Genomic DNA, 461,373 nt, shown 5'->3' on the forward strand with positions numbered 1-461,373 from the left:
ATGCAGAGCGGCATCGAAAGGGAGCTTACGGGCGACCTCCCATTTCCTGGAACTTTGATCGGAGCAAACGAGATGGCGGTCTCCAGCGACGCGGAGCAGAAGTTCGACCGGGTCAAGACCCAGTTGAAGGCGCGTCTGGGGGTTGAAGTCTATTCGAGCTGGTTCGGCCGCATGAAGGTCGCGGAGGCGTCCAAGGGCATTGTCCGCATCTCGGTGCCCACCGCCTTCCTGCGCTCGTGGATCAACGGCCACTATCATGACCTCATTTCCGAGCTGTGGAAGCACGAGGATCCCGAACTCCTCAAGATCGAGATCGTCGTGCGCAACGCCACCCGCCAGGGGCGCAGCCCTGTCGAACCGGAATTGGCTCCGGCACGCAAGATGACGCGGCAGACACAGACGGCGCTGGCCGCCGGCACCGCAAGCCCAGGCAGGGTGGAGCGGTCCCCGGTGCCACGCCCCGGCGCCGCGGTCGAAACCGAATTCCGCCACAACGTGCTCGGATCGCCGCTGGACCCGCGCTACACGTTCGGCTCGTTCATCGAGGGGCCGTCGAACCGGGTAGCCTTCGCCGCGGCCAAGGCGGTGGCGGAATCGCAGTCGAGCGCGGTGCGCTTCAATCCGCTTTTCCTGCACGCGACCGTCGGGCTCGGCAAGACCCACCTCTTGCAGGCCATCGCGGCGGAATCGCTGAAGCAGAACCCCAAGTCCCGCGTCGTCTATCTCACCGCGGAGTATTTCATGTGGCGCTTCGCCACCGCGATCCGCGACAACAACGCGCTGACGCTCAAGGAACAGCTGCGCGACATCGACCTCTTGATCATCGACGACATGCAGTTCCTGCAGGGCAAGTCGATCCAGCATGAATTCTGCCATTTGATCAACATGCTGCTCGACAGCGCCAAGCAAGTCGTCGTCGCCGCCGACCGGCCGCCGTCGGAGCTGGAATCGCTTGAGCCGCGGGTCCGCTCGCGCCTCAATGGCGGCGTCGCGCTCGAAATGTCGGCGCCGGATTTCGCCATGCGCCTCGGCATGCTCAAACTGCGCCTGGCCACGGCCAGGGTCGACGACGCATCGCTCGACATCTCGGAAGAGATCCTCAATCACGTCGCCCGCACCGTGACCGGCAGCGGCCGCGAACTGGAAGGCGCGTTCAATCAGCTGCTGTTTCGCCAGTCCTTCGAGCCGCAGATCACCATCGACCGCATCGACGAGATCCTTGGCCACATCTATCGCACCGGCGAGCCGAAGCGGGTCCGCATCGAGGATATCCAGCGCATCGTGGCGCGCCACTACAACGTGTCGAAGACGGAGCTTTTGTCCAACCGGCGTACGCGCACCATCGTCAAGCCACGGCAGGTCGCCATGTACCTGTCGAAGGTGATGACGCCGCGCTCCCTGCCCGAAATCGGGCGGCGCTTCGGCGGTCGCGATCACACCACGGTGCTGCATGCCGTGCGCAAGATCGAGGACCTTTCCGGCAACGACAACACGCTGGCCCAGGAACTCGAGCTGCTGCGGCGGCTGATCAACGACCAGGCCTGACCGGTTAAGGAGAGGCAAGCCAGAACTGCACTGGAATTCAATGGCTTGCCTGCCTGCCCCTGGACCTGAAGCGGGCTTGCGGCCTAGAGCAATTCCAGGAAAAGTGTGAAACAGTTTTCCCGGGAAAGCGCATAGCGCTTTCCCTTGGGAATTGTGTCAAAATAGAGCCTGGAGACGATCCGGATTCCGGATTCAGCACCCCGGCTGGCGGTCTTCGTGGCCTTTATCCCCAGAAAGCCCGTGCAGCCGGCCCGAACCGGTGGCGCGGGCTTGCGTTCGCTGGCTTTTTCCTGTCAGTTTACGCAGATTCTGAGCCTGTTCAGACCTTTCGCGGGGCGCCGCCAGCCGGAGACCCGCTCATCCTTTCAAGCGAGCCTGTTTCGTCATGCGTGTTATCCTGGAACGGTCAAATCTCCTGAAGTCGCTCAACCACGTGCACCGCGTGGTCGAACGGCGCAACACCATACCGATCCTGTCCAACGTGCTGCTCAGCGCTGAAGGTGCTAGCCTCGAAATGAAGGCCACCGACCTCGACCTGGAGGTGACGGAAGCGACACCCGCCAAGGTGGAGCGCGGCGGGGCAACGACGGTTCCGGCACATCTGCTCTACGACATCGTGCGCAAGCTTTCCGACGGCGCCGAAGTGATGCTGAAGACGGATGAGGACGGCAACGCCATGACGGTGACGTCGGGCCGCTCGAGCTTTCGCCTGCAGTGCCTGCCACAGTCCGACTTCCCCGAGCTTTCGGCCGGATCCTTCTCGCATATCTTCCGGCTCGACTCGGTTGCCCTGAGAGGCCTGATCGAGAAGACGCAGTTCGCCATCTCCACCGAGGAGACGCGCTATTATCTCAACGGCATCTACCTGCACACGCACGAAGTCGGTGGCAAGCTGAAGCTGCGCTCGGTGGCCACGGACGGCCACCGCCTGGCGCGCGCCGAAATCGACGCGCCAGCCGGGTCCGAGGGCATGCCGGGCATCATCATTCCGCGCAAGACGGTGAGCGAACTGCAAAAGCTGGTCGATGATCCCGATATCGCCGTGACCACGGAACTGTCGGACACCAAGATCCGCTTCACCATCGGCAGCGTGGTCCTGACCTCCAAGCTGATTGACGGCACCTTCCCCGATTATCAGCGGGTCATTCCGACCGGCAACGACAAGAAGCTGATCCTTGATCGCCAGAGTTTCGCGGCCGCCGTCGATCGCGTCTCGACCATTTCCTCCGAGCGCGGCCGCGCGGTGAAGCTTTCGATCAGCGAAGGTCAGGTGACGCTTGCGGTCAACAATCCGGATTCTGGCAGCGCCACCGAGGAACTGTCGGCTGACTATTCGTCTGACCCGATCGAAATCGGCTTCAACGCCAAATATTTGCTCGATGTTGCCGCGCAGCTGACCGGCACGGAAGCCAAATTCATGCTGGCCGATGCCGGTTCGCCGACGCTGATCCACGACATGGCCGACGAGACCGCGCTTTACGTGCTCATGCCGATGCGGGTATAGGCGGCGCGCATCCTCAACAAGGTTCTGCGGTCGAACTGGCAGCAAGAACAATGGCTTCGGCGACTTCTACAGGCGGATAGCGGTTGCCGGAACAGACTCATATAAGTAAGCTAACACTTACCAATTTCCGCAATTACGCGGCGCTGGCGATCGACCTAGCCCCAGGCACTGTGGTCTTTTCCGGCGATAACGGCGCCGGCAAAACCAACCTTCTCGAAGCGATTTCCTTTTTGACGCCGGGGCGCGGCCTGCGCCGTGCCCCTTACGGCGATGTCGCGCGCGAAGGCGGCGACGGCGGTTTTGCGCTGCACGCCCGGCTCGACGGACCTGACGGTCAGGTCGAGATCGGCACGGGCATTTCCGGTGCGGACGGCGAAGCCGGCAGGCGGGTGCGCATCAACGGCGCCACCGCGCGGTCGGCCGAGGATATGCTGGAGTGGCTGCGCGTGGTGTGGCTGACGCCGGCCATGGATGCGTTGTTCACCGGACCGGCTGGGGATCGCCGACGCTTTCTCGACCGGTTGGTGCTGGCGATCGATCCCGGCCACGGCCAGCGCGCCCTCGATTACGAGAAGGCGATGCGCGGCCGTAACCGATTGCTTACCGAAGGCTCGCGGGACATCGGTTGGTTCGAGGCGATCGAGACACAAATGGCCGAGACCGGCGTGGCGATTGCCGCGGCGCGGGCCGAACTGGTGCGCTTGCTCGCCGCCATGATCGACAGGCTGCCCGACAGCGGTCCGTTTCCGCAGGCCGACATCGGCCTCTCGGGCGATCTGGAAACCGAAATCGCCAGTGCGCCTGCGGTCGATGTCGAGGAACGGTTCCGGCGCGCGCTTGCCGATGGCCGTGATCGTGATCGCGCCGCGGGACGAACGCTCGAAGGCCCGCACCGTTCCGATCTCCTGGTGAGGCACAGGCCCAAGGCAATGCCGGCCGAACTCTGTTCGACGGGAGAGCAGAAGGCGTTGCTGGTCGGCATCGTGCTGTCGCATGCACGGCTGACCGGCGAGATGTCGGGAATGACGCCAATCCTGCTGCTGGACGAGATCGCAGCACACCTCGACGGTGGCCGGCGCGCGGCGCTGTTTTCGATCCTGGAGGAGTTGAACTGTCAGGCTTTCATGACGGGGACCGATGCGGCGCTGTTTTCCAGCCTCAAGGGGCGAGCGCAGTTCCTGACCGTCGACCACGGTACGGTTGGGCCAACCGAAGACGCCTGACAAGGTTTTTGCGCCGCTGTAAGGTCCTGAAATGACCACTGCGCTCACCACCGACGAGATCGAACGCTATGCTCGCCACATCGTGCTGCCCGAAATCGGCGGTGCGGGCCAGCAGAAGCTCAAGCAAGCCCGGGTCCTGGTGATCGGCGCCGGCGGACTGGGTGCGCCGGTGCTCGAATACCTTGCGGCGGCCGGCGTCGGCACGCTCGGCATTGTCGACGACGACACCGTGTCGCTCTCCAATTTGCAGCGCCAGGTCATCCACGGCACCGATACGGTCGGCATGCTGAAAACCGATAGCGCCAGGGCGGCAATCGCCCGCATCAATCCCAACACCGCGGTCGAGACGCACACATTCCGGCTGACCATCCAGAACGCCCCAGCCCTCGTCGCCCGCTATGACATCGTTGTCGACGGTTCCGACAATTTCGAGACCCGTTATGCGGTGGCCGACGCCTCCGCGAGCGAGCGCAAACCGCTGGTTCATGCCGCCGTCGGTCGCTTCGACGGCTCGGTGACGGTGCTCAAGCCCTTCGAGGACGGCAGGGATGGCAAGCCGAATCCTGGATATCGCGACCTTTTTCCCGAAGCCCCGCCGCCAGGCCTGGTGCCGTCCTGCGCCGAGGCCGGCGTGCTCGGTGCCCTGACCGGTGTCGTCGGCACATTGCAGGCGATGGAAGCGATCAAGCTGATCACCGGCATCGGCGAGCCACTGGTCGGCAGGCTGCTGCTCTATGATGCGCTTTCAGCGCGCTTCGAAACGATCCGCTACGCCAGGCGCTGACCTTGGAGCGGACCATGCCCCTCTCCATCGACCGTATCCGCGCCGATTTCGGCCGCTGGGATGATGTGCTTGCCCTGATCATGCGCGCCTTCGCGTTCATGGACGGTGTCATCGACCCGCCGTCCTCGGCCCAGTTGCTCACCGTCGACACATTGCGCGACAAGGCTTTGCAAGAGACCGGCTTCGTGGCGCTCGATGGCGACAGGATCGTCGGCTGCGTCTTTGCCATTGAACGGGCTGACGATTTTTATGTCGGCAAGCTCGCCGTGGCTCCGGACTGCCAGGGGCAAGGCATTGGCCGGCGGCTGATGCAGGCGGTCGAAATTCTTGCGCTCGACCGCGGCAAGGCGGCGCTGGAGCTGCAGACGCGCATCGAGCTCACCGCCAATCATGCCGCCTTTGCCCGCCTCGGTTTCCACGAGACCGACCGAACGGCACATGAAGGCTACGCCAGGCCAACCTCGATCACCATGCGCAAATCTCTTTCGTAAGTTTTTGCTTACTTAAAGGCAAGGTCCGATAATTTCAGGTCCTGAGCGGCAGCACACGGTCCGGCGGACGGTGGCCGTCAACGAACGCCCTGATGTTGATGATGACCTTCTCGCCCATGTCGATGCGGCCTTCGAGCGTCGCCGAGCCCATATGCGGCAAAAGCACGACCTTGTTTCTGGCGGCGAGCTTGAGCAGCTTGGCATTGAGCGCCGGCTCATGTTCGTAGACGTCGAGGCCGGCGCCGGCGATCTTGCCGTCCTGGATCAGCTTGACCAGCGCTTCTTCATCGATGATGTCGCCGCGCGCAGTGTTGACCACATAGGCGGTGGGCTGAAGCAGGGCCAAGCGCCGGGCCGACAGCAAATGAAAAGTCGCGGGCGTCGACGGACAATTGACCGAGATGATGTCCATGCGGGCGAGCATCTGGTCGAGGCTTTCCCAATAGGTCGCCTCCAGCCCGTCCTCGACCGCCGGCAGCACGCGATGGCGGTTGTGGTAGTGGATGGAAAGGCCGAAGGCCTTGGCCCGCCGGGCAACGGCCGTGCCGATGCGCCCCATGCCGACGATGCCCAGCCGCTTGCCCCAGATGCGCCGGCCAAGCATCCAGGTCGGCGACCAGCCGGCCCATTTCTTGTCGCCGGTGAGCACGTTGGCGCCTTCGGCGAGCCGGCGCGGCACCGCCAGCATCAGTGCCATGGTCATGTCGGCGGTGTCTTCGGTGAGCACATTGGGCGTGTTGGTGACGGTTATGCCCTTTCTGGCCGCTGCCGCCACGTCGATCTTGTCGACGCCATTGCCGAAATTGGCGATCAGCTTGAGCTTGTCCCCGGCCTGGGCGATCAGCGCCGCGTCGATCTGGTCGGTGACCGTCGGCACCAGCACGTCGGCCTCCTTCACCGCCGCAACCAGTTCCGGCTGCGTCATCGGCCTGTCCTCGACATTCAGCCTGGCGTCGAACAGCTCGCGCATGCGGGTCTCGACCGGGTCGGGCAGTTTTCGCGTGATGACCACGAGAGGCTTCTTTTTGCCTGCCATTGTTTCCCTCGTTGAGACCTCTTTAACCAAGACCGGCGAAACTGAAAGCCGGTCGCGGTAGCCGATTTACCCATGTAACAAGCGGTGCCGCCGAAGACAAAGAAAAAGGGGCGCCGAGGCCACCGAGCCGGCGCCGAAAGGAACGAAAGTGTCTGGTTTCGCGTCGCTTCGCCTGACCCTCAGCGCAGCATTTCTCGGCGCTCTGCTTTATTCTCCGCTTGCTGCCGCGCAGAGTGCGGCGGCACCCGTCCAAAGTGTCACGCTCGGGCCGAGCGGCCTGCCGCTGCCGCGATTCGTCAGCCTCAAGCCAGCGCGCGTCAACTCGCGCGTCGGTCCCGGCGCCAACTACTCCGTCAACTGGATGTATGTGAAGGCCGGCCTGCCGATGGAGGTCATCCAGGAATTTGATACATGGCGCCGCGTGCGCGATGCGGACGGTTCGGAGGGCTGGATCAACCAGTCGATGCTCTCGGGCCGGCGCACCGCCATCATCGCGCCATGGCAGCGCGGCAAGGGCGGCCAGATCAATCTCATGAAAAGCCCGGACAAGGACGCCAGGGTCGTGGCGATCATCGAACCGGGCGTCATGGGCACGATCAAAGCCTGCGACGGCCAGTGGTGTGAAATGACGCTCGACGGGCACACCGGGTGGCTCGCTCAGGCAGCGGTCTGGGGCGCCTATCCAGGCGAGCGGGTCAAGGACTGAGGTCGTTGCGCTTGCGCCCGATTCGGCCGAGATGGGTGTCCTGAAAACCCGTCGACAGCTTCAGGCCGTAGCCGAGCGCACGATCGATGGCGATGTGCGCGATCCAGATCAGCGCGACCGCGATTGCCGCTGCACTGCCGGACAGATGACCGGCGAGCAGCAGCAGCACCGGTACGATCAGGATGTGCAAGGCGTTGTAGGCGATGGCGCCGATGCGCGGGCCGCCGAGATAGCCGAACATTGACAGGTCCGGCGCCAGGATAAGCACTGCAAAGAGCCACCAGGAAACGCCTGTCGAAGCGTAGAAGACGATGGCGACCACCGCCACGACGGCCCATTCGAGCCGGACTATCAGGTCGAGGGGTTTCATCCCGGACCGATTATTCCGGCCAGACCGATTGTTCGGGCTTCGCCGCTCATTCCTGGCGCTTGGGGCGCAGCCTCACCACGATGTCGACATTGGCGATTTCCATCCCCTCGGGCGGCTCCGGCAGGTTGGTGACCGTCACCGGACCGCTGTCGATGTCGAAGATGCGATTTTCGCCTTCAATGTAAAAATGGTGGTGGTCGGAGGTGTTGGTGTCGAAATAGGTCTTGGCACCCTCGACGGCGAGAATGCGCAGCAACCCCGCCTGGGTGAACTGATGAAGCGCATTGTAGACGGTGGCCAGAGACACCGGCACGCCGGCGGCAACGGCCTCTTCGTGCAATTCCTCCGCCGACAGATGGCGGTCGCCCTTGGCGAAAAGCAGGTCGGCCAGCGCTATGCGCTGACGCGTCGGCCTCAGGCCGGCTTCACGTACCCGCTTGTCCACAGCGACATTTTCCTTCCGGCAGCCCCGGTCCATCTGGTCTTCCAAGCTCACAGTCCCGCTTCAAGACACGCCCAGAATGGCAAAAAAAAGAAACTCCGCCAAACATGGACCCCTGTCGACATATATTCTGTCGTCCGAATGCGATCAATAGCGCGCATTGACCCGGGCAGGCTGGCGGGTTAAGCGCAAACGCCGGTTTCCGGCCTGAAACAGATTGTGTTAGGACACCAACGACAAGGGCGCGCTACCGCCCGGGACGATATGGGGACGAGATTGATGGCGGGTTCGAAATCCAGCTACGACTACGAAGAATTGCTGGCATGCGCCCGCGGCGAGCTGTTCGGAGAGGGAAATGCCCAGCTGCCCTACCCGCCGATGCTGATGTTTGACCGCATCACCGAGATCAGCGAGACGGGCGGCGCCTTCGACAAGGGCTTCATCCGCGCGGAATTCGATATCAAGCCGGACCTGTGGTTCTTCGCCTGCCATTTTATCGGCAATCCGATCATGCCAGGATGCCTTGGTCTGGACGCCTTGTGGCAATTGACCGGCTTCTATCTCGGCTGGCTCGGCGAACCCGGCAAGGGAATGGCGCTGTCGACCGGCGAGGTCAGGTTCAAGGGCATGGTCACGCCATCGGTCAAGAAGGTCGAGTATGGCGTGGATTTCAAGCGCGTGATGCGCGGCCGGTTGGTGCTGGGCATCGCCGATGGCTGGATGAAGGCGGATGGCGAGCCCATATATGCGGCGACGGACCTGAAGGTCGGTCTGTCCAAGCAGTCGGCGGTCGCTTGACCGCAGCCTTGGCCTGCCCACTGGCCAGCACCCCTGGAAGGAGTTGCGAATGAGACGTGTCGTAGTCACAGGCCTCGGCATCGTGTCGTCGATCGGCAACAATGCCAACGAGGTGCAGACCTCGCTGCATGACGCCAGATCCGGCATCAGCTTTTCCGATTCGTTCGCCGAGCATGGCTTCCGCTGCCAGGTCTGGGGCGCACCGACGCTCGACCCCTCCGCCATGATCGATCGCCGCGCGATGCGCTTCCTGTCACAAGGTGCTGCCTGGAACCACGTCGCCATGGACCAGGCGATTGCCGATGCAGGCCTCGGTGAAGGCGACATCACCAATGAGCGCACCGGCATCGTCATGGGCTCGGGCGGCCCCTCCACCCGCACCATCGTCGAAGCGGCCGAAACCACCCTCAAGAATGGCAGCCCCAAGCGTATCGGCCCGTTCGCGGTGCCGAAGGCGATGTCGTCGACCGCGTCGGCGACGCTGGCCACATGGTTCAAGATCCACGGCGTCAACTATTCGATCTCGTCGGCCTGCTCGACCTCGGCGCACTGCATCGGCAATGCCTATGAGTTGATCCAATGGGGCAAACAGGACGTGATGTTTGCCGGCGGCCACGAAGATCTCGACTGGACGATGTCGGACCTGTTCGACGCCATGGGTGCGATGTCGTCGAAGTATAACGACCGGGCATCGGCTGCTTCCCGTGCTTATGACGTCAACCGCGATGGCTTCGTCATTGCCGGCGGCGCGGGTGTGCTTATCCTGGAAGAACTCGAACACGCCAAGGCGCGCGGCGCCAAGATCTACGCCGAGATCGTCGGCTACGGCGCGACCTCGGACGGTCACGACATGGTCGCGCCTTCGGGCGAAGGCGCGGTCCGTTGCATGCGCCAGGCGCTGGCGACGGTTTCGACGGCTGTCGACTATATCAACACCCACGGCACCTCGACGCCGGTCGGCGATTCCAAGGAAATGGGCGCGATCCGCGAGGTGTTCGGCGAGAAGATGCCGTTCATCACCTCGACGAAATCGCTGACCGGCCATTCGCTGGGCGCGGCCGGCGTGCAGGAATCGATCTACTCGATCCTGATGATGCAAGGCGGCTTCATCGGCGAGAGCGCCCATATCGAAACGCTCGACCCTGAATTCGAAGGCATGCCGATCGTGCGCAAGCGCATCGACAACGCCAAGATCGACACCGTTTTGTCCAATTCGTTCGGTTTCGGTGGCACCAACGCAACGCTGATTTTCCAGCGCTATTCCGCATAAAGCCAGCGGTTTTCTAAAAGGATTGGCAGTCATGGACGGACTGATGAAGGGCAAGCGCGGGCTTGTCATGGGCGTCGCCAACGATCATTCGATTGCCTGGGGCATCGCCCGGAAATTGTCCGAGCATGGCGCGGAGCTCGCCTTCACCTATCAGGGCGAAGCCTTCGGCCGCCGGGTCAAGCCGCTCGCCGACAAGCTCGGCGCCTCGCTCGTCATCCCCTGCGATGTCGAGGACAGCGCATCAGTGGCCGCGACGTTCGAGACGCTTGGCAAGGAATGGGGCGGACTGGACTTCGTCGTCCACGCCATCGGCTTTTCCGACAAGAACGAGTTGAAGGGCCTTTACGCCGACACCAGCCGGGACAACTTCGTCCGCACCATGGTGATCTCCTGCTACTCCTTCACCGAGGTGGCCCGCAATGCAGCGCCACTGATGACCGAAGGCGGCTCGATGATCACGCTGACCTATGCGGGTTCGGTCCGCGTCATGCCGAACTACAACGTCATGGGCGTCGCCAAGGCTGGCCTCGAGGCCAGCGTGCGCTACCTTGCCAACGACTACGGTCCGCGCGGCATCCGGGTGAACGGCATCTCGGCGGGACCGGTGCGCACGCTCGCCGGCGCCGGCATTTCGGACGCCCGCCACATGTTCTCCTACCAGCAGCGCAACTCGCCGCTGCGCCGCACGGTGACCATCGACGAGGTCGGCGGCTCTGCGCTTTATCTGCTGTCCGACCTTGCCTCCGGCGTCACCGGCGAAATCCACTATGTCGATTCCGGCTATCACATCGTCTCGATGCCGACGCTCGATGAGTTGAAGCAGACGGATGGCTAACGAGCGGTGAAACAGCTCAAGGCGACACGCTTTGGGCAATATGCATAGAGCCGGTTCGGAGAGATGGCCCTTTTCCAGTAAAAAAATAATCCCCTCCAGTAAAATTGGATTTATTCGCGGAAACTGATTTTAAGAAGATCTCCGCTATAGAGTCCCGCAATCTGGGGACCTTTGAATGCCTGCCGTCAGCAACCCGAAGCGAACACCAGTGTTCCGACTGCTCACCATAGCAAGCTCGGGCATTGGCAGTTTCGTCCTCGGCATCTGGGGCCTGAAGCACGGTCTCGGCGATGAGTTTGCCGGCATATCGGTGGACATGATGGTCGCCATCATGGCTGCGCTTTGCGCGCTGGCGGCGTCGGTGGCGGCCATGTCCTTCTTCGCCGGCGTCGATGAATCGGCGGATTTCGTCTTCAACGAAACCCATTTCGACAAGCTGACGGGATTGTTGGCGCGCCCGGCGATGGTCGGCAAGATCGCCGAGGCGGCATGCGCGACAAGCCGGACCGGGGAACCGATGTTCCTGATCGATATCGACATCGACCGGTTCAAGCACGTCAACGACGCGATCGGATACAGCCAGGGCGATGAGCTGATCCGCGCCTTCACCAAGCGGCTGCAGAGCTGCGTGCCGCCCCGCGCCCTGATTGGACGCATTGGCGCCGGCGAGTTCGCCGTGCTGATTCCCGATCATCAGATCTCGGGAACGATGGAAAGCATGGTCGAGAGGCTCATCGACGAGATGATGGAGCCCTATGAACTCAGCAGCCATCAGCAATCGGTAGGTCTGTCCGTGGGTATCGTGGCCATGCCCAAGGATGGCGTCGACCCGGTCCTCATCCTGCGCCGCTCCAACCTGGCGCTGCAGAATGCGCGCGCCAGCGGGGTCGGCAACTGGTCGGTGTTCGACAGCGAGATGGGGCGCGTCGCCGATTATCGCCAATGGGTCGAATCCGAACTGCACACCGCGTTCGAACGCGGGGACTTCGACCTCCACTACCAGCCGCAGCTCGACCTGCCGACCGGCCGTATCGTCGGCTACGAAGCGCTGATCCGCTGGAACCATCCCGAACGCGGCATGATCCCGCCCATGGAATTCATCCAGATCGCCGAGGAAACCGGGATGATCAACCCGATCGGCGAATGGGTTCTGCGCAAGGCCTGCAGCGACGCCCGCCATTTGCCGGACGACTGCTTCGTCGCCGTCAACATCTCGCCGGTCCAGTTCATGACCAAGGATTTCGTCGGCATCGTGCGCGATACGATGCGGACTACGGGCATCAAGCCATCACGGCTGGAGCTGGAAGTGACCGAAACGGCGATGATGCAGGACCGTGACCGCGCGGCCGCCATCCTGAAAGAGCTTGCCGACATGGGCATCTCGGTTGCCGTCGACGATTTCGGCACCGGCTATTCCAATCTGAGCTACCTGATCGATTTTTCGTTCGGCAAGTTGAAGATCGACCGTTCCTTCGTCAGCCGCATCGATACCGACTCCAGCTCCGGCGCGGTGGTCTCGACCATTGTCGGGCTTTCGCGTGCGCTGGGCGTCAGCATCATTGCCGAAGGCGTCGAGACGGAAAGCCAGGCGACGCTGCTGCGGGCAGCCGGCTGCGAGGTCGTGCAGGGTTATCTGTTCGGCCGGCCGGCGCCGCTCAAGTTCAGCGCTGTTGACGGGCACGCCACCGACGAGGTTCGGCGCGTCGCCAATCTGCACTGAAAACCCGCCGTATTGTTTCAGCGACGTGCGACAAACACTTTGAACATGCCGTCGCGGGCAAGCTCCGCGTGGCTGGCAAAGACAGCCGACAGCACGGGTTCGTAGGGAAGCTGGCGGTTGGCGACCATGAACAGCTTGCCACCAGGCTTCAACGCCTTGGCTGCCGCGCGGATCATGCCGGCGCCGATCTCCGGCTCTGCTGCCCGGCTGCGGTGAAAGGGCGGGTTCATGACGATGGCGTCATAGCGGCGCTCGACAGGCTCGGCGAGCAGATCAATCCAGAACAAGCCTGGCACGGCGGCAGTATTGCCGATGTTGCCCTTTGCCGCTTCGAGCGAGGCAAAGTCCGCTTCGTAGAGGTCGAGCCCTGATATGCCGGAGCAGCGCGCGGCGACCTCGGCGGCCACATAGCCCCAACCGGCGCAGAAATCGGCAATGTTGCCGCGCAGGTCGCCGGGCAGATTATCCACCAGAAGTTTCGAGCCGGCGTCGACCTTGTCGAAGGAAAACATGCCTGGCGCGGCGTGGAACCGGCCGTCCACCAGCAGGGCAGGATTGGCGGCTCGCAGTCTTTCCGCAGCGTCCAGATCGGCAGGCCGGCGAAGCCAGAAGGCGGTGCCGTGATACTTCGGCAGATGGCCTTCAAGCGGCACCAACTCGTCGATGCGTTTGCGCAGGCTGGCGATGCCCTCATCCTTGCCACCGGCAACGACGATCGATCCGCCGGGGACCACCCGCTCCAGGGCCTCCGCGATGCGCATTTCGTTTTGTCCACGATGGCGGCCAGCAAGCACCAGCGCCACATCGAAACCGGCACCGTCCGCCAACGGCGTGATCGTCAGGCCAGACGCCTGTAAGGTACGAAAATACGGCCTGAAGCCCTGCACAGCGTGCAGCATCGCGGCAAAACCTTCAGGCAGGCGGAAACCGGGCTCGGCGCCCAGAAAGAGAACACGCTCGCCCTTTCGCGGCAAAGGAAGCGCCTCGGCCTCGAAAGGATGGAACAGTGTCTTCAGCGGCTCAGCGGCCATTCTTGCCCCTTGTAAACGAAAACGGGCGCGACATGTGCCGCGCCCGTTCCAACTTCACTATCAGACCGATCAGGCGGCGTTTTCTTCGCCTTCGGTCTTCTTGTCGCGAGCGAGTTCCTTGCCGGTGGCCTGGTCGACGACCTTCATCGACAGGCGGACCTTGCCGCGCTCGTCGAAGCCCATCAGCTTGACCCAGACCTTGTCGCCTTCCTTGACGACGTCCGAGGTCTTGGCGACCCGGTCGTTGGCAAGCTGCGAGATGTGGACGAGGCCGTCACGCGGGCCGAAGAAATTGACGAAGGCGCCGAAGTCGGCGGTCTTGACGACCGTGCCTTCGTAGATCTCGCCGACTTCCGGCTCGGCGACAATGGTGTGGATCCACTTCTTCGCCGCCTCGATCTCCTTGGCGTTCGATGAAGCGATCTTGACCGTGCCGTCATCTTCGATGTTGATCTTGGCGCCAGTCTTCTCGACGATTTCACGGATGACCTTGCCGCCCGAGCCGATCACGTCGCGGATCTTGTCGGTCGGGATGTGCATGACCTCGATGCGCGGCGCGAACTCGCCGAGTTCCGAACGCGCGCCGGTCAGCGCGTGGCCCATTTCGCCCAGGATATGCAAGCGACCGTCCTTGGCCTGGCCAAGCGCGATCTTCATGATCTCCTCGGTGATGCCATCGATCTTGATGTCCATCTGCAGCGAGGTGATGCCGCCTTCAGTGCCGGCGACCTTGAAATCCATGTCGCCGAGGTGATCCTCGTCGCCAAGGATGTCGGAGAGCACGGCGAAGCGCTCGCCTTCCTTGATCAGGCCCATGGCGATGCCGGCAACGGGCTTCGCCAGCGGCACGCCGGCATCCATCAGCGCCAGCGAGGTGCCGCAGACAGTCGCCATCGACGACGAGCCGTTGGACTCGGTGATCTCCGAAACCACGCGCAGCGTGTAGGGGAACTGGTCAGCGGAGGGCAGCATCGGGCGGATGGCGCGCCAGGCGAGCTTGCCATGGCCGATTTCGCGGCGACCCGGCGAACCCATGCGGCCGGTCTCGCCGACGGAGTAGGGAGGGAAGTTGTAGTGGAGGAGGAACTTCTCCTTGTACATGCCGGTCAGCGAATCGACATACTGTTCGTCTTCACCGGTGCCCAGCGTGGCAACGACCAGCGCCTGGGTCTCGCCGCGGGTGAACAGCGCCGAACCATGGGTGCGCGGCAGGACACCGACTTCCGAGACGATCTTGCGAACCGTGCTCAGATCGCGACCATCGATGCGCGAGCCGGTGTCGAGGATGTTCCAGCGCACGACCTTGGCCTGCAGTTCCTTGAAGACCGAGCCGATCTGTTCGGACGTGTACTTGGCGTCTTCGCCTTCGGCCGGGGCAAATGCAGCCTTGACCTTCGCCTTGACGGCGTCGACGGCGGCGTAACGCTTCTGCTTGTCGACGTTCTTGTAGGCAGCGCTGAGTTCGTCGCCGACGATCTTCAGCATCTCGGCCTCAAGCGCGGAATAGTCCGGCGCGGTGAAGTCGCGCGGCTCCTTGGCGGCAACTTCGGCCAGCTTGATGATGGCGTCAATGACCGGCTGGAAGCCTCTGTGGCCGAACATGACGGCGCCGAGCATCAGCTCTTCGCCAAGTTCCTTGGCTTCGGACTCGACCATCAGCACGGCGTCGGCGGTGCCGGCGACGACGAGGTCGAGCTTGGATTCCTGCATCTCATCGACATGCGGGTTGAGCACGTATTCGCCGTTGATGTAGCCGACGCGAGCGCCGCCGATCGGGCCCATGAACGGAACGCCGGAGAGCGTCAGGGCAGCCGAGGTGGCAACGATCGACAGGATGTCGGGATCATTTTCGAGATCGTGCTGGACGACGGTGACGACGATCTGCGTGTCGTTCTTGTAGCCTGCGGCGAAGAGCGGGCGGATCGGGCGGTCGATGAGGCGGGAAACCAGCGTTTCCTTTTCGCTCGGACGGCCTTCGCGCTTGAAGTAGCCGCCCGGGATCTTGCCGGCGGCGTAGGTCTTTTCCTGGTAGTTGACGGTCAGCGGGAAGAAATCGAGGCCTGGCTTCGGCTCCTTCATCGAAACGACGGTGGCCAGGACCTTGGTCTCGCCGTAGGTCGCGAGCACCGCGCCGTCAGCCTGACGCGCGATCTTGCCGGTTTCCAAGATGAGCGGACGGCCGCCCCATTCGATTTCTACTTTGTGGTGATTGAACATATCTTGTCCTTAATAAGCGGAAAGGGCCGCGCCGTTTCACGGTGCGCGGATGCCCTTTCCCTGGCTTCCTTTCTCGGGCAGCCACGGGCAAGACAACGGGAAGCTCGGGTAAATTTCGGCGCGGACTAAGCGCACGAGCGTCCTGCAATCCTGCCCCATGACCGTCCATGGGCGGTTTCGAGTGGCCCTCTGCACGCTCGAAACCGGGTCTGGCCAATCGATACGACTGGCAGAATGCGCGACCGGCGGGCTCTCCTGAGAAAGCCCGCCGGTCAATTCGTCAACGGCGCAGACCGAGCTTCTCGATCAACGTCTGGTAGCGCGCGTCATCCTTGCGCTTGAGATAATCAAGCAGGCTGCGGCGCTGGGAGACGAGAGCGAGCAGACCACGGCGGGAATGGTTATCCTTCTTGTGGTCCTTGAAGTGGTCGGTCAGGTTCTTGATGCGCTCGGAAAGGATGGCCACCTGGACTTCCGGAGACCCGGTATCACCCTTGGCGGTTGCGAATTCACCCATCAATTCCTGTTTGCGCTCGGCAGTAATCGACATCGTGTTTTTCCTTATCTGTTTGAGGAAACGGGTCGCCCTCAGCCGGGATGTCGTCCAGCAGGGGCCGGTGCAAGCAAAGCGTCTTGGCGCTATGCTGCGGCGCATATAGGGCAATTCCCCAGAAAACACCAGCCCAATTCATAAAGCCGGCTTTTCAGCCTCAAGCGCCAGCCTTATCGCTGTCAAAGCCATTTCTTCCATTTGAAGAAGGCAATCAAGCCGACCGCGACAACAGCCATGAACAGCAGTGATGCCGGATAGCCATAGTAGGATCGCAGCTCCGGCATGTTCCACGGCGAGGCGTCGGGACTGAAGTTCATGCCCCATACGCCGACCAGGAAGGTAAGCGGCATGAAAATCACCGAGACGATGGTCAGGTAGGAGATAACGTCGTTGGTGCGCGCCTGGCTCAGCGACAGATGCATCTCGATCAAGCCGGTCAGCATGTCGCGCTGGGTCTCGACCAGTTCGATCAGCCTCAACGTGTGGTCGAGTGTGTCGTTGAAGAAAATCTTGGTCTCGGCCTTCACATAAGGCACGTCGTTGCGGATCAGTGTCGCCACGGCATCGCGCATCGGCCATAGCACGCCCTTCAGCACATTGGCGTCGCGCCGCAATTCGTGCAGTTGCCGCATCTGGTGCTTGTGTGTCGTGTTCAGCATCTGGTCCTCGATGTTGTCGACCAGGTCGCCGGCCATCTCGATCGGCGGAAAATAGCTGTCGACGATGGCATCGATCAGCGCGTAGGCGAGATAGTCGGCGCCGCGGGCCCGCAATCGGTTGGGCGCCGAACTCTCGATGCGCTTGCGCACGGGATCGAACGGATCTCCCTCACGTTCCTGGAAGGTAACGACGAAATTCTTGCCGAAGAACACGGCGATCTGTTCGTAGCGGTGGGCCGTGACGTCGTCGATCATGCGCATGACGACGAAGGCGTGGTCCTCGAAGAAATCGACCTTCGGCCGCTGGCCGGTGTTGACGACGTCTTCCAGAGCCAGCGGATGCAGGTTGAAAATCCGGCCGATCTCCTCGATCAGCTGGATGTTGGCGAGGCCCGTACAGTCCAGCCAGACGACCGGCCAGTTGTCGCAATGGGTATTGAGATCGTCGATGCTGGCATCGTTGATGGTCTTGAATTTCTCGGGCGAGATCAGCGTCAGCCTGAGTTCGCTGCGCCGCGCCGCCGGATCGGCGATCAGCGTACCCGGCGAGGCACCGACCGGCGGCCGCCGCGTCTTCACCGGCGCCCGCTTTTTCACCGCCTCGGCCTTTGCCATGTGTCCCTCGAGCGTAGAGTCGACCCCAAATTAGACGAGAGCCGTCAACCGGCAAAGACTCGCTTGGGCTTGAACATGCCTTGTTCGATCGCGCCGATCGCAACCAGCTTGCCGCGTGCCGTGGCACAGGCTTCTTCCGCCTCCACGGGCGCATCGCGGCCGCGAATGATGACCGGGTTACCGAGGCGGATCTTTGTTGCCGCATCGTCGCTGATGGCAATCTGCGGCAGGCAGTCGAGAGCCGCTGAGGTGTCGACAAGAAGCGCATCGATGGCGCTGAAATCTACCGGCACTTCAATGGCATCAGCATCGTCGGCAGGCTCTGGCTTGTCCTCACCTTGCGCACCGAAGCGAGCCGCCTCGAGCTCGGCGATGGTGACAAAATCTTCCGGCGTGAACGGTTCAACCTCGACCCGGCGCAATTCGCTGATGTGGCCGAAGCAGCCGAGGTCCCGGCCCATGTCACGGGCCAGCGAGCGCACATAGGTGCCTTTGCCACATTCGATCTCGAAAATCGTGTGATCGGCATGGTGCTCGATGACATCCAGACGACCGATCTCAATCTCCCGCGCGGGTATGTCGACCGTCTCGCCTTCGCGGGCGAGGTCGTAGGCGCGTTCACCGGCAATCTTGATGGCCGAGAATTGCGGCGGCGTCTGCATGATGACGCCGGTGTACTTCGGCAGCAGCGCCTTGACCTCGGCTTCCGCCGGACGCAGGTCGGAGCTCTTCGTCACCGGCCCCTCGAGATCGTCGGTGGAACGCTCATCGCCCCAGGCAACGGTGAAGCGATAGATCTTGGCGCCATCCTGGACGTACGGCACGGTCTTGGTGGCTTCGCCGAGCGCAATCGGCAGCATGCCGGAAGCCAGCGGATCGAGCGTGCCGGCATGGCCGGCCTTTTCCGCCTGGAACAGCCATTTGATCTTGGACACGGCCTCGGTAGAACCCATGCCAACCGGCTTGTCGAGCACCACCCAGCCGGAGATCGGCCGGCCCTTCTTCTTGCCGCGGCGCCCCATCAGCCGTTCCCCTGTTTTTTCCGAAAAGTGGCAGCGGTTTTCGCAACGCTGCCTTCGGGCATCGATTTACTCGGCCTTTTCTCATATCCCAAAGCGTAGAGGCGTTTGGCGATTAGATATCCCGCCGCAATAGTTCCTCCATTGTCCCCCCGATAGCTTTCGCCAAGTTTGTCGACAATCAAGGGCTCTATTACCGTCAATGGCGGGACGCCCTTAGCTGCCGCATCGAGCATCATTGATTCGTGGTCTTTGGCATTCACGATAATTTCAATCGCTCTCATTTCAGGATCGCCATGGGAAATCTCCTTTGGCTTCCTAAACGCGTACCCAGACGTAACGATTAGCTCCACTATCCGAACAGCTTCCTGATCATCGATGCGATCCATACAGTTCCGGTAAAGGGTTTGGCGCTGTTCGGTCGTCATGTTAGCGATCATGTCCAACGTGATAGGCTTGGGCATCATTCGTCCTCACCGGCTGGTTTTTGGTCGTCGGGACCCAGATCGCGCGCCACTTCGGGTGACTTCAAGAGGTCGTTGATCCTGGCGAAATTGTCGAACGAGGTGTCGAGCTTGAACCGGAACTCCGGCATGAACTTCATTTGCCGCAGCGCGCCGGAGACACGGCCACGGATGAATTTCGCGTGCTTGTTCAGAGCTTCGACCACCGCATCGGTATCCTTGGCGCCAAGCGGCGAGACGAACGCGGTAGCGACCCTAAGATCGGTGGACATGCGCACTTCCGAGACCGAAATGACGGTATTCTCGATCAACGGATCGATGATCTCACTGCGCTGCAAGGTTTCGGAGAGCGCATGGCGCACCTGCTCGGCGACGCGCAGCATGCGCTGGGATGGGCTGGATGTGGTTGGACGGGGCATTTTTCTCAATCCTGAAAGCGTGGGGCGCGGGATAGGACCGTGCCGCATGTCTCGAACGGGTCATTCTCAATAGAACTGGGCGGTGGCCTTTCGACCACCGCCCGATAAGAACAAGTCACTCGAACTTAGAGTGTCCGGGTCACCATCTCGACGCGGAAGCACTCGATGACGTCGCCGACGCGCATGTCCTCGTAGTTCTGGAAGGCCATGCCGCACTCCTGGCCGCCGGGGACTTCCGAAACTTCGTCCTTGAAGCGCTTCAGGGTCTTCAGCGTGCCTTCGTGGATGACGACGTTGTCGCGGATCAGGCGTACGCCAGCACCACGCTCGACCTTGCCTTCGGTGACACGGCAGCCGGCGATCTTGCCGACCTTGGTGATGTCGAAGATCTCGAGGATCTCGGCATTGCCGATGAAGGTCTCGCGACGCTCCGGCGACAGCAGGCCCGACAGAGCCGCCTTCACATCATCCACGAGGTTGTAGATGATCGAGTAATAGCGGATTTCGATACCGGCTGCCACAGCAGCGGCACGCGCCTGCACGTTGGCGCGAACGTTGAAGCCGATGATCGCCGCACCAGACGTTTCCGCCAGCGAAACGTCGCTTTCGGTGATGGCGCCGGCGCCGGCGTGGACGATGCGCGCACGCACCTCGTCGGTGCCGAGCTTGTCGAGCGCGGCGTTGATCGCCTCGATCGAACCCTGCACGTCGCCCTTGATGACCAGCGGGAACTCTTTCAGTCCGCTCGTCTGCAACTGCGACATCATCTGTTCAAGCGAGCCACGCTGGCCAGCATGCCTGGCGACCGCCTTCTCGCGCGCCAGACGCTGGCGATACTCGGTGATTTCGCGGGCGCGGGCTTCGTTGTTGACCACAGCGAAGCGGTCACCAGCCTGCGGCGTGCCCTGAAGGCCGAGCACCTCGACCGGCATCGCCGGCGGCGCTTCCTTGATCTGCTCGCCGCGATCGTTGACCAGAGCGCGCACCCGGCCCCATTCGTTGCCGGCGACAAGGATGTCGCCAGGCATCAAGGTGCCGGTCTGCACCAGCACAGTAGCAACAGGACCACGGCCCTTGTCGAGCTGCGCCTCGATGACGACACCCTCGGCGGTACGGTCCGGATTGGCCTTCAGGTCGAGGATTTCGGCCTGCAGCAGGATCGCCTCGAGCAGCTTGTCGAGATTGGTGCCCTTGGTTGCCGACACTTCGACGTCAAGCACTTCACCGCCCATGGATTCGACGAAGACTTCATGGCGCAGCAGCTCTGAGCGAACCTTCTGCGGATCGGCGTCATGCTTGTCGATCTTGTTGATCGCCACGATGATCGGAACGCCGGCCGCCTTGGCGTGGCTGATCGATTCGATCGTCTGCGGCATGACGCTGTCATCGGCCGCCACCACCAGAATGGCAATGTCGGTGGCCTGGGCGCCGCGGGCGCGCATCGCCGTGAAGGCGGCGTGGCCGGGCGTGTCGATGAAGGTGATCTTGTGACCGTTCTTCTCGACCTGATAGGCACCGATATGCTGGGTGATGCCGCCGGCTTCACCGGAGACGACATTGGCATTGCGGATCGCGTCGAGCAGCGAGGTCTTGCCGTGATCGACATGGCCCATGATCGTCACGACAGGAGGACGCGACACCAGGTCCTCGGTGTTGTCGGCGATGTTGAACAGGCCTTCCTCGATGTCGGACTCGGCAACACGGCGGACCGTATGGCCAAATTCGGTGGCAACCAGCTCGGCCGTGTCGGCGTCGATGACGTCGCCGGGCTTCAGGATCTGGCCCTGCTTCATGAAGTACTTGACCAGATCGACCGCACGCTCGGACATGCGCTGCGCCAGTTCCTGGATGGTGATCGTCTCCGGCAGGATCACTTCGCGCATGACTTTCTCGCGCGGCTCATTGTGCATCGCGCGTTTGAATTTTTCCTGGCGACGACGCATCGACGACAGCGAGCGGGCGCGCGCATCCTCGTCGGAAAGCGCTGAATTCAGCGTCAGCTTGCCACGGCGGCGGTCTTCCTCGCTCTTGGTCGGCTTGGCCGGACGCGCCACTTCGGGCGTGACCAGGCGGCGCACCGGCGCACCGGCTACGGCCCGCTTCGGCTTGACCTCTTCCTCGTCATCGGCGGTTGCCAATTCAGCGGCTTGCGGCGCGCGGCGGCGCGCTTCTTCCTCCGCGCGGCGGCGGGATTCGGCCTCGGTCTGCAACCGTGCCTCTTCCTCGGCCTGGCGGCGCGCGGAGTCCTCGCGTTCGCGCTTGCGGCGCTCCTCATCATCGGCGCGGCGCTTGGCATCTTCGGCGGCGCGCTGGCGGTCTTCGACCTCGCGGACCTTCGAACCCTCAAGCGCCCTGCGGCGCGCTTCCATTTCGCTGCGCGACAGTTCGTTCAGCACCATACCGCCGCGTTCGACCGGGGCTGGCGGTGGCGGCGGCGGTGGCGCCTTTGGCGCTTCCTGTACGACAGGCGCGGCCACAACCACCGGCTTCGGTGTGAAGACGGGAGCGGCGACCGGCTCCGGCTTGTCGCCGGGCATCGAAAATTTGCGCTTCTTGGTTTCGACGACGACCTGCTTGGTGCGGCCGTGCGAGAAATTCTGACGCACAGTGCCCTGCTCCATGCCGGGGCGCTTCAGCGTCAAGGTCTTCTTCGGCGTCACACTCAGCGTATTGTCGTCACCCGATTTCGTATCGCTCATTCCATATCCTCTGCGGCATCATCTTCGTCAGCAACAGCCGCAAGCATTGCCAGATCGTCCGGGGTACCGCCCCGATATCGGTCGAGCGCAACCATGCGCTTCTGGACCGCCTTGCCCGCGTCTCCCGCGAGAACGGCAGCATGTATCACATTTGTGCCCCCCAATGCCAAGCTCAACTCGGCCTCGGAGAAAAGTTTGTAGGCAAGGATGGAAGGGCCGCCGAGATGGACGGTCGCCCGCCGCGCCTGGCTGATCTTGCGCACGCCATCGTCGGATGCTTCGGTCGCGTGGAGCACGAAAAGCGCCAACCCGCCGCGCACCGCGCTCTCTACCTTGGTGGCACCAAGAGAAATCGCGCCTGCCTTGCGGGCAAGACCCAACATGCCCAAAGCGTATCTTGAAAGCAGCCCGTCAACCATACCGCCAAGATCGGGCGGCACGACCACCTGTGCCTTGAAGGCGCGGGCAAAAAGGTTCTTGGCCGCCGCCTTGTCGATATGTAGGCGGTCGGCGCTCACCCAGCAACCACGGCCGGGCAGATTTCTCTTGAGATCGGGAACGACGGCCGAATCCGGGCCGACGACGAACCGGATCAATTCATCCGGTTCGGCCTGCTTGCGTGTAACGATGCAGGTGCGATCGTTCATCTCGTCCTGGGGCGGGTTCGGTGCGATGCGGTTTCACCTCACGCACCGACGGCTTCGTCAGCCGACACTTCTTCGGCCGCAAGCTCGTCTTCGGTGATCCAGCCGGCCTTGAGGCGGGCAGCCAGAACCATCTGCTCGGCATCGGCGCGCGCGACGCCGTGGCTGGCCAGGACGCCCGGGTAAACTTTTGTCTCGCCGTCCTTGCGTTCCTTCCAGCCGGTCAGGTCATCCGCGGCATAGCCGGCGAAATCCTCGATGGTCTTCACGCCGTCCTCGCCGAGCGTCACCAGCATGGCGGTGGTGATGCCAGGGATTTCGCGCAGCTCGTCGGCGACGCCGAGCGCCTTGCGCTTCTCGTCGTGCTCGGCCTCGATCTTCTCCAGATATTCGCGGGCGCGGGTCTGGATTTCGGAAGCGGTATCTTCGTCGAAGCCGTCGATCGAGGCGATCTCGCCGGAGTCGACATAGGCGACTTCCTCAACGCTGGTGAAGCCTTCGGAGGCCAGCACCTGGCCGACCATCTCGTCGACGTCGAGGGCTTCCATGAACAGCGACGACCGCTCGACGAATTCCTTCTGGCGGCGCTCGGATTCCTCTGCCTCGGTCAGGATGTCGATGTCCCAGCCGGTCAGCTGCGAGGCGAGACGCACGTTCTGGCCGCGGCGACCGATGGCCAGCGACAGCTGATCGTCGGGAACCACGACTTCGATGCGCTCGGCGTCTTCGTCGAGCACGACCTTGGCGACTTCCGCCGGCTGCAGCGCATTGACGATGAACGACGCTGCCGAAGGCGACCACGGAATGATGTCGATCTTCTCACCCTGCAATTCGCCGACGACGGCCTGGACGCGGCTGCCGCGCATACCGACGCAGGCGCCGACCGGATCGATCGAGCTGTCACGCGAGATGACGGCGATCTTGGCACGCGAGCCCGGATCGCGGGCGACGGCCTTGATCTCGATGATGCCGTCATAGATCTCCGGCACTTCCATGGTGAAGAGCTTGGCCATGAACTGCGGATGGGTACGCGACAGGAATATCTGCGGGCCGCGCTGTTCGCGGCGCACGTCGTAGACATAGGCGCGGACGCGGTCGCCATACTTGTAATTTTCGCGCGGGATCAACTCGTCACGGCGGATGATCGCCTCGCCACGGCCGAGATCGACGATGACGTTGCCATATTCGACACGCTTGACGGTGCCGTTGACGATCTCGCCGATGCGGTCCTTGTACTCGTCATACTGGCGGTCGCGCTCGGCCTCGCGCACCTTCTGCACGATGACCTGCTTGGCCGACTGGGCGGCGATGCGGCCGAAATCCATCGGCGGCAGCTGTTCGGCGATGAAGTCGCCGAGCTGGGCGTCGGGATTGCGCTCGCGTGCCGAGGAGATGGCGATCTGCGTGGCATAGTCGTCGACCTTTTCGACCACTTCCATCAGCCGCTGCAGCTTCATCTCGCCGGTGTTGGGATTGATGTCGGCGCGGATGTTGGTCTCCTGGCCATACCGCGAGCGCGCCGCTTTCTGGATCGCATCGGCCATGGCGGCGATGACGATCGACTTGTCGATCGACTTTTCACGCGCGACCGCGTCGGCAATCTGCAGCAGTTCAAGTCTGTTGGCGCTAACAACCATCTTATTTCTCCCGAGCTTGTTGCCGAGCTTTTACGCCCGGCGGCTCAATCATAGTTCCTGTTCGATTTCGTTTTCCGCGCCGCCCTCAGCACCCTCGGGTGCATCATCAGGTTCGCCGCGGCGTTTCTTGGCTTCCTTGCGTTCCCGGTTGTCCTTCGACAGGGCCTCACGGATGAGGTCGTCGGTCAGGATCAGCCGCACATCGGCGATCGCGTCATAGGGAACGCGCACCGTCGGTTCCTCACCATAGGCCGCCTTGTCGCGCTCGATCAGCACGTCGTCCTCGCCGGCCTCGGCAATCTTGCCCTTGAAGCGCTTGCGGTCGGCGACGACGATCGATGTTTCCATCTTCACCAAATGACCGGTCCAGGTCACGAAATCCGATTTGCGGACCAGCGGCCGGTCGATACCGGGCGAAGAGACCTCGAGGTGATAGGCCTTTTCGATCGGGTCATCGACGTCGAGCGCCGGTGACACCGCGCGGCTGACCTCTTCGCAATCCTCGACGGTCATGGTGCCGTCCTCACGTTCAGCCATGATCTGCAGCGTCAACCCGTTCTGTCCGGACAGATGCACGCGCACGAGGCGAAAGCCGATGCCGCGCAGCACCGGCTGGACGATCAGCGCAATGCGTGCATCGATGCCGCTTTCGCGGATGATGCGGTCGTCACCTTCGCTTGCCGTTGCAGTCATCAATTGCCTGTCGTTCGTTTCGCAATGTTCTTTGGCTTGCGCATCGGAACCATCCGAAAACCGCTTCGCACTTTTCGGTCCGATGCACTCGGCAGGTAACAAAAAAGAGCGGGACCGGGTGGACCCACTCTTCGTCATACCGACCAAGAATTTGAGGCTGATATAAACGAACACGGCCTGTGTTTCAAGCCCGCCGTGGCGGGCCGGCAAAAGCCCTGACAGCACCAGCATTGCTCCAGGCGCATGGCCCCCATGCGGCAATCCCCCTGTGAGAGCCGGCAGAGCGCTCTTATTTCTTAGCCAGGACACGAACAGAAAGTGCGCGCGGTGGCGCGCGAAAGGACAAGATCATGAGCAACCGCAGAATATTTTCCGCCCTGGGTGATCTCTTCACCACATTCGGCAGCGCCGTCGCCGCATCGCGCGCCGTGGAAGCCGGCCGCAAGCCGCGAGCGGACGATTTGCGCACGCTCGGCATGGATCCGGCCATCTTCAACAGGATCGGCCGTTTCTGAAAATCCGGCGATAGGTGCCGTAGACTCTTTGTTTTGACGCAATTCCGGACGGAAAACCGTTACACACTTTTCCTGGAATTGCTTCAGGGCCGCCTATTTCCTGATAAAGGTAAGATAGGCTGGCCTGCGGCCCTCACGAATGGCTTTCGCCTCGTAACGCGTGCCCGGCCAGCCGTCGTAAGGGCGATGCCAGTCCGCCGCTTCCGCTGCCTGCCATGCGAAAGCGCCATGCGCCCGGCAGTGCAGCAAGGTCCAGTTCACATAGGTGTCGATATCGGACGCGAAGCGGAATTTTGAGCCCGGTTTGAGGACGCGCGCGAAACGGTCGAGATTGACCGGGCCGACGAAACGCCGCTTCCAGTGCTTCTTTTTCGGCCAGGGATCCGGGTAGAGAAGATCAATGCCATCAAGCGAGGCTTGCGGCAGCCAGTCGAGCAATTGCGTGGCATCGTCATCAAAGACACGCAAATTGGCCAGCGGCCTTTGCCGCACCGCCATCATCATCTTGGCCATGCCATTGACGAAGGGCTCGACGCCGATGAAGCCGGTTGTCGGTGCTTCGAGCGCGCGGTGCAGAAGATGCTCGCCGCCGCCAAAGCCGATCTCGAGCCGGACTGCCGAAACGTCAATTTCAAACAGAGTGCGCAGATCGGGCGGCGCTTCAGCCTTCAGATCGAGGCCATAGGCGCCAAGGCCGCTTTCCAACGCCGCCGCCTGCTGCGGACGCACCGGCTTGCCACGCCGACGACCGAAGAAGGCTTCGGTCGCACGGCTTGGCCTGTCTTGCGGGCTCATTGGGTGGTGCAAGGCCGTCGTGGCGCTCAGGCCGCGACAGCATCCTTGAGCGCCTTGGCGAGATCGGTCTTTTCCCAGGAGAAAGACCCATCACGGCCGGCCTTGCGGCCGAAATGGCCGTAGGACGACGTTTTGGCGTAGATCGGCTTGTTGAGGTCGAGATGGCGGCGGATGCCTGACGGCGACAGGTCCATCACGGTGCGCAGCGCGTCCTCGAGCTTTGCCTCATCGACCTTGCCGGTGCCATGCAGGTCGACATAGACCGACAAAGGCTGGGCGACGCCGATGGCGTAGGAAAGCTGGATGGTACAGCGGTCGGCAAGCTTCGCCGCCACGACATTCTTGGCCAGGTAGCGCGCCGCGTAAGCCGCCGAACGGTCGACCTTGGTGGTGTCCTTGCCGGAGAAGGCGCCGCCGCCATGGGGGGCAGCACCGCCATAGGTGTCGACGATGATCTTGCGGCCGGTCAGGCCGGCGTCACCGTCCGGGCCGCCGATGACGAACTTGCCGGTCGGGTTGATGTACCACATGCAATCGTCGGCGATCTTGAGGTCGCCCAATGCCTCGCGGATGTATGGCTCTACGACCTTGCGGACCTTGTTGGAATCCCAGGTGGCGTCGAGATGCTGGGTCGACAGCACGATCTGCGTTGCCTCGGCAGCCTTGCCGTCGATGTAGCGGACGGTGACCTGGCTCTTGGCGTCCGGCCCGAGCTTGCCGGCCTCGCCGTTGTTTTCGTGACGAGCGGCGGCCAGCAGTTCGAGGATCTTGTGGCTGTAATAGATCGGCGCCGGCATCAGGTCCGGCGTCTCGCGGCAGGCATAGCCGAACATGATGCCCTGGTCGCCGGCACCTTCCTCGCCCTGGCGGTCGGACGCGTTGTCGACGCCCTGGCCGATGTCGGGCGACTGGCCGTGCAGCAGAACCTCGATCTTGGCCGTCTTCCAGTGGAAACCGGCCTGCTCATAGCCGATCTCGCGAATCGCCTTGCGCGCGACCGACTTGAACTTGGCTGGGTTGATGATCGAATGTCCGGCCGCGTCCTTGAGGACATTGCCGGCCTTGTCCTTCTTCAGCAGCGTCTCGGGGACACGCACTTCGCCAGCGATGACGACACGGTTGGTGGTCGCCAGCGTCTCGCAGGCGACACGGACTTTCCATGGGTCCATGCCGGTCTTCTTGGCTTCACGGTAGACCAGATCGACGATCTCGTCGGAAATCCGGTCACAGACTTTGTCGGGATGGCCCTCGGCAACGGATTCCGAGGTAAAGAAGTAGTTCTGCCGCGTCACGGGTGTCCCCTCTTGAAAAACGATCGGCAGGCTGCCGATTTTGGCGCGCCACGTGTTAGCGGGGCAAAGCGCCGCTCGTCAAGCGTTGCCGCCATTCTGGCACGACTGTCGATGTCGATATCTTGTGCCACCGGCGGCGAACGCCGCCGGCTCGAGGCGCATTGAGGGTCAGTCGAGATCGTCGGCGGCAAGCGACTTCACGAGGTCGATGATCCTGCGGCGGACCTTGACGTCGGCAATCTTGACGAACGCCCGGTTGAGTTGAAGTCCTTCGGGACTGCCGCAGAACTCGACGGCGAAAGCCATCGACGCATCCTCCGAAAATCCACGGCCGGCCACCGCTTCCTGCCCCGGCGCATCCTCGAAAAAGAAGGCGACGGGCACCCCAAGTATGGAGGCAATCGCCTGCAGCCGGCTGGCGCCGACGCGATTGGTGCCTTTTTCATATTTCTGGATCTGTTGGAACGTGATGCCGAGATTCTCGCCCAGCTTTTCCTGGCTCATTCCGAGCATGTTGCGCCGAAGCCGGACGCGACTTCCAACGTGGATGTCGATTGGATTCGGTTTCTTCTTGTTTTCTTCTGTCATTTTTTCCTCGCCGAATTTTTTCGGCTTTGTGATTTTTTTCTCGCCCAAAAAATGCCGGAGGCGACTGCCCCAACAGAACGATCCACCAGCTTCGAGAAATTTTCAGGCGATACAGTATGAGTTTCTAATGTGTCGACTGTCAATTCACCCGTAGCCTTTGCCTTACGTTCAACAGTGCCCCGACCAGCGCAAACAGCAACATGATCAGCATTCCGTTAATGCGCCGCTGACTGGGGGAAACTACACTCTGTCCGGAAATCGGCACCTTCACATCGATGGCCCCGCGCGCGTCGATCGCCAGCGCGTCTACGACGCGGCCATGTGGGTCGACGACGGCCGAGATGCCGTTGTTGGCAGCACGCAGCAAGGGCAATCCGTTCTCCACCGCGCGAATCTGGGCCTGCCTGAAATGCTGATACGGTCCCGGCGTGTCGCCGAACCACGCATCATTGGTAACGTTCACAATAAGCTGCGCTGACGTAGCGTCAACTGCCACAAGATCGGGAAAGATCACCTCATAACAGATAAATGGCAGGGCACGGATGCCGCCCGGCAGCGTGATGGCGTGGCGCTCGTTGCCGGCGGCGAACGTCACCGGTCCGGCGACAAGCTGTGCGATGCCGAAACGGTTGAACAGGTCGGTGAAAGGCAGGTATTCGCCGAACGGCACCAGATGGACCTTGTCGACGGCGTCAGCGATTTCGCCCTTGTCATTGATCGCCACCACGGAGTTGTAATAGCGGCTATCGGTGCCGGCCGCCGAGCCGCCTTCCTCGCGAACAACGCCGGCGATCAGCATCTGGCCGTCGGCCAGCATGTCGCCCAGCGCCGTCAGCGCGTCCGGGCGTTCGGTGAAGAGGAACGGCACGGAGGTTTCCGGCCAAAGAATGAGTTGCGGCTTGCCGTGACCGGGGTCCGGCGCCTTGGCTGACAGACCCAGCAAGGTGGCGAAGATGCGGTCGCGCACCGAAGCGTCCCATTTTTCACTGAGGTCGACGGCCGGCTGGACGATGCGGACATCCAGGCTGCGCTCGGCCGGCTTTTCAGGCGCAGCCAGCCTGACATAGCCGAAGCCGACATGGGCTGCGGCGAGCAAGACGAACAGCGCCGCGCCCAGGCGAAGATGCCGGCGCGCCGCCAGCAGTGCGGGCAGCGCGAAGACGAACACGGCAAGCGCGTTCATGCCGATCATGCCGGTCACCGACACGCTCTGCATCAGGAGGGGCACCGGCATTGCCGCGTAGCCGATGGCATTCCAGGGAAAACCGGTGAACAGGAAGCCGCGCAGCCACTCGGTCAGCCCGAAGCCGAAGGCAAGGGCAGCGATGCGGCCGATATCGCTGCTCCACAGCAGCCGGGCGACCATCGTTGCGAAGCCGTAGAAAAAGGCGAGTGCAAAGGGAATGCCGATCACGGCGAAGGGCAGCGCCCAGGCAAAATCGTCGGCCTCGACCAGCAGCGCCGAGCCGATCCACCAGAGACCGGCGAGGAAATAGCCGAAACCGAACCACCAGCCGACGGCGAAGGCCGGCCGCAGGCGCCGAAACTGGCTGCCCGAGGCTTCACCGGTCGCGCCATCGAGCAGCCAAACCAACAGCGGAAACGAGATGAAGCAGGCGGCGAAGAAATCGTAAGGCGCCTGGCCAAGCACGGCCAGAGCTCCGGCAAGAAAGGCCACGAGCGCGCGCCGCCAACCCCAAAGCAGAATTATCCGGCCGGCCAGGCGCTCCATGCATACTTCCGAGTCGTGAGAATCAGGAGGCCAAGATTTATCAGGCCGCGGCCCGCACTCCAAACGACGCCGGTTCGCCATGTCTTGGCTGGCGCGCTATCGGTGCCAGCCCTTGATGCGCAGGCCGTTCAACCGTTCGGCCTCTTCGCGGGAACCGCAACAGATTCGGCGACCGAAATGCTCACGCCTGCTCGGTGCGGGCCGTGGCGCGCCGGCGGCGCTCGCCCTTCTGGCTCTGCACGATGCGCACGCGCTTGACGCGGCGCGGATCGGCATCGAGGACGTGGAATTCGAAGCCTGGAATGGCCTGCACCACCTCGCCACGCGCGGGCACGCGGCCGAGCGTGTTGAAGATCATGCCACCGATCGTGTCGACATATTCGCCATGCTCGCCGGCGGCGAAATCCTCGCCGATCATCTTGGCGACGTCGTCGATCTCGGCCTTGCCGTCGACAATGAACACGCCGTCGCCGGCCTGGGTGATCATCGGCTCGTCGTCATCATGCTCGTCCTCGATGTCGCCGACGACCATCTCGACAATGTCCTCAAGCGAGACAAGGCCGTCCGTTCCGCCATATTCATCGATGACCAGCGCCATCTGCGTGCGCGTCGTCTGCATGCGGCCCATCAGGTCGGAGGCCAGCATCGACGGCGGCACGAACAGAACCTGGCGGATCAGGTTGAGGTCGCCGATGGTGCGCGCGAGATCGACCTGGGCGAGATCCAGTTGCGTGGCGACGGGGGTTTTCCTGGTCGTTCGGCCCTTCTTGACGCGTGCGAGCTTGGTGATGTGGGCCAGCACGTCGCGGATATGGACCATGCCGCGCGGATCATCGAGCGTCTCGGAATAGACCGGCATGCGAGAATGGCCGGATTGTTCGAAAGTGCCCAAGAGGTCGCCGAGCGTCGTGGTGATCTCGATCGCCTCGATGTCGGCGCGTGGCACCATGACATCCTCGACGCGCACTTCGCGCAGCCGCAGGATGTTGTTGAGCATGGCGCGCTCGCCGGGCGAAAAGGATTCGGCGTCGCTGGTGGTCTCGGCCAGCGCGCCGGCGATTTCCTCGCGCAGGCTGGTTCCGTTGCGTTGCCTGAACAGGCCGATTACGCGATCGAACAAGGAAGGTCCGGCAGGCGAAGGCTCGCTGGCGGCGCTGCCGGTGCTGGCACCAGCAGGGGTAACGGTACTCGGACTTGATCCCTCTTCCGACGTATCGGAAGCCTTGGGGGGACTGCCGGCGTCGGGGCGGGCGGCAGTTTCTGGTTTGTCGTTCATCGTCGTCCGGTCAATTGTCAGATGTAGTTACGCGTAGGGATCGGGAATGGCAAGCCTTGCGAGCGCTGCGCGTTCGATGGCCTCCATCTCCTCGGCCTCGGCGTCGGTCTCGTGATCATGGCCCAGCAAATGCAGCAGGCCATGGATAACGAGATGGGTGATATGGTTCTGCACGGGCTTGTCTTCCAGTACCGCTTCGCGTGAAACCGTTTCGGCGGCGAGCACGATATCGCCCAGCATCGGCGGCAGTGGGCCGCCTTTGGGAAAAGAAAAAGCCGGGAAAGACAGGACGTTGGTGGGTTTGTCCTTACCACGCCAGCCGGCGTTGAGGGTACGGATATGAGCGTCGTCGGAAAAGACGATGCTGAGTTCGGAACGGCCCGTCACGCCGGTCTCGGCAAAAGCAGCATCAACCGCGCGATCGACCAGTCGCGTCAGGCTTGCCTCATCAGGCCAGTCGCCCGCCTCGACCGATATATCGATGTCGACGGGGGGATTCCCGTCGCCGGATATTTTGTCCTCAGGCATGAAGCCGCATCGTCAAAAATCAATTCTCGGCGCCGAGGCCGCGCGCCAGCTTGGCGTCGCGGTCATACGCCCTGACGATTTCCGCCACCAGCGGATGGCGAACGACGTCGATATCGTTGAAGCGCACGGTGACCGCGCCGGCCACGCCGTCGAGGACACGCAAGGCTTCGACCAGGCCCGACTTGGTGCTTGAGGGAAGGTCGATCTGGGTCGGATCGCCGGTGACGATCATGCGCGAGTTCTCGCCAAGACGGGTCAGGAACATCTTCATCTGCATCGGCGTGGTGTTCTGCGCCTCGTCGAGGATGACCGCCGCATGCGCCAGCGTACGGCCGCGCATGAAGGCGAGCGGGGCGATTTCGATGACTTCGGCGGCAATGGCGCGCTCGACCTTGTCGGCCGGCATCATGTCGTAGAGCGCGTCGTAGAGCGGCCGCAGATAGGGATCGACCTTCTCTTTCATGTCGCCAGGCAGGAAGCCCAGCCGTTCGCCGGCCTCGACGGCCGGCCGCGACAGGATGATGCGTTCGACCATGCCGCGCTCCAGCAGCATCGCGGCATGCGCCACAGCCAGATAGGTCTTGCCGGTACCGGCCGGACCGATGCCAAAGACGAGTTCCGACCGCTCCAGCGCCCGCATATAGGCGTCCTGGTTCAAGGAGCGGGCATAGATGGTCTTCTTGCGGGTGGCGATCTGGGCGGCGGAGACCTTGCCCTTGCGCTCCAGCGTCGGCAGCGTCAGCTGATCGTCGGCGGCGACCGCCATGCGCACGGCGCCATCGACGTCGGACTGGCCGATATCCACGCCCTTCTGCAGAATGCCGTAGAGATTGTCCAAGGCGCGGCGCGCCTGTTCGGCGGCCGAAGCCGACCCCTTGATCGTCAACTGGTTGCCGCGCGAGCGGATATCGACACCGAGCTTCTGCTCGAGTCGGGCGAGGTTCTCATCGAACTGACCGTAAAGGGCGCTGGCAAGCTTGTTGTTGTCGAAAGTCAGAACGATGTGCGCCATGTCAGAAGCCCCAGATGCCGGTACCGGGGGCAGGTTCTTCAGCTCTGCTGCGCTCAACCGTCTCTCCTCATCTGCCGAGGTCTGTGGCTATGCATGTCGTTGTCCCAAAACCGGGACCACTTTTGAGCGACATGCATCAGGCCAACTCGGCGAACAGGCTATTGTAGCCCGTCTTCGTGATTCGCACCCGGATAATGTCACCGATTTCGCCGGCCATTTCATCAACAATAACGGGCTGCAGCCAAGGCGAGCGGCCAACCTTCTGGCCAGCTTGGCGGCCGCGCTTCTCGATCAGCGTGTCTATGGTGCTGCCGACCAGGCTCAAGCCGAAATCCTGCTGCTGTTTCAAGAGCAATGCCTGCAGCCGCTGTAGCCGCTCGTCCTTGACCGTTTCGGGCACGTGATCGGGCATGTCGGCGCCCGGCGTGCCGGGGCGCGGCGAATATTTGAACGAGAAGGCCGAAGCGTAGTTCACCTGGCGCACCAGCTCCATGGTCGCCTCGAAATCGGCTTCGGTCTCGCCGGGGAAGCCGACGATGAAATCACCGGACAGAGCGATATCGGGCCGGGCAGTGCGGATGCGGTCGAGCAGAGTCAGATAGTCTCTCGCCGTATGCCTGCGATTCATCGCTTTCAGGATCCGGTCGGACCCCGATTGCACCGGCAGATGCAGATAAGGCATCAGCGCTGGGAGATCACGGTGGGCCGCGATCAGCTCATCATCCATGTCGCGCGGGTGGCTGGTGGTGTAGCGCAGCCGCGCGAGCCCGGGAATCTCGGCCAGCCGGAACAGCAGACGGCCAAGGCCCCATTCCTCGCCATTGTCGCCCTTGCCATGCCAGGCATTGACGTTCTGGCCAAGCAGCGTCACTTCGCGGACGCCGGCTTCGGCCAGACGCTGCGCCTCGGCGACGATCTGCGCCACCGGCCGCGAGACTTCAGAGCCTCTTGTATAGGGCACGACGCAGAAGGTGCAGAACTTGTCGCAGCCTTCCTGCACGGTCAGGAAGGCGGTGACGCCGCGCTTGATGAGCTCGGCGCGCTTGGGCTGCGGCAGATGTTCGAACTTGTCCTCGATGGCGTAATCGGTCTCGACGATCTTCTCGCCGCCACGGACTCTCGCCAGCACGTCGGGCAAGCGATGATAGGTCTGCGGGCCGATGACCAGATCGACCGCGGGCGACCGACGGATGATCTCCGCACCTTCGGCCTGCGCCACGCAACCAGCGACACCGATCAACAGTTCGCGGCCGGCAATGGCGCGCTCCGCCTTCATGTCGCGGATGCGGCCGAGCTCGGAATAGACCTTTTCGGCCGCTTTTTCCCTGATGTGACAGGTGTTGAGCAGCACCAGATCGGCGTCGTCGATAACATCGGTCGCGGTATAGCCGTCGGCGGCCAGCGCATCGCCCATGCGCTGTGAATCATAGACGTTCATCTGGCAGCCATAGGTCTTGATGAAGACCTTCTTAGCTGCCGTGGCACGCACCGCCGGCTGTCCAGCCGCCGTCCCGATGTCGTCGCTTTCAATCGTGTTCAAGTCCATCCGGCGGCTTCTAACGCCTTTCGATGACAAAAAACAGACGATTCTCGACATGCGCCCGCGAGCGCATGCCGGCTCTAGCGGCTCGGGCGCGGGTCGGCGAGTGCTGCCTGCATCATCTCGCGCACCTGGCTTTCCATCAGCCTGGCCGTTTCCTTGCGGTTCGAACCCTTGGCAAAGGCGATCGGCTCACCGAAATGCACTTCGACATCGAGCGCGCCTTCCGCCAGCAGCACCTTGAGATGCGGCATCAAATCCTCGTCACCGATCCAGGCCGAGATCGGCCGGTGGCGGCGGCCGAGCGGCACGCCGTGCAGGCGCGTGTAGGCGATCGCCACCGGCTGGATGAACACCTGCTCGGCCGCACCTTCTGCAATCGCCATCGAGGCGGCGCCGAACAACGTGCTCTTGAACGGCAGGACGGCATTGCCGTCACCGGTCGAGCCCTCGGCAAACAGCACCATGGCGTCGCCCTTGGCCATGCGGTTGGCGATCTCGCTCGCCTGGTCACCCGAGGAACGCTTGCGCTCGCGCTCGATGAAGACGGTGCGCTGCAGCTTCGACAGCATGCCGATCAGTGGCCAGCCTTCCATATCGGCCCTGGCGATGAACTTCACATCGGCAAAAGAGCCAAGCACCATGATGTCGGTCCAGGAGATGTGGTTTGCGGCAACCAGCAAGGGCCGCTTGTCGGACAACGCCCCCTTGACATGGATGCGGATGCCGAGCGCCCGAACGATCATCCTGTGCCAGATCTTGAGAATGACGGTTTCTGGCCACCAGCCGGTCTTCATCGACAGTATCTGCAACGGCACGAGGACCAGCGAGCCGGCAACGACGAGGCCCAGCGCCAGGAAAATCCTGATTTTCTTGATCATCGCCCTACCCCGGCCTCTGGCTAGCGAAGATCGCGGCGCATGACAAGCGCGCCGGTCGGCCCGCGATCGGGCGACTTGTAGTAATCCGGGCGCTTGCCGACCTCACGGAACCCCAGCCGCCGATAGAGGGCGATTGCGGCGACATTGGTCTCGTCGACCTCAAGAAACAGCGCTTCGGCGCGTTGCACATGCAGTTCGCGCAGCACCGCGTCCATCAACTGCCAGCCCAGCCCTTGCCGGCGATGGGATCGCGCCACCGCGACGGTCAGGATCTCGCCCTCGCCGGCCGCCAGCCGGGCCAGCACGAAGCCGACCGGCGGCTTGGCGCCCTGCCCGGTTTCGCGCGCGGCGTAGCCGAACACCGTGTCCTGTCCGAGCAAGGCGGCAAACTCGCCATCAGTCCACGGGCGGACAAAGTCTTCGCGATGCAGCAGCGAGACCGTAGGGCTGTCGCTGATCCTGAGCGGCTCAAGCGCATAGTCCCGGCGGCGCGGCTGGAGAAAAGGTATGCGCATTAATTTTCGTTTTCTTGTTTGACCATGATCTTTTCCGAAAACCGGATTCCACTTTTCGGGATCATGGTCTGAGCCTTGAAAGAATAAATCCGGCTTGCGGCTTGGCATCCGCGCCGCGCAAATAAAGTGGTTTCGGCCTTTCGCCCTCGCTCTTGGCCGCAGCCAAGCGGGCGTAGGTGAGAATGTCGGCCGTAGCTGTCTGAGGCCCTATATCGAAGGCAAGTCCAACCGCTGCGGCGATCTGCGCCGCCGCGGTACCGGTCAGCACCGAAGACTGTTCCTTCGCCATGGCCACGGCATCCGCAAGTGTGACCACCGCCGGACCGTAAGTCAAATCTGACATTCTATCGTACAGAGCCGCATGGATTTCCTCGCGGCCTGCATCGAGTGCCGCCAACACGGTGCGGCCGGGAAATGCCATCGCCGCCTCGGCGGCCAGCGCCTCGAGCGTCGTCACCCCGATCGCCGGAATTTTCAACGCCAGAGCCAGGCCACGCGCCGTGGAGACACCGACACGCAGACCGGTGAAGGAGCCCGGACCGACGGAGACGGCAATGGCACCGAGACCGGCATAATCCGTCGCGCCGGCCCTCAGCGCCTCGGCAATGACAGCCATCAGGTGCTCGGCATGGCCCTTGCCGAGGTCAAGCGCCGAACGGCCAAGCTCCAGTCCGGCCGCCGCGTCGTAGACGCAGGCGGCGCAGAGGCTGGCGGCACAGTCGATGGCAAGCACTTTCATGAGACGACCGGTTGGAAAAACAACTCCCTGTGCCCGCCATGGGGCGCCACGGCAAGCACAATTTGTTAAGCGGCTTCGGTTCGCGCTTTGTCAGACCTGCTCGATGCGCAGCATGTGATTGTCCCAGACATAGTCCGGCTCCGATCGCGTCGCACCGCTGCCCTCGATGATCTCGCCGGCGCCCGTAGTGGCCATGAACCCCGATCCGTCCGGTGCCAGGCCGCAGACCTCGACCAGCGTACTTGACGAGACCACCCGGCCGCTCGCCGCATCGATCACGACAAGCGAATTGCCTTCCGGCGACGAGACGGCGACGGTGCCGGCATCAGGATTGGCGGCGACCGAGCCGATATAGTTGCGGAAGCCGGACAATATGTCTGGCGGCATGTCGATCAGCTGCAGCTCCTTGCCGCGCGCGGCGCGGCCGACCAGCAGCGGACGGTCGGTGCCCGTCCCCCGATACTGGCAGCCGAACCAGACTGTGCCGGATGGGTCGGTGTCCATGTGGCGGATCGACAGCTGGTGTAGTGCCGCCGGCAATTCATGCTTCTCGATCAGGTCGCCGGTAACGCGGTCGATCAGCACATAGGACGGCTTCATGGTGGCGATGTTGAGCTCGGCGCGGCCATAGTCCGGATGGGTCTCGATGCCGCCATTGGCGACCGCGATCGTCCTGCCGTCGCCCGGCAGCAGAAGTTCGTGCGGGCCCATGCCGTAGGTCGGAAATTCGCCGATGCGGCTGAATTTCGCCCGCGCATCATAGATGCCAATGACGCCGGCGGCGTTGTCGAAATCGTTCTCGGTGGCATAGAGCAAGGCGCCATCGGGCGAGAACACGCCATGGCCGAAGAAATGCCGGCCGGTGATGCTGGCGATGGTTTGCGGGGCGTCGCGCCCGGCGTGATCAAAGATCACGGCGAAGGTGCCGGGCTGGCGGGCAAAGACCACCGAACGCTTCGACACGGGATCGAAGGTGACGTCATGGCCGCGATCGGGCAGGTCGATTGCATGCAGCACCTTGCCGGCCTCGGACAGGACGGCGGCGCCAAAACTGCCGTCGCGCTTGACGAACGCCGTGGCGAAGACGGCATCCGCCGCAAGCGTCGCCGCCCACGCAGGCGGCGCTATCGCAGCGGCAAAGCCAATGCCTGCGGCCCGCAGGAAATCACGGCGATCGATCAGCGGCGTCTTCAAGATCAGTCTCCATCCAGCGACGAAAAGCCGGCGGTCAGGCCGAATTCAGCAGTCAGCCTGGTGCCGATCAGGGTCGACAGGCTGGAGGTGATCAGGGTGAAATGCTCGAGTTTTTCGCGTAGCGCAGGATCCGCAAGCACCTTGTCGATCGGGCCTTGAACCGACTTGGCGGTGGCGACACCGTTGACCAGCTGGATATGGATCGATTCCGCCATCCAGCGCGCATCCGACGGCAAGGCATCGCCAAGCTTCGAGGCCTGGAACAGCGCATCTATGCCGGCGAGATTTCCAGCCAGGGATGTGGTGGTGTTTTGCGAACGCCAATAAATTGCCTGTTTTGGTTTGTCCGCCTCGGGCTTGCCACCCAGAAAGCCCTTCAGACGGACATCCCTTACCATTTCGAGTTCGTTGATGAAGACACCGACCAGTTCTGTCACGGCTTCGTTGCCGTCGCGGTAGAGCGGGTTCTGCGGTCCTGGATTGGCCCAGATTGCGGCAAAGCCATCCGGCTTGTTCCAAGCTTCGTTGACGTCCTTGGCCATGCTTTCGATGTTGCCGGCGACCGCTGCGCCATAGGCGCAACGATAGGGATCATCCTTGCCGGTCAGCGTATCGGCGCCGTCGCCGTAGAGGACGAATTCCAGCGCACCGAGCCCCTGCATGGCAATGCTCTTGCCGGTCAGTTGTGCCGGATCGGTGGCGGTCGGGTCCTTGGCGGACAACGCCGCCTGCACCTGTTTCAGGCCGAGGCTCTTGCGATCCGGCCAGTAAAGCATGCGCTCCAGCCGATTGTTATCCTTGATCGGCCCAAAGCCGATGATCTCGGCCGATGACCAGGCATCGACCGTGGCTGAAAATTCGGCCCGCGCTGCGCCGAGTCCCCCTTGCGAGGGCGCTTCGCAGAGCTTGTGCATCGCCTTCGTCAGGATCTCGGCGTGCTGGTGCAGGCTGGCATAGGCGGGGCGGACAAAGCCGTCGATTGCGCGCTGGATGATGTCGGAGGCTTTCACCGCCGCCGATGCGGGGAAAACACCCAGCAAGGCCAGCGGAAGAACGAGAACCAGTGCAGAGCGCTTCAGCATCACAGTGCCTCCAGGAATTTGAGCAGCGCATCGCGCTCGGCCGCGTTGGCGGCGGCAAAGCGGTCGCGCGCCTTCTGCGCCTCGCCACCATGCCACAGGATCGCCTCGGTCAGGCTGCGCGCGCGGCCATCGTGCAGAAAGAAGGAATTGCCGTTGACGGTCTCGGTGAGGCCTATGCCCCAGAGTGGCGGGGTGCGCCATTCGCTGCCCGTTGCATCGCCCACCGCCTGGCCGTCAGCCAGATCCGGGCCCATGTCGTGTAGCAGGAAATCGGAATAGGGCCAAATCAACTGGAAGGCCTGCGCGTTGTTGGGTGCGTCGCGGCGGGTGACGAATTTCGGCGTGTGGCAGGAAACGCAGCCGATCTCATAGAAAACCTTCTTGCCGGCGAGCACATCGGGTTTGTCGAGGTCACGGCGGGCCGGCACGGTCAGGTTCTGCGAATAGAAGGTAACGAGATCCATCACCGGCGGCGGTGCCTCCACCGGGCCGAGCCGCTGCTGCACGCCATTCGGCATTGCGAGGCATTTTGCCTGAGCGGCGGTGCAATCGCCCCAGTGTTTGGGTTCTTCCGGCGTCGAGATGCCGATGTCGCCGGCAAAGGCATCCGCCGCCTGCTGGCGGATCGATGCTGTCTGCGCCTTCCAGCCGAAGCGGCCAAGCGTCAGTTCCCCGCCGCGACCGGCGCGCACGATGTTGGGCCTGCCGGAGATGCCGTCACCGTCGCTATCATCCGGATCGGCGTGGGCCAGAATGTCAGCCGGTGCGATCTGCTCGATCAGGCCAAGGCCGATCATCGGCGGTGTCAGGCGCGGCGACAGCTTGGTGCGCGGATCGAGCGGCCCATAGGCCAGATCGGTGACGAAATAGCTGGGTTTGCGCAGGGAAACCACGGTGCCATCCGTCAGCTTTACCTTACGCTCGAGATAGTCGACATGCATCTTGCCTTCGCCGCGCAGGCCGGGCACCGCCAGCTCCTGCAACTGAGTGCCATAGACCGGATCGGGAAAATTGAGCATCTGGTGAGCGGCAAGGGCCGCCTTCTCGTCGGCGCTGCTGGCATCGCGCGCCAACCGCAGGAACATCGAGGTGGTGCCGGTATCGCCTTGCGGCGGACGGCCACGGCCGTCTTTCAGGTGGCAGTTCTGGCATGCGCGTTCGTTGAACAGCGGACCAAGCCCATCCGATGCCTGCGTCGAGGACGGCGACGACACCCAGTTCTTGCGAAACAAAGCGTTGCCGAGCTTGAAAGTGCCCTCTTCCTCGAACGTGATGTTGGCCGAGGGTTGCGAAAAGGAATCGCGGCTGACCTCTTTTTCCGAGGTCCCTGCGCCACCTTGCATCAGCTCGAACGGCTCGGGTTTGGAGAAATCCGTGGTCGGCCTGGTGATGACGGTGACGCGCGCCTGATCTCCGGCGTTGAGGTCGGTGCGCGTGGTGGCAAGGCCTGCAGGCTGGAGATCGCCGGCCATAGCGGACGATGTCAGCGCCAGCACGAGAATGGTACAGCGCCGAGCAGCCGATAGGGCTGGCGTTTTTCGAAGGGGCGGCGAGCCGGCGGCCCGCCGCAAGCGGCGCGAGAATTCTAAGAGGCGCCGCATTCCCGCATGCCTTTACTCCGCCTCGTTGGCCGAGTCGGCATTGAGCTGGCCGTACTTTCCCTCGCCGATCGAGGCGAGCAGGTCGAGCTGCGTCTCGAGGAAGTCGATGTGACCTTCCTCGTCAGCCAGCAGATCCTCGAACAGCTTCATCGTCACGTAGTCGCCCAGATCGTGGCAGATTTCGCGCGAACGCTTGTAGGCGGTGCGTGCGTCATATTCACCGGCAAGGTCGGATTCGAGTACTTCCTTGACATTCTGCCCGATGCGCAGCGGCGCCACGGACTGCAGGTTCGGATGGCCTTCGAGAAAGATGATGCGGGCGATGAGCTTGTCGGCGTGGTGCATCTCCTCGATCGATTCGGCCCGCTCCTTCTTTGCCAGCTTGGTGTATCCCCAATCCTCCAAAAGACGGAAATGCACCCAATATTGATTGACGGCTCCGAGCTCCAGAAAAAGAGCCTCGTTAAGCCGCTCGATGATCTGAATTTCGCCTTTCATGGGTTCTGCTCCCGTATTGGACGCGCAGGCCTCTGACGCGATCCAGGTGTGAAACGACATCCACACCGCTCGCCTCCGAGCGGGCGTGATAATTTTCGGTGACCCGAATGATCGTTTCCACCACATTTGGGAAGCAGCCGCAACAGCGGCCGCGCTTTTGCATGGCATGATAAATCTTTGCCGGCACGATGAGCTGCCAGGGATCCAGATCCAGCAGGCCGATGATCGTCTGCTCGATTTCCTTCTCGGTAATGATATTGCAATGGCAGATCAGCATTGACTTGGCTCTGGCTGACGGCGCTTCCTCCTCGCCGCGTGGCTTAAATCTTCATCGGGCATGATCCTTTCAAGACCATGCTCGGGGGTTTTTCCCTTATTTGAACACCTTGTCGGGTGCGTCGAGGCTATCGGACCCTTCGAAGGCGATGGCGTTGAGCTTCAAGGAACCGACGGCACGTTCGATCGATTTGGTCTGGTCGATCAGCGCGTCGATCGCTGCCTGCACGGTGGCGTTTCCTTCCTTGTTGCCCTCGGCGATCTGCTGGTCATAGGCTTGGCCGGCCAATGCCCGCGCCTTGATCGCCTCCATCTTGGCGACAGTGACATCGAGCTTATCAGACAATTCTTTGTCGATCGCCGGATCGGTAGCCTTCACCATATCGGCCACCGAAGGCCCCGAAACGACGGTGCCATCGAGCCTGGTATAGTTGGCGTGGTAGGCGGCGCGGATGCCGATCGCGTCATTGAGGTGCGAGTTGTAGGTATTGTCGGAGAAGCAGTCCTGCTCCTCTTCCGGATCATGCAGCAACAGGCCGAGCTTCATGCGCTCACCGGCCAGTTCGCCGTAGGACAGCGAGCCCATGCCGGTGAAGATGGTCGAGATGGCGGTGTTCGGCTCGCCGTCGACGAGGTTCTTGCGCGCCGCGCCGTCTTCCTTCCAGTCATTGACCATCTTCTGCAGATCGGAAACCAGAAGGCCGGTCGCCGACTTCAGATATTGCGCACGGCGGTCGCAATTGCCGCCGGTGCAGTTCTTGAGGTCATAGTCGGTATAGGGACGTTCGCCGGCGCCCGGGCCGGTGCCGTGCAGATCCTGGCCCCAGAGCAGGAATTCGATGGCGTGATAACCAGTGGCGACGTTGGCCTCGATGCCGCCAGCCTGCTGCAGCGTGCCTGACAGGAATTCCGGTGTCAGGTTCGATGCGTCGACCTTCTTGCCATTGATCTCGATCTCCTTGTTGGCGATCACATTGGCCGTATAGAGCGAATTCGCGTCCGATTCTGTGCCGTAACTCTTGGCGACATAATCGATCAGGCCTTCGTCCAGCGGCCAGGAATTCACCTCGCCTTCCCAGTCGTCGACGATCTTGTTGCCGAAACGGTAGACTTCGGTCTGCTGGTAGGGAACGCGCGCCGCCTTCCAGGCGTCGCGGGCAGCATTGAGCGTTTCCGCCGAAGGTTTGGCAAGCAGCGCGTCGACCGCCTTGTCGAGCGCCTGCGCCGTGGTCAGTGAATCCTCATATTTGGCGAGCCCGATATCGGCATAGGTCTTGATGACCGCCTTCGCATCGGTTTCCGCCTTGGCAGGCAGCACAAATACCGCCGCAGTCAGCAGCGCCGTGGCACCGATCGCCGCAAGCCTGCCGCCATATCGTGCTGTCATTATCGCTCTCCAGTTTCTCGGAAATTCTATAAACGGCGCGTGCGGCGACGAGCGCCGGACCACATCAATGCCAAATGCGCCAAGACTTGCCGCGCCATCGCGCGGTTCAGGGAAGAAAGACACCAAAATGCCTCCAATCGAACGGGTTCAAGGCCCAAACATCAAAGGGATGCGCTAACGCGCGGGCTCCCATAAAGCTTCGACATCAGTGGATGTCAATGAAAATCGACGGGAAAAGCCAATTGAAACAATAGTTTAGAATTATTCTAAACTGCAACGGTCAACTTTATGCCTCCGCTGTACCGGCTTTGCGGCTGAACTGTCCGATTGACAGCCGCCATCCCGGGTGCGACCCGCAAACGCTCTCTTGCGGCGGCGCCAGACAATTGCCACGTGGCGAGGCATCCTAGGATCGGATCAGGATTGGAACGCGATGAAGAACGGCGTGGTCATTGTCGGTGCGGGTCATGCGGGCGTGCAAGCGGCCGCCAGTCTGCGCGAAGACGGCTATGACGGACCGGTGATCCTCGTCGGTGACGAGAACGAACTGCCCTACCATAAGCCGCCGTTGTCGAAGACTTTTATCAAGGACGCCGAGGCCAAACCGCAACCGCTTCGGGGCGAAGCCTTCTACACCGGCAGCGCCATCGACTACCGGCCGGGCATCCGCATCGAGCGCATCGATGCCGCCGGACACCGCCTCGAGATATCAGGGGGCGGCGCGCTTGCCTTCGACCATCTGATCCTGGCGACCGGCTCGCGCCCACGCGCCCTGCCGCTGCCAGGCGCGGATCTGTCCGGCGTTTTGTCGCTGCGCTCGCTGGCCGATGCGCGGCTGATCCGGGAGTTGAGCGCGCAGAGCGAAGACGTCGTCATCCTCGGCGGCGGCTTCATCGGGCTGGAGATCGCCGCGACGCTGCGGGCAGCCGGCCGCACGGTGACCGTGGTGGAAGCGGTCGACCGGCTGCTCGGCCGCGCTGTGGCGCCGGTGGTGGCGAGCCATGTCCGCCAAAGGCTGGAAGCGACGGGCGTACGCATTGTCACCGGAACCTCGATTGCAAGGCTCGAAGGCGAAAACGGCCATGTCGTGGCCGCCATCACCTCGTCAGGCGAGAGATTGCCGGCGCGCATGGTCATCGTCGGCATCGGCGCCGTGCCGAATGTCGAGCTGGCGCAGGCAGCCGGCCTCGCGATCGCCAACGGCATCCGCGTCGATCACCAGATGCGCAGTTCCGTGCCTGACATTCTCGCCATCGGCGACGCCGCCTCCTACCGGCACTGGTTCACCGGCGGCGACGTGCGGCTGGAGTCGGTGCAGAACGCCACCGACCAGGCCCGCCTCGCGGCCCGCACCATTACCGGTCACGCCGATACCTATTCGGCGGTGCCATGGTTCTGGTCCGACATTGGCGACATGAAGCTGCAGATGGTCGGGCTGACCGCCGGTGGCGACAGCCATGTCGTGCTGGGCGACCTGCCCGACAACAAATTCTCGATCTACCATTATGCCGGCGACCGGCTGCTCGGCATCGAATCCGTCAACCGCCCCGGCGACCATATGCTTGGCCGCAAGATGCTCGGCGCCGGCTTCTCGCCGACGCCGGAAACGATCGCGGAAGGCCCCGATGGGCTGAAGGCGGCGCTGGCAGCGTTTCAGAGCATGGAGCCCGCCAAGGCCAGTGCGTAGGCTTGCCAATTTTTTGCCATACGCCATAAAATATCTGAATGAGCACCATGAACATCTCACTGCCCGACAGCTTGAAGCATTTTGTCGATCGGCAAGTGACGGATCGCGGCTACGGCACAAGCAGCGAGTACGTGCGTGAATTGATCCGCCACGATCAGGATCGTCAACTTCTGCGCGGTTTGCTCTTGGAGGGCGCATCATCGGCGCCGGGTGCTCCGGTCGATGACGACTATTTTGTCGCGCTGCGAAAACGAGCGCAGGGCCAATAATTTAAGTGGCCACAAAGGCAATTATTCCTCGAAATCTTGCTCTGCAGGATATCGAGGACGCTGTTGATTACTATGTACGGGAAGTTGGTTCGCACATAGCGTTGGGCTATGTGAGGATCTTCAAAACGCCTACAAACTGATAGCCACCCATCCGGCTTCCGGCTCTCTTAGATTCGCCTACGAGATTGGACTGCCTGGTCTGCGCAGTGTGCAACTCAAGCGCTATCCATATCTGATCTTCTATCTTGAGCAGCCCGACCATATCGATGTGTGGCGGGTGCTGCATGCCAAGCGGGACATTCCCGCTTGGCTACAGAATCCAAGCTACTGACGGTGGATCTTGGAGAGAAGTGGCGCCGCCTTTCAGGCAGCGCAGACTTCGCGGATCGAGCTTTCCAGGATGTCGAGCGCTTCGTTCATGATCTCGTCCTGGATGGTGATCGGCGCCAGGAAACGGATGACGTTGCCGTAGACGCCGCAGGTCAGCAGGATCAGGCCCTTGTCGAGCGCCTTCAGCCGGATCGCATTGGCGATTTCGGCCGATGGCAGGCCTTTCTTCACATCGTTGAACTCGACAGCGTTCATGAAGCCGAGGCCCCTGATGTCGACGATCTCGGGCACGTCGTCGCGGATCGATTGCAGGCGCTGCTTCAGCCGCGCGCCCAGCGTGTTGGCGCGGTCGCACAGCTTTTCGTCCTCGATCACATCGAGCACCGCATGTGCCGCGGCGACGCCGATCGGGCTGCCGCCATAGGTGCCGCCGAGCCCGCCGGGGCCGGGCGCATCCATGATCTCGGCGCGGCCGGTGACCGCCGCCAGCGGGAAGCCGCCGGCCAGGCTCTTGGCCATGGTGGTGATGTCGGCCGCGACTTCATGGTGATCCATGGCAAACATCTTGCCGGTGCGGGCAAAGCCGGTCTGCACCTCGTCGGCGATCAGCAGCATACCGTGCTGGTCGCACAGCTTGCGCAGTGCAACCAGGAAATCGCGTGGCGCGTCGTAGAAGCCGCCCTCGCCCTGGACAGGCTCGATGATGATGGCGGCGACGCGGGCCGGATCGACGTCGGCCTTGAACAGGCGGTCGAGCGCGGCAAGCGAATCGGCTGTAGAAACACCGTGCAGCGGCACCGGGAACGGCGCGTGGTAGACGTCGCCCGGCATGGCGCCGAAGCCGACCTTGTAGGGCACGACCTTGCCGGTCAGCGCCATGCCCATGAAGGTGCGGCCGTGGAAGCCGCCGGCGAAGGCAATGACGGCCTGACGACCAGTGGCGTTGCGGGCGATCTTGATGGCGTTCTCGACCGCCTCGGCGCCGGTCGTAACGAAGATCGTCTTCTTCTCGAACTTGCCGGGCAGCATGGCGTTCAGCCGTTCGGCCAGCCTGACATAGCTCTCATAAGGCACGACCTGATGGCAGGTGTGGGTGAAGCGGTCGAGCTGCGCCTTGACCGCCTCGATCACCCTGGGATGGCGGTGGCCGGTGTTGACGACGGCGATGCCCGAGGAGAAGTCGATGTAGCGGCGGCCTTCGACATCCCAGATTTCCGAGTTTTCAGCCCGGTCAGCATAGATCTGCGTGGTCATGCCGACGCCGCGCGAGATCGACTGGTTCTTGCGTTCGGAAATGGCTGAATTCTTCATGATATCCCTCATCGGGCCGGCGCCCGTTCTTGTTTGCTCGGTGTCTTCTGGCCTTATTTCACATTTTCCTCAAGTCGGCACCACCGGCAGGCGATTGGGCCTGATCCTGGTTCCCCCTTAACCAGTCGTCCGATACGCGTACGAGACCGGTTCCCTTTTTCCCGGGATCGATTATCCTCCAGATATCAGCGAGGCCTCGCGATCAGCGAGCCGCCCGCGGCTGGGGGAGCCCATGAGCAGGAACGTGACATCGTCCGTCTCGCCGCCATCGGTCAAAACCTCCAGCCTTTTGTCTTTTCCAGCCGCTTCGGCGCTTTTCGTCTGCACAGCCGCAGTGCTGCTGGCAGGCTGCCAGAAGCAGGAGGCAGCGGAAAAGAAACTGCCGGTCATGGTGCGCACCGAAACGGTGGCTTTGGCCGACTATGCGCCGAGAACCTCGCTGACCGGCGTGATTGCGGCGCGCACGCTGAACAATCTGTCGTTCCGGGTCGGCGGCCGGGTCGCCGAGCGGCTTGTCGATGTCGGCCAGCATATCGACAAGGGCGCCGTGCTCGCCCGCATCGATCCGCAGGAGCAGCAATCCGATCTGCGCTCGGCGCAGGCCGATCTTGACGCAGCACAGGCGCAGCTGACCCAGTCGGCCGCCGCCTTCGAGCGGCAGAAGACGCTGCTTGCCCAGGGCTTCACCACCAGGCGCGACTACGACGCCGCCGATCAGGCGCTGAAGGTGGCGCAAGGCAGCGTCGATGCCGCCCAGAGCGCGTTCGCCAATGCCCAGCAGAACCTGTCCTTCACCGAGCTCAAGGCAGGTGCCGCCGGCGTCATTACCGCCCGTCAGGTCGAAACCGGCCAGGTGGTGCAAGCCGCGCAAACCGTCTTCACCGTCGCCGAGGACGGCGACCGCGACGCGGTGTTCAACGTGCAGGAGACGCTGGTCGCCAGGACGCCGGCCTCGCCTGCGGTGACGATCACGCTGTTGTCTGACCCGCAAATCAGGGCGACCGGCAAGGTGCGCGAAATCTCGCCGGCGGTTGACCCGGCTTCGGGCTCTGTCCGGGTCAAGGTCGCCATTGCCGACACGCCCGCCGGCATGCCGCTGGGAGCCGCCGTCATCGGGTCGGTCAGCGCCAAGCCGGCGAAAGCTGTGCTGCTCCCCTGGCAGGCACTGACCTCAAGCGCGGGCAAACCGGCGGTTTGGGTCGTCGATCCCTCGACCAAGGCGGTCGCGACGGCGCCGGTCGAGGTGCTGGCGTTCGATTCGGGCACGGTCGTCATCGCGGGCGGACTGAACGAAGGCCAGAGCGTCGTTACCGCAGGCGGGCAGTTGCTCAGTCCTGGACAGACAGTCGAGATATCGGGAGCGGGCCAATGAGAAGGCTGCCGCGGATCCTGCTTCTGTTCGCGCTTGGCGCGCTCGCTAGCTGCTCGAAATCGGATGAAAAGCCGCCGGAGATCATCCGGCCGGTGCTGTCGGTCGTGGTCGAGCCACAGACCTCGCAGACCTTCGGCTTTGCCGGCTCGGTCGAGCCGCAGGTCAGCGCCGACCTCGCCTTCCGCCTGCTTGGCCGGGTCGTGTCGCGCGATGTCAATGTCGGCGACATCGTCAGCAAGGGCACGACGATCGCCGCGCTCGACCCGACCGCGCTGGAACTGGCCGTCCAGGCGGCCAAGGCCGAGCTTTCCAATGCCGAGGCACAGTTTGCCAACGCCGCCGCGAGCGAAGAGCGCCAGCGCCAGCTGCTCGCCTCGGCCAACACCTCGCAGGCCGTCTTCGATGCCGCGCAGCAGGCAAGGAAAGCGGCCGAGGCCGGCGTCGAGCGGGCCAAGGCTTCGCTTGCCAAGTCGCAGGAACAGCTTGGCTATGCCCGGCTGTTCTCGGATTTCGACGGCGTCGTCACCGCCGTCGGCGCCGAGGTCGGGCAAACCGTCTCGGCCGGCCAGACGGTCGTCACCGTGGCTCGCTCGGATCTGCGCGAGGCGGTGGTCGACATTCCCGACCAGTTGGTCGGTGACCTCACGACCGGCACGCCATTCCAGGTCATCCTGCAATCGCTGCCGACGATCCAGACCGAGGCCAAGCTGCGCGAGATCGCGCCCCAGTCCGAAGGCTCGACCCGCACGCGGCGCGTCAAGCTGACGCTCACCAATCCGCCGCAAGCCTTCCGGCTCGGCTCGACGGTGACGGCGACCCGCGTGGCCAAGGTTATGCCGACGATCGAATTGCCCATGTCGGCACTGCTTGAAAAGGACGGCGTCGACAAGGTGTGGATCGTCGATCCACAAACGTCGAGCGTGAGCGTGAAAGAGATCAAGGTGGCCGCCAAGGGTGCCGCCACCTTCACTGTCGCCGAGGGGCTGGAGGCCGGCATGCGCGTCGTCACGGCGGGCGTCCACAGCCTGAGCGAAGGCCAGAAAGTCAAAGTGCCAGAGGGCGGCGTCTGATGAAGGGCTTCAATCTCTCAGACTGGGCGCTCAGCCACCGCTCCATGGTCTGGTATTTCATGCTGGTCTTCGTCGTCGCCGGCGTGTTCTCCTACCTCAATCTCGGCCGTGAGGAAGACCCCAACTTCACCATCAAGACAATGATCATCCAGGCCAACTGGCCGGGCGCGTCGGTCAAGGAGACCCTGCAGCAGGTCACCGACCGCATCGAGAAGAAGCTCGAGGAGCTCGACAGTCTCGACTTCACAAGATCCGTCACCACCGCCGGCCAGACCGTCATCTTCGTCAACCTGAAGGACACCACCAAGGCGCGCGATGTCGTGCCGAACTGGATTCAGGTGCGCAACATGGTGGAAGACATCAAGGCGCAGTTTCCGCAAGGCGTGCAGGGACCGTTCTTCAATGACCGCTTCGGCGATGTCTACGGCAATATCCACGCCTTCACATCGGACGGGCTGACACCGCGCCAATTGCGCGACTATGTCGAGGATGCCCGCACCAAGATCCTGACCGTGCCGAATGCCGGCAAGGTCGATCTGGTCGGCGCGCAGGACGAGGCGATCTATCTCGAATTCTCGACCCGTCAGATCGCCGCCCTTGGCCTTAACCAGCAAGCGATCGTGGCAAGCCTGCAGGCGCAGAACGCCATCACGCCGTCCGGTGTCGTCCAGTCCGGACCGGAGCGCATCAGCGTGCGCGTCGGCGGCCAGTTCACCTCCGAAGACAGCCTGCGGGCCATCAATCTGCGCGTCAACGACCGCTTCTTCCGGCTGAGCGACGTGGCGACGATCACGCGCGGCTATGCCGATCCGCCGACGGCGCTGTTCCGCTTCAATGGCCAGGACGCCATCGCGCTCGCCATCGGCATGAAGCCAAATGCCAATCTGCTCGAATTCGGCGAGGCGCTGCACAAGGAAATGAACAAGGTGCTGGCCGACCTGCCGGTCGGCGTCGGCGTGCATCTGGTCGCCGACCAGCCTGTTATCGTCGAGGAGGCGGTTTCGGGCTTCACCCGGGCGCTGGCCGAGGCGGTCGCCATCGTGCTCGCGGTGTCGTTCATCAGCCTTGGCATGCGGGCCGGCTTTGTCGTCGCGTTGTCGATCCCGCTGGTTCTGGCCATCACTTTTACCGTCATGGAGTATCTCGGCATATCGCTGCAGCGCATTTCGCTGGGCGCGCTGATCATCGCGCTCGGGCTGCTGGTCGACGACGCGATGATCGCTGTGGAGATGATGGTGGCGCGGCTGGAGGTCGGCGACAATCTGCGCAAGGCGGCGACCTATGTCTACACCTCGACCGCCTTCCCGATGCTGACCGGCACGCTGGTGACGGTGGCCGGCTTCATCCCGATCGGCCTCAACTCGAGTGCTGCCGGCGAATACACCTTCACCCTGTTCGTCGTCATCGCCGTGTCGTTGCTGGTGTCATGGATCGTGGCGGTGCTGTTTGCGCCGCTGCTTGGCGTCACCATCCTGCCCGCGACGATGAAGGCAAAGCATCACGACCAGCCCGGCCGCCTCACCGCGCTGTTCCGGCGCGTGCTTGTCGGCTCGGTGCGCCATCACTGGCTGACCATCATCGTCACGGTCTTGTTGTTTGCCGGCTCGATCGCCGGTTTCGGCCTCGTGCAACAGCAGTTCTTTCCGCCGTCGGACCGGCCGGAGCTGATCGTCGACTGGAACCTGCCGCAGAATTCCTCGATCGCCGAGACGCGCGATCAGATGGAGCGGTTCGAGCAGCGGGCGCTGGTCGGCAATCCTGACATCGACCATTTCTCGTCCTATATCGGGCAGGGCGCGGTGCGCTTCGTGCTCGCCTATGATGTGCAACCCGCCAACCCCTATTTCGGCCAGACGGTCATCGTCACCAAGAGCATCGAGGCCCGCAACCGGGTGAAGCCGGCTTTGGAAAAACTGCTTCGCGCGGAGTTCGTCGGCACCGACGCTTTCGTCAAGCCGCTGGAGCTTGGCCCGCCGGTCGGTCGCCCGGTGCAGTACCGTGTCGGCGGTCCCGACATCCAGAAGGTGCGCGAACTGGCGCAGCAATTCGCCGGCCTCATCGCCACCAATCCGAAGCTAGCCGCGCCGACCTTCGACTGGAACGAGCCGCAGCGTGTGCTGAGGGTCGAGGTGCTGCAGGACAAGGCACGCCAGCTCGGCATCACCTCATCCGATATCGCCAGCGCGCTGAACAGTACGGTCGGCGGCGCCACCATCACCCAGGTGCGCGACGCCACCTATCTGATCAATGTCGTGGCGCGCTCGCGCGATGCCGAACGCGGCTCGATCGGGACGTTGCAGAACATGCAGTTGCCGACCAGCACCGGCGAGGCCATTCCGCTCGCGGCGGTCGCCAACTTCCGCTACGATCTGGAGCAACCGACGGTGTGGCGGCGTGACCGCATTCCGACGATCACCGTGCGCGCAGGCTTGGTCGGCGACGTGCTTCCAGCCACCGTCGTCAACGAGTTGAAGCCGTCGGTCGAGGCTTTCATCGCCAAGCTGCCGCCGGGCTATTCGATCGAAACCGCCGGCTCGGTCGAGGAAAGCGGCAAAAGCCAGGGGCCGATCGCCGCCGTGGTGCCGTTGATGCTGTTCGTTATGGCGACCATCCTGATGATCCAGCTGCAAAGCTTCCAGCGCCTGTTCCTGGTGGTTGCGGTGGCGCCGCTCGGGCTGATCGGCGTGGTGGCGGCGCTGGTGCCGAGTGGCGCGCCGCTCGGCTTCGTCGCCATCCTCGGCGTGCTGGCGCTGATCGGTATCCTGATCCGCAACTCGGTCATCCTGATCGTGCAGATCGAGGACCTTGTCCGGGAGGGCAAGGACCGGTGGGCGGCTGTCATCGAGGCAACCGAACACCGCATGCGGCCGATCGCGCTGACAGCGGCAGCCGCCAGCCTGGCGCTGATCCCGATCGCACGCGAAGTGTTCTGGGGGCCAATGGCCTATGCCATGATGGGCGGCATCATCGCCGGCACGGCGATCACGCTGCTGTTCCTGCCGGCGCTTTATGTGACGTGGTTCCGGATCAAGGAGCCGAAAGGTCGAGACGAGTCCCCGGTTTCGGAGGCAAGCGAACCCGCACCAGCTCAGACTTAAAGCTTTGCTGGATCACTCGTTGTCGTTGGAGGGTTGAGGACGTGATTTGGCGCGCTGCCACGGCGATGATTTTGAGCCGCGCCAGGCGCACCAGCCTTCGGGCAAGTCGGCCAGAGCCAGAATGCTTTCATCGCGCCGCACAACGTTTTGCAAGCTGACGATCATTATGTCGCCATCGTCAACAGGTCCAGTTTCGCTGTTGTGAAATTGCCAGCTGCCGTCGTCATCGTCATGCGAGACGTAGGCGATCCAATCGCCTCGCGTAACTATGCCCCGATCCACAAACACCGCGACATTGGGCGGATCTGCGAACTTCCATTTCTCCATGGGAATTCCCCAAGATGCTTCTGCGCTCAGGAAACAAACTCAAGCGGTTCTTACAAAACCGTCGCTGGCCCTTAGCAGATTACGCGTATAATCCTTCGTGACTCGGCGCTCGACAAGATCGTTCGCCGTCAGATCCTCCACCGCCTCGCCGTTCTGCATCACCATCAGCCGTTCGCACATATGGGTGATGATGGCGAGGTCGTGGCTGACCATCAGGAAGGTCAGCTTGCGCCGCCGGCGAACCTCTTCAAGCAGATTGAGCACTTCCGCCTGCACCGAGGCATCGAGCGCCGAGGTCGGCTCGTCGAGCAGCAGGATCGAGGGTTCGAGGATCAGCGCGCGCGCGATCGCCACGCGCTGGCGCTGGCCACCCGACAATTGATGCGAGTAGCGGAAGCGGAAACCGTTGCCGAGACCAACCTCGTCGAGCGCCTGCTGGATGCGTTTTTCGCCATCGGCAAAGCCATGGATGGCAAGCGGCTCCTGCAGCAGGCGGTCGACGGTCTGGCGCGGGTGCAGCGAGCCATACGGGTCCTGGAAGACCATCTGCACTTCGCGGTAAAAGGCCTTGTCGCGGCGCGCGCCAAGCTTCTTGCCATTGACGGCGATGCTGCCCGAGGCGACCGGCGCGAGGCCGGCGATGGCCCTGAGCAGCGTCGATTTTCCGGAGCCGGATTCGCCGACAAGGCCGAAGGATTCACCCGGCTGCACATCGAGACTGACACCCTTCAGCGCGCGAAAGCGGTCGAAGACCACCTCCAGCCTGTCGACGGCGATCGCTGACGTCATGCCGCCCACTCCGGCTTGCGGTCGAGCACCGGCAGCGGATGACGGTCGGCGCCGATCTTGGGCATGCAGTTGAGCAGGCCGCGCGTGTAGGGATGCTGGGCGTTGCCCAGCTCCGACGCCTTGAGCTGCTCGACCACCTTGCCGGCATACATGACGATGACGCGGTCGCAGAAGGACGAGACCAGGCGCAGATCATGCGAGATGAAGATCAACCCCATGCCGCGCTCGCTGACCAATTTGTCGAGGATTCCCAGAACGTCGAGCTGGACCGTGACGTCGAGCGCCGAGGTCGGCTCGTCGGCAATCATCATTTCCGGTCCGGCAATCAACATCATGGCGATCATGGCGCGTTGGCCCATGCCGCCGGACACTTCGTGCGGATGCAGGTCGAAGACACGTTTGGGGTCACGGATTTGCACCGCCTCCAGCATAGCCAGTGCGCGCTCGCGCGCCTCGGCCTTGGAGACCTTCTCATGGGTGCGCAGCGTCTCGACGATCTGACGGCCGATGCTCATCACCGGGTCGAGCGAATATTTCGGATCCTGCAGGATCATGGCGATGCGGTTGCCTCGCAGCGCCCGGCGTTCGCGCGGCGAGATGCCGAGCAGGTCGATACCATCGAAGGCCAGTTTGTTGGCCGATATCCTGGCCTGAGGCGGCGTCACGCCCATGATGGCGCGGCCGGTCTGCGATTTGCCCGAGCCCGACTCGCCGACAATGCCGAGCCGTTCGCGGCCGAGCGAAAAGGAGACGCCGCGCACCGCCTCGATCACCCCGGTACGGGTCGGGAAGGTGACACGCAGATCGTCGACTTCGAGAAGCGTCTTCGTCTCCCGGCTCATTGGTCACCACTGCGAGGATCAAGGGCATCGCGCAGGCCGTCGCCAAGCAGATTGAAGCCGAGGCTGACGATGAGGATGGCAAAGCCCGGCGCGCCGGCCACCCACCATTGGTCGAGCACGAAGCGGCGGCCCGACGCGATCATGGTGCCCCATTCGGGCAGAGGAGGCTGCGCGCCGAGGCCGAGGAAGCCGAGGCCGGCGGCGGTCAAGATGATGCCGGCCATGTCGAGCGTCACCCTGACGATCAGCGAGGAGATACAGAGCGGCATGATGTGACGCAGCACGATGCGGAAGGGCGAAGCGCCCATCAATTGCACCGCCTTGATGTAATCGGAATTGCGCACGGTCAGCGTTTCCGCGCGCGCAATTCGCGCGTAAGGCGGCCAGGAGGTGATGGCGATGGCCAGCACCGCATTCTCGATGCCGGGGCCAAGGGCGGCGACGAAAGCCAGCGCCAGAATCAGCTTGGGGAAGGCAAGCACGATGTCGGTGATGCGCATCAGTATGGCGTCGGTCCAGCCGCCGGCATAGCCGGCGACGGTGCCGACCAGAAGACCGATGGGTGCGGCGATGATGGCAACCAGAATGACGACATAAAGCGTCCAGCGCGAGCCGTAGAGGATGCGCGACAGGATATCGCGGCCGAGGTCGTCGGTGCCGAACCAGTGTTCGGCGCTGGGCGCCAGCAGCCGTGAATTCTTGAGATCGCCGAATGTCGGCGAGTAAGGCGCCAGCACACCAGCAAGGGCGGCGATGACCAGCAGGGAGATGATGATCAACAGGCCGACAAAGGCCAGCCGATTGGCGGAGAAGCGCCGCCACGCGACGTAGGCGCGGCCGAGCCTTGCCTGCATGCGCGAGGCCGGGCGCTCGCTGAGCAACCAGTCGCGACGGCTCTGGATCGCCTCGGCGCTCATGCGGATTTCGTCCTTGGATCGAGCACGCGGTAAAGCAGATCGGACAGGAGATTGATGCCGATGAACACCGAGCCGATGATGATGGTGCCGCCGAGCACGGCGTTCATGTCGGCGTTCTGCAGCGAATTGGTGATGTAGAGGCCGATGCCCGGCCAGGAGAAGACGACCTCGGTCAGCACCGAGCCCTCCAGCAGATTGGCGTAGGACAGCGCGATCACCGTGACCATTGGCACGGCGGCGTTGCGCAGCGCGTGGCCCCAGATGATGCGGGTTTCCGACAAGCCCTTGGCGCGCGCGGCGACGATGTATTCCTGCGCCAGTTCATTCAACATGAACGAGCGGGTCATGCGGCTGATGTAAGCCAGCGAGAAATAGCCGAGCAGGCCTGCCGGCAAAATGATGTGGCGAAAGGCATCGTAAAAGACATCCCACTGGCGCTGCCACAGCGCATCGAGAAGATAAAAGCCGGTGATCGGTGTGAACGTGTATTCGTAGACGACGTCGAGGCGGCCGGGAAACGCCACCCATTGCAGCTTGGCGTAGAACAGGACGAGCCCCAAAAGCCCGATCCAGAAGATCGGCACGGAATAGCCGATCAGGCCGACAATGCGCACGATCTGGTCGATAACGCTGCCGCGTTTTACGGCTGCCAGCACACCGAGCGGCACGCCGAGCACCGAACCGATCAGCGTTCCCAGCGTCGCCAGTTCGATGGTCGCGGGGAAGGCGCGGCGGATGTCGGTCATGACCGGATTGGTGGTCAGCACCGACGTGCCGAAATCGCCGCTCAGGGCATTCTTCACATAGATGTAGAACTGCTCGACCAGCGGCAGGTCGAGACCCATCTCGCGGCGCGTGCGTTCGACGACATTGAGAGGCGCGCGATCACCGAGCACCGCCAGCACCGGATCGATCGGGATGACACGGCCAATGAAGAAGGTGACCGCGAGCAGACCAAGATAGGTCGTGACCGCGATGACCAGGAAGCGGCCTATCGCCGATGCAAGGGCGACGGCGCGGGCGCCGCCGCGCCCGCTCTCGTTTTCAACCGCGCTCATGCGGCGCGTCCGACCGCATTATTCCTTGGAGACCGACCCGACGAAATTGGTGTCGAAGCTCGGGCCGAGCACGAGGCCCTTGAGGTTCTTGCGCAGACCAACCACTTCCAGTTGCTGGTGAATGATGACGAAGGGGCTGGTGTCGAGGATCTTCTTCTGCAGATCCTTGTACATGTCGGCGCGTTTGCCAGAATCCTTCTCCAGCAGGGCCGCTTCCGTTTCCTTGGTCAGGTCCGGAATGTCCCAGCTGTTGCGCCAGGCGAGCGTGTGCGACTTGCCGGCATCCGAATTATCGGGGTTCGATGCAAAGGTCTGGGCATTGGAATTCGGATCGAAATAATCCTGGCCCCAATTGCCGATGTAGATGTCGTGATTGCGGGCGCGGTATTTGGTCAGCGTCTGCTTGCCGTCGCCAGGAATGATCTCCAGCTTGATGCCGGCCTGTCCAAGCGTCTGCTGGATCGATTCCGCCATACCTGTCGTCGGCTGTCCGGTGCGTACGTCCATGGTGACGCTGAAACCGTCGGGCAGGCCGGCCTTGGCCAGCAGTTCCTTGGCCTTGGCGACGTCGAGCTTGAACGGGTTGTCGTCCACGGTGCCGAGGTCGCCCTTGGGCAGGAAGGACTGGTGGATTTCACCGATGCCCTTGAGGATGGTCGTGCTCAGCGCATCGTAGTCGACCAGATATTTGAAGGCCTGGCGCACCTCGGGCTTGGCGAGGTTCGGATTCTTCTGGTTGAGGCTGATGTAATAAACCGTACCCTTTGGCGCGCTGGTGGTGGTGAGGTCGGCGTTCTTGGCAATGGCGTCGAGATCGTTCGGCTCGAGGTTGCGGGCAACGTCGATGTCGCCGGCTTCGAGCGCCAAGCGCTGACCCGAGCTTTCCTTCATGTTGCGGTAGATGACGCGGGCGAGCTTGGCCTTCTCGCCGTAATAATTGTCGTTGCGCTCCATGACCACGGCTTCGTTGGCGCGCCATTCGCGCAGCTTGTAGACGCCGGAGCCGGCATAGCCGGTCTTCAGCCAGGCATTGCCGAAATCATTGTCCCATTTGTAGTCGGCGCTCGGCGTCACCGCCGCGACATGTTCCTTGACCAGCTTGGCGTCGACCACCGAGGCGACCGTTGCCGAGAGGCAGTTCAGCACGAAGCTCGGCGCATAGGCCTTGTCGACGGTGAACTGGAAGGTAGCGTCGTCGACGGCCTTCGCCTTTTCGGTGACGTTGTCGCCGCTGATGCCGAATTGACCGATGATGAAGGCCGGGCTCTTATCCAGCTTGACGGCGCGCTCGAACGAATAGGCGACATCGGCTGCGGTGATCGGGTTGCCCGAGGCGAATTTGAGGCCCGGCTTGAGCTTGAATGTATAGGTCAGGCCATCGTCGGAGACGGTCCAGCTTGCCGCGAGATCGGGCTTGACCTTGGAGGTGTCGCTGAGGTCGAGACGGACGAGCAGATCGTAGGTGTTGCCGGTGACTTCGGCGGTCGACAGCTCGAACGCCTCGCCCGGATCCATGGAAATGATGTCGTCGATCGCGAAGCCTTCGACCAGCGTGTCGGCGGGGGTGACCGCGCCAGCCGGCGCTCCGGCCAGAAGCAGCGCGGACATGGCGGCACCCGCAAGCAGGATGCGGGAGCGTAGAGCAAACTTTTCCATCATCATGGTGATTGTTCCCTGTTTTGTTGTTTGTTGACCTGAGTTCCCGGCTCAGGATTGTAGAACTCTTTTCGGGGCTTAAGGACGGCCCTCCGACCCCTTACCGTTGCGGTTTTTGTCCAGTTGGTCAACACCATATCCGGCAGCCTCATGGCCGGCAACGAGCATTTATGCGACGGCTCATTGGGCCAGAAAGACGGGCGGCGTGTCGACGCATAGGCCAGCCAATCGGCGCAACCGAACGAGAAAAATCTACCAATTTTGGCGCTATTTCAGCGCGGCAACCAGGCTGGCATCGGGAAAACAGGTCGCGGCCTGGCCATTCTTGGCTTGCCATTTGCCGATCGAGCGGCGGGTCTTAAAGCCGGGCAGGCCGTCGGCGCTGCCGACATCATAGCCCTTGGCTTCCAGCGCCCGTTGCAGCGCGGCAATGTCGGAACGATGGAGATCGCCGACCGGGCCCCAGCTGCCGGAAAAATTCTGATCGCCATGCGCAATGCGGTCTGCGCCATGACCGATGAAAAGCGCGTAGAGGTCGCTGGTGTTGTATTCCTTCAGCACGTAGAAATTGGGGGTGGCGATGAACGCCGGACCGCTGCGACCGGCCGGCATCAAAAGGAAGCCTTCCGCCTTCAGCTCGCTCGCCGGAAACGGCTTGCCGCCGACACGCTTGATGCCCATGTCGGCCCATTGCGAGATCTTCTTACCCTGGTCGGGGCCCTCCAGCGAACAGGAGACGCTCGCGGGCACGGTCACCTCGAACCCCCAGCCTCGTCCCCGCACCCAGCCATAGTGGACGAGATAATTGGCGATCGAGGCCAGCACGTCAGGCGTCGAGTTCCAGATGTCGACGCGTCCATCGCCGTCGAAATCAACGGCATGCTTGAGGAAGGAGGTCGGCATGAATTGCGGCTGGCCCAGCGCACCGGCCCAGGACGATTTCATGGCACCAACCGGGGCCAATCCGCGCTCGACGATCTCCAGCGCCGCAAGCAGTTCGGTGCGGAAGAAATCCTTCTTGGTCGACATGAACGCCTTGGTGCCCAGCACCTCGAAGGCGTCATAGGGCATTTTCGCGGCGCCGAAACCGGTCTCGCGACCCCAGATCGCCAGAACGATCTCGCCTGGCACGCCATAGCGTTTTTCGATAGCCGCAAGCGTCTTGGCATTGGTGGCTTCACGCGCGCGGCCGCCTGCCGTCACCGCACCAACCGTCTTTTCGGCGAAATAGGCGCCGGGCGAGCCGAACTCGGCCTGATGCTGCTTCTGCGGCGTCTTCGGCTTCTCGCCGGGCATGACGAGGTCGGGCAGCTTCAGGTTGGGTTTTATGCCGTCGAAGGCGGCATCGAAGGTTTTTTTGGAAATACCCTTCGCCTTGGCCTCGGGCCAGAGGTCGTTCTGCAGCCAGGCGCGGAACTGGTCGTCGATCTTGGCGGCGGAGGCGGGGGCCGCGAGCAGGACGCCGAGAAGCGTAGCGACAAGGGCGAAGGTGATTGTGCGAAGGAATGCAGTCATTTCAGCAAACATCCCCGCCAATTGCGTCAAAACGCCGTCCGCGAACGCAGCGCCGCGGCCAGCGTGCCCTCGTCGAGATAGTCGAGTTCACCGCCGACCGGCACGCCATGCGCCAGCCTTGTCACCTTGATGTCGAAGCCGGACAGCTGGTCGGTGAGGTAGTGCGCGGTGGTCTGGCCCTCGACGGTGGCGTTGACGGCAAGGATGATTTCCTTCACCTCGCCGCCGGCGACGCGGTCGATCAGCGAGCGGATGTTAAGCTGGTCGGGGCCGATGCCGTCGAGCGGCGACAGCGTGCCGCCGAGCACGTGATAGCGCACGTTCATCGCTGCTGCCCGCTCCAAAGCCCAGAGATCGGCTACGTCCTCGACGACGATGAGGGTTGTGGCATCACGGCGCGGGTCGGTGCAGATCATGCAAGGATCCGACGTATCGACATTGCCGCAGGTCGTGCAGATGCGAACCTTGTCGGCGGCCTCGCCCATGGCGGCGGCGAGCGGCGACAGAAGCTGCTCCTTCTTCTTGATCAGATGCAGTGCGGCGCGCCTGGCCGAACGGGGGCCAAGTCCCGGCACCTTGGCCAGGAGTTGGATGAGGCGTTCGATCTCTGGACCCGCGATTCGCTTCGACATCGCTCTGATCTAGGATTTTTCAGAGCGCTTTGAAACATCCCAGTCCGCGCATCTGTCCAGGATGCTGCCACGCGCAGCGTGGCGATGCGGATCAGTTGGCTTCGAGCGGCCGGCCCTGGCTGACGATCATCGCACCGATGGCGTCGGTGTTCTCAGGTGTCGACTGGAATCCCATCGATGCCTCTTGTGGCTCGCCCTGAACCGAACTGATGACGCGGGTGTTCACGGTTCCGCCAAAGCGGGCGGCATCCGGTTCTTCCATCGGCTCCTGCATGGCGACTTCAACGGACTTGGCCGAGACACGCCCGGACTTTGCCGCCGGCGCTGCCGCCGCTGTCATGTAGGTCTGCTTGGCTGGGGCAGTGGCCATCTTGAACGGACGTGCCGGTTCCGCTGCAGCGGTCATATAGGCCTGTTGTGCCGGGGCGGTGCGAACGGTGGTCTTGGCCGGACGAACCGGCTCAGCCGAAGCAACCATCGTCACCGGCGCGGCTGGCCTCTCCGGTTCATACGAGGCAACCATCGGCTCATCGGGCAGCGGCTGCCAGTTGCGGCCGCGCTTCTCGTAGAACGCATTGCCGCCGGCAACCATGGTGTAGTGCATGTTCTTGTAGGGGAAGCGCAGGCCGGCGGTGTGGAAATACATCGTGTTCTTGAGCTTGGCCTTGCGCTCGCCCTTGAGCACAGCGTCGGCTGCTTCCTCGACATCGGGCATTGCGCGTGAATTCATCGGCCTGGTCATGACGCCCGGCGCGAACTGACCGGGTTCGCCGACCACCTGGCAAATGGTGGTGCCGTGATTGCCGGACCGCAGGCGGTTCATCACCACCGTGCCGACGGCGATCATGCCGTCGCGGCTCGAGCGGTTGGACTCGAAGAACATCGCCCTTTCCAGACATTCCCTGTCCTTCGGCGTCTGACTGTAGGCGCGCGACGTCAGGAAACTCGGCGTGATGGCATCGGTCAGGCTGGCGACCGACATGCCGTGCGAAGTGGTCTGGCTGCAGGCAGCCAGAAACAGGGGAGACGTGATGACGCCGAGCAACAGCGGCGCCTTCCATCGCGTGACGATCAACAGGTTACCCTCTCACTTCGATACCCGCCCCCGGGCTGCGGCAAGAATGAGACACTTTCAGGCAAAATGATGGCTAAAACGTTATTAACAATGCACTGTTGCCGAAATGGCACAATTTCGTGGCTTTTCAGACAGATCGAGCCATCGTTTCACAAAGGCGATGACCGCTCTTTCGTGGTTTCGCCACAATTGCCAAGGGGAAAACCACTTCACGTTTTTCCGGGAATTGCTACCGCCCTGCCGCAATCGCGGCCGGCTGGCCTGGCTCCAGCTCCTCGACCTTCTCCGAAAACAGACCCCGCCTGAGGAACAGCGCCCGCGCGTCCCTGGCCGTCGGCGCGATCTTTGCCGGCCAGTCACTGTTGATGAATTCGGCCTTGGTGAAATCGGGATTTGTCTCGGAAGCCGCCTCGAGGAATTCGGCGATTTCCAGCACGCACGCTCGCTCCTCCTTCGAAAGCGCCGACGTTCCGGCCTCGATCGACGGGCGGTGCACGAAATCCTCGAACAGGTGGAAGTAGCCCTTGATGCCGACGAGATCGACGCCGGCGTCGCAATCGGCGAGGATTTCCAGGATCTCATAAATCCGGTTGCGGATACGCTGCTCGATCAGTCTTTCGGACGGCTCTTCGGTCATGGGCGCACCGCCGCTGGAGACTAGAATGGCAGTTTCATTCCCGGCGGGATCGGCAGGCCGGCTGTCAGCGCCTTGGTCTTTTCCTGCATGATCAGCTCGACCTTGGCCTTGGCGTCGTTGTGGGCAGCGAGAATCAGGTCCTCGAGGATCTCGACATCGTCCTCCTTGAACAGAGACGGGTCAATCTTCAGTGATTTCATCTCGAATTTTCCGGTCAGCGTCACGTTGACCAGACCGCCGCCGGCCTGGCCAGACGCCTCCAGCGTGGCGATTTCATCCTGCATGGCCTGGAACTTGGCCTGCATTTCCTTCGCCTTGCCCATCAGGCCGAGAAGATCTTTCATGGTCCGATCCTTGTCTTGGTTTTATCAGCTGTCGTCGTCATCGGCTGGCGGCTCGACCGGCACTTCGGCTTGGTCGGCATCCGCTTCCGGTGCGTCGGGAATGCGCACGTCGATGATCCTGGCGCCGGGGAAGCGCGCCAGAATGGCGGCAACAGTCGGATCGCTCTTGGCATCGAGGAAGGCGTTTTCGCGCTTGGTCGATTCCATTTCGGCCAGCGTCTGGCCACCCTCTTCCTTCGACAGCGACACCAGCCAGTTGCGGCCGGTCCAGGCGCGCAGTTTGGTCGTCAGCTCGTTGAGCAGCATCTTCGGCGCATCGGCGGTCAGGCCAACATCGATGCGGCCGGGCTCGATGCGCACAAGTCGGATGCAGCTCTTGATCAGCACCTTGAAAGCGATGTCACGCTTGGCGTCGGCAAGCGCGACAATGTCGGCCAGCGATTTCAAGGGTACCGGAGGCGCTTCCAATACAGGTTGCGGAGGGGCGACGAAAGCAGCCGGCGCTGGCGTGGCCTCGATCAGCCGCATGGTCTGCGCGCCGCCCGATCCGCCGGGCATGCGCGTCTGCGCCACCGCGCTGGTGCCATTGCCGGGGCCCGAGGGCGTTCCATTCGGGCGCGGCGCGCCATTTTGAACCGGTGTTGCCCCCTCAAGGGATCGCAACGCCTCGTCCAGCGTCGGCAGGTCGGCGGCGTGCGCCAGCCGGATCAGCACCATTTCGGCGGCACTGACGGGCCGATTGGAGGATTGCACCTCGGGAATGCCCTTGAGCAGCATCTGCCAGGTCCGCGACAGCACGCGGACCGACAGCGCCCTGGCGAAATCGGCGCCGCGCTCTCGCTCGTCCTGCGACAGCGAAGCGTCGTCCATGGCGGTCGGCACGAAACGCAGCCGGGTGACGAGATGGTTGAACTCGGCAAGATCGGTCAGCACCGCAGCCGGATCGGCGCCGGTATCGTATTGCGTACGGAATTCGGCGAGTGCGGCTGCCACATCGCCCTTCATCACATGTTCAAACAGATCGACGATGCGGGCGCGGTCAGCAAGGCCCAGCATGGCCCGCACCGCCTCGGCGCTGACGGAACCGGCGCCATGAGCGATCGCCTGGTCGAGGATGGAGAGCGAATCGCGAGCCGAGCCTTCCGCCGCGCGCGCGATCATCGCCAGCGCGTCGTCGTCGACCGAAATGCCTTCCTTGGCCGAAATCGAAGAGAGATGCGCGACCAGCGCGCCGGCATCGATGCGCCGCAAATCAAAACGCTGACAGCGCGACAGGACGGTGATCGGAACCTTGCGGATCTCGGTGGTGGCGAAGATGAATTTCACATGCGGCGGCGGCTCCTCAAGCGTCTTCAGCAGACCGTTGAAGGCCTGCGTGGACAGCATGTGCACTTCGTCGATGATGTAGACCTTGTAACGGGCCGAGACCGGCGCGTAGCGCACGCGCTCGATGATGTCCCTGATATCGTCGATGCCGGTGTGCGAGGCGGCGTCCATCTCAATGACGTCGACATGGCGGCCTTCCATGATCGCCTGGCAATGCTCGCCGAGCACGGCGAGATCGACCGAGGGCTGGTCAACGGTCGAGGTCTTGTAGTTCAACGCCCGGGCCAGGATGCGCGCGGTGGTGGTCTTGCCGACACCGCGCACGCCGGTCAGCATCCAGGCCTGCGCGATGCGGCCGGTGGCGAAGGCGTTGGTGAGGGTGCGCACCATCGGCTCCTGGCCGACCAGCTCGGAGAAATTCGACGGACGGTATTTGCGCGCCAGGACGCGGTAGGCAGCGACCTTTCCATTCTCCAAGCTTTTTGGCCCCGAATTTCCGGCTTCGCTCATTCGCCCGTTAAGCTCCAAAAGGCCGCGCCCAAAGGCGCCGATTCCTGCGCATAGTCTCGCCCGCGCTGCAATGCGTCGTCAATGTGGCGAGAAGGGCCGAAGAGGTGGGAGGCTGGAACAATGACCCGTTCCGGGCTCGTTAGGGCTGCTTCCTTCCGGACCTGACCCGGTTGGCGAGTGGATCGTCCACCACCAACCTCCCGCAGTCCATATCGGCAATTGCGCGATGAAATGCAAGTGCGCAGGCAAATTGGCGCCATCTCACGAGAGATTCGCTTGCAGCCCCGATGCAGCCGCTCTAGCGTTCATGGTTTGAGGAAACCAAGAAAAGCAAGGAAACGCCGATGCTGCCGGGCCTGAAGGCCGGATTCACGCTGGATGCCCGGCTGGAGGCGGACAGCGAGCAGTTGATGTGGCTTGGGCTATGCGAATTGCGGGTGATGAATGACCGCCGCTGGCCATGGCTGCTTTTGGTACCACAGCGGCCGGGCGCGGAGGAAGTTCACGAGATGACGCCGCTCGACCAGGCCATGCTGACCTTCGAGACCAATATGGTGGCGCAGGCGCTGAAGAAAGTGAGCGGTTGCACCAAGATCAACACCGGCGCGCTCGGCAACATCGTGCGCCAATTGCATATCCATATCATCGCACGGTCCGAAGGCGATCCCGGCTGGCCCGGCCCGGTGTGGGGGCACGGCCTGCGCGAGCCCTATCAGCGTTCCGACCTGCGCCGGTTTGCCGAAACGGTAAGGGCGGCGCTATAAGCCTTCCCCGTATTCATCCTGAAAACATGTTCATCCCCAGGCATGTCCATCCCAAAGCACCAGAGTCCGCATGAGCTTTAGCCTGTTTGACGCGCCTTTGCGCGAACCGAGCCAGTTCGTCGGCTTTGCCGGCAACACGATCGACCGCCAATCCGAGAACCGCGCCGACGATTCGGTAGACAAGGTGCTGACCGATCCGACGACCCGTCTGCTGTTGATGAATGGCGGCCGGCTCCACCTGAAGCTCGGCGGTGGCGGCAGTCTCGACCCCTGGTTCAGCGTCGCCGAGAGTGAGCCCTTCAGGCCATCCTTCGCCCAGGGCGTCCTACTCGGCTTTTCCGAGCAGGGACCGGTGCTGGCGATGCCCGTCGGAATCGACGCCGAACAGCTGCCCGAGACCGTCAAGGCGATCGACTACCGGTCGGTCTACATGCAAGGGCTGATCGACGAAGCGGCCGCCGGCGCGATGGCGCAAGGCGCCGCCCTGCTCGCCTGGCATGCCAGCCATCGTTTCTGCAGCAAATGCGGCACCGAATCCCAAATGCGGGCCGGCGGCTACAAGCGGCATTGCCCGAATTGCGGCACCGAGCATTTCCCGCGCACCGACCCGGTGGCGATCATGCTGACGGCGACGCGGGAGAAATGCCTGCTCGGGCGTGGCCGGCATTTCGCGCCGGGCATGTATTCGGCCCTTGCCGGCTTCATCGAACCGGGCGAGACGATCGAGGCGGCGGTGCGGCGCGAAACGCTGGAAGAAGCCGGCATCAGGCTCGGCCGCGTCGTCTACCATGCCAGCCAGCCCTGGCCGTTCCCCTATTCGCTGATGATCGGCTGCTTCGGCGAGCCGCTCAACGAAGACATCCAGGCCGATCTCAACGAGTTGGAAGACTGCCGCTGGTTTGGCCGTGACGAGGTCCGCCTTATGCTGGCCCGGGAGCATGCCGACAATCTGATCACGCCACCGAAAGGCGCCATCGCGCATCACCTGATCCGCGCCTGGGTCGACAGCGAATAGGAGCAGAAAAATGATCCGTCACACCGTTGTGTTCACGTTGAAGCATCCACAGCAGTCCCTGGAGACGAAGCGGTTCCTCCACGATGCTCGGAAAATCCTTTCCGCGATCAAGGGCGTCACCCATTTCGAGCAACTGCGGCAGGTGAGCCCCAAGAACGACTATCAATTCGGCTTCTCGATGGAGTTCGCCGACCAAGCGGCCTACACCAGATACAACGACCATCCCGACCACGTCGCCTTCGTGCGCGACCGCTGGGTGCCGGAAGTCGAGACATTTATGGAGATCGACTACGTGCCGCTCGGCTTTGGCTGAAATTCAGGTGGGGCCGGCCTGCAAATGGCTGCCCTGAATTCAGGCCGCTGCTAATCCGCCACCTTCCACTGCTCGCGCGACTCGCTGGCGGGATAGACGCCCAAAATCCGCACTTCCTTTGAGAAGAAACGCAGCTCGTCCAGCGCAAGCTTGACCAGCGGATCGTCGGGATGGCCCTCTATGTCGGCGTAGAACAGCGTCGCCGTGAAAGCGCCCAGCTGGTAGCTCTCCAGCTTGGTCATGTTGATGCCATTGGTGGCGAAGCCGCCCATTGCCTTGTAGAGCGCGGCCGGCACGTTGCGGACGCGGAAGATGAAGGTGGTCATCATCTTGGCGTCGGCCGACGGCCGCTCGGCCCATTGCTTGTGCTTGGTCAGGACGACAAACCGGGTGACGTTGGAATCGGTGTCCTCGACATTTTCCTCAATGATATCGAGCCCGTAGAGCGTCGCGGCCAGCGCCGGCGACAACGCGGCCATGGTGCGGTCCTTGACCTCGGAGACCATCTTGGCCGCACCCGCCGTGTCGCCGGCGACGATCGCCTTCCAGCCATTCTTGCGGATGTATTTGCGGCACTGGCCAAGCGCGTGGATGTGGCTGTGAACCGTCTTGATTTCCTCCCGCTTGACACCGGGCAGCACCATCAGCTGGAAATGGATGGGCAGGAAATACTCACCGACGATGTGCAGCTTCGATTCCGGCAGCAAATGATGGATGTCGGCGACGCGCCCGGCGATGGTGTTCTCGATCGGGATCATGGCGAGATCGGCCTTGCCGGTCTCGACCGCATTGAACGCGTCCTCGAAGGTCGGGCACGGCAACGGCTCCATCGAAGGATAGACATTGCGCGAGGCGGTGTCGGAATTGGCGCCCGGCTCACCCTGGAAGGATATTCTGTTGGTCTTTTCAGGCATGGGCCAGGTCTCGGTTCAAGGGTTTTTCAGTTTGCAAGAATGTTTCTGGCGCGCTCAAGGTCTTCCGGCGTGTCGACGCCAAGCGGCAGTGACTGGACGATCTCGGCGTCGATGCGCATGCCGGCTTCGAGCGCCCGCAGCTGCTCGAGCCGCTCGCGGCGTTCCAGCGGCGACGGCTTCAGCGCGACGAAGCGCTCCAGGGCGGCACGGCGATAGGCGTAGAGGCCGACGTGGTGATAGAGTGGCCCCTCACCCCAAGGTGCCGTGGCACGGGTGAAATAGAGCGCCCTCTGCCTGGTGGCCGACAGCGGCGAACCGACGATCTTGACGACGTTCGGATTGGTCTTTTCCTCGTCGCGGACGATCTCGACGCCGAGCGTGGCGATATCCACGGCCTCGTCCTCGAAAGGCCTGAGGGAGGCCGCGATGATGCCGGGATCGATGGTCGGCAGGTCGCCCTGCACGTTGACGATCGTTTCGACCTTGCGCTGGGGATCAAGCGCGACCAGCGCCTCGTGGATGCGGTCAGAACCCGATTCGTGATCGATCCGCGTCATCACCGCCTCGAAACCATGCGCGCGCACCGCTTCGGCGACGCTTTGCGTATCGGTCGCCACCACAACCCGGCCAAGGCCGGCCTCGGCCGCACGGCGCGCGACATGGACGATCATCGGCGCGCCGGTAATGTCGGCCAGCGGCTTGCCCGGCAGGCGGGTGGAGGCCATGCGGGCCGGGATCAGGATCAAGGTGGACATCGTTATGGCAAGGCATTCGAAAAGAGGACAAGGAAAAGTGGCAAAAGGTCTCACTGGAAGCGCCCTTATAGGTGTTGCAACGCCGCAGCAAAAGACCTAGTTTCCGCCCGATTTGACCGGCTCTGCAGGGCAGGTTTCGATACCGACGGACGGAGTGGACGGATCAGTCCGCCGGAAAAGGGAGCAAGGGGCGAATGGATTCCAACGAAGTCAACAAACTGCTCGCCGGATTGCTTGGAACCGTTTTCATCGTCTTCTCGGTTGGCCTGGTGTCGGACGCGCTGTTTGCCTCGCCGGCCCCGGAAAAGCCCGGCTTCATCATAGAGGCCACGGAGCCAGCCGAGGGCGGCCCGGCCGCACCTGCCGCCGTAGCCAAGCCGATCGCCGACCGTCTGGCCACCGCCAATGTCGAACAGGGTGCTGCCGTCTTCAAGAAGTGTCAGGCCTGCCATTCCGGCGAAAAGGGCGGCCCCAACAAGGTCGGCCCGGACCTGTGGGACCTCGTCGACCGCCCCGTCGCCGAGCATGAAGGCTTCGCCTATTCGGCCGGAATGAAGGAGTTTTCCAAGGGCGGCACCGAGAAGTGGACCTACGACAACATCGACCACTTCATCACCTCGCCGAAGAAATTCGTGAAGGGCACGGCCATGGGCTTCGCCGGCCTGCCCAAGGACGAGGACCGCGCCAACGTCATCGCCTATCTGCGCACGCTGTCCGACAATCCCAAGCCGCTGCCGGCACCGGGTGCCGCCGCGGACGCCTCCGCGCCCGCAAAGCCGGCCGACGCGGCTGCCCCGGCCAAGCCGGCTGACGCCGCAGCACCGGCCAAGCCTGCGGCTCCCGCAGCACCAGCTCCTGCGGCTCCGGCCAAATAATCAGATATCATCTCGATGATCTTGAAAAAGCCGGGTTCAGCCCGGCTTTTTTGTTGCGAAAATGTGAGGTGCGGCGACAAAGCCGGCGCATTGCGGTTTTCACGAGCGCCAAATCATCTAGGATCGCCCCTCTGGATGATCTGGCACGCGAAGAGGATAGTGCATGACGGTTGGCCGAACGCTTCTCAAGCCGCTGCTGGCGGCGGTCCTGCTGGCGGCGGGACTGCAGGCGACCCGGGCCGACGAGTGGCGGACGACCTCATCGCTGATCGGCGAGTCCAAATATGGCGACAGTTTTCAACACTACGACTACGTCAACCCGAACGCGCCCAAGGGCGGTACGCTGAATTCGGTCCTGCTCGGCACCTATGACAGCTTCAATCCCTATATCGTCCAGGGATCGCCGGCGGCGGGCCTCGTCGGCTTCGGTGGCGGCCTGCTCTACGACACGCTGATGGAGCAGGCGACCGATGAGGGCAGCACCAGCCACCCGCTGATTGCCGATGCCTACAAGTACCCGGCCGATTATTCCTCGGCGACCTACCGACTCGATCCGCGTGCAAAATGGCATGACGGCCAGCCGATCACCGTCGACGACGTGATCTGGTCGTTCCAGGTGCTGAAGGCGAACAGCCCGCAATACAACCGCTATTTCGAGAACGTCACCGATGCGGTGGCCATCTCCGACCGCGAGGTCGAGTTCCATTTCAACCAGAAGGGTAACCGCGAGCTGCCTAAGATCATCGGCGACCTCGCCGTTCTGCCCAAGCACTGGTGGGAAGGCACCGACGCCAATGGCAAAAAGCGCGACATCACCAAGGGAACGCTGGAACCGCCGCTCGGCTCCGCCGCCTACAAGATCGCCGGCTTCAAGCCGGGCTCGGAAATCGTCTGGCAACGCGTGCCTGACTATTGGGCGGCCAAGCTGCCGGTGAAGATCGGCCGCGAGAATTTCGACACCCGCCGATACACCTACATCCTTGACGACAATGCCGCCTGGCTGGCCTTCACCAAGGGCGGGCTGGAAGACATAAACCGCGAGTACAGCTCCCGCAAATGGGCGACGGCCTATAATTTCCCGGCCATCCAAGCCGGCGACGTCATCAAGAAGGACTTCAAGACCCAGTCGCCACAGCCTATGCAGGGCTTTGTGCTCAACCAGCGAAAGCCGTTGTTCCAGGACCGGTTGGTCCGCGAGGCACTGACCATACCGTTTGATTTCGAGAGCATGAATCGCACTTTGTTCTTTGGCTTTAACACCCGCACATCGAGCTATTTCCAGGGCACCGAACTGGCCTCCAGCGGGTTGCCGCAGGGCAAGGAATTGGAGATCCTGCAAAAGTATCGCGACAAGCTGCCGCCTGACCTCTTCACACAGGAGTTCAAGCTACCCGTCTACGATTCGCCGCAAGCGGAGCGAAAGTACCTGAAGCAGGCTGTCGATCTCTTCGCCAAGGCCGGATGGGTCATCAAGGGCGGCAAGATGGTCAATGCCAAGACCGGCGAACCGTTCAAGTTCGAGATCCTCGGCTGGAACGACACCGACCAGGTGATCGCCAGTCCCTACATCGCCAATCTGCGCAAGATCGGTGTTGACGCCTCGTTGCGCATCATTGACCAGACGCAGTACATCAACCGCGTCAACCATTTCGACTTCGATGTCGTCACGGGTCTGTTCGGCCAGTCCGACTCGCCCGGCAACGAACAGCGCGATTTCTGGAGCTCGAAGGCCGCTGACGCGCCGGGTTCGCGCAATCTGATGGGCATCAAGGATCCGACCGTCGATGCGCTGGTCGACCGCATCATCTTCGCCACCGACCGCGATGATCTCGTCGCCGCCACCCATGCACTCGACCGTGTGCTGCTGTGGAATTTTTACGTCGTGCCGCAGTATTATCGGTCGGCGGTCTGGCTGGCCTATTGGGACAAGTTCAAGTTCCCCGACAAGCAGCCCGCTTATGTCGGTGCCGACATTGATTCCTGGTGGATCGACATCGACAAGGAGAAGGCGCTGGCGGCCAAATACAAGGGCGGCAATTGATGAGGCGGCAATCGATCACGATGCTGCGCCGCCGCGATTTCCTGGCCCTGGGTGGGGCTGCCGCGACTGCCGCCTTGCTGCCGGGACAAGCGTTCGCCGACATTGCGACCGGCGTCAAGCTGCACGGCCTGTCGGCCTTTGGCGACCTCAAATACAAGGCGGATTTCGCGCATTTCGACTATGTGAACGTCGAAGCGCCAACCGGGGGCATATTCAATTTCTCGCCACCCAACTGGGGTTACAATCAGGACACACAAACCTTCAACACGCTGAACTCCTTCGCCGACAAGGGCGATGCGCCGCCGCGCATGGAGATGTGTTTCGATGGCCTCATGGTGCGCGCGCTCGACGAACCGGACGCCGTCTATGGCCAGATCGCCGACGGCGTGACGCTGTCGGATGACCGCAACAGCTTCACCTTTTCGCTTCGCCCCGAGGCGCGTTTCCATGACGGCTCTTCGCTGACGGCGCAGGACGCCGCCTTCACCTTCAAGCTTTACAAGGAAAAAGGCCATCCCGATTTGTCGCTGGCGCTGACACACATGGCCGACGCCGTTGCCGTCGATGACCGCACGCTGCGACTTACCTTCTCGGGTAAGCAATCGGCCCGCACAGTACTCAACGTCGTGGAATTCCCGATCCTGTCGAAGGCCTTCTACACGGCCAACCCATTCGACTCCTCGCAATTGAACCCGCCGCTCGGCTCCGGTGCCTACAAGGTCGGGCGCTTCTCGGCCGGCGCATGGATCGAGTACGACCGGGTGGCGGACTATTGGGGCCGCGACCTCCCGGTCAATCGCGGCCAGAACAATTTCGACATTATCCGCATCGAGTTCTACCAGAACCGCACTGCCGGCTTCGAAGCCTTCAAAAAGGGCGAGATCACCTACCGCGAAGAGTTCACCTCGCGCGTCTGGGCAACCGCCTACGACTTTCCTGCATTGACCGCCGGCAAGGTGGTCAAGCACGAATTCCCGGCCGAGAAACGCCCCACGATGCAGGGAACGGCGGTCAACCAGCGACGCGAACAGTTTCGTGACGCGCGGGTGCGTCAGGCAATTGCGCTGTGCTTCGATTTCGAATGGACGCGGCGCAACTTCTTTTACGGCTCCTACGAGCGCTCGCAATCGTGTTTCGAGAAATCGGATTTTCGTGCCGAAGGACCGCCATCGCCGCAAGAGTTGGCTCTGCTGGAGCCGCTGCGCGGCCAGATCCCGGCGGAGGTCTTCGGCGAGGCTGTCGCCCAACCTGCATCAGACGGCACCGGCCGCGACCGCAAGCTGCTTGGCCAGGCCGTGAAGCTGCTCAACGCGGCAGGCTGGAAACGGTCAGGTGACTTCGTCGTCAACGACAAGGGGGGCAGGCTCGCGGCCGAATTCATGGTCGATGACGACACCTTCGTTCAGGTCTATTCGCCTTGGGTCGCCAATATGAAAGCGATCGGCATCGACGCCACTATCCGGCTCGTGGATTCGGCCCAGTATCAGCTTCGCCAGAGTACGTTCGATTTTGACCTTATCTCGGCCGCTTTCTCATTTTCGGCGACCCCGACACGCGACGATCTTGAAGTCTTCTTCCACTCCAGAACCGCTGGCATTTCCGGCTCGCGCAACCTGCCGGGCGTCGCAAGCCCAGCAATCGATACGCTGATCGACGCGGTGGGGGCCGCAAAAGATCGCGAAAATCTGACGGTCGCAATGCGAGCGCTCGACCGGGTCTTGCGTGCGCGGTGCGATTGGATTCCTAGTTGGTCCCTGGCGAATCACCGAAGCGCCTATTGGGATATGTTCGGCTTTCCCGAGCAAAAACCCGATTTCGGCTTTCCGGTCGAGGCGCTGTGGTGGGTCGATAACGGCAAGGCGGCAAAAATTGGCAAAGGCTGAGATAGCAGTCCAACGAGGGCATGAAGCCTGATGGGCGCCTATATCCTGCGCCGTATCCTGCTGATGATCCCGACCCTGTTCGGCATCATGGCGATCTCTTTCGCCGTCATCCAGTTCGCGCCGGGCGGTCCGGTCGAGCAGATCATCGCCAAGCTGACCAATCAGGGTGGCAGCGACCGGCTCGGCGGTGGCGGCGGCGATGCGGGCGGCTCCAATTTCGATGCCGCCGGCGACGTCGGCTCGAAGTATCGCGGCGCCCAGGGACTCGATCCGGAATTCATCAAGAAACTGGAGAAGCAGTTCGGCTTCGACAAGCCGCCGCTCGAGCGCTTCGGCATGATGCTGTGGAACTATGCGCGCTTCGATTTCGGCAATAGCTATTTCCGCGATATCTCGGTGCTCGACCTGATCCTGGAAAAGATGCCGGTTTCGATTTCTATCGGGCTTTGGATCACGCTTCTTTCCTATCTGATCTCCATCCCGCTCGGCATTCGCAAGGCGGTCAAGGACGGCACACCCTTCGACATCTGGACGAGCGGCGTCGTCATTGTCGGCTATGCCATTCCGGGCTTCCTGTTCGGCATCATGCTGATGGTGCTGTTTGCTGGCGGCTCGTTCTGGGACTGGTTTCCGTTGCGCGGCATCGTCTCGGACAATTGGGACCAGTTGTCCTGGCCAGCCAAGATCGTCGACTATTTCTGGCACATGGCCTTGCCACTGACGGCGCTGGTGCTGTCGGCCTTCGCCACGACGACACTTTTGACCAAGAACTCGTTCCTGGAAGAGATCCGCAAGCAGTATGTGGTGACCGCGCGCGCCAAGGGCCTGTCGGAACGACAGGTGCTCTATGGCCATGTCTTCCGCAACGCCATGCTCATCGTCATTGCCGGCTTTCCCGGTGCCTTCATCTCGGCCTTCTTCACCGGCTCGCTTTTGATCGAGAACATCTTTTCGCTCGATGGGCTCGGCCTGCTCGGCTTCCGCTCGGTGGTCGAGCGTGACTATCCCGTCGTGTTCGCCAATCTCTACATCTTCTCGCTGCTTGGGCTGTTCGTCGGATTGCTGTCCGACCTCATCTACACCTGGGTCGATCCGCGCATCGATTTCGAGCGGAGAGACGTCTGATGTCGGAGGCAAGCGTTACCGCCGGAGTGGTGCCGGAGCGAATCGCACGGCCATTTCTGTCGCCGCTCAACAAGCGCCGCCTGCAGAATTTCAGGGCCAACCGGCGCGGTTTCTGGTCGTTGTGGATTTTCCTTGTCCTGTTCGTGCTGTCGCTGTTTGCCGAATTCATCGCCAACGACAAGCCGATCATCGCCTCCTACAAGGGCGAGATCCTGTTTCCGGTGCTGGTTGCCTACCCCGAGGAAAAATTTGGCGGCTTCTATGCCGTCACCGACTATCGCGACCCGGTGATCCTGGACGAGATCAACACCCATGGCTGGATGATCTGGCCGCCGGTGCGCTACTCCTACCAGACCGTCAACAACGCCATCCCGGAAGCCGCACCGGCCAAGCCGTCCTGGGAGTATGACGCCACGAAGCGCTGCAACCAGTATCCGCAAGGCGCTGCGGATCCGGCCTGCATCGTCGGCAACTGGAACTGGCTCGGCACCGACGACCAGGCGCGTGATGTGCTGGCACGGGTCATCTACGGCTTTCGCATTTCGGTGCTGTTCGGCCTGATCCTGACCGCCGGCTCGGCCCTGATCGGCGTCGGCGCCGGCGCCCTGCAGGGCTATTTCGGCGGCTGGACCGATCTCCTGTTCCAGCGCTTCATCGAAATCTGGTCGGCGATCCCGGTGCTCTATCTGCTGCTCATCGTCGCCGCCATCCTGCCGCCGGGCTTCTTCATCCTGCTCGGCCTGATGCTGTTGTTCTCCTGGGTGGCGCTGGTCGGCGTCGTGCGGGCCGAGTTCCTGCGCGCCCGCAACTTCGAATATGTCAACGCGGCGCGCGCGCTCGGCGTGCCCAACCGCACCATCATGTTCCGGCATTTGCTGCCCAACGCCATGGTGGCGACATTGACCTTCCTGCCGTTCTTGCTCTCCGGCTCGATCTCGACACTGACCTCGCTCGACTATCTCGGCTTTGGCCTGCCGCCGGGTTCTGCTTCGCTCGGCGAACTGCTCAAGCAGGCGCAGCGCAACCTCAATGCGCCGTGGCTCGGCATTTCCGGCTTCGTCGTCATCTCGCTGATGCTGTCGCTGCTGGTGTTTGTCGGTGAGGCGACGCGCGATGCCTTCGATCCGCGCAAGACGTTCAGATGAGCGAAGCGCCCCTGCTCAGCGTACAGGATCTCAGCGTCGCCTTCAGCCAGGGCGGCGGCCAGTCTGTTGCCGTCGACCACATCTCCTTCGATATCGCCAAGGGTGAGACGGTGGCGCTGGTCGGGGAATCCGGTTCCGGCAAATCTGTGTCGGCGCTGTCGGTGCTCAAGCTGCTGCCCTATCCCAGCGCCAGCCATCCCTCAGGCAAGATGCTGTTCCAGGGCGCCGACCTCTTGGCCATGAACGAGAAGCAGTTGCGGCAGGTGCGCGGCAACAAGATCACCATGATCTTCCAGGAGCCGATGACCTCGCTCAACCCGCTGCACACGATCGAGCACCAGATCGTCGAGATCCTGAAACTCCATCAGGGCATGGCCGACCGGCCGGCCAAGGCACGCACGCTTGCCCTGCTGAACGAGGTCGGTATCCGCGAGCCCGAAAAACGTCTCGATGCCTATCCGCACCAGCTCTCCGGCGGTCAGCGCCAGCGCGTGATGATCGCCATGGCGCTGGCCAACGAACCGGAACTGCTGATCGCCGACGAGCCGACGACAGCGCTCGATGTGACCGTGCAAGCGCAGATCCTCGAACTGCTGGCCGGCCTCAAAAGCCGCAAGGGCATGTCGATGCTGTTCATCACCCACGATCTCGGCATCGTGCGCAAGATCGCCGACCGGGTCTGCGTGATGACCAAGGGCAAGATCGTCGAGACCGGCCCGACCAAGGACATCTTCGCCAACCCGCAGCACGCCTATACCAAGCATCTGCTGGCGGCCGAACCGAAGGGGAAGCCGCCGGCCGCCAACGCCGATGCCAAGCCGGTCATGACCGGCAAGGACATCAAGGTCTGGTTCCCGATCAAGAAGGGGTTTTTCCGAACCCCCGTCGACAATGTGAAGGCGGTCGACGGCATCGATGTCACCGTACGCGCCGGCCAGACGTTGGGCGTGGTCGGCGAATCCGGTTCCGGCAAGACGACACTCGGCCTGGCCCTGGCGCGCATGATCTCGTCGACCGGAACCATCCAGTTCAATGGGCGTGACATCAACCAGCTCACCTTCAACGCCATGCGGCCGCTCAGGCGCGAATTGCAGATCGTCTTCCAGGATCCGTTCGGATCGCTCAGCCCGCGCATGTCGATTGCCGAGATCATCGAGGAAGGGCTCAAGATTCACGAGCCGAAGCTGTCGCCGGACGAGCGCGATGACAAGGTGGCCGCCGTGCTGAAGGAGGTCGGTCTTGATCCAGCGACCCGCAACCGTTATCCGCACGAGTTTTCCGGCGGCCAGCGCCAGCGTGTCGCGATCGCGCGCGCCATGGTGCTCAACCCGCGCTTCGTAATGCTGGACGAGCCGACATCGGCGCTCGACATGAGCGTGCAGGCGCAGGTCGTCGACCTCCTGCGCAATCTGCAAGCCAAGCACGACCTCGCCTATCTCTTCATCAGCCATGACCTCAAGGTCATCCGGGCGCTTGCCAACGACGTTATCGTCATGCGCAATGGCAGGATTGTCGAAGCCGGGCCTTCCCAGCAGATTTTTGAAAATCCGCAAACCGACTATACTCGGGCGCTGATCTCGGCCGCGTTCAAGATCGAGACGGCACCGGTCGGCATCGTCAGCGAGTAATCCATTTAAAGAGGGACCAGAACACCGCGATGGAAAAAGGCCGCATCCTGCTTGCCGTCACAGGCTTTCATCCGCAGCGCTGGCGCGACCTTTTGTCGGCCGAGCGCGAGGTGGTGCTGGAGCCGGACGGCGCGAAGGATCCGTCGATCACTTATGCGGTGGTGTGGAAGCAGAAGCCGAACCTGTTGTCGTCGCTGCCCAATCTGCGCGCCATCTTCTCGATCGGCGCCGGCGTCGACCATGTCTTCGCCGATCCTGGCCTGCCTGACGTGCCGATCGTCCGGGTCGTCGCCGACAACCTCACCCAGTACATGACCGAATATGTCGTCTGGCGGGTGCTCGATCACCATCGCCAGGGCCTGCTCTACCGACAACAGCAGCCGAAGAAGACCTGGCACGAGCCGCCGCAGAGGCCGGCCGGCGACATCTCAGTCGGCATTATGGGGCTTGGCAATCTCGGCCGCGCCGCGGCCTCGGTGCTTCTGTCGCTCGGCTTCGCGGTCAATGGCTGGTCGCGCAACGAACGGCCGATGCAAGGGGTTGCAACCTATGCCGGCGAGGCCGGACTGATCCCCTTCCTTAAGGCGACCGATATCTTGGTCGTGCTGTTGCCGCTGACGCCGGACACGCAAGGCATCATCAACTACGGCGTGCTGAAGGAATTGCGGAAACGCAACGGCCTCGGCGGCTCGGTGCTGATCAATGCCGGACGCGGCCGGCTGCAGAAAGATGCCGACATCGTGCGGGCGCTGGATGACGGCACGTTGAAGGAGGCGAGCCTCGACGTGTTCGAGGTCGAACCGTTGCCCAAGACCAGCCCGCTGTGGAGCCATCCGAAAGTGTTCGTGACGCCGCACGCCGCGGCGACCTCCGATCCCACGCATCTGGCGCCGATCATGCTGCGCCAGATGGACGCCTTCGAGCGTGGCGAAAAGCTCGATAATCTGGTGGATCGCAAGGCGGGGTACTAGCTGGTCCAGCTAGATCATACGGGAGAGCACTTCGTCTCGTTTGACGATGTGATGCCAAACGACCGCGGCCAGGTGCAAAGAAAGCGCGGCGAAAAAGACATAGGCGCCGTAGTGATGAACCGTCGCCAGCAAGCGCCCTGTATGTCGATTTTCCGGTAAGAGATTCGGCCAGTTGAACAGTCCGAACCATGGCAAGCTGCGCCCTTCGGACGCCGAAGTGATATAGCCGGACACCGGCATCGCCGCCATCAACAGATAAAGCGTGCCGTGTACCATGTGGGACGCCAGCCGTTCATGCCGTGGAGGTGCGATCGTCCGACGCGGCTCCCCCAGCATCGCGCGCAGCGGTATGCGAAGCACGATGAGCACCAGAGCCGTCATCCCGAGCGATTTGTGAATGTCCAGCAAGAACTGCCGTTCGGCCGATCCGGGTACGAGATAGGAGCAGTACAGTCCGATCGCCAAAGCCGCGATTATGACTATTGCCATGAGCCAATGTACGAGCCGTTGTACCCAGTGGTATCGGATCGGCAGGTTCGCGATGGCCTCGATAGACCCTGGGCTCATCCGCTTGTTTCCCTTCTCGATGGCGTCTTTCGCCGTCGCCTGTGGCTCTCGGCAGCCAAGCATTCCGGTGATTCAGGAGAGGGAATTAGCGTTAAGCAGTCCGCCGCACGAGTTAATATTCTGTAAGAAACGCCAGGGCCTGGTGGCCCACATAGCGCCTCGTGCCTTTCGCGTCGTTTCGAGTTGGCCTCGAACGCCGCGCCTTGATGGTGGTGAATTGTTCCCGCTTAGAGGTGATCAGGAAAGGGCTCTTACCTGGCCAGGTCCCACTCCTGAAAGCACTTCTTGATCGCGTGCAGGGAAGACAGTTGCAGCTTTGGCAGATCGAGCTGCTCGAACATCGCCTGGTATCTCTGGCGGTTCTTCGGCGTGGTCACGGCGATGTGGTGGATCATGTCCCATTTGACGCTGTCGCGTCCGCCCGCCAGGGCGCCGCGCCTCTCCTTCTCGAACAGGGTTCGCCTGAAATAACGCAGCAGGCTTGCCGGCGTGGAGATGTCCAGCAGGATCAGCCCCGTCGCCCGCTGAAACCGTTGCGGCATGCAGTTCGAGTAGTTTCCATCCATCACCCAACGTTCGCCGGCAATCGCGGCGTCATGCAAGGCAATGAATTCGGACTTGGGACGCGGTTCCCAGTCCGTGTTGGGCAGGTGATGAAGCAGATCGAGGTGAACAGGCTCCAGGCCACGCTTGCGGGCAATCGCGTCGGCCAGGGTCGACTTGCCGCTGTTGGACGGCCCCAGGATGCATATGCGGTTTCCAAGATCCGAAAGATTCATCCGATGTTGCCCGTACAAGGATGCAGCTTGGCGCCAACAAGTTTCTGGAGCGGCCTGTCTTAGCCGGGCAGAGTGAACTTCTTCTGCTTGTCCGGCTTGCCGCAGTCGCGGCGCTCGATCGACCGGTTCATGGCATCGATCTCGCCTGACGCCTTGTCGCTGTCGCGCTGGGCCTTGGAGCGCATGTCGGGCGTGAACGGGCCGAAACCCATCGCGGGATTGTTGAAGGCCGGTTTCGCAGTCACTGGAAGGTTGTTCTGCTGCGCCAACCCATTGCGCTGCGCCAGCAACTGAGGGCACGGCACGCTGTCATATTGCAGCGAGGACTCAATGTTGGCGTCCTGCCGCTCGGACATCGAATTGCCGACGCAGCCAGCGGTTGCCAGGCAAGAGGCCAAGATCATCATGTTCCAGCGCATCTGATATGCTCCCTCCTGATATCTCGCGCGCCCCGTTTTACCCGCGCACGCGATTCGGGCTTTTTCGCAGCAGATGCTTAGCAGATACTGATGGGACAATACCCCTTTGGGGCAGGAAGCATCGCCGCATTGGCCCGATTGTGAACGCTTCAGGCTGCGTGGACTTTCCCGGCCACAACGACCAGCCCGTCGACGGGTTCCCGACGATCCTGCCGGATCACGGTTGTTTCCAAGGATAGGATCGAAAACCCGTTGGCGGCCAGGATTTCACGCACATAGGTTTCCGAATGCGCGTAACGGCGCGATGGCCGCAACACGAAATCGCCGCTGCCGCCCAATTTTTCGACGGAAAAGGCGAACAGGCCATCCCCGGCAAGCAAGCCGGCAATCGTCTTCACCATGCCGTCGAGCGCGCCGACATAGATGAAGACGTCGGCCACTGTCACCAGCTCGGCTTTCGGGCCGGCATAGGAGAAATCCCGCAGATCGGCCTTGCCGAGGAAATCATAGATGCCCTTGGCCCGCGCCTGCTTCAGCATTCCAGTCGAAATGTCATAGCCTTCCAGCCGGTCGGCAATCGGCCGGAGCCTCTGCCCCATCAGGCCGGTGCCGCAGCCGAGATCGAGCGCCAGCGGGAAGCGACCCGGCCTTGCCGTTCGAATGGCTCGATCCAGCAACCCAGGCAGCCGGTAACCCAGTCTGTCGACCAGTGACTCATCGAAGCTCTCGGCATAATGGTCGAACAGTGTCTCGACGAAAGCGCTGGGGAGCGCGTCGGACGCCGGCGCCTTGCCGATCAATTGCAGGTTCAGCGCAGCACCCTGACGATCCGTCGGATCGAGTTGCAGCGACACCGTCCATGCCTGCGCGGCCAGATCCTGCGCACCCGCCGCTTGCTGCATTTCGCCAAGGCGGAACCAGCCCATCGCCCATTGCGGGGTGAGTTCCAGAGCACCGAGCAGCAATTCCGCCGCCGCCGCGTGATCGCCATCGGCATGCAGCATCTCGGCATAGTCGGCGCGGCGGTCAGCGTTCAAGTCGCCGGACGAGGCCTGAAGCGGTTTCATGGCGATGGGTCCTGCCGGCGGATGGAACCGGCGATGCTGTATGCGGGAGTCAGCAGTCTCTGACAACAGGCTTCCCGCCGCGGAATTATATCCTATCTCTAGATAATGCGCGCCAGCGACCTGCTTCATCCCCGGCCCGAGGGCCTTTATTGCCCGCCGGGCGACTTCTTCATCGACCCGGTGCGGCCGGTGAACCGGGCGCTGATCACACACGGCCATTCCGACCATGCGCGTTCCGGGCACCGCTCGGTGCTGGCGACGCGGCAGACGCTCGACATTATGGGTCTGCGCTATGGCGAGGATTTCGCCGGAACCACCCAAGCAGCACGCCTCGGCGAGACCATCGCCCTCGACGGCGTCAGCGTCAGCTTCCATCCTGCCGGCCATGTGCTGGGCTCGGCGCAGATATCGGTCGAGCGTCAGGGTATGCGCATCGTCGCCTCTGGCGACTACAAGAGGCGCAAGGATGCGACCTGCGCGCCGTTCGAGCCGATCCGCTGCGACGTGTTCATCACCGAGGCGACTTTCGGCCTGCCGGTGTTTCGCCACCCACCGGATACGGAAGAGATCGCCCGCCTGCTGAAATCGGCGGCGCAGTTTCCCGAACGCTCGCATCTGGTCGGCGCCTATGCGCTGGGCAAGGCGCAGCGTGTGATGCGGCTGTTGCGCGACGCCGGCTACGACAAGCCGCTCTACATTCATGGCGCGCTGGCCAGGCTCAGCGAGTATTATCAGAGCCAGGGCATCGATCTGGGGATACTCTTGCCGGCGACGGTGGAGGGCGGCAAGCAAGATTTCGCCGGCGCCATCGTGGTAGGCCCGCCATCAGCCTTCGCCGACCGCTGGGCGCGACGCTTTCCCGACCCGATCTCGTGCTTCGCGTCGGGCTGGATGCGCATCCGCCAGCGCGCCAAGCAAGGTGGCGTCGAGCTGCCGCTGATCATCTCGGACCATGCCGACTGGGACGAACTCACCGCCACCATCAAGGAGACCGAGGCCGAGGAAATCTGGGTCACACATGGCCGTGAGGAGGCGCTGGTGCGCTGGTGTGAGCTGGAAGGCATCGCCGCCCGGCCGCTGCATCTGGTGGGCTATGAGGACGAGGGCGACTGAGGGCATGAACCGCTTCGCCGAACTCCTCGACCGCCTGGTGCTGACCCCGTCGCGCAACGGCAAGCTGACGCTGCTGGTCGACTATTTCCGCACCGTCGAAGACCCGGATCGCGGCCTGGCGCTGGCCGCCATCACCGGCGATCTCAATATCGCCGCGATCAAGCCGGCGATGCTGCGTACTCTGGTCACCGAACGCATGGACACGGTGCTGTTCGGCTATTCCTACGATTACGTCGGCGATCTCGCCGAGACAGTGTCGCTGGTCTGGCCGCAAACGCCGGGACACATTCCCAACCGTGAACCGACGCTCGGCGAGGTCGTCGCAAAACTGCAGGCGGCAAGCCGCTCGGACGGACCGAAGGTGCTGGCGGGGTTGCTTGACAGTGCCAGCATCTCGTCGCGCTTTGCCATCATCAAGCTGGTCACCGGCGGCCTGCGCATCGGCGTGTCGGCACGGCTCGCCAAACAGGCACTGGCGGATTTCGGCAAGGTCGACGTCGCCGAGATCGAGGAACTCTGGCACGGGCTGTCACCGCCCTACACGGCGCTGTTCGCGTGGCTGGAGGGCAAGGCCGACAAACCCCGGAATACGGCATTGGCGCTGTTCAGGCCGGTGATGCTGTCGAATCCGGTCGGCGACGGCGATCTCGAAAAACTCGATCCGGCCGACTACGCCGCCGAATGGAAATGGGACGGCATCCGCGTCCAGGCGGTGGCGGAAGGCGGCATCCGCCGGCTCTATTCGCGCACCGGCGACGATGTCTCCGGCGCCTTTCCCGACCTCGCCGACGCGATGAATTTTTCCGCGACGCTGGACGGTGAATTGCTCGTCGGCGATCCGCGAGAGGCGACAAGAACCTTCTCCGACCTGCAGCAGCGGCTGAACCGCAAGACGGTGACACCGAAGATGCAGCAGCAATATCCAGCTTTCATGCGCTGCTACGACCTGCTTCAGATCGGCGACGAAGACCTTCGCGGATTATCGTTTCGCGAACGGCGTGGCCGCCTCGAAGCCTTCGTCAAAACGCTCGACCCGAGCCGTTTCGACCTGTCGCCCTTCGTCACCTTCACGGACTGGCAGGCGCTGGAGGCGCTGCGCCGCGCACCGCCGCACCCGATCATCGAAGGCGTGATGCTGAAGCGCTGGGATTCGCCCTATGTCGCCGGCCGGCCGAAAGGGCCCTGGTTCAAGTGGAAGCGCGATCCGCACACAGTGGATGCGGTGCTGATGTATGCCCAGCGCGGCCATGGCAAGCGATCGAGTTTTTACTCCGATTACACGTTCGGCGTCTGGTCCGGTCCCGAGGGCGAGGAGGAACTGGTGCCGGTCGGCAAGGCCTATTTCGGCTTCACCGACGAGGAACTGAAGCAGATCGACAAATATGTCCGTGACAACACCGTCGAACGTTTTGGGCCGGTACGCTCAGTGCGCGCCGACCGCAACAACGGGTTGGTACTGGAAGTCGCCTTTGAGGGGCTCAACCGCTCGACCCGGCACAAATCCGGCGTCGCCATGCGCTTCCCCCGCATTTCACGGCTGCGCTGGGACAAGCCGGCCAACGAGGCCGACCGCATCGAGACCCTGCAGGCGCTGCTCGACCGCTAGACGCCCGAGGCGGACGTCCTTACGGCTCGATCGAGACGCGAATCTCGTAGATGTTGATCGCCTTGCCCTGCTTGTCGAAATCGGAATTGACGGCGATCGTTCCCGCCGAACCCGGATGCTTGTCTGGGAATTGCACGTCGAACAGATATTCGTTGCGTTGCTGGCCGACGGCGTAGCGCTTGCGGCCGCAATCGCCGAGTTCACCAAAATTGCAGTCGACGGAGATCTGCGTGTCCTTGCCGTCCTCGGCGCGAGCGATGATATCGAACACGGCGTGCTTGCCGGCGAGCTTCTCCAGCACACCCTGCCCGACATCGAAAGCGACCGCCGAACCGGAGGGGCCGGACTGAATGCGCAGGAACGGCCCGCCGTCGTCCTTCATCACCTCGGCCTTGGCATCCGAGGGGGCGGCGACATGCGTCGGGTCGGTCGGTGAAAACACGTTGATCCAGTCGCGCGACTGGTCCGCAGCACCAGGCTTTGCCGGCGCGTTGGCGCCGTCGGCCGGCGTGAAATCGTCGCCTTCGACGGTTGGCGGCGCCTCCGGCGGTGCCGTGTCGAGCTGCGCCGCTGTCTTGAACACGCCGGTCTGTATGGCAAAGAACACGCCGATGCCGATCGCCGCAAGCAGCGTCACCGTCAAGAAGATGGCGGTCAGCGGCAGGCGGCGTCCGCGAATGCGGCGCTCATCGCGATCGGGGGCCACTTCGCTCGCAACTCCCGTGGCGGCAGGCGTGGACATGTCGATCGCCGGCGCACCAGGCAGGGTCGCGTCCGGCATGATGTCGGGAACGACCGGCAGCACGCGCGAGCGCGGCGCGTCGGATGCGGGTTGCCCGGGTCCGTCGACAGCGACAGCGGGCGATGGCGTCTTCTGGCCGATCTCGATCGCGGGCGCCGCAGTGGCCGAAGACCCGGCCGCCGGTGCATCGACCTGCGGGCCGACATCCGGCACCGCCGGCAGGAACTCGGATTCGATTTCGGTGATCTTCTCCTGGATCGCCTTGCGGCGCTTGATGGCGACTTCCACGGTCACACCGGGATTGGCCTGGAGCGCACGGTCGAGCGCGGCAAAGGCCGACCGATAGACCCTCTCGCGGAACGCGCGGTCCTCGGCATTGCCCTTCTCCAAGGCGTTCCGGATCGCTTTTTCGATCGCGTCCAAGCGAGGTCCCTCTGCAAATTGCCCCAACCTTCCCTGATGGTTAGCCGTAGGCGACCAATCAATCAACGGGCGGGCGGCGCATTCTGCCTCGTTGGGCCCTCCAAAGTCCATCTTGGCGATGTTCCGGCAAACAAAATCGGACTATGTCGGCGATTCCAGCGTGGAGGGACGCACAAACCCTGGTTTCGATAGCGGCGGGCGTTCGTGCATGATTTGCCAAGTCGCATCTTGAATTCGCGGCCGGTTGAGTCTATCACCCAGCCCATCTTGGAGGCTCTGGCCTCCCGGGCCGCTTTAGCTCAGTTGGTAGAGCACATCATTCGTAATGATGGGGTCAGGTGTTCGAGTCACCTAAGCGGCACCAAAAATTCAGACCTTTGCCGACCCGAGTGATCCACCTTCCTCATCAATTGCCTCGGCGATGTATTCCCTGAGGTCACCGACCTCCTCTTGAATGTCCTCAGCCGCGATGCCTTTATCTTTCGCATCGGCGATGCACTGAGTGGCAAGTTCCTGCGCCACGTCGACCCCAGCGAGGACCCGGGTCGGTTGTTCGACGACGTGCTCCTCGATCCAATCTTCCACAAAGTGGCCGGTTCGGTTGACGATGAGGTCGGCGTCTTCCGAAAGGTCCGCCTCGGTTTTTAGATCATCCTTGGTCAATGCCTTCATGGGACTCACCTCAAAATGGACTGGGTTGCAACGTTCATGGGTCGTCAAAAGATGCATCGGGCTGACGAAAAATCACTGTCTCTCGTGTCGAGTTCTCAGTTCCGAGGGTGCCAACTCTGCATCGCGGGAACAGTTCGTCGTTTCGCAGCGTTACTGGACACGCTTTGGATATCTTTCCGAGCAAGGAGCGGGGCTATGATGGGCGAGGCATCCAGCACTCCAGTCGACATTGAGTAAGGAGCGCCGCGTGGCTTCGAAGGCGACACGGAGCCCGCAGCCCGCAGGCACGCGATCCTCGTTGATCGATGGAGAAGCGGTCAGTCGCGCCGCGTCAATGACGCAGGACGATAAGGCGATCCTGCGGTCCGAGCCCGGAGACCGTGGGCGCGACGCGGCGTGGCCGTCAGAAATCCCGGCACTTGGCTGGAAAGATATCTTCTGGCGGCTCTGGGAAGAATTCAACAAGGACCGGGTCCTGCTGGTCGCAGCCGGAGCCACCTTCTACCTGCTGTTGGCGCTGTTCCCGGCGCTCGCCGCGTTCATCTCGATCTACGGCTTTGTCGCGGATCCGGTCACGGTTGCCGATCATGTCGCCTATCTCAGCGGATTGCTGCCGTCGGGCGGGCTCGACCTCATTCGCGATCAGTTGCAGGCCCTGGCGAGGCAGAAGTCCGGCACTCTCGGCACCGGTTTCTTTGTTGGCCTTGGCATCGCGCTGTGGAGCGCCAACAGCGGGATGAAGGCGCTTTTCGATGCCATGAACATCGCCTATGAGGAGCGCGAGAAACGCAGTTTCCTCATGCTCAACCTGAGGTCGATCCTGTTCACGGTGGGAGCGCTGCTGATCGGTATGGTGATGTTGCTGACGGTGGGCGTCGTTCCAGCGCTTTTGCGCTATTTCTATCTCGATGCCTGGACGGAAACGCTTGTCACTGTATCGAGATGGCCAATCCTGGTCGGCGCCATGCTGACCGGCATTTCCCTGCTCTATCGCTTCGGGCCGAGCCGCGAACACGCGAAATGGCGATGGCTGAGTTGGGGCGCCTTGATTGCGACGGTGGCGTGGATTGCGGCTTCCTGGCTGTTCTCGTTCTACCTACAGCATTTTGCCAACTACAACGCCACATACGGGTCGCTGGGCGCGGTTGTCGGCCTGATGATGTGGACGTGGATTTCGGTCATCATCCTCATCGCCGGCGCGGCCATCAATGCCGAGATGGAGCATCAGACGGCCGTCGATTCGACCACCGGTCCGGCCCGGCCGATGGGCAAGCGCGGCGCTGTCGTTGCTGACACGTTGGGCAAGATCGCGGATTGATGTCTCGCTGCACAACAGTCCGTACGAACGGCTACTGCAGCGTCCCGCGCATGGTGCTGCTGCAATGCGGATAATGCGTGCAGCTTGACTCTCGTCCAACGCACAGCGATATGCACGATGCCAGACGGGGTTGGTCAGCTTGCCAAAGTCGTGTTTCTTCCTCGCCGCGGACAGCAACTACTTCCCGTATGCCTGTCTCGCGGCACTGCGCATAACCGATGTCTCTATCCCGATCGACGGGTTCATCCTGCAGATGGGCGTCGGCCGCGACGACCTCGAAATCGCGCGAAAGCTGCTCGGTGACCGGATCAGCCTTATCGACGTTTCAACGTACCTGTCCGACTTCGCCGCAAAGAATGGCAGGCTTGGGCTTTCCGCCTACATTCGCCTTTTTGCCGACGAATTGCCTGAGTTCGCGTCCTATGACCGCATTGTCTATGTGGACTGCGATATCCTTTTCAACCGCTCGATCATGGATTTGGCCGATACCGGACTGAAGGCGCCGCTTCTCGCCGCACATGATATTCCGTCCTATTTCGACATGACCTATCGGCGAAGGCTGCCCTTGCGGCCGGGTGCCCCCAAGTTCAATTCCGGCGTGCTGGTGTTCAACATGCCGTTGGTGCGAAGCGGTGGCTTTTTGGCCAGTTCCCGGCGATTTGCCGTCGACCACCCCGAGCTCTGCCAGGCCTTCGATCAGGATGCCCTGAATGTTGCCTTTGAAGGGCAATGGCAAACCATGCACCCTGCCTGGAATGTGATGACCAATTTCAGCGGCCAGATTCCCTTCCACCAAGCCTATGCCCGGCATTTCAGCTGGGGAAAGCCATGGTCGGACAAGCCCCTTGGTGTCGAGGCGGAAGCCTTGGCCATCTATCGCGGGCTGGCGAAGGGGACGCCATGGTCACCTCGCTTCGACCGGCATGCCTCTCATGTCGGGAATTTCATCAAGCGGTTCGGCCGGACGTTCGATCCGTTGATCGGCTTTCTGACCAAGGACGAAAAGCTGAAACGGCGATCGCGTTTCGATGCCATCAAGACCAATGATTTGTTCGCATCCCATGCGGATCAGGAGCTCCTGGCCGTGCAGTATCCGGAGAAGGCGGCGGGCTATACCTAACAGCGCGCGTACAAGGCCGGCAAATCATATCCGGCATTGTCGAGACCGGGGTTTGGTGGGACACTCCTTGGCCTCAGCACGGGAGGTCCAAAATGCCCAACACTTTCAAGACCGGAGACGTCGTCAAGCTGAAGTCGGGAGGCCCGAAGATGACGGTCAGCGATGGCGCCGCTTCCGGCATGTATCTCTGCCACTGGTTCAACAAGGATGGCGACGTGTGGACCCCGCAGCATGCGGGCTTCAAGTCGGAACAGTTGGTAGCCGCCGACCAATCGACGTAAATCGGGGCGATCGACCCAGGCGACCGACGGATTTCCCCCGTTGCGGCGTTTAACGGTTGAAGCGTGACCATGGCAAGGCCGTGGCCAACGCGCCAACCGGAGACGCCGAAGCATGAAAAACCGTTTGATCCTTGCCGCTGCCTTGAGTCTGCTGACCGTTGCGGCTCTCGCCCAGACAGCGACACAGCCTCCGGTCACCACGCCCCCCGCTGCCACGCCCCCTGCCACAGCCCCGGCCGCGCCAAAGGCCAAGTCGGAACTCACGCTGGCCAAGTTTCAGAAACGGCGGGAGAAGGCGATCATGGCCGCCGACACCGACGGCGACGGCAAGATCAGCCTGTTGGAGTGGGAGGCCTTCCAGGCCAAGCGCGGCGCCAAGGGTGACCCCGCCAAATCCTTCGCGCGGATCGATTCGAACCATGACGGCTTCATCGATCGCGCAGAACTCGATGCCTTTTTCGCCAAGCGCTTCGCCAAGTTGGACAAGAATGGCGATGGCGTGCTGACGCCGGACGAGATGCCAAGTCACAAATCCGCTCTCAAGCCGGCGCAATGACCAAGAGGCTATGACGCGTAATGGATATCGGGAGTGCGCCAGCCGATGAGCGCCGATCCGGACGAGGAGCTTGTTCGTCGGGTCGGTGCTGGCGATCCCGCGGCGGTGCAGGCGCTGGTCGCGCGCAAGCTGCCGCGCATCCTTTCGCTTGCCGTGCGCATGTTGGGCGACGCGGCGGAGGCCGAGGACGTCGCGCAGGAAACCTTTGTGCGTATCTGGCGTCATGCCTCGAGCTGGCGGCGCGGCAATGCGCGCTTCGACAGCTGGATCCACCGGGTGACACTCAATTTGTGCTACGACCGGCTGCGCCGGCGCCGCGAATGGGTGACAGACGAATTACCGGAAATGGTCGACCCTGCCCCGCTTCCCGACGCCGGCGAAGAGCCGCATCGGATCGAGCAGGCCTTGCAGGCAATCGCGCCGCGCCAACGCGAGGCGATCATCCTGGTCTACTACCAGGAGATGTCCAACATAGAGGCGGCCGCAACGCTCGAGATCAGCGTCGATGCGCTGGAGAGCCTGCTTTCGCGCGGCCGTCGGGCCTTGCAGATGATCCTGGCCAAGGACGGCGTCCATGACTGAGAAGAGCGCGACCATCAATGCCAGGCATTCATCGCGCCTTGCAAGCGCCGGCTGGGGGCCGGTTTGTCGCGTTTCCAAACCGCGTGGGCACGCGGCACCAATGGGCAAGGGGAAGACAAATGGCTGAGGATACTGAAGACGGACCGGCAATGGATGCCAGGCGTTTCGCGGCGCTCGCCGAAGCCTATGGCGGCGATTTGCGGCGCTGGCCGGAAGCGGAGCGCAAAGCTGCCACGGCCTTTGCTTCAAACGAGGCGGGCCAGGCCATTTTGCGGCATGCCGGCACGCTTGACACCTTGCTTGACAGCCACAGCGTCCAGCACCCCGGCAGGGCGCTGCACGACACGATCTTGCGGACCGCCAACCGGCACCTCGTCCAGCGCCGACGCCAGCGGTTCTGGTGGCTGGGCCTGGGACTTGCCGGTATTGGCCTGGCCGGCGCCATCGCCGGACTGGCCCTGGTGACCGTCGTCACGCCCGAGGTCCCGCCCGACCATTATGTGCTCGATGCCAATGCGACAGCGTTCGGCGATGTCGGACCCGACACGATCGAGGAAGACCTATGAGCACAGGCCGTAACCTCCTCATCGCGTCGGTGGTGCTGAATGTCTTCCTGGCCGGTGCGCTTGCCGGAGGGGCTGTCTGGATAAGAAGCGGCAAATCGGGCCAGGGCACTTCGCTGGAAGCGGCCGGCGGCCGGCTTCCCGACCAGCAGCGCATGCTGTTTCGCAAGGCGCTGCGCGAAGTGCGCCGCGAGTCGCACGACATCATCCTCGACGGCCAGCAGGCCAGGCGCGAGGCGGCGGATTTGCTGCGGCAGCCCGTCATCGACACCGTGGCCCTGGCAGCGGCGCTGGAGCGAGCCCGCAATGCCGACATCACGGTGCGCACGCGGCTGGAGCAGCGCATCATAGAGTTCGCAGCGGCAGGTTCGGCCGACGATCGCAGCGTGCTGGCGGAGGGCCTCGCTAGACGCAGCGGGACGCAGCCGTCAGCGACGCCAAAAAAATCACCGTGACGACCGACGGAAAACACCGACTGCACCCGTTTAACGAATGAAGGGCAGAACCTGCCGGACCATCTGGCACCGACAGGTTTTCAATCTCGGACAACTTCGGAGCATGGTCATGAACTATCTGACAAAATACGCGATCACCGCCGCTCTCGCGGTGACCGGAACGGTTGCTACGGTTGCGGCATCCTCGGCAATGCCGCTGGCGCCGCTTGCCGGCCCGGCGCTGGTCGAGCACGTCGCCTGGGGTTGCGGGCCTGGCTGGCATCCCAATCACTGGGGCCGCTGTGTCCCCAACCGTGTGGTGGTCTACCCGCACTATTACTATGGGCCCGGCCCCGCCTTCTACGTCTGGCATCCGCATCACCACTGGCATCGCTGGCATCACTGGTAAAGGCTACGGGGCCGGCCGCGCCGGCCCCCACGTCCCCAGTTGAACAGGCACGAAACGGCTCGAACGGGCTTCAAGCGCCGCGCGCAGGAAGCCCAAGCAATGGAGAGCTGACTTGGCTATCCCGGCCTCCAAATCCCCGCCAGATCCAGCCCCAGATCCAGCCCTTGTCGCCTTCAACCGCTTCGGGCTTGGAGCACGGCCCGGTGACCGCGACAGGATTGCCGGCGACCCGCGCGGCTACCTGAAGTCGGAACTGCGGCAGCCCGACATCGCCCTGATCTCGCTCGATGATCCGGCCTATGACGGCCTGCTGGGCAGCACGTCAGCCATCCATGCCAGCATGGCGGCAAATTTCCAGCGCAAGCTCGACCGCGAGCATATGGCCACTGCCCCAGCGCAGCCGGCGACGGCGAGCGTTAAGGCCATATCCGCGCAGGCCGCATCGGCCCAGGTTATGCCGGCCCAATCCGTATCGCCGCCCGCGGCTCCGGCCAAACCCGCCCCCCCAATCGAGGCCACGCTGTTTCGCGCCGAAGCCCAGGCGCGCTTCGACAAGGCCTTGCGGGCCGAGGCCGGCTTCGTTGAACGTCTCGTCTATTTCTGGTCGAACCATTTCTGCGTCTCGGTAGCGAAGGACAACATTGTACGGGCCAGCGCCGGTGCCTTCGAACGGGAAGCCATCCGCCCCTTCGTGCTCGGCCGCTTCGCCGACATGCTGATGGCGGTGGAGCGGCACCCGGCGATGCTGTTCTATCTCGACAACCAGCAATCGGTCGGCCCGGACTCCCGCGCCGGCAGGAACCGCCAGCGCGGCCTCAACGAGAATCTCGCCCGCGAGATCATGGAGCTGCATACGCTGGGCGTCGGCAGCGGCTATACCCAGGCCGATGTAACCAGCTTCGCCCGCATCCTGACCGGCTGGACGATGGCCGGGCGGGAAGGACGGCTGGGCGAACCCGGCAGTTCCGTCTTCAACGCCAATGCCCATGAACCGGGTGACGCGGTGCTGCTGGGCAAGACCTATCCGGCCGGCGGCATGGGCCAGGCCGAGGCGGCGCTCAACGACATCGCCAGCCATCCGGCAACGGCACAGCACATCGCCACCGAGCTCGCCCGCCACTTCATATCGGACGAGCCGCCGCCGGCGGTGGTCGCGCGGCTCGCCAAGGTGTTCACAAAGAGCGACGGCAATCTCAGGGCACTGGCATCGACCCTCATCGACATGCCGGAGGCGTGGTCGACGCCCTTGGCCAAGATGCGTTCGCCCTTCGACTATATCGCCGCCATCCGCCGCGCAGCTGGCCCAGGTCCGGCGAGCGATCCCGGCCAGTCGCTCAACTGGCTCAATGCGCTTGGCGAACCGCTCTGGCAGCCGCCGGGGCCGAACGGCTTTTCCGACCAGGCGGACAGCTGGGCATCCGCCGAAGGCATGAAGATCCGCCTCGATATCGCCTGGCAGGCGGCCCGCCAGGTCAAGGACATCGGCAATCCCAACGACATGCTCGACGCCGTCGTCGGCCCCTCCGCCTCGCCGGAGACACGGCAAGCTGTCGCCCGCGCCGAGTCCAAGCAACAAGGCCTGGCGCTGCTGCTGATGGCGCCGGAATTCCAGAGACGATAGCGCCAGCCAAGATACCCCCGGCACCGACAACTCCAGTGGAGACCACGTCATGAGCCTGCTGTGTGAAACCCCTCACCCGTCCCGCCGCGCCATGCTGATGACCGGCGGCGCGCTGTTTGCGTGGGCCTATCTGCCGCGTTTCGCCCGGGCCGCCGACAATCGCGATCCGCGCCTGATCGTCATTGTCCTGCGCGGCGCGCTTGACGGCCTGTCCGCTGTCGGTCCGGTTGGCGATCCCGACTATGCCGGCCTGCACGGCGATATCGCTTTGTCGCTATCCGGCCCGCATGCGGCGCTGCCGCTCGATGGTTTCTTTGCGGTCAATCCGGCGATGCCGGTGTTTGCGCGGCTGTTCAAGGACAAACAGGCTGCTGTGGTTCATGCGGCCGCCACAGGCTATCGAGACCGCTCCCATTTCGACGGCCAGGATGTGCTGGAAAGCGGCTTTGCCGGCCCCGGTCATGTCGCCACCGGATGGCTCAACCGGGCACTGGAAAACCTGCCGGCGGGCGATCGCGTGGCGACACTTGGCGGGTTGGCCGTCGGACCGTCGACGCCGCTGGTGATCCGAGGTGCTGCCCCCGTGCTTGGCTGGGCGCCGCAATCCCTGCCGGCGCCCGCCGGCGATCTCGCGGCCCGGGTTCTCGACCTCTACCAGCATCGCGATCCGGTGCTGGCAGTGGCCCTGCAAAAGGGCCTCGACGCCGACCGCATGGCGCTCGACGACCAGACGGGCGCCAATGCGATGAAGCCGAAGGGCGGGCCGATGAAGCCGAAGGGTGGCCTCGACAGCGCCGCCGGCATGCGGCAGGCCGCGCAAGGTGCGGCCAAGCTGATCGCGGCCGATGACGGGCCACGGGTTGCTGCACTGGCCTTCGACGGCTGGGACACGCATGTCAACGAGGGCGGCGCGACCGGACGGCTCGCCACCTTGCTCGGCGGCCTCGACGGTGCCTTCGAGGAGTTCGAAAAGGGCCTCGGCGAGCGTTGGAAAGACACGGCGATCGTCGCCATCACCGAATTCGGGCGCACGGCGCAGATCAACGGCACCGTCGGCACCGATCACGGCACCGGCACGGTGGTGCTGCTTGCCGGCGGCGCGATCAAGGGCGGCCGCGTCATCGCCGACTGGCCGGGCTTGAAGCCGTCACAGCTTTACGAACAACGCGATCTCGCCCCAACCAGCGATGTCAGGGCGGTGCTGAAAGGGTTGCTGGCCGACCAGTTCGGGCTGTCGGCTGCCGTTCTTGGGGACAAGGTGTTTCCGGAGTCCGCCGCGGTGACGCCGATGCGAGACCTCATTGTCTGAAGCACCACCGCGAGCCTGAACCTCGCGCCATATGGGCCAGCATTAAGGTTAAATTTACTATAGATTTGTTCTTGCCGCGCAAATATTCGAATAGTTTCCCAAAACTATGCTGAGGCATATCAATGGGAAAATTTGCAGCTCAGCTTCAACATCTCTTTTGGCTAGTCTGCCATCCGCTGACGTTGGCCGTGATCAGTCTTGCCGGTGTCTTCGCCGCCAACCGCGCCGAGCACGAATGGCTTTCGGTGCCCTTCTCGCTGGCGCTGGTTGCGGCCCTTGCCGGACTGCTGTTCCTGGCTTCCGGCCGGCTTGCCTTCTCCGTCTATCTCGCCTGGATGGGCATCGCCTTCGTCACCGTGGTTTCGGCGATCAAGTTCCGCATGAAGGGTTTTTCCCTGCATTTCTACGACGCGGTTTTCTTATCGAGGGATCCCGAAGTGTACCGCTTCCTGCTCGGCTCCTACCTCCATCTGATCCTGCCGGTTGTCATTGCGCTGGTGCTCGGCATCGCGGCCGCGATCCTGCTGTTCCGGATCGACCGAAAGATTGGCTGGCCGGTGTCGGCACGCGTTCTGGTGATGACGGCGCTCGCCATTCTGGTGCCGCTGACCTTTCCGGCCGAGGCATCCAAGGACCGCTATTTCTACTATATGCAGGGCCGGCACATGTCGGCCTTCTTCGTCTCGCTGCTCGACCTGCGCAACCTGGTTGTCGAGCAGGCATTCGAGAAGCGCCTGCAAGCCGTTACCCCGCAAGCACCTTTCGCCGACACGGTCGACTGCGGCGATCGGGCAAAACTTCCCGATATCTTTTTCGTGCTGAGCGAAAGCCAGTCCGACCCCGGCAACTTTCCTCAGGTGAGCGGCGGGGCAGGCTTCCTGCAGAGATTCGCCCCCAGGGCAGGCACGCCGCATCCAATGCAAGTCGAGACCTTTGGCGGCGGCACCTGGATCACCAATCTGTCGCTGATGACTGGCCTTTCAGCCACCGATTTCGGCTGGCGAAGCCCGTATCTGACGATCACTTTGCAGGACAAGGTGGCCGGCGCCCTGCCGGAGGTGCTGGCGCGCTGTGGTTATCGAACCGCCGTGATGACACCGATGGATTTCACCTTCGTCAATGAAGGACCGTTCCTGAAATCGATCGGCTTCGAGACCGTGCTCGACATCAAGGACATCGCGGCGCCCTTCTATCATCTGCGCGACGTCTTCTACTACCATGCGGCCGAGGCGTTCATTGCCAGGCACCGCAAGGAAGACGGCCGGCCGCTGTTCCTCGAAATCCAGACCATGTTCCCGCACTCGCCCTATGAGGGGCGGATGGATCCCGACCTGAAGGCCGCCGGCGAACCTTTCTCGGATGATTTCCAGGTCAACGAATATCTGCGCCGGATGGCGGTGGCGCGGAGTGACTTCCAGGATTTCCTCGACGACCGCAAGGCGGATGCCGGCCAACGCGGCGCCGTGGTGCTCGAGTTCGGCGACCACCAGTCGTCGGCGACCAAGCCGTTTGTCGATGTGATCGGCGGTGAGGACACCTTGGCGAGGCCCAATTCGATTGCCTACCGCACCTTCTACACGCTCACCACCTTCAACCATCCGCTCAGCCATCCAATGCCTGACATGGCACCGCTCGATGTCGGCTTCCTCAGCGCCAGCCTGCTCGATGCCGCAGGCCTGCCAATGTCGCCTGTCATGGCCGATCTCGTGCGTTTGCGCGACCATTGCGGCGGCAGTTTCCATGGCTGCGCGGATCGCGCCGCAGTGGATGCGCATCTGCGCCGGCGCGTCGATTCAGGCCTGCTGCATTTGTTCCCGCAGGCCGCCCCACTGCGAGTTCCTGCGCAACAGCTTCAATCAGTGGCCGCCGCCCGTTAGCACGGCGCAATGGAAACCTGGTGGCGTCACAGGGGACGCCACCTTTGGTCGAAACGCCGACACCGCTTCCGAGGCGGCGCCGCGTCGATCCGCTCCGTGATTACCAGTGGTGGTGCCAGTGGTGGTAGTGATGGTACCGCCAGTGTCCCGGCCGGACTATTATCACGCGACGACGGTTGGGCACGCAATTTCCCCACCGGTTCACGTGCCAGCCAGGGCCGCATCTCCAGCCGACGCTTTCGATTGGCAACGCAGCGGCGCTAGGCTTTGCCATGGGCAGGGCCTGCGAGCCGACGCTCGAAAGCGCCAATGTGCCTGCTGCGACTGCGATCGGCAGAATGTATCTGGTGAGCATAATCTTGGCCTCCATGGTTCCACATTCACGAGAACGTTATAGCATCCCGCAGGCTGAAGCCGTGCGAGTGGTTCCATCACATATTCGTTAGCGGACAGAGCGCTCGCCATGTGACGACGCCACAGTCCTCGGCGCGGCGTCGTCTCGTCCTCATCTTGATTAGGCGGCCTCGACCTTGGCGGCGGGCGCGTCCTCTCCCCGCACCAGTTTGGTCACGCCGGCGAAGTCGAGCTTACCCGAACCGAGCACCGGCACTTTCGGGACGACGCGCACTTCGGCGGGCACCATCAGGTCCATGGCGCCATTCGCCTTGGCGAAAGCGAGGAAGTCGGCGCGTGTGGCGCCTGGCGCCTCGGTGATGAGAACGAGCTTCTCGCCCTTGCGCGCATCCGGCACAGAAGCAACGGCCGACAACGAGCCTTTCCACATTTCGCCCGCCAGCGCCTCGACCGCGGCCAGCGAAATCATCTCGCCGCCGATCTTGGCGAAACGCTTGGCGCGGCCGCGAATGGTGATGAAGCCGCCCTCATCGATAGACACGACGTCGCCGGTGTCATGCCAGCCGTCCGGCAGCGTTTCGAGCACGCCCGGCTTCTCGGCGCGCAGATAACCCGCCATGACATTGGGGCCGCGCACGAACAGCCGCCCGCCATCGTCGACACCGGGCACCGGGTCGAGGCGGTATTCCATGCCCGGCATGATTTTGCCGACGGTTCCGGAACGGTTGTACATCGGCGTGTTGATGGAAATCACCGGCGCGGTCTCGGTGACGCCATAACCTTCCAGGATGCGCACGCCGAACTTTTCCATATAGGTCATGCGCGTCGACGCCTTGACCGGTTCCGCGCCGGCAAAGCAATAGCGTATCGAGCGGAAGTCGTACGGATGCGCCGTGCGCGCGTAGCCGCTGAGGAACGTATCGGTGCCGAAGATGATCGTCGCGTTGGATGCGTAGATCAGTTCCGGCACGATGCGGTAGTGCAGCGGCGACGGGTAGAAATAGACCGGCACGCCCGAAATCAGCGGCAGCACCATGCCCGCCGTCATGCCGAAGGAATGGAAGATCGGCAGCACGTTGAACACCTTGTCGCCCGAATGGAAGTCGATGCGCGAGGCCGCCTGGGCGGCATTGGCCAGGATGTTGCGATGCGTCAGCACCACGCCCTTCGGCGTGCCTTCCGAACCCGAAGTGAACAGGATCACCGCCGGGTCGTTGGGCAAGCGCGGCGCGCGCGGCGTCGACTTGCGTAAGAGCCCGAGCAGCTTGTCCTTGAGACCGATGGTTTTGCGCAGATCGTCTAGCCAGACGATGTCGACCGAGCGACCGATCTCCTCGACCACCGCGCCGAGCTTTGCCTGCTCGACGAACGCGCGGGAGGTGAGCACAGTCCGAACTTCGGCGGCCTTGCAGGCGGACAGGATATTGGCGGCACCTGCGGTGAAGTTGATCATCGCCGGCACCTTGCCCGCCGACATGACGCCAAGCAGCGTCGCGCATGAGCCGTTGGCATTGGGCAGCATGATGCCGAGCGTCTGCTGATCGGCATAAAGGTTCTGGAATTTCTCGCCAAGCACGGCGGCGGCCGTGAACAGCTTGCCGTAGCTCAGCGAACCGGTGACCGGATCCTGCACGGCGAGCTCTCCCATACCGCGTTCGTTCGCCGTCTGGATGATCTTTTCCAGGACCGTCTTGTCGATGTCCTGCGTGCGGAAGACGAGATCCGACATCACCTGATAGAGAGCCGCTCCCGCCGCGGCGCGGCGTTTGCGGCCCTTCAATTCCGGCGGCACTTGAAGCTTGACCGGTTCCAGAATGGTCACCTTGACCTTCGGGAACAGCCGGCGGCGCACATGTTGCGACGACAGCCGCGAAAAGTAGCTCTTCTCCAGCCCGTCGATGCGCACCGGCACGACCATTGAGCCCGTCTTGTCGGCGACCATGGCGGCGCCGTCATAGACCTTCATCAACCCGCCGGTGACGGTGATGCGGCCTTCGGGGAAGATGACCAGCGGATCGCCGCCCTGCACGACCTTGATCAGCGTGCGGGTCGACATCGGCTTGGCCGGATTGAGCGGCAGAGCACGGGCAAGCTTCATGAACGGCTTCATCCACCAGGCCTGGGCGATGGTGTAGTCGATGGCGAAGACCGGCTCCTCGTCGGTCAGCGTCAGCGCCAACGGACCATCGAGAAAGCTGACATGGTTGAGCGCCAGGATCGGCGCCTTGCCGGCCGCCTTGAGGTTGTCCATGCCCTCGACTTCCAGGCGCAGGAAGGCGCGGAACAGGATGGAGACGAAATCGCGGAACGCGTTGGTCGGCAGGAATTTCAGCATCAGCCAGGCGGCGACGGCGTTGGCCACGGCGAGCCCGAACAGAATGCCACCGGTGGAGACTTTCGTCTGGATCACGGCGACAAGAATACCGCCGACCGTCATGAAGCCGGCATTGACGATGCTGACGGCAGCGACGACGCGGGCGCGGCGCGCTTCAGGCGACCAGGCTTGCACCGCGGCGAAGGTCGGCACCACGAGGAAGGCGCTGGCGATGGCCATGCCGGCAAGGTCGATCGCAACACGGATCGTGTTAGGCCCGGCGAAGAACAGGGCAAGCGTCTCCGCCCTTGGCGAAGGCTGCATGCTCCAGATGGTCCAGGCCAGATGCAGGCCGAACAGCGCCAGCAGCGCCGTTCCGACCGGTGCGGGCAGAAGCACAATGCGGCCCTGCGACATCCATGCGGCAATGGCCGAACCGATGGCGATCGAGACGGCGAAGACAGCGAGATAGACGGTGACCGCTATCTCATCGCCGCCGAGCGAATCCTTGATCAGCGTCGGCAGGATCGACAGCACGATGGCGCCGATCAGCCAGAACCAGGAGGTCATCAGGCCGGCGCGCCAGATGCGCGTGTCGGTGCGCAATTCGCTGACCTGACGCCAGGTCGAACGGAAGATGTTCTTGTCGATGACGAGGTCGGGCGCCGCCGAACCGGTGGACGGGATGTAGCGGCTGACGAACCAGCAGCCGACGGCCAAGGCCATCATGATCGGTCCGAAGACCGTGACGCCGATGCCATCGGCCGAAACGACGCCGCCGGCAATGGTGCCGCCGAGGATGGCGGCAAACGTCGCCGACTCGATCCAGGCGTTGGCCTTGGGCAGTTCCTTGCGCTCGAGGTGATCGGGCAGGATGCCGTATTTGATCGGTCCGAACAGCGCCGAGATGATGCCGAACATCAGCAGCGCCGTCATCAGCACCGGGATCGACGACAGCGCGATACCGGCGACAGAGACGGCAGCAGCGGCAATCTCGGCGAATTTGAGCCGACGCGCGATCAGCGCCTTGTCGAAACGGTCGGCGATCTCGCCGCCAAGGGCCGATAACAACAGGAACGGGGCCATGAAGACGGCCCCCGCAAGCGTGACCAGCGAGGCCGCCTGACCCGCGGCCAGTGTGAAGAGGATCAGGAACACCAATGTGTTCTTGAGGAAATTGTCATTGAAGGCGGACAGGAACTGCGTCCAGAACAGAGGCGCAAAGCGCCGGGACAACATCAGATGCGTGTTCATGGCGATTTCCATTTTGCGGAACCCTGCGACGGTGTGCCGGGCTCTGCGGGTTGAAGGCGCTGTTTCATCTAAGTGATAGTCTTGAGCTGGTTAAACTTCCTTACTGCGCTTTTGATGGACATCCATGGCTTTCGTCAGCCGGAAATGAACATCGTTCACATTCGCACCCTATCAGGTTTTGAACATTGTTCAAGCGAAAAATGAACAGCGTTCACCGTAACCGAAGAACGGAACCGGTTGACTGGTGAGGTCTGTCAGGGCAAGCCCTCAGTTGCCGGTTGCCGGACCCGATCCAAGCGTCGCCACCGTCTTCAGCGCGCCGTCGAGCATGTCGCCCTTTTCGTCCTTCAGCGCTGCTTCGCGCAGGCGGCGGATCCAGTCGGCGGCATCGTCACGGCCCTTGAGCATAGGGAGCGCCGACAGCACGCGGTCGAATTTCGACTGGGCGCGGACATGGGTGTCGCTGTAGCCCTTGATCAGCCGGCGGCAATTGAGGATTTCGACCGCCAGCGCATAGTCCTGGGGCACATATCCAAGTGCCAATGCATACCAGCGATCGACATGGGTCATCTCGACCTTGTGACGCAGCAGGCTGCGGCGCCAGCGGCGCAGGCCGCCGATGAACCACAAGGCCGCAAAGCCGGCGAAGCTGTCGGTGCGGATGCGGCGGCCATGGTTGATGCGGCGGTCGAGGAAGGCGGCAAGCTTGGGCCGCGCCTCGATGTAGCTGCCCAGCCCCGCCGGCAACGTGCCGCAGAATTCCTCGATGCGCGGATGGAAATATTCAGTCACCTGCAGGATCGAGCCGTGCTTGACGCCGACCTCCTTGCGGACACGTTTGTCGCGCGTCGAACGCGTTTTCAGATCGGCAACGCGGATCATGTCGTCGTAGCAGAGCGCATTGGCGAGATGCTTGGCGGCGGCGATGGACAGCGCATGGGCATGGTCGTCACCATCAAGCGCAACGGCCTTGTCCAGCCTGTCGAGATACTCCTGCCCATAGACGATATCCTGATAGTCGACGACCTTCCGCAGGCCCCGCAGCGCAATGTCGCGGACCGCCAAAGGCATCAGGTCGATGCGGGCGGCGAGCGCCTGCCATCCCTGCAGCAGGTTTTGCGGACCGCTGACGCGCCCTGCCCCCGGGGCGGATTCGACAATCGCCGGCTCTACCGGCTTTGGCGCAGGTGCGACCGTGCCGCGCGCGCGGTCGTAGGCGGCGCCGAAGGCGGCGAGGCTGGCCTTCACGCCCCGGCCGCCGGCTCCGATCGCCTGCTCGTAGCTTTCACGCGTGAACGGCAGTGCGTCGGAGCCGGCCAGTGCGCCGAGCAGGCTGGCCGAGATCATCGAGCCATTGTCGGCTGCGATCTTTTCCATGTCGAAGGCGATGAAGCGTTTCGATGCGGCTACCGCCGTCGCATGCACCTTGGATGACGAGGCACGGCCGTCGCCCGGCTCGATCTTTTCCGACACGGCGGCAATGCGGTGCGAGGAAGCGATCAGCGTGGTGCGTTCCGGGGTGACGAAGCCCCTGATGATGGCGCGGCCGGCCTCCATCAATTCGGCGGCGATCAGGATGTCGACATCGCCTTGCGAGGGCGACAGCGCGAAGACAGGCAACCGGCCGGTGTCGCGGGCCATTTCGATATAATAAATGGTGGCGCCGGTGCGCTGGGCGACGCCGGCGACCGAGGTCGACTGTGCGACGTAACCGTTGCGCTCGGCAACGTCGGTGATCCAGTCGGCCAGCACGCCGCCGCCCTGCCCGCCGACCGCCAGCACGGCGAGCTTGATGACGAGCTCGTCGTCCTGGGCGCCGGGCCGGGCGCGGAAGGGCGGGACAGCGTCAAGCATCGGCGAAGGTCAGGCGCCGGCTTTCGCGGCGGCGCTGCAACAGGCCGATGGTGGCGCGGCGCGCGGATTCCAGGAAGCGATCCCAGCGGCTCGGATTGTGCACGACGTCAGCGCGATAGAAGGACGGACACAGCACGGCAGCATCCGCGACCTCGCCGCAATTGCCGCAGCCGACGCAGCTCTGGTCTATGCTTGCGACGGGATCGTCGCGCAGCGGATCGTCGAGCGACTTCACCGACAGCGACGGGCAGCCGGACAGCCGCATGCAGGCATGGTCGCCGGTGCAGATGTCCTCGTCGACGCCGAACTTCGGTTTCACCACGCGCTCGCCGCCCTTTACCGCTTTGTCGACCAGCGGCTTTTCGCGGCGCTGGCGGTTGAGCATGCATTCGGACGAGGCGACGATGACCTTCGGCCCCTTCTCGTCGGTGGTCAGTGCCTCGCGCAGCGTGTCCTGCATCTTGGTCACGTCATAGGTGCGGTCGACATGGCGCAGCCATTTGACGCCCATGCCTTTGACCGCCTCGGTGATCGGATGCTTTGTCGACTTGGTCTTGTTGCCCGCGCGCGATGATAGGATGTCCTGCCCGCCGGTCGCGGCCGAGTAGAAATTGTCGACGATGACGATGACGCCGTCATTCTTGTTGAACACCGCATTGCCGATCGAGGAGGTCAGGCCGTTGTGCCAGAAGCCGCCATCGCCGACGAAAGAGATCGAGCGGCGTTTGGCGTCGGGCGAATTGAACGCCGAAGCAGAAGCCGGCCCGAGTCCATAGCCCATTGTGGTGGCGCCGAGCTCGAAAGGCGGCATGATCGAGAACAGGTGGCAGCCAATGTCGGAGGCGATGTGGTGTTTGCCGAGTTCCTGCTCGACCAGCTTTGTCGCGGCAAATATCGGCCGCTCCGGGCAACCGATGCAGAAGCCCGGCGGGCGGCCGGGCACGACGTTGATCAGATCAGCGATGTCGACGCCGTCGCCGACTTTGTTGGGCGCACGCACTTCGCCCGGCAAGAGATGCGGCGCCTCGGCGCGCAGGAAGGTGCCGATGCCGTCGAGCATGACCTGGCCGGTATATTCGCCTGCCATCGGCAGATATTCCTTGCCGACCAGCCTGGTGCCGCGCCCGGCCTTATGCAGCATCGCGGCAAAGGCCTGCTCGATGTAGTTGGGCTGGCCTTCCTCGACGACAAGCACCGCCTGCTTGCCTTCGCAGAAGCTGAGGAACTCGTCGTCAATCAGGGGGTAGACGGCGTTGAGCACGTAGAGCGGCACGTCGGTCTCGCCATAGGTGTCGGCAAGGCCGAGACGCTGCAAGGCGCGGATGACCGAATTGTACATGCCGCCCTGCATGACGATGCCGACCGAGCCATGATCCGAGCCGAAGAACTCATTGATCTTGTTCTTGGCGATGAACTCAACCGCCGCCGGCCAGCGCCTTTGCACCTTCTCCTTCTCGTGCAGGAAGGAGGCGGGTGGCAGCACGATGCGGCCGGTGTCGCGGCGCGGTGCGTCGAGCGCATCGGCCACCGTCATGGGCGGGCGTCTGTTGTCCTTGGCGATGAAATGGCCGTGGACGTGGCAACAGCGGATGCGCACCTGCAGCATGACCGGCGTGTTGGAAATCTCGGAGAGCTCGAAACCATCCTCCACCGCCTTGACGATCGACGGCAGGTTCGGGCGCGGGTCGAGCAGCCAGACCTGGCTCTTCATGGCAAAGGCGTGGCTGCGCTCCTGCATGATCGAGGAGCCCTCGCCATAGTCCTCGCCGACGATGATCAGCGCGCCGCCGGTGACGCCGCCGGAAGCGAGGTTGGCAAGCGCATCAGAGGCGACATTGGTGCCGACGGTCGATTTGAAGGTCGCGGCACCACGGATCGGGTAATGCACCGAGGCGGCGAGCATGGCGGTGGCGGTGGCTTCCGAGGCACTCGCCTCGAAATGCACGCCGAGCTCGCCCAGAATGTCCTGCGCGTCGGCCAACACGTCCATCAGATGGCTGATCGGCGCGCCCTGATAGCCGCCGACATAGCCGACGCCGCATTGCAGCAGCGCCTTGGTGATGGCGAGAATGCCCTCGCCGGCAAATTCCTCGCCGGCGCCGAGCCTGAGCTTTTCGACTTCCTTGGCAAAAGACCGTTCGGCCATTTTTTGACTCCTTCCGTTACCGCTGGGGCTGGCGGCGCGTAGGTCTAGATGTCGTGCTTGCGAATGTTCTTGAGCATCTTCAGAAGCGTGGCGATCAGGGCTGCGTATTCGGCATCGTCGATATCCTCGAACATCGCCTCGAAGGCGTCATGCATGGCCGGCCAGGCGCGGGTGAATTCGGCGCGGCCTTCGTCGGTCAGGAAGACATGGCGGATGCGGCTGTCGGTGACGCCCTGTTCGCGCCGCACGAAGCCTTGCCCCTCCAGCGTGTCGAGCGTGCGGCTCAAGGTCGACTGCTCGATGACGGTGTAGACCGAGAGATCATTGACGGTGACGCCATCGGCGACCGAAAGGACCGCAAGAGTACGCACCTGCGGAATGGTCAGCCCCTGTTTGCGGAAATCGTCACGCAAGGTGGCGTTGTAGCGGCCCATGATGCGGTTCATCAGATAGGGCGCGAATTGCTGCAGGCCGATCTGCCCCAGGGTTGAAATGCGCTGACGCTTCTCCGCGACCTTCTGTTCCATCACAGCCTCCCCGCCAGCAGGAAGCCGGAACCGCCGCCGAGGCCGGCACCCGGATGGGTCGAGGCGCCGATATGGTAGAGGTTTTTGATGCCGGTCTGGTGGTTGCGACTGGTCTTGAACGGCCGCCACAGGAACGACTGGTCGATGGTCGAGGAGCCGCCATAGGGGTCGCCGCCGACCAGATTGATGTTCATCTTTTCGAGATCGGCCGGCGAATAGGCGCGCCGTGCAATGAGACTGTCCTTGAAGCCGTCGATATGGCTGGCGAGGATTGCTTCGACGCGATCGGCATAGGCCTCGCGCAATGCGTCGGTCCATTGTCCGTCAGCGGGAACCTGCAGCTTGCCAGCTGCGTCGCCTTTGATATGGCGCGGCGCCTCGGGCAGTTGCAGCCACAGGATCGCCTTGCCCTCCGGACAGCGTGACGGGTCAAGCGCATGCGGCTGTCCGACACAGATGGTGGGCACCTCCGGCAGCATGCCGCGTACCGCTTCGTTGCAGGCTTTCGAAACGCCATCCAAACCAGGCGTCAGGTGCAGCAACGCGACCTTGTCCAGGCCTTCGCCGCGCCAGGACGGCGGCTTGTTCAGCGCATAGTGGATCTGGAAATTACTTTTGCCGTAGCGGTATTTCCGCGTTGCTTCGACATCGGCTTTTGGAGCATCCGCGCCGAGCAGTCTGCCGTAAAGCTGCGTCGGCGTGACCGAGCAGATGACGCTCTTGTTGGCCGCGATGGTCTCGCCGGATGCCAGCCGCACGCCTGTCGCGCGGCCATCGCTCTGGACAATCGAGGCGACATCGGCACCGGTGCGGATGTCGCCGCCACGTTCCCGGATCAGGGCTTCGAAGGCGGCAAGCAGGTTCTTCGCCCCGCCCTTGACGATCGGCGCTCCGGCCGCCTCGAGCGCGAAGGCAATGACCTTGGCGATCTGGCCGGAGAAGGCATCCTCGGGCCCAAGCCCGGCATGCAGCACCCAGGGCGCCCACAGCGCGCGGATGGTTTCGGACTGGTAGGTGCTTTCCAGCCAGCCACGCGCCGGCACCAGCGCTTCGCCGAGAAAGGCGGCAAGGCCACGCGGGCCACGCCGCCAGGCGTCGCCGGCCAGCAGCTTCGCTGTGGGATAAGACCACAGGCTGCCGCCGAGCAGACCGAACAGCAGGCCGGCATTGCGTTCGATGCCGCCGACATCGTCCGCGTGCCTATCGCCATCGCCGGCGGCGAACGCGTTGAGGGCGGCGATATTGGCGGCGCGGTTCGTGCTAAGCACGGCATGGCTGCCGTCCGGCCGCAGCACGCCGGTCGGCGTGCCGGTGTGGCAGAACTCCAGCCCGTGCCGGGCCAGATCGCCGCCCAATGCCGCAAAGGCAGGCGAGGTGATGAACAGCACGAAGGTCGTCGCCATCACATCATGGATGAAGCCGGGCGCGGTGACCTCCTCGGTGCGCATGCAACCGCCGATGCGGTCGTTGCGCTCAAGCACGAGCACCTTCGCGCCCTTGCCGCCGAGCATCGCCGCGCAGACCAGCGCGTTGATGCCGCTGCCGACGATGATGTGATCCGGCTGGCTCACTTCAGCGTGCTTTCGCTCAGGCTATGCTTTGTTGATCGAGCATGATCTTCTCCGAAAACCGGCACCCACTTTTCGGGATCATGCTCGGGAAACCAGCGCCAGCGCGCGGATCGGGCTGCCGGTGCCGTGCTCGATCTTGAGCGGCGCCGCGATCAGGATCGCGCCCTTCGGCGGCAGCTGGTCGAGGTTGCAGAGGCTGGCCAGGCCATAGCGGTTGGCCTTGTGCATCAGCGTGTGCGCCGGGAAGGGCGGCTCCATGCCGCCGGCCTTGCCGGCATCGGTGCCGATCGTCTCCGAGCCCCAGCCCTTGATGTCCTTGCTGATCAGGAACTGGATGGCTTCAGCCGTCGGGCCGGGCGTGTGCGGGCCGGTCTCGTTGGCGTTGAGGAACTCGGCTTCCGAGCCGTTGCGCTTGTACCAGTCGGTGCGCATCACCACCCACTCGCCGGCGTTGATCGCGCCATGCTTGGCTTCCCATGCCTTGATATGGTCGACGGTGAGCAGGAAATCATGGTCGGCGGCGGCTTCCGCGGAGCAGTCGATGACATTAACCGGGCCGACGAAGTTCTGCACCGGAATGGTGTCGGTGGCGCCGTCCGGATAATCCTTGCCGCTGATCCAGTGCTGCGGCGCATCGAAATGTGTGCCCGAATGCTCGCCAAGCTTCAGCCAGTTCCAGGCCCACCACGGGCCGTTCTTGTCATAGCGCGAGATGTTGTGGATCTCGACCTTCGGCGTGTCCACGGCAAGCTCCGGCGGCAGCTTGATCAGGGGCGTATCGGGACCGAGCGGCGCGGACAGGTCGACCACCTTGATGGCGCCTGAAAGCAGCTGGCCGGCAACTTCGCCGAGGAGTTTTTGAGTGTCCATTGTCTCTGTTCCCTCTTTGTCAGTGATGATCAAGGCTCGTCTCGGCCCTTAATATCCTACTAGACGAAAACATATGCATCTGCAATTATCTTTAAGCATAAAGGAAATGGGAACGGGGCGTGAGCGAGTTCGACGCCATCTTTGTCGGGGCGGGCCACAACAGTCTGGCATGCGCCGCGCATCTGACGCTCAAAGGCTGGAAAACCGGGATTTTCGAGCGCAGTGCAACAATCGGCGGCGCCGTCCAGACCGGCGAATTCACCCTTCCAGGCTTCCGCCACGATTTCGGTGCGATGAATCTGAGCCTGTTTGCCGGCTCTGCCTTCCACCGGAAATATGCAAATGAATTGAAAGCGCAGGGTCTGGAGTTCGCGCCTGTCGCCGATTGTTTCGCCAGCGCCTTCCCGGATGGACGCTGGTTCGGCGTCAGCAACGATCTGGAAAAAACCGCGACGCGCATGGCCGCGTTTTCAGCCACCGATGCCGCGACATGGCGCAAGCTGGTTGCCGCTTTTCCGGCCGAGGCCGAGCATCTGTTCCGGCTGCTAGGCTCGCCAATGAGCGCCCGTGCGCTTGCCGGCACCGCCTGGAACCTGTGGCGCAAGAAGGGCATGTCCGGCACGCTCGACACCGGCCGGCTTTTGCTGTCCTCACCCCGCGCATGGCTGGAGGAAAATTTCGAGTCGCCCCACGTGCGGGCGACGCTCGCCACCTGGGGCATGCATCTCGACTTCGCCCCTGACATCGCCGGCGGTGCCGTGTTCCCCTATCTGGAATCGATGGCCAACCAGAGCTTTGGCATGGTGCTGGGCAAGGGTGGCGCTGACACCATCATTCGTGCGCTGTCGGGCATGGTCACCTCGGCCGGCGGCAAGATCGTCACCGGCGCCGACGTGGTGGAAATCACCGTTTCCGCTGGCAAGGCGACCGGGGTGCGGCTCGCGTCCGGTGAGACGCATACGGCGACCAAGGCGGTCATCGCCGGTGTTGCGCCCAAGGCACTGACTGGGAAGTTGCTGGCCAACGGTTCCGGCGACGTCGGTTTCGATACGGCGATGCAAAAATTCCGCCATGCGCCGGGCACGATGATGATCCACCTGGCGATCGACGATTTACCCGACTGGCGCGCCGGAGCAGAGTTGCGGCAGTTCGCCTATGTGCATCTGTCGCCGTCGCTCGATGCGATGTCTCGCACCTACCAGCAGGCGATGGCGGGCATGCTGCCGGACGAGCCGGTGCTGGTCGTCGGCCAGCCCTCGGCGATCGATCCGTCGCGCGCGCCTCAGGGCAAGCATGTGCTGTGGGTGCAGGTGCGCATGCTGCCCGCCGAAATCCTGGGCGATGCGGCCGGCAAGATCGCGCCCGCGCATTGGGATCAGGCCAAGGACACCTACGCTGACCGTGTCCTCGACATCATCGAGACCTATGCGCCGGGCCTGCGCGCGAAAATCCTTGGCCGTTCGGTGTTCTCACCCATCGACCTCGAGCGAGAGAACCCGAACCTCGTCGGTGGCGACCAGGTCTGCGGCAGCCATCATCTGGCGCAGAACTTCTTGTTCCGCCCGGCGCGCGGCTATGCCGGCTGGAACACGCCGGTCGCCAATCTGCATCTCACAGGGGCCGCGACATGGCCGGGCGCCGGCACCGGTGCGGCCTCCGGCTTCATGCTCGCGCAACAGCTTGGCGGAGGGTAGAGCCGAAGATTTCATGAAGGCGACGAGAGGCAAGGCGCTGCTGCCCACGAAGCCTGAATCAATGACCTGACATTGCCGCGCAAAGACAACAAACAACAAGGGGAACGACCATGACAATCAACAGACGCGAATTGCTGGGATACAGTGCCGCGGCACTTGGGGTGGCCGCAGTCGGCCTGCCACAGATCGCCAAGGCGGCGGCTGGCGAACTGACCATCGCCTACAACGTCAACCTGCCGTCCTGGGATCCGACCACCGGACCCTCGGCGGTGAACCCGACGATCCAGGGTCTTTACCAATCGGTGTTCGACCAGTTCATCCCACAGAAGCCGGACCTCTCCTTCGCGCCGGGCCTGCTCACCGAATGGGGCTGGAACGACGACCGCACCAAGGTGATGATGACGGTGCGCGAAGGCGTGAAATGGCATGACGGCTCACCGTTCACGCCCGAGGATGTGGTCTGGTCGCTGCAGCGGGCAGGCGACGAAAAGACCGGCAACCCGATCCAGTTCGTCTGGAAGAACGTCAACAATTTCAAGATCGACGGCAATAAGATCACGGGCGATGTCGTTCAGTTCGACCCGGTCTATTTCAAATGGATGTCGTTCCTGACCGGCTACATCCTGCCCAAGGCCTATTACGAGAAGGTCGGCGCCGAAGGCTTCGAGAAGGCGCCGATCGGCACCGGTCCGTATATGGTGGAAAAATTCGAGCGCAACGCCTTCCTGCGGCTGAAGGCCAATCCGACCTACTGGGGCGGCAAGCCGGCCTTCGAGAATGTGACGATCAAGTTCGTCACCGACGCGGCGAGCCGCGTCGCCGAAATCGAATCCGGTTCCTCGCAGGTGACGCTCGAGATCCCCTATGAGGAATACGACCGCCTGATCGCCAAGGACGGGCTGGCCGGCTCGTGCAAGAACGTCTCCGACATCGGCATGATCTTCTTCAACAACAAGGACGCCATGCTGGACAAGAATGTCCGCCAGGCAGCCGTGATGGCGGTGGACAAGGAGCTTCTGGTCAAGCGGTTGCTGCGCGGCTACGGCCAGCCGATCGCGACGCTGGAAACGCCGGAATACGCCGCCTACGATCCGTCGATCAAGGTTGAGCACAATCCGAAGAAGGCCAAGGAATTGCTGGCGGCCTCCGGCTACTCACCGGAGAAGCCGGCCAAGATCACCATCCAGACCACCAAGGGCTTCAAGCCCAAGGACTACGAGATGGTGCAGGCGATCGTCGGCATGTGGCGCAAAGTCGGCATCGAGGCGACGATCGAAGTCTACGAGATCGCCAAGCATTACGAACTGCGCGCCGCCCACAAGCTGGCACCGGCGGCCTTCTACAACTGGGGCAATGCCATCGGCGATCCGACCACGTCGACCGGCTTCGCCATGTTCGGGCCGTCGCCGCACTCGTCGTGGAAGACCGACGACCTCGATGCCAAGATCGGGCCGCTGTGGGGCGAGAAGGACGAAGCCAAGCGCATTGCCGGCTGGAAGGCCGTCGACAAATACATCGCCGAGCAGGCCTACGTGCTGCCGGTGCTGCAGTTCGCACAGCCGGTCGTGCATGCCAAGGGCGTCAAGGTGGTGCAGCATCTTTCCGGCGCGCTGCTGCCGGCGCTGATGACCCCGGCCTGATAGAAGGCCTGGAATTGCCGCGCGCCGTCGCCAGCGACGGCGCGCATTTTCCATCAGGCATACGAGCCCTCGGGCTCCTGCAAAGATTTACATGCTCCTGCAACGATTCCTGATTCGTCTTCTGACGATGCTGATCACGCTGTTCGGTGTGGCCGTCGTTGTCTTCGTCGTGATCCGCGTCGCGCCTGGCGATCCGATCGCCATGATGCTGCCGCCCGGCGCGACGGATGCCGACATTGCCCGGCTGCGCGCGCTCTACGGGCTCGACAAGACCATCGTGCAGCAATTCTTCATCTGGCTGTCCGGCGTTATCAGGGGCGATTTCGGCACCTCGATCTCGCTCAGGCAAGACGTGCTCGGCCTTGTCTTCAACCGGCTGCCGGCCACGCTGGAGTTGGCCATCGTCGCGCTGTTGATGGCCGTAGGGTTGGGCGGCACCACCGCGATCATCGGCGCGCGCGAGCGCGGCACGGCGGTCGAGGCTGGCATAGACATCGCCAGTGGTGCGGCCTTGTCCATCCCCGACTTCCTGTGGGGCCTAGTGCTGATCCTGCTGTTCGGTGTGCTGGTGCCGATCTTCGACATTTCCGGCCGCGTGTCACCGCAGCTCGACCTGCCCTTCGTCACGCAGTTCTACCTGTTCGAGAGCATTCTGCGCCTGCGCCTCGACCTGACCTGGGACCTCCTAAAGCACATGCTGATGCCGGCAGTGGCGCTGGCACTGCCGCTGGCGGCGATCATTTCGCAATTGCTGAAACAGTCACTGAAGGAAGTGCTCGACCTCGACTATGTCGTGCTGGCGCGGGTCAAGGGGTTTTCGGAAACGCAGGTCATCCTGCGCGAGGCGCTGAAGAACGCCGCCTTGCCAACGCTGACCCTGGTCGGTGTGCAGTTCACCTTTCTCATCGGCGGCACCGTCATCGTCGAGCGGCTGTTCTCCTATGAAGGCCTCGGCAACATGGCGATCGACGCCGTCATCAACCGCGACCTGCCGCTGATCCAGGGCATCGTGCTGGTCTTCGCGCTGCTGTTCGTGCTGATCAACCTCGCCGTCGACATGATGTATGCGCTGCTCAATCCGAGGCTGCGCCGTGGATAAGCCAAGCACCTCAAGGCGCGGACTGAGCCCCAGGCTGTGGCTGGCCGGCGGCTGGCTGTTGCTGGCGCTGCTGGCGGCGATCTTCGCGCCGCTAATCGCGCCGCAGGATCCGCTGGCGCAGGATTTGATGCTGGAGCGGCTGCCGCCGTTCTGGCTCGATGGTGCCGAGCCCGGCTATTGGCTGGGCACCGACAGCCTCGGCCGCGATCTCTTGTCCCGCCTGATCTTCGGCGGCCGCATCGCCTTCATCGTCGCCTTTTCCGCCGCGATAGCCGCCTGCCTCGTCGGCTCGACGCTTGGGCTGATCGCCGGCTATTTCGGCGGCTGGGCCGACCGCATCATCTCGCGCATCGTCGATGTCTGGATGGCGTTTCCACCGGTGCTGTTCGCCGTCCTGCTGGTGGCTGTGCTCGGCACCGGCCTCAGCTCCGTCATCCTTGCGATTGCCATCATCGACTGGACGCGATTCTGCCGGGTGATCCGCGCCGAGGCGATGGGCCAGTCGCGCATGGACTATGTCGAGAATGCCCGCATCGCCGGCTATGGCCGCATCGGCATCATGGTGCGCGAGGTGCTGCCCAATGTGGTGCCATCGATCGTGGCGCTGCTGTCGCTGGAAATGGGTATCGCCGTCATCGTCGAGGCCATCCTGTCCTTCGTCAATCTGTCGATCTCGACCGATGATCCAACCTGGGGCGGCATCATCGCCGAGGGTCGGCTTTCGATCCATCAGGCCTGGTGGGTGCTGGTGTTCCCGCTGATCACGCTGATCCTCACCGTTTTGTCGTTCAGCCAGTTCGGCGAGGCGCTGAAGACGCGCTTCGACCCGGTGCTGCGATGAGCGCCTGTCTCGACATCACCAATCTGAGCGCCGTGCTGCCGAACGGCCAGCGCGTGCTGCGCTCTGTGTCGCTCTCCGTGCAACCCGGCGAGGTCCGCGCGCTTGTCGGCGAGAGCGGCGCCGGCAAGACGATGATCGGCAAGGCGGTGCTCGGCGTGCTGCCATCCAGCGTGCGCATCGTCGAAGGCGATATGAAGCTCGAAGGCGAAGACCTGGGCAGGCTGCAGCCCAAGGCACGGCGCACGCTGATCGGCGCCCGCACGGCGCTGATCCCGCAGGATCCGCTGACCGCGCTCAACCCGTCGCGACGCATCGGCCCGCAGATGACCGACCGGCTGGTCCGCATTCTCGGCTGGAGCAGCGACAAGGCCGATCAGCGCGTCCGCCAGTTGCTCGACGAAGTGCAGATCCGCGACCCCGACCGCGTGCTGAAAAGCTATCCGCATGAACTGTCCGGCGGCATGCGCCAGCGCGTGCTGATCGCCGCCGCCTTCGCCGCCGAACCCCGGCTGATCGTCGCCGACGAACCGACGACGGCGCTCGACGTCACCGTGCAGAAGCAGATCCTGCGCCTGATCGCTGCGCTGCAGCGCGAGCACGGCACGGCGATCCTGTTCGTCACCCACGATCTCGGCGTCGTCGCCAAGATCAGCCAGAAGGTGTCGGTGCTTTATGCCGGCAAGGTGGTGGAGGAGGCCGACACGGCTGCTCTCTTCGCAGCACCCCAACACCCCTATACGCGGGCATTGATGGCCGCCACGCCGCGCTACACAGACCCGTTCGCCTCGCTGAAGCCGGTAGACGACGCGGTGCTGGCAGGACTCGCTTCGGAAATCGCTGCGGCAGACCAAGCGTGGAGGCGGCCGCATGGCTGAGTCGCTCATCTCCGTGCGCGGGCTGAAGGTCGCGCTTCCCGACATGACGCGCAAGCCGCTGATCGGTCGCGCGCCTTTGGCTCACATTCTGAAGGGGCTCGACTTCGACCTGCCCAGCGGCTCTGTGACAGGCATCGTCGGCGAATCCGGATCGGGCAAGTCGACGCTTGGCCGCGCGCTGGTCAGGCTGCTGGAGCCAAGCGCCGGCAGTATCAGCTTCGAGGGCCGCGATATAACCCACCTGCCGGAGGCGGAGTTGCGACCACTGCGCCGTGACCTGCAAATGATCTTCCAGGACCCGATGTCGTCGCTCAACCCGCGCCGCACCATCGCTAGCATCATCGCCGCGCCGCTCAAGCAGAACGGCCTTGGCGACAATCTGAAGTCGCGCGTCGCAGAGGCCCTACAGCGCGTCGGCCTGCCGCAAAGCTTTGCCAGCCGCTACCGTCATGAACTGTCAGGCGGCCAGCGGCAGCGCGTCGGGATTGCGCGCGCGCTGGCGCTGTCGCCGAAATTCGTGCTGGCCGACGAGATCGTCTCCGGGCTCGATGTGTCGACGCAGGCGCAGATCCTTACCTTGCTGGAGAAGCTGGCGGCGGAGATGGGCCTGACCGTCGCTTTCATCAGCCACGATCTGTCGGTCATCCGGCGGCTGTGCCAACAAGTGATCGTCATGCGCGAAGGCGTCATCGTCGAGGCCAGCGCCACCGACGCGTTGTTCGACAACCCCAAGCAGGCCTACACGCGCGATCTGATCGCAGCCATTCCGCTGCCCGAAATCGACGCGGGCTGGCTGGATATTCCTTCCACGGCCAAGGCCCAGACGTGAATGCATACGCACGCCGAGAAGCGGGCCTCGGACGTGCGACCGCAAAGACCCAGGTCCCGCCAATGGAGGAGGACTGACATGAAGACGACACTACGTAATGCAACGCTCGCCGCCGCTGTCCTTGGCAGCGCCGGCATAGCCTCGGCGGATTCGATCCCAGGCATGCGCGGGCACGACCATACCGGCATCACCGTTCCCGACATGAAGCAGGCCGTCGACTTCTTCACCGAAGTGGTCGGCTGCAAGAAGGCGATGTCGTTTGGTCCATTCGCCGACGACAAGGGCACGTTCATGCATGATCTTCTGGGCGTCGATCCCAAGGCAGTCATCGAGCAGGTCACCATGGTTCGCTGCGGCTATGGATCGAACATCGAGCTGTTCAAATACACCGCGCCCGATCAGAAAGACCTGACGCCGAAGAACAGCGACATTGGCGGCTTCCACATCGCCTTCTATGTCGATGATGTCGCCGCGGCGAAAGCCTATCTCGACGGCAAGGGCGTCAAGACAAGGCTGGGGCCTTTGCCGGTCAAGGAAGGGCCCGCTGCCGGCCAGACCATCCTCTATTTCCAGGCGCCCTGGGGGCTGCAGCTGGAAGCGATCAGCTATCCCGACGGCATGGCCTATGAGAAGGGTGCCGAGACGGTGCTGTGGAGCCCGAAGAACCCGGACAAGTGATCCTTGGCGCGCGCTTGCGGAACGACACGCAGGCGCGCTGCCCGATGTCCGTAGAATGATTTCGATATAAAACTTTAAGCTTGAAATATCTTGTCGCCGGCGCGATACTCGAAGATGCAGCAAGCGAAGAGGAGATCGCAGACATGAAGGTTGCGGTTCTCGGCGGCGGACCAGCCGGCCTCTACTTTGCCATCTCTATGAAGCTGCGGGACGCCGCCCATGACGTGACGGTGTTCGAGCGCAACCGCGCCGATGACACGTTTGGCTGGGGCGTGGTGCTGTCGGCCGAAACGCTCGAAAATCTTGCCGAGAATGATCCGGTCAGCGCCGTCTGGATCAAGAAGCATTTTGCCTATTGGGACGACATCGCCGTTATCCATGACGGCGTGCGCACGGTCTCGTCAGGCCATGGCTTCTGCGGCATCGGCCGCAAGCGGCTGCTGGTCCTGCTGCAGCGCCGTGCGCGCGAACTCGGCGTCAGGCTGATGTTCGAGACCGATATCGCCGATCCCCGCCCCTATATGGAAACGCATGATCTGGTTGTCGCTGCCGACGGGCTGAATTCCCGGGCGCGCAACACCTTTGTCGATGTCTTCAAGCCCGACATCGACACCCGCAAATGCAAGTTCGTCTGGCTCGGCACCAACCAGAAATTCGACGACGCCTTCACCTTCATCTTCGAGAAGACCGAGCATGGCTGGGTGTGGGCGCACGCCTACCAGTTCGACAGCGACACCGCGACCTTCATCGTCGAATGCAGCGAGCAGACCTGGGCTGCCTTCGGCTTCGGCGCGATGACGCAGCAGCAGTCCATCGCAGTCTGCGAGCGAATCTTCGCCAAGCATCTTGGCGGCCATTCGCTGATGACCAATGCCAACCATATCAGGGGTTCGGCCTGGATCAACTTCCCGCGCGTGCTGTGCGAGCGCTGGTCTTACAAGAACCTGGCGCTGATGGGCGACGCGGCGGCATCGGCGCATTTCTCGATCGGCTCCGGCACCAAGCTGGCGCTGGAAAGTGCCGTGGCGCTGGCCGAATATGTCGAGACCGAGCCGGACCTCGAAGCTGCCTTCCGCAGATATGAGGATGCCCGCCGCACCGAGGTGCTGAAGCTGCAATCGGCGGCACGCAATTCACTGGAATGGTTCGAGGAGGTCGAGCGCTATCTCGGCCTCGATCCGGTGCAGTTCAACTATTCGCTGCTGACGCGTTCGCAGCGCATCAGCCACGAGAATTTGCGGCTGCGCGATGCCGAGTGGCTGGGCGGCGCGGAAGAGTGGTTCCAGCGCCAGGCGGGTGCCGGCGGCAACAGGCTGCGCCGGGCGCCGATGTTCGCGCCGTTCAAGCTGCGCGACATGAAGCTGCAAAACCGTGTCGTCGTTTCGCCGATGGCGCAGTACAAGGCCGTCGACGGCTGCCCGACCGACTGGCATTTCACCCACTACGCCGAGCGGGCCAAGGGCGGCGCCGGCCTCGTCTATATCGAGATGACCTGCGTCAGTCCGGAAGGGCGCATCACACCCGGCTGTCCCGGCTTCTATGCGCCAGAACACGAGGTGGCCTGGAAGCGGTTGGTCGATTTCGTCCACGCCGAGACCGAAGCGAAGCTCTGCGCGCAGATCGGCCATTCCGGCGCCAAGGGTTCGACCCGGCTCGGCTGGGAAGGCACCGACGTACCGCTCGCCTCTGGCAACTGGCCCATCATGGCGGCATCGGCTGTCGCGTGGTCGCCTGAGAATCAGGTGCCGAAGGCGATGGATCGCGCCGACATGGATCTGGTGCGCGGGCAGTTCGTGGCGTCGGCCGAGATGGCTCATCGCTGCGGTTTCGACATGCTCGAGATCCACGCCGCGCACGGTTATCTCCTGTCGTCCTTCATCACCCCGGTCACTAACCGACGCACGGATGACTATGGCGGTTCGCTTGAGAACCGCATGCGCTACCCCCTCGAAATCTTCCGCGCCGTGCGCGCCGCCTGGCCGGCGGGCAAGCCGATCTCGATGCGCATCTCGGCCAATGACTGGGTCGGAATCGAGGGCGTCACACCGGCCGACGCGGTGGAGATCGCACGGCTGCTGCATGAGGCCGGCGTCGACATCTGCGACGTCTCGGCCGGCCAGACTTCGGCGCTGGCCAAGCCGGTCTATGGCCGCATGTTCCAGACGCCATTTTCCGACCGCATCCGCAACGAGGTCGGCATGGCGACGATGGCGGTCGGCAACATCTATGAGCCGGACCATGTCAATTCGATCCTGATGGCCGGCCGCGCCGATCTGGTGGCGCTGGCCAGGCCGCATCTCGCCGATCCCTACTGGACGCTGCATGCGGCGGTGACGCTTGGTGACCGTGGTGTGAAGTGGCCGGACCCCTACCTGCCGGGGCGCGACCAGCTCTACCGTCTGGCCGAGCGCGATGCAGCCGCGGGGCTGAAAGTATGACGGCCGCAACAGCGATCGCCGGCAAGCATGCGCTGGTCACCGGCGGCGGCTCCGGCGTCGGCCGGGCCATCGCGCTGGCGCTGGCTGGTGCTGGCGTCAGTGTGACCATTTGCGGTCGACGTGAAGCCGAGCTTGCCAAGGTTGCGGGCGAAAGCGAAGGTATTTTCGGCATCGCCGCCGATGTCACCAATGAGACAGCGATGGCCGCGCTTTACGAAACGGCGGAGGCGACGCGCGGGCCGTTCGACATCGTCGTCGCCAATGCCGGCATGGCCGGAAGCACGCCGGCGCACAAGACCACACTCGCCGACTGGCAGCGGACGCTCGACGTCAATTTGACCGGAGCCTTCCTGACGGTGAAGCCGGCGCTGACCGGCATGGCCGCGCGCAAGACGGGGCGGATCGTGTTCATTGCTTCGACGGCAGGGCTGAAGGGCTACGCCTATGTCGCGCCTTATGTGGCGGCCAAGCACGGCGTCGTCGGCCTGATGCGGGCGCTTGCCGCCGAGACGGCGAAATCCGGTGTCACCGTCAACGCTGTCTGCCCGGGCTTCGTCGAGACCGACATGCTGGAGGAGTCCATTCAGCGCATTGTCGAAAAGACCGGCCGTTCGGTCGAGCAGGCGCGAACAAGCCTTTCCTCAACCAACCCGCAAGGCCGCTTCATCCAGCCGCAGGAAATTGCCGCCGCTGTGCTCTGGTTGTGTGGTGACGCCGCGCAATCGATCACCGGACAGGCAATTTCGATCTCAGGAGGCGAGACATGGTAGCCGGCCCCCTGCCCGCGCCGTCGGGACCCGGCAAGGACCGCCTGCGCCTGTGGATCAGGTTGCTGCGTGCATCGCGCACGATCGAGGCCGAGCTGCGCGAGCGCTTGAAGAGGGACTTCGATACGACACTGCCGCGCTTCGATGTGATGGCCGCCCTCTATCGCGTGCCGGACGGCATGCTGATGAGCGACCTGTCGCGCTTCCTGCTGGTGTCCAACGGCAATGTCACCGGCATTGTCGACCGGCTGGTTTCGGAAGGGCTTGTGGCACGCGCGCGCCGCAATGGCGACCGCCGCACCTCCATGGTGCGGCTGACGGATGAAGGCTCGAAATCCTTCGCCGTTATCGCTGCGGCACATGAGGGCTGGATCGGTGAATTGCTGGGCAAGGTCAGCGAGGACGATGCGCGCCGGCTGACCGGCATGCTGACCTCGTTCCGCAGCAACTGGGAGGGACGCGAATGACAGGGATGGCCGGGCTCAAGCCGAAGCATTTCATGTGGGAGGTCGAGGGCAGGATCGCCAAGGTCCGGCTCGACCGGCCGGAACGCAAGAACCCGCTGACCTTCGACAGCTATGCGGAACTCCGCGACACATTTCGCGACCTCGTCTACGCCGACGATGTCGACGCCGTGGTGTTCCTCTCGAATGGCGGCAATTTCTGCTCTGGCGGTGACGTCCACGACATCATCGGGCCGCTGGTCAAGATGGACATGAAGCAGCTCCTGGCCTTCACCCGTATGACCGGCGATTTCGTCAAGGCGATGCTGAATTGCGGCAAGCCGATCATCGCGGCGGTGGACGGCGTAGCGGTCGGCGCCGGCGCCATCATCGCCATGAGCTCCGATATCCGCATCGCCACGCCCGAAGCCAAGACCGCTTTCCTGTTCACCCGCGTCGGTCTCGCCGGCTGCGACATGGGCGCCTGCGCGATCCTGCCGCGCATCATCGGCCAAGGCCGCGCCGCCGAACTGCTGTACACCGGCCGCACCATGACGGCAGCGGAAGGCGAGCGCTGGGGTTTCTACAACCGGCTGGTCGATGCCGCGGCACTGGAGGCCGACGCGCTCGATGTGGCGGCGCGCATCGTCTCCGGCCCGACTTTCGCCCACGGCATCACGAAGACGCAGCTCAATCAGGAATGGTCGATGGGGTTGGATCAGGCGATCGAGGCCGAAGCCCAGGCGCAAGCGATCTGCATGCAGACGCGCGATTTCGAGCGGGCGTACAGGGCGTTCGTGGCGAAGGAAAAGCCGGTGTTCGAGGGGAATTGAGGATGATCGGTTTTCACCCAGGCACCCACCTCTGGCCTGCCGGCCATCTCCCCCGCAAGGGGGGAGATCGGCTGTATATTTTGTTTTCGCCAATCTCCAACGATGCAAGGTGGAAGCCGACGGCACGGCTGCCAATCTCCCCCCTTGCGGGGGAGATGTCCGGCAGGACAGAGGGGGGTGCCTGGCACCTGGAAGGTCACCTTCATGCCTGACCGCTCCTTCCTCTCCTGGCCCTTCTTCGAAGACCGCCATCGCCAGCTCGCCGATCAACTGGAATCCTGGTGCGCGAAAAACCTCCCCGTCGATCACCACGACGTCGATGCCGCCTGCCGCGAGCTGGTGGCGAAGCTTGGCCGCGACGGCTGGCTGAAGCCGACAGCGCTCGACACCGACAATCCTGGCCCCCTCGACGTGCGCACTCTGTGCATCACGCGCGAGACACTCGCCCGCCATGATGGGCTGGCCGATTTCGCCTTTGCCATGCAAGGGCTCGGCACCGGCGCGCTCAGCCTGTTCGGCACGCCGCAGCAGCAGCAATGGCTGACCAAGACGCGCGCCGGCACGGCGATCTCCGCCTTCGCTTTGTCGGAGCCTCGGTCCGGGTCGGATGTCGCCAACACCGAGATGACGGCGACCCGCGACGGCGACAGCTATGTGCTCACCGGCGAAAAGACCTGGATCTCCAATGGCGGCATTGCCGACCTCTACATCGTCTTTGCCCGTACCGGCGAGGGGCCGGGCGCCAAGGGGCTTTCCGCCTTTCTCGTGCCTGGCGATGCCAGTGGCCTCGGCATTGCCGAGCGTCTCGAAGTGATCGCGCCGCATCCGCTGGCGCGGCTGTCTTTCGACAAGGTCCGGCTGCCGGCCGCCGCACTGGTCGGCAAGCCTGGTGACGGCTTTCGTATCGCCATGTCGGTGCTCGACGTGTTCCGCTCGACCGTCGGCGCGGCGGCACTCGGCTTTGCCCGCCGGGCGCTCGATGAAAGCATCAAACGGGTGGCCGAGCGAAAGCTGTTCGGCGCGCCGATGGGCGAGTTGCAGATGGTACAGGGCCATATCGCCGACATGGCTCTCGACGTCGACGCGGCAGCCCTGTTGGTCTACCGAGCGGCCTGGACCAAGGACATGGGTGCGGCGCGGGTAACACGCGAGGCGGCGATGGCCAAGCTGTTCGCCACCGACAAGGCGCAGGAGGTGATCGATAAGGCCGTGCAGCTGCATGGCGGCGACGGCGTTCGCAAAGGCCACATCGTCGAGAGTCTGTATCGCGAGATCCGCGCGCTGCGCATCTATGAGGGTGCCTCCGACGTGCAGAAGGTGGTCATCGCGCGACAAGTGATGGGCGCGGCCTGACGAGACATTGACGGCATTCGATTTTGAGACTTGGTTTTTGGAAATACCGGGAGGCTTGAAATGCACAGGATTTTGCAGCCGGAAGGCTGGGCCAAACCGGTCGGCTATGCCAATGGCGTCGCTGCGCGTGGGCAGCTCATTTTCGTCGGCGGACAGGTCGGCTGGAACGGGCAATGCCAGTTCGAAACCGACGACTTTGTCGGCCAGGTGAAGCAGACGCTTCAAAACATCGTGGCGGTGCTGGCCGAGGCCGACGCCAAGCCGCAGCACATCACCTCGATGACCTGGTATTTCACCGACAAGGCCGAGTACCTCGCCAACCTCAGGGGTATCGGCGAAGCCTATCGCGAGGTGATCGGTCGGCATTTCCCGGCGATGGCCGCCATGCAGGTGGTGGCGCTGGTCGAGGACCGCGCCAAGGTGGAGATCCAGGCTACGGCCGTCATTCCAGAGTAATCTGCGGTCATTGTCCGCGAAGCCCGGCCTGCCTGAGCAGCGGCAGCACGTGGTCGCAGAAATAGGGTAGCTCCTGCGTGTAATTGACGAAGGACAGCGCGATGCCCTGGTAGCCGTGCCCGGCAATGGCGGCCATGTCGGCAGCGATCGTTTCAGGGGTTCCGATCAGGGGATAGGTGCCGGCGCCGCCGGCGAAACGCTGCCGGTAGCGGTCATAGGCGTGCGGGTCGTGTGATTGCGAGAATTCCTTCTTGCCCGCCATATGGGCATCGACCGCATCATGGTCGGCCATGTCGACGGCATATCTGTTATAATAGGCCTGCGCCTCTTCCATCGTCGGGCGGCAGACGACATGCGCCACGGTGTAGACGCCGACATTGCGGCCGACCTTGTCGGCCCGCTCGCTGATATCGGCGACGTGCCTGCCGGCATCGCTCATTTCGGAAAAAGTCGTGAACAGATAATCGCACCGGGCGGCGGCGAAATCGCGGCCCGGACCGCCGAAAGCGGCGTTCATGGTCACCGGGCGCGGAAGCTGCAGGCTGGCCGGCCGGCTGACCGCTTCCTTGAGATGATAGTAGGTCCCTTCATAGTCGAGTGGTTCAGCCGACGCATAGAGCTTTTCGAGGATCTCGATCCATTCGGCCGCCTGGTCATAGCCCTTCTCGACCAGCGGTGTGCCGAACATGCCGAATTCCTTCGGGTTCCAGCCGCAGACGATGTTGAGGCCGGCGCGGCCGTGGCTGATGTGGTCGACCGTCGCCAGCGCTTTGGCGACGTAGAGCGGATGCACCAGCGGCACGTGCACGGTCATGAACAGTCCGATCTGTTCGGTGGCCACGGCAAGAGCCGCCGCCCAGGTGAAGGTCTCGAACGACCATTCGCGCACCTTGTTGCGGCCGCCAAAGCCGCGCCAGCGGGCGATCGGCAGCATGAACTCCAGCCCGGCGCGATCGGCGATCTGCGCCGCCGTCAGATTGTCCAGCCAGCTAGCCGTCCAGCGTTCCGGCACATCAGTGATGGCAAGGCCACCATCGGCGTTGGTCGAGAAGACGCCGAGCTTCAGTTTGTTCGGGCCGTGCAGGGGATGCGCTTTGATCATGTCTGAAACTCGCGGTAGGAGACCCACACGCTAGGCCCGTGCAAAAATATTTCAAGCCTGAAATAGCTTCGCCTCGCCGCCGATTGCGGGTATGAATTTGGGCCAGACAAAAGGGGATGGATATGAGTGCGTTCCGCCAGAAATGCATTGGCAAGACGAGCCTCGTCGGCTCCTTCGCCGCCATTCCCCATCCCGTCGCTGTCGAAGTGATGGCGCTGGCCGGCCTCGATTTCCTCTGCATCGACTGGGAGCATGCGCAGATTTCGCGCGACGTGATCGAGGCCATGGTGCGCGCGGCCGATGTCCACCGCGTGCCGGCCATGGTGCGCGTTCCCGGCCATGCCCCGGAAGCCATCCAGGCGGCGCTGGACAGCGGCGCGCAAGGCGTGCTCGTGCCGCGCGTCTCGACCGCCGCCCAGGCAGCGATGGCCGTCAAAGCCTCACGCTATCCGCCACAGGGCGAGCGTGGCGTCGGACCCGGCCGCGCTGCCGGCTACGGCTACCGCATTCCCGAATATCTGACCGGCGCCAATGACCAGGTCGTCGTCGCGGTCCAGGTCGAGACATCGGAGGGGCTGGCCAACATCGACGCGATCGCGGCCGTCGACGGCGTCGATGTGATCTTCGTTGGCCCTGGCGATCTTTCGGTGTCGATCGATGCGATCGGACAGCAAGGCGCCGACAAGCTCAATGCGGCGATCCGAACGATCATCGGCGCGACAATCGCACACGACAAGACAGCCGGCATATTCTGCGCCAGCCCACAGGCTGTCGGCCGATGGGCAGCCATCGGCGCGAGTTTCTTCGTGCTGGCGAGCGACACGATGTTTCTGGGCGCCGGCGCCGCGGCCAACTCTGCCGCCGCACGTGACGAATTGGCATGAGACGGACGCGGCCAGGCAAAAAGGGCGTATCGCCGGAGCAACAGGCTGGCCAAACTTTTTAAGCTTAAAACTTTCGCCTTGAAAAGCGTCGCACTTTGGATAAGCATTCAAAGTCGATGGCGACTGCCGTGCCGGAGGGGCTTGCCGGCCAGTCCATCGTGATGCTCCGGGTGGGAAGGGTTCAGTCCTTGTCGTTCATGCTGCCCCAGTCATCGTCCAGAACGCGCTATGCTTTCGCTGGCGCGCGCGCCCGCGATCTGTACACCGAGAACATCGTCAACCGCGCGCGCATGGTCGCCGCCATGAATTGACGCCCCGCTGGGAGGTGGGACGGCAAGAAACCGTGCGGGGCCAGCCCCGCCCGATCAACAACCAGAGGGGAACACCCCAGAGGGAACACCTATGAAGCTCAACCGTCGCAATCTCATCCTGTTCGCCGCCGCCATCGGCATCGCCGCCGGCCCTGCCACCGCTTACGCCGCCGATGTGCTGAATGTCGGCGCCTACCCGACCAATCCGCCCTTCGAGTACAAGAACGAGAGCGGCACCTTCGAGGGCTTTGAAGTCGACATCGTCAACGAAGCGGCCAAGCGCATCGGCATGACCACCGACATTGCCGACCTCGGTTTCCAGGCGCTGTTCGCCGCTGTCAGCTCGAAGCGCATCGATGTTGCCATCTCGTCGATCACCATCACGCCGGAGCGGCTGAAATCGCTGTCGTTTACCCAGCCCTATTATGATTCCGACATGGGCATCGCGACGAAGACCGACAGCGCTGTCAACACCGAGGCCGACCTCAAGGGCAAGGTCGTCGGCGTGCTGTCCGGCTCGACCGGCGAGACCTGGGTCAAGGCGCATCAGGAGGCTGACGGCTACAGCGACGTGAAAGGCTACGACACGCAGCAGAATCTTCTGCTCGACCTGAGCGCCGGCCGCGTCGACGCCGCCGTCAGCGACATTCCTGGCATGCAGTACTCCTTCACCAAGATGAAGGATCTCACCGTCAAGCAGCGCATCAAGACCGGCGAACAGTACGGCCTGATGCTGAGCAAGGACCATCCGCTGCTCGGCAAGCTGAACGACGCGCTGAGCGCGATGAAGAAGGACGGCACGCTGGCCGCGATCCACAAGAAGTGGTTCGGCAGCGACGCGCCGGCCGACTCGTCGACCGTCAAGGAAATGCCGCTGCCGAAGGCCTGAGCGACACTCCGCGCTGAGATCGTGCCGGCTTTGCAGGCCGGCACGTTTCATTTCATGCACCAGCGGCGACGGTTTTTCGCAAAGAGCGCTCCGCGCTCGGCGCAGCATACTGGTTTTAACTTGAGCACCCTTTTGCTCCAGGGTTCGGGAACGCTCCCATGTCGCTGATCGACACCTTCTTCAATCCCGATGTCATCATGTCCAGCCTGCCGGCGCTGCTGCGCGGTTTCCTGAACACGCTGCTGCTCGGCATACTGAGCATCGGCATCGGTATCCCCATCGGCCTGGGGATCAGCCTGGTGCGGCTCTACGCGCCGAAGCCGCTGCGGTGGCTGGCGGTGGGCTACACCGACATCTTTCGCGCGCTGCCGGTGCTGGTGGTGCTGATCCTGATCTACTACGCGCTGCCGTTTCTCGGCATACGCCTGTCGTCCTGGGCCTCGGCGGTGACTGCGTTCGCTTTCATCATGTCAGCCTATTCGGCCGAAGTGTTCCGCTCCGGCATTGAGAGTATTCCGAAAGGCCAGTTCGAGGCGTCGCAGGCGCTCGGCCTGCCGTTCCTTTTGACCTTGCGCAAAGTGGTGCTGCCGCAAGCGATCCGCGTGGTCATCCCGCCGATGACCAGCAACTGCGTTTCGATGTTCAAGGACACCTCGCTCGCCTCTACCGTGGCACTGCCGGAACTCTTGAAGGAGGCGACCAACGCGCAGTCGCTCTACGCCAACCCCTCGCCGCTGATCGGCGCCGCACTTGTCTATCTCATCTTCCTCTGGCCGATGGTCCGCCTCGTCAGCCTGCTTGAAGACCGCTTCAAGACCGAAAAGACGCGCTGACTGCGCCAACCATCCGCAAAAATATTTCGCAGGAGACCACCCTTGAGCAATCCCCAGACCGCCGCCGGCGACTTCCCGGTTGCCACCATCCGCGCCATGTTCCCTGCCCTCCAGCGGGCCGGCGATTTCATCTTCCTGGACAACGCCGCCGGCGCGCAGATCCCGCAGAGCGTGCTCGACGCGGTGACCAACCATCTGGTTTCGCACAATGTGCAACGCGGTGGCCGCTATGGCCGGAGCGTCACCGTCGACCAGTCGGTCGCCGACGCGCGGACAAGCGTAGCGCTGCTGATCAACGCCTACAGCCCGGCGGAAATCTGCTTCGGCATGAACGCCACCTCGTTCATCCGCTTGGTCAGCCTCGGCATCGGCCAGATGCTTTCTGAGCGCGACGAGATCGTCATCACAGACATGGACCATGACGCCAACATCGCCACCTGGCTGGCGCTGGAATCCGCCGGCGCCAAGTTCAAGTGGTGGCGCATGCGCGACGACGGCAATCTGCATGTCGACGATCTGCGCCCGCTGGTTTCCGACCGGACCCGCCTCGTCGCCTGCACGGTGACGGCGCATTCGATCGGCTCGATCGTCGATGTCGCGTCGGTGGCTGACATCGCGCACGACGCCGGGGCCGAAGTGTTCCTCGACTGCGTGCACTACGGACCGCACGGGCTGATCGACGTGCAGGCCTGGGATTGCGACTACCTCGTCTGCTCCGGCTACAAGAATTTCTCGCCGCATATGGGTTTTCTGTGGGGCCGCTTCGAAACGCTGAAGCGGCTGCCGACCTTCCGCGAGGACTTCATCCCGAACGAGCCGCCCTACAAGGTCGAGGCCGGCACCTTCATCTACGAGAACGTGTCGGGCATGGATGCGGCCGTGCAGTACCTGGAACTGATCGGCCGCAATCTTGCGCCCTCCAACAACCGCTCTCGGCGCGAAAACATCGTCGCCGGCATGGGCGCCATTCGTGACTACGAGCTGGTGCTGGCGCGCGAGATGCTTGGCGTGCTGAAAGACTGCGGCGCGACCATCTATGGCGTTGCCGACGAGGCGCGCATCAACGAACGCGTGCCGACCTTCTGCTTCAACATCGGCAAGCTCTCACCGCAACGGATCGTCGAGGAAATGGCCGAGATGCAGATCGGCATCCGTGATGGCCACATGTACGCGCCACGGCTGATGAAGCGCCTCAATTTGTCGATGGACAGCGGCGCCATCCGCGCCTCGCTTGTGCATTACAACACGGTCGAGGAGATCCGCCGTTTCGGCGATGCGCTGCGCGCCATCATCGCCAAGCTGTCGTGACATGACTGGTCCTGGCGGCACCGATGATCCGGACACGGATGGGGCAACGCCTCTGGTTGTCCTCAGCGACCCCACGCCAGACGATATCGTCGCGCTCGAGGACCAGCTCTACGGCTTCAACGTTGCCGCGACCGGCATCGATGACGGCCGCTATTTGTCGATCTTCCTGAAGAGGGACGACGGCACGATCTATGCCGGTCTCCACGGGCACAGTTGGGCGGGCGTTTGCGAGATCAAGACGCTATGGATCGCCGACAGCGAGCGGGGCAAAGGCCTCGGCTCGCGCCTCCTTGCAGCCGCAGAACAGGAGGCGCGGCTGCGTGGGTGCCATGTCGTCCATCTCGCGTCCTTCACCTTCCAGGCGCCGGACTTCTATGAGAAGCATGGATTTCAGCGGCTGGTGCAGCTTGAGGACTTTCCGCGCGGTCACGCCAATGTCCTGCTTGCAAAGACACTGGTGCCGGAGCCACCAGTTTAGCAGAAGCTGGCCAGAGGTAGTCGGTCTCAGGCCGCCTTCTTCTTCGCCAGCCTCGCCTTGATCGAGGCGACATCGGCGCGCGGTGTCGCGGCGAACAGTGTCCTGGTGTAGCTGTGCTTGGGGTCTGAAAAGACCTCTTCGCGCGAGCCGTATTCAACCGCTTCGCCGAAATACATCACCATCACGTCGTCGGCGATGTAGCGCACGACGGACAGATCGTGGCTGATGAAGACATAGGTCAGCTGGAACTCGTCCTGCAGGTCGGCGAGCAAGTTGAGCACTTGCGCCTGCACCGAGAGATCGAGCGCGGAAACCGGCTCGTCCAGCACAAGCAGACTGGGGTTGAGCATCAGCGCGCGGGCAATGGCGATGCGCTGGCGCTGGCCGCCCGAGAACATATGGGGATAACGATTGTAGTGCTCGGGTCCGAGACCGACCTTCTTCAGCATCTTCATCGCGAGGTCGCGCCGTTCCTCGGCCGATTTGTCGGTGTTGATCAGCAGCGGTTCGCCGAGAACGTCGCCGATCTTCTGGCGCGGGTTCAGCGATCCATAAGGGTTCTGAAAGACGATCTGCACCTTGCGGCGCATCTCCTTGGAGAGCCCATCCTTGGCGATGTCGACCTTGTTGCCGTCGATGAACAACTCGCCTGACGTCGCCGGATCGATAAGCGTGATGATACGCGCAAGCGTGGACTTGCCGCAGCCCGATTCGCCGACGATGGCAAGCGTCTTGCCTTTCTCGACACTGAAGGACACGCCCTTCACCGCATGCACGGTGCGGGCGCCGCGAAACAGGCCGCCACCGACATGGTAGTCGCGCTTGATGTCCTTGCCTTCGACAACAATGGTCATGCGCTGGCTCCGGAAGGCGCCGGCTCGAACAGCATGTCGGAGACGGTCGGCAGCCTGTCGCCGACGGCATTTTCCGGCAAGGCAGCAAGCAGCGCGCGCGTGTAATTGCTCTTCGGCGATTCGAACAGCGACAGCACGTCGGCCTCTTCCATTTTCCGGCCCTTGTACTGGACGATGACGCGGTCGGCGGTCTCGGCCACCACGCCCATATTGTGGGTGATCATGATCAGACCCATGCCGTATTTGGCCTGCAGCGAGACCAGCAGATCGAGGATCTGCTTCTGAATGGTGACGTCCAATGCAGTCGTCGGCTCGTCCGCGATCAAGAGCTTCGGATTACAGGCGATGGCGATGGCGATCATGACGCGTTGGCACTGGCCGCCCGACATCTGATGCGGGAAGGAGTTCAGCCGATCGGCCGGCTCGGGAATGCCGACCTGCTTCAACAACTCGATGGCACGTGCCCGGCGCTGGGCCTTGTCCATGCCCATGTGGAAGCGCAGCACTTCCTCGATCTGGAAGCCGACCGTGAAGCACGGATTGAGGCTGGCCATCGGCTCCTGGAAGATCATCGACATGTCCTTGCCGACGATCTTGCGCCGCTCTGCAGGGCCTAGTTTCAGGAGATCGCGTCCGCCAAAGCTCATCTTGTCGGCGGTGACCTTGGCTGTCCACGGCAACAGGCCCATCACGGCCAGCATCGACACCGACTTGCCGGAGCCGGATTCGCCGACGATGGCGAGCACTTCACGCTCGTCGACATGCAGCGAGACCCCATCGACGGCGCGGAACGGGCCGGACGCGGTCTGGAATTCGACGACGAGGTTCTGGATGTCGAGCAACGCCATCATGACCTCCTGAGCTTGGGATCGAGCGCGTCGCGCAGGCCGTCGCCGACAAGGTTGATGGCGAGCACGGTGATCAGGATGGCGAGACCGGGGAAGGTCACCACCCACCACGCGCGCAGGATGAATTCGCGCGCCGAGGCGAGCATGGTTCCCCATTCGGGTGTGGGCGGCTGCGCGCCGAGGCCGAGAAACCCGAGGGCTGCCGCTTCGAGAATGGCGTTCGAGAACGACAAGGTCGCCTGGACGATCAGCGGCGCCAGACAATTGGGCAGGATGGTGCGAAGCATGAGCCTGATATGTCCGGCGCCGGCGACCTTGGCGGCGACGACATATTCACGGCTTTTCTCCGCCATCACGGCGGCGCGCACCAGCCGGGCGAAATGCGGCTGCAGGACGAGCGCGATGGCCAGCATCGCATTGAACAGGCCGGGACCAAGGATGGTGACCATGACCAGCGCCAGCAGCAGCGACGGGAAAGCCAGGATGAGGTCCATGACGCGCATGATCGCCACGTCGACCCAGCCGCGGAAATAGCCGGCCAGCAGGCCGAGCGTGATGCCGCCGGTGAGCGCCAGCGTGACCACGACCGCGCCGATCAGCAGCGAGAAGCGCGCGCCGTAGAGCAGGCGCGAGAGGATGTCGCGCCCGACCGGATCGGTGCCGAGCAGATATTGTGTCGAGCCGCCGTCCTGCCAGGCCGGAGGCCTCAGGAACGCGGTCTTGTCCTGAATGTCGGGTGCATAGGGCGCCAGCAGCGGCGCAAACAGCGCCGCCAGGACCAGCAGGATGAAGACGAACAGGCCGATGACGGCGCCGCGATTGACCGAGAAATAAAACCAGAAGGTCCTGAGACCGGTGAGGCGATCCGGGTTGCCGGCGGCCATCGGGGCGATTTCGGTCGACTGGCTCATCACGCCGCCCTTATGCGTGGGTTGATAACGGCGTAGAGCACGTCGACGATCAGGTTCACGGCCATGACGATAAGCGCGATCAGGAGCAAGCCGGACTGCACGACGACGTAGTCGCGCTTGGATATGGATTCGACCATCCACCTGCCGATGCCCGGCCAGGAGAAGATCGTTTCGGTAAGGATGGCGCCGGCGAGCAGCGTGCTAACCTGCAGGCCGATGGTGGTGACAACCGGTATGAGTGCATTGCGCAGGGCATGCACGCCGATGACCCGGGCCGACGAAAGCCCTTTGGCTCGGGCCGTCCGCACGTAGTCCTCGCCCAGCACCTCGAGCATGGCGGAGCGCGTCTGGCGCGCTATCACAGCCAGCGGAATGGTGCCGAGCACAATTGTCGGCAGCACCAGATGGCGCAATACCGAGCGAAATGCATCCCATTTGCCGTAGAGCAAGGTGTCGATGGTCATGAAGCCAGTAATCGGCTTGAAGAAGTACTGCAGGTCGATGCGGCCGTTGACCGGTGTCCATCCGAGATAGCCGGAGAAAAAGATGATGAGCAGCAGGCCCCACCAGAAGATCGGCATGGAATAGCCGACAAGCGCGGTGCCCATCAGCGACTGATCGAACCATGAGCCGCGCTTGATCGCCGCAAAAATGCCGGCCGGAATGCCGAGCACCATGGCGAAAATCATGGCGAACAATGAGAGTTCCAGCGTCGCCGGGAAGAGCGTCTTGAACTCTTCGATCACCGGGCGCTTGGACGAGATCGAGACACCGAAATCGCCGGTCACGACCTCACCGACATAGCGCGTATATTGCTGCCAGATCGGCAGATTGTAACCAAACTGCTCCTTGAGCTCTTCGTAACGCGCCGGCGCCACGCCGTGTTCGCCGGCCATGGCAAGGATCGGATCGCCGGGCAGCAGCCTGACGAACGCAAAGGCACAGATCGTGATGCCGACAAGCGTCGGGATCAAAAGTGCAATTCGGTGGAGGATGTATTTTAGCATGATGAAGGGGGGCGGCGCCTCATTGCGCCGCCCCGCTCTATAGTCTTATTCGGCCTTGTCAACGCCGTCGAAGCGGTGAATGCCGAGCGGATCCATCTTGAAACCGCTGACATTGTTGCGCACGACCGCATAGACTTGGCTGTGGACCAGCAGGAAGGCGGGCGCTTCCTTGGCGAAGATCACCTGCGCCTGCTCATAGAGCTTGGAACGCTCGGCCTGGTCGCTGGTTTTCTTGGCCTTCTGGATCAGATCCTCGAAGTCCTTGTTGCACCAGCTGGAGTAGTTCGACACGCCGATTGCGTTGCAGGCGAAGAGCGTGGCGAAGAAGTTGTCCGGATCGCCATTGTCGCCGGTCCAGCCGATCTGGAAGGCGCCTGGACGGTCCTTCTTCTTGCCTTCCGAGCGATACTTCGTCCATTCGTAGTTGACGATCTCCGCCTTGACACCGACCTTGGCCCAGTCGGCCTGGATCAGTTCGGCGGCGCGCTGGAAGTTCGGGTTGTACGGGCGAACGCGGTCGGATGCCCAGAGCTGGATGTCCGTCAGACCGGCGGCAGCCAGAACTTTCTTGGCCGCATCCGGATCGTAGGCGTCCGTCTTCACATCCTTGTTCCACGACCACATCGTCGGCGGGATCAGGTTTTCGGCAGGCGTGGCGCCCGCATCCTGGAACAGCGACTTGATCAGCGATGCCCGGTCGATCGCCTGGTTGAGCGCGTGGCGAACCTCGGGCTTGTCGAGCGGCGGGATGGTGGTGTTGTAGCTCATATAGCCGATGTTCAGGCCGGCCTGATCCATCAGGGTCACGTCCTTGTTGGCCTTGATGGTGGCGATGTCGGCCGGGTTCGGATAGGGCGCGATGTCGCATTCGCCGGCCAGCACCTTCTGGATGCGGGCGGTCGCGTCAGGCGTGATGGCGAAGACGAGATCGTCGATCTTCTCCTTGCCCTTGAAGTAGTCCGGGTTGGCCGAATAGCGGATGACCGAATCCAGCTGGTAATCGACGAACTGGAACGGACCGGTGCCGATCGGCTTGGTGGAGAAATCGGCCATCTTGCCGGACTTCTCCAGCTGGTCGGCATATTCCTTCGATACGATCGACGCAAAGTCCATGCCCAGATTGGCGAGCATCGGCGAGTTCGGCTCGGTCAGCGTCAGCTTGACGGTGAGATCGTCGACCTTTTCCCACTTGGCGACGTATTTCGGCATGTCCATGCCGGTGTAGTAGTCCCAGGTCAGGTTCGGCAGGTACTTGTCGCCGTTCCAGGGGTTCTGCTTGTCGAACTGGCGGTCGAAGGAGAAGACCACGTCATCCGCATTGAGATCGCGGGTCGGCTTGAAATAGTCGGTGGTCTGGAACTTCACGCCCGGATGCAGATGGAAAGTATAGACCAAGCCATCGTCCGAGATTTCCCACTTGTCGGCGAGGCCGGGCTCGACCTCGGTGCCGCCGTGCTTGAACTCGACAAGACGCGAATAGACGGTACGCGACGAGGCATCGAAATCGTTGCCGCCGGTCGTCGTACCCGGGTCGAAATTGGCCGGCGACGCTTCCGAGCAATAGACAAGCGTCTTTGCATTGGCCATGCCGCCCAGGACGCTTGCGGCCAGCAACGCGGCCGCAAAAGCGAGTTTCTTTTTCATTGAGCACTCCCTGATGTTCTTCCAAGCCCCTCTATCAGGCTCGCGAAGCGCGCATATAAGCACCGTTTTTCCGGCTTTGGAACACCCCGTTTGCTTACCCCGCGGGAAGCAGGAAAAAAATCCGCGATTTTGCTAAATGACAGAATAAATTAGCAGTTCTCTCCATTCACGGTATTGTTAACGATTGCATTTTTTTATTGATCTGGCATCTGGCGACATCGACGCCGCGCCGCGTCTCCATCCGACATCGATGGGGAAAGATGCCGGTCCAAGCGTCGCTGGCGGGAAAGATTTTCGGCGGCAAATCTTTCGGCGCCTTGCCGCAAGGGCAAGGCTTGCACCGCCGCCGATAGAGGCAATACATAGATGGACACGCTGGCGGCAGCGGAGGACGTCTCTGTTATCTCAGGGCGAGCGCGGCACAGGCGAACAACAACGACCCAGGGAGGGACTGTTGGCAAAGGCATCAAAGACGACGGCGCCAGTGAAGGCATCGGCCAAGGCGGCTCCAAAAGCAGCTGCCGGAACCGTCAAGCCGAAAGCGCCAGTCGCCAAAGCCGCCGCGGCCAAGCCGAAGGCAGCCATCGTGCCCGCGCAGGCGAGCACAAAGCCGGCAGCAAAAGCCCCGGCCAAGCCTGCGACCGGAAAGTCGACGTCCGCTGCAAAGCCGACGGCGAAAACTGTAGTGACCAAAGCAGTGGCATCGAAAGACGGTGCTGCGAAAGCCTCGCCAGCCGCAAAACCCGTCGGGGCCGCCGCTAAGCGCCTGCCGAAGGCACTTACCGCGCTTGCTGCTGGCCTGCCCGACAAGCCGTGGCTGAAGAGCTATCCGAAAAACGTCCCGGCCGAAATCGGTCCCTTGCCCTACAGCTCGATCGGCGATTTCCTGGTCGCCGCCTGTAAGCAGTTTTCCGCCCAGCCGGCCTTCACCTGCATGGACAAGTCCGTCAGCTACACCGATGTCGAGCGGCTGTCGGCTGCCTTCGGCGCCTATCTTCAGTCAAAGGGTCTGCAGAAGGGCGCTCGCGTCGCCCTGATGATGCCGAATGTGCTGCAATATCCCATAGCGATGATGGCGGTGCTTCGTGCGGGCTATGTCGTGGTGAACATCAATCCGCTGTACACGCCGCGCGAACTGGAGCACCAGCTCAAGGATTCCGGCGCACAAGCCATCGTCATTCTCGAAAACTTCGCCAACACCCTGCAGGCGGTGATCGCCAGGACAGCGGTCAAACATGTCGTGGTGGCGGCCATGGGTGACATGCTCGGCGGCCTCAAGGGCACGATCGTCAATCTGGTCGTGCGCCGTGTGAAGAAGATGGTGCCGGCCTGGTCCCTGCCCGGTCACGTCAAGTTCAACGCTGCCGTGAAGGCGGGAGCCGGCGGCAGCTTCAAGCCGGCCAAGGTAGAGGCCAGCGATGTCGCCTTCCTGCAATATACGGGCGGCACCACGGGTGTCTCGAAGGGCGCCACGCTGCTGCACAGCAACGTGCTCGCCAATGTCGTGCAGAACGCGCAGTGGATGGAAGACGCCTATACGATCAAGCCGAAACCGGCGCACCCGAACTTCATCTGCGCGCTGCCGCTCTATCATATTTTCGCGTTGACGGTGAACGCGCTGATGGGCATGCAGCAAGGCGCGCGCAATGTGCTCATTCCCAACCCGCGCGATATTCCGGGCTTCGTCAAGGAGTTGAAGAAATATCCGGTCCACGTCTTTCCCGGCCTCAACACGCTGTTCAACGCGCTGCTCAACAATGAGGACTTCCGCAAGCTCGACTTCAAGCCGCTGGTGCTGACGCTGGGCGGCGGCATGGCGGTGCAGAAGGGCGTCGCCGAACGCTGGAAGGCGTTGACCGGCTGTCCTGTCACCGAAGGTTACGGACTTTCCGAAACCTCGCCGGTGGCCACCGCCAACAAGTTCAGCGCCGGCGATTTCACCGGCACGATCGGCCTGCCGCTGCCCTCGACCGAGATCGCCATCCGCGACGATGACGGCAACAATCTGCCGCTGGGCGAGGTCGGCGAGATCTGCATCAGGGGACCGCAGGTGATGTCTGGGTACTGGAACCGGCCTGACGAGACCGCCAAGGTGATGACCAAGGATGGCTACTTCAAATCCGGCGACATGGGCTTCATGGACGAGCGTGGTTACACCAAGATCGTCGACCGCAAGAAGGACATGATCCTGGTCTCGGGCTTCAACGTCTACCCGAACGAACTCGAGGAAGTCGTGGCGATGCATCCGGGCGTGCTCGAAGTGGCCGCGATCGGCGTGCCGGACGAGCATTCCGGCGAGGTTCCGAAGCTGTTCATCGTCAAGAAGGACCCGGCCCTGACCGCTGAAGCCGTCATCGCTTTCTGCCGCGAGAACCTGACGGGCTACAAGCGGCCCAAATACATCGAGTTCAGGACCGAATTGCCGAAGACGCCGGTCGGCAAGATTTTGCGCCGGGCGCTGCGCGAATAGTGAGCGATGATCTTATCGGCGACGACGCGTCCGACCGACGCTCGCGCCTCGACCCGGCGGAATTCATCAAGGCGAACATGCGCCTTGTTCCGGTGCCGGCGCTTCCCGAAATCCGGTTTTACACCGCCCATCCGGGCAGCGGATTGCGGCGCCTCGTCGACCCCGAAGACGATGGCGATGCCAACGAGGGCAGGCCCGAACCTCTGCCGCCCTACTGGGCCTATGCGTGGGCCGGCGGCGCCGTGCTGGCGCGCCACATCCTTGATCATCCGATGACGGTGGCGGGCCGCCGCGTGCTGGACCTCGGGGCCGGCTCCGGCATTGTCGGCATCGCCGCCGCCAAAGCCGGCGCCAGCGCGGTGATCGCGGCCGAGATCGACCGCAACGGCGTCGCCGCGATCGGCCTCAATGCCGCAGCGAACGGGGTCGCTATCACCGTGGTCGGCAGCGATATCACCAAGGGTTCGCCACCTGCCGTCGATCTCGTGCTCGCCGGTGACGTGTTCTACGGGGAGGATGTCGCCAACCGCGTCATACCTTTCCTAGACCGCTGTCTCGCCGCCGGCATCGATGTGCTGGTCGGCGATCCGGGCCGGACCTATCTGCCGCGTTCACGACTGCGGCTGCTTGCCGAATATCAGGTGCCGGATTTCGGCGATGCGAAAGCCGCCGTGCAGAAGCCGAGCAGCGTCTTTCGTTTTGAGACCGAACCTGGCGGTTAGACTGTCTCTCTGACCCGCGCCGACAGGAAATCGGGCAAATCGGCAACCGAATCCAGGATGACGTCGGCAATCTCGGCCAGCGATTCCCGCGTACCTGTGCCGGAGAGCACGCCCACCGCCAGGCCGCAGCCGCCGGCGCGCGCCATTTCGAGGTCATGGCGGTTATCGCCGACCATGGCGATCTCCGACGGCTTCAGGCCGGTAAGGTCGCAAAAGGCCTGGATGGTGTCGGGCGCCGGTTTTGGGTTGGCCACCGCGTCGTAGCCATAGGCGGCGTCGAACAGTTGGGCGACACCTAGTGTGATCAGGGTCTTTTCCGCGCCGCTGGTCGAATCGTTGGTAGCGACGCCAAGCCGGTAGGATCTTTTATGCAGTGCCGCCAATGTGTCGACTATGCCCGGCAGCGCCACCGCCATCGTCGAGCCCTGCACCGAGGTGATCTCGTTGAAGCGGGCGACGGCCAGCATCTGGTCCTCGTTGGACAGGCGCGGAAACCACAATTCGACAACATCGAGATTGGTGCCGGAGGCAAAGATCGAATCGGGCTTGAAACGCCGGTTGGCGAAATCGAAGCCGGCGGCCGCAAGCAGCCTGTCGGCTTTCCAGCGGTCGCCATCGGAAGCATCCATGGCCATGAAGTCGGCCACGCCAAGCCAGGTCGCGTTGAAGTCGACAAGTGTCCCGTCCTTGTCGAACAATATCCCCTTGATGTCTGCCAAATCGTTCACTCCGAACCACGCAATTGGTGGATGTATCCCACAAGGCCAGCGGTCGACGCGTCGCGCTTGGCCGCACTTTCCTTGCCTTCCACGACAGGCAGAAGGCCGGTCGCCAGTTCCTTGCCAAGCTCGACGCCCCACTGGTCGAAGGAATTGATGTTGAACAGCGTTCCCTCGACGAAGACGCGGTGCTCGTAGAGCGCGATCAGCCGGCCGAAGGTGCGCGGATCGAGCTTGCGGTACAGAATTGTCACCGAGGGCCGGTTGCCGGAGAAGACGCGATGCGGCGCGATGCGATCGACGTCAGCCGGCTTCATGCCCTTGGACAGCATCTGCGCGCGCGCCTCGTCCAGCGTGCGGCCCTTCATCAACGCTTCCGACTGCGCCAGGCAATTGGCGAGCAGCAGGTCATGCTGGTGCTTGAGCTCCGGCTCATGGCCGACGGCCGCGGCAAGAAACTCGACCGGGATGAAATCGGTGCCCTGATGCAGCAGCTGGAAGAAGGCGTGCTGGCCATTGGTGCCCGGCTCGCCCCAGACCAGCGGCCCTGTCGGCGTCGTCACTGGCGTGCCGTCGAGGGTGACGCCCTTGCCGTTCGATTCCATGTCGAGCTGCTGCAGATAGGCCGGCAGCCTGGACAGACGCTGATCATAGGGGATGACCGCGCGCGCCGGATATTGGCAGATAACGCGATGCCACCAGCCGACCAGCCCCAGCAGCGCCGGCAGGTTCTTCGCCAGCGGCGCGGTGCGGAAATGCTCGTCCATCTCGTGCGCGCCATCGAGGAAGGCGCGGAAATTCTTCGGGCCGACGGCGATCATGACGGGAAGGCCGATCGCGCCCCAGACCGAATAGCGGCCGCCGACCCAGTCCCAGAAGCCGAAGACGCGATCGGGCGCGATGCCGAACTTGGCCACCAGGTCGAGCGCGGTCGAGACGGCGGCGAAATGCTTGCCGACCGCTTCTTTGCCGAGCGCCTTCTGCACCCAGTCACGCGCCGTCTGCGCATTGGTCATCGTCTCGACGGTGGTGAAGGTCTTGGAGGCGATGATGAACAGCGTGGTTTCGGCGGACAGATCCTTCAGCGTGTCATGGATATGGGCGCCGTCGATGTTGGAGACATAGTGCGCGCGCGGCCCGTCATGGTAGGGCGCCAGCGCCAGCGTTGCCATGGCCGGACCGAGGTCGGAGCCGCCAATGCCGATGTTGACGATGTCGGTGATCTTCTTGCCGGTGGCACCGGGCGCCTTGCCGGAGCGGATGGCGTCGGCGAAGGCGCCCATCGCATCGAGCACGGAAAGGACATCCTTCTTGACGTCCTGGCCGTCGACCGTGACGCCCTTGCCGCTGAGATTGCGCAGCGCCGTGTGCAGCACGGCGCGGTCCTCGGTGATGTTGATCTTCTTGCCGGCAAACATCGCGGCGCGACGACCTTCGAGATCGGCGGCGCCAGCGAGCTTTTCCAGCAAATCCATGGTGGTCGCGTCGACGGCGCATTTCGACCAGTCGAGCAACAGATTGTCATCGGTGGCGGAGAATGTCGCAAACCGTTGCGGATCGGCGGCGAAGGCCTGGCGCATGCTGGCAGGTGCCGCGGCGCGATGGTCGCGCAAGGCGGCAAGCTGTTTCTGGAAGGCTGACTTATCCACTGGCGGGTAGCTCCTGGCGTTTTGGATGCACCATATCAGACCGGATGTTTCCGGCGCGTGTCGTCGCGGCACAACTATTGAGCCGAACTCCGTGCGGTCAATACGCGGCGATGCCGCATCGCATCACGATGCGATGACACAATGTGTCGCTCCGGGAGGTTGCAGCGCCCGATTTCGACCGGAAGGATCACTGGCATAAATCCCAAAGATCAGAAAAATTGATTGGCGCAACCCCTTGTGCCACCGTTACATTCGACTGGTCCAGCCAAGCGAAAAAAGCTGGCCATCGAGGAACATCTTCCATGCCACAGAGAAACGACACGGCGATATGGTCCGGCCTGTTCCGGATTTCGGCTGAATCCGGCCAGACCCTGCAGGCGCAGATCCGCCAAGCCATCGTGGCCGCCATTCTCGACCGTCAGATCGCCGCTTCGATGCCGCTCCCCTCCTGCCGGATCCTGGCCGAAAAACTCGGCGTGGCGCGCGGAACAGTGGTGCTGGCCTTCCAGCAGCTCGTCGACCAGGGTTTCCTGGTGGCGCGTGAGCGGCGCGGCCATTTCGTCAATCCCGACGTGCTGGCGACGCCGGCCAAGCCGCACCAGAAGGCGCCCGACCAGGCCAATGAGATCGACTGGAAGGCACGCCGGCAGATTGCTGCCAGCGACATGCCGCCGCCGGCCAAGCACGAGAACTGGATCAAGTCGTCCTACCCCTTCGTCTACGGCCAGTTCGACCCGACGCTGTTCCCGACCGCCGAGTGGCGAGAGTGCAACCGCATGGCGCTGGCCGTGCTCGAAATCCGCAACTGGGCGTCCGATATGGTTGACCGCGACGATCCGCTCTTGATCGAGCAGATCCAGGCGCGGCTCTTGCCCCGGCGCGGCATCTTCGCCAACCCGGACGAAATCATCGTCACGCTGGGCGCCCAGAACGCGCTCTACATGCTGGCGACGCTTTTGATGACCAAAGGCTCAAAGGTGGCGATGGAAGACCCCGGCTATCCCGACGCGCGCTCGATCTTCCGGCTTGCGGGCGCCGAGATCCAGCCGGTGCCGGTCGATCAGTCCGGCATCGTAACCTCTTCTATTTCCAATGATTCCGGCTTCGTGTTCGTCACGCCGAGCCACCATTGCCCAACCATGGTGCCCTTGTCGGCGGAGCGGCGGCAGGATCTGCTGGCGCGCGCCAACCGGCACAACCAGATCATCATCGAGGACGGCTATGACAGCCAGCTTCTCGACGAGGCGCCGCAGCAGGCGCTGAAGAGCCTCGATCGTTCAGGCCGCGTCGTCTATGTCGGCTCGATGTCGAAGACGCTGGCTCCTGGCCTGCGGCTTGGCTACATCGTGGCGTCCGCTGGGCTTATCTCCGAGCTCAGGGCGCTGCGCCGTTTCATGCTGCGCCATCCGCCGGCCAACAACCAGCGCGCCGTGGCACTCTTCCTGTCGCTCGGCCATCACGAGGCACTGGTGCGGCGCCTGTCGAGTGCCTTCGACGAACGTCGCAAGCGTCTGGTCCATGCGATTTCCGCTTTCCTGCCGGAATGGCGCTCGACCGACTCGGCCGGCGGCACATCGCTCTGGCTCGAGGGGCCACGCGGCACCGATTCTCGCGGCCTGGCCGAGGCCGCAGCCTCGCGCAGCGTTATCATCGAGCCCGGCGACCGCTTCTTCGACCGCACCGAAAAGCCCTCGCGCTTCATGCGGTTGGGCATTTCCTCGATCGCGCTGCAGCACATCGAGCCAGGCATACGGGAACTCGCCACCGCGGCCGGCCGCAGACCGGCAGCTGCCTGATCCCTTTTCACCGGAGCCACCAGCAGTGGCTCCGGCTCCTTTAACTCTGGCACATGCAACCGGACCGGCTGGCCCATAGGCTGTGCCAATCCCGGCGGCATAGTCGTGGCATAAAGGGGAAGAAGCAGCCGATGGTGGACCAACCGCCGCCCTGTTTCCGAGAAAAGGTGGAGTGTCTCCATGTCAGTGGTTCTTGAAAAGCAGGAAGCGGCGGCGGATCAGCGTTCGCGCCGCTCCGGTGGACGCGAAGCGCGTCGTGCCATGCGGGCGGCGCCCTTGGCTGACGACATCAAGCCGGTGCGCGCCGGCCTCGAGGGCGGCAGCTACGGACCGCTGAAGCACAACGACCAGGAACGCATCCACGAGGCGGTGCTGACGCTCCTGGAGACCGTCGGCTTCGCCAATGCCATCCCCTCCTGCATCGACGCACTGACCAAGGCCGGCGCCACCTATGGCGATGACGGCCGTATCCGTTTTCCGCGCGCGCTGGTGCTCGACACGATCAAGAAGGCAGCACGGAATTTCACCTTGCACGGCCAGGATCCGAAACACGACATGCTGATCCAGGGCAAGCGTGTGCATTACGGCACGGCTGGAGCCGCCGTCCATCTGGTCGATGTCGAGAAGCGCGAGTACCGCGAATCGCTGCTGCAGGACATCTATGACGCGGCTCGCCTCGTCGAAGGGCTCGACAACATCCATTTCTTCCAGCGACCTATGGTGCCGCGCGATATTCCCGATCCGCTCGAAATGGACTTCAACACGCTCTACGCCTGCGTGATGGGCACCTCCAAGCATGTCGGCACCTCGTTCACGGTGCGCGAGAACGTGCAGCCGGCGCTCGAAATGCTCTACGCGATTGCCGGCGGCGAGGAGAATTTCCGCGCCCGGCCGTTCGTGTCGAACTCCAACTGCTTCGTCGTGCCGCCGATGAAATTCGCCGAGGATGCCTGCGGCGTGCTCGAGGCCTGTGTCGAGGGCGGCATCCCGATCCTGCTTTTGTCGGCCGGACAGGCCGGCGCTACCGCGCCGGCCGCAATTGCCGGCGCCGTCGTGCAAGCGGTGGCCGAAGTGCTGGCCGGCCTGGTCTATGTCAATGCCATCAAGCCAGGGCATCCGGCGATCTTCGGCACCTGGCCGTTCGTGTCAGATTTGAGGACAGGCGCCATGTCGGGCGGCTCGGCCGAACAGGCGGTGCTGACCGCTGCCTGCGCACAAATGGCGCAGTTCTACGATCTGCCGGGCGGTTCCGCCGCCGGCATGACGGATTCGAAACTGCCCGACATCCAGTCCGGCTACGAGAAAGGCATCACCGACGTGATGGCCGGTCTTGCCGGGCTCAACCTGGTCTATGAATCCGCCGGCATGCATGCCTCGCTGCTCGGCTTCTGCCTGGAAAGCCTGATCATCGACAATGACATGCTCGGCCATTGCCTGCGCTGCGTGCGCGGCATCGAAGTGTCTGATGAATCGCTGTCGATCGACACCATCACTGATGTCTGCCTGAAGGGGCCTGGACACTATCTCGGCAACGAGCAGACGCTGCGGCTGATGCAGACCGAGTATTTCTATCCGGCCGTCGGCGACCGCTTTTCACCGAAGGAATGGAACGAGAAGGGCCGGCCCGACATATTGCAGCGCGCGATCATCGAGAAGAAACGCGTCCTTGCCGAGCGTTTCCCCCGCCACGTGCCAAAGCCGCTCGACGACAGATTGCGCGCCCGCTTCGGCGACATGATCAAACTGCCGCGCGCCAATATGGGCGGGTAGGCCCGCTTTCGGCTAGTCCGTGCCCAGCCCGTAGCGTTCGACGACCTCAGCATTGATCAGCTTGGCGTGCAGCGCCATCAGCACGATTTGCGCGTCGAAACTGTCGCCGGCCTCCACCGCGGCCTCGATCCGGCGTTCCACGTCCTGCCGCAGCTGCAAGCCATGCGAGCTTTCGAAGGTTTCCGGCCCGGCAACGCAATAGCTGAACAGTTGCGCCACGTCCGGATAGGCCTGGCTGGGCGGCTCGTCGGGCCAGCGATCCTTCATCAAATTGACGATGGTGAGTTTTACCCCCTCGGGCACAAGCGCGGGGTGAAGATCGGCGCCGCGCAATGCCGTATCGAGCTGCCTGAGGTCGCCGGAGCGGCCGAACATGCCGAGGAAACCAAGGGAAGAGCGCCGTTGCGCCATGATGTCTCAATCCGTTTCCAGCCACTTAGGTGGTGCGCAAGCGGAATACGAGGGAAGACGAACATTTAGCCACTTACCGCCAGAAGCAAGACACCGGCAAGGGCCGATCCGGCGAGCGTCGGCAGCATGCCGATCTTCAGCCGCAGGATGGCGATCATCGCGGCACAGGAAAGCAGCGCCGCCCGCCAGTCGATCGACGAAAGCACCGGTACATTGATGCCGAGGCTTATTGCGTGCACCTCACGGAAAACGACGTGCAAGGCAAACCATAGAGCGAGGTTCATGATGACGCCGACAATTGCGGCGGTGATCGCGCCGAGCGCGGCCGACAGTGCCTTGTTGCCACGCAGCGCCTCGATATAGGGCGCGCCGAGGAATATCCAGAAGAAGCACGGCGTGAACGTCACCCACAGGGTCAGCAGCGCTCCAAGCGATCCAGCAAGCAACGGGTTAAGTGACCCGGAGTGACGGAACGCGGCGATGAAGCCGACGAACTGCAGCACCAGGATGAGCGGACCAGGCGTGGTCTCGGCAAGCCCAAGTCCGTCGACCATTTCACCGGGGGTGAGCCAGCCGAAGGACTGGACAGCTGCCTGCGCGACATAGGCAAGCACCGCGTAGGCGCCGCCGAAGGTGACGACCGCCATCAGGCTGAAGAACCTGCCTATCTCGGTCCACACACTGGCAGAGCCGGTGCACCACCAGATCACGAGAACCGGTCCGAACCAGATCGGCAGCCAGATGGCGACCGTGCGCGGTGCATGCCATCTGGTCGGTTTGACATGGGTCAGCTCGCCGCGCTCGAACATCAGGTCGACTGCTCCCTTGATGTCGGCAACATCGCCCTTGCCATGCGCGGAGCCGGAAAACAGGCCCGGAACAATGCGGTCTCCCAGCCATCCTGTCAGGCCCGCGAGCAGTATGATGAGCGGGAACGGCACATTCAACGCATAGATGGCGATGAAGGCCGCAACCGCGATCGACATCATGACCGGGTTTTTCAGGGCACGCCGTCCGATCCGGATCACCGCCTCGATGACGATGGCAAGCACCGCCGCCTTCACCCCGAAAAACAGCGCCTCGACGAGCGGCATGTCGCCATAGAGCACGTAGAGGCTGCTCAACCCGAGCATGACAAGCGCGCCGGGCACGACAAACAGGATGCCGGCGACGAGGCCACCGATTGTCCTATGCAGCAGCCAGCCGATGTAGATGGCGAGTTGCTGAGCTTCCGGACCAGGCAGCAGCATGCAGTAGTTCAGCGCATGCAGGAAACGCTGTTCCCCGATCCAGCGCCGCTCCTCGACCAATTCCCTGTGCATCAGGGCGATCTGCCCGGCCGGTCCGCCGAAGCTGAGCAATCCGATCTTCGCCCAGACCTTCAAGGCTTCGGCAAAAGTCGGTGCAGCCGGCGCCTCGATGCTCACCACTCTATTCTCCGGGGCAAGAGCGCTCACGACGGTTTGCCCGCGCCGGCAGCGGGCCAGTTGTGCGTTTCCTCGGTGGCGTCGCGACACCAGCGGAAGAAAGCATCGTAGAGCAGCATGCCTGCTTCCAGCTGTTCCAGATCGTCGCGAAACATCCGCGACAGACCAAGCGAGGCTGCCAGAAAGCCGGCCGCCTGGGGAACCAGATCGAGGCTTGCCGTGTCGGCTGCGCGTACGATCAAGGCAAGGCGACGGAGCGCCTTGGAGTCCAGCCCGAACTCCTCGATCATGATGTCGAAGGTGCAGCGTTCGCCGCGATGGCTCCAGAACACAGTGTCGATGTCGAACGGCACCGCCTTGAAGCGGTCAGCCACGGCAGCCACCTCGGCCGCCTCGACAAACAGGAAGACGGCGTCGGGATCGACGAAACGCCGGATCAGCCAGGGGCAAGCGATGCGGTCGACCTTCGGGCGGGACCGCGTCACCCACACCGTGCGGCCTTTTTCGTCGCGCGGCGGTAGCTTTTCGGAGCGGACCAAAAGCTCATTTGCGTCGCGCCAGGCTTCGAAGCCGCCTTCGAGGGATTCAGCGGAAATTCCCTCGTGCCGCAGCCATGCGGCTACGCCTTGCGAGAGTTTCTGACCTTTCTGGCAGCAGACCGAGACTTGCCTGCCGGCAAATTCGGTGGCCCAGGTCGAAACGGTTTTGAAATTGCGTCGGCATGAGGCCGGCAGCAGGCGCGGATCGGCGTCGAAATCCTCATCGATGCGAACATCGATGATCACAGGCGCGCCCGGCAGACCGACCAGGCGGGACAGTTGCGATACGGTGATAGCGGTTGTTGACGGCATGGCGTCCACCTCCTGATAGAGAAGCTTGGACGCGAACGTTGGGCTGACGCCTCACGGGGTCGTCGCGATGCACCCCTTGGTTACGATCGTGGATTTGTTGGGCGCGCTTGTCAAGGATGACAAACGGCGGCTTGATCCGGATCAAGCCGCCGTTTGTCGTTAATGTAAGTACTTGCGCACAGATACTGTCGCCGGATCAATCAAATGATTGTCCCCGGAGCAATCAGTGATTGTCCCTGGGGACGCCGCTGGTGTGCGCGACATCCTGGTATTTTACCGCCGGCTTCAGCACCATGCCCTCGTCGAACTGGTCGACCATGCCGCGCTGGATCTCCTGCCATGGCGTCTGGTGCTTGGGATAGTGGTAGCCACCATTGTTCTGCAACTCGGCGCGGCGCCGTGCGATTTCGTCGTCCGATACGAGAATGTTGGCGGTAGCCTTGTTCAGATCGATGCGAACACGGTCACCGGTCTTGAGCAGCGCCAGACCTCCGCCGATCGCGGCTTCAGGCGAGGCGTTGAGGATCGACGGCGAACCCGACGTACCCGACTGGCGGCCGTCGCCGATGCAAGCGAGCGCATGGATGCCCTTCTTGATGAGATAGGCAGGCGGCTGCATGTTGACGACCTCGGCACCGCCGGGATAGCCGACCGGACCGGCGCCGCGCATGAACAGGATGGTGTGCTCGTCGATGCCTTGCGCCGGATCGTCGATGCGGGCGTGATAGTCCTCGGGCCCGTCGAAGACCATGGCGTTGCCTTCGAAGGCTTCCGGATCCTTCGGGTTGGACAGGTAGCGCTCGCGAAATTCCGGCGAGATGCCGCTGGTCTTCATGATTGCTGAATCGAACAGATTGCCGCTGAGGTTGATGAAGCCGGCATTGGCTTTCAGCGGCGCGGCAACTGTACGGATGACGTCGGTGTTTTCATTGGCGACACCCTTGCAATTGTCGCCGATCGACTTGCCGTTGACGGTCAGGGCATCGGGATGCGGCAACAGCCCGCCCTTCAACAGTTCGGCGACCACGGCCGGCACGCCGCCGGCATGATGGTAGTCTTCGCCCAGATATTCGCCCGTCGGCTGCAAATTGACGATGAGCGGCACCTTGAGGCCGATCTCCTGCCAGTCGTCATTGGTAAGCGGCACGCCAAGATGGCGGGCGATGGCGTTGAGATGGATCGGCGCATTGGTGGAGCCGCCGATGGCCGAATTGACGACGATGGCGTTCTCGAAAGCCTTGCGCGTCATGATGTCGGACGGCTTGAGGTCCTCGTGCACCATCTCGACGATGCGCTTGCCCGTCTCGTAGGAAATCTGTCCGCGCTCGCGATAGGGCGCGGGGATTGCGGCCGAGCCCGGCAGCTGCATGCCGAGTGCCTCGGCCAGCGAATTCATCGTGGTGGCCGTGCCCATGGTGTTGCAATAGCCGGTGGACGGCGCCGAGGAAGCGACGATGTCCATGAACTCGTCATAGCCGATCTCGCCGGCCGACAGGCGCTGGCGCGATTCCCAGACGATGGTGCCGGACCCGGTGCGCTTGCCCTTGTGCCAGCCATTGAGCATCGGGCCGACCGACAGCGCGATGGCCGGGATGTTGACGGTGGCCGCCGCCATAAGCAGCGCCGGCGTGGTCTTGTCGCAGCCGATGGTCAGCACGACGCCGTCGAGCGGATAGCCGTAGAGCACTTCGACCAGGCTGAGATAGGCGAGGTTGCGGTCGAGTGCGGCGGTCGGGCGCTTGCCGGTCTCCTGGATCGGATGGCAAGGGAATTCGAAGGGGATGCCGCCCATCGAGACGATGCCCTCGCGCACGCGCTTGGCGAGCTCGATATGGTGCCGATTGCAAGGCGACAGGTCCGAGCCGGTCTGGGCGATGCCGATCAGCGGCTTGCCCGACATCAGTTCGGCGCGCGTCAGTCCGTAGTTCAGGTAACGCTCCAGATAGAGCGCCGTCATTCCCGGATTGTCGGGGTTGTCGAACCACTCCTGCGAGCGAAATTTCTTCTTTCTGGTGGGGGCGCCTGCCATCACGGTCTCCGTATTTGTATGACAAATCGATATGACAACACGTCAATGCAAGCAAGGGGACGCGTGATCTGAATCGGGACTTTGGTGCGATAGACACGCACCCAGCCGTGCGTTAGGCCTTTGAAGTCTTGTGCGGGAGGTTTTCATGGCTTTAGTGATCGAAGGCGAGGAGCGCATTGCCGCACCCCTGCAAAAAGTGTGGGAGGCCCTGAACGACCCCGAGGTTTTGAAGGCGACGATTCCCGGTTGCCAGAGCCTGGAGATGAAGTCGCCGACCGAGATGGCGGCGACCGTGGTGGTGAAGATCGGGCCGATCAAGGCGACCTTCAACGGCGAAGTGACGCTGAAAAACCTCAAGCCGCCGCATTCCTACACCATCCAGGGCGAAGGCAAGGGCGGCATCGCCGGCTTTGCCAAGGGCGGCGCTGACGTGACGCTGACCGAGGATGGATCGGATGCCACGATCTTGAAATATGCAGCCAAGGCCGAAGTTGGCGGCAAGATCGCTCAGCTTGGCAGCCGGCTGATCGAATCGACCTCGAAGAAACTGGCGGGTCAGTTCTTTTCGAGTTTTGGCGAAAAGGTCGGCGGCTGACCTTCTCTTCTCAGGCGCTCACTCGAAGACGATGCTCGGCACCGCCGCTTCGGCCGCGCCGCGTTCCTCGTTGACCCGGTCCCAGACCTTCGAGGCAATGTCGCGATAGATTTTGGCTTCAGGGCTATCGGGCTTCGACGCCACCACCGGTGCACCGGCATCCGAGCTTTCGCGGATGCCCATTTCCAGCGGCACTTCGCCGAGGAAAGTGACGCCGAGGCGCTCAGCTTCGCGGCGGGCGCCGCCATGGCCGAAAATGTCGTAGCGCTTGCCCGTATCCGGGGCGATGAAATAGCTCATGTTCTCGACGATGCCGAGCAGCGGAACGTCGACTTTCTTGAACATATTCAATCCCTTGCGGGCATCGATCAGTGCCAGGTCCTGCGGCGTCGAGACGATGACGGCGCCGGCCAGCGGCACCTGCTGCGCCATGGTCAGCTGCGCATCGCCGGTGCCGGGCGGCATGTCGACAACGAGCACGTCGAGCCGGCCCCACTCGACTTCGCGCAGCATCTGCGTCAGCGCCGACATCACCATCGGGCCGCGCCAGATCATCGGCGTCTCCTCATCGACGAGGAAGCCCATCGACATCACCTTGAGGCCGTAATTCTCCATCGGTTTCAGGATCTTGCCGTCAACCGTCTGCGGCCGGCCATGAATGTTGAGCAGCTTGGGCATGGACGGGCCGTAGATGTCCGCATCAAGCACGCCGACCCTGAGGCCGTTGGCGGCGAGGCCAAGCGCGATGTTAACGGCGGTGGTCGACTTGCCAACGCCGCCCTTGCCCGAGGCGACTGCGATGATTGCCTCGATACCGGGCACGCCACGCTTGCCTGAACTCTGCGAGGCCGGCGCGCGCGGAGCTGCGGACGGAGCCGGCGGTGCTGGCCTGGGCGCAGGCCGCGATGGAACCGGCGCTTCCATGCCGCCGCCCTTCTTTTCGGCCGTCAGCGCGACGACCGCGCCGGCAACGCCGGGAATGGCCTTCACCACGCGCTCGGCGGCGGCGCGCAACGGCTCCATCTCCTGGGCACGGGCGGCGGGAACGGTGATCGAGAAGAACACTTTGCCGTCTGCGATGAAAATCTCCGAAACCATGCCGAGGTCGACGATGTTGCCGGTGAAGTCCGGCCCATTGACCGTCTTCAGACGCTCGGTGACTATTTCCTTGGTAACGGGCATGACGGCATTTCCTCAGACAGTGGCTAACCCAGGACGGCGGCTGGCCTGAGATAATGCAGTTCATCGCCAACACCAAGCGGCGCGGACGAGATCGAATGATGCTGGTTCAATCGAAAGCGAGTTCCAGACGTCTTTCGGCCTGGGCGACGACCCGGCATTTCGCCTCGAACCGATCCGCCCTGATGGCCAGAACGAACTGGCCGGGAATGCCGGCGATGTTCGAAACGTCGATGGTGGCGCCATCCTCGCCGAGGCTGCGAACTGTGCAGTCGATGGTCGACATGCGTTTGTTGAAAACGATCTGGCCGGCCTTCAGCACCCTGCGCCGCGGCCGCGCCTGATCGCTCTCCGAGGAATTCCACGCCGTGGCCCGGTTACGTCCGGCGTGTTTCGAGCGATACATGGCCGCGTCAGCGCGTTCGATCAGCTCCTGCAAATTGCCGGTCGAGGGATCGAACGCGGCCACGCCGAAGCTCGCGGTGACCCGTATTTCATCCGTATCGTGCGCGAGCCGCATGGCCTCGATGGTGCCGCGCAGCCGCTCTGCGGATTCAAGTGCGCCGTTGCGGCCGGCGTAGAGAAGCACCGCGAATTCCTCGCCGCCGACGCGTCCGAATATGTCGACGTCCCGCAAGGTGGCGCTGCATTGCCGGGCCACACCCGTCAGAACCTTGTCGCCCGCGGCATGGCCGAAATTGTCGTTGACCGATTTGAAATGGTCGACATCGAAGACAATGCAGGAGAAGTCGAAGCGCTGCCGCTGCGCAAGCGCAAAGGCCCTGCCGCCCTGATCGATGAACGCGCGCCGCGACAGCACGCCAGTCAGCGCATCGCTGGAGGCATGCTGGCGCAGTTCCAGCTCGTCCATGGCAAGATCGGCAAAATCCTGGAGGATTGCGATGTCGCGGTCGCCAAATTCCCTCGGCGCGTAGCCGATCGCGCAGACGCTGCCTATGTTGTGGCCGTCACGGCTGCGCATGGGCACGCCTGCGTAGAAGCGAATATGCGGATCGTTCGTGACGAGGGGATTGCCGGCGAAACGTGCATCCTTCGTCGCGTCGGCGACAATCAGGGGCTCGTCTTGAAGGATGGTGTACTGGCAGAATGTGTCGTTGCGTGCGACTTCATTTGTCGTCAGGCCCTCGCAGGCCTTGTACCATTGGCGGTGCCCGTCAATGACCGAGACGATGGCGATCGGGACATCGAAGACAGTCTTGATCAATCGCGTAATGCGGTCGAACGACGCTTCGCGCGGCGTGTCCAGAATATCGAAACGCTCGACAGCCCGAAGCCGCGCCGCTTCGCGCAGATCGGCGGCGGAAGGCGCTTGTATTTCCGGCGGATGCTCCTGGAGCATACGAACCAACCTATCTTCGGCGCCCCCTGCCGCGGTGCCCCGCATCGACCATGATGGCAAGCCAAATATTATCAATTGGTTATTGGCTGTTGCCACTATCGGCTGCCTCATCCACGATGATTAACGAGCGGCTGTGCGCAGGCACGCGGAAAGGGCTCGCGGCATGATCGACAAACTCGAATTCTTCATCGCGCTGGCCAAGGAAGAACATTTCGGCCGGGCGGCGGAAGCGTGCGGGGTCACCCAACCTACATTGTCCGCCGGCATCAAGCAGTTGGAGGGTCAGCTCGGCGTCATGCTGGTCAATCGCGGGTCGCGGTTCCAGGGGCTGACGCCGGAGGGCAAGCAGGTGCTGGTCTGGGCGCGCCGCATCGTCGGCGATACCAGGACCATGCGCGAAGAGATGCGGGCAGCGCGCCACGGCCTTTCCGGCCGCATCCGCATAGCCGCCATCCCGACAGCGCTGGCCATGGTGGCGCGGCTGACGACGCCGTTTCGCGAAAAGCATCCGGGCGTCACCTTCTCGGTGCTTTCGCGCACCTCGATCGAGGTCTTGTCGCTGCTCGGCAATTTCGACATCGACGCCGGCATCACCTATCTCGACAATGAGCCGCTTGGGCGGGTGACCAGCGTGCCGCTCTACGACGAGCGCTATCAATTGATCACCGCCATCGGCAACCCCTATTCCGACCGCGACAAAGTGACATGGGCCGAGATCAGCCAGTTGCCGCTCTGCCTGCTGACGCCCGACATGCAGAACCGCCGCCTTATCGACCAGCATCTGGCCGAGGCCGGCGTGCAGGTGCGGCCGACGCTCGAATCCAACTCGATGATCGTGCTGTTCTCGCACATCCAGACCGGCAAATGGTCGTCGATCATGCCGCTCAACCTCGCGGAAACATTCGGCTTTTCCGAGCCGATTCGGGCCATTCCGATCGTCGAGCCCGACGCCAGCCACACGGTTGGGCTGGTGGCCACACCGCGCGAACCGCATACGCCGCTGGTGCAGGCGCTGCTGGACGAGGCAATGGCGCTGGCAGACGATTTCCGCACCCATCGCTAGGCTAGAGACTGGTGGCTGGACGTGTTTGATAGAGAATTTCTATCAAGCGACGGATCAGCTTTATTGATTTCGCGGGTTTCCTCTGTTTTTGTAACGACTTAGCGCTAGAACGCTACCGACCAGGGAGGGCGCTGCATGACGATGCAGCCTGCAAGTACCGAGATCGCATCGCGCACGGCCGCGATCATCCACGAGCTGAAAGGCCTCGAAGGTCCGCTGCTGCCTATCCTCCACGGCATCCAGGAAGAGTTCGGCCATGTGCCGCAGGCATCGCTCCCGGTTATCGCCGAAGCGCTGAATATCTCGAATGCCGAAGTCCACGGCGTCGTCACCTTCTACCATGATTATCGCAGCCATCCGGCCGGCCGGCATGTGCTCAAGGTCTGCCAGGCAGAGGCCTGCCAGTCGATGGGTTCGGATGCCGTCGCCGCCAAGTTCAAGCAGCTGCTTGGCATCGGTTTCCATGAAACAACCCGCGACGGCTCGGTGACCCTGGAGCCTGTCTATTGCCTGGGCCTGTGCGCCTGCGCGCCCTCGGCGATGCTGGACGGCGCGGTCATCGGACGGCTCGACGACGAGAAGATCGAAGAGATCGTGGCGGAGGCGCGCTCATGATCCCGCGCATCTACATTCCCGGCGATTCCGGCGCGCTGGCGCTGGGTGCGGAAAAGGTCGCCAAAGCGATCGCAAGTGAACTCGCCGAGCGTGGCATCGAGGCCAAGATAGTGCGCAATGGTTCGCGCGGCGCCTATTTCCTAGAACCGATGGTCGAAGTGGCGACCGAAAAGGGCCGCGTCGCCTACGGGCCGGTGAAACCCTCCGACGTCAAGAGCCTGTTCGACTCAGGCTTCCTCACGGGCGGCCATCACAAGCGCTGGCTGGGTGCGCCCGACAAGATCCCGTTCCTCGCCAAGCAGACGCGGCTGACCTTCGCCCGCTGCGGCATCAACGACCCGCTGTCGCTCGACGCCTACAAGGCGCTCGGCGGGCTGAAGGGCCTGCAGAACGCGGTTGCCATGGCGCCAGCCGACATCGTCAAGCAGGTGACCGAGTCCGGCCTGCGCGGCCGCGGCGGCGCCGGCTTCCCGACCGGCATCAAGTGGAAGACGGTGCTGGATACGACATCCGACCGCAAATACATCGTCTGCAACGCCGATGAAGGCGACAGCGCCACTTTCGCCGACCGCATGATCATGGAAGGCGACCCCTTCGTGCTGATTGAGGGCATGGCGATCGCCGGCGTCGCAACTGGCGCCACCAAGGGCTTTGTCTATATCCGCTCGGAGTATCCGCATGCGGTGGCCATGATGAACAAGGCTGTCGAGGTCGCCCGCAAAGCCGGCGTGCTCGGCGTCAATGTGCTGGGTTCGCCCAATGCCTTCGACATGGAAATCCGCGTCGGCGCCGGCGCCTATGTCTGCGGCGAGGAAACATCGCTCTTGAACAGCCTGGAAGGCAAGCGCGGCGTGGTGCGCGCCAAGCCGCCGCTGCCGGCCATCCAGGGCCTGTTCGGCAAGCCGACGGTGATCAACAACGTCATCAGCCTGGCCTCCGTGCCCATCATCATGGACAAGGGTGCCGCCTTCTACAAGGATTTCGGCATGGGCCGCTCGCGCGGCACGATCCCGATCCAGATCGCCGGCAACGTCAAGTTCGGCGGCCTGTTCGAAGCGGCCTTCGGCATGACGCTGGGCGAAATCGTCGATGATATCGGCGGCGGCACGGCAACCGGCCGGCCGGTGAAGGCCGTTCAGGTCGGCGGGCCGCTCGGCGCCTATTTCCCGCGCAGCCTGTTCAACACGCCGTTCGACTATGAAGCCTTCGCCGCCAAGGACGGGTTGATCGGCCATGCCGGCATCACCGTGTTCGACGACACCGCCGACATGCTGAAGCAGGCGCGCTTTGCCATGGAATTCTGCGCCATCGAGAGCTGCGGCAAGTGCACGCCCTGCCGCATCGGCTCGACGCGCGGCGTCGAGACGATCGACAAGATCGCCGGCGGCATCGAGCCGGAAAAGAACATCGCGCTGGTCACGGACCTCTGCAACACGATGAAATTCGGTTCGCTCTGTGCGCTGGGTGGCTTCACGCCCTACCCGGTGATGAGCGCGCTCAACCATTTCCGCGATGATTTCAAGCCGGCGCCCGTCGCCGAAGCAGCAGAATAGGAACCACACCATGGGTCTCATTCAAGAAATCGACTTCGGCACGCCGGCCTCGACCTCGCAGAAGCAGGTGACGCTGACCGTCGACGGCTTCACCGTCACCGTGCCGGAAGGCACCTCGATCATGCGCGCCTCGATGGAGGCCGGCATCGCCATTCCGAAGCTTTGCGCCACCGACATGGTCGACGCCTTCGGCTCCTGCCGGCTCTGCCTGGTCGAGATCGACGGCCGCAACGGCACCCCCTCCTCCTGCACGACGCCGGTGGCGCCTGGCATGGTGGTGCACACCCAGACCGGCCGGCTGAAGGACATCCGCCGCGGCGTGATGGAGCTCTACATCTCCGACCACCCGCTCGACTGCCTGACCTGTGCCGCCAATGGCGACTGCGAGTTGCAGACGCAGGCCGGCGTCGTCGGCCTGCGCGACGTGCGCTACGGCTATGAGGGCGACAATCACGTCTTCAAGAAGAATGACGGCGCTGAAAACTTCAAACGGATGGCGAAAGACGAGTCCAACCCGTACTTCACCTATGACCCGACGAAATGCATCGTCTGCTCGCGCTGCGTGCGCGCCTGCGAAGAGGTGCAAGGCACCTTCGCGCTGACCATCGAGGGCCGTGGTTTCGGCAGCCGCGTGTCGCCCGGCATGCACCAGTTGTTCATCGACTCGGAATGCGTCTCCTGCGGCGCCTGCGTGCAGGCCTGCCCGACGGCGACACTGTCGGAAAAGTCGGTCATCCAGATCGGCCAGCCCGAGCATTCGATGGTCACCACCTGCGCCTATTGCGGCGTCGGCTGCCAGTTCAAGGCCGAGATGCGCGGCGACGAGCTGGTGCGCATGGTGCCCTACAAGGACGGCAAGGCCAATCGCGGCCATAGCTGCGTCAAGGGCCGTTTCGCCTACGGCTATTCGACTCACAAGGACCGCATCCTCAACCCGATGATCCGCGAGAAGATCACCGATCCCTGGCGCGAAGTGTCATGGGAAGAGGCGCTGACCTACACCGCAAACGAATTCCGCCGCATCCAGTACCAGTATGGCCGCACGTCGATCGGCGGCATCACTTCGTCGCGCTGCACGAATGAGGAAACCTATCTGGTGCAGAAGCTGATCCGCCAGGGCTTCCGCAACAACAATGTCGATACCTGCGCCCGGGTCTGCCATTCGCCGACCGGCTACGGCCTCGGCCAGACCTTCGGCACCTCGGCCGGCACGCAGGATTTCGATTCGGTCGAGCACACCGATGTGGTGATGGTCATCGGCGCCAATCCGGCGGCGGCCCACCCGGTGTTCGCCTCGCGGCTGAAGAAGCGGCTGCGCAAGGGCGCCAAGCTGATCGTGCTCGATCCGCGCCGCACCGAGATGGTCAAGTCGGCGCATATCGAGGCGGAGTATCACCTGCCGCTGAAGCCCGGCACCAATGTCGCCGTTGTCACCTCGCTGGCGCATGTCATCGTCACCGAAGGCCTGTTCGACGAGAAGTTTATCCGCGAACGCTGCGACTGGGATGAGTTCCAGGACTGGGCCTCGTTCGTGGCGCTGCCGGAAAACAGCCCCGAAGTCGTCGGCAAGCTCGCCAATGTCGACCCGGAACTGATCCGTGGCGCAGCGCGGCTCTACGCCCGTGGCGGCAATGGCTCGATCTATTACGGCCTCGGCGTCACCGAGCACAGCCAGGGTTCGACCACCGTCATCGCCATCGCGAACCTTGCCATGGCGACCGGCAATATCGGTCGCCCTGGCGTCGGCGTGAACCCGCTACGCGGCCAGAACAATGTGCAGGGCTCCTGCGATATGGGCTCTTTCCCGCATGAATTGCCGGGCTATCGCCACGTTTCGGGCGACGCGGTGCGCGACATCTATGAGACCTTGTGGGGCGTCAAGATCGACGACGAGCCGGGCCTTCGCATTCCCAACATGCTGGATGCCGCCGTCGATGGCTCCTTCAAAGGCCTCTATGTGCAGGGCGAGGACATCTTGCAGTCGGACCCCGACACCAAGCATGTCGCCGCCGGCCTTGCCGCGATGGAATGCGTCGTCGTGCACGATCTCTTCCTCAACGAGACCGCCAATTACGCGCATGTCTTCCTGCCGGGCTCGACCTTCCTCGAGAAGGACGGCACCTTCACCAATGCCGAACGCCGCATCAACCGCGTGCGCAAGGTGATGGCGCCGAAGAACGGCCTGGCCGACTGGGAAGTGACGCAGAAGCTCGCCCAGACGATGGGGCTGAACTGGAACTACCAGCATCCGTCGGAAATCATGGACGAGATCGCCATGACGACGCCGAGCTTCGCCAAGGTTTCCTACGATTATCTGGAGAAAATGGGCTCGGTGCAGTGGCCCTGCAACGACAAGGCGCCGGAAGGCACGCCAATCGTCCATGTCGACGGCTTCGTGCGCGGCAAGGGCAAGTTCATCCGCACCGAATATGTGGCGACGGACGAGAAGACCGGACCGCGCTTCCCGCTGCTTTTGACCACCGGCCGTATCCTAAGCCAGTACAATGTCGGCGCGCAGACACGGCGCACCGACAACGTCATGTGGCACTCGGAAGACCGGCTGGAGATCCATCCGCACGACGCCGAGAATCGCGGCCTGCGCGATGGCGACTGGGTGCGGCTGACCAGCCGCTCGGGCGAGACGACGCTGCGGGCGCTGATCACCGACAAGGTGTCGCCGGGCGTGGTCTATACGACCTTCCACCATCCGGACACGCAGGCCAACGTCATCACCACCGACTTCTCCGACTGGGCAACCAACTGTCCGGAATACAAGGTCACGGCCGTGCAGGTCGGCGCCTCGAACGGCCCGTCGGACTGGCAGCGCGACTATAATGAGCAGGCCGAGCAGAGCCGCCGCATCGCGACGTTGCAGGCAGCGGAGTAGTCTTGGCCGCGCGCCGCAAAGCAACGACGCAGATATCGCGGCTGGCGCACCGCGCCAGCGGCACGGCTGCGGCCAACCGCATGGTGCCGGAGGAGACGCCGGTGGCGTTCTCCTTCGCCGGCACAACGCATGCGGTGATGATGGCGAGCCCCGCCGATTTCGAGGATTTCGCGCTCGGCTTCTCGCTGACCGAAGGCATCATCGCCGACCCGCAAGAAATCGAGGCAATCGAGGTCGAGGATCATGGAGCCGGCATCGACATCCAGATCCGGCTGAAGGACACTGCCAACACGCGCTTCGAGGCGCGGCGGCGCAGGCTGGCCGGGCCGGTCGGTTGCGGGCTGTGCGGCATCGAATCTATCGAGGAAGCGATGCGCTCGGTCGACGCCGTTGGTACGTCAAAACTTACGCTTGATGCCAACGATATCGTCCGCTCTGTCAAGTTGTTGTCAAAGGTGCAGCCGCTGCACAGCGAAACCGGAGCCGTGCACGCTGCCGGCTTCTATATTCCCGGCAAGGGTGTCGTCATGGCGCGCGAGGATGTCGGCCGCCACAACGCGCTGGACAAACTGGCCGGCGCACTGGCCAAAGCCGGCATCGACGGCACTTCGGGTGCTGTCGTGGTGACGTCGCGCGTGTCGGTCGAAATGGTGCAGAAGACGGCAGCCATCGGCGCGGCCTTCATCATTGCCGTCTCGGCGCCGACCGCGCTTGCCATCCGCACGGCTAATGAGGCTGGCATGACGCTGGTGGCGCTGGTGCGCGGTGATGATTTCGATGTTTTCACCCACCCTGACCGGGTGGTCTTGGGAGTTGCCCAGCATGTCGCATGACGAAGACCACATCACGAGCACCAGCGAGAAGCTGGTGCGCATGGCCAACCAGATCGGCACCTTCTTCCAGTCCAAGCCGCGCGAAGAAGGTATCGCCGGCACCGCCGAGCACATCAACAAGTTCTGGGAACCCCGGATGCGGCGGCAGTTCTTCGAGATGCTGGACGGCGGCAGCACGGCGTTCAACGAACTCGTCGTGGCCGCCTCAGCAAGAATCCGGCGGCCGAACGCGCCGGAAGGTCCGGGATTCAGCGCCCAAGTCGAAGCTGGGGCGCCGGGCGGCAAGGGCACCGCAGCGGGCGAGTCAACCGCCGAGATCGCCGCTTCGCAGAAATAGGGCCTGCAGCGCCACCGGCCTATATTCACACGCTCTAAAGTTTAGCCTGCCGCAAATGGCACGGCTCTGCTATGGTTGACGATCAGAAATCGTCAGGCCGGGCGGAAGAAACTCGTGAGGCCGATCGAGACCCGATATGCCCTCAGTGGCGAGGTGCGGATCGCCTATCAGGTGGTCGGCCAAGGATCGTTCGATCTCGTCTTCGTGCCAGGCTTCATTTCCAATCTCGACCTGCATTGGGAAGACGAGGGCTATTCCAGGCTCTTGAAGCGGCTTTCGGCGTTCTCACGGCTGATCCTGTTCGACAAACGCGGCACCGGCCTTTCCGACCGTGTCGATGCACACAACCTGCCCAGCCTCGAAACGCGTATGGACGACGTGCGCGCGGTGATGGATTCGGCCGGCAGCGGCCGAGCCGCCCTGCTTGGCGCTTCAGAAGGCGCGCCGATGGCAATGCTGTTCGCCGCCACCTATCCCGAACGGACGCGAGCCTTGGCGCTCTATGGCGGCTATGCGCATTTCCACAAATGGGTGATGCCGCCGGAACGCCTCAACGCCTTCATCTTGACCGCCGAGACGGCCTGGGGCACCGGTGCCACCTTGCCCAATTTCGCGCCGGGCCGGGTGGACGACGTGCATTTTACCCAGTGGTGGGCGCGTTTCGAGCGACTGTCGGCGAGCCCGACCGCGGCAGCGGCTCTGGCGCGAATGAATGCGGAAATCGACGTGCGTGGCGTACTGGCGGCGATCAGCGCGCCGACGCTTTTGATCCATCGCCGCAACGATGCGCGGGTCGATCCCGACGCCAGCCGCTTCCTGGCCAAGAAAATCTCCAATGCGCGGCTGGTCGAGATTCCGGGGCGCGATCATCCGATCTGGACCGGCGATGTCGACCGGGTGGCCGACCTGATCGAGGAGTTCCTGACCGGCGAGCGCGCCGTTGCCGAAGCGGATCGCGTGCTGGCTGCACTCCTGGTGACGCGCATTTACGATACGACGCGGATGGGAGACCGTATGTGGAGCGAACGCAGCGAGCGCTTCCAGGAAACCTGGCGGTCGCTGGTCGGGCGCCATGGCGGCCGCGCGCTGGGTACGCAGGGCGAAATGATGATTTCTCGCTTCGATGGGCCGGCGCGCGCCATACGCTGTGCGGCGGCCCTACGCGAGGCGGCGCAAGGGATCGGCGTGGCCAGCGCGCAGGGCGCGCATGTCGGGGAGATCGAACTGCGCGGGCCGCCAGTGGGGCTGACCGCCCGGGTGACGATGCAGCTTGCCGCGCACGCCAGCCGAGGCGATATCCTTGCGTCGCGGCTGGTTGCGGATCTGGCAACCGGCTCTGGCCTGCATTTCGAAGACGCCAGCCGGGTCACGCTGGACGATCTGGACGAGCCGATGGCGCTGGTGCGGGCAATGTCGGAACAGCATCTGGAGCCCGACTGCCGCACAAGGACCAAAACGACCGCCTCGGCCGTGCTGACGGCGAGGGAAAGCGAAGTGGTGAGCCTGGTTGCCGACGGCAAGAGCAATGCCGCGATTGCCGCCGAACTCAGGCTGAGCGAGCACACGGTCAAGCGTCACGTCGCCAACATATTGCTCAAGCTCGACCTGCCGTCGCGGGCGGCGGCGGCGGCATTCTCCGCCAGGCACACTGGCCCGGACGGGCCATGAGAGCCATGGCGCTTTCGGGCGAAGCGGCCATGCCGAGGTAAACGCTATCAATTCCCCCATGCAGGCCAAGGGCGGATATTGCCGGGAAGGCGCTGCGAACGGAGGATGAAATGCTCAAGTCAAAACTGAATGTCAGGTCACTGGTGATCATGGCAGGCATTGGCGCGCTGTTCACGATCACTCCCGCAAAGGCCGAGGATGCGTCGGCGGCAGCCGCTTACAAGGACATCCAGGCAACGCTTGGCTCGGTGCCGGACATGTTCAAGACCTTGCCTGATGTCGCGATTGCCGGCGCCTGGGCCGAGATAAAAGGCGTGCAGCTCAACCCCAAGACCGCGCTCGACGGCAAGACCAAAGAGCTGATGGGCCTCGCGGTCGCATCGCAGATCCCATGCCAGTACTGCATCTATTTCCACACCGAGGCCGCCAAGCTCAACGGCGCCAGCGACGAGGAGATCAAGGAGACGATCGCGATGGCGGCGATCGTGCGCCACTGGTCGACGATGCTCAACGGCAGCCAGGTCGATCTCGCGACCTTCAAGAAGCAAACCGACGACGTCTTCGCGGCCGTCAAGGCGAAGTCGCAGTGAAAGGCACTGCCCGTCGATAAGCGCCGGGCAGACTTCCAAATATCAACCGCCCGATCATGAAGACGGGCCATGGAGGATAAAATGCTGACCAAGACCCAAGTCGTTGATGGCGCCGCGATCAAGAAGGCGATCGAAACCCGCGACGGCAAGATGCTGTCGAGCTTTTATGCCGACGACGCGGTGGTGCGGGTGATCGACCGCAACAACCCACCGAGCAAGCCGCGCGAAGTCCGCGGGCGCGCGGCGATCGCTACCTTCTGGGACGACATCTGCAGCCGGGCGATGACCCACAAGGTCGACACCACGATTGCCGACGGCGACAGCCTCGCCTTCACCCAGGCCTGCGCCTATCCGGATGGCACGAAAGTGTTCGCCGCGGCGATGCTGGAGCTGAAGAACGGCCGCATTGCGCGGCAGACCGTCGTGCAGGCCTGGGACGAGTGAGGCCGCCATGTTCAGCGCCAGATGGCAGATCGACGCCAAGTTCGGGCACAAGCAGACCGTGCTCGAACTGTTGAAGAAATGGGAACGTGAGATCGGCTCGCAGGTCGGCATTGCCGATCTGCAATTCCAGATCATGACGGGATCGATCGGCGCTCGGGAAGCGACGGTCGAATCGCATCACCAGGTCGAGAGCCTGGCCCAGTTGGAGGCGTTCTTCGCCAAGATCGGCAAGATCGACGCGCACGCCAAATGGGGCAAGGAGATGGAGCCGTACGTCGTGTCAGGCACCAGCCTGTGGAATATCTATCGCATTGTGGAGTAGTGGCTCTTCTTCCCGTTACTGGGAGACGATGCCGGCAGGCAGACGAGGGGCGGAGCCAGCTTCGACAAGCTTGTGCTGCCCCTCATCCGGCGCTTCGGGCCACCTTCTCCCCGTAAACGGGGAGAAGGAAAACTAGCCATGAGCAACCATCACGTGCCGCACGGCGGTGTAGTCTTCCAGCGCGTAGAGCGACATGTCCTTGCCGTAGCCGGACTGCTTCAGTCCGCCATGCGGCATCTCGTTGGTCAGCATGAAGTGGGTGTTGATCCAGGTGCAGCCATATTGCAGGCGGGCAGCCGTCGCCATGGCGCGCGAGACGTCCTTGGTCCACACCGATGACGCCAGGCCGTAGTCGCTGTCATTGGCCCAGCTCACCGCCTCGTCGACTTCCGTGAACCGGGTGATCGAAACCACCGGCCCAAAGACTTCGCGGCGCACGATCTCGTCCTCCTGCAAAGCGCCGGCGACGACGGTCGGCTGGTAGTAGAAGCCGGTGCCTTCACCTGGCTTGCCGCCGGTGGTGATCTCGATGTGCTTCAGTTCCGAGGCACGCTCGACGAAGCTCGACACGCGGTCGCGCTGGCGGCGCGAGATCAGCGGGCCGATCTCGTTCTCGGTGTCGTCGGCCAGATTGTACTTGATGGTCGAGACGGCCGAGGACAGATCAGCGACGAGCTTGTCGTAGATCTTCTTGCCGGCATAGATGCGGCAGGCGGCGGTGCAGTCCTGGCCGGCATTGTAGTAGCCGAAGGCGCGCAGGCCGTTGACCACGGCGCCAAGGTCGGCGTCGTCAAAGACGATGACCGGGGCCTTGCCGCCGAGTTCGAGATGCGTGCGCTTGACCGATTTGGCGGCCGCCTGCAGCACCTTCTTGCCGGTCGCGACATCGCCGGTGATCGAGATCATGTTGATCTTGGGATGGTTGATCAGCGTGTTGCCGACGCTGTCGCCGCGGCCGAGCACGACATTGACCACACCTTCCGGCAGGATTTCGGCCAGAATTTTCGCCAGTTTCAGCGCCGTCAGCGGCGTCTGCTCCGACGGCTTGAAGACGACCGTGTTGCCGCCGGCAATCGCCGGCGCCAGCTTCCAGGCCATCATCATCAGCGGGTAGTTCCAGGGCGCGATGGAAGCAACTATGCCTATGGCGTCGCGGCGAACCATCGAGGTGTGGCCGGGAATGTATTCACCAGCGACAACGCCGGGCATCGAGCGGACCGCGCCGGCAAAGAAGCGATAGCAATCGACGATGGCCGGGATCTCGTCATTGAGCACGGCATTGATCGGCTTGCCGCAGTTGAGTGCCTCAAGCGTGGCGAACTCCTTCGCTTCAGCCTCGATACGGTCCGCGATCTTCAGGAGATAGCCGGAGCGCTGAGCCGGCGTGGTGCGCGACCACAAGACAAATGCCTTCTCGGCCGCCAGCACCGCTGCCTCGATCTGCGCCTGGCTGGCTTCGGGCAGGTTGAGGATGGTCGCCCCGGTCTTTGGATTGAGGACGGGCTCCTCGGTCTCGGTGCCGTTCTCGAATTTCGAGCCGATCAACATCTGGGTGTCCATCGAAATCTCTCCCTTTTGAACTGAGTTATTTGCCCGAACCGGCGATCTGGTCGCCGTCGCGGGTCAGGTAATAGGCAAACAGGATCGGCAGCAGCGTCACCAGCATGACGACCATGGCCACGACATTGGTGACCGGGCGCTGGCGCGGGCGGATAAGCTCTTCCAGCATCCAGATCGGCACGGTCTGCTGCTGACCGGCGGTGAAGGTGGTGACGATGACTTCGTCGAACGACAAAGCGAAGGCGAGCATCCCGCCGGCAAGCAGCGCGGTCGCGATGTTGGGCAGCACGACATGTCGGAAGGTCTGGAAGCCGTCGGCACCGAGATCCATCGAGGCCTCGATCATCGAGCCGGAGGTGCGGCGGAAGCGAGCCACCGCATTGTTGTAGACGACGACGACGCAGAAGGTGGCGTGGCCGAGCACGATCGTCCAGAACGAGAATGGGATGTCGGCCAGCGAAAAGGCCGAGCGCAGCGCGATACCGGTGATGATGCCGGGCAGCGCGATGGGCAGGATGACCAGCAGCGATATGGTTTCGCGGCCAAAGAATTTCGTCCGTGATACCGCCGCCGAGCACAGCGTGCCGAGGATGAGCGCGATTGCCGTCGAGATCGCCGCGACGCGGACCGACAGCGACAGTGCCTGCCAGACATCGGGCCGGTTCCAGGTGACGGCGAACCATTGCGTGGTCAGGCCGGGGGGCGGCCAGACGAAACTCTTCTCCTCGGTGGTGAAGGCGTAGACGAAGATCAGCAGGATCGGCAGGTGCAGGAACAACAACCCGCAGCCGGCTGCGATCTTCAGGCCAAGGGGGGCGGATTGACCACGGTCAGAGCGCATCGAAGGCTCCCATGCGTTTGGCGCCCCAGAGGTAGAAGCCCATGATGATGATGGGCACGACGGTGAAGGCGGCGGCGAGCGGGATGTTGCCGGCGGTGCCTTGTTGCGAATAGACGGCCTGGCCGATGAACAGCCTTGAGGTGCCGATGATCTGCGGGATGATGTAGTCGCCCAATGTCAGTGAGAAGGTGAAGATCGAGCCGGCAACGATGCCTGGCAACGCCAGCGGAAACAGCACGTTGCGGAAGGTCTGCCCCGGAGAAGCACCAAGATCGGACGAGGCCTCGACCAGATTGCCGGGCACGCGCTCAAGGGCTGCCTGAACCGGCAGGATCATGAACGGCAGCCAGACATAGACGAAGACGATGAAGGTGCCGGTGAACGACACCGACAGCGAGTTGCCGCCGACGACCGGCAGCGACAGCCAGGCATCGAGCAACCACAGCAAATGCAGCTTGGCGAGCAGCCAGGTCAAAATGCCTTCCTTGGCCAGGATCAGCTTCCATGCGTAGATCTTGACCAGGTAGCTCGACCACAGCGGCAGCATGATGCCGAGATAGAACAGCGCCTTCCAGCGGCCACGCGCATAGCGCGCCGCGTAATAGGCGATCGGGAAGGCGACGATGGCCGACGCCAGCGTGACCAGGGCGGCCATGGTCACGGTGCGCAGGATGATGTCGAGATTGGCGGCCTGGAACAGATCGCCATAGGTCTTCAGCGTGAACTGGCGATTGATGAGGCCGGAGTACTCGTCGATGGAGAAAAAGCTCTGCGCCAAAAGGGCAAACAGCGAACCGATATACACGATGCCGAGCCAGAGGACCGGCGGCAGCAGCATGAGCAGGAGCAGGAGTTGCGGCCTGCGCCAGAACAGGTCCGAGAGCGCGCCGCGCGTGCCGCCGCTGCCGGGCAGGATGGCGGGCGCCGTGGCGCGCGGCATGGTGGCGTCGAGGCTCATGCCGGCTCGTCCATCAGATGCAGATGCTCGCGGTTGAAGGTGAGCACGACCGCCTCGCCCTCCACCGGCAGCGCGGTGCCGGCCGGCACGATGGCATGGAGTTTCAAGCCATCGGCATCGAGCGCCAGTTTTGTCGTGGCGCCGAGATAATTGGTCGAGACGAGGCGGGCGGCAACGCCCTCGCCGCTTGCGGCGCGGCTGACACGAATGGATTCAGGGCGCAGACTGCCCCAGCGGTGCTGGCCGGAATAGCGTTGCACGAAATCCGGCGGCAGCACGTTGGACGAGCCGACGAAATCGGCAACGAAGCGCGTCTTCGGCCGCTGATAGATATCCTCCGGTGTGCCGATCTGCATGATCTTGCCGTCGTTGAAGACGGCGACGCGGTCGGCCATCGACAGTGCCTCGCCCTGGTCGTGGGTAACGAAGACGAACGTGATGCCGAGCGCCTTCTGCAGCGACTTCAGTTCCTCTTGCATGTTCTCGCGCAGCTTGAGGTCGAGCGCGCCGAGCGGCTCGTCGAGCAGCAGCACCTTGGGCTGATTGACCAGAGCGCGGGCCAGCGCAACGCGCTGGCGCTGGCCGCCGGAAAGCTGGCCGGGCCGGCGGGCGCCATAGCCGGGCAATCGCACCAACGACAGCGCTTCCTCCGCCGCCTTGTGCCGTTCGGCCTTGCCGACGCCCTTGACCATCAGCCCGTAGGCGACGTTGTCGAGCACATTGAGATGCGGGAACAGCGCGTAATCCTGGAACACGGTGTTGACGTTGCGGCGATAGGGCGGCACGCCCTCGGCGCGTTCGCCGAAGATGGAGATCGAACCTGATGTCGGCTGCTCGAAGCCGGCGATGAGACGCAGGCATGTCGTCTTGCCGGAGCCGGACGGCCCGAGCATGGCGAAGAACTCGCCCGGCGCAATGTCGAGATCGACAGCGTCGACAGCGCGAACGCTGCCGAAATGGCGCGAGACTTTCTGGAAGGAGACGGCAGAGGTCATGGGCTGTCAGTCTGTTGCCGGTTTGATGTGTTGATGTCGCGCAGAGCCTTACCTCCCCTTAATGGGGAGGTCGCGGCGAAGCCGCGGGTGGGGGTGACTAGCACTGACGTCCGCGCTGACCCCCACCCCGACGCTACGCGTCGACCCTCCCCACAAGGGGGAGGGTGAAGAAAATCACCGCCCGCCGATGACGCCGATATAGTCCGACACCCAGCGGTAGTAGGGCACGCACTGGTCGTTCTGGGTGACGCATTTCGAGACTGGCGTCTTCCAGAACTTGATCTTGTCGAAATTGTCGTAGCCGTTGGTCTTGCAGCCTTCCTCGCCGAGCAATTCATTGCCCTTGCAGGCGGCGGGCACGACCGGCAACGAGCCGAACCAGGCCGAGACGTCGCCTTGCACCTTCGGGGACAGGGAGTGTTCAAGCCACTTGTAAGCGCAGTTGGGGTTGGCGGCATCAGCCTCCATCATGGTGGTGTCGGCCCAGCCGGTGACGCCTTCTTCCGGCACGGTCGAGGCAACCGGCTTCTTGGCGGCGACCAGCGTGTTGACCTGATACGGCCACGAGCCGGATGCGACGACGCCTTCATTCTGGAAATCATCGACCTGGATGGCGGCGTCATGCCAGTAGCGGCCGACCAGCGTGCGCTGGACGCGCAACAGGTCGAGTGCTGCCTTGTACTGGGCCTCGTTCAGTTCGTAGGGGTCCTTGATGCCGAGTTCCGGCTTATGGAACATCAGATAGTTGGCGGCGTCGGCGATGTGGATCGGGCCATCATAGGCCTGAACGCGGCCCTTGTTGGACTTGCCATCAGGCAGGTTCATCTCCTCGAAGACGATGTTCCAGCTCTTGGGCGCTTCCTTAAACACCTCGGTGTTGTACATCAGGATGTTCGGACCCCATTGGTAGGGGACGCCATAGTGGACACCACCGACGGTGAACCAAGGCGCATCCTTGAGGCGCTGGTCGACATTCTTCCAGCTCGGGATGAGATCGGTGTTGATCGGCTGCACGCGCTTGCCGGCGACGAGACGCAGCGAGGCGTCACCCGAAGCGGTGACCAGATCGAAGCCGCCCTCATTCATCAGCGAGACCATCTCGTCCGAGGTGTTTGCGGTCTTGACGTTGACCTTGCAGCCGCTTTCCTTTTCGAAAGCTGTGACCCAGTCATAGCCCTTGTCGGTCTCGCCGCGCTCTATATAGCCCGGCCAGGCAACGATGTTGACCTGGCCTTCGCCCTTGCCGAGTTCCTTGACCTGGGCGATGGCCTGACCGGAAAAGGTCAGCGCGACGGTTAGCGCAGTGCATGACTTCAGGAATGAATTCATCATCGATCTCCCATTTTGGCGGATGATCCCGAAACCGCTCCGGTTTTCGCCAGATCACGCGCGGACTGAAAAACTGTCAGTTCGTCCTATGGACTTGATGCCGCTCTGCTGGCGGCTTTGGTCCCTGTCACGGAAGGTGCTTGGAAAATTCCGGTTTCGCAAATTCATTTATCAGAAAGGCGATATCGGTTTTACCGATAGATCAGCACTGCTCGGTCAGGGGCGTTGGCGGACCGTCCTTTGCGACTGGGCAAGGCCGATGAAGTCGCGCGCCGCCTGCGGCAGGCCGGAGCCGCGCCGCCACACCATGCCGACCTGCACCACGGGCAAGGAGCCCGAAATATCACGCGATTCGATGCGGTCGCCTTCCAGCGACCACGGCCGGTAGACAAGGTCGGGCAAAAGCGCCACGCCGGCGCCGGTGGCAACCAGGCTGCGCACCGCTTCAACCGAGCGGGTGCGGAAGGCGACATGCGGCTTGGCGCCGATCGCCGTCAGCAGTTTTCCCGTGTTCTCCTCGATCTCATCGACGGTCAGCATGATCAGCGGTTCGCCGGCGATGTCGCCAATGCCGATGATGTCGGCGCCGGCAAGCGAATGACCAAGCGGCAGCCACAGGCGGTAGGCCGAGACCTCGAGGATTTCCGATTGCAGTGCCGTACGGTCACGCAAATTGGAGGTGACCATGACGGCAATATCGAGCTTGCCGCCGATCAGGAGATGTTCGAGGTAGTCGCCATTGTCCTCGATCGCCGAGACCTCGACGCCCGGATAGGCGCGGCGGTAGCGGGCAAGCAGATCCGACAGCACATAGCCGGCGACCAGCGAGGTGACGCCAAGCTGCAGCCGCCCGCCCACTACCGCCTGTTCGCCGGAAAAAGAGCGGCGCGCATCGGACACGTCGGCGAGGATCTTCGTCGCGTGGCGCAGGAACTGGTGGCCCTTGTGGGTGATGTTGAGCCCACGCGGATGGCGCTCGAACAGTTCGACGCCTAGATCGCTTTCGAGTTCCTTGATCGCTTCTGTGACGGAGGACTGCGAGATGGAGAGGTTTTGCGCCGCGCCCGACACCGTGCCTTGCTCGGCGACGGCGATGAAGAACTGCAACTGGCGGATGGTGAAGGCCATGGCCGGACTAAACACCGGCGACCGAGCGAAGGAAAGCCGACGACGGAGCTTATCCCATTGCTAGAGACCGTTGTTGGGCGATCAGCCGAGCACCAGCTTGATGCGTCGCCGGCACGCAGGGCCATAGCGCACGGCCAGCATGAAGGCCGTCTCCAGCGCCACGACGATGACGATGATGCGCAAGCCCACCGTGAAGGTGTCCTGGCCGCTGCCGCGTAAGAGATAGCCGGTCAGCAGAAAGCCCGCATTCCAGATGGTGGCGCCGAGCAGCGTCGCGATTGCGAAGGGCAGAACAGGCAGGCAAAGCGCGCCGGCCGCGATCGGCAGGTAATTGCGCACTGTCGGGATGAACTGCGCCAGCAGGGACACAAGGACATGATTGCGGCGATAGGCCTGACCAAGCTTGCGGTAGGTTGCGGGGCGCAGGAAGACATATCTGCCGACACGTTCGATCAGCCGGTCGGCACGGTCAAATCCGATCCGGCGACCAACCCCATACCAGACAAGGCAGCCGGAGAAGGAGGCAAGCGTTGTCACCGCCAGCAGGATCGCCAGTGTCGCGCTATCAGGCGCCGCCGTCATGCCGAGGAACAGCAGCAGCACATGAGACGGCGGGACCGGCAGGATCTTTTCGGTGAAGGCGAGGCAGAAGACGCCGAACAGACCGAAGCCGAGAACGGCCGCCAGCGGGCCCGTCATGCGAAGCGCCAATCATACGACCTGACCGTCTTGATCCTGGCAATGCGATAGACAGTCGCCGGCGGGAAGTTGCGAAAGGTATGACCGACCCGCGTGACCTCGAGATCGAGCCGGTCGAGCAGCGACTGGTCGAACGGGCAGCGCCGGCCAAGCGTGAACTGATAGAGCGCCCCGCCCGGGCGCAGGTTCGCGAAGACGCCTTCAAGAATGGCAAGCGTCTTGCGCGGCGAAATCAGGCGGAAGGGCAGCCCGCTGACGGCGGCACCGACCACCGGCCCGGGGAATAGCGACAGATGGCGCAGACCGGCGGCATCCATTTCAAAGATCCGGGCCGCGGGAAAGCGACGCATGAGCAGCGCCGCAAAATCCGGATCGGATTCGATCAGCGTCAGATCCTCTTCCCTCACCCCGCGCGACAGCAGTGCCCGTGTGAACGGGCCGGTGCCAGGACCGAGCTCCACCACGGGACCTGTCGCGGGGCCGATGTCGCGTGTCATCAAGGCCGCAAGACTGGAGCTGGACGGCGTGACGGAGCCAATTCTGAACGGCGCCACGGTCCACGCGACGAGAAAAGACAGGGCATCATTTGCAGGCATAACAACCTCAATCCCGGACAAGCAGCACGCCAACCAGTCTTGGTGCGGCCAGTCGATTTCGTTTCAGCGTCGGACCCGAACCTGTTGCATAGTCGGGCCCGACGCCTTGATGTCGGCATGGGCGGTTCGTGCCGACCCGCGCTGTTTGCCCGGGCTGTATTGCATAGACATTGCGCAACATCGCAGATGCAAAGAAAGAGCTTGCCGGCTCCGGGCCGTTCGGCTTTGCCATGTTTGCGCAATGTTGGCGCGTTAGCGCCCGAAGCGATGTCATTACCTGGGGACAGTGGATGCGTATCTTGCTGGTCGAAGACGAGCCCGAAATGGTCTCGGCGCTGCGTTCCGCGCTGAAGCGCCACGACATGGTGGTCGACCACGCCGGCACATTGCTGGAGGCGGAGGGCTTCATTGCTGTCGACAGCTATGACGCCATCCTGCTCGACCGGCAGTTGCCGGATGGCGACGGGCTGTCGCTGGTGCCGAGATTGCGCTCGACGAAGAACACGACGCCCGTGCTGGTGCTGACGGCGAAGGGCGACACGGCGGACAAGGTCGACGGGCTGGACATGGGCGCGGACGATTATCTGGCAAAGCCGTTCGCCTTCGAGGAACTGCTGGCCCGCTTGCGTGCACTGCTGCGGCGCCCAGCACCACTGCAGTCGCAATTCATCCGCGCCGGCCATCTGGTGCTCGATGTCGGACACCGCGAGGCGTCTATCCGTGCCGAGCCGCTCAGCCTGCCAAGGCGCGAACTGCTGGTGCTGGAGGCACTGATGCGGCGCACCGGCCGCATGGTGCAGCGCGAGGCGCTGATGGAGGCCGTCTTCGGCCTCGACGACGAGATCCAATCCAACGCGCTCGACACCCATGTCTCACGCTTGCGCCGCAAGCTCGCCGATGCCGATGCCGGCGTGACGATCAACGGCATTCGCGGCGTAGGCTATCTCCTGCGCGAGACAACATGACCCTCAAACGTCCGCGTTCGCTCAAATGGAGCCTGGTGCTGCGCATTGCGCTGCTGCAATGCGCGATGCTGACGCTGATCATCGTCGGCATTCTCGGCGCCATGCTGGCCACCGGCCTCATTCCGCACGACTATGAGGACGGCACGATGGACGTGCTGGCGGATGCGGTGGTGCGCGACGCAGGCGGCGAGCTTACCCTTCGCGAGACCCCCGATCTGACGAAGCTGCGCGCCGGGGTCCCGGACCTCTGGTTCATCATCCGCGACAAGCAGGGGCACTGGCTGAGGGAAGGCACGGTGCCGACCATCTTCCAGCCTTTCGCCGGGTTGCTGGACAGCATCAGCGACGCGCGTATCGACAATTCCATCGGCGAGAGCGCGCCACCGGATGCAAAGATCCGCTGGACCGACACGGCGGCCGGCAATGTCCAGATCTTCACCGGCACCAAGGGCGGACTTTCGCTGCTGCGCCTGCTTGGACAGGCACCGCAATTCTTCCTGCAAGGCATATTGCCGCTTGCCGGGCTGATGGCGCTGGCAACACTGTTTGCGACGCCGTGGGTGGTGCGCGGGGCGCTGTCGGGCCTTGGCCATGCGGCCGCCGAGGCCGAGCGCATCGACATCGACCAGCGCGGCGTGCAACTGCCGCTGAAGGATGTGCCGAAGGAAGTCACGCCGCTGGTCAAGGCGGTGAATGCCGCCCTTGCGCGTCTCGACAAAGGCTATGAGCGTCACAAGCGCTTCCTGACCGACGCCGCCCACGAACTGCGAACACCGGTCGCCATCCTCAACACCCGCCTCGCCTCGCTGCCGGCGACACCGGAACGGGCACGGCTGCTGCAGGACGCAGCGCGGCTTTCGACGCTGACCGACCAGCTGCTCGACCTGCAGCGCCTCGACCGGCAGACATCGCCTTTCGAAAAGGTCGACCTCGTGGCAATCGCGCGCGGCGTCATCGTCGACCTCGCGCCAATGGCATTCTCGGCCGGATACGATATGTCGTTCGAGCCGCAGAGCGAGACGGTTTTCGCAACCGGCGACCGCACCGCGATCGAACGTGCCGTGACCAACATCGTCCAGAATGCCATCGAGCATGGCGGCCGCAATGGCAAGATCACCGTCAGCGTTACAGCGCCCGCTGTTATCGAGGTGCGGGACGAAGGCGACGGCGTGCCGCCGATCGAGCGGGAACGCATTTTCGAGCCCTTCTACCGACTGCGCCCGCAGGACCACGGCGCCGGGCTCGGCCTCAACCTCGTTCAGGAAATCATGCAGTTGCATGGCGGGCGCATCGAGATCCTCGACGGCAAGCCGAGCGGCGCCTGCTTCCGGATGAGTTTTCGCGCCTTGCCGGCATAGGCTTGTCGATGCACAGCATCGCCTTCGCCGTATCGGCCGGGACCTTCGCGGGCGCCCACCAATCGCTGGTGTTCGGCTAAAATCCGGCTTCGCAGCCGGCAATGCTGAGCCGCGCGCCTGCCTGCGCCAACGCCGCGGCTATGTCGCGTGGCGGCGGTTGGTCTGTGGCGAGTTCGGAAAAACCGCCGAAGCCGCAGACCTGAACCAGGCCCTGGCGGCCGAACTTGGTGTGATCGGTGATGACGAGAGAACGCTGGCCGCGCGACAGCACCATGCGGGCGAACTCGGCCTCTTCCAGATCATAGTCCATGACACCCGTCAGCGCATCGACGGCACCGGTGGAGATGATGGCATGGCTGACCGAGAAGCGGCTGACGAAATCGATGGCCGAAGCTCCGAACGCAGCGCCTGAATCGCTGCGCAGTTCGCCGCCAGCCATATAGACCTTGTTGCCGTTGACGGTGGCCAGCGTGCGGGCGATGTCGGACGAATTGGTGACGACCGTCAGGCGCCGGTGGCCGAGCAGTTCGCGCGCCAGGAACGACGTCGTGGTGCCAGTGTCGAGCATGATCGATTCACCGTCGCGGATGGTGGCGGCGACCATGCGTGCAATGATGCGCTTGGCATCGGCATTCTCACGCATGCGCCGTTCGAACGGCGCTTCGCCGACCATCGACGGCAGGCCGATGGCGCCATGCATCTTCAGAACCGAGCCGTCGCTGGTCAGCGGCTTGACGTCGCGGCGCACGGTTTCGAGCGAAACACCCAGCCGATCGGCCAGACTGGCGATGGTGACGGTTCCCTCTTCCTGCAGCAGCCGCAGAATCTCGCCATGGCGTTTGGAATGGACCATTTGGTTTCCCGGACTTAGCCCTTTTGACCGGTTTTAAGGTAATCCAAGTGCTTTTAAAGGGATCGTCACATGGTTTCGGGCAAAATACCCAAAAAAAGTCACATGTTTTAATTGACAACCGGGCAACCCTGGCGTGAAATCCGGGCATCAACAGGGGTTCGGAGCTGCAAACGGGAGGGCGATGGCAGAGCCGCAACTCACTGATCAGGCCGTGTTGAACGTGCCTGGCGCAAGGAATCTAGAGATCCGCGGGGGCGGATGCCGGGATCCAAAACCTGGCCATGGGGCTCGTCGGTGCGGTGCGGGATACCGATCCTGGCATCCCGCACCGACGAGATCATTTGCGTTTCTCCCCGCCGTCGTCGCGCTGTGCATGGCGCCGCGTCGAAATCCAGCAAACCAGGCCAGAAAATCAGGGATGATTCTGTGACAGCCGAAGATCGCATCCTCGCCCTGCCCTGCTGGACCGGCGCCATCGAGATCGCCCCGCTGCCCGGCGGCCTGAGCAACGCCAATTATGTGGTCAGCGACTCCGCCGGCAAACATGTCGTGCGCTTCGGCGAGGACTATCCGTTCCACCATGTCTTCCGCGAACGCGAGGTGATGACCGCCCGGGCCGCCCATGCCGCCGGCTTCGCCCCGGCGGTCCACTATGCCGAACCGGGCATCCTGGTGACGGCGTTTCTTGGCGCCAAGACCTATCTGGCCGAGGACGTGCGTGCCAATCTCGGTCGCGTCGCCGCGCTCATGCGCGGCTTCCACCGGGACATGCCCAACCATATCTCCGGCGCCGGCTTCATGTTCTGGGTGTTCCACGTCATCCGCGACTACGCACGCACACTTGACGAAGGCGGCAGCCGTAAGCGCAGCGACCTGCCGCGCTTCCTGGCGCTGGCAGATGAGCTGGAGCGGGCGCAGAAACTGCTACCAATCGTCTTCGGCCACAATGATCTTTTGCCGGCTAATATTCTTGACGATGGCAGCAGGCTGTGGCTGATCGACTTCGAGTATGCCGGTTTCAACACGGCAATGTTCGACCTTGCCGGCGTCGCCTCGAACGCGGGCATGAGCGACGCGGAATCCTTCGCCTTCCTGACCGCCTATTTCATGAAGGAACCGGACGAGGCAATCCGCCGCTCGCATGCCGCCATGCAATGCGCCTCGCTGTTGCGCGAGACGATGTGGAGCATGGTGTCCGAACTCTATCTCGACGCGCCCGGCATCGACTACATCGCCTATACCGAGGAAACCCTGGTGCGGCTCGACGCGGCGTTGGAAAACTACCGGACAAAATACGGGATCCTGAAATCATGACCTTGCCCAGCCAGGCCGCGGTCGTCGTCATCGGCGGCGGCATCATCGGCTGTTCGACGGCCTATCATCTGGCACGCGACCACAAGGCCGATGTGGTGCTGCTCGAACAGGGCAAGCTCACCTCGGGCTCGACCTGGCATGCCGCCGGGCTGGTTGGGCAATTGCGCTCGTCGGCCTCGATTACTCGGGTGCTCAAATACTCCGTCGACCTCTACAAGGGGCTGGAGGCCGAGACCGGGCTTGCCACCGGCTGGAGGATGACCGGTTGCCTGCGGCTTGCCACCAATGCCGACCGCTGGACCGAGTACAAAAGGCTGGCGACGACGGCGAAGAGCTTCGGCATGGACATGCATCTTTTGTCGCCGGCCGAGGTCAAGGCGATGTGGCCGCTGATGGAAACCGGCGATCTCGTCGGCGCCTCCTGGCTGCCGACCGACGGCCAGGCGAGCCCTTCCGACATCACGCAGTCGCTGGCCAAGGGCGCGCGCATGCATGGCGCGAAGCTCTTCGAGGATGTCCGCGTCACCGGCTTCGAGATGAAAGACGGTCGCATCACGGCCGTGAAGACCAATCAAGGTGACATTGCCTGCGACAAGGTGGTGAACTGCGCCGGACAATGGGCGCGGCAGGTCGGCGCCATGGCGGGCATCAACGTGCCGCTGCAGCCGGTCAAGCACCAGTATATCATCACCGAGAAGATCGATGGCCTGGCGACCGATGCGCCGACGCTGCGCGACCCGGATCGCCGCACCTATTTCAAGGAGGAAGTCGGCGGTCTGGTGATGGGCGGCTATGAGCCGAACCCGCAGGCGTGGACGACCGGTCTTCCCGGGGGCGACGTGCCTGATGATTGGGAATTCCGGTTGTTCGACGACGACTACGACCATTTCGAGCAGCATATGGCACAGGCGATCGCACGCGTGCCGGCGCTGGAAACGGTCGGCGTCAAGCAGATGATCAACGGGCCGGAAAGTTTTACGCCGGATGGCAATTTCATCCTCGGTACGGCGCCGGAATGCGCCAACATGTTCGTCGGCGCAGGATTCAACGCCTTCGGCATCGCGTCGGGCGGCGGCGCCGGCTGGGTGCTGGCGCAGTGGGTGGTCGACGGTGAGGCGCCGCTCGACCTGTGGGTGGTCGACATCAGGCGCTTTTCCACCCTGCACCGCGACCGGCAATGGGTGCGCGAACGGACACTGGAAGCCTATGGCAAGCACTACACGATCGGCTTCCCGCATGAGGAATATGCCAGCGGCCGGCCGCGCATCGTCTCGCCGCTGTACGACAGGCTGAAACAGCAGCGCGCCGTGTTCGGCTCCAAGCTTGGGTGGGAGCGGCCGAACTGGTTCGCGCCGGACGGCGTCGAACCGCAAGACATCTATTCCATGGGCCGCCAGAACTGGTTCGCGGCGGTCGGCGACGAGCACCGGCATGTGCGTGAGAAGGTCGGCATCTTCGACCAGTCATCCTTTGCCAAATACGAGCTGAGCGGCCCCGACGCGGCCAAGGCGCTGGACTGGATCTGCGCCAACGATGTCAGCAAGCCAATCGGCCGGCTGACTTACACCCAGCTTCTGAATACGCGCGGCGGCATCGAAGCCGACCTGACCGTGGCGCGGCTGACTGAAGAAAAATTCTACATCGTCACCGGCACCGGTTTCCGCACCCATGATGCCTCGTGGATCAGCGACCATATCGGCGATGGCCTCGATGCTGGGCTGACCGATGTCACCGAGGATTTCGGCACGCTGTCGCTGATGGGGCCGCGGGCTCGCGATGTGCTTTCTGGTGTGACCGATGCGGATGTGTCGAACGCGGCAATCCCGTTCGGCCATGTTTGCGAGATCACCATTGCCGGCCACAAGGTCCGCGCGCTGCGCGTCACCTATGTCGGCGAACTCGGCTGGGAATTGCATGTGCCGATCGCGGCGACAGGCGAAGTGTTCGACGCGCTGATGGCGGCGGGCAAGACGCACGGCATCCGCCCGGTCGGCTACCGGGCTCTGGAATCGCTGCGGCTGGAAAAGGGCTACCGCGCCTGGGGCTCCGATATCACCCCCAACGACACGCCGCAGGAGGCCGGCCTCGGCTGGGCCGTCAAGCTGCGCAAGAACACCGATTTCGTCGGACGACGCGCGCTTGAAGCTATCGGCGGCGCGCCCTTGAAGAAACGCTTTGCCGGGTTCACGGTCGATAATGCCGAAATCGTGCTGCTCGGCCGCGAGACCATCCTGCGCGATGGCGAGCCTGTCGGCTATCTGACCAGCGGCGGCTATGGCTACACGATCGGCAGCAATATCGGCTACGGCTATGTGCGCAACGCCGACGGGGTGAGCGATGATTTTCTCACCTCAGGCGACTATGAACTGGTGGTCGCAATGGAGCGGACACCGGCTAAAATCCATCTCCAACCGATGTACGATCCGGCAGCGGATAGGGTGAAAGCCTAGCTTATCCGCAGGGCGAGGCCACGGCTGGGCACAGTGTCGGCCTCGCCAGGCATGGAGACGTAAGGGCGCGTTTCCTCGGCGCGAGCGACTAGGCCTTGCGCATGTAGTTCGGCGATGCGTGCGGCAAAGCCCTGATCCCACAGCGTGTTCTTGACCGTCAGCACGATGATGCCGCCCGGCCGGCAGATGCGGATCAATTCGTCCAGTCCCTCGACGCCGACATGGCCCGAGGTGAAGACGCCGGCCGAGATGATCCCGGCATAGGCATCGTCGGCAAAGGGCAGCGTGCCGCCAAGCGCAAGGCAATGCAGCGCGGAATAGACGCCCTTGCGCGCGGCCTGGTCCAGCATGCCTTGCGAGATGTCGAGCGCCTCGACTTCGGGATAGCCGGCAATGTTCAACCATTCGCCGATGAGCCCGGTGCCGGCCCCGGCATCGAGCAACGGTGCCGCGCCACGCGGCAGATGGCGGGCCAGCAGAGCAAGGCAGATCGTCGGATGGCGATAGCCGGCGGCGGACATGTCGGCGTCATAGGTCTGCGACCAGCGGTCATAGAGTGCCGCCACTTCCTCTGGCCGCTTGGCCGCGTAAACCTCGCCAAGCGCGCCGTGATGTTTGCTGTCCGCCACGTGTCCACTAAATCCCTTGTCTTGTCGGGATGATAGCCAAACGGCGAAAATTGTGGAACCGTTGCGATGAGAAAATAAAGGCGTGGGGGCGCGGGCATGGTGACAGACGAGGCGCGTGCAAGACTTGCCGCCATTCCGGCGTTGGCCGGCTATACCGGGCCGCTGGAGCGGCTCGGCGGTCTCACCAACCTCGTCTTCAGAGCCGGCGATCTCTGCCTGCGCATTCCAGGCAAAGGCACCGAGGAATACATCAACCGCGCCAACGAAGCGGTGGCCGCGCGCGAGGCGGCAAAAGCCGGTGTCAGTCCCGAGGTGCTTCATGCCGACGCCGGCACCGGCGTGATGGTGACGCGCTTCATTGCCGGCGCGCAGACGATGTCGCCGGAAAAATTCAGGGAACGGCCAGGCAGTCCGGCACGGGCCGGCGAGGCGTTTCGCAAGCTGCACAATTCGGGTTCGGTGTTTTTGTTCCGCTTCGAACTGTTTGCGATGATCGACGACTATCTCAAAGTGCTATCGACCAGGGATGTCGCCTTGCCCGCCGGCTATCACGACGTGGTGCGCGAAGCCGGTAGCGTGCGCTCCGCGCTGGCCGTCCATCCGCTCCCGCTTGTTGCCTGCCATTGCGATCCGCTGTGCGAGAACTTCCTCGATACGGGCGAGCGGATGTGGATTGTGGACTGGGAATATTCTGGAATGAACGACCCGCTCTGGGATCTCGGCGATCTCAGCGTCGAGGGGAAATTCGATGGTGCACAGGACGAGGAGATGATGCGCGCCTATTTCGGCGGCGAGGCGAGGCCGGCCGACCGCGGACGGGTCGTCATCTACAAGGCAATGTGCGACCTGTTGTGGACGCTATGGGGATTGATCCAGCTCGCCAACAACAACCCGGTCGACGATTTTCGCGCCTATGCCGACGGCCGCTTCGCCCGCTGCAAGGCACTGATGGAGATGCCGGAGTTTTCCCGACATCTGGCCTTGATACGCCAGGGCTAGTTTACCCCCTTGGGCACGTTTTCGGGTGGTACGGTGGTCTCGACCACTTTCTGACGGTGGAAGATGAACAGGCCGGCCAGAACGACGATGCCGGAGCCGATCAGGATGCGCGGACCGGGAACGTCGCCGAAGAACACCAGTCCGAACACCACCGCCCACAGGAGCAGCGTGTAGTGCAGCGGCGCCAGCGTCGAGGCCGGCGCCAGCTTGAGCGCCCTGGTGATCATCAGATGCGCACCGCAGGAGACAATGCCGAGCAGCAGCATGGCACCGAAATCGAGTGCCGAGGGCGTGCGCCAGGCGCCGATGGTCAGCACGCCGCCGACCAGCAGCGTGCCGATCGTCTGCCATGTCACCAGGTTGGTGTCGCTGGTGCCACGCAAACGGCGGTTGAGGATGATGGCAAAGGCAAAGGCGATGCTGCCGACCAGCGCAAAGCTCGACGACAGGGAGAATGCCGCGGATGATGGCTTCAACATGATCAGGACGCCGCAGAAACCGAGCAGGATCGCCAGCCAGCGGCGCCAACCGACCTTTTCGCCAAGCAGGAAATGCGACAGCGCCGCGACATAGATCGGCCCGGCCATATAGAAGCTCATCACATCGGCAAGCGGCAGATAGACGACGGCGGCGTAGAACAACGCGGTGTCCAGCGTCGTCGCCATCACGCGCAGGATCTGCAGCCCGGGCCGCTCCATCTGGAACAGCTTGCCGGCACCCTGGTTGGCGATCATCGGGCCGAGCACGATGAAGGCGCCAATCGAGCGGATCAGCACGACCTGGCCGACGGAGAAGCTGGCGACCAGCCACTTGCCCATCGCGTCGTTCAACGCAAACAGGAAATCGCCGGCCAGCATCAGCAGAATGCCGGCCAGAAGCACGTTCCTGATGGTCGAATTCTGCGCCACGGGCTGCGACATGCCGATCCCGATTCCTCCCTCTCTAACTCTTTGTTTTGACGCAATTCCGGACGGAAAACCGTTTCACACTTTTCCTGGAATTGCTCTAAGCCGCGTCCTAAACGGAAGCGGCCGCTTTGACGAGATGAAATCAGGAAATCGGTAAGACCAGCATGGGGAATCGGCTGTATCTAGGTGGTTATGTGCCGGCGGTTCACCTGCGCCGGCCTGCCCGGGATGGAAAGCTTGGTATCCGGCCTTGTCCTTTCCGCCACGACCTTGCCCCTGGCTATGACGCAGATGCGCTCGGCGCGCAGGCGCAGGGCCTCGATCGGATTGCCGGCGTCGAGAACGACAAGGCTGGCGCGCTTGCCGACTGCCAGGCCCAGATGGTCCAGGCCCATAATGGCGGCGTTGACGTTGGTGACCATGTCGAAGCAGCGCGCCATGTCGGCCGGGCTCGACATCTGGGCAACATGCAGGCCCATGAAGGCGACGTCGAGCATGTCGGCGGTGCCCAGCGAATACCAGGGATCGAGCACGCAATCCTGGCCCCAGCCGACACGGATGCCCAGCGCCTGCATCTCCTTGACCCGGGTCAGGCCACGGCGCTTCGGGAAGCTGTCGTGCCGGCCCTGCAGCATGATGTTGATCAGCGGATTGGGAATGGCGGAAACGCCGGCCTCGGCGATCAGCGGCAAGAGTTTCGAGACATAGTAATTGTCCATCGAATGCATGGAAGTGAGATGCGAGCCGGCGACTTTACCCTGCAGGCCGAGGCGCTGCGTTTCATAGGCAAGCTGTTCGATATGGCGCGACAGCGGGTCGTCGGTCTCGTCACAATGCAGGTCGACCATCAGCCCGCGTTTTGCCGCGATCTCGCAGAGTTCGGTAACCGAACGCGCGCCATCAGCCATGGTGCGCTCGAAATGCGGGATGCCGCCGATGATGTCGACGCCCATGTCGAGCGCCCGAATGGTGTTTTCACGTGCCGTCGGCGAGCGATAGAAGCCGTCCTGCGGGAACGCTACCAGCTGCAGGTCGATATAGGGCGCGATCGTCTTCTTCACGTCGAGCAGGGCCTCGACCGCCAGCAGCCGGTCGTCGCAGACGTCGACATGGGTGCGGATGGCGAGCAGGCCCATCGAGACCGCCCAGTCGCAATAGGCCAGTGCGCGGTCGCGCACCGCCTGATGCGTCAAAAGCGGCTTCAGTTCGCCCCACAATGCAATGCCTTCGAGCAGCGTGCCTGAGGCGTTGATGCGCGGAATGCCGTAGGACAGCGTGGCGTCCATGTGGAAATGCGGGTCGACGAAGGGTGGCGACACCAGATTACTGCGGGCGTCGACCTCGGTTTGTCCCGAACCCGGCAGTGTGGGCTCGATCGCCGCGATCGTCTCACCGCTGATGCCGATGTCGGCAATCCTGCCATCCGGCAGTGTGCCGCCACGAACGATAAGGTCGAAATCCATCTGTCGTCATCCTATTTCCAGAATCACCCAGCCATGGTGGCGCAAAAGACAGCTTGCCGCAGCCGTTTCTTTCGGCGGCCGCGAAAGGTTCCCTCTGGCGTCAACTCGCTCTATAAGCCGCCTTTCGTCCACGCAGCGATCGGCACCGGACTCAAGGCCATAGTCGCAAACCATGGAAGTCCCGTGTGAACTTGAACTTGACGTTCCTGAAACGCGACGAACGCTCGATGGAGAACCAGCGCCTTATCGTGCGGCTGGTCAAAGAGTCCTTCGGGCAGCATAAGTTCGGATATGGCGCCGCCATTGTGTCGATGCTGGTGGTGGCCGGCACGACGGCTGCCAGCGCCTGGATCCTGCGCGAAATCACCAATGAATTCGTGATCGACAAGCGGATCGACCGCGTCAACATGATTGCCCTGGCGGTCGCCGGGATTTTCATCCTCAAGGGCATCGCCAATTTCGTCCAGGCCTATTTCATGAGCCGGGTCGGCAATGCCATCATTGCCGACCGTCAGCGCAAAATCTACGACCGCATCCTGGCGCAAGGCATCGAATTCTACCATTTGACCTCGTCGTCCGACCTGATCACCCGCATGACCAACAATGCCCAGGCGGCACGCAACGTGCTCGACCTGATCGTCACCTCCTATGTGCGCGACCTGGTGACCCTGGCTGCCCTGATTGGGGTCATGATCTGGCAGCAGCCGGCGCTGTCGCTGATCTGCTTCGTCGTCGGCCCGCTTGCCATCTATGGCGTCAACCGCATCCTGAAGCGTGTGCGCAAATTCGCCGCGATGGAGTTCCGCTCGGTCGGCCAGATCGTACAGGTGATGCAGGAAACCGCGATCGGCGTGCGCGTGGTGAAATCCTTCAACCTGGAAGGCTTGATGCGCAAGCGCATGTACAAGGCGGTGCAGGACGTCGAGGATCGAGCCAACAACATCGCTGCGCTGGAAGCGGTAACCAGCCCGGTGATGGAGACGCTGGCCGGGCTGGCGATCGCCGGCGCCGTCATGGTCAGCGGCATGCTTGTTCTGCAAGGCGGCCAGATGCCTGGAAACATCATGGCCTTCATCGCGGCGCTGCTGCTCGCCTATGAACCGGCAAAGCGCCTGGCGCGCGTTCGCATCTCGCTCGAAAGCGGCATTGTCGGCGTGCGCATGATGTTCCAACTCGCCGACGCGCCGCTGACGCTGGCCGAAAAGCCCGATGCAAGACCGCTTCGGGCCGGGCCTGGCGAAATCCGGTTCGACGCCGTCAGCTTCGCCTACCAGGATGGTCCGCCGGTGTTCGAAGGGTTCGACCTCACCCTTGCGCCCGGCAAGATGACGGCGCTGGTCGGACCGTCAGGCGGCGGCAAGTCGACGATCCTGAACCTGATCATGCGCATGTACGACCCGAAGAGCGGCAAGGTGTTGCTCGACGGCCAGGACATTTCCCATGCGACACTCGCTTCGCTCAGGGAAAAGATCGCCTATGTCAGCCAGGACACGTTCCTGTTTGCCGGCACCATCATGCACAACATCCGGCTCGGGCGAGAGGGCGCGGCCGACAAAGAGGTGATCGCCGCCGCCAAGGCCGCCAACGCTCATGACTTCATCATGGCGCAGGCGAAAGGCTATGAGACGGATGTCGGCGAGAATGGCGGCCTGCTATCCGGCGGCCAGCGCCAGCGCATCTCGATCGCGCGCGCCATGCTGCGCGACGCCGAAATCCTGCTCTTGGACGAAGCGACCAGCGCGCTCGACGCCGAATCCGAAGCGTTGTTCCGCGACGCGCTGCAGCAACTGACCGAAGGACGCACGACAATCGTCATCGCGCACCGTCTCTCGACCGTGCACCAGGCCGACACGATCGTGGTGCTGGAAGGCGGCAAGGTGGTAGAGAGCGGCGCGCACCGGGCGCTGCTCAACCAGGGCGGGCTCTATCAGAAGCTTTATGAATATCAGCTGATGCCGTAGTACGCTCTTCCCTTCTCCCCCTGCGGGAGAAGGAAGAACCGCCCTCACTCCGGCACGTGTCTTACCGCGCCCTTGTCGGCGCTGGTGGCGAAGGCGGCGTAGGCGCGCAGTGCCGTTGTCACCTTGCGCTTGCGCTTTTCCTCGGGCTTCCAGGCCAGGGCGCCTTTGGCTTCCATTGCCGCCCGGCGCGCTTCAAGCTCGGCGTCGCTGACGGCCAAGCGGATGGTGCGGTTGGGGATGTCGATCTCGATCGTATCGCCTTCCCTTACCAGCCCGATAACACCGCCTTCGGCTGCTTCCGGCGAGGCATGACCGATCGACAGGCCCGACGTGCCGCCGGAGAAGCGGCCGTCGGTGACCAGCGCACAAGCTTTGCCGAGGCCTTTCGACTTCAGATAGCTGGTCGGATAGAGCATCTCCTGCATGCCGGGGCCGCCGCGCGGGCCTTCATAGCGGATGACGACGACGTCGCCGGCCTTGATCTCGTTGGACAGGATCGCCTTGACCGAGGCATCTTGGCTTTCGAACACACGTGCCGGACCGGTGAACTTCAGGATCGACTCATCGACGCCGGCCGTCTTTACGATGCAGCCGTCAACCGCAAGATTGCCTTTCAGCACGGCAAGACCGCCATCCTTCGAGAACGGCGTCTCAGCCGAACGGATGACACCTTTTTCGCGGTCGAGATCAAGATCGTCCCAGCGGCGGTCCTGGCTGAAGGCCACCTGAGTCGGCACACCGCCGGGGGCGGCCAGGAAGAAATCGCGGACATTCTGGCTTGTGGTGCGGGAAATGTCCCAATGATCAAGGGCTTCGCTCAGGCTTGCGGTGTGCACCGTCGGCAGGTCGCGGTTGAGCAGCCCGGCATTGTCGAGCTGACCGAGGATTGCCATGATGCCGCCGGCGCGATGAACGTCTTCCATATGAACGTCTGACTTGGCCGGCGCGACCTTGCAAAGCACCGGGACGCGGCGCGACAGCCGGTCGATGTCCTCCATGGTGAAGTCGACTTCGCCCTCGTGTGCTGCGGCCAGGATGTGCAGCACGGTGTTGGTCGAGCCGCCCATGGCAATGTCGAGCGTCATGGCGTTTTCGAAGGCGCCCTTCGAGGCGATGCTGCGCGGCAATGCCGTCTCGTCATCCTGCTCGTAATAGCGCTGGGCGAGATCGACGATGAGATGGCCGGCTTCGACGAACAGCCGCTTGCGGTCGGCGTGGGTGGCCAGTGTCGAGCCGTTGCCCGGCAGCGACAGGCCCAGCGCCTCGGTCAAACAATTCATTGAATTGGCGGTGAACATGCCCGAGCAGGAGCCGCAGGTCGGACAGGCCGAGCGCTCGATGACCTTGACGTCCTCGTCGGAGATCTTGTCGTCGGCAGCGGCAACCATTGCGTCAACCAGGTCGAGCGCCTGCGTCTTGCCGGCCAGCACCACCTTGCCGGCCTCCATCGGCCCGCCGGAAACGAAGACGGTCGGGATGTTGAGGCGCAATGAGGCCATCAGCATGCCAGGCGTGATCTTGTCGCAATTGGAGATGCAGACCATGGCGTCGGCGCAGTGGGCGTTGACCATGTATTCGACGGAATCGGCGATCAGTTCGCGCGACGGCAGCGAATAGAGCATGCCGTCATGGCCCATGGCGATGCCGTCATCGACCGCGATGGTGTTGAATTCCTTGGCGACGCCGCCGGCCTTCTCGATCTCGCGCGCGACCAGCTGGCCGAGATCCTTCAAATGGACATGGCCCGGCACGAACTGGGTGAAGGAATTGACCACTGCGATGATCGGCTTGCCGAAATCCGAGTCCTTCATGCCGGTGGCGCGCCAGAGGCCGCGGGCGCCGGCCATGTTGCGGCCATGGGTGGTGGTGCGGGAGCGATAGGCGGGCATGAACTTTCCTTAGCTGGCTGGCTGCGCTCGATGCGAGCGTGGCGGCGCTGAATTTGGATCGCAGGGTTTATAGACCGCCAAGTATGGTCTGACCACATTTTTGCAATGCGCCAGATTCTAGCGAAAAAACGAGAGTCTGCGAAAAAATCGCATGTCGCTGTCGGATCGCGTGGCTCACGACCGTCCTTGGGCAGACGGCACGGAAATGGCACCATTCTCGAAGTCAGCCGTTTCACCACAACAGCGAAGAGCAACCCGAGGAGCACGACATGCAAAAGATCACCACCTGCCTGTGGGTCGACAACCAAGCCGAAGAGGCGATGAATTTCTACGTGTCCATCTTCAAGAATTCGAAGGTGCTGAGCGTGATGCGCTGGCCGAAGGGCCACGCCGATGAAGGCAAAGTGCTGGTGACCACGTTCGAACTCGACGGCGTACCGTTTCAGGCGCTCAACGGCGGACCGCACTTCAAGTTCAACGAGGCGATGTCACAGTCGATCGACTGCAAGACGCAGGAAGAGGTGGATTATTTCTGGGACAAGCTCATCGAAGGTGGCGGCGAACCGTCGCAATGCAGCTGGCTGAAAGACAAGTTCGGCGTGTCCTGGCAAGTCGTGCCGGAGCAGTTGCCGCGCCTGCTTCTGGATCCGGATCGGGCCAAGGCTGGCCGGGTGATGTCAGCGATGATGCAGATGAGCAAGATCGATATCGCGAAGATCGAAGAGGCGGCGAAGGGGTGAGAAGCGGTCCGCGCCGCGGACGAAAAGCCAATTGCTTGGCTTTTCGAGCTTCGAACGCCCTGAGCTTGCGAAGGGCCGGGGGCACATTCCCCAGTCCTTCCCCGCCGACGCTGCCCCTCATCCGCCCTTCGGGCACCTTCTCCCCGTGGAACGGGGAGAAGGAAGAGCTTCAAGCCGCCTTGTCGCGGACCTGGTAGTCCTTGATCGTGGCGAAGCGGATGGCTTTCCAGCGCTCTGCTTCGTAGTTCAGTGAGAAGGCGTGCTGGGCGAGGAACACCGGGTCGTTGTCGAGATCCCTGGCGATGTCGCCGCGATGCGCCTCGATGAAGCGAAGCGTCTCGGCCTTGTCGTCGGCCGAAATCCAGCGGCAGACCGAAAAGCGCGACATTTCGAACTCGACCGGCAGCGTGTATTCGAAGTTCAGCCTTTCCTTCAACACATCGAGCTGCAGCGCGCCGACAACGCCGACGATGGCCGGTGAGCCGTCCTCCGGCGAGAACAGCTGCACGACGCCTTCCTCGGCCATCTGGTGCAGCGCTTCCTTCAGTTTCTTGGCCTTCATCGCGTCGCCAAGGCGCACACGACGCAGGATTTCCGGGGCGAAATTCGGCACCCCCCTGAAAAGAATTTCCTCGCCCTCGGTCAGCGTGTCGCCGATGCGCAACGTGCCGTGGTTGGGAATACCGACGACGTCGCCAGCGAAGGCTTCGTCCGCCGTGACGCGGGTGCGGGCGAAGAAGAATTGCGGCGCCGACAGGCTCATCGGCTTTCCCGTGCGCACCAGCTTGGCCTTCATGCCGCGCTCGAGCTTGCCCGAGCAGACGCGCACGAAAGCGATGCGGTCGCGATGATTGGGATCCATATTGGCCTGGATCTTGAAGACGAAGGACGTCATCTTGTCCTCGGTCGCCTCGACCTTGCGGGTGTCGGCCTCCTGCGCGCGCGGCGGCGGCCCGAAGGCGCCAAGCGCCTCGATCAGGTCGCGCACACCATAATTGCGCAGCGCCGAGCCGAAATAGACCGGTGTCAGATGGCCCTCGCGGAAGGCGTCGATGTCGAGCGGCCGGCACGCTTCTCGTGCGAGCTCCAGTTCCTCGATGAAGGCCTCGCGCTCGTTTTCCGGCAGCAGCCCGGCGACGCGGTTGGAATCGGGACCGTTGACCGGCGTGCGTTCTTTCTCCGCGTCGCCCCTGCGCACGGCATTCAGCGCCAGATGATAGGTGCCGGCAAAAGTCTTGCCGCGGCCGATCGGCCAGGTGATGGGGGCAGTATCCAGCGCCAGCTTCTGCTCGATCTCGTCGAGAATCTCGAACGGGTCGCGGCTTTCGCGGTCCATCTTGTTGATGAAGGTGATGATCGGGATGTCACGCAGCCGGCAGACTTCGAACAGTTTCAGCGTGCGCGGCTCGATGCCCTTGGCAGCGTCGATGACCATGACGGCCGAGTCGACCGCCGACAGCGTGCGATAGGTGTCGTCGGCGAAATCTTCGTGGCCGGGCGTGTCGAGCAGGTTGAAGACATTGTCCTCATATTCGAAGGTCATCACCGAGGTGACGACGGAAATGCCGCGCTCGCGCTCGATCTTCATCCAGTCGGACCGCGTCTGGATCCTGTCCTTCTTGGCCTTGACCTCGCCGGCAAGCTGGATGGCGCCGCCGAACAGCAGCAGCTTTTCGGTGAGCGTCGTCTTGCCGGCGTCTGGGTGGGCGATGATCGCGAAGGTGCGGCGGCGCGCCACTTCCTCTGGTATTGTTTCGGGCATTCTCTGGGATTTCCGTGTGACAGGCCGGGCTTCTAGCAGCGCAGTGCCGGGCTGTCGACCGGTGCGGCGGCGCGGACGCCGCCGCACGCCATTGGCTGCTCAGGCCAGTTCGCTCATCTGGCTCGCCTGAACGACCTCCGGAAGCCAGCTGGCAATGGCGTGGCCTATCGCTTCGGCGTGGTCTTCCTGCAGATAGTGCGCGCCGGGTCCGAGATTGATGAAACGGCAGTTCTTCAGCCCGGCAGCGAATTCACGTGCCGCCTCCGGCCCGATCAACGCACCGGGATCGCCCGCAAACAGCAGTTTCGGATAGGTGGACAGCCGCAGCGCGCGATGATCATGCTCGCTAATGGCGGCAACGTCGGCGGGTTGGCCTTCGATGGGCAATTCACGGGGCAGGCGCAGCACCGGCTTGCGCGATTGCGGCGTCGGGAACGGCGCCCGGTAGACGGCCATCTCCTCGTCGCTCATCGTGCGCAGCACCGAGGCGGGCAGCACCTTCTCGACGAAGACATTGTCCTCCAGGACCAATTTCTCACCGACACCAGGCGTGCGCAACGCCTTGAACATTTCGCGGGCTTGCGGGCGCTGGTGAAAGTCCTCCCAGCCCTCGAAGGGCCGGATGAACTCCATGAAGGCAAGGCCGAGGATGCGCCGCGGCCGGCGCGCGGCGAGATGGAACGCCAGCGCCGTGCCCCAATCCTGCGCGACCAGCACCACATCTCTGATGTCGAGCGCGTCGAGGAAGGCGTCGAGATAGCGGACATGGTCGAAGAAGCGATAGTCGATGTCGGGCTTGCCGGATTGGCCGTAACCGATCAGGTCGGGCGCAATGCAGCGGCCAAGCGGCGCGACATGCGGGATGATGTTGCGCCAGATATGGGACGAGGTCGGGTTGCCGTGCAGGAACAGCACGGTTGGACCGGACGTTCCCGCCTCGACATAGGACATTGTCGACTCGAGTACGGCAATCTGAGAACGCCGCAAGGCGTTGTCGGCTTTCGAGTTCATTGGGGCTTCTCCCTGGCGAAAACAGTGCTGAAGATGATTTTCTTGAACCGTTCGAGCGGCGCGGGGCTGCGTTCGACCTTCATGCGAAGCATGGCGCCCTGCCAGGACGACAGCAGGAAATCGGCAAGGTCGTCGGCCTCGAAGGTCCTGGAGATATCGCCGCTAGCCTGGCCTTCGGCGATGCAGGCGGCAAAAGGCTGGCGCCAGCGTTCGAAGATGGCGACGAGCTGCAAACGCAGCGGCTCGCTGTGGACCGCGGTCTCCAGGCTGAGATTGCCGATCATGCAGCCGCGCGCCCAGTCATGCGCCTCGAGCTTCGAAGTGATGACGTCGAGGTAGCGGCGCAGCCTGCCGATCGGCGGCGTGCCGTCCTGTGCCAGCGCTGCTTCAACCAGCCCGCTGACATAGGCGAAGTAGCGGTCCAGCACCTCACCGGCGAACGCTTCCTTGGAGGCAAAATGGTTGGTGAAAGAGCCCGGCCGAGCATCGGCCGCCGCCACAATGTCGCGCACGCCGGCGGCGGCATAGCCCGCGTTCCAGAGGGTCTGGAACCCGGCTTCGAGAAGTTTTTCGCGGAGTGATTGTCTAGCCATGGCGGTATAATACGTACGTACGTATTTATGTCAAGTGATACATTTCGTGCGGCCCGATGTTGGCAAGTGGGCATAGGAATGGCACTGGGATGAACATCCCTGCGGGTTAAGGAGTGAACATGGCTGCGGCGAAACAAGTGATCGTCATCGGCGCCGGGATCATCGGTGCCTCCATCGCCTGGCACCTGACCAAGGCCGGTGCGCAGGTGACGGTCATCGCCGACAGTGCGCCGGGCGGCGTGGCGACGCCAAACTCGTTTGCCTGGATCAACGCCAGTTGGGGCAATCCGGAGCCCTATTTCCGGCTTCGCATCCGCGCCATGGCGGAGTGGAAACGCCTCGCGAATGATTTGCCGGGCCTGCCGCTGGCCTGGTGCGGCGGCCTGAACTGGGACCTGCCGGCGGACAGGCTCGAAGCCTACGCGGCCGAGCACTCTTCATGGGGCTACGGCATCGAACGGGTTGACCGGGAGCAAGTGGCACGCATCGAACCCAACCTCGTCGAGTTTCCCGGTTTTGCCCTGCACGTCGCGGAGGAAGGTGTCGCAGAGCCCGTGGCCACCGCGAAAGCGCTGCTGGCGGACGCGGAGCGGCAAGGCGCGCGCGTCCTCTCCAGCACCGTGACCGCGCTTGTCCAGACCGATGGGAGGATCGCGGGCGTGGACACATCGCATGGGCTGCTTGCCGCCGACGAGGTGGTGATCGCCGCTGGCGTCGGCTCACCGGACATCGCCGCGACGGCTGGCATCAGTCTGCCGATCGAGACGCCGCCTGGGCTGATCGTCCATTCGCGGCCCTACAAGAAGCTGCTCAACGGCCTGGTGCATGCCGACAAGCTGCATATGCGCCAGACATCCGAAGGCCGTATCATCGCCGGCTCGGATTTCGCCGGCGGCGATCCGGGCGATGATCCTGAAGCCACGGCGCGCGACCTGTTCGCGGTGGTGAAGGCAGCGTTGCGCGGCGCCGAGGGGCTGGAACTCGATTTCCACACAATCGGCTACCGCCCCAATCCGATCGACGGCTTTCCGATCATCGGCCGGGCCGAAGGCATGGACGGTGTCTACGTCGCGGTCCTGCATTCCGGCATCACGCTGGCGCCGGCCGTCGGCCTGTTTGCTACAAGGGAAATTCTTGACGGCGAGCGCGACCCGCTGCTCGCACCCTATGGCTTGTCGCGCTTCGCTCAATAACCCGGCGGACGGCGAAAGCCGCCGGTGACCGGCTCGATCGCCGCCGCAATACCGAGCAGCCGCGATTCCGACCAGCGTTTGCCGACCAGTTGCAGCCCGATCGGCAGACCGTTGCTATCCTGTCCGCACGGCATCGAAAGTGCCGGATGGCCGCTGTAGTTGAAAACGGCGCCATAGGCCGGCAGCATCCAGTAGCTCTGCTCCTTGCCGTCGACCTTGATCGGCGTGCCCGGCTCGCAATGTGGAAAGGCCGTGGTCATGGCAACCGGGCAGAGCAGTGCATCATGGCGGTCGAAAAAACTGTCCCAGATGAGAATGGATCTGTCGCGGCGGGCCAGCGCCTCGAACCAGCGCGAGACTGACGTCGGCTGCTCCGGCGGTTTGGGCTGCGCCGCCTCCATCATCATACCGATCAGCGCGCCGCCTTGCGCGAGATCGTCGTGCAGATCGAGCTTCGGCAATTTCGCCTCCTCGACGACCGCACCAGCGCCTTGCAACTGCCTTGCGAGACTTTCGACCGCGGCGCTGATCTCGCCGGCCACCGGGAAGCCGGGGAAGGACGGCGCGAAAGCGATGCGCAATGTCTTGAGATCGAGCTTCGGCATAGCCTCGACCTGTACTGGTGCGAGATCGGTGTCGTGCCCGTCCGGCCCGGCGATGATTTGATAGATCAACGCCAGATCGTCCACGCTCCGCGCCAACGGCCCAAGGCAAGACATCAGCCGCACGCTGCGCGCAGCACCGCCCGGGTTAGGGAAAGCACCGGCCAACGAAACACGGTTCTCCGTCGGCTTCAGGCCATAGACACCGCAGAAGGCGGCGGGCAGGCGGATCGAATCCTGCATATCGGTGCCGACATCGAATGGTGTCATGCCAGTCGCCACCGCAGCTGCGGCGCCGCCACTGGAGCCGCCGGCGGTGCGCTCAAGGTTCCACGGATTGCCGGTGCGGCCGAACAACGGATTGTTCGATTGCCAGTCCGACAGCATGGTCGCGACATTGGTCTTGGCCATCAGCACGCCACCGGCCGCCTTCAGCCTGACAACGACTGGACTGTCGTGGCTCGCGACATAGTCGGCGAAAGGTGGGAAGCCGACCGTGGTTTTCATACCAGATGTCTCGTGCATGTCCTTCAGCGTGAAAGGAACGCCATGCAGTGGCCCGGGCGCTTCGCCATGTGCCAGCGCCGCGTCTGCTTGCCTGGCGCGTTCGTGCGCGCCTTCGCGGTCGAACGAAATGACGGCGTTGATTGCCGCGTTGTGGCTGTCGATCTGCGCCAGATGGGCGTCGAGTGCTTCGACGGCGGAGATTTTGCGGTTGTGGATCGCGGCAGCAAGATCGACGGTCGAGGAGAAGACGGGATTCATGATCAAGGCTCCTGCTTGGCCGCACTTGCCTGGAAAATGGCGAGCAGCGGTGCGACTTCAAGCGGAGTTGAGCATTCGGAGCCCTGGTAGTGTTTGATCGAAATTGCGCCGAGGCCAATTGAGGTCGGTGCTCTACGGCGCCCCCCTGTCCGCGACGCTACCAGTTGGCCAAGAAACCTACCCGACCAGCGCCAGCTTCGCCGCGGCCGGAGCAAACGGGCGAATGCTGATCCCATCCCTGGTCATGGTGACGAAGCTCGCCGGCGGGATCGCCTGCCAATCGCCGCCCTCGCGATCGAACGGCTCGGAGACGATGCAGCGGCCGCCCTTGCGCAGGATGGAGGTGTAGAGTGTCGGCGCATGCGCATCGGTGGCGTAGCGCACCGCATGCAGCGCCTGCCCGTCGGAGAAGGCAGCGGTGAGTTTCAGCGCCGGTTCGAGGCCGGCGCGGCGCGAGGCTTCGATGACGCGGCTGGTGGCGCGCGACACAGCGCCTTGCGGATCACCGGCCAACCCTTCGTCGATCATCAGCAGAAAAAAGAGTTCGGAATCGGTGGTGCCTTCGCGCTGGTCGAAGACGGCGTCGGACAATGAATTCTCCAGGGCACGGCGGATTTTTTCGAAGCCGCCGATCTGGCCGTTGTGCATGAACGACCAGCGGCCCGAGATGAAGGGATGGCAGTTCATGCGGCTGGTGGCGCCGCCGGTCGAGGCCCGCACATGGGCGAGGAACAGGCCGGATTTGATCTGCCGGCACAGGCTCTTCAGATTGGGATCGGACCAGGCGGGCAGGATGTCGCGATAGAGACCAGGCTCGGGCCGGTCGCCATACCAGGCAAGGCCGAAACCGTCGCCATTGGTGGGTGATTTCGCTTCCTGGGCGCAATGGCTCTGCGCGATCAACGAGTGACAGGGCGCCGTCAGAATGTCTTCGAGAAAGACCGCTTCACCGAGATAGGCCGCCCACCGGCACATCGCTTCTGTCGTCCTTTAAGCGCGATCCAGAAGAGCCGCAGGCTCCTTGGTCGCGTGTGTGCCTCTGTTGTGCGTCCGCTCGTAAAGCTCGCGAACGATTCGGCTGGCGGTAGTCTCAAACAGAAATGGCAAGAAAGCATGAACGAGCGCGGCACCCGCCGCCATCAGCAACCGCGACGAGAACCAGGCGGCAAAGGCCATATGGCCGAAATAGGTTTCGCCGACCTTGGCCGGATGAGAGGTGAAAATCCTTGCGACCGACATGCTGGTCCCCTTCAGCGCTTGACGTTCCTGATGTGAGTATCCTGACACGCTTCGCCGGTTCATCGGTCTCAAAATATCCTTGTATTCTGCCATTTCATGGGACAGACATCCCACATGGCGCTGGAAATCGACGAAATAGACCGAAAATTACTCACCGAATTGCAACGGGACGGCACTTTGTCGGTCGACCAGCTGTCGGAGCGGGTGGCCTTGTCGCGCAATGCCTGCTGGCGGCGGGTCAAGCGGCTGGAGGAAGACGGCGTCATCACCGGCCGGGTGGCGCTGGTCGATGCCGAAAAGCTCGGGCTCGGGCTTTCGGTGTTCATCCTGATCCGCACGTCGAACCATGATCCGGACTGGCTGCAGAAATTCCGGGCCGCAGTGACGAGCTTTCCCGAGATCACCGGCGTCTACCGCATGTCGGGCGACCTCGACTATGTCTTGCGCGCCCGCGTCGCAGACGTGAAGGCCTACGACCGGCTCTACCAAAGGCTGATCGCCAAGGTGGCGCTGTCCGATGTGTCCGCCTCCTTCGTGATGGAGGAAATCAAGGAGACGACGGTGGTTCCGATGGTCAGGTCATAGTGATGCCCGAAAGAAAGCCGTTGATAGGCTTGCGGGCGAATTGACCGAATCGGCAATCGCGCCGATAGGATCGATTTTATGCGCGCAGCCCTCCAAAACTCCTCCGTCATCGGCCCGACTGTCGGCTTCGTCAGATTGCCGCACGCTGAAGGGCTTCCCCTCCCCGCCTATGAAAGCACCGGCGCCGCCGGCATGGATTTGCGCGCCGCGGTCCCGGACGACCGGCCGCTGCTGATCCTGCCTGGCAAACGCGCGCTTGTACCGACCGGGCTGATCCTGGAAATCCCGGAAGGCATGGAAGGTCAGGTGCGGCCGCGCTCCGGCCTTGCTTTCAAGCATGGCCTTACCGTCCTCAACTCACCGGGAACGGTCGACAGCGACTATCGCGGCGAGGTCAAGGTGCTCTTGGTCAATCTCGGCGACGAGGATTTTGCGGTGACGCGCGGCATGCGCATCGCGCAGATCGTTTTCGCAGCGGTGACGCAAGCGGCGGTGGAAGAGCGCTCGCTCGCCGGCGGCACTGCGCGTGGCTCAGGCGGGTTCGGATCGACCGGCACCGCCTGATGCAGGTTCCAAAGTTAGTCATCTTCGACTGCGACGGCATTCTCGTCGACACGGAGAACCTCGCCAACCGGCGCCTCGCCGAATGGCTGAGCGCTGCCGGCTATGCGACCAGCTTCGAATATTGCCGCAAGAATTTCTCCGGCCGCAGCATGCTTTCGGTGCAGAAGGAGATCGAGGCGCAGACCGAGGTGCGGCTCGGCGCCGATTTCGTCGATCGCTGGAACGCCGGCCTGCCGGATCTGTTTGCGCATGGGGTCGAGGCGATCCCCTATGTCCGCGAGTTCATTGAGGCGGTCCGCGCGGCCGGCATCCCCTATTGTGTCGCCACTTCGGCCAGGGTGTCGAAGATGCACATCACACTTGGCCAGACCGGCCTCTTGCCGCTGTTCGAACACGCGATGTTTTCGGCGACCATGGTCGGGCGCGGCAAACCATTCCCCGACCTGTTCCTGCATGCGGCCAAGACCATGGGTTTTTCGCCCACGGACTGTATTGTCATCGAGGACAGCGTTGCCGGCACGCAAGCGGGAATAGCGGCCGGCATGCGGGTGTTTTCCTATCATGGCGACCCCTATTCCGACCGCGATGGCCTGATTGAGGCTGGCGGCATCCTGTTCGACGACATGCGCGAACTGGCCGGGCTGGTGCCGATCCACTAACCGGCCCGTTGGCCGGCTGGACGCCTTGGGAAGCTGTGCTACTTTCCGGCGCCGCCAGCTCGAGCCGCCTCATGCCAACGACCCTTTCCCGCTTCATCCTCGCCTTGATGCTGCTGCCGTTCCTGGCGATAGCGGCCGGCGCACAAGCCTTGAGTCTTCCCGAACTCGGCAACACGCTGCCAGGCCGTACCGACGTGACCTATCTCGACCTGGCCAAGATGGTCATCCCCGATCTCACGGCCGACAAGGGTGGCGCCTATCAGGGTGGGTTGCCGATCGAAATGCGCCATATCGAAGGCGCCGATAGCGGTGGCTCCCCACCCGAAGCATCGAACCTCTCGAACGCCGAGGTGCTCGCCATCAAGTCCGGCGGCAAGGACCGACTGGCAGTCCTTTTCGACCTCGGCGACTCTCCCGACAGCGCCGAGGGTTATGCGGTGCTGGCGCTCTACGACGTCACGGCCAAGCCGAAGCTGCTCGATGCGGCCAATGTCGCGGTAGATCGCAGCACCTATTTCCAGAAACCGGGCAAACTCGCCATCAGCGCCAGCGATGACATCCTCACGATCGGGAGTTCGCATTCCAATTCCAACCAGAACTACATGATCGCGTCGCTGATCATGGTTGCCAACGACAAGCTCAAGCTGATCGACATGATTTACATGCTCGATGAACACGTATGTGCCTTCAGCCGGACGCAGGACATTGCCTTCAGAGCCATCGCAGAGGGCCGGCGCTATGCCGCGATCAAGGTGACGGTGACAGACGCCACGGGGCCGACCGGTGATAGCTGCGATGAGGCACCGCCAAAGGTGGCGTCTCACCAGATCTCCGTCACCTATCACTGGAACAAGAAACGATCGCGCTACATCAAGGATTCCAAAGCGTTCGAGCGTTTGTCAGCAGAGAACGCCAAACGCTTCTGAGCCAACGGCATTCGTTTGCTCGAGCAAGGCAGGCAAGCTAAAATTCGCGTCATCACGCCGCACATGATGGGGGAACTACCATGGACAAGGGCAAGATCTTTCGCGACCTGCACGCCTCGACTTTCGTCATGCCCAATCCCTGGGATCCCGGCACGACCAAGCTGCTCGGCTCCTTCGGCTTCAAGGCGCTGGCAACGACCAGCGCCGGCTTTGCATTTTCGCGCGGTCTGCCGGACGGCGCGGTGACCTTCGAGCAGATGATCCACCATTGCCGCGAGGTGACGGCGGCGACCAGCCTGCCGGTCTCGGCCGATCTCGAGAAAGGCAAGGGCGACAGCGCCGAGCAGGCCGCCGAAACCATCTTCGCGGCGGAAGCGGCCGGCCTTGCAGGCTGTTCGATCGAGGACCACACTGGCGATCCCGACAAGCCCATCTATGATTTTGCGCATGCGATCGAGCGCGTCGCCGCGGCCGTAGAGGCAGCACGCGCGCTGAAGCGCGATTTCGTGTTCACCGCGCGGGCCGAGAATTTTCTGTGGGGCAAGTCCGACCTCGACGACACCATCAAGCGGCTGCAGGCCTTCGAAAAGGCGGGCGCCGACGTGCTCTATGCGCCGGGCATCGGCGACGTCGAGATGATCCGCACGGTCTGCTCGGCGGTCAGCAAGCCGGTCAATGTCATGGCAAAACCAGGCTTCACCATCGCCGATCTCGCCATGGCCGGCGTCAAGCGCATTTCGCTCGGGCCGTGGCTGACCAATTTCGCCTATGGCATGCTGGAGACGGCGGCGCGCGAGATCCAGCAGGACGGCACGTTCGGCTTCACCCGCGCCGCCATGCCGTTCAGCAAGTTGCAGGCGCTGTACAGCAAGCCTGTATCATGACGCTGACCGTCGTCGACATGCATACGGGCGGCGAGCCGCTCAGGATCGTCACATCAGGCTATCCCGCCATCCCGAAGGGTACCATCCTGGAAAAGCGCGCCTATGTGCGCGACCATCTCGATCATCTCAGAAGAATCCTGATGTTCGAGCCGCGCGGCCATTACGACATGTACGGCGCCTTGCTGGTCGAGCCCGACTTGCCCGGCGCCGACCTTGCCGTGCTGTTCATGCACAATGAGGGCTATTCGACCATGTGCGGCCACGCCATCGTCGCGCTCGGCCGCTATGCCATCGATGAAGGGCTGGTGGCGAAACAGGAACCTGTCACGATCGTCAACATCGAGGCGCCCTGCGGTCTCGTGGTCGCGTCGGTCGAGGTTAGGGACGGCAAGGCCGGTGCAGTGTCGTTCGAGAGCGTGCCGGCCTTCCTGTTTGCCCGTGACCAACAGATCGAGCTGACAGGGTATGGCAAGGTCGGCTTTGATGTCGCCTATGGCGGCGCCTTCTACGCGCTGGCCGATTGCCACCAGTTCGGCCTGGAATTCGGCCGCAGCCGCGTCCGCGATTTCGTCGATGCGGCGACGGCTTTGACCGACAGGCTGAAAACGGATTTCCGCCTGTCGCATCCCGATCATGCCGATCTTGCCTTTCTCTACGGGACCATTTTGACCGACGGAAAGGATGCCTTTTGCGGCGAGGAGACCAAAAACATCTGCGTCTTCGCCGAAGCCGAGGTCGACCGCTCGCCGACCGGCTCCGGCGTCACCGCCCGGCTGGCGGCCATGCATGCCAAGGGCGAGATCGGCATCGGGCAGACGCGTACCTTCGAGAGCATCGCCGGCTCGCGCTTCTCCGGCGCGGTGGCGCGCGCGGCGCAGGCCGGTTCGCACGAGGCGATTATCGCCCGCGTCGGCGGCCGCGCCTATTATTCCGGGCGGACGGAATTCATCGTCGAAGCGGACGACGAGCTGGGGCGTGGCTTTCTGCTGCGCTGAGCTGAGGTTAAGCCCGCGAAGGGCGCTCCCGCGCCGAGATCGCCTTGTGCAGATGCACCATCATCGCGGCGGCGAAGAGCGGCGTCACCAGATTGAGCAGCGGCACGGCGAGGAAGGCCGCGATGACCAGCCCGGCGAGAAACACCGTGCCGCCATACTGCCTGCGCAAGGCCCTGGCTTCTTCCTCGGAGCGAAAGCGCATCGCGGCGAATTCGAAGAATTCGCGCCCGAGCAGATAGCCATTAACGATGAAGAAGGCGGCGATGTTGACGCCCGGCACCAGCAGAAGCAGCAAAGCGACGATGTTGCCGAGAATGACCACACCGAAGAATTTTATCGCCAGCACCAGCGAGCGCAGCGCCGGCATGGCGCGTCCGGCCGGGTCGCCGGGATAGTCGGTGCGCTCGACCACTTCGGCGACATCGTCGAGGAACAGGCCGGCGATCACGGCCGTCACCGGCGCGATGAGCAACGCCATGCCGAAGGCGAGCGCTATGGCCGCGATGATGCCACCGAGCCAGCCGGCCCAGGACGGCATGCCCGGCAACAATGCCTGGAGCCACGGCAGCGCCAGCCACTCGACCAGACTTGTCAGGCCGAACCACAAGGCGACGAGCGCCAGCACGGTCAGGCCAAGCGTCTTGATGAACACGGCACGAAACGGTGGCGAGAGCAGCTCGAGGGCCGCATTGCGGGCAGCGTCGAAAATCACGGTGCGTCACCCCCAGGTCAGCGCCGCCGGAGGCGGGATGCTCCCGAGATAGGCAGCGTAGGTCGTGAACACAAGCGCGTATCGTTCTCTGTTTGACGCAATTCCGGACGGAAAAACCGCCTCACACTTTTTCCTGGAATTGCTCTACCGCGCGAAAGCCGGCTTTCTAACAGGGATGGTCATGGCGGCGACGCCGACCACGACAAAGGCCATACCCAGCCATACAGCTGGCCGGAGGCTTTCACCGAGAAAGATGGCTCCAATGCCGACACCGATCGGCACGCGCAGATAGGCCTGCGACGTCGTGCCGACAGAACCCAGCGTGTGGATGAGGCGGAAATAGATGACGAAGGCCAGCGCCGTTGAGAAGATCGACAGGCCGAGAAGGGCCAGGATCGATGCCATGGACGGTGTGAGCGTCCAGGGTTGGTCGACGACCAGGCTGAGTGGGACCAGAATGACGGCACCGCATAGCATCGAGCCTGCGGCCGGCAGCATCGGATCGAGGCCTTTGAAGCCACGACCGAAGATCGCGGCAGCGGCGTAACAGATCGTTGCCACGACGATGGCAATCTGCGCCCACAATTCGTGACCGAGACCACCCAGCGCCTCGGTGCCAACGATGAAACAGATGCCGGCAATGCCGGCGCCGACACCGATCAGCTTTCGCACCGTGACCGGCTCATGACGGGTGATGAGCGCGGTGAAGACGAAGGTGAAGATCGGCGAGGTGGAATTGAGGATGGTGGCGAGGCCGGCATCGACCGAGCGCTCGGCGGCCGCGATCAGCGTGAACGGGATGACGCTGTTGAGGCAGGCCTGGAAGGCGAAGCGGCGCCAGGTGGCCGCATCGCGCGGCATGGAGAGCCCGCGCCAGCGGATGATGGCGAACAGGATGCCGCCAGCGATCAAGGTGCGGGCGGCGATGAAGGTGACCGGTGGGATTGTCTCGACGCCGATCTTGATGAAGGTGTAGGAAGCGCCCCACAGCACTGCCAGCACGCCGAGCAACGCCAGGTCCGTGGTCGTATCGTTTTTTGCCGACATGGATGTTGCCTTCGGTGCGATCGGGCTCGTTGTAGGCAACGCCGCGAAGAAATGCTTCGTCCACGGTCGAATTGTCGTAGCGCCTGGTTTTTATGCACACGGGTCATCGCCGACACACCAGCAACGACAGAAAATCGGTTGCAAATTTTCGGGGTCATGCTGTAGACCCGCGCGGGCGTGGCAGGAAGCCGGCTCTCTCTTTGTACGCAATTCCTGTGGGAAAACCGCTAAGCACTTTTCCTGGAATTGCTCTAGGTTTTTGGTGGAGACATTGATGCCGGATTATGACGTGCTTTGCATCGGCAATGCCATTGTCGACATCATCGCCCAATGCGACGAGGACTTCCTCGTGAACAACGGCATCATCAAGGGCGCGATGAACCTCATCGACACGGAGCGCGCCGAACTGCTTTACAGCCGCATGGGCCCGGCGATCGAGGCCTCCGGCGGCAGTGCCGGCAACACGGCCGCCGGCGTCGCCTCCCTTGGCGGCCGCGCCGCCTTCTTCGGCAAGGTTTCCAATGATGCGCTTGGCGAAATCTACGCGCATGACATCCATGCCCAGGGCGTTGCCTTCGACACCAAACCGCTCAAGGGCGAGCCGCCGACGGCGCGCTCGATGATCTTCGTCACCCCCGACGGCGAGCGCTCGATGAACACCTATCTCGGCGCCTGCGTCGAACTCGGCCCGGAAGATGTCGAAGCCGACAAGGCATCGGGCGCCAAGGTCACCTATTTCGAAGGCTATCTGTGGGATCCGCCGCGCGCCAAGGAAGCGATCCGGCAGACGGCGAAGCTGGCGCACGCGGCAGGCCGCGAAGTGTCGATGACATTGTCGGATTCGTTCTGCGTCGACCGCTACCGCGACGAGTTCCTCGACCTGATGCGCTCCGGCACGGTCGACATCGTCTTCGCCAACAGCCACGAGATCAAGTCGCTCTACCAGACATCGTCGTTCGACGAGGCGCTGGCCAAGATCCGCAAGGACTGCAGAATAGCCGCCGTCACCCGCTCGGAAAAAGGCTCGGTCATCGTACGCGGCGACGAGACCGTGGTCATCCAGGCCACCACCATCAGGGAACTGGTCGACACCACGGGCGCAGGCGACCTCTACGCCGCCGGTTTCCTGCACGGCTACACGCAAGGCCGAGACCTCAAGACCTGCGGCGATCTCGGCTCACTGGCGGCCGGCCTGGTGATCCAGCAGATCGGCCCGAGGCCAAGGCAGAATTTGCGCCGCGAAGCGGAACTGGCCGGGTTGTTGTAGGGACAACTGCCGATCTCCCCCCATGTGGGGGAGATGGCCGGCAGGCCAGAGGGGGGCGCTGTCCCGCCGGCATTTCCAATGTTTACCTCACAGGGCGCGACGCCCGCCCAGAGCGTGGGGCACGGCGCAAGCATTGCTACGCAGCGATCCTTCGCGCCCGCCTCTGCCCTGCCGGGCATCTCCCCCACGAAGGGGGAGATCGGCAACTTCACCGTCGCGTGATTGTCATATATCGCTCTTACACGAAAACGAGAGCGTCCCGTGACTGACATTTCGGGGCGCTCGCAGTCAGATGGGGTGTTGAAAGATGCAAGACAGCAAGCTGTCGGGCGGACGTATTCGTTCGCGCCGCGATTTCCGTTTTCCGCGCTAGAAATTCAGCAATCGGCCGCAGCCGAGGGAGGAGCGCGCGCGGCCAGAAGACAGATGCATGAGCAGATTTCAGACCACCGGTCGCGGACAGGACGACTTCGCGGAGATGGTCGCCGAGGATGTCGAGCGCGCACTTGCCCGCCATGACGAGGCTATAAACCAATCCACAGTGGTCTCGCTCGGCAAGATCGCCGCCGGCATAGCGTCCGCCGTAACCTTGCTTTCGCCCAAGCATCAGCGCGCCATCGACGCCATCCATGCCGACCTTCCCGGCCTTGCCTCGAAATTCGTGCGTGCGCTGGCGGCGGAAGCCGCGCGCCGCAGTGAAGCCGGCACCACCGGAAATCCACCGACAGCATTGCTGGCCAATGAGACGCCTCCCTCGCCGTCCGACGACCTCGAATCGATGCTGATCGAGGACTGGGCCGGCCGCGTCGCCGGCTCGACCTATCTGGAAGAGAATTTGCACATCGCCCGCTCGACCCTGCATCGCTGGCAAAGGCGAAACAACGTCATCGCCTTGCGCAAGGGTGGCCGCAAGCACGTCTTCCCGCTGGCGCAGTTCGTCGACGGCAGGCCGGTGGCGGGCATTAGCGACGTGCTGTCCCTGATCGGCAATCCGAGGCTCGCCTGGCTGTGGCTGACCCGGCCTGCGGCGCAACTCGACGGCCGTGTTCCAATCGACCTGCTGCGGGCGGACCAGATCGACGACGTTGTGGAAGCAGCAAGGGTGTTCGCGCCGGGCTGAAGCCGGCACTGTCGGATATCGGAGTCGACGTTAAATTCGCACCGATAGCTTTACGCGGTCTTGCGAAGGTGAGGCCCGGACGATGGCTGTTGCGGCGTCATTTCGCTGGCGGTGACCAGGCGATTGCGGCCGCTTTTTTTGCCGATGTACATCAGCCGGTCGGCGAGCGCGATCAGCGCTTCGGAGTCCGCAGCCTCCGCCGGATACATGGCCACGCCAACAGTGCAGCCGACCTGGATGGTGCCATTGGGCGTCGGAACCTTTATCCGCAACCTTTCCAGGATGCGTTCAGCGACACGCACGGCCTTCAGCTGTGCCAGATCGGTGTCGGCCGAGAACAGGAAGGCGAACTCGTCGCCGCCAAGCCGGGCAACGAAATCGGCGCTGCGCAGGATCGAGCGAAGCTGGCTCGACACGCGCTGCAGCAGCGCATCGCCGGCCTCGTGGCCGAGCGTGTCGTTGACTTCCTTGAACCGGTCGAGGTCGATGAACAGAAGCCCGGCCGCCTCGCCGGTGGCGCCACAGCGCGCAACCACCGATTTGAGCTCGTTGTGGAAGGCACGCCGGTTGGGCAGGTCGGTCAAGGCATCGTGGTTGGCCGAGTGATCGCTCTGCTGCTTGGCAACCTCGATTTCGCGCTTTTGCGCCGACAGTTCCTCATTGGCGGTCTTCAGGTCCAGAAGCAGCTGGGCGTTGAGGTCCTCGACCACCTTGCGGTCGCTGATGTCGACGACGAAGCCTTCCAGGAATTCGAGTTCGCCGGCCTCGTCCCAGACACCGCCGCCGATCTCACGGACCCAGAGCGGTTCGCCGACCTGCGGCACGATGCGGTAGTCGACGTTCCAGTTGCAGCGCGCCTCGAGCGCGGCGTCGACGGCGGCATAGACAGACGGCAAATCATCCGGGTGGATCGCCGAGACATAGTCTCGTACGGCATTGTGAATGAAATCGCTCGGCCGATAGCCGCTGACGGTGAAAATGCCGTCGCTGATATAGAGCATGGTGTAGGACGCGTCGTTGCGGCAACGGTAGAGATAACCGTCCATGCGCCCGGTGATGCTGAGCAAAGCATCCAATCGCTCGTCGTGGTAGGCTCGCTCGCCGGCCACGGATACAGAAACGCCGTCATGCTTCATGGCCGCACCCCCATTTGGCGGTCTGAGCGCGCCGTGGATGCCGTTACGGCATGCGGCAAGAGCTTCCCTATATCAGCTGAATCTTATCAAGATGTTATGGGTGGGGGTCCGGCGGAGTTTTGAGCGCCGCCGCGTTCGAAGAGCTAGATCGTTGGCTTCCGCCCTCTCCAGGACCGCTCGTCACGTCCCCGCCGTATACGCCGCGATCGCCGCCATGTTGACGATGTCGCTGTCCTTGGCGTTCAGCGACACAATCTGCACCGGCTTGTTGAGACCAACCAGCAGCGGGCCGATGACGGTCGAGCCGCCGAGTTCCTGCAGCATCTTGGTCGAGATCGAGGCTGAGTGGAAGGCCGGCATGATCAGCACATTGGCCGGGCCGGTGAGCCTTATGAACGGGTATTGCGCCATGGCGCGGGCGTTGAGCGCGACGTCGGCGGCCATTTCGCCGTCATATTCGAAGTCGACGCGGCGCTTGTCGAGTATGCGCACGGCTTCCTGGACACGCTCGGAGCGCTCGCCCTGCGGATGGCCGAAGGTGGAATAGGCAAGCATGGCGAGCCTCGGCTCATAGCCCATGCGGCGGGCGAAGCCTGCCGCCTCCTCGGCGATGTCGGCGATCTGCTCGGCGTTCGGCATGTCGTGCACGGCGGTGTCGGCGACCAGCACGGTCTTGCCCCGCGCCAGCACGATCGAGACGCCGATGACGCGGTGGCCGGGCTTGGCGTCGATGACGCGGCGGATGTCGTCCAGCGCTGTCGAATAGTTGCGGGTGACGCCGGTGACGATGCCGTCGGCATCGCCCAGCGCCACCATGCAGGCGGCAAAATGGTTGCGGTCGTTGTTGATCAGCCGCTGGCAGTCGCGAAACAGGAAGCCTTTGCGCTGCATGCGCTCATAGAGATAGTCGGTGTAGATGCCGTTGCGGCGCGACAGCCTGGCGTTGATGATCTCGATGCCTTGCTTGTTGAGGTCGATGCCGGCGTGCTTGGCGTTTTCCTTGATGACATCGTCGCGGCCAAGCAGGATGGCGGTGCCGAGCCGCTGGTTCACATAGGAGACGGCGGCGCGCATCACCTGCTCCTCCTCACCCTCGGCGAAGACGATGCGCTTGGGTTGGCGGCGCACGCGGTCGTAGATGCGCTGCAAGGTGGAGGCGATCGGGTCGCGGCGGGCCGACAGTTCCTGCGCGTAACGGTCGAGGTCGAGGATCGGCTTTTGGGCAACCCCCGAATCCATCGCCGCCTTGGCCACGGCAAGCGGAATGGCCGAGATCAGGCGCGGGTCGAACGGCACCGGGATGATGTAGTTGGGGCCGAATTTCGGCCGGTTACCCTGATAGGCGGCAGCGACATCGTCCGGCACATCCTGGCGCGCCAGTGCGGCCAGCGCCTGGGCGGCGGCAATCTTCATGTCGTCATTGATGGTGGTGGCCCTGACATCCAGCGCACCGCGGAAGATATAGGGGAAGCCGAGCACGTTGTTGACCTGGTTCGGGTAATCCGAACGGCCCGTCGCCATGATGGCGTCGGTGCGGATCTCGGCCACTTCCTCCGGCGTGATTTCAGGATCGGGATTGGCCATGGCGAAGATGATCGGGTTCTTGGCCATCGACTGCACCATGGCGGTGGTCAGCGCACCCTTGGCGGAGAGGCCGAGGAAGACGTCGGCGCCATCGAGCGCCTCAGCCAGGCTGCGCGCATCGGTCTTGGCGGCATGCGCCGACTTCCACTGGTTCATGCCTTCGGTGCGGCCCTGGAAGACCACGCCCTTGGTGTCGCACAGGATGATGTTTTCCGGCGCGAAGCCCATCGCCTTCATCAGTTCGATACAGGCAATGCCGGCGGCGCCGGCGCCGTTGCAGACCATTTTCGTGGTCTTCATGTCGCGGCCGGTGATTTCCAGCGCGTTGATCAGGCCGGCGGCCGAGATGATGGCGGTGCCATGCTGGTCGTCGTGGAAGACCGGGATGTCCATCAGTTCGCGCAGGCGCTGCTCGATGATGAAGCATTCCGGCGCCTTGATGTCTTCCAGGTTGATACCGCCGAAGGAGGGTCCGAGGAAGCGCACGCAATTGATGAACTCGTCGGCGTCCTCGGTGTCGACCTCGAGGTCGATGGAATCGACGTCGGCGAAGCGCTTGAACAGCACCGCCTTGCCTTCCATCACCGGCTTCGAGGCCAGCGCACCGAGATTGCCGAGGCCGAGGATGGCGGTGCCATTGGAAATGACGGCGACCATGTTGCCGCGCGTCGTGTAGTCGAAGGCGCGGCTGGGGTCTTCGGCGATTGCCAGAACCGGCACCGCGACACCAGGCGAATAGGCGAGGCTGAGGTCGCGCTGCGTCGCCATCGGCTTGGTGGCAACGACCTCCAGCTTGCCGGGGCGGCCCATGGCGTGGAATTCGAGCGCCTCCTGCGCGCTGACGGACGGACCGCTGTTTTCGGTTTTCCTGGCCATGATGCTTTTGATTTCCTCGCCGGTGCAGCACCTCGTTGAAGCGGGTGCTTTGTTTCGCTCCGAATTAAGACCACGCGCCGCCCCGTGTAAACCGCCAAGCTGGGCAAAGCTGCTTCAAAGCGGACACGTTCGGTCAGGAACCATGCTGCGCTGACTTGAATGCCGCGATCTCACGTGCATGCTCGCGCAGCGTGGCCCAGCGCATCAAGGTTCCAGCACCCTGAAATGGCCATTGCGAGAAGGGCGGGTCGCTGCTGCCCAGGCGCTGCTTCAGTGCCGACAGATAGGCCGTCAGGTCCAGCCGCCCGGCCCGCACTTTTTCAAGCGTGCGCTCGCGGATTTCCTCACGCGGGATGGCGCGGTCGCGGAGCCGCTCGACCGCGCGCCTGATGGCTGCCGGTTCCGGCTCGACGATCATGCAATAGTCCGGGTCGAAAAAGACGTCCCGGCCGCCGAGGCTTGGCGTGCTAACGATCGGCAGACCGGCGAGCAGATATTCCATGGAGGCATACATCGCCCCCTCCTCGGCCGACAGGCAAAGTCCGACGGCGGCCTGGTTGTAGACACGGTTGACTTCGGGTGTTGTCAGCTTGGCGGTCATGCCGTCGACGATCGGATTGGCGATGTGGTGCAGCGGTGATTGCGCCTGCAGGCGGCGGATAAAGGCACGGGCGCCGGCTGGTGACACCTCGCCGATCGAAAAGGTGATATGAACCAGCCTTTCAATGTCGAGCGCGAGATAATGGCGCTTGGTGTGCGAAATGCGGCCATTATAGACGGCGTCGAATACGACCGGCACGTCCGGCAACGGGCGGAACATCTCTTCCGAGACCATGAGATTGTGGTTGGAAACGATCGCGGTGCCGCCGGCCGCGGCAACAAGGTGGCGTTCCTCTTCGGTGTTGCAGAGGAAAATCAGCTCGTGAAGCGGGAACCGCTTGCGGTACCAGGCTAGATCCGCGCCCATCCTTCCGACCACATGCGGCCGCTCCAATGTCCAGTTCGGCGACAGCAGCAAGGTCGCGCGCCGCTTGGCCAGGCGCCGACCGATGGCGGCGACGGTGGAGAGCGGGCGGGCGCCACCGATCGGCGTATAGAGTATCAGCGGATCGTGGCTGACCGCATAAACCGAAACGACCATGCCCCCGTCGACATCCCGCAACGGACCATGGATCGGAAGAAGGAAAGGTATGCGCTTGGCGGCCGAAAGCCGGGCCTTGCCAAAAAGCTTGGCCGCGCGCCGTACGATGTCCAGCCGCTCGAAGGGCGAACGGACCGCACCGATCATCTCCTCGAATGCTTCCTGGCCAAACCTGTCCATCTGCCAATGCCTTGTCCGCAGCGATGATTAAGTGCGACTTCACCTCGTTGCAATGCTGGTGAGCCCATCAAACGATGGTGGCGGCAACGCAGTCGTCCCCTGCTTTTCGAGACGCCGGCATTAAACCCTGCCATCACATCTGCTAGCGTGTCGGCATGAACATGCACATTCCGAACGAGCCGGACGCCCCTGAGGCCATGAGGCCGTTGCCGGCCGCCACTGCCGGCGCCACGCCAATGATCGAGCAGTTCATCGAGATCAAGGCGGCGAACCCGGATTCGCTGCTGTTCTACCGCATGGGTGATTTCTACGAGCTGTTCTTCGACGATGCCGAGAAGGCAAGCCGGGCGCTGGGCATCGTTCTCACCAAACGCGGCAAGTACCAGGGCCACGATATCCCGATGTGCGGCGTGCCGGTGCATGCGGCCGACGACTATCTGCAGAAGCTGATCGGCCAGGGGTTCCGCGTCGCCGTCTGCGAGCAGATCGAGGATCCGGCCGAGGCGAAGAAGCGCGGCGGCAAATCCGTGGTGCGCCGCGACGTGGTGCGGCTGGTGACGCCGGGCACCATCACCGAGGACAAATTGCTGGCGCCGTCGGAATCGAGTTTTCTGATGGCGCTGGGGCGGGTGAAAGGCGGCAGCGACCACAGCTTTGCAATTGCCTGGATCGATATCTCGACCGGCGCGTTCCGTGTTGCCGAGACCACCGCCGACCGGCTGCTGGCCGACATCTTCCGCGTTGACCCACGCGAACTGATCGTCGCCGAGCCGGTGTTTCATGATCCCGAGCTGAAGCCGGTGTTCGACGTGCTTGGCCGCGTTGCCAGCCCACAGCCGCCGAGCCTGTTCGATTCGGCCTCGGCCACCGGGCGCATCGCGCGCTTCTTCGACGTGGCGACGCCCGACAGTTTCGGGGCGTTTTCGCGCGCCGAACTGTCAGCGATCTCGGGCGCCATCGCCTATGTCGAGAAGACGCAGAAGGCAGAGCGGCCGCCTTTGTCGCGGCCGGAGCGCGAGGAGCAGGGCTCGACCCTGTTCATCGATCCGGCAACGCGCGGCAATCTCGAGCTCTTGCGCACATTGTCCGGCAGCCGCGAGGGTTCGCTTTTCAAGGCAATCGACCGCACGGTGACCGGCGGCGGCGCAAGGCTGCTGGCCGACCGGCTGATGGCGCCGCTGACCGACCCGGCGGCGATCGGCGCCCGGCTGGATTCGGTTTCGTTCTTCCGCTCCGAGACGCGGCTGTGCCAGGCGGTGCGGACGAGCCTGAAAAGCGTCGCCGACATGCCACGTGCGCTATCCAGGCTGGCGCTCAACCGTGGCGGCCCGCGCGATCTCGGTGCGCTGCGAGCCGGTTTCGAGGCCGCCGGCGCGATCGCCGAAATCTTTGCCGCGACCGCCCTGCCCCAGGAATTGACGGCATCGCTAGACGCTATTCAAGCACTGCCCCAGGCGCTTGCCCGGCATCTGACGCAGGCGCTGGGCGAGGAACTGCCGCTGCTCAAGCGCGACGGCGGCTTCGTGCGTGGCGGCTACCACCCGGAACTCGATGAGATGCGGGCACTGCGCGACGAATCGCGAAAGGTGATCGCCGGGCTGGAGCGCTCGCTGATCGAGGAGACCGGCATCCGTTCGCTAAAAATCCGGCACAACAATGTGCTCGGCTATTACATAGAGGTGACCGCCAACCACCATGCGATCATGACCGGCAGCGATGGCGCCAAGGCGCGCTTCATCCATCGTCAGACCATGGCGAACGCCATGCGCTTCACCACGACCGAGCTTGCCGAACTCGAAACCAAGATCGCCAATGCCGCCGACCGGGCACTGAGCATCGAACTGAACGCCTTCGATGCGCTGACTGTGGAGGCAGTCGGCGAGGCGGAAAAAATCCGCGCCGGCGCCGATGCGCTGGCGGTGATCGACGTGTCGGCGGCACTCGCGCTTCTGTCGGAAAGCGAGGCCTGGTGTCGGCCGGTGGTGGATTCCAGCCTCGCCTTCGAGATTTCGGGCGGCCGGCATCCGGTGGTCGAGCAGGCACTGCGCCGTTCCGGCGAAGGCCCGTTCGTCGCCAATGATTGCGACCTCTCCCCGGAGGGCAGCGCCAAGAACGGCGCCATCTGGCTGCTGACCGGCCCCAATATGGGTGGTAAGTCGACCTTCCTGCGCCAGAATGCCCTGATCGCCATCCTGGCCCAGACCGGCTCCTTCGTGCCGGCGGCATCGGCTCATATCGGCGTCGTCGACCGGCTGTTCTCGCGCGTCGGCGCCTCCGACGATCTGGCGCGCGGCCGCTCGACCTTCATGGTCGAGATGGTCGAGACGGCGGCGATCCTCAACCAGGCCGGCGAACGCGCGCTCGTCATTCTCGACGAGATCGGCCGCGGCACCGCCACCTTCGACGGTCTGTCGATCGCCTGGGCGGCGGTCGAATATCTGCACGAGAAGAACCGCTGCCGGGCGATCTTCGCCACCCATTTCCACGAAATGACCTCGCTCGCCGGCAAACTGGCGCGGCTGCACAACGTCACCATGCGGGTCAAGGAATGGGAAAACGACGTCGTCTTTCTGCATGAGGTCGGCAAGGGCGCGGCCGACCGCTCCTACGGCGTGCAGGTGGCGCGACTGGCCGGGCTGCCGGAAGCCGTGGTCGACCGCGCAAAGCAGGTACTGCACCAGTTGGAGGAAGGCGAAGTTTCGGGCAAGACCAACCGTCTGGTAGACGACCTGCCGCTGTTTTCCGTGGCGGTAAAGCGCGAGGCAGCGAAGCCGGTGAAGAACGACGCGCTGGGTGCTGCGCTCGGCGACATCAACCCCGACGAGATGACGCCAAGGGAAGCACTGGAGGCATTGTACCGGCTGAAGGGGCTGGCCGGGAAGTAATCAGATCATCTCCAGCCCGCGCTTGCGCGTCGGTGGCGGGAACGCGCGGTCGAGATCGGCGAGATCCTCGCCTGTAAGCTTGATGTCGAGCGCGGCAAAATTCTGACGCACATGCTCCTGGCTGCTGGCCTTGGGGATGGCGATGACGCCGTCCTGCTGCATCACCCAGGCGAGAGCGATCTGAGCTGCGGTCGCATGGTGGCGGGCGGCGACGGCGTCTAGGCGGCCGTTGTGCGCCAGCGCGCCTTGCTCGACCGGCGAATAGGCCATCAGCGGAATGCCGCGCTGCCGGCTCCAGGGTGCGAGATCGAACTCGAGGCCGCGCCGGACGAGGTTGTAGAGCACCTGGTTGGTCTGGACGGTGCCGCCATTGGCCACGCCGACCAGCTCTTCCATTTCCTCGGTGTCGAAATTGCTGACACCCCAATGGCGGATCTTGCCGGCCTTCTTCAAGGCCTCGAAGGCCTCGACCGTCTCCGCCAACGGCACGCTGCCAGGCCAGTGCAAGAGATAGAGGTCGATGCGGTCGGTGCGCAGCCGCTTCAGGCTGTTTTCGCAGGCGCGCTGCACACCGGCGCGGGAAGCGTTTGACGGTAGCACTTTCGAGACCAGAAAAGTCTCGTCGCGGCGCCCGGCGATGGCTTCGGCCACCACCTCCTCGGCGCCGCCGCTGGCATACATTTCGGCGGTGTCGATCAGCGTGATGCCAAGATCGAGACCGAGCTTTAGAGCGTTCACTTCACCGGCACGGCGGCGCGAATCCTCGCCCATCTTCCATGTGCCCTGGCCGAGCACGGCAATGGCTTCGCCTTGGGGTAGCGTGGTGGTTCTGATGGCCGATGGCATGGCAGGCTCCGTTTGAGGCCGGATCGCATCACAGGGCGGGCGGGAAATCCAGAGATATCCTTGCCCGATTCTTCGTCGCGAAAAGGCTCACTTCACCGGGTGGGCGGCGAGCCAAGCCTGCATCTGCTTGATCTCGGCTTCCTGCGCGGCGATGACGCCTTCGGCGAGCTTGCGGATTTCCGGGTCCTTGCCGTTGGCGAGTTCGACCTTGGCCATGTCGATGGCGCCCTGATGGTGCGGGATCATGCCGCGGACGAAGTCTACATCGGCATTGCCGGTGTATTTGACCATCATGCCCTTGTGCATCTTGTCCATCGCCTTCTTGTAGCCAACGGTGGCAGGGCTTTGTGCCCCCATCGCCATGCCGGCCATGTCATGTTTCATCTCTTCGCTCTGCGCTGGAACGCTTTCGAGGAAGACGGCGAGCAGCATTCCGGCCGCCATCAGCAAAAGCACGAGTTTTTTAGCCAAGGTCATTCATGGTCTCCTGTTGCTTCGGTGTGGTATTTTGGGGTTTCGTATTTGGGGGTTTGGATCACAGTTTCAACGTTCTCAGCCGCAATGCGTTTGATATGACCGACGCAGAGGACAGGCTCATCGCCGCTGCCGCCAGCATCGGCGACAAAAGCGTGCCGGTGAGCGGATAGAGCACGCCGGCGGCGACCGGCACACCAAGCACATTGTAGAGGAAGGCGAAGAACAGGTTCTGGCGGATGTTGCGGATCGTTGCCTGGGCCAGCGTTCGAGCCCGCACGATACCGTTGAGGTCGCCCTTGACCAGCGTGATGCCGGCGCTTTCGACGGCGACATCGGCACCGGTGCCCATGGCAATGCCGACATCGGCGCTGGCCAAGGCGGGTGCGTCGTTGACGCCGTCGCCGGCCATGGCGACACCGGCACCCCTGCCGCGCAGCTCTTCGACGAGCGCCGCCTTCTGTTCCGGCAGTAGCCCGGCGCGAACCTCATCGATACCGAGGCTTTTGGCGATCGCCCTGGCGGTGCGCTCATTGTCACCGGTCGCCATGATGATCCGCAAGCCGCTGTCATGCAGCGCCCGGATCGCCTCGGCGGTGGTCGCCTTGACCGGATCGGCGACGGCAACGATGCCGGCCAGTCTGCCGCCGACAGCGACGAACATCGCCGTCTTGCCTTCAACCTGCAGCGCCTCGACCTTGGCCGAGATGGCTGCGATGTCGATGCCAAGATCGGCCATCATGGCGGCATTGCCGAGCGCGACAGTTTTTCCGGAGACCGTGCCGGACACCCCCTTTCCGGTGATTGCCTCGAAATCTCCGGCATCGGCGACAGTTACACCGCGCGCGGCGGCGCCGTCGACGATGGCCTCGGCCAGCGGATGCTCCGACCCCTTCTCCAGGCCGGCTGCAAGCGCCAGCAATTCGTCTTCGGAAAAGCGGTCTGCTGCCAGAACATCGGTCAGTTTCGGCCGTCCCTCGGTCAGCGTTCCCGTCTTGTCGATGATCAGCGTGTCGACGGAGGCAAAGCGTTCGAGCGCGGCGGCTTCCTTGATCAACACGCCGACATGCGCTCCGCGCCCGGTGGCAGTCATGATCGACATCGGCGTGGCGAGGCCGAGCGCGCAGGGACAGGCGATGATCAGCACCGAGACCGCCGAGACGATGGCAAAGATCAGGCTGGGCTCTGGGCCGAAAACCGCCCAGGCAATGAACGCGGCGATGGCGATAAGAACGACGGCCGGGACAAAATAGAAGGAAACGCGATCGGCCAATCCTTGAATGGGAGCGCGCGAGCGCTGTGCCTTGGCGACGAGTTCGACGATGCGCGCAAGCGTGGTCTCGGCGCCGATCCGCTCGGCGCGCATGATCAGCGAGCCGTTCTTATTGAGCGTGCCGCCGGTCAGGGCGTCGCCTTCTGCCTTTTCGACCGGCAGCGGCTCGCCTGATATCATCGACTCGTCGATCGAGGAACGACCTTCCAGCACGGTGCCGTCGACCGGCACGGCATCGCCGGGCCGAATGCGCAGGCGATCCCCGGCCTTGACGCTGTCCAGCGGCACATCAGCCTCGGAACCGCCTTCGGCGATACGCCGCGCGGTCTTTGGCGCCAGATCGAGCAAGGCGCGGATCGCCGATCCGGTCTTTTCGCGGGCGCGCAATTCCAGCACCTGGCCGAGGAAGACCAGAGCGACAATGACAGCGGCGGCCTCGAAATAGACCGGCACCGCACCGCCATGGCTGCGGAACTGGTGCGGAAAGATGTCGGGGAAGAACGTGGCGATAATGCTGTATAGATACGCGGCACCGACGCCGAGCGAGATCAGCGTCCACATATTGGGGCTGCGGTTGAGGATCGATTCCCCGCCGCGATGGAAGAACGGGAACGCAGCCCACAGCACCACCGGGCTCGCCAAAGCCAACTCAACCCAGGTCTTTGTCCGGTCGCTGACCAGATTTTCGAAGCTCAGGCCGACCATCGGCGCCATGGCGATGATCAGAAGCGGGACCGACAGGGCCCCGCTGACCCAGAACCGCCTGGTGAAGTCGACCAGTTCGGGATTTGGCCCTTCATCGCCTTTTGGCACGCCCATCGGCTCAAGAGCCATGCCACAGATCGGGCAGGAACCGGGCTTGTCGCGGATGATCTCTGGATGCATCGGGCAAGTGTATTGCGTGCCCTTGGGTGCCGGCACCGGCGCCGGCCTGCCGGCGAGATAGGTTTGCGGCGCTGCTTCGAATTTCGCCTTGCAGCCGGCGGAACAGAAATAGAAGCCTTGCCCTTCATGGCGGAGAAAGTGCCTGGCTGTAGCGCGGTCGACGCTCATGCCGCAGACGGGGTCGGTGGCCGTCAGGAATTTTTCCGGCTCCGCGACAAATTTCGTGCGGCAGCCTTCACTGCAGAAATGATAGAGCCGGCCGCCATGTTCCGATGTCGGCTTGCCGGCGGCCGGATCCACGGTCATGCCACAGACCGGATCGCGCAGAACCGCATCCACGACCACACCTTTCGGCGTACAGCAGCCGCCATGGGCGCTGTGGTGGTCACCGTGGTGGTCATGATCTGAATGCGTCATTCCAAAAATGCCTTTATGCCTCTGTCTAATGCGGAGGTAGTGCTTCCAGTAACTGGAAGGTCAAGGGCTGTTTGGATTTTTCGCGTTTTCGGCAGTAGATCGGGCCAGTCGTTCAGAAAAGCCCATACACCGGGGCACAGCATGTGCTAGTAGGTGCCGATATTCCAAAAATGATGCCGTTTCCTTTAAACAATGAAATGTCTGGTCATCAATCTCGATCGGTCTACCGACCGTCTCGCCCATATCGCGGCGGAGTTTGCCCGCATCGGCATCGCCTTCGAGCGAATCGTTGCAACGGATGCCCGTGACCGTCCTGACCTGATGCTGCAACCACAGCACGTGCTGTACGGAGTCCGGCATTTGACCGCCACCGAGGTGGCCTGCATGCACAGCCACCGCGCCTGCTGGTCGATCATCGCTCAGGATAGCGCCCCCTATGGCGCAGTGTTCGAGGACGACATCGTGTTTTCGGCGAAAGCCGGTACGCTGCTTGCCGACATCAGCTGGATTCCAGCGGATGCCGATGTCGTCAAGCTCGAAACATTCTTCAGAAAAACCATGATCCAGCGAAAAAGGACTGCCGTCGGCAACGGCTTTTTCCTCTCCAGGCTCATCTGGAATCACGTTGGAACCGGCGGCTACATCCTGTCGAGGCAGATGGCACGCGATCTGTTCGAAGCCACAGCACGGGCCAACGCAGCCGCCGATGATGCGGTCTTCAATCCGGCGTTCCCGACGGCGACCGGCAAGACAATCTACCAGCTCATTCCCGCGATCTGCGTGCAGGATCAGTTCGTCGGCGACAGATTTCCAAGCCTGCTTTACGAGGAAAGGGAGGCCTCCTGGGACGTAAGCGGGCTCAACACGAAACGCCGAAGGCCGATCGCCGAGAAGGTATGGAAAGAGACAAGGCGGATCATCGATTGGGTAGCCGACTACAGCAGGCTGCGGCGATTTACGATCGTCCCTTTCGACGCGCCGGGGGCGCAAGACCAGCCCACATGCGGCGCTGTCGACCGGCCCCATACCCAGCGCCGCGAAAACACGCTATAGACGCCGCCCAAAAGGCAAGGCCAACCGGTACCTATGGCGAAAATCTCCCTGAAGCTCGATGAACTGATCGACGGCGAAGCCTTGCGACGCGAGATGACCGCGCTGACGACGGCCACCGACGGCGATGGTTCCGGGAAGGCCGCCCGTGCCGGCGCTCTGCAGCTTCTCAAGACCCGGCTCGCCGAAGGCCGAAAGATCGCCGAGGCAATGCTGATGGAGGACGGCGGCGGCAATGCCTGCGCCGAGCGGCTGTCGCATCTCATGGATGAGCTGATCCGGGCGCTTTACGATTTCGCGGCAAACCACGTCTACCGGGTGAAGAACCGGTCGTCTGCGGAGCGCATGGCCGTCGTGGCGGTCGGCGGCTACGGCCGCGGCACGCTGGCGCCGGGATCCGACATCGATCTTCTGTTCCTTTTGCCCTACAAGCAGACGCCGTGGGGCGAACAGACCGTCGAATACATGCTCTACATGCTGTGGGATCTGGGCTTAAAGGTCGGCCACGCCACCCGCAACATCGATGAGTGCCTGAGGCTGTCGCGCACCGACATCACCATCCGCACCTCGATCCTGGAAGCGCGATTCCTGTGGGGCGAACGCAAGCTTTACGACGAGCTGATGCTGCGCTTCGACCATGAGGTGGTGCGCACCACCGGTCCGGAATATGTCCAGGCCAAGCTCGCCGAACGCGACGAACGCCATGCCAAGGCCGGCGAGAGCCGCTATCTGGTCGAACCCAATGTCAAGGACGGCAAGGGCGGCCTGCGCGACCTGCAGACGCTGTTCTGGATCGGCAAGTATTTCTACCGGGTGCGTACCGGCGAGGAACTGGTCGACAAGGGCGTCTTCACCGAGGCCGAGTACCGCGAGTTCCAGAAGGCCGAGGATTTCCTGTGGGCGGTGCGCTGCCACATGCATTTCCTCACCGGCAAGCCCGAGGAACGGCTGCATTTCGACATCCAGCGCGAGATTGCCGAACGGCTTGGCTACACGACCCATCCCGGCTTGTCGGCGGTCGAGCGCTTCATGAAGCACTACTTCCTGGTCGCCAAGGATGTCGGCGACCTTACCCGCATCTTCTGTGCCGCGCTCGAGGAGGAGCAGGCCAAGCACGTGCCGGGCTTCAACCGCATCTTCCTCACCTTCCAGCGCCGCAAGCGCAAGCTCGCCGGCACGTCCGATTTCATTGTCGACAACCACCGTATCAACATCGCCGACGACCAGGTGTTCGAGCGCGATCCGGTCAATCTGCTCCGACTGTTCTGGTTCGCCGACAAGCACGGGCTGGAGTTCCATCCCGATGCGCTGAAGCTGCTCACCCGCTCGCTTGGCCTGGTCAACAAGTCGCTGCGTCGCGATGAGGAGGCCAACCGGCTGTTCCTCGACATATTGACCTCCGACCGCAATGCCGAACTCAATCTGCGGCGCATGAACGAGGCCGGACTGCTGGGCAGGCTGATCCCCGATTTCGGCAAGATCGTCGCCATGATGCAGTTCTCGATGTACCATCACTATACGGTCGACGAGCACCTGATCCGCTGCATCGGCGTGCTGGCCGAGATCGAGCGCGGCGACGGCGAAAAGGTGCATCCGCTGTCGCATTCGCTGATGCCGGGCCTGAGGAAGAGCCGCGAGGCGCTCTATGTCGCCGTGCTGCTGCACGACATCGCCAAGGGCAGGCTGGAGGATCACTCCGAGGCCGGCGCCCGGATCGCACGCCGCATCTGCCCGCATATGGGGATGTCCGCCGCCGACACTGAAACGGTTGCCTGGCTGGTCGAGAACCACCTCGTCATGTCGATGACGGCGCAGACGCGCGACCTCAATGACCGCAAGACAATCGAGGATTTCGCCGCGATCGTGCAGTCGGTCGAGCGGCTGAAGATGCTTTTGATCCTCACTGTCTGCGACATAAGGGGCGTCGGACCGGGGGTGTGGAACGGCTGGAAGGGCCAGCTGCTGCGCACGCTCTACTATGAGACCGAACTGCTTTTGACCGGCGGCTTTTCGGAAGTTTCGCGTGCCCAGCGCACGGCCGCGTCACGCGAACGCCTGGCCGAAGCGCTTGCCGACTGGCCCGAGAAGGACCGCAAGCGCTATGTCGGGCTGCACTACGAGAACTATCTGCTGGCCGTCGACCTGCCGGATCAGCTGCGGCATGCCGAATTCATCCGTGAGGCGGACGCGGCCGGCAACAGGCTCGCCACCATGGTCAAGACCCACCAATTCGAGGGGGTTACCGAAATCACCGTGCTGGCGCAGGACCATCCCCGCCTGCTGTCGGTGATCGCAGGTGCCTGTGCCGGGGCCGGCGGCAACATCGTCGACGCGCAGATCTTCACCACCTCGGACGGCCGTGCGCTGGACACGATCCTGATCTCGAGGGAATTCGACCGCGACGAGGATGAGCGCCGGCGCGCCGAGCGTGTCGGCCGGCTGATCGAGGACGTGCTGTCGGGCAAGAGCTGGCTGCCGGAGATGATCGAGAAGCGCACCAAGCCCAGGCGCGGATCCAAGGTGTTCAAGATCCCGCCGCGCGCCGAAATCCGCAACACGCTGTCGAACCGATTCTCGGTCATCGAGGTCGAGGGGCTCGACCGGCCCGGCCTGCTGTCGGAGATCACCGGGACCTTGTCCGACCTGTCGCTCGACATCGCCTCGGCGCACATCACCACCTTCGGCGAAAAGGTCATCGACACATTCTATGTCACCGACCTCACCGGCCAGAAGATCGACAGCCCGGCCCGCATCAACACGATCCGCAACCGGCTGATGGCGACGCTGGAAGGCATCGCGCCCGAACGCGGCGGCAAGGCCAGGGCGGCCGCCGAGTGACGACAATTTCCCCTTCCCAATTCCGCAGGCAGTTTCCAGACTTATGAGCCTCGTCAAGAAATTCGCAACGGTTGCTTCCGGCACGCTGATGAGCCGCGCGCTTGGCTTTGGCCGCGAGATGCTGATGGCGGCAGCGCTCGGCACCGGACCGGTGGCCGATGCCTTCAACGCCGCCTTCCAGTTTCCCAACACCTTTCGCCGGCTGTTCGCCGAAGGCGCCTTCAACGCCGCCTTCGTGCCGCTGTTTGCCAAGGAGATCGAGACGCACGGCACCGACGGCGCCAAACGCTTTTCGGAGGAAGTGTTCGGCGTGCTGTTCTCGGCGCTGCTGGCGCTGACCATCGCCATGGAACTGGCGATGCCGCTGATCGTGCGCTATCTGGTGGCACCGGGTTTCGCCGACACGCCGGGCAAGTTCGAGACGACCGTCACGCTGGCGACGATCATGTTCCCGTATCTGATCTGCATGTCGCTTGCGGCCATGATGGCCGGCATGCTGAATTCCCTGCGCCGCTATTTCGCGGCTGCCGTCGCACCCGCTTTCCTCAACATCATCCTCATCAGCGTGCTTGGCTATGCGTGGTACCACGGCATGGATGCGCGTGCCGTTGGTTTCGGCCTGTCCTGGGGCGTGTTGGCGGCGGGGCTCGTGCAACTCGCCATCGTCTGGGTGGCGGTGCGCAACGCCGGCATCGCGATCGGCTTTCGCCGCCCCAAGCTGACGCCCAACGTCAAGCGGCTGCTGATCCTGGCGCTGCCGGCGGCGATCACCGGCGGCATCACCCAGATCAACCAGCTGATCGGCACGGCGATCGCCTCGGCGCAGGACAGTGCCGTGTCCTCGCTTGCCTATGCCGACCGCGTCTACCAGTTGCCGCTCGGCGTCGTCGGCGTGGCGGTGGCAATCGTGCTGCTGCCCGAACTGTCGCGGGCCCTGAAGTCGGGCAATTTGATCGAGGCCGCCAATCTGCAGAACCGCTCGGTCGAGTTCACGCTGTTCATGACCTTGCCGGCGGCGGCCGCACTCTGGGTCATGGCCGAGCCGATCGTACGGCTGGTCTATGAGCGTGGCGCGTTCGCCGCTAACCATTCGACGCCGACGGTGGCGGCGATCCTGGCTATCTTCGGTCTGGGCCTGCCGGCCTTCGTGCTGATCAAGGCCTTCACCCCGGGCTATTTCGCGCGCGAGGACACGCGCACGCCAATGACCTTCGCCGCCATTTCGGTGGCGGTGAACGTTGCCACCGCATTGACCCTGTTTCCCAGAATGGGCGCGCCCGGCATTGCGGTCGCCTCGGCCGTGGCCGGCTGGGTCAACGCGGTGATGCTGCTTGCCGTGCTGATCCGGCGCGGCCATTGGGGCCGCGACGTGCCGTTGCTGAAGCGCATTCCACGGCTGGTGCTGTCGGCGGTCGTGATGGCGGTGGCGCTGTATTTCGCCGAGCACTATTTCGCCGCGAGACTCGGACCAGGCTCGCCGCTGGTCGTCAAGGCGACGACGGTGCTGGCGCTGGTTGCCGGCGGAGCGCTGCTTTATTTTGTAACCGCCTTCGCCACCGGTGGCGCAGATTTCGGCATGATCCGGCGCAATGTCGGGCGCAAGGGACCGCCAGCGCCTAAGGAACAATCTCCAGATCCGTAAGCCGGAATTCGTCGGCCGTCGAAAGCACCGGAACAGCATAATAGCGCGCGCAAGCGTAATGAAAGCAGTCCGCCAAATTCAATCGGATGGCGTTGTTGCGAAATCGCGAAGCGGCCTCAATGGACAACGACGTTGTGTCAGAGGCTGGCGGAAGCTCCCGCAAGGCGATAGCCCGCTCTTCAAGAAAACGGCTGACTATCTTGAGGCTCACTTCGACCGGTACTGCCAGCTTTTCGGATCGCGAAAGCGCCATTGATGCTTCCCATACAGCGATCGCTGACGTGAACGGAGCAGATGCTTCGACGATCGCTTGCGCACAGCGTTCGGCTTCGGCCTCTTGGCTCAACATCGCAACAATAGCGGCAGCGTCGACAAACATCAGTCTTCGCCTGACAATTCGTCGTAGACTGACCGCGGAAGCGGATTGCGTGCCTGCTCGCTCAACTCAATCCCGAACTCGGTGCGGAGCCTTGCCGCCGTCTCCAAGGGTGTCTCGCGGTTGCGACGACGTTCCAAAGCCTCGCGCATGGCGATCACGATTGCCTCGGTGATGCCAACGCCCTCGATCCTGGCGAAGGCACGCGTCAGGCTATCCGCTTCCTTGTTGTTGATGTTGATCGTCATGTTCGTCTTTGCACCGATATGTAGCAGAAATAATGTAGTCATCTACACTACGGAGTCAACATCCTACGGTTCGTTTGGGGTCGAAGCACTCTTGATCCGCCCCGCACTCTCGTCCATAAGCGCGCCGTCTAAAAGACTTTCGCCGCGCGCGAAACGGCCCTCCACAAGCCCTGAGGAAAACCCGATGTCCGCCTTCAAGCCCCTCGTCTTCTCCGGTGTCCAGCCGACCGGCAATCTGCATCTCGGCAACTATCTCGGCGCCATCAAGAAATTCGTCGCCCTGCAGGAAACGTCCGACTGCATCTATTGCGTCGTCGACCTGCATTCGCTGACCGCGCAACTCGTCCATGACGACCTTGCCGACCAGACACGCTCGATCACCGCCGCCTTCCTCGCCTCCGGCATCGACCCGAAGAAGCACATTGTCTTCAACCAGTCGCGGGTGATGCAGCATGCCGAGCTCGCCTGGATCTTCAATTGCGTCGCGCGCATCGGCTGGATGAACAAGATGACGCAGTTCAAGGACAAGGCCGGCAAGGACCGCGAGAATGCCTCGCTGGGGCTGCTCGCCTATCCCTCGCTGATGGCTGCCGACATCCTGCTCTATCGTGCCACGCATGTGCCGGTGGGTGAGGACCAGAAGCAGCATCTGGAGCTGACCCGCGACATCGCGCAGAAATTCAACAATGATTTTTCCGACCGCATCGCCAGGCTTGGCGTCGGCGTCGAGATGCAGATCGGCGAGGAGACGGTGAATGGTTTCTTCCCGATCACCGAGCCCGTCATTGGCGGCCCGGCGGCGCGCATCATGAGCCTGCGCGACGGGTCGAAGAAGATGTCGAAGTCGGACCCGTCGGACCTGTCGCGCATCAATCTGACTGACGATGCCGACACCATCTCGAAGAAGATCCGCAAGGCCAAGACCGATCCGGAAGCCTTGCCGAGCGAAGTCGACGGCTTGGAAAGCCGGCCGGAAGCTGAAAACCTGGTCGGCATCTACGCCGGGCTGGCCGAGATGTCGAAGGCCGACGTGCTCAGGGAATTTGGCGGCCAGCAGTTTTCGGTGTTCAAGCCGGCGCTGGCCGACCTCGCGGTGGAGCGACTGGCGCCGATCGCCGCCGAGATGCGCCGCATCGAAGGCGACCGCGCCTATGTCGACGCCGTGCTCAAGGACGGCGGCGAACGCGCCGGCGTGCTGGCTGAGACCACGATGAAGACCGTGCGCGACATCATCGGCCTTCTGCAGGGCTGAGCCCGGCCTCGGTGCACTGCATCAACACTGGCACAAGACCGGCGGCTTGCCGCCGGTCTTGTGCGGTGGCAGATTGCGGCCGAAAACACATCGAGTAGATAGACATGGTCTCCAAACGCCTCAGTCGCGAAGCCGGCCATCGCAGGAAATTCCTGACGATCATCGACGACACGCCGGAGTGCGAGCGCGCCGTCGCCTACGCCTCGAAACGCGCGCTGAGCACCAGCGGCACGCTGGTGCTGCTCTATGTCATCGAGCCGGACGATTTCCAGCACTGGCTGGGCGTCGAGAAGATCATGCGCGAGGAGGCGACCGCCACGGCACGCGCGGCCCTGGACAGCTACGCCAACAAAGTGCGCGAGAAGCTCGGCATCGAGCCGGAGATGGTGGTGCGCGAAGGCAAGCCGACGGAAGAAATCCACAAGCTGATCGAGGAAGACCAGGACATCGCCATCTTGGTGCTGGCGGCCGGCGCCGGCAAGGAGGGACCGGGGCCACTGGTCGGCGCGGTGGCCGGCAAGGGTGCGGCTTTCCCTATTCCCGTCACAGTGGTGCCGCAGAATCTGTCCGATGAAGAGATCGATAGTCTCGCCTGAGCCCGCCAGGGATCCTGTTCCCCAGCCAGCAAAAACATTCCACCAGCCAGCCATTCCAGTGATGCGTTTCGCTTGAATGTCCAGCCGATAGAGCCTATTTAGAACTATTCCAAACTATCTGCCCGAAACGGGCACGGAGGCGGCCATGTTCATCCAGACCGAATCGACGCCCAATCCGGCGACGCTGAAATTCCTGCCCGGCAAGGAAGTGCTGCTGGAAGGCACCGCGGATTTCCGCGATGCCGACAGTGCGGCCACGGCCTCGCCGCTCGCCGGTCGGCTGTTCGAAATCCCTGGCGTTACCGGCGTCTTTTTCGGCTACGACTTCATCACCGTGACCAAGGACGGTCCCGACTGGCAGCACCTGAAGCCGGCGCTTCTTGGCGCCATCATGGAGCATTTCATGTCGGGCGCGCCCGTCATGGCCAAGGCCGGCCCTGCCGCCGAGACCAGCGAGACCGGTGAATTCTACGACAAGGCTGACGAGGAACTCGTCGTCACCATCAAGGAGTTGCTCGACACGCGAGTACGCCCTGCGGTGGCCCAGGATGGCGGCGACATTACCTTCCGCGGCTTCGAGAATGGCACCGTGTTCCTGCACATGAAGGGCGCCTGCGCGGGTTGCCCGTCATCGACGGCGACGCTGAAGCACGGCATCCAGAACCTGTTGCGGCATTTCGTGCCCGAAGTGCAGCAGGTCGAACAGGTCTCCTGACCCACCTTTGATAATTCTACCCTGCTGACCATCTGGTCCGATTTTCTTCGGCTCCGGGTTATCGATCAGAAGGAACTCCAAGATGATCTACGAACTTCGGGTTTACCGGGCTTTGCCGGGACGCTTGCCAGCGCTTCTTGATCGCTTCGACAAGATCACGCTCAAATTATGGGAAAAGCACGGTATTCGCCAAGCGGGTTTCTTTACCACGCTGATCGGTGCTTCGAACAACGAACTGACCTATTTGCTGGCATGGGAATCGCTGGCCGAACGCGAAGAGCGCTGGGCGGCGTTCGTGAAGGACCCTGCCTGGAAGCAGGCGCGGGAAGATTCCGAGCGTGATGGCCAGATCACCGAGACAATCACCAACCAAATTTTGGTTCCCACCTCGTTCTCGGCGGTGTCCTGACCGCCGAGCAGGCGTCGCATCGCGCAAATAACAAAAAACCGGGCCGAATTGCCCGGTTTTCTGTTTGGGACGTCCGTTGTTGCCTAGACGGTCCGCGTACGAAACCTTGTCTTCTCGTTTGACCATGATCCCGCGAGGGGATCGTGGTCCTTACATCACGATGACCTTGGCGCCCACCTCGGCGCGGTCATAGAGGTCGATGATGTCCTGGTTCATCAGCCGGATGCAGCCCGACGACATCGCCTTGCCGATCGAGTTCCATTCCGGGCTGCCATGCAGGCGGTAGCCCATGTCGCCGCCCTTGTTGAACAGATACATGGCGCGCGCGCCGAGCGGGTTCTTCAGGCCTGGTTCCATGCCGTCAGCGAACTTCGCCAGTTCCGGCTGGCGCTTGATCATCTCGCGGGGCGGCGTCCAGGTCGGCCATTCGCGCTTCAGCGCGATATGGGCGGTGCCGTGCCACTCGAAGCCCTCGCGGCCCACACCGATGCCGTAGCGGATCGCACGACCGTCACCCTCAACGAAGTAGAGGAACTTGTTTTGCGTATCGACGATGATGGTGCCCGGCTTTTCCGGGCTGTCATAGTTGACTTCCTGCCGGTGGAACTGCCTCGGCACTTTTTCGATCGGGATACGCGGCAGCTGGTAACCGGCATCGGTCACCGCGCCATAGTCGTTGGAGAAAATCTGCCCGCCGATGGTGCTGCAACCGGCGAGTGCAGAGGAGAGCGCCAATGCGGCAATTATTGCAAACGACTTCAACCGCATAAGGTGATCCGTGCCCCGCCAAAACCTGTGCGGCACGAGTCAGCCGCTTTCTCACCGTCATTCATGCTGGCATTTGCTTTGCTTGCCAAGCGGGCGATGCCTATATGCGTGTCCTTGCGTGCTGGTAAGCGTATCACTATGGCATTTCGGCAACAGACTTCACCGGATTGTGAAGGAAATTCAATGAGGGCGACATCAAACGGTTACCTGGAATCGAGGAACAGCCATGAACGTGGGTGATGCAGCCAACCGGTCCGGCCTGCCGGCCAAGACCATCCGTTACTACGAAGAGATCGGTCTGATCGCGCCCGCGCGCGCCGCCAATGGCTACCGCGATTACTCCAGCGACGACATCCACCGGCTGGCCTTCTTGCGCCGCGCGCGCAACCTCGGCTTTTCCATCGAGGATTGTCGCCAGTTGATGGCACTCTACCAGGATCGCAGCCGCGCCAGCGCCGACGTGCGCGACATCGCCGCCGCCCATGTCACGGCGATCGAGGAGAAGGTGCGCGAACTGCAATCGATGCGCACGACCCTGCAGAAACTGATCCACGCCTGCCATGGTGATGACAGGCCGGATTGCCCGATTTTGGATGATATGGCGGGATTCGCGCAACCAAGTGGGAAAGACGCCTCTGCATCGATATAAGAAACGCTCCGAAGAACCCCGAGACTTGTCGGCCGTACCCCCAGGATATCAGCCAATGGTCTCGATGACCGTCGAATTGCACGTCACGCTCTATGCGGAAGCATGGCCGCTGATAAGGCGGACAGATATCCGAAGCCGTGAGCCATCCCAATGACGGTCATCGTTCTTAAAGTCGTTGCAATCATATTGCCGATATTGGGGCTGGTTGTTTTTCTCTCTCGCAAGCTCGAGATACATCAGCGCTTGTTCGTATTTATCTTAGCCGTCGTGTTTAGCGTTCCTATTGGCTTTGGCCTCTACCTATGGTTCGTTCTGATGCTTTTTGACGGGCACCCACAGTGAGAGTGCAGGAAGTCGAGTTCGTCCGGCGGAACACCACGGGACCGTGAAATAGCTGTCCCCTTTATGGCCGAGCTAGGCTTGCTGGCAGAGGCTTTTCCAGCTCGGCCTTTGTCTTCAGGACGCCATCGACAAAGTCATTGAACTCTTCAACACTCAAATGGCACTGACTCTCGGTCATGCCATACTGGCACAATCTGAAGACTACGAATTTCTTATCATCGGCATGGTCAAACTTGATGAGGAACTGGAATGAATAGGGCCTGCCAACCGCTACATAGACCTGACGCAGGTTTACCGACGTGAAAGCCCTTTTGATGCCCCTCAAAAACCCCATTCTCGCCCCCGGTCTGTCCGTCCGCTTTTCATATCAGCGCGCCCTCGACACGTCACCGGATCTGTCATAATCGCCCTCAAGAAATGGGTTCAAACCGTGAACAAAATCTGGCATGGTGCCGACCATGCCGATTATCTCCCCGATTCTCCTCAATCCCCTCATCGACGGCCGCCAGTCCGAGCGCGCCATGCTGGTGCGGCGTGGTGTGCAGCGGCTGCTTATGCAGATGGGCATGCATGTGCTGCCTGAACTGTCGCTTGCCACCGGCCGTCGCGCCGACCTCGTGGCGCTGACGCGGCAAGGCGACATCTGGATCATCGAGATCAAATCCTCGATCGAGGATTTCCGGGTCGACCGCAAATGGCCTGACTACCGGCTGCATTCCGACCGCTTCTTCTTCGCCACCCATCCGGGCGTGCCCTCGGAGATCTTTCCGGAAGAATGCGGCTTCATCCTCTCCGACGGCTACGGCGCGGAGATTCTGCGCGATGCGCCGGAGCACCGCATGGCGGCGGCAACGCGCAAGGCGCTGATGCTGCGCATCGCACGGGCCGGCGCGGCACGGCTGCTGGCGGCGGAGCTCGCGGGGGTGTCGGTGCCGGCGCTGGAGGGGGAGAGCGAGTAGGCGCGCTACTCTTGCCCTTCCTCCGCCCCACCCGCCGCCGGTGCCATCAGCAGCACGGCGGCGCCCAGCAGCGCGGCTATGAGGGAGCCGGCGAGGATGCCGACCTTGACGGCGTCCTGCAGGGCCACATCATTGGCGAAAGCGAGCAGGCCGATGAACAGGCTCATGGTGAAGCCGATGCCGCAGAGCAGCGAGATGCCCACCATGTGCGACCAGCCGGCATTGGCCGGCAGATCGGCCAGGCCGAACCGGATGGCAAGTGCCGATGAGCCGAACACGCCAACCAGCTTGCCGACAACCAGGCCGGCGGCGACGCCCAGCGTCAACGGCTCGATCAGCGCGCCGAAACTGAGGCCAGCAAGCGAGACGCCGGCATTGGCAAAGCCGAAGATCGGAATGACGAAGAACGGCACGATCCCGTGCAGGCCATGCTCGAGCCGATGCAGCGGCGAATGATCGAGGTCGTGGCCGATGCCGGCGGAGCGTTCGAGCGGAATGGTGAGTGCCAGGGCCACCCCGGCAAGCGTGGCATGGACACCCGACTTCAGCACCAGCACCCACAGGATGACGCCTAGCACGAGATAGGGCACCAGCGTCATCACCCGCATGCGGTTGAGGACGATGAGAACCGCAATGACGGCGAAGGCAGCACCGAGATAAGCCAGCGACAGGCCGCTGGTATAGAAGATGGCGATGATGATGACGGCGCCGAGGTCATCGATGATGGCGAGCGCGGTAAGAAAGACCTTCAGCGAGGCCGGCACGCGGCTGCCGAGCAGCGACAGCACGCCGAGCGCGAAGGCGATGTCGGTGGCGGTCGGGATCGCCCAACCAGAAAGGGCTGGTCCGTTGTTGCGGTTGATCAAGACATAGACCAGTGCCGGAACCACCATGCCGCCGGCGGCGGCAACACCGGGCAGCACCCGGCGTGGCCAGGTCGAAAGCTGGCCGTCCAGCATCTCGCGCTTGATCTCCAGGCCGACCAGCAGGAAGAACACCGCCATCAGCCCGTCATTGACCCAGTGCGAGACACTGAGCGGCCCGAGATAGGCGTGGAGAACGGAGAAATAGGTTTCGGCAAGAGGCGAGTTGGCGACGATCAGGGCAAGGGCGGCGGCCACCATGAGGATGATGCCACCAGCCGCCTCGCTGTCGAGAAATTCGCGGAAGACGGACCGCTGCTTCAAATCCTGCATGTCACCTCCGTCATGCCGCCCGTTCGGCGGGCTTCATTCGCGATGATGCTCAAACTCAGCGCGGCGCGCGCTTGGCCAGAATCCGCTGCAGGGTGCGGCGATGCATGTTGAGCCGGCGCGCGGTTTCGGAGACGTTGCGCTCGCACATCTCATAGACGCGCTGGATGTGTTCCCAGCGCACGCGGTCGGCCGACATCGGGTTTTCCGGGGGCGCGGCGCGCTCGCCTGTCGTACGGGTGAGCGCGGCGAAGACATCGTCGGCATCGGCGGGCTTGGACAGATAGTCGACGGCGCCGAGCTTTACGGCCGTCACTGCGGTGGCGATGTTGCCGTAGCCGGTCAGGATGATGGTGCGGGAATCCTCGCGCTTCTCGCGGATGGCGGCGACGACGTCGAGGCCGTTGCCGTCGCCCAGCCGCATGTCGACCACGGCATAGGCCGGCGGATTGGCGCGGGCCTTGCCCACCGCCTCCTCGACGCTCTCGGCGGTCTCGACCACGAACCCCCTGGTTTCCATGGCGCGGGCCAGACGGGTTAGGAACGGCTTGTCGTCATCGACGATCAGAAGCGAGGTGTCCTCGCCCTCAACCATTGCGCCAATATTCTCATCGCCTGTCATCGTCTTGAAAATTCCTGCTGCCTTAATTTTACGCAGATATAGTTTCGCGCCGCTATTGTCCAATTTACGCAGTGTCAAACATGGTGGCTGGAGCCATTTCCGGGTTCAGGAAGACATTGCGCGGCCACGAAATCTGCACCACGGCGCCCTCGCCCAGCCCGCTCGAATTGCGGAAATCGAGTGCTGCACCCGAGCGCTCCAGCAGCGTCTTGGCTATGAACAGGCCTAGTCCCAGGCCACCGCCGGCTTCATTGCCCTGGCGCGTCGACATATAGGGCTCGCCGATGCGGTCGATGATTTCGGGCGGAAAACCAGGCCCGTCGTCGATGATCGAGAAGGTGACGGCGGCATCATCCCAGCTCCAGCGCACGGTGACGCTCTTGCGGGCGAAATCGACGGCATTCTCGACCAGATTGCCAAGGCCGTAGATGACGCCGGGATTGCGGCGTCCAACGGGCTCCGGCCCGGTGCGATCGCCGGGACGAAGCTTGATCGAAATGCCGAAATCGCGATGAGGCGCGGTGACCTCCTCGACCAGCGAGGTCAGCGGCAGCCGCGAAAGATGTGCCTCGCCCTCGGACGACAGGCTGGTCAGGCGCTTGAGAATTTCGCGGCAGCGCTCGCTTTGCGAGCGCAGCAGCTTGACGTCTTCACCGTATTTCGGGTCGCTGCCGAGCGCCTTTTCCATCTCCTTGGCGACCAGCGTGATGGTGGCGAGCGGCGTGCCAAGCTCATGCGCCGCCGCCGCCGCCAGACCATCGAGCGCCGAAAGGTGCTGCTCGCGCTGCAGCACCAGTTCGGTGGCGGCAAGCGCATTGGCTAGAAGCCGCGCCTCGGCGGCCACCCGGAAGGCGTACATGGCGGTGAAGGCGATTGACGACAGCACCGCCATCCACATGCCGGCGACATAAATGAAAGGCATGGCCAGCGGTGCGCCCTCATACCAGGGCAAGGGCAAATGGATGAACACCAGCAAGGTGGCGGCCGTCATCACCAGTCCGCCCAGCAGCGCCGTCAGCCGGAGGGGCAGCGACGTCGCCGAAATGACGACGGGCACGGTCATCAACAGCGAGAACGGATTGGTCAGACCGCCGGTCATGTAGAGCAGGCCGGCAAGCTGCAGGCTGTCGAAGATCAGGATGCCGAAGGCCGCGAAAGGGGTGAGCCGGTGCGCTGCCGGAAAGCGGAAGGCCAGAAACAGGTTCATCCACGCCGAACAGGCGATCAGCGCGAAGCACAGGCTGACCGGCAGCGGGAATTTCAAGCCATAGGCGACCACAAGCACCGTCACGCTCTGACCGACAATGGCCAGCCAGCGCAGCCGGATCAGCGTGTTGAGGCGCAGTCGCTGGCTCTGCTGGAAATCGGGCGAACGCAAAACATTGATCATGGCCAATGGATTACAGCCGTAAAGCGCCCAAGGCTAGGTCCCGCGCGGTTTGGCACGGGCGGTAGCGGCGGCGAGCAGCGGGTTTTCCGGCCAGACATGCTTGGGATAGCGGCCACGCATGTCGGCGCGCACGTCGGTCCAGGAGCCGCGCCAGAAGCCGGGCAGGTCGCGCGTCGTCTGGATCGGCCGGTGCGCCGGCGACAACAGTTCAAGCGTCAGCGGAACCGTGCCATTGGCGATCGAAGGATGGCGGTCGAGGCCGAACAGTTCCTGCACGCGGATTGCCAGCACCGGCCATTCGCCGTCATAGCGGATCGGCACGTGGCTGCCCGATGGGGCGTCGAAATGGGTCGGAGCCATAGCATCGACCTTGCGTTGCAGGTCGTGCGGCACGAGCGCGGCGAGCCCCGCCGAGACGGCACTCGGGTTGATGGCGCCGAAGGAGGCCGCGCCCGACAGGAACGGCAGCAGCCAGTCGTCGAGGCGCTCGATGAGGGCCGCGTCAGACATGTCGGGCCAGGGTGCGCCGAGGCCGCGATGCAGCCAGGATAGCCGATGGCGCAGCGTCTCGGCCTCCTTGCTCCAGGTCAGCAGCGACAGGCCGTGCTCGCGCAAGGCGTCAAGAATGGCGCGGTCGGCCTCGCTGCCGGCCGGTGGCGGCAGCATGCGCTCGGCCAGGGTGATGGCGCCAAGGCGAACGGTTTCGCGCACGCGCACGGCACGGCGCTCGCGGTCGAAACTGGTTTGCCGGCGTGTTTCGATCCGGTCGGCCAGCGCCGCGCGAATGTCCTCCTCGCCGATGGCTGCCGCCGCCGTGATGCGTGCATTCTGCGCTTTGCCCTGCAGGTCGGCGACGACCAGAAACGGCTCACCCGCCAGCGGGTCGGCGGCATCGAGCATGGCGCCGGAACCATTGGCGAGCACGAAGCGGCCGCGCTCGCCGCGCGCCTTGGCGACGCGGTCCGGCCAAGCGTGGATCAACAAGGAGCCGGCAGGGGCTGCTTCGCCGTTTTTCGCCCCGCCCACCTGCCTCGCCAGCCTCTCAGCCAGTTGCCGTGCTGCGGTGGCGCGGGGTGATCGTTCAGAGCGAAAGCGCATCAGCCGCCGTTCGAGATCGGCGCCGTCGCCGCCAAGGCCGCGTTCAGTGAGCAGCACGGCCAACATGGCTGCCTCGAAGGCGTGGCCGCTGCTGGCCGCCTCGGCGACCATATGCGCCAGCCGCACCGGTAGAGCGAGCTTGCGCATCGAAGCGCCCGCTTCCGTCAGGCGCCCTGCCTCGTCGATGGCATGCAGCGCGCGCAACAACGCCCTTGCCTCGTTAAGCGCCGGCGCAGGCGGCGGATCGAGGAAGGCGAGCGCCGTCGGATCGGCGACACCGAAGGCGGCGCAGTCGAGCAGCAGGCCGGAGAGGTCGGCTTCGAGGATTTCCGGCGGCGTGAAGGCGGGAAGTGCCGATGTCTGCTCGGCGCGCCACAGCCGGACGGCGACGCCGGCCTGCGTGCGTCCGGCGCGGCCGGCGCGCTGGTCGGCGGAGGCCTTGCTGACACGCACCGTCTCCAGCCGCGTCAGGCCGCTGGCCGGCTCATAGCGCGGCAGCCGCGACAGGCCGGAATCGATGACGACACGCACACCGTCGATGGTGATGGAGGTCTCGGCGATCGAGGTCGCCAGCACCACCTTGCGGCGGCCTGATGGCGCCGGTTTGATCGCCGCGTCCTGCGCCTTGCCGTCGAGCTGGCCATAGAGCGGCACGATATCGGTGTCGGCGCCGAGCTTGCCGGCCAGCCGCTCGGTGGTGCGCTCGATCTCGCGTTGGCCGGGCAGGAAGGCAAGCACGCTGCCGCTCTCGTCGGCAAGTGCGGCGCGAATTGCCTTGGCCATGGCGTCCTCGATCGGAACACCGGCCGGCCGTTCGTCGTAGCGTATGTCGACGGGAAAGGCGCGGCCCTCGCTTTCGATCACCGGCGCGCCCGACAGCAGTTTCGCGACGCGGGCGCCGTCGAGTGTCGCCGACATCACCAGCAGCCTGAGGTCCGGACGCAGCGCACCTTGCACGTCAAGCGCGAGCGCCAGACCGAAATCGCCGTCGAGCGAGCGCTCGTGAAACTCGTCGAAAATGACCGCCGAGACGCCGGGCAGTTCCGGATCGTCGAGGATCATCCGCGCCAGCACGCCTTCGGTGACGACGAGTATCCTGGTCTTTGTCGAAGTGCGGTTTTCCATGCGCATGGCGTAGCCGACCGTGGCGCCCAATTCCTCGCCGAGCAGTTCGGCCATGCGGCGGGCAGCGGCGCGGGCGGCGAGCCGGCGCGGTTCGAGCAGGATGATCTTGCCCGTGCCCAGCCAGGACGCATCGAGCAGCGCCAGGGGTACCAGCGTCGTCTTGCCAGCGCCGGGCGGCGCCACCAGCACGGCACTGTTGCCAGAGCCGAGCGCTTCGCTCAATGCCGGCAACACGGCGGATACCGGAAGCTCCGGCAAGAGTCTTGTCGTCATCGCGCCCGCATATCAGCGGTTGCCGTCACCGCGCAACTTATGGCGCAGGAGCCAGTTCAAAGCCGGGTGCGCGAAAACGGGTTCCAGCGCACCGTGCCAAGCCGCGCTTCCTCGCGCACCATGGTCAGCAGGCCGGAGCCGCCGACGACCGCGAGGCCGACGAGCGACAGCCAGTCGGGGTATTCCCGGAAGAACAGGGCACCAAGAATCACCGCCCAGACGATCTGCGAATAATGCGTCGGCGCGATCCGGTTGGCGGGGGCATATTTGGCGGCGAGCAGTTGCAGCAATTGTCCACCTGCGGTGAAGGCGCCCGCCATCGCCAGCCAGACAAGCTGCATGGCATTCGGCAAGGTGAACGAGGTGGCGGCGGCGCCGGCGCCGTTGAACAGCAGGCCATAGCCGACAAGCACGCCGAGCATCGATGTGCGCTTCTCCTGCTGGGCGAGCGACCGCATCAGGATGATGCTGGTCGCGGCGAGGAAGGCAACCACAAAGGCCGCCAGGTGGCCGAGGTTCAATTCACGAAAACCCGGCCGCACCACCAGCATCACGCCTGCAAAGCCGGCGACCACGGCAAGCCATCGCCACGGGCCGACCTTTTCCTTCAGGATGACTGTCGACAGGATGGTGACCAGCAGGGGCGCCAAAAAGATCAGCGCGTAGACCTCCGCCAGCGGAATGTGCGTGAAGGCATAGACGCTGAGCACGCCCGAGGCGATGCCGGCCCAGGCCCGCGCCTGCACGGCCCATGGCCGCTTCATGCGCCAGAAATCGCGCCAGCGCTCGCCCACTGGGCGGGTGAAGAACAGGAAACAGCCGGCAAACAAGGTCGCGAAGAAACCGATCTCGAAGACGGTGAACTGTCCGCCCAGGCTCTTGATAACGGCATCGCTGCCCGAATAGCTTGCATAGGCGATCAGGGCGAGCAGAATTCCGTTCGTCACTTTTTTCATTTCCGAGGGGTGAGTGGCTTTGAAAATATTGGCGCTCGGTGCGCATCCGGACGACATCGAGATCTTCATGTTCGGTACGATGGCCGCCTATGCGGCGCAAGGCGCAGAGCTCACTTTTGCCGTGGCCACCGATGGTGCCAAGGGCGGCAAGAGTGACGCCACGGTGCTTGCCCGTGTCCGCCGCGAGGAAGCAACGACCGCAGCCGCGCTGCTAGGTGCCGCGCCACGCTTCCTCGACTTTCCCGACGGCGAGCTGGTGGCCGATGCCGCGCTGATCGGCGCGCTGAAAACGCTGATACGCGCGACCGGGCCTGATCTGGTGATCACGCATGCACCCAACGACTATCACGCCGACCACCGGGCACTGTCGGACGGTGTGCGTATCGCGGCCTCGTTCGCGGTTCCGGTGCTGCATGCCGACACGATGGGCGGCACCGGATTCGCGCCGACGCACTATGTCGATATTTCCGCCCACCGGGATATCAAGACGCAGGCGATCCGCGCGCACCGCTCGCAGCGGCCTGAACAATATGTCGACAGAGCGCGCATCCAGAACGAATTCCGCGCCGGTCAATGCAACGCCGCGCCTGGTTCCTTGGCCGAAGCGTTTCGCTTCGAGCCGACATTTCCCTTCGCCGACATACGCGCCTTGCTGCCGCCCGCGCCGCCTGTTCGGCCAGTGACGCCACAGACGACCGTCGTCGGCGAAGCCGACTGAGCGACTGACGGACGAGCCCTCCGGCAGTCATTTCCCAACGATTTCAATCCCCCGTTTCGTGATGTTGCGGCGCAGCGACGAATTCGCTTGCCTTGTTTAGTAAAAATTGCATCACTAAACAAATTACTAAACATCTGCGACGCACGGCGCCGCCATGTTTAGGCCCCTGAGGAGAGGGGTTGAGGGCTCTTGAAACCGTCATCCGGGCGCGTTTCGCAAATGGGAGGAAGGCATGAAATCGAGCTTGAAACTGGCGTTGGGACTGGCCTCGGCGATCTTTGCGTCGACAGCCGTCTCGAACGTCGCGCACGCTGAAGACCTGACGCTGTGCTGGGCCGCCTGGGACCCGGCCAACGCGCTGGTCGAACTGTCCAAGGATTTTACCAAGGAAACCGGCATCGGCATGAAATTCGAATTCGTGCCATGGACCAACTATGCCGACCGCTTCCTCAACGAGCTGAATTCGCACGGCAAACTGTGCGACCTGATCATCGGCGACAGCCAGTGGATCGGCGGCGCCGCCGAGAACGGCCACTACGTCAAGCTGAACGACTTCTTCGACAAGGAGAAGATCAGCATGGACGACTTCGTGCCAGCAACCGTTGTCGGCTATTCGGAATGGCCGAAGAACACGCCGAACTACTGGGCGATGCCGGCCATGGGCGACGTCGTCGGCTGGACCTATCGCAAGGACTGGTTCTCGAAGCCGGAGCTGCAGAAGGAATTCAAGGCGAAGTATGGCTGGGATCTCGGCCCGCCGGCGACCTTCGACCAGCTGAAGCAGATCGCCGAATTCTTCCAGAAGCGGCAGATCGATGGCAAGACCGTCTATGGCGCCTCGATCTACACCGAGCGTGGTTCGGAAGGCATCACCATGGGCGCCATGGACGTGCTCTACAGCTACGGCTTCCAGTATGAGAACCCGAAGAAGCCCTACGACATGGAAGGCTTCGTCAATTCACCCGATGCGGTCAAAGGCCTGGAGTTCTACAAGGCGCTCTACGATTGCTGCACGCCTCCGGGCGCCTCCAACAGCTACATGGGCGAAGGCGTCGATGCCTTCAAATCCGGCCAGGTGGCGATGCACATGAACTTCACCTTCACCTGGCCCGGCCTGCAGAAAGACGAGAATGTCGGTGGCGACAAGATCGGCTACTTCGTCAATCCGAAGGGTCCCGGCGGTGCTCAGTTCGCGCAGCTCGGCGGCCAGGGCATTTCAGTGGTGTCCTATTCCGACAAGCAGGAATCGGCGCTGAAATACATCAAGTGGTTCGCCAACAAGGATGTGCAGGCCAAGTGGTGGTCGCTTGGCGGCTATTCCTGCCTGAACGCAGTGGTGAAGGATCCGAAATTCCCCGCCAGCCAGCCCTACGCACAGGCCTTCCTCGACTCGATGGCCATCGTGAAGGACTTCTGGGCCGAGCCGAGCTACGCTCCGCTGCTGCAGGCCTCGCAGAAGCGCTTCCATGACTATGTCGTCGCCGGCCAGGGTTCGGCCAAGGACGCGCTCGACGGGCTGGTCAAGGACTGGACGCAAGTCTTCCAGGACGACGGTAAGCTGTAAGGCTCCTCCCGAGCTGTGACCCAGCGTCCCGTGCCGCTCTTGGCACGGGACGCAGTTCAGATAAATTCCATGACAGAGACGAGCCACGTGACCGAAGCAGGAATTACCATGCTCAATCGGACTGCGGAGAACGTTGCCCGGGCGACCCCGGAACCGTTGGCCCGCAAGGTTCGGGGCATCAGCGACAAGGGCCTCGCCTGGCTGTTCATCTCGCCGACGATCCTGTTGCTGCTCGCCATCAACATCTTCCCGTTGTTCTGGGCGATCTATCTGTCGTTCACCAATTACCGGGCCAACCGGCCGAACGAAGTGGTGAAGAACCTCGGCTTTGCCAACTACCAGCGCATCCTTGGCGACCAGGATGTCTGGATCGCCATGCAGACGACGGCGCATTTCGTGTTCTGGACCATCCTTCTGCAGACGCTGATCGGCTTCACGCTGGCCTGGCTGATCGATCGGAAATTCCGCGGCCACGCCTTCTGGACGACGCTGATCCTGGTGCCGATGATGCTGTCGCCGGCGGTGGTCGGCAATTTCTGGCGCTTCCTCTACGAGCCGCAGATCGGCCTTTTCTCCTATGTCATCTCGTTTGTCAGCGGCATTCCACCGACAAGCATACAGATGCTCTCCAACGTGTCGCTGGCTCCGTGGTCGATCATCATCGTCGATACCTGGATGTGGACGCCCTACGTGATGCTGATCTGCCTCGCGGGCCTGCGCTCTATCCCCGAATACATCTATGAGGCGGCCGAGGTCGACCGCGCTTCCAACTGGCGGCAGTTCTGGTCGATCACGCTGCCAATGGCGCTGCCCTTCATCATGCTGGCGGTGCTGTTTCGCGGTATCGAGAATTTCAAGATGTTCGACATGGTCAATCTCTTGACCGGCGGCGGGCCGGGTTCGACCACCGAGGTCGCCTCGATCACGCTGAAGCGGCAGGCTTTCGAGAGCTGGCGCACCGGCTATTCCTCGGCCTTCGCCATCATCCTGTTCGTGGCGGTGTTTGGTCTGGCCAACATCTACGTCAAGGCGCTCAACAAGGTGAAGCAGAGATGAGCCTGACCACAGCCCATTCGGTCGTCGCTCCCAGCAGCAACTCGAAACGCATCGCCGGCGCGATCATCATCGCCTATGCGCTGATCTCGATCGTGCCGCTGTTGTGGATCTTCGCCACCAGCTTCAAGACGCCGCCGGATTCGATCGCCTATCCGCCAAAAATCCTGTTCCAGCCGAGCCTCGAAGGCTATTGCAACCTGTTCACGACGCGCACACGACAGACCCCGGAATACATCAACTCGCTTGGCCCGGCGACCGGCTTCTGCGACGAGACCGTGCGCAAGCGCAACATGGTTATCGCCGGTGCATCCAACTTCCTGCCGCGCTTCATCAACTCGCTGATCATCGCCTTCGGCTCGACCTTCTGCGCGGTCTTTCTCGGCACGCTGTCGGCCTACGGTTTCTCGCGCTTCAAGGTGCCGCTCGCCGACGATCTTCTGTTCTTCATCCTGTCGACGCGCTTCATGCCGCCGATCGCTGTCGCGATCCCGATCTACCTGATGTACCGCGAGCTTGGCCTGTCGGACACGGCGCTTGGCATGATCCTGCTCTACACGGCGGTCAACGTGTCGCTGGCGGTGTGGCTCTTGAAAGGCTTCATCGACGAAATCCCGCGCGAATATGAAGAAGCGGCGATGATCGACGGCTATACCAGGCTGCAGGCCTTCTGGCGCACAGTTCTGCCGCAGGCGACGACAGGCATTGCCGCGACCGCCATCTTCTGCCTGATCTTCGCCTGGAACGAATATGCTTTTGCCGCGCTTCTCACCTCGGGCACGGCGCAGACCGCGCCGCCCTTCATCCCGACCATCATCGGCGAAGGTGGCCAGGACTGGCCGGCGGTTGCGGCCGGCACCACGATCTTCCTGGTGCCGATCCTTGTCTTCACCATCCTGCTTCGCAAGCAATTGCTGCGCGGCATCACCTTCGGTGCGGTGCGCAAATGAGCATGACCAAATCAGTCAAACGCAAATCACGCTGGCCAGTGTGGGCGCGGCGCGGTGCGATGGAGAACATCGCCACGGCACTGATCGCCATCGGCTTTCTGATGCTGTTCCAGCCCTTCGCGCTGTCGCTCTACACCTATTCCTTCATCACCATGCTTGCCGGCACCGTGATGTTCATCATCGTCTCGAAGTTCCCGGAATAATCATGGCCGAAATCCGCGTTCAACATTTGAGAAAGGCCTTCGGCGATTTCGTCGCCGTGCAGGATTCCAACTTCGTCGTCGAGGATGGCGAATTCTTCGTCATGCTCGGACCATCGGGCTGCGGCAAGACCACGACCTTGCGCATGATCGCCGGGCTCGAATTGCCGACCGGCGGCCAGATCTTGCTTGGCGGCGACGACGTCACCATGCTGCGGGCCCGCGAGCGCGACATCGCGTTCGTCTTCCAGCTGTTCGCGCTCTATCCGCACATGAATGTGCGCAAGAACATCGGCTTTCCCCTCTTGGCGCAAGGCATGCCCTCTGCCGAAATCCGCAGCCGCGTCGAGGAGACGGCGAAACTCCTGCGCATCGACCATCTGCTCAACAAATCCGTCTCCGGCCTTGCCGGCGGCGACCGCCAGCGTGTTGCGCTCGGCCGCGCCATCGTGCGGCGGCCAAAATGCTTCCTGATGGACGAGCCGCTCGGCACGCTCGATACCGAATTCCGCGATTTGATGGTCCATGAGCTGCGCGAACTGCACAACCGCATCCATGCCACCACGGTCTATGTCACGCACGACCAGATGGAAGCGATGTCGATGGCCGACAAGATCGCTGTCATGAACCATGGCGTCATCGAGCAGTTCGGAAGCCCTCGCGAAATCTACGACCGTCCCGCAACCATGTTCGTCGCCGACTTCATCGGCTCGCCGCCGATGAATTTTCTGGGGTTCGGCGGCGGGCTCACCAAGGGCACGAAGGAGGTTGTCGTGCAAGGTGCGACAGTCGCGGTGCCGGAGGTGCGCGAGGACATCGCGCCGGCCGATATGGCGCTGGGCATCCGGCCCGAACACATCCGCTTCGACGACGCCTCGAAGCTGCGCGGCGCCATTTACGGCACGGAATATCTCGGCACCACGCAGATCGTCGCGGTCGAAACGGCGGACGGAATCATCAAGGCGCGGGTGCCGGCCGAGATCAGACTCAATGCCGGTGATCATGTCGGCCTGACGCTGAACAGCGCCCGGCTGTCGCTGTTCGACAAGGGGTCCGGCCGTGCCGTGAGAACCGCTGTCCACGACACCGCCTCTCAAGGGAGAGCGCAGCATGGCTGACGTGCACATCAAGAACGTGACCAAGAGCTTTGGCGAGCATGTCGCCGTCAATGGTCTCGACCTGCACATATCAGACGGTGAATTCGTCGTGCTGCTCGGGCCAACCGGCGCCGGCAAGACGACGACGCTGCGGCTGATCGCCGGGCTGGAGCGGCCGGACAGTGGCACGATCGAGATCGGTGGCCACAATGCGACGACATTGTCGCCGGCCGAGCGCGACACGGCTTTCGTGTTCCAGCAATATTCGCTCTATCCGCATCTATCGGTGTTCGACAATCTCGCCTTCCCGCTGCGCTCCCCGGCGCGGAAAATACCGGAAGACCAGATCCGCCGCCGGGTCGAGGAGGTGGCGAAGATGGTGCGCATTCATCACAAGCTCGCCAACCGCTCGACGAAGCTCTCCGGCGGCGAAATGCAGCGCGTCGCCATCGGCCGGGCGCTGGTGCGCAAGCCTTCGATCTATCTGATGGACGAACCGCTGTCGTCGCTCGACGCCAAGCTGCGGGCGGATCTGCGGCTCGAACTGAAGCGCATCCAGACGGAGCTCGGCGCCACCATGCTCTATGTCACGCATGACCAGATCGAGGCGATGACCATGGCTGACCGCATCGGCATCCTTGCCGATGGCGTGCTGGTGCAGATCGGCTCGCCACGAACAATCTATTCCGAGCCGGCAAACCTGCATGTCGCGGCAAGGCTCGGTCAGCCGGCGATCAATCTTCTGCCGACGGGCCTGCTGCCCGATGGCGGCGCGCCGACCGGGACCAGGACGATCGGTGCGCGCACCGAGCATCTGGCCATCGAGAAGGCAACAAATGGCCACGCCGACGGCGTCGTCGACTGGGTCGAGCATCTTGGCGACCAGAACCATCTGCATGTGACGGTGGGGCCGAAGAAACTGGTGACGCTGACCGACCCGGACACCGATCTGGCGCAAGGCGACAAGGTGGTGATCCGCTACCGCTCGCCGCTCTATTTCGGCGCCGATGGACAAAGGCTGATGTGAACGGTTTCGGTGCTTCCCCGCCAAGGGATAACGCCGCCTCTATTGACGATTGCGAATACGGGACGAATTCGATGAAGCACTTTTTCAACCGCAGGGAAACGATCGTCACCGAAGCGCTGGACGGCCTGTTGCGCACCATTGGCTCCGGCGATCTCGCGCGCCTCGACGGCTATCCCGAGATCAAGGTCGTGCTGCGCGCCGACTGGGACAAGACGAAGGTGAGCGTTGTTTCGGGCGGCGGCGCCGGGCACGAACCGTCGCATGCCGGCTTTGTCGGCAAGGGCATGCTGACGGCGGCGGTGTCGGGCGAGATCTTTGCCTCGCCAAGCGTCGAGGCGGTGCTGGCGGCCATCCGTGCGGTGACCGGCCCGGCCGGCTGCCTGCTGATCGTGAAGAATTATACCGGCGACCGCCTCAATTTCGGCCTGGCGGCCGAAAAGGCGCGCGCCGAGGGGTTTGCCGTCGAGATGGTGATCGTTGCCGACGACATCGCGCTGCCCGACATCGCCCAGCCGCGCGGTGTCGCCGGCACCCTGTTCGTGCACAAGATTTCAGGCCATCTGTCGGAGGCTGGCCACGATCTGGCCGACATCGCGGCAGCCGCGCGCGCGGCGGCGAAGGACATTTTTTCGCTCGGCATGTCGCTGTCGTCCTGCTCCATCCCCGGCCAACCGCACGAGGACAGGTTCGGCGACAATGATGGCGAGCTCGGCCTTGGCATTCACGGCGAACCGGGTGTCGAGCGGATCGCGGTGCAAAGTGCCGACAAGCTGGTCGCGATCATGGCCGAGCGCCTGGCGGCGCGGCTCGACGCGGGAGCTAGCCATGCCCTGCTGATCAACAATCTCGGCTCGGTGCCGCCGCTCGAAATGTCACTGGTTGCCAATGCGGTGCTGGCCTCGCCACTGGCCAAAACCATCAAGCTGGCGATCGGTCCCGGCCCGCTGATGACAGCACTCAACATGAATGGCTTCTCGCTGTCGCTGATCCGGCTCGACGCAGCCCGCGAGGCTGCCTTGCTGGCGCCGGTCGGTCCGCATGCCTGGATGCCGGCAAAGGTGGTCGCAGCACCGGCCATCGTGCCGATGGCGAAAGCAGCCGGACAAAGTGCTGCGCATAAGGCCAGCCAGAATGCCGGCACCAGGCGCTTGATCGTCACGGTCTGCGAAAAGCTGATTTCACTCGAAGCCACTTTGAACGGGCTCGACGCCAAGGCCGGCGATGGCGACACCGGCTCGACGGTAGCGACCGGCGCGCGCAGCATCCTCGAACGGCTTGACGCGCTGCCGCTGGCCAACCCCGCGGCGACCCTTGGCGCGATAGGCGAGATTCTGAGCGCATCGATGGGCGGCTCCAGCGGTGTGCTGCTGTCGATCTTCTTCACGGCGGCGGCACAGACCCTGGACGGCGGTACTGATGTGCCCAAGGCGCTGCTTGCCGGGCTTGAGCGCATGACTTTTTATGGCGGCGCAAAAATTGGTGATCGCACGATGGTCGATGCCCTGGAGCCGGCGCTGAAAGCGCTTGATGCCGATGGCTTGGAAAAGGCGGCGGCGGCGGGGCAGCGCGGTGCCAAGGCCACGGCCGCCATGGAGAAGGCGAAAGCCGGACGCTCCGCCTATGTCGGCGCCAAACTGCAGGGCGTGGTCGACCCCGGCGCCCATGCGGTTGCCGAGGTGTTCGCAGCCGCCGCCGCGCTGCACGCCACGGCCTGACGCATGCACCAGTTGTCGAATGACCGTTCTTTCGCTACTGCCGGCAGGCTGGAAACCGGGACTTTGAGCGACATGGCGGCGTTGAACCTTGCCGGGCTGATCGCAGCCGCCGCAGACATGATTGCCGCGCACGCCGAGGAATTGACGGCGCTCGACCAGGCGATCGGCGACGGCGATCATGGGCTGAACATGAAGCGCGGCTTCGAGGCCGTGCGGGCCGAGGCCGAGGCATTTTCGGCCAAACCGCTTCCCGAGGCGCTGAAGGCGATCGGCACCAAATTGGTGATGACGGTGGGCGGCGCCTCCGGCCCGCTGTTCGGCACGCTGTTCCTGGCGATCGGCAAGGAGATTTCGCCGCACCCCGACCGTGCCAGTCTGACGGCTGCCTTCGGCAAGGCAATCGAAGCGGTGGCCGCGCGGGGCAAGTCACAGGTCGGCCAGAAGACCATGCTCGATGTGCTGCAGCCAGTGCATGACGCGCTGGCTAGGGGCAAGACGGCAGCGGAAATAGCCGACATTGCCGACGCCGCCGCCAAGGCGACCGTGCCGATGAAGGCGCTGCGTGGCCGCGCCTCGTTCCTCGGTGACCGTTCGATCGGCCATATGGATGCAGGCGCGCGCTCGACCGCGCTGCTGGTGCGCACCGTGGGACAAGCGATCGGGGAAAGCGCATGAGCAATGTCGGCATCGTGATCGTCTCGCATTCGCCGCTGGTCGCGGAGGGCACGGCCGACATGGTACGCCAGATGGTGGGCGACGAAGTGCCGCTTGCATGGTGCGGCGGAAACGGCCATGGCGGGCTCGGCACCAATGTCGAGGCGATCATGAGCGCCATCGACAAGGCCTGGTCGGAAGCCGGTGTCGCTATCCTCGTCGATCTCGGCGGCGCCGAGACCAATTCGGAAATGGCGGTGGAGATGATCGGCGAGCCGCGCGCGCAGAAGATTATCGTCTGCAACGCACCGATCGTCGAAGGCGCGGTGATGGCGGCGACCGAGGCATCCGGCGGCGCCTCGCTCAGGGAAGTGGTGGCGACGGCGCACGAATTGTCGCCGTCGTGAGTGAACGGGATTTCTGAAATGTCCGCAGCCGCCGAAGCGACCGTCCTGATCACCCACGATGTGGGCCTGCATGCGCGTCCTTCGGTGAAGTTCACCAAGCTGGCCAAGAGCTTTGCCGCCGAGGTGGAAATCGCGCTTGCCGCCAACGGTCCATGGTTCGACGCCAAAAGCATCGTCAAGGTGATGGCGGCCAAGGCGCCGAAAGGCACCGTGCTGCACATCAGGGCCAGCGGTGATGGCGCCGACGACGCGGTGCGCGCGCTGATTGACCTGGTGCAGCGTGATTTCGACGAGGACGCCGATCATGTCCGCTCGGCTTGACGCTGGCGCGCGGTTTCGCCGGTCCGCGGGGAATGCGGGCCATGCGGATTGAGGGGGTTCCGGCCTCGGCCGGCTATGCCGAGGGACCGCTGTTCGACCTCGACCGGCCGTCGGCCGTCTATGCAGGCAAAGCCACCGCAGCGGAAGAGACGACATCGCTGCAAGCCGCGATCGGCAAGGCGGTGAGCCGGCTTGCCGCCATGGTCGAAACTGTCGACAGCGACGCCGCCGGCATACTCGAATTCCACATCGCCATGCTGGAAGACGACGCGCTGAGCGGCCCCGCCTTCGCGTCGATCGCTTCCGGACAGGCCGCCGACGCGGCCTGGCGGCAGGCACTCGATGCCGAGATCGCCGGCTACGAGGCCTCGGACCAGGACTATTTCCGCGCCCGCGCCACCGATCTGCGCGATATCAGGGACCAGGTGCTGCGCGCCCTGACCGAGGATGGTGGCAGCACAACACCTTCCGGTGCCATCCTCTGCGGCGAGGACATCGCGCCGACGCGCTTTCTCGAAACCGACTGGAGCCATGGCGGCGGCATCGCGCTGAAGGCGGGCAGCACCGCCAGCCATGTCGCCATGCTGGCGCGCTCGCGTGGCGTGCCGATGGTGGTGGGGCTGCGCGAACCCCTTGCCAGTCTCACAGGCATGGCGCTGCTCGACGCCGAGCACGGCAGTGTCGTCCTGGCGCCCTCGCCGGCGGAGATCGGCTCGTTCCGGCAGTCGTCGTCTTCCTTCGCGACCCGCCAGGGCGAGGCACGGAGTTTTCTGGCGCGACCAGCGGTGACCAGGGCCGGAACGGCGGTGCGCGTGCAGGTCAACATCGCCGACCCGTCCGATGTCGACACCATCGACGTCGCCACCTGCGACGGTGTCGGGCTGATGCGCACCGAATTCCTGTTCGGCAAGACGCTGCCGGATGAGGAGACGCAGTATCGCGCCTACCGCAAGGTGCTTGAATGGGCCGGCGACAAACCGGTGACGATCCGCACTGTCGACGCTGGCGGCGACAAGCCGGTGTCAGGCTTCACTGTCGAGGAAGGCAATCCGTTTCTTGGGCTGCGCGGCATCAGGCTGTCGCTGGCACGGCTCGACATTTTTCGCGTCCAGATCAGGGCATTGCTGCGCGCCGCGCCACACGGCAATCTCAGGGTCATGTTTCCAATGATCGCCGTCGCAGAGGAGTATGAACGCTCGACCGCTTTGTTTGCGGAGGAGCAGGCGGCGCTTGCCGCGCGCGGCGTCGCGCACAAGATGCCGCCGCTCGGCATCATGGTCGAGGTGCCGTCGGTGGCCATCGCGCCGGAAGCATTCGCCGGCGTCGCCTTCTTCTCGGTCGGCTCCAACGATTTGACGCAATATGTGATGGCGGCCGCGCGCGACAACGCAGCGGTCGCCCACCTCAATTCGGTCCGTCATCCCGCGGTGCTGCGGTTGATCGGCTCGGTTGTCACCTTTGGGCGGGAGAATGGGATTCCTGTCAGCCTGTGCGGCGATGCAGGCGGCGATCCCGCCTCCATCCCAGCGCTGCTCACGGCCGGCTTGCGCGATCTGTCCGTCGCACCGGCGCAACTTGCCATGGCCAAGGCGGCCATCGCGGATGTTTTGGTCTAGGCATGGCCGGCAGGACACCAGAACCCGGTTCCGAAGAGGCGATCCGCGCCTACAAGACGATCCTGTCGCAGGTCATCGACCAGCGCCCGTCGGGCATGCGCCAGCGTCTTGCCGACGCGCTTGGCAAGCACCGCAGTTTCGTCACCCAGATTTCCAGCCCGGCCTATACGATCCCTATTCCGTCAAAGCATCTGCCTTCGATCTTTTCCGTCTGCCATTTCAGCCCGGCCGAGCGCGACCAGTTTCTAGACGCCTATCACCGAGCGCATCCGGGCAAGATGTCGATCGCCGCAGGCATGCGCAAGACGCGGCATGTATCGCTTGTCGTGCCGGATTTCGGTGATGACAAGCAGAACGCGGCGCTCGACCGCGCGATCAACGAATTCATCCAGAAGATCACCAGCATCGCCGGCAAGGGTGGCGGCTGACCATTTCTTGCCGGGCTGTTTGGGAGGACGCCATGAAGAAATTTATGAACGCGGTGGACACGGTGCTGACCGAGAGCCTCGACGGTTTCGTCGCCGCCCATGCCGATATCCTGGTGCTTGGTGAGGAGCACAAATTCATCCGTCGCAGAACCTTGCGGCCGGGCAAGGTGGCGCTGATCTCCGGCGGCGGCTCCGGCCATGAGCCTATGCATGGCGGTTTTGTCGGCCATGGCATGCTGGATGCCGCCTGCCCCGGCCAAGTGTTCACCTCGCCGACGCCAGACCAGATGCTGGCAGCGGCACAGGCCGTCGACACTGGTGCCGGCTGCCTGTTCATCGTCAAGAACTATGAGGGCGATGTGATGAACTTCGACATGGCGGCCGAAATGTCCGAGGGCGTCCTGCAGGTGGTGACCAATGACGACGTTGCGGTCGAAAATTCGTCCTATACGACCGGTCGACGTGGTGTTGCCGGCACGCTGGTGGTCGAAAAGATCGTCGGCGCGGCCGCCGAGCATGGCCTGGCGTTGAAGCCGTTGAAGGCGTTGGGCGAACGCGTCAACGCCGCCACCCGTTCGATGGGCGTGGCGCTGACCAGCGGCACCGTACCGGCCGCCGGCAGGCCGACTTTCGACATCGGTGACGGCGAGATGGAATTCGGCGTCGGCATCCATGGCGAGCCGGGCCGGCGGCGCGACACCTTGAAAAGCGCCGACGCGATCGTCGAGGAGATCTGCGCCGCCATATCAGGCGATCTCGGTGACAGGACAAAAGGCCCGGCGCTGCTGTTCATCAACGGCTTCGGCGGCACGCCGCAGATGGAGCTCTATCTGATGTACAACAGCGCGCGCCGGATTTTCGAGAAGCGCGGCGTGACGGTAACCCGTTCGCTGGTCGGCAGTTATGTCACCTCGCTCGACATGGCCGGCTGTTCGATCACGCTCACCATGCTCGATGACGAGATGACCGGCTGGTGGGACGCACCTGTCCACACGGCGGCCTTGCGCCGGGGCATGTAGCAATTCCAGGAAAAGTGTGCGGCGGTTTTCCCGGGAAAAGCGCAAAACCGCTGCAGCGCTGGCTTCGGCCACGCTTTTCTGCAACCATTCCGGACAATCCACTTAAACATTTGTCCGGTTGATGCTGCCACCTCTGACCTCCGCCGAAGAAAGACTGCTGCTGCGCTTCGCCGATCCGGAGGCTGCGGCGGTCGAGGACAATGTGTCGGCAAAGGCTCTGTCGGCGCTGCTCGACAATGCCGAATTCCACGGCATCCTGCCGATCATGCTGCGCAAATTGCAGGAGAGCGGTGACGCGCGTCTGCCGCCAGACGCCGGTTTGCGGGAGAAGCTCGGCGATTTGCGCGATAAGGCGACGATCGCCACCGGCCAGTCGATGCTGCTGCAATATCATGGCGACCGCATCATGAAGGGAATGGTGGCGCAAGGCATTCCGGCGCGGATTGTCAAGGGACCGGTCTTCGCGCGAAAACTCTACCGCAACGTATCCGACAGGCCATTCACCGATATCGATATCCTCGTCGAGCCCGCCAATCTTGCGCGGGCAAACCAGGTCATCGCGGCATGCGGTTTCGAGCTCGGCAGCAACGAGGCCGAATCCTACCAGCTGCAGGAATTCAAATGGCTGGAGAAAGAGAATTCCAGCCTGCTCGTCGAACTGCATGGCGACCTGGTGCATGACACCGGCATGCGGCGCCGCCTGTCGCTGGGTTTTCGCGAACTGGGCATCATCGACGGCGAGGCGACGGACACGCCGGCGGCGCTTTTGACGATCGCCATCGTGCATGCCGCCGGCGGCCACAAATTCCACCGGCTGCAGCTTTGCGTCGACGTGCTGCAAGGCGTGCGGACGTTGCAATCGGCGGAATCGGAAGCCCGCCTGCTCGACGCCGCCCGCATGACCGGCATTGAACTCGAGCTGGCGATCGTGCTCAATGTGACCGGCCAGTTGTTCGACGAACAGCATGCGCTTGAGCTTGCCGGGCGGATCAAGCCGGACCTCTCGATCCGATTGGCCAAGCGGCTGATCACAACGAACACGCTGCTCAGGGTCAATTCCCGGGAAAAGATCGGCTCGCGCCTGCGTCGCGATGCCTTCCGCTGGATCCAGCGGCTGGCCAAGGCCAAGCCATACGTGGCCTGAACCTCCGGTTCAGTCCTGCCCGGTCAATGTGGCGCTTATCAGCGCCGCCGCGTCGGCCGGGCGCGCGCCGACTTCCAGGGTGAAGGTCGGCACCGACGAGACCAGCTTGCCGATCGTTGCCAGCCGGCGTTTCTGCGACGGCAGCAGGCCGGTCATGCCGGTGCGGACATTGTCCATCGCCAGAGCCACCATCGCGTCGGTCCGGGCCATGGGCACGAGCCGGGTCTCCCTGTCGGCGGAGCGCGCCAGGTGCAGGAGCGCGGCTACCGGCCGGGCCGCCGGACTTTCGATGCGTATAATTTCACTCAACCGTTCCAGCGAGACGGCCTGTTCGCCGTTGCGGTCCCATGATGGACCAAGGCATGGCGATACCTCCGGGATCATTCGGGCTGTGTTCTCGTGGATCTTGGCGTGGCGCGGCAGCCCCCAGGCCGTGGGTCGATCCGAAGCGACATTCAGGATCATGGCATCATCGGAACAGAGGCCGAAACCTTGCGTTGCCAGGGCGAGCGATGTCGTGCTCTTGCCGGTGCCGCTCGGCGCATGGATCAGCACGACGGTGTCGTTGTCCGGCAGCGTCAGCCCGGCCGTGTGCAGCATATGCTGGCCGCCGGCGTCGAGTGCCGCGTCCAGCACCAGCATCGATGGCGTCCAGGCGGCTTTGCTGCCAGGACGAACCCTCAGTTGCGCCCAGCCCTCCACGTCATTGATGGCAACGGTCTGGCGCTCGGGAAAGATGAGATGGACGGTGGCACCGTCGACGATCATCCGGCAGTAGCCGTCCTCCGGTATCTCGCCGTCGAAGACGAGCGATCCGTCGGGTGTCTCGTCCAGGATTTCCGTCTCCGCGATATCGAGGCGAAAGCCCGGCTCGACGGGACCTTCGATACGCAAGATGCCCAGCATCCTTTCGAAATCCTGCCAGAGCTCGGGCCGGTCGGCCGAAACGCCGAGGACCTGACCGTTGAGGCCATAGCATGCTGAAGGCCTGGTCAAGCGGGGCGCACCTTTGTAGCATCGGCATGGTGACGATATATCTCGATCATGCCGGGAAGGCTGTCACTGACCACTGGCCTGCCGTCGAGGCAGACCCAGCAATGCGCCGAAACGCGTGGCGTCTGCAGCGACTTCGGATCGACACCGAAACGTAGCTCCGGATCGAAGCCGGCGAGGCGCAGGAAGCGATGGCCGAGCAGGCCTTCCCTTAGACATCTGCGGTCGCGCATCAGCCAGGGATGGCGCACGGTGCGGTTGACACGGGCGACGATGTAAGCGGCGGGCAGGCCGCGATAGGGTGTTGAGGAGGCGAGCGGCGCCCATTTCAGCACCTCCTCGAAGCTGCGCCTGGCGATCAGGACCGGCATCAGCCGCGCACTTGCCCAGAGATGGCAGCGAAACAGGGTACGCAGGAGCGGACCGTCGGCCATCATGCAACCGGCGCGGCGAGGATACCTTCCGAGACCAACTCGTTGGCCAGTGCCGCCATGTCCTCATCGAGCGTATCCTTGTCGACCTCGAACTCCGCGCAGAGCAGGCCAACGATCTGGTCGAGACTACGCGCGCCGTCGACCTTGTCGAGAAACGCTTCGGTCGTGCCATTGCAGGTATAGAGCTGGCCGCTTCGCGCCAGAAGCACGACCGCGCCATCGCCGACATGCTGGACCGAGGCGTCGTCGGCCAGCCGCAAAACAGTTTCAGAAACAATTTCCATCTCGAACCCCAACAAACCCCGAGATGAGATAGCGCGGTGGTGGGACGCTGTCTATCTGCCGACCGGGGGAGATGGCCCATACTGCTTTACGCCTGCAAGGGATTCCTGCCGGCCGAAGGATGCATCGCCACCTGCTCCCGGCCGAGAATCATCCCAGAAATAGTCGCCGCCGTGACGCCATGGGCATGCATGTTGACCGGCAGGACCGTTGCCTTTCTTCCCCAGAGTAAGGTAAGGACTCCTGGGGTTTTGGGGAGATAGCGTATGCGTTACAATTGGGAGCGGGCTCCGACGACTTTCGAACGTCATCGGAAAGCCCTTGCAGCAGCCATTTTGATCTTTGGCGGCGTAGGCCTCATGCTTGTGGCTTTGCCGATCTAGTGCGATCGATTTTTGTCCAATGATTACCGGTCGTTAGGCGGCTATCGACCTGTCTCTCAGCGGGGCTGGCCGGTCACGGCAATGAAGCGGCGGTCGCGCCCTTCAAAGCCCTGGCTGAAGCGCTGCACCAGCACGACGATCACCGCCGGTTTGCCGGAAGGTGTGTATTCATAGGATTCCGACAGGCTGTAGGACGTTGGGCAATTTCTTGAGCCCGGCACGGCCTTGTCTTCATGCAAGGTCTTGAACGGTTTGCCATCCTGTCCCTGCAAGGTCAGACGGAAACCGAGCGCCTTGCCCGTTTTGTCGCCTTGAAGCGTCTTGTCACCTCGAAGCGCCTGGTTGTCTTCGAAACTCGCGGAACAATCGGCCGTGCTGTTGGCCAGAATCTCATCGAGCTGGATCGTCGAAACCTCGGTTTCGTCATAGAGCGGCGAAAGCCATTTCTGCGATATCTGTTCGAGGCGGGAAATGTCGCTGTAGCCGACGATATCGCCCGGGAAGGTAAACCTGTCCGAGGCCGTCTGCTGGCCGCGCATGGCAATGGCGTATTTCATAAGGATTGGTGCCGCCTTGGCGGCCGCTTGCGTCCTCGCCTGATCGAGCGTCAGCGTCGATTCCTCGGATTCGTCGACGACCAGGATCGGTTTGCCGCCTACGAACTCGTCGGTCCGTGTGTCGATGATATCGATCTCAGAGTAACCAGAAGCCGAGGCGCCGGCGTCGAGTTCGCCATATTGCTCAAAGGCGAAGTAGGCGCCGTCGGGCGAGAAACCGATGATACGGCGTGCGGCCGCGTCGCCAGCCTGAGCGGTTGCGGCCGTGACCAGAAGCATGGCGCCGATCATCAAGGCCCGCGCCGGGCCCGCCACAATCGACCATGGATGGCGCATTGGTTGACATCTCCCCCTCGTCGCATACTTCACGACACCACTGATCCGGGTCAATACGAGACCCGTCAGACGAAAATCAGGCAAGACAGCGCCGGAAAAAACAGCATAGGCTGTTTGCAAAGACGGCAAATGGTTCCCGGGGAGGTTACGGATGGCTTCACGCTATCACGAGGTCTATGACGGCTGGAAACGCGACCCGGAACAATTCTGGGCGGACGCGGCCGCCGCCATCGACTGGTATTCGCCCTGGGACAAGGTGTTCGATGCCACCGCCGGCGTCTATGGCCGCTGGTTTACCGGTGCGACCTGCAACACCTGCTACAACGCCATCGACCGGCATGTCGCCGGCGGGCGCGCCGACCAGATTGCGCTGATTTATGACAGCGCCATCACTGGAACGGTGAAGAAGTTCACCTATGCCGAATTGAAGCGCGAAGTGGTGGCGCTGACCTCGGTGCTGAAGAACCGGGGCGTCGGCAAGGGCGACCGCGTCATCATCTACATGCCGATGGTGGCCGAGGCGGCCATCGCCATGCTCGCCTGCGCCCGCATCGGTGCGGTGCATTCGGTCGTCTTCGGCGGCTTTGCTTCGCATGAGCTTGCCACCCGCATCGACGACGCCAAGCCGAAGCTGATCATCTCGGCCTCCTGCGGCCTGGAGCCGGGCCGGATCGTCGCCTACAAGCCGCTGCTCGACAAGGCGATCGAGATGTCCCGCCACAAGCCGGACGCCTGCCTGATCCTGCAGCGCGACCAGCTGCGCTGCGACCTGAAGGAGCATTTCGACATCGACTATGCCGATGCGGTCGCCCGCGAGCGGGCGGCCGGCGCCAATGTCGACTGCGTGCCGGTGCTGGCCACCGACCCGCTTTACATCATCTACACCTCAGGCACGACCGGCCAGCCGAAGGGCATCGTGCGCGACAATGGCGGCCACATGGTCGCGCTGAAATGGACGATGGAAAACGAGTTCGGCGTGAAGCCTGGCGAAGTGTTCTGGGCGGCGTCCGATGTCGGCTGGGTGGTCGGCCATTCCTACATCGTCTATGGCCCGCTGCTGCATGGCTGCACCAGCGTCCTGTTCGAAGGCAAGCCGATCGGCACGCCCGATACCGGCACCTACTGGCGGGTCATCTCGGACCATGGCGTCGTCGCGCTGTTCACAGCGCCGACGGCGTTCCGCGCCATCAAGGGGCAGGACCCCAAGGGCGAATTCGTTCCCAGATACGATCTGTCGAAATTCCGCACGCTGTTCCTCGCCGGCGAGCGCGCCGATCCCGAAACCATCAAATGGGCCGAGCAGAAGCTCAACGTGCCGGTGGTCGACCATTGGTGGCAGACCGAGACCGGCTCGCCGATGACGATCAACCCGGCTGGCCTCGGCCTGCTGCCGGTGAAATACGGCTCGCCCGGCGTGCCGATGCCGGGCTACGACATCCGTGTGCTCGACGACGCCGGCCACGATGTGCCACGTGGCACGCTCGGCAATGTGGTGGTCAAGCTGCCGTTGCCGGCCGGCTGCCTGCCGACATTGTGGAACGCCGACCAGCGGTTTCGGCAAGCCTATCTCGACGAGTTCCCCGGCTTCTACAAGACGGCCGATGCCGGCATGATCGACGCGGACGGCTACCTCTATGTGATGGCCCGTACCGACGACATCATCAATGTCGCTGGCCACCGCCTGTCGACCGGCGCGATGGAGGAAGTGCTCTCGGCGCACCCTGATGTTGCCGAATGCGCTGTCGTTGGCATCGCCGATGCGATGAAGGGCCAAATTCCGCTCGGTTTCGTGGTGCTGAACGCCGGTGTCGCGCGCGACGGGGACGTCATCGAGAAGGAGGTCGTCGCACTGGTGCGCGAGCGCATCGGGCCGGTCGCCGCCTTCAAGACCGTGGTGACGATCAAGCGCCTGCCCAAGACCCGCTCGGGCAAGATCCTGCGCGGCACCATGCAGAAGATCGCCGACAAAGAAGCGTGGACCATGCCGGCGACCATCGACGACCCGGCCATCCTGGACGAGATCACCGCCGCGATGAAGGAGCGCGGGATCGGGGTTTGATGCCTGACCCGGGAGCGATCCCGCACAGCGTTCCTTGCGGCCGGCCTATCCTGACCGGCAAGCAATACTTTTATTGTGCAATGCAGCAAGCCGCCGTAGACTGTCTGGCGGGGGGCCATCCGGCGGTGCGGTATGGCTCAGCAGAAAATTACCTTTGGCGGCGTCGACATCCTGCGGTTCCTCGCGGCCGTTCTGGTCATGGTCTACCACTACGGCTTCTGGGTGTGGGCCTATCCTGATGGCATCTCGGCGCAGGCCACCGGCGGTGTGCCGGCGCAGCCTGATATAGGCGCCTGGGTCGGGTCAGGCTGGGTCGGCGTCGAGATCTTCTTCGTCATCAGCGGCTTCGTCATCGCCTTCAGCGCCGAAAGATCGACGCCGCTGCGGTTTTTCGAGGCCAGGGTGAAGCGGCTGGCACCGGCGGTCTGGATCTGCGCGCCGGTCACCGCTGTGCTGCTTCTTCTCATCGGCCTGAGCTGGCCGACCGATGCAGTGGTCCGTCTGCTCCGCACCGGCCTGTTCGCGCCCTATGGTCCGTGGGTGGACAGCGTCTACTGGACGCTCGGCATCGAGATCGCCTTCTACGCCATCGTCTGGGTCCTGCTGCGGCTCGGCCGTTTCCATCTGATGGAGGCGGTCGCCATCGCCATCGGCCTCGTCAGCACGCTGTTCTGGTGCCTCTATTATCCGCTCGGCTGGGACGACTTTGCCGAGACGCGCTGGCTTCAGCTCACCCTGGTGCATCACGGCTGCTTCTTCACGGTCGGCGTGCTGCTGTGGCTGATGCGGTTCAAGGCGCTGACGGTGCCTCGGCTTGCCTTCTGCCTGCTGTTCCTCGGCGGCGGCGTGCTGCAAATCGCCAGTTCGGTCGACGTCCACAGCATCAAGGTCAATGCCGTGATGCCCTATGCGCCGCCAATCCTGATCTTCCTTGTCGCCATCGCGCTCATGGCATGGTCGCTGCGGCTCGATCTCAGCTGGAGTGGCTGGCGGCGGATCGGCCTGATGACCTATCCGCTCTACCTGATCCACGACGTCGTCGGCGCGGCAATGCTGGGGCCGATGGTCCGTGCCGGCGTGCCTTATCTCCTGTCCATGGCAATCGTCGGCGCAACCATGATCGCGGCGAGCTGGCTGGTGGCCACCGAGGCCGAACCGCGTATCCGGCTGCTGCTCGACCACACCGTTTTCCGCTACCGGCTCAAGGCCGCTTAGACGTCATCGTCCGGTTGAGGACATTCGTGCTCGCCCATGCCGGGCATTGGGTGCGCGGCGTCTGCCTCCAGGCTGTGCAAACCTGATCAGGATATGGCGCCGCCACGGCTGCTCGACATGAAGTCGGTGCCGAGACCTGTCAGGGCTTCACGAACCGATAGGCGAAGCGATCGGTCTCGCCCTTGATCGAAGGATCGAAGACCTTGATCGCGTGCTGATCGTCCTTGTTCGCGAGCATGGTGCTTTGCGCGTCCAGTACGAAGCCGGCCGCCTCCACCTCCTCGCGGACGGATGCAGGGTCGATCCGATGCAGCGACTGGGTGTCACTCGTGCCCGACCCAGCGGCGGCGGCGTGATCGACGATGACGTAGGACCCACCGGGCTTGAGCTGCTCGTAGACGGCTCGATTGAAGTCGGCCGCCGTCGCACCCTTCTTCTGCATCAGCGCGGTGTGGAGATCGTGGTAGAACAGGTGCAGCCACAAGACATCCGCTGGCTGCGTGACCTCCGGCATCGCCACGAGGTCCGTCGATACGGCTTCGACGTTCTCTCGGCCCGGCTCCTTAGCAAGCGTCCGCATGAGACCGACCGGATCGTTCTTGAAGTGGGCGACTTCGGCCGGCACGAAGCTGTAGACTCGCCCCTCTGGCCCGACGATGTCGGAGAACAGGCGCGTCCAGTCGCCGTCGCCTGGGTAGACGTCAATGACAGTGGAGCCCGCATCTACACGTGCGAACCGGATCAACTCGGATAGCTTGGATTGGTCGTACATCGGAATCTCCGTTACGGTTGGGCATTAGACGAGCGTGCGGCGTATAATGGGGCGATTTTCGGCTTATCTACCGTCTCTCCGAGCTGATGGCCGAAGATGGCCAGCCATTATGCGGCCACGGCCGCGCCCATCTGCGCGGCGCGTGCCAGTGCTTGTGTGTCGACGTATTCCCGGATGTTGGTCAGTCTGCCATCCCGGACCGTGATCGCGAAAATCCAGTCGTCCTCGAACGTCTTGTTCGTAGCTTTGATCTTCCCCTTGGCAAATCCGACGACGAGGACACGGTCTCCTTGCGCCACGAACTCCCGGGGTTCCGTGGACGTTTCTATCGACTTGGAGGCCGTCTCAAGCAAATCCGTTAGCCCGGCGTGTCCGTGGCGCGTTCCGGCCAGCGGCCAGTCCTTCCCCGGAATGATCCACTCGATGTCTTCGGCGGCCAACGCCAGCAGAGCTTCCTTGTCGCCGCTGCCGATTGCGGCGAAGAAGTCCTTCACGGTCTGGATGTTCTTCTCAATGCTCATGGGAATTTCTCCATTTCGCTTGGATCGCATCGCGCTCGATCCGATCCGTGCATCGTGGCCCTGCCGGTTGGCATGTCGTGTTCATCCGTCGAACTTGACCAGGTCCTTGAAGATCAGGTGGCCCCAGCTGTTTCCGCGCGCCTGGACCAGCAGCCCTCCGTCCGAAAGCCCGCCAAGTCTGATCGGCGCGAAACCGAGATTTTCCGCGAGCGTACCAATCTCCGCCGCGGCAGCGTCATCGTCGCTCGCCAAGAACACGACTCTCCTGCCACCATGCACGGCCGGATCCTGGTCAAGGGTGGCAGCGATCAAATGGTTGAAGCCCTTGACCAGCCTTGCACCGGAGAAAGCCTTCGCGATGAACTTGGAAGAAGGCTGTCCTTCCAGTTTCTCAGGGGGCACGCCGTAGGCATTGGTCACATCAACGATGGTCTTCCCCTGCCAGGTGGCGAGCGCCTTCGCGACATTCGGGTGCGACTCGAAACGGACCGCCAAAAAGATGATGTCCGCCTTGACGGCCTCCGCCAGTGTTTTGGGAATGATCGTAGGTCCGATGGCGGTCGCAGCGGCTGCAAAGCGTTCCGGGTCGCGCGTGGTTGCAACGGATACTTCCATGCCCTTGCGGGCAAACGCCTTGGCCAAGGCCTGGCCGATATTGCCGAAGCCGATGATTGCGTAGCTCACAATGTTTCTCCTATCTTGTGTTGGAACTAAAGTTTGAGAAGCGGGATCACCACTGGCGGGTTTGAGGGGCCAGCCACGGGACCGCGCCGGGCTCAGACCTGCGCCCAACCACCATCGACCGCGAGATCTATACCGGTGATGTAGGAGCTTTCATCCGAGGCGAGGAACGTGAGGGCAGCCGCGATTTCCTCTGGCTTGCCCCTGCGACCCATTGGGATCTGTGCAGCAAACTGGGCGACCGCCTGCTCGGCTTGCTCAGCGTTAAGGCCGGTCGTTGTCGCCAAGGCGGGAGTCTCGATCGCGCCAGGGCTCATCGTATTGACGCGGATATTGCGGTCCTTCAGTTCCAGTGTCCAAGACCGCGAGAAGCTGCGCACTGCCGCCTTACTTGCTGCGTAGGTGCTGAACGCTGGCAGCCCCATCACATTCGAGACCGAAGAGTTCAGAATGATCGATCCGCCGTCTTTGAAGAGGGGAAGGGCCTTCTGCACCGTAAAGAACAACCCCTTCACGTTCACATCGAAGGTCTGGTCAAAATGGGCCTCGGTTGCTGCCGCGAGCGGCGCGACTGTCCCTGCGCCCGCGTTCGCGAAGAGAATGTCGATGTGACCATGTTTCTCTTTCACCGTGGCGTAGAGCCGGTCCAGATCTTCCAAGCGTGACACGTCGCCCACGACCGCCGTAACATTACTCTTGATGAAGGCTGCGGCCTCCTTCAGCTCTTTCTCCCGTCGCCCAGTGATTACGACGTGTGCACCTTCCTCCACAAAGCGCTTGGCGGTGGCCAAGCCAATCCCGCTGCTTCCGCCCGTGATGACTGCGACTTTGCCTTCGAGTTTTTTCATGATCTTTCACCTTTGATTGTGTGTGTTGTTTTGTCGTAAAGTTTGAGGAGCGTGGTCCCGCATCGGGCTCAGAGTTGCGCAAGACCGCCATCGACGGCGACCTCGCTGGCGGTCATGAAGCTGCTGTCCGACGACGCGAGAAAGGCCGCCGCCGCTGCGATCTCCGCCGGATCGGCCATGCGCTGGAGCGGAGTCATCGCGCCGTAGGCTTTCTGGCCCTCCTCGCCCAGCGCTTCCTTCGCGAGTTCAGTCGCCGTCGCCCCGGGCGACAACACATTGACCCGGATGCCGGTGCCCTTCAGGTCCTCTGCCCAGGTCCTCGCGAGATTGCGCACTGCCGCCTTGCTCGCGCTGTAGGCGGTGAACCCCGGGGCGCCCGTGGTGCCGGCGCTCGATCCGGTCAGGATGATCGAACCGCCCGGGCCCATGAGCGGCAGCGCCTTCTGGACCGTGAAAATCGTGCCCTTCACATTGGTGTCGAAGGTTTCGTCAATGTGCTCGGCGGTGATCTGGCCGAGCGGAAGCGGGCTTCCCGCCCCGGCATTGGCGAAGACGATATCGAGGCTTCCGCGCTCGGCCTTCACAGCCGCGTAGAGCCGGTCGAGGTCGGCCTCATCCGAGACCGAGCCCTTCACCGCGCGAGCATTGGGGCCGAGGTCCGCCACGGCGGCGTCGAGCGCTTCCTGGCGGCGGCCGAAGATGAAGACGAAGGCGCCTTCCTCGACGAATCGTTTTGCCGCCGCGCGGCCGATGCCGGTGGCGCCGCCGGTGATGACGGCGGTCTTTCCATTCAATCTGGTCATGACGTGCATCCTTCCAGGCTTCCGCCTTGGTCATTCGGGAACGCCCCGAGACCATCAAGATGGGTCTGCCGAGGTCAGGCGTTGAGTGAGGAAGAGCGCACATCGGCGGTGCAAAACCGATCCGGCATAGCTATCAACGGCAGCGGCGACGATAAGGTTCCTGTGTTCGGAATTGGGCCCTTACGTCAACAGGTGCTATAATGGCCGCACTGTGCTGTTGTGCGACAAGTCAGAGCTTTGGAAGGCGCACCGCGCGGTGCGGGATTGCACCATGATCGACTGGGATGACGTTCGCTACTTTCTTGCCGTCGCACGCGGAGGCTCGGTGCGGGCTGCTGCCAAGCGCCTTGGTGTGAACCACGCGACCGTACTGCGACGCATCGCTCAGCTTGAGGGACGCCTGGGCGCGCACATGTTCGAAAAGCTGCCTTCGGGCTACCGCCTGACGGCCGCCGGGGAGGAGGTCCTCGAGCTCGCGGAACAGATGGAAGTGTCGTCGCACCAGTTGGAGACGCGCGTCTTCGGGCGTGACCAGAGCGCGCGCGGGCTTTTACGGGTGACGCTTCCACCGTTCCTCGCCACACACCTGCTCATGCCGGATCTTGCCGATTTCGCGCGTCTGCATCCGGACATCGAGATGGAAATCTTGACGTCCGGCGAGGTGGCAAATCTGACCAACCGAGAGGCCGACGTCGCGATCCGCATTGTCGCCGACCGCAAGACCCTGCCGCTTAATCTTCACGGCCTGAAGGGACCGGAGCTGTTCAGCGGCGTCTACATGTCTCGCGATCGACTGGCCGCGTTGCGTGCGGGCGCGCCTGATCCTATCCGGTGGATCGTCATAGACAATCATGGAATCCCGGCCTGGGCGCGCGAGGGAGAAGTTCACACCACGGGAGTTCCGTTCAGGACCCCGGACGCCGAGACGCAGATCGTCGCGGCGCAGCAGGGGATCGGGATGACGAAACTGCCGTGCTTCGTCGGAGATGCCGATACTCTATTGGTGAGGGTGCCGGGCACCGGCCTGCCCATGCATGGGACGCTCTGGCTTCTCACACAGGGGGAGGCACGCAAGACGAAGCGCGTGCGGCTCTTTACCGAGTTCGTATCCCGCAGGCTCGCCGCCCACGCTCCGCTTCTCGCGGGGCTGTCTGTATCGCACGACTGACGCGCGGCAGGTCGCCGGGATCCAACCTTGGCGCATGAACGGGGCTTCATCGCCAATTCCGTCAAGGCTGAACTCCAGGTAGCCGCTGCCTAGACCGACGTCTTGCTCCGCACCTCGGACTTGTCGAGATAATAGCTCGAGTATTTGTCGAAGAATTTCTCCGACGCGCCGAACGATCCATATTTGGCGAGCTTCTTCAGGTCGACCTTGTTCAGCACCGCGCCGACGATCTTGTTGGCGACATAGGGTTCGGATTCCAGCATCGACCGCACCATGGCGCGCGGCGTGCGGCCCCATTCGGTGACCAGCACGAAGCCGTCGACCAACGGTGCGAAGGCCTTGGCGTCGACCACCGGCCCGAGCGGCGGCAGATCGACGACAATGTACTCGAACGTCTCCTTGGCGTTCTCGACGAAGCGGCGCATTCCGGCCGAGGACAACAGCTCGCTGGTGTGCGAGAAGTTACCGCGCAGCACGGCGGGGATGATAGCGAGCTTCGTTTGCCGGTCGATCTTGCCGACGGATTGCCAAGTCTGGCCGTTGACCACGGCTTCCATCAGGCCCTGCTCGGCCTCCATGCCGAGGCTGCGGCTGAGGCCCGGATTGCGCAAGTCACCGTCGATGAGCAGCGTCCTGGCGCCGTTGGCGGCCAGCAGGCCGGCGAGATTGGCCGCGACCGTAGACTTGCCTTCGCCGGGAAGCACCGAAATGACGCCGATGACGCGGCTGCCTTGCCCTTCCATGACGACGTCGAAGGCGATCTTGGCGCTGCGCAGCGTTTCGGCGAACATCGATGCCGGAGCGTCGATGCTGACCCGCATGCGCGCTCGTCTTTCGAGGGCGGCCGGCGATCTGGCGACCTTCTGATCCGGCTGCGCCTCGTCCTGCTTGTCCTCCTTGGCGGGTTTGCTGCCGATGGTCGGCAGGTAGCCGAGGAATTTGAGGCCGACGCGGTCGCGCACGTCCTCGCCGGTGCGGAAGAACCGCTCGTTGAACTCGTTAAGGCCGCCAAAGCCGGCGCCCATCAGCACCCCGAGCACGAGCGAGAGCCCAAGCACCACCACCGTGCGCGGGCTCGAAGCCGCCTGCGGCATCGACGCGTCCGAGATGATGCGGATCTTGCCGACCGGGAAGGATTGCTGCTGGGCGGCTTCCTCGTAGCGACCAAGGAATGTTTGGTAGAGCGTGGTGAGCGCCGTCGCCTTCTGGTCGAGGTCGCGCAACTGGACCTGCGACTGGTTGTCGATGGAGCTCTTGCCCTGCGCCGATGCGACATTGGCCCTGAGCGCGGTCTCGCGCGCCAGCGCCACCTCATATTCGTTGCGATAGCTTTCGGTCAGTTGCTTCAGCTCGCCGAAAATCTGCGTCGAAATGTCGGCCTTCTCCTTGGCCAGCGCCACCGCCTGTGGATGCTGCGGGCCGAAATTGGCCTCGACGTCCTGCAGCCGCTTGGCGACCGTGAGATAACGGGTCTTCAGCGAAGCGATCACCGAGCTGCTCGGCTGGTCGGCCGATATGGCGGCATCGTTGAAAGCGTTGTCGGAGCCGCTGTCGATAATCGCCTTGTACTGCTGGTAGCGGGCGCTGGCGCGTGCCGTGTCGGCCTGCGCTACGATCAGCTGGGCGTTCAGATCGGCAAGCTGCTTGTCGCTCATCAGCTGGCCGTCACTGTTTGCGGACAGTCCGTGTTCGGCCCTGAATTTCTCGACCGCCAGCGATGCCTGCTGCGAGCTCTCGCGCAGTTCCGTCAACCGACCCTGCAGCCAGACCGCCGCGCGCTCGGTGGCGTCGAAGCTGGCATCTAGCTGGTCGGCGAGATAGGCCTCGGCATAGGCCTTGGTGATCGCCGCCGACAATGCCGGGTCCGTCGACTGATAGCCGAGCGCGATGACGTAGCTTCGCCCGACACGCTCCGCCCTCACCTCGTTCTGCAGCTTGAGGATTGCGTAGTCGCGACTCGACGTAGCGATAAGTGCATCACGGGTGGCAGGGTCGAGCTTGCTGATGTCAGCTACGCCCGGAATGGTGGGACTGGGGCGGACAAGCTGGATCAGGCCGCGGATGAACCCGACACCCTTAGCCAGCGCCGACTGCGGCGGGTTCATGAAGGCATCGTTCTGGCTGAGCTTCAGCTTGTCAACGACCACGGCGGCAAGCCGCGTCGAGGTCAAGATCTCGATTTGGCTCAGAATGGCGGAATCGGTCTGCATCGTCGTCGACGCCGCCGAGATGTCGTCGACGATCTTGTTCAGGCCCTCGTCGATCAGCACGCTTGAGACCGAGACAAATTTGGGCGGCGTGGTCTGCAGATAGAGCATGCCCAGGAAAAGGCCGATGGCGGCGCACACGGCAACCACCTTGGCCTGCCGCGCGGCCATGCCAAGCAGCCGCTCGATATCGATGAAGTCTTCGCCGTTTCCTGCGTCCGAATTCGGCAATGGCATCCTCTTGTCGAGAGGAAAGTTGGCATAATTCATCTTCGGTCCAATTCTGACTTGTCTGGCTCGCTGGTCCCCGGAAGATCGGGAGCATTGCTGGGCGCGGCACAGGCTTGATGCCGGACAGCACGGAGCCGGCCGGCCCCTTCGCCGTCAGCCGCCCGACAATGCTCCCGAAAGATGGGCATTATGCGGCTTCTTCCTGACGTTCATGCGACCGGACGAACTCCTGAAGCATCTCGAAAACCGGGCCCTTCATGTCGTCGCGCGCCAGCGCGAAGGCGATGTTGGCCTGGATGAAGCCTTCCTTGGAACCGCAGTCGAACATGCGGCCCAGGAAGGGCTGGGCAAAGAATGGCTGGTCCTTCGACAGGCGGACCATGGCATCGGTCAGCTGGATCTCGTTGCCGGCGCCGCGCTGCTGATTGCCGAGCAGCGCGAAGATCTCGGGCTGCAGGATATAGCGGCCGTTGATGTAGAAGTTCGACGGGGCGTTGGCCGGGGCCGGCTTTTCGACCATGGCCGAGACCTCGAAACCGCCGCCAATATCGGCGCCACGGCCGACGATGCCGTATTTGTTGGTTTCGCTCGGATCGCAACGCTCCACTGCGATGACGTTGCCGCCGGTGCGTTCATAAAGCTCGACGGTTTCGGCGAGACATCCTCGCCCTCCGAAGGACACCATATCAGGCAGGAGCAGGGCGAATGGCTCGTTGCCGATGACCTCGCGGGCGCACCAGACCGCGTGACCGAGGCCTTGCGGCGACTGCTGGCGGATGAAGGAAGTGGCACCGGCCACCGGCAACATGCTTTCGAGCGCCTCCAGCTGGGTCTTCTTGCCGGTCTGCTCCAGGGTGCCGATCAATTCCGGATGCAGGTCGAAATAGTCCTCGATGACCGCCTTGTTGCGGCCGGTCACGAACACGATGTGCTCGATGCCGGCTTCGAAGGCCTCATCCACCGCATATTGCACGACAGGCCTGTCGACGACGGGAAGCATTTCCTTCGGCATCGACTTGGTCGCCGGCAGGAAACGTGTTCCAAGCCCCGCCACCGGTATCACGGCCTTCCTGATTTTCTTCATCGCAAATTCCTTCTGAGGAGATCGACTACAGTCCCTTCACAGGCCACGAAAAATCCCTCCATGTGCCTGCATCTTCACCTCCCCACCCCCACGGCAAATTGTGCCGCTACGCGTCGCAACCGCACGGCGATCGGCATGCCCATATGCCTGACCGCCGCCGGGTCGCTGAGCGCCGTCCGGATCGCCTTGAGCGGGGACCGCGCCTTGATGTGCTGAACCATAGAAAGGAAGGAGGCCGCCTTGCGCAGGCTGCGGCCGCGCCGCGCAAACGCCGCCTGCGCTGCCTCATCCATCCGATGGGTTTGAGCGAACATCTCGTCTGCCTTGCGCATCGCTTCGACATGATGAAGCTCGAGCACACGCGAGATGGAGCCGCTGCGAATATGATAGGCGTAGCCGATATCTGGTTCGACCACGCATCTGCCGCCCTTGGCGAGGGCATCGGCAAACAGGATATAGTCCTCGCCGATCCTCAGCTTCTCGTCATAGCGAAGCCGGTTTTCGTCCAGGAACCGGCGCTGGAAAATCGGCTTGAGGTAGCCGAGATTGAACTTCGATTCGAAGACGATATTGCCGGCGATGTAGGTGGCCAGCGAGATCTCACGCAAGCCTTCCAGATAGTGCCGCGGGAACATCGCATCCTCGATCACCCCGTCCTCGCGGATGACCTGGAGATTGTCGACAGCGATCTGGGCGTCCGCCTTTTCAGCACGGTCGATCATGGCGGCGATGCGCAGGGGAAAGACGGCGTCGTCGGAATCGAGAACCGCGATCCACCGGCCGCGGGCGACATCGAGCCCGGCATTCCTGGCGCCGCCGGGACCGCGATTCCTGGCCAGGGCGACGACGCGAACGATGTCCCCGGGATAGGCCCGCGCCACATCGAGCGTGGCATCGCGCGACTGGTCGTCGACGACGATGATCTCGACGCTGACACCCTTTTGCGCAATGGCGCTGGCAATCGCCCGGTCGAGCGTGGCCTCGGCATTGTAGGCGGCGATGACGAAAGAGACATCGGGGACGAAGGAGAGGTCAGGCTGCACGCTTGCCTCCTTCCCCGGGTGAAGGTTGGCCGTACAGACGGATTTCGCGGATGCCGACAAGGCCGCTGACAACGCCGACATGCATGATGCCGCGCAGCACGCTGCGGTTTCTGCGCACCGGGTTGGCGACAAACGGAAGTGCCGCGGCGAAACAATAGGCTGCCTTTGCCGCGGCGACACCGACATGCTTGACCAGCCCAATGCCACGCGCGCTGCTGCCCAAGAGGTGGCCATGCGTCTGACCGACGCGAAAACGGCGGCGGCCGAGCCAGTCGAACGCGGCCCTTGAGCGCGGCACCACCTCGTCCACCCATGCGTCTTCCGAAAAGGCGATGCGGCCGCCGGCCTTGACCATCTGGTCGAAAAGCTCGGTGTCTTCGCCGCCGGTCTGGCCGCGCGCCAGGCTGAAGCGGCGGCCGCGCAAGCTGTCCGATCCCATGCGCAGCAGCACGTTGCAGGTGTAGCCGGTGCGGATCTCGCCGCTCACCCAGACCGGCAAGGTCGAGTGGAAGTCGCCGCGCCGCATCCATTCCGGCGCATCCGGGCGGTAAAGCGCCCGCACCGGGCCGAGCACGGCTGTTGCACCGCTTTTCTCAGCCGTCGCGACCAGCTCGGCCAGCCAACGGGTAGAAGCCGTCTCGTCGTCATCGATGAAGGCGAGGAAATCCGCCTCGCTGGCATCGAGGCACGCGTTGCGGGCGATCGAGATGTTGCGCGCCGGGGCATGCCGATAGCGGATCGGCAATGCCAATTCCTGCGACAGCGCGGCCACCAGTGGCTGCGCGCTCGGCGTGTCGTCATTGTCGGCGACGATGACGCTGATATCGAACCCTGCCGGCATCTCCATGGCGGCGAGCGAGCGCAGCGTGTCGGCCAGCTCCGGCCGCCGGAACGTGCACACGCCGATGTCGATGCTGCGGTTCTTGCCAGCCATCACGCCACCCTGCGTCGTGTGCCGAGGCCGAGAAGTTGCAGCCAGAAGCCGACGGACCAGCCGAAATGCATGACCATGGCCGAAACACCGGCCAGCGCGATATCGGCATTGCGCTGGCGAATGGCCGTCACCAGGCCGTAGCCCAGGCATACCGCCGCCCAGATCAGCAACGGCACCGCCGCGATCCAGTGCACGAAGGAGAAGGCCGCCAGAAGCACCACCGGGAAGACTGCCAGCGGCACCATCTGCCGAACCTTCGGTATGACGCGGTGCTTCAGCACGTTCTTGGCGCGGCCACGGCCATAGCCGAGATACTGGAAATAGAGACCTTTGAGCGAGGCACGCGGGTAGTAGACCATCTGCGTCTTGCCGCTCATCCAGATCTTGTAACCGGCTTTTCGCAGCCGGTAGTCGAGCTCGGCGTCCTCGTTGTGGCTGAACGTTTCGTCATAGCCGCCGACGGCGCCAAAGGCGGATATCCGCATCAGCGCGTGATGGCCGTGGTCGACCCATTCTCCGGCGGAGAGGTGACGATGCTTGGAACCACCGGTGCCGAGTTTCGAATTCTGCGCCGCCGCAACCGATTTCTGGACAGTGCCGCTGCCGCTGGTCAACATCGAGACGACCACCGAATCCGCTGATGTGGCCAGTGCTTCCTCAAGCAGCCGGTCGCAGTAGTCATCGGGATAGCCGCCATGCGCGTCGATGCGGATCAGATACTCGGCGCCCTCACCAAACGTACCGACGGCGAGATTGATGGCCGCGCTCTGGATGCGACGCTTGTTGTGCAGCAGGATAACGCGCGGATCCCTGGCAGCAACGTCCGCGACAATGGCCAGCGTGCCGTCGGTGCTGCCGCCATCGGCGACGATGATCCTGGCGCCAAGCCTTGCCGCCGCCGGGCAGAGCTGGTCGAGCAGCGCACCGATATGGGTTGCCTCGTTCAGGCAGGGGATCACGATCAGGCTGGATGGAAGCGCTTGCGTCATCGGGCGATATCCATCCTATGCCAGAGCCTCGGTCGCGAGGGGCTCGTGCACCGCTGTCAGGCGGCGCAGTTTTTCGACCAACGCCCTGCAGTCGCTGCGATCGTAGCTCCACGTCCTTGGATTGCGGGCAAGCACGCGTGCCTTCAGCCTGCCGAAGCGGTGCTCGTCCATCTTGCCCAGCGCTGTTTCGAGAGCGTCGGTATCTGCCTGCGGCAGCGGGATGCCGATATCCTGCTGGCTGAGGAACCGGCCGGTTTCCGTATGACCCATCGAGATCGGCACCGCCCCAAAGCGGCAGCCTTCATAGAGGCGGTTGGGCAGCAGCCATTCCGAATTCTGCCCCTCTTCGAAGAAATCGATCGCCCAGGAGAAATGGACGTCCCGGTAGATCGCCGCCATGTCCTCCGGGTTGCGATAAGGCCCGCGAAACGACAAATAAGGCTCGGCATCGATGAAGGCATGGAAATCGGGGAATTCGGACAATGCCGGACGGCCGCGCAGCACGACCTCGAAACGTCCATCCATACGGCGCGTGAAATCGGCCAGCAGCTCGAGCGAGCGGCGGCAGCGCAACGCGCCGAACCAGCCGATCCGCCATGGCGGTGCGACAGGTCCGTCCACCGCCTCACGCTCAGCGGGCAGGATTGCTGCTGCCTCGAAATACTTGTTCTCGACCAGTTCGACGGGTGCCTCGACCTGGCGGAAGGGCTTGAAATAATTGGCGATGAAGGCGGGCGAACTGGTCACCAGCAGCTTCACGTCGCGCGCCAGATGTCGCTCCGTGGCGCGCAGCGCCTTGCCAAGCATATCGTCGCGGAGCACCAGTCGATGGATGTCGAGGCATTCATAGACGATCGGCACCGTAGCCCCGAATGCCGACTTGGCGCGGCGGGCAAGCGCCAGCATTTCCAGGTTGCGCGCGATGATGAGATCGGGCCGCGGCGTGCCCGCGAGCTTTGAACCGATTGAAATCGCAGCTTTCGCCACGGCCGCCAGGCGCTGACCGAACCGGCCATCGCGCGTCGCGCCAAGGTCGATCGGGCGCAATCCCTCGATATCCAAAACCGGATCGGCCGTACGACGGAAGCCGGCCAAACTGACTTGGGCTCCACCTGCCCTGAGCATCGTGATCCGCCGGCGCACTGCCGGGTCGGAAACGTCGTGCACAAGGTACAAGACATGCAGCATAAAGACTCGACCGCTGTTGGCCCACCCAAGGGGATGCTAGTACAGCTCTTGCTGCATCGCAACATTTTTGGTGCAGTGTAGCAAAATTAGCCATTTCTGCCGCATCGCACAAAACGTGTCGCATGAGCCTCACACGCGCGAGGATAGACGTGCAGTTGAGCCACGCAGAGCGGCATGGCCCACGGCACCGGGAATTTCGGGCAGTTCTGGCCTCAGCGTGGCAAGATGACGATCTCACACGGCAAATCTCGACCCGGCGGCATTGGTGGTCGTGGTTAATCAATTGCTAAATATCGTATTGCACTGCAACAAAAAATGATATTGAATTCTTGTCAGGGAAGTTGGGCTCTGGAAGTTGGCTAGGGGAAGCGCGCCTGCACTCTGTTGCAGTGCGGCATAGCATGTCGATTGCTGCGCTGCTGCATCTTCGGAATAGTTGCGAATACCCCCTTATGCCACTGTTGAATACGGGTGGTGCTGTATGGGCAAGTCTCTTCGTATTGCCGTCTATGACGATAAGTATCCGACGAGTTTCGTTACACCGCGAACGTCCAGGCATACGATCCTGCGACAGCGATTTCTGCCCCTGAACCTGGTTTCGTCGCAGCTGGAAGGCGTGACGTTGATCGAACCCGCCCTGTCTGTCGACATGGTCCATGCATTCAACCGAATACCGCTCAATTCCTCCAAGTCCATCATGTCGTTCGAGTCCCATTTGCCGCGGCAGTTCGCCCTGAGCAAACGCGGGATGATGGCGCGGTATCTGGTGTCGCGGATCACCAACCCTGGCTGCCGCCGCATTATCGCCTTGTCGCATTTTGCTCGCAGAACTTTTCTGGCCCAGCATTCCGACAATCCGGAGTTGAGCCTGCTGACGGAAAAGCTGCTGGTCCGCCACCCGAACATCGTGGTGCCGGCAACGGAAAATGCGATGGCGCAAGACACCGCCCAAGAACTGGTGTTGACATTCATCGGAGCCCACTTTGGCCGCAAGGGCGGATGCGTTGCGGTCAAGATTGCGGAAAAGGCAATCGAGCAGAACTTGCCAATCCGGGTGAACATCGTTTCCAGTCTCCAGGTCGGCGGCCATATATGGACGGATCCGACAAGCCCGGGTTTCTTCGACCCCTACCTCAAGCTGCTCGAACTGAAGAACGTTCGGCATCACGGGGTGTTGCCGAACCACGCGGTGCGACAATTGCTGCGCAAATCGCATTTCGGCATCCTCGCCACCTTTGGCGACACTTTCGGCTATTCTGCAGTGGAATCGATGTCCGAGCACACGCCGGTTCTTGGAACGAAGGTCTGCGCCTTGCCTGAGTTCCTGGAGGATGGCGTCAACGGGATCTCACTGCCCGTAGAACTCGACGACACCGGCAATTGGCTGAACCCGGGATATGACTCTCGCGGGGAGGCGAAATACGCCCAATATTTCCGCGATGAGGTCGAACGGCTCGCCAGCCTGGCCATCGAACGATTGAAGCCGTTCATCGGGCAACCGGCCTTGATGGCGCCACTGCGGCGAGAGGCGCGAAGGACTGCGGAGGTCATGTTCGCGGCAGAACCCGCAGCCGCGTTTTTTGACGCGCTTTACGATCGTGTCGCCTTGGAAAGAACCCGCGAGCCGGTACAACTCGATCCTGCCCTCGACGTTTCTTCTCCCAAGTCGCTGCCGCTTGAAACCCTTTGGCCCACGGCATTGCCGTTTGACCCTGGCCTGCAGGATGCAGTGGAGCAGGTTCCCCGCATGCCGACAGCCTCCGCGGCCTGAGCACCGCTGGGAGCATCGCAAACCCGAAAGCTCGTTGTCCGCTCATCGCCACGGATCGAGAAGGATCATCCGCCCGTCCTGAGCGCCGATGCCCAGATTAGGTCGCCACAATCAACCTTAAGCAGGTCAATTTTGTTGCATCGCAATATTTTGATGCTGCACGGCAAAAAATCGCCTTATCTTTGGTGTACGTTTCAATCATCGAAGTGGCGCGCCTACCACCGCCGCAGTGCCACGAGCCGCGCCGAACGGCCGGATCGAATATCGTCGCCGTTAACATCATCAAGGCGGCCAATGGAGGCTACCGATGACTTACACACGCAGAAAACTCCTAGCGCTTCTGGCCGCCACCACGGCCGTGCAATCGGTTGCCGGCCAGGCAATGGCCGAGAGTGTCGTGGCGGGAAGCGGGGATTTCACCCTCGACAAGCTTCCCGACTGGTCTGCCGTAAAGCTCCAGGTTTGGAAATACAACAATCCGTTCGTGCCGTCTCAGTGGAGCGAGGCCAAGCTCGGGGGCTACGACTGGAAGGCCGACAACATCAAGATCGTCGACGGCGCACTTCAGCTTACCGTCAGCGAGAAAGCCTCCGCGGAGTTGATGTCTGGCAGCAATTCCACATCCGCATCGGCAAAGTGGGAGGTGGACGTAACGCTGCCGACGATGAAGCCAGGACTGATCGCGGCGCCGCTCTGGATTTTTAACAAAAAGGCCAATGAGGAGGTCGATTTCGAGATCGTCGGCACCAGGGGGTTGCAGCTTACCGTCTGGGCCGACGTCGACAACCAGCACAAGGCCGTCTGGGTCAAATGGATTCTGCTTGGAGACCTCTCGGGCAAACAATATCGCCTGGGCCTGCAATATGAGGGCGGGAAGCGGGTTACCTTCTTCATCGATGGCATAGAAGTCGCGGTCGTTACGCCAGCCGATACCGCCGGCGGAGCCTTTCCGAACAAACCCATGCAGCCGTATTTCGACCTGTGGGTGGCGGCGGGCGCCATCATGGACCCTCGCTGGGCCGGCAAATGGGAGCCAATGGCCGCCTCGGACAAATTGGTCATGACCCTCCACGGATACAGACGAACCGACATCTAGCCAGCATGGTGGCTTCGTGCGGATGAAGGCTTTCGTGGCGCCTCGACAGGAAAGCTGCAGGCGTCGGCCCATGCTGCATTGCAATATTTGTGATGCGGCGATGGAGATTTTCTGTTGCACTGCAAAATTATTGCCGTAGTTTGGCATCGGCGGCGGGCGTGGATTTTCAGGGTTCGGAAATCCGCGCAAAAATCAGGAATCCTGAATTTGGAAGCCAATCCATTCGATCCGCCAGAAGGCTCGCTCCGCAAATCGGTAGGGCGCGGCGCAGTGGTCACGGCCATGGCGCAATCGGTGCGGGTTGCGACGCAGATCATCTCCGTCATCGTGCTGTCGCGGCTGTTGTCGCCGCAGGATTTCGGCGTGGTCGCCATGTGCGCGCCGGTGCTGGCCTTCATTGCCCTGTTCCAGGATTTCGGCCTGACCCAGGCGACGATCCAGAAATCGGGCATCCGCAACGAAGAGGTGAACTACCTCTTCTGGATCAATGTCGCCGTCAGCGCGATCCTGGCCTGCGTGCTCGCAGGTGCCGCACCGCTGGTCGCCGCCTTCTATGGCGAACCACGCGTGACCGGCCTGGTCGCCGCATTCGGCCTGCAAATCATGGCTTATGGGCTTGGCGCCCAGCATCTGGCGCTTTTGACGCGGCGCATGCAGTTCGGGCGGCTGGCAATCATCGATGTCGCCAGCGCCGTCGCCGGCCTTGTGGTGTCGATCGCCTGGACCTTCATCGACCGTTCCTACTGGGCGCTGTTTGCCGGCACGCTGACCGGCGCGGTGCTGCCGACATTGTGCTATTGGGCAAGCTCACGCTGGCGTCCCGGCCTGCCGCGCAAGGTCGCCGGAATCAGCGAGCTGATCAATTTCGGCGCCGGTATTACCGGCTTCAACTTCGCCAATTTCTTTGCCCGCAACCTCGACAATGTGCTGATCGGCAAATATTGGGGCGAAGCCCAGCTCGGCCTTTATGACCGCGCCTACAAGCTGCTTTTGTTTCCGCTCAGCCAGATCACCAATCCGCTGTCGAAGGTGATGGTACCGGCGCTGTCTAGGCTCAAGGACGAGCCGGACCGCTACCGCAGCGCCTATCTGCGCGTCATGCCGCTGATCCTGCTGGTGGCGCTTCCGGGCGTCGCCTTCGCCACCGCAATGTCGGATGTGCTGATCCCATTCGTGCTGGGCGAACAGTGGCGCGCCAGCGCCTCGATCTTCCTGGCGCTCGGCTTTGCCGGCCTGCTGCAGCCCCTTAACAACCCTGCGGGCTGGCTTTTCGTCAGCCAGGGCCGCTCCGGTGACTTCATGCGCTGGGGCATCATCACGGCGGTAACGTCGGTGCTCGCCTTCGCGCTTGGCCTGCCCTATGGCGCGCTCGGCGTGGCGATTGCCTATGCGGTCAGCGAATATCTGCGCACGCCCTTCCTGTGGCTTTATGTCGGCAAGAGCGGACCGCTGCAGGCGCACCATGTGCTGCGCGCCGCAACGCCGTTCGTGCTTGGCGCGCATCTGGCGCTGGCGGCGGTCTGGTTCATCAAACCATTGCTGCCGCAGCAGCATGTCGTTGCCTTGGCCAGTGGCGCCATCCTCGCCTACCTCATCACAACAGTCGTCGCGCTGGCTTTCGCTTCCGGACGCGAGGCCTTGCGCGAGGCGTTGAAAATGCTGCCGGCAAGGTTGCCTGCCGCAACGCCGCGTGAGGCGCAGTAATTTGAGCGCCTTCTCCAGCTACGGACATCCACTCGAGGCCTGATCCATGCACTACCGATCGATTTCAGACATGAACGACGCTGTCGTCGGCAACCTTCACCGGTTGCCGCGCGACATCGACCTGGTGGTCGGCGTCCCGAGAAGCGGCGTGCTGGCGGCGACACTGGTCAGCCTTGCGGCGAACATTCCGATGACCGACCTGGATAGCTTCCTGGAGGGCCGCGTCTACACGTCAGGCATCACCAAACGCCGGGCGGCACTCGACCGCAAGGTCTCGGAGATGCGCAAGGTGCTGGTGATCGACGACAGCGTCGCCGGCGGCAATGCCATGCGCGATGCCCGCGCCCGTATCGAGGCTGCCGGCATCGAGGCCGACTACACATTTGCCGCCGTGTTCGGCCTGGAGCCACAGCATCAGGGGATCGATGTCGTGTTCGAGGTCGTGCCGCATCCGCGCATGTTCCAGTGGAATTTCGTGCACCACAAATTCCTGGCGCAATGCTGCGTCGACATCGATGGCGTGCTTTGCCTCGATCCGACCGAGGCGGAAAACGACGACGGCCCGGCCTATGAAAAATTCCTCAGCGAAGCGCGGCCCCTCCATACTCCGACCCACAGGATCGGCTGGCTGGTCACCAGCCGGCTGGAGAAATACCGCGCGCTGACCGAGGCGTGGCTGGCCAAGCACGGGATCCAGTACGACCAACTCATTATGCTCGACCTGCCGAGCAAGGCGGAGCGCCAGCGGCTTGGCGCGCATGGCAGTTTCAAGGCCGATTTCTACCGCAGATCCGATGCCATCCTGTTCATCGAAAGCGAGCACGCGCAGGCGCTGAGGATTACCGAGCTGTCCGGCAAGCCGGTGCTGTGCGTCGAAACGCACATGGTCAGCTTTCCCGATACGCTGTCGCTGCCGGCGCTTGGCCAGGCGGCGCGCAACCTGCCGGCCAGACTGCGGCAGATCAACTCGCAGGAAGGCCGCAAGAGCGCCGCCAAGACCCTTGCCCGCGCCTTGCTTGGTGCCCGTGGCTACGAGACGCTGAAAAGCCGGGTTAAACGCCCGGCCTGATCGGCACCATTGGGAGCGCTAAGCAGCCTGCAGCGCGCGCTGCTGCACGGCCCGGTCCAATATCGAGAAGAAGGTGACGAACTGGCGATCCGGATCGAGCTCCGGGCGCCCCGCGAAGCCGCGCGCGAGGCTGGAAACCCGGTCGTACTCCTTGTTGTCGTTCCACAGCAGCCTGATGGCCGCGACCCAGTCGATGAGCGGCGCGTCATAATCCAGCACCGTGCCGCCCGGGCCGATTGCTTCGGGCAGGCCGCCGCGCCGCGAGCCGACGACCGGGATGCCGCTGCAATGGGCCTCCGAGGCGACGCGCCCCCAGGCCTCTTCCCACTTGGACGGCGCAAGCAGGATCCTGGTGCGGCCATAGATCGTCTTCATGTCGTTGGTGCGGCTCTCCAGCGTAACATTGCCGAGCGGTGCGATCGTCTCTTCGATGCGCGCCCGATGGTCGTCTTCCAGCTTCCAGCTTTCGACGAACAGGAACGGGATTTCCGGGCAGGCGCCGGCAATGCGCACCGCAAGCTCGAAGCCCTTTTCCTCATAGGGGTTGATCAAGGTGACGAACTTACCCGTTGTCGGCGTGCTGTAATGCGTCGGGTTGATGGTCGGCGGGATCACCGTCGCCTCGATGCCGAACTCTTTTTTGTAGGTGCGCGCGGTGAACTCGGAATTGGCGATGTAGAGTGCGCCGCGCAATTCGCGCAGATCGCCGCCGAGTTCATGGAACTCGACATTACGGAGATAGACGACCAGCGGCACGCCCTCGGCCTGCAGCGCCTTGCCCAGCGGAACCGACTTGTGACACTGGACCACCGCCACGTCAGGCTTCTGCCTGCCGACGGCAAAGCTTGCCGCGTCCCAGGGAAACCATGACCGGATCACCGGATAGCCGGGATGACTGTCGACGACCGCGGGTTGCCGAAGCAGTTTCATCTTGGCGCGCGCCTTGAGGCCGAACATTCCGTCGCCGAACAAAGCGGCGAGCACAGAGGCTTCATGCCCGTGTTCGATCAGCTGCTGCGCCAGATGATGCGTGCTGGACTGCACGCCGCCACCGAATTCGGGCGGATAGCCGTTGCCGCTGGCAAACAGGACTTTCATGAACCGGCTCCTTGTCGCATTCTGATATTCTGGCTCTCTTCTCCAAAGCGGCCTGACCGGCAGGCCACTTTCGCCTCACGCACTCTGCGGTGGATCAAGCGTCGCAAACGGGTTGGTGCATGACTGCCATCCCGTGAACCGGATCGGATCATCAGGCGAGCTGCGCCAGGCATAGTCCGTCAGCATGTGGAATTCGGCTACGGCCCAACGATCGAAATGCCTGAGATCGCGCCGCTTCTGCTTCGGCAGCAAGCCGCGTGCCTGTCCGAGCTTCGCCGTTTCGAGCAAGGTGATGGCATCGCTCAGTTTTTCACTGGGGAATATCCACGGGTTGCGATTGCGGAACTCGAGCACGAACTGCTGCAGATGCTCGATGCGCATGTTCAGCCTGCCGAGATATTTTTCGAGCGTGACGCGAACCAGATCCTCGTCCGAGAACGAGGAGACGGCCGCATAGGCAACACCGGTCGACGCTACGCCTCCCGCCAGGATGGCCAGTGCCGAGCGCCGTGTGACTTCGATCATCAGGCTGCTCCTCTCACGCGATCCGGCTCGCTGCCCGCAAGGACAAGGCTGCCGCGGTCAGGCTGGGGTTGGCGCAGGAGCAGCTCGGATAGGTGCTGGTGCCGACGACAACCAGGTTTCTCAACCGGTGATGGATCATGTTGCTGTCGATCACAGAATCAGCCGGACCGGTGCCCATTCTCAGCGTGCCCTGGACATGCGATTCCGTTGGCCGGATGCCACGGTCGAAGAGCTTTTCGACCGGCAGCGGCGAAAGCAGGCCAGGCAATTTGTCCAGCGCCCGGGCCATGCCCTTGACCGCGTAGTCCGACGGTGCCTTGAAGCTGACGAAAGCATTGTCGTCCTCGTCGAGGGTGACGAAATTCTCGTGATCGAGCAGGTTTTCGGTGACCACGACAAGTGGCAATGTCTGGCGCAGCCGACCCTTCTCGGCCCGCATCCCATGCTGCCAGCGGTTCTCGAAATAAACCAGTGCGGCTGCGTGCTCGGACCGGTGGGGACCGTCATAGAGGCCGAAATTCAGGCCGGTGGTGATGGTGCTGCCGTCGAAATTGTCGACGCCGTCGAGATAGACCTCAAAATTCCAGCCATAGGATTCATGCAGGCCGCGCCCGACGAATTCGTCTCCTAGGCCGGATCGCAGCATGATCGCCGCGCTCTGGATGGCATTGGCGCCGAGAATGAAGAGGTCGCCGCCGACCTGATACTCCTTGCCATCCTTCACGAAGGTGACCGAACGGACCGTGCCGCCGACATGATCGAGCCTGCGCACTTCCGCGCCGAGGCAAACTGAAACGTCGGGATGCTCGAAGACATGCATCAGGCCGTTGTTGACGGTGAATTTGGCGTCGACCGGACACAGCCAGCAGCGCAAATTGGCACAGCACGAGGTGCGTTGCGCCGTTGGTACCCTCGCCCGCGCAGTCGGCATGACGAAGTGCTGGTCGGGCTGGGCCGCCTTCATCATCTTGTCGGGCGTCGACATGCGATGCGGCGGTTGCGGAAACGGTTTCGAGCGCGGCAGCATCTGCGCCATGTCGGGATCGCCGGAGATCGACATGATCTCTTCGGCGTCGCAGTAGAACGGCTCGACATCGTCATAGCTGATCGGCCAGTCATTGCCGATGCCATAGGTGCTTTTCAGCCTGAAGTCGTTGGGATGGAAGCGTGGCGTCTGCGCGAACCAGCAGTTGGTGCCGCCGCCCAGCCCGATCGTGTAATTCCACGGCTTGTCTGAATTGGTTTTGTAGGTCGTTTCGTCGTCGATGTCGGTGTTGGCGTCCTGGTCGAGCTGCCATTCATGCGTGTTGTGGCGGCCCCATTCCAGAACCAGGATGCGCGCCTTGCGCCGCTTGGCGAACTCGTGCAGGAAGAAGGCCGAACCGAAGCCGGAACCGATCGCGACAACATCGAAATGATCCCTGGTGATTCGCTCGGGCTTTACGTCCAGCACCATCAGCCACAACACCTTTCCGCGCCGGGTGCGCGTGCCAGTTCCTGTTTGCTCTTCGCGTCCGGTCTCACGCCGCCAGTCTGCCTATCGAGTGGTATTCGATGCCGTGGCGCGCCACGACCTTGGGGTCATAGAGGTTGCGGCCGTCGAAGATGACCGGCGTGGTCAGCGCATCCTTCAACGCATCGAAGGACGGCGCGCGGAAACTCTTCCATTCGGTGGCGATGAGCAGCGCATCGGCGCCGCGCAAGGCCGCTTCCTTGGTGCCGCACAAAAGCAGGTCGTCGCGCAGGCCGTAGATGGCTTGGCATTCCTGCATCGCCTCGGGGTCATAAGCCTGCACGGCCGCACCGGCGTTCCAGAGCGCTTCCATCAGCACACGCGCCGGCGCTTCGCGCATGTCGTCGGTGTTGGGCTTGAAGGCCAGGCCCCACAGCGCAAAGGTCTTGCCCTTGAGACTACCCTTGAAATAGCGGTTCACCTTGTCGAACAGGACGGATTTCTGGTCGTTGTTGCGCTCCTCGACGGCGCGCAGCAGCTTGGCGTCGAATTTGACGCCCTCGGCGGTCTTGATCAGCGCGCGCACGTCCTTGGGGAAGCACGAGCCGCCATAGCCGAGACCCGGATAGATGAAGTGGTAGCCGATGCGCGGATCGCTGCCGATGCCCTTGCGCACCTCCTCGATGTCGGCGCCGAGCTGCTCGGCCAGATTGGCCATCTCGTTCATGAAGCTGATCTTGGTCGCCAGCATGCAGTTGGCGGCGTATTTCGTGAATTCGGCGCTGCGCACGTCCATCACGATCATCTTCTCGTGGTTGCGGTTGAAGGGCGCATAGAGCTCGCGCATCACCGCCTCCGTCTCTTCGCTGTCGGTGCCGACGATGATGCGGTCCGGCTTCATGCAATCGGCGACGGCCGAGCCTTCCTTGAGGAATTCGGGATTGGAGGCGACGTCGAAGCCCAGATCCTCGCGCCCCCTCTTCTTCAGCGTCTCGGCGATCCTGGCCTTGACCTTTTCGCAGGTGCCGACCGGCACGGTCGACTTACCGACGACGATCTTGGCGCTATCCATCTCGCGGCCGATGGTCTCGGCGACCGCGAGCACATATTTGAGATCGGCCGAACCATCCTCGCCGGGCGGCGTGCCGACCGCGATCATCTGGATTTCGCCGTGCCTGACGGCGGCGGCGGCATCGGTGGTGAACTTGATACGACCGGCGGCGTGGTTTTCCTTGACGAGGCTCTCAAGGCCCGGCTCGAAAATCGGGACGAAGCCCTGGTTGAGCCGTTCCACCTTGTTGGCGTCGATGTCGACGCAAACAACCTGGTGGCCAACCTCGGCAAGCACCGCGGCCTGCACGAGGCCGACATAGCCAATTCCAAACACCGTCAAGTTCATTCGGTTTCATTCCTGTCCAGGGCCGGGATCCGTTTTCGGTCCGGCCGATTCAATTCGTCTTTCCCAACTCTTTTACGCTGCATACGAGCGATTCTGGAAACTGACATGGCTCGCCAAGTGCTGTGAAGGCAACGCGTTCGACCTGCAGCGAAAGCTTGCGGCCGGGATCGGCGAATGTGCCCATCCAGCCCTTCAAGGTGTCGCTGCCCCAAAGGCTGAAGAAGATCTTCTGCGCATGGCTGGGCAGTTTTGTCGGATCGGTGATGGTGTTGACCAGCTGGCCGTTGACATACCAGCGCAGACTGTCCTTTTGCCAGACGAAGGCGTAGTCGTTGAAGGCCTTTTCGGTGCCGCCCGGCACGTCGACCAGCTTCTCGTTCTTGCCCTTGCCGTCGATATAGGCGTTGACCTGCACCTTGGAGGTGTCCTTGGTCAGGATCTCGAAATCGATCTCGTCCCAGGGCTGCTTGTCGGACGGGCCGATATAGGAGAAGAACGCCGCATTGAGACCGGAGCCGGCGTCGGTCTTCAGCCGTGCTTCGTAGGTGCCGTAGCCGAAGCGCTGCTTGGTCTGGATCTCGCCGCAAGCGAACTCACGATCCTTCAGCTTCTGCTTTTCGAAGCCAAGCGACAGCACCCCGTCGGAAAGCGCGACCAGCCCTTTCGACCAGTTGCAATTTTGATGGCTGCCGTTGTTCCAGCCGTCGGAGACATACCAGCGCGACCGATCGAAGCTTTTGAAATCATCGACGAAAGACGGGGCGGACTGGATATCCTGTGCATGGGCGGGAGCCGCCGGGAGGCTGCCAAGAGCGGCCAGCAACAGCGCCCCGATCAAACCCAACCGCCGCAGGCCGGTTTGCCGGGTCAGATGCGCGAAGGGCGATGTGTCATTTGCTGTCGTGGACGTGGTTTTCGGATCCGAATTCATACCAAACTCACCTTTGTGCTGTGTGTCCCCAACCCAAAGTCGACGTTTGAACCGCTTCCAAACGGGCCAACCTTGACCTCCTCTTTGACCTTCCCAAAGTCCCTTTCCTGCCTCGCATCACATCTTTGCAGCAGTTCCCGCGCCTTCACGGTCACGCCCGGCGGGTGCCCGCAGGCCTGCCGAAGTCGACCGCGGCGGCCGAATCGGAACTCCCATTTTCGTCGAAAACCATATCCAGCGAATGACGCAGTTCTTTCATCATGCCGTTCTGGCGCGAAAGCGCCGCGATGCGGCGCTCGCAATTCAGGATCGACTCCGTCAGTGCGCTGACTTCGGATGACCGCTTCTGCGAGGCCGAGCCGTTTTCCGTGGCTTCGACGAGGAAGGCCGCGTTGGTCGCCGTCTTGCGGTAGCGGCTCTCCAGGCCGGTTCTCTCAGCCTCGATCTCGGCGGAGATCTGCTCGAACAGCTTCGCCAGCCGATCGAGGCGCGCAATGTCGGCCTGCCGGTCGCGGGCCGGATCCCTTGATCTGAAGCCGAATATCGAGGCCATGGGCCTAAATTCCTGTCATCGCCGGCTTGCCTGCCGGACACCTGGCCGATCCCCGCAAGCGAGGCTGAAAAACTCGTACCGCGTCGTCCAACTCCGCTGACGGGAGATACTTCACCAATCCGATCGGGGGCCAGTTCGGTTGGTCGTCCAATTTGCTGCACCGCAACATAGACTGCCATCCCCGGAGCGATGAGGCAACCACTCAATTCATAAACTCATAAATCCGCCGGTAACGGTCCGCGCGGTGAGCTTGCCTCTTGGCGGCTGAACCGGGCATTCCCTGCGCTCTACCGCTCCTTGCCCGCACTGGTCCCGGCCATCAGGAAACGCAGCGGCGGCACATGTTTGTTCCCGGAGACAAGGCCAACGCGACGAAACAGCGCCGCGAGCTTGTCGGACGCGACGCCCTGGACGATGGGGACCAGGTTGGATTGACTTGCAAAGGCATAGGCAGCAGCCGAAGCCAGCCCGCGCTCGGCCTTCACGTCGAGGAAATTGCGCAGCCGATATTTGTCGCGCACATGCCGTTCATGCCGCCGCAGCACCGCTTTTGAGCCTTCCGGCAGGCTGTCGATCGCCAGCAGCGCCAGATCCGCATCGGCCAGCCGCTTCAGGTCCTGCGTCTTGTGGCGGCCGCTGAGCGAATCGGCGCGCACGATGGCACCATAGCCGCAGGAACGGATGACCTTGAACCTTGCCCCGTGGGCGACGGCGCGGGCGTAGAGTTCGTAATCCTCGCCCAGGCGCAAGCTCTCGTCGTAGCGCAATCCATGCCGGTCGAGGAAGGCACGGCTGATCACCGGCTTCAGAAAGCCAAGCTCGCCTCTTTGCACGTGGCGCCTGGAGATGTTGCCCTCGACGAAGCGCTCGAAATCGAGGAATTCCGGATCGGCGGCAAAATCCGGAGCGACGATTTTCGTCGCGTCGCGCGTCGCGTCGTCCCTGATGAGCATGATGTTGTCGGCCGCGAAATCCCAATCGGCGCCGGCAAACAGGGTGCGAAACCGGCCCTCGAGGAAGAAGTCGTCGGCGTCCAGAATGCTGATGAACGGCGCTTTTGAGCCGGCGATCGCGGCATTGCGGGCGAAGGAAGGGCCGCGATTGACGTCGAGGCGCATGACCTTGAGCCGTCCGCTGCCGTCGTCGGCGGCGCGGGCGACCTCAGCGGTATTGTCGGTGGAGCCGTCGTCAACAACGACGACCTCGGCCACCTCAGGTTCGCGCAACGCGGATGCGATGGCGACCGCGATGGTGCGCCCCGCATTTTTGGCCGCGATGATCACGCAGACCTCGGATTTCGTCATCGACATAGGTTCGCCTCTTGCACAGGTTCCGATATGCCCTCGCCCTGCACGTGTTCCGACACCTCCGCCATCACGGACTGGCCGGCCGTTCGAAGATGCGGCGGCTGATGTCCGCCGACGCTGCCCAGCCGGCTTCGGCGAGGTAGCGGACGGGAGCCCTGCCGCACAATTCCCACAACACGGTTCGCCGCTGCGGCCATCGCAGCGACGACAGCCATGGCGCGATGACCATGTTGAGCAGATCCTCATTGCCGATGCGCGACAGGATCGGCTTGGCCCGCTCGGACAAAAGCGTGCCGGTGCCGCCCAGCAACACGTCGGCGGCGCGCAGGCCGAGCAGCAGTGTATCGTCCAGCCCCTGGCTCACCGCCGCATCGAGCACGCGGCGCTGATCAGCCTCGTCGAGACGGTTGGCGCTGGCCCTGATATCGCAGACATAGCCGGCGCAGGGCTCTCGGTTGAACAGCGCCTTGGCGACGCTGATGCAGGACAGCATCAGCGTGTCGGCGGCCGAGGTGAACGGAACTTCAACGCCGGTGATCTCAACCAGCCGTTTGCGCCGCAGGAACCCATCGGCGTCACGCGGACTGGGCGAGCCGGGCTGCTGGAGGCGATAGTGAAGGTCGACCGTGGACGCTTTCGGGCCATTGCCGCGAATCATATGCTGCTCGCCAAGGAAACGAACCCACCAGACCGAGCGCGACTTGCCGGCAACCTCGTAGCCGATCGAGCGCAACACGTCGCGAGCCCTGGAAAAACCGGCGGGGGAAACCAGGATGTCGACATCGCCGGAAGGCTTCATGAAATGGTCGTCGTAGAGCAGATGCTGCTGGAACGGGCCTTTGAGAAAGACGAAATCGATCTGCCTGTCGCGCAGCGCCTGATGGATCGCCATCGAATCCATGAGGCAGGCGGCATTCATCGAAACCGTGCGTCGGCGATAGGTGTCGAGCCACTGGAAGAGTTCGGCCGGCCTGTCGCCCGCCGGCGCCCGCGACAGCGCCTTCAGAACGAAGGTGGCGACCTTGTTCAGCCTGGCGATGTCGCCGATGGCGGCGGCGGAGAGGGTTGGCGGCGACACGTCGCCGGCCGAGGCCGTCGGCCCGGAGAAATACAACCGCAGGCAGGCTTGTACATACGCGATCTCGTCGGCGCAGTCGGCGGCGCGCAGTCGTTCATAGGAACTTTCCGGCAAGGCCATTGAGCGCGTGGTCTCCAAAATGCGGTTTGCGCGACAGTTATGCTGCAAGTGCGAAGCAAAGCATCCTCAAAAACCTCGGCGCCGTAAAGTCTTTCCTTTCGCAGTGCGAAATTTTGCAACCAGAACGTTTGCCTAGCTTTCTGAAGATGGCGCAACATAAGGCTGAAATTCCGATCCGATCGAGGCACTTCAGCCAGCCATCGATACCGGCCGGCTAACAAAAATCCATCTTTTTAGCCTTGCCTAAAAAAGCGCCGGCGCTATGTACTTTTTATGCAAGCAAAATCAATTGCTTAAAGAATCACCAGCCGCGCGACCTAACTTCACCCGGTTTAAGCCCAATAGAGGCAGAATTTTGAGCAGTTCGCACACGCATGGTGACGCCCGCAACCCGTAATTGATTAACCAGAGGTAAATCAGGCTTGACTCATAAATGGTGCCATGCAGCTATTGCAGCGCAGCATGAAAGTGCTGACGGCACTCGACAGGCCGTTTCCAGTCCTCATTGGAGAGTAAAATGGAACAGAATGTTGAAAAGCATGAGTACGAAACGCCCAGCCTGACGGTACATGGTTCGATCGAAACCATCACCCAGGGTGGTGGCGGCAGCACGGCAATCGACGCGTCGTTTCCGGCGCACACCCCGATTGGCGATCTGACGTTCTCCTGAGACTAGCCTGATTCTGGAGGAGTGACGTTGGGCCTCCAGGATTGAAGACCGTGAATGGAGCCGGGGATGAAAATCCCCGACTTTCCCTTTTGAACTGACGACGCGTAGACCGTGTGTTTCAAACGAGGTTTTGGATGAACTGGAACCCATCCGAGCGCGATAATGTGAGCGCCACGAAGGATGCCGTGGCTTGCGACTTCGGTGAAGGCCTCGCGCTCCTCAATCTTAAATCCAATATTTATTACAGCCTCAACGGCGTCGGCGCGTTCATCTGGGAGCTGATCCAGGAGCCGAAGTCGATCGCCGATATCCGTGGCGCTGTGCTTGCGCGCTACAATGTCGACGCCGAGCGCTGCAAGGCCGACGTCGACGCCTTGCTGAAAGGCCTGGCCGAAAACGGACTTGCGAGGCTGCACAATGAGGCACTTGTCTAGGCCGGTTCCGCAAAAGGCCGTGGTTTCTCGGCAAAGACCTGCGGCGGAAAGACGTCCGAGGCCAGCGAACCGTCGGCCCCGCAAGCCGGGCTTGACCAGGGTTCTCTTCCTGAGCGGCTCGGAAGCACTCTTCCTTTGCCATTGCCTGCTAGTGGTCACGACCGTCCGGCTTGGGCTGACGTTGTTTTCGTACAACCGTGTTCGCGGCATGGTGACCCGGCTCAACGCGCACCAGTGCGCAAGCATGGGCGAGTTGCGGCTCGTCGCCTGGGGGGTTGCCGCGGCCGCACGGTTCGTGCCGCGCGCCTCTTGCCTCACCCAGGCGCTTTCGGGCCAATACATTCTCGCGCGCCAGGGCAATGCCTCCAACATCCGCATCGGTATCGAACGCGGCACCGGCCAGCAACTGAAAGCGCATGCCTGGCTGGTCAGCGACAACCATGTCGTGCTTGGCGGCTCCATCGATGGTTTCGCGCATCTGGTAGACCACGGCAGCCGATGAGCGGCGTGGCCGGAATCCTGCTGCGACAGGAGCCCGCGCCGGCGGACGCAGCGACCGACATCCAACGGATGCTGGCACGCATGCGTCATCGCGGCCCTGACGGAAATTCATGGTGGCTGGACAGCGGCATCGCGCTTGGCCACGCCTGGCTGAACACGACCGATGAAGCCGGCCCCGGCCCGCTGACCATGGCCGGCGGCAAGCTCGCCATCACCGCCGATTGCCGGCTGGACAATCGCGACGAGCTGATGGCGAGGCTCGGCATACGCGACAGGTCGGTTGCGGACGCGACATTGCTGATGCGGGCCTATCTGCGCTGGGGGGAAGCCAGCCCCGTGCATCTGCAAGGCGATTTCGCCTTTGCCATCTGGGACGCCGAGCGGCAGCTGTTGTTTTGCGCGCGCGACCATTTCGGGGTCAAGCCATTCTACTACCACGCAGCGGACCGGCGCTTTGCCTTCGCCTCCGAGATCGGGCCCATGCTTGACCTCGACGGGATTGGCGCGCGCATCAGCGAGCGCAGCATTTCGGGGTTCCTGGCCGGACTTCCCGACGACCCGCAATCCACCGCCTACAGCGACATCTTCAGCCTGCCGGCGCGCCACAGCCTCACCGTCACCGCACAACAGGTGGTGCTGCGCCGATATTGGCAGATCGAGCCGTCGCCGCGACCGTTGCGGTCGGATGCGGCGGAAGAATTCGCCCATCTGTTCTCGCAATCGGTGCGCAACCGCATGCGCGGAAGCCAGTCGATCGGCGCGATGCTGAGCGGCGGCCTCGATTCGTCGTCGATCGCCTGTGTCGCCGGCCTGCAGAACGCCGCCGATCGCAAACCGAAGCTGCCGACCTTCTCGCTGATTTTCGACAAGGGCTCGCCGATGGACGAGCGCCCCTTCATCGATGCCGTGCTCGATCAGCAGAAGACCGACCCGACGCTGATCCCTGTCGGCAATTACGCACCCTTTGCGGAATTCGAGCGGGTCCTTGAAGAGCAGGAAGGCACCTTCCTGGCACCGGGCCTGACGCTCACCCGCGGCATCTACCGGACGGCGGGCGCCAAGGGCATCAAGGTGCTTCTCGACGGCCATGGCGGCGACGAGGTCGTTTCCCCGGGACATGGCCATCTGCACGAGCTTGCCAATGGCGGCAGGTGGCTGGACCTTTGGCGCGAGGTCCGCAGCGCCTCCAACACCTATGGCGACAGCACGTTTGGGCTCTATTTCCAGTTCCTGACCCTTTACGGACCGGCCTGGCGGATCGCCAAGGCGAGACAGATGGCGACCAGGGTTCTCAACAAGATACGCAAGCCCACGCAAATGCAGCGCGGCCGCAGCTGGCGCGACCTGGTCAATCCAGACCTGGCCAGGCGGACCGAACTTATCGACCGCTTCCATCGCGCCGGCTACATGCCGCCCGGCGTCCAGGCCAGCGACGCGCTCAGCCATCGCTGGATCCTGTCCAACGGCTACGTGCCGCACTCTTTCGAGGTGCTCGACAAGGCGGCTGCCAATTTCGGCGTCGAACCGCGCTATCCCTTCTGGGACAAGCCGCTGGTCGAGTTCTGCCTGGCGCTGCCGGGCGAGGAAAAACTCAGCCACGGCTTTGGCCGCTATGTGCTTCGCCGCGCCATGGAAGGAATCCTGCCGGCAGAGGTCCAGTGGCGGCGCACCAAGATTGATTTCACCGCCAATCTCGTCAACGGCATGGTGCGCAACCATCGCGACCTGCTGGAACAATTGCTGGTCTCGGATGCCGACCGCATCGCGCCCTATGTCAACCTGCCACAGGTGAGCGCCGCCTATGCACGGCTGCTGCGCCAGCCGGACCAGGCAGCACCGCTCGATGTCCAGTATGTCTGGCGCTCGGCCTCACTGTCGCTCTGGCTGCGGCAAGTCCAGCACAGCGAGAGTCCCGCATGATGCCTCGCAACCAGCCACTCGCCACCTACCTTGATAATCCGCCTTCGCCTGGCGGGATGGTCAGAAAGTGCCATTTTTACCGGGCGTACGGCCTGACCGTCGCGTCCGATGTGGCCTTGCCCGAGCTGGAGCCGGCGGAACCGGCGGAGCCGGATATCCTGATCGCCATCGGCACGATCGACATGCCGAAGCCTTCGCCCGAGGCCGCTACGATCTTCCGCTTCGAGCCGGACCGGCAATATCTGGCGTGGCATGCCGTCGGCGCCTTCCTGATCAGCGATTTCAGCCGCATCGACATCGAGCCAGCGCCCGGCGTCGATGACGCGCTGCTCGCCTTCCCGTTGCTGGGACCGGTGTTGGCGCTGCTGCTGCACCAGCGTGGCCTGCTCGTCCTGCATGCCAGCGCCATCGCGGTGGCCGGCAAGGGCGCCATCTTCATGGGCGACAAGGGCGCCGGCAAATCGACGACGGCAAGCGCGCTGATCCGGGCCGGGCATGATCTGCTTACCGACGATGTCGTGGCGCTCGATCTCGCCAAACCGGACGCGCCGATGATCGTTCCGGGCTTTCCGCAGATCAAGCTTGCCGCCGACGCCGCGGCCGCGATTTCGCTGGGGCAAGCGGAGGTGCGGCCGCAAGTGCATCCGGCGATCGAGAAGATGCAACATCGCCTGCACGGCGCCTTCTCCGGCGGCACGGTGCCGGCGACCAGGATCTATGTCCTCGAGCGCGGCCAAAGAGCCGCGGTTACGGCCTTGCCCGGCATCGCCGCCTTGCCGGCGATCATCAAATTTTCCTACGTGACGCGGTTCGGCCGCGCGGCGCTGTCTGGCGATTTCGCGGCGCTGCATTTTCGCCAATGTTCAGCAATCGCTAACCATGTCGGCGTGTTCCGGCTGGAAGTTCCGGCCGGCCTCGACAGGATTGGCGAGGCCGTGGAGTTGGTCGAAACCGATCTCGCAGCCGGGGATCTGGCGGCCGGGAGTCTGGCAGCCAAGGATCTGGCGGCTGGCCGTCGGCAGCGGTGAGCGCAATCATGGCGAAGCCTTCAATCCTCCGTCTGTCGCTGTTTCGCGATGTCGCCGCGCTCGGCGCCGTCATTGCCCAGATCGGCGGCCGGCGAACCTGGACGGCGCTGCTGTTCCTGATCCTCGGCAGCCTGACGGAAGGCATTTCCATCCTGCTTTTGGTGCCGCTGCTGCACCTGGTCGGGCGCGCCGACCAGGATTTCGCGGTGCGGTTGCCGAACAACGATTTCGTGCGCTGGTTGGTGCCGGACGGAACGCTGCAACTGACGACGGTGCTGTGCGCGCTGGTCGGGCTTGTTGCCGTGCAGGCCGCGTTCAACCGCTTCAAGTCGGTTTACATGGCCAGGCTTCTCTTCGATTTCATCAACCGCTTGCGCATGAACCTGTTCGAAAGCATCGGCAAGGCGCGCTGGGGCGTGTTCTCGCGCATGCGTAGCTCGGATCTCGACCATGCCCTGACCGGCGACATCGACCGCGTCCAGGGCGCCGCCTTCTCGCTGCTCATGCTGGTGCAGATATCAGTGCTGCTGGTGGGCTATCTCGTGATCTCGATGTTCATCTCGCCTGTCATGACGGCGTTTGCCATCGTCATCGGCATCGTGATGTTCATAGCGCTGCAGCCGTTTCGCGCGCGCGCCACCGCCTTTGGCCGGGTCCTGACGACCAATCGCCAGGATCAGTACCGCACGGTCTCGGAGTTCCTCGGTGGCATCAAGGTGGCCAAGAGCCTGAATGTCGAGGCCAGCTATTTCGCGCAACTGCAGGCAACGCTCGAAAAGATGAAGGCCGACAACATCAACTATGTCAGCAACAGCTCGATCGGCACCGCCGTGTTCCAGGTGGCGAGCGTCGTCGGCTTGAGCCTGTTCATCTATGTGGCGCTGGTCCGGTTCAACCTGTCGCTGGCCGAGATTGTCGTGCTGCTGCTGGTTTTCATGCGCATCGCGCCGCGCTTCATGGACATGCAGACGCAGGCCCAGCAGGTGCTGATCAACCTGCCCGCCTATACGGCCATGCGCAGCCTGCAGGCCCGTTTCGACGCCGAGCGCGAGCCGGGCCATGCCGAATCGGAAGATTCGCAAAAGCTGTCGCTCGATACCGGACTGAACATTCGCGGCGTCTCCTTCGACTACGACGGCGCCGGCAAGGCGGTGGTGAGCGATATCACCTTCGGCCTTCCCTCGGGCAAGGTCACCGCCCTGATCGGGCCCTCGGGATCGGGCAAGAGCACGATCGCCGACGTGCTGCTTGGCCTGCTCGAGCCGACCACCGGCAAGATCCTTGTCGACGGCGTCGAGATCGATGCCAGCAATCGCCGGCGCTGGCGTAACCAGGTCGCCTATGTGCCGCAGGACGTGTTCCTGCTGCATGACACGATCGCGGCGAACCTGCGTCTTGCCGCGCCGCAAGCCAGCGACGACGATTTGTGGACCGCATTGCGTGCCGCTCATGCCGGCGAATTCGTCGAACGGCTCGATCATCGGCTGGATACGGTGGTCGGCGACCGTGGCGTGCGCCTCTCAGGCGGCGAGCGCCAGCGCATCGCGCTGGCGCGTGCGCTGCTGCGCAAGCCGTCGCTGCTCATCCTCGACGAGGCGACTAGCGCACTCGACTGGCAGAACCAGTCACTGATAGCCCGGTCGATCGACGGATTGCGCGGCACGATGACCATACTGACCATCGCGCACCGGCCATCGATGATCGCCTTCGCCGACTGGGTGGTGGCGATGGAAGACGGCCGTGTCGTGGAAGTCGGGCAGTATCAGCGACTGAAGGCGAAGCCGGCGAGCCGGCTGTCCAAGATGCTGTCGGGAGAACAGTCGGAAACCGAACCCGCCAATGTGGCCTGAAGCCAGGTCATATCCCCGTGGAAACTAATGCAGGCTGCGCCTTGCACTGCCCAGCTTCTCGCCTTCCGAAACGTCGGGTGAGCTCAGCTTTCTTTCGGCCTCGCGCGCCATGTCGGCCGGCGTCGGCGCGCTCCTGGCGATCATGGCATAGACTAGGACGAAATAGCCGGCCTGAATGACCACGGCGCAGATGATGACACGCAGCAGTGTCGTGCCTATCGACGCGCCGCCAAGCCAGGACCAGGCGACGACGATCGCAAGAGCGAAAACCATCCCGACGATGAATTTTGGAAGTGACATACCCAACAGCCCATAAACCGGCTCGGGTTATATCCAACGATAGCCCCACCCGAGCGCCGTCCCTTGTTACGCGGGCTTGTAAGGATGCCCGCTATCGACCGGTTGCTTCCGGCCTTTCAACCTGTCGCCACTCTGACAGGTATAATTTGCAATTCTATTAAGGCGAGCAGAGGGCGGCAAGGGCAACCGCACATATTTTTGATTGAGCTTACGCGATCGACTCTGCCATGCTGCAATGCACACTACCACAATTCACTCAACCTGAAGCGGCTATGTTTTTTCAGTACAATCCACAATATTAAGTAGTATTTTATGCTAATCGTCGCGAACTTCGCACCTTCCTAAAGCACTAAAATGTACCATTCCGGACCGCCGAGAACGGCTTGCCCAAAAATCGCCCCAAAAAGATCCTTATTTTTTTCCACTTGCCCATTTATTGTCACAAATGTGCTAAGCATCCCGAAAAATGTGCATCGCTAGCTTATAATTTAGTCAATTCATGACGTGACTATTTCAAGGGTCTGGGAAATTGTGTGTTGCGCTGCAGCATTTTTTTGATATCTTTGTGGTGAACCATTCGTTCAACGCATGGAGTTTCCGCATGAGGGATATTGCCAAGTCGGCCACGGCGGACTTTTCGCAGCCTGACACCGACTTTCCGCCGCCAATCGGCGGCCTCATCAAGCGCAGCTTCGATATTGCCGGTTCGCTGGCTGGTTTGATTGCTCTCAGCCCGCTGTTTGTGATGATAGCGCTGCTGGTCAAGTTTTCCGACGGTGGATCGATTTTCTACGGTCATCGGCGAATCGGTCGCGGCGGACGGATTTTTCCGTGCCTGAAGTTCCGCACCATGGTTCCGGACGGCGACAAGGTGCTGGCTGCCTACCTTGCCACCAATCCGGACGCCAATGCGGAATGGGTGGCTACCCGCAAATTGAAGAACGATCCGCGCGTCACCCGTGTCGGCGCGGTGTTGCGCAAGCTTAGCCTCGATGAACTGCCGCAGATCATCAACATCCTGCAGGGCGACATGAGCCTTGTCGGGCCTCGTCCGGTGGTGCGCGACGAGCTGGAAATCTACGGCAGTGCCGCCGTGTACTATCTGAAGTCGCGGCCCGGCCTGACCGGCCTGTGGCAGGTCAGCGGCCGCAACGACGTCTCCTACGACAGCCGTGTCGCCTTCGATCGCCACTATGTCGAGAATTGGTCGCTGTTCGGCGACGTGCGCATCATCATCAAGACTGTGCCGGCCGTCTGGATGTCACGCGGCTCTTACTGACCGGCCGCCGGCACCAGGCATCCGGCGGCAAGCTCATCGGGCGATGGGGCTAAAACGGATCGGAACGTTCAGTTGAAAACAGACATGTTCGAAGCCTTTGGCAGCGGCCCTCTTTCCGGCCGCTCCCGGCTCATGGCCACGTGCCTTGCGGTGTCGCTCGCTTTTCTTCCCCAGATCGCCATATCAGGCGAATACCAGCTCGGCTCGCAGGACAAGCTCACCATCCGGATCGCCGAATGGCAGACCGTGGAAGGTACGTTCCGTGACTGGTCGGCGGTGAACGGTGAATACACGGTCGGTCCGGGCGGAACGCTGTCGGTGCCTTTCGTCGGCGAGTTGCCGGCGGCCGGCAAGACCACGGCGGAAGTCGCGGCCGCGATCGGCGAAGCGCTGCAGCACAAGCTCGCTCTGTCGGACAAGCCCGAAGCCTCGGTCGAGATGGCGCAATTCCGCCCGTTCTATATTTCCGGCGAGGTGCAGAACCCCGGCCAATTTCCCTTTGTGCCCGATCTGACGGTGCTGAAGGCGATCAGTGTCGCCGGCGGCATCAGGCGCAACACCGATTACGGCCCGCAGCTCGGCAAGGACCTGGTCACCGCCAAGGGCAATTTCGATATTTCCGACGACCAGCGCGTCCGGTTGATCGTCAGGCGCGCCCGCATCGATGCCGATCTGGCCGGCAAGGCGAGCTTCGAGGCGCCGCAGGAGGTCCAGAGCGACCCAAGGCTGCCGACCATCGTCGCCGACGAGATGACGATCCTAACGGCGGACCAGAAGGCGCTGAAGCTGAAGCTCGAGGCGCTCGACGATCTCAAGGGCGTTCTGCAGGCCGAAATCGAATCGCTGCAAAAGAAGATCGTCAACCAACAGAAGCAGGTCGATCTGGCACAGCAGCAGCTCGCCAGCATCGGTCCGCTGGCGCAGAAGGGCCTTGTCGCCAATTCGCGGCTCCTGGATTCGCAGCAGTCCGTCACCGACCTGCAGGGCAAGATCCTGGACTATGAGACAGCCATCCTCACCGCCAAGCAGTCGATCAGCAAGGCGACGCAGGACGCCATCGATGCCCAGAACACCTTGAGTTCCACCCTCGCCGCCGACCGGCAGCAGACCGAGGCCGACCTGAACGAGGCCGCGCTGAAAGTGAACATGCAGAAAGGCCTGATCGCCCAGGCCAGCGATCCCTCGACGACGGCCGCCATCACCAACGACCAGCAGCCCACTCTCGTCTATTCGCTGGTGCGCAATGTCGATGGCAAGACCAGCGAAATCACCGCCAAGGAAGACACGCCGGTGCTGCCTGGCGACGTGATCAAGGTCAAGATAGCGCCGCTGGCCAGCCAGTAGGATTTCGAAAAAGAGCATCGAGCGTTCGCAGGCGTTTTGAAGAAGACAGGTCTCGCGGGCGCGCAAGCCCACTGTCCATCGAAGACCACGTATTACCCTCGCTGATAATCCTGCCTGCGTGACGATACCGTCGCGGGCGAACGAAGAGATGGCGTCGTGAACGTCTACCGCATTCGAAGATATTTGAAGGGTTCGATCTTCACGCTCGTCTGGAGGATGAGAGGCATAAAAATTGCCGATCGGGTTTCCGTGCTGGGGACGGCGCCTCACATCGCCGGCAAAGGCGGAATTGAATTTGGCTCGCTTGTTTCATTTCGCGGTTTCGGATCGCGCTCCTGGTTTCATGTGTCGGGCAAAGGCAAGCTGTCTATCGGTTCGAGATCGTTCATCAACAGCGGCGTCATGATCGATGCCGCGCTCCGTGTAAGCATAGGGAAAAACTGTCTTATTGGGGATTGCGTCGTCATCCAGGATTCGAACTATCACGAGATCGACGAAGGCTCGGGCGTCAAGACCAAAGCCGTTCTCATCGGCGATAATGTCTGGATCGGTCGAAATTCCATAATTCTGCCCGGTGTCGAGCTTGGCGACCACAGCGTCATTGGCGCCGGATCGGTCGTCACCAAGAGCGTTCCCCCGCGAAGCCTTGTGGCAGGAAATCCTGCCCGGGTCCTGCGCGAGGTCGTGGCATCCCCCGACTACATCCGTACTTGATCCCTATCGCTCAAAGCCGCTACGCGCCTTGGTCGGAACCGATTAGCCGGGCAATGCCGACTTCTCCGCGCCACCGGGTTCCATGAAGCCGACCCGCGCCCATCGCGTGCGGGTAACAGGCACGCGCGCCAGTTTGAAGTGACTGTAATAGAGCAAGAACGAGCCCATTATGTAGGGGTTGAGGATATCGACCTCGACGAATGACCTGATCACCAACAGCACCATCACGCCTGCAAGGATCACCGGCTCGGTCTGCCATGTTCTGAAGATCACCGCGGTGACATGGCCGACCAGCGTGCGCAGGATAATCAGCGAAATCATCACCGCGCCAACGAAGCCAAGTTCGACGAGGGCTTCGATATAGGTGTTATGGAAATGAAAGCCCGTGCGCGAGGTTATGTAGAATTCGTTCCAGAGCCGCTCGGCTTCGGCAAAACCCTGTACCCAGTAGGCTCCATAGCCGACACCAAGGATCGGGGATCGCTGCGCGGTGGTCCAGCCCTGGTCCCAGAGATAGGTCCGCCCCGTAAGCGTCGAATCCTTGCCGAAAATGCCGAGAACGAAATCCATCAGACCGAGATTAAGGGCGACAAAGACCGCCACGACCAGCAGGCCCGCGCCAACTATGAAAATGACCCGGCGATAACGTCTCGGCAGTAGCTTGGTGATGGCGAGAAGGGCCACCAGCGCCAGCACCGCAGGGATCGAGGCCATCGACGTGGCGGAATGGGAGAGCGCCAGAAGATACGTCGACAAGATCACGACAGGCAAAGCCAGGATCAGGCTCAGCCGGCCGCGCCGGTAAAAGGCAAGGTATACCACGCTGAAATAGATACCCAGCGAGGCGACAAAGCCGATCTGGTTCTTGGAGGCAAACGCGCCGACGAAACTATAGCTGCCGTCGAGAACGTCCTCGGAATAGGCCCCTACCTTGAGCGAGTAGAGCATGACGACGAATATGCCGATCAGCGCGCCCAGCGTCAGAGTACGCACGCTGACGGTGCGCGCCGCGACATAGGCACAGGCAATGTGGGAAAGATACTGGATCGCGGTTCTGGCGGTGACGCCGGGTGCCTGCGACCAGAAGACGGAGAAGCAGATATAGGCCGCGAACAGCAGCGGCAGCCAGGCGCTGGACAGTTGCCTCAGGAAGCGCCGGTAGTCGACCAGTATCAGCGGAAGCCAGACGGCGTAGTAGGCCAGGATCAGCACCTGGCCGAAAATGACGGAGTAGGAGAACGCCCAGATCGAGACGGCCACGGCAAATGCGCCATAGACCGAGTTTTTCTCGGGATCGACCAGCAATGACTTTGGAATCTTCATCTCAGAGTCCCGTCGACGCGACCCAGGGCCGGCAAGCCAGGCAGGCCGCAAGCCGGCCGGCATATCCGCAAACAGGGGCGTGCAATAAGGGGCATCTCCATTGTGCAGTGCAATATAACCTATCGCACCGCATGCTCAATGGCAAATCCGGTCACCTTGTCTTACACTAGAGCAGTTCGCCGTCGGCAAACCGCTCTAACTCTTTGTTTTGACGCGATTCCGAACGGGAAACCGTTCACACTTTTCCTGGGATTGCTCTAGCGAACGGGGAGGAATCAGCCGGTAGCCCACCCAGTACGCCCGCCCGGATCAGGCGAGGAGAACACACTACCACAGGGCCCCGCCGGTGATCTGTATGTTTTCCATGGTGATGCCTTTGGCGAGATCCGAGCACAGGAATACCGCCAGAGCGGCGATCTCCTGCGGCTGCAGCATACGCTGCTGCGGATTGCCTTTGGCGATCTCGGCCATCGCTTCCTGGGCGCTGCGGCCCTTGCCCTCGCGCTCGACGACTTGCGCCACATTGCGGCGCATCAGTTCGGTCTCGACCCAGGTCGGGCTGATCATGACGCAGGTGACGCCGTGTGCGGCCCCTTCCAGAGCCACGCAGCGGGTGAGGCCGAGAAGTCCGGCCTTGGAGGCGCAATAGGCGGGGTTATCCTTCCAGCCGACGGAAGCGGCGGTCGAGCCGATGTTGACGATGCGCCCCCAACCGCGCTCGATCATGCCGGGAAGCACGGCACGGGTAGCGCGGAATGCGCCGGTCAGGTTGGTGTCTACGATCTTGTCCCACAGCGAATCGGAATGGCCGCAGACCGGCTGCTCGGCGGTGGTGCCGGCGGCGTTGACCAGTATGTCGGCAGCGCCGACAGCGGCTTCGGCTTCGGCCACGAAAAGGTTGGTGATCTCACTGTCACGGACATCGAGATGAGCAGCGTGAACCCTCGTGCCGTGGGCCGCGAGAGCTGCGCGAACCCGCTCGATCTCGTCAGCGCCGGGATAGTAGGCGGCATCGGATTTGTCGGCCCCGGCGGGGGCAATGTAGGAGCCGACGGCGACATTGACGCCGGCCTGCGCCAGGGCCGCGGCAATGGCGAAGCCCATGCCGGAAAACCCGCCGGTGACGATCGCGCTGCGGCCGGAAAGATTTGTCATGTGGCCAGTCTCCGATGCCTACGTCCGACACGCTATTCATAGGCCGGTGCCGGCAAAGAACGCTACCTTGCCGGCGACGCGGTTCACAAGATCAGCTTCCTACAGTGGTTTGCCCAGCCATTCGCGATAGAAGCCTTCGAGATCGGGTTCGAAATCATGCACGATGGGGTAGCCGGGGGCCGCCGCCTCCACCTCGTGCATGGTGCCGCATTCCGGGCAGATAAACTCGCGGATCTCCATCCACTGCGGATCGGGGATATCGCTGTTCGGGTAGATCTCGCGCAACGCTTCCTCGGTGTTGCGCACGATGATCGCGGCCTTGAGCTTCCAGTTCTTGCGGTAGTCGCCGAAGGAGTGGCCGCATTCGCAGCGGGTGATCCGCTCGTCGCCGCTTTGGCAGATGAACAAATGATCCGAGACCGGCAGCAGGATCGGGTCTTTCCAGGCGACGCGGTCCTGATAGACGGCGACCATCTTGAAGAAGCGGTCATCGTCCTTGTAGGCGCTCATGATGCGCCGCGTCTGCGGCCAGGGCAGCTGGCCAGCGGCGAGATCGGCAAGGACTTCCTTGCTGTACGAGGTCATGGCTTTGCTCCCGGCATGAAGATCGATTTGGCGTCGACCTTCCAGAAATCACTGAAATCTTTGGTGAAGCGCGAGGAAAGCTTGATCGCGCTGGCGTACATCTTCTTCACCTCGGGGGCGAAGTCAGCCTTCTCGACCCGGCCGCGTTCGGCTTCGATCCAGTCCGAAACGGGGATCGCCTTGGCCAGACGCTGCTTGCGCATGGCGGCCCGACGTTTAATCGTGGCGTCGATATCGGCAACCGGATAGCCCTCGGCATCGTCCTTCAGAATGATGCCGAAAACCTGGTCGGCCGCCTGGCGGGTGAGAAAACCGTTCTCGACGTCCCATGCCGTCTTGATCGGATCGCGTTCCAGCACGTCGCCATAACCGCCGCCGCCATTGTAGGAATGGCTGAAGATGTCGCCGGATTTGTGCGGCGCGGTGATGTAGGGGCCTTCGACCACGACATGGTCACCGCCGATATTCTTCTCATAGTCGGAGACGTCAGGGGCGATGCCGGGCGCATGCGCCAGCGGTTCACCCTTGGCCGCCAGTTCGTGGATGTTGGAGTTGCGCACCGCGCGATGTTTTTGGCAGGTCGGCGCGGGATAACCGCCGCACATGCCGCCATTGTCGAACACGCGCGAGGAATGCTCCGATGTGTGGAGCCGCAGATGCGAGGTCTTGTTGATCAGCCAGGTCGAGACGAAGGAACAGCCGCCGCGATATTTGCCGGCGCCGCCCGAATTGGGGACGATCGAGCGGCCGATATAGACCATCGGCATCGACTGTTCCCAGACCTCGATGTTGCCCATGTCGGATTCCGGATTCCAGCCGACATAGGCGGTGTCGAGGCCATCGGCGATGGCCAGCGCGCCGGAGCCAGCGGCGGCGCATTCAAAATGCGCCATGCCGAACGGCGTACCGTACTGGCTTTCGCCACCCATCTCGATCATCGGGCTGTTGACCTGGCCGACGAAGGCCTCCTCGACGAAGCCACGCGCCACGAAGCCGCGAGACAAAAGCCGCTGGAAGACGCCATAGGCCGGCAGCAGCAGTGCCCATGAGGTGGCGGTCGCAACCATCTCATTGTCCGGGTTGGTCCAGGTGCCGTGCGGCAATTTCAGCTCGGTCGCCATCCAGGCGCCGTCATTGACCAGGCCTTCGAAATTCATGTGCTGGGTCAAGGTGACAAACATGCCGCCATCCATGCCGGCCGGCGTGCAGTTCATCGAATGGTAGCCCCAGGGCTGCGTGCCCTCGAAGTCCATGGTGATCTTACCGTCGGTGGTGATCTCCATCTCGATCGGGATGTTGTAGAGCCAATCGGGATCGCCGAGCAGCTGGAAGCCAGGTTTGCCGGCCGTAACGTGGCCGTAGAAAGTGTGGCCGCGATAGATGCCGGGAACGGTGAGCTGGCGGGTGCGGGCGAGCTGGGCGCGGCGGCCTTCCTCGATGAATTCCTTCGACACCTTCATCCAGTAGTCGAGGCCGATCTCGGAGATCAGATGCTGGACGCTTTCGCGCATGTCGATGCAAGAGGCGACCTTAGCCTTTTCGTCGAGCACCCAGTAGATGGGCATGCGCAGATTGCGCTCGCAGCGGATGACGTAGTCGCGGCGGATCTCGTCATTCTCGCCGATCTTCTCGGCGCAGACGAACAGGCCTTCGGTGAAGCGCTCCTGAGCCAGGCAGACGTCGCCGCCAGGCGTGATGCCGCCGGCTTCCAGCTCGTGGCAGACCGCACCTGCCCAGCCGACCAGCGTGCCTTCATGGAAGATCGGCACCACGTCCATCACGTCGGGCACCTGCACCGTGCCGATGAAAGCGTCATTGTTGGCGAAGATGTCGCCTTCGCGGATCTTCGGGTTTTCCTCGTAATTGTTCTTGATCATCCACTTGATGAAGCGGCTCATCGTGTGGACGTGCACCATGATGCCGTTGGACAGCGCAATGGCGTCGCCTTCGGGGGTGTAGATGGCGACCACCATCTCGCCGACCTCACGCACGCCGGGCGATGCCGAGATGCGACGCGCCATTTCGCGGGCCGAGACGCAATAGGCGCGCAGCTTGGTGTGCAGCGTCTCGAATTTCAGCGGGTCCTGGTTGCGCAGCGTGAGCTCGGTGATGCCATCATAGCAGCCGGTCTCTTCCATGAGCCGCTCGGAATCGAGCAGTCTTTCGCGAAGGCGCAGGGCCGAAGCAGGTTTGTCCAACATGGCGATCGCCCTCTCAAGCGTGGGTGTAATGCAGCAGCGTCCACTCATCGACATGGACACGGTCCTGCGGATGAACGACGAGCGTGGTGGCGGGATGTTCGATGATGGCCGGGCCGATCACTTCATGGCCGGGCTGCAGCAGATCCATCTCGTAGAGATTGGCCTTGTGCCAGCGCCCGCCAATATAGGCCTCGCGCACGCCCTTGTGGGCGGCTGCCGGGTCGGACTTGCCGAGCGGCCGCTTGAGCAGCACTGGCTTGACCTTGTCGGCGGTGGCGATGAGGCCAAGCTCGGTGATGGTGAAGCCGGCCTCGCCATAACGCGACACGCGATGATTGACCTTGGCGTAGACAGCTTCGAACTCGTCAATGACCTTGCGCATATCGTCGGCGGAGTTGACCTCGGCGAGCGGCGCCATGACTTCGACATCCTCGAGCTGGCCGGTGTAGCGCATCATCAGGAACGGCACGGTCTTGATCTTGTCCCTGCTATGGCCGTCGGTGATCATCTCGTCGACCGCTGCTTTGGTCAGATCGTTCCAGACCGTGGTGACCTTTTTTCCGAAGGCGAGCAGTTCGTCATCGCTGGCCCGGGCGCCGATGTCGTGCTGCGTCGACACCGAATGGCGGCGCATGAAATCGGCGGTGGTGCAACCGAAGGCCGAGAAGGCGGCGGCGAACTGGAAGGTGATGATGTCCTTGAAGCCGATGCCCCTGGAGCAGCCGGCAAGATGCAGCGGACCGGAGCCACCATAGGAGAGCAGGGTGAATTCCGAGGGGTGGATGCCCTGGCCGGAGATGACGCGGCGCAGTGCGTTGTTGGCGTCGGCCTCCAGCATCTCGATCATGCCCTCGGCAGCCTCCTCGACCCCAACGCCAAGGATGCTGGAGCACTTTTCTTCAAAGGCCTTGCGCGCCTTTTCGACCTGCAGGACGACCTTGCCGCCGAGGAAATAATACGGGTTCAGGCGGCCGAGAATGGCGTCGCAATCGGCGATGGTGGGTTCGGTGCCGCCCTTGGCGAAGCAGATCGGGCCGGGGTCGGAGCCAGCGCTTTCCGGTCCGAGCGAGACCTTCTTGGTCAGCGGGTCGACCTTGAGGATCATGCCGGCGCCGGCGCCAATCGTGTCGAGGTGCAGCGTCGGCACGTTGAGCTTGAAACGGTCCATCAACGGCTCGTTCTCGATCCGCGTCTGGCCGCGCGAGATGACGCCCATGTCGAAGGAAGTACCACCCATGTCCGAACAGATCAGCGAGTCGTTGCCGATCAGCTTGCCGACATAGGCCGCCCCAAGGATGCCGCCGATCGGGCCGGAGATCATGGTTTCGTGCAGGCGCGGATGGTTGATCGAGGTCAGGCCGCCGAAGGAAAGCAGCGTTTGCACGCCGTATTTGAAGCCGTATTTCTTCGAGACGTCCTCGATACCCCTAAGCTGCTTGCGGCCGCGCGAGGTGGCGTAGGCCTCGATCAGCACCGAGTTCAGCCGCGACTGTTCGCGGATGACGGGACGGACTTCGTGGCTGGTGTAGACTGATATCTCGGCGCCGGCCTTGGCGATCTCCTCGCGGCAGATATCGGCAATGCGCTTCTCGTGCACCGGATTGACGTGCGAGAAGATCGTCATGATGCAGATCGCCTCGACCTTGTCGGCGATCAGCTTTTTGGCGGCGGCTGCGACTTCATGTTCGTAGAGCGGCAGCACGATGTCGCCGAACTGGTCGATGCGCTCGGTGACACCGTGGGTGCGGCGGCGCGGCACCAGCGGATCGGGATGATGATGGGTGACCGCATGCATCCGGTCGGCATAGGAATAGTCGGCCCAGGCCTGCAAGCCGCGGCCCATCAGGATCATGTCCTCCAGGCCCTTGGTGGTGATCAGACCGAGGCGACGGCCGGTGCGCGACAGCAGCGTGTTGAGCATGCCGGTGCCGGAATAGAGCACGACGTTGACGCCGGAGAAGAGTGACTCCAGCGAGATGCCCCAGGCATCGGCCGCGTCTTCGGCCGAGGCGAGGAAGCCTTCGGCCTCGTTCTTCGGCGTGGTCGCCGACTTGCCGATCTTGAAGTGGCCGTCCTGATCGACAAGGATCGTGTCGGTCATGGTGCCGCCGGCGTCGATACCGATCACGATCGGATTGCCGATTATCGGGGCAGAGGGATTGGGTTGGGTCACGGTCGCCTCGGTATCTGGTCTAGGATGGAGCTAGGCTAGATTCGAGAGGCGGCTTCGCGCCATATGCCTAAAGACACAATGACGGTCAGGCCGGGATCGCCGAGAAGAGGGCATGCGCATGGGCACTATCTGGGCGCCGCTCGCCAAGGCGATCGCCGCGACCGGCACGGACAGGCATGTCGACTGCCTGATCGACCTGATCGGCGGGGATATCGAGCATGACCTCGTCACGGTGACGCGCTATTCGGCGACGCAGACGCCGGAATTCGTCAAGCACCGGCGCTTCTCGGACGAAATGGTCCGGCTCTACCTCGACAATTATTATGTCTTCGACCCGTTCTATGCCTCGTGGCGGCGCGAACGCAGGCTCGGCATCATGCCGCTGAAACGGCTTGCCGACGACGAGGCCAAGCGCGGCCAATACATAGCCGGCTTCCTGGCGCAGTCGGAGATCTGTGACGAGGTCGGCATCATGCTGGCCGATGGCGGCGACTGGTGCCTGGGCATCTTCCTCGACCGCTCGACCGCTTCCTTCAGGGACAGCGAGATCGCTCAATTGGAAGAACGGTTGCCGGTATTCGAGGCCTTGCACGCACTCGATATTACCGCGCGGGGGGCTGAGTTCTCCCGCACGTCGGCGCCAACCGCCCCCGGCGCCTCGCCCCGGCAGGAGCCGACGATCCCGGCAAGCCTGTGGCCGGAACTGTCGCTGCGCGAACGGGAACTGGTGCAACTGATCCTCGCCGGTCACCCGACAGCCAACATCGCCGAGCGTCTCGGCATCACCGTCGGAACGGTCAAGAACCATCGCCGGCGCATCTACGAGAAGCTCGACATCACCACCGAGCGGGAACTGTTCCTGCAGTTTTTCCAGCATCGGGCGGACCGGTAGCCGCGGTTCGGACAGCCGAGCGGTTTACCGTTCTTTCCGGCTGCAGATTAGAGCTCATTCTCCCAATTGGCGCCGCCATAGAACACACGCAAAATCACCACTTGGTCGGATTGCACCGTAAAGGTCACCGTCACGCGGCGCTCGAAGCCGATGACCCGAAGCCCTGGCCGCAGATCGTCACGGCGTGTTCCGCGCTCCGATGCGTGGTCAAGCCCCTGGCAATGAACTTCGATCCGCTCGATATAGCGCATGGCCGTGGCGTTGCCGGCCGCCGACGCAATGGTATCATATATCCAACGAAGGTCCGCCAACGCTTCCGGCGACAGAACAACATGCCGGCGCTTCACATATCCCTCTTGATCCGGGCAGCGTGATGGGCGCGGATGCTGTCAAAACCCTTGTCGGCTGGGATTACCTGGGAAGGATCTGCCTTCCATCTGTCATAGGTCGGCACGACTTCCTCGCGCAACCAGCGCTCTACAGCCGCGTCGCGCTCTTGCAGGGCACGAAGCCCGGCGCGGATCACTTCGCTGCTAGTCGCATAGGTTCCTGATTCAACGAGACGGTCGATGAAAGCAGCCTGTTCCGTTGGCAGGCTGAAGGTGCGTTTTTCGGTGGCGGCCATGATTTCTCCTAACAGATCGGTGTGATAATATCATACCATAGCCGGATCGCACCTGAAATCTGACGCACGTCGTCCGGCGAGGTTACAAACATGCTCGCCGCGTTGAAGGGCAAAGTGCACGTTCATCCGGCATTCGGTTTCAAGACCAGATGACCTGCTGATCGTCTCAAAATTCCACTTGCGGAACGCCGCCATCCCAGCTTAGTCTCGGCTTCGTGCGGAAAATGAAATTTAATTCCATTTACCTGCGAACCCCGGAAGCCAGTGTCATGTCCAGAAAATCCCCTGACACAATCGACTGAGAAAATATTTGATATATCATCTACCAGAATGGAACTAAGGGTAATGGTCCAGCAGACATCGATCCAGCCATCCGCGCCCTGGTTGCGGCTCGACGTCGATGATTCCGACTGGAACGCAGCCGAGGTGTCGAGCCTCGTGCGCTGGTATCACCAGATGCTGCTGATCCGCCGTTTCGAGGAGAAGGTGCTCGACCTTGCCAATGCCGGTCTGGTGCACGGGCCTGCACACGCCAGTATCGGACAGGAGGCGACTGCGGTCGGCGCCATGTCGATGCTCGGCACCGGCGACCGCATCAACGGCACCCACCGCGCCCATCACCAGGTGTTGGCCAAGCTGGTCAACGCGCAAACACCAGCCGGTTTCGATCCGCTTCACGACGCTTTCAATCCGGACATGCAGGGTTCGGTGCGCGGGCTGATGGCCGAGATCATGGGTCTCAACGCAGGCTATTGCGGCGGCCGTGGCGGCTCGATGCATATGCGCGACGACGCCTCCGGCATTCCCGGCACCAGCGCCATCATCGGCGGCAACCTGCCGCATGCGGCCGGTTATGCATTGGCCGACAAACTGCTTGGCACCGGCAACATCTCGATCGCCTTCTTCGGCGACGGCACGATGATGGCCGGGCCGGCCTATGAAGCGATGAACATTGCGGCCCTGTACCGGCTGCCGGTGATCTTCTTTGCCGAGAACAATTTTTATGCCGTTTCCACCCATGTCAACGAACAGACGCGCGAGACGCGGCTGGCGTCGCGCGGTCCGATGCTGGGTTTTCGCGGCATCGAATGCGACGGCATGGACGTGGTGGCTGTCCATCACGCCATGCGCGAGGCGCGCCGGACGATCGAGGAGGATGGCGGCCCGGTTCTGATCGAGGCGCTCTGCTACCGCTTCCTGCACCAGAGCGGCGCGCGGCCGGGCAGCGAGTTCGGCTATCGCACGCGCGCCGAAGAAGACGCCTGGAAGGCACGCGATCCGCTGACGACGATGGCGGCGCGGCTGAAGACGATGGGCGTCCTCGATGCCGCCGATCTCGCCACGCTGGATCAGCGCGTCATGGATGTGGTCAACAACGCCGCCGACTCGCTGACCGAGATGAGCGGCAATGCGCTGCGCATTCCCGACCATCTGTGGCCGGACGCGGCAGAAGTTGACAACCAGATCCGCGGTGACCTGTCAGAACTAAAGGACGAGCGCTTCCTTGAAATCGAGGACGTGCCGCCGGCCGAGACCAGGCCGGTCAAGTTCATGGTTGCCGCATCGGAAGTCATCGCGCGCGCCATGGAACAGGACCCGCGTATCATCATCATGGGCGAGGATGTGCATCGGCTGCGCGGCGGCGTCTCGGGCGCCACCAAGGGCGCGCTGGAGCGGTGGCCGGAGCGCGTGCTGGCCATGCCGATCGCCGAAAATGGTTTTGTCGGCGTGGCGCTGGGTGCGGCCCTGTGCGGCTTGCGGCCGATTGTCGAGATCATGTTCGGCGATTTCTGCCTGGTCGCCGCCGACCAGCTGTTCAACGCGGTCAGCAAGGTGCGCCACATGTTCGGCGGCGGCTTTCCGGTGCCGATCGTGGTGCGGGTGCGCGTCTCGCCGCACACCGGCTACGGCTCGCAGCATTCGGGCGATCCATCCGGACTGTTCGCACTTTACCCCGGCTGGCGCATCGTCGCGCCGACGACGCCCTTCGACTATGTCGGGCTGATGAATTCGGCGCTGAAATGCGACGACCCCGTCGTCATCATCGAGCATGTCGAACTGTTCCCTAGCGAAGGCCCGGTTCCGACCGACGACCGCGACTATTGCGTGCGGCTGGGCAAGGCGAAAATCGTCAGGCCGGGCAGCGCCTGCACGCTGCTGACCAGCGCCAGCATGGTGTCCGTCGCCTGCCAAGTGGCCGAAGAGACCGGCGTCGATGCCGAGATCATCGATTTGCGCAGTCTCGACCCGACCGGGCTCGACTGGAAGCTGGTCGAGGCCTCGATTCGCAAGACCAACCGCGTCGCCATCGTCGAGCAGGTTCAGCGTGGGCTGTCGCTTGGCGGACGACTGACACAGGAGATTCAGGACCGCGTGTTCGACTATCTCGATCACGAAATCCTGCATGTGACGGGAAGCCTCTCGGCTCCCGTCGTATCGGCCCCGCTCAACCGTGCCGCACTGGGCGGCGCCGATAAGCTCAAGGCCGCGCTTTTATCCCTCACTGGCGTGAGCGGGTAGAGCGAACGCATTGCCACAACGATCCGACAAGAAAATGGGAGAACTGAAATGAATATCCTACCGAGAACAAAGACCAGGGCGACAATGCTGGCTGCCGTGCTTATGGCTACCAGCGCCTTTTGGGCGCCGTCGACCTTTGCGCAGGACGAGAAGCCGCTGGTCATCGCGCGCAACATCGACCTCAACTCGCTCGATCCGCACCGCGCCTTCTGCGACACCTGCCAGATCTACAATTCCAGCGTCTATGAATCGCTGCTGACGCTGGACAAGGACAACAAGCTGATCCCGCTGCTGGCTTCCAAGTGGGAAGGCAATGCCGACCAGACCAGCTTCACCTTCACGCTCGACCCGGCCGCGAAATTCTCGGACGGCTCTCCGGTCGAAGCCAAGGACGTGAAATGGTCGTGGGAACGGCTGAAGAACCTCAAGGGCAGCGCTTCATTCCTGATGGACAATGTCGCCTCGATCGAGACCCCGGACGCGCATACGGTTGTCGTCAAGATGGTGGCGCCGAGCTCCGAATTCCTCAACATCGCGGCCGCGCCCTATACGGCCGTCGTCAACAGCAAGGTCGCTTCCGAAGCCGGCGCCAAGGCCGGAGCGGATGCCTCGACCACGGACAATGCCGAAGCCTGGTTCCTGGCCCATTCGGCCGGCAGCGCACCGTTCGTACTCAAATCCTATGAGCCGAATTCGGAAGTTCGCCTGGTGCGCAACGACAAGTACTGGCGCACCGCGCCGGCGCTGAGCGAAATCGTCATCCGCCAGACCAAGGACGCGGTGGCGCAGGCGCAGATGCTGCAGAGCGGCACCGCCGACATTGCCATGCAAATCGACCCGGACACCGCCAAGACGATGACCGGCAGCGACGTGAAGATCGAGACGGTGCCGTCCTACAACTTCATCTATGTGGCCCTGTCGCCCGGCGCCAAAGCCAACAAGGTGCCGCTGACGCCCGACGTGCGCGAGGCGATCTCGCTTGCGCTTGACCGCCCCAGCATCCTCGACTTCACCATCGGCTCCGAGGGCCAACTGATCAGCGCGCCGATCCCGCTCGGCTTCCCCGGCGGCTCGGGCTTCGAGGCGCAGCCCTACGACCTCGACAAGGCGAAGGCGCTGCTGGCCAAGGCTGGCCATGCCGACGGTTTCGAGATGGAAGCGGCCTTCCCGGGCATGAACGTCTACGGCGTCGATCTCTCGCTGCTGATGCAGAAGGTCCAGCAGGATCTGGCCAAGGTCAACATCAAGCTCGACCTGCAGCCGATCCCCTTTGCCAACTGGCGCGAGCGCGTCAATGGCGACGGCATCCCGATGACCGCCGTGTTCTACGCGCCGGACTATTACGGCACATCGCAGTACGTCGATTATTTCGCCATGACCAAGGGCACCCCATGGTCGCGGCGCGCCGGCGCGGAACGTGACCCATCGGTGATCAACCCGAAGGAAGCGGATATCTACAAGGCAGCGCTGGCCGCGAGCGGCGACGAAGCCGCCAAGCTCTGGCACCAGGCTGGCGAGGAAATGATCAAGGACAGGATCATCCTGCCTCTGGTCAGCCCGAACCTGATCCTGGCCTACAAATCCGACGTCAAGGGCGTGCGTTACAGCGCCTGCTGCAACCTGCCGCTGGCGGAACTGAGCCACTGAGCAAACAGAGGACGAGGAGGCGGAAAGCCGCCTCCCCGTCCTCCCACTGTGGAAGGTCGGAAAATCCCGTTCTTCCAGCACTCAAAATCAGTATATGATATATCAATGTGCGGAGGCTTCGCCATGCCCACCCTGATCAACTCCAAGGACCAATTGCTGCGCGAGCGCGCGGCCGCGGTCATTCCGGGCGGCATGTGGGGCCATATGGCAACCCGCTATCTCGGCTCTGCCTATCCGCAATTCTTCGAGCGCGCCGATGGCTGCCGGGTCTGGGATGTCGACGGGCGCGAATATATCGACCTGATGTGCAGCTGGGGGCCGAACATCCTCGGTCATCACCACAAGGCGGTCGAGGAAGCGGCGGCGCGGCAGCGCAGCCTTGGTGATGCCATGAACGGCCCGGGTGAAGTGCTGGTCGAACTGGCGGAGCTGCTGGTGAAAACCGTGGCGCATGCCGACTGGGCGATGCTGCAGAAGAATGGCACCGACGCCACCACGGCCTGCGTGACCATCGCGCGCGCCGGCACCGGCCGGCGCAAGGTGCTGGTGGCGCGCGGCTCCTATCATGGTGCGGTGCCGTGGTGCACGCCTTCGCTCGCCGGCGTCACCGCCGAGGATCGCGCCCATCTGATCCATTTCGACTACAATGACGTCGCCAGCCTGGAGACGGCCGTCGAGCAGGCCGGCAACGATCTTGCCGCTGTCGTCGTCACCGCCTTCCGGCACGACATCGCCCGCGACCAGGAACTGCCTACCGCCGCTTTTGCCAAAAGGGCGCGCGAGCTCACCACTGCCGCCGACGCGGCGCTGATCGTCGACGATGTGCGGGCGGGCTTCCGCATCGACCTCGGCGGCAGCTGGGAGCCGCTCGGCGTGCGGCCTGATCTTTCCGCCTTCTCCAAGGCGATCGCCAATGGCTATCCGCTTGCCGCCATCACCGGCACGGATCGGTTCCGCGAAGCCGCTACCAAGGTCTATGTGACAGGCTCGTTCTGGTATGGCGCCGTTGCCATGGCCGCAGCGATCGCCACCATCAAGACGCTGCGCGACACCAACGCGATCGCCAGCATGAATGCCGCCGGTGAGAGGTTGCGGACGGGCCTCGACGCGGCCGCGAAGAAGCATGGCCTTTCGCTTCGCCAGACCGGCCCGGTGTCGATGCCGATGGTGCTGTTCGACGGCGATGCCGAGTTCAGGAAAGCCGACGCCTTCTGTTCGGCCGCCTTGCGTGAGGGCGCGTATTTCCACCCCCGGCACAACATGTTCCTGAGCGCCGCGCACACGGCGAAGGACGTAGACTTGGCGCTTCAGGCCGCCGATGCCGGCATGGCCGCGGCAGCTCAGGTGGCGTGAGCCAGCGCCTGTGCGTTTGAGGAGAAAAGATCGCTTAGCTGGCCGCCGAGACCAGGCGGCCATTCTGCGCCGCGCGGCGCAATTCCTCCGAGGTGACCGAACCGTCGTTCAGCCGCTCAAGCACCTTGACCAGCAGGCGGCCGCCTTCGATCATGTCCTGCTGGATACTCTTGCGCACGCCGTTCTCGTCGCGCGCGCGCAGCGCGTCGAGGATGTCGAGATGCCGGTGGCGGCCGTCATAGGTCGGTCTGGCGTTCGGGTATTGATAGTTGACCAGCGGACCGTTGCGCAGCCAGATGCCCTCGATGATGGCGAGCAGTTCGGGCATGCCCGCTGCCTGGTAGATCGAGTGGTGGAATTCCCAATTGTCGCGAACGGCTTCGAACCAGCGGCCATTGTCCTCGTCGGCGATCAGCTTTTCATGCACCGCCGCCAAGCGGTCGATCTCGCGCGGCTCGATGCGTGTCGTTGCCGCCGCGCCCGCCATGCCTTCGAGATGAAGACGGATGCTGCGGAGTTCGAGATACTGGGCGAGCGACAGCTGGGCGACGGTAATCGAGCGGCCCGCTTCCATCTCCAGGCCCTTTTCGCGCACCAGCTGCATCAGCGCCTCGCGCACCGGCGTTTCGGACACCTCGAGGCTGGCAGCGAGGTCACGGATCTTGAAGCGATGGCCCGGCCAGAATCGGCCTTCCATCATGGCGCGGCGCAGCTCTTCGTAGACGCGGGTCGTCAGATTGTCGCGCGCGATCGGCGCGATGGAAGCAGTCACATCCAGTCTCCGTCCTTGCCGGGGCGCAGGCGTCGCCTGAGTCGAGCGGGCTGTGTATATGATATCACGGCTGGCCTGACCATCGACATGAGACACGCAAAAATGAGACGAAGCGTATGACCGCGTCGACGCCTACCCTGCTGTTCGGCGCCATTGCCGACGATCTGACCGGCGGCACCGAACTGGCGTCAATGCTGGTCGCGCGCGGCATATCTACGGGCTGCACCGTTGGGCTGCAGGCGCCAATCCCGTCAGGCAACCTTGCCCATGTGATACTGCTCAAGACCCGCGTCATTGCCGCTGCCGACGCGGTGCGCCAGGTGCTCGAGGCTGCCGACCGGTTGCTCGAAGCGGGCGCGCGGCAGATCTTCTTCAAATATTGCGCCACTTTCGATTCCACACCGGCTGGTAATATCGGCCCATGCGCGGAAGCGCTGCTCGATCGGCTTGGCGGCGGTGTCACGCTGTTCACGCCGGCGCTGTGCGAGACTGGCCGCACCGTTTATCTCGGGCACATGTTCGGTGGTTCGCAATTGCTGGGCGAATCGCCCAAGCGGTTCGATCCGCTGACGCCGATGACCGATTCCAACCTGGTCCGTGTGCTGCAAGCGCAGAGCAAGAGCAAGGCCGGACTGATGCCCTGGCTTACCATCGATGCCGGCCCGGACGCGATCCGCGCCGCCGTGCGGGAAAAAAGTGCGCGCGGCGAGACGCTGCTTGTCACGGATACGCTCCGCGAGCGTGATCTGGCGGCGATCGCGGAAGCGGCCTTCGACCTTCCGCTGATGACAGGCAACTCCTCAGTCGTGGCGCACCTGCCGCCGGCTTGGCTGGCGCATGGGCTGGTGAAGTCAGATGATCTCGTTGCCGCCAGCCTGCCGGCTGTGAGCGGTCCGGCAGCGGTACTGGCCGGCAGCGTCGCCGACCGCACCATCGAACAGCTCGACCGCTTCGCGCAAGACAATCCGCTGTTGACCATCGACCTCACCAGTGCCTTCGCTGGTGCCGATGTCATGGCGCAAGCACGAGCCTTTGCCGAGCAGCATTTGCCACACGCGATGATCGCGATCGCCACCACCGCACCGCAGGCAACGGTCGAGGCGCTGCAGCGGGCGCATGGCCGTGACGTCGTGGCGGCAAAGGCGGAAGAGATACTGGCCGGAATAGCGCAAATCCTGGTGCGCGATTTCGGTGTGCGGCGGCTGGTTGTCGCCGGCGGCGAGACAGCCGGTTCGGTGGTCAAGGCGCTCGGCATCACAAGGATCGCCATGGGCGCCTATGAAGGCCCCGGCCTGTCGCGGGCCATTGCCGACCTGCCCGGCCTGCCCGATGAGCCGCTGGCGCTGATGCTCAAATCCGGAAAGCTGGGCGGCCCCGATATCTTCGCCGAGGTTCTGCAAGACATGACGCGGGCAACCACCATCGCGCCGGCAATCGACACATGGCCGCCGGCAAAGGCCACCACAGGGCCAACCCCAAGGAAAGCATTTTAATGGATACCGCACGCACCCGTCTGATCACCGCGACCGAGACGCTGGACGCCAGCGGCATGAATGTCGGCACGACAGGCAATATCAGTGTGCGCACGGCAGAGGGCATGCTGATCACGCCGACAGGAATAGCCACGAGCGCTCTGCGGCCGGAACAGATGGTGGCCATGCAGCTCGATGGAGCCTGGGACGGCGCCTTCAAGCCGTCGAGCGAATGGGAAATGCATGCCGAGATCTACAAGGCCTTTCCTGAGGCCGGCGCCGTGGTGCATGCCCATCCCGACCACTGCGTGGCGCTGTCCTGCCTGCGCGAAGGATTGCCACTGTTCCACTACATGGTGGCAGGATTTGGCGGCGACGATGTGCGTTGTTCGGACTATGCCTTGTTCGCGTCGAGCGAACTTGCCAAGGTGGCGGTGGTGGCGCTCAAGGACCGTACCGCCTGCCTGCTCGCCAATCACGGCATGATCGCCTTCGGCGGCGATCTCGACACGGCGCTCATCCGCACCATCAAGCTCGAAACCCTGGCCCGGCAATATCTCTTGGCGCGCAGCGCCGGAACACCGGTGCTGATCGAGGGCACCGAGCTCGCCGCCATTCGTGGGCGCTACAAGACTTACGGCCAGCAGAAGTAGCTGGCGGCCAGCTGAAATGGCCCGTCAGTCGACCTGCAGATGCGAGACGAACTTCGAGTTGAGGTAGCTTTCCAGCGCGTCGGCGCCGCCTTCGGTGCCATTGCCGGAATCGTTGATGCCGCCGAACGGCACCTCCGGCAGCGCCAGGCCATAATGGTTGATCGACACCATGCCGCTTGCAATGCCCGACGACATTTTTGCGGCACTGGCCGCCGAGCGGGTGAAGCCGTAGGCAGCGAGCCCGTAGTTCAGCCGGTTGGCCTCAGTGAGCGCCTCGTCGAGACCATTCACCGGCGTCATCAATGCCAGCGGGCCGAATGGCTCCTCGTTCATGGCACGGGCATCGGTGCCGACGCCAGACAGGATGGTCGGCTCGAAGAAATAGCCGGAATTGCCGATACGCTTGCCGCCGGTGACGAGTTCGGCGCCTTTCTGGACCGCTTCGTGGACCAGCTCCTCCATCGCCTGTACCCGGCGCGGATTGGCGAGCGGGCCCATGGTCGTGCCCTCGGCCATGCCATCGCCGACCTTGATCTGGCGGGTCGCTTCGGCGAAGCGGCCGACGAAATCGTCGTAGACAGCATGATCAACGAGGAAGCGTGTCGGCGCGACGCAGATCTGGCCGGCATTGCGGAATTTCGACGCCACCATCGAACGTGCGGCGCGGTCGAGATCTGCATCGGGCAGGACGATGACCGGCGCATGGCCGCCAAGTTCCATTGTTGCCCGCTTCATGTGCAGGCCGGCGAGCGATGCCAGTTGCTTGCCGACCGGGGTCGAGCCCGTGAAGGAGATCTTGCGGATGACCGGATGCGGAATGAGATAGGCCGAGATTTCCGACGGCGTGCCGTAGACCAGGTTCAAGACGCCATTGGGCAGGCCGGCATCGATGAAGGCACGCACCAGTTCAGCGGGTGAGGCCGGTGTTTCTTCCGGTCCCTTGATGATGATAGAGCAGCCGGCGGCAAGTGCTGCCGACAATTTGCGTACCGCCTGGTTGAGCGGGAAATTCCATGGCGTGAAGGCGGCGACCGGGCCGACCGGTTCCTTGACCACCGACTGGCTGACGCCCTCGAGTCGTGCCGGCACGATGCGGCCGTAGCTGCGGCGCGCTTCCTCGGCGAACCAGTCGATGATGTCGGCGGCGGCAAAGGCCTCCATGCGCGATTCGGCGACCGGTTTTCCCTGCTCCAGCGTCATCAGCGTCGCGATATGCTCGTTGCGTTCGCGCAGGAGGTTGGCGGCCCTGCGCATCAGCTTGGAGCGATCGAAGGGCGACACTCGACGCCAGGTTTCAAAACCCTTCGCCGCCGCAGCCAATGCCTCGTCGAGATCGTCGATGCCGGCATGGGCAAGCGATCCAAGCTCGGCTTCGGTCGCCGGATTGACGATTGGCAGAGTGCGTCCAGCCCGCGCGGGGCGCCATGAGCCATCAATATGCAGGTGAACGTCGGGATACATTGCAGGCTCCGTGAAAGGTCAGGCGGGAACAGGCTCGGCGGCAGGCGTGTAAACGCCAATGGCGCCGGTGCCGATCAACTGGTCGATGGTCTCGGGGCTGTAGCCGAGGATGTCGGTCAAGACAGACGCCGTGTCCTGGCCGAGCATCGGCGGCGCCGTGAAGCCGGCGGTCAGTTGCGCGGCCAACCCTTGCGCCGGGCGCACCATGGCGACGGAACCGAGATGCGGATGCGGCAAGGTCTGGATCAGGCCGCGCTCGCGCACATTGGGGCTGTCGAAGACTTCCGGTATCGACTTCACGGTGCCTGCCGGCACGCTGGCCGCGGCGCAGGCCGCCATCCAATGGGAGCGTGGTTTGGTCCGGAAGACGGCGGTGAGTTGCGGGATCAACGCCTCGCGATTGGTGGCGCGAGCGCCTGCCCTGATGAAACGCTGGTCCTTCGCCAGATGCGGCAGATTGACAACCTGCTCGCACAGCGCCGCGAACTGGCGATCATTGCCGACCGCCAATGCGAAGCCGCCGTCGGAGGCTTCGAAAATCTGGTATGGAACGACCGTCGGATGGGCGTTGCCGTAGCGAGCGACCTCAAGGCCGGTGTTGAGATAGCCGCTGCCGACATTGATCAAAAGGCTGAGCGCACAGTCGATCAGCGACAGGTCGAGGAACTGGCCCTTGCCCGTCGTCGTGCGCTCGTAAAGCGCTGCCAGGATCGACTGCGTCGCGACCATGCCGCAGACCACGTCAGTGATGGCGACGCCGACACGCATCGGCTCGCCGTCGCTCTCGCCAGTGATCGCCATCAGGCCGCTCTCAGCCTGCATGACGAAATCATAGCCGGGCCGGCCGGCGTCTGGGCCGGTCTGGCCGTAGCCGGAGATCGAGCAGTAGATCAGCCGTGGGTTGGAAGCGCTGAGTTCCTTGTAGCCGACGCCGAGGCGGTCGGCGGTGCCGGAACGGAAATTCTCGACGACAATGTCGGCCTTGGCCGCCAGTTCGCGCACAATCGCCAGGCCCTGCGGGCTCTTCATGTCGAGCGCGATGCTCTGCTTGCCGCGATTGGCACAGAGATAGTAGGTCGAGACTCCCTTATAGCTTGGCACCGACCAGGCGCGGGTGTCGTCGCCGCCATCGATGTTCTCGATCTTCCAGACTTCGGCGCCGAGATCGGCGAGGCTCATCGTCGCCCAAGGACCGGCGAGCACGCGCGAGAGATCGAGAACCTTGATGCCCTCGAGCGGCAGCCGTGCACGGCCCGCCGAGCTGGCATCATTGGTCTGGGCTTCAGTCACATCGCAATCCTTCGCGGGTAAAATCGGTGCCGGCCTCGCCGACCTGTCAGACGGTCCTGAAGGTGTTGACGGGCTCCGGGAAATGACAGGCGACCCGATGCGTACCACCTGCCGGATCGAGCGGCGGCTCGACCGAGGCACAAATGGCCTGTGCCTTGAAGCAGCGCGTGCGGAAGCGGCAGCCGGAGGGCGGATTGAGCGGGCTCGGCACGTCGCCGGTCAGCACGATGCGCTCGCGCTTGCGTTCCTTCTCGGGATTGGCGAGCGGCACCGCCGACAGAAGTGCCTGGGTGTAGGGGTGCAGCGCCCTTGAATAGAGCTCGGCCGCCGGTGCGATCTCGACGATCTTGCCGAGATACATCACCGCGACCTGATGCGAGATGTGGCGCACGACGGAGAGATCATGGGCGATGAACAGATAGGAGGTGCCGAAGGACTGCTGGATGTCCTTGAGCAGGTTCAGCACGCCGGCCTGCACCGAGACGTCGAGCGCAGAGACCGGCTCGTCGAGGATCACCACTTGAGGGTTGAGCGCCAGCGCGCGGGCGATGACGACCCGTTGGCGCTGGCCTCCGGACAGCTCGTGCGGGTAGCGCTTGCCATGCTCGGGATTGAGCCGCACCAGTTCGAGCAGCTCGGCGACGCGCGTGCGACGGTCCGCCTTCGACATGTCGCTCATGCGCAGCGGCTCGGCGATGTTGTCGGCGATGCGCATGCGCGGATGCAGCGACCCGTAAGGGTCCTGGAAGACGAGCTGGATGTAGCGCCGCATCAGGCGCATGTCTTCGTGGTTGAGCGCGAGCAGGTTCTGGCCGCGGAACCAGCTTTCGCCGCTGGTCGGCTCGATCAGCCGCATCAGGCAGCGTCCGAGGGTCGACTTGCCGCAACCGGATTCACCGACCAGGCCCAATGTTTCGCCGGGTGCGACGTCGAAGGAGACATCGGCGACAGCGCGCACGTGGGCGACCGCGCGGTCGAAGACCAGACCGCCGCGAACCGGGAAATCCTTCACCAGATGACGCACCGACAGTGCCGCTTGCGGCCTGGTTTCGGCTTGAGTTTGCTCCGCTACGCTCATGGGATCAGGCTTCCAGTCTCAAGGCTTGCCGCTGCCAGCGCAGCGCTGTGGAAGGGCGGCAAGGTCGTCGCGAAATGGCAGGCCGAAAACCGGCCACCACCGATGTCATGCAGCGGCGGGTCTTCAACCCGGCAGCGCGCCTCGGCATGGATGCAGCGCGGATGGAAGGCGCAGCCGCCCGGCAAGCGGCCGAGCGCCGGCGGCGAGCCGTCGATCGAGAACAGCCGGTCGCGGCTTTCCTCGAGATTGGGGATCGAGGCAATGAGCCCGCGCGTATAGGGATGGCGCGGATCGGCGAACAGTTGCGAGACATCAGCCTGCTCGACCACACGGCCGGAATAGACGACCGCGACGCGGTCGGCATGGCCGGCGACGACGCCGAGATCATGGGTGATCAGCACCAGGCCGAGGCCGAGCCGCTCCTGCAGCGAGCGCAGCACGGTGAGGATCTGCGCCTGTACCGTCACGTCGAGCGCCGTGGTCGGCTCGTCGGCGATCAGCAAATCGGGATCGTTGGCGACGGCCATGGCGATCACCGCGCGCTGGCGCATGCCGCCGGAGAATTCGTGCGGGTACTGGCTGGCCCGACGCTCCGGCTGCGGGATCGACACCAGGTTGAGCAGTTCGACCGCGCGCGCCATGGCCTGCTTGCGGGTCACGCGCTGATGCAGCCGGACAGCTTCGGCAATCTGGGCGCCGACGGTCATTACCGGGTTCAGTGAGGACAGCGGATCCTGAAAGATCATGGCGATGCGCGCGCCCCTGATCTTGCGCATTTCGCGCGCCGGCTTGCCGACCAGTTCCTCGCCCTTGAACCGCACCGAGCCAGTGACAACCGCATTCTTCGAGGTCAGGCCGAGAGCGGCAAGCATGCCGACCGACTTGCCCGATCCGGATTCACCGACGATACCGACCACCTCGCCCTTGGCGACGTCGAGGTCGATGCCACGCACCGCCTCGAATTGGCTGCCGGCCTTGCGGAACCCGACCCGCAGGCCGCGTATGGACAGCAGCGGTTCGCGTTCGGCTGCCTTGTCGGCTAAGCCGGTGCGCATGGAAAATACCTGTGCGCTCATAGTTCAGTCCGACCTTGGATCGAGAATGTCGCGCAGGCCGTCGCCGATGAAGTTGAAGCCGAGCACGATGGTGAGGATGGCGACGCCGGGGCCGAAGGCGATCCACCACTGATAGAAATGCACGGCGCCGTCGGAGATCATCGATCCCCATTCGGGCGTCGGCGGCGTGGCGCCAAGGCCGATGAAGCTGAGCGATGCGGCCAGCAGCACGACCTGGCCGAGATCCATGGTGGCGCTGATCAGCACCGGGGTCCAGCAGAGCGGCAATATGTGTGTGAACAGGACGCGACGTGGCCTGGCGCCGGCGGCGATCGCCGCTTCGACATGTTCGCGCTCCTTCACCTCCAGCACCTGCGCGCGCATCAGGCGGGCGTAGACCGGCCACCAGACCAGCACCATGGCGATGGCAGCATTGCCGAGGCCTGGCCCGAGCGAAGCGGCGACAGCCATGGCGAGCAGCATCGGTGGGAAGGAGAGCGTGATGTCGACCAGACGCATGATCGCCGCACCCGTCAGGCCGCCGACAAAGCCGGAAATCGCGCCGAGCAGCGAACCGATGATAACAGCCGAGACGACGACCAGAACCGCGATCGGCAGCGAATGCGCCGCGCCGTGCAAGGTGCGGGCCAGCACATCGCGGCCAAGCGCATCGGTGCCCAGCCAGTGCGCCCAGCTCGGCGGCTGCAGGCGACGTGCGACCATTTCGAGCGGATCGAACTGCACCACCAGATTGGCGAACACGGTCATGAACAGCCAGAACAGGATGACGACCGTGCCGATGACGAGCGGCGCGGTTAGCCATTCGGGGATGGCGGCGGAACGGGATTTGGTGACGACGGCCGACATCAGCTCAACCGCACGCGCGGATTGGCCACGACATAGAGAATGTCGGTGATCAGGTTGGTGACCAGGAAGGCCAGGCCGCCGACGATGGTGACGCCGATGATCGCCGGGAAATCGAGCGCGCGCGCCGCCTCGACGGCATAGGAGCCCATGCCCGGCCAGGAGAAGATAGTCTCGGTCAGCACCGCGCCGGTGATCAGATAGGCGAAGGAATAGCCGATGACGGTCAAGGTCGGCACCATGGTGTTGCGCAGCGCATGCACGATGACGACGCGGAATTCGCTCGCACCCTTGGCACGCGCGGTGAGAACGAATTCGCGGCTCATCACATCAAGCATGTTGGCGCGGACCAACCGCGATATGGTTCCCGAAACCGTCCAGCCAAGCACGAAGGCCGGCAGCAGCAGATGCCACAACGCGTCCGTGAAAACGGTGAGATTGCCGGCCAACAGCGAATCGATGGTGAGGAAACCGGTAATGCCGGGTGGCAGTGCCAGGCGAGCATCGACCCTGCCCGGCCCCGGAAGCCAGTGCAGCATGACCGAGAAGATGAACAGCAGGCCGAGCCCCGACCAGAACACCGGCAGCGACGAGCCGAACAAGGCAAACAGCCGCGCGCCGTGATCGATCAGGCTGTTGCGGAAATAGGCGGCCAACACGCCAAGCACGATGCCAAGCGTGGTGCCGAAGATCATCGCTGCAAAAACCAGTTCGAGCGTTGCCGGCAAGCGATAGAGGATGTCGGTGCCGACATTGCGCTTGGTGATGAACGACGTGCCGAGGTCGCCGCTCAGCAGATTGCCGAGATATATCATATAGCGCTCCGGCAGCGGACGATCCAAACCCCAGCGGGCCTTGGCGGCGGCGACCACTTCGGGGTTGCTCATCTGCTGCTCGGCGACGATCGCGGTCAGCGGATCGCCCTTGGTCACCGTGGTGATCAGGAAAGCGATGGTGACGATGCCTAGCACCAGGAACGGCATGGCGATAAGCCGGCGCAAAATATAGCGGGACACGTGGCTACCTTCACAAGGACGGGCTTCGTAAGATGGCACAAGGCGCTGGAAGATGCCATCGAGGGGACATATTGACAGGCTGCAAAAGGCGCTGTCAATATAAATGGAATTTAATTTCATTTTTGACCGTACCGCGCCGGCGAGACCGGCCCGACAGGTGGACACTCCGCCAGAAAGACCGCCAGCGTGCGCAAGCGAGCGACCAGGGACGAGACGGAGCTTGACGGCGAAGGCGCACAGCTTTCGTCCTCGCTGGTGCGCGGGCTCGGCATCCTGCGTGCCTTCCGGCCGGGTGACATCTCGCTCGGAAATCAGGACATCATCGCGCGCACCGGCCTGCCCAAGGCCACGGTTTCGCGCATCACCTATACGCTGAGCGCGCTCGGTTACCTCCTCTACGACAAGGACCTCGGCCGCTACAGCCTGGGACCAGCGACCGTGGCGCTCGGCTATTCGGCGCTGAGCTCCAGTGCCGTCGTCCACATTGCCCGGCCGCTGATGCAGCCGCTGGCCGACCTGACCGGAGCGGCGGTGGCGATCGGCACACGCGACAGCCTCAACATGGTCTATCTCGCCAATTGCCGGTCGGAGAGCCTTGTCACGCTGCGGCTCAATCCGGGCTCCTATTTGCCGATCTGGAAAACGTCGATGGGGCTGGCCTATGCGGCGGGACTTTCACAGGAGGAACGCACAAATCTCGTGCAAAGGCTGCAGGAAGCGGAGCCCGACAAGGCAGCGATGATCGTTGCGGCTGTCGAGGATGCCATCGCCCAATACGCACGGCTTGGCTATGTGACGTCGTTCGGCGCCTGGCACAGCTACATTCACGCGGTCGGCGTGCCGTTTCGCCCGCGCGATGGCTCGCCGCTTGTCGCCATCACCTGTGGCGGCATCGGCGAGATCATCACCGAGCAACGCGCGCATGCTGAAATCGGTCCGGCGCTGGTGGCGATGGTCGAAGCCCTGCGCCAGCAGCTCGAGGGAAATCACGAATAGTCCGGGTGGGCGGTCAGCGTCGACATCGTTCCGTTGTGCCGTCTCCCAGAGGTTCGTCACAGCAAGGCAGCTACTACAAATCCGCGTGAGCAGGCAACGAATGCGGCATGGTCGGCGTATGGTTGGCAATGCAGTGCATACGACAGGCAAATAGTCCTTCAGACAGTTCCACGGGCGTGACCTTTCGCTGTGATCTCGGCGTCAAAGGCAAGGACTTCCCGCATTTCTGGGAACATACGGTCGGCAGTGGCCATGCGACGCTGGCGCTGCGTGCGGACTGGCAGGCACAGATGCGCCGCGCGCATGACGAACTCGGCTTTCGCCATGTCCGCTTTCACGGCCTGCTTGATGACGACATGGGCACACTGATCGACCAGGACGACCAGCCGCTCTATTCGTTCTTCAATGCCGACCAGATCTTCGATTTCCTGCTGTCGATCGGCATGCGGCCCTTTGTCGAAGTGAGCTTCATGCCGACGATGCTGTCGTCCAGTGGGCAGATCATCTTCCACGACCGCGCCAATGTCAGTGCGCCGAGGGATTATGGCCAATGGTCAACCCTTATCTCCAAACTCGTTGGCCATTGGGTTGACCGCTACGGCCTGGAGGAAGTGCGCCAATGGTTCTTCGAGGTCTGGAACGAGCCCAATCTCCAAGCGTTCGGCAGCGGCAGGCAGGAAGACTATTTCAAGCTGTATGCCTATACAGCCAAGGCCATCAAATCCGTCGACACGCAATTGCAGGTCGGCGGGCCGGCCACCGCAGCCAATGCCTGGATCGGCGAGTTCATCGCCTATTGCGGCCAGAACAGCCTGCCAGCTGACTTCATCAGCACGCACCACTACCCAACCGATGCCTTTGGCCAACCCGGCGACGACACCGAAACCCAGCTTTCGGAAAGCACGCGAAGCGTGTTGCGCGAGCAGGCGCGCACCGCGCGCCAGCAAGCTGGAGACCGTCCGCTCTACTACACCGAATGGTGCACGTCTTCGAACCCGCGCGATCCCCTGCATGACGAGCCTTATGCCGCCGCCTTCATCGTCAAGACGGTGATGGAGGCGAGAGGGCTGGTTCAGGGCTACAGCTACTGGACGTTTTCGGATATTTTCGAGGAGAACTATTTTCCCTCCGTGCCGTTTCATGGCGGTTTTGGCCTGATGAACCTTCACGGCATCGCCAAACCGGCTTACCGTGCCTTTGAAATGCTGCACGGACTTGGAGCGGAAATCCTGCCTGTGGAAGGTAACCACCCGACTGTCGACAGCTGGTGCGTGCGTGACCGCAATTCGCTGACCGTGCTGATCTCCAATTTCGCCTTGCCGCGGCATCCAATCGCGGACGAGATTGTCCATATCGAACTCAAGAATGCGCCCATGCCCACCGCCGCAATCATCCGGCGGATCGATGCGGGAAATGCCAATACCAAGGCGCTATGGGCGACGAAGGGAAAGCCTGATTATCTGAGCCCGGCCATGGTCGAGCAATTGCATGCGGCCTCGGCAATGCCGGAGCAGGAACAACCGGTCGCCTGGCGCGACCGCACCCTTGGATTCGATGTGACCGTGCCGCCGCTGGGAGTCGCGTCCATCAGGCTGGAGTTTGCATCGTTTGCCTAAAACAGAACCTGCCGCATTGTCCGATGACGAGCTTCTGGACCGCTACCAGCGTGCCGCCTTCGATTATTTCCTGGAGAATGTGAACCCCGACAACGGCCTGGTCGCCGACACGTCGCGGCCGAATTCTCCGGCCAGCATCGCCGTCGTCGGCTTCGCCTTGTCCTGCTATCCGATCGGCGTCGAGCGCGGCTGGATGACGCGTGCGAGGGCGATCAAGCTGACGCTTGCCGCGTTGCGCTTCTTTTCTGCCAGCCCGCAAGGCAGCGGCGATGAGGTCACCGGCCACAAAGGCTTCTATTACCACTTCCTCGACATGCGCACCGGGCTGCGCGTCTGGCGCTGCGAACTGTCGATGGTGGACACAGCATTGCTGATCGCCGGTGTGCTGGTGGCAGCTTCCTATTTCTCGGGCGCCAATGACCAGGAAGTTGAAATCCGCAAGCTGGCCGAGATGCTCTACCGGCGTGTCGACTGGCGATGGGCGCAAGGCAGCACTGCGACCTTGCGGCAGGGTTGGAAGCCGAAGAGCGGTTTCCTGCACTATGGCTGGGAAGGCTACAACGAGGCGTCGATCCTTTACGTGCTGTCGATGGCCTCGCCCGACAGCCCGACCTCCGACGACAGTTACGAGGCCTGGACGGCGACCTACCAGTGGGAAAACATCTACGGTCATGACGTGCTCTATGGCGGGCCGCTGTTCATGCATCAGTTCTCGCATGCCTGGATCGATTTCGCCGGCATCCGCGACGCTTTCATGCGCGAGAAGAATTCCGACTATTTCGAAAACAGCCGCCGCTCGACCTACCTTCAACGCGACTATGCCCGCCACAACCCTTATGGGTTCGACGGCTATGGCGAGAACCTTTGGGGCCTTTCGGCAGGAGACGGGCCGGGCGGCTTCCGTGCCAGCGTTGAGAGACGCCGCCACCGGTTTTCCGGCTATGCCGCGCGCGGCGCACCGTTCGGGCCGGATGACGGGACGATCGCACCATGGTCCTATCCGGCGTCGTTGCCTTTCGCACCTGACATCTGCCTGGCCGCCTTGCGCCATCTCGGTGACCGCTATCCCGAGGTGATCGACAATTTCCGGCTGCCGAGCGGCTTCAATCCGACATTGGCCAACCGGCGACAATTCGGCCGCAACGGCTGGGTGTCGGAGGGCCATTACGGGCTGGACCAGGGCATCGTGGTGATGATGATCGAGAACCACCGCTCACGCTTGATCTGGGAGCTGATGCGCTCCAATCCGCACATCCGCCGCGGCCTGGGCAAAGCAGGCTTCACCGGCGGCTGGCTGGCGCAGCCGGCAGGCTCCGCTTCAGGGGGCCGCGATGCCGCGTAAACGGTCAAAGGCCGCCGCCTTCCCCGTCGATCGCAACGACGTCGAACTGGTCCGGGCCGCGCATCCGCCGCACTGGAAGAACCCGACCCCCGACGGCCCCTACAATCTCGTCGTCATCGGCGCCGGGCCGGCCGGGCTGACCGCGGCGCGTGACGCCGCGCGCCTCGGCGCGAAAGTCGCGCTGATCGAACGCGGGCTCATCGGCGGTGCCTGCACAAATGTCGGCGGCGTCCCGTCGAAGTCGATCATCCGCACGGCCAGGCTCTATGCCGACATGCGCGATGCCGAGAGTTTCGGCGGTCACACGCCGGAGCGTCTTCATGTCGACTTCGAGCGGGCCATGATGCGTATGCGGCAGATCCGGCAGCGGATCAGCCGCGCCGATTCGGCCACGACTATAGCCTCGGAAGGCATCGACCTTTATTTCGGCGAAGCGCGCTTTGCAGGACCGGACACGGTGGTGGTCGCCGGCAAGACGCTGCGTTTCAAGAAGGCATTGGTGGCGACGGGCGCGCATCCGAGCGGACCGTCGATTCCGGGCCTTGCCGAAGCCGGTTATCTCGACAATGAGAGCATGTTCAACCTCACAAAATGCCCGCCACGGCTGCTGGTCATCGGCGGCGGGCCGCTTGGCTGCGAGACGGCGCAGGCCTTCTGCCTGCTCGGCGCGAAGGTCATCCTGGCGCAGAACGATCCGATGTTCCTGCCCGGCGAGGAGCGCGACGCCGCGCAGATCCTTTCAGATGCGCTGGCGCGCGAAGGCGTCGAGGTGCGCCTGAACACCGAAGTGGTGGCGGTACGGACGGAGCGCGGCAAGAAGCTCGCCGACCTGCTGCGCGACGGCGATACGTCGACGATTTCCGTCGACGAGATCATCACCGGTGTCGGCCGTTCGCCCAATGTCGACGATCTCGACCTGGAAAATGCCGGGGTGGCCTATGACGCCAACGGCATCAAGGTGGACGATCATCTGAGAACCACAAATCCGCACATCTATGCGGCGGGCGATGTGTGCCTCGAATACAAGTTCACCCATACCGCGGAGGCGACGGCGCGCATTGTCGTGCGCAATGCCCTGTTTCGCGGGCACGAAAAGCTCAGCGAGCTCGTCGTTCCCTGGTGCACCTATACCGATCCGGAGATCGCCCATGTCGGCCTCTATCCGATCGAGGCGCGCCGCAACGGCATCCCGGTCAAGACCTATACAGTGCTGATGCATGATGTCGCCCGTGCCGTGATGGATGGCGAGGAGGAGGGGTTCGTCAAGATCCATGTCCGGGAGGGATCCGACCGCATCCTGGGAGCGACGGTCGTCGCCAGCCATGCCGGCGAGATGATCAATGCGGTGACGCTCGCCATCAAGTCGGGCATGGGATTGCAGGCCTTGGCCGATGTCATCCATCCCTTCCCGACGCAGGCGCAAGGCATCAAGATGGCGGGTGACGCCTACAGGCGAACCCGGTTCACCTCGCTGCGCAGGCGACTTGCGGCGCGCTGGCTGGCCTGGTCCAGGCGATGATCTTTTCATCCGGATTCTGCCGGCACGAATTGTGACCGTTTCGCCAGGCGGGCACATCCGACGATCCAGGGATCATCCAGCGCTTGACGAAAGCGCCGTTCGGCTAAACAAGTCGAAGCTTATTTCCATGGCTTCAGGGGCCTCGTGAATGTCGTCCGGGATTGAGCCTGCCACGTGGCGCCTTGGGCGCTCGCCTTGAACCGCATGGGCGCGCGACCTGACATCACCATGACGGCGCGCGGCAGCGAACGGCGCGTGCTGATCCTGTCCCACGAGCCGGCCTTTCCGCCAACCTCCGGCGCAGACCTTAGAAACTATCGCAATGCCGCGATTGCGGCCGGGTTCGGAGCGGCCTGCCTGGTCTCGGTGCTGCCGCGGGCCAGCGCGGCGAAGCTGCCCGATCCGTTGATCCGCGCCGAGGCGCTATCGATCGAGGGCGAGGCCCGTACGGCTTCGATCGGGTGGTGGCGCATGAGGGCCGAGCATCGCATTTCGCGCGCTGCCCTGATGCGGCTGGAAGCAATCATCCGAGACTTTCGTCCTGATACAGTGGTGGTCGAGAGCATCGGCCTGTTCAAGCTGCTGCGGCCGTTGCGGCCGCTGGTGCGGCAGCTCATCCTCGACATGCACAATGTCGAGTCCGACCTGGCCCAGCAAATAGGGCGCACTGAGGCGCTCGGACCGCGTCTTGCCGCGATCGCGGCATCTCTGGGCATCAGGCGTGTCGAAAGAAAGGCACTCGCCATTGTCGACAGGGTCTGGGTCTGCTCGAACCAGGACCGCGACAGACTGGCGGTCCTCTCCCGGCGCAAGGCGCCGATCGACGTCGTTCCCAATGGAATTCCCAACGTCGAGGACATTCCGCAGACGCTGCCCACCGAGGCCACGACCAACAGCGGCTTCCCGGTGATCCTGTTCATCGGCCATCTCGGCTATCCGCCGAACGTCGATGCCGCCCAGCGATTGGCCCATGGCATATTGCCCCGTATCCGGCAGGCTTTGCCCGGCGCCAAACTTGTTCTCGCCGGACGCAGCCCGAAAGCGGCCGTGCTGGCGCTGGCCGCATTGCCAGGGGTGGAGTTGGTCGAAAACCCGGAAAGCGTGGCGCCGCTTCTGTCCTGCGCGCATCTCAGCATCATTCCGCTCAAGGCAGGCGGCGGCACGCGCATCAAGATCCTGGAGGCGATGGCCTGGGGCGTGCCGGTGATCGCGACGCCGCTGGCGGCCGAGGGCCTGGAGCTGGCCGAGAACGACGAGGTGCTCTTGTCGGCCACCGACGACGGGCTTGCCGATGTGGCCATCGGGCTGTGTCACGACGCCAAGCGCCGGGAACGACAGCGCATGCGCGCGCATCACGCCGTATGGGCAAGGTTCGGCCCGCAAGCGATCCGCGATGCCATCCGCGCCGGGCTTGAACTGGAGAATGAAGGCGCATGACAACCTCCCGCCCCATGAGCCGCCGATGATCCCGCCAATCTTGCACCAGACATGGAAGACCGACAGCGTTCCCGCACGCTTCCAGGCGTATGCCGACAGCTGGAAACGGCATAATCCGCACTTGACAGTGATGTTCTGGAGCGACCGGATGCTGCTCGAATTCGTGGCCGGGCATTACCCTGATTTCCTGCCGATGTTCTGCAGTTACACGAACGGCGTGCAGCGGTCGGATGCGGCCCGCTACATGCTTCTGCATCATTTTGGCGGGGTCTACGCCGACATCGACTGCGAATGCGTCGCACCTTTCGATCCGATCATGAATGAGAACCGTGTCGTGCTGTGCAAAGAACCGGCCTCGCATGCGGCCGTCCAAGCGGATTTCCGGGGTCTGCCCTATCTCCTGTTCAATGGGACCATGGCGAGCCCGCCCCGTCACCCCTTCTGGATGCATCTCCTGTCCATGATGCCGGGGCTGGTCGGCGCCAAGGACGTGCTCGACTCGACAGGTCCTTGCCTGCTGACATCGGCCCAACTTGGTTACATCGATCAGGGGGCTTTCGCCATTCACCCGTCCGGCCTGTTCACGCCGGTGACGTCTTCAAGGAGTACCGAGCTTGAGACGGGCGACGAGACGGCAGCACTTTCCATCCATCACTGGGCCGGTACGTGGTGGAACCCCGAGCCGCCGCCGACATGGCTGACCAAGCTTCGCAACAAAGCCTACCGGCTAAAATATCATCTGACGCGCGGCGCTCATCTGGATAAAGCCGCGGCAAAAGCCAGCGTCGACAAGGCGGCTCTGTCATCGCCGCCGCCCACAGGCGGCAACATCGCCATTCTGGTGCCGCTTCGCGACGCCGCGGACCTGATCCAGCCCTTCCTCGACGCGCTGGACGGACTCAACTACCCGAAGGACAGGATCAAGCTGGTTTTCTGCGAAGGCGACAGCCTGGACGGCAGCTGGGAGCGCCTGCAGGCGGCGACAGCTGGAGTAACCGGCAAATATCGCGACGTTGTGCTGCTGCAAAGACAGGTCGGCACCCGCTTCGACAGGGCAAAAAGGGCAAGGCCCAGGACGCAGCGCGCCAGGCGGGGCGCGATTGCCAAGGTGCGAAATTACCTGATCGATCAAGGGTTGGATGCGGATGACGACTGGGCGCTGTGGATCGATATCGACGTCTGGCGCTTTCCCGGCGATACGCTGAACCGGCTGATCGCCGCCGGACATCGCATCGCCGTGCCCAACTGCGTCAAGATCGCCGGCCGCGGTAGCTTCGATCTCAACAACTTCATTATCAGGCGCCAAGCCAGGGACTACCGGTATTTTCGCGAGGTCCGCGGCGGTCTTCATCAGCCTCCGCCGACGACACCGCATCGCTATCACCTCAGCGATGTCAGGCATCTCGATATTGTCGGCCTCGATGCGGTCGGTGGAACCATGCTGCTGGTCGATGCGGCGTTGCATCGCGGCGGCCTGCGCTTCCCCGAAATTCCCTACCGCGACCTGATCGAGACCGAAGCGTTTGGCTTGCTCGCCAACGATCTCGGCATCCGGCCGATGGGCTTGCCGAAGCTGGAGATATTACACGTTCCGTGGTGAGGCGGCAGCCTGCCGAAGCTCCTCGCGCTGCGGCTCCAGATAGGTTTGCGGGCGCAGATGTCGCCAGCCGTCAGTCGTGCAACTCTCGCGAAATCGGCGGGCCGATCAAAAATCCGGAGAACGTGACTTCGAAACCCTCGCGCTGCGGCGAACAGCACATCATGCCGACCTCGACCGTCTTCGAGATCGGAAAATAGGCAAGCCGCACCGGCTTCCAGTGGCTATCAGAAGCATCGAGATACTGGACGCGGATTGCCTCGCCGTGGCGGGTCAGGCGGATGCTGACGCCATTGGGATCGGCATGGATGGCCACCAGCGACCAGTCCGATGTGTCGTTGGTGACGACGACGGAGAAATAGGCAAGGCCGTCCGTGTATTCGATGCCGGCCTTGATCCAGTGCGTTTCGCTGAGCCGGACCATCAGCCCGGCCTGGTCGTAGAGCACCTTGTAGTCGCCTTTGACGGTGACTTCGGCGGTGAAGTCACCGTCGACAGGCCGATGCAGGAAGTGGCCATTGTCACGCCAGAAACCGTAGAAGGTCTCACGCCAGAAATCGGTTTCCTTGCCGGTGCGCACGCGCACCGCGTCGCCGTCGATGGCGTGACGCGGCGGCGGGTTGAGCCAGGTCAGGTCCTGCAATGTCATTGTCTCGTGCGATCCAGTTGTCAGGGTGTGGCGGCTCGCCAACTGATCATCCCGCAAATGTATAGGCGGTCTTCACCGTGGTGTAGAACTCGGCGGCGTAACGGCCCTGTTCGCGCGGGCCGTAGCTCGAGCCCTTGCGGCCGCCGAAGGGAACATGGAAATCGACACCCGCCGTCGGCAGGTTGACCATCACCATGCCGGCCTCCGAATTGCGCTTGAAGTGGGTGGCGTGCTTGAGGCTTGAGGTGCAGATGCCCGAGGTCAGCCCGAAAGGCGTGTCGTTGGCGACGGCGAGCGCCTCGTCATAATCCTTGACGCGGATGACGCTGGCGACAGGGCCAAAAATCTCCTCGCGCGAGCTGCGCATGGCATTGGTGGCCTCGGTGAGCAGCGCTGGGCTGAGGTAGAAGCCCGGCGTCTTGCGGTCGAGCCTCTCGCCGCCGAAGGCGAGCGTGGCGCCTTCCCTGACGCCGATGGCAATATAATCCTCGTCCTGCTTCAGCTGTGTCGCGTCGACGACCGGACCGATCTGCGTCTGGGTGTCGAGCGCATCGCCGATCACCAGTTTGCCCATGCGGTCCTTGAGCGCGTCGACGAAGCGATCATGGATACCTTCGGTCACGATCAGCCTGGACGACGCCGTGCAACGCTGGCCCGTCGAGAAGAAAGCGCCGTTGAGCGCGCAATCGACAGCGACAGCGAGGTCGGCATCGTCGAGCACGACCAGCGGGTTCTTGCCGCCCATTTCGAGCTGGAACTTGCGCATGTGCTCGACACTTGCGGCAGCGACGCGTTTTCCCGTGCCCACGGAGCCGGTGAAAGAGATGGCGTTGACATCGGGACTGTCGAGCATCGCCTGGCCGACCACCGAGCCCTTGCCCATGACGAGGTTGAGCACACCCTTGGGCAGGCCGGCGCGATGCAGGATGTCGACGATGGACCAGGCGCTCTCGGGAACGAGTTCCGCCGGCTTGAAGACGATGGTGTTGCCATGCGCCAGCGCCGGAGCGATCTTCCATGCCGGAATGGCGATCGGGAAATTCCATGGCGTGATGATGCCGACCACGCCGACCGCTTCGCGGGTGATCTCGACGCCGACGCCCGGCCGCACGCTCGGCACGACTTCTCCCGACAGGCGCAATGTTTCGCCGGCAAAGAAATCGAATATCTGGGCGGCGCGGATGGTCTCGCCAATGCCTTCGGCCAGCGTCTTGCCCTCCTCGCGCGCGAGGTTTCGGCCGATTTCGTCCTTGCGCGCCATGATCTCGTCCGAGGCCTTCTTCAGCACCGCATGGCGTGCCAGCGGGCCGGAGCGCGACCATGCCGGGAAGGCAGCCTTGGCCGCCGCGATCGCCTGTGTGGCCTGTTGGACCCCCGCCGAGGCATATTCGCCGACGACGTCGCCGGTGTCCGAGGGGTTGATGTTGCGGGAGCTGGCGTCGCCGATCCATTCGCCATCGATGAGGTTCTTTCGAAACTGAGCCATGTCCTGGCCTTTCCTGCTGGTTGGCCGCGCGGCGGCATCTGTCTGAAGTGGTATTTGCCAGACAAATGCCCTGCGGGAAAGCACGCACTGGCAGAGCGGCCGCGACAAAATTCCCGGGTTTGCCTCTGCGCCAACAGCTTGGCGGCTGGATTACCCCATCGACAGGTAACCCTACTAATATCCGCAGGACGTTCTCCAGGACCAAACGAATTGCTCTGTACAGACATGTACATAGCCTTGATTTGCCTGATGCGGCGTGTCATGCGTCGTGATGATGGCAGCACTCGAAGCGACGATTCAGCGCCCCGGCACCACCGGCAACATCAAGGCCACTCGTGAAGACTGGCTGAAGCTGGCGCTTGAAACACTGATCTCGGATGGCGTCGAACGCGTCCGCGTGCTGACGCTTGGCCAGCAGCTCGATGTCTCGCGCTCCAGTTTCTACTGGTATTTCAAAAGCCGGCAGGATCTGCTCGACCAATTGCTGGACTATTGGCGGCAGACCAACACCAGATTCATTGTCGAACGCGCCAACCGGCCCTCCGCGACCGTCATCCGCGGCGTGATGAGCATTTTCGAATGCTGGGTGGACGAGAGGCTGTTCGATCCCCGGCTGGACTTTGCGATCCGGGCCTGGGCGCGCCGCTCGCCTGCAATCCGGCGCGCGCTCGACGAGGCCGACGAAGAGCGCGTCAATGCCATACGCGACATGTATATGCGCCATGGCTATGAAGAAGAAGACGCGTTCGTGCGCGCCCGCGTCCTCTATTTCATGCAGATCGGCTATTACTCGCTCGAGCTCAACGAACCGATGAGCACCCGCCTGGCCCAGGTCGCCTCGTATCTGCGCAGCTTCACCGGCCAGGAGCCTCCGGCGGAAGATGTCGAGGACTTCGCCCGCTACGTCGAGAAGACCCTTTCCGCCAAGCGGTAGACGCAGCCGCCTAGCCTCACAGTTTCTCAACGACATGCGTTGGCGTCCACCCCGTAACCAGCACATCGACCTCGTCTGAGCCAAACCCTGCAGGTACTAGACACATATGTACAATGCCGATAGTGTGATCCGCCATGACGGGGTGGAGCGCGGCAGAATGAAATCGCAATACAGGGCGATCGTTATCGGCGGCGGCGTGGTTGGGGCCTCGGTGCTCTATCATCTGGCAAAATTCGGCTGGAGCGATGTCGCGCTGATCGAACGCGAGGTGCTGACCGCGGGGTCGAGCTGGCACGCGGCCGGCGGCTTCCATGCGCTAAACGCCGACCCCAACATCGCCGCGCTGCAGGCCTATACGATCGATCTTCTGTCAGAGGTCGAGAAGGAATCCGGCCAGAACATCGGCATGCACATGACCGGCGGGATCTCGGTTGCGTCCGCGCCGGAGCGCTGGGAATGGCTGAAGGCCTCCTACCGCATTTTTCAGACCATGGGCATAGACGACGTCCATCTGGTCGGCGTCGACGAGATCAAGCAGCGCTGCCCGATCCTCAACACCGACGGCATGCTGGGCGGTCTCTATGCCGCGCGCGAAGGCCATATCGACCCGTCGGGCGTCGTGCATGCCTATGCCAGGGCGGCAAGGAAGCGCGGCGCCGAGATCATCGAGCACAATCGCGTGCTGGAGCTCAACCGCCGCGCCGACGGCAGCTGGGACGTGGTCACCGAGAAGGGCACTGTGGTTGCCGAGCACGTCGTCAATGCCGGCGGCCTGTGGGCCAAGCAGGTCGGACGAATGGCCGGCATCGACCTGCCGGTATCGCCGATGGAGCATCATTATCTCGTCACCGAGGCGCTGCCCGAGATCCAGGCGCTCGACCGGGAATTGCCGCTGATCGTCGACCTCGAAGGCTTCACCTATATGCGCCAGGAGCAGAAGGGCCTGCTGCTCGGCATCTACGAGATCAACCACAAGCACTGGAACATGGACGGCGCGCCGTGGGACTACGGCATCGAATTGATCCAGGAGGACACCGACCGCATCGCCAACGAACTGGCGCTCGGCTTCAGCCGCTATCCCTGCCTGGAAACCGCCGGCATCAAGCGCTGGGTGAACGGCGCCTTCACCTTCTCGCCGGACGGCAATCCGCTGGTCGGCCCGGTGCGCGGCGTTCCCAATTACTGGGTGGCCTGCGGCGTCATGGCCGGCTTCCTGCAAGGCGGCGGCGTCGGCAAGTCGCTCGCGGAGTGGATGATCCATGGCGAGCCGGAAGCCGACGTCTACGGCATGGACATTGCCCGCTATGGCGACTTCGCCTCCAACCGCGAATACATCAAGCAGACGACCGGGCAGTTCTATTCGCGCCGCTTCGTCATGAGCTATCCCAACGAGCAATTGCCGGCAGGACGGCCTCTGAAGACAGCCGGCGCGCATGACGCCATGGATGCGGCCGGCGCTCGCTGGGGCAGTTCCTGGGGCATGGAAGTGCCGCTCTATTTCGCCCCGCCGGGGTTCGTCGAGGCACCGACGCTGAAGCGCTCCAACGCCTTCGACATCGTCGCCCAGGAATGCCGCAAGGTGCGCGAAGGCGTCGGCTTGCTCGATATATCAGCCTTCTCGCGCTACGAGATCAGCGGGCCGCAGGCCGAGGCCTGGCTCGACCGGTTGCTCGCCTGTGCCTTACCCAGACCGGGCCGCGCAAAGCTCGCGCCGATGCTGGGCGAGAACGGCAAGCTCAAGGGCGATCTCACCGTCTTCAACTGGGGCGACGGTTCCTGGTGGATCATGGGGTCCTACTATCTCAGGCAATGGCACATGCGCTGGTTCGAGCAGCATCTCGCCGACGGCGTCACCGTGCGCGACATTTCGGACGCGGTGGTCGGCTTTTCGCTGGCCGGCCCCAATGCGCGGCGGCTGCTCGGGCGGCTGACGCATCAGGATATCTCCCACCAGGGATTCGGCTTCCTCGCCTGCAAGACGCTGGATGTCGGCCTGGTGCGGGCCAAGGTCGGGCGGCTCTCGGTCATCGGCGAGCTCGGTTACGAGATCCATTGCCAGGCCAATGAGCATGCGGGCCTGCGCCGCGCGCTGCTTGCGGCAGGCAGCGACTTCGGCATTGCCGAATACGGCTTTGGCGCGGTCAATTCGCTGCGGCTCGAAAAGAGTTTTGGCATCTGGTCGCGCGAATTCACGCAGGATTACACACCAGCCGAGACCGGCATGGACCGCTGGATCGCTTTCGACAAGGGCGGCTTCATCGGGCGGGAGGCGGCGCTGAAGGAGCGGGAGACCGGATCAAGGCGGACGCTGGTGACGCTCGAAATCGACGCCGTGGATGCCGACGCCAGCGGCTACGAACCGGTCTGGAGCAGAGGCAAGCTGGCCGGCTTCGTTACCTCGGGCGGCTATGGTCATACGGTCGGCAAGAGCCTTGCGATGGCCCTTGTCGATCGTGATGCGGCCGGCATCGATACTGAGTTGACAACCCATATCGTCGGCGTCGAAAGAGGTGCGCGCGTCATCGCTTCGTCGCCCTACGATCCAACGTGCAAGGCGATGCGGGCATGACCGAAAGAAGCGCTGCCATCCCTGCGGAAGACATGCCATGACCAGACGCTATTCCGCCCTGTCGCTGTTCAAGGAGGGCCTGGCCGGCCAGACCGGCTGGAAGCAGGCCTGGCGCTCGCCCGAGCCGAAGCCACCCTATGACGCGATCGTCATCGGCGGCGGCGGCCATGGGCTGGCAACAGCCTACTATCTGGCCAAGAATCACAACATCACCCGGGTAGCCGTGCTGGAGAAAGGCTGGATCGGCGGCGGCAACACCGGCCGCAACACCACCGTGGTGCGCTCCAACTACTATTACCCGGAAAGCGTCGACCTCTACGGGCTGGCGCACCGGCTCTATGAGGGTCTGTCGAAGGATTTGAACTACAACGTCATGCTGTCGCAGCGCGGCATGGTCAATCTCTGCCACTCGACCGCCGAAATGGAAATCGGCGCGCGCACCGTCAACGCCATGCAGATCAACGGCATCGATGCCGAGCTGTTTTCGCCCGAGGATGTGCGGCGCGTGGCGCCGATCTATAATTTTTCCCCGGATGCACGTTTTCCGGTGTTCGGCGGCATCTGGCAGGGTCGCGCCGGAACGGCGCGTCACGATGCGGTCGCCTGGGGGTACGCACGGGCGGCGAGCCGGCTCGGCGTCGACATCATCCAAAATTGCGAGATCACCGATTTCATCATCGAGGGCGGCCGCTGCCGTGGCGTCCAGACAACGCGCGGCGCGATCCGTGCGGACCGTATCGGCATGGCGGTGGCCGGACATTCCTCGGTGCTGGCGGCCAAGGCCGGCTTTCGTCTGCCGATCAATTCCTATGCCCTGCAGGCCTGCGTCTCCGAGCCGGTCAAGCCGATCCTCGACACGGTGGTGCTGTCGCCCGGCACCGGCGTCTATGTCAGCCAGTCGGACAAGGGCGAGATCGTCATCGGCGGCGGGCTAGACCGCATCCCCTCCTATGCGCAGCGCGGCAATCTGCCGACGCTGGAGACGGTGATTGCCGGCCTCTTAGAAATGTTCCCGATCTTCGGCCAGTTGAAGCTGATGCGGCAATGGGCCGGCATTGTCGATGTCGTGCCGGATTCCTCGCCGATCATCGGCCCCTCGCCACTGCCCAATCTGTTCCTCAATTGCGGCTGGGGCACGGGCGGCTTCAAGGCGATCCCTGCCGGCGGCACGCTGCTGGCCAACCTGCTGGCGACCGGCAAGCACAACGACATCAGCCGACCCTTTGATCTCGATCGCTTCGCCACCGGGCGGCTGATCGACGAAGCGGCCGGTTCCGGCATCGCGCATTAGAGGTTCCCATGCAGCTTTTCCCTTGCCCGTTCTGCGGTCCGCGCGATGAGACCGAATTCCACTATGGCGGCGATGCCGGCAATGTCAGGCCCGATGGCGCCGACGTGCCGATCGATCGCTGGGCCGGATATCTCTACCTGCGCGGCAATCCGAAAGGCACGGCGCGCGAAATCTGGGTGCATGTGAATTGCGGAGAGTTCTTCGTCATGGAACGTGACACCGTCACGCACAAGGTGCTGTCCTCGGCAGCGCTTGGCGGGGAGCACGCCGCGTGACCGCCTCGCGTCTCACCACCGGCGGCAGCGCCATCGACCGCTCGTGCCCGATCCGCTTCAGCTTCGACGGCGCAACCGTCGACGGCTTTGCCGGCGACACCATCGCCTCAGCACTGCTGGCCAATGACGTCGCGGTCGTCGGGCGGAGCTTCAAATACCACCGGCCGCGTGGCATCTGGGGGGGCGGCGTCGAGGAACCGAACGCGCTGGTCGATGTCGGCGGCCCGCAGGCGACGCCGAACACGCGGGCCACGACTGAGCCGGCACGCGACGGGCTGGTGGCAAAAAGCGTCAACGCGACACCCAATGCACTGGCCGACCGCAACGCCTTCCTCGACCGCTTCTCGCGCTTCATTCCAGCCGCCTTCTACTACAAGACCTTCATGTGGCCGGACTGGCACATGTTCGAGCCCCGCATCCGGGCCATGGCCGGGCTGGGCAAGGTCGATACGGACTGGACCTCGCCAGGTACGGCGGACCAGATCAACCATCACTGCGATGTGCTGGTGGTGGGTGCTGGCCCGGCCGGGCTCGCGGCGGCCAGGATGGCGGCCGGCGCGGGTCTCTCCGTCGTGCTGGTCGATGATCAGCAGAAGCCGGGCGGGTCGCTCGGCCACCGTGCCGGTGAGATCGACGGGAAACCGGCGGATGCCTGGATCGAGGAGACGGTTACGGAGCTTGCCGCCGGCGGTCACCTGATCCTACCGTCGACGACCGCCTTCGGCATCTACGACCACAATCTGGTTGGCCTGAACCAGCGTCATTTCGACGGCCGGCGCGACACGCTGTGGCGGGTCAGGCCACGCCAGATCGTGCTGGCGACCGGCGCCATCGAGCGGCCGCTGCCCTTCGCCAACAACGACCTGCCGGGCATCCTGTCGTCGGATGCAGCGCTCGCCTATCTCAGGCGCCATGCGGTGCTGGTCGGCCGGCGTATCGTTGTCGCGACCAACAATGACAGCGCCTACGAGGTTGCGAGCGCGCTCGCGGAGGCAGGTGCCGATGTCACGCTTGTCGATATCAGGGGCGATGGCACGCCCGCCACGCCTGCCAACGTACGACTGGTCAAAGGGCGCGCGCTTGCTTCCGCCAGCGGCAGACTGCGCGTCGAGGGCGTGACGCTGGACGACGGCACCAGGCTCGATACCGATTGCGTGCTGGTCTCGGGCGGCTGGACGCCGACCATTCACCTCTTCGGCCAGGCCAGGGGCAAGCTCGCCTGGAGCGACGCGCGTGCCGCTTTCCTGCCCGGCGATCCGGTCGACGGCATTTCCGTGGCTGGCGCTGCCGCCGGGGCGGTCTCCTTGTCGGAGGTGTTTGCCGGCGCGCAGAAAGCCGTTGCGCCGCTCGGCGAAACCAAGGCCGCCCTACCACGCAGCACCGGACCGGAAGCGACGGGCGGCATAACGGCCGCGTGGCCGTTGCCCGGCTCGAAAGGGCGCATCTGGATCGACTATCAGAACGACGTGACGGTGAAGGACGTCGAACTGGCGGCACGTGAAAATTTCGTCTCGGTCGAACATCTGAAGCGCTACACGACGCTTGGCATGGCGACCGACCAAGGCAAGACTTCCAACCTGCCCGGCCTGGCGCTGATGGCCGGGATTACCGGTCGAACGGTACCGGAGGTCGGCACCACCACTTACCGTCCGCCCTTCACGCCGGTGCCGCTGGCAAGCTTTGCCGGCGCGCGCGTCGGTGAACTGATGGCGCCGGTGCGGCGGCTGCCGCTGGAAAACGTGCATCGCGCCAGCGGTGCCGTGTTCCAGGAATATGGCGGCTGGCTGCGTCCTGCCCACTATGGCGGCAGAACCGACGCGGATCGCGCCATCCAGGACGAAGCGTTGCGCGCCCGCAAATCGGTCGCGCTGTTCGACGGTTCGACGCTGGGCAAGATCGAGGTGATCGGCCCGAAGGCGGCCGCGTTCGTCGATTTCCTCTATTACAACACCATGTCGACGCTGAAGCCCGGCCGCTGCCGCTACGGCTTCATGCTGTCGGAGAACGGCGTGGTCTTCGATGACGGCGTGCTGGTGCGATTGGACGAACATCGCTTCGTCGTGTCGTGCTCGTCCTCGCATGTCGCTGCTGTGCACGCGCGGCTGGAGGAGTGGCGGCAGGATCGCTTCGGCCGCGATGCGGTCTACATCCACAACGCAACGTCAGAGATGGCGACGCTGACCGTTTCCGGGCCGAATGCGCGCAAGCTGCTCGAAACAGTCGGTCTCGGCCTGTCGCTCGACGATGCCGCCCTGCCGCATATGGCGGTGGGCCAGGGCAGCTATGCCGGCGACGAAGTGCGCGTCACCCGCGTCAGCTTTACCGGTGACAGGAGCTATGAAATCTCCATCCGTGCCGATCGTGCCGAGCCATTATGGGGGCATCTGCGTCAGGCCGGCCAGGCGTTCGATGCCGTCATCATCGGTCTCGAGGCGCTGATGATCCTGCGTGCAGAAAAAGGCTTCATCGTCATCGGCAAGGACACCGACGGCACCACGCTGCCGCATGATCTCGGCAGCGAAGGGCCGCGTGCCAAACGCCAGGCCGAATATGTCGGCCGCCGCTCGCTGTTCACCGAGGAGGCTTCGCGTGGCGACCGGTTGCAGCTTGTCGGGCTGACGGTGCCGGAGGGCGAGCCACCGCTGCCGACCGGTGCGCATGGCATTCGACGGATCGACGGAAGGCCGCACAGCCAGGGCTTTGTCACCTCGAGCTACCAGAGCCCGACGCTTGGCCGGCCGATTGCGCTTGGCCTGATCGAGCGCGGTGCGGCACGCCACGGTGAAGCAGTAGACATCCAGCATCTCGGCAAGGTCAGGACGGCGACGATCGCCGCGCCTTGCGCCTTCGACCCGGCAGGAGACCGGCTCAATGCGTGATCTCGCGGAAAAATGGTCCGTCGCACCGGACTGGCAGAACGCCACGATCGATGTGCCGGGGCTCAAGATAGGCTCGATCCCTGGGCTGCACCAACGTCTGGTCAGCGGCGACCTTGCCGCATTGGCCGAGGCATCTGGTTTCGATGGAACGGCGGTCGGGGCGTTCGGCCCAGCCGAAGGCATACGCTACACGGTCCGCTTGGCACGCGACCGGCTGCTTGCCGTGTCCACCACGCCGATCGGCATGGCGACGGGATGGTTCCCCCAAGAGTTTGCGGTGACGGAGATCAGCGCCGGGCTGCAGGTGTTCGAGGTCGAAGGCTCGGCACTTGACGCTTTCATCGCACGCGGGACGACGCTTGATCCCGGGCAGCCAAGCGCCAGTGCCGCGCTTTCCTTCGCCGGCGTCAGCGCCATCGTCTATCGTCACGAAGACAGGCTGCGCATCCATGTCGACCGCGGTCTTGCCGCCTATCTCTGGATGTGGATGGAGCAGGCCGCAGGCCACATAGCGGCCGGAGATTAGCCAGCACGTTCAGAGCGTGAACGACCAGAACAGGCAGGCGAGCGTCGCGGCGGCGAAGATCACGAAAAACAGGCTGCGCAACAGCACGTTGCGGCGAAGCTCGTTCATGACGAAGTGGCAGCCGACGACCGCCACCGCGAACAGGAAGCGCCAATTCAGCAGCGCTGCCAAAACACCGCTCTGGCCGAAAGCCCATCGGGCGAGAAGGCCGCCGACGATGGTGGCAAACAGCACGATGACCGCCCAGAAAATCGCGTCGGCGGCGTGCGTCAGGACGATGCTGGCCGCACGGATCGGCAGGATCATCATCAACAGCGCGCTGAAGAAGAAGACGGCGGCCAGCGGAATGAAGGTTGCGGCGTCAGCGATGCCGTCGAGGCGCCTGGCCCCGGTCACACCATAGGGATAGCCGTGCCGGGCCACCGCCAGGCTAAGCGCCATCAGCAAGGCGGTCAGCACGGCGACGAGTGCGAAGGTCGTAAGGGCTTTGCTCATGGTGTTCCTGTCCCGGACGAATCAGACAGGAACGTTTTAAGCGGCGGTCGTAAATTGCGCGTAAGCGAGCATGCCACCCGTGCGGATTTCGACCGGCGAAATCCGCTGTCGGAGTTACTCGGCGGCGATCCTGCCTGCGGAGCGGTTGGCCAGCACAAAGCCGACTTCATCCACCGCCTGCGCCGCACGCTTCAGGATGGCATCGGAGCGCAGCACGCCATCGGTGAAATCCTTGTCGGTGGCGTAGACTGCGGTCGGCAGCGTGAAGGCTTCGAAGAAGCCGAACAACGGCCGCAACTGATGCTCGACGATCAAGGCATGGCGCTCGCCGCCGCCGGTCGCGGTCAGCAGGATGGGCTTGCCCCGCAGTGCCGCCGGATCAATCAGGTCGAAGAAGTGCTTGAACAGGCCGGTGTAGCTGCCCTTGTAGGTCGGCGAGCCGACCACCAGCACATCCGCGGCGAGGATCTGGGCCAGGATCGGTTGTGCCTGGCTGTCGAGGTCGCGCGCCCATCTTGCCGTGCCCAGCGATGGGCCGACATCCTCGATGTCGTATGTGCTGGCCGACAAGCCATGGCGCGCGGCGATGTCCCTGGTGACCAGCTCGACGAAGGCGCGCGTCTTTGACGGTCGGGTGATGTTGCCGGAGAAGCCGACGACTGTTGGATTTGACATGGTGACTGGGCTCTCTTTGGTCATGATGGTTCGAAATCTTGAAGGGCGGGCCGCTCGCCCGCCGGTGGGAAATCAGCTCCAGGCGTGCAGCGGCGGGTTTTCGCCGTTGAGGAAGTATTTGCCGAGGATCGAGTACTTCCAGCGTACCGGATCGTGCAGCGTGTGGGTGCGGGCATTGCGCCAATGCCTGTCGAGATTGTGCTCGGCAAGCGTCGAGCGCGTGCCGGCCAGTTCGAAAAGCTTGTTGGTCGCGGCGATGGCTATCTCGGTCGACAGGATTTTCGCCTCGGCGGTTACGATCTGCGCATGCGCGACCGTTTCGGCGGTCGGCTCGGCAACTGCCCGATCAATTGCCAGGCCGGCTTTTTCCAGCAGCGCCTGTGCCGCGTGCAGGCGCAGCGTCAGGTCGCCTACCGCCTGGATGGTGTAGGGATCGTCCCAGGCATTGTCGACGCCGCTGTCGATCCAGGCGCGGCTCCTGGTCCTGACGAAGTGAACCGTCTCGTCGATCGCCGCCTGGGCGATGCCGGTGTCGACCGCGACCTGGATGATCTGGAAGATGGCGCCATCGGCGGTCGGTCTGTCATAGCCCTTGTAGCCGGGCACCAGGTGCGTCTTCGGCACCTTGACGTTGTCGATGATCACCGTGCCCGACAAAGTCGTGCGCTGGCCAAAGCTCGACCAGTCGTCGATGACGGTCAGGCCGGGCGCGCCACGGTCGGCGATCGCATACCAGGCGCGGCCCTCGTCATCGAGCGCCACGATCGGCACCAGATGGGCAAGCAGCGCGCCAGACGAATAGAATTTACGGCCATTGACGACGACATGGTCGCCGGCATCGGTGAAGCGGGTCTCAAAATCGGCGGCGCGCTTGGAGCCGAACTCGGAAAAGGCATTGCCGAACCGTGTGCCTTTCAGCGCTTCGGCGAACAGCAGTTTCTGCTGATCGCCATCCGACACAGTGCGGATCGCGGCGACGACGCCGAGATGGTTCTGCGCGATCTGGCCGATCGAGGAATCCGCCGCCGAGATGATCTCGATCACCTTGGCCAGCGTCACGTAGGAGACTTCCGGCCCGCCGAATGCCTTGGGCACATTGATCGACCACAGGCCGCTTTGCGAGAAGGCGTCGAGTTCGGCGACCGGCCAGATCCGCTCGCGGTCACGCTTGGAGGACTCCTTGACGAATTCGGCGGCGAGCGCGTGAGCGACCGCGATCGCTTCGGCGTCATCCCTGATGATGTGGGCCGGCGCCGACGGCCTTGCTACGGGCGGCACGGCGGCGGAAGCGTGGTCGGTCTTGACGGTCGAGACGGTCATTTCACTGCTCCTTCGAATTTCGGTTTAGGCAACGGCATGGAGATGGGTCGATTTGGCAGCCGGCGATGGCTGTCGCCCGGTGGTCGATTGACCGAGATAGAAGGCGCGCACGTCTTCGCGCTGGCGAAGATCGGCAGCCGCGCCGGAGAGAACGGAGACGCCGTTTTCGAGCACCGTGGCGTGGTCGGCATAACGAAGCGCAACAGCGGAATTCTGCTCGGCGACCAGGATGGACAGGCCGGTCTCGCGGTTGAGTCTCCTCAGCGTCTGAAAGATATCCTGGACGATGAGCGGGGCGAGCCCCATTGACGGCTCATCCAGGACCAGCAGGCGCGGCCGTGACATCAGTGCCCGGCCGATGGCGGTCATCTGCTGTTCGCCGCCGGAGGTCAGGCCAGACAATGTCCGGCGCTTTTCCCGGAGACGGGGGAAATAGCCATAGATACGTTCGAGATCCGCATTGATCTCGGCCCGGCGACCGCTGCGGCCGATGCCGCCGGTGACCAGGTTCTCCTCGACGGTGAGGCTCTTGAAGCAATGGCGGCCTTCCAGCACCGTAACAAGGCCGGCGCGCACCAGGTCGCCGGGCTTGCGACGCGACACATCATTGCCGTCATAGCGGATGGTGCCGGCGTTGACCTGGCCGCGCTCGGCCGGCAACAGGTTGGAGACGGCCTTCAGCGTGGTGGTCTTTCCCGCGCCATTGGCGCCGAGCAGCGCCAGGATCTCGCCGCGCCTGATCTCGAAGCTGACGCCATGCAGCGCCGTGATGGCGTGGTTGTAGGTGGCATGGATCGTGTCGACCGCAAGGATGACGTCATTGTCCGGCATGGCTCTTCTTCCGCAATGGACCGAAGGAGCCGGGCGCCACGGAAGGTTCTCCGTGGCGCCCGGCGCCAGTGATCAGTTGGTGGTCACGGCGTTGGCATCGTCGGCGGTGCGCAGCTTGATGCCCTTCTCCTTGGCATAGGCTTCAGCCGACTTCTCGATGATCGGCCGCAGCAGCGCCCAGTCCGGTGCGATCCAGTCGGAGACGACGTTCCACTTCTTGCCGTCCCACTGCTGGAAGGTCACGTAGCCTTCGCCCTCGTGGTTGTCCCAGCTGACGTTGATCGAGTGGAACAGGTCCTTGGCGCCGAGCGCCTCGACCTTGGCCGGATCAAGCTTGAGGTGTTCGAAGCCCCAGCGGACTTCGTCGCCGGTCAGCGTGCGATGACCGAATTTCTCTTGCGCGACACGGATCGCCTCGACATTCAGAATGCCGTTGACGATGCCGAGATTGTGGTAGACCGAGCCGATGCGCGACTTGTCTTCGAGGTTGCCCTTGCCGGCGCCGTAGACGGTCTTCACGATCTCCTGCACCACCGGGTAGGAGTTGCCGGAAGCCTGGGTGGTGATGGCGGTGTAGCCCTTGGCGGCGTCACCGGCCGGGATGACGTCCTCTTCCGAATTCGACCAGACATTGCCGACGATATGGTCGACGGGATAGCCGACCTTGACCGCCGTCTTCAGCGCCACGGGGTTCATTACACCCCAGCCGCGCAGGACGACGAAGTCCGGCTTGGCGCGGCGGATGGTCAGCCACTGCGACTGCTGCTCGTTGCCGGGATGCGGCACTTCGATCTGCTGGACGGTGAAGCCGTATTTCTGCGCCAGCAATTCATAGATCGGGATGGTCTCCTTGCCATAGGGCGAGCCGTGGTAAAGTACGACGATCTTCTTGCCCTTGAGCTTGTCGATGCCGCCTTCCTTGGAGGCGATGTAGTTCACGATGCCTGAGGTCTCGCTGTAGGGGTTGAGCAGCAGCGGGAAGACGTAGGGGAAGACGCGTCCGTCGGTGGAATCGGTGCGGCCGTGGTTGACGGTGATCAGCGGCACCTTATCGGCGGTGATGCGATCGATCATGGCATAGGCGATGCCGACCGAGAGCGGGTTCCAGGCAGCAGCGCCGGCATGGCTCTTCTGGCGCTCATAGCATTCGACGCCGCGCTCGACCTCGTACTGGGTCTCACATTCGTCCCAGGTCAGCTTGACGCCGTTGACGCCGCCATCGCGGATGTTGATGAGGTTGAGATAGTCGATGAAGCCGCCGAAGAAACCGGTGCCGCCGGCCGCATAGGGTCCGACGCGATAGCTCTGCAGCGGGAAATATTGTTCGTCGGCGTGGGCAGCGGGCAAGGCCACCGACACGATCATCGCCGCGGATAGCGCCGCCGCCTTGATGGTGCTGAGGAAGGTCATGGCTAGGGTTACTCCGGTGTGAGCCGTCTTAGGTTCGGCCTCTGGTTCATTTTCAAATGCGATTCAACTTTCAGATGCGCGGCTCAGGTCGACTGCCAGGCGAACAGGAGCCGTCTTCGGACCCTGTCCCACAGGGCCACCAGCCCGTCGGGTTCGAGGATCAGAAACAGGATGATGAGGGCGCCCAGCACGATGCGCTGGCTCATGTCGAGCACGCCCGAGTCAAAGACATCGCCAAGCAGGAAGCCGCCGAGGCGCGACAGAGCCAGCGGAAAGACGACGATGAGGGCGGCGCCGAAGAAGGCGCCGCGGATCGAAGCCAGCCCACCGATGATGATGATGAACAGGATCTGGAACGAGCGGTCGAGATCGAAGCCGTCCGGCTCGACGGTCCTGAGATAGGCGAAGGCCCAGATGACGCCGGCGACGCCGATGATGAAGGAGGAGATGGCGAAGGCCAGAAGCTTGGTCTTCAACACCGGTATGCCGATGATGCGGGCGGCGGTTTCATTGTCGCGAATGGCGATGAAGTTGCGCCCGGTCTGCGACGTGACCAGCCGGTAGGCAAGGAAGGTCAGCAACGTAACGATGGTCAGGGCGAAGAGATAGCGGCCCACGGCACCGTCGAAAGCAAAGCCTGCTATCGACAGCTTCGGCGCGTCGATGACGCCCGACGCCGAGTCGTTGGAGAACCAGCTGAACTTGGTCAGCGCCCACTGCACGAAGAACTGGGCGGCGAGCGTCGAGACCGCGAGATAAAAACCCTTCAGCCGCAGGCTGGGCAGGCCGAAGACGATGCCGATCGCGGCGGCGACAATGCCGGCCAGGAAGATGCTGCCGATCAGCGGCAGGCCTTCAACGCGCAGGTTGAAATTATAGGCCGCGAAGGCGCCCGTCGCCATGAAAGCAGCGCTGCCCAGTGAAACCTGGCCGGCATAGCCGGTGAGGATGTTCAAGCCGACGCCGGCGAGGCTGAGCGCCAGGAACGGCAGCAGGATGGCCTCGAACAGATAGCTCGAGCCGATCAGCGGCACGACGCCATAGGCGAAGGCGAGTAGCAGAACGGGCACGATCCATTTCGGCAGGACCGGCGCGGAGGAGAAACTGCTGGTGATCGCGGTCACGGCTCAGACCCTTTCCACGAGCTTCTGGCCGAACAGGCCGGAAGGACGGATCAGGAGGAAGACCAGGGCCACGACATAGGCGAACCAGCTCTCGATGCCGCCGCCGAAATAGTCGCCGATATAGACCTCGGCGAGCTTCTCGCTGGCGCCGATCAACAGCCCGCCGACAATGGCGCCGAGGATGGAATCGAAGCCGCCGAGCACCAGCACCGGCAGTGCCTTGAGCACCACCAGCGACAGCGAGAACTGCACGCCGAGGCGGGCGCCCCAGAGCAGTCCGGCGACAAGCGCGACAAGGCCGGCCGCGGCCCAGACGGTGCCCCAGATCAACGGCAGCCGCAGACCAACGGCGAGCGCGGCGAACTGATCGTCGGCGACGGCGCGGAACGAGAGGCCGATGCGGGTGTAGCGGAAGAACAGCGACAAAAGCAGAACCATGCCGGCGGCGACCACCGCGGCGAAGATGTCGAACTGGCTGATCAGCACGCCGCCCACTTCCAGCGGCACGTCCTCAATGCCGAGGTCGAGACCATGGACCTGCGTACCCCAGATCAGCTGGGCGGCGCCCTCGATGATATAAGACAGGCCAAGCGTGGCCATGAACAGGGTGATCGGCGGCTTGTTGGTGAGCGGTCTAAGCACCGCGCGCTCGATGGCGACACCCATCGCCACCATGATGGCGAAGGTGACCACCAGCGCCAGCGCGAACGGAATGCCGCGCTCGACGAGGCTGACGAAGGTGAGTGCGGCGAAGAGCAGCATCGCGCCTTGCGCGAAATTGAGCACGCCCGATGTCTTGTAGATCAGCACGAAGCCGATCGCGACCAGCGAGTACATGACGCCGGAGAGGAGGCCGCCGACGAGCACTTCTATGAAGAACTGGTAGTCGAAGTCGGTGATCATATGCCTGCCCTTCCTTCATCACGGGAGAGGGCCTCATTGTCGGAGGCAACGCCGAGATAGGCGTCGATGACACGCTGGTCGTTCCTGACTTCATCAGGCGTGGCGTCGGCGATCTTGCGGCCGTAGTCGAGAACCGCAATGCGATCGGACAGGCCCATGACGACGCCGACATCGTGCTCGATCAGCACGACGGTGGTGGCGAAGCGATCGCGCGCGGCGCGCACGAAGTCAGCCATCTCGCTCTTCTCGCCTGATGTCATGCCGGCCATCGGTTCGTCGAGCAGCAGCAGGCGCGGCTCTGCAACCAGCGCGCGGGCCAGTTCGACGCGCTTCTGCAGCCCGTAAGGCAGTGTGCCGACGAGACGATCGCGGACAGCGGTGAGATCGAGGAATTCGAGGATCTGGTCGGCGCGGCTCAGGGAGTCGCGCTGCTCGCCACGCGAGCGGCCAATGCCGAGCACCTGGCCGGCGAAATTGGAGCGCACCTTGTAGGCGAGGCCGGACGCGACATTGTCGAGGACGCTGAGGCCCTTGAACAGAGCAAGGTTCTGAAAGGTCCTGGCGACGCCGAGATGCGCCAGCCGCTGCGTCGGCACCTGTGCATAGCTGACGCCATCGAGCTGGACATTGCCGCGGTCCGACCGGTAGACACCGCTGATGACGTTGATCAGCGAGCTCTTGCCGGCACCATTCGGGCCGATGATGGCACGGATTTCGCCAGGATGAACTGACAGGTCGATATCGGCCAGCGCGACGACACCGCCAAAGGACAGTCCTATGCCGTGAAGCGAGAGCAGCGGAGCCGCGGCGGCCGTGGCAGCCCCCGTGGGTTCGGCCCCCGTGGGTTCGGTGTTGCCTTCGGATTGCTGCTCACGGCGCAATATCGACGGCAAGCCACGCGCAAAAACCTCCGGCGCATAGACCGAGGCCTCCATCATTCCAAGGGCATAGCTGGCCAACGGCATTCCAATCGTCCTCGATTGCTTCAGCAGGCGCACAAATCCTCGTTGCGGCTCGATCCTTCGAGCGCGCCGGGTATCTTCATTCGTGTGCTGGCCGGAGACTTTCCGGCCAGCCTGCGGGATGGCTATTCCGCTGCCAGTGAAGCTGCCTGTTCGGCATCCTCCAGCTCGCGAACGAGCGGGATGACATGCTTGCCGAAATATTCGACCTCTTCCTGGAAATGCAGGAAGCCGAGCAGGATGAGATCGGCGCCGGCGCGCTTGAGATCGACGATGCGCTCGGCGACCTGCCTTGGCGTGCCGATCAGGTTGGAGCGGAAGCCGTCATTATACTGGACCAGATCCTCGAAGGAGGATTTCGCCCAGTTGCCCTCCCCTTCGGGCGAAGCCTTGCCGGCATTCTTGACCTCGTGGCCAAAGGCGTTGACGGCCTCGGGGTTGGCCTTGCCGATGATCTCGGCAAGCACCGCCTTGGCTTCTTCCTCGGTCTCGCGGACGATGGCGAAGGCGTTGACGCCAACCTTGACAGAATGGTGGTTGGCCTTGGCCTTGGACTTCAGGTCGTCGACCTGCTTGGCGATTTCGGCCGGCGTGTTGCCATTGGTGAAGTACCAGTCCGAAACGCGTGAAGCCATGTCGCGTGCCGCACGCGACGAACCGCCCTGGAAAACTTCAGGCACCTGCGGGGGCTTCGGCTTCAGCGAATATTCGTTGAAGCGGTAGAAATCGCCTCGGAAGGTGAAGCTGTCTTCTGTCCATATTCCGCGCAGCGCACGGATGAATTCCTCCGAACGGCGGTAGCGCTCGTCGTGGTCGAGCCAATGCTCGCCGATGGCGTGGAACTCGCCGCGGAACCAGCCGGAGACGAGGTTGATGGCGACACGGCCATTGGTCAGATAGCTGATGGTGGCGAGCTGCTTGGCCGCCAGTGCCGGATTCCACGGGCCGGGCAGGATCGCCGCGATGACCTTGAGCGTCGTCGTTGCCGCCAGCAAATCATGGCTGAACGCCACCGATTCATGCTGTTCGTCGGCGCCGTAGCCGGCGGTGAAACGGATCTGGCTCAGCGCATAGTCGAAGCCGGCTTTTTCGGCGATCTGCGCCAGCTTGCGGTTGTACTCTGCCGAATGGTTGGTGCGCTGCTCGATGTTGGAAATCACCAGGCCGCCCGAAACATTCGGGACCCAGTAGGCGAACTTGACCGCGTCGGTCTCTGCATGTGCCATGAACTGTCTCCCATTCAGGCCGTGTCGTTGATCGGTCCGGTCGACGCCGGATTTCGCCAACATTTATTATGTCTACTGATTATATATACAAAGTAGGATTTTCCGTTTTTGGCGCCCTCTTGGGTCGGAAATACCAATTTTGCCCGGCTAGGCCGGCTTCCGCCTGTCAGCGCGCGACTGCAACGTCCGCGGCATTGGCGCCAACGGCCTCGGCTGGCAGGAGCGTTTCGAGCAATCTTGCGATTTCGCCAGCAACTGCCTGGGCATGGCGGGCAACCTCGGGCAGGCCCATTAGTTCGCCAAAGGTTCCTCGTGCCAAGGGGCCGGCGACGAAGAGGCTGGCGGCCACCCCGCCATCCCGGCCGACGGCACGACTGTCGAGATTCGTCTCGATGCCCAGTCCGTATCGGTCGACCCTGATCAGCCCGGCCTCGGCCAGGGAGCGCAGCGCCGGATTGAGCTGAAGGACCTGCCCATGGGCCGGTCCTGTCGTGTTGATGATGGCATCGAAGCGGGCGGTCTCGATCCCCGTCTGGCCGCGCCGCTGAAAACTGACCGCGAGGCTGTCGCCCTCATCGTTCGACGCGACAAGCCTGGCGGCGATGGTGTCGAATGTGCCGGCGCTCTGGCGGCGGTCGAGCACGGAGGCAACCTGCGGTGCGATCCGGAAGCGATGCACGTCCCAAAACACACGCAGCTGACGAACCAGCCTTGCCCGCTCCGGCGGAGCAAGAGCTGCCCACAGCAGCGGACCCTGCAGGCGCAACTGGTCGAAGACAGATTGCCAGTTGACGTTGGCCTCGCGCGCCACTGCCAGTGTCGCGCGAATGTTCCTCAGCAGGCCAAGCGCCGATGTGGCCGGCGCCGAGGCAAAGTCACCAAAGGGCTCACCCCTGACATCAGGATGGCCGCGCGAGCGCAGCCCGCGGCGCGACAGCGCCAGGATGCGGCCGCGATGGCCACGGCGATCGAGCTCAACGACCATGTCGGCCGACGTCAGCCCGGAACCGGCGATCAGCACCGATGCGTCTGGCCCAATTCCGGCGAGCGCTGACGCGGCATAGGGGTCTGCGATAAAACCCGGCGCTTCCGTCAAGGACTGCAGCGCATCGGGAATCCCAGGCTGGGGATGGGTCGCCGCCAGGATGACGATGTCGGCGGCGACAGACCCGGCGGATGTCTGCACTTTCCAACCCGGGCCATCACTATCGCGGATCACGCTTGTGGCAGCGCCTTCCACGTGGCGAACCGCGCCTGAAGCAAGATAGGGAGCGAGGTGCTCGGCGACGTAGCGGCCGAAGACGCGCCGGCGCGGATAAATGTCGCCATTCTGCCAGAGGGCGTCCGTGTCGCTCTCGATTTCCCCACTGCCGGCCAACCAGCGCGCAAAATGCTGCGGGTCGTCGGGAGCCATGCTCATCCTGATAGCCGGGACATTGACCCGATGCGATGGCTCCTCGCTGGAATAGGCAAGGCCGCCGCCGATCGCCGGGCGCGGCTCGATCACCGAAATCGACAGGCGCTCCGGCCGATGCGCCCGCGCCAGATGCCAGGCCACGGCGGCACCGGAAAAGCCGCCGCCAATGATGGCGACGCGCAATCGGCGGGCCGGAGGCAGCGCGTTCACGAGGCGCTGGCGAGCGACTTCGGCCGGTGGTCGCCGGCGATGGTCTCGCCGAACGGTCCGGTGTTGACTGACGTGCTGGCCACTTTGACCGGATGATCCGTCGGCAGCTTCGGCAGCACCAGTTCGCCGAAACGATAAGCTTCTTCCAGATGCGGGTAGCCGGACAGGATGAAGGTATCGATGCCAAGACGCCGGTATTCGTCGATCCTCTCCGCGACCGTGTCGGGATCGCCGACAAGCGCCGTGCCCGCACCGCCGCGCACCAGGCCGACGCCGGCCCAAAGGTTGGGCGCGATCTCAAGCTTGTCGCGGCTGCCGCCATGCAGCGCGCTCATCCGCGCCTGGCCGACCGAATCCATGCGGGCGAAGACTTTCTGGGCCGAAGCGATCGTCGCGTCGTCGAGCCGGCTGATCAGGCTCTCCGCCGCGGCCCAGGCCTGTTCGGTCGTTTCGCGCGCGATGACATGCAGGCGAATGCCGAAAGAGAGTTTTCGACCGGCCTTCTCGGCCAGTTCGCGCACGGCGTCGAGCTTGCGCTCGACATCGGCTGGCGGTTCGCCCCAGGTCAGGTATTTGTCGATCTCCTGCGCCGCGACCACGGAGCCGGTATCCGACGAGCCGCCGAAATAGAGTGGCGGATAGGGCGTCTGCACCGGCGGAAACAGCAGGCGGCCGTCCTCGATGTGGAAATGCTTGCCCTGATGCTCGACCGCCTCGCCGCTCAGCACGCGCTTGTAGATCTGCAGGAATTCCTGCGTTACCTCGTAGCGCTCGGCGTGCGAGAGGAAGATGCCGTCGCCCTTGTTTTCCAGCGGATCGCCGCCGGTGACGACATTGATCAGCAGCCGGCCATTGGAGATGCGGTCGAGCGTCGCGGTCATGCGCGCGGCGAGTGTCGGCGACTGCAGGCCGGGCCGCACGGCGACGAGGAAACGCAACCGTTCGGTGAGCGGCGCCAGCGCCGAGGCGATCACCCAGGAATCCTCGCAGGCGCGGCCGGTCGGCAGCAGCACGCCGTAATAGCCCAGCGTGTCGGCGGCCTTGGCGACTTGCGTCAGATAGGGCAGGTCGACGGCCCTGCCGCCTTCGGTCGTGCCGAGATAGCGGCTGTCGCCATGCGTCGGCAGGAACCAGAGAACCTTGATGCGATCGGGAACGTCCTTGGTCATGACTGGCCTCCGGCAATGCGGCGGCGGCCTGTGCCTGACGAGGTTGAAAGCGGGCGCGGAAGGGCGGGCATGGCGGAGTCCTGTCCTGGAAAACCAGATCGCCCGCGCACTTTGCTTATTCTATAAACTCTGTAGAGTTAGTTTATTCCAAATCCGCCACCAAAATTGGAAATTCTGTCCGCGGGATGGCCGCAGCGGCCCCACGAGGCAGCCAGATAAAGCGGGCTTTCACCTCGTTGAGCCGGCCTATCGAACACGCGGCATTCCAATATAATCTCGTCACTTCTGGTGACCGAAGATGTGGATTTGCCATGGACCTGGACCCTTCGACGCTCAATCGGACGTTTCCGTTGCGCGATCAGATCTATCACCAGATCCGCAACCTGATCGTCGTCGGCCAGATGAAGCCGGGGGAAGTGATCAACGAGGTGGCCATCGCCGAAGCCCTCGGTGTCTCGCGCACACCGGTGCGCGAAGCGGTCAAGCGCATCAGTGACGAGGGCCTCGTTACGATCCTGGCGCAGACTGGCACCTATGTCGCACCGATCAGCCGGGCCGACCTGGAAGAAGCCTATGTCATCCGACGTGCCCTGGAGATGGAAAGCGCCAGGCGCGCGGCCGCCAAATTCACGCCGTCAGCCGGCGAACTTCTGGAGGCCAATATGGCGGCGCACCGGCTCGCCATATCGAGCGGCAGATATGCCACCGCGATCCAGCTCGACGATGTCTTCCACCGCACCATCGCCGAGATCTGCGGCCTGCCGAAAATCTGGCGCGCCGTCGACATCTCCAAGGCGCAAATGGATCGGGGCCGCTACCTCGTCATCCCGAGACCCGGCTATGGCGAACAGACGATCGAGCAGCACGAAGCCATTCTCGACGCGCTGAAACGTCACGACGCCGAGGGTGCCGCGCACGCTATGGAACACCATCTCGAAACGTCTTTGCGCAACACGCTCGAGGTCGCCGCTGATCTACTCGGCTGACAGAAGTGGGCGGGCGGGCGACCTTTTGGTCAGGCGTCGCCGTGCGGCAATCGTCCCAGGTGAGCAGCAAATCGCGCCACCATCGCAAGTCCAATCTCATTGGGTCGCATCGCCGGCGCCCGATCCTGTATGGCGATGCCGGCGCGGGCGCCGAACAGCCGCTTGCCGTAGCAGATCAGGTTCTCGATGCCTTGCATGACGAATACCGCTGCCGGCAGCATTTTTTCGTACAAGGCCTCGGCAGCCGCTTCGTCTCCAGCACGGAATGTCTCCCAGGCGCGCACGGCATGATCGATGCTATCCGGCGCCAGGATCATGCCGCGGCAGCCGATGCGGAAATTGTCGATCAGCTCCAGCCCGCCGCGCCCGTTGAACACGGGAATCCGGCCTTCGGTGCGCTCGATCAGGCCGGCAATGTCGGTGACCGGGCCTTCACCCTTGATCAACCTGATATTGGGGTGCTGCGTGACGAGGTCGCGGATTTCGTCGGAAGTCAGGCCACGGCCGAAAAAGGCCGGCGCATTCTGGATCGCCACCGGCAGGCCGGTCGCTTCGGCGACACGGCCGAAGAAGCGGATGTATTCCAGCGCGCCATACGATCCGGCCGGCGGCGGCTGCAGGATCACCCAGTCGGCGCCAACGCTTTCGGCGTGCCGCACCTGCGCGACCTGTTCGGCGACCGACGCACCGAAGATGGTGAAGGCGAGCGGCACCTTGCCGGCGGTGTCCTCAGCCGTCCAGTCCATGACCGTCCGCCGCTCGGCCTCGGTCAGCTTGGCGACTTCCGTGGCGAGACCGAGGGCCGCCATGCCGTGCACGCCGGTCGCCAGGCATATCTCGACCTGTCTGCTCATTGCCGTGCGGTCGAGCTTTTCCTGGGCGTCGAACAGCGCGTAGAGGATGGCGTGGATGCCATGGAACTCATCGGGCCGGAACTTTGGCATCCAACTCCCTCTCAATGGCTTTCGCGCGGGATGGCGTGCCCACGGCTGCCGACGAGAAAGTCGAGATCCGCCCCACGATCCGCCTGCAGGACATGGTCGACATAGAGGCCCTGATAGCCGCCGCGCATTGCCGGCACGGGCGGCTGCCAGGATTGACGCCGCCGCGCCAGTTCCTGTTCCGTGACTTCCAGATGCAGCTTCCGCGCCTCGACATCGAGTTCAATGACGTCGCCGCTTTTGACCAGCGCCAGCGGGCCGCCAACAGCAGCTTCGGGTGCCGCATGCAGCACGACGGTGCCGAAGGCGGTGCCGGACATGCGGGCGTCGGAGATGCGGATCATGTCGCGCATGCCCTGCTCCAGCAGCTTCTGCGGCAGCGCCATGTTGCCGACCTCGGCCATGCCGGGATAGCCCTTGGGGCCGCAATTCTTCAGCACCATGATCGAGGTCTCGTCGATGTCGAGGGCGGGATCGTCGACACGTGCCTTGTAGTCGTCGATGTCCTCGAAGACGACGGCGCGGCCGCGATGCTTCATCAAGGCCGGCGACGCGGCGGACGGTTTTATGATGGCGCCATCAGGCGCCAGATTGCCGCGCAACACCGCAATGCCACCGTGCGGTGTCAACGCCTTTTCGCGCGGGCGGATCACCTCGGGATTGTAGTTCTGGGCATCGGCGATGTTGTCGCGCAGGCTCTTGCCGGTCACCGTCAGCGCATCGAGATCAAGCATGTCGGCGATCTCTTTCATGACCGCCGGAATACCGCCGGCGTAGCAGAAATCCTCCATCAGGAAGCGGCCCGACGGCATCAGGTCGAGGATGGTCGGTACGTCGCGGCCAAACTGATCCCAGTCGTCCAGCGTCAGCTCGGTGCCGACGCGACCGGCGATTGCCAGCAGATGCACGACCGCATTGGTCGAGCCGCCAACCGCGCCATTGACGCGGATGGCGTTGGCGAAAGCCTGCCTGGTGAGGATGGCCGATGGGCGCAAATCCTCATTGACCATCTCGACGATGCGCCGCCCGGTCATGCGGGCGATGCGGCTGCGGCGCGCATCGACAGCGGGATAGGCGGCGTTGCCCGGCAGCGCAAGGCCTAGCGCCTCGACCATCGACGCCATGGTCGAGGCCGTGCCCATGGTCATGCAATGGCCGGGCGAACGCGACATGGCGCTCTCGGCATTGGCGAAATCCTGTTCGCTCATCACGCCGGCGCGGACATCCTCCGAGAATTTCCACACATCGGTGCCAGAGCCGATCGCGCGGCCCTGGAAACGGCCGTTGAGCATCGGACCGCCGGAGATGACGATCGCCGGCAGGTCGCAGGAGGCCGCGCCCATGACCAGCGACGGCGTGGTCTTGTCGCAGCCGGCCATCAGCACGACACCGTCCATAGGGTTGCCGCGGATCGCCTCCTCGACATCCATGGAGGCGAGGTTGCGAAACAGCATCGCCGTCGGCCGCAGATTGGACTCGCCGCAGGAGAACACCGGGAATTCCAGCGGCAGGCCGCCGGCTTCGAGCACACCGGCCTTGATGTGCTCGATCAGGCCGCGAAAATGCACATGGCAGGGCGTGAATTCGGAGAAAGTATTGCAGATTCCGATCACCGGACGGCCATCGAAAGCGTCGTCGGGCAGGCCGTTGTTCTTCATCCAGCTGCGGTGAATGAAGGCGTCCTTGCCCTGCCCACCGAACCAGTGCTGCGATCGTCTCTTGGTCATGGTTTTCTCAGCGTTCAGGCGGGATGTTGAAGCTGGCTCAGCCCACCATCGACGACGAGACAGGCCGCGTTCATGAACGGGCTCTCGTCGGAAATCATGAACACAGCGGCCATGGCGATCTCGCCCGTTGAGGCGATGCGGCCGCCGGGGTGCAGCGCCAACGTCTTGGCACGCGCCGCCGCTGGATCGGGAAAACTGTTCCAGTAGTCGATCGCCTTCTGCGTCTCGACATAGCCAGGCGCCAGCGCATTCACGCGCACGCCTTGCCCCGCATATTCGAGCGCCAGCGATTTGGTCAGTCCAAGCAGCGCGTGCTTGGCGACGGGATAGGGGAAGGTATGCGGAATGATGGTGAAGCTGTGCGTCGAGGCGATGTTGAGGATGGCGCCGCCGCCGCTCGCGATCATGCCGGGCAGCACCGCCTTGCAGCAATTCCAGGCGCCCTTGACGTTGACGTCGAAATTGCGGTTCCACTCTTCCTCCGTCGCCTCGAGCGGCGTCGAGAACACATTCATCCCGGCATTGTTGATCAGCGCGTTGATCGGACCGATTTCAGCAGCAGCCCGCTGAACGGCAGCGGTAATCGCCGCGCCATCGCTGATGTCGGCTGTCGCATGCCCGATAGACCCACGCCGTGCGGCGAGGCCGGCAACGGTCTTGTCCAGAAGCGCGCCGTCCCGGTCGACCAGGAACAGTTTTGCGCCTTCGGCAAGACAGGCCTCGGCGATGGCCAGCCCGATGCCTTGCGCGGCACCGGTCAGGAAGATGCGTTTGCCGGACAGGCGTTCAGCCATATCAGTCACTCCAGTCGAAGACGGTCAGCGTCGACCCAAAGCCGAGGAACGCAGATTGTCGAGCAACACCGCCAGGAGCAAAATAACGCCGCGCACGATGTACTGGTAGAAGGCCGGGATGTTGAGCAGGTTCATGGCGTTTTCGGCGATGCCCATGATCAGCACGCCGACGATGACGCCCGACATGGTGGCGCGGCCGCCGGCGAGCGAGACGCCGCCGAGCACGCAGGCCGAGATGACCGAGAGCTCGAGCCCGACCGCCGCGTTTGGCTGACCGGACGTGATGCGCGAGGCCAGCAGGATGCCGGCGATGCCGCAGACGACGCCCTGCAGAGCGAAGATCCAGATGCGTGTCCGGTCGACATTGACGCCGGCCAGCCGCGAGGCCTCCGGATTGCCGCCGATGGCCAGCGTGTTCTTGCCGAAGACGGTGCGGTTCAAGACGAAGCCGAAGACGCAGAACAGCACGGCCAAAACCCAAACCGGCGTTGGGATGCCGAGCAGCTTCGACAGGGCCAACTGGTAGAAATCCGGGCTGTTGATGCCGACGGCGCGGCCGTCGGAGGCGATCAGCGCCAGGCCGCGCACGATCTGCATGGTGGCCAGCGTCGTGATCAGCGCGTTGATGCGGAATTTGGCGATGACGACGCCGTTGATGAAGCCGACAAAGGCGCCACAGGCGATAGCCGCCAGAAGGCCGAGCAGGATCGAGCCGGTGTAGTTCGACGCCATCACCGCGACCATGCCGGCGAAAGCGACGATCGAGCCGACCGACAGGTCGAAGTCGCGCGCGGCAAGGCAGAACATCATGGTGCAGGCGACGATGCCGACGGTGACCACCGACTGCAAAAGGCCGAGCATGTTGCGATCGGTGAGGAAGTTGGGCACCAGAGCCGACACCAGCGCGAAGGCGACGATGAAGATGACGACGAGGCCCTGTTCGCCGAGCAGGATTTTCTTCAACTGATCGGTCATGGCAAATATCCTCAGGATGCGATCGCGTCGGGGGTTTTGGTGTCTGGGAGAGCGGCGGCCAGGATCGCCCTTTCGGCGAACTGGTCCCGGTCGAGTTCGGCGCTGACGCGGCCGCCGCACATCACCAGGATGCGGTCGCAAATGCCCATCACCTCCGGCAGTTCGGACGAGACGACGACGATCGCCATGCCGTCCTCGGCAAGCTGGTAGAGCAGTTCATAGATTTCCGCTTTGGCGCCGACATCGATGCCGCGCGTCGGCTCGTCGATGATGAGCACCCGCACGCCCTGCTCCGACAGCCAGCGGCCAAGGATGACCTTCTGCTGGTTGCCGCCGGAGAGGTTGATGATGTCCTGCTTGCGCGACGGCGTGCGCACCTTGAGCTTCTTGATGAAGGTTTCCGCCGTGGCGATCTCGCTGGCGCGGTTGAGCACGCCGAAGCGCGTGTGATGGCGCCGCGACGAGATGTTGATGTTTTCCTCGATCGAGCGGCCCTGGATGATACCGTCATGCTTGCGGTCTTCCGAACACAGCACGATGCCGGCGCGGATCGCGTCGTGCGGATCGGTTGCGTGGACCAGCTTGCTATCGACTGTGATGGTGCCGGCGGAGCGCGGGTCGGCGCCGAACATCAGCCGCATCAGTTCGGAGCGTCCGGCGCCAATCAGGCCAAAGAAGCCGACGATTTCGCCGGCCTTCGCCTCGAAGCTGGCCGGCGTCTTCAACTTTGCTCCGGAGAGTCCTTCGACCTTCAGCCTGATATCGCCTGCCTTGCGCGGGCGAAAACCCCAGATGTCGGAGATTTCGCGGCCGACCATTTCGGCGACGACCTGGTCGCGGGTGACACCTTTCAGCGATGCATGGTGCGCCGCGAGCTTGCCGTCGCGCAGCACGGTCAGGCTGTCGCAGAGGCGGAACACCTCGTCCAGCCGATGCGAGACATAGATGATGACCTTGCCCTCGCGGCGCAGGCGATCGATGAGCGCAAACAGGATTTCGCTTTCGCGCGAGGACAGCGACGAGGTCGGCTCGTCCAGCGCGATGACGCGCGCATCGAGCATGATCGCCTTGGCGATCTCGACCATCTGGCGCTCGCCGATGGAGAGCGTCTTGACCTTGCGGCTGATGTCGATGTCGATGCCGGCCGATTTCAGCTTGGCGCCAACGTCTTCCAGCATCTGGCGGCCAGCGATGATGCCGGCGCGGGCGGGAAAACGGCCAAGGCTGAGGTTTTCGGCAACGGTCAGTTCGGGGACGAGTTGCAGTTCCTGATGGATGACGATGACGCCATTGTCGAAGGCGTCCCGGGTCGATGAGTAGGCCTGGACCTTGCCGTCGATGCGGATTTCGCCGTCATCGGCATGCTGGTCGCCGGACAGGATCTTGATCAAGGTGGATTTGCCGGCGCCGTTCTCGCCCATCAGGCCATGCACGGCGCCCTTCTCGACGCCGAAGGAGACGTCCGACAGCGCCTTGACGCCCGGATAGGTCTTGGTGATGTGCGAGAAGTCGAGAAAGGACACTGGCGTCGATCCTTCTTGAGCCATGCCAAACAGGCGGCGGGATGAGCCGCCGCCTGTTTGTACAGGGAGGATTATTCGATGCCGAGACCCTGGCGGACCTTCTGGTAGTCGTCGCGCTTGGCCAGCGCACCAGAAGTCAGCGTCAGCTTCGCCGGCTCCTTGTTGTTGGCCACCCAGTCATACATGTTGAGCGCTGTCTCGTAGCCGTGACGCTTCGGCGAGATGATCACCGTGCCGACAAAGCCGGTTGCGGTCGGCTTCTTGAACTCGTTGATCGCCGAATCCGCACCACCGATGCCGACGCCGATCACGCTATCGGCGGGAATACCGACGCTTTCGGAAGCACGCACGGCGCCGAGCACCGCTTCGTCGTTGAGGCCGAAGGAGACCCACTTCTTGATGTCGGCATGGGCGTTGAGCACGACGGTCGCAGCGTTGAGCGCGGCTTCGGTGTCGGTCTTGGCTTGCGGCGCATCAAAAATGTTCTCGGCCTTGAAGCCATTCGCCTTCAGCACCGAGATGGCGCCTTCGACACGGTCGACGGCGGTCGGCAACTGGTCGTAGGAGACGCGGATCGCGCCGACCTCGTCGGCCTTCCAGCCGCGTGCCTTCATTTCGTCGACGATCGCCTGGCCGACGGCCTCGCCGATCTTGGTGGCCGAAATGCCCATATGCGGCACGTCTTCCAGCGGCTTGCCGTCGGCACCGACAAGGCGGTCGTCGACGGTCATCAGCTTGAGGTTGTTGGCGGCGGCCTTGGCGACGATGCCGGGGCCGAGCTTCACGTCAGGCGTGCAGACGATGAACCCTTGCGCGCCCTGGGCGCCGAGATTGTCGATGGCCGACATCAGCTTCTCGCCGTCCTCGGCGCCGATCTTGACGAGGGTAAAACCCTTTTCCTTGGCGGCCTGGTCGGCGAACTTCCATTCGTCCTGGAACCACGGCTCTTCCGGCTGTTTGACGATGAAACCGATCTTGGTGTCCTGAGCATATGCAGCGATGGTCGTGACGGACAGCACGGCAAGCGCGCCCGCGACGAGCGCGGTCTTCAAAAGTCGCATGATTACCTCCCAGCGATGGCCGGGCGCTCAGCCCGGGTGCTGGAGTCTCTAATTCTTTTTATCATACGCGTCAATTGATCTGGTATGATAATTAAGATACATGCTCTGACCAGGGATCGCTGGCGCAAATCATCTACATCCGGTAAGGCCGGTCGGGTCGTGCGAGATCGGCGGTTTCGCCGCCTTGGAGGAGGGCTGAGGTGACCGAAATTTCCAGGAAGGCTTCAGCCGACACGGCCACTCGCCGCCCGCGCGTCATGCCCGATGTGACGAAGGCGATCGCCTCCGACATCTTCTCCGGCCGCTATCCGGCCGGCTCCTCGCTACCGACCGAAAACGAACTTGGCGTCGAATACGGCGTCAGCCGCACCGTCATCCGCGAGGCGCTGAAGGTGCTGGCGGCCAAGGGGCTGGTGCTGTCGCGGCCGCGCATCGGCACGGTCGTCTGCAACGAGGACGACTGGAACATCATCGACCCACAGGTGCTGGCCTGGCATGCGCCGCATGCGCTTGACGACAAGCTGTTCGACGCCATCCTTGAAACCCGCCGGGCCATCGAGCCTCTGGTAGCCGAGCTTGCCGCCACGCGCGCGACACTGCAGGAGATCGCCGATCTGGAAGCCGCATGGCGCGGCATGGCTGGCGCCGGAGAGGATCTCGCCGCCTTCTCGCGTTCCGACATCGTTTTCCACCAGATCGTCTATGCGGCCAGCCACAACCCGATCTTCCGGCAGATCGGCAATCTGATCGACACCGGGCTGAAGTTCTCGCTGGAAGCGACGGCGACAATTTCGCTCGACCGGCGCATGGAAGCCGTCGCGGCACACCGCGAAGTGGTCGAGGCACTGCGCATGCGCGACGCCGAAGCCGCGCGCGGTGCCGCAAACCGGATTCTCGACCTTGCGGCGCGCGACCTCGTCAGCGCCAAGAAACTCAAGAACAACTGAGACCCGCATGAAAATCATCTCGCTCACCACCTACATCGTGCCGCCACGCTGGCTGTTCCTGAAGATCGAGACCGATGCCGGCGTTACCGGCTGGGGCGAGCCGGTTGTCGAAGGCCGCGCGCTGACCGTCGAGGCGGCCGTGAAGGAGCTTGGTGACTATCTCATTGGCAAGGACCCGCGCCTGATCGAGGATCACTGGACGGTCATGCATCGTGGCGGCTTTTACCGTGGCGGACCGATTCTGATGAGCGCGATCGCCGGCATCGACCAGGCGCTGTGGGACATCAAGGGCAAGGCGCTCGGCGTGCCCGTGCACGAATTGCTCGGCGGCAAATTGCGCGACACCATCAAGGTCTATTCCTGGATCGGCGGCGACCGGCCGGCGGAAGTGGCTGCGGGCGCCAAGGAAGTGGTTTCGCGCGGCTTCCTGGCGCTCAAGATGAACGGCACCGAGGAGCTGCAGATCGTCGACAGCCACGACAAGATCGACGCAGCCATCGAACGCGTCGCCATGGTGCGCGAGGCGGTCGGCCCCACTATCGGCATCGCTGTCGATTTCCACGGCCGTGTGCACCGCCCGATGGCGCGCATGCTGGTCAAGGAACTCGAGCCCTACCGGTTGATGTTCATCGAGGAACCGGTGCTCAGCGAAAACCGCGAGGCGCTGAAGGAGATCGCGGCGCTTGGCTCGACACCGATCGCGCTTGGCGAGCGGCTCTACAGCCGCTGGGATTTCAAGTCAGTGTTCGAGCAAGGCGCCGTCGACATCATCCAGCCTGACCTGTCTCATGCCGGCGGCATCACCGAATGCCGCAAGATCGCGGCCATGGCCGAAGCCTATGACATCGCGGTCGCGCCGCATTGCCCGCTCGGGCCGATCGCGCTGGCAGCCTGCCTGCAGCTCGATGCGGTCAGCTACAACTGCTTCATCCAGGAGCAGAGCCTCGGCATCCACTACAACGCCGCCAACGATTTGCTCGACTACGCCGCCAACAAGGACGTTTTCCGCTACGAGGATGGCTATGTCGCCATTCCCGATGGGCCGGGACTGGGTGTCGAAATCGACGAGGAGTACGTCAAGGAGCGGGCCAAGGAAGGCCACCGCTGGCGCAACCCGATCTGGCGTCATAAGGACGGTTCGTTCGCGGAATGGTGAAGCCTCCAGCAATAGCGAGGCGCTGGCTCCGCGACCCGCTCTGGAGGAAAAATGAAGATCAAGGTCCCCTATTTCGACGATTCGGAAATCGAATTCTCGGACGGCGACTACGATCCCGGCGATGCCCGGCCCGCTGCCGCCCTCAACGCCTTTCTGGCGCTTACATCCGACAACCGGTTGAACGACAGCCGACACGTCTACGCCTACTACCGGGATTACCGGGAAGCGGTGGGCGGTGAGGACTGGATGGACGCGGAAATGGGAATGCCCGAAAAACCTTGGGATATCTGGTCCTTCGTTTACCCCAGTGAGCTTGGCATCTGGCCCGGCGATGACGGTGACGACAATCACTATGTTTATCTGGAAGCCAACTGCGACTGGGAGGAAGAACACGGTCTGTTGCTGGTGTGGCGCAACGGCGCAATGCTGACCAGGGTCAGCGGCTTCGATGGCCATCCGACCAATGAGGATGCCGGCGACGGTCGGCAAGAGATCGTCTATCAAGCGGTCGACCCGAGATACACGACACGGGCTGGCGAAAGCTAAGCCGCGCCACAGAAATGCCGATGACGCCTGATTGAAAGGCAGTGTCGAGGATCGGATCGAGTCTTACCGATGGCAAAGCATGCGGTGACTCGTAGGCCAAACAGGCGCACGCGCCATATTGCGCAGCCATTGCGGAAATCCTGGATCAGAGCGAATGACGGCATTTCCTGAGATGACGAACCGCAAGCGCGAGATCGCCAAAGGGCTGGTGCTTCTCGTCCTCGCCGGTTTGTGCTGCGGGCCTGCGCTCGGCGCCGGTCCAAACGGCGCAAGCCTCTCCGTGCCCGACGATGTCCGGGCCTTCATAGACCGCCGCGACGGATGCGATCACTTTCGTGGCGAGGATTCGCCGGACGCCGAACGTAGGGCTCAAATCGACGCGGCGTTGCGGCAGCTCTGCACCGGCACCGATGCCGAGCTGGCCCGGTTGAAGCGCGTCTACGCCGGTAATCCGGACATCCAGCGTTTGCTGGACGACTACGAAATCGACATTGAGATCAGAAACTAGCTCTGCTGTTGCGCCCATGAGAGCAGAAATCGTTGCAGCATCACTGATGGCCTTGATTGCCACCGTACCTGCGCACGCGGAGCCCGTTTCCGTGCTGACGACGGCACGGATGGAGCGAGGTTGCGGCGATTTCCTGGCGCAGACGGGCAAAAAGCCCGCCCATGTCATCTATGTCGGATGCAGCTACAAGCCTGACCGGCAAGGAAAGCCGCTTCAGGCGGTCTATCATGTAGCGGGCCGGTTTGCGGCCGCGGCCGAAGCCGACCTTGTCCGGCACACAGGACTGAACCGGCTCAAACGTTCCTGCTGTCAATGGGATGCGCCTGCCAGTCAGTTCCGCGACGGCAACGGCCGCGAATTCTCCATTGTCATGGTCTCGGACGAAACCGTCGTCGCCCGCCGCAGCGAGTGGCGCCAGATCGGGACTTTCGAAATCATCGTCGAGACTTTTACCGAAGACATCTGAGCCTGACGCGCTTTAGCTCGACAGGCTTTGCAGTGTCCGTTTTTCGGCGGGATGAACAGGTGCCGGATCGCTGCCGTCCCTTCGACATTTTGCAAGCAGCGCCTCGGCATAGAGCCGGGCGAGCCCTGTGTGGCGCCTTTGCAAGAAATCGGCCTGATCGAGCCGCCAATGCTGTTCGATGCTGGTCATGATGGCGGGATTGCTCCAGGTGGAATAACCGCCCGCCGTGTAGACGGTGATCTCGCCCGCGAACAGCCGCTCGCTGGTCACCAGGAAATCGACCCTGACATAATCGAGATCGCCGGCGATGCGCGGAGCGATCGCGGCAGCCTCGCGAATGCATTCGGACAGGCGCGCGGTCACCGGAAGCGCCTGATCCTCCCGGGGATAATCGATGTCGCGCCCAGGCAAGGGATTGCCGGCGGGATCGAACATGCGCGACATCAGGAGCTTCTTGTCCTCGGCCCTGACAAAACAGACGACACCGCCGCACATATGAACCTTGATCTCGGTGGCGATCTCGCCACCGGCGAGCGGCAGCATCTCCTCGACCAGTATTTCCGGCACGATCGGCCAATAGCCCCATTCGCTGTTGTGGCGTCCCTGGCGTTTGGCAAGCCACCCCCTCGCCTCACGCACAATGGTGGCGTGATCCGGTTGGCCGCCTGAAACGACGGCGTTCATGTCGCAGCCATGGTTGGCCTTGACGATAACATCGCCAGCAAGCAGCGCGGCCGGTATCGTGTCGGGATCACGGCCCCGCCACAGCGTCCTGGGCACCGGCAGATCGGGGCAGACGCTTCTGATGTAATCCTTCGCGGCAAGCTTGTCCGACAGCGTGATGAACAGCGGGTTGTGGTCGATCAGCCGGCGCCAAAGCATGCACTCATTGTACCGCTGCGGTGCGGCGGGATTGGGCAGGTAGCCGAGTTTTCTCGCGAAGCGCGCGACAAGGAGCGGGTGCCGAACCGTGATGACGAGCCGCGCCGCAGCCAGAACGATGCGATGTTTCAGCGAAAGCTCGGCGTTTGCCTTCATGCCGGCCAATCGGGGCTGACGCTCCCCCAGCCAATCTATTCCCTTGATCAACCTCACGTCCCCTGCCCGAACCCTTGCGCACCTAAGCACCGTCGCTCCGCGCCGACAAGTTGACAGCACCATCTGGTCAACAGCTTGCTATTTCAGCATGGACCGGCAACATCCCCGCGATCAGCAGCGACTTCGTTCCAGATGGGGAAGATGAACGAGCAGCCTTCGGCCCTGCGCCGATCGTCGGGCGACGCCGGCCATTCAGATGCCGGGGCGCGACCGCTCGAGGCGACACAGGCCGGCCATGACGCGCCGCGGCTACACCAATCGTCGAATTCCGCAACATCAGCAAGACCTATGATGGCTTGAGCAATGTTATCGAAAACCTCAACCTCGATATTGGCCGCGGTGAGTTCCTGACGCTGCTCGGGCCCTCCGGTTCGGGCAAAGATAGCCTTGGCGTCGCCCGGCATGGCCTGGCTGAACTGAATATGGTCATCAGGTTCGATGATGCCTTCCAGGGTCTCACGGCGGTCCTCCAGCGCAATGTCGCGCAGGTCGTGGCCGTTGAAGGCGACGAAGTAGAGGTCTTGCTCCCGGCGTGTGATTGCCTTGCGAAGCGCAGCGAAGTCGGAGAGGCCCGCCTCATTCAGAACGACAATCTCGCCATCGATGATGGCGCTCTCTACTCCCAGCCGTTTCGCCGCTCCAACCAGGTTGCGGTATTTCTCTGTCCAGTTGTGGCCGTTGCGCGTGAAGATGCGGACATCATGTCGATGATGATCTGGGAGCGATAGCCGTCGAACTTGATCTCGTGAATCCATTGGTCGCCTTCGGGAGGCTTGTCGACAAGGGTCGGCAGGAGAGGCTCGACGAACTTCAGACGCATGCAGGTACTCAAACACGAAACCGCGATTCAATCAGCTTGTGCTAAAATAGTTCCGGACTCGAAAATCACGGCATCCTCGCAACGAAGCCGTGGGCGGCACGTTGCGCCTCGGATCAATGTTATGGAGCGGGCGGATGCCGAAATATCATGTCGAGGAAATGGACGGCGACGCCGTCACGGCAACCCGCCGTGGGGGGGGTCAATGAACGCCGTGATCGTCATTCCGGCTCGCTTTCAGTCCGGCCGATTGCCAGGCAAACCGATGATAGAATTAGCCGGCGTCCCCATGATCGAGCGAACCTATCGGCGATGCGCTTTGGGATTTCCTGCCGAACACATTTATGTCGCGACCGATGACGAGCGCATTTACCAACATTGCGTGGGCGTCGGCATCCGCACACTGATGACTTCTCCGGATTGCCCGACGGGCACCGACCGCGTTGCTGAGGTCGCCGACAGTGTCGCAGCAGACCTGTATATCAACGTCCAAGGAGACGAGCCGCTCTTCAATCCTGGCGACATTCAACTGATTCTGGATGCAGCAGAGGCTAATCCGGGCGAAGTTCTGAACGGCGTTTGCCCAATAGATACCGAGGAAAGATTCCGCAGCCCTTCGATCCCAAAGGTCGTGATGCGCCCAGATGGACGTCTGCTCTACATGTCTAGGGCTGCCATCCCGACCAGCAAGTCGTTTGAGTTCAAAAAGGCTTGGCGCCAGATATGCATCTATGCTTTTACGCCCGAAGCGTTGCGGGCATACCGCAGCGTCAAGGGAAAGACCGGTTTGGAGCAGATCGAAGACATCGAGATTTTGCGCTTCCTCGAATTGGGCTTCGATGTCCGTATGGTGCCGGTTTCCTCTGACTCTGTCGCAGTGGATACCGCTGCGGATGTAGCGACAGTCGAAGGTATTCTGCGACAGGGCGAAAGGTAGACACTATGGCCAGCCTGCGGCGGATCATAAAGACGTTCAGCGCTTCGCTTGACTTAGGCTTGCCAGCGATCACAGGAGACGTGCTGGTGGTCGGCTCGGCACCTGGATCTCGCCCGCCTAGCGGAGCGCTAGATGGCTTCACGCTGATGACCGTCAATGCCTCTCAAGTGTTGGCCGAAAGCTGGGGCTTCGGGGTCCCTGACTTCACTATAATTCGCCCTCAAATCGTAAATGACCGGCATGAGTCCATCAAAGCTCGTGAAGTTCTGGCCGACCGCTCGACGAAGATCGCTATCGTCGCAGGTTGGAAAGAGGATCGCTCGGCTTTCGAAACCATTCTGCGCGAGATGGGCTATGGGTGGCAGGCACTGGCTCTCGTGACCGAATGGCAAAAACATCGCGTAATGTTCCAAACCGCGCGCGTGCCTTCAGCGTTCGAAATCGGGAAGCTTAACATCTCCAACGGCGTCCTTGGCGCTGGCTTGTCGTTGTTCCTAGGCGCGAGCCGCGTGGTGATGGCCGGGGTCTCACTCTCTAAAGACGGACATGCCTACGACGAGCATATAACCAAGCGGCTGCACATCGACGATGATCGACGTGTTTTGAATGCGCTGTCGAAGCGAACCGGCAAGGTCTTTGCGGCCGAGCCCGCTTTAGCTGGCGAATGCGGCATCCCTTTGTGGCCGTCTGCCTGAACCTCTGACGGAACGCGCCGTATTAGCATTTCCAAGCTCCCGCTTCATGTCCTGGATGACATCACGCGTGCCGTAGACGGCGCCGAAGTCCTGCCGCAATTCATCAAGGCGCCGGCCGAATTCCGTGGCCTGCTGATCATAGGCGCGATTTGCGTTCTATCCATTCGTTTCGGTTGAGGGTGCCCGTGCGCAGCTCAGCGACGACGCTTTCCATCCTTCGATGCCGCGAGTCACTGCCGGCGCCTGTATTGCCTACGGTTTCGATCGCGATGCGCCATAGGCATCGAAATGGGTTACGACGGTCTGGAAAAAGGCGTCGAATGTTACGCCAAACTCAGCCGTTGAAACGCACAAGCCGTCTGCACCCATGGACTGATTGGCGGAACGGGTCCAGCGCGCCATTCTGGCAAGAGGCAGTCCTTTCCAGGCAGCGTCCGAAATTTTGAGCACGACGATTTTGTTGTGCCGACAATTCCATGCCGAGATGTTTTCTACCTCGGACCAAGGGACTACTGCCGCTGAGAGGCGGCTGTCCCAAAAGCCGACGGGGGAAAGTTTGATAACCGGTATTTTGCCGATGAGGCACCGCCAGCCCATCAGCAGGAAAGCAGACAAGAACAGCAGTGTACCCAGCCAGCCTGCAAACTGCGCGAGGCTGCCAGGTACGACGTTCGGCAAGAGTGGCCATCCCGCCGCCAGGCTCACAGCCGCACAGGCCAGTGCCAATGTCGCCAGCAGCAACAACCGCATCGCGGATGCGTGGAATACAACAGTTTGGTTCACGTCGATCGGCATCCTACCTCTTTTTGCCGCTCTTTTCTCGCCAAACAACCGGCATCCTGCTGACCTTGGAGTCATGCAGCGGTGGCGGGGGGGCTGAGTGGCGCCCAGAGGGCCGCTGCGTCCGACCATAAGCCATGCCACGGGCATAATTTTTTTCCGAAAACCAAATTTTCCAGCGAGAGATCGAAAATCTGTCTGGCGGTGCCCCGGAGCAGTCACGCTCAAAGTCAGCGGAAGAGGTCAGGGCTTAACTATTTGAAACCACTTGGGTAAATTTGGTGGAGCCAATCGGGATCGAACCGACGACCTCTTGAATGCCATTCAAGCGCTCTCCCAACTGAGCTATGGCCCCACTTCCGGCAGTCAGCCGGCGCCGTTTCCGGCGAAGAGATCAGCGCGGGTTGGAACACCGCGCCGTTAGTGCAGGCGGCTTCTAACCCCGCCTATGCCAGATATCAAGCCTGAACACCGGCTTTTTATTGCAACGTCGCGAAAGCCGGCAAACGCCTTTCGCGAAAGGCCGATTAGACCTCGTCGTCGTCGTCGCCAACGCCGATCATGTCGGCAACGTCGTCGTCTTCTTCCTCTTCGTCGGCAAGGAAGGTGTCATCCTCGTCATCGCCCAGGTCGACATCGTCTTCGTCGTCGCCGAGATCCGGCAGATCGTCACCCTTGACGTCCTCGTCGGCCTCTTCGAGCGACACGACCTCGACGCCTTCCTCTTCCTCGGCGTCCACTTCCTTCTCGGCAACTTCCTCTTCCTCTTCGATGGCGGCGATCTTGCCGTCCTCGAAATAGGAACGCGGATAGGTCTTGCCGGTGTAGGGCGAGACGATCGGGTCTTTGTTCAGGTCGTAAAACTTCCGGCCCGTTTCAGGGTCGACACGCTTTGTGCCAAGTTCGTTTTTTGCCACGGCAAGCCTCGTCAATAAAAGAGTGGTCCCCTTAACCACAGTTTGCAGCGCTGTCAAAGCGAAAAGCCGGCGTCACAAAACCAAGCACTGAAAGGGCTCGCGCCAAGTGATGACCTTTGGGGATGACCATTTCGACCCGCCGTGATACGAGACCGCCGCAACAAATGAAAAGCGCCGGCGCGCCGGCATTCCGTCCAGGGAAATTCCATGTCTCACGCCGCCGCTTCCAAGCCGGCCACCGCCCGCAAATCTCAAGCCCTTTCCGGCACGGCCCGCGTACCGGGCGACAAGTCGATCTCACACCGCTCCATGATGTTCGGCGGTCTCGCCTCCGGCGAAACCCGCGTCACCGGCCTGCTCGAAGGCGAGGACGTGATGCGCACGGCTGCCGCCATGAAGGCGATGGGCGCGCATATAAAAAAGCACGGCGCCGAGTGGGTGATCCGCGGCACCGGCAATGGCGCACTCTTGCAGCCGGAAGCTCCACTCGATTTCGGCAATGCCGGCACCGGCTCGCGGCTGACCATGGGCCTTGTCGGCACCTATGACATGGAAACGACCTTCATCGGCGATGCCTCGCTGTCGGGCCGGCCTATGGGCCGCGTGCTCGAACCTTTGCGGCAGATGGGCGTGCAGGTGCTGAAGGCGACACCTGGCGACCGCATGCCGATCACGCTGCATGGCCCCAAGCACGCCGCACCGATCACCTACCGCGTGCCGATGGCCTCGGCGCAGGTGAAATCCGCGGTACTGCTCGCCGGCCTTAACACGCCGGGCATCACCACCGTCATCGAGCCGGTGATGACGCGCGACCACACCGAAAAGATGCTCAAGGGGTTCGGCGCAAACCTGTCGGTCGAGACCGACGAACGCGGCGTGCGCCACATCTTCATCGAGGGCCAGGGCAAGCTCACCGGCCAGACGATCGCCGTGCCGGGCGATCCGTCCTCGGCCGGTTTTCCGCTGGTCGCCGCACTCATCGTGCCGGGTTCCGACATCGTCATCGAGAACGTGCTGATGAACCCGACGCGAACCGGGTTGCTCCTCACTTTGCAGGAAATGGGCGGCCAGATCGACATTTTGAACCCGCGCAATGCCGGCGGCGAGGATGTGGCCGACCTGCGCGTGCGTTACTCCGAACTCAAGGGCGTCATCGTGCCGCCGGAACGCGCGCCGTCGATGATCGACGAATATCCGGTGCTGGCCGTAGCCGCGAGTTTCGCCGAGGGCGAGACGCTGATGCAGGGGCTGGAAGAGCTGCGGGTGAAGGAATCCGACCGGCTGTCGGCGGTCGCCAACGGGCTGAAGCTCAACGGCGTCGATTGCACCGAGGGCGAAGCGTCGCTTGCCGTGCGCGGCAAACCCGGCGGCAAGGGCCTTGGCGGCCATCCCAACGGCCAGGACACGACAGTGCAGACCCATCTCGACCACCGCATCGCCATGAGCTTTCTGGTGATGGGTCTGGCGACAGAAAAGCCGGTGACCATCGATGACGCCGCCATGATCGCGACAAGCTTTCCTGAGTTCATGGGGCTGATGACGGGCTTGGGCGCGGAGATTTCGTGAACCTGGAATTGCCGTCAAATTTGGCTACGAACTCAATTGTTCTTTAAGGTCGGCCCTTCAAGATCGTACGAACATTGGGGAGAGCCATGAGTATTCTTGCCTCGATTTTGCTTGCGGTCGTCGCAGGTGTCGTTTTGATCATCGCGAAGGCCATATCCGTGGCCAAGTTGATCAATGAGCGGAACTATTCACTCATGCGCTTCGGCTTGATCGGGGCATTCTGGGTCGGGCTTACCATTGCGAGCATGGGTTCATCTTGCGGGCCGATAGGGTGCACATACGGCCTGCACTTCGGTTGGTGGCTCGAACTTATAAAAATCGACATGCAACCAAAGGCGATATTTTTCGCAATGGGTGGCTATGCGATCCTTAGCGTATATTTTTTCGGCCATGTACTGGGTTGGGTATTCTACCTGTTTAGGACAATTGCGCGGCCAGTTTCGCGTTGAAGGGGCTTCCTCAAACCCCATAGTGGCATATTGCATTGAGGCCGGTTCTCGGCTTGTTGTCGTCCATGACTTCGACCTTCACCATCGCTATCGACGGACCCGCCGGCGCCGGCAAGGGCACGCTCGCCCGGCGGCTCGCCGACCACTACCGGCTGAACCTGCTCGACACTGGTCTCACCTATCGCGCGGTCGCCTACGCGCTCATCCAGTACGCGCTGCCGCTCGACAACGTCTCGGCCGCCGAAACCGCTGCCCGACAGGTCGATTTGGCCAAGCTCGACCGTGCGGTCCTGTCCGCGCATGCCGTCGGCGAGGCGGCCTCAAAGGTCGCGGTGTTCCCGACCGTGCGGCGCATCCTGGTTGAAAAGCAGCGCGACTTCGCCAAGACGCCGCCGGGGGCGGTGCTCGACGGGCGCGACATCGGCACTGTCGTGTGCCCCGATGCCGATATCAAACTCTATGTGACGGCCAGTGCGGAAGTGCGCGCCAAGCGCCGGCTGGCCGAGATCGAAAGCATTGGAGGCACTGCCAACTTCACCGAAATCCTGGCCGATATCGTGCGCCGCGACGAGCGCGACATGGGCCGTGCCGACTCGCCCTTGAAGCCGGCCGCCGACGCGCACTTGCTTGATACCAGCGAAATGGCTATAGAAGCCGCGTTTCTCGCGGCCATGGCTGTTATCGACGACGTGCTGGCCAGGAGAAACAAGGCCTGATCCGGGTTTTCTCTCGCGTTTCCGTTGCCGGAAGTGCAGGAAATACCCATATCGGGCACGAACCAGCCTGCCAGCATTCTTCATGCGCCGGAATTGCCGCCTGAAAAGCGGCCCAGGGCTTTTTTAGCCCGGAACGCCGGCAGGCCAACGCAACGCTAACCCACGGCGCCCGTCCCGCTTCCAGATGCGGGGCACTCCAGGAGAAAATATGTCAGCTGCAAATCCCACTCGCGATGATTTCGCGAGCCTGCTCGAAGAATCATTTACCGCCGGTCATTCCGGCGAAGGCCAGGTCGTCAAGGGCACGATCACCGCGATCGAAAAGGACATGGCCATCATCGACGTCGGCCTCAAGGTCGAAGGCCGCGTGCCGCTGAAGGAATTCGGCGTCAAGGGCAAGGACACCACCCTCAAGGTCGGTGACACTGTCGAAGTCTATGTCGAGCGCATCGAGAACGCGCTTGGCGAAGCCATGCTGTCGCGTGAAAAGGCCCGCCGCGAAGAGAGCTGGGTCCGTCTCGAAGAGAAGTTCACCAAGGGTGAGCGCGTCGAAGGCGTCATCTTCAACCAGGTCAAGGGCGGCTTCACCGTCGACCTCGACGGCGCCGTGGCCTTCCTGCCGCGCAGCCAGGTCGATATCCGCCCGATCCGCGACGTCTCCCCGCTGATGCACAACCCGCAGCCCTTCGAGATCCTCAAGATGGATCGCCGCCGCGGCAACATCGTGGTGTCGCGCCGCACCGTGCTTGAGGAGAGCCGTGCCGAACAGCGTTCGGAAATCGTGCAGAACCTCGAAGAAGGCCAGGTTGTCGAAGGCGTCGTCAAGAACATCACCGATTACGGTGCGTTCGTCGACCTCGGCGGCATCGACGGCCTGCTGCATGTCACCGACATGGCCTGGCGCCGCGTCAACCATCCGACCGAAATCCTCAACATCGGTCAGACGGTCAAGGTGCAGATCATCCGCATCAACCAGGAAACCCACCGCATCTCGCTCGGCATGAAGCAGCTCGAGAGCGATCCGTGGTCCGAGATCGGCACCAAGTTCCCGATCGGCAAGAAGATCAAGGGTACCGTCACCAACATCACCGACTACGGCGCGTTCGTCGAGCTGGAGCCGGGCATCGAAGGCCTCATCCACGTTTCGGAAATGTCGTGGACCAAGAAGAACGTGCATCCCGGCAAGATCCTGTCGACGACGCAGGAAGTCGACGTGGTGGTGCTCGAGGTCGATCCGGCCAAGCGCCGCATTTCGCTCGGCCTCAAGCAGACGCTGGAAAACCCATGGGAAGCCTTCGCGCGCACCCATCCGGTCGGCAGCCAGGTCGAGGGCGAGGTCAAGAACAAGACCGAGTTCGGCCTGTTCATCGGCCTGGAAGGGGACGTGGACGGCATGGTGCACCTTTCCGACCTCGACTGGACCCGTCCGGGCGAGCAGGTCATCGAAGAGTACAATCGCGGCGACATGGTCAAGGCGCAGGTTCTCGACGTCGACATCGACAAGGAGCGCATCTCGCTCGGCATCAAGCAGTTGGCCAAGGATACGGTCGGCGAAGCGGCCAACAGCGGCGAACTGCGCAAGAACGCCGTCGTCACCTGTGAAGTCATCGGCGTCAAGGATGGCGGTCTGGAAGTGCGGCTGGTCGAAAGCGGCATCGAGACCTTCATCAAGCGCTCCGACCTCAGCCGCGACCGCGACGAGCAGCGCCCCGAGCGCTTCACCGTCGGCCAGAAGGTCGATGCCCGCGTCATCGCCTTCGACAAGAAGACCCGCAAGCTGCAGGTGTCGATCAAGGCGCTGGAAATCGCCGAAGAGAAGGAAGCCGTTGCTCAGTATGGCTCGACCGACTCCGGCGCTTCGCTGGGCGACATCCTGGGTGCCGCGCTGAAGAAGCAGGGCAGCTAAGGCCGCCGCGCGCTCCGGCGCGCGACGCCACCTCATACAAAACCCCGCCGGAGCGATCCGGCGGGGTTTTTCTTTGGCTTACGTCTGAAACTGAAGAATTGTGCCGAGAGCAATTCCAGGAAAAGTGTGAGCGGTTTTCCGTCCGGAATTGCGTCAAAATAAAGGGTTAGAGCGGTTCTCCGTTTCCGTGAAACGGTGAATTGCTCTATGACTCAGGCCCGGCCGTAAAGGGGCACCAGCGTACCGCTCATCGCCTGGTTGGCGGGCGAGGCAAGATAGGCGATCGCCTCGGCGGCGGCTTCGAGGCTGACCCATTTGGCAAAATCGGCATCCGGCATGTCGGCGCGGTTCGCCGGCGTGTCGAGCGTCGACGGCGCCACGGCATTGACCAGGATGCCCTTGGCCTTGAGCTCTTCAGCCATCGCTACCGTCATGGCCGCCACCGCCGCCTTGCTGGCGGCGTAGGCGACCATGCCGGCACCGCGCCTGGGGTCGAGCCCGGCGCGCGCGGTCACATTGACGATGCGGCCTGATGTGCCTGACGCCAGCATCGAGCGGATGGCGGCGCGGCTGCACAGGAATGTGGTGCGGGCGTTGGTGTCCATCATCTCGGCGAAAGACGCCGATTCGATCTTTTCCACCGGCGCCATGGCGAAGCCGCCGGCGAGATGGATCGATCCCCACAAGGCAGGAACCTGAGCATAGAAGGCCTCAACCTTGGCGGAGTCCGACAGGTCGACATTATGCGCCAGCTTGACGTTCTCATGCTCGGCGAAGGGAAAATGCTGGGGCGCCGCGGCATGCGCGTTCGGCACGTGGCAGATCGCGCCCTGCTCCAGCAGCCGGCCAACCACCGCACCGCCGAGCGCGCCGGTTCCACCGGTCACAACGATATGCCTGCCTTCAAGTGTTTCCGTCATCCTGGACCGATCCTGTCATTTTTTTATAATTATGTTGATTGCCGCGCCCGACGCGAAGCGTCGCGCCTTTCGGGCGATCACTCAATTGATATCTCGACATGGCAGCTGTTGCGTCTTTGCATGCGTCAGGCCGCATAGACGACGATGCCGGCAGCCACGGGGCTGTGGTCGTACAACAGGCTAGCCGGCGAAGGGACCGCTGCAGGCTGGGAAATCAACGCCAGCCTGGACGCTCAATCGACTGTGATTTCGATGACATGCGGCAACCCGGTTGCCCGGGCTCGCTGCAGCGCCTGCGGCAAGGCAGCGATATCGGCAAGCCGTTCGGCTGATATGCCGTAGGCTTCGGCCAGCTTGCAGAAGTCCGGCGGCGCCGGCGATACACCAACAGGTTCGACGCCGACATCGAGCATCGAGGTCTCGATCTCGCGATAGCCCCTGTTGTTCCAGACGACAAAGATGACCGGCGCATCGGCATCAAGGGCTGCACCCAGCTCCGGCAGCGTGAACTGGAAGCCGCCGTCGCCGGTCAGGCAGACAACCGGCGCATCGGGCATGGCGAGCGCCGCCCCGATCGCCGCTGGTGGGCCGTAGCCAAGCGCGCCGAAGCCGGTGGCGGCATTGAACCAGCCGGCCGGCCGGTCGTGATCGTAGTAGAGATTGGCGGCGTAGACCGGCTGCGTCGAGTCGCCGACGATGATCGCACCCGGCAAGGCGTCGCGGATCATTTCCACGGCATGCACCTGCGCCACATAGGCCGGGCTCAGCTCGGCAAAGGCCGCCTTCCGGGTCGCAGCGGCGCGGCCCTCACCGTCTGGCGCGGTTACATGCGTGGAGCCGATCGCGGCGAGCAGGGCTTCGATTGCTTCGGCGCAGTCGGCCTGGATGCCGACTGTCACCGGGCGGCGGGCGAGCTGGTCGGCGCCGATATCGATGCGGATCAGGTTGGGCGGGAGCACAAAGCCGCCATCGCCATAGCCGTCATAGTCGGTCGGGCCGAATTCGGTGCCGGCGGCAATCACCAGATCGGCCTCGGCCATCAGCACGCGAACCGCCTTCAGGCTTGGGCTTGCCGGCACAAGGAGCGGGTGGCGATGCAGCAGGCCGCGCGCATTGGTGGTCTCGACGACCGGTGCGCCGAGCTTTTCGGCCAGGCGCCGCAACGGCGCCTCGGCGCGCTTGGCCCCGCCGCCGGCCAGGATGAGTGGGCGACGCGCCGCGGCGATGAGTTTGGCTGCACTCGCTATCGCCGCACCATCCGGCGCGGGCGGGGCTGCATTGCTCAACAGAGCCGCGATGCCGTCCGCCGGCTTGACCATGACATCGGTCGGGATCTCGATATGCACCGGGCCGGGGCGTGACGATGAAAACAGGGCGAAGGCCTGTGCCAGCGCACCCGGCAATTCGCTGGCCTCGGTGATCCTCTGCGACAACAGCGCCACTTTCTCCATCATGCCGCGCTGGTCCGGCAGCTCGTGCAGGAAGCCCAGCCCCTTGCCCAGCGTCGGCATGGCATTGACGCCGGAGATGACCAGCATCGGCACCGAATCGGCGCGCGCCTGGCCCATGGCGGTAATGGTGTTGGTCAGCCCCGGTCCGGTGATGACGAAGGCGACGCCCGGCCTGCCGCTGGCGCGGGCATAACCGTCGGCCATGAAGCCGGCGCCCTGTTCGTGGCGGGGCGTGACATGGCGGATTTTCGAGCGCGCCAGGCCACGATAGAGCTCGACCGTGTGCACGCCCGGAATGCCGAAGACGGTGTCGACGCCATGGGCTTCGAGCAGTGTGATGAGGGCTTCGCCGAGCGTTGTCATTGGTTTTCTCCCCTTTCCGGCGCGAGGCTGAGTTCGGCCTCGATAGTCTTGATGCCAATCGCCGCCAATTCGCCAGGCGAGAACATCTCGCCGGCCAGGCAGCCTTCCACCCAGAGCCCGTCGATGATCGCGTTGATCGCAATGGCATGGTGGCGCAACTGGTTTGCGTCCGGCTCGCGATGTTCTGCGGCGAGCACCTCGGCCACAACGGCTTCCACCTCATTGCGAAAACCAAGGTAGCCTTCGCGGTGAGCACGAGCCAGGGCCGGATCCGCACCAGCGCGGCCGATGAAGGTTGCCCAGAGCGAAAACACCCGCGCGTCGATGATCGGCGCGTTGAGGTTGGCGGTGACGAAAGCCGCAAGGCGCTGGCGCGGCGAGGCATCTTCCATGACCAACGCCGCTTTCGCCTGCTCGGTCATGCGGCCCATCAGCGCCGCATAGGCTTCCTGCAGCAATTCTTCCTTGCTGGGAAAATAGTGCCGGATCAGCCCGGCGGTGACGCCGGCGCGCAAGGCAATGGTGCGCAAGGTGGCGCCCTGCAGGCCATGTTCCGCCACGCTGTCCAGAGTTGCCTCAATCAGATCCTGCCGCCGCCGCTCCTCGCCCTCGCGACGGAACCTGCGGCGGGATGGCGCATTCATTGGCGCAGGATCGGCCGAGTCAGGCATGTCGGTCCACCCTCGCAGGCGATGCAGAGCGCATCCGCCTCGAAGATTTCGACCGTGCAGCCAGCGGCTTCCATCGCGGCTTTGGTCTTCGGAAAGCCTGCAACGGCAATGACCTTGAATGGGCTGGTCGGCAGCACGTTCAGGCTGAGGCCGTTGGAAGCCGCGAACTCTGCGGCGTCGCCTTCGACCAGCCGGATGTTGCGCGCCTTCAGCATCTGGTAGAAAGCGGCCGGCAAAAGCGGTGAATAGACCAAAGCGAGGTCGTCGGCGAGCGGGCTGATCACCGACATCAGATGCAGGCAGGCCTCTTCGCCCTGCCACAGCGGCAGGTCAAAGCCATAGACGGAAACGCCCAGCGGGGTCAGCAGGTTGGAAACCTGCTGGATGCCTTCCTGGTTGGAGCGGACACCGCGCCCGATCACCAGCGTGCGGGAATCCAGCCATACACAATCACCACCTTCAACCTGGCCAGGAGCCTCGACGCGGCCGAGGATCGGAATGCCCAGCCTTCTGTAGGTTTCCTCATGCAGCGAGGGCTCGCTGGCGCGCAAGGGCTTGCCCATGGACAGAATCAGCGCGCCGCGGTCGGTCATCAGCGATGGGTCGTGCGTGAACACTGAATCCGAAAGTCCATCAGCCTTGTCCTCGATCCATTCGATTTCGGCACCGGAAGCCGCCACCAGTTCAGCAAGGAGCGCGTGCTGCGATGCTGCTTTCGCTGGATTGAACCCTGGGCCATAGTGCCAGGCAGCACTGTCGGCGTCGCGCATGGCGTTGGCCGCCGACCGCATCAGCACGCGTCGCAGCGGCGCGGCCATGGACTGTGATCCGAAAGCGCTCATCGAAGCCCTTTTATAGCTGAAAAAAATCGAGAAAATTTCACGGAGAGCTATTTATACACTTGCACAACAAGCTCGCAAGTGCCGTAATGAGTGGGATTGACGGGCTCGCGCCGTTGGGTCCATGCTGAAGTCTGGAGCGGGGCAGTACAGCGTATATGTTGATTAGCCGAATGGACGTTCGACGAACTTCCGCCGACCACACAGAGGTCACCCGGTGAGCGCGGTGGAAGCTGCCGCAGTCCAATCCGGCAAGGCGCAGGACGGCGCCGCCGAAGCCATCCATGTCGAGAACCTGCACAAGAAGTTCGGTGAGCTGCATGTGCTGAAGGGCGTTTCGCTGTCGGCACGCGACGGCGAGGTCATCGCCATCATTGGCGGCTCGGGATCCGGCAAGTCGACGCTGCTGCGCTGCATCAACTGCCTGGAAAATCCGACCAGCGGCATCATCCGTGTCAATGGCGAGGAGATCAAGCTCAGGGCGGACAGCCACGGCCACACCGTTCCCGCCGACCGCAGGCAGATCGAGCGCATCCGCTCCAAGCTCGGCATGGTGTTCCAGAATTTCAACCTGTGGAGCCACATGACGCTGATCGAGAACGTCATCGAGGTTCCGGTGCATGTGCTTGGCATCAAGCGCGACGAGGCGATCGCCCAGGCCGAAAAGCTGCTCGTCCGTGTCGGCCTTGCCGAAAAGCGCGACGTCTATCCAGCCTATCTCTCGGGCGGCCAGCAGCAGCGCGCGGCGATCGCCCGCGCGCTCGCCATCAATCCACGCGTCATGCTGTTCGACGAGCCGACCTCGGCACTCGACCCGGAGCTGGTCGGCGAGGTGCTGAAGGTCATCGGCGACCTGGCGCGCGAGGGCCGCACCATGGTGCTGGTCACCCATGAAATGAAATTCGCCCGCGAGGTCGCGACCCATGTCGTCTATCTCTACAACGGGCTGGTCGAGGAAGAAGGCCCGCCGGAACAGATCTTCGGCGCACCGAAATCCGAAAGGCTGAAGCAGTTCATCCGCAACATCGGCTAGGGACAGGCCGAGACGGAAGAAAACCGGGAACCAACAACAAACTGGGAGTTTCGAAATGAAGACTGTTCTGAAGACATTCGCCGCAGCGCTGCTGCTCGGCGTCGCCGCCATGGGCGTGGCCAAGGCCGATCCGGTCAAGATCGGCGTTGCCGCCGAGCCCTATCCGCCCTTCACCTCGCCGGATGCTTCGGGCAAATGGGTCGGCTGGGAGATCGAGTTCATCGACGCAGTGTGCGCCGAAGAGAAACTCGACTGCGTCATCACGCCTGTCGCCTGGGACGGCATCATCCCGGCGCTGACCACCAAGAAGATCGACCTCATCGTCTCGTCGATGTCGATCACCGCCGAACGCGAGAAGACGATCGACTTCTCGGACAAATATTACAACACGCCGACGGCGATCATCGGACCGAAGGATCAGAAATTCGGCCCCGGGCCGGACGATCTCAAGGGCAAGGTCATCGGCGTCCAGGTCTCGACCGTGCATGCCGTCTACGCCAAGAAGCACTTCGGCGCCACGGCTTCCGAGATCAAGGAATACCAGACCCAGGACGAAGCCAATAACGACCTCGCCGCCGGCCGCCTCGATGCGGTGCAGGCCGATTCCATCGCGCTTGGCGAATTCCTCAAGTCCGACCAGGGCAAGGCCTGCTGCGACCTGAAGGGCATGGTGGCGCCGGACGACGAGGTGCTTGGACCGGGCGTCGGCGCCGGAGTGCGCAAGGAAGACACCGACCTGAAGGCAAAGATCAACGCCGGCATCAAGGCGATCCGCTCCAACGGCAAATATGACGAGATCTCGAAGAAATACTTCGATTTCGACATTTACGGCGGCGGTGGCGCGCAGTCGAACTGATTGGCAAGCCTGGTTTGTGACCGCGCGGCGCCTCGTGCGCCGTGCGGTTTTCGCCTGAACCTGTCCACGCACGCTTTCGCTGACGAAAATGGCCAGCGGCTGACGCCAGCAATCTGGGGGCAAAGCTGATCGACGCATTTCTTTCGGCCTCGGCGGCCGGCATCATCGAGCTTCTCTCGCCCAACCCGCCGGGCTGGGGCGGAACGCTTCTACTCGGGCTGCTGCATTCGATCGAGATCGCGCTCGGCGCCACCTGCCTCGGCCTTTTGATCGGCACGGGCGGCGCCTTCGGCAAGCTTTATGGCGGCCCGGTGGTGCGCGACCTCCTGGCCGTCTACACCACGATCGTGCGCGCGGTGCCTGAACTGGTGCTGATCCTGCTGCTCTATTATGCAGGAACCGACCTGATCAACCAGGCGCTGACGGCAATGGGCTATCAGCGCGTCGACATCAGTGGCCTTGCCGCCGGCATCGCCGTGCTGGGCTTCGTCCAGGGTGCCTATTCGACCGAGGTGATACGCGGCGCGATCCTCGCCATTCCACAGGGGCAAATCGAAGCTGCCCGTGCCTATGGAATGTCGCCGGGCCTGATGCTGCGGCGTATAACGCTACCGGCAATGCTGCCCTTCGCCATACCGGGCCTTGCCAATCTCTGGCTCATCGCCACCAAGGACACCGCCCTGCTGGCGGTCGTCGGGTTCTACGAACTGGCGCTGGCAACGCGGCAGGCCGCGGGTGTCACCAAGGCCTATTTCACCTTCTTCTTTGCCGCGGCCGTGCTCTACCTGCTGCTGTCGCTGGTTTCCAATTTCCTTATCGGCCGCGTCGAGGCATGGTCGCGGCGCGGCATGCCTTCGCTCAAGGAAGCGCGCTGATGGCCAACGAAGCGGCCATCATCAACGTTGTCGCGCGAACGTCGCTGTGGCTGCAGCCGCACCGCATCGTGCTGATCCTGATCGCGCTGGGGCTGGTTCTGGGCGCCATATTCTTCATGCGCTGGGACTGGCTGCCGCAATATTACGAGATGGGTCTGCTCGGCATCTGGCGCTCACTATGGATCCTGGCCGTCACTTGCGTGCTGGGTTTCCTGTTCGCCGTGCCGCTCGGGCTGGCGCAGGCCACCGGCTCTTTCTGGTTCGCGGCACCGGCCAAGGTCTTCTGCACGGTTATCCGGGGCACGCCGCTGCTGATCCAGCTATGGCTGCTCTATTACGGCCTGGGTTCGCTGTTTCCGCAATATCCGTGGATCCGTGAATCCTGGATGTGGCCGTATCTGCGGCAAGCCTGGCCCTACGGTGTGCTGGCATTGACCCTCTCCTTCGCCGGTTACGAGGGCGAGGTGATGCGCGGTGCCTTTGCCGGCGTGCCAAAGGGACAGCTGGAGGCCGCTCGCGCCTTTGGCATGAGCCGTTGGAAAATCTTCCGCCGCATCTGGTTGCCGCAGGCCTTCTACAGGGCGCTGCCGACACTGACCGGCGAGACCGTGCTGCAGCTGAAGTCGACACCGCTGGTGGCGACGATCAGCGTCATCGACATCTTCGCCGTCTCGTCCAAGGTGCGGCAGGACACCTACCTCACCTATGAGCCCTTGCTGTTGCTGGCGCTGATCTACATGACGATCACCGGTATTCTGGTCTTCGCCTTCAGCAGGATCGAAGCGCGTATCCCCAACAAAATCGGCTAACCCATGCAGGGGCGGTAGCGGCGGACGCGTCCGCCGCTTTTCTTGCAGTCGCGGACGATTTTCAACACAAACGCCGCCTTATCTGCTGCTAATCACAGTCCAGACAACGCAACCAGATTTCCGCAATCGCAGGACGACCATGATGCAACTCAGTCTCGACCAGGCAAGAGGACTGTGCCGGATGGCGGCACTCGGCGCCGGCGCCAACGAGGAGGCAGCGCAATCGCTCACCGCGTCGATCATCGCAGCCGAGGCGGAGGGGCTTTCGACCGTCGGGCTGACGCATTTCATCGACTATCTCGAGGCGCTGGAGGCCGGCCGCATCGACGGCAATGCCGATCCGGTGATCACGAGGCCGGCACTGGCCGTTTATCTCTCCGATGCGCGCGGCGGGCTGGCGCATACCGGCTTTGACCGCACCATCGACGACCTGGCCAAGGCAGCAAAACTGTTCGGCGTCGCCATCTTCTCGCAGAAGAACGCCTATACGTGCGGTGCGCTCGGCTATTTCACCGGACGCCTGGCCGCGCAGGGGCTGGTGTCCTTCGCCGCCACCAACGGCCCGGCCGTGCTGGCTGGTTCGGGCTCGGTCAAGCCGGTCTATTGCACCAACCCGATGTCGTTTGCCGCGCCCGCCGCCGACGGCGCGCCGCTGGTCATCGACCAGTCGTCGAGCGCCACCGCCTTCGTCAACATCCGCAAGGCGGCCGAGGACGGCAAGAAGATCCCCGAAGGCTGGGCGCTGGACGCGAGCGGCAATCCGACGACCGATCCCGCCGCGGCCATGAAGGGCGCCATGCTTGCCTTTGGCGGCCAGCGCGGCGCCAACATCGCGCTGATGGTCGAGGTGCTGGCGGCCGGCCTTTCAGGCGCCAATTGGTCGCTCGACGCGCCATGGTTCAGCGGCGGGCCGGACAGCCCGGGAACCGGCCTGTTCGTGCTTGCCGTCGAGCCCAAGCTGCTCGATCCGGATTTCGAGCAGCGGATGAAGGACCAGCTCGATCGCCTGCGCCGGCGCTTCGGCGTGCATGTGCCCGGCCGGGCCAGGGCCGAGGCAGCGGAGAAGGCACAGGCGCGCGGCATCACCGCACCCAAGGCAGTGGTGCAACGCATTTCCGAGTTCGCCGAACGCTATTCCGCCTGAAGCAGCCCACGAATTTTTCCGCGCCTCGGTGAACCTTCCCGCGCGTCACGACGACGAATAGCTGTCCGGGTCGGGTTTGCCCGGTCGGTGTCTTCTGTCGGATGCGTCCAGGGCTGGGGCGGGCGTGCTTGCTTCACGCCCATGCTGATGCCGTCTCAGGTCAGGCCGCCTCGTTGGACCCTGGTTTCGACATGAGCTTCACCCGGAAAACCTCGCTTCGGCGGGGTTTTCTGCGTTCGTCCTGTGCACGCGATAAACATGACTACGATAGTTAACTTTTGTTAACTTGACTTGACGGGAACCATCGGGCGTTTGCGAGGGGGTGTCCACAAAACAGGAGCTACGATGTCCGCAACCACCGACGCTTCCCGCGGCAAGCTGATCATTCCCGCACTTGGCCGCATGTATTCGTCGCTGCATGACGCCGGCGAGACCGTGCTGCGCGTCGTCGCCGGCGCGTTTCTCACCATTCACGGCTCGCAGAAAATCACCAATCCTTTCGGCGCCGCCGAGATGGTCGAAGGCCTCGGCTTCTATCCCGGCGCCTTCTGGTCGCTGCTTTTGGCCTGCACCGAGTTTTTCGGCGGTATCCTGATCGCCATCGGTTTTTTGACGCGACCGGCCGCCTTTGCCGGCCTGTTCGTACTGCTGGTGACGGTCTGGTTCCACTGGGTGACCATGGGCCAGGGCTTTTCGGGCGCCGAAAAGTCGCTGCTGTGGGCCGCGATCCTGCTCTTCTTCGTCATTCGCGGCGGCAACCGGCAGTCCGTTGACGCCCGCATCGGCAAGGCGTTCTGACGCGGCTTCAAGAAGGGCGGCAGCGACGACGCGTCGCCCTTTGCCTTTGGCGCAAAACCGACTATGAAACGGCTTCAGCCAAGCCATCTGGAACGTGCGCCGGAGCCAGCCATGACCGAAATCCTGCAGACCCCAAAGCTCGTCGTCGTCTTTGGCGGGTCAGGCTTTGTCGGCCGCCATGTCGTGCGCGCGCTGGCCAAGCGCGGCTACCGCATCCGGGTCGCCTGCCGGCGGCCAGATCTTGCCGGCCATCTCCAGCCGCTCGGAAATGTCGGCGAGATCCAGCCGGTGCAGGCCAATGTGCGCATGCGCTGGTCGGTCGACCGCGCCGTGCAGGGTGCCGACCATGTCGTCAATCTCGTCGCCATCCTGCATGAGACGGGCCGGCAGAAATTCTCCGCCGTGCACGAATTCGGTTCCCGCGCCATTGCCGAAGCGGCGCGCTCCGTAGGAGCCAGGCTGACCCATATTTCCGCGCTTGGTGCCGACGCGGACTCCGAGTCGGACTACGCACGCACCAAAGCGCTTGGCGAGAAGGCCGTGCTGGAGACGATCTCTGATGCCGTCATCCTACGGCCGTCGATCATTTTTGGCCCGGAGGACGAGTTCTTCAACCGCTTTGCCAATATGGCGCGCTATTCGCCGGTGCTGCCGCTGATCGGTGGCGGCCAGACCAAGTTCCAGCCTGTCTATGTCGGCGACGTCGCCGAAGCGGTGGCACGCTCGGTCGACGGCAAGATCAATGGCGGCCAGATCTACGAGCTGGGCGGGCCCAACGTGCTCACCTTCAAGGAGTGCATGGAGGAGTTGCTTACCGTCATCGAGCGCAAGCGCCTGCTGGTGCCGGTGCCGTGGTGGCTGGCGAATATCCAGGCCTCGATCCTCGGCCTGTTACCCAATCCGCTGCTGACCAAGGACCAGGTGATGCAGCTGCGCGAGCATAACATCGTTTCGGAAGCCGCTGCCAAGGCCAACCGGACACTCACCGGGCTTGGCATCCAGCCGCAATCGATCGCGACGATCCTGCCCAGCTATCTCTGGCGCTTCCGCGCCGCCGGTCAGTTCCAGCAGCGCAAACCCGCGGCTTGATCACGACAACCGCCTGAAGAGCACGCCTAACGAGGCGTGACCTGCATCGGCAGACCGCCTTGAGGCTGTGTGGTCAGTTTCTGCACCGGCCAAGGCTTGGTCTCGGCCGTGGTATCGAAGCGGAAGCGCGACAGCAGGATGGCGAGCGCGATGATCGCCTCCTGCATGGCGAAGCTGGCACCGATGCAGACGCGTGGGCCCGCACCGAACGGCAGGTACTGAAAGCGGTCGATCTTTTCGCGGTTTCCCGGATGGAACCGTTCGGGCAGATAGGCATCCGGCCGGTCCCATAATTTCCTGTGGCGGTGCACAACCCAGGGCATGACCAGCACGGCTGCGTGCTTGGGGATATAAAGATCCTTCCACATCTCCGGTTCGATCGGCTCGCGGTTGATCGACGGCGCCGGCGGATAGAGCCGGAGCGCCTCGTCGAAAGCGGCGCGGGTCAATGGCATGGCGTCGAGCCACTTCGTCGGATCGGGTTCGCGCGCCAGCACCTGGTCGATCTCCTGCTCGACCCGGTTGCGCTCCCATGGCGATTCCGCCAGGCAATAGAGCGTCCAGCCGAGTGCCCGCGCGGTGGTCTCATGGCCGGCGCCGATGAAGGTGATGATGTTGTCCTCGACTTCCGCGCGCGTCAGTCCCTCCGGGCCTTCGGCCTTGAGCAGCAGCGTCAGGAAATCCTGCGGCACGCCATCGGGCTCACGCCTGACCCTCTCTTCGCGCATCTTGACCGTGTCGGTCACGATCTTGCGGAAATAGGCCATGGTCTTGCGGCCGCGGATGCGGGTCAGCCGCGGCAGCCAGTCGGGCGCGCGCAACAGGTCGAGCGGATCGACGCGGCCCATGGTCTCGAACAAGCGGTCGATCTCATTGGCGAAACTGCCCGGCTCGCCCGCGATCTCGCCGGAGAACAGCGTCTCGGCCAAGATGTCGTAGGTGAGCAAGGTCATGTCATGGGCGATATCGGATGTGCCGCCCTGTTCGTAGCGGGCGACAAACTCCTGCGTGCGTTTCAGCATCGGCTGGGCGAAGCCGAAGATGTGGCGCGGCGTGAACACCGGCGCCATCGCCTTGCGCGATCGCTTCCACACCTCCCCCTCGGCGGTCAGCAGGCCATCGCGCAGGATCGGCCGCAGGATTTTCTGGCGCACCGTCGCCATCTTGTAGTTTTTCGCATTGTCGACCAGCACATGGCGGATGAGGCCCGGATCATTGGCGACGATCAGATGTCCACCCACCCCGCTCGCTGAAACCCAGGGCTCGTTGTAGGTGTGCTCACCCCACAGTTCGAGCGGATTGCGATAGACGATGCGGATCATCTCCAGCGTCGAAGGCGGCGTTGTGCGCGGCTTCGGTGCGGGAGGAACAAAAGGGGCGGGCTGGATGTCCATGAAGTGCTCCGCTGCTCTGATAAATGTAGTGGCTGGCAATCCGGGCGTCCATGTGACCGAACGGCAGGCAAGTCGCGGCACGAGGCAGACAGTCTGTTCATCCGATCGTGACCGTTCCGCCAGACGTCCAACCTTGTCCGCCACAACACTCTGCCGTAGTGACAGTTACCAACAGATACCGCCGACAAAGGAGCCCGTCTTGAAGCACCAGTTGAACATCATCATCGGCAGCACGCGGCCTGGCCGCGCCGGTCCGGTTTTTGCCGAGTGGCTGGAGACGTTCGCGCGTGAGCACGGAAAGTTCGAGCCGGTCTTGACCGACATTCACGCTTTCAACCTGCCGGTGCTGGACGAACCGCATCATCCCAGGCTCGGCAACTATCAGAATGACCATACCAAGGCCTGGTCAAAGGCGATCGGTGCTGGTGACGCGTTTGTGTTCGTGGCGCCGGAGTACAATTATTTCGCGGCCCCGGCGATCGTCAACGCGATCGACTATCTCGCGCGGGAATGGAAATACAAGCCGGCAGGCATCCTCAGCTATGGCGGCGTCTCCGGCGGACTGCGCGCGGCGCAGGCCTTGAAGCCGCTGCTGGCGGCGGTTGGCATCATGCCGATCCCCGAAGGCGTTGCACTGCCGATGTATCAGACGCTTCTCGACAAGAGCGGCGCTTTCAACGCCAACGAGCTGGTTGCCAACGGAGCCAAGACCATGCTGGACGAGCTGTCGCGCTGGAGCGAGGCGTTGAAACCGATGCGCGCCGCCTGAAAGAGCCGGGTTTGGGCAAATGCCCGGCTTGCTCGCGCCATAAAGAGGTGGAATTGTCAGCAAGCGACTGAGCCGGGGGCGGTTCGATTTGCGTTTGCTGCTTGCCTTGCTGCTGTTCTTGTCAGCGACCGCCACAGCGGTGGCGGAGCGGCGCGTGGCGCTGGTCATGGCCGAAGACGACTACCGGCTGGTCAGGCCGCTCGCCAACCCCCTCCATGATGGCGAAGCGATGCAAGCCGCATTGAAGGCGCTCGGCTTCGAGGTCGTGCTCGAAACCAATCGCGACCTTCGGCGCATGCGGCGCGCCCTCGACGATTTCCGCGAGGATGCCAAAGGGGCCGATGTCGCATTGGTCTATTTCTCCGGCCATGGCGTCGAAATCTCGGGCGACAACCGGTTGTTGCCGGTCGATGCCGACGCCTCCTCGCTCGACGCGCTGGACAAGACCAGCCTGCCACTGGAAGAAGTGCGCGCTGCCGTGGCCGCCACCGCCAAGGTCGGGCTGATCGTGCTCGACGCCTGCCGCAGCGATCCATTCTCGGGGAGCGGTGGCGACGGTCGCGGTGCGACTTCGCTGGCAAAGGATGTTGCGGACAAGGTCAAGCCGGGTCTCGGCCGCATCGGCCGTGCGGAAAACATTCTGTTTGCTTTCTCGGCTGCACCCGGCGAGACGGCCGCCGATGGAACCGGCCAGAACTCGCCCTTCACCACCGCGCTGACCAAATATCTCGGCACGGACGGGCTCGAAATCCGCTCGGTGCTGACGCTGGTGCAGCAGGAGGTCTATGATCTGTCACGTGGCAAACAGCTGCCTTATGTCGAGAGCGGCCTGCCGAAACTCTTCTTCGCCGCCGCGGCCAAGCAACAGCTGCCTGAGCGCGAACGGCTGCTGCTGGCCATGGCCGATGTGACGCCGGAAATGCGCGGCGAGGTCGAGCAGATCGCCAGCGATGCCGACATGCCGCTGGCGCCGCTCTATGGCGCGCTGCTGTCTGAGAATCTTGCCGCACTCGGTCCCGAGCCACGCTCCACCAAGCTCAGGGAGGCCGCGGATGCCTTCGTCAAGGTGCAACGGGAAATGACCACGCTCGCCTCGGGCGACCCAGCGGTGACGCAGTTGCGGCAGGAAGCGGAACGGCAGCTTTCGCTCGGTGCTTTTGACGCCGCTCGCGCCAAGCTCGCCGATGCCGCCGGTATCGACAAGGATTCGCGCCAGCGGCTGAAGGCCAATTATGTGGAACGCACGCTTTCGGAAGCGGCAACCCATTCGCTGGAAGGCGGCGCGGCAAGCGCTTTGCTCCGATACCAGCTGGCCGCGGATGGCTATGAGAAGGCGACTGCGCTCTACCGCGAGGTCAATGGCGAGGACATCCCGGCTGACGATCGGCTGCAGCAGCTTCTGACGCTTGCCCGGCTCGGCGACGTCTATACGACGCTGGGCAGGCTGGATGACGCCGCCAGGACCTACAAGGAATGGAACGAAGGATCGGCAAGACGTGCCGGTACCGATCTGACGAATGTTCTCTGGCTGCGGGATGTTTCACTCAGCCTGGACAAGATGGGCGACACCGCCGTCGCCCAGGGCAAACTCGCCGATGGCCTTGCCGATTACCAGGCATCGGCCGAAATGGCCGAGAAGGTGGCCGCCGCGGCTCCGAGCGAGCTCGAATGGCAGAGCGATCTCTCCTTTGCCTACGACCGCATTGGCTACGTCATGCGCTCACAGGGCAATCTCAAGGACGCAATGCCCTATTACCAGAAGGCGCTGGACATTTCCAAACGGGTGGCCGGGCTTGAACCCGACAATTTTGCCTGGCAGCGCCGGCTCGGCGTAGCCCATGATTCGATTGGTGACGTGCTGATCATGGAGGGCGATTACAACGGAGCCCTCGACGCCTTCGGCTCGGGCTTTGCCATATGGCGCAAGCTGACGGAGCTGGACCCAGGCAATCTTTCCTGGCAGCGCGATCTGTGCGTCTCCTACACCAAGATCGGCGACAGCCTGCAGATATTGGGCGAATACAAGGACGCGATCGTTTCCTATCAGGCCGGTTTGAGCGTGAGTTCGGCCCTTGCCAGCGCCGATCCCGAAAATCTTGAGGGCCAGCGCGATATCGCGATCCTTCATGACAGCATCGGCGACGCGCAGCTCAATCTGCGGGCAAATGCAGAGGCTCTAGCCGCCTACAACCAAGCCAACCACATCTGGGAAATGCTGGTCAAGACCGACCAGAGCAACACGCGGTGGCTGCGCGATCTCGAAATCAACTACAGCAAGCTGGCCGACGCGCATTTGGCGAATGGCGAGCCGGACGCGGCGCTGTCCGCCTACAAATCGGCACTCGATGCATCGCTTGCCCTCACTGGGAATGACGCCAGCAACAGCCTCTGGCAACGCGATCTGGCGATCAATTGCGGCAAGATCGGCGATCTCCTGGCAAGAACTGATAACAAGGATCTCGCCACGCAATTCTACCAGCAGTCACTCGACATCGCCGTGCGCTTCTCTGCCATCGATCCGGACAATTCGATGTGGCTGCGCGATATGGTCATCGACCATTTCAAAATGGCCGAGATGGGCCTTGATGTCCGTTCGAATTTGACGGCCGCGCTCAAGATCGCATCCGACATGCAGCAGGCCGGTATCCTCTCGCCCACGGACGCCTGGATTCCCGATGAGTTGCGCAAGCGGCTCAAGCAGCTCGACGCTCCGGCCAAGTGAAAGAGCCGGTTCTCGGCCTGGCTTGCTCACGCCATAAAGAGGTGGAATGGTCGGCATAGGACTGAGCCGGGGGCGGTTCGATTTGCGTTTGCTGTTTGCCCTGCTGCTGATGATTGCGACCACCGCCACAGCGGCGGCGGAACGGCGCGTGGCGCTGGTCATCGCCGATGGCGACTACCGGCTGGTCCGGCCGCTGGCCAACCCCATCCATGACGGCGAGGCGATGGAAGCGGCGTTGAAGACGCTCGGCTTCGAGGTGGTGCTTGAAACCAACCGCGACCTCCGGCGCATGCGGCGTGCGCTCGACGATTTCCGCGAGGATGCCAAGGGCGCTGACGTGGCCTTGGTCTACTTCTCCGGCCATGGCGTCGAAATCTCAGGCGACAACCGGCTGCTGCCGGTCGATGCCGATGCCTCCTCGCTCGACGCGCTGGACAAGACCAGCCTGCCGCTGGAAGAGGTGCGCGACGCCGTGGCCGCCACTGCCAAGGTCGGGCTGATCGTGCTCGACGCCTGCCGCAGCGATCCGTTCTCGGGGAGCGGCGGCGACGGGCGTGGCGCGACGTCGCTGGCGAAGGATGTCGTTGACAAGGTCAAGCCAGGTCTTGGCCGCATCGGTCGGGCGGAAAACATCCTGTTCGCCTTTTCGGCCGCGCCCGGCGAGACAGCCGCCGACGGCACCGGCCAGAACTCGCCCTTCACCACGGCGCTGACCAAATATCTCGGCACGGACGGGCTCGAAATCCGCTCGGTGCTGACACTGGTGCAGCAGGAGGTCTATGACCTGTCGCGCGGCAAACAGCTGCCTTATGTCGAAAGTGGCCTGCCAAAACTGTTCTTTGCCGCAGCGGCCAAGCAACAGCTGCCGGAACGCGAGCGGCTACTGCTGGCCATGGCCGATGTGACGCCGGAAATGCGCGGCGAGGTCGAACAGATCGCCAGCGATGCCGACATGCCGCTGGCGCCGCTCTATGGCGCGCTGATCGGCACCGACACCAGCCATCTGTCGGCGGACAGCCTGAATGCCAGGCTGCGCGAGGCTGCCGACGCCTTCGTCAAGGTACGCAGCGAAATGAAGACGCTCGCCTCCGACGATCCCCAGGTGACAGAGCTGCGCCGGCAGGCCGAGGAACAGCTTTCGCTTGGCGCTTTCGACGGTGCCCGCGCTATCCTTGCCAAGGCCGCCGACATCGACAACGTCTCGCGCCAGGCGCTGAAGGTCAATTTCGTCAGCCGCACCCTGTCCGAAGCCGCCACGGTCTATCTGTCCGGCGGCGCCGCGCGCGCCGATCTCGACTACGCCACGGCCATCAAGGACTATGAAATAGTGCTGTCGCTGTATGGCGAGGCCGGTCAGACCTCGCTCAACCTGGAACAGGCCGATCGCCAGAGCCGCACGCTGGAGGAACTCGGTATTCTCTATACGACGGTGGGCAATGTCGAGGCGGCCGGCCGCGCCTTTACCGCGCTGGTGGCCAACCTCGAGCAGCGTTCCCGTCAGGAGACCGACCCCAGCGTCAAGCGTGATCTCGCCATCAGCCATATCAAGCTCGCCAACATAGAGATGGCGCAAGGCGACCTGCCAACCTCGCTCGAAAACTATGAGGCGGCCAGGGACATGCTGCAGGACCTGACCGCAAGCTTGCCGGACAAGAAAGGCTGGCTTGATGATCTTGCCATGGCCAATGACAAGATCGGCAACGTGCTGGCGACGCAAGGCGATGTGGGCGCGGCCGCCCAGGCCTACCAACAGAGCCTGTCCATCAAGCAGCAATTGGCCAATGCCGACCCGAACAGCGCCGATCTGCTGCGCGACCTGACCATAACCTATGACGAAATCGGCGACCTTGCCCGGACCGCCGGCCAGTTGGACGGCGCCCGGACGGCCTTTGAAGAGAGCCTGAGAATTCGGCTTGTTCTGGCCGAAGACAAACCCGATGACCCTGAGCGCCAGCGCGCTGTCGCTGTCAGCCAGGAGAGGATTGGTGACGTGCTGCGCGAGCGCGGCGACGCCGCCGGTGCGCTCGCCGCCTACGCCAAGAGCCAGGCGATCGCCGAAGAACTGGTGCGCCGCGACCCCAACGATACCGATCTGAGACGCGACCTGTCGATCAGTTACGACAAGGTTGGCAACGCGCTCAACGACCAGCAGGACTGGCCGGCAGCACTGGCTTCCTACCAGCAAGCACTGGCAGTAACGCACGACCTTGCCGCTGATGACCCCGGCAACACCGAATGGCAGCGCGACCTGTCGGTTTGCCTGGAAAAGGTCGCCGGTGTGCTCGATGCCCAGGGCAATGTCGGCGACGCACTGCAAAACTACCAAGACAGTCTTGTGATTGCCGACCGGCTGGCCAAGCTCGATCCAGCCAATTCCGACTGGCAGCGCGACCTGTCGATCACGCTCTCGGAAATCGGCATGCTGGAGACCAAACAGCGCCATTTCGAGGGCTCCAAGAAGGCCTTCGAAGCCAGCCTCGCGATCCGCCAGCGACTGGCCCAGTCCGATCCCAACAATGCGATCTGGCAATTCGACCTGGTGCAGGCCTACATCAACTATGCCTATGTGGCGAAGGATCCCAAGGCGGTGCTGACCAAGGCGCTGACCCTGACGCTGGAGCTCGACCGCACGGGCCGGCTGGCGCCCCGGGACAAATCCACGATCAAATATCTGCGCGATCTTCTCGCCAAATTCGGCGCTCGAAAAAAATAGCCGGCTGCCAGCCCGGGATTCAGCCCGGAAATGCCCGCAAACCTTGGAAAAACCGCCTTTAGCGCCTATATCTAGTCGATATCAGACGCGCGATTCGGGGCCGATTTTTCGCGCTGTAAAAGCGGCATCTAGACAACAGGTTTTCATGAGCGACCAGACCGAGAACACAAACGGCGCCGAAGCCGAATACGGCGCCGATTCCATCAAGGTTTTGAAGGGGTTGGACGCTGTCCGCAAACGCCCCGGCATGTATATCGGCGACACCGACGACGGTTCGGGCCTGCATCACATGGTCTACGAGGTGGTCGACAACGCCATCGACGAGGCCCTGGCCGGTCACGCCGACCTCGTTACCGTGACGCTCAACCCCGATGGTTCAGTGACGGTGATCGACAATGGCCGTGGCATTCCGACCGATATCCACACCGGCGAAGGCATTTCCGCGGCCGAAGTGATCATGACGCAGCTGCATGCCGGCGGCAAATTCGACCAGAACTCCTACAAGGTGTCGGGCGGCCTGCATGGCGTCGGCGTCTCGGTGGTCAACGCGCTTTCGGCATGGCTGAAGCTCAAGATTCGCCGCAACGGCCAGATCTTCGAGATGAGCTTCACGCATGGCAATGCCGATGCGCCGCTGAAGGCGACGGGCAGCTATGAGCAGAACAAGCAGCCGGGCACCTATGAGGGACGCAGCGGCAGCCAGATCACCTTCTTCCCGTCATCCGAAACCTTCACCATGGTCGAATTCGACTTCGGCACGCTGGAGCACCGGCTGCGCGAGCTCGCCTTCCTCAATTCCGGCGTCCGCATCATTCTGACCGATGCCCGCCACGCCGACATTGTGCGCCATGAGCTCCACTATGATGGCGGGCTGGAAGAGTTCGTCAAATATCTCGACCGGGTCAAGAAACCGCTGATCGAGACGCCGATCGCCATCAAGGCCGAGCGCGACGGCATCACCGTTGAAGTGGCGATGTGGTGGAACGACAGCTACCACGAGAACGTGCTGGCCTTCACCAACAATATCCCGCAACGCGATGGCGGCACCCATCTGGCCGGTTTCCGTGGCGCGCTGACGCGCCAGATCACCGGCTATGGCGAGTCCTCTGGTCTGACCAAGAAGGAAAAGGTCTCGCTGATCGGTGACGATTGCCGCGAAGGGCTGACGGCGGTGCTGTCGGTCAAGGTTCCCGACCCGAAATTCTCCTCGCAGACCAAGGACAAGCTGGTTTCGTCAGAAGTCCGTCCGGTGGTCGAGGGGCTGGTCAACGAGGCGCTCGGCACCTGGCTGGAAGAGCACCCGTCCGAGGGCAAGGTGGTCATCGACAAGGTGATCCAGGCCGCAGCGGCGCGTGAAGCGGCGCGCAAGGCGCGCGACATCACCCGCAAGAGCTCGCTTGGCGTCACGTCGTTGCCGGGCAAGCTGGCCGACTGCCAGGAACGCGACCCGGCGAAATCCGAAATCTTCATCGTCGAGGGTGATTCCGCCGGCGGCTCGGCCAAGGGCGGCCGTTCGCGCCAGAACCAGGCGATCCTGCCGCTGCGCGGCAAGATCCTCAATGTCGAGCGGGCCCGCTTCGACCGCATGCTCGGCTCCGAGATGATCGGCACGCTGATCACCGCGCTCGGCACCTCGATCGGCAAGGACGAGTTCAACGCCGACAAGTTGCGCTACCACAAGATCATCCTGATGACCGACGCCGACGTCGACGGCGCCCACATTCGTACCTTGCTGCTCACCTTCTTCTTCCGGCAGATGCCGGAACTGATCGAGCGCGGCCATCTCTACATCGCCCAGCCGCCGCTCTACAAAGTGACGCGCGGCAAGAGTTCGCAATACATCAAGGATGAGAGCGCCTTCGAGGAATTCCTGATCGGCTCGGGACTGGAGGAGGCCTCACTGTCGCTCGGCTCAGGTGAGGTGCGAACGGGACAGGACTTGCGCGGCGCCATCGACGATGCGCTGGCCGTGCGCCAGCTGATCAACGGGCTGCACACACGCTATAACAGAGGCGTGGTCGAACAGGCGGCGATCGCCGGCGGACTCAATCCAGATGTGTTTGACGATCTTGGCCGCGCCAATGCGATGGCGGAGCGCATTGCAAAACGCCTCGACATCATCGCCGAGGACACCGAGCGCGGCTGGACCGGCCGCATGTCGACCTCGAATGAGGGCACTGGCGGCTATGTGTTCGAGCGCACCGTGCGCAGTGTCAAGGAATACGCCCACCTCGACCTGGCACTGATCAATTCGGCCGATGCGCGCCAGCTCGACCGCTATGCGCCGCGTCTCACCGAAATCTACGGGACGCCGCCGGTGCTGCGCCGCAAGGATGTCTCCGAAATCGTTTCAGGGCCGCTGGCGCTGCTCAATGCGGTCTTTGCGACCGGTCGCAAGGGACTGACCATGCAGCGCTACAAGGGTCTCGGCGAGATGAACGCCGAGCAGCTGTGGGAGACCACGCTCGACCCGAATGTGCGCTCGTTGCTGCAGGTCAAGGTCAACGATGCGACCGATGCCGACAGCCTGTTCTCGCGGCTGATGGGCGACGAGGTGGAGCCAAGACGCGAGTTCATCCAGGACAACGCGTTGTCGGTCGCCAATCTGGATATCTGATGCATGTCGCCCAAAAAGCGCGCAGCATTAAGACCGTAGCGCCGCCCTGAAGAAACGCACCAGGGCGTCGTTCAGGCGCTGGTGAAACGCGGCCCGGTCGAAGCCCGGGCCGTCGATGCAAATTCCGGGAGCGGCGACGCGCAGTTGGGCGCTGCATGGCGGCAGGAACGCATAGTGACCCGCCATGGGTTCGACATGGTACTCCGGCGGTCGAGGCAGCGCCGAACGGATTTGTTCCTCATACCAGGGGTCGGGTTGATGCCGGTCCTCGGCTGCGCGCCATAGGAGCACCGGGATTTGAACCGACGCGAGGCCGGCCCGGTCGAAGGTGAAGCCGAACGCCGGCGCGGCAGCTGCGATGGCACGGATTCGCTGATCACGCTTCCATGCCTCCGGCGGTGGTTGGACCGCTTTTGCAATGGAATGGACCCCTGCTTTCGCCAACGCGGTGCAAAGATCGTGCTGCGGCTTTGCCGCGCAGTATGGGTCTATCCTGCCGAGATCGGGTACTCCGCCCGCTTCGACGAGCACGGTGAAGCCGCCATTCGAGAAACCGAAGGCGCCGATCCGCTGCGGATCGATGTCGGCATGTCCTTGCCAGTCCTTCAGCATGAAATCGATCAGCCGGCTTAGCTGGGCGGGCCGGCGCCATGGCATCAGCACCTTGCTCTGGTCGTCGTAGGTATCGCCGGCGTGGCTGACCGCGGCGACGATGAACCCGGCTCTCGCCAAGGCGATCGCCGTGTCGTAGTGCCCGGCATATGAGCCGCCGCCGCCATGCGAGATCACGATGAGCGGCAGCGCATGGCCTTCTACCGGACCGGAAGGAGCGACGCGCTGCCTGAAGCTTTCCAGCGGCACATCGCGCGGCTCGGCTGAAGTCGGGTACCAGATGCCGGCGGCCAGCGGCGCTTCGTCGCCATTGGGAATGCGAACCACTTCAAATCCCACCGGAGAAAGATGCCCGATATCTTGGGTAACTGACCCTGTCGGCACCACACCAGCCGGCGCAGTGGTTGTGGCCGCCAAGGCTCCGCCCCAAACGAACACTCCACAGAGAAAGGCCAGGCCGGCGAAAATTGCCAAGCGCGGCCCACAGGCAGCATCCAAAATCCGCTGGGCTTTTGCTTTTTGCTGCATGCGCAACTTCGTCAGGGACATTGGGCTTTCTGCTCAGAAAGGAAATGTGGCGTCAGAGGAATTGGTGGCCCGAGGCGGGGACAATGTGTCCGCTTTCGCCCAACTCGATTTGCGGGTCAAATCACAACAGCATCATCGGGTTCAGACAGTGCGGAGCGGCCGCGCGCCAATTGTTCCGACTGTACCAATAAAATCATTTCATACCCGCCGGAACGGAAGTCCTCCGACGACATTGTGACAGCATCGATCACAATTTCTCACAGGAGGCCTTTCATGGGACGTGGCATATTGCTCTGGTTGCTCGGTATTCCGATCCCGATCATCATTCTCATCATGCTGTTCGTACGGTAGGGGGCGTCGATGCAGCCCACCGTATCGGCTATCGACCTGTCCGCTTCAGAAGAATCGTCCTCCACAGCTGTCAGCTGGGGACCGATCATCGCTGGCGCCTTCGCGGCCTCGACGCTGACCTTCATCCTCATGCTGCTCGGCTCAGGGCTTGGGCTCAGCATGGTTTCACCATGGTCGGGGTCCGGCGCGTCGATCACCACCTTCGCTGTGTCGACGGCCACCTGGCTGGTCATCGTGCAATGGCTGTCCTCCGGCGTCGGCGGTTACCTTGCCGGACGCCTGCGCACCAAATGGGTCGGCGTCCACACTGACGAAGTGTATTTCCGTGACACCGCTCATGGCTTCCTTGCCTGGGCGTTGGCAACGCTGCTTGTCGTCGGTGTGCTTGGCTCGGCGCTTTCCGCGGTAGTCGGCTCAGGCGTACAGGCGGTGTCCACCGTGGCTTCGGGTGCCGCCATGGGTGCATCGGCTGGTGCTTCTGCCAACGCCGGCAGCGCATCGACCGACAACGCGACCTCCTACCTGGTGGATTCGTTGTTCCGTCCGGCCGATGCGAGCAAGCTCGCGGCGGCTGGTCCGGACGGCAATGCCGCCGCGGTTGGCCAGGCCTCGCGCATCCTGATCGCCAGTGCGGCGGCCGGCGAGATTTCGGCCGACGACAAGACCTATCTGTCGCAACTCGTTGCCGCCCGCACTGGCCTGTCTGAGGCCGACGCCAAGGCGCGTGTCGAAGCCCTGGTTGCCAAGGTCGAGGACGCCAAGGTCAAGGCCAAGCAGGCTGCCGACACCGCCAGGAAAGGCAGCGCGACTTTTGCCCTGCTTGGCGCCCTGTCGCTGGTCATCGGTGCCTTCATCGCGAGTGCCGCGGCCGCTCTCGGCGGCAGGCAGCGCGACGAAGAGGAAGCGGTTTTCCTGACCACCCGCTGAAACTGACTACACCGCTGAAAAGAAAAGCCCGGCATGAAGCCGGGCTTTTCTGTTGCTTGAGTTGCGGCCGGATCAGTGATCCATGGCCTTGACGATCTCTTCGGTCATCTTCTTGGCGTCGCCGAGCAGCATCATGGTGCCATCCTTGTAGAACAGCGTGTTGTCGATACCGGCATAGCCGGAGCCGAGCGAGCGCTTGACGAACAGGCAGGTGCGCGCCTTGTCGACGTCGAGGATCGGCATACCGTAGATGGGTGAACTCTTGTCATCCCGCGCGGACGGGTTGGTGACGTCATTGGCGCCGATGACATAGGCGACATCGGCCTGCGCGAATTCCGAATTGATGTCCTCGAGCTCGAACACTTCATCGTAAGGCACGTTGGCCTCGGCCAAGAGCACGTTCATGTGGCCGGGCATGCGGCCGGCCACGGGATGGATGGCGTATTTGACGTCGACGCCGTTGGCCTTGAGCTTGTCGGCCATTTCGCGCAGCGCGTGTTGCGCCTGGGCGACCGCCATGCCGTAGCCGGGCACGATGATGACCTTCTGGGCGTTCATCATCAGGTAAGCGGCGTCGTCGGCCGAACCCTGCTTGACCGTGCGCTCGATGCCGTCATCGCTTGCTGCCGCCGTTTCACCGCCGAACCCACCGAGGATGACCGAGATGAAGCTTCGGTTCATGCCCTTGCACATGATGTAGGACAGGATGGCGCCGGACGAACCGACCAGCGCGCCGGTGATGATGAGCGCCAGGTTGCCAAGCGTGAAGCCGAGTGCGGCCGCTGCCCAGCCCGAGTAGGAATTCAGCATCGAGACGACGACCGGCATGTCGGCGCCGCCGATCGGAATGATCAGCAGGATGCCGAGCACCAGCGAGGCGGCGACAATCAGCCAGAACACCAGTTTGGCTTCGGTGGTGACGAGCAGCACGATCAGCACGATCAGCGCGACGCCAAGCGCGGCGTTGATGAAGTGACGGCCACCGATCATGATCGGCTTGCCCGACATGCGGCCATCGAGCTTGAGGAAGGCGATGACCGAGCCGGTGAAGGTGATGGCGCCGATGGCGACGCCAAGGCTCATCTCGATCAGGGCCTGGGCGTGGATGTCGCCGTTCGTGCCGATGCCAAAGCTTTCCGGCGCATAGATGGCGGCTGCCGCCACCATGACGGCGGCAAGGCCAACCAGCGAGTGGAAGGCGGCGACCAGCTGCGGCATCGAGGTCATGGCGATGCGGCGCGCAGTGACGGCGCCGACACCGCCACCAATGGCGAGGCCAAGCACGATCAGGCCGAAGCGGCCGGCCGAAGGGGTTGCCAGCGCCAGCGTGGTGGCAATGGCAATGCCCATGCCGATCATGCCGTAGAAATTGCCCTGGCGGCTGGTGGTCGGATGCGACAGGCCGCGCAGCGCCATGATGAACAGGACGCCGGAAACCAGATAGAGGAAGGACGCGAAGTTGGCGTTCATGGCGCGCTACTTGTCCTTCTTCTTGTACATGGCCAGCATGCGCTGGGTGACGAGGAAGCCTCCGAAGATGTTGACGGACACCAGCATCAGCGCGACGAAGCCGAACCCGGCTGCGATGCCGGAAGCGGCGATGCCGACGGCGAGCAGCGCACCGACGACGATGACCGAGGAGATGGCGTTGGTGACGGCCATCAGCGGCGTGTGCAGCGCCGGGGTCACCGACCAGACGACGTAATAGCCGACGAAGATTGCCAGCACGAAGATGGCGAAACGGAAGACGAAGGGATCGATCGCGCCGCCGGACAGCGCGTGCGCGGCGTCACCCGCCGCGTCGGCACCGCCTGGAGCGTTGGCCAGGTTCTGCGCCGCCAGCTTGACGGCGGCGGATGCCTGGTCGAGCTGATCGAGGGCTTTCTGCAGGGTCTGATCCATCACGCGGTCCCTTTCGACTTGGACGAGGACGACTTGGATGCGGCAGTTTTCTTGGGCGCGGCTTTCTCTGGTGCAACCGAGGCGTCGGCAACCATCGTCGTGGCCGGGATCGCGGCCGGCTCAACATGAGGCTGCTGGTCAGCCTTGGCGAAGGCCGGATGCACGACACGGCCAGCGTCGGTCAGCATCGTTGCCTTGACCAGATCGTCATCGCGGTTGATGGAAAGCGTTTTCGTGGTCTTGTCGACCAGCGTCTCGAGGAAAGCGAACAGGTTCCTGGCGTAAAGCAGTGAGGCGGATGCGGCGACGCGGCCGGGCACGTTGAGATGGCCGACAATCTTGACGTTGTTGGCTGTAGTGACGACTTTGCCCGCTTCGGCACCTTCGACATTGCCGCCGCGTTCGACCGCAAGGTCGATGAGCACCGAGCCCGGCTTCATCGAGGCGACCATCGCCGCCGAGACCAGCTTGGGTGCCGGCCGGCCGGGGATCAGCGCCGTGGTGATGACGATGTCCTGCTTGGCTATGTGCTCGGCGGTGAGTGCCGCCTGCTTGGCCTGGTATTCCTTCGACATTTCCTTGGCGTAGCCGCCGGCTGTCTCGGCCGCCTTGAATTCCTCATCCTCGACGGCCAGGAATTTCGCGCCGAGCGAGGCGACCTGTTCCTTGGCGGCGGGGCGAACGTCGGTGGCGGTGACGACAGCACCTAGCCGGCGCGCCGTGGCGATTGCCTGCAGGCCGGCGACGCCGACACCCATGATGAACACCTTTGCCGCCGGCACCGTGCCGGCCGCCGTCATCATCATCGGCAGCGCCCGGTCATATTCCGAAGCGCCATCGATCACCGCCTGGTAACCGGCAAGGTTGGCTTGGCTGGACAACACGTCCATCGATTGCGCGCGGGTGATGCGCGGCATGAACTCCATCGAGAAAGCCGTCACGCCGGCCCTGGCCAACGCCGCTACCGCGGCGTCGTTGCCGTAGGGATCCATGATGGCGATGACGGCAGCGCCGGACTTGTAGCTCTTCAGCTCGGTGTCCGTTGGCCGGCGAACCTTCAGCACGACATCGGCCCTGGCGACATCGGAAGCCTTGCCGATGGCGGCACCTGCCTTGGCGAACTCTTCGTCGGGGATACGCGACCTCGTACCGGCGCCGGTTTCGACAACCACATCGAGACCAAGTGCCGCCAGCCGCTTGACCGTATCGGGCGAGGCCGCGACGCGCGGCTCGTTCGCATCAAGCTCAAGAGGGATGAAAACCGTCTGTCCCACCGCATGATCCTTTCGGCTGGAACCTGTTTGCGCAAAGTGTCGGCCGGAATGTCCGGCGACGTCAACCGCAACGGGGTTTTGGAAGGTCTATCGCAGAATGAAGGCGCCGACGGCCAGAAGCAGGACGAACAGGATCAGCGCTGAGAAGAAACCTGCCGCAAAGAAGCCGAAAGCCATCGCCACAAGGAGCGCGCCGCAGAACAGCGATCCATATTTGGCCAGCGCGAGAAAGCCCGCATAGGTGCGGTCATGCTCCGCGTAGTCCATCTTCGCGCCCAGTTCGACAGGACCGGTCGGCGAGTGATCAGCCATAGCAATACCCCTTCGAAGACATCTTTCAGGCACATACCGAAAAGCCGGGCCGAGAGCAATGGCGCTATTGCCGCATTGGGCCGACAACTGCCTCAAGGGAATATTGAAACTGCTGGCCTGCCCAGCCTGTTGGCGGTGCGATCGCCGGACGTACTGCGTGAGTTCCATTGAAGCTGCTGTGAGAATTTGGCGGTTCTGAACGGCGTCGCGGGGGATTATCGTCGTCGGACGAACAGCCGGTCGATGAAGCACCATGGTTACACCCACACAGACATTTGACTGGAACGGCACGACCATCGCGTGGGGAACCGCCAGTTCAGGCCCTCCGATCGTGCTCGTGCATGGTACGCCATTCTCCTCGCATGTCTGGCATCGCGTCGCACCGGAACTGGCGCGCGACCATACGCTGTATTTCTACGATCTTCCCGGATATGGGCGATCCGACAAATGCGAAGGCCAGGATGTTTCGCTGGGCATCCAGAACAAGGCGCTGGCGGCAATGCTGGCCTTCTGGAAGCTCGACCGGCCTCAGATCATCGCCCATGATTTCGGCGGCGCCACGGCGTTGCGCGCACATCTGATCGACGGCTGCGACTATGAGAGGTTGTTGCTGATCGACCCGGTGGCGGTGCGCCCATGGGGCTCGCCCTTTGTCCAGCATGTGCGGCAGCATGAGGCCGCGTTCGCCGGCATACCGGACTATATACAGGTCGCAATCCTGAAAGCCTATATTTCAGGCGCCGCGGCCAGACCGTTGTCGGACAGCGATCTGGAACCCTACGTCGCGCCATGGACCGGGCCTATTGGCCAGCCGGCTTTCTATCGGCAGATCGCCCAGATGGATCAGCGTTTCACCGACGAGGTAGAACCGCTTTACGGCAAGTTCCGCTGCCCCGTCTCCTTGCTATGGGGCGAGGAAGACCGCTGGATACCGCCAGACAGCGGCCACAAGCTCGCGGCCATGCTGCCGGATTGCGGCTTGACGCTTATTCCCGGCTCCGGCCATCTCATGCAGGAAGACGCACCGCAAGCGATCGTCGCCGCAGCGCTGCGCTCCTTTGCTGGCTGAGAGGCACTTCTGACGCAATTCCGGACGAAAAACCGCTTCACACTTTTCCTGGAATTGCTCCGGTTTCAGCCGGCAAGGTGCGGGAAGAGCCCCAGCAGCCCAACGACGATCAGATAGAGCGCGACGATGTAGTTCAGCAGCCGTGGCATGACGAGGATCAGCACACCGGCGATCAGCGAGATAAGCGGCGTGAGCGCGAGCTGGGAAATATGCATGTCGGGGTCCTTCTGGCAGATCTGTTGGGATGACAAAGACAGAGCGGCAGCGCACCGCCGTCATCAGAACGCGGATCTGACCGGAAGGCTCCGGGTGCTATGCAAAAATCGGGGCTTAGAGCAATTCCAGGAAAAGTGTGAAACAGTTTTCCGTCCGGAATTGCGTCAAAACCGAGGGTTAGAGCAGTTTACCGTTTTCGTGAAAAGGTGAACTGCTCTAGGCGGCGTCGCGATAATATTTCGCTGTCGGCACGATGGACAAGGGTGTCAGTCGGTTGATGGCCGGATTGCCAAACATCAGCCGCTGTTCCATGGGCGTCGACCTGAAGAATGGGAACCGTTGGAGTGTCATGCGCATATTTTCGCCGGCGGGGATTTCGAACAGGGCGATCCGGGTAAGAACGCCCGGAAATTCTTTAGCCTCGGTCCTCTGCACGGCATTGAAATAGCGCGAATAGAAATTGGAATGCTCGACCTTGACCGGTGTAAGCACCGAGTTCTGGCCAAAATAGAGCGAGGCCACCATGGCAAGCCTGAGTGTCAGGAACGGCAGCACTCCGGGCGCCGGCGCGGCGTCGGGATCGGTTGCAAACCGGGTTCCGTCGATAAAGGTTTCGCCGCGGGCAAGTCGCTCGAGCAGTACTTCCGGATAGGCGTCGACGGAGGGCGAATTCGGGTGCTCCCGAGAAATGTAATGGAAGCGGAGCGTGCTGACCAACTCGCCATAGAAATAGACACCGAACCGGTAGGAATTGGGCAGATTGTCCCAGCGATCCTCAAACATCCCGCTGGCGATTGGGCCGCACATGCCCGAGCGCAGATAGGATTTGTAGCGAAGCCGGTAAATCGCCTCGAGATCCTCGCCCCCTGTAATGAGGCGATAATCGACATGCTCCAGCAATTGCATCATCGATCGGTTCAGCACGGAATCCCCGGCCGAGCCTATTCCGCCGGAGGCATTCCTCACAGCCCGTGCAGCATCCATTATCTGTCCTCGAAATTCCGCCTGTGGATAAGGGTATTCGAGCTGAAATGAGACACAAGCTGAAACTTGGATGATGCTGGTTTACCTTCTGTTAACCTTAACAGCCGTGCGTCCACTGAGAATGCGACCCTTGCGTTCAGCAATTTTCGCGTGTGTCGCAATCCCTTGTTTTGCCTGGCGAACTTTAACCGGCTGGCTGTCAATGACGACGCCTGTCAGGCTGGATTTCACTCGACCCGTTCCCGGTGATCACGCAACATTGTGCACCGCCGAACATGAAACGCCTGACAAAGCGGTGGAACCACCCCCAAGCAAGCCGCTTCGCACTTTTCCTCGAATTGCCTAACTGGCTGTCCGTTTGCCGGAACTGGCTGCCCGTTTGCCGGTAAGGCGCAGGTCCGCGGCAAATGGCCAGGTGACATTGGACATCGTCTCGATACCCGACGCGCTCAGTGCGGCACCGAAGAGGAAGCCCTGCACAAGGTCCGGCTTGACCTGCAAAGCCAGAATCTTGAGCTGCTCGAAGGTCTCGACGCCCTCGACGGTCACCGAAAGCCCAAGCGGCCGTGACAGATTGACGATGCCTTTGAGCAGCTCCAGCGAACGGGAATTCTGGGTGACGTCTATCAGGAACGAGCGATCGATCTTGATCTTGTCGAGCGGCAGCTTGTGGAGATAGCTCAGGCTCGAATAACCGGTGCCGAAATCGTCGAGCGCGATGCGCACACCAAGCTGCTTCAATTCGTCGAGATACTGGCGCGTCAGCGACTTGTCGTCGAGCAGCGCCGTCTCGGTGACCTCGATCTCCAGCCGGCCGGCGGCGAGGCCGGAGCTGATCAACGCATCGCGAACCTTCTGGATGACGTCGCGATTGCGGAAATCCTTGGCGGAGAGATTGACCGAGACGCTGGTCTGATCCGGCCATTTGGCGCATTCGGTGCAGGCTGCCTGGAGCACAAAGGTGCTGATCTCTGAAATAATGCCCATTTCCTCGGCGAGCGGAATGAAGATGGCGGGCGAAATCGGCCCGAGATCGGGATGATCCCAGCGGCACAGCGCCTCGCAGCTGGCGATGCGCATAGTGCTCATCGCCACGATCGGCTGATAGACGACCCGCAGGCTCTTGCTTTCCACCGCGCTGCGCAGGTCCGCCTTCATCAGCTGACGGTTGCGGAACGCGGCGTCCATCGCAGCCTCGAACAGCCGCCAGCCGTTCTTGCCAAGCTCCTTGGCCTTGTAAAGCGCCAGATCGGCCTTGACGATCATGGCGTCGACATCGCTGTCCCTGACCCGTGCCAACACGGCGCCGCCACTGGCCTGGATGCGCAACCCGTGGCCGGCAACGTCCACTTCGCCTTGCAACGCTGCAAAGATCTCGTCGATCTGGATAGTCAGGTGGCTTTCATCCTCGATCCGGTCGAAGAAAACCATGAATTCGTCGCCGCCAAAACGGCTGACGGTGATGCCTTGCCCTGCAACGCCGGCGAGACGTTCGGCGACCGCATAGATCAACCCGTCGCCGATCGGATGCCCGAGCGTGTCATTGACGCTCTTGAAATCGTCGAGGTCAAGCACGGCCAGGCCGCAGAGGCGGTCGCGGTCGCCCGATGCCATCGCCTCGCCGACGAGTTCGTGGAAGTAAGCGCGGTTGGGCAGACCGGTGAGATTGTCGTAGCGCGCCATGAAGCGGATCTTGTCTTCCGCCTCGACGCGAGCCGTCACATCCTCGAAGGTGATGACACCCAATTCCTGGCTGCCTTCGCGTGCGGAAAATTCATAGTGCTGGCCGTTGGCGAGGGAAACGAGCACCTTGCGGTCGCGGCCCTCGCGCAGGGCGCGGGTCAGTTGCGCCTCGATGTAGCGGCAATCCTTCGGCGCCAGCATGCCGCCGGCGACGCCGCGCATCAAAAGGCCATGGATCGACCGCCCGAGCAGCGCATCCCCGGACTTGAGCGACATCAGATGGGCAGCCTCGGCATTGGCCACCGCCACCCGGCCGTTGGGGCCGAGCATGACAAGGCCGTGCGACATGGTGTTGAGGGCGCGATCGAACCTGTGCGCGAGCTTCCGCGCTTCCTTGTGGCCAATGACCGCCGAGAAAAGCACGTCGCGGACGTGATCGGCGCTGTTGATCGTGACGAACGTCAGCGGGATGATCATCAAGCCGAGAACGACCGAGGGGAGATCCATGCGCAGCAAGAGTGCAAGGGCTGCCGGACCAATGAAGGTCACGGAAAAAATCCGCACCATGAGCGGCGATCCGTAGTTGCGGCCAACAACCGTCACCAAGGTTGCGATGGCCAGCGACGTCGCGGCCAGTTCGGCAAACGGATCGGGATAGACATAGATCGATATGAAACACAGCGCGCCCAAGCCGAGGCCTTGCAGGCTGCCCTTGAGGATATACGTGCGCTCCCACCGCCGCGCCTCTTCGACATTGGCTATGACGCCGCCCGCCTTGCGGAAGCTGCGAATGCCGGAGTAGCGGAAGAGGCTGATGGACAGCAGGGTGAAAGAAAAACCCAGGAACAAAGGGTTCTGCGTACGCAGGTAGATCATGAATCCGAGGATCCAGTAGCATACGCCACCGATCACCAGCATGTGGGCGTTGTCGAACAACGACCGCACAAACTGGATATAGACATCCGCGGGGATGTTCTCGGTTTTTGTTCTGCCCATATCGTCGGCCCAACGCTAAGCCTTGTCATGTCACAACCGCCTTAAGAAAGGCTTAGAACAGTGATTTCGACTTAGCTGCCGAGGACCTGCGAATGCAGGACAGGCCAGGAAAATCAAGCTTCAGGTAAACAAGCCGTATCCGTCATTCGGCGGCCTGCAGTTCCGGCCGCACTGACGCGGCCGACAGGCGTTCGAGCAGCCTTTTGCGCTCGCCCGCGGCCTTTTGCGCGCTTGCCTGCCGGACGTGGCCGTAACCACGGATGAGGGCGGGGACCGAGACGAGAGCGACCGCCGCATCGGTCAGGCCCGGCGCCAACGACCTGGCGACGAGCTCAAGATCGGCCTCATATTGCGCCAAAAGCTGCCGTTCCACGCGCCGTTCAGCGCTATAGCCAAACAGGTCGAAAGCGGTGCCGCGCAAGCCCTTCAGCGCCGCCAGCAGGCGAAAACCCTTCATCATCCAGGGGCCGAAGCTCGATTTCCGAGGGCTTCCGTCATTGCCGCGACGCCCCATGATCGGCGGGGCGAGATGGAATTCGAGTTTCTCGTAGCTCTGGAACTGCTTGCCAAGCTCGGCGGCGAAGGAGCCGTCGGTGTAGAGCCGCGCCACCTCGTATTCGTCCTTGATCGCCATCAGCTTGAACAGGTTCCTGGCCGCCGCCTCTGTCACGGTCGTCGAGCCGGGCACGGCCTTGGCTTCCGCGGCACGCAGCAACGCCAGCCTGTCGGCATAGCGCTTGCCGTAGCCGGAGTTCTGGTAAGCGGTCAGGACGGCGACACGGCGGGCAATGATCTCGTCCAGCGTCTGCGCGACCGGGGCGGTTTGTCCCGCCTTGCCCGGCTGGGCGACGAGGCCGCGCACGAAATCCGGCTGATGCGCCGCGCGGCGGCCCCAGCGGAAGGCGGCAATATTCATCGCCACCGCTTCGCCGTTGAGCTCGATCGCCCTTTCGACGGCCTCGGCCGACAGCGGCAGGCCGCCATGCTGGAAGGCAAAGCCGAGCATGAACATGTTGGCGCCGAGCGAATTGCCAAACAGTGATGTGGCGGTGCGGGTGGCGTCGAAGAAATGCGCCTTGTCGTCACCGGCGGCGGCCCGGATCGCTTTCTTCAGGCGCTCGATCGGCAGCGAGAAGTCGGCCGAGCGGGCAAACTCGCCGGGCATGATCTCGGCGGTGTTGGCGAGGAAGATGGTATGGCCCTCGCGTACCGCCGTCAGCACCTTCTTGGCGCCTGACACGACGAGGTCGCAGCCGAGCACGAGATCGGCCTTGCCCGCCGAAACGCGGATGGCGTGGATGTCGTCCGGCGTGCGGGCAATGCGGACATGGGTGAACACCGAGCCGCCCTTCTGGGCGAGGCCGGCCATGTCGATCATGCCGCAGCCCTTGTCCTCGAGGTGGGCCGCCATGCCGAGGACGGCGCCGACGGTAACGACGCCGGTGCCACCGACGCCATCGATGATCGCCGCCCAACCCTCGGCGCCCAGCGGGAATTCGGCTGGTGTCGGTACGCCATCGAGCGGATCGGTCTTGCCGGCCAGGCCTTCGGCCTTGCGGATCTTGGCGCCATGCACGGTGACGAAGGACGGGCAGAAGCCGTTGACGCAGGAGAAATCCTTGTTGCAGCTCGACTGGTCGATCTTGCGCTTGCGGCCGAATTCGGTCTCGACCGGCTGGATCGAGACGCAGTTCGATTGCACGCCGCAATCGCCGCAGCCTTCGCAGACCAGTTCGTTGATGAAGACGCGCTTGTCGGGATCGGGAAAGGTGCCGCGCTTGCGGCGCCGGCGTTTTTCGGCGGCACAAGTCTGGTCATAGATCAGGATCGACACGCCCTTGACGTCGCGCAGCTCGCGCTGGACGAGATCGAGGTCGTCGCGATGATGGATGGTGGCGCCGGCCGGGAATGCGGCCTTGCCGGCATATTTGTCCGGTTCGTCGGTGACGATGGCGATACGGTCGACGCCCTCGGCCCGCACCTGCCTGGCGATCATGTCCACCGTCAGGCCGCCCTCATGCGGCTGGCCGCCGGTCATCGCCACTGCATCGTTATAGAGGATCTTGTAGGTGATGTTGGCGTCGCTCGACAAAGCGAAGCGGATCGCCAGCACGCCGGAATGGTTGTAGGTGCCGTCGCCGAGATTCTGGAAAATGTGCTCGCGCTTCGAGAACGGCGCCTGACCGACCCATTGTGCGCCCTCGCCGCCCATGGCCGTGAAACCCAGCGTGTTGCGGTCCATCCACAACGCCATGAAATGGCAGCCGATGCCGGCAGCCGCGATCGAGCCGTCTGGCACCTTGGTCGAGGAATTGTGCGGGCAACCGGAACAGAAGAAGGGCGTGCGCGAACCGATGTCGGTGGCATCATTGAGCATCGCCTGGAACTGGCGCAGCTTGCCCACCCGCGCCGAAATCTCTTCCGACGGACCGATGGTTTTGACGATTCTCTCGCCAAGGGCAATGGCGATCTCGTTGGGGTCGAGCGCACCCTTGGCGGGGAACAGCCAGTCGCCGCGCTCATCCTTCTTGCCGACGATGACCGGCTGCGAGGCGGTGCCATAGAGGCTTTCGCGCAGCTGCACCTCGATCAGCGAGCGCTTCTCCTCGACGACGACGATGGTGTCGAGGCCGCGGGCAAAGTCGGCGATGTGCTGCAGGTCGAGCGGCCAGGGGCAGCCGACCTTGAACAGGCGCACGCCGATGCGGGTGGCCGCCGCCTCGTCGATGCCGATATCCTCCAGCGCCTGACGGACATCGAGATAGCTCTTGCCAAGCGTGATGATGCCAAGCTTCGGGTTGCGGCCGCCTGAATAGACGATGTGGTTCAACCCGTTGGCATGGATGAAGGCGGAGGCTGCGGCGCGCTTGTACTCGTGCAGCCGCTCCTCCTGGCCGAGCATGTCGATCTCGTGGCGGATGTTGAGGCCGCCGGGCGGCATGTCGAACTCCGGCACGACGATGTTGAGCCGTTCGAGCGAGGCGTCGACCGAGGCCGTCGATTCGATGTTGTCCTTGACGCATTTGATCGCCGCCCAGGTGCCGGCGAAACGCGACATGGCAAAGCCGTACAGGCCGTAGTCGATGATCTCCTGGACGCCGGCCGGATTGAGGATCGGCACCATGGTGTCGACGAAGAGGAATTCGGTGGCATGCGCATTGGTCGAGGATTCGGCCATATGGTCGTCGCCCATGAGCGCAAGGACGCCGCCATGCCTGGACGAGCCGGCGAGATTGGCGTGGCGGAACACGTCGCCTGAGCGATCGACGCCCGGGCCCTTGCCGTACCAGACCGAAAAGACACCGTCATGGGTGCCCTCGCCCAGCAGTTCCGTCTGTTGCGACCCCCAGCAGGCGGTGGCGGCAAGCTCCTCGTTGAGGCCGGGCTGGAAGACGATGTCGGCTTGCGCGAGCTGGTTCTTCGCTTTCCACAGCTGCATGTCGAGGCCGCCGAGCGGCGAGCCGCGGTAGCCGGAGACGAAACCGGCCGTGTTAAGGCCGGCGCGGCGGTCGCGCTCGCGCTGCATCAGGAGCATGCGGATGACCGCCTGCGCGCCGGACAGGAAGATGCGCTCCTTTCCGAGGTCGAACTTGTCGTCGAGCGCGACATCATGCAGCGTCATCAGGCATTTCCTCTGCGAAGGCCGCGTAGGGAAGCGGCCAACGTCGGGATCGGATGACGCATCCTTTCTCCCCTTGCAAGTGAGGTCAAACAAAATCGCAGGGGCCAGGCAACGCGCAACAAACAGTCCGGCAGGCGCTGGACCGCGCATGAAACCGCGCGCCGACAGGGAGAAGGCGCGCTAAAACTCCAGTGAAATGGATGCCGTCAGACGATGTCAGCCGGCTTTCGAGCAGTCCGGCTTCGGATCACCCGGCAGCTTGCCGTCGGGATGGCCGACGAGGTCGGGGTTGGCCGTGTAGAGCTGATCGACGACCAGCGGCCGGTCGGGCAGGATCGACTGGTCTTCCGTCGACATCAGCGTGGTGTCGATCTTCTGCAGGACGGTACCGTCGGCGCCCTTGATGCTGATGGCGATGGCGTAGGGCTTGTTCTTGACGATGCAGGTCAGTGCCGGGCTCTCCAGGCTCACCTTGTCGAGCTTCGGCCAGACTTTCTGCTCGACCACGATCGGCGCACCGCCGGCAGGATTCTGGAAGTCGGCGACCACCACCTGGCCTTCGCCCATCGGCTGCAACGGCCGCAGCGTCACGACGTAGGTCGCCCTGGCAAGACGGTAGTTAAAGACGAATATCTTGCCTGAAACCTCGAACAGCTTGCCTTCACCACCGGTATCGCGGCAGGCGCCGAGTGCCACGGCCGCAACCATCATGGAGCCGACAGCGACCGAGTGTAAAACCCTCCTAGACATCCTTGACCTCATGGGCCGCCAAACGACGGCGGCGATAGTGACGACTTGCCTTCTGCCTGTTGCCGCACACCGCCATGTCGCACCAAAGGCGGCTGGAATTGCGGCTTCTGTCGACGAACAGCCAGGTGCAGTTGGGACAGATCCTGAGCCTTGCGATCGTGTCGTCGCGCAGCAGCGAAAGGGCTGAAACCGCCAGCGCCACCTCGAAGGCGATCGGCGCCAGGGGATCACCGAACGGCCTTCCCGGCGCGCCGATCTTGGTCCGGCTGCCGGCCAGGCCTTCGGCGCAGGCGCGCAGGAATTCGGGCAGGTCGGCGGTGGCGACCGCGCCCTTCGACACCGCGCCGCGAAACAGCCGGTCGGTCGTCTCGCGGATCGACAGCACTATCGGAGCGATCGCTGACGGCGAGGATACCGCAAGCCGCCTGTCGCCAAGCTCGGCGGCGCGAAAGCCGCTGGCCGCGTCGGCGAAGCGGGCGATTTCGGCCGGATCATCGAAGCGGTCGAATGTGCGCTCCGGATCGCCGCGCAGCACGACGGTGTTGGCCGTGTCGAGCGCGAGCAGGCCGCCCGTGAAGCGGTGCGGTGTCCAGGCAACTGTCATGCCGCAAAATCTAACCGATAAATCACATTTGACAAGTTAGATTCGGCAATGCAAACCTCTCCGCATGCTCTACTTCTTCCAGCAGGTGCTGAACGGGCTGCATTCGGGCGCGCTCTATGCGCTGCTCGCCTTCGGCTACGTGCTGACCAACGGCATTTTGCACCGCACCAACCTCGCCTATGGCGCGCTGTTTGCCTTTTGCGGCCAGGTCATGATCCTGAGCGTCGCCTTCGGCTACCAGGTGCTGTGGCTGACGCTGCTGGCGTCGGTGCTGTTCGGCGTCGTTGCGGCATTTCTCTATGCAGCGCTGATCAGCCATGTCCTGTCGCGCAGCGTCTTCGAGCCGTTGGCCGACCGCTCGCCCAATGCGATCGTGGTAACGACGCTCGGCATCCTGATCGTCTTGTCGGAGGCGAGCCGCATCGCAGCCGACACGCATGATCTGTGGCTGCCACCGATGCTGGCCCAGCCTATCGTCTTCGCGGAAGGCGCCGGCTTCAAGGCAACGCTGACACTGATCCAGGTGCTCGACTGCGCGGCGGTGCTGGCCGCGATCGCACTCGCCACATGGGCGTTTGGCCACTCCGCCTTTGGCCGGGCATGGCGGGCTGTCTCCGACGACCCACGAGCCGCCGCCCTGTGCGGCGTCGACGTGAGCCGCGTCTTCCGGCATGCCGTGCTGTTCGGCGGTTTCTGCGCCGCCCTGGCCGGTGTCATGGCCAGCCTCTACTACGGCAATGTCAGCTTCGGCTCCGGCCTTGTCTACGGGCTGAAGATCCTCTTCGTGACCGCGGTCGGCGGCTATCTCTCGCCGCCACGGGCAGCGCTCGGCGCCGCCGCCTTCGGCATGGCCGAATCACTGTGGGCCGGCTATTTCCCGATCGAATGGCGCGATGCGTGGATGTACCTGTTCCTGGTGGCCATGCTGATCCTGATCGGCGCTGGCCGCGACACCGGCAAGGTCGTCTGAGCCATCAGACTTTGGTTGCATGACGCCGGGGCAGACCGCCCTTGCCCCGTCCCGCGCTTCACCCAACATCGTTTTGCTGCCGCCATCCGTGTTGACCCGTGTGGCCACGCACGGCATACCGTTGGGCCACGCGGCGTGATGGTGGGAAAAGGGGAGCCGGCACGCCTCCGTTACAAGGGAGGACTGCATGCAAGGGCCGCTCGCTCTGTCGCGAGGCATCGACCGCCTCAACGAATTCATCGGCAAATCGGTATCCTGGCTGATACTGCTGGCGATCCTGGTGAGCGCCGGCAATGCCGTCATCCGCAAGGTCTTCGACATCTCGTCGAACGCGTGGCTGGAGCTGCAGTGGTATTTATTCGGCGCCGCCTTCATGCTGGCGGCGGCCTATACGCTGAAACAGAACGAGCATATCCGCATCGACATCGTCTACGGCCTGTTTTCACGCCGCGTGCAACACTGGATCGACCTTCTCGGCCACGTCTTCTTCCTGATGCCGTTCGTGACGCTGATGGTGTTTTACTTCGTCCCCTATGTCAGGCTGTCATTCCATAGCGGTGAGATGTCAACCAATGCCGGCGGCCTGATCGTCTGGCCGGCCAAGGCGATTCTCCTGGTCGGGTTTTTCCTGCTCGCGCTGCAGGGCATTTCCGAAATCATCAAGAAGATCGCCATCATGCGCGGCGTCATGGACGATCCCAACCCATTCATTTCCGTGCACGAACAGGCTGAGCTCGAAGCCAAGGCACTCGCCGAAGAGGTGCGCTCGTGATGGAGTTCATCGCCCAGAACATGGCGCCGATCATGTTCGCCTCGCTGATCCTGTTCATGCTGATCGGCTATCCCGTCGCATTCTCGCTGGCCGCGAACGGGTTGATGTTCTTTTTTATCGGTGTGTTTCTGACGCCCTATTCAGGTGGTGCGATCAATCTCGACTGGCCGCTTCTCTATGCGCTGCCAGACAATTTCTATGGCAGCCGGGTGATGTCGAACGACACGCTGCTGGCCATCCCGTTCTTCACCTTCATGGGCATCGTGCTCGAGCGATCGGGCATGGCCGAGGACCTGCTCGACACGATCGGCCAGCTGTTCGGCCCAATCCGCGGCGGACTTGCCTATGCGGTGATCTTCGTCGGCGCGTTGCTGGCCGCGACCACCGGCGTGGTGGCGGCATCCGTCATCGCCATGGGGCTGATCTCGCTGCCGATCATGCTGCGCTATGGCTATGACCGCCGGCTGGCCTCGGGCGTCATTGCCGCCTCCGGCACGCTCGCGCAGATCATCCCGCCTTCGCTGGTGCTGATCGTGCTCGCCGACCAGCTCGGCCGCTCGGTCGGCGACATGTATGCGGGTGCGCTGATCCCCGGCCTCGTCCTGACTGGGCTCTACGCGCTTTACATTCTCATCGTGTCTATCTTCCGGCCGAAAATGGTGCCGGCGCTGCCGCTTGAAGCACGCACGCTGGGCCATGGCGTGATGTCGCTGCTGGTGGCGCTGGCGGTAACGGTGGCCATATCCTATGCGGCGTACCGCTATCTGGCGCCGGCACATGGTGACAATGCCGATATTCTGGGCGCCACGGCTGGCGTGCTACTGATCTATATCGTTGCCATCGCCGACAGGCGGCTGAACATCAACATGATGTCGCGGCTGGCGCAGCAGGTGGTGATCGTGCTGATCCCGCCGCTGGCGCTGATCTTCCTGGTGCTTGGAACCATCTTCCTCGGCATCGCCACGCCGACCGAGGGAGGCGCCATGGGCTCCGTCGGGGCATTGATCATGGCGGCGGCAAAAGGTCGGTTGTCGCTGGACGTGATCAAGCAGGCACTGACCTCGACGACGCGGCTGTCGTCCTTCGTGCTGTTCATCCTGATCGGCGCGCGGGTGTTTTCGCTCACCTTCTATGGCGTCAACGGCCAGATCTGGGTCGAGCATTTGCTGACCTCGCTGCCGGGCGGCGAAGTCGGCTTCCTGATCGGCGTCAACATCCTCGTCTTCTTCCTGGCCTTCTTCCTCGATTTCTTCGAACTCGCCTTCATCATCGTGCCGCTGCTGGCACCGGCGGCCGACAAGCTCGGCATCGACCTGATCTGGTTCGGCGTGCTGCTCGGCGTCAACATGCAGACCAGCTTCATGCATCCGCCTTTCGGCTTCGCGCTGTTCTACCTGCGCTCGGTCGCCGCCCGCGTGCCCTATCTCGACCGCCTCACCGGCAAGCAGATCGCTCCGGTCACCACTGGCCAGATCTATTGGGGCGCGGTGCCGTTCGTCTGCATCCAGGTGATCATGATCGGACTGACGATCGCCTTCCCGCAAATGGTAATGCGCTACAAAGGCACCACGGTTGATCCGGGCACGATCGACTACACGGTGCCGGCAATACCTGGCATGTCACCGCCCGGTGCGCCACCGGCCAACGGTACCGCACCGGCCAATGGCGGCACGGCTCCGGCTACCACACCCGACCTTTCACAGCCGCCGAGCTTCGGCGACACACCACCCGCCGCACAACCGGCCACGCCCCAGCCGGACCTGTCGCAGCCGCCGAGCTTCAACTGATGGATGCCAAGACCATGAAAGCGGTGCGACTGGAAGCCGTGGGCAGCATTGCGCTACGCGAAGTCGACAAACCCATCCCCGGCCCGGACGAGCTTCTGGTGCGGATCGAAGCCTGCGGCGTCTGCGGCACCGACCGGCACCTTTTCCACGGCGAATTCCCCTGCAAGCCGCCGGTGACGCCCGGACATGAATTTTCGGGCATCATTGAGGCGGTCGGCGACGCCGTCTCAGGCTTTGCCGTCGGCGACCGCGTCACCGGCGATCCCAACATCGCCTGCGGGCGATGCCCGCATTGCCATGCCGGCCGGGTCAATCTCTGCCGCAATCTCAACGCGATCGGCATCCATCGCGACGGCGGCTTTGCCGACTATGTCGTGCTGCCGCAGAAGCAGGCCTTCATCCTGCCCGCCGACCTACCGCCAACGCATGGCGCGTTCTGCGAGCCGCTTGGCTGCTGCCTGCATGGCGTGGATCTGGCCGAGATCAAGCCGGGCAGTTCGGTGATCGTGCTTGGCGGCGGCGTTATCGGCCTGCTCACCGTGCAATTGGCGCGGCTGGCCGGAGCCACGACGATTGTCCTGTCGACCAGACAGGCTTCGCGGCGCGCGCTTGCCGAGGAGCTCGGCGCGACAGTGACGGTCGATCCCACCGCCGCCGATGTCATCGAGGTCATCGCCGGGCCGGCGGGCCTGTTGCCGGGCGGCGCCGACGTGGTGTTCGAATGCGCTGGTGTGCGCGAGACCGTCGAGCAGTCGATGCGGCTGGCCAGGGCCGGCGGCACCGTCGTCATCGTCGGCGTCACGCCGCAAGGCATGAAGGCAGAATTCGAGCCTTTCGATCTGTTGTTTCGGGAATTGAAGGTGCTGGGCTCATTCCTCAATCCCTACACGCATCGCCGCGCCGCCGAGCTGATCGCATCCGGTGCGATCGAGATCGACCGGCTTATCTCCAGGCGAGTGCCGCTCGAAGAGGCGGCAATGGTGATCGCCAATCCGCCAGCGCCCGGCGAGGTCAAGGTGCTGGTGGTGCCCGGCCGAAGCTGAGGCAACAGGCTTGCCGCCGGCTCGCCACTCCGCTATTCAGGCCGCGCCGAAAAAGACATGACCGGTTCGGTAGTCCGGTCTCTTCCGTTTTTCGAGCATGATCTCTGGACAAACCGAGACCGTTTGTCCGTGAAAACCGGACGTCACGTTTCGTGATCATGCTCGGCGGAGGCCTGTTCGCCGCACAATGTGCGGGAGAACCCGCGGACGGCAAGCGAGGCGAAAGCCCGCGAGCCGGTTGGGTCATGTCCGGATTTCCTGATGCCACGGCCCCGCCGGTTCCCGGTCCGCAGCCAAGCCTTGTCCGCGTTTCAACCGTGACAGGACAAAGACCATGAAACTGAACCACCTCAACATCATCACATCAGAAGTCGCTGCTCTTGCCGGCTTCTTCACCAGCCATTTCGGCTTCGAGCTTGTCGCCATGCGCGGCAAGGACGCTTTTGCGATCCTGCGCGGATCCGATGGCTTTGCCCTCAACCTGATGACACCGGGCAAGAGGGAACCCGCCACCTATCCCGACGGCTTTCACATTGGCTTCTTCGTCGGCAAACCAGACCTTGTGCACGCCAAGCAAGCGGAACTTGCCGAAGCCGGCTTCGCGCCAGGCGAGGTCCAGGAGCTGACACGCGGCGGCTTCAAGTCAACAACCTTCTACTGCACTGCGCCGGGTGGACTGCTGGTCGAGGTCGGTGCCTCGCCAACCTGAAAAAGAAAGACCCCGGGCGGCACGCCCGGGGTCTCGTCTACGAATGCGATGGGACCGTTACAGCTTGCCCTGGCGCTGCTGCACCATCATGAAGGTGTCGTAATTGTACTCGGCCACCTGCGCCCAGAGATAGTGCTCCTTGCGGAAGCCCTTGATCGATTCCCAGATCTTCTTGAACGGTGCGTTGGTGGCTTCCATTTCGGCATAGACCTCGTTTGCCTTTTCAAAGCAGGCTGCCATGACGTCCTGGCTGAACGGGCGCAGCTTCGCGCCGCCGGCCACCAGCCGCTTCACCGCCGGCGGGTTCACATAGTCATATTTCTGCAGCATGTCGGCATCGGCGGCTTGAGCCGCGGTGCGCAGCAGCGACTTGTAAGCCGGCGAAAGCTCTTCATATTTCGCCTTGTTGAACATCAGGTGGACGGTCGGGCCGCCCTCCCACCAGCCGGGATAGTAGTAATACGGCGCGACCTTGTAGAAGCCGAGCTTTTCATCGTCATAAGGGCCGACCCATTCGGCGGCGTCGATGGTGCCCTTTTCCAGCGCCGGATAGATGTCGCCGCCGGCGATCTGCTGCGGCACGACGCCGAGCTTCTGCACCACCTTGCCGGCAAAGCCGCCGATGCGCATCTTGAGGCCGGAGAGGTCGGCAACAGTGTTGATCTCCTTGCGGAACCAGCCGCCCATCTGCACGCCGGTGTTGCCGCCCGGCAGGCCGAACAACCCTTGCGTGGCAAGAAATTCATTGAACAGGTCGATGCCGCCGCCATGGTAGTGCCAGGCATTCATGCCGCGCGCGTTGAGCGAAAAGGGAACCGCGGCACCCAGCGCCCATGTCGGGTCCTTGCCCCAGTAATAATATGCCACCGTGTGGCAGGCTTCGACCGTGCCGGCCGTGGTGGCATCGGCAGCCTGCAGGCCGGGCACGAGTTCGCCGGCGGCGAAGACCTGGATCTGGAAATTGCCGTCGGTGGCTTCCGACAGCATCTTGGAGAACACTTCGGCGCCGCCATAGATCGTGTCGAGCGACTTCGGAAAGGACGACGCCAGTCGCCATGTCACCTTGGGATTGGACTGGGCAATTGCTGGTGCCGCCAGCGTCGCCGCCGCGGCGGCAGCGCCTACGCCGGTTACGCCGGCCTTGCGAATGAATGAACGACGATCCATGAAGTTCCTCCCTTTTGGATCAACAGACCGATTTTCGGGAAATCCTCGGTTCCCGTATCGGTTGGCCGAAACAATACACGGGCAATAAGTCTAGTCCAGCACAGCCGCCAGATTTGGTGACCAAGCCATACGACCCTGCAACTATAGTCTAACGGCGGCGTTCGTGGCCCATGCGACACGTTGAAACTTGGCATGGAAAAATGCCCTGAGATCGCCTATTTTGAAGGCAGGACATCCCTTGCCAGATGGAAAACAGACCCAAAATGCACCAGCCGCTCGTCGCCATATCGACCGACGTCCGTCAGTTCGACAACTACACCTGGCATGCCGCCCCACAGCAATATCTGGAAGCCGCGGTTGCGGGCGCCGGCGTATTCCCTTTGCTGGTGCCATCGTTCGGCGACAGGCTCGATTTCGACGAACTTCTGTCCTCGGTCGATGGCGTCATGGTCACCGGGTCAAAGTCCAATGTGCACCCCTCGCTCTATGGCGGCGATGCCAGCGAAGCCAACGGTCCTTATGATCCGGCGCGTGACGCGACCACGCTGCCGTTGATCCGCCGGGCGATCGAGCGCGGCGTGCCGTTGCTTGCCATTTGCCGCGGCATCCAGGAGCTGAACGTCGCGCTCGGCGGCACGCTGGGCACCGAGATCCAGGAGCGCGAGGGGTCGCTCGACCACCGCGCGCCGGTGAGCGACAAGCAGGATGAGCGCTTCGCCATCCACCAGACCATTTCGATCAAGGCAGGCAGTTGCCTGGCCGGCGTGTTCGGTGCCGGCGACATCAAGGTCAATTCCTTGCATCGCCAGGCGATCGACCGGCTGGGATCGAAGCTCGAGATCGAGGCCGTTGCCACTGACGGCACGGTTGAAGCGGTTTCGGTCAAGGGGGCTCGCGCCTTCGCCGTCGGTGTCCAGTGGCACCCCGAATATTGGATCAAATCGGACAGCAATTCGGCCAAGATCTTCCGCGCCTTCGGCGATGCGGTGCGCCTGCACGCGGCGGCAAAGGCTGGCTCGCGAGCCGCCGCGGAATAATCAGTCGTCAGTTTTCAGATCACCGGCGACCGCCAGCGACAGCAATGGCATGGCTGGAGCATAGGATTCATAGCCATCGCCATCAGCAACCGAGAAGGTGACGATCGGATCGATGCCGTTGGCGCTGAAGGCGACTGTGCCATCGTTCTGCTCACGCCAGAATTTTGCCTGCTCGATGCCCGGCAACAGCCGGCGGCAGGTCGGAGACACCGTCAACGAGGACAAGCCATCCGAAATCGAGGCTCCACGTATGACGGCGCAGGCCCCCTCATCACCGTTGGCGACCAGCCTGTAGCTGTTGGACGAAGTTGCATCGGTGGCGACGCTTTCCCCATTGCCTTCATGGAAAATTTGAACGCCGCCAAACAGCGCGCCGGCAGCAATCAATGCGGAAAGCGTTTTCATCACTCTTCATCCACGCACACGAACAGGATGCAGAATGATTCCAAAGGGTTAAGCTGGCGTTAATAAGTGTGGCGAACGGCCGGTCAGCCGCGCGCCTTCACATCCGCCGTCTCGGGCACCGGTGTCAGCGGCCGACGCTCGGTGAACCAGGACACCAGATTGTCGACGCACAGATCCGCCATGGCGCGGCGTGTGTGCTCCGAGGCCGAGCCGACATGCGGCAGCAGGCAAGCGTTTGGCACGTCGAGCAACGCCTTGGGTACGTTCGGTTCGTCGGCGAAGACATCAAGCCCGGCGGCGGCAATGGTGCCATCGGCAAGTGCTGCCGCAAGTGCTGCCTCATCGACCGTGCTGCCGCGGCCGATATTGACGAAGACGCCGTTGGCGCCGAGTGCCGACAGGATCTCGGCATTGACCGCCTTTTGCGTCGAAGCGCCGCCAGGCGCCACCGAAATCAGCGTATCGACTGCTTCAGCCAAGCCCTTCAGCGTCGGGTGGTACTGATAGGAAAGACCGTCGACACGACGCCGGTTGTGGTAGGCGACCGGCAGGCCGAATGCTTCCAGCCGCCGGGCAATGGCTTGCCCGATGCGGCCCATGCCGAAAATGCCGACGCGGCGCGCGCGCAAGGTCAGCCGGCTCAGCGGATAATTGCCCTTCTTGACCCAGTTGCCGTCGCGCAGCCATTTTTCGGCGGCGTACAACTCGCGCACCGTATTGATCAGCAGCCCGATCGCGGTGTCGGCGACCTCCTCGGTCAGGACGTCGGGCGTGTTGGTGACCATGATGTTTTTCGCCCGGGCATGGCTGACATCGACCGAGTCATAGCCGACGCCGAAGGAGGCAATGAGTTCGAGATTGGGCAAGGCATCCATCATCGCCGCATTGACGCCGGCAAAGCAGGCAATGCCACGCACCGTACGGCGCATTTCGTCGGTGACCAGCGCCGGATCGGCGCGTTCGATCCTCACCTGTTTGAAGGTACGGTCGATGCGCCGGACGGCATGGTCGCTGAAGCCCGCCGGCACCAGAATGGCAACGGCTTGCAGTTGGTCCACCTTGGTCATGCCCGCTCCATCGGCTTGCCGGTCGACTGGCGCACATGCAGTTCCGGCTTGATCAATTCCTGCGAGGGCCGCACCGTCTGCCCGTTGAGCTTGTCGAGCAGCGCGCTGGCGGCGCGGCGGCCAACCTCGCGCTGGCCGTTCCAGACGGTGGTCAGCGCCGGCGTGGCGATCGCCGCCTCTTCGAGATCGTCATAGCCGGTGACGGAAATGTCGATGCCCGGCACCAGGCCTGCACGCGCAATGCCGTTCATCAGGCCGATGGCGACAAGATCGTTCCAGCAGCAGGCAGCGGTCGGCCTGTCCTTCAGCGCCAGGAACTGCCCGGCGGCCTCGAAGCCCGCCTGCTTGGTGCGCGGGCCGGCGATGCGCCAGGACGGCCTGACTTCGAGCCCGGCCGCCTCCATGGCGTTGACATAGCCCTGGTAGCGGTCGCGGCCGGTCGAGGTCTGGTCGGTGCCGCCGATCATGGCGATGCGCTTGTGGCCGAGCGAGATCAGATGGTTGGTGGCGAGGCCTGTTCCATAGGAGTCGTCGCCGCGAAACACCGGCACGTCGGCACCCTCGACGGTGCGTGCGATCAGCACCGCCGGCAGCCCGTTTTCCTCGGCCATCAGGATATCGGAAGCAGGCGTGCCGATGGCCGGCGACATGATGACGCCGTCGGCGCCGAGCTGTAGCAGCGTATCGATGAAGGTGCGTTGCTTCTCGAGCTGATCGTAGTGATTGGACAGGATGAAGGTCTGCCGGCTGCGGTCGAGTTCGCTTTCGATCGAACGCAGGATCTCGGCGAAGAACGGGTTCATGATGTCGTGCACGACGACACCGACAATGCCCGAACGTGAGGTGCGCAGGCTGGCGGCGCGGCGGTTGTAGATATAGCCGATGGCGCGCGCATGTTCCTTGATGCGGTCGCGCGTCGAGCCGGCAACCAGCGGGCTGTCGCGCAGCGCCAGGGACACGGTGGCCGTGGACACGCCGAGCGCGTCCGCGATCGTCGAAAGCTTGATTTTTTGTGCCAGCGCCTTGCGCTCCCCGAACGAGCCGAATTCCGACCTAAACTGTTTAAAGGCGGCGTTATGCCACCGATCGGGGGCAAATCAAAGTTTTTTTGCCAGCGCTTCCGCCTCGACATCGGAGGCAGCGCGGCTCTGCAGCCGAAGCCGGTGCTCGCGGTGGACGATATAGAGGCCGCTGGCGACGATGATGGCCGCGCCAACCAGCGTCCAGCGGTCTGGAAACTGCTTGAAGACGATCCAGCCGGAAATGATCATCCACACCATCTGCGAATAGGGATAGGGGGCGAGCGCCGTGGTCGTCGCCAGCCGATAGGCCTGCACCAGCAGCCAATGGCCGACACCGCCGAACACGCCAAGCATGAGCAGGATGAACCAGTGCCAGCCATCATGCGGCAGCGAGAAGGAAAACGGCAACATCGGCAAAAGCAGCACCGCCGGCGCCAGCGCCGAGAACAGGATCAGGCTCTCCGACGTCTCGGTCGCCGACATGCGGCGCGTCATGATGACGTAGAAGCTGTTCGACAGCATCGAGCCGAGCGCGAAGAGATGGCCGATGCCGAAGACGCCGACACCTGGCCTTGTGATGATCAGAACCCCGGCGAAGGCGGCCAGGATGGCCAGCCAGCGCCGCCAGCCGGCCCATTCACCGAGCAGCGGACCGGCAAGTGCTGTGATCACCATCGGCCCGAAGAAATAGATCGATGTCGTCTCGGCCAGTTGCAGGGAGCGCAGCGCCAGGATGTTGCACATGGTCGAGCCGAACAGGAACACACCGCGCAGCACATGCGCCGGCAGGTTGACCGGACGAAACCGCATGGGTTGGCGCCAGCCGCGCAGCAGCGTGCCGACCAGCACGACGTGCACGGCAAAGCGCACCCAGGCGACGATCAGCGCCGAAATGCCGGCCAGGACGAGATATTTGCTTGAGGTGTCGAGGAAGGTGAAGAAGACATAGGTGGTAAGCATGCACAGGATCGCCACCGGCGGCGTCGCGCTTTCGACATATCTTTGGGAAGCATTCACTTGCAGGCCGGGGAAAAGCTGGGCTGAAGCCCCACCTTTGCGGGAATTGTCGCTTGCCGGCAAGCCAATTGTCGCCCGCTGCCACGCCAAAGCCAGCTGGCACAACAATACAACAATAGAAGCCAGTAGGCTTAGTCCAGCCTTCCGTCTAGGCGTGCATACGGGCGCCCTTGGTGATCTTGTCGACGAGCTTCTTCTCCGCGCGCAGCGCGATGCCGACCACCTTGGCGTCTTCGGGCGCGAACTCGGCGAAGACGGCGCGGTTGGCGGCGTCGAAGCCGGTCGAGAACATCTCCTCGACATAGAGCGAGGTCGTCACGCCGCGCTCCAGCGCGCGCCGGTGGATCGTGGCGAGCGTCGCCTGGTCAGCCGACAGCACGATGACCGGCTGGACTGACAGCGGGTTGTAGAGATTGCCGGAGCGGTCGCGATAGGGCTCGCCGATGATGTCTGGAAACTGGGCGACGATGCCGCTGGTCAGGAAGGCGGTGACGTTGAGTTTCTGCCAGACCGGCAGGTCCTCCCGCAGCACGATTGCAAATTTCGTGTCGAACATGAGAAAATGGACCATTCGAGGTTAGGCCCCGATTGCGAGGCTGAAGGAGACGATGTCGTTCGAACTAGACCGCCAGGCCTTCGAGGGTCTTGGACGTTTGTGCGCGGGTGCAGCTGAAAACTGCATCATCTCCGCTCCCGACCCTGCGGGCATGGAACGGATCGAAGCGCGGTTCCACGGTAGCGCCTTCGATATGCATCGCCACGACAGCTACGCGATCGGGGTGACACTGCACGGCGTGCAGACCTTTCGCTATCGCGGTGCGACGCGGCTGAGCCTGCCCGGCCAGATCATCGTCCTGCATCCCGACGAATTGCACGATGGCGGCGCTGGCACCGAGGACGGGCTGCGCTACAGGATGCTCTATCTCGAGCCGTCGCTGATGCTGGACTGCCTTGGCGGCGCTTCGCTGCCCTTCGTCAGGGATGCCGTGGTGAGGGACGACGCCTTCTGCACCACCCTGCTGTCGGCGCTGGGGCCGTTGCAGCAGGAGCTCGACGAACTGTTCGTCGACGACTTCCTCACGCAACTGATGCAAAGCCTGACGCGCCATGCCGGCCAGCCGGCAAAGCCGATGACCAGGACGGCGTGGCGGGCGGCGAAGCTGGCGCGAGACTATCTTACGGAGAATGCAACGCGCCCCGTGCGTTCCGACGAATTGGAAGCCATTACCGGGCTCGACCGCTATGCCTTGTCGCGGCATTTCCGTGCCGCCTTCTCGACCAGCCCGCATCGTTTCCTGGTGATGCGCCGGCTACAGCGCGCGCGGCGAATGATTGCCGCCGGCGAGCCCTTGGCGCAGATCGCGGTCGAGGCCGGCTTCACCGATCAGAGCCATTTCAACAGGCAATTCAAGAAGGCGTTCGGCATGACGCCGGGACGTTGGTCCTCGCTGATCCGGGAATCAGTCCCGGCAGCGGCCTGATTGTTGCAGTCAGTCGTCCGACTCGGCGTCGTCGTCGATCAGCGCCAGTTCCTCATTGGAGAGGTTGGCCTCGATGCGGGCCAAAAGCTTGAACAGCGCCTTCTGGTCTTTCTTGTCGAGGCCTTTGAGCGCCTGCTTTTCGGTCTTCTTCACCGACTTCTCGATGGCGCGGATGGTGTCGCGGCCAGTCTCGGTGAGGAAGATGTGCGCCTGACGCGCGTCGGACTCGGAGGCGCGCTTTTCCAGAAAACCCTGCGCCTGCAGCCGGTTGATGGTCTTGGTGATGGTCGGCGGGCGCACGCCGAGGCGACCGGCAAGATTGCCAGGCGTCTGGCCGTCCTCACGGTCGAGCGCCAGCATGATCTGGTCCTGGCCGGCATAGAAGCCGTGCGCCAGAAGCCGGGCCGCCAGCGCGGTTCTTGCCAGCCTTGCCGCCGAATGCAGCCGGCTCATTGTTGCAGTCTTGTCCGCCTTGGCCATGGTCATCCCTCTTCGGCCGTACCGGTGCACGCAGCATAGACGCAGCCGGCCGGTTGGCAATCGACGATCAAAAAGATTCCGGCGCTCCAAACAGCTTTGCCGGCAAGCATTGCGGTGTCCGCCGTGGTGATGCCAGATGTTTATTTCAGTTAGATGACAAACGAGTTTCCGCCAAGGCAATTGCAGCGGTTCGGCGAGCCGGGGTTCCGCTCAGATTGACGAGAAGCGTTTCCGACGACGAAGCTGCAGCGCAGGCGCCGCCTCATGCGCTGCCGGCGCGGAAGATGTTCTGGCGCGCTGGCCACTTTCCACATCTGGGTCAAACGCACAGGCGGTTTGCCTCGTGCAAAAGGCCGGCACACATCCTATATCAGGCCAACAATCCCTTCTCGTGGCCCTGTATTTCTAGGGCCCAGTCATTTCGAGGCAAGCCATGAGCGACGCACAGACGCAGATCCCCGTAACCGTTCTCACAGGCTATCTCGGCGCCGGCAAGACGACGCTGCTCAACCGCATCCTGTCGGAAAACCACGGCAAGCGCTACGCAGTCATCGTCAACGAATTCGGCGAGATCGGTATCGACAACGACCTGATCGTGGAATCCGACGAGGAAATCTACGAGATGAACAATGGCTGCGTCTGTTGCACGGTGCGCGGCGACCTGATCCGCGTCGTCGAAGGCCTGATGCGCCGGCCCGGCCGCTTCGACGCCATCGTGGTCGAGACCACCGGTCTCGCCGATCCGGTGCCGGTGGCGCAGACCTTCTTCATGGATGACGACGTGCGCTCCAAGACCAGGCTCGATGCAGTGGTGGCTCTGGTCGATGCCAAGCATCTGCCGCTCAGGCTCAAGGATTCCAAGGAAGCCGAGGACCAGATCGCCTTCGCCGACGTCGTTGTGCTCAACAAGACCGATCTCGTCACCCCGGAAGAGCTGGCCAAGGTCGAGGCGACGATCCGCGCCATCAATCCTGCGGCCAGGATCCATCGCACCACCCGTGCCGGTGTTGACCTGTCCGAGGTGCTCGACCGTGGCGCATTCGACCTGTCGCGGGCGCTGGAAAACGATCCGCATTTCCTCGAGGCGCATGACGACCACGATCATCACGACCACGATCATGACCATGATGGCCACGATCACCATGATCATGACGGGCATGATCATCACCACCATGCGCACCCCTCTGATATTCATGACGTGACGGTGCAGTCGGTGTCGCTGCGCGGCGGCGAGATGGATTCGAAGAAGTTCTTCCCGTGGATCGAGAAGATCACCCAGATGGAAGGTCCGAACATTCTGCGGCTGAAGGGCATCATTGCGCTCAAGGGCGATGACGAGCGCTATGTCATCCAGGGCGTGCACATGATCATCGAAGGCGACCACCAGCGCGCCTGGAAAGACGGCGAGAAGCATGAGAGCCGGCTGGTGTTCATCGGCCGCGAACTGGACGCCGAGCGGCTGAAGAAGAGTTTTGACGCCTGCCAGGCGGCTTGACCGCAACCAATGCCGCGTCTGCTCGATCTCGCCGATGATTTTCTGATCATCGGCGACATCATACGACTTTCCGACAATTACTATCTCGGGCCGGCTTCCGGCTCGGTCGATCTTCTGATCTTCGATCCCCGCGAAGAGGAGGCCGGGCTCGGTCTCATGGTGACATCCGGCTATAAGGCGGGCCTCGTTTTCGCCGTGCTGCCGGAGGAAAGCAGGTTCGAGAAAAAACCCGCACTTTCGAAGGTTTGGTTGATCGAAAACTGGGACAAATGGTTCGTCTTCACCTATCAAGGCGGCCCGGTTCCGATCGAGGACACCGTCATCCTGCGCTGGAACGAACGAATGACTGTTGAGACCCGCCATGCCGACCGTCGCCCCGCTTGATCTTGAAGGCCATTGCGTCGCTGCGGTCTTCCTCGGCGACGTGCCGCATTTTGCGTTGGCCGACGGCGCCGTCCATCGGCTCGACAATGGCCACAAGACGGTGCAGGCCAATGACGGGCTGCTCGCGGCCTTCCATGATGCAGCCAATGACCGGCTGATCACTGGCGGCGAGGACGGCAAGGTGTTCGCCGTGAAGGCCGGCGGCGAGGCCAGGGAATTGGCAACAGCCGGCAAGAAATGGATCACCAGCGTTGCCGCCGGGCCGCAAGGCGCCATCGCCTACGCCACCGGCAAGACCGCCTTTGTGCGCTTCGCCGATGGCAAGACAAGGGAATTTGTCCATCCGCGTTCGGTCGAGGGGCTGGCGTTTTCGCCCAAGGGCATGCGCTTCGGCGTCGCCCGCTACAATGGTGCGACGCTGCATTTCCCGGCCGCCGAAGGCAAACCGGTGGAGCTCGAATGGGCCGGCGCCCATACCGGCATCACCTTCTCACCCGACGGCGCCTTCCTCGTCACCACCATGCAGGAGAATGCCTTGCATGGCTGGAAGCTCGCCGACGGCAAGCACATGCGCATGACCGGCTATCCCGGCAAGGTCAAAAGCCTGTCGTGGAGCGTCAAGGGCAAATGGCTGGCCAGTTCCGGCGCACCGGCGGCGATCGTCTGGCCGTTTTCGGGCAAGGACGGGCCGATGGGCAAGGCGCCGCTGGAACTCGGCACACGTGGCAATGCCATGGTGACAGCGGTCGCGTGCCACCCGAGCCAGGATGTCGTCGCCGTCGGCTATGACGACGGCATGGTCATGGCTGTACGTTTTTCCGACGCCAAGGAAGTGCTGTTGCGGCGGCCCGGCAAAGGCGCCATCACTTCGATGATGTGGGACAAGGAAGAACGCCGCGTCGCCTTCGGCAGTGCGGCCGGAGACTGCGGCGTCATCGACATCGCGGCGTAGTTCATAACAGCGGTCACTCGGCGCCGCAGGAGACCTTGCCCGTCAGATCGACGGTCTTGCCGTCGCTATCCTTGTCGGCCGTGCTGTCATAGACGGCAAGCTTGTAGTCTCCGCCATAGACGCCTTCATCGCTGGCCTTGGTCAGGATCGTCAGTTCGACCGAGCTGAACCTCTTGGCCACCTCCTGCTCGTGATAGATGTTCAGCCGCAGTTCCTTGTTGTCGAGCCAGTACTGGGTGAGGTTGGAATTTTCGAACATCGTCTTGCGCAATTGATCGCCGGCGGGCCTTGCCTTGATTTCGAGGTCGCCGCGAAAGTTGAAGGTCGGGCCGCCCATGCCGGTGGTGACGCCGGCATCGACCTGGAATTTCACCGCCGCATCGTCGACGGAGCACCAGATACCACCGGTGGCAAACGCAGTGCCTACCGACAGAAACAGCATCGTCACGCAGATGATCGTCCGCATTTTCCCCCCGCGTCGCCATTGCCGACAGCATTGGCGCTGACTTCGCAGAGAGGGTCAAGCGCCGCCGCTGGTGGCTGAGCCAACGCAGGACAGACGCGCGACCAATTGCGGTCGCGGGGGTTGATTGGCTAAGAGGAACCTATCAGAGGGGTTTCCATGCACAGCAGCGACAGTTCAGAGACCATTGGCGGCATCAGCCGTGACCGCATCGCGCAATTACGCGAGACCGAAGGGGCAGCCTTCCGCGCGGCGCGGCCGAAATCCCAGGCCAAGGTCGGCAATGGCCTGCCCGGCTTCTTCGGCGGCGTGCCTATGCACTGGATGAACGACTGGCCGACGCCGTTTCCGATCCTGGTCGACAGCGCCAGGGGTGCTGCGATCACCGACATCGACGGCAACAGGCTCGACGATTTCTGCCTTGGCGACACCGGCTCGATGTTCGGCCATTCGCCGCCGCCGGTGGCACGCGCCATCCGCCGCCAGGCCGGACGCGGCCTGACCTATATGCTGCCTTCGGAAGATGCGCTTGCCATCGGGCCGCTGTTGCAGCAGCGCTTCGGCCTGCCGTTCTGGCAGATCGCGACGACGGCGACCGACGCCAACCGTTTTGCGCTTCGTGTGGCCCGGGCCATCACCGGGCGGGAAAAGATCCTTGTCTTCAACGGCTGCTACCATGGCTCGGTCGACGAGACGATGGTGCGGCTGGTCGACGGCAAGCCCGTCAACCGGCCTGGGCTGGCAGGCGAATTCCGCGACCTGACCCGCACGGCCAAGGTCATTGAATTCAACGACATTCCGGCACTTGAAGCAGCCCTGAAGGATAGGGATGTGGCCTGCGTCATCGCCGAACCTGTGCTGACCAATTCCTGCATGGTGCTGGCCGACCCAGGCTTCCATGACGCGCTGCGCCGACTGACCCGCGCAGCCGGCACGCTGCTTTTGATCGACGAGACGCACACGATCTCGACCGGCCCCGGCGGCTACACCAGGAAATACGGGCTCGACCCGGACCTCTTCGTGCTGGGCAAGCCGATCGCCGGCGGCGTGCCGGCAAGCGTGTGGGGCATGAGCGATGAGGTCGCCTCGCGCTACGCCGACTACAACAGGACCAAGGAGCCTGGCTATTCCGGCATGGGCACGACGCTGTCGGCCAACCCACTGCAGTTCGCCACCATGCGCGCCACACTCGAAGAAGTGATGACCGAGGAAAATTATGACCGCATGGACCATCTGGCGCGGCGGCTCGATGCCGGGCTGACCGGCGTGATCGACCGCTATCGCCTGCCCTGGCATGTCGCCCGCGTCGGTGCGCGCGTCGAATTCATCTGCGCGCCCGGCCCGCTGCGCAACGGCGCGGAGGCTGAGACCGCGCATGCGCCCGAACTGGAGGCCGCAATCCATGTCGGGCTGGTCAACCGTGGCGTGCTGATCGCACCCTTCCACAACATGATGCTGATCTCGCCGGCGACGTCAGGCGCTCAGGTCAACCGGCTGATCAGCGCCTTCGCTGCGGTTGCGGCAAAGCTTGCGGCATGAGACAAGCGGCTATGGACAATCCCAATGCCACCCTGACCTCGCCATCGGGGTCCTCGCCCGCTGAGGCACAAGCCTTTCTCGAGACCCATCCCGAGATAGAGGCCTTCGATATCGTGCTGACCGACGCGAATGGCGTCGGCCGCGGCAAGATTGTGCGCCGGCACGAGCTGAAGAGCATTTTCGAGGGCGGCCGGCACATGCCTATCTCGATCCTCGGCCTCGACATCACCGGCGAGGATGTGCACGAAACCGGGCTGATCTGGACCACCGGCGACGGCGACCTCAGGGCTTGGCCGATCCCCGGCACGCTGGTGCCGCTTTACGGCACCAACCCGCCGCGAGGCCAGTTGCTGATGGCGATGTATCATCTCGACGGCCAGCCAATGTCTTCGGATCCGCGCCTGGCGCTGGCCCGGCAGGTCGACATATTGGCGGCCAAGGGGCTTTACCCGGCCGGCGCCTTCGAACTCGAGTTTTTTCTCCTGGCCAATGAGCGCGATGCCGACGGCAAGGTGCAGCCGGCGCGCGCAGTGCTCGATGGCCGCGTCTCGGGCAAGACCGAGGTCTATTCGGTCGACCATCTGCACGGCATGGAGCCGCTGTTCTCCGACATCTACGCCGCCGCCAAGGCACAAGGCATTCCGGCCGAGACGGTCATTTCCGAATATGCGCCCGGCCAGTACGAACTGACGCTGAACTACCGCAAGGATGTGATGCGAGCCGCCGACGACCTCGTCATGCTGAAGCGGCTGGTGCGGGCACAGGCGCGCAGGCATGGCGTGACCGCCTGTTTCATGGCCAAGCCGATCGAGAAATATGCCGGCTCGGGCATGCATTTCCACGTCTCGCTGCAGGACAAATCAGGCAGAAACGTGTTTGCCGAAGCCGGCGGCGAGAGCTGGTCGCTGCCCTTGCTGCAAGGCCTCGGCGGCCTGATCCAGACGATGGCGGAATCGATGCTGGTGTTTGCGCCGCACGCCAATTCATGGCGGCGCTTCGTCTCGCAATCCTACGCGCCGGTGGCGCCGACCTGGGGCGTCAACAACCGCTCGGTGGCGCTGCGCGTGCCGGCGGGCGACGCGAAGAACCGGCGCATCGAGCACCGGCCGTCGGGCGTCGACGCCAATCCCTATCTGATCGCCGCGACGGTTCTGGCCGGCATCATCAAGGGCCTCGACGAAGGTCTCGACCCTGGCCCTGAAACGACCGGCAATGGCTATGAAGCGGCCGTCACCCGCACGACGATGCCGGCCGATTGGCGTGGCGCCATCGAGACTGCAAGAGCATCCAGCTTTCTGAAAGGCGCGCTTGGCGAGGACCTGCACCGGACCTTCGTGGCGATCAAACAGTCCGAATATCTGCGCGTGGCGCGCACGGTCAGCGAACTGGATTATCACCTCTACCTGCACGAGGTGTGATGACTTGATGATAGGCGGCGATCACTTTTTCGCCGCCACCATCAAATGAGGTAGCACACCAGCATCATAGAACATATCATGAACAGATGAGCGCACTCACTGTTCGTGAAAAACTGGCTATCCTTTCCGATGCCGCCAAATATGACGCCTCCTGCGCCTCATCAGGCTCGGCGAAAAAGGATTCCCTGAAAACTGGCGGCATTGGCTCCACAGAGGGGATGGGCATCTGCCATTCCTACGCGCCGGACGGGCGCTGCATTTCGCTCTTGAAAATCCTGCTCACCAATTTCTGCATCTATGATTGCAGCTATTGCATCAACCGCTCGTCCTCAAATGTGAAGCGTGCCCGCTTCAGCATCGACGAAGTAGTGAAGCTGACCATGGATTTCTACCGGCGCAATTACATCGAGGGCCTGTTCCTGTCCTCGGGCGTCATCCGGTCGCCTGACGAGACCATGGGTGAGATGGTCGAGGTGGCGCGACGGCTGCGGCTGGAAGAGAAATTCTCCGGCTATATCCATCTGAAGACCATTCCGGAAAGTTCGGCGGAACTGGTCGAACAGGCCGGCCTCTATGCCGACCGGCTGTCGATCAATGTCGAACTGCCGACCGACGAAGGTGTCAAAAAACTGGCACCGGAAAAGAAGCCGGAAACGATCCGGCTTTCCATGGCCAGGCTGCGCCAGAAGATGGAGGAAAAGGCCGAGCCGACACTCCGAACCAAAAAGCGCGAACGCTTCGCTCCAGGCGGCCAGTCGACGCAGATGATCGTCGGCGCCGACAAGACATCCGACGACGGCATATTGCACACCAGCGCCCGGCTTTATGGCAGCTACCATCTGCGGCGCGTTTGTTATTCCGCCTTCAGCCCGATCCCCGACTCGTCGTCGTCCTTGCCCCTGCAGAAGCCGCCGCTGATGCGCGAACACCGGCTTTACCAGGCCGACTGGCTGATGCGGTTTTACGGGTTTTCGCAGCCGGAAATCCTGGCCGGCAGCGACGACGGCATGCTCGACCTTGCCATCGATCCCAAGCTCGCCTGGGCGCTGCGCAACCGGGGGCAGTTTCCGGTCGACGTGAACCGCGCCGACCGCGAATCCCTGCTGCGCGTGCCCGGCCTCGGCACCAAGGTGGTGGCAAAAATCCTGGAGACGCGTCGCCACCGCCGCATGCGACTCGAAGATGTCGGGCGGATTTGCCAGTCGATCGCTAAACTCAGGCCGTTCATCATCGCCGAAGGCTGGTCGCCGGGAGCGCTCACCGACAAGCAGGGCTTGCGCGACAAGATCATGCGCTCCTGCGAGCAACTGTCGCTGTTTTGACCATGAAGCCGGCTGAGCTCAATCTTGCCCGGTATAGCGTGCGGCTCGATAGCGAGACCGATTTTACCGGCTGGCGCGATGCGGCACGGCGGCTGGCGCTGAATGAGGTCCGACCCGAGGATATTAGCTGGCATGTCGCGGCCGGTTCCGACCAGCCGCCGTGCGATTTGCCTGCCGCGCCTGTGGGCGCGCAGCTTGTCGTGCCGCGTGATTTTATCGTGCATGCCGAAACCGCCTTCTGCCATAGCGACCCCACCCGGTTTGCCTTTCTCTATCGGATGCTGTGGCGCTTGCGGACCGAACCAAAGCTGCTGTCGATCGCGTCGGATCCCGACGCCAGACGGCTTGAATCCATGGAAAAGGCAGTGCGGCGCGACAGCCACAAGATGCATGCCTTCGTGCGGTTCCGGAAGATCGGTGAGGGCGCCGATGAGCGCTATGTCGCCTGGTTCGAGCCCGATCATTTCATCGTCGAGCGCAACGCGGATTTCTTCGTCAGGCGTTTCACCGGCATGCGCTGGACCATATTGACCCCCTATGCCTCCGCCGATTGGGACGGCGAAAGGCTGGCGATCGGGCCAGGCGCCGCCAAGGGCGATGCACCTGATCAGGATGACACCGAAGCACTGTGGCGCACCTATTTCGAGAACATCTTCAATCCGGCACGGCTGAAGGTGAAAGCCATGCAAAAGGAGATGCCGAAGAAATATTGGCGGAACCTTCCCGAGGCCTCGCTCATTCCAGACCTGATCGCAGGAGCGGACAAGGCCGCCAAAGACATGATTGCGAAGATGCCGACCACGCCCGCGCCGCACCATGACAAGGTGCAGGCCAGGCATTGGCCGAAGCAGTCAGTCGAAGTACCTCAGGATGAGGCCAGCACCATTTCCGAATTGCGCGAGGCGGCGAAAGGCTGCCACCGCTGCCCGCTGTGGCGTGATGCGACGCAGACGGTATTTGGCGAGGGCCCTGACAATGCCAAGGTGATTTTCGTCGGCGAACAGCCTGGTGACCAGGAAGACCTCGCCGGCAAACCTTTCGTCGGTCCGGCGGGCAAGGTGTTCGACGCCATCCTCGATGACGCAGGCGTGGAGCGCCATAAGGTCTACGTCACCAATGCGGTCAAGCATTTCAAATTCGAACCACGCGGCAAGCGGCGCATCCACTCCAAGCCCAATGCTGGTGAGGTGCAGGCCTGCCGCTGGTGGATCGACCGGGAGTTCGCGCTGATCAAGCCTGAGCTTGCGGTGGCATTGGGCGCAACGGCCGCGCTGTCGTTGCTCGGCAAGGCAATCCCGGTGACGAAAATGCGCGGGCAGGTGATCGAGCGTGAGGATGGATTGAGGGTTTTCATCACCATCCATCCGTCTTTTATCCTGCGCATTCAGGAGCCTGCGGAGAAGGAGGCGGAACGCGAGCGGTTTTTGCGGGACATGAGAGAGGTGAAGCGGTTGATGGCTGCTTGATCTGCCTAGCGGACGAGAATGGCCCTCAGATCGTTGACGTTCGTGCCGGTCGGGCCAGGCACAAACAGATCCCCCACCGCATCGAACGCCGTCCAGGCGTTGTTGCCAGCCAGCATGGCCTTGGCATCGACACTGGCCGCGCGCATACGCGATACGGTCGAGCCATCGGCGAAGGCGCCGGCATTGTTTTCCGAACCGTCGATGCCGTCGGTATCGGCGGCCAGGGCGTGGATGCCTTCGACACTGTTGATGCCGATGGCGAAGGCGAGCAGGAATTCCGAGTTGCGGCCACCCTTGCCTTTTGCGCGCAAGGTCACAGTCGTTTCGCCACCGGACAGGATCAGCACCGGCTTTTGGAAGGGCCTGTTGCGCGTTGCCACTTCGCGCGCGATGGCCGCGTGAACGCCGCCAACCTCGCGCGCTTCGCCCTCGATGGCATCGGAGAGGATGACGGCCTCGATGCCTTGCCGCCTGGCTTCGGCCGCTGCCGCTTCCAGCGACACGCCGGCCGAAGCGATCAGATGCACCTCGTTGCGCGAGAAGCGCTGATCGTCGGGGTTGGGTGCATCGGCAGCCGGCGAATTGATATGCGCCATCACGGCGTCTGGCAGTTTCATGCCATAGGCCGCTATCGACGCCAACGCGTCTTCACGGCTGCCGGTGTCGGGAACAGTCGGCCCGGAGGCTACAAGGGCTGGATTGTCGCCGGGAATGTCGGAGACAACCAGCGACACCACTTTTGCGGGCCAGGCGGCCGCCGCCAGCCGGCCGCCCTTGATGGTGGAAAGATGCTTGCGGATGGTGTTCATCGCTGCGATCGGCGCGCCGGAAGCGAGCAGCGCCTCGTTGACGGCGATCTCGTCGGCCAGCGTCAGGCCGGCGGCCGGCGACGGCAGCAGCGCCGAGCCGCCGCCCGATATCAGCGCCACGACAAGATCATCCGCCGTCAGTCCCTGAACCTTGGCCAGCAGGCGCCGCGAGGCTTCGAGGCCGGCAGCGTCCGGTACCGGATGCGCGGCCTCGATGATCTCGATGCGCTCGCATTTGGCGCCATAGCCGTAGCGGGTAACGACCAGTCCGTCGATCGGGTCATCCCAGACCTTCTCGAAGGCAGCCGCCATCTGTGCGGAGCCTTTGCCGGCGCCAATGACGATGGTGCGGCCCTTTGGCTTGGCCGGCAGATGATCACGGATGGTCCGCTCCGGATCGGCGGCGGCGACGGCGGCATTGAAGATCGAGGTGAGGAAGGCCTTGGGCTCGAGCACGGTCATTCGGCTTCCGGAGCCAACGCCAGCCCGCGCTTGTCGACGCCGAGATGATCACATAGCGCGTCGACCACGACGCCATGATCCTCGCGTTCCGGCAGGCCGGAAACGGCGATCACGCCGATGACACCGGCGCCCTTGACGGTGACCGGAAAGCCGCCGCCGGCGAGCACATAATCCGCTATGTCCAAGCCTTCACCCACCTTGAAGGTGCGGTCGGGGCGCTGCTGTTCCAGCACAAGACGGTAGGTGCTTCTGAGGAACCGCCTGACGACATTGATCTTGCGCCGCGCCCAGTCGGGATTGGAAGCGTTTGAACCCGGCATTGCCGCGTAAAATAGCGGCCGGTCCCACAGCCTGATGTCGACGATGACAGGCAGGTTTTCGGCCAATGCGCGATCGCGGATGGCGGAACCGATCTTGAAGGCGACGGCCTCATCGAAAGCTGGAAAGACCAGGGTTTCTTCCTGTTTGCGGATCAGAGCGATGTCGTCAGCAACGGCCATGTCGTTCCCCTGTCAACTTCGCCGCACGCTTTGACCGATGGCTGCCGCCGGGTCAAGCAATGAACGCAGCTGACGCTCTAAATCGCCATATCGCTCTTCGCCGCTCGTCCTGCGACATAGACCTCGCGCACGGCGCGGTCATCGCCCAGCGTCTGCAGCAGGAACAATTCCTGCGCCAGCGTCTGCGCCGTTTCCATCCTGAGCCGCATCGCCGGTGTTGCCCTGGCATCGAGCACGACGATGTCGGCTTCGGTGCCTTCATCCAGCGTGCCGATCTTGTCGGCCACCGACAGCGCTTCGGCATTGCCGCGCGTCATCTGCCAGAAGGACTGGAACGGGTTCAGCTTCTCGCCGTTCAGCGCGATCACCTTGTAGCCTTCGTCCATGGTGCGCAGCATCGAATAATTGGTGCCGCCGCCGACATCGGTGGCAGCGGCGATCCTGAGCGGCTTGTCGCGGCGGCGAAAGCGCTGATAGTCGAACAGGCCGGAACCGAGGAACAGGTTTGAGGTCGGGCAGAACACAGCCACCGAGCCACTGTCCGAAAGTGCGTCGGCTTCACGCGCTGATAGATGGATGCAATGGCCGAACAGGCTCTTTTTGCCCAGCAGCCCGTAATGCTCGTAGACGTCGGTGTAGTCGCGCGACCACGGATAAAGCTCTTGCGTGAAGGCGATCTCGGCGTGGTTCTCCGACAGATGCGTCTGCATGTGCAGGTCGGGATGTTCGCGGCACAGCGCGCCGGCCATCTCCATCTGTTCCGGCGACGAGGTGATGGCGAAGCGCGGGGTGATGGCGTAGTGCTGCCGGCCCTTGCCATGCCATTCCTTGATCAGCGCCTTCGTATCGTCATAGCTGGATTGCGGCGTGTCGAGTACGCCCTCGGGCGCGTTGCGGTCCATCATCACCTTGCCGGCGATGTTGAGCATGTTGCGGTCGTGCGACTCGGCGAAAAAGGCTTCCGCCGAGGCTTTGTGCACGGAGCAATAGGCGGCGACCGTCGTCGTGCCATGGCGCACCATCTCGTCAAGGAACAGCCGGGCGATGCGGCGGCCGTGCTGCGCGTTGGCGAATTTCGTTTCTTCCGGGAAGGTGTAGGTGTTCAGCCAGTCGAGCAGTTCGGCGCCATAGGAGGCAATGATCTGCATCTGCGGGAAATGTACGTGGGCATCGATAAAGCCCGGCAGCAGCAGATGCGGCCGGTGATCGATCTTTTTTGTCCCCTCGCCGGCCTGTTCCTCGACATCCGCATAGGCACCTGCGGCGACGATCCTGCCGTCGTGGAGCAACAGGCCGCCGTCTTCCTCGTAGCGCCAGGCCGAATGATCGTCGATGGTTTGCGGCCAGCGCACGAAGGACAGCGTGCGGCCGCGCAGAAGTGTCGAAATCATTCTATTTCCCTGCGCCTTCGAACCAGGCCACCAGCAGCGCCCGTTCCTTGTCAGTGATTTGGCTGACGTTGGCCGGCGGCATGGCGTGGCTGCGGCCGGCCTGCAGATAGATCTCGCGGGCATGGTTGGCGATGTCAGCGTCAGTGTCCAGCATCACCCCCTTGGGCGCGTGATAGATGCCCTCATAGACAGGTTCGGCCGCATGGCACATCGAACAGCGACCGAGCACCGTGTCGCGCACGGCCGGGAAATGCGCCGAGGCGATATAGATGTCCGCCGAGGCCGACGCCTTGGGCTCACCGGTCAGCACCTTGGGCACGGTCGACAGCCAGATGATGATGATGAACAGGACAAGGGCACCCAGCCACGTCCAGTGCGGGTTGCCGGCACGCTTGTGCACGGTGTTGAAATAATGCCGGATCAAGACGCCGATGATGAACACCAGCGAGGCGATGACCCAGTTGAACTGCGTGGCGAACGCCAAGGGATAGTGGTTCGACAGCATCAGGAACAGCACAGGCAGCGTCAGGTAGTTGTTGTGAAGCGAGCGCTGCTTGGCGATCTTGCCGTATTTCGGATCGGGTTTGCGGCCGGCGATCAGGTCGGCGACGACGATCTTCTGGTTGGGGATGATGACCAAGAAGACATTGGCTGACATGATCGTGGCGGTGATGGCGCCCAGATGCAGGAAGGCGGCGCGGCCGGTGAACAGATGCGTCAGCCCCCAGGCGATGAACACCAGCACGCCGTAGAGCACCAGCATCAGGCCGGTGTCGCTTTTGCCAAGCGGCGAGCGGCACAAGAGATCATAGACCACCCAGCCGACGCCGATTGTCGCCATCGACAAAAGGATGCCGACCGGCACCGACATCGGCAGCACATTGGGATCGATCAGGAATAGGTCGGCGCCGGCATAATAGACGACGCAAAGCATGGCGAAGCCGGACAGCCAGGTGGCGTAGGATTCCCATTTGAACCATGTCAGGTGCTCCGGCATTTCGGCCGGCGCCACCAGATATTTCTGGATGTGGTAGAAGCCGCCGCCATGAACCTGCCACTCCTCGCCGAAGGCGCCGACAGGCATGCCCGGACGCTGGCGCAGGCCAAGATCGAGCGCGACGAAATAGAACGACGAACCTATCCAGGCGATGCCGGTGACGACATGCAGCCAGCGCACGGCGAAGCTCAGCCATTCCCAGAAAATCGCGAAATCCATCATTGAAGTCGTCCCTGCCGATTGGCTGACTTTACGGGCTCGTGCGCAAACGGAAAGAGGCGAGGTGTACGATGACTTTCAAAAAAAAATGGAAAATACTAGGCTGATCGCTGCAAACCGGCGAAGGTGCTCCGCATGGCCTATCTCGACAACATCGCCGTCTTCGTTCGCGTCGTCGAACTCGGCAATCTGTCAGCGGCCGGGCGCGACATGCGCATTTCGCCGGCGGTCGCCTCTAACCGCATCAAGGAGTTGGAGAAGCACCTTGGAGTGCGGCTGTTTAATCGCACGACCAGACAGTTGATGCCGACCGAGCATGGCACGGTGTTCTACTCGGGCGCCAAGCAGGTGCTGGAGGCGATCACCGAAGCGGAGGCGGCGGTCTCGGCATTGTCCGGCCAGCCGCGCGGTACCATCAAAGTGACCGCACCGCTTGGCCTCGGCCGTCGGTTGGTAGCTTCGGGCATTCCCGATTTCCACGACAAATATCCCGATATCGAGGTGCGGCTCAGGCTCTCGGACCACAATGTCGACATCATGAAGGAAGGTATCGATGTGGCCTTCCGGCTCGGCATTATCGAGGATTCCAGCCTCAGGATGCGCGGCATCATGGAATGCGAGCGCGTGCTGGTGGCCGCGCCGAAATATCTGGAGGCCCGCGGCGAACCGTTGGAGCCGCAGGAACTGATCGGCAAGAAGCATGATTGCCTGATGCTGCGCTATTCCGGCGCGCGCGAATATGTGTGGACGCTGCAGACGGCCGCCGGCCCGCAGAAATTCGAAGTGCACGGCCCCTACGATACCGACGATGGCGACGTGCTGACCGGCTGGGCGCTGTCCGGGCGTGGCATCATCAACAAGCCGCGCTTCGAGGTCGAACCCTTCATTCGCGACCGGCGGCTGCAGGTGATCCTCGCCAACACGCCGCCGACGCCGGTGCAATTCGCCGCCGTCTATCCCCACAAAAAGCTGCAGGACCCGAAGGTGCGGCTGTTGCTCGACTTCATGGCCGAGCGCTGCCAGCGGCTGATCAATGACCTTCTGGCTGGAAAGTAGAGGCTGACCTGAAAGTGAAGACTGGCCGGCACGTGACCAGCGGTTGGCCCAGCGCCAGCGGTTGCCATCCCTGGAAGCGGCGAACATAGTCTCGATTCTGTTTTGCCTTGCAGGGATTATCGATGGACAACGGCGCCACAATGCATCTTGCCGTTTCGCTGTTTGCGGGAACCGCCGATCCATCGCCCGAGCTGGAATTCAGCCATCTTGCTGGTCTTGTGCAAAAGGCCGAAGCCGCCGGACTGGACATGGTGCTGCTTGCCGATTCCGCGCCGGCGGCCGGCGGGGACACGCCCAACCAGCAGATGCCGTTCGAAGCGACGACCTTGCTGGCGGCGCTAGCGACGGTGACAAGCAAGATCGGCCTCGTCGCCGCGGCCTCGACCATTGCCCACCAACCCTACAATCTGGCGCGCCGTTTTGCTTCGCTCGACATCATCAGCCATGGCCGCGCCGGATGGAGCGCCACGATGGCGCAGAGCCCTCGTGAGGCCGCCAATTTCAGCCGGCCGGAAGGATTTTCCGACGCTGATTTTCGCCGCCGCACCGAGGAATATATCGGCATCGTTCGAGGCCTGTGGCAGGGCTGGGATGCAGATGCATTGCTATTCGACAAGAGCGGCGGCCGCTTCCACAACCCCGAAAAAATGCACACGCTTGACCACAAAGGCGAATTCTTTTCGGTGCGTGGCCCGCTGAATGTTGCACGATCGCCCCAGGATACGCCGGTGTTGGTGCTGTCCGGCCTGTCGGTATCAGATCTGGATATTGCCGTCCGCACCGCCGATGTCATCCTGTTGGACGACGAACCGAACGAGGGCGCGAAAGCAAGCTACGACGATCTCAAGCGCCGCATCCTCGCCTGCGGGCGCGAGCCTGATGCCGTTAAGGTGCTGACGAACATTGCGCCCGGCACGGCGGGAAAGCTGGCTGCCTTTGCCGACGGGCTGGCGGAAAAATTCCAGTCGGAAAGCTGCGACGGGTTCAACGTCCAGCTGCCGACACAGCGTTCGGCACTCGACGCGTTCGCCGATCTTGTCGTGCCGGAGCTGCGGCGGCTTGGCTTGTTTCGAGAGAATTATCGCGGCACGACCTTGCGCTCGCATCTTGGGCCTGCCGGTGGAGGTGAGCAATGACCGCGCAGATGAAGCTCGGTGCCTTCCTGTGGGCGACGGGCCACCATATCGCCGCCTGGCGCCATCCCAAGGCGCATGTAACCGCCGGTATCGACATCGATCATTACATCCAGCTGGCGCGCACGGCGGAAGCGGCGAAGTTCGACATGATCTTCTGCGAGGACGCCGCAGGCCTGCGCGAGGCCAATGTCGAGATCGCCAGCCAGACGTCGCGTTCGATCGGCTTCGAGCCGATCAGCCTGCTGTCTGCGCTGGCCGCGCAAACCAGCCGCATCGGCCTCGTTTCCACCGCCTCGACAAGCTACAACGAGCCCTATGGCCTCGCGCGCACCTTTTTGTCGCTCGACCATCTGAGCGGCGGCCGGGCCGGCTGGAACCTGGTCACCTCGGCCAGCCCCATCGAAGCCGCCAATTTCGGCGCGACCGGCCTCAAGCCCCATGCCGACCGTTACGAGCGGGCGCGAGAATTCGCCGAGGTGGTCACCGGGCTTTGGCGCGGCAAGGCTTCCGGCCATGACGGCCAGAGCTTTTCGGTTCGGGACCCGCTGGATCTGCCGCGGTCACCCCAGGGCGCGCCGGTCATGGTTCAGGCTGGCGCCTCGGATGTCGGCCGCAACCTTGCCGCCCGCACCGCAGACGTGGTCTTCACGGCAGCGCAAACCTTCGAGGAAGCGAAGGCCTTTTATGACGACCTCAAGGGGCGCATGGCCGCCTATGGGCGTGAGCCTGACGACATCAAGATCATGCCGGGCGTCTCACCCGTGGTGGCGGAAACCGAGGCCGAAGCCCGCGAGAAGCATGAGGAATTGCAGGCGCTCATTCCCGACGATGTCGGCGTGGCGCTGCTGTCCAGCTATCTCAGCATCTCCGATCTCGGGCGCTATCCGATCGACGGGCCGTTGCCGGAACTGCCCGAAAGCGAGGGGATGAAAAGCCGGCAGGCGCTGGTGGTCGAGCAATCGCGCCGCGACGGCCTTTCCATCCGCCAGCTTGCCCGCCACTTCGCCGGCGCGCGCGGCCATTGGCGTATTGTCGGCACGGCGGCGCAGGTCGCCGACGAATTGCAGGCGCGGTTCGAAGGCGGTGCTGCCGACGGCTTCAATGTCATGCCGGCTTATTTCCCGGGCGAACTCGATGCCTTTGCCACACTGGTCGTGCCGGAACTGCAGCGGCGCGGCCTGTTCCGGAGGGACTATGAGGGGCGCACGTTGCGCGACCATCTAGGCTTGAAGCGGCCGGCCTGAGGCCGGCAGCTGCTATGCTTCGTCCATCATCCGGGCCGTGCCGGAAACCCTGATCGAGCTGCCTGGCGCGGGCGGGATATCGGCATGCAGGCGCGAGCGCATGCCCATGTCTTCGCCTTGCACGATATCGATCGCGCCGCCATGCGGCCAGCCGATGTCACGCAGATAGCCGGCGAAGGCAGCCGTCGACGCTCCCGTCGCCGGATCCTCATAGACGCCGCCCGAGGCAAAGGGATTGCGCGTGTGGAACAGCCGCGGCGTTTCGGCATAAGCGAGCAGAACGGTCACCAGCCCTTCGCGCCGCATGAAGGCCTGGCCGGCTTTCAGCTCGTAGTGCATGGCGGCCAGTACGTCGCGCGACTTCAGGGGGAGCACGAGGTGGTCGGCGCCGCCATGGATCAGCGCAGGCGGAATGGCGGGATCGAGATCGCTTGGCGAGTAGCCGAACAACGCCAGCGCCTCCGTGATCAGCTCCGGCGGAGCCGGCCTGCTTTTTGTCGGCGGTGACTGCAGTGCGGCTACAACGTTCGCCCCATCGCGGAACCCTTCGACGGTGATGCTTGCTTGGTTGAGGGTCAGCGGGAAAATCCCGTCGCCAAACTGGCGAACCAAAGCCGCTCCTAGAGCGATGGTGGCATGACCGCAGAACGGAACCTCGGATTCCGGCGAGAAATAGCGAACCCGCCAGCGCTCCCCATCCGGCGCAGCGAAGGCGGTTTCCGAAAAGCCGACCTCCGCCGCAAGACGCTGCATTTCGGCCGCATCCGGCAACACGTCGTCTATCAACACTCCGGCCGGATTGCCGCCGGTGTCGCCATCCGAAAAAGCCGCGATTTTCAGAACATCCATATGTCTTCGCCTCATGCCGCAATGCCGGGTGGATAGCGCAAATGCGTGGTTCGGGCGATTGAAAACACAAGCCGGCGACAGCTAACCAGCCATCGCCTTTTCCTGCCGGACCTGGTGGTCGGCATTTGACGACGCATTGTGAACGACCAGCGCCGTCATGATCTGGGCGGCTGCGAGGGCGGCGATCACCGGAGGGCGCTTGTCCTTGACGGCATCGCCGCCGATCGGCGAGACGAGCCGGGCAAACTCCGCCTCGCTGCCTTCAGCTGACTTCAGGAACCAGTTCTTGAACGTGGCCTTCTTGGTCTTCGAGCCGATCATGCCGACATAGGCCGCGTCGTCGCGTTTCAGCGCTTCGGTGACGATCAGGAAATCCAGTGCGTGGTCATGCGTGAGGATCGCGAAAGCCGCGCCGGGGGGAGCTTTGCGAATCTCGGCCTCCGGCATCGGGGTCAGCCGTGTCTCGACGGTTTCCGGCATCCCCTCCAGCGCCTCGGCCCGCGTCTCGATGACGACGGCATGAATGGGCAAGAGCGCAAGCGATGCGGCCAGCGCCTGGCCGACATGCCCGCCGCCGAAGATGTAGACATGCGGCAGGTGTGCCTCTTCGGCTTCCGCCGTCGCAACCAGCTCGGCAGCGAGCGTGGCATCGACAAGTCGGATCAAGACTTCGACACGCCCACCGCAGCATTGGCCGATCTCCGGCCCCAGAGGTACGTCGAGTGTGGCGCAGACTTCATCGACCTCGATGCGGGAACTTGATTGAAGACGGCCGACCGAACCAAGCCGACCGGACGGCATTACCATCTGCCGCGCCTTGTCGAGAGCCATGTATTCGAGCTGACCTCCGCCGATCGTGCCAAGAATCGCCGATGCCGAGACGAGCATGAAGGCGCCTTTCTCGCGAGGCGTCGAGCCTTTGGTGCCGGCCACTTCGACCAGCGCGACCCGGCCGGCGCTGGCAAGAAAGGCTTTCAGGCTTTGCACTTTCGAGTTCATCTTAGCTTCCCTATTGGGAAATATAGGCTTTTTCGGCCTGGGTTGCACGTTTCGCTCGTTCAGGCGCCTGCCTTGACCTCTTTCTTCAACCGCTCGATTGCCATCAACACGCGTTCCGGCGTTGCCGGCGCATCGAGACGCGGGCAGATCTTGTGGTCGGCGACGCTGGCCACCGCGTCCGACAGCGCGTGCAGAACCGACATGCCGTGCGGCAGCGGCGGCTCGCCGACCGCCTTGGAACGATGGATGGTCGGTTCGTAAGCCTGCGACCAGTCGGTCAGCGCCACGTTGAAAATCTTCGGGCGATCGGACGCCAGCGGGATCTTGTAGGTGGACGGCGCATGCGTGCGCAGCCGGCCCTTGTCGTCCCACCACAGTTCCTCTGTCGTCAGCCAGCCCATGCCCTGGATGAAGCCGCCCTCGACCTGGCCGATGTCGATCGCCCGGTTCAGTGAGCGGCCGCAATCATGCAGGATGTCCGCGCGCTCGACGACATATTCGCCGGTCAGCGTATCGACGGACACTTCAGAGCAGGCCGCGCCATAGGCGTAATAATAGAAGGCGTGGCCCTGGCCCTTGGCGCGGTCCCAATGGATCTTCGGCGTCTTGTAGAAACCGGCGGCAGAGAGCTGCACGCGTGCAATAAAAGCCTGCTTGATCAGATCGTTGAAGCTGATTTCCTGGTTGCCGACGCGAACCCGATTGGGCAGGAACACCACCTGATCGACCGGCACCTGATATTTCTCGGCGGCGAAATCGGTGAGCCGCTTGCGGATTTGCCGCGCCGCATCCTGCGCCGCCATGCCATTGAGGTCGGCGCCCGAGGACGCCGCTGTCGGCGCCGTGTTCGGCACCTTGGCGGTGGTGGTGGCGGTGATCTTCACTCTGGCGAGGTCGATCTGGAATTCTTCCGCCACGACCTGCGCCACTTTGAGGTGCAGGCCCTGCCCCATTTCCGTGCCGCCATGATTCATGTGCACGGAACCGTCGGCATAGACATGCACCAAGGCGCCGGCCTGGTTGGACTCGGTCTTGGTGAAGGAGATGCCGAACTTCACCGGCGTCAGCGCCAGGCCGCGCTTGATGAAGCGGCTGTTGGCGTTGAAGGCCTGTATCTCGCGCCGCCGCCGCGCATAGTTGGCGCTTTCCTCCAGTTCGGCGACGATTCGCTGGATGATGTTGTCCTCTACCTTCTGGTGGTAGGGCGTGACGTCGCGCGCGCCGATGGCCTCCATCGGGTCATAGAAATTCAGCTTGCGGATTTCGAGCGAATCCTTGCCGACCGCGAAGGCAACCTCATCGATGACCCGCTCGGCGCCGATCATGCCTTGCGGACCACCGAAGCCCCGGAAGGCCGTGTTGGAAACGGTGTTGGTGTAGAGCGGCGCCGATTTGGCGTGGACGTTCGGATAGAAATAGGCGTTGTCGCAATGGAACAGCGCACGGTCGCCGACAGGACCGGACAGGTCGGCCGAGAAGCCGGCGTTGAGGGCGAACATGAAGTCGACACCGAGTATATTGCCCTCGTTGTCGAAGCCGACCTCATAATCAATGGCGAAGTCGTGCCGCTTGCCGGTGGCGGTCATGTCCTCATCGCGATCGAGCCTGGCCTTGACGGCGCACTTGTGCTTCTTGGCCGCGATGGCGGCGATTGCCGCGCACTGGTTGGCCTGTGTTTCCTTGCCGCCGAAGCCGCCGCCCATGCGGCGAACCTCGACCGTCACCGCATGGCTCGGCACGCCGAGCACATGAGAGACAAGGTGCTGGGTCTCGCTCGGCCCCTGGGTCGAGCAATAGACCGTGACCTCGTCGTCTTCGCCCGGCACCGCCAACGATACCTGGCCCTCAAGGTAGAAGTGGTCCTGTCCGCCGAGCTTCATGCGCCCTTTCACCCGACGGGGCGCCGCGGCGATTGCCGCAGCAGCATCGCCGCGCCGCAAGGTCAACGGCGTGGTGACCAGCCTGTCCTGGAGCGGATCCAGCGGCCAGATGCCGAGGATGGCTGGAAGTTCCTCATATTCGATCCTGGCCAGCCGCGCGGCACGGCGCGCAGCATCCCGTGTTTCAGCAATGACCGCGAAGATCGGCTGGCCGAAGAACTGCACCTTGCCTTCCGCCAGCACCGGGTCGTCATGCATGTTGGAGGGCGAGACGTCGTTTTCGCCGGGCACGTCGGCATAGGTCAGCACATCGAGGACGCCGGGGGCTGTCCGCACGGCCGAGAGGTCGACACTCTTCAGCGTGCCATGCGCCACCTTCGAGAGGCCGAGCCCGACATGCAGCGTGCCTGCCGGTTCCGGCATGTCGTCGATATAGACGGCGGTGCCGCTGACATGCTTGTGGGCCGAGTCATGGCGCTGGTCGGTGGCGACGCCACCGACGATCTTTTCGGGTTTGAGATTTGATGTGGCGTGCTTGTTCATAGAGCGCCCCTTTTCCCTTCTCCCCGTTCACGGGGAGAAGGTGGCCCGAAGGGCCGGATGAGGGGCAGCGCCGAGCGTGATGGGCTTGGGGACACCGATCCACGACGGCGCCGCCCCTGATCTGCCTGCCGGCATCTTCTCCCCGTGAACGGGGAGAAGGACGCTATCCACGACCGTTCGGCTGTTCGTTCACTGGAGTTGATACACATCAGGCCGCCTCGTCTCTTGAAACCTGGATCGGCTCCCTGGTGCCACTGGTCTCAGCAAAGAAGCGCAGCAACAGGTTTTTCGCCGCCAGAGCGCGGTATTCGGCTGACGCCCGCATGTCGGTGAGCGGGGTGAAATCCCTGGCGTATTCAGCCATCGCCGTCCCGACCGTCGCTTCGGTCCAGGGTTTGCCGCGCAGCGCCTGTTCGACAGAAGATGCCCGCTTCGGCGTCGCCGCCATGCCGCCATAGGCGATGCGCACATCGGCGACCGTGCCGTCCTTGGCCAGCGTCAGGAAAAAGGCGCCGAGTGCCGCCGTGATGTCCTCGTCGCGGCGCTTGGTGATCTTGTAGACGGCAAATTTCGTGTCCTTGGCGGGCACGGGCACGTGCACCGCCTCGACGAATTCGCCCGGCTGCCGGTCCTGCTTGCCGTAAGCGATGAAGAAATCCTGCAGCGGGATGGTGCGCCGCTTCTTGCCCCTGCGCAGCGTGAGCCGCGCACCGAGCGCAATCAAGGGCGGCGGCGTGTCGCCGATCGGCGAGCCGTTGGCGATGTTGCCGCCGATGGTGCCCATGTTGCGCACCTGTTCGCCGCCGATGCGGTCGAACAACGGCCCCAGTGCCGGGATGCGTTTGGCGAGCCTCGAGAAGGCTTCGGTGTAGGTGACGCCGGCGCCGATCGATATCACGCCCTTGTCTTCGGAGATGGTGCACAGCCCATCGAGATTGCCGATGAAGACCACCGGTGAAATATCGCGCATGTGCTTGGTCACCCACAGGCCGACATCGGTCGAACCGGCAACGATGGTGGCGCCCGGCTCCTTGTCGAGCACTGTGGCGAAATCGTCGACATTGGCCGGCACGATAAGCCGCGCCTTGGCCGAACCGATCTCGACCCGCGCACCGTCATGCATGGCTTCCAGCCTCGCCGTGATCGCCTTGCGCTCCGCCGCCAGCGGATCCTTCGCCGCCTTGCCATAGCTGGAGATGGCGTGCGCGGCGCGCATGATCGCCTCGTAGCCGGTGCAGCGGCAGAGATTGCCCTGCAAAGCTTTTTCGATGGCCGCGTTCGACGGGTCGGGTGATTTCATCCAAAGGCCGTAGAGCGACATGACGAAGCCCGGCGTGCAGAAGCCGCATTGCGAGCCGTGGAAATCGACCATCGCCTGCTGGACGGGATGCAACTGGCCGGGTTCGCCGCGCAGCTGCTCCACCGTCACGACATGGGTGCCGTCCAGCGACCCGAGGAAGCGGATGCAGGCATTGACGCTTTCATAGACCAAGCCGCCAGCCGTGAGTTTGCCGACCAGCACGGTGCAGGCGCCGCAATCGCCCTCGGCGCAGCCTTCCTTGGTGCCGCGCAGCGAACGGTCAAGCCGCAGCCAGTCGAGCAAGGTCGCATCAGGCGCCACCGACGACAGCACGACATCCCGGCCATTCAGGATGAAGCGGATCTCGTTGCGGATAGAAATCTTGGCCATGCCTCAGCTCCCCCTGTAGGTCGAATAGCCGTAGGGCGAGATCAGCAATGGTACATGATAGTGAACAGCGTCGGCCATGCCGAAGCGGATCGGCACGCTGTCGAGGAAGGCGGGATTAGGCAGCTTTATGCCCTGGCCGCGCAGATAGTCGCCGGCGGCGAACACCAGTTCGTATTCGCCGGTGCGGAATTCGCTGCCTGCCAGCAGCGGTGCATCGCAACGGCCATCGCCGTTGGTTGCGACCGTCTTCAGCAGCGTGCGTGCGGCGCCATCGAGATGATAGAGCGCGATTGACAACCCGGCCGCCGGCTTGCCGGTCGCCGTGTCCAGCACGTGGGTCGTCAGGCGCCCGCCATCGGCTTTCGACGTCTCTGCCATTGGCCGCCTCCCATCCTGGTACATCAGAACAATAGTGATGAATTGTGCGCCAATTAAAGGCGATGCATAAGTCCCGGTCGAGCGGAGTGCGACAAAAACACTTTCAAAAATTTTCGGGGGAATGCGAGAAGCACCCTTTCGATATCCTGATCACACTTTCGGGCAATGCCCGGCAGGAGGGGCAATGCGTTATATCAGAGACATGCGCGGCTACGGAGCCAATCCGCCGGATCCGAAATGGCCCGGCGGCGCGCATGTCGCGGTGCAGTTCGTCGTCAATTACGAGGAGGGCGGCGAGAACTGCGTGCTGCACGGCGACAAGGCCTCGGAAGCGTTCCTGTCGGAGATCGTTGGCGCCGCCCCATGGGTCGGCCAGCGCCATTGGAACATGGAATCAATCTATGAATATGGCGCGCGGGCCGGCTTCTGGCGGCTGTTGCGCCTCTTCAGCGAGGCCGAAGTGCCAGTGACCTGCTACGGCGTTGCCTCAGCACTCGCCCGCTCGCCCGATCAGGTCGCCGCCATGCAGGAAGCCGGCTGGGAGATCGCCTCGCACGGGCTGAGATGGATCGACTACCGCGACCATAGCGCCGAGGACGAGCGCCGCGACCTCGAAGCGGCGATCAAGCTGCACTACGAGGTGACCGGCGAGCGTCCGACCGGCTGGTATACGGGCCGCACCTCGGTCAACACGGTGCGCATCGTGGCCGAAGAGGGCGGCTTCGACTACGTCTCCGACACCTATGACGACGAACTGCCCTACTGGTTCGAGCACAGCGGCGGCACGCAGCTCATCATTCCCTATACGCTCGACGCCAACGACATGCGCTTCGCCACGCCGCAGGGCTTCAATTCGGGCGATCAGTTCTTTGCCTATCTGAAGGACAGTTTCGACACGCTCTATGCCGAGGGCAAGGCCGGCCGGCCACGCATGATGAATATCGGCCTGCATTGCCGGCTCGTCGGGCGGCCGGGCCGAGTGGCCGCGCTGAAGCGTTTCGTCGACTATGTCAGGTCGCACGACAAAGTCTGGCTGGCACGGCGCATCGACATCGCCAAACACTGGCAAGAGAACCATCCCTACAAGCCGGCAGCACGCAGACCTTCGAAGATGGAATTCGAAACCTTCGTTCACACCTTTGGCGGCGTGTTCGAACATTCGCCCTGGATTGCCGAGCGGGCCTACGAGCTGGAGCTCGGTCCGGCGCATGACACGGCGGGCGGCCTGCACAATGCGCTCTGCCGTATCTTCCGCGCCGCCAGCGAGACCGAGCGGCTGGGCGTACTCAACGCCCATCCCGACCTTGCCGGCAAGCTGGCCAAAGCGAGACGGCTGACGGCGGAATCAACCAAAGAACAGGCCTCCGCCGGCCTCGACGCCTTGACCGATAAGGAACGCGAACTGTTTTCCAAGCTCAACGCCGCCTACGTCACCACCTTCGGCTTCCCTTTCATCATCGCGGTGCGGGGCAAGACCAAGGAAGAGATCCTGGCGGAGTTCGAGGCGCGCATCGGCAACAGCCGTGGCGTCGAACTCGATACCGCCTGCAAACAGGTGGAGCGCATCGCGCTGCTCCGCCTCAGGGATATGCTACCGCGATAGGTTTGAACCCATGGATACGATCACGATGCCCAAGCGAACCTATTATGCGCCGCATGGCGGCCATTCTGGCCAGACAGAGTTGCTGACAGGCCGCGCCGTCTTCACCGAGGCCTATGCCGTCATCCCCAGGGGGGTGATGCAGGACATCGTCACCAGCGCCTTGCCGTTCTGGGACAAGACCCGCGTCTGGATATTGTCGCGCCCGCTGTCCGGCTTCGCCGAGACCTTCTCGCAATACATCGTCGAGGTCGCGCCCGGCGGCGGCAGCGAGCGGCCGGAGCCCGACGCCGGCGCCGAGGGGGCCCTGTTCGTGGTCGAAGGCGAATTGACGGTTCTGCTCGCCGGCAAGAAGCATAGCTTAAGCCCCGGCGGCTTCGCCTTCCTGCCACCGGCCAGCGGCTGGACGGTTCGCAACGAAAGCAAGGCGCCAGTCCGCTTCCATTGGGTTCGCAAGACTTACGAAGTGGTCGATGGTCTCGACATACCGGAAGCTTTCTTCGCCAACGAGCAGGAGATCGCACCGACGCCGATGCCCGGCACCGAGGGCCGCTGGGCGACGACGCGGTTCGTCGATCCGGCCGATCTGCGCCACGACATGCATATGACGATCGTCACGCTTGAGCCCGGCGCCGTCATTCCCTTCGCCGAGACGCATGTCATGGAACACGGTCTCTATGTGCTGGAGGGCAAGGGGGTCTATCGCCTCAACCAGGACTGGGTCGAGGTCGAGGCCGGCGACTATATGTGGCTGCGCGCCTTCTGCCCGCAGGCCTGCTATGCCGGCGGGCCGGGAAAATTCCGCTATCTGCTCTACAAGGACGTCAACCGGCACGCCAAGCTCGGCGGGGCGGGCATTGGCGGTCGCGCGCGGTGACCCGCATCACAGCACAGAAGCTGACCCGTGCGGCATTTGCCCCCTTCGGCGATGTCATCGACATGGGCGGCGACAATCACTACCCGATCAATGGCGGGCGCGCCGAGCGCTACCACGACCTTGCCACCGCCGAAGCAGCAGGGCCGAACGCCCGCGTGCTGATCTCGATGGTGCGCGGCACGCCTTATGAACTGCCGCTGAAGCTGACCATGGTCGAGCGTCACCCCTTCGGCAGCCAGGCTTTTATTCCGCTGTCGCCGCGGCCATTCCTGGTCGTCGTCTGCCGTGACGGCAAGGAGGGGCCGGGCGAGCCGCACGCCTTCATCACCGCGCCCGGACAAGGCATCAACTATTCCCGCAATCTTTGGCATGGCGTGCTGACGCCGCTCGGCGAGGCTCAGGATTTCCTGATTGTCGACCGTGGCGGTGACGGCTCCAACCTCGAAGAATTCCATTTCTCGCACGCCTACGAGATCCATCTCCCCGACGGGATTCTTTCATGACCGACATTTCGCTGATCGACCGCCTGCTCGACGTCATCGAGCACGACATTGTGCCGAAGACGGCCGAGGGTGTCTCACACGGCAACAAGCTGTTCGGGGCGGCGATCCTGCGCAAGGACGACCGCTCGCTGGTGCTGGCCGAGACCAACAACGAGATGGAAAACCCGCTCTGGCATGGCGAGGTGCACTGCCTGAAGCGATTCTACGAAATGCCAAAGGCGGAACGCGTCGACACCAAGGACGCACTTTTCATCGCCACGCATGAGCCCTGTTCGCTCTGCCTGTCGGCTATCACCTGGACCGGCTTCGACAATTTCTACTATCTGTTCAGCCATGAAGATTCGCGCGACAGTTTTGCCATCCCGCACGATCTGAAGATCCTGAAAGAGGTCTTCACCCTCGACCCCGGCGGCTACAATGCCGAGAATGCCTATTGGAAGAGCTTTTCCATCCGTCGGCTGGTGCGGGCGCTGCCCGAGGCAGACCGCCAGCGGCTGGAAGCGCGTATCGGCAAGATCTCGGCACGCTACGACGAACTGTCCGGCGCCTATCAGGAAAGCAAGGCTGAGAACGACATTCCGCTGAATTGAGGGTGTGCGACAGGTAGCGGCACAGGTCGCATATTTCGCTGCTCCAGTCGCGAATGGCGATTGAAAGTTGGCGCGCCGCGGGGCGTTATGCCAGCCCATGAAAACCATCACCGAATTTCCCCGCAAGGTCATCGAGTTCCCTGACATGGGCATCGTCATGCCGGATGGCTGCCGGCTGTCGGCGCGGGTGTGGATGCCGGAGGATGCCGGCGACGATCCGGTGCCTGTCATCCTCGAGCATCTGCCCTACCGCAAGCGCGATGGCACCATTTTTCGCGACCAGTTGACGCATCCCTATTTCGCCGGCCACGGCTATGCCTCGATCCGTGTCGACATGCGCGGCAATGGCGATTCCGAAGGGCTGATGGACGACGAATATTCCGAACAGGAATTGCAGGACGCCTGCGACGTCATCGCCTGGGCGGCGGCTCAACCCTGGTGCAACGGCAATGTCGGCATGATGGGCATTTCCTGGGGCGGCTTCAACTGCCTGCAGGTGGCCGCCAAACAGCCGCCGGCGCTGAGGGCGGTGATCAGCCTGTGTTCGACCGTCGACCGCTACGCCGACGACATCCACTACAAGGGCGGCTGCCTGCTGATCGAGAATTTCGGCTGGGCCTCGACGATGCTGTCCTATTCGTCGCGGCCGCCGGACCCCCTGATCGCAGGCGACAACCGCTGGCGCGATCTGTGGCTGACGCGGTTGGAGAACCAGTCCTTCCTGCTGCCGTTATGGCTTAGCCATCAGCATCGCGACGCCTACTGGAAACGCGGTTCGATCTGTGAGGATTTTTCCGTGGTCAAGGCGGCCGTGTTGTCGATCGGCGGCTGGCACGACGGCTACCGCAACACGATCTCCAATCTCGTCACCAGCATCGAAGCGCCGGTGAAGGGCATCGTCGGCCCCTGGATCCACAAATATCCGCACTACGCCGGACCCCAGCCGGCTATCGGCTTCCTGCAGGAAGCCTTGCGCTGGTGGGACCACTGGCTGAAGGGGGCCGAGACCGGCGTCGAGAACGATCCGGCCTACCGCGCCTATGTGATGGACAGCGTGCGCCCGGCACGCTGGCATCCCGAGCGACCTGGCCGCTGGGTGGCCGAGAAAGAATGGCCGTCGCCCGCCATCAAGACGGAGAAGATCGAGTTGATCGCGGCGGGCTGCAAACCCGCCATCGTCGCCTCGCCGCAGACCTGCGGCCTCGCCGGCGGCGAGTATTTCCCGTTCACCTTCGGCCCGGAACTGCCGGGCGACCAGCGCCCCGACGATGCGCTGTCGGTGTGTTTCGACCAACCGGAACTGACCGAGGCGATCGACATTGTCGGCGCACCGGACGTTAAGGTCACCTTCTCCTCCGATCGCCCGCAGGCCAATATCGCGGTCCGGTTGTGCGATGTGCATCCCGACGGCGCCTCGGAACTGATCTCCTATGGCGTGCTCAACCTGACACACCGCAACTCGCATGAGTTCCCGCAGGCGCTGGTGCCTGATGAGACCGTCTCCGCGCGCGTCGTGCTCGATCAATGCGCCTATCGCGTGCCGGCCGGCCACCGCCTGCGCATTGCCGTGTCGAACGCCTACTGGCCAATGATCTGGCCGTCGCCGGAACCGGTGCGCCTCATCTTGTCGGCTGCGACGCTCTCCTTGCCGATGCGCCCGCTGGCGACAAGCGACGAAGTGACGTTCGCCGAGCCGGAAGGTGCCACGCCCTGGGCGACCGAAACGGTGCGTGCCGCCAATTCCGAACGTCATGTCGATCGCGACGAGAAGACCGGAATCGTCACGCTTTCCATATCCGATGATTTCGGCGAGGTGCGCGATCTCGACCATGGCCTGGTCAATGGCAGCATCGCCCGCGAGAGCTGGGTTATCCATCCTGACAATCCATTGTCAGCCTCGGGAAAAACCCACTGGACGCAGACACTGTCGCGAAATGGATGGTCGGTGCGTACCGAGACATGGGCCGAGATGCGATCGGACGCGCAAAACTTCATCGTCAGTGCCAGAATCGAGGCCTATGAGGGTGAAAAAATCGTCTTTGAGCGCAATTTCGAGAAAAAGATTCCACGCGCGCTGGTCTGAGCGCCGAAGCCGTTGGTCCAAATGCGACGCACGATTTACGCCACAGCATGTCGCATTCGGTCTTGCTTACGGCATTAGCTTACCCTCATTATTCAGGGAGAATTAACAAAGAAAATCGACCGCAGAGTCGAACCAACAGAGTGAGGAACTCAAAATGTCGAACGAACTCGAATTCCTTAGCCGGCGTGTCGCAGCAGGCAAGCTGAGCCGTCGTGATTTTCTCGGTCGCGCCGCAGCGCTCGGCATCGCCGCACCTTTCGCCAATTCGCTGCTGTCCAGCGCGGCCCGTGCGGCCGGCCCGGTCAAAGGTGGCACGCTGAAGGCCGGCCTGGTCGGCGGTGAATCCACCAACAGCCTCGACCCGGCGCTGATGATGACGCAGGTTCCGTTCGCCTTCGGCAAGATGTGGGGCGAATTGATCGTCGAGCTGTCGCCCGACGGCAAGCTCGAGAACCGCATCGCCGAGGAGATTGGCTCGTCGCCGGACGCCAAGGTGTGGACGCTGAAGATCCGTGACGGCATCGAATTCCACAATGGCAAGACCGTGACCGCCGAAGACGTGGCCGCCACGCTCGAGCGCCATTCCGATGAAAAGTCGAAGTCGGGCGCGCTCGGCTACATGAAAGGTATCGAGACCATCAAGGCCAGCGGCAAGGAAGTGGTGCTGACGCTGAAGGAGCCGAATGCCGACCTTCCCTACCTGCTCAGCGACTATCACCTGATCATCCAGCCCAATGGCGGCAAGGACAAGCCGGACGCCGGCATCAGCGCCGGCCCATACAAGATCGCCACCAACGAGCCTGGCGTGCGCCATGGCGGTGAACGCTTCGCCAATTACTGGCAGGGCGACAAGATGGGCCATGCCGACCAGATCGAGATCATCGTCATCAACGATGCGACGGCGCGCACGGCGGCCCTGCAGGGCGGTCAGGTCAACATGATCAACCGCGTCGAGCCGAAGATCGTCGACCTGATCAAGCGGGTGCCGGGCGTGACCATCCGCAACCACGCCGGCCCCGGCCACTATGTCTTCATCATGCATTGCAACACGGCACCCTTCGACAACGCCGATCTGCGTATGGCGCTGAAGCTGGCAATCGACCGCGAGGAGATGCTGAACAAGGTGCTGCGCGGCTACGGCTCGCTCGGCAACGACTTCCCGATCAACGCGTCTTACCCGCTGTTCACCGAGATCGAGCAGCGCAAGTATGATCCGGACAAGGCCAAGTTCCACTTCAAGAAGTCGGGTCATGACGGCTCGGTGCTGCTGCGCACGTCGGATGTCGCCTTCCCCGGCGCCGTCGATGCGGCCCAGCTCTTCCAGCAGAGCGCGGCCAAGGCCGGCATCACGCTCGAGATCAAGCGCGAACCGGGCGACGGCTACTGGTCGGAAGTCTGGAACAAGCAGCCCTTCTGCGCCTCCTACTGGGGTGGGCGCTCGACGCAGGACCAGATGTACTCGACCGCCTATCTGTCGACGGCCGACTGGAACGACACCCGTTTCATCCGTCCGGATTTCGACAAGATGGTGCTGGCGGCGCGCGCCGAGCTCGACGAGACCAAGCGCAAGGCGATGTACCACGACATGGCCGTCATGGTGCGCGACGATGGCGGTCTGATCCTGCCGATGTTCAACCAGTTCATCGACGCGACAGGCGCCAAGGTCGACGGCTGGGTGGACGATCCGCATCAGGAACTGATGAACGGTTACGCCCTGGCGAAGTGCTGGCTGCAGGCCTGAGCCGGCTTTGCGGATATGTCTTCACCCATCTTGAAGCTGATTGCCCAGCGCATTGCGCTGGGCATAGTCCTCTTGTTGGCCGTCTCGGTCCTGATCTTCGCCGGCACCCAGATCCTGCCCGGCGACGTCGCACAAGCCATTCTCGGACAATCGGCGACACCGGAGTCGCTCGCCAATCTGCGCGAGCAGCTCGGTCTCAATGCGCCCGCCTATGTCAGGTATTTCCATTGGCTTGGCGGTGTGCTGACCGGTGACCTGGGAACCGCCATGTCGAGCGGCCAGGACATTGCCACGTCGATCAAGGGCCGGCTCTGGAATACGTTGTTCCTCGCCTTCTGGGCGGCTATCGTTGCCGTGCCGCTGGCGATCATTCTCGGCTTGATCGCGGTGCGCTACCGCAATGGTTGGGTCGACAAGCTGATCTCCGGACTGGCGCTCGCCTCGACCTCCTTCCCCGAGTTCTTCATCGGCTATGTCCTCGTCTACTTCTTTGCCGTGAAGTGGCAGATCTTCCCCGGCATCTCGACTGTCTATGACGGCATGCCATTCGGTGAGCGCATGCAGGCGATCGCCTTGCCGGCGACGGCGCTGACGCTGGTGGTGCTTGCCCATATGATGCGCATGACGCGTGCGGCGATCCTCAATGTCATGCAGTCGGCCTATGTCGAAACGGCGGAGCTGAAAGGCCTGTCGGCCTTCAACGTCATCCGCAAGCACGCCTTCCCCAATGCCATCGCGCCGATCATCAACGTCGTCATGCTCAACCTCGCCTACCTGATCGTCGGCGTCGTCGTGGTCGAGGTGATCTTCGTCTATCCAGGCATGGGACAGTATCTCGTCGACCATGTCACCAAGCGCGACGTTCCTGTGGTGCAGGCCGTCGGCCTGATCTTTGCCGCCGTCTACATCACATTGAACATCATTGCGGACATAGCGGCGATCGTCGCCAATCCGCGCCTCAGACATCCGAAATAGGGGGCGGATATGCTCGACATCAAACGCATCCCCATCCCCGCGCTGATCGGCATCATCCTGACGGCGCTGTTCGTGCTGGCGGCGATCTTCGCACCCTGGATCGCACCACACGGCAATGGCGAGATCATTGGTGACGTCTGGGAACCGATGTCGGCGGCGCATTGGCTGGGGACCGACAATCTCGGCCGCGATCTGCTGTCGCGCATGATCTATGGCGCCCGCATCACGCTGTTCATCGCCGTGCTCGCCACCGCGCTATCCTTCTCGCTCGGCGCCATACTCGGTTTCTCGGCGGCGGTGTTCGGCGGCTGGTACGACACGCTTTTGTCGCGCCTCGTCGATCTCCTGATGTCGATCCCGACCCTGATCATGGGCCTCGTCGTGCTTTCCGTGCTGCCTACCAATCTGGTGACGCTGATCCTGGTGATGGGCATTCTCGACTCGACCCGCGTCTACCGCCTGTCGCGGGCGGTTGCGGTCGACATCAATGTCATGGATTATGTTGAAGCCGCCAAGCTGCGTGGCGAAGGCAGCGGCTGGATCATCTTTCGCGAGATCCTGCCCAATGCGCTGTCGCCGCTGGTCTCGGAGCTCGGCCTGCGCTTCATCTACGCCGTGCTGTTCCTGTCGACGCTGTCCTTCCTTGGTCTTGGCGTACAGCCGCCGGACGCCGATTGGGGCGGCATGGTCAAGGAAAACAAGGACGGCATCGTGTTCGGCATCGGCGCGGCGCTGATCCCGGCGGCGGCGATCGCCATGCTGGCGATTTCCGTCAACCTCGTCGCCGACTGGGTGCTCAACCGGACGACAAGCCTGAAGGGAGGGCGCGGGTGATGGCCGATACCAAAGCGAAACCAGGCCTGCTGCTCGACATCCGCAATCTGCGCATCGAGGCCACCGTCTATCCGCCCGGCGAGGCGCCGAAGAACATCGTGCTGGTGCATGATGTTTCGCTGACTTTGGAAAAGGGCAAGGTGCTGGGCCTGATCGGCGAATCCGGTGCCGGCAAGTCGACCATCGGCCTGTCGTCCATGGGTTATGGCCGTGGCGGCGTGCGCATCACCGGCGGCGAGGTCATCCTCAACGGCCGCGACATCCTCAAGACCGGCAAGGACGGCTTCCGCAAGCTGCGCGGCCGCGAGGTCTGCTATGTCGCGCAATCGGCGGCGGCAGCCTTCAACCCAGCCCACAAGCTGATGGACCAGGTGGTGGAGGCGACGCTGCTGCACGGCACAGCGACACGCGCCGAGGCCGAGAAGCGGGCCGTGGCGCTGTTCAAGAAGCTCAGCCTGCCGAACCCCGAAACCATTGGCGAACGCTTTCCGCACCAGGTTTCGGGCGGCCAGTTGCAGCGCGTGATGACAGCGATGGCGCTGTGTTCCGAACCGGACCTGATCGTCTTCGACGAACCGACCACCGCGCTCGACGTGACGACGCAGATCGACGTCCTGGCGGCGATCAAGGATGCCATCCGCGACACCCATGTCGCGGCGCTCTACATCACCCACGACCTCGCCGTGGTCGCCCAGGTTTCCGACGAGATCATGGTGCTGCGCCACGGAAGGCTCGTCGAATGGGGCGGCACCCGTCAGATCATCAAGGAACCGCGCCAGGAATACACCAACGCGCTGGTCTCGGTGCATGAGATCGAGCATGCCGAACAGAAGCCCGGCACCGCGCCGTTCCTGTCGGTGAAGAACGTCACCGCCGCCTATGGCCGCAGCCACATCAAGGTGCTGAAAAACGTCTCGGTCGACATCTATCCCGGCCAGACGCTGGCCGTGGTGGGTGAGTCCGGCTCCGGCAAATCGACGCTGGCGCGCGCCATCACCGGGCTTTTGCCGCCCGAGGAAGGCACTGTCACCTTCGACGGACGCCCGCTGGCCAACCGGCTTGCCGACCGGCCGAAGGAGGATCTGCGCCAGTTGCAGATGATCTACCAGATGGCTGACGTGGCGATGAACCCGCGCCAGACCGTCGGCACCATCATCGGTAGGCCGCTCGAATTCTATTTCGGCATACGCGGCCGCGAGCGCGACAAGCGCGTTGCCGAACTGCTCGACAAGATCGAGATGGGCAAGGGGTTTGTCGATCGCTATCCGGCCGAGCTTTCCGGCGGCCAGAAGCAGCGCGTCTGCATTGCCCGCTCGCTCGCTGCCAAGCCGAAGCTGATCATCTGCGATGAGGTGACCTCGGCACTCGACCCGCTTGTCGCCCACGGCATCCTCAAGCTGCTGCTCGACCTGCAGAAGGAAGAAAACGTCGCCTATCTGTTCATCACCCACGACCTCGCAACGGTGAAGTCGATCGCCGATTCGATCGCGGTGATGTATCGCGGCGAGGTGGTGCGTTATGGGCCGAAGAGCACGGTTCTGACGCCGCCCTTTGATGCCTATACCGATCTTCTCTTGTCGTCCGTTCCGGAAATGGAGATCGGCTGGCTGGAGAAGGCAATCAAGGGACGGCGCATGGCCAGCGCGGGGAACTAGACCAATTGCAGGAAGAGTTTGAAACGGTTCTCCCTTCGAAATCGCATTAAAACAAAGACATAGACACGATCCGCCCGGCGGCGGCTACTGCCGTCATTCATATGCAACACGAGAGCGTCAAACGTCCTTCCGGACGGGCGCTGCTTGTGCGACGTTTTTAACTAGGGGTAGGACATGAAGACTGAATTCGATTATCTCGCTGAACTCGCGGGCCAGGGCCGGATCTCACGCCGCGACTTCCTCGGCCGCACCGCGGCACTTGGCGTCTCGGCGGCATTGGCAACGACATTGGCGGGCAAAGCCTTCGCGCAGACGCCGGTCAAGGGCGGCATCATCAAGGCCGGCCTGCAGGGCGGCGAATCGACCAACAGCCTCGACCCGGCGCTGAACCTCAGCCAGGTTACCTACAGTTTCAGCAAGCAGTGGGGCGAGTATCTTGCCCGGCTGAGCCCGGACAACAAGCTGGTCAACCTGATTGCCGAAGACATCGGCGCTTCCAAGGATGCCAAGACGTGGACGATCAAGGTCCGTGACGGCATCGAATTCCACAATGGCAAGACGGTCAGCGCCGAAGACGTTGCCGCCACCATCGAGCGCCATGCCGACGAGAAGTCGAAGTCGGGCGCGCTCGGCATCCTCAAGAACATCAAGGGCGTCAAGGCAAGCGGCAAGGAAGTGATCGTCACGCTGGGCGACGCGGATGCCGACTTCCCCTATCTGATGGCCGACTACCATCTCGTCATCCAGCCGAATGGCGGCAGGGACAATCCGAATGCCGGTATCAGCGCCGGTCCCTACAAGGTTACGGTCAACCAGCCGGGCGTGCGCCATGGCGGCGAGCGCTTTGCCAACTACTGGCAAGGCGACAAGGCCGGCCATGCCGACCAGGTCGAGATCGTCGTTATCAACGACGCGACGGCGCGGCTTGCCGCGCTGCAGGGTGGCCAGGTTCACATGATCAACCGCGTCGAGCCCAAGGTCGTCGACCTGGTCAAGCGCATCCCGGGCGTCACCATCGAGAACGTCTCCGGCAAGGGCTACTACCCGTTCAACATGTTCTGCGACACCGCGCCCTTCGACAGCAACGATCTGCGCATGGCGCTCAAGCTCGCCATGGACCGCGAGGAAATGCTGGAGAAGATTCTGCGCGGCTACGGCTCTGTCGGCAACGACTTCCCGATCAACGAAGCCTACCCGCTGTTTACCGCCATCGAGCAGCGCAAATTCGATCCGGAAAAGGCCGCCGCCCTCTACAAAAAGTCCGGCCACAGCGGCACCGTCCTGCTGCGTACCTCCGATGTCGCCTTCCCCGGCGCCGTCGACGCCGCCCAGCTCTATCAGCAGAGTGCGGCCAAAGCCGGTATCAAGATCGAGATCAAGCGCGAGCCCGGCGACGGCTACTGGTCCGAAGTCTGGAACAAGCAACCCTTCTCGCTCTCCTATTGGGGCGGACGCGCGACGCAGGACCAGATGTATTCCACGGGTTACGTCTCGACAGCCGACTGGAACGACACGCGCTTCAAGCGGCCGGAATTCGACAAGATGCTGTTCACCGCGCGCGGCGAGCTCGACCAGGACAAGCGCAAGGCGATCTACCACGACATGGCGGTCATGATGCGCGACGAAGGCGGCCTGATCGTGCCCTTCTTCAACCAGTTCATCGACGCCGCCGCGACCAACAAGATCGCGGGTTGGGTCAAGAACCCAATCGGCGAAATGATGGATGGGTACGCGCTCGGCGAATGCTGGCTGAACGCCTGACATCGAGCTGACACTGACAAGCGCCGCGTGTCCATGCGACACGCGGCGCACTCGTTTCAACGGACAATCGCGGGGGAAAGCCCATGGCGCTCCAATCCAAGCTTTTGCTGATCATCCTCGATGGCGTGCCTTACCGGAACTGGCGCCGGCTGATGGGTAATCTCGAAGGCTGGGTGCAATCGGGCGAGGCACGGGTCTGGAAGATGCGCTCGGTGCTGCCGTCGACCTCGGCCTGCTGCTATGCCTCGATCCATACTGGGGTTTCACCGCAGGTGCACGGCATCCTCTCCAACGAGAATCGCTTTCGTGTCGCGCAGCCGGACATCTTCTCCGAAGTCAGCAAGGCCGGCGGCAAGACGGGTGCCGTCACCCATTCCTACTGGTCGGAATTCTTCCGGTCCTATCCGTTCGACCTGGTCGAGGACATGGAATATGATGAGCCAGGCGGGCCGATCACGCATGGCCGCTTCCACACCATGACCGGCTATAACCAGCGCAACCAGATGACGCCGAGCGATGTCGACCTGCTCGCGACGCTGACCATGCTGACCAAACGCCATGGCATCGACTACGGCATCCTGCACACCTGCACGCTGGATTCGATGGGCCATCGCTTCGGCCATGACTGCCATGAGATGGATCATGCCGTCTACGCCATGGACGGCATGCTGGCGGCCTTCCTGCCGGGCTGGATCGAAGCCGGCTACGAGGTAATGGTCACCGCCGACCATGGCCAGACGGATCGCGGCCACCATGGCGGCCATGACGACGAGATGCAGGATTTCGCGCTCTATTACTTCGGATCCGGCAAAGGACCGCAGGCCGACACGCTGCTCGACCAGCTGCAGCTGGCGCCGACGGTGTTGGGCCGGCTGGGTGTGGCGGTGCCGGCGACGATGAAAGCGAAGCCCTTCTTGAGTTGAGCGGGGCGGCTCTGGCAACCGCCCCCTACTTCGGTTAGCCTCCGCAAATTCCTTGGCGGAGGATGAACCTTTTTGCACCGATCAGCGACAGAGCAGACAGGAGCCAGGCGGCTCGACCGGCCATGACGGCAGCGACGGAGACCGATCGCGCGCTTGTCGACCGGGTCGCGAAGGGCGACCGTGCCGCCGTGCGGCTCCTGTTCATGCGTCACCACGCGCGGGTCTACCGCTTCGTGGCGCGCCAGACGGGATCGGAAATGATGGCTGACGATATCGCGAATGAGGTGTTCCTCGAACTGTGGCGCCAGGCGCCAGGCTTCGAAGGGCGCTCCGAAGTCTCGACATGGCTGCTCGGCATCGCCCGGTTCAAGGCGCTGTCCTTGCTGCGCAAGAAAAAGGAAGACTGGATCGACGACGAGGCCGCCGCCGCGGTGCCCGACAGCGCCGACACGCCTGAGGTCGTCACCATGAAGGAAGACAAGGCCGCCGCCTTGCGCCGCTTCATCGATGCCTTGCCCGAAGAACACCGCACGGTGATCGACCTTGCCTATTACCACGGACAGTCGGTGACGGAGATCGGCGAGGTGCTTGGCATCCCGGTCGCGACCGTCAAGACCCGGATGTTTTACGCCCGCAAGAAACTCGGCGAAACCCTCAAGGCTGCCGGTTACGACAGGGGGTGGCCATGAGTGCCGCTGAAAAAATGTCGCGCCGCGACGACATGGAAACGCTGCTGCCGTTCTACCTGAGCGGCTCGCTGGAAGGCTCCGACCTCGAAGCCGTCGAGGAATGGCTGGCGACCGATCCAGCCGCAATGGCAGCCCTTGGCGAGGCCGAGGCCGAATTCTCCGGCACATCGGCCGCCAATGAAGCGATCCGCCCGCCGGCCGATGCGCTCAGCCGCTTCGCCAGGGCGCTCGACGCCGAGGCAGGGCCGGCGCGCAAGCCGGCGGGCTCGTCCTGGCTGGCGCAGGCCTGGGGCCGTTTCATGGCGGTGCCGGTCGGCGTCGCTTGGGCGGCGGCCGCGGTCCTCTTGGCGTTGATCGCGGTGCAGTCTCTGGTGCAGCCTGGCGGCAAAGGCGGCAATTTCGAAATCGCCGGCGCGGAAGACGACCTGGCGAAAATGCCGTTCGCGCTCGTCAAGTTCAAGCCGGATGCGAAGATGTCCGATATTTCGGGCTTCCTCGGCGGCAATGGGCTGAAGATCATCGGCGGGCCGAGCGCCGACGGTGTGTTCCGGCTCGGCATTCCCGCAGCCAACGCCGCAGACTATGCAAAGCAACTCGGCCTTATTGCTGCCCAGCCTTTCACTGACACTGTGATCGAGGGAAGGAAACCGGTTGATGGCGGCTGAGGCGGCCCTTCGATTTGCGGCGATCCTGGCGGCGGCGATGACAATCGCTGCCGTGCCCGCGTCGGCGCAAACCAACGCCGCCAATGGCGACCAAACGAAAATCGACTGCCGCAACGGCGCCAATGCGACGGCGCCCGACTGCGCCAAGGACGGCAGCGGTGCAAAGGCCGGATCGGACACCGATCAGGCCGGCGCCGTCTTTCTCCCCGCTTTGATCGTCGACCTGTTTCCCAATCCGGTGGCGCCCCCGGCACCGGTGCCGACACCAGAGCCGGCGCCGCCGCCCGCCAACAATCAGGCCAGTCCGCCATCGGGCGGTCCGATCGCCGCGCCGACCGATCTCATTGCCGTTCAGCCGCCGCGCGCCGTGGCCGGCGATTTCGTGCCCGACGAGGTGCTGGTAACGGTCGGCGGTGATGCCGGCGCCGTACAGCAGATCGCCGCCTCCTTCGGCCTCGAAGTGCGTTCGCAGCGCCAGTCCCGGCTGCTCGGCACCACGCTGGTGCGCTTCGGCATTCCCGATGGCCGTCCGGTCGGCGTCGTGCTGGCGCAGCTCGCCGCCGATGGCCGCACGCAGCGGCGCGAGCCCAATCACATCTATTCGCTGCAGCAGGCCGCGGGCATTGTGAACTACGCCTTCGACCACATCGAACTCGATTCCAAACAGGCCAGCGGCGAAAACGTCAGGGTTGCCGTCATCGATACCGGCATCGACGACACCAATCCGGCGCTGGCCGGCGTCATCGCCGCACAGTTCGACGCCATGCCGGACGTGCCGATCGAAAAGCGCGACCATGGCACTTCGGTCGATGGGCTGATCGCCGGCGTCGGCGCGCTGGAAGGCATGGCGCCGGGCGCCAAGATTTATCACGCGCGTGCCTTCGAAGGCGGTAAGTCGACCATGGACGTCATCCTGTCGGCGCTCGACTGGGCGGCGGAGCAGAATGTCAGCGTCATCAATATGAGCTTCGTCGGGCCGAAGAACGAGCTGCTCGGCACCGCCTGCCGCAATGCCCGCGCGCTCGGCATCGTGCTGGTCGCCGCCGCCGGCAACAACGGGCCGAAAGCGCCCTATGGCTATCCAGCCGCCTTCGACGGCGTCATCGCGGTGACCGCCACCGACGCCAAGGACGGGCTGATGCCGCAGGCCAATCGCGGCGCCTATGTCTTCATCTCGGCGCCGGGCGTCGAGATGGTGGCGCCGAGCGGGGCGGGCTCGGACGTCGTCACCGGCACGTCTTTCGCGGCGGCTATCGTCAGCGGCGCCATCGCCAATCTCATCCATGCTTCGCCCGACCGCTCAGCCGACGACATCGAGAAGGCTTTGGCGGCAACAGCGAAGGATCTCGGCCCCAAGGGGCGCGACAACGACTTCGGCTATGGGCTGCTGGACATCAAGGCGGCGGAGGCGGCAAAGGAGTGAGTTTTGCTCCTGGCTTCTGTTTCATGCTGCCGGGAGTTCGCGGGTTCGACCGATTTGCAGAAGCAACGCGGATGCAAGACAAAGCCCGACGACAGCCAGCCCTGATATAACAAGCCACCGCATCAATACCGCCTGCTCATCGTGGCCGATGACGCGGTAGAGACCATTGATTTCGACCATTTCCGGGTCGGACAACCGCTTTTTGGGCAGTGTTCGATCGGTGTAGAAATATTTGGTCATCGCGTTGAATTCGAGTTCACGTCCGATGAACATCTCGGTGGGGTTTACGTCTGAAGTGACATAGCCCTCATAGTTGCGTTCCTGTGTGGCGCGGATATCGACGTTGTTGAAGTCCGGTTTTGTCGCGCCCTGATGAAACCAGCCCGGTGAAAACACCGAGAATGACCCGGAGCGGGGCAGATGGGTAACCGGTTGGTTGACGATTTCGACCACTTTCTGTTCTGTCCGCGCGGCTTCCGCATTTGCCTTTTCGATGCCTGGCAACGTCCAGAAGATTGCACCGGCAACAGTCAGCAAAAGACCCGTCAAGCCAAGCAGAAACACGATATGCCCTACAGGGCGCGCTGGCCTTGCGATGCGGTCAACCGGCGCAGCCGGGGCGCGACTCGCGCGCCCGCGACGGCCGAAAGCCGTGCTGGGCTGGTTGGTGTTCATCAGCCCATGTTCGAACAAGCGGGCTAATGGGGCGTTAAGAGGCCATCGTCGGCGCTTCAAAACCGAGGTCACTTTTGAGTGACACGCATTAGAAGGCGCGCTTTCGGTCGTTCACTGTGATTGGACCTTACCCTAGGCCGGCGCTCCCGCGACCGATCCCCTAACCACCAGGTCGACCGGCCAGACCTCACCTCGCGCACCCTCTTCCAGACCCGATATCCGCGCCGCCAGCCGCTCGGCGACGCGGGCGCCGGCGAGGCGGATGGATGAGCGCGTCGTCGACAGCGGCACGGAGAAATTCTCGGGCTTCAGCCAGGGAAAGACGTCGTCATGGGCGATCAGCGAGACGTCGCCTGGAATGGTGAGGCCGAGGTCGCGCACGGCGCGCACGACGCCCAGCGCCATGATCAGGCTGGAGCAGGCGATCGCCGTTGGTGCGTCGCTCGCCTCCAGCAGACGCCTGGTGGCGCGATAGCCGTTTTCTTCGGTCATGACCACCGAGCAGACATTGCGCTCACCCAGGTTCAGTCCGCTGGCCGCGAGAGCGCGACGCACGCCGCGCTCGCGATGAATGGCGAAGGTCTCGCGGTCGTCGCCATTGATCAGCGCCAGCCGCCGGTGGCCGAGCTGGACCAGCAGCCGCGCCGCCTCGTGAAAGGCACCCTCATTGTCGATGTCGAGATACGGGTAGTCGAACTCGAAGCCTTCGCTGCGGCCATGGACTAGGAAGGGAATGCCGAGCGTGCTGACCAGCGCCACCCGGCTGTCCTGAGGCTTCGGCGAAGAGATATAGACGGCATCGACCTGCCGGTTGGCGACGATGCGCCGATAGGTCGTCTCCTGGTCGTCGGCATCGGCGGGCGACAGCACGAGGTCGAGCTCATGCGAGCGGGCGTAGTCGCCGAGGCCGGACAGGAATTCGACGAAGTGCGGGTCGATGTCGACGGCCGCACCCGTCGGCAAGACATAACCGATCATGCCGGACTTGCCGGTCGCCAGCCTGCGAGCGCTTGGATTGGGGCGATAGCCATGGCGCTTGGCGGCGTCCATGACGCGCCTGCGCGTTTCCTCGTTGACCTCCGGGTAACCGTTCAGCGCCCGGCTCACCGTGGTCTGCGAAAGCGCCAGCATATGCGCGAGCTGCTTGAGGTTCACAAAGATCTCCATTCCCTCAAAGCGCTTTTAAATTGAATCGACCCAAGCGCCACAAGGGCGCAACGGCATCGAGGCAAGCATAAGCGTGGTTTGGGCAGGTTTGAAACAAAAATTACTGTTGCACCGCCATAAAAGCATGCTGCAGCGCACTTTTAAGCTTTAATTGCGCCAACTTAAATCGATTAGCCCACCATCCCTCTTGACTCCTGAATGAATCAATGGCGTGATCGAGAAAGCCAAAGCGCTTTGGAAGACTCTTCGAAAGGTTGCGGTTCCCTTGCGACTGAGTCACAGTCCTGCAGCTTCGGCGGACGGAATGGAGGTTCCGTCCGGTGTATGTGACCCACTGGGAGGGAATACCGATGAAGAAAATGCTTTTGCTGGGTGTCGCGTTCGCTGCGCTCGCCCTGAATACGCCCGCGCATGCCGAACTGAAGTTCAAGCCCGGCGAGGACAAGCGCTTTCACTGGGCAAATTTCGAAGACCTCAAGAAAGTCGACCTCAAGGGCGAGACCCTGACCATCTTCGGACCGTGGCGCGGCGAGGATGAGGCACTAGCCCGTTCGGTGCTCGATTATTTCTCCGAAGCCACCGGCGTCGAGATCAAATATTCCTCGTCGGAAAACTACGAACAGCAGATCGTTATCGACACCCAGGCGGGTAGCCCGCCCAACATCGCCATCCTGCCGCAGCCGGGCCTCATCCAGGATCTTGCGTCCAAGGGCGTTCTGACCCCGCTGGGCGACGACGTTGCCGCATGGGTCAAGGAAAACTACGCGGCCGGCGACTCCTGGGCCAAGCTTGGCACCTTCGCAGGCAAGGACGGCAAGCCAGGATTCTATGCGCTTCCCTACAAGATCGACGTGAAGGGGCTGGTCTGGTACTCGCCCGATAATTTCCAGGAAGCCGGCTACAAGGTCCCCAAGACCCAAGAGGAACTGGCCGAGCTCGAAAAGAAGATCATCGCCGATGGCGGCAAGCCCTGGTGCATCGGGCTTGGCTCCGGCGGCGCCACCGGCTGGCCGGCGACCGACTGGGTCGAGGACATCATGCTGCGCACGCAGCCGCCTGAGGTCTACGACAAGTGGGTGAAAAACGAGATCCCGTTCAACGACCCCGCCGTGGTCAATGCCATCGACATTTTCGGCAAGATCGCCACCGACGATAAAATGGTGGACGGCGGCGCCAAGGCGGTCGCGGCGACCGATTTCCGCGACAGCCCGAAGGGCCTCTTCTCCGTACCGCCGAAATGCTACATGCATCATCAGGCATCGTTCATCCCCTCCTTCTTCCCGGAGGGCGTCAAGCTCGGTCAGGATGCGGACTTCTTCAACTATCCGCCCTACGCCTCCAAGCCGGAGCTCGGCACGCCGCTGGAAGTGGCCGGAACGCTGGTGATGATCACCAAGGATTCCAAGGCATCTCACGAGTTCATCAAGTTCCTGCAGATGCCGCTCGCGCATGAATTGTGGATGGCGCAGAAAAGCTTCGTCACCCCCTTCAAGGGAGCCAACAAGGACGCCTATGGCAGCGAAGCCCTGAAGAAGCAGGGCGAGATCCTGGTCGGAGCGACGACCGTGCGCTTCGACGGTTCCGACCTGATGCCGGGCAAGATCGGCGCCGGCGCCTTCTGGACCGGCATGATCGACCTGGTCGGCGGCAAGTCCGCCCAGGACGTCGCCACAGACATCCAGAAGAGCTGGGACGGCATCAAGTAAACGATTGATCGGGCCGGCCGCCGAGCGGGCGGCCGCTTCATCTTCGCAGGGATCCGGGCCTTGCCGGCCCGGATCCGACGGCGGCCCACGCCGCCCCGTTTCGTCATGAGCGCATCGACATGAAGCGCAATCCGCATGCGAGATTTTTAAAGCGGCCGATTGCGCTCCAAAACAACTGAATCGGCGCCTGGTCCCGAGGCTATCAAGCCTCGCTGGATCATCCGCAGGGGAGGAATGCATGGCGTCTCAGATTTTCTCGGCCATCTTTGTCATCATCATCGGCGTCGGCGGCTGCGTCGCCTATTTCTGGGGCGCCAACAGACTGGTCGACCTGATATTCCCATCGCGCGGCGTCGCCGGCGCTGCGGCCATCGACAATCTTCGCCGGCAAGGCCTGGTCCGGCCTTGGCTGTTCGTCGGCCCGGCGATGATCATCCTGACTATCTATCTGATCTATCCCGTGATCGAGACGCTGCGGCTCTCCTTCCTCGATCGCGGCGGCATCAATTTCGTCGGCCTGGCCAATTATCAATGGGCGTTCGGCGACCGCGATTTCCGCAACTCGATCCTCAACAACGTGCTGTGGCTGGCCGTGGTGCCCGCCGCCTGCACCTTCCTTGGCCTGATCATTGCCGTGCTGACCGACAAGATATGGTGGGGCACCATCGCCAAGAGCCTGATCTTCCTGCCGTTGGCGATCTCCTTCGTCGGTGCCAGCGTGATTTGGAAATTCATCTACGAGTATCGCGGCGAGGGCCAGGTGCAGATCGGCATCCTCAACGCCATCATCCAGCATTTCGGCGGCCAGCCGCAGGTCTGGATATCGCTGCCGTTCTGGAACAATTTCTTCCTGATGGTCATCCTGATCTGGATCCAGACCGGCTTTGCCATGGTCATCCTGTCCTCGGCGCTGCGCGGCATTCCAGAAGAGACGCTGGAAGCCGCCGTCATCGACGGCGCCAACCCGTTCCAGATCTTCTGGAAGATCATGGTGCCGCAGATCTGGGGCACCATCGCGGTGGTGTGGACCACCATCACCATCCTGGTTTTGAAAGTGTTCGACATCGTGCTGACCATGACCAACGGTCAATGGAACAGCCAGGTGCTGGCCAATCTGATGTTCGACTGGATGTTCCGCGGCGGCGGCGATTTCGGCCGCGGCGCGACAATCGCCATCATCATCATGATCGCGGTCATTCCGATCATGGTCTGGAACATCCGCCAGGCCAACAAAGAAACGGGAGGGCATTGAGATGGCCGTCGCGACCGGAAATTCCTTTGCCAGCCGCTTCGGCGTCCACATCGCGGTGCTGATCTTTGTCACGATCTGGACCATCCCGACACTCGGCATCCTGGTCTCCTCGCTGCGCGATAAGGACCAGATCATAGCTTCGGGCTGGTGGAATTCGTTCTCCAGCTCCAGCCAGACCGAAGCCGGCCGACTGCCGCCCGCCTCGGCGCAGACCCAGAAGGACGGCAAGTTCGTTCTCGAGGGCAACATCTTCGGCGACGGCGCCAAGCGCGCGATCAGCGCCTTCGGCGTCAAGGCGGCGGCCCCGACGCAGTATCCGGCCGGCAGTTCGGCCGATCTCGGTGACGGCGTCACCCTGCAGGTCAATGCCGACGGCAGCTTCGTCATGGTCTCGCCCAAGGCGTTCGAGGGCGACCGCGGCCAGCGCGTCTATTACGCCTCGTCGGCGCCGCCGAAATTCACCACCGACAATTACAAAACCGTGCTGCTTTCCGAAGGCATCGGCCGCTCGTTCATGAACTCGCTGACCGTCACCATTCCGGCGACGGTCATCCCGATCCTGATCGCCGCCTTTGCCGCCTATGCGCTGGCCTGGATGCGCTTTCCCGGCCGCGCACTGCTGATTGCGGTCATCATCGGCCTGCTGGTGGTGCCGCTGCAGATGTCGCTGATCCCGCTGTTGAAGCTCTACAACGGCGTCGGCACGTTCTTCGGCGTGCCGTCGAAGACCTATCTCGGCATCTGGCTGGCGCATACCGGCTTTGGCCTGCCCTTCGCCATCTATCTCTTGCGCAGCTATATTGCCGGCCTGCCGCGCGAAATCATGGAATCGGCGCGCATCGATGGCGCCAGCGATTTCGAGATCTTCGTCAAGATCGTGCTGCCGCTGTCATTCCCGGTGCTGGCGTCGTTTGCCATCTTCCAGTTCCTGTGGGTATGGAACGATCTGCTGGTGGCAATGGTTTTCCTGGGTACGGAAGCAGACCAGATCGTGCTGACGGCCAAGCTCAACGCGCTGCTTGGCTCGCGCGGCGGCGATTGGGAGATTCTGACGACATCGGCCTTTGTGACCATCATCGTGCCGCTGATCGTGTTCTTCTCGCTGCAGCGCTATTTCGTCCGCGGGCTGCTTGCCGGTTCCGTCAAAGGAGGCTGAGACCATGCAATCCGCTTTGAAAGCCAGTTCGAACCCTGACCTCGCCGCCGACCGCGACTGGTGGCGAGGTGCTGTCATCTACCAGATCTATCCACGCAGCTACCAGGATTCGAATGGCGACGGCATCGGCGACCTCAAGGGCATCATCGAACGGCTGCCCTACATCGCCGCACTCGGTGCGGATGCAATCTGGATTTCGCCCTTCTTCAAGTCGCCGATGAAGGATTTCGGCTACGACGTCTCGGACTATTGCGACGTCGACCCGATGTTCGGCACGCTGGCCGATTTCGACGCACTGACAGCGGAAGCGCACAGGCTGGGTCTCAAGGTGATGATCGACGAGGTGCTGTCGCACACCGCGGACAGCCACCCGTGGTTTGGGGAAAGCCGGTCGAGCCGCACCAATCCCAAGGCGGACTGGTATGTCTGGGCGGACGCCAGGCCCGACGGCACACCGCCCAACAACTGGCTGTCGATCTTCGGCGGATCGGCCTGGCAATGGGACACCAGCCGCCAGCAATATTATCTGCACAATTTCCTGGCCGAACAGCCCGACCTCAACTTCCACAACCGCGAGGTCCAGGACGCACTGCTCGACGTCACCCGCTTCTGGCTGGAACGCGGCGTCGACGGTTTCCGCCTCGACACGATCAATTTCTACTTCCACAGCCAGGGCCTGGAAAACAATCCGCCACTGCCGCCAGAAGAGCGCAACGACCAGACCGCGCCGGCGGTCAATCCCTACAACTACCAGGATCACCTCTACGACAAGAGCCGCCCGGAAAACCTCGGCTTCCTCGAACGTTTCCGCGCCCTGCTCGACGAGTATCCGGCGACCGCCGCGGTCGGCGAGGTCGGCGATTCGCAGCGCGGTCTGGAAGTGGTGGCAGCCTATACCGCCGGCGGCAAGCGCGTGCACATGTGCTATTCCTTCGACTTCCTGGCGCCGGAAAAGATCAGTGCCGGCAAGGTCCGCTCGGTGCTGGAAGCCTTCGGCAAGGTCGCCAGCGACGGCTGGTCGTGCTGGGCCTTTTCCAACCATGACGTGATGCGCCCGGCCTCGCGCTGGGCTGCCAACGAGGCCGATCCGACCGCCTATCTCAAGGTCATCTCGGCATTGCTGATGTCACTGCGCGGCTCGGTCTGCATCTACCAGGGCGAGGAACTCGGACTCGGCGAGGCCGATTTGCGCTTCGAGGATCTGCAGGATCCCTATGGCATCCGTTTCTGGCCGGAATTCAAGGGCCGCGATGGCTGCCGCACGCCCATGGTGTGGGATGACGGCGCCAAGAATGGCGGCTTTTCCCAGGCGAAGCCCTGGTTGCCGGTGCCGGCGAAGCATTTGTCGCAGGCAGTCGATGTCCAGCAGGGCGACCAGGCTTCGCTGCTCGAGCACTACCGGCGCTTCCTCACCTTCCGCCGCGCCCATCCGGTGCTGGCCAAGGGCGATATCACTTTCATCGAAAGCGAGGGCGACACCGTCGCCTTCACCCGCCGCGCCGGCAATGAGCAGATCGTCTGTGCCTTCAACCTCGGCGCCAAGCCGGCCAAGATTGACCTTGGCAGCCGCTCACTGCAACCTTTGCCGGGACACGGTTTTTCCGGACAGGCGAGCACCGGTTCGATCGAATTCGGCGGCTACGGCGCCTGGTTCGGACGCATCGACTGAAATCTTTGAGGACATCACTGGGAGGAAACCAATGGCCGATGTCAATTTGAGACAAGTGAAGAAGTCCTACGGCAATCTGAACATTCTCCACGGTATCGACCTCGATATCAAATCGGGCGAGTTCATCGTCTTCGTCGGTCCGTCGGGCTGCGGCAAGTCGACCTTGCTGCGCTCGATCGCCGGGCTCGAGGAAATCACGTCCGGCGAGCTCAAGATCGATGGCGAGGTGGTCAATGACGTGCCGCCGTCGAAACGCGGCATCGCCATGGTGTTCCAGTCCTATGCGCTCTATCCGCATATGACCGTCTACGACAACATGGCGTTCTCGATGAAGATCGGCAAGGAGAACAAGGCCGAGATCGACCGGCGCGTGAAGCAGGCCGCGGAAATCCTGCAGCTGACCAAATATCTCGACCGCCTGCCCAAGGCGATGTCGGGCGGACAGCGCCAGCGCGTTGCCATCGGCCGCGCCATCGTGCGCAACCCGAAAGTGTTCCTGTTCGACGAGCCGCTGTCGAACCTTGACGCGGCACTGCGCGTCGCCACCCGCATCGAGATCGCCAAGCTCAAGGAATCGATGCCGGCCACGACCATGATCTATGTCACCCACGACCAGGTCGAGGCGATGACGCTGGCCGACCGCATCGTCGTGCTCAAGGACGGCCATATCGAGCAGGTCGGCACGCCGATGGATCTCTACAAGAAGCCCGGCAATCTGTTCGTCGCCCAGTTCATCGGCTCGCCGGCCATGAACATCCTGCCGGCGACCATCGACAAGACCGGCAACCCGACCGTCGTCAGCCATGTCGGCGGGCGCAAGGCCACCGTGCCGATTACGACGCCGGCTTCGGCCAAGGGCGCGGCGGTGAGTTTCGGCGTGCGGCCGGAGGACCTGATTGTCTCCACCGGCGCGGAATATCTGTTCGAGGGAACGGTCGATTATGTCGAGCAGCTCGGCGAGGTTCAGCTGGTCTACGTCGACATCGGTCGCGCCGACCTGCCGCTGGTGACCAAGCTGCCGGGCAATGTCGAGGTCAAGCGCGGCTCGACATTGCGGCTGAGCGCCAATGCAGAGGATCTGCATATCTTCGACACCGACGGGCGGTCTTTCGCGCTGCATGAAGCGGAAGCAAAAGCGGCTTGAGACAGAAACCTGTCTGACAACAAAAAACGGCGGGCAAGGCCCGCCGTTCTTTTTGAATCTGCTTAGGCAGTTAGTGGCCGAAGAGGTTCCGGTCGCTGCCCTGAGGCGCCGACTTCTGTACGTCGCCCGACGAGTTGAGCAGCTTGTAGACGGGCGAGCCGTTTTCGCGGATCGAACCCGTACGCGAGTTGTCGACCGAAGTCGCAGCGGGCGGGTTCGCGCTATTGGCGTTGTAGTTGTCGCTGCCGGCAAAAGCGCTGCCCGAGAGAGCCAGAACGGCGGCGGCAGCAATGATGATCTTGTTCATTTCAAATCTCCTGAATTTTGCATTTCACCGGAGCGGCGGGGCAAACCCGCCGCCCAGGGAATCGGTTGTTAGTGGCCGAAGAGGTTGCGGTCGGCACCCTGGACAGGCGCCTGGGCAGCCGGCTGCGACTTGTCGATCGAGGCCGTGTACGAGCCGTCGGTCGCGGTGACAGCAGCCTGGTTGGCGCCATTGGACCCATAGTTGTCGCTGCCAGCGAAAGCGCTGCCGGAGATGGCCAGAACGGCGGCGGCAGCAAGGATGATCTTCTTCATTTCAAGTCTCCTGAATTCTTCCAGTTTCGCCAGGGCGGCGAGCCAAGCCCACCGCCTGCTGGTGATCGACAGTTAGTTGTTGCCGAAGAGGTTGTGGTCGGCACCCGTGACAGGCGTCTGAGCAGCCGGTTCCGACTTCTTGATCGAAGCGGTGTGCGAGCTGTCGACAGCGGCGGCTGCAGGGGCATTCGAACCGTAGTGGTCGCTACCAGCGAAGGCGCTGCCGGAAATGGCCAGAAGGGCGGCGGCAGTGAGAATGATCTTTTTCATTTTAAGTACTCCAGTATTTTTGCTGTCCGTCTAGCGGCGTGTCTTGGGAATGAAATCGCGTCGTTCGGACAGCCCCGATGTGGGTAAGCCGTCTGCCGGATTCCAATCACGAAGTTGTTCCGCCTGGGCCATGATTTTACATCTTGTAATTTTAATAAGCATGCCGACCATCTTGTTTTATGCATATGATACAGCTACTTAGATAAATTTCACGACCCACTCACCGAGTGTATCCGGGCGTCAGCGTTCACACCGTCCTGCACGCATTGTCAACAGAAACGAACCGTTCGGTTCGATTTTAGAAGTTGCTAATAGTCACTTTTCGATACCGTTGGCCTGTTTTCCCCGCGCCAGGAGCCGGACAAGAGACGATTCGAAACAGCACAGATTGCTGAACAAAACAGAATCTCAGCCGTTCAATCGCTGGCCGGAGCGTTTCGTCCGGCGTGTCGCGCCGCATGGATACGATGTCGCTTTCATGCCGATGTCGCGATCGCTGCCGTGATTAGATGACTGCATCTCAGGTGCCGCTTCGTGACCACGGAACGGAGAATTGGGAAGCCGGTCAGAATCCGGCGCTGCCCCCGCAACGGTGGTGGAGTTCAAGTCGCAACGGGAGACCACTGGGCGAAAGCCTGGGAAGGTGTCGCGATGGTCCGAAAGGACAACTCCAGAGCCCGGAAACCAGCCCGAGATTGTTGAACTCGACTGATCGCGGTGGGCGGTCAAGAGGCGGATGGTGCATGCCCGGCTTCCGCCGGCCTGCGTCCGGTCCTTCCTCCGTCACCACCAGTTCAGTCCTTGAAGTATGAGGACAGGACATGGATGCTCGCAACGACATGCTGAGGCTCTTGAACAGCCGCAGGGACGGGTTCTCGCTCGAACAACCCTTCTACACCGACCCGGACTACTTCAAGCTGGACATGGAGCTGATCTGGTATCGCGACTGGCTGTTCATCGGCCATGATTGCGAACTGCCGAAGCCCGGCAGCTTCATCACCGTGCAGATCGGCGACTATCCGGTCGTGCTGGTGCGCGACCAGCAGGGCAAGATCAACGCTTTCCACAATTCCTGCCGCCATCGCGGCAGCCGTGTCTGCAACACCGACAAGGGCACCGCCGCCAAACTGGTCTGCCCCTATCACCAGTGGACCTATGAGTTGGACGGCCGCCTGCTGTTCGCCCGCCAGATGGCCGACGGTTTCGACAAGAGCCAGTTCAGCCTGAAGCCGGTCGCCTGCGAAAGTGTCGCCGGCTACATCTTCATCTGTTTGGCAAAGGAGCCGGCCGACTTCGCGCCGATGCGGGCGATGATCGAACCCTATCTCAAGCCACACCGGCTGGGCGAGGCGAAGGTCGCCTTCGAGAGCACCATTGTCGAGAAGGGCAACTGGAAACTCGTCTGGGAAAACAACCGCGAATGCTACCATTGCGCCGGTAACCACCCGGAACTCTGCAAGACCTTCCCGGAAGCACCGACCGTGACCGGCGTGCAAGGCGCCGACAGCGATCCCGAAATGCTGGCGCACTGGGCGAAATGCGAGGCCGCCGGCCTGCCGAGCAAGTTCCGCATCGATCCAGCCGGACAATACCGCGCCACGCGCGCACGGCTGCTGCGCGATGCGGTCAGTTACACGATGACCGGCAAGCGCGCGGTGAAGAAGAACCTGTCCGAC

418 protein-coding genes, 2 tRNA genes, 1 other RNA gene, 3 pseudogenes and 1 riboswitch (1 of these 425 only partly in view) are annotated in these 461,373 nt (G+C 63.0%); of the genes and pseudogenes, 214 read left to right on the top strand and 210 right to left on the bottom strand.

The features are described from left to right. The 5 genes from dnaA (at position 1) to EB235_RS00025 (ending at position 5,547) form a co-directional block, all read left to right on the top strand. Positions 1 to 1,545, top strand: coding sequence for a chromosomal replication initiator protein DnaA (gene dnaA / locus EB235_RS00005; RefSeq protein WP_027033004.1), 1,545 nt, complete (start codon positions 1 to 3; stop codon positions 1,543 to 1,545). Positions 1,546 to 1,930: 385 nt separating this feature from the next. After that, positions 1,931 to 3,049 carry a DNA polymerase III subunit beta gene (gene dnaN, locus EB235_RS00010; protein WP_027033003.1) on the top strand — a complete coding sequence of 373 codons (1,119 nt, stop codon included), beginning with the start codon at positions 1,931 to 1,933 and terminating at the stop codon, positions 3,047 to 3,049. Between the two features lie 83 nt (positions 3,050 to 3,132). Further along, positions 3,133 to 4,272, top strand: coding sequence for a DNA replication/repair protein RecF (recF, locus tag EB235_RS00015; RefSeq protein WP_027033002.1), 1,140 nt, complete (start codon positions 3,133 to 3,135; stop codon positions 4,270 to 4,272). A 31-nt stretch (positions 4,273 to 4,303) separates the two neighbouring features. After that, positions 4,304 to 5,056 carry a molybdopterin-synthase adenylyltransferase MoeB gene (locus tag EB235_RS00020; RefSeq protein WP_027033001.1) on the top strand — a complete coding sequence of 251 codons (753 nt, stop codon included), beginning with the start codon at positions 4,304 to 4,306 and terminating at the stop codon, positions 5,054 to 5,056. A gap of 14 nt (positions 5,057 to 5,070) precedes the next feature. After that, positions 5,071 to 5,547 (top strand): GNAT family N-acetyltransferase, encoded by a 477-nt coding sequence (locus tag EB235_RS00025; RefSeq protein WP_032926681.1) that lies wholly within the window; start codon positions 5,071 to 5,073, stop codon positions 5,545 to 5,547. Positions 5,548 to 5,581: 34 nt separating this feature from the next. Here EB235_RS00025 and EB235_RS00030 read toward each other — a convergent pair whose 3' ends face one another. Next, a complete protein-coding gene (locus EB235_RS00030; RefSeq protein WP_027032999.1) occupies positions 5,582 to 6,583 on the bottom strand; it encodes a 2-hydroxyacid dehydrogenase in 1,002 nt (333 codons plus the stop codon). 148 nt (positions 6,584 to 6,731) lie between these two features. Here EB235_RS00030 and EB235_RS00035 point away from each other — a divergent pair, with 148 nt between their 5' ends. After that, positions 6,732 to 7,289, top strand: a complete 558-nt coding sequence (locus EB235_RS00035) for an SH3 domain-containing protein (protein WP_027032998.1) — start codon at positions 6,732 to 6,734, stop codon at positions 7,287 to 7,289. On the opposite strand, the gene EB235_RS00040 is transcribed toward EB235_RS00035, so the two are convergent. Continuing rightward, the gene (locus EB235_RS00040; protein WP_027032997.1) at positions 7,279 to 7,659 is read right to left on the bottom strand and encodes a DUF4260 domain-containing protein; all 381 of its coding nucleotides are present in this window, start codon (positions 7,657 to 7,659) and stop codon (positions 7,279 to 7,281) included. The two genes, EB235_RS00035 and EB235_RS00040, sit on opposite strands and share 11 nt — an antisense overlap. Positions 7,660 to 7,705: 46 nt before the next feature. Next, a complete protein-coding gene (irrA, locus tag EB235_RS00045) occupies positions 7,706 to 8,137 on the bottom strand; it encodes an iron response transcriptional regulator IrrA (RefSeq protein ID WP_027032996.1) in 432 nt (143 codons plus the stop codon). 243 nt (positions 8,138 to 8,380) lie between these two features. Between irrA and fabA the strand changes: the two genes are divergently transcribed. From fabA to EB235_RS00065, 4 genes are all read left to right on the top strand, one after another. Beyond that, complete coding sequence (gene fabA / locus EB235_RS00050) at positions 8,381 to 8,899, top strand: 3-hydroxyacyl-[acyl-carrier-protein] dehydratase FabA (protein WP_027032995.1); 519 nt, start codon at positions 8,381 to 8,383, stop codon at positions 8,897 to 8,899. Between the two features lie 49 nt (positions 8,900 to 8,948). After that, on the top strand, positions 8,949 to 10,169 hold the full coding sequence (fabB, locus tag EB235_RS00055) for a beta-ketoacyl-ACP synthase I (RefSeq protein ID WP_027032994.1): 1,221 nt from the start codon (positions 8,949 to 8,951) through the stop codon (positions 10,167 to 10,169). Between the two features lie 31 nt (positions 10,170 to 10,200). Beyond that, positions 10,201 to 11,004, top strand: a complete 804-nt coding sequence (fabI, locus tag EB235_RS00060; protein WP_027032993.1) for an enoyl-ACP reductase FabI — start codon at positions 10,201 to 10,203, stop codon at positions 11,002 to 11,004. Between the two features lie 175 nt (positions 11,005 to 11,179). After that, positions 11,180 to 12,724, top strand: coding sequence for a putative bifunctional diguanylate cyclase/phosphodiesterase (locus EB235_RS00065; protein ID WP_027032992.1), 1,545 nt, complete (start codon positions 11,180 to 11,182; stop codon positions 12,722 to 12,724). Between the two features lie 17 nt (positions 12,725 to 12,741). Here the strand turns inward: EB235_RS00065 and EB235_RS00070 are convergent, their stop codons facing one another. The 11 genes from EB235_RS00070 to rimP all read right to left on the bottom strand — a co-directional run bounded on the left by EB235_RS00070 (position 12,742) and on the right by rimP (position 25,374). Beyond that, positions 12,742 to 13,755, bottom strand: a complete 1,014-nt coding sequence (locus tag EB235_RS00070; RefSeq protein WP_027032991.1) for a class I SAM-dependent methyltransferase — start codon at positions 13,753 to 13,755, stop codon at positions 12,742 to 12,744. A 69-nt stretch (positions 13,756 to 13,824) separates the two neighbouring features. After that, on the bottom strand, positions 13,825 to 15,972 hold the full coding sequence (gene pnp / locus EB235_RS00075; protein ID WP_027032990.1) for a polyribonucleotide nucleotidyltransferase: 2,148 nt from the start codon (positions 15,970 to 15,972) through the stop codon (positions 13,825 to 13,827). 280 nt (positions 15,973 to 16,252) lie between these two features. After that, positions 16,253 to 16,627 (bottom strand): 30S ribosomal protein S15, encoded by a 375-nt coding sequence (gene rpsO, locus EB235_RS00080; RefSeq protein WP_272481095.1) that lies wholly within the window; start codon positions 16,625 to 16,627, stop codon positions 16,253 to 16,255. Positions 16,628 to 16,704: 77 nt separating this feature from the next. Then, the gene (gene corA, locus EB235_RS00085) at positions 16,705 to 17,799 is read right to left on the bottom strand and encodes a magnesium/cobalt transporter CorA (RefSeq protein ID WP_027032989.1); all 1,095 of its coding nucleotides are present in this window, start codon (positions 17,797 to 17,799) and stop codon (positions 16,705 to 16,707) included. A gap of 44 nt (positions 17,800 to 17,843) precedes the next feature. Continuing rightward, the gene (gene truB / locus EB235_RS00090) at positions 17,844 to 18,821 is read right to left on the bottom strand and encodes a tRNA pseudouridine(55) synthase TruB (protein WP_027032988.1); all 978 of its coding nucleotides are present in this window, start codon (positions 18,819 to 18,821) and stop codon (positions 17,844 to 17,846) included. Next, complete coding sequence (locus EB235_RS00095) at positions 18,821 to 19,285, bottom strand: hypothetical protein (RefSeq protein ID WP_246741409.1); 465 nt, start codon at positions 19,283 to 19,285, stop codon at positions 18,821 to 18,823. Before EB235_RS00095 ends, truB begins: the two co-directional genes overlap by 1 nt. Continuing rightward, positions 19,282 to 19,701 carry a 30S ribosome-binding factor RbfA gene (gene rbfA, locus EB235_RS00100; protein WP_027032986.1) on the bottom strand — a complete coding sequence of 140 codons (420 nt, stop codon included), beginning with the start codon at positions 19,699 to 19,701 and terminating at the stop codon, positions 19,282 to 19,284. The genes EB235_RS00095 and rbfA overlap by 4 nt, the downstream gene beginning before the upstream one ends. A 125-nt stretch (positions 19,702 to 19,826) precedes the next feature. Then, complete coding sequence (infB, locus tag EB235_RS00105) at positions 19,827 to 22,400, bottom strand: translation initiation factor IF-2 (RefSeq protein ID WP_027032985.1); 2,574 nt, start codon at positions 22,398 to 22,400, stop codon at positions 19,827 to 19,829. Continuing rightward, entirely contained in the window at positions 22,397 to 23,047 is a 651-nt protein-coding gene (locus tag EB235_RS00110; RefSeq protein ID WP_027032984.1) for an RNA-binding protein, read from the bottom strand. Before EB235_RS00110 ends, infB begins: the two co-directional genes overlap by 4 nt. A gap of 38 nt (positions 23,048 to 23,085) precedes the next feature. Beyond that, positions 23,086 to 24,681 (bottom strand): transcription termination factor NusA, encoded by a 1,596-nt coding sequence (gene nusA / locus EB235_RS00115; RefSeq protein ID WP_027032983.1) that lies wholly within the window; start codon positions 24,679 to 24,681, stop codon positions 23,086 to 23,088. A gap of 48 nt (positions 24,682 to 24,729) precedes the next feature. Next, a complete protein-coding gene (gene rimP, locus EB235_RS00120) occupies positions 24,730 to 25,374 on the bottom strand; it encodes a ribosome maturation factor RimP (protein WP_027032982.1) in 645 nt (214 codons plus the stop codon). 350 nt (positions 25,375 to 25,724) lie between these two features. Between rimP and EB235_RS00125 the strand changes: the two genes are divergently transcribed. Then, the gene (locus EB235_RS00125) at positions 25,725 to 25,889 is read left to right on the top strand and encodes a hypothetical protein (RefSeq protein WP_080680922.1); all 165 of its coding nucleotides are present in this window, start codon (positions 25,725 to 25,727) and stop codon (positions 25,887 to 25,889) included. 93 nt (positions 25,890 to 25,982) lie between these two features. On the opposite strand, the gene trmB is transcribed toward EB235_RS00125, so the two are convergent. From trmB to EB235_RS00210, 17 genes are all read right to left on the bottom strand, one after another. Then, positions 25,983 to 26,684 (bottom strand): tRNA (guanine(46)-N(7))-methyltransferase TrmB, encoded by a 702-nt coding sequence (trmB, locus tag EB235_RS00130; protein WP_027032981.1) that lies wholly within the window; start codon positions 26,682 to 26,684, stop codon positions 25,983 to 25,985. A 26-nt stretch (positions 26,685 to 26,710) separates the two neighbouring features. Beyond that, complete coding sequence (gene metK / locus EB235_RS00135; protein WP_027032980.1) at positions 26,711 to 27,976, bottom strand: methionine adenosyltransferase; 1,266 nt, start codon at positions 27,974 to 27,976, stop codon at positions 26,711 to 26,713. A 168-nt stretch (positions 27,977 to 28,144) separates the two neighbouring features. Continuing rightward, positions 28,145 to 28,564, bottom strand: a complete 420-nt coding sequence (locus EB235_RS00140) for a helix-turn-helix domain-containing protein (RefSeq protein WP_027032979.1) — start codon at positions 28,562 to 28,564, stop codon at positions 28,145 to 28,147. Between the two features lie 139 nt (positions 28,565 to 28,703). After that, positions 28,704 to 30,296: an apolipoprotein N-acyltransferase gene (lnt, locus tag EB235_RS00145; protein ID WP_027032978.1), complete on the bottom strand. Its 1,593-nt coding sequence runs from the start codon at positions 30,294 to 30,296 to the stop codon at positions 28,704 to 28,706. A 181-nt stretch (positions 30,297 to 30,477) separates the two neighbouring features. Further along, entirely contained in the window at positions 30,478 to 31,572 is a 1,095-nt protein-coding gene (locus EB235_RS00150; protein WP_027032977.1) for a hemolysin family protein, read from the bottom strand. Between the two features lie 27 nt (positions 31,573 to 31,599). Beyond that, on the bottom strand, positions 31,600 to 32,100 hold the full coding sequence (gene ybeY / locus EB235_RS00155) for an rRNA maturation RNase YbeY (RefSeq protein ID WP_027032976.1): 501 nt from the start codon (positions 32,098 to 32,100) through the stop codon (positions 31,600 to 31,602). Between the two features lie 19 nt (positions 32,101 to 32,119). After that, positions 32,120 to 33,112, bottom strand: coding sequence for a PhoH family protein (locus tag EB235_RS00160; protein WP_027032975.1), 993 nt, complete (start codon positions 33,110 to 33,112; stop codon positions 32,120 to 32,122). 136 nt (positions 33,113 to 33,248) lie between these two features. Then, complete coding sequence (miaB, locus tag EB235_RS00165; RefSeq protein WP_027032974.1) at positions 33,249 to 34,658, bottom strand: tRNA (N6-isopentenyl adenosine(37)-C2)-methylthiotransferase MiaB; 1,410 nt, start codon at positions 34,656 to 34,658, stop codon at positions 33,249 to 33,251. 74 nt (positions 34,659 to 34,732) lie between these two features. Further along, positions 34,733 to 35,533: a lysophospholipid acyltransferase family protein gene (locus tag EB235_RS00170; RefSeq protein WP_027032973.1), complete on the bottom strand. Its 801-nt coding sequence runs from the start codon at positions 35,531 to 35,533 to the stop codon at positions 34,733 to 34,735. Positions 35,534 to 35,553: 20 nt separating this feature from the next. Further along, on the bottom strand, positions 35,554 to 36,048 hold the full coding sequence (locus tag EB235_RS00175) for a GNAT family N-acetyltransferase (protein WP_027032972.1): 495 nt from the start codon (positions 36,046 to 36,048) through the stop codon (positions 35,554 to 35,556). Between the two features lie 61 nt (positions 36,049 to 36,109). Then, positions 36,110 to 36,787 (bottom strand): tRNA (adenosine(37)-N6)-threonylcarbamoyltransferase complex dimerization subunit type 1 TsaB, encoded by a 678-nt coding sequence (gene tsaB, locus EB235_RS00180; protein ID WP_027032971.1) that lies wholly within the window; start codon positions 36,785 to 36,787, stop codon positions 36,110 to 36,112. Positions 36,788 to 36,877: 90 nt separating this feature from the next. Then, entirely contained in the window at positions 36,878 to 37,981 is a 1,104-nt protein-coding gene (locus EB235_RS00185) for a DUF1513 domain-containing protein (RefSeq protein WP_027032970.1), read from the bottom strand. Positions 37,982 to 37,983: 2 nt separating this feature from the next. After that, a complete protein-coding gene (locus tag EB235_RS00190) occupies positions 37,984 to 39,063 on the bottom strand; it encodes an imelysin family protein (RefSeq protein ID WP_027032969.1) in 1,080 nt (359 codons plus the stop codon). After that, positions 39,063 to 40,664: a di-heme oxidoredictase family protein gene (locus tag EB235_RS00195; RefSeq protein ID WP_027032968.1), complete on the bottom strand. Its 1,602-nt coding sequence runs from the start codon at positions 40,662 to 40,664 to the stop codon at positions 39,063 to 39,065. Before EB235_RS00195 ends, EB235_RS00190 begins: the two co-directional genes overlap by 1 nt. Positions 40,665 to 40,676: 12 nt before the next feature. Further along, positions 40,677 to 41,162 (bottom strand): bacterioferritin, encoded by a 486-nt coding sequence (gene bfr, locus EB235_RS00200; RefSeq protein WP_027032967.1) that lies wholly within the window; start codon positions 41,160 to 41,162, stop codon positions 40,677 to 40,679. After that, entirely contained in the window at positions 41,128 to 41,439 is a 312-nt protein-coding gene (locus EB235_RS00205) for a (2Fe-2S)-binding protein (protein ID WP_027032966.1), read from the bottom strand. Before EB235_RS00205 ends, bfr begins: the two co-directional genes overlap by 35 nt. A gap of 96 nt (positions 41,440 to 41,535) precedes the next feature. After that, a complete protein-coding gene (locus tag EB235_RS00210) occupies positions 41,536 to 42,825 on the bottom strand; it encodes an imelysin family protein (RefSeq protein ID WP_027032965.1) in 1,290 nt (429 codons plus the stop codon). A 433-nt stretch (positions 42,826 to 43,258) separates the two neighbouring features. Here EB235_RS00210 and EB235_RS00215 point away from each other — a divergent pair, with 433 nt between their 5' ends. From EB235_RS00215 to EB235_RS00225, 3 genes and pseudogenes are all read left to right on the top strand, one after another. Further along, the gene (locus EB235_RS00215; RefSeq protein ID WP_027032964.1) at positions 43,259 to 44,512 is read left to right on the top strand and encodes an NAD(P)/FAD-dependent oxidoreductase; all 1,254 of its coding nucleotides are present in this window, start codon (positions 43,259 to 43,261) and stop codon (positions 44,510 to 44,512) included. Positions 44,513 to 44,550: 38 nt separating this feature from the next. Continuing rightward, positions 44,551 to 44,781 (top strand): ribbon-helix-helix domain-containing protein, encoded by a 231-nt coding sequence (locus EB235_RS00220; RefSeq protein ID WP_027032963.1) that lies wholly within the window; start codon positions 44,551 to 44,553, stop codon positions 44,779 to 44,781. 5 nt (positions 44,782 to 44,786) lie between these two features. Further along, positions 44,787 to 45,112 (top strand): annotated as a pseudogene (locus EB235_RS00225) (type II toxin-antitoxin system RelE/ParE family toxin). A 32-nt stretch (positions 45,113 to 45,144) separates the two neighbouring features. On the opposite strand, the gene EB235_RS00230 reads toward EB235_RS00225, so the two are convergent. Further along, the gene (locus EB235_RS00230; RefSeq protein WP_027032961.1) at positions 45,145 to 46,422 is read right to left on the bottom strand and encodes a 4-aminobutyrate--2-oxoglutarate transaminase; all 1,278 of its coding nucleotides are present in this window, start codon (positions 46,420 to 46,422) and stop codon (positions 45,145 to 45,147) included. 232 nt (positions 46,423 to 46,654) lie between these two features. Here EB235_RS00230 and EB235_RS00235 point away from each other — a divergent pair, with 232 nt between their 5' ends. From EB235_RS00235 to EB235_RS00245, 3 genes are read left to right on the top strand one after another with little or no spacing between them, the layout of a single operon-like run. Beyond that, positions 46,655 to 47,794 (top strand): efflux RND transporter periplasmic adaptor subunit, encoded by a 1,140-nt coding sequence (locus tag EB235_RS00235; RefSeq protein WP_027032960.1) that lies wholly within the window; start codon positions 46,655 to 46,657, stop codon positions 47,792 to 47,794. Further along, positions 47,791 to 48,864, top strand: a complete 1,074-nt coding sequence (locus tag EB235_RS00240) for an efflux RND transporter periplasmic adaptor subunit (RefSeq protein ID WP_027032959.1) — start codon at positions 47,791 to 47,793, stop codon at positions 48,862 to 48,864. The genes EB235_RS00235 and EB235_RS00240 overlap by 4 nt, the downstream gene beginning before the upstream one ends. Continuing rightward, positions 48,864 to 51,962 carry an efflux RND transporter permease subunit gene (locus tag EB235_RS00245; RefSeq protein WP_080680921.1) on the top strand — a complete coding sequence of 1,033 codons (3,099 nt, stop codon included), beginning with the start codon at positions 48,864 to 48,866 and terminating at the stop codon, positions 51,960 to 51,962. The genes EB235_RS00240 and EB235_RS00245 overlap by 1 nt, the downstream gene beginning before the upstream one ends. A 12-nt stretch (positions 51,963 to 51,974) precedes the next feature. Here the strand turns inward: EB235_RS00245 and EB235_RS00250 are convergent, their stop codons facing one another. The 13 genes from EB235_RS00250 to ffs form a co-directional block, all read right to left on the bottom strand. Further along, positions 51,975 to 52,289 carry a hypothetical protein gene (locus EB235_RS00250; protein WP_032925865.1) on the bottom strand — a complete coding sequence of 105 codons (315 nt, stop codon included), beginning with the start codon at positions 52,287 to 52,289 and terminating at the stop codon, positions 51,975 to 51,977. 39 nt (positions 52,290 to 52,328) lie between these two features. Beyond that, on the bottom strand, positions 52,329 to 53,078 hold the full coding sequence (locus EB235_RS00255; protein ID WP_027032956.1) for an ABC transporter ATP-binding protein: 750 nt from the start codon (positions 53,076 to 53,078) through the stop codon (positions 52,329 to 52,331). Next, complete coding sequence (locus EB235_RS00260) at positions 53,075 to 53,920, bottom strand: ABC transporter ATP-binding protein (protein ID WP_027032955.1); 846 nt, start codon at positions 53,918 to 53,920, stop codon at positions 53,075 to 53,077. The genes EB235_RS00255 and EB235_RS00260 overlap by 4 nt, the downstream gene beginning before the upstream one ends. Next, on the bottom strand, positions 53,917 to 54,837 hold the full coding sequence (gene nikC, locus EB235_RS00265; protein WP_027032954.1) for a nickel transporter permease: 921 nt from the start codon (positions 54,835 to 54,837) through the stop codon (positions 53,917 to 53,919). The genes EB235_RS00260 and nikC overlap by 4 nt, the downstream gene beginning before the upstream one ends. Next, complete coding sequence (locus tag EB235_RS00270) at positions 54,834 to 55,895, bottom strand: ABC transporter permease (protein WP_027032953.1); 1,062 nt, start codon at positions 55,893 to 55,895, stop codon at positions 54,834 to 54,836. The genes nikC and EB235_RS00270 overlap by 4 nt, the downstream gene beginning before the upstream one ends. Before the next feature lie 18 nt (positions 55,896 to 55,913). Then, positions 55,914 to 57,557: an ABC transporter substrate-binding protein gene (locus tag EB235_RS00275; protein WP_032925862.1), complete on the bottom strand. Its 1,644-nt coding sequence runs from the start codon at positions 57,555 to 57,557 to the stop codon at positions 55,914 to 55,916. A gap of 261 nt (positions 57,558 to 57,818) precedes the next feature. After that, positions 57,819 to 59,066: a lytic murein transglycosylase gene (locus EB235_RS00280; protein WP_027032951.1), complete on the bottom strand. Its 1,248-nt coding sequence runs from the start codon at positions 59,064 to 59,066 to the stop codon at positions 57,819 to 57,821. 26 nt (positions 59,067 to 59,092) lie between these two features. After that, positions 59,093 to 59,698, bottom strand: a complete 606-nt coding sequence (gene recR / locus EB235_RS00285; RefSeq protein ID WP_027032950.1) for a recombination mediator RecR — start codon at positions 59,696 to 59,698, stop codon at positions 59,093 to 59,095. A 91-nt stretch (positions 59,699 to 59,789) separates the two neighbouring features. Continuing rightward, positions 59,790 to 60,773, bottom strand: coding sequence for a cell wall hydrolase (locus EB235_RS00290; protein WP_027032949.1), 984 nt, complete (start codon positions 60,771 to 60,773; stop codon positions 59,790 to 59,792). Between the two features lie 229 nt (positions 60,774 to 61,002). Then, a complete protein-coding gene (locus EB235_RS00295) occupies positions 61,003 to 61,410 on the bottom strand; it encodes a hypothetical protein (protein WP_027032948.1) in 408 nt (135 codons plus the stop codon). Between the two features lie 20 nt (positions 61,411 to 61,430). Then, positions 61,431 to 61,754 (bottom strand): YbaB/EbfC family nucleoid-associated protein, encoded by a 324-nt coding sequence (locus tag EB235_RS00300; protein WP_027032947.1) that lies wholly within the window; start codon positions 61,752 to 61,754, stop codon positions 61,431 to 61,433. Positions 61,755 to 61,778: 24 nt separating this feature from the next. Further along, on the bottom strand, positions 61,779 to 63,590 hold the full coding sequence (locus EB235_RS00305; protein WP_027032946.1) for a DNA polymerase III subunit gamma/tau: 1,812 nt from the start codon (positions 63,588 to 63,590) through the stop codon (positions 61,779 to 61,781). A 104-nt stretch (positions 63,591 to 63,694) separates the two neighbouring features. Next, an RNA gene (ffs, locus tag EB235_RS00310) (signal recognition particle sRNA small type) lies at positions 63,695 to 63,791 on the bottom strand. Positions 63,792 to 63,934: 143 nt separating this feature from the next. Between ffs and EB235_RS00315 the strand changes: the two genes are divergently transcribed. The 3 genes from EB235_RS00315 to EB235_RS00325 all read left to right on the top strand — a co-directional run bounded on the left by EB235_RS00315 (position 63,935) and on the right by EB235_RS00325 (position 65,682). Beyond that, the gene (locus EB235_RS00315; RefSeq protein ID WP_027032945.1) at positions 63,935 to 64,354 is read left to right on the top strand and encodes an HIT domain-containing protein; all 420 of its coding nucleotides are present in this window, start codon (positions 63,935 to 63,937) and stop codon (positions 64,352 to 64,354) included. 70 nt (positions 64,355 to 64,424) lie between these two features. After that, the gene (nudC, locus tag EB235_RS00320) at positions 64,425 to 65,369 is read left to right on the top strand and encodes an NAD(+) diphosphatase (RefSeq protein WP_027032944.1); all 945 of its coding nucleotides are present in this window, start codon (positions 64,425 to 64,427) and stop codon (positions 65,367 to 65,369) included. Between the two features lie 10 nt (positions 65,370 to 65,379). Then, positions 65,380 to 65,682: a Dabb family protein gene (locus EB235_RS00325; RefSeq protein WP_027032943.1), complete on the top strand. Its 303-nt coding sequence runs from the start codon at positions 65,380 to 65,382 to the stop codon at positions 65,680 to 65,682. A 50-nt stretch (positions 65,683 to 65,732) separates the two neighbouring features. Here the strand turns inward: EB235_RS00325 and EB235_RS00330 are convergent, their stop codons facing one another. Further along, positions 65,733 to 66,596: a prephenate dehydratase gene (locus tag EB235_RS00330; RefSeq protein WP_027032942.1), complete on the bottom strand. Its 864-nt coding sequence runs from the start codon at positions 66,594 to 66,596 to the stop codon at positions 65,733 to 65,735. A gap of 26 nt (positions 66,597 to 66,622) precedes the next feature. After that, positions 66,623 to 67,351: a 3-deoxy-manno-octulosonate cytidylyltransferase gene (locus EB235_RS00335; RefSeq protein ID WP_027032941.1), complete on the bottom strand. Its 729-nt coding sequence runs from the start codon at positions 67,349 to 67,351 to the stop codon at positions 66,623 to 66,625. A 194-nt stretch (positions 67,352 to 67,545) separates the two neighbouring features. On the opposite strand from EB235_RS00335, the gene EB235_RS00340 reads away from it, so the two are divergent. From EB235_RS00340 to EB235_RS00370, 7 genes are all read left to right on the top strand, one after another. Continuing rightward, complete coding sequence (locus EB235_RS00340) at positions 67,546 to 68,226, top strand: c-type cytochrome (protein ID WP_027032940.1); 681 nt, start codon at positions 67,546 to 67,548, stop codon at positions 68,224 to 68,226. A gap of 163 nt (positions 68,227 to 68,389) precedes the next feature. After that, positions 68,390 to 70,267, top strand: a complete 1,878-nt coding sequence (locus EB235_RS00345) for an extracellular solute-binding protein (protein ID WP_027032939.1) — start codon at positions 68,390 to 68,392, stop codon at positions 70,265 to 70,267. Between the two features lie 14 nt (positions 70,268 to 70,281). Next, entirely contained in the window at positions 70,282 to 72,150 is a 1,869-nt protein-coding gene (locus tag EB235_RS00350; RefSeq protein ID WP_027032938.1) for an extracellular solute-binding protein, read from the top strand. A 30-nt stretch (positions 72,151 to 72,180) separates the two neighbouring features. Then, on the top strand, positions 72,181 to 73,275 hold the full coding sequence (locus EB235_RS00355) for a microcin C ABC transporter permease YejB (protein ID WP_027032937.1): 1,095 nt from the start codon (positions 72,181 to 72,183) through the stop codon (positions 73,273 to 73,275). Continuing rightward, positions 73,275 to 74,420 carry an ABC transporter permease gene (locus EB235_RS00360; protein WP_027032936.1) on the top strand — a complete coding sequence of 382 codons (1,146 nt, stop codon included), beginning with the start codon at positions 73,275 to 73,277 and terminating at the stop codon, positions 74,418 to 74,420. The genes EB235_RS00355 and EB235_RS00360 overlap by 1 nt, the downstream gene beginning before the upstream one ends. Continuing rightward, positions 74,417 to 76,048, top strand: coding sequence for an ABC transporter ATP-binding protein (locus EB235_RS00365; protein WP_027032935.1), 1,632 nt, complete (start codon positions 74,417 to 74,419; stop codon positions 76,046 to 76,048). Before EB235_RS00360 ends, EB235_RS00365 begins: the two co-directional genes overlap by 4 nt. Before the next feature lie 29 nt (positions 76,049 to 76,077). Further along, complete coding sequence (locus EB235_RS00370) at positions 76,078 to 77,019, top strand: 2-hydroxyacid dehydrogenase (protein ID WP_027032934.1); 942 nt, start codon at positions 76,078 to 76,080, stop codon at positions 77,017 to 77,019. 9 nt (positions 77,020 to 77,028) lie between these two features. Here the strand turns inward: EB235_RS00370 and EB235_RS00375 are convergent, their stop codons facing one another. The 4 genes from EB235_RS00375 to EB235_RS00390 form a co-directional block, all read right to left on the bottom strand. Beyond that, entirely contained in the window at positions 77,029 to 77,586 is a 558-nt protein-coding gene (locus tag EB235_RS00375; RefSeq protein WP_051429881.1) for a cytochrome b, read from the bottom strand. A 251-nt stretch (positions 77,587 to 77,837) separates the two neighbouring features. After that, positions 77,838 to 78,365 carry an ATPase AAA gene (locus EB235_RS00380; RefSeq protein ID WP_027032932.1) on the bottom strand — a complete coding sequence of 176 codons (528 nt, stop codon included), beginning with the start codon at positions 78,363 to 78,365 and terminating at the stop codon, positions 77,838 to 77,840. A 59-nt stretch (positions 78,366 to 78,424) separates the two neighbouring features. Further along, positions 78,425 to 78,784 (bottom strand): hypothetical protein, encoded by a 360-nt coding sequence (locus EB235_RS00385; protein ID WP_027032931.1) that lies wholly within the window; start codon positions 78,782 to 78,784, stop codon positions 78,425 to 78,427. Positions 78,785 to 78,933: 149 nt separating this feature from the next. Further along, on the bottom strand, positions 78,934 to 79,851 hold the full coding sequence (locus tag EB235_RS00390) for a class I SAM-dependent DNA methyltransferase (protein ID WP_027032930.1): 918 nt from the start codon (positions 79,849 to 79,851) through the stop codon (positions 78,934 to 78,936). Positions 79,852 to 79,956: 105 nt separating this feature from the next. Here EB235_RS00390 and EB235_RS00395 point away from each other — a divergent pair, with 105 nt between their 5' ends. Both EB235_RS00395 and EB235_RS00400 read left to right on the top strand, forming a co-directional pair. Continuing rightward, positions 79,957 to 80,964 carry a ligase-associated DNA damage response exonuclease gene (locus EB235_RS00395; RefSeq protein ID WP_027032929.1) on the top strand — a complete coding sequence of 336 codons (1,008 nt, stop codon included), beginning with the start codon at positions 79,957 to 79,959 and terminating at the stop codon, positions 80,962 to 80,964. Between the two features lie 4 nt (positions 80,965 to 80,968). Further along, entirely contained in the window at positions 80,969 to 82,570 is a 1,602-nt protein-coding gene (locus EB235_RS00400; protein ID WP_027032928.1) for a cisplatin damage response ATP-dependent DNA ligase, read from the top strand. 19 nt (positions 82,571 to 82,589) lie between these two features. On the opposite strand, the gene EB235_RS00405 is transcribed toward EB235_RS00400, so the two are convergent. Beyond that, entirely contained in the window at positions 82,590 to 83,735 is a 1,146-nt protein-coding gene (locus tag EB235_RS00405; protein ID WP_027032927.1) for a hypothetical protein, read from the bottom strand. A gap of 288 nt (positions 83,736 to 84,023) precedes the next feature. On the opposite strand from EB235_RS00405, the gene EB235_RS00410 reads away from it, so the two are divergent. Next, positions 84,024 to 84,099: transfer RNA gene (locus EB235_RS00410), tRNA-Thr, on the top strand. Between the two features lie 5 nt (positions 84,100 to 84,104). Here the strand turns inward: EB235_RS00410 and EB235_RS00415 are convergent. Further along, positions 84,105 to 84,407, bottom strand: a complete 303-nt coding sequence (locus EB235_RS00415) for a DUF768 domain-containing protein (RefSeq protein ID WP_051429762.1) — start codon at positions 84,405 to 84,407, stop codon at positions 84,105 to 84,107. Positions 84,408 to 84,741: 334 nt separating this feature from the next. Here EB235_RS00415 and EB235_RS00420 point away from each other — a divergent pair, with 334 nt between their 5' ends. The 11 genes from EB235_RS00420 to EB235_RS00470 all read left to right on the top strand — a co-directional run bounded on the left by EB235_RS00420 (position 84,742) and on the right by EB235_RS00470 (position 94,477). Further along, positions 84,742 to 85,725, top strand: a complete 984-nt coding sequence (locus tag EB235_RS00420) for a YihY/virulence factor BrkB family protein (protein ID WP_027032925.1) — start codon at positions 84,742 to 84,744, stop codon at positions 85,723 to 85,725. Positions 85,726 to 85,864: 139 nt separating this feature from the next. Continuing rightward, positions 85,865 to 86,845 (top strand): glycosyltransferase family 8 protein, encoded by a 981-nt coding sequence (locus EB235_RS00425; RefSeq protein ID WP_155256460.1) that lies wholly within the window; start codon positions 85,865 to 85,867, stop codon positions 86,843 to 86,845. Between the two features lie 92 nt (positions 86,846 to 86,937). Continuing rightward, positions 86,938 to 87,126 carry a YodC family protein gene (locus tag EB235_RS00430; RefSeq protein WP_027032923.1) on the top strand — a complete coding sequence of 63 codons (189 nt, stop codon included), beginning with the start codon at positions 86,938 to 86,940 and terminating at the stop codon, positions 87,124 to 87,126. 112 nt (positions 87,127 to 87,238) lie between these two features. Continuing rightward, positions 87,239 to 87,682, top strand: a complete 444-nt coding sequence (locus EB235_RS00435) for an EF-hand domain-containing protein (protein ID WP_027032922.1) — start codon at positions 87,239 to 87,241, stop codon at positions 87,680 to 87,682. Between the two features lie 45 nt (positions 87,683 to 87,727). Beyond that, a complete protein-coding gene (locus tag EB235_RS00440) occupies positions 87,728 to 88,264 on the top strand; it encodes an RNA polymerase sigma factor (RefSeq protein WP_080680917.1) in 537 nt (178 codons plus the stop codon). 119 nt (positions 88,265 to 88,383) lie between these two features. Continuing rightward, positions 88,384 to 88,830, top strand: coding sequence for a hypothetical protein (locus EB235_RS00445; protein WP_027032920.1), 447 nt, complete (start codon positions 88,384 to 88,386; stop codon positions 88,828 to 88,830). Then, entirely contained in the window at positions 88,827 to 89,282 is a 456-nt protein-coding gene (locus EB235_RS00450; RefSeq protein WP_027032919.1) for a periplasmic heavy metal sensor, read from the top strand. The genes EB235_RS00445 and EB235_RS00450 overlap by 4 nt, the downstream gene beginning before the upstream one ends. 109 nt (positions 89,283 to 89,391) lie before the next feature. Then, positions 89,392 to 89,670 (top strand): GCG_CRPN prefix-to-repeats domain-containing protein, encoded by a 279-nt coding sequence (locus EB235_RS00455; RefSeq protein WP_032926672.1) that lies wholly within the window; start codon positions 89,392 to 89,394, stop codon positions 89,668 to 89,670. A gap of 112 nt (positions 89,671 to 89,782) precedes the next feature. Next, on the top strand, positions 89,783 to 91,291 hold the full coding sequence (locus tag EB235_RS00460; RefSeq protein WP_051429760.1) for a DUF1800 domain-containing protein: 1,509 nt from the start codon (positions 89,783 to 89,785) through the stop codon (positions 91,289 to 91,291). A 49-nt stretch (positions 91,292 to 91,340) separates the two neighbouring features. Further along, complete coding sequence (locus EB235_RS00465; protein WP_027032916.1) at positions 91,341 to 92,600, top strand: DUF1501 domain-containing protein; 1,260 nt, start codon at positions 91,341 to 91,343, stop codon at positions 92,598 to 92,600. Positions 92,601 to 92,788: 188 nt separating this feature from the next. Then, a complete protein-coding gene (locus EB235_RS00470; RefSeq protein WP_245268886.1) occupies positions 92,789 to 94,477 on the top strand; it encodes a sulfatase-like hydrolase/transferase in 1,689 nt (562 codons plus the stop codon). Between the two features lie 100 nt (positions 94,478 to 94,577). Here the strand turns inward: EB235_RS00470 and EB235_RS35245 are convergent, their stop codons facing one another. The 7 genes from EB235_RS35245 to EB235_RS00500 all read right to left on the bottom strand — a co-directional run bounded on the left by EB235_RS35245 (position 94,578) and on the right by EB235_RS00500 (position 105,367). Beyond that, positions 94,578 to 94,832, bottom strand: coding sequence for a GCG_CRPN prefix-to-repeats domain-containing protein (locus tag EB235_RS35245; protein WP_080681077.1), 255 nt, complete (start codon positions 94,830 to 94,832; stop codon positions 94,578 to 94,580). Between the two features lie 159 nt (positions 94,833 to 94,991). Beyond that, positions 94,992 to 98,399 carry an acyl-[ACP]--phospholipid O-acyltransferase gene (locus EB235_RS00475; protein ID WP_027032914.1) on the bottom strand — a complete coding sequence of 1,136 codons (3,408 nt, stop codon included), beginning with the start codon at positions 98,397 to 98,399 and terminating at the stop codon, positions 94,992 to 94,994. A gap of 267 nt (positions 98,400 to 98,666) precedes the next feature. After that, complete coding sequence (locus tag EB235_RS00480; protein WP_027032913.1) at positions 98,667 to 100,253, bottom strand: indolepyruvate oxidoreductase subunit beta family protein; 1,587 nt, start codon at positions 100,251 to 100,253, stop codon at positions 98,667 to 98,669. Next, complete coding sequence (locus EB235_RS00485; RefSeq protein WP_027032912.1) at positions 100,246 to 102,399, bottom strand: indolepyruvate ferredoxin oxidoreductase subunit alpha; 2,154 nt, start codon at positions 102,397 to 102,399, stop codon at positions 100,246 to 100,248. Before EB235_RS00485 ends, EB235_RS00480 begins: the two co-directional genes overlap by 8 nt. A gap of 44 nt (positions 102,400 to 102,443) precedes the next feature. Continuing rightward, positions 102,444 to 102,926, bottom strand: a complete 483-nt coding sequence (locus EB235_RS00490) for a MarR family winged helix-turn-helix transcriptional regulator (RefSeq protein WP_027032911.1) — start codon at positions 102,924 to 102,926, stop codon at positions 102,444 to 102,446. Beyond that, positions 102,926 to 104,497 (bottom strand): phytoene desaturase family protein, encoded by a 1,572-nt coding sequence (locus tag EB235_RS00495; protein ID WP_027032910.1) that lies wholly within the window; start codon positions 104,495 to 104,497, stop codon positions 102,926 to 102,928. Before EB235_RS00495 ends, EB235_RS00490 begins: the two co-directional genes overlap by 1 nt. Positions 104,498 to 104,575: 78 nt before the next feature. Then, positions 104,576 to 105,367, bottom strand: coding sequence for a cyclase family protein (locus EB235_RS00500; protein WP_027032909.1), 792 nt, complete (start codon positions 105,365 to 105,367; stop codon positions 104,576 to 104,578). Positions 105,368 to 105,486: 119 nt separating this feature from the next. Here EB235_RS00500 and EB235_RS00505 point away from each other — a divergent pair, with 119 nt between their 5' ends. From EB235_RS00505 to EB235_RS00565, 13 genes are all read left to right on the top strand, one after another. Then, positions 105,487 to 107,061, top strand: coding sequence for a phytoene desaturase family protein (locus EB235_RS00505; protein ID WP_027032908.1), 1,575 nt, complete (start codon positions 105,487 to 105,489; stop codon positions 107,059 to 107,061). 110 nt (positions 107,062 to 107,171) lie between these two features. After that, positions 107,172 to 108,701 (top strand): ABC transporter substrate-binding protein, encoded by a 1,530-nt coding sequence (locus tag EB235_RS00510; protein WP_027032907.1) that lies wholly within the window; start codon positions 107,172 to 107,174, stop codon positions 108,699 to 108,701. A gap of 91 nt (positions 108,702 to 108,792) precedes the next feature. Continuing rightward, positions 108,793 to 109,800: an ABC transporter permease gene (locus EB235_RS00515; RefSeq protein WP_027032906.1), complete on the top strand. Its 1,008-nt coding sequence runs from the start codon at positions 108,793 to 108,795 to the stop codon at positions 109,798 to 109,800. Beyond that, positions 109,766 to 110,641: an ABC transporter permease gene (locus tag EB235_RS00520; protein ID WP_155256459.1), complete on the top strand. Its 876-nt coding sequence runs from the start codon at positions 109,766 to 109,768 to the stop codon at positions 110,639 to 110,641. The genes EB235_RS00515 and EB235_RS00520 overlap by 35 nt, the downstream gene beginning before the upstream one ends. After that, positions 110,638 to 111,516 (top strand): ABC transporter ATP-binding protein, encoded by an 879-nt coding sequence (locus EB235_RS00525; protein ID WP_027032904.1) that lies wholly within the window; start codon positions 110,638 to 110,640, stop codon positions 111,514 to 111,516. Before EB235_RS00520 ends, EB235_RS00525 begins: the two co-directional genes overlap by 4 nt. After that, positions 111,509 to 112,345 carry an ATP-binding cassette domain-containing protein gene (locus EB235_RS00530; RefSeq protein ID WP_027032903.1) on the top strand — a complete coding sequence of 279 codons (837 nt, stop codon included), beginning with the start codon at positions 111,509 to 111,511 and terminating at the stop codon, positions 112,343 to 112,345. Before EB235_RS00525 ends, EB235_RS00530 begins: the two co-directional genes overlap by 8 nt. A gap of 78 nt (positions 112,346 to 112,423) precedes the next feature. After that, complete coding sequence (locus tag EB235_RS00535; RefSeq protein WP_027032902.1) at positions 112,424 to 113,023, top strand: VOC family protein; 600 nt, start codon at positions 112,424 to 112,426, stop codon at positions 113,021 to 113,023. Positions 113,024 to 113,166: 143 nt separating this feature from the next. Then, positions 113,167 to 115,461 (top strand): bifunctional salicylyl-CoA 5-hydroxylase/oxidoreductase, encoded by a 2,295-nt coding sequence (locus EB235_RS00540; RefSeq protein ID WP_027032901.1) that lies wholly within the window; start codon positions 113,167 to 113,169, stop codon positions 115,459 to 115,461. Continuing rightward, positions 115,458 to 116,231, top strand: a complete 774-nt coding sequence (locus tag EB235_RS00545) for an SDR family NAD(P)-dependent oxidoreductase (RefSeq protein WP_027032900.1) — start codon at positions 115,458 to 115,460, stop codon at positions 116,229 to 116,231. Before EB235_RS00540 ends, EB235_RS00545 begins: the two co-directional genes overlap by 4 nt. Further along, positions 116,225 to 116,695: a MarR family winged helix-turn-helix transcriptional regulator gene (locus tag EB235_RS00550; protein ID WP_027032899.1), complete on the top strand. Its 471-nt coding sequence runs from the start codon at positions 116,225 to 116,227 to the stop codon at positions 116,693 to 116,695. The genes EB235_RS00545 and EB235_RS00550 overlap by 7 nt, the downstream gene beginning before the upstream one ends. Beyond that, positions 116,692 to 117,504 carry an enoyl-CoA hydratase family protein gene (locus EB235_RS00555; RefSeq protein ID WP_027032898.1) on the top strand — a complete coding sequence of 271 codons (813 nt, stop codon included), beginning with the start codon at positions 116,692 to 116,694 and terminating at the stop codon, positions 117,502 to 117,504. Before EB235_RS00550 ends, EB235_RS00555 begins: the two co-directional genes overlap by 4 nt. Positions 117,505 to 117,708: 204 nt before the next feature. After that, positions 117,709 to 118,857 carry an acyl-CoA dehydrogenase family protein gene (locus EB235_RS00560; protein WP_027032897.1) on the top strand — a complete coding sequence of 383 codons (1,149 nt, stop codon included), beginning with the start codon at positions 117,709 to 117,711 and terminating at the stop codon, positions 118,855 to 118,857. Between the two features lie 60 nt (positions 118,858 to 118,917). Beyond that, positions 118,918 to 119,313 (top strand): RidA family protein, encoded by a 396-nt coding sequence (locus EB235_RS00565; RefSeq protein WP_027032896.1) that lies wholly within the window; start codon positions 118,918 to 118,920, stop codon positions 119,311 to 119,313. 7 nt (positions 119,314 to 119,320) lie between these two features. Here EB235_RS00565 and EB235_RS00570 read toward each other — a convergent pair whose 3' ends face one another. Next, positions 119,321 to 120,415 (bottom strand): LLM class flavin-dependent oxidoreductase, encoded by a 1,095-nt coding sequence (locus EB235_RS00570; protein WP_027032895.1) that lies wholly within the window; start codon positions 120,413 to 120,415, stop codon positions 119,321 to 119,323. A 122-nt stretch (positions 120,416 to 120,537) separates the two neighbouring features. Between EB235_RS00570 and EB235_RS00575 the strand changes: the two genes are divergently transcribed. The 6 genes from EB235_RS00575 (at position 120,538) to EB235_RS00600 (ending at position 125,118) form a co-directional block, all read left to right on the top strand. Then, positions 120,538 to 121,299: an HpcH/HpaI aldolase family protein gene (locus EB235_RS00575; protein ID WP_027032894.1), complete on the top strand. Its 762-nt coding sequence runs from the start codon at positions 120,538 to 120,540 to the stop codon at positions 121,297 to 121,299. Between the two features lie 116 nt (positions 121,300 to 121,415). Continuing rightward, the gene (locus tag EB235_RS00580) at positions 121,416 to 121,610 is read left to right on the top strand and encodes a hypothetical protein (protein ID WP_027032893.1); all 195 of its coding nucleotides are present in this window, start codon (positions 121,416 to 121,418) and stop codon (positions 121,608 to 121,610) included. Positions 121,611 to 121,701: 91 nt separating this feature from the next. Then, positions 121,702 to 122,499, top strand: a complete 798-nt coding sequence (locus EB235_RS00585) for an ABC transporter substrate-binding protein (protein WP_027032892.1) — start codon at positions 121,702 to 121,704, stop codon at positions 122,497 to 122,499. Positions 122,500 to 122,657: 158 nt separating this feature from the next. Beyond that, positions 122,658 to 123,332 (top strand): amino acid ABC transporter permease, encoded by a 675-nt coding sequence (locus EB235_RS00590; RefSeq protein WP_027032891.1) that lies wholly within the window; start codon positions 122,658 to 122,660, stop codon positions 123,330 to 123,332. A 96-nt stretch (positions 123,333 to 123,428) separates the two neighbouring features. Then, positions 123,429 to 124,640, top strand: a complete 1,212-nt coding sequence (locus EB235_RS00595) for a cysteine desulfurase-like protein (protein ID WP_245268975.1) — start codon at positions 123,429 to 123,431, stop codon at positions 124,638 to 124,640. Position 124,641: 1 nt separating this feature from the next. Next, on the top strand, positions 124,642 to 125,118 hold the full coding sequence (locus tag EB235_RS00600) for a GNAT family N-acetyltransferase (protein ID WP_051429759.1): 477 nt from the start codon (positions 124,642 to 124,644) through the stop codon (positions 125,116 to 125,118). Positions 125,119 to 125,144: 26 nt separating this feature from the next. Here the strand turns inward: EB235_RS00600 and EB235_RS00605 are convergent, their stop codons facing one another. The 5 genes from EB235_RS00605 to EB235_RS00625 are packed head-to-tail and all read right to left on the bottom strand — an operon-like array spanning position 125,145 to position 130,382. Further along, the gene (locus EB235_RS00605) at positions 125,145 to 125,972 is read right to left on the bottom strand and encodes a dipeptide ABC transporter ATP-binding protein (protein WP_027032888.1); all 828 of its coding nucleotides are present in this window, start codon (positions 125,970 to 125,972) and stop codon (positions 125,145 to 125,147) included. Next, entirely contained in the window at positions 125,969 to 126,820 is an 852-nt protein-coding gene (locus EB235_RS00610; protein ID WP_080680914.1) for an ABC transporter ATP-binding protein, read from the bottom strand. The genes EB235_RS00605 and EB235_RS00610 overlap by 4 nt, the downstream gene beginning before the upstream one ends. After that, positions 126,820 to 127,731: an ABC transporter permease subunit gene (locus tag EB235_RS00615; RefSeq protein WP_027032887.1), complete on the bottom strand. Its 912-nt coding sequence runs from the start codon at positions 127,729 to 127,731 to the stop codon at positions 126,820 to 126,822. The genes EB235_RS00610 and EB235_RS00615 overlap by 1 nt, the downstream gene beginning before the upstream one ends. Continuing rightward, positions 127,731 to 128,738, bottom strand: coding sequence for an ABC transporter permease subunit (locus EB235_RS00620; RefSeq protein ID WP_027032886.1), 1,008 nt, complete (start codon positions 128,736 to 128,738; stop codon positions 127,731 to 127,733). The genes EB235_RS00615 and EB235_RS00620 overlap by 1 nt, the downstream gene beginning before the upstream one ends. A gap of 45 nt (positions 128,739 to 128,783) precedes the next feature. Further along, entirely contained in the window at positions 128,784 to 130,382 is a 1,599-nt protein-coding gene (locus EB235_RS00625) for an ABC transporter substrate-binding protein (protein ID WP_027032885.1), read from the bottom strand. 454 nt (positions 130,383 to 130,836) lie between these two features. Between EB235_RS00625 and EB235_RS00630 the strand changes: the two genes are divergently transcribed. Both EB235_RS00630 and EB235_RS00635 read left to right on the top strand, forming a co-directional pair. Continuing rightward, complete coding sequence (locus EB235_RS00630) at positions 130,837 to 132,852, top strand: long-chain fatty acid--CoA ligase (RefSeq protein ID WP_027032884.1); 2,016 nt, start codon at positions 130,837 to 130,839, stop codon at positions 132,850 to 132,852. Continuing rightward, complete coding sequence (locus EB235_RS00635; protein ID WP_032925851.1) at positions 132,852 to 133,574, top strand: class I SAM-dependent methyltransferase; 723 nt, start codon at positions 132,852 to 132,854, stop codon at positions 133,572 to 133,574. Before EB235_RS00630 ends, EB235_RS00635 begins: the two co-directional genes overlap by 1 nt. Here EB235_RS00635 and EB235_RS00640 read toward each other — a convergent pair. Continuing rightward, the gene (locus EB235_RS00640; RefSeq protein ID WP_027032883.1) at positions 133,571 to 134,293 is read right to left on the bottom strand and encodes an HAD family hydrolase; all 723 of its coding nucleotides are present in this window, start codon (positions 134,291 to 134,293) and stop codon (positions 133,571 to 133,573) included. The two genes, EB235_RS00635 and EB235_RS00640, sit on opposite strands and share 4 nt — an antisense overlap. Positions 134,294 to 134,298: 5 nt before the next feature. Continuing rightward, a complete protein-coding gene (pgi, locus tag EB235_RS00645; protein ID WP_027032882.1) occupies positions 134,299 to 135,942 on the bottom strand; it encodes a glucose-6-phosphate isomerase in 1,644 nt (547 codons plus the stop codon). A gap of 302 nt (positions 135,943 to 136,244) precedes the next feature. Here pgi and EB235_RS00650 point away from each other — a divergent pair, with 302 nt between their 5' ends. Together EB235_RS00650 and EB235_RS00655 are read left to right on the top strand one after the other, a co-directional pair. Next, complete coding sequence (locus tag EB235_RS00650; RefSeq protein WP_027032881.1) at positions 136,245 to 137,738, top strand: PLP-dependent aminotransferase family protein; 1,494 nt, start codon at positions 136,245 to 136,247, stop codon at positions 137,736 to 137,738. A gap of 180 nt (positions 137,739 to 137,918) precedes the next feature. After that, positions 137,919 to 139,508 (top strand): trimethylamine methyltransferase family protein, encoded by a 1,590-nt coding sequence (locus EB235_RS00655; protein WP_027032880.1) that lies wholly within the window; start codon positions 137,919 to 137,921, stop codon positions 139,506 to 139,508. A gap of 12 nt (positions 139,509 to 139,520) precedes the next feature. Here EB235_RS00655 and EB235_RS00660 read toward each other — a convergent pair whose 3' ends face one another. From EB235_RS00660 to EB235_RS00675, 4 genes are all read right to left on the bottom strand, one after another. Continuing rightward, a complete protein-coding gene (locus EB235_RS00660) occupies positions 139,521 to 139,919 on the bottom strand; it encodes a hypothetical protein (protein ID WP_027032879.1) in 399 nt (132 codons plus the stop codon). A 65-nt stretch (positions 139,920 to 139,984) separates the two neighbouring features. Next, positions 139,985 to 141,376 carry a chromate efflux transporter gene (gene chrA / locus EB235_RS00665; RefSeq protein WP_027032878.1) on the bottom strand — a complete coding sequence of 464 codons (1,392 nt, stop codon included), beginning with the start codon at positions 141,374 to 141,376 and terminating at the stop codon, positions 139,985 to 139,987. Continuing rightward, positions 141,373 to 142,197 carry a chromate resistance protein ChrB domain-containing protein gene (locus EB235_RS00670; RefSeq protein WP_027032877.1) on the bottom strand — a complete coding sequence of 275 codons (825 nt, stop codon included), beginning with the start codon at positions 142,195 to 142,197 and terminating at the stop codon, positions 141,373 to 141,375. The genes chrA and EB235_RS00670 overlap by 4 nt, the downstream gene beginning before the upstream one ends. 223 nt (positions 142,198 to 142,420) lie before the next feature. Further along, a complete protein-coding gene (locus EB235_RS00675; protein ID WP_027032876.1) occupies positions 142,421 to 144,226 on the bottom strand; it encodes an IlvD/Edd family dehydratase in 1,806 nt (601 codons plus the stop codon). A gap of 145 nt (positions 144,227 to 144,371) precedes the next feature. Between EB235_RS00675 and EB235_RS00680 the strand changes: the two genes are divergently transcribed. Continuing rightward, positions 144,372 to 144,821 carry an SRPBCC family protein gene (locus EB235_RS00680; RefSeq protein ID WP_027032875.1) on the top strand — a complete coding sequence of 150 codons (450 nt, stop codon included), beginning with the start codon at positions 144,372 to 144,374 and terminating at the stop codon, positions 144,819 to 144,821. An 18-nt stretch (positions 144,822 to 144,839) separates the two neighbouring features. Here the strand turns inward: EB235_RS00680 and EB235_RS00685 are convergent, their stop codons facing one another. Both EB235_RS00685 and EB235_RS00690 read right to left on the bottom strand, forming a co-directional pair. Then, positions 144,840 to 146,003 carry an Mrp/NBP35 family ATP-binding protein gene (locus tag EB235_RS00685; RefSeq protein ID WP_027032874.1) on the bottom strand — a complete coding sequence of 388 codons (1,164 nt, stop codon included), beginning with the start codon at positions 146,001 to 146,003 and terminating at the stop codon, positions 144,840 to 144,842. A gap of 106 nt (positions 146,004 to 146,109) precedes the next feature. Continuing rightward, positions 146,110 to 147,360 (bottom strand): sensor domain-containing diguanylate cyclase, encoded by a 1,251-nt coding sequence (locus EB235_RS00690; protein ID WP_032925849.1) that lies wholly within the window; start codon positions 147,358 to 147,360, stop codon positions 146,110 to 146,112. 163 nt (positions 147,361 to 147,523) lie between these two features. Here EB235_RS00690 and EB235_RS00695 point away from each other — a divergent pair, with 163 nt between their 5' ends. From EB235_RS00695 to EB235_RS00740, 10 genes are all read left to right on the top strand, one after another. Continuing rightward, positions 147,524 to 148,423 carry a LysR family transcriptional regulator gene (locus EB235_RS00695; protein ID WP_027032872.1) on the top strand — a complete coding sequence of 300 codons (900 nt, stop codon included), beginning with the start codon at positions 147,524 to 147,526 and terminating at the stop codon, positions 148,421 to 148,423. Between the two features lie 135 nt (positions 148,424 to 148,558). Next, positions 148,559 to 149,038, top strand: coding sequence for a formate dehydrogenase subunit gamma (locus EB235_RS00700; protein ID WP_027032871.1), 480 nt, complete (start codon positions 148,559 to 148,561; stop codon positions 149,036 to 149,038). Beyond that, complete coding sequence (locus tag EB235_RS00705) at positions 149,035 to 150,591, top strand: formate dehydrogenase beta subunit (protein WP_027032870.1); 1,557 nt, start codon at positions 149,035 to 149,037, stop codon at positions 150,589 to 150,591. Before EB235_RS00700 ends, EB235_RS00705 begins: the two co-directional genes overlap by 4 nt. A gap of 10 nt (positions 150,592 to 150,601) precedes the next feature. After that, positions 150,602 to 153,478 (top strand): formate dehydrogenase subunit alpha, encoded by a 2,877-nt coding sequence (gene fdhF / locus EB235_RS00710; RefSeq protein WP_027032869.1) that lies wholly within the window; start codon positions 150,602 to 150,604, stop codon positions 153,476 to 153,478. Positions 153,479 to 153,480: 2 nt separating this feature from the next. Then, positions 153,481 to 154,311 carry a formate dehydrogenase accessory sulfurtransferase FdhD gene (gene fdhD / locus EB235_RS00715; RefSeq protein ID WP_027032868.1) on the top strand — a complete coding sequence of 277 codons (831 nt, stop codon included), beginning with the start codon at positions 153,481 to 153,483 and terminating at the stop codon, positions 154,309 to 154,311. Continuing rightward, positions 154,301 to 154,648 (top strand): formate dehydrogenase subunit delta, encoded by a 348-nt coding sequence (locus EB235_RS00720; protein ID WP_027032867.1) that lies wholly within the window; start codon positions 154,301 to 154,303, stop codon positions 154,646 to 154,648. The genes fdhD and EB235_RS00720 overlap by 11 nt, the downstream gene beginning before the upstream one ends. A gap of 114 nt (positions 154,649 to 154,762) precedes the next feature. Beyond that, a complete protein-coding gene (locus EB235_RS00725) occupies positions 154,763 to 156,316 on the top strand; it encodes an alpha/beta fold hydrolase (protein WP_027032866.1) in 1,554 nt (517 codons plus the stop codon). A gap of 110 nt (positions 156,317 to 156,426) precedes the next feature. Next, positions 156,427 to 156,906, top strand: coding sequence for a carboxymuconolactone decarboxylase family protein (locus tag EB235_RS00730; protein ID WP_027032865.1), 480 nt, complete (start codon positions 156,427 to 156,429; stop codon positions 156,904 to 156,906). Positions 156,907 to 156,987: 81 nt separating this feature from the next. Next, entirely contained in the window at positions 156,988 to 157,350 is a 363-nt protein-coding gene (locus EB235_RS00735) for a nuclear transport factor 2 family protein (RefSeq protein ID WP_027032864.1), read from the top strand. Positions 157,351 to 157,357: 7 nt separating this feature from the next. Continuing rightward, entirely contained in the window at positions 157,358 to 157,672 is a 315-nt protein-coding gene (locus EB235_RS00740) for a hypothetical protein (RefSeq protein WP_027032863.1), read from the top strand. 132 nt (positions 157,673 to 157,804) lie between these two features. Here the strand turns inward: EB235_RS00740 and EB235_RS00745 are convergent, their stop codons facing one another. The 8 genes from EB235_RS00745 to EB235_RS00780 all read right to left on the bottom strand — a co-directional run bounded on the left by EB235_RS00745 (position 157,805) and on the right by EB235_RS00780 (position 165,799). Next, positions 157,805 to 159,232, bottom strand: coding sequence for a gamma-aminobutyraldehyde dehydrogenase (locus EB235_RS00745; protein WP_027032862.1), 1,428 nt, complete (start codon positions 159,230 to 159,232; stop codon positions 157,805 to 157,807). Positions 159,233 to 159,257: 25 nt separating this feature from the next. After that, positions 159,258 to 160,073 carry an ABC transporter permease gene (locus tag EB235_RS00750; protein WP_027032861.1) on the bottom strand — a complete coding sequence of 272 codons (816 nt, stop codon included), beginning with the start codon at positions 160,071 to 160,073 and terminating at the stop codon, positions 159,258 to 159,260. Next, positions 160,063 to 161,031 (bottom strand): ABC transporter permease, encoded by a 969-nt coding sequence (locus EB235_RS00755; protein ID WP_027032860.1) that lies wholly within the window; start codon positions 161,029 to 161,031, stop codon positions 160,063 to 160,065. The genes EB235_RS00750 and EB235_RS00755 overlap by 11 nt, the downstream gene beginning before the upstream one ends. Continuing rightward, positions 161,028 to 162,026 (bottom strand): ABC transporter ATP-binding protein, encoded by a 999-nt coding sequence (locus EB235_RS00760; RefSeq protein ID WP_027032859.1) that lies wholly within the window; start codon positions 162,024 to 162,026, stop codon positions 161,028 to 161,030. The genes EB235_RS00755 and EB235_RS00760 overlap by 4 nt, the downstream gene beginning before the upstream one ends. A 174-nt stretch (positions 162,027 to 162,200) precedes the next feature. Then, the gene (locus EB235_RS00765) at positions 162,201 to 163,355 is read right to left on the bottom strand and encodes an ABC transporter substrate-binding protein (RefSeq protein ID WP_027032858.1); all 1,155 of its coding nucleotides are present in this window, start codon (positions 163,353 to 163,355) and stop codon (positions 162,201 to 162,203) included. A 216-nt stretch (positions 163,356 to 163,571) separates the two neighbouring features. Beyond that, positions 163,572 to 164,483 carry a LysR substrate-binding domain-containing protein gene (locus EB235_RS00770; protein WP_027032857.1) on the bottom strand — a complete coding sequence of 304 codons (912 nt, stop codon included), beginning with the start codon at positions 164,481 to 164,483 and terminating at the stop codon, positions 163,572 to 163,574. An 81-nt stretch (positions 164,484 to 164,564) separates the two neighbouring features. Further along, positions 164,565 to 165,182, bottom strand: coding sequence for a DedA family protein (locus tag EB235_RS00775; protein ID WP_027032856.1), 618 nt, complete (start codon positions 165,180 to 165,182; stop codon positions 164,565 to 164,567). Beyond that, positions 165,179 to 165,799: a class I SAM-dependent methyltransferase gene (locus tag EB235_RS00780; RefSeq protein WP_245268884.1), complete on the bottom strand. Its 621-nt coding sequence runs from the start codon at positions 165,797 to 165,799 to the stop codon at positions 165,179 to 165,181. Before EB235_RS00780 ends, EB235_RS00775 begins: the two co-directional genes overlap by 4 nt. 269 nt (positions 165,800 to 166,068) lie before the next feature. Between EB235_RS00780 and EB235_RS00785 the strand changes: the two genes are divergently transcribed. Continuing rightward, entirely contained in the window at positions 166,069 to 166,743 is a 675-nt protein-coding gene (locus EB235_RS00785; RefSeq protein WP_027032854.1) for a response regulator transcription factor, read from the top strand. Continuing rightward, the gene (locus EB235_RS00790) at positions 166,740 to 168,101 is read left to right on the top strand and encodes a sensor histidine kinase (RefSeq protein WP_027032853.1); all 1,362 of its coding nucleotides are present in this window, start codon (positions 166,740 to 166,742) and stop codon (positions 168,099 to 168,101) included. The genes EB235_RS00785 and EB235_RS00790 overlap by 4 nt, the downstream gene beginning before the upstream one ends. Before the next feature lie 76 nt (positions 168,102 to 168,177). On the opposite strand, the gene EB235_RS00795 is transcribed toward EB235_RS00790, so the two are convergent. After that, positions 168,178 to 168,954: a DeoR/GlpR family DNA-binding transcription regulator gene (locus EB235_RS00795; protein WP_027032852.1), complete on the bottom strand. Its 777-nt coding sequence runs from the start codon at positions 168,952 to 168,954 to the stop codon at positions 168,178 to 168,180. A 426-nt stretch (positions 168,955 to 169,380) separates the two neighbouring features. On the opposite strand from EB235_RS00795, the gene EB235_RS00800 reads away from it, so the two are divergent. Both EB235_RS00800 and EB235_RS00805 read left to right on the top strand, forming a co-directional pair. Beyond that, the gene (locus EB235_RS00800) at positions 169,381 to 170,268 is read left to right on the top strand and encodes a phosphotransferase family protein (RefSeq protein ID WP_027032851.1); all 888 of its coding nucleotides are present in this window, start codon (positions 169,381 to 169,383) and stop codon (positions 170,266 to 170,268) included. Next, positions 170,265 to 172,718, top strand: a complete 2,454-nt coding sequence (locus tag EB235_RS00805; RefSeq protein ID WP_027032850.1) for a GcvT family protein — start codon at positions 170,265 to 170,267, stop codon at positions 172,716 to 172,718. Before EB235_RS00800 ends, EB235_RS00805 begins: the two co-directional genes overlap by 4 nt. On the opposite strand, the gene EB235_RS00810 is transcribed toward EB235_RS00805, so the two are convergent. After that, positions 172,715 to 173,347 (bottom strand): class I SAM-dependent DNA methyltransferase, encoded by a 633-nt coding sequence (locus EB235_RS00810; RefSeq protein WP_027032849.1) that lies wholly within the window; start codon positions 173,345 to 173,347, stop codon positions 172,715 to 172,717. The two genes, EB235_RS00805 and EB235_RS00810, sit on opposite strands and share 4 nt — an antisense overlap. A gap of 96 nt (positions 173,348 to 173,443) precedes the next feature. Between EB235_RS00810 and EB235_RS00815 the strand changes: the two genes are divergently transcribed. Then, positions 173,444 to 174,346 carry a phosphotransferase family protein gene (locus tag EB235_RS00815; RefSeq protein WP_027032848.1) on the top strand — a complete coding sequence of 301 codons (903 nt, stop codon included), beginning with the start codon at positions 173,444 to 173,446 and terminating at the stop codon, positions 174,344 to 174,346. Here the strand turns inward: EB235_RS00815 and EB235_RS00820 are convergent. Both EB235_RS00820 and EB235_RS00825 read right to left on the bottom strand, forming a co-directional pair. Beyond that, positions 174,343 to 175,266 carry a DMT family transporter gene (locus EB235_RS00820; protein WP_027032847.1) on the bottom strand — a complete coding sequence of 308 codons (924 nt, stop codon included), beginning with the start codon at positions 175,264 to 175,266 and terminating at the stop codon, positions 174,343 to 174,345. The two genes, EB235_RS00815 and EB235_RS00820, sit on opposite strands and share 4 nt — an antisense overlap. 170 nt (positions 175,267 to 175,436) lie before the next feature. Beyond that, positions 175,437 to 176,717 carry an amidohydrolase family protein gene (locus EB235_RS00825; protein WP_027032846.1) on the bottom strand — a complete coding sequence of 427 codons (1,281 nt, stop codon included), beginning with the start codon at positions 176,715 to 176,717 and terminating at the stop codon, positions 175,437 to 175,439. 206 nt (positions 176,718 to 176,923) lie between these two features. Here EB235_RS00825 and EB235_RS00830 point away from each other — a divergent pair, with 206 nt between their 5' ends. Further along, complete coding sequence (locus EB235_RS00830) at positions 176,924 to 178,678, top strand: ABC transporter ATP-binding protein (protein WP_027032845.1); 1,755 nt, start codon at positions 176,924 to 176,926, stop codon at positions 178,676 to 178,678. Between the two features lie 44 nt (positions 178,679 to 178,722). On the opposite strand, the gene ilvD is transcribed toward EB235_RS00830, so the two are convergent. Then, complete coding sequence (gene ilvD, locus EB235_RS00835) at positions 178,723 to 180,567, bottom strand: dihydroxy-acid dehydratase (RefSeq protein WP_027032844.1); 1,845 nt, start codon at positions 180,565 to 180,567, stop codon at positions 178,723 to 178,725. Between the two features lie 269 nt (positions 180,568 to 180,836). On the opposite strand from ilvD, the gene EB235_RS00840 reads away from it, so the two are divergent. Continuing rightward, the gene (locus tag EB235_RS00840) at positions 180,837 to 181,307 is read left to right on the top strand and encodes a VOC family protein (protein WP_027032843.1); all 471 of its coding nucleotides are present in this window, start codon (positions 180,837 to 180,839) and stop codon (positions 181,305 to 181,307) included. A gap of 169 nt (positions 181,308 to 181,476) precedes the next feature. On the opposite strand, the gene EB235_RS00845 is transcribed toward EB235_RS00840, so the two are convergent. The 3 genes from EB235_RS00845 to EB235_RS00855 all read right to left on the bottom strand — a co-directional run bounded on the left by EB235_RS00845 (position 181,477) and on the right by EB235_RS00855 (position 184,673). Next, complete coding sequence (locus EB235_RS00845) at positions 181,477 to 183,069, bottom strand: peptide chain release factor 3 (protein WP_027032842.1); 1,593 nt, start codon at positions 183,067 to 183,069, stop codon at positions 181,477 to 181,479. 99 nt (positions 183,070 to 183,168) lie between these two features. Next, complete coding sequence (locus EB235_RS00850) at positions 183,169 to 184,080, bottom strand: haloalkane dehalogenase (RefSeq protein WP_027032841.1); 912 nt, start codon at positions 184,078 to 184,080, stop codon at positions 183,169 to 183,171. Then, positions 184,077 to 184,673 carry a TetR/AcrR family transcriptional regulator gene (locus EB235_RS00855; RefSeq protein WP_027032840.1) on the bottom strand — a complete coding sequence of 199 codons (597 nt, stop codon included), beginning with the start codon at positions 184,671 to 184,673 and terminating at the stop codon, positions 184,077 to 184,079. The genes EB235_RS00850 and EB235_RS00855 overlap by 4 nt, the downstream gene beginning before the upstream one ends. A gap of 119 nt (positions 184,674 to 184,792) precedes the next feature. On the opposite strand from EB235_RS00855, the gene EB235_RS00860 reads away from it, so the two are divergent. Continuing rightward, on the top strand, positions 184,793 to 185,866 hold the full coding sequence (locus EB235_RS00860; protein WP_027032839.1) for an NAD(P)/FAD-dependent oxidoreductase: 1,074 nt from the start codon (positions 184,793 to 184,795) through the stop codon (positions 185,864 to 185,866). Here the strand turns inward: EB235_RS00860 and EB235_RS00865 are convergent. The 3 genes from EB235_RS00865 to EB235_RS00875 form a co-directional block, all read right to left on the bottom strand. After that, positions 185,860 to 187,233: an amidase gene (locus tag EB235_RS00865; protein ID WP_027032838.1), complete on the bottom strand. Its 1,374-nt coding sequence runs from the start codon at positions 187,231 to 187,233 to the stop codon at positions 185,860 to 185,862. The genes EB235_RS00860 and EB235_RS00865 overlap by 7 nt on opposite strands. 177 nt (positions 187,234 to 187,410) lie before the next feature. Then, positions 187,411 to 188,208 (bottom strand): class II glutamine amidotransferase, encoded by a 798-nt coding sequence (locus EB235_RS00870; protein WP_027032837.1) that lies wholly within the window; start codon positions 188,206 to 188,208, stop codon positions 187,411 to 187,413. Positions 188,209 to 188,223: 15 nt separating this feature from the next. Continuing rightward, a complete protein-coding gene (locus EB235_RS00875) occupies positions 188,224 to 188,472 on the bottom strand; it encodes a DUF6356 family protein (protein WP_027032836.1) in 249 nt (82 codons plus the stop codon). 114 nt (positions 188,473 to 188,586) lie between these two features. On the opposite strand from EB235_RS00875, the gene EB235_RS00880 reads away from it, so the two are divergent. From EB235_RS00880 to EB235_RS00905, 6 genes are all read left to right on the top strand, one after another. Beyond that, positions 188,587 to 189,057 carry an Lrp/AsnC family transcriptional regulator gene (locus EB235_RS00880; protein WP_032925846.1) on the top strand — a complete coding sequence of 157 codons (471 nt, stop codon included), beginning with the start codon at positions 188,587 to 188,589 and terminating at the stop codon, positions 189,055 to 189,057. A 78-nt stretch (positions 189,058 to 189,135) separates the two neighbouring features. Then, the gene (gene dut / locus EB235_RS00885; protein WP_027032834.1) at positions 189,136 to 189,621 is read left to right on the top strand and encodes a dUTP diphosphatase; all 486 of its coding nucleotides are present in this window, start codon (positions 189,136 to 189,138) and stop codon (positions 189,619 to 189,621) included. Then, entirely contained in the window at positions 189,621 to 190,280 is a 660-nt protein-coding gene (locus tag EB235_RS00890) for an HAD family hydrolase (RefSeq protein ID WP_027032833.1), read from the top strand. Before dut ends, EB235_RS00890 begins: the two co-directional genes overlap by 1 nt. A gap of 71 nt (positions 190,281 to 190,351) precedes the next feature. After that, on the top strand, positions 190,352 to 191,206 hold the full coding sequence (locus EB235_RS00895; RefSeq protein ID WP_027032832.1) for a hypothetical protein: 855 nt from the start codon (positions 190,352 to 190,354) through the stop codon (positions 191,204 to 191,206). A gap of 80 nt (positions 191,207 to 191,286) precedes the next feature. Further along, positions 191,287 to 192,090, top strand: coding sequence for an isocitrate lyase/PEP mutase family protein (locus EB235_RS00900; protein ID WP_027032831.1), 804 nt, complete (start codon positions 191,287 to 191,289; stop codon positions 192,088 to 192,090). Continuing rightward, positions 192,087 to 193,085: a proline racemase family protein gene (locus EB235_RS00905; protein ID WP_027032830.1), complete on the top strand. Its 999-nt coding sequence runs from the start codon at positions 192,087 to 192,089 to the stop codon at positions 193,083 to 193,085. The genes EB235_RS00900 and EB235_RS00905 overlap by 4 nt, the downstream gene beginning before the upstream one ends. Before the next feature lie 7 nt (positions 193,086 to 193,092). On the opposite strand, the gene EB235_RS00910 is transcribed toward EB235_RS00905, so the two are convergent. Then, positions 193,093 to 193,797 (bottom strand): sulfate transporter family protein, encoded by a 705-nt coding sequence (locus EB235_RS00910; RefSeq protein WP_027032829.1) that lies wholly within the window; start codon positions 193,795 to 193,797, stop codon positions 193,093 to 193,095. Between the two features lie 144 nt (positions 193,798 to 193,941). Then, positions 193,942 to 194,844, bottom strand: a complete 903-nt coding sequence (locus tag EB235_RS00915) for a DMT family transporter (RefSeq protein ID WP_032925844.1) — start codon at positions 194,842 to 194,844, stop codon at positions 193,942 to 193,944. Positions 194,845 to 195,118: 274 nt separating this feature from the next. On the opposite strand from EB235_RS00915, the gene EB235_RS00920 reads away from it, so the two are divergent. Next, positions 195,119 to 196,111 (top strand): adenosine kinase, encoded by a 993-nt coding sequence (locus tag EB235_RS00920; protein WP_027032827.1) that lies wholly within the window; start codon positions 195,119 to 195,121, stop codon positions 196,109 to 196,111. A gap of 430 nt (positions 196,112 to 196,541) precedes the next feature. Beyond that, complete coding sequence (locus EB235_RS00925) at positions 196,542 to 197,231, top strand: antitoxin Xre/MbcA/ParS toxin-binding domain-containing protein (RefSeq protein ID WP_027032826.1); 690 nt, start codon at positions 196,542 to 196,544, stop codon at positions 197,229 to 197,231. A gap of 50 nt (positions 197,232 to 197,281) precedes the next feature. Here EB235_RS00925 and EB235_RS00930 read toward each other — a convergent pair whose 3' ends face one another. The 3 genes from EB235_RS00930 to EB235_RS00940 all read right to left on the bottom strand — a co-directional run bounded on the left by EB235_RS00930 (position 197,282) and on the right by EB235_RS00940 (position 202,148). Next, positions 197,282 to 198,367 (bottom strand): GGDEF domain-containing protein, encoded by a 1,086-nt coding sequence (locus EB235_RS00930; protein ID WP_027032825.1) that lies wholly within the window; start codon positions 198,365 to 198,367, stop codon positions 197,282 to 197,284. A 180-nt stretch (positions 198,368 to 198,547) separates the two neighbouring features. Further along, complete coding sequence (locus tag EB235_RS00935) at positions 198,548 to 200,827, bottom strand: NADP-dependent malic enzyme (RefSeq protein ID WP_027032824.1); 2,280 nt, start codon at positions 200,825 to 200,827, stop codon at positions 198,548 to 198,550. Between the two features lie 133 nt (positions 200,828 to 200,960). Further along, a complete protein-coding gene (locus EB235_RS00940) occupies positions 200,961 to 202,148 on the bottom strand; it encodes a glycosyltransferase (protein ID WP_027032823.1) in 1,188 nt (395 codons plus the stop codon). A gap of 155 nt (positions 202,149 to 202,303) precedes the next feature. On the opposite strand from EB235_RS00940, the gene mutS reads away from it, so the two are divergent. Beyond that, positions 202,304 to 205,033, top strand: a complete 2,730-nt coding sequence (gene mutS, locus EB235_RS00945) for a DNA mismatch repair protein MutS (RefSeq protein WP_027032822.1) — start codon at positions 202,304 to 202,306, stop codon at positions 205,031 to 205,033. Here the strand turns inward: mutS and EB235_RS00950 are convergent, their stop codons facing one another. From EB235_RS00950 to EB235_RS34645, 4 genes are all read right to left on the bottom strand, one after another. Further along, a complete protein-coding gene (locus EB235_RS00950; RefSeq protein ID WP_027032821.1) occupies positions 205,034 to 205,879 on the bottom strand; it encodes an aldo/keto reductase in 846 nt (281 codons plus the stop codon). 87 nt (positions 205,880 to 205,966) lie between these two features. Next, positions 205,967 to 206,356, bottom strand: a complete 390-nt coding sequence (gene copM, locus EB235_RS00955; RefSeq protein WP_027032820.1) for a CopM family metallochaperone — start codon at positions 206,354 to 206,356, stop codon at positions 205,967 to 205,969. A gap of 58 nt (positions 206,357 to 206,414) precedes the next feature. Beyond that, positions 206,415 to 208,928: a heavy metal translocating P-type ATPase gene (locus tag EB235_RS00960; RefSeq protein WP_027032819.1), complete on the bottom strand. Its 2,514-nt coding sequence runs from the start codon at positions 208,926 to 208,928 to the stop codon at positions 206,415 to 206,417. A 60-nt stretch (positions 208,929 to 208,988) separates the two neighbouring features. After that, positions 208,989 to 209,288, bottom strand: coding sequence for a hypothetical protein (locus EB235_RS34645; protein WP_245268991.1), 300 nt, complete (start codon positions 209,286 to 209,288; stop codon positions 208,989 to 208,991). On the opposite strand from EB235_RS34645, the gene EB235_RS00965 reads away from it, so the two are divergent. Genes EB235_RS00965 through murJ form a run of 3 tightly spaced genes read left to right on the top strand, consistent with a single transcriptional unit; the run spans position 209,172 to position 214,458 of the window. Beyond that, entirely contained in the window at positions 209,172 to 209,981 is an 810-nt protein-coding gene (locus EB235_RS00965) for a glycosyltransferase family 25 protein (RefSeq protein WP_245268973.1), read from the top strand. The two genes, EB235_RS34645 and EB235_RS00965, sit on opposite strands and share 117 nt — an antisense overlap. A 33-nt stretch (positions 209,982 to 210,014) precedes the next feature. Then, positions 210,015 to 212,816, top strand: a complete 2,802-nt coding sequence (locus EB235_RS00970; RefSeq protein WP_027032817.1) for a [protein-PII] uridylyltransferase — start codon at positions 210,015 to 210,017, stop codon at positions 212,814 to 212,816. A 43-nt stretch (positions 212,817 to 212,859) separates the two neighbouring features. Continuing rightward, on the top strand, positions 212,860 to 214,458 hold the full coding sequence (gene murJ / locus EB235_RS00975) for a murein biosynthesis integral membrane protein MurJ (RefSeq protein ID WP_027032816.1): 1,599 nt from the start codon (positions 212,860 to 212,862) through the stop codon (positions 214,456 to 214,458). Here murJ and EB235_RS00980 read toward each other — a convergent pair. Both EB235_RS00980 and EB235_RS00985 read right to left on the bottom strand, forming a co-directional pair. Beyond that, positions 214,433 to 214,837, bottom strand: a complete 405-nt coding sequence (locus tag EB235_RS00980; protein WP_027032815.1) for a type II toxin-antitoxin system VapC family toxin — start codon at positions 214,835 to 214,837, stop codon at positions 214,433 to 214,435. The genes murJ and EB235_RS00980 overlap by 26 nt on opposite strands. Next, entirely contained in the window at positions 214,837 to 215,082 is a 246-nt protein-coding gene (locus tag EB235_RS00985; protein WP_027032814.1) for a PSK operon transcription factor, read from the bottom strand. The genes EB235_RS00980 and EB235_RS00985 overlap by 1 nt, the downstream gene beginning before the upstream one ends. A 184-nt stretch (positions 215,083 to 215,266) precedes the next feature. Between EB235_RS00985 and trpS the strand changes: the two genes are divergently transcribed. The 4 genes from trpS to EB235_RS01005 all read left to right on the top strand — a co-directional run bounded on the left by trpS (position 215,267) and on the right by EB235_RS01005 (position 218,054). Then, on the top strand, positions 215,267 to 216,334 hold the full coding sequence (trpS, locus tag EB235_RS00990; protein ID WP_027032813.1) for a tryptophan--tRNA ligase: 1,068 nt from the start codon (positions 215,267 to 215,269) through the stop codon (positions 216,332 to 216,334). Between the two features lie 104 nt (positions 216,335 to 216,438). After that, positions 216,439 to 216,930 (top strand): universal stress protein, encoded by a 492-nt coding sequence (locus EB235_RS00995; RefSeq protein ID WP_027032812.1) that lies wholly within the window; start codon positions 216,439 to 216,441, stop codon positions 216,928 to 216,930. A gap of 145 nt (positions 216,931 to 217,075) precedes the next feature. Next, positions 217,076 to 217,645, top strand: a complete 570-nt coding sequence (locus EB235_RS01000) for a NifU family protein (RefSeq protein ID WP_027032811.1) — start codon at positions 217,076 to 217,078, stop codon at positions 217,643 to 217,645. A gap of 82 nt (positions 217,646 to 217,727) precedes the next feature. After that, complete coding sequence (locus EB235_RS01005) at positions 217,728 to 218,054, top strand: NIPSNAP family protein (protein WP_027032810.1); 327 nt, start codon at positions 217,728 to 217,730, stop codon at positions 218,052 to 218,054. Positions 218,055 to 218,204: 150 nt separating this feature from the next. On the opposite strand, the gene EB235_RS01010 is transcribed toward EB235_RS01005, so the two are convergent. Beyond that, entirely contained in the window at positions 218,205 to 218,822 is a 618-nt protein-coding gene (locus EB235_RS01010; protein WP_027032809.1) for a L,D-transpeptidase, read from the bottom strand. A 226-nt stretch (positions 218,823 to 219,048) separates the two neighbouring features. On the opposite strand from EB235_RS01010, the gene cueR reads away from it, so the two are divergent. The 3 genes from cueR (at position 219,049) to EB235_RS01025 (ending at position 220,772) form a co-directional block, all read left to right on the top strand. Beyond that, entirely contained in the window at positions 219,049 to 219,471 is a 423-nt protein-coding gene (gene cueR, locus EB235_RS01015) for a Cu(I)-responsive transcriptional regulator (protein ID WP_027032808.1), read from the top strand. A 150-nt stretch (positions 219,472 to 219,621) separates the two neighbouring features. Next, positions 219,622 to 219,813 (top strand): hypothetical protein, encoded by a 192-nt coding sequence (locus tag EB235_RS01020; RefSeq protein ID WP_027032807.1) that lies wholly within the window; start codon positions 219,622 to 219,624, stop codon positions 219,811 to 219,813. 458 nt (positions 219,814 to 220,271) lie between these two features. Further along, positions 220,272 to 220,772 (top strand): MmcB family DNA repair protein, encoded by a 501-nt coding sequence (locus EB235_RS01025; RefSeq protein ID WP_051429879.1) that lies wholly within the window; start codon positions 220,272 to 220,274, stop codon positions 220,770 to 220,772. Between the two features lie 5 nt (positions 220,773 to 220,777). Here the strand turns inward: EB235_RS01025 and nhaA are convergent, their stop codons facing one another. The 5 genes from nhaA to EB235_RS01050 form a co-directional block, all read right to left on the bottom strand. Continuing rightward, a complete protein-coding gene (gene nhaA, locus EB235_RS01030; RefSeq protein WP_027032804.1) occupies positions 220,778 to 221,968 on the bottom strand; it encodes a Na+/H+ antiporter NhaA in 1,191 nt (396 codons plus the stop codon). A 55-nt stretch (positions 221,969 to 222,023) separates the two neighbouring features. Then, positions 222,024 to 222,587: an ActR/PrrA/RegA family redox response regulator transcription factor gene (locus EB235_RS01035; protein WP_027032803.1), complete on the bottom strand. Its 564-nt coding sequence runs from the start codon at positions 222,585 to 222,587 to the stop codon at positions 222,024 to 222,026. Positions 222,588 to 222,651: 64 nt separating this feature from the next. Then, positions 222,652 to 223,977 carry an ActS/PrrB/RegB family redox-sensitive histidine kinase gene (locus tag EB235_RS01040; RefSeq protein WP_027032802.1) on the bottom strand — a complete coding sequence of 442 codons (1,326 nt, stop codon included), beginning with the start codon at positions 223,975 to 223,977 and terminating at the stop codon, positions 222,652 to 222,654. A 33-nt stretch (positions 223,978 to 224,010) separates the two neighbouring features. Next, a complete protein-coding gene (gene hrpB, locus EB235_RS01045; protein ID WP_027032801.1) occupies positions 224,011 to 226,473 on the bottom strand; it encodes an ATP-dependent helicase HrpB in 2,463 nt (820 codons plus the stop codon). A gap of 56 nt (positions 226,474 to 226,529) precedes the next feature. Beyond that, positions 226,530 to 227,420, bottom strand: coding sequence for a DMT family transporter (locus tag EB235_RS01050; RefSeq protein ID WP_027032800.1), 891 nt, complete (start codon positions 227,418 to 227,420; stop codon positions 226,530 to 226,532). A 28-nt stretch (positions 227,421 to 227,448) separates the two neighbouring features. On the opposite strand from EB235_RS01050, the gene EB235_RS01055 reads away from it, so the two are divergent. The 15 genes from EB235_RS01055 (at position 227,449) to EB235_RS01125 (ending at position 241,342) form a co-directional block, all read left to right on the top strand. Further along, positions 227,449 to 228,147 carry a PIG-L deacetylase family protein gene (locus EB235_RS01055; RefSeq protein ID WP_027032799.1) on the top strand — a complete coding sequence of 233 codons (699 nt, stop codon included), beginning with the start codon at positions 227,449 to 227,451 and terminating at the stop codon, positions 228,145 to 228,147. A 232-nt stretch (positions 228,148 to 228,379) separates the two neighbouring features. Further along, a complete protein-coding gene (locus tag EB235_RS01060) occupies positions 228,380 to 229,711 on the top strand; it encodes an ABC transporter substrate-binding protein (protein ID WP_027032798.1) in 1,332 nt (443 codons plus the stop codon). Between the two features lie 108 nt (positions 229,712 to 229,819). After that, positions 229,820 to 230,767: a carbohydrate ABC transporter permease gene (locus tag EB235_RS01065; protein WP_027032797.1), complete on the top strand. Its 948-nt coding sequence runs from the start codon at positions 229,820 to 229,822 to the stop codon at positions 230,765 to 230,767. Beyond that, complete coding sequence (locus EB235_RS01070; protein WP_027032796.1) at positions 230,764 to 231,714, top strand: carbohydrate ABC transporter permease; 951 nt, start codon at positions 230,764 to 230,766, stop codon at positions 231,712 to 231,714. The genes EB235_RS01065 and EB235_RS01070 overlap by 4 nt, the downstream gene beginning before the upstream one ends. Further along, positions 231,711 to 231,917 carry a hypothetical protein gene (locus EB235_RS01075; protein ID WP_027032795.1) on the top strand — a complete coding sequence of 69 codons (207 nt, stop codon included), beginning with the start codon at positions 231,711 to 231,713 and terminating at the stop codon, positions 231,915 to 231,917. Before EB235_RS01070 ends, EB235_RS01075 begins: the two co-directional genes overlap by 4 nt. A 2-nt stretch (positions 231,918 to 231,919) precedes the next feature. Further along, positions 231,920 to 233,032 carry an ABC transporter ATP-binding protein gene (locus tag EB235_RS01080; RefSeq protein ID WP_027032794.1) on the top strand — a complete coding sequence of 371 codons (1,113 nt, stop codon included), beginning with the start codon at positions 231,920 to 231,922 and terminating at the stop codon, positions 233,030 to 233,032. Next, complete coding sequence (locus EB235_RS01085) at positions 233,025 to 234,038, top strand: ABC transporter ATP-binding protein (RefSeq protein WP_027032793.1); 1,014 nt, start codon at positions 233,025 to 233,027, stop codon at positions 234,036 to 234,038. Before EB235_RS01080 ends, EB235_RS01085 begins: the two co-directional genes overlap by 8 nt. A gap of 71 nt (positions 234,039 to 234,109) precedes the next feature. Beyond that, positions 234,110 to 235,753, top strand: coding sequence for a dihydroxyacetone kinase subunit DhaK (locus tag EB235_RS01090; RefSeq protein ID WP_027032792.1), 1,644 nt, complete (start codon positions 234,110 to 234,112; stop codon positions 235,751 to 235,753). A 72-nt stretch (positions 235,754 to 235,825) separates the two neighbouring features. After that, positions 235,826 to 236,428 (top strand): dihydroxyacetone kinase subunit DhaL, encoded by a 603-nt coding sequence (gene dhaL / locus EB235_RS01095; RefSeq protein WP_027032791.1) that lies wholly within the window; start codon positions 235,826 to 235,828, stop codon positions 236,426 to 236,428. Continuing rightward, the gene (dhaM, locus tag EB235_RS01100) at positions 236,425 to 236,814 is read left to right on the top strand and encodes a dihydroxyacetone kinase phosphoryl donor subunit DhaM (protein WP_027032790.1); all 390 of its coding nucleotides are present in this window, start codon (positions 236,425 to 236,427) and stop codon (positions 236,812 to 236,814) included. Before dhaL ends, dhaM begins: the two co-directional genes overlap by 4 nt. A gap of 18 nt (positions 236,815 to 236,832) precedes the next feature. Beyond that, positions 236,833 to 237,135: an HPr family phosphocarrier protein gene (locus tag EB235_RS01105; protein ID WP_027032789.1), complete on the top strand. Its 303-nt coding sequence runs from the start codon at positions 236,833 to 236,835 to the stop codon at positions 237,133 to 237,135. Positions 237,136 to 237,176: 41 nt separating this feature from the next. Beyond that, positions 237,177 to 238,751 (top strand): phosphoenolpyruvate--protein phosphotransferase, encoded by a 1,575-nt coding sequence (gene ptsP, locus EB235_RS01110; protein WP_027032788.1) that lies wholly within the window; start codon positions 237,177 to 237,179, stop codon positions 238,749 to 238,751. 2 nt (positions 238,752 to 238,753) lie between these two features. Continuing rightward, on the top strand, positions 238,754 to 239,179 hold the full coding sequence (locus tag EB235_RS01115; RefSeq protein WP_027032787.1) for a hypothetical protein: 426 nt from the start codon (positions 238,754 to 238,756) through the stop codon (positions 239,177 to 239,179). 32 nt (positions 239,180 to 239,211) lie between these two features. Further along, complete coding sequence (dhaK, locus tag EB235_RS01120; protein WP_027032786.1) at positions 239,212 to 240,198, top strand: dihydroxyacetone kinase subunit DhaK; 987 nt, start codon at positions 239,212 to 239,214, stop codon at positions 240,196 to 240,198. A 121-nt stretch (positions 240,199 to 240,319) separates the two neighbouring features. After that, entirely contained in the window at positions 240,320 to 241,342 is a 1,023-nt protein-coding gene (locus EB235_RS01125) for a nucleotidyltransferase family protein (RefSeq protein ID WP_027032785.1), read from the top strand. A gap of 9 nt (positions 241,343 to 241,351) precedes the next feature. Here the strand turns inward: EB235_RS01125 and EB235_RS01130 are convergent, their stop codons facing one another. The 4 genes from EB235_RS01130 to EB235_RS01145 form a co-directional block, all read right to left on the bottom strand. After that, positions 241,352 to 242,338, bottom strand: coding sequence for a serine kinase (locus tag EB235_RS01130; RefSeq protein ID WP_027032784.1), 987 nt, complete (start codon positions 242,336 to 242,338; stop codon positions 241,352 to 241,354). Beyond that, the gene (locus EB235_RS01135; RefSeq protein WP_027032783.1) at positions 242,335 to 242,769 is read right to left on the bottom strand and encodes a lasso peptide biosynthesis B2 protein; all 435 of its coding nucleotides are present in this window, start codon (positions 242,767 to 242,769) and stop codon (positions 242,335 to 242,337) included. Before EB235_RS01135 ends, EB235_RS01130 begins: the two co-directional genes overlap by 4 nt. After that, positions 242,769 to 243,053, bottom strand: a complete 285-nt coding sequence (locus tag EB235_RS01140; RefSeq protein ID WP_027032782.1) for a PqqD family protein — start codon at positions 243,051 to 243,053, stop codon at positions 242,769 to 242,771. The genes EB235_RS01135 and EB235_RS01140 overlap by 1 nt, the downstream gene beginning before the upstream one ends. Before the next feature lie 437 nt (positions 243,054 to 243,490). Beyond that, positions 243,491 to 244,327 (bottom strand): DUF2259 domain-containing protein, encoded by an 837-nt coding sequence (locus tag EB235_RS01145; protein ID WP_027032781.1) that lies wholly within the window; start codon positions 244,325 to 244,327, stop codon positions 243,491 to 243,493. A 151-nt stretch (positions 244,328 to 244,478) separates the two neighbouring features. Here EB235_RS01145 and EB235_RS01150 point away from each other — a divergent pair, with 151 nt between their 5' ends. Next, positions 244,479 to 246,386, top strand: coding sequence for a propionyl-CoA synthetase (locus EB235_RS01150; RefSeq protein WP_027032780.1), 1,908 nt, complete (start codon positions 244,479 to 244,481; stop codon positions 246,384 to 246,386). A gap of 132 nt (positions 246,387 to 246,518) precedes the next feature. Beyond that, the gene (locus tag EB235_RS01155) at positions 246,519 to 247,601 is read left to right on the top strand and encodes an acyltransferase family protein (protein ID WP_027032779.1); all 1,083 of its coding nucleotides are present in this window, start codon (positions 246,519 to 246,521) and stop codon (positions 247,599 to 247,601) included. 139 nt (positions 247,602 to 247,740) lie between these two features. On the opposite strand, the gene EB235_RS01160 is transcribed toward EB235_RS01155, so the two are convergent. The 5 genes from EB235_RS01160 to EB235_RS01180 all read right to left on the bottom strand — a co-directional run bounded on the left by EB235_RS01160 (position 247,741) and on the right by EB235_RS01180 (position 251,226). After that, positions 247,741 to 248,373, bottom strand: coding sequence for a class I SAM-dependent methyltransferase (locus EB235_RS01160; protein WP_027032778.1), 633 nt, complete (start codon positions 248,371 to 248,373; stop codon positions 247,741 to 247,743). Between the two features lie 107 nt (positions 248,374 to 248,480). Next, entirely contained in the window at positions 248,481 to 248,894 is a 414-nt protein-coding gene (locus tag EB235_RS01165) for a nuclear transport factor 2 family protein (RefSeq protein WP_027032777.1), read from the bottom strand. A gap of 81 nt (positions 248,895 to 248,975) precedes the next feature. Further along, positions 248,976 to 249,578 (bottom strand): NADPH-dependent F420 reductase, encoded by a 603-nt coding sequence (locus tag EB235_RS01170; protein ID WP_027032776.1) that lies wholly within the window; start codon positions 249,576 to 249,578, stop codon positions 248,976 to 248,978. A gap of 92 nt (positions 249,579 to 249,670) precedes the next feature. Next, positions 249,671 to 250,423, bottom strand: coding sequence for an SDR family NAD(P)-dependent oxidoreductase (locus EB235_RS01175; RefSeq protein WP_027032775.1), 753 nt, complete (start codon positions 250,421 to 250,423; stop codon positions 249,671 to 249,673). Between the two features lie 68 nt (positions 250,424 to 250,491). Further along, positions 250,492 to 251,226: an SDR family NAD(P)-dependent oxidoreductase gene (locus EB235_RS01180; RefSeq protein WP_027032774.1), complete on the bottom strand. Its 735-nt coding sequence runs from the start codon at positions 251,224 to 251,226 to the stop codon at positions 250,492 to 250,494. A gap of 271 nt (positions 251,227 to 251,497) precedes the next feature. On the opposite strand from EB235_RS01180, the gene EB235_RS01185 reads away from it, so the two are divergent. Next, positions 251,498 to 252,394: a LysR family transcriptional regulator gene (locus EB235_RS01185; RefSeq protein WP_027032773.1), complete on the top strand. Its 897-nt coding sequence runs from the start codon at positions 251,498 to 251,500 to the stop codon at positions 252,392 to 252,394. Between the two features lie 89 nt (positions 252,395 to 252,483). Here EB235_RS01185 and EB235_RS01190 read toward each other — a convergent pair whose 3' ends face one another. From EB235_RS01190 to EB235_RS01215, 6 genes are all read right to left on the bottom strand, one after another. Next, the gene (locus EB235_RS01190; protein ID WP_027032772.1) at positions 252,484 to 254,871 is read right to left on the bottom strand and encodes a polysaccharide biosynthesis tyrosine autokinase; all 2,388 of its coding nucleotides are present in this window, start codon (positions 254,869 to 254,871) and stop codon (positions 252,484 to 252,486) included. Positions 254,872 to 255,019: 148 nt separating this feature from the next. Further along, positions 255,020 to 255,916 carry a UTP--glucose-1-phosphate uridylyltransferase gene (locus EB235_RS01195; RefSeq protein ID WP_027032771.1) on the bottom strand — a complete coding sequence of 299 codons (897 nt, stop codon included), beginning with the start codon at positions 255,914 to 255,916 and terminating at the stop codon, positions 255,020 to 255,022. 74 nt (positions 255,917 to 255,990) lie between these two features. Then, positions 255,991 to 256,959 (bottom strand): glycosyltransferase family 2 protein, encoded by a 969-nt coding sequence (locus tag EB235_RS01200; RefSeq protein ID WP_027032770.1) that lies wholly within the window; start codon positions 256,957 to 256,959, stop codon positions 255,991 to 255,993. Next, positions 256,949 to 257,893, bottom strand: coding sequence for a glycosyltransferase (locus tag EB235_RS01205; protein WP_032925839.1), 945 nt, complete (start codon positions 257,891 to 257,893; stop codon positions 256,949 to 256,951). Before EB235_RS01205 ends, EB235_RS01200 begins: the two co-directional genes overlap by 11 nt. Further along, positions 257,893 to 258,882, bottom strand: a complete 990-nt coding sequence (locus EB235_RS01210; protein WP_027032768.1) for a glycosyltransferase family 2 protein — start codon at positions 258,880 to 258,882, stop codon at positions 257,893 to 257,895. The genes EB235_RS01205 and EB235_RS01210 overlap by 1 nt, the downstream gene beginning before the upstream one ends. 15 nt (positions 258,883 to 258,897) lie before the next feature. Then, positions 258,898 to 260,070, bottom strand: coding sequence for a glycosyltransferase (locus EB235_RS01215; RefSeq protein ID WP_027032767.1), 1,173 nt, complete (start codon positions 260,068 to 260,070; stop codon positions 258,898 to 258,900). A 481-nt stretch (positions 260,071 to 260,551) separates the two neighbouring features. Between EB235_RS01215 and EB235_RS01220 the strand changes: the two genes are divergently transcribed. The 4 genes from EB235_RS01220 to EB235_RS01235 all read left to right on the top strand — a co-directional run bounded on the left by EB235_RS01220 (position 260,552) and on the right by EB235_RS01235 (position 265,710). After that, the gene (locus EB235_RS01220; RefSeq protein ID WP_155256458.1) at positions 260,552 to 261,841 is read left to right on the top strand and encodes a glycosyltransferase family 4 protein; all 1,290 of its coding nucleotides are present in this window, start codon (positions 260,552 to 260,554) and stop codon (positions 261,839 to 261,841) included. A gap of 382 nt (positions 261,842 to 262,223) precedes the next feature. After that, positions 262,224 to 262,937, top strand: coding sequence for a family 16 glycosylhydrolase (locus EB235_RS01225; protein ID WP_167334889.1), 714 nt, complete (start codon positions 262,224 to 262,226; stop codon positions 262,935 to 262,937). A gap of 207 nt (positions 262,938 to 263,144) precedes the next feature. Beyond that, positions 263,145 to 264,641 carry a lipopolysaccharide biosynthesis protein gene (locus EB235_RS01230; RefSeq protein ID WP_027032764.1) on the top strand — a complete coding sequence of 499 codons (1,497 nt, stop codon included), beginning with the start codon at positions 263,145 to 263,147 and terminating at the stop codon, positions 264,639 to 264,641. A gap of 46 nt (positions 264,642 to 264,687) precedes the next feature. Further along, entirely contained in the window at positions 264,688 to 265,710 is a 1,023-nt protein-coding gene (locus tag EB235_RS01235) for a phosphoribosyltransferase family protein (protein ID WP_027032763.1), read from the top strand. A gap of 18 nt (positions 265,711 to 265,728) precedes the next feature. On the opposite strand, the gene EB235_RS01240 is transcribed toward EB235_RS01235, so the two are convergent. From EB235_RS01240 to EB235_RS01275, 8 genes are all read right to left on the bottom strand, one after another. Next, complete coding sequence (locus EB235_RS01240) at positions 265,729 to 266,808, bottom strand: glycosyltransferase (RefSeq protein ID WP_027032762.1); 1,080 nt, start codon at positions 266,806 to 266,808, stop codon at positions 265,729 to 265,731. A gap of 75 nt (positions 266,809 to 266,883) precedes the next feature. Further along, a complete protein-coding gene (locus tag EB235_RS01245; protein ID WP_027032761.1) occupies positions 266,884 to 267,333 on the bottom strand; it encodes a hypothetical protein in 450 nt (149 codons plus the stop codon). A gap of 13 nt (positions 267,334 to 267,346) precedes the next feature. After that, the gene (locus EB235_RS01250) at positions 267,347 to 268,789 is read right to left on the bottom strand and encodes a GMC oxidoreductase (RefSeq protein ID WP_027032760.1); all 1,443 of its coding nucleotides are present in this window, start codon (positions 268,787 to 268,789) and stop codon (positions 267,347 to 267,349) included. A gap of 64 nt (positions 268,790 to 268,853) precedes the next feature. Beyond that, complete coding sequence (locus EB235_RS01255) at positions 268,854 to 270,185, bottom strand: UDP-glucose dehydrogenase family protein (RefSeq protein WP_027032759.1); 1,332 nt, start codon at positions 270,183 to 270,185, stop codon at positions 268,854 to 268,856. 49 nt (positions 270,186 to 270,234) lie between these two features. Continuing rightward, a complete protein-coding gene (locus EB235_RS01260; protein ID WP_027032758.1) occupies positions 270,235 to 271,116 on the bottom strand; it encodes a family 16 glycosylhydrolase in 882 nt (293 codons plus the stop codon). Positions 271,117 to 271,267: 151 nt separating this feature from the next. After that, the gene (locus EB235_RS01265) at positions 271,268 to 271,669 is read right to left on the bottom strand and encodes a hypothetical protein (protein WP_027032757.1); all 402 of its coding nucleotides are present in this window, start codon (positions 271,667 to 271,669) and stop codon (positions 271,268 to 271,270) included. Between the two features lie 287 nt (positions 271,670 to 271,956). Next, entirely contained in the window at positions 271,957 to 272,979 is a 1,023-nt protein-coding gene (locus tag EB235_RS01270; RefSeq protein WP_027032756.1) for a glycosyltransferase family 2 protein, read from the bottom strand. 64 nt (positions 272,980 to 273,043) lie between these two features. Further along, positions 273,044 to 274,174 (bottom strand): nucleotidyltransferase family protein, encoded by a 1,131-nt coding sequence (locus tag EB235_RS01275; protein ID WP_027032755.1) that lies wholly within the window; start codon positions 274,172 to 274,174, stop codon positions 273,044 to 273,046. 517 nt (positions 274,175 to 274,691) lie between these two features. Here EB235_RS01275 and EB235_RS01280 point away from each other — a divergent pair. The 6 genes from EB235_RS01280 to EB235_RS01305 all read left to right on the top strand — a co-directional run bounded on the left by EB235_RS01280 (position 274,692) and on the right by EB235_RS01305 (position 280,577). Further along, positions 274,692 to 274,844, top strand: coding sequence for a lasso peptide (locus EB235_RS01280; protein ID WP_010913078.1), 153 nt, complete (start codon positions 274,692 to 274,694; stop codon positions 274,842 to 274,844). A 134-nt stretch (positions 274,845 to 274,978) separates the two neighbouring features. Continuing rightward, entirely contained in the window at positions 274,979 to 275,278 is a 300-nt protein-coding gene (locus tag EB235_RS01285) for a PqqD family protein (RefSeq protein ID WP_027032754.1), read from the top strand. Positions 275,279 to 275,369: 91 nt separating this feature from the next. Then, positions 275,370 to 275,780 (top strand): lasso peptide biosynthesis B2 protein, encoded by a 411-nt coding sequence (locus tag EB235_RS01290; protein ID WP_245268882.1) that lies wholly within the window; start codon positions 275,370 to 275,372, stop codon positions 275,778 to 275,780. Further along, positions 275,777 to 277,699: a lasso peptide isopeptide bond-forming cyclase gene (locus EB235_RS01295; RefSeq protein ID WP_027032752.1), complete on the top strand. Its 1,923-nt coding sequence runs from the start codon at positions 275,777 to 275,779 to the stop codon at positions 277,697 to 277,699. Before EB235_RS01290 ends, EB235_RS01295 begins: the two co-directional genes overlap by 4 nt. After that, positions 277,696 to 278,727, top strand: a complete 1,032-nt coding sequence (locus EB235_RS01300; protein WP_027032751.1) for a serine kinase — start codon at positions 277,696 to 277,698, stop codon at positions 278,725 to 278,727. The genes EB235_RS01295 and EB235_RS01300 overlap by 4 nt, the downstream gene beginning before the upstream one ends. Before the next feature lie 8 nt (positions 278,728 to 278,735). Next, complete coding sequence (locus EB235_RS01305; protein ID WP_032925838.1) at positions 278,736 to 280,577, top strand: ABC transporter ATP-binding protein; 1,842 nt, start codon at positions 278,736 to 278,738, stop codon at positions 280,575 to 280,577. Positions 280,578 to 280,601: 24 nt separating this feature from the next. Here EB235_RS01305 and EB235_RS01310 read toward each other — a convergent pair whose 3' ends face one another. Continuing rightward, positions 280,602 to 280,877, bottom strand: a complete 276-nt coding sequence (locus EB235_RS01310; RefSeq protein WP_027032749.1) for a hypothetical protein — start codon at positions 280,875 to 280,877, stop codon at positions 280,602 to 280,604. Between the two features lie 601 nt (positions 280,878 to 281,478). On the opposite strand from EB235_RS01310, the gene EB235_RS01315 reads away from it, so the two are divergent. The 3 genes from EB235_RS01315 (at position 281,479) to EB235_RS01325 (ending at position 284,214) form a co-directional block, all read left to right on the top strand. Then, positions 281,479 to 282,156: a sugar transferase gene (locus EB235_RS01315; RefSeq protein ID WP_027032748.1), complete on the top strand. Its 678-nt coding sequence runs from the start codon at positions 281,479 to 281,481 to the stop codon at positions 282,154 to 282,156. 84 nt (positions 282,157 to 282,240) lie between these two features. Beyond that, positions 282,241 to 283,500, top strand: a complete 1,260-nt coding sequence (locus EB235_RS01320) for a polysaccharide biosynthesis/export family protein (protein ID WP_027032747.1) — start codon at positions 282,241 to 282,243, stop codon at positions 283,498 to 283,500. A 156-nt stretch (positions 283,501 to 283,656) separates the two neighbouring features. Next, a complete protein-coding gene (locus tag EB235_RS01325) occupies positions 283,657 to 284,214 on the top strand; it encodes an acyltransferase (RefSeq protein WP_027032746.1) in 558 nt (185 codons plus the stop codon). A 42-nt stretch (positions 284,215 to 284,256) separates the two neighbouring features. On the opposite strand, the gene EB235_RS01330 is transcribed toward EB235_RS01325, so the two are convergent. The 5 genes from EB235_RS01330 to EB235_RS01350 all read right to left on the bottom strand — a co-directional run bounded on the left by EB235_RS01330 (position 284,257) and on the right by EB235_RS01350 (position 291,621). Continuing rightward, on the bottom strand, positions 284,257 to 285,537 hold the full coding sequence (locus tag EB235_RS01330; RefSeq protein WP_032925835.1) for an O-antigen ligase family protein: 1,281 nt from the start codon (positions 285,535 to 285,537) through the stop codon (positions 284,257 to 284,259). A gap of 327 nt (positions 285,538 to 285,864) precedes the next feature. Continuing rightward, positions 285,865 to 286,692: an SDR family NAD(P)-dependent oxidoreductase gene (locus tag EB235_RS01335; protein ID WP_027032745.1), complete on the bottom strand. Its 828-nt coding sequence runs from the start codon at positions 286,690 to 286,692 to the stop codon at positions 285,865 to 285,867. 99 nt (positions 286,693 to 286,791) lie between these two features. Continuing rightward, entirely contained in the window at positions 286,792 to 287,277 is a 486-nt protein-coding gene (locus tag EB235_RS01340) for an acetone carboxylase subunit gamma (RefSeq protein ID WP_027032744.1), read from the bottom strand. Beyond that, the gene (locus EB235_RS01345; RefSeq protein ID WP_027032743.1) at positions 287,274 to 289,478 is read right to left on the bottom strand and encodes a hydantoinase B/oxoprolinase family protein; all 2,205 of its coding nucleotides are present in this window, start codon (positions 289,476 to 289,478) and stop codon (positions 287,274 to 287,276) included. Before EB235_RS01345 ends, EB235_RS01340 begins: the two co-directional genes overlap by 4 nt. A gap of 13 nt (positions 289,479 to 289,491) precedes the next feature. Continuing rightward, positions 289,492 to 291,621: a hydantoinase/oxoprolinase family protein gene (locus tag EB235_RS01350; RefSeq protein WP_027032742.1), complete on the bottom strand. Its 2,130-nt coding sequence runs from the start codon at positions 291,619 to 291,621 to the stop codon at positions 289,492 to 289,494. 142 nt (positions 291,622 to 291,763) lie between these two features. Here EB235_RS01350 and EB235_RS01355 point away from each other — a divergent pair, with 142 nt between their 5' ends. Then, complete coding sequence (locus EB235_RS01355) at positions 291,764 to 292,543, top strand: helix-turn-helix transcriptional regulator (RefSeq protein ID WP_027032741.1); 780 nt, start codon at positions 291,764 to 291,766, stop codon at positions 292,541 to 292,543. Between the two features lie 47 nt (positions 292,544 to 292,590). Here the strand turns inward: EB235_RS01355 and EB235_RS01360 are convergent, their stop codons facing one another. Continuing rightward, entirely contained in the window at positions 292,591 to 292,890 is a 300-nt protein-coding gene (locus EB235_RS01360) for a type II toxin-antitoxin system RelE/ParE family toxin (protein WP_027032740.1), read from the bottom strand. Next, positions 292,887 to 293,168 carry a type II toxin-antitoxin system ParD family antitoxin gene (locus tag EB235_RS01365; RefSeq protein ID WP_027032739.1) on the bottom strand — a complete coding sequence of 94 codons (282 nt, stop codon included), beginning with the start codon at positions 293,166 to 293,168 and terminating at the stop codon, positions 292,887 to 292,889. The genes EB235_RS01360 and EB235_RS01365 overlap by 4 nt, the downstream gene beginning before the upstream one ends. 345 nt (positions 293,169 to 293,513) lie before the next feature. On the opposite strand from EB235_RS01365, the gene EB235_RS01370 reads away from it, so the two are divergent. From EB235_RS01370 to EB235_RS01380, 3 genes are all read left to right on the top strand, one after another. Continuing rightward, the gene (locus EB235_RS01370; protein WP_027032738.1) at positions 293,514 to 295,688 is read left to right on the top strand and encodes an alpha-ketoacid dehydrogenase subunit alpha/beta; all 2,175 of its coding nucleotides are present in this window, start codon (positions 293,514 to 293,516) and stop codon (positions 295,686 to 295,688) included. 84 nt (positions 295,689 to 295,772) lie between these two features. Next, entirely contained in the window at positions 295,773 to 297,335 is a 1,563-nt protein-coding gene (locus EB235_RS01375; protein WP_027032737.1) for an ABC transporter substrate-binding protein, read from the top strand. A 123-nt stretch (positions 297,336 to 297,458) separates the two neighbouring features. Further along, positions 297,459 to 298,688, top strand: coding sequence for an aminotransferase class III-fold pyridoxal phosphate-dependent enzyme (locus EB235_RS01380; RefSeq protein WP_080681073.1), 1,230 nt, complete (start codon positions 297,459 to 297,461; stop codon positions 298,686 to 298,688). 34 nt (positions 298,689 to 298,722) lie between these two features. On the opposite strand, the gene EB235_RS01385 is transcribed toward EB235_RS01380, so the two are convergent. Then, positions 298,723 to 299,460 carry a GntR family transcriptional regulator gene (locus EB235_RS01385; protein WP_027032735.1) on the bottom strand — a complete coding sequence of 246 codons (738 nt, stop codon included), beginning with the start codon at positions 299,458 to 299,460 and terminating at the stop codon, positions 298,723 to 298,725. Positions 299,461 to 299,576: 116 nt separating this feature from the next. Between EB235_RS01385 and otnK the strand changes: the two genes are divergently transcribed. Then, positions 299,577 to 300,953, top strand: coding sequence for a 3-oxo-tetronate kinase (otnK, locus tag EB235_RS01390; protein WP_051429758.1), 1,377 nt, complete (start codon positions 299,577 to 299,579; stop codon positions 300,951 to 300,953). Then, entirely contained in the window at positions 300,953 to 301,585 is a 633-nt protein-coding gene (locus tag EB235_RS01395) for a class II aldolase/adducin family protein (protein ID WP_032925831.1), read from the top strand. Before otnK ends, EB235_RS01395 begins: the two co-directional genes overlap by 1 nt. A gap of 24 nt (positions 301,586 to 301,609) precedes the next feature. On the opposite strand, the gene EB235_RS01400 is transcribed toward EB235_RS01395, so the two are convergent. From EB235_RS01400 to EB235_RS01425, 6 genes are read right to left on the bottom strand one after another with little or no spacing between them, the layout of a single operon-like run. After that, positions 301,610 to 303,046 carry an NAD-dependent succinate-semialdehyde dehydrogenase gene (locus EB235_RS01400; protein WP_027032733.1) on the bottom strand — a complete coding sequence of 479 codons (1,437 nt, stop codon included), beginning with the start codon at positions 303,044 to 303,046 and terminating at the stop codon, positions 301,610 to 301,612. Between the two features lie 18 nt (positions 303,047 to 303,064). Then, positions 303,065 to 304,336 (bottom strand): CaiB/BaiF CoA transferase family protein, encoded by a 1,272-nt coding sequence (locus tag EB235_RS01405; RefSeq protein WP_027032732.1) that lies wholly within the window; start codon positions 304,334 to 304,336, stop codon positions 303,065 to 303,067. 46 nt (positions 304,337 to 304,382) lie between these two features. Next, on the bottom strand, positions 304,383 to 305,414 hold the full coding sequence (locus EB235_RS01410) for an ABC transporter ATP-binding protein (RefSeq protein WP_051429757.1): 1,032 nt from the start codon (positions 305,412 to 305,414) through the stop codon (positions 304,383 to 304,385). Continuing rightward, positions 305,411 to 306,469, bottom strand: coding sequence for an ABC transporter ATP-binding protein (locus EB235_RS01415; protein WP_051429877.1), 1,059 nt, complete (start codon positions 306,467 to 306,469; stop codon positions 305,411 to 305,413). Before EB235_RS01415 ends, EB235_RS01410 begins: the two co-directional genes overlap by 4 nt. A 24-nt stretch (positions 306,470 to 306,493) precedes the next feature. Next, positions 306,494 to 307,336, bottom strand: a complete 843-nt coding sequence (locus tag EB235_RS01420; RefSeq protein WP_080680908.1) for an ABC transporter permease — start codon at positions 307,334 to 307,336, stop codon at positions 306,494 to 306,496. Continuing rightward, entirely contained in the window at positions 307,336 to 308,316 is a 981-nt protein-coding gene (locus EB235_RS01425) for an ABC transporter permease (RefSeq protein WP_432443028.1), read from the bottom strand. Before EB235_RS01425 ends, EB235_RS01420 begins: the two co-directional genes overlap by 1 nt. 219 nt (positions 308,317 to 308,535) lie before the next feature. Between EB235_RS01425 and EB235_RS01430 the strand changes: the two genes are divergently transcribed. The 6 genes from EB235_RS01430 to EB235_RS01455 all read left to right on the top strand — a co-directional run bounded on the left by EB235_RS01430 (position 308,536) and on the right by EB235_RS01455 (position 316,859). Next, positions 308,536 to 309,345, top strand: a complete 810-nt coding sequence (locus EB235_RS01430; RefSeq protein ID WP_027032728.1) for an IclR family transcriptional regulator — start codon at positions 308,536 to 308,538, stop codon at positions 309,343 to 309,345. A gap of 176 nt (positions 309,346 to 309,521) precedes the next feature. Further along, positions 309,522 to 310,961 (top strand): GH39 family glycosyl hydrolase, encoded by a 1,440-nt coding sequence (locus EB235_RS01435; protein ID WP_245268881.1) that lies wholly within the window; start codon positions 309,522 to 309,524, stop codon positions 310,959 to 310,961. Then, complete coding sequence (locus EB235_RS01440) at positions 310,954 to 312,303, top strand: glucoamylase family protein (RefSeq protein ID WP_027032726.1); 1,350 nt, start codon at positions 310,954 to 310,956, stop codon at positions 312,301 to 312,303. The genes EB235_RS01435 and EB235_RS01440 overlap by 8 nt, the downstream gene beginning before the upstream one ends. After that, positions 312,293 to 313,822: a mercuric reductase gene (locus EB235_RS01445; RefSeq protein ID WP_027032725.1), complete on the top strand. Its 1,530-nt coding sequence runs from the start codon at positions 312,293 to 312,295 to the stop codon at positions 313,820 to 313,822. The genes EB235_RS01440 and EB235_RS01445 overlap by 11 nt, the downstream gene beginning before the upstream one ends. A 174-nt stretch (positions 313,823 to 313,996) precedes the next feature. After that, positions 313,997 to 315,259, top strand: a complete 1,263-nt coding sequence (locus EB235_RS01450; RefSeq protein WP_245268880.1) for a glycosyltransferase family 4 protein — start codon at positions 313,997 to 313,999, stop codon at positions 315,257 to 315,259. A 25-nt stretch (positions 315,260 to 315,284) separates the two neighbouring features. After that, a complete protein-coding gene (locus tag EB235_RS01455) occupies positions 315,285 to 316,859 on the top strand; it encodes a glycosyltransferase (protein ID WP_027032723.1) in 1,575 nt (524 codons plus the stop codon). 70 nt (positions 316,860 to 316,929) lie between these two features. On the opposite strand, the gene EB235_RS01460 is transcribed toward EB235_RS01455, so the two are convergent. Continuing rightward, a complete protein-coding gene (locus tag EB235_RS01460) occupies positions 316,930 to 317,505 on the bottom strand; it encodes a DUF1349 domain-containing protein (protein ID WP_027032722.1) in 576 nt (191 codons plus the stop codon). Between the two features lie 46 nt (positions 317,506 to 317,551). Then, positions 317,552 to 318,991 (bottom strand): aldehyde dehydrogenase family protein, encoded by a 1,440-nt coding sequence (locus EB235_RS01465; RefSeq protein ID WP_027032721.1) that lies wholly within the window; start codon positions 318,989 to 318,991, stop codon positions 317,552 to 317,554. A 274-nt stretch (positions 318,992 to 319,265) separates the two neighbouring features. On the opposite strand from EB235_RS01465, the gene EB235_RS01470 reads away from it, so the two are divergent. From EB235_RS01470 to EB235_RS01495, 6 genes are all read left to right on the top strand, one after another. After that, positions 319,266 to 319,925: a TetR/AcrR family transcriptional regulator gene (locus EB235_RS01470; protein ID WP_027032720.1), complete on the top strand. Its 660-nt coding sequence runs from the start codon at positions 319,266 to 319,268 to the stop codon at positions 319,923 to 319,925. A 157-nt stretch (positions 319,926 to 320,082) separates the two neighbouring features. Then, entirely contained in the window at positions 320,083 to 322,494 is a 2,412-nt protein-coding gene (locus tag EB235_RS01475; RefSeq protein ID WP_027032719.1) for a GcvT family protein, read from the top strand. 37 nt (positions 322,495 to 322,531) lie between these two features. Next, entirely contained in the window at positions 322,532 to 323,785 is a 1,254-nt protein-coding gene (locus EB235_RS01480) for a sarcosine oxidase subunit beta (protein ID WP_027032718.1), read from the top strand. Positions 323,786 to 323,793: 8 nt separating this feature from the next. Further along, positions 323,794 to 324,060 carry a sarcosine oxidase subunit delta gene (locus tag EB235_RS01485; RefSeq protein WP_027032717.1) on the top strand — a complete coding sequence of 89 codons (267 nt, stop codon included), beginning with the start codon at positions 323,794 to 323,796 and terminating at the stop codon, positions 324,058 to 324,060. Next, positions 324,057 to 326,939 carry a sarcosine oxidase subunit alpha family protein gene (locus EB235_RS01490; protein WP_027032716.1) on the top strand — a complete coding sequence of 961 codons (2,883 nt, stop codon included), beginning with the start codon at positions 324,057 to 324,059 and terminating at the stop codon, positions 326,937 to 326,939. Before EB235_RS01485 ends, EB235_RS01490 begins: the two co-directional genes overlap by 4 nt. Continuing rightward, positions 326,932 to 327,465 (top strand): sarcosine oxidase subunit gamma family protein, encoded by a 534-nt coding sequence (locus EB235_RS01495; RefSeq protein ID WP_027032715.1) that lies wholly within the window; start codon positions 326,932 to 326,934, stop codon positions 327,463 to 327,465. Before EB235_RS01490 ends, EB235_RS01495 begins: the two co-directional genes overlap by 8 nt. Positions 327,466 to 327,474: 9 nt before the next feature. Here EB235_RS01495 and EB235_RS01500 read toward each other — a convergent pair whose 3' ends face one another. From EB235_RS01500 to ssuD, 11 genes are all read right to left on the bottom strand, one after another. Further along, positions 327,475 to 327,960, bottom strand: coding sequence for a hypothetical protein (locus EB235_RS01500; protein WP_027032714.1), 486 nt, complete (start codon positions 327,958 to 327,960; stop codon positions 327,475 to 327,477). Between the two features lie 114 nt (positions 327,961 to 328,074). Continuing rightward, complete coding sequence (msuE, locus tag EB235_RS01505; RefSeq protein ID WP_027032713.1) at positions 328,075 to 328,635, bottom strand: FMN reductase; 561 nt, start codon at positions 328,633 to 328,635, stop codon at positions 328,075 to 328,077. Between the two features lie 72 nt (positions 328,636 to 328,707). Continuing rightward, positions 328,708 to 329,955 (bottom strand): SfnB family sulfur acquisition oxidoreductase, encoded by a 1,248-nt coding sequence (locus EB235_RS01510; RefSeq protein ID WP_027032712.1) that lies wholly within the window; start codon positions 329,953 to 329,955, stop codon positions 328,708 to 328,710. 24 nt (positions 329,956 to 329,979) lie between these two features. Next, on the bottom strand, positions 329,980 to 330,786 hold the full coding sequence (locus tag EB235_RS01515) for an ABC transporter ATP-binding protein (protein WP_027032711.1): 807 nt from the start codon (positions 330,784 to 330,786) through the stop codon (positions 329,980 to 329,982). A gap of 72 nt (positions 330,787 to 330,858) precedes the next feature. Then, the gene (locus EB235_RS01520; protein WP_027032710.1) at positions 330,859 to 332,196 is read right to left on the bottom strand and encodes an ABC transporter substrate-binding protein; all 1,338 of its coding nucleotides are present in this window, start codon (positions 332,194 to 332,196) and stop codon (positions 330,859 to 330,861) included. 83 nt (positions 332,197 to 332,279) lie between these two features. Further along, positions 332,280 to 333,320 carry a branched-chain amino acid ABC transporter permease gene (locus EB235_RS01525; protein WP_027032709.1) on the bottom strand — a complete coding sequence of 347 codons (1,041 nt, stop codon included), beginning with the start codon at positions 333,318 to 333,320 and terminating at the stop codon, positions 332,280 to 332,282. A gap of 3 nt (positions 333,321 to 333,323) precedes the next feature. After that, positions 333,324 to 334,223, bottom strand: a complete 900-nt coding sequence (locus EB235_RS01530) for a branched-chain amino acid ABC transporter permease (RefSeq protein ID WP_032925828.1) — start codon at positions 334,221 to 334,223, stop codon at positions 333,324 to 333,326. Beyond that, entirely contained in the window at positions 334,220 to 335,188 is a 969-nt protein-coding gene (locus EB235_RS01535; protein ID WP_027032707.1) for an ABC transporter ATP-binding protein, read from the bottom strand. The genes EB235_RS01530 and EB235_RS01535 overlap by 4 nt, the downstream gene beginning before the upstream one ends. 122 nt (positions 335,189 to 335,310) lie before the next feature. After that, a complete protein-coding gene (gene sfnG / locus EB235_RS01540) occupies positions 335,311 to 336,411 on the bottom strand; it encodes a dimethylsulfone monooxygenase SfnG (RefSeq protein ID WP_027032706.1) in 1,101 nt (366 codons plus the stop codon). A 166-nt stretch (positions 336,412 to 336,577) separates the two neighbouring features. Further along, positions 336,578 to 338,038 (bottom strand): FAD/NAD(P)-binding protein, encoded by a 1,461-nt coding sequence (locus tag EB235_RS01545; protein WP_027032705.1) that lies wholly within the window; start codon positions 338,036 to 338,038, stop codon positions 336,578 to 336,580. Continuing rightward, the gene (ssuD, locus tag EB235_RS01550; protein ID WP_027032704.1) at positions 338,035 to 339,207 is read right to left on the bottom strand and encodes an FMNH2-dependent alkanesulfonate monooxygenase; all 1,173 of its coding nucleotides are present in this window, start codon (positions 339,205 to 339,207) and stop codon (positions 338,035 to 338,037) included. Before ssuD ends, EB235_RS01545 begins: the two co-directional genes overlap by 4 nt. Before the next feature lie 311 nt (positions 339,208 to 339,518). Between ssuD and EB235_RS01555 the strand changes: the two genes are divergently transcribed. Then, on the top strand, positions 339,519 to 340,193 hold the full coding sequence (locus EB235_RS01555; RefSeq protein WP_027032703.1) for a GntR family transcriptional regulator: 675 nt from the start codon (positions 339,519 to 339,521) through the stop codon (positions 340,191 to 340,193). 29 nt (positions 340,194 to 340,222) lie between these two features. On the opposite strand, the gene EB235_RS01560 is transcribed toward EB235_RS01555, so the two are convergent. The 6 genes from EB235_RS01560 to EB235_RS01585 form a co-directional block, all read right to left on the bottom strand. Further along, positions 340,223 to 341,137, bottom strand: a complete 915-nt coding sequence (locus tag EB235_RS01560) for a dihydrodipicolinate synthase family protein (protein WP_027032702.1) — start codon at positions 341,135 to 341,137, stop codon at positions 340,223 to 340,225. 11 nt (positions 341,138 to 341,148) lie between these two features. Further along, positions 341,149 to 342,861 (bottom strand): L-arabinonate dehydratase, encoded by a 1,713-nt coding sequence (gene araD / locus EB235_RS01565; protein WP_027032701.1) that lies wholly within the window; start codon positions 342,859 to 342,861, stop codon positions 341,149 to 341,151. 14 nt (positions 342,862 to 342,875) lie between these two features. Beyond that, positions 342,876 to 343,655 carry an SDR family oxidoreductase gene (locus EB235_RS01570; RefSeq protein ID WP_027032700.1) on the bottom strand — a complete coding sequence of 260 codons (780 nt, stop codon included), beginning with the start codon at positions 343,653 to 343,655 and terminating at the stop codon, positions 342,876 to 342,878. A 24-nt stretch (positions 343,656 to 343,679) separates the two neighbouring features. Then, positions 343,680 to 344,630, bottom strand: a complete 951-nt coding sequence (araH, locus tag EB235_RS01575; protein WP_027032699.1) for an L-arabinose ABC transporter permease AraH — start codon at positions 344,628 to 344,630, stop codon at positions 343,680 to 343,682. Between the two features lie 11 nt (positions 344,631 to 344,641). Beyond that, a complete protein-coding gene (araG, locus tag EB235_RS01580; protein ID WP_027032698.1) occupies positions 344,642 to 346,153 on the bottom strand; it encodes an L-arabinose ABC transporter ATP-binding protein AraG in 1,512 nt (503 codons plus the stop codon). Positions 346,154 to 346,224: 71 nt separating this feature from the next. After that, on the bottom strand, positions 346,225 to 347,214 hold the full coding sequence (locus EB235_RS01585) for an arabinose ABC transporter substrate-binding protein (RefSeq protein WP_027032697.1): 990 nt from the start codon (positions 347,212 to 347,214) through the stop codon (positions 346,225 to 346,227). 257 nt (positions 347,215 to 347,471) lie between these two features. Between EB235_RS01585 and EB235_RS01590 the strand changes: the two genes are divergently transcribed. From EB235_RS01590 to EB235_RS01610, 5 genes are all read left to right on the top strand, one after another. Next, positions 347,472 to 348,161 (top strand): FadR/GntR family transcriptional regulator, encoded by a 690-nt coding sequence (locus EB235_RS01590; RefSeq protein WP_051429876.1) that lies wholly within the window; start codon positions 347,472 to 347,474, stop codon positions 348,159 to 348,161. A 7-nt stretch (positions 348,162 to 348,168) separates the two neighbouring features. Next, positions 348,169 to 349,317, top strand: coding sequence for a galactonate dehydratase (dgoD, locus tag EB235_RS01595; RefSeq protein ID WP_027032695.1), 1,149 nt, complete (start codon positions 348,169 to 348,171; stop codon positions 349,315 to 349,317). 51 nt (positions 349,318 to 349,368) lie between these two features. Beyond that, positions 349,369 to 349,863 (top strand): DUF6985 domain-containing protein, encoded by a 495-nt coding sequence (locus EB235_RS01600; RefSeq protein WP_027032694.1) that lies wholly within the window; start codon positions 349,369 to 349,371, stop codon positions 349,861 to 349,863. A 154-nt stretch (positions 349,864 to 350,017) separates the two neighbouring features. Further along, the gene (locus EB235_RS01605; protein ID WP_051429756.1) at positions 350,018 to 350,371 is read left to right on the top strand and encodes a hypothetical protein; all 354 of its coding nucleotides are present in this window, start codon (positions 350,018 to 350,020) and stop codon (positions 350,369 to 350,371) included. 46 nt (positions 350,372 to 350,417) lie between these two features. Next, on the top strand, positions 350,418 to 350,837 hold the full coding sequence (locus EB235_RS01610) for a DUF4952 domain-containing protein (RefSeq protein WP_245268879.1): 420 nt from the start codon (positions 350,418 to 350,420) through the stop codon (positions 350,835 to 350,837). Between the two features lie 12 nt (positions 350,838 to 350,849). Here EB235_RS01610 and EB235_RS01615 read toward each other — a convergent pair whose 3' ends face one another. Continuing rightward, on the bottom strand, positions 350,850 to 351,875 hold the full coding sequence (locus EB235_RS01615; protein ID WP_167334888.1) for an ATP-grasp fold amidoligase family protein: 1,026 nt from the start codon (positions 351,873 to 351,875) through the stop codon (positions 350,850 to 350,852). A gap of 317 nt (positions 351,876 to 352,192) precedes the next feature. On the opposite strand from EB235_RS01615, the pseudogene EB235_RS34650 reads away from it, so the two are divergent. Beyond that, positions 352,193 to 352,315 (top strand): annotated as a pseudogene (locus EB235_RS34650) (spermidine/putrescine ABC transporter ATP-binding protein); the annotation flags it as partial. 81 nt (positions 352,316 to 352,396) lie between these two features. On the opposite strand, the pseudogene EB235_RS34655 reads toward EB235_RS34650, so the two are convergent. Further along, positions 352,397 to 352,690, bottom strand: a pseudogene (locus EB235_RS34655) (hypothetical protein); the annotation flags it as partial. Between the two features lie 267 nt (positions 352,691 to 352,957). On the opposite strand from EB235_RS34655, the gene EB235_RS01625 reads away from it, so the two are divergent. After that, a complete protein-coding gene (locus EB235_RS01625) occupies positions 352,958 to 353,689 on the top strand; it encodes a 3-deoxy-manno-octulosonate cytidylyltransferase (protein WP_027032691.1) in 732 nt (243 codons plus the stop codon). A 5-nt stretch (positions 353,690 to 353,694) separates the two neighbouring features. Further along, complete coding sequence (locus tag EB235_RS01630; RefSeq protein WP_027032690.1) at positions 353,695 to 354,384, top strand: hypothetical protein; 690 nt, start codon at positions 353,695 to 353,697, stop codon at positions 354,382 to 354,384. 252 nt (positions 354,385 to 354,636) lie between these two features. Here EB235_RS01630 and EB235_RS01635 read toward each other — a convergent pair whose 3' ends face one another. The 3 genes from EB235_RS01635 to EB235_RS01645 form a co-directional block, all read right to left on the bottom strand. Continuing rightward, positions 354,637 to 355,179 (bottom strand): STM3941 family protein, encoded by a 543-nt coding sequence (locus EB235_RS01635; protein ID WP_027032689.1) that lies wholly within the window; start codon positions 355,177 to 355,179, stop codon positions 354,637 to 354,639. A gap of 264 nt (positions 355,180 to 355,443) precedes the next feature. Then, positions 355,444 to 355,519, bottom strand: a tRNA-Ala gene (locus EB235_RS01640). A gap of 172 nt (positions 355,520 to 355,691) precedes the next feature. Further along, a complete protein-coding gene (locus EB235_RS01645) occupies positions 355,692 to 356,081 on the bottom strand; it encodes a TIGR02300 family protein (RefSeq protein WP_027032688.1) in 390 nt (129 codons plus the stop codon). Positions 356,082 to 356,288: 207 nt separating this feature from the next. Here EB235_RS01645 and aroA point away from each other — a divergent pair, with 207 nt between their 5' ends. The 4 genes from aroA (at position 356,289) to rpsA (ending at position 360,718) form a co-directional block, all read left to right on the top strand. After that, on the top strand, positions 356,289 to 357,647 hold the full coding sequence (gene aroA, locus EB235_RS01650; protein ID WP_027032687.1) for a 3-phosphoshikimate 1-carboxyvinyltransferase: 1,359 nt from the start codon (positions 356,289 to 356,291) through the stop codon (positions 357,645 to 357,647). Positions 357,648 to 357,733: 86 nt separating this feature from the next. After that, entirely contained in the window at positions 357,734 to 358,096 is a 363-nt protein-coding gene (locus EB235_RS01655) for a hypothetical protein (RefSeq protein ID WP_027032686.1), read from the top strand. 65 nt (positions 358,097 to 358,161) lie between these two features. After that, on the top strand, positions 358,162 to 358,812 hold the full coding sequence (cmk, locus tag EB235_RS01660) for a (d)CMP kinase (RefSeq protein ID WP_027032685.1): 651 nt from the start codon (positions 358,162 to 358,164) through the stop codon (positions 358,810 to 358,812). 208 nt (positions 358,813 to 359,020) lie between these two features. Then, complete coding sequence (gene rpsA / locus EB235_RS01665) at positions 359,021 to 360,718, top strand: 30S ribosomal protein S1 (protein ID WP_027032684.1); 1,698 nt, start codon at positions 359,021 to 359,023, stop codon at positions 360,716 to 360,718. A gap of 212 nt (positions 360,719 to 360,930) precedes the next feature. Here rpsA and EB235_RS01670 read toward each other — a convergent pair whose 3' ends face one another. The 4 genes from EB235_RS01670 to EB235_RS01685 all read right to left on the bottom strand — a co-directional run bounded on the left by EB235_RS01670 (position 360,931) and on the right by EB235_RS01685 (position 364,965). Further along, positions 360,931 to 361,638: an SDR family NAD(P)-dependent oxidoreductase gene (locus EB235_RS01670; RefSeq protein ID WP_027032683.1), complete on the bottom strand. Its 708-nt coding sequence runs from the start codon at positions 361,636 to 361,638 to the stop codon at positions 360,931 to 360,933. A 233-nt stretch (positions 361,639 to 361,871) separates the two neighbouring features. Next, positions 361,872 to 363,452 carry a 5-guanidino-2-oxopentanoate decarboxylase gene (locus EB235_RS01675; protein ID WP_027032682.1) on the bottom strand — a complete coding sequence of 527 codons (1,581 nt, stop codon included), beginning with the start codon at positions 363,450 to 363,452 and terminating at the stop codon, positions 361,872 to 361,874. Beyond that, the gene (locus EB235_RS01680) at positions 363,449 to 364,096 is read right to left on the bottom strand and encodes a TetR family transcriptional regulator C-terminal domain-containing protein (protein ID WP_032925826.1); all 648 of its coding nucleotides are present in this window, start codon (positions 364,094 to 364,096) and stop codon (positions 363,449 to 363,451) included. The genes EB235_RS01675 and EB235_RS01680 overlap by 4 nt, the downstream gene beginning before the upstream one ends. Beyond that, entirely contained in the window at positions 364,093 to 364,965 is an 873-nt protein-coding gene (locus tag EB235_RS01685) for a dimethylarginine dimethylaminohydrolase family protein (RefSeq protein WP_027032680.1), read from the bottom strand. The genes EB235_RS01680 and EB235_RS01685 overlap by 4 nt, the downstream gene beginning before the upstream one ends. Positions 364,966 to 365,179: 214 nt before the next feature. Here EB235_RS01685 and EB235_RS01690 point away from each other — a divergent pair, with 214 nt between their 5' ends. From EB235_RS01690 to EB235_RS01720, 7 genes are all read left to right on the top strand, one after another. Then, positions 365,180 to 365,995 (top strand): ABC transporter ATP-binding protein, encoded by an 816-nt coding sequence (locus EB235_RS01690; protein WP_027032679.1) that lies wholly within the window; start codon positions 365,180 to 365,182, stop codon positions 365,993 to 365,995. Positions 365,996 to 366,050: 55 nt separating this feature from the next. Next, positions 366,051 to 366,851, top strand: coding sequence for a transporter substrate-binding domain-containing protein (locus EB235_RS01695; RefSeq protein WP_027032678.1), 801 nt, complete (start codon positions 366,051 to 366,053; stop codon positions 366,849 to 366,851). 161 nt (positions 366,852 to 367,012) lie between these two features. Further along, positions 367,013 to 367,726 (top strand): ABC transporter permease, encoded by a 714-nt coding sequence (locus tag EB235_RS01700; RefSeq protein ID WP_208603657.1) that lies wholly within the window; start codon positions 367,013 to 367,015, stop codon positions 367,724 to 367,726. Beyond that, a complete protein-coding gene (locus EB235_RS01705) occupies positions 367,726 to 368,535 on the top strand; it encodes an ABC transporter permease (protein WP_027032676.1) in 810 nt (269 codons plus the stop codon). Before EB235_RS01700 ends, EB235_RS01705 begins: the two co-directional genes overlap by 1 nt. A gap of 142 nt (positions 368,536 to 368,677) precedes the next feature. Continuing rightward, positions 368,678 to 369,679 carry an Ldh family oxidoreductase gene (locus EB235_RS01710; RefSeq protein WP_027032675.1) on the top strand — a complete coding sequence of 334 codons (1,002 nt, stop codon included), beginning with the start codon at positions 368,678 to 368,680 and terminating at the stop codon, positions 369,677 to 369,679. A gap of 345 nt (positions 369,680 to 370,024) precedes the next feature. Next, on the top strand, positions 370,025 to 370,477 hold the full coding sequence (locus EB235_RS01715; protein WP_027032674.1) for a DoxX family protein: 453 nt from the start codon (positions 370,025 to 370,027) through the stop codon (positions 370,475 to 370,477). A 111-nt stretch (positions 370,478 to 370,588) separates the two neighbouring features. Continuing rightward, positions 370,589 to 371,566 carry a complex I NDUFA9 subunit family protein gene (locus EB235_RS01720; protein WP_027032673.1) on the top strand — a complete coding sequence of 326 codons (978 nt, stop codon included), beginning with the start codon at positions 370,589 to 370,591 and terminating at the stop codon, positions 371,564 to 371,566. 26 nt (positions 371,567 to 371,592) lie between these two features. Here EB235_RS01720 and EB235_RS01725 read toward each other — a convergent pair whose 3' ends face one another. Next, complete coding sequence (locus EB235_RS01725; protein WP_027032672.1) at positions 371,593 to 372,960, bottom strand: cytochrome P450; 1,368 nt, start codon at positions 372,958 to 372,960, stop codon at positions 371,593 to 371,595. A gap of 199 nt (positions 372,961 to 373,159) precedes the next feature. Between EB235_RS01725 and EB235_RS01730 the strand changes: the two genes are divergently transcribed. The 4 genes from EB235_RS01730 to gyrB all read left to right on the top strand — a co-directional run bounded on the left by EB235_RS01730 (position 373,160) and on the right by gyrB (position 381,781). Then, positions 373,160 to 373,729 (top strand): NADPH-dependent FMN reductase, encoded by a 570-nt coding sequence (locus EB235_RS01730; protein ID WP_027032671.1) that lies wholly within the window; start codon positions 373,160 to 373,162, stop codon positions 373,727 to 373,729. An 88-nt stretch (positions 373,730 to 373,817) separates the two neighbouring features. After that, positions 373,818 to 376,451, top strand: coding sequence for a caspase family protein (locus EB235_RS01735; protein ID WP_032925823.1), 2,634 nt, complete (start codon positions 373,818 to 373,820; stop codon positions 376,449 to 376,451). 82 nt (positions 376,452 to 376,533) lie between these two features. Beyond that, positions 376,534 to 379,164: a caspase family protein gene (locus EB235_RS01740; RefSeq protein ID WP_027032669.1), complete on the top strand. Its 2,631-nt coding sequence runs from the start codon at positions 376,534 to 376,536 to the stop codon at positions 379,162 to 379,164. Between the two features lie 145 nt (positions 379,165 to 379,309). Then, entirely contained in the window at positions 379,310 to 381,781 is a 2,472-nt protein-coding gene (gene gyrB / locus EB235_RS01745) for a DNA topoisomerase (ATP-hydrolyzing) subunit B (protein WP_027032668.1), read from the top strand. Between the two features lie 27 nt (positions 381,782 to 381,808). On the opposite strand, the gene EB235_RS01750 is transcribed toward gyrB, so the two are convergent. Continuing rightward, complete coding sequence (locus EB235_RS01750) at positions 381,809 to 382,942, bottom strand: alpha/beta hydrolase family protein (protein WP_027032667.1); 1,134 nt, start codon at positions 382,940 to 382,942, stop codon at positions 381,809 to 381,811. Between the two features lie 339 nt (positions 382,943 to 383,281). Here EB235_RS01750 and EB235_RS01755 point away from each other — a divergent pair, with 339 nt between their 5' ends. After that, complete coding sequence (locus tag EB235_RS01755; RefSeq protein WP_027032666.1) at positions 383,282 to 384,199, top strand: membrane protein; 918 nt, start codon at positions 383,282 to 383,284, stop codon at positions 384,197 to 384,199. 72 nt (positions 384,200 to 384,271) lie between these two features. Here the strand turns inward: EB235_RS01755 and EB235_RS01760 are convergent, their stop codons facing one another. The 4 genes from EB235_RS01760 to EB235_RS01775 form a co-directional block, all read right to left on the bottom strand. Beyond that, entirely contained in the window at positions 384,272 to 385,669 is a 1,398-nt protein-coding gene (locus EB235_RS01760) for an NAD(P)(+) transhydrogenase (Re/Si-specific) subunit beta (RefSeq protein ID WP_027032665.1), read from the bottom strand. Positions 385,670 to 385,675: 6 nt separating this feature from the next. Beyond that, positions 385,676 to 386,101 carry an NAD(P) transhydrogenase subunit alpha gene (locus EB235_RS01765; RefSeq protein ID WP_032926637.1) on the bottom strand — a complete coding sequence of 142 codons (426 nt, stop codon included), beginning with the start codon at positions 386,099 to 386,101 and terminating at the stop codon, positions 385,676 to 385,678. After that, entirely contained in the window at positions 386,101 to 387,375 is a 1,275-nt protein-coding gene (locus EB235_RS01770) for a Re/Si-specific NAD(P)(+) transhydrogenase subunit alpha (protein ID WP_027032663.1), read from the bottom strand. The genes EB235_RS01765 and EB235_RS01770 overlap by 1 nt, the downstream gene beginning before the upstream one ends. Positions 387,376 to 387,462: 87 nt before the next feature. Then, positions 387,463 to 387,687 (bottom strand): aa3-type cytochrome c oxidase subunit IV, encoded by a 225-nt coding sequence (locus EB235_RS01775; RefSeq protein WP_027032662.1) that lies wholly within the window; start codon positions 387,685 to 387,687, stop codon positions 387,463 to 387,465. Between the two features lie 253 nt (positions 387,688 to 387,940). On the opposite strand from EB235_RS01775, the gene EB235_RS01780 reads away from it, so the two are divergent. Further along, complete coding sequence (locus EB235_RS01780; RefSeq protein WP_027032661.1) at positions 387,941 to 388,756, top strand: alpha/beta fold hydrolase; 816 nt, start codon at positions 387,941 to 387,943, stop codon at positions 388,754 to 388,756. Between the two features lie 65 nt (positions 388,757 to 388,821). Here the strand turns inward: EB235_RS01780 and EB235_RS01785 are convergent, their stop codons facing one another. The 6 genes from EB235_RS01785 to EB235_RS01810 form a co-directional block, all read right to left on the bottom strand. Beyond that, entirely contained in the window at positions 388,822 to 388,971 is a 150-nt protein-coding gene (locus EB235_RS01785) for a DUF3096 domain-containing protein (RefSeq protein WP_080680904.1), read from the bottom strand. Positions 388,972 to 389,188: 217 nt separating this feature from the next. After that, on the bottom strand, positions 389,189 to 389,956 hold the full coding sequence (locus tag EB235_RS01790; RefSeq protein WP_027032660.1) for an N-acyl amino acid synthase FeeM domain-containing protein: 768 nt from the start codon (positions 389,954 to 389,956) through the stop codon (positions 389,189 to 389,191). A 342-nt stretch (positions 389,957 to 390,298) separates the two neighbouring features. Next, positions 390,299 to 392,635 (bottom strand): putative bifunctional diguanylate cyclase/phosphodiesterase, encoded by a 2,337-nt coding sequence (locus EB235_RS01795; RefSeq protein WP_027032659.1) that lies wholly within the window; start codon positions 392,633 to 392,635, stop codon positions 390,299 to 390,301. A 142-nt stretch (positions 392,636 to 392,777) separates the two neighbouring features. Next, positions 392,778 to 396,257 carry an indolepyruvate ferredoxin oxidoreductase family protein gene (locus EB235_RS01800; protein ID WP_027032658.1) on the bottom strand — a complete coding sequence of 1,160 codons (3,480 nt, stop codon included), beginning with the start codon at positions 396,255 to 396,257 and terminating at the stop codon, positions 392,778 to 392,780. A gap of 216 nt (positions 396,258 to 396,473) precedes the next feature. Further along, positions 396,474 to 397,019: a hypothetical protein gene (locus EB235_RS01805; protein ID WP_027032657.1), complete on the bottom strand. Its 546-nt coding sequence runs from the start codon at positions 397,017 to 397,019 to the stop codon at positions 396,474 to 396,476. Beyond that, entirely contained in the window at positions 397,000 to 397,611 is a 612-nt protein-coding gene (locus tag EB235_RS01810) for a CGNR zinc finger domain-containing protein (RefSeq protein WP_027032656.1), read from the bottom strand. The genes EB235_RS01805 and EB235_RS01810 overlap by 20 nt, the downstream gene beginning before the upstream one ends. A gap of 64 nt (positions 397,612 to 397,675) precedes the next feature. On the opposite strand from EB235_RS01810, the gene EB235_RS01815 reads away from it, so the two are divergent. From EB235_RS01815 to EB235_RS01835, 5 genes are all read left to right on the top strand, one after another. Continuing rightward, entirely contained in the window at positions 397,676 to 398,581 is a 906-nt protein-coding gene (locus EB235_RS01815; RefSeq protein ID WP_027032655.1) for a branched-chain amino acid ABC transporter permease, read from the top strand. Positions 398,582 to 398,768: 187 nt separating this feature from the next. Next, the gene (locus EB235_RS01820; protein ID WP_027032654.1) at positions 398,769 to 399,353 is read left to right on the top strand and encodes a TRAP transporter small permease subunit; all 585 of its coding nucleotides are present in this window, start codon (positions 398,769 to 398,771) and stop codon (positions 399,351 to 399,353) included. Then, a complete protein-coding gene (locus EB235_RS01825) occupies positions 399,353 to 401,140 on the top strand; it encodes a TRAP transporter large permease (RefSeq protein WP_027032653.1) in 1,788 nt (595 codons plus the stop codon). The genes EB235_RS01820 and EB235_RS01825 overlap by 1 nt, the downstream gene beginning before the upstream one ends. Before the next feature lie 14 nt (positions 401,141 to 401,154). Continuing rightward, on the top strand, positions 401,155 to 402,183 hold the full coding sequence (locus EB235_RS01830) for a zinc-dependent alcohol dehydrogenase family protein (RefSeq protein ID WP_027032652.1): 1,029 nt from the start codon (positions 401,155 to 401,157) through the stop codon (positions 402,181 to 402,183). 334 nt (positions 402,184 to 402,517) lie between these two features. Continuing rightward, complete coding sequence (locus EB235_RS01835; RefSeq protein ID WP_027032651.1) at positions 402,518 to 402,892, top strand: VOC family protein; 375 nt, start codon at positions 402,518 to 402,520, stop codon at positions 402,890 to 402,892. A gap of 57 nt (positions 402,893 to 402,949) precedes the next feature. Here the strand turns inward: EB235_RS01835 and EB235_RS01840 are convergent, their stop codons facing one another. After that, positions 402,950 to 404,059 carry a TRAP transporter substrate-binding protein gene (locus EB235_RS01840; RefSeq protein ID WP_027032650.1) on the bottom strand — a complete coding sequence of 370 codons (1,110 nt, stop codon included), beginning with the start codon at positions 404,057 to 404,059 and terminating at the stop codon, positions 402,950 to 402,952. Between the two features lie 263 nt (positions 404,060 to 404,322). On the opposite strand from EB235_RS01840, the gene EB235_RS01845 reads away from it, so the two are divergent. Further along, the gene (locus EB235_RS01845; protein ID WP_027032649.1) at positions 404,323 to 405,096 is read left to right on the top strand and encodes a gamma-glutamyl-gamma-aminobutyrate hydrolase family protein; all 774 of its coding nucleotides are present in this window, start codon (positions 404,323 to 404,325) and stop codon (positions 405,094 to 405,096) included. Here the strand turns inward: EB235_RS01845 and EB235_RS01850 are convergent, their stop codons facing one another. The 5 genes from EB235_RS01850 to EB235_RS01870 all read right to left on the bottom strand — a co-directional run bounded on the left by EB235_RS01850 (position 405,097) and on the right by EB235_RS01870 (position 409,163). Then, positions 405,097 to 405,501 (bottom strand): hypothetical protein, encoded by a 405-nt coding sequence (locus EB235_RS01850; protein ID WP_032925821.1) that lies wholly within the window; start codon positions 405,499 to 405,501, stop codon positions 405,097 to 405,099. Between the two features lie 83 nt (positions 405,502 to 405,584). Then, positions 405,585 to 406,568, bottom strand: a complete 984-nt coding sequence (locus tag EB235_RS01855; protein WP_027032647.1) for a 2-hydroxyacid dehydrogenase — start codon at positions 406,566 to 406,568, stop codon at positions 405,585 to 405,587. Further along, positions 406,565 to 407,542 (bottom strand): LacI family DNA-binding transcriptional regulator, encoded by a 978-nt coding sequence (locus EB235_RS01860; RefSeq protein ID WP_027032646.1) that lies wholly within the window; start codon positions 407,540 to 407,542, stop codon positions 406,565 to 406,567. Before EB235_RS01860 ends, EB235_RS01855 begins: the two co-directional genes overlap by 4 nt. Positions 407,543 to 407,665: 123 nt before the next feature. After that, entirely contained in the window at positions 407,666 to 408,550 is an 885-nt protein-coding gene (locus EB235_RS01865; protein WP_032926636.1) for a DMT family transporter, read from the bottom strand. 205 nt (positions 408,551 to 408,755) lie between these two features. Continuing rightward, positions 408,756 to 409,163, bottom strand: coding sequence for a DUF2000 family protein (locus tag EB235_RS01870; RefSeq protein ID WP_027032644.1), 408 nt, complete (start codon positions 409,161 to 409,163; stop codon positions 408,756 to 408,758). 52 nt (positions 409,164 to 409,215) lie between these two features. Here EB235_RS01870 and EB235_RS01875 point away from each other — a divergent pair, with 52 nt between their 5' ends. Further along, positions 409,216 to 410,088: an AraC family transcriptional regulator gene (locus tag EB235_RS01875; RefSeq protein WP_027032643.1), complete on the top strand. Its 873-nt coding sequence runs from the start codon at positions 409,216 to 409,218 to the stop codon at positions 410,086 to 410,088. Positions 410,089 to 410,097: 9 nt separating this feature from the next. Here EB235_RS01875 and EB235_RS01880 read toward each other — a convergent pair whose 3' ends face one another. Continuing rightward, positions 410,098 to 410,568, bottom strand: a complete 471-nt coding sequence (locus EB235_RS01880) for a MarR family winged helix-turn-helix transcriptional regulator (RefSeq protein ID WP_032925820.1) — start codon at positions 410,566 to 410,568, stop codon at positions 410,098 to 410,100. A gap of 433 nt (positions 410,569 to 411,001) precedes the next feature. On the opposite strand from EB235_RS01880, the gene EB235_RS01885 reads away from it, so the two are divergent. From EB235_RS01885 to EB235_RS01895, 3 genes are read left to right on the top strand one after another with little or no spacing between them, the layout of a single operon-like run. Continuing rightward, complete coding sequence (locus EB235_RS01885; RefSeq protein WP_027032642.1) at positions 411,002 to 412,063, top strand: CobW family GTP-binding protein; 1,062 nt, start codon at positions 411,002 to 411,004, stop codon at positions 412,061 to 412,063. A 9-nt stretch (positions 412,064 to 412,072) separates the two neighbouring features. Next, the gene (gene imm45 / locus EB235_RS01890; RefSeq protein ID WP_032925819.1) at positions 412,073 to 412,447 is read left to right on the top strand and encodes an Imm45 family immunity protein; all 375 of its coding nucleotides are present in this window, start codon (positions 412,073 to 412,075) and stop codon (positions 412,445 to 412,447) included. Continuing rightward, positions 412,425 to 413,399, top strand: a complete 975-nt coding sequence (locus tag EB235_RS01895; RefSeq protein ID WP_027032641.1) for a WD40 repeat domain-containing protein — start codon at positions 412,425 to 412,427, stop codon at positions 413,397 to 413,399. Before imm45 ends, EB235_RS01895 begins: the two co-directional genes overlap by 23 nt. Before the next feature lie 13 nt (positions 413,400 to 413,412). On the opposite strand, the gene EB235_RS01900 is transcribed toward EB235_RS01895, so the two are convergent. Then, complete coding sequence (locus EB235_RS01900) at positions 413,413 to 413,865, bottom strand: hypothetical protein (RefSeq protein WP_027032640.1); 453 nt, start codon at positions 413,863 to 413,865, stop codon at positions 413,413 to 413,415. A 156-nt stretch (positions 413,866 to 414,021) separates the two neighbouring features. Between EB235_RS01900 and EB235_RS01905 the strand changes: the two genes are divergently transcribed. From EB235_RS01905 to EB235_RS01920, 4 genes are all read left to right on the top strand, one after another. Continuing rightward, entirely contained in the window at positions 414,022 to 415,401 is a 1,380-nt protein-coding gene (locus EB235_RS01905; RefSeq protein ID WP_027032639.1) for an aspartate aminotransferase family protein, read from the top strand. Beyond that, the gene (locus tag EB235_RS01910; protein WP_051429753.1) at positions 415,398 to 416,819 is read left to right on the top strand and encodes a glutamine synthetase family protein; all 1,422 of its coding nucleotides are present in this window, start codon (positions 415,398 to 415,400) and stop codon (positions 416,817 to 416,819) included. Before EB235_RS01905 ends, EB235_RS01910 begins: the two co-directional genes overlap by 4 nt. Before the next feature lie 86 nt (positions 416,820 to 416,905). Next, entirely contained in the window at positions 416,906 to 418,141 is a 1,236-nt protein-coding gene (locus EB235_RS01915; protein WP_027032637.1) for a putative DNA modification/repair radical SAM protein, read from the top strand. Between the two features lie 2 nt (positions 418,142 to 418,143). Continuing rightward, on the top strand, positions 418,144 to 419,607 hold the full coding sequence (locus EB235_RS01920) for a UdgX family uracil-DNA binding protein (protein WP_027032636.1): 1,464 nt from the start codon (positions 418,144 to 418,146) through the stop codon (positions 419,605 to 419,607). 5 nt (positions 419,608 to 419,612) lie between these two features. Here the strand turns inward: EB235_RS01920 and EB235_RS01925 are convergent, their stop codons facing one another. The 4 genes from EB235_RS01925 to EB235_RS01940 form a co-directional block, all read right to left on the bottom strand. Continuing rightward, the gene (locus EB235_RS01925; RefSeq protein ID WP_027032635.1) at positions 419,613 to 420,878 is read right to left on the bottom strand and encodes a glycerate kinase type-2 family protein; all 1,266 of its coding nucleotides are present in this window, start codon (positions 420,876 to 420,878) and stop codon (positions 419,613 to 419,615) included. Further along, positions 420,875 to 421,378, bottom strand: a complete 504-nt coding sequence (locus EB235_RS01930; protein ID WP_027032634.1) for a heme-degrading domain-containing protein — start codon at positions 421,376 to 421,378, stop codon at positions 420,875 to 420,877. The genes EB235_RS01925 and EB235_RS01930 overlap by 4 nt, the downstream gene beginning before the upstream one ends. 77 nt (positions 421,379 to 421,455) lie before the next feature. Further along, entirely contained in the window at positions 421,456 to 422,769 is a 1,314-nt protein-coding gene (gene guaD / locus EB235_RS01935) for a guanine deaminase (protein WP_027032633.1), read from the bottom strand. A gap of 1 nt (position 422,770) precedes the next feature. Next, positions 422,771 to 423,988 carry a urate hydroxylase PuuD gene (locus tag EB235_RS01940; RefSeq protein WP_027032632.1) on the bottom strand — a complete coding sequence of 406 codons (1,218 nt, stop codon included), beginning with the start codon at positions 423,986 to 423,988 and terminating at the stop codon, positions 422,771 to 422,773. A gap of 132 nt (positions 423,989 to 424,120) precedes the next feature. Between EB235_RS01940 and EB235_RS01945 the strand changes: the two genes are divergently transcribed. From EB235_RS01945 to EB235_RS01955, 3 genes are all read left to right on the top strand, one after another. Beyond that, on the top strand, positions 424,121 to 425,041 hold the full coding sequence (locus EB235_RS01945) for a LysR family transcriptional regulator (protein WP_027032631.1): 921 nt from the start codon (positions 424,121 to 424,123) through the stop codon (positions 425,039 to 425,041). 122 nt (positions 425,042 to 425,163) lie between these two features. Continuing rightward, positions 425,164 to 426,177 (top strand): LLM class flavin-dependent oxidoreductase, encoded by a 1,014-nt coding sequence (locus EB235_RS01950; RefSeq protein ID WP_027032630.1) that lies wholly within the window; start codon positions 425,164 to 425,166, stop codon positions 426,175 to 426,177. Next, positions 426,174 to 427,421, top strand: a complete 1,248-nt coding sequence (locus tag EB235_RS01955) for an LLM class flavin-dependent oxidoreductase (protein WP_027032629.1) — start codon at positions 426,174 to 426,176, stop codon at positions 427,419 to 427,421. The genes EB235_RS01950 and EB235_RS01955 overlap by 4 nt, the downstream gene beginning before the upstream one ends. A gap of 12 nt (positions 427,422 to 427,433) precedes the next feature. Here EB235_RS01955 and EB235_RS01960 read toward each other — a convergent pair whose 3' ends face one another. The 5 genes from EB235_RS01960 to uraH form a co-directional block, all read right to left on the bottom strand. Further along, the gene (locus EB235_RS01960) at positions 427,434 to 428,270 is read right to left on the bottom strand and encodes a PhzF family phenazine biosynthesis protein (RefSeq protein ID WP_027032628.1); all 837 of its coding nucleotides are present in this window, start codon (positions 428,268 to 428,270) and stop codon (positions 427,434 to 427,436) included. An 81-nt stretch (positions 428,271 to 428,351) separates the two neighbouring features. After that, positions 428,352 to 429,269: a xanthine dehydrogenase accessory protein XdhC gene (gene xdhC, locus EB235_RS01965; RefSeq protein ID WP_027032627.1), complete on the bottom strand. Its 918-nt coding sequence runs from the start codon at positions 429,267 to 429,269 to the stop codon at positions 428,352 to 428,354. A 59-nt stretch (positions 429,270 to 429,328) separates the two neighbouring features. Continuing rightward, entirely contained in the window at positions 429,329 to 431,692 is a 2,364-nt protein-coding gene (xdhB, locus tag EB235_RS01970) for a xanthine dehydrogenase molybdopterin binding subunit (protein ID WP_027032626.1), read from the bottom strand. 208 nt (positions 431,693 to 431,900) lie between these two features. Further along, positions 431,901 to 433,382: a xanthine dehydrogenase small subunit gene (gene xdhA, locus EB235_RS01975; RefSeq protein ID WP_027032625.1), complete on the bottom strand. Its 1,482-nt coding sequence runs from the start codon at positions 433,380 to 433,382 to the stop codon at positions 431,901 to 431,903. A 3-nt stretch (positions 433,383 to 433,385) separates the two neighbouring features. After that, a complete protein-coding gene (uraH, locus tag EB235_RS01980) occupies positions 433,386 to 433,760 on the bottom strand; it encodes a hydroxyisourate hydrolase (protein ID WP_027032624.1) in 375 nt (124 codons plus the stop codon). Positions 433,761 to 433,944: 184 nt separating this feature from the next. Between uraH and puuE the strand changes: the two genes are divergently transcribed. The 14 genes from puuE to EB235_RS02050 all read left to right on the top strand — a co-directional run bounded on the left by puuE (position 433,945) and on the right by EB235_RS02050 (position 450,079). Next, positions 433,945 to 435,363, top strand: coding sequence for an allantoinase PuuE (gene puuE, locus EB235_RS01985; protein WP_027032623.1), 1,419 nt, complete (start codon positions 433,945 to 433,947; stop codon positions 435,361 to 435,363). 10 nt (positions 435,364 to 435,373) lie between these two features. Then, entirely contained in the window at positions 435,374 to 436,237 is an 864-nt protein-coding gene (locus EB235_RS01990) for a bifunctional allantoicase/(S)-ureidoglycine aminohydrolase (protein ID WP_027032622.1), read from the top strand. Then, on the top strand, positions 436,234 to 436,740 hold the full coding sequence (locus EB235_RS01995; protein ID WP_027032621.1) for an ureidoglycolate lyase: 507 nt from the start codon (positions 436,234 to 436,236) through the stop codon (positions 436,738 to 436,740). Before EB235_RS01990 ends, EB235_RS01995 begins: the two co-directional genes overlap by 4 nt. Continuing rightward, positions 436,737 to 437,330: a nucleoside deaminase gene (locus EB235_RS02000; protein WP_027032620.1), complete on the top strand. Its 594-nt coding sequence runs from the start codon at positions 436,737 to 436,739 to the stop codon at positions 437,328 to 437,330. Before EB235_RS01995 ends, EB235_RS02000 begins: the two co-directional genes overlap by 4 nt. Positions 437,331 to 437,427: 97 nt before the next feature. Next, complete coding sequence (locus EB235_RS02005; RefSeq protein ID WP_027032619.1) at positions 437,428 to 439,413, top strand: CocE/NonD family hydrolase; 1,986 nt, start codon at positions 437,428 to 437,430, stop codon at positions 439,411 to 439,413. A 154-nt stretch (positions 439,414 to 439,567) separates the two neighbouring features. Further along, positions 439,568 to 441,154, top strand: coding sequence for an ABC transporter substrate-binding protein (locus EB235_RS02010; protein ID WP_027032618.1), 1,587 nt, complete (start codon positions 439,568 to 439,570; stop codon positions 441,152 to 441,154). A gap of 15 nt (positions 441,155 to 441,169) precedes the next feature. After that, the gene (locus EB235_RS02015) at positions 441,170 to 442,129 is read left to right on the top strand and encodes an ABC transporter permease (RefSeq protein ID WP_027032617.1); all 960 of its coding nucleotides are present in this window, start codon (positions 441,170 to 441,172) and stop codon (positions 442,127 to 442,129) included. A gap of 9 nt (positions 442,130 to 442,138) precedes the next feature. Next, positions 442,139 to 442,963 carry an ABC transporter permease gene (locus EB235_RS02020; protein WP_027032616.1) on the top strand — a complete coding sequence of 275 codons (825 nt, stop codon included), beginning with the start codon at positions 442,139 to 442,141 and terminating at the stop codon, positions 442,961 to 442,963. Further along, positions 442,963 to 444,618 (top strand): ABC transporter ATP-binding protein, encoded by a 1,656-nt coding sequence (locus EB235_RS02025; protein WP_027032615.1) that lies wholly within the window; start codon positions 442,963 to 442,965, stop codon positions 444,616 to 444,618. Before EB235_RS02020 ends, EB235_RS02025 begins: the two co-directional genes overlap by 1 nt. Before the next feature lie 174 nt (positions 444,619 to 444,792). Then, positions 444,793 to 446,379 carry an ABC transporter substrate-binding protein gene (locus tag EB235_RS02030; RefSeq protein ID WP_027032614.1) on the top strand — a complete coding sequence of 529 codons (1,587 nt, stop codon included), beginning with the start codon at positions 444,793 to 444,795 and terminating at the stop codon, positions 446,377 to 446,379. A gap of 83 nt (positions 446,380 to 446,462) precedes the next feature. Further along, complete coding sequence (locus EB235_RS02035; protein ID WP_027032613.1) at positions 446,463 to 447,302, top strand: alkaline phosphatase family protein; 840 nt, start codon at positions 446,463 to 446,465, stop codon at positions 447,300 to 447,302. A 122-nt stretch (positions 447,303 to 447,424) separates the two neighbouring features. Further along, positions 447,425 to 447,991, top strand: a complete 567-nt coding sequence (locus EB235_RS02040) for a sigma-70 family RNA polymerase sigma factor (protein ID WP_027032612.1) — start codon at positions 447,425 to 447,427, stop codon at positions 447,989 to 447,991. Next, the gene (locus tag EB235_RS02045) at positions 447,988 to 448,656 is read left to right on the top strand and encodes a hypothetical protein (protein WP_027032611.1); all 669 of its coding nucleotides are present in this window, start codon (positions 447,988 to 447,990) and stop codon (positions 448,654 to 448,656) included. The genes EB235_RS02040 and EB235_RS02045 overlap by 4 nt, the downstream gene beginning before the upstream one ends. Next, the gene (locus EB235_RS02050) at positions 448,646 to 450,079 is read left to right on the top strand and encodes a S8 family serine peptidase (protein WP_027032610.1); all 1,434 of its coding nucleotides are present in this window, start codon (positions 448,646 to 448,648) and stop codon (positions 450,077 to 450,079) included. Before EB235_RS02045 ends, EB235_RS02050 begins: the two co-directional genes overlap by 11 nt. A gap of 21 nt (positions 450,080 to 450,100) precedes the next feature. On the opposite strand, the gene EB235_RS02055 is transcribed toward EB235_RS02050, so the two are convergent. Further along, positions 450,101 to 450,754 carry a hypothetical protein gene (locus EB235_RS02055; protein WP_155256457.1) on the bottom strand — a complete coding sequence of 218 codons (654 nt, stop codon included), beginning with the start codon at positions 450,752 to 450,754 and terminating at the stop codon, positions 450,101 to 450,103. A 132-nt stretch (positions 450,755 to 450,886) separates the two neighbouring features. Beyond that, entirely contained in the window at positions 450,887 to 451,909 is a 1,023-nt protein-coding gene (locus tag EB235_RS02060; protein ID WP_032926631.1) for a substrate-binding domain-containing protein, read from the bottom strand. Between the two features lie 362 nt (positions 451,910 to 452,271). Between EB235_RS02060 and EB235_RS02065 the strand changes: the two genes are divergently transcribed. The 5 genes from EB235_RS02065 (at position 452,272) to EB235_RS02085 (ending at position 458,848) form a co-directional block, all read left to right on the top strand. Next, the gene (locus EB235_RS02065) at positions 452,272 to 453,627 is read left to right on the top strand and encodes an ABC transporter substrate-binding protein (protein ID WP_027032607.1); all 1,356 of its coding nucleotides are present in this window, start codon (positions 452,272 to 452,274) and stop codon (positions 453,625 to 453,627) included. A gap of 238 nt (positions 453,628 to 453,865) precedes the next feature. Continuing rightward, positions 453,866 to 454,879 (top strand): carbohydrate ABC transporter permease, encoded by a 1,014-nt coding sequence (locus EB235_RS02070; RefSeq protein ID WP_027032606.1) that lies wholly within the window; start codon positions 453,866 to 453,868, stop codon positions 454,877 to 454,879. 1 nt (position 454,880) lies between these two features. After that, the gene (locus EB235_RS02075; protein WP_027032605.1) at positions 454,881 to 456,035 is read left to right on the top strand and encodes a carbohydrate ABC transporter permease; all 1,155 of its coding nucleotides are present in this window, start codon (positions 454,881 to 454,883) and stop codon (positions 456,033 to 456,035) included. 4 nt (positions 456,036 to 456,039) lie between these two features. Next, complete coding sequence (locus tag EB235_RS02080; RefSeq protein WP_027032604.1) at positions 456,040 to 457,704, top strand: alpha-glucosidase; 1,665 nt, start codon at positions 456,040 to 456,042, stop codon at positions 457,702 to 457,704. A 31-nt stretch (positions 457,705 to 457,735) separates the two neighbouring features. After that, positions 457,736 to 458,848, top strand: a complete 1,113-nt coding sequence (locus EB235_RS02085) for an ABC transporter ATP-binding protein (protein WP_027032603.1) — start codon at positions 457,736 to 457,738, stop codon at positions 458,846 to 458,848. Between the two features lie 70 nt (positions 458,849 to 458,918). On the opposite strand, the gene EB235_RS02090 is transcribed toward EB235_RS02085, so the two are convergent. From EB235_RS02090 to EB235_RS02100, 3 genes are all read right to left on the bottom strand, one after another. Further along, positions 458,919 to 459,155 (bottom strand): DUF680 domain-containing protein, encoded by a 237-nt coding sequence (locus EB235_RS02090; protein ID WP_027032602.1) that lies wholly within the window; start codon positions 459,153 to 459,155, stop codon positions 458,919 to 458,921. Between the two features lie 68 nt (positions 459,156 to 459,223). Further along, positions 459,224 to 459,427 carry a DUF680 domain-containing protein gene (locus EB235_RS02095; RefSeq protein ID WP_027032601.1) on the bottom strand — a complete coding sequence of 68 codons (204 nt, stop codon included), beginning with the start codon at positions 459,425 to 459,427 and terminating at the stop codon, positions 459,224 to 459,226. A 72-nt stretch (positions 459,428 to 459,499) separates the two neighbouring features. Further along, positions 459,500 to 459,697: a DUF680 domain-containing protein gene (locus tag EB235_RS02100; protein ID WP_027032600.1), complete on the bottom strand. Its 198-nt coding sequence runs from the start codon at positions 459,695 to 459,697 to the stop codon at positions 459,500 to 459,502. A 505-nt stretch (positions 459,698 to 460,202) separates the two neighbouring features. Further along, positions 460,203 to 460,404, top strand: a riboswitch (cobalamin riboswitch). 114 nt (positions 460,405 to 460,518) lie between these two features. Between EB235_RS02100 and EB235_RS02105 the strand changes: the two genes are divergently transcribed. After that, positions 460,519 to 461,373, top strand: partial view of an aromatic ring-hydroxylating oxygenase subunit alpha gene (locus EB235_RS02105; RefSeq protein WP_027032599.1) — the 5' portion only. 393 nt of this gene lie beyond the right edge of the window; only the first 855 of its 1,248 coding nucleotides appear in the window; the start codon lies at positions 460,519 to 460,521; its stop codon lies off the right edge, out of view.

Origin of the sequence: Mesorhizobium loti R88b (assembly GCF_013170845.1) — a bacterium.
Classification (GTDB): Bacteria; Pseudomonadota; Alphaproteobacteria; order Rhizobiales; family Rhizobiaceae; genus Mesorhizobium; species Mesorhizobium loti_B.

Coding starts and splice junctions, on each gene's coding strand:
- EB235_RS01795 (WP_027032659.1), bottom strand. CDS start 392,635: ATGGGCAGAACAAAAACCGAGAACATCCCCGCGGATGTCTATATCCAG.
- EB235_RS01520 (WP_027032710.1), bottom strand. CDS start 332,196: ATGACCTTCCTCAGCACCATCAAGGCGGCGGCGCTATCCGCGGCGATG.
- EB235_RS00570 (WP_027032895.1), bottom strand. CDS start 120,415: ATGATCAAAGCGCATCCCCTGCACGGCCCGAACAAACTGAAGCTCGGC.
- EB235_RS01190 (WP_027032772.1), bottom strand. CDS start 254,871: ATGAATTATGCCAACTTTCCTCTCGACAAGAGGATGCCATTGCCGAAT.
- EB235_RS01955 (WP_027032629.1), top strand. CDS start 426,174: ATGACCGCGCAGATGAAGCTCGGTGCCTTCCTGTGGGCGACGGGCCAC.
- EB235_RS01270 (WP_027032756.1), bottom strand. CDS start 272,979: ATGTCGATGACGAAATCCGAGGTCTGCGTGATCATCGCGGCCAAAAAT.
- EB235_RS01420 (WP_080680908.1), bottom strand. CDS start 307,336: ATGTCGGCCGTCGTCACCAAATCCCGTTCCGCCGCCATCCCCGAATGG.
- EB235_RS00490 (WP_027032911.1), bottom strand. CDS start 102,926: ATGGAACAGAAGGTCGCGGAGAAGCGTCAGCGCATTTCAACCCTGGGG.
- EB235_RS01220 (WP_155256458.1), top strand. CDS start 260,552: ATGGGCAAGTCTCTTCGTATTGCCGTCTATGACGATAAGTATCCGACG.
- EB235_RS01950 (WP_027032630.1), top strand. CDS start 425,164: ATGGACAACGGCGCCACAATGCATCTTGCCGTTTCGCTGTTTGCGGGA.
- EB235_RS01105 (WP_027032789.1), top strand. CDS start 236,833: ATGTCCGCAGCCGCCGAAGCGACCGTCCTGATCACCCACGATGTGGGC.
- EB235_RS01670 (WP_027032683.1), bottom strand. CDS start 361,638: ATGACGGAAACACTTGAAGGCAGGCATATCGTTGTGACCGGTGGAACC.
- EB235_RS00905 (WP_027032830.1), top strand. CDS start 192,087: ATGACGCTGACCGTCGTCGACATGCATACGGGCGGCGAGCCGCTCAGG.
- EB235_RS02015 (WP_027032617.1), top strand. CDS start 441,170: ATGTCTTCACCCATCTTGAAGCTGATTGCCCAGCGCATTGCGCTGGGC.
- EB235_RS01815 (WP_027032655.1), top strand. CDS start 397,676: ATGCTCTACTTCTTCCAGCAGGTGCTGAACGGGCTGCATTCGGGCGCG.
- EB235_RS00515 (WP_027032906.1), top strand. CDS start 108,793: ATGCTCCTGCAACGATTCCTGATTCGTCTTCTGACGATGCTGATCACG.
- EB235_RS01470 (WP_027032720.1), top strand. CDS start 319,266: ATGGCAGCACTCGAAGCGACGATTCAGCGCCCCGGCACCACCGGCAAC.
- EB235_RS02070 (WP_027032606.1), top strand. CDS start 453,866: ATGGCGTCTCAGATTTTCTCGGCCATCTTTGTCATCATCATCGGCGTC.
- EB235_RS02040 (WP_027032612.1), top strand. CDS start 447,425: ATGACGGCAGCGACGGAGACCGATCGCGCGCTTGTCGACCGGGTCGCG.
- EB235_RS00480 (WP_027032913.1), bottom strand. CDS start 100,253: ATGCTTGACGCTGTCCCGCCCTTCCGCGCCCGGCCCGGCGCCCAGGAC.
- EB235_RS00370 (WP_027032934.1), top strand. CDS start 76,078: ATGGAAAAAGGCCGCATCCTGCTTGCCGTCACAGGCTTTCATCCGCAG.
- EB235_RS01535 (WP_027032707.1), bottom strand. CDS start 335,188: ATGCCGTTGGCCAGCTATGCCCTTGGAATGATGGAGGCCTCGGTCTAT.
- EB235_RS00140 (WP_027032979.1), bottom strand. CDS start 28,564: ATGACAGAAGAAAACAAGAAGAAACCGAATCCAATCGACATCCACGTT.
- EB235_RS01755 (WP_027032666.1), top strand. CDS start 383,282: ATGCAGCCCACCGTATCGGCTATCGACCTGTCCGCTTCAGAAGAATCG.
- EB235_RS00195 (WP_027032968.1), bottom strand. CDS start 40,664: ATGCGGCGCCTCTTAGAATTCTCGCGCCGCTTGCGGCGGGCCGCCGGC.
- trpS (WP_027032813.1), top strand. CDS start 215,267: ATGTCCGCCTTCAAGCCCCTCGTCTTCTCCGGTGTCCAGCCGACCGGC.
- EB235_RS01395 (WP_032925831.1), top strand. CDS start 300,953: ATGGATACCGCACGCACCCGTCTGATCACCGCGACCGAGACGCTGGAC.
- EB235_RS00420 (WP_027032925.1), top strand. CDS start 84,742: ATGACGCAGGACGATAAGGCGATCCTGCGGTCCGAGCCCGGAGACCGT.
- EB235_RS00655 (WP_027032880.1), top strand. CDS start 137,919: ATGTCAGTGGTTCTTGAAAAGCAGGAAGCGGCGGCGGATCAGCGTTCG.
- EB235_RS01610 (WP_245268879.1), top strand. CDS start 350,418: ATGGCCTTGATTGCCACCGTACCTGCGCACGCGGAGCCCGTTTCCGTG.
- EB235_RS00095 (WP_246741409.1), bottom strand. CDS start 19,285: ATGATGCCCAAGCCTATCACGTTGGACATGATCGCTAACATGACGACC.
- EB235_RS00915 (WP_032925844.1), bottom strand. CDS start 194,844: ATGTCGGCAAAAAACGATACGACCACGGACCTGGCGTTGCTCGGCGTG.
- EB235_RS00380 (WP_027032932.1), bottom strand. CDS start 78,365: ATGAATCTTTCGGATCTTGGAAACCGCATATGCATCCTGGGGCCGTCC.
- EB235_RS01915 (WP_027032637.1), top strand. CDS start 416,906: ATGAGCGCACTCACTGTTCGTGAAAAACTGGCTATCCTTTCCGATGCC.
- EB235_RS00775 (WP_027032856.1), bottom strand. CDS start 165,182: ATGACGGGCCCGCTGGCGGCCGTTCTCGGCTTCGGTCTGTTCGGCGTC.
- EB235_RS00535 (WP_027032902.1), top strand. CDS start 112,424: ATGAAGACGACACTACGTAATGCAACGCTCGCCGCCGCTGTCCTTGGC.
- EB235_RS02090 (WP_027032602.1), bottom strand. CDS start 459,155: ATGAACAAGATCATCATTGCTGCCGCCGCCGTTCTGGCTCTCTCGGGC.
- EB235_RS01340 (WP_027032744.1), bottom strand. CDS start 287,277: ATGACCTCGTACAGCAAGGAAGTCCTTGCCGATCTCGCCGCTGGCCAG.
- EB235_RS01475 (WP_027032719.1), top strand. CDS start 320,083: ATGAAATCGCAATACAGGGCGATCGTTATCGGCGGCGGCGTGGTTGGG.
- EB235_RS01940 (WP_027032632.1), bottom strand. CDS start 423,988: ATGATGGATTTCGCGATTTTCTGGGAATGGCTGAGCTTCGCCGTGCGC.
- EB235_RS00230 (WP_027032961.1), bottom strand. CDS start 46,422: ATGAAGAATTCAGCCATTTCCGAACGCAAGAACCAGTCGATCTCGCGC.
- EB235_RS00615 (WP_027032887.1), bottom strand. CDS start 127,731: ATGAGCCAGTCGACCGAAATCGCCCCGATGGCCGCCGGCAACCCGGAT.
- EB235_RS00305 (WP_027032946.1), bottom strand. CDS start 63,590: ATGAGCGAAGCCGGAAATTCGGGGCCAAAAAGCTTGGAGAATGGAAAG.
- EB235_RS01020 (WP_027032807.1), top strand. CDS start 219,622: ATGACGGTCATCGTTCTTAAAGTCGTTGCAATCATATTGCCGATATTG.
- EB235_RS00355 (WP_027032937.1), top strand. CDS start 72,181: ATGGGCGCCTATATCCTGCGCCGTATCCTGCTGATGATCCCGACCCTG.
- EB235_RS00970 (WP_027032817.1), top strand. CDS start 210,015: ATGGCGAAAATCTCCCTGAAGCTCGATGAACTGATCGACGGCGAAGCC.
- EB235_RS00815 (WP_027032848.1), top strand. CDS start 173,444: ATGGTGACAGACGAGGCGCGTGCAAGACTTGCCGCCATTCCGGCGTTG.
- EB235_RS00160 (WP_027032975.1), bottom strand. CDS start 33,112: ATGGCGCACATCGTTCTGACTTTCGACAACAACAAGCTTGCCAGCGCC.
- EB235_RS00415 (WP_051429762.1), bottom strand. CDS start 84,407: ATGAAGGCATTGACCAAGGATGATCTAAAAACCGAGGCGGACCTTTCG.
- EB235_RS01510 (WP_027032712.1), bottom strand. CDS start 329,955: ATGACCGTCTCGACCGTCAAGACCGACCACGCTTCCGCCGCCGTGCCG.
- EB235_RS01000 (WP_027032811.1), top strand. CDS start 217,076: ATGTTCATCCAGACCGAATCGACGCCCAATCCGGCGACGCTGAAATTC.
- EB235_RS00255 (WP_027032956.1), bottom strand. CDS start 53,078: ATGACGTCAGCGATCGCCGTCGACAGGCTGGAGGTGGTCTTCGACCGC.
- EB235_RS01250 (WP_027032760.1), bottom strand. CDS start 268,789: ATGGTGCTGGACGTAAAGCCCGAGCGAATCACCAGGGATCATTTCGAT.
- EB235_RS01630 (WP_027032690.1), top strand. CDS start 353,695: ATGGCCAGCCTGCGGCGGATCATAAAGACGTTCAGCGCTTCGCTTGAC.
- EB235_RS01865 (WP_032926636.1), bottom strand. CDS start 408,550: ATGCTTACCACCTATGTCTTCTTCACCTTCCTCGACACCTCAAGCAAA.
- EB235_RS00590 (WP_027032891.1), top strand. CDS start 122,658: ATGTCGCTGATCGACACCTTCTTCAATCCCGATGTCATCATGTCCAGC.
- EB235_RS01530 (WP_032925828.1), bottom strand. CDS start 334,223: ATGATCACCGACTTCGACTACCAGTTCTTCATAGAAGTGCTCGTCGGC.
- EB235_RS01275 (WP_027032755.1), bottom strand. CDS start 274,174: ATGGCCTTGCCGGAAAGTTCCTATGAACGACTGCGCGCCGCCGACTGC.
- EB235_RS00110 (WP_027032984.1), bottom strand. CDS start 23,047: ATGAACGATCGCACCTGCATCGTTACACGCAAGCAGGCCGAACCGGAT.
- EB235_RS00220 (WP_027032963.1), top strand. CDS start 44,551: ATGAGCACCATGAACATCTCACTGCCCGACAGCTTGAAGCATTTTGTC.
- EB235_RS00525 (WP_027032904.1), top strand. CDS start 110,638: ATGAGCGCCTGTCTCGACATCACCAATCTGAGCGCCGTGCTGCCGAAC.
- EB235_RS00440 (WP_080680917.1), top strand. CDS start 87,728: ATGAGCGCCGATCCGGACGAGGAGCTTGTTCGTCGGGTCGGTGCTGGC.
- EB235_RS00555 (WP_027032898.1), top strand. CDS start 116,692: ATGACAGGGATGGCCGGGCTCAAGCCGAAGCATTTCATGTGGGAGGTC.
- EB235_RS01240 (WP_027032762.1), bottom strand. CDS start 266,808: ATGAAAGTCCTGTTTGCCAGCGGCAACGGCTATCCGCCCGAATTCGGT.
- EB235_RS34645 (WP_245268991.1), bottom strand. CDS start 209,288: ATGCCGGACTCCGTACAGCACGTGCTGTGGTTGCAGCATCAGGTCAGG.
- EB235_RS01185 (WP_027032773.1), top strand. CDS start 251,498: ATGATCGACTGGGATGACGTTCGCTACTTTCTTGCCGTCGCACGCGGA.
- EB235_RS01600 (WP_027032694.1), top strand. CDS start 349,369: ATGAAGATCAAGGTCCCCTATTTCGACGATTCGGAAATCGAATTCTCG.
- EB235_RS01355 (WP_027032741.1), top strand. CDS start 291,764: ATGCGCATGGGCACTATCTGGGCGCCGCTCGCCAAGGCGATCGCCGCG.
- EB235_RS01500 (WP_027032714.1), bottom strand. CDS start 327,960: ATGAGCAAAGCCCTTACGACCTTCGCACTCGTCGCCGTGCTGACCGCC.
- EB235_RS00930 (WP_027032825.1), bottom strand. CDS start 198,367: ATGAAGCATGACGGCGTTTCTGTATCCGTGGCCGGCGAGCGAGCCTAC.
- EB235_RS00030 (WP_027032999.1), bottom strand. CDS start 6,583: ATGGCAGGCAAAAAGAAGCCTCTCGTGGTCATCACGCGAAAACTGCCC.
- EB235_RS01260 (WP_027032758.1), bottom strand. CDS start 271,116: ATGAATTCGGATCCGAAAACCACGTCCACGACAGCAAATGACACATCG.
- EB235_RS01410 (WP_051429757.1), bottom strand. CDS start 305,414: ATGAGCGTAGCGGAGCAAACTCAAGCCGAAACCAGGCCGCAAGCGGCA.
- rbfA (WP_027032986.1), bottom strand. CDS start 19,701: ATGCCCCGTCCAACCACATCCAGCCCATCCCAGCGCATGCTGCGCGTC.
- EB235_RS01280 (WP_010913078.1), top strand. CDS start 274,692: ATGGAACAGAATGTTGAAAAGCATGAGTACGAAACGCCCAGCCTGACG.
- ilvD (WP_027032844.1), bottom strand. CDS start 180,567: ATGCCCGCCTATCGCTCCCGCACCACCACCCATGGCCGCAACATGGCC.
- trmB (WP_027032981.1), bottom strand. CDS start 26,684: ATGAGCCCGCAAGACAGGCCAAGCCGTGCGACCGAAGCCTTCTTCGGT.
- EB235_RS00240 (WP_027032959.1), top strand. CDS start 47,791: ATGAGAAGGCTGCCGCGGATCCTGCTTCTGTTCGCGCTTGGCGCGCTC.
- xdhC (WP_027032627.1), bottom strand. CDS start 429,269: ATGAACTCGAAAGTGCAAAGCCTGAAAGCCTTTCTTGCCAGCGCCGGC.
- EB235_RS01125 (WP_027032785.1), top strand. CDS start 240,320: ATGCTGCCACCTCTGACCTCCGCCGAAGAAAGACTGCTGCTGCGCTTC.
- EB235_RS01080 (WP_027032794.1), top strand. CDS start 231,920: ATGGCCGAAATCCGCGTTCAACATTTGAGAAAGGCCTTCGGCGATTTC.
- EB235_RS01515 (WP_027032711.1), bottom strand. CDS start 330,786: ATGCCGGACAATGACGTCATCCTTGCGGTCGACACGATCCATGCCACC.
- araD (WP_027032701.1), bottom strand. CDS start 342,861: ATGACCAAGAGACGATCGCAGCACTGGTTCGGTGGGCAGGGCAAGGAC.
- EB235_RS01460 (WP_027032722.1), bottom strand. CDS start 317,505: ATGACATTGCAGGACCTGACCTGGCTCAACCCGCCGCCGCGTCACGCC.
- EB235_RS01165 (WP_027032777.1), bottom strand. CDS start 248,894: ATGAGCATTGAGAAGAACATCCAGACCGTGAAGGACTTCTTCGCCGCA.
- EB235_RS00485 (WP_027032912.1), bottom strand. CDS start 102,399: ATGGCCGAACGGTCTTTTGCCAAGGAAGTCGAAAAGCTCAGGCTCGGC.
- EB235_RS02100 (WP_027032600.1), bottom strand. CDS start 459,697: ATGAAAAAGATCATTCTCACTGCCGCCGCCCTTCTGGCCATTTCCGGC.
- dnaN (WP_027033003.1), top strand. CDS start 1,931: ATGCGTGTTATCCTGGAACGGTCAAATCTCCTGAAGTCGCTCAACCAC.
- EB235_RS00365 (WP_027032935.1), top strand. CDS start 74,417: ATGAGCGAAGCGCCCCTGCTCAGCGTACAGGATCTCAGCGTCGCCTTC.
- EB235_RS02055 (WP_155256457.1), bottom strand. CDS start 450,754: ATGAACACCAACCAGCCCAGCACGGCTTTCGGCCGTCGCGGGCGCGCG.
- EB235_RS02085 (WP_027032603.1), top strand. CDS start 457,736: ATGGCCGATGTCAATTTGAGACAAGTGAAGAAGTCCTACGGCAATCTG.
- EB235_RS01585 (WP_027032697.1), bottom strand. CDS start 347,214: ATGCGACTTTTGAAGACCGCGCTCGTCGCGGGCGCGCTTGCCGTGCTG.
- EB235_RS00760 (WP_027032859.1), bottom strand. CDS start 162,026: ATGACCTCTGCCGTCTCCTTCCAGAAAGTCTCGCGCCATTTCGGCAGC.
- EB235_RS00375 (WP_051429881.1), bottom strand. CDS start 77,586: ATGAGCCCAGGGTCTATCGAGGCCATCGCGAACCTGCCGATCCGATAC.
- EB235_RS01455 (WP_027032723.1), top strand. CDS start 315,285: ATGATCCCGCCAATCTTGCACCAGACATGGAAGACCGACAGCGTTCCC.
- EB235_RS00550 (WP_027032899.1), top strand. CDS start 116,225: ATGGTAGCCGGCCCCCTGCCCGCGCCGTCGGGACCCGGCAAGGACCGC.
- pnp (WP_027032990.1), bottom strand. CDS start 15,972: ATGTTCAATCACCACAAAGTAGAAATCGAATGGGGCGGCCGTCCGCTC.
- EB235_RS01675 (WP_027032682.1), bottom strand. CDS start 363,452: ATGACAACGCTCGGCGAAGCCCTCATCACACTGCTCGAAGCCCATGGC.
- EB235_RS00695 (WP_027032872.1), top strand. CDS start 147,524: ATGATCGACAAACTCGAATTCTTCATCGCGCTGGCCAAGGAAGAACAT.
- EB235_RS00300 (WP_027032947.1), bottom strand. CDS start 61,754: ATGAAAGATCTTCTCGGCCTGATGGGCAAGGCGAAGGAAATGCAGGCC.
- EB235_RS01605 (WP_051429756.1), top strand. CDS start 350,018: ATGACGGCATTTCCTGAGATGACGAACCGCAAGCGCGAGATCGCCAAA.
- EB235_RS01615 (WP_167334888.1), bottom strand. CDS start 351,875: ATGAAGGCAAACGCCGAGCTTTCGCTGAAACATCGCATCGTTCTGGCT.
- EB235_RS01855 (WP_027032647.1), bottom strand. CDS start 406,568: ATGACCAAGGTGGACCAACTGCAAGCCGTTGCCATTCTGGTGCCGGCG.
- EB235_RS00175 (WP_027032972.1), bottom strand. CDS start 36,048: ATGCGCATACCTTTTCTCCAGCCGCGCCGCCGGGACTATGCGCTTGAG.
- EB235_RS01155 (WP_027032779.1), top strand. CDS start 246,519: ATGGCTCAGCAGAAAATTACCTTTGGCGGCGTCGACATCCTGCGGTTC.
- EB235_RS01465 (WP_027032721.1), bottom strand. CDS start 318,991: ATGGCTCAGTTTCGAAAGAACCTCATCGATGGCGAATGGATCGGCGAC.
- EB235_RS01760 (WP_027032665.1), bottom strand. CDS start 385,669: ATGAACGCCAACTTCGCGTCCTTCCTCTATCTGGTTTCCGGCGTCCTG.
- EB235_RS00670 (WP_027032877.1), bottom strand. CDS start 142,197: ATGCCGTCAACAACCGCTATCACCGTATCGCAACTGTCCCGCCTGGTC.
- EB235_RS01400 (WP_027032733.1), bottom strand. CDS start 303,046: ATGTATCCCGACGTTCACCTGCATATTGATGGCTCATGGCGCCCCGCG.
- EB235_RS01335 (WP_027032745.1), bottom strand. CDS start 286,692: ATGACAAATCTTTCCGGCCGCAGCGCGATCGTCACCGGCGGGTTTTCC.
- EB235_RS00345 (WP_027032939.1), top strand. CDS start 68,390: ATGACGGTTGGCCGAACGCTTCTCAAGCCGCTGCTGGCGGCGGTCCTG.
- EB235_RS00565 (WP_027032896.1), top strand. CDS start 118,918: ATGCACAGGATTTTGCAGCCGGAAGGCTGGGCCAAACCGGTCGGCTAT.
- EB235_RS00245 (WP_080680921.1), top strand. CDS start 48,864: ATGAAGGGCTTCAATCTCTCAGACTGGGCGCTCAGCCACCGCTCCATG.
- dnaA (WP_027033004.1), top strand. CDS start 1: ATGCAGAGCGGCATCGAAAGGGAGCTTACGGGCGACCTCCCATTTCCT.
- EB235_RS00850 (WP_027032841.1), bottom strand. CDS start 184,080: ATGAACTCGAAAGCCGACAACGCCTTGCGGCGTTCTCAGATTGCCGTA.
- EB235_RS01480 (WP_027032718.1), top strand. CDS start 322,532: ATGACCAGACGCTATTCCGCCCTGTCGCTGTTCAAGGAGGGCCTGGCC.
- EB235_RS02005 (WP_027032619.1), top strand. CDS start 437,428: ATGAAAACCATCACCGAATTTCCCCGCAAGGTCATCGAGTTCCCTGAC.
- EB235_RS00170 (WP_027032973.1), bottom strand. CDS start 35,533: ATGATCAAGAAAATCAGGATTTTCCTGGCGCTGGGCCTCGTCGTTGCC.
- EB235_RS01785 (WP_080680904.1), bottom strand. CDS start 388,971: ATGCATATTTCCCAGCTCGCGCTCACGCCGCTTATCTCGCTGATCGCC.
- EB235_RS01320 (WP_027032747.1), top strand. CDS start 282,241: ATGTTCGAAGCCTTTGGCAGCGGCCCTCTTTCCGGCCGCTCCCGGCTC.
- EB235_RS01035 (WP_027032803.1), bottom strand. CDS start 222,587: ATGACAGGCGATGAGAATATTGGCGCAATGGTTGAGGGCGAGGACACC.
- EB235_RS00960 (WP_027032819.1), bottom strand. CDS start 208,928: ATGACGCATTCAGATCATGACCACCACGGTGACCACCACAGCGCCCAT.
- bfr (WP_027032967.1), bottom strand. CDS start 41,162: ATGAAAGGCGAAATTCAGATCATCGAGCGGCTTAACGAGGCTCTTTTT.
- fdhF (WP_027032869.1), top strand. CDS start 150,602: ATGGGTCTCATTCAAGAAATCGACTTCGGCACGCCGGCCTCGACCTCG.
- EB235_RS00895 (WP_027032832.1), top strand. CDS start 190,352: ATGCCAACGACCCTTTCCCGCTTCATCCTCGCCTTGATGCTGCTGCCG.
- EB235_RS00805 (WP_027032850.1), top strand. CDS start 170,265: ATGACCTTGCCCAGCCAGGCCGCGGTCGTCGTCATCGGCGGCGGCATC.
- EB235_RS00870 (WP_027032837.1), bottom strand. CDS start 188,208: ATGTGCCGGTGGGCGGCCTATCTCGGTGAAGCGGTCTTTCTCGAAGAC.
- EB235_RS01560 (WP_027032702.1), bottom strand. CDS start 341,137: ATGCCAAAGTTCCGGCCCGATGAGTTCCATGGCATCCACGCCATCCTC.
- EB235_RS01750 (WP_027032667.1), bottom strand. CDS start 382,942: ATGTCCCTGACGAAGTTGCGCATGCAGCAAAAAGCAAAAGCCCAGCGG.
- EB235_RS00795 (WP_027032852.1), bottom strand. CDS start 168,954: ATGGTCCATTCCAAACGCCATGGCGAGATTCTGCGGCTGCTGCAGGAA.
- EB235_RS00705 (WP_027032870.1), top strand. CDS start 149,035: ATGATCCCGCGCATCTACATTCCCGGCGATTCCGGCGCGCTGGCGCTG.
- EB235_RS00605 (WP_027032888.1), bottom strand. CDS start 125,972: ATGACCATTGTTGTCGAAGGCAAGGACATCAAGCGCGACTACCATGTC.
- EB235_RS00985 (WP_027032814.1), bottom strand. CDS start 215,082: ATGACGATCAACATCAACAACAAGGAAGCGGATAGCCTGACGCGTGCC.
- EB235_RS01160 (WP_027032778.1), bottom strand. CDS start 248,373: ATGTACGACCAATCCAAGCTATCCGAGTTGATCCGGTTCGCACGTGTA.
- truB (WP_027032988.1), bottom strand. CDS start 18,821: ATGGGGCGCCGCGGCAAGAAGAAGGGCCGGCCGATCTCCGGCTGGGTG.
- EB235_RS01310 (WP_027032749.1), bottom strand. CDS start 280,877: ATGTCACTTCCAAAATTCATCGTCGGGATGGTTTTCGCTCTTGCGATC.
- EB235_RS00845 (WP_027032842.1), bottom strand. CDS start 183,069: ATGCCCGAAACAATACCAGAGGAAGTGGCGCGCCGCCGCACCTTCGCG.
- EB235_RS01415 (WP_051429877.1), bottom strand. CDS start 306,469: ATGCGCACCGGCTTAGCCGACAAGGCAGCCGAACGCGAACCGCTGCTG.
- EB235_RS00730 (WP_027032865.1), top strand. CDS start 156,427: ATGCTCAAGTCAAAACTGAATGTCAGGTCACTGGTGATCATGGCAGGC.
- EB235_RS00150 (WP_027032977.1), bottom strand. CDS start 31,572: ATGAACGACAAACCAGAAACTGCCGCCCGCCCCGACGCCGGCAGTCCC.
- EB235_RS00790 (WP_027032853.1), top strand. CDS start 166,740: ATGACCCTCAAACGTCCGCGTTCGCTCAAATGGAGCCTGGTGCTGCGC.
- EB235_RS01205 (WP_032925839.1), bottom strand. CDS start 257,893: ATGGCTGGCAAGAACCGCAGCATCGACATCGGCGTGTGCACGTTCCGG.
- ybeY (WP_027032976.1), bottom strand. CDS start 32,100: ATGCCTGAGGACAAAATATCCGGCGACGGGAATCCCCCCGTCGACATC.
- EB235_RS00475 (WP_027032914.1), bottom strand. CDS start 98,399: ATGAACACGCATCTGATGTTGTCCCGGCGCTTTGCGCCTCTGTTCTGG.
- EB235_RS01555 (WP_027032703.1), top strand. CDS start 339,519: ATGGACCTGGACCCTTCGACGCTCAATCGGACGTTTCCGTTGCGCGAT.
- EB235_RS00430 (WP_027032923.1), top strand. CDS start 86,938: ATGCCCAACACTTTCAAGACCGGAGACGTCGTCAAGCTGAAGTCGGGA.
- EB235_RS02020 (WP_027032616.1), top strand. CDS start 442,139: ATGCTCGACATCAAACGCATCCCCATCCCCGCGCTGATCGGCATCATC.
- fabI (WP_027032993.1), top strand. CDS start 10,201: ATGGACGGACTGATGAAGGGCAAGCGCGGGCTTGTCATGGGCGTCGCC.
- EB235_RS01040 (WP_027032802.1), bottom strand. CDS start 223,977: ATGATCAATGTTTTGCGTTCGCCCGATTTCCAGCAGAGCCAGCGACTG.
- EB235_RS01705 (WP_027032676.1), top strand. CDS start 367,726: ATGGCCAACGAAGCGGCCATCATCAACGTTGTCGCGCGAACGTCGCTG.
- EB235_RS01285 (WP_027032754.1), top strand. CDS start 274,979: ATGAACTGGAACCCATCCGAGCGCGATAATGTGAGCGCCACGAAGGAT.
- EB235_RS01835 (WP_027032651.1), top strand. CDS start 402,518: ATGAAACTGAACCACCTCAACATCATCACATCAGAAGTCGCTGCTCTT.
- EB235_RS02035 (WP_027032613.1), top strand. CDS start 446,463: ATGGCGCTCCAATCCAAGCTTTTGCTGATCATCCTCGATGGCGTGCCT.
- EB235_RS02030 (WP_027032614.1), top strand. CDS start 444,793: ATGAAGACTGAATTCGATTATCTCGCTGAACTCGCGGGCCAGGGCCGG.
- EB235_RS02010 (WP_027032618.1), top strand. CDS start 439,568: ATGTCGAACGAACTCGAATTCCTTAGCCGGCGTGTCGCAGCAGGCAAG.
- xdhB (WP_027032626.1), bottom strand. CDS start 431,692: ATGAACAAGCACGCCACATCAAATCTCAAACCCGAAAAGATCGTCGGT.
- aroA (WP_027032687.1), top strand. CDS start 356,289: ATGTCTCACGCCGCCGCTTCCAAGCCGGCCACCGCCCGCAAATCTCAA.
- EB235_RS00940 (WP_027032823.1), bottom strand. CDS start 202,148: ATGGACAGGTTTGGCCAGGAAGCATTCGAGGAGATGATCGGTGCGGTC.
- EB235_RS01135 (WP_027032783.1), bottom strand. CDS start 242,769: ATGGCCGACGGTCCGCTCCTGCGTACCCTGTTTCGCTGCCATCTCTGG.
- nudC (WP_027032944.1), top strand. CDS start 64,425: ATGAGCTTTAGCCTGTTTGACGCGCCTTTGCGCGAACCGAGCCAGTTC.
- EB235_RS01830 (WP_027032652.1), top strand. CDS start 401,155: ATGAAAGCGGTGCGACTGGAAGCCGTGGGCAGCATTGCGCTACGCGAA.
- EB235_RS00735 (WP_027032864.1), top strand. CDS start 156,988: ATGCTGACCAAGACCCAAGTCGTTGATGGCGCCGCGATCAAGAAGGCG.
- EB235_RS00920 (WP_027032827.1), top strand. CDS start 195,119: ATGCCGGATTATGACGTGCTTTGCATCGGCAATGCCATTGTCGACATC.
- EB235_RS00860 (WP_027032839.1), top strand. CDS start 184,793: ATGGCTGCGGCGAAACAAGTGATCGTCATCGGCGCCGGGATCATCGGT.
- EB235_RS01215 (WP_027032767.1), bottom strand. CDS start 260,070: ATGCTGCATGTCTTGTACCTTGTGCACGACGTTTCCGACCCGGCAGTG.
- dhaL (WP_027032791.1), top strand. CDS start 235,826: ATGGCGGCGTTGAACCTTGCCGGGCTGATCGCAGCCGCCGCAGACATG.
- EB235_RS01875 (WP_027032643.1), top strand. CDS start 409,216: ATGTCGTTCGAACTAGACCGCCAGGCCTTCGAGGGTCTTGGACGTTTG.
- EB235_RS01695 (WP_027032678.1), top strand. CDS start 366,051: ATGAAGACTGTTCTGAAGACATTCGCCGCAGCGCTGCTGCTCGGCGTC.
- EB235_RS00755 (WP_027032860.1), bottom strand. CDS start 161,031: ATGAGCCTCGACGCCACCATGCCGCGCGCCACGGCGCCCGCCATCCTG.
- EB235_RS01090 (WP_027032792.1), top strand. CDS start 234,110: ATGAAGCACTTTTTCAACCGCAGGGAAACGATCGTCACCGAAGCGCTG.
- EB235_RS00585 (WP_027032892.1), top strand. CDS start 121,702: ATGAAGCTCAACCGTCGCAATCTCATCCTGTTCGCCGCCGCCATCGGC.
- EB235_RS00065 (WP_027032992.1), top strand. CDS start 11,180: ATGCCTGCCGTCAGCAACCCGAAGCGAACACCAGTGTTCCGACTGCTC.
- EB235_RS02080 (WP_027032604.1), top strand. CDS start 456,040: ATGCAATCCGCTTTGAAAGCCAGTTCGAACCCTGACCTCGCCGCCGAC.
- puuE (WP_027032623.1), top strand. CDS start 433,945: ATGCGTTATATCAGAGACATGCGCGGCTACGGAGCCAATCCGCCGGAT.
- lnt (WP_027032978.1), bottom strand. CDS start 30,296: ATGGAGCGCCTGGCCGGCCGGATAATTCTGCTTTGGGGTTGGCGGCGC.
- nusA (WP_027032983.1), bottom strand. CDS start 24,681: ATGGTTGTTAGCGCCAACAGACTTGAACTGCTGCAGATTGCCGACGCG.
- EB235_RS01305 (WP_032925838.1), top strand. CDS start 278,736: ATGGCGAAGCCTTCAATCCTCCGTCTGTCGCTGTTTCGCGATGTCGCC.
- EB235_RS01175 (WP_027032775.1), bottom strand. CDS start 250,423: ATGAAAAAACTCGAAGGCAAAGTCGCAGTCATCACGGGCGGAAGCAGC.
- EB235_RS00510 (WP_027032907.1), top strand. CDS start 107,172: ATGACAATCAACAGACGCGAATTGCTGGGATACAGTGCCGCGGCACTT.
- EB235_RS01725 (WP_027032672.1), bottom strand. CDS start 372,960: ATGGACATCCAGCCCGCCCCTTTTGTTCCTCCCGCACCGAAGCCGCGC.
- EB235_RS01590 (WP_051429876.1), top strand. CDS start 347,472: ATGCCCGATGTGACGAAGGCGATCGCCTCCGACATCTTCTCCGGCCGC.
- EB235_RS00020 (WP_027033001.1), top strand. CDS start 4,304: ATGACCACTGCGCTCACCACCGACGAGATCGAACGCTATGCTCGCCAC.
- EB235_RS02050 (WP_027032610.1), top strand. CDS start 448,646: ATGGCGGCTGAGGCGGCCCTTCGATTTGCGGCGATCCTGGCGGCGGCG.
- EB235_RS01375 (WP_027032737.1), top strand. CDS start 295,773: ATGCTGGCTGCCGTGCTTATGGCTACCAGCGCCTTTTGGGCGCCGTCG.
- EB235_RS00210 (WP_027032965.1), bottom strand. CDS start 42,825: ATGACAGCACGATATGGCGGCAGGCTTGCGGCGATCGGTGCCACGGCG.
- EB235_RS01870 (WP_027032644.1), bottom strand. CDS start 409,163: ATGTTCGACACGAAATTTGCAATCGTGCTGCGGGAGGACCTGCCGGTC.
- EB235_RS00450 (WP_027032919.1), top strand. CDS start 88,827: ATGAGCACAGGCCGTAACCTCCTCATCGCGTCGGTGGTGCTGAATGTC.
- EB235_RS01840 (WP_027032650.1), bottom strand. CDS start 404,059: ATGGATCGTCGTTCATTCATTCGCAAGGCCGGCGTAACCGGCGTAGGC.
- EB235_RS00620 (WP_027032886.1), bottom strand. CDS start 128,738: ATGCTAAAATACATCCTCCACCGAATTGCACTTTTGATCCCGACGCTT.
- EB235_RS01330 (WP_032925835.1), bottom strand. CDS start 285,537: ATGAAGATTCCAAAGTCATTGCTGGTCGATCCCGAGAAAAACTCGGTC.
- EB235_RS00070 (WP_027032991.1), bottom strand. CDS start 13,755: ATGGCCGCTGAGCCGCTGAAGACACTGTTCCATCCTTTCGAGGCCGAG.
- EB235_RS00925 (WP_027032826.1), top strand. CDS start 196,542: ATGAGCAGATTTCAGACCACCGGTCGCGGACAGGACGACTTCGCGGAG.
- EB235_RS00335 (WP_027032941.1), bottom strand. CDS start 67,351: ATGTCCACCTTGATCCTGATCCCGGCCCGCATGGCCTCCACCCGCCTG.
- gyrB (WP_027032668.1), top strand. CDS start 379,310: ATGAGCGACCAGACCGAGAACACAAACGGCGCCGAAGCCGAATACGGC.
- EB235_RS01425 (WP_432443028.1), bottom strand. CDS start 308,316: ATGCCGTTCCTGGTGCTAGGCATCGTCACCATCGCTTTCCTGATCACC.
- EB235_RS00675 (WP_027032876.1), bottom strand. CDS start 144,226: ATGGCAGGCGCCCCCACCAGAAAGAAGAAATTTCGCTCGCAGGAGTGG.
- EB235_RS01780 (WP_027032661.1), top strand. CDS start 387,941: ATGGTTACACCCACACAGACATTTGACTGGAACGGCACGACCATCGCG.
- EB235_RS00540 (WP_027032901.1), top strand. CDS start 113,167: ATGAAGGTTGCGGTTCTCGGCGGCGGACCAGCCGGCCTCTACTTTGCC.
- EB235_RS00680 (WP_027032875.1), top strand. CDS start 144,372: ATGGCTTTAGTGATCGAAGGCGAGGAGCGCATTGCCGCACCCCTGCAA.
- EB235_RS00545 (WP_027032900.1), top strand. CDS start 115,458: ATGACGGCCGCAACAGCGATCGCCGGCAAGCATGCGCTGGTCACCGGC.
- EB235_RS00660 (WP_027032879.1), bottom strand. CDS start 139,919: ATGGCGCAACGGCGCTCTTCCCTTGGTTTCCTCGGCATGTTCGGCCGC.
- EB235_RS01315 (WP_027032748.1), top strand. CDS start 281,479: ATGAGGGATATTGCCAAGTCGGCCACGGCGGACTTTTCGCAGCCTGAC.
- EB235_RS00360 (WP_027032936.1), top strand. CDS start 73,275: ATGTCGGAGGCAAGCGTTACCGCCGGAGTGGTGCCGGAGCGAATCGCA.
- xdhA (WP_027032625.1), bottom strand. CDS start 433,382: ATGGCCAAGATTTCTATCCGCAACGAGATCCGCTTCATCCTGAATGGC.
- EB235_RS01715 (WP_027032674.1), top strand. CDS start 370,025: ATGTCCGCAACCACCGACGCTTCCCGCGGCAAGCTGATCATTCCCGCA.
- EB235_RS01295 (WP_027032752.1), top strand. CDS start 275,777: ATGAGCGGCGTGGCCGGAATCCTGCTGCGACAGGAGCCCGCGCCGGCG.
- EB235_RS00400 (WP_027032928.1), top strand. CDS start 80,969: ATGAACCGCTTCGCCGAACTCCTCGACCGCCTGGTGCTGACCCCGTCG.
- EB235_RS00455 (WP_032926672.1), top strand. CDS start 89,392: ATGAACTATCTGACAAAATACGCGATCACCGCCGCTCTCGCGGTGACC.
- EB235_RS00855 (WP_027032840.1), bottom strand. CDS start 184,673: ATGGCTAGACAATCACTCCGCGAAAAACTTCTCGAAGCCGGGTTCCAG.
- EB235_RS00820 (WP_027032847.1), bottom strand. CDS start 175,266: ATGTCGCAGCCCGTGGCGCAGAATTCGACCATCAGGAACGTGCTTCTG.
- EB235_RS01495 (WP_027032715.1), top strand. CDS start 326,932: ATGCGTGATCTCGCGGAAAAATGGTCCGTCGCACCGGACTGGCAGAAC.
- EB235_RS02065 (WP_027032607.1), top strand. CDS start 452,272: ATGAAGAAAATGCTTTTGCTGGGTGTCGCGTTCGCTGCGCTCGCCCTG.
- EB235_RS00880 (WP_032925846.1), top strand. CDS start 188,587: ATGGCGCTGGAAATCGACGAAATAGACCGAAAATTACTCACCGAATTG.
- EB235_RS00995 (WP_027032812.1), top strand. CDS start 216,439: ATGGTCTCCAAACGCCTCAGTCGCGAAGCCGGCCATCGCAGGAAATTC.
- EB235_RS01805 (WP_027032657.1), bottom strand. CDS start 397,019: ATGAGGTCAAGGATGTCTAGGAGGGTTTTACACTCGGTCGCTGTCGGC.
- EB235_RS01685 (WP_027032680.1), bottom strand. CDS start 364,965: ATGAGCGCTTTCGGATCACAGTCCATGGCCGCGCCGCTGCGACGCGTG.
- EB235_RS01910 (WP_051429753.1), top strand. CDS start 415,398: ATGAGACAAGCGGCTATGGACAATCCCAATGCCACCCTGACCTCGCCA.
- EB235_RS00740 (WP_027032863.1), top strand. CDS start 157,358: ATGTTCAGCGCCAGATGGCAGATCGACGCCAAGTTCGGGCACAAGCAG.
- EB235_RS01005 (WP_027032810.1), top strand. CDS start 217,728: ATGATCTACGAACTTCGGGTTTACCGGGCTTTGCCGGGACGCTTGCCA.
- EB235_RS01825 (WP_027032653.1), top strand. CDS start 399,353: ATGGAGTTCATCGCCCAGAACATGGCGCCGATCATGTTCGCCTCGCTG.
- EB235_RS00040 (WP_027032997.1), bottom strand. CDS start 7,659: ATGAAACCCCTCGACCTGATAGTCCGGCTCGAATGGGCCGTCGTGGCG.
- EB235_RS01850 (WP_032925821.1), bottom strand. CDS start 405,501: ATGAAAACGCTTTCCGCATTGATTGCTGCCGGCGCGCTGTTTGGCGGC.
- EB235_RS00935 (WP_027032824.1), bottom strand. CDS start 200,827: ATGGCCAGGAAAACCGAAAACAGCGGTCCGTCCGTCAGCGCGCAGGAG.
- EB235_RS01380 (WP_080681073.1), top strand. CDS start 297,459: ATGCCCACCCTGATCAACTCCAAGGACCAATTGCTGCGCGAGCGCGCG.
- EB235_RS01235 (WP_027032763.1), top strand. CDS start 264,688: ATGCACTACCGATCGATTTCAGACATGAACGACGCTGTCGTCGGCAAC.
- dhaM (WP_027032790.1), top strand. CDS start 236,425: ATGAGCAATGTCGGCATCGTGATCGTCTCGCATTCGCCGCTGGTCGCG.
- EB235_RS00825 (WP_027032846.1), bottom strand. CDS start 176,717: ATGGATTTCGACCTTATCGTTCGTGGCGGCACACTGCCGGATGGCAGG.
- EB235_RS02095 (WP_027032601.1), bottom strand. CDS start 459,427: ATGAAGAAGATCATCCTTGCTGCCGCCGCCGTTCTGGCCATCTCCGGC.
- EB235_RS00435 (WP_027032922.1), top strand. CDS start 87,239: ATGAAAAACCGTTTGATCCTTGCCGCTGCCTTGAGTCTGCTGACCGTT.
- EB235_RS00950 (WP_027032821.1), bottom strand. CDS start 205,879: ATGCCATCGGCCATCAGAACCACCACGCTACCCCAAGGCGAAGCCATT.
- mutS (WP_027032822.1), top strand. CDS start 202,304: ATGAACATGCACATTCCGAACGAGCCGGACGCCCCTGAGGCCATGAGG.
- EB235_RS00765 (WP_027032858.1), bottom strand. CDS start 163,355: ATGAATTCATTCCTGAAGTCATGCACTGCGCTAACCGTCGCGCTGACC.
- EB235_RS00625 (WP_027032885.1), bottom strand. CDS start 130,382: ATGAAAAAGAAACTCGCTTTTGCGGCCGCGTTGCTGGCCGCAAGCGTC.
- EB235_RS00465 (WP_027032916.1), top strand. CDS start 91,341: ATGAGCCTGCTGTGTGAAACCCCTCACCCGTCCCGCCGCGCCATGCTG.
- EB235_RS00750 (WP_027032861.1), bottom strand. CDS start 160,073: ATGCGCTCTGACCGTGGTCAATCCGCCCCCCTTGGCCTGAAGATCGCA.
- EB235_RS01720 (WP_027032673.1), top strand. CDS start 370,589: ATGACCGAAATCCTGCAGACCCCAAAGCTCGTCGTCGTCTTTGGCGGG.
- EB235_RS01880 (WP_032925820.1), bottom strand. CDS start 410,568: ATGGCCAAGGCGGACAAGACTGCAACAATGAGCCGGCTGCATTCGGCG.
- EB235_RS00600 (WP_051429759.1), top strand. CDS start 124,642: ATGACTGGTCCTGGCGGCACCGATGATCCGGACACGGATGGGGCAACG.
- EB235_RS01245 (WP_027032761.1), bottom strand. CDS start 267,333: ATGATCGAAGTCACACGGCGCTCGGCACTGGCCATCCTGGCGGGAGGC.
- EB235_RS00560 (WP_027032897.1), top strand. CDS start 117,709: ATGCCTGACCGCTCCTTCCTCTCCTGGCCCTTCTTCGAAGACCGCCAT.
- EB235_RS35245 (WP_080681077.1), bottom strand. CDS start 94,832: ATGCTCACCAGATACATTCTGCCGATCGCAGTCGCAGCAGGCACATTG.
- ssuD (WP_027032704.1), bottom strand. CDS start 339,207: ATGACCAAGGACGTTCCCGATCGCATCAAGGTTCTCTGGTTCCTGCCG.
- EB235_RS00205 (WP_027032966.1), bottom strand. CDS start 41,439: ATGCTGATCTGCCATTGCAATATCATTACCGAGAAGGAAATCGAGCAG.
- fabA (WP_027032995.1), top strand. CDS start 8,381: ATGGCGGGTTCGAAATCCAGCTACGACTACGAAGAATTGCTGGCATGC.
- EB235_RS00235 (WP_027032960.1), top strand. CDS start 46,655: ATGAGCAGGAACGTGACATCGTCCGTCTCGCCGCCATCGGTCAAAACC.
- EB235_RS00530 (WP_027032903.1), top strand. CDS start 111,509: ATGGCTGAGTCGCTCATCTCCGTGCGCGGGCTGAAGGTCGCGCTTCCC.
- EB235_RS00270 (WP_027032953.1), bottom strand. CDS start 55,895: ATGAGCGCGGTTGAAAACGAGAGCGGGCGCGGCGGCGCCCGCGCCGTC.
- EB235_RS01060 (WP_027032798.1), top strand. CDS start 228,380: ATGAAATCGAGCTTGAAACTGGCGTTGGGACTGGCCTCGGCGATCTTT.
- irrA (WP_027032996.1), bottom strand. CDS start 8,137: ATGGACCGGGGCTGCCGGAAGGAAAATGTCGCTGTGGACAAGCGGGTA.
- EB235_RS01990 (WP_027032622.1), top strand. CDS start 435,374: ATGGATACGATCACGATGCCCAAGCGAACCTATTATGCGCCGCATGGC.
- EB235_RS01210 (WP_027032768.1), bottom strand. CDS start 258,882: ATGACGCAAGCGCTTCCATCCAGCCTGATCGTGATCCCCTGCCTGAAC.
- EB235_RS01085 (WP_027032793.1), top strand. CDS start 233,025: ATGGCTGACGTGCACATCAAGAACGTGACCAAGAGCTTTGGCGAGCAT.
- EB235_RS00890 (WP_027032833.1), top strand. CDS start 189,621: ATGCAGGTTCCAAAGTTAGTCATCTTCGACTGCGACGGCATTCTCGTC.
- EB235_RS01195 (WP_027032771.1), bottom strand. CDS start 255,916: ATGAAGAAAATCAGGAAGGCCGTGATACCGGTGGCGGGGCTTGGAACA.
- EB235_RS00865 (WP_027032838.1), bottom strand. CDS start 187,233: ATGAATCCCGTCTTCTCCTCGACCGTCGATCTTGCTGCCGCGATCCAC.
- EB235_RS01895 (WP_027032641.1), top strand. CDS start 412,425: ATGCCGACCGTCGCCCCGCTTGATCTTGAAGGCCATTGCGTCGCTGCG.
- EB235_RS01775 (WP_027032662.1), bottom strand. CDS start 387,687: ATGGCTGATCACTCGCCGACCGGTCCTGTCGAACTGGGCGCGAAGATG.
- EB235_RS01960 (WP_027032628.1), bottom strand. CDS start 428,270: ATGGATGTTCTGAAAATCGCGGCTTTTTCGGATGGCGACACCGGCGGC.
- EB235_RS01255 (WP_027032759.1), bottom strand. CDS start 270,185: ATGAACTTGACGGTGTTTGGAATTGGCTATGTCGGCCTCGTGCAGGCC.
- EB235_RS00280 (WP_027032951.1), bottom strand. CDS start 59,066: ATGACTGCATTCCTTCGCACAATCACCTTCGCCCTTGTCGCTACGCTT.
- tsaB (WP_027032971.1), bottom strand. CDS start 36,787: ATGAAAGTGCTTGCCATCGACTGTGCCGCCAGCCTCTGCGCCGCCTGC.
- corA (WP_027032989.1), bottom strand. CDS start 17,799: ATGGCAAAGGCCGAGGCGGTGAAAAAGCGGGCGCCGGTGAAGACGCGG.
- EB235_RS01710 (WP_027032675.1), top strand. CDS start 368,678: ATGCAACTCAGTCTCGACCAGGCAAGAGGACTGTGCCGGATGGCGGCA.
- EB235_RS00395 (WP_027032929.1), top strand. CDS start 79,957: ATGCGCGCCAGCGACCTGCTTCATCCCCGGCCCGAGGGCCTTTATTGC.
- infB (WP_027032985.1), bottom strand. CDS start 22,400: ATGAGCGATACGAAATCGGGTGACGACAATACGCTGAGTGTGACGCCG.
- EB235_RS01180 (WP_027032774.1), bottom strand. CDS start 251,226: ATGACCAGATTGAATGGAAAGACCGCCGTCATCACCGGCGGCGCCACC.
- nhaA (WP_027032804.1), bottom strand. CDS start 221,968: ATGCAGGATTTGAAGCAGCGGTCCGTCTTCCGCGAATTTCTCGACAGC.
- rimP (WP_027032982.1), bottom strand. CDS start 25,374: ATGACTGCAACGGCAAGCGAAGGTGACGACCGCATCATCCGCGAAAGC.
- EB235_RS01265 (WP_027032757.1), bottom strand. CDS start 271,669: ATGGCCTCGATATTCGGCTTCAGATCAAGGGATCCGGCCCGCGACCGG.
- ptsP (WP_027032788.1), top strand. CDS start 237,177: ATGCGGATTGAGGGGGTTCCGGCCTCGGCCGGCTATGCCGAGGGACCG.
- EB235_RS00650 (WP_027032881.1), top strand. CDS start 136,245: ATGCCACAGAGAAACGACACGGCGATATGGTCCGGCCTGTTCCGGATT.
- EB235_RS02075 (WP_027032605.1), top strand. CDS start 454,881: ATGGCCGTCGCGACCGGAAATTCCTTTGCCAGCCGCTTCGGCGTCCAC.
- EB235_RS01150 (WP_027032780.1), top strand. CDS start 244,479: ATGGCTTCACGCTATCACGAGGTCTATGACGGCTGGAAACGCGACCCG.
- EB235_RS01010 (WP_027032809.1), bottom strand. CDS start 218,822: ATGCGGTTGAAGTCGTTTGCAATAATTGCCGCATTGGCGCTCTCCTCT.
- EB235_RS00390 (WP_027032930.1), bottom strand. CDS start 79,851: ATGAAACCGCTTCAGGCCTCGTCCGGCGACTTGAACGCTGACCGCCGC.
- EB235_RS01845 (WP_027032649.1), top strand. CDS start 404,323: ATGCACCAGCCGCTCGTCGCCATATCGACCGACGTCCGTCAGTTCGAC.
- EB235_RS00215 (WP_027032964.1), top strand. CDS start 43,259: ATGAAGAACGGCGTGGTCATTGTCGGTGCGGGTCATGCGGGCGTGCAA.
- otnK (WP_051429758.1), top strand. CDS start 299,577: ATGACCGCGTCGACGCCTACCCTGCTGTTCGGCGCCATTGCCGACGAT.
- EB235_RS01635 (WP_027032689.1), bottom strand. CDS start 355,179: ATGCCGATCGACGTGAACCAAACTGTTGTATTCCACGCATCCGCGATG.
- EB235_RS01885 (WP_027032642.1), top strand. CDS start 411,002: ATGAGCGACGCACAGACGCAGATCCCCGTAACCGTTCTCACAGGCTAT.
- EB235_RS00700 (WP_027032871.1), top strand. CDS start 148,559: ATGACGATGCAGCCTGCAAGTACCGAGATCGCATCGCGCACGGCCGCG.
- EB235_RS00720 (WP_027032867.1), top strand. CDS start 154,301: ATGTCGCATGACGAAGACCACATCACGAGCACCAGCGAGAAGCTGGTG.
- EB235_RS01345 (WP_027032743.1), bottom strand. CDS start 289,478: ATGTTGGACAAACCTGCTTCGGCCCTGCGCCTTCGCGAAAGACTGCTC.
- rpsO (WP_272481095.1), bottom strand. CDS start 16,627: ATGCGCCGCAGCATAGCGCCAAGACGCTTTGCTTGCACCGGCCCCTGC.
- EB235_RS02045 (WP_027032611.1), top strand. CDS start 447,988: ATGAGTGCCGCTGAAAAAATGTCGCGCCGCGACGACATGGAAACGCTG.
- EB235_RS00340 (WP_027032940.1), top strand. CDS start 67,546: ATGGATTCCAACGAAGTCAACAAACTGCTCGCCGGATTGCTTGGAACC.
- EB235_RS01365 (WP_027032739.1), bottom strand. CDS start 293,168: ATGGCCGCCACCGAAAAACGCACCTTCAGCCTGCCAACGGAACAGGCT.
- guaD (WP_027032633.1), bottom strand. CDS start 422,769: ATGATTTCGACACTTCTGCGCGGCCGCACGCTGTCCTTCGTGCGCTGG.
- EB235_RS01790 (WP_027032660.1), bottom strand. CDS start 389,956: ATGGATGCTGCACGGGCTGTGAGGAATGCCTCCGGCGGAATAGGCTCG.
- EB235_RS01945 (WP_027032631.1), top strand. CDS start 424,121: ATGGCCTATCTCGACAACATCGCCGTCTTCGTTCGCGTCGTCGAACTC.
- EB235_RS01140 (WP_027032782.1), bottom strand. CDS start 243,053: ATGGAAATTGTTTCTGAAACTGTTTTGCGGCTGGCCGACGACGCCTCG.
- EB235_RS01905 (WP_027032639.1), top strand. CDS start 414,022: ATGCACAGCAGCGACAGTTCAGAGACCATTGGCGGCATCAGCCGTGAC.
- EB235_RS00125 (WP_080680922.1), top strand. CDS start 25,725: ATGAGCAACCGCAGAATATTTTCCGCCCTGGGTGATCTCTTCACCACA.
- EB235_RS01145 (WP_027032781.1), bottom strand. CDS start 244,327: ATGCGCCATCCATGGTCGATTGTGGCGGGCCCGGCGCGGGCCTTGATG.
- EB235_RS01115 (WP_027032787.1), top strand. CDS start 238,754: ATGGCCGGCAGGACACCAGAACCCGGTTCCGAAGAGGCGATCCGCGCC.
- EB235_RS00575 (WP_027032894.1), top strand. CDS start 120,538: ATGAGTGCGTTCCGCCAGAAATGCATTGGCAAGACGAGCCTCGTCGGC.
- EB235_RS00325 (WP_027032943.1), top strand. CDS start 65,380: ATGATCCGTCACACCGTTGTGTTCACGTTGAAGCATCCACAGCAGTCC.
- EB235_RS00025 (WP_032926681.1), top strand. CDS start 5,071: ATGCCCCTCTCCATCGACCGTATCCGCGCCGATTTCGGCCGCTGGGAT.
- EB235_RS00260 (WP_027032955.1), bottom strand. CDS start 53,920: ATGAGCCGGGAGACGAAGACGCTTCTCGAAGTCGACGATCTGCGTGTC.
- EB235_RS00275 (WP_032925862.1), bottom strand. CDS start 57,557: ATGATGATGGAAAAGTTTGCTCTACGCTCCCGCATCCTGCTTGCGGGT.
- EB235_RS01925 (WP_027032635.1), bottom strand. CDS start 420,878: ATGACCGTGCTCGAGCCCAAGGCCTTCCTCACCTCGATCTTCAATGCC.
- cmk (WP_027032685.1), top strand. CDS start 358,162: ATGACTTCGACCTTCACCATCGCTATCGACGGACCCGCCGGCGCCGGC.
- EB235_RS00445 (WP_027032920.1), top strand. CDS start 88,384: ATGGCTGAGGATACTGAAGACGGACCGGCAATGGATGCCAGGCGTTTC.
- recR (WP_027032950.1), bottom strand. CDS start 59,698: ATGTCGAAGCGAATCGCGGGTCCAGAGATCGAACGCCTCATCCAACTC.
- dhaK (WP_027032786.1), top strand. CDS start 239,212: ATGAAGAAATTTATGAACGCGGTGGACACGGTGCTGACCGAGAGCCTC.
- EB235_RS01485 (WP_027032717.1), top strand. CDS start 323,794: ATGCAGCTTTTCCCTTGCCCGTTCTGCGGTCCGCGCGATGAGACCGAA.
- EB235_RS01765 (WP_032926637.1), bottom strand. CDS start 386,101: ATGGATCAGACCCTGCAGAAAGCCCTCGATCAGCTCGACCAGGCATCC.
- murJ (WP_027032816.1), top strand. CDS start 212,860: ATGAGCCTCGTCAAGAAATTCGCAACGGTTGCTTCCGGCACGCTGATG.
- EB235_RS00980 (WP_027032815.1), bottom strand. CDS start 214,837: ATGTTTGTCGACGCTGCCGCTATTGTTGCGATGTTGAGCCAAGAGGCC.
- sfnG (WP_027032706.1), bottom strand. CDS start 336,411: ATGGCACATGCAGAGACCGACGCGGTCAAGTTCGCCTACTGGGTCCCG.
- EB235_RS00685 (WP_027032874.1), bottom strand. CDS start 146,003: ATGCCCGTTACCAAGGAAATAGTCACCGAGCGTCTGAAGACGGTCAAT.
- EB235_RS00190 (WP_027032969.1), bottom strand. CDS start 39,063: ATGCTGAAGCGCTCTGCACTGGTTCTCGTTCTTCCGCTGGCCTTGCTG.
- EB235_RS01920 (WP_027032636.1), top strand. CDS start 418,144: ATGAAGCCGGCTGAGCTCAATCTTGCCCGGTATAGCGTGCGGCTCGAT.
- EB235_RS00785 (WP_027032854.1), top strand. CDS start 166,069: ATGCGTATCTTGCTGGTCGAAGACGAGCCCGAAATGGTCTCGGCGCTG.
- EB235_RS00595 (WP_245268975.1), top strand. CDS start 123,429: ATGTTCCCTGCCCTCCAGCGGGCCGGCGATTTCATCTTCCTGGACAAC.
- EB235_RS00500 (WP_027032909.1), bottom strand. CDS start 105,367: ATGGACACTCAAAAACTCCTCGGCGAAGTTGCCGGCCAGCTGCTTTCA.
- EB235_RS01930 (WP_027032634.1), bottom strand. CDS start 421,378: ATGGCCGTTGCTGACGACATCGCTCTGATCCGCAAACAGGAAGAAACC.
- EB235_RS00385 (WP_027032931.1), bottom strand. CDS start 78,784: ATGCGCTGGAACATGATGATCTTGGCCTCTTGCCTGGCAACCGCTGGC.
- EB235_RS00745 (WP_027032862.1), bottom strand. CDS start 159,232: ATGGACACCCAGATGTTGATCGGCTCGAAATTCGAGAACGGCACCGAG.
- EB235_RS00295 (WP_027032948.1), bottom strand. CDS start 61,410: ATGACCGAAGAGCCGTCCGAAAGACTGATCGAGCAGCGTATCCGCAAC.
- dgoD (WP_027032695.1), top strand. CDS start 348,169: ATGAAAATCATCTCGCTCACCACCTACATCGTGCCGCCACGCTGGCTG.
- copM (WP_027032820.1), bottom strand. CDS start 206,356: ATGACCTTGGCTAAAAAACTCGTGCTTTTGCTGATGGCGGCCGGAATG.
- miaB (WP_027032974.1), bottom strand. CDS start 34,658: ATGGACTTGAACACGATTGAAAGCGACGACATCGGGACGGCGGCTGGA.
- EB235_RS00900 (WP_027032831.1), top strand. CDS start 191,287: ATGGACAAGGGCAAGATCTTTCGCGACCTGCACGCCTCGACTTTCGTC.
- dut (WP_027032834.1), top strand. CDS start 189,136: ATGCGCGCAGCCCTCCAAAACTCCTCCGTCATCGGCCCGACTGTCGGC.
- EB235_RS01370 (WP_027032738.1), top strand. CDS start 293,514: ATGGTCCAGCAGACATCGATCCAGCCATCCGCGCCCTGGTTGCGGCTC.
- nikC (WP_027032954.1), bottom strand. CDS start 54,837: ATGAGCGCCGAGGCGATCCAGAGCCGTCGCGACTGGTTGCTCAGCGAG.
- araH (WP_027032699.1), bottom strand. CDS start 344,630: ATGACCGATCAGTTGAAGAAAATCCTGCTCGGCGAACAGGGCCTCGTC.
- fabB (WP_027032994.1), top strand. CDS start 8,949: ATGAGACGTGTCGTAGTCACAGGCCTCGGCATCGTGTCGTCGATCGGC.
- EB235_RS01680 (WP_032925826.1), bottom strand. CDS start 364,096: ATGAATGCGCCATCCCGCCGCAGGTTCCGTCGCGAGGGCGAGGAGCGG.
- uraH (WP_027032624.1), bottom strand. CDS start 433,760: ATGGCAGAGACGTCGAAAGCCGATGGCGGGCGCCTGACGACCCACGTG.
- EB235_RS01570 (WP_027032700.1), bottom strand. CDS start 343,655: ATGGCTGAACGCCTGTCCGGCAAACGCATCTTCCTGACCGGTGCCGCG.
- EB235_RS02025 (WP_027032615.1), top strand. CDS start 442,963: ATGGCCGATACCAAAGCGAAACCAGGCCTGCTGCTCGACATCCGCAAT.
- EB235_RS01225 (WP_167334889.1), top strand. CDS start 262,224: ATGGCCGAGAGTGTCGTGGCGGGAAGCGGGGATTTCACCCTCGACAAG.
- EB235_RS00840 (WP_027032843.1), top strand. CDS start 180,837: ATGCAAAAGATCACCACCTGCCTGTGGGTCGACAACCAAGCCGAAGAG.
- EB235_RS00610 (WP_080680914.1), bottom strand. CDS start 126,820: ATGGCGTTGCTCGACATCCAGAACCTCGTCGTCGAATTCCAGACCGCG.
- EB235_RS01025 (WP_051429879.1), top strand. CDS start 220,272: ATGCCGATTATCTCCCCGATTCTCCTCAATCCCCTCATCGACGGCCGC.
- EB235_RS00690 (WP_032925849.1), bottom strand. CDS start 147,360: ATGCTCCAGGAGCATCCGCCGGAAATACAAGCGCCTTCCGCCGCCGAT.
- EB235_RS00250 (WP_032925865.1), bottom strand. CDS start 52,289: ATGGAGAAATGGAAGTTCGCAGATCCGCCCAATGTCGCGGTGTTTGTG.
- EB235_RS02000 (WP_027032620.1), top strand. CDS start 436,737: ATGACCGACATTTCGCTGATCGACCGCCTGCTCGACGTCATCGAGCAC.
- EB235_RS00875 (WP_027032836.1), bottom strand. CDS start 188,472: ATGTCGGTCGCAAGGATTTTCACCTCTCATCCGGCCAAGGTCGGCGAA.
- msuE (WP_027032713.1), bottom strand. CDS start 328,635: ATGTCAAATCCAACAGTCGTCGGCTTCTCCGGCAACATCACCCGACCG.
- EB235_RS01070 (WP_027032796.1), top strand. CDS start 230,764: ATGAGCCTGACCACAGCCCATTCGGTCGTCGCTCCCAGCAGCAACTCG.
- EB235_RS01655 (WP_027032686.1), top strand. CDS start 357,734: ATGAGTATTCTTGCCTCGATTTTGCTTGCGGTCGTCGCAGGTGTCGTT.
- EB235_RS00770 (WP_027032857.1), bottom strand. CDS start 164,483: ATGGCCTTCACCATCCGCCAGTTGCAGTTCTTCATCGCCGTCGCCGAG.
- EB235_RS01900 (WP_027032640.1), bottom strand. CDS start 413,865: ATGCGGACGATCATCTGCGTGACGATGCTGTTTCTGTCGGTAGGCACT.
- EB235_RS00330 (WP_027032942.1), bottom strand. CDS start 66,596: ATGCCTGAAAAGACCAACAGAATATCCTTCCAGGGTGAGCCGGGCGCC.
- EB235_RS00580 (WP_027032893.1), top strand. CDS start 121,416: ATGGCGACTGCCGTGCCGGAGGGGCTTGCCGGCCAGTCCATCGTGATG.
- EB235_RS01820 (WP_027032654.1), top strand. CDS start 398,769: ATGCAAGGGCCGCTCGCTCTGTCGCGAGGCATCGACCGCCTCAACGAA.
- EB235_RS00520 (WP_155256459.1), top strand. CDS start 109,766: ATGCGCTGCTCAATCCGAGGCTGCGCCGTGGATAAGCCAAGCACCTCA.
- EB235_RS01065 (WP_027032797.1), top strand. CDS start 229,820: ATGCTCAATCGGACTGCGGAGAACGTTGCCCGGGCGACCCCGGAACCG.
- EB235_RS01810 (WP_027032656.1), bottom strand. CDS start 397,611: ATGACAGTTGCCTGGACACCGCACCGCTTCACGGGCGGCCTGCTCGCG.
- EB235_RS00315 (WP_027032945.1), top strand. CDS start 63,935: ATGCTGCCGGGCCTGAAGGCCGGATTCACGCTGGATGCCCGGCTGGAG.
- imm45 (WP_032925819.1), top strand. CDS start 412,073: ATGCCGCGTCTGCTCGATCTCGCCGATGATTTTCTGATCATCGGCGAC.
- hrpB (WP_027032801.1), bottom strand. CDS start 226,473: ATGACGACAAGACTCTTGCCGGAGCTTCCGGTATCCGCCGTGTTGCCG.
- EB235_RS01300 (WP_027032751.1), top strand. CDS start 277,696: ATGATGCCTCGCAACCAGCCACTCGCCACCTACCTTGATAATCCGCCT.
- cueR (WP_027032808.1), top strand. CDS start 219,049: ATGAACGTGGGTGATGCAGCCAACCGGTCCGGCCTGCCGGCCAAGACC.
- rpsA (WP_027032684.1), top strand. CDS start 359,021: ATGTCAGCTGCAAATCCCACTCGCGATGATTTCGCGAGCCTGCTCGAA.
- EB235_RS01625 (WP_027032691.1), top strand. CDS start 352,958: ATGAACGCCGTGATCGTCATTCCGGCTCGCTTTCAGTCCGGCCGATTG.
- EB235_RS01800 (WP_027032658.1), bottom strand. CDS start 396,257: ATGACGCTGCATGATGTCGCGCTCGACGACAAGTTCGACCTCGGAAAG.
- EB235_RS01445 (WP_027032725.1), top strand. CDS start 312,293: ATGCCGCGTAAACGGTCAAAGGCCGCCGCCTTCCCCGTCGATCGCAAC.
- EB235_RS01075 (WP_027032795.1), top strand. CDS start 231,711: ATGAGCATGACCAAATCAGTCAAACGCAAATCACGCTGGCCAGTGTGG.